Source organism: Marivirga tractuosa, assembly GCF_042140215.1.
GTDB lineage: Bacteria > Bacteroidota > Bacteroidia > Cytophagales > Cyclobacteriaceae > Marivirga > Marivirga tractuosa_A.
In genome coordinates, this window is record NZ_CP159478.1 from 2,033,701 (window position 1) to 2,495,073 (window position 461,373).

The 461,373-nt window shown below is 34.5% G+C and carries 389 protein-coding genes, 5 tRNA genes and 1 riboswitch (2 of these 395 cut by a window edge); of the genes, 253 read left to right on the forward strand and 141 right to left on the reverse strand.

What is annotated here, in order from left to right; all coding sequences use genetic code 11:
- On the forward strand, nt 1-2,115 hold the 3' portion of the coding sequence (locus ABWH96_RS09285) for a T9SS type A sorting domain-containing protein (protein WP_375581178.1). It extends 1,092 nt beyond the left edge of the window; 2,115 of the gene's 3,207 nt are visible here — the last part of the coding sequence; its start codon lies beyond the left edge, outside the window; its stop codon occupies nt 2,113-2,115.
- 28 nt (nt 2,116-2,143) lie between these two features.
- Here the strand turns inward: ABWH96_RS09285 and ABWH96_RS09290 are convergent, their stop codons facing one another.
- The 3 genes from ABWH96_RS09290 to ABWH96_RS09300 form a co-directional block, all read right to left on the reverse strand.
- The gene (locus ABWH96_RS09290; protein WP_375581179.1) at nt 2,144-2,773 is read right to left on the reverse strand and encodes an LON peptidase substrate-binding domain-containing protein; all 630 of its coding nucleotides are present in this window, start codon (nt 2,771-2,773) and stop codon (nt 2,144-2,146) included.
- 248 nt (nt 2,774-3,021) lie between these two features.
- Nucleotides 3,022-4,428, reverse strand: a complete 1,407-nt coding sequence (locus ABWH96_RS09295) for an aminotransferase class V-fold PLP-dependent enzyme (RefSeq protein ID WP_375581180.1) — start codon at nt 4,426-4,428, stop codon at nt 3,022-3,024.
- Between the two features lie 150 nt (nt 4,429-4,578).
- Complete coding sequence (locus ABWH96_RS09300) at nt 4,579-6,057, reverse strand: aminopeptidase P family protein (RefSeq protein WP_375581181.1); 1,479 nt, start codon at nt 6,055-6,057, stop codon at nt 4,579-4,581.
- A gap of 190 nt (nt 6,058-6,247) precedes the next feature.
- Between ABWH96_RS09300 and ABWH96_RS09305 the strand changes: the two genes are divergently transcribed.
- The 3 genes from ABWH96_RS09305 (at nt 6,248) to ABWH96_RS09315 (ending at nt 8,634) form a co-directional block, all read left to right on the forward strand.
- A complete protein-coding gene (locus tag ABWH96_RS09305; RefSeq protein ID WP_375581182.1) occupies nt 6,248-7,366 on the forward strand; it encodes a cytochrome c peroxidase in 1,119 nt (372 codons plus the stop codon).
- Nucleotides 7,353-8,069, forward strand: a complete 717-nt coding sequence (locus ABWH96_RS09310; protein WP_375581183.1) for an MbnP family protein — start codon at nt 7,353-7,355, stop codon at nt 8,067-8,069. Before ABWH96_RS09305 ends, ABWH96_RS09310 begins: the two co-directional genes overlap by 14 nt.
- A gap of 79 nt (nt 8,070-8,148) precedes the next feature.
- Nucleotides 8,149-8,634, forward strand: a complete 486-nt coding sequence (locus ABWH96_RS09315) for a hypothetical protein (RefSeq protein WP_375581184.1) — start codon at nt 8,149-8,151, stop codon at nt 8,632-8,634.
- Nucleotides 8,635-8,701: 67 nt separating this feature from the next.
- Here the strand turns inward: ABWH96_RS09315 and ABWH96_RS09320 are convergent, their stop codons facing one another.
- The 9 genes from ABWH96_RS09320 to thiS form a co-directional block, all read right to left on the reverse strand.
- Nucleotides 8,702-8,938 (reverse strand): hypothetical protein, encoded by a 237-nt coding sequence (locus ABWH96_RS09320; protein ID WP_375581185.1) that lies wholly within the window; start codon nt 8,936-8,938, stop codon nt 8,702-8,704.
- 3 nt (nt 8,939-8,941) lie between these two features.
- On the reverse strand, nt 8,942-9,655 hold the full coding sequence (locus ABWH96_RS09325) for a ThiF family adenylyltransferase (protein WP_375581186.1): 714 nt from the start codon (nt 9,653-9,655) through the stop codon (nt 8,942-8,944).
- Nucleotides 9,655-10,764, reverse strand: coding sequence for a 2-iminoacetate synthase ThiH (gene thiH, locus ABWH96_RS09330; protein ID WP_375581187.1), 1,110 nt, complete (start codon nt 10,762-10,764; stop codon nt 9,655-9,657). Before thiH ends, ABWH96_RS09325 begins: the two co-directional genes overlap by 1 nt.
- Before the next feature lie 115 nt (nt 10,765-10,879).
- Nucleotides 10,880-11,647 carry a thiazole synthase gene (locus ABWH96_RS09335; protein WP_375581188.1) on the reverse strand — a complete coding sequence of 256 codons (768 nt, stop codon included), beginning with the start codon at nt 11,645-11,647 and terminating at the stop codon, nt 10,880-10,882.
- Nucleotides 11,625-12,266: a thiamine phosphate synthase gene (locus ABWH96_RS09340; RefSeq protein WP_375581189.1), complete on the reverse strand. Its 642-nt coding sequence runs from the start codon at nt 12,264-12,266 to the stop codon at nt 11,625-11,627. The genes ABWH96_RS09335 and ABWH96_RS09340 overlap by 23 nt, the downstream gene beginning before the upstream one ends.
- The gene (locus tag ABWH96_RS09345) at nt 12,256-13,011 is read right to left on the reverse strand and encodes a hydroxymethylpyrimidine/phosphomethylpyrimidine kinase (RefSeq protein WP_375581190.1); all 756 of its coding nucleotides are present in this window, start codon (nt 13,009-13,011) and stop codon (nt 12,256-12,258) included. The genes ABWH96_RS09340 and ABWH96_RS09345 overlap by 11 nt, the downstream gene beginning before the upstream one ends.
- Entirely contained in the window at nt 12,999-13,487 is a 489-nt protein-coding gene (locus ABWH96_RS09350; protein ID WP_375581191.1) for a thiamine phosphate synthase, read from the reverse strand. Before ABWH96_RS09350 ends, ABWH96_RS09345 begins: the two co-directional genes overlap by 13 nt.
- Nucleotide 13,488: 1 nt before the next feature.
- A complete protein-coding gene (gene thiC / locus ABWH96_RS09355; RefSeq protein WP_375581192.1) occupies nt 13,489-15,366 on the reverse strand; it encodes a phosphomethylpyrimidine synthase ThiC in 1,878 nt (625 codons plus the stop codon).
- A gap of 29 nt (nt 15,367-15,395) precedes the next feature.
- On the reverse strand, nt 15,396-15,599 hold the full coding sequence (gene thiS / locus ABWH96_RS09360) for a sulfur carrier protein ThiS (RefSeq protein WP_375581193.1): 204 nt from the start codon (nt 15,597-15,599) through the stop codon (nt 15,396-15,398).
- 62 nt (nt 15,600-15,661) lie between these two features.
- Nucleotides 15,662-15,753, reverse strand: a riboswitch (TPP riboswitch).
- A 146-nt stretch (nt 15,754-15,899) separates the two neighbouring features.
- Between thiS and ABWH96_RS09365 the strand changes: the two genes are divergently transcribed.
- Entirely contained in the window at nt 15,900-17,198 is a 1,299-nt protein-coding gene (locus ABWH96_RS09365; protein ID WP_375581194.1) for an MFS transporter, read from the forward strand.
- A 258-nt stretch (nt 17,199-17,456) separates the two neighbouring features.
- Here the strand turns inward: ABWH96_RS09365 and ABWH96_RS09370 are convergent, their stop codons facing one another.
- Together ABWH96_RS09370 and ABWH96_RS09375 are read right to left on the reverse strand one after the other, a co-directional pair.
- Nucleotides 17,457-18,374: a glutaminase gene (locus ABWH96_RS09370; protein ID WP_375581195.1), complete on the reverse strand. Its 918-nt coding sequence runs from the start codon at nt 18,372-18,374 to the stop codon at nt 17,457-17,459.
- A 218-nt stretch (nt 18,375-18,592) separates the two neighbouring features.
- Nucleotides 18,593-19,537 (reverse strand): AraC family transcriptional regulator, encoded by a 945-nt coding sequence (locus ABWH96_RS09375; protein ID WP_375581196.1) that lies wholly within the window; start codon nt 19,535-19,537, stop codon nt 18,593-18,595.
- 214 nt (nt 19,538-19,751) lie between these two features.
- On the opposite strand from ABWH96_RS09375, the gene ABWH96_RS09380 reads away from it, so the two are divergent.
- The 3 genes from ABWH96_RS09380 (at nt 19,752) to ABWH96_RS09390 (ending at nt 22,086) form a co-directional block, all read left to right on the forward strand.
- On the forward strand, nt 19,752-21,275 hold the full coding sequence (locus ABWH96_RS09380; protein ID WP_375581197.1) for an aldehyde dehydrogenase family protein: 1,524 nt from the start codon (nt 19,752-19,754) through the stop codon (nt 21,273-21,275).
- Nucleotides 21,276-21,385: 110 nt separating this feature from the next.
- A complete protein-coding gene (locus ABWH96_RS09385) occupies nt 21,386-21,781 on the forward strand; it encodes a DUF779 domain-containing protein (RefSeq protein ID WP_375581198.1) in 396 nt (131 codons plus the stop codon).
- Between the two features lie 53 nt (nt 21,782-21,834).
- Nucleotides 21,835-22,086, forward strand: coding sequence for a Rho termination factor N-terminal domain-containing protein (locus tag ABWH96_RS09390; protein ID WP_375581199.1), 252 nt, complete (start codon nt 21,835-21,837; stop codon nt 22,084-22,086).
- 170 nt (nt 22,087-22,256) lie between these two features.
- Here ABWH96_RS09390 and ABWH96_RS09395 read toward each other — a convergent pair whose 3' ends face one another.
- A complete protein-coding gene (locus ABWH96_RS09395; RefSeq protein WP_375581200.1) occupies nt 22,257-23,900 on the reverse strand; it encodes a M1 family metallopeptidase in 1,644 nt (547 codons plus the stop codon).
- 147 nt (nt 23,901-24,047) lie between these two features.
- Here ABWH96_RS09395 and ABWH96_RS09400 point away from each other — a divergent pair, with 147 nt between their 5' ends.
- From ABWH96_RS09400 to ABWH96_RS09415, 4 genes are all read left to right on the forward strand, one after another.
- Complete coding sequence (locus ABWH96_RS09400) at nt 24,048-25,229, forward strand: IS4 family transposase (protein ID WP_375578832.1); 1,182 nt, start codon at nt 24,048-24,050, stop codon at nt 25,227-25,229.
- A gap of 150 nt (nt 25,230-25,379) precedes the next feature.
- Nucleotides 25,380-29,441 carry a tetratricopeptide repeat protein gene (locus tag ABWH96_RS09405; protein ID WP_375581201.1) on the forward strand — a complete coding sequence of 1,354 codons (4,062 nt, stop codon included), beginning with the start codon at nt 25,380-25,382 and terminating at the stop codon, nt 29,439-29,441.
- Between the two features lie 8 nt (nt 29,442-29,449).
- Nucleotides 29,450-31,549 carry an OmpA family protein gene (locus ABWH96_RS09410; protein WP_375581202.1) on the forward strand — a complete coding sequence of 700 codons (2,100 nt, stop codon included), beginning with the start codon at nt 29,450-29,452 and terminating at the stop codon, nt 31,547-31,549.
- 5 nt (nt 31,550-31,554) lie between these two features.
- Nucleotides 31,555-33,714, forward strand: a complete 2,160-nt coding sequence (locus tag ABWH96_RS09415; RefSeq protein ID WP_375581203.1) for a hypothetical protein — start codon at nt 31,555-31,557, stop codon at nt 33,712-33,714.
- A 141-nt stretch (nt 33,715-33,855) separates the two neighbouring features.
- Here the strand turns inward: ABWH96_RS09415 and ABWH96_RS09420 are convergent, their stop codons facing one another.
- Entirely contained in the window at nt 33,856-34,440 is a 585-nt protein-coding gene (locus tag ABWH96_RS09420; RefSeq protein WP_375581204.1) for a porin family protein, read from the reverse strand.
- An 85-nt stretch (nt 34,441-34,525) separates the two neighbouring features.
- Between ABWH96_RS09420 and ABWH96_RS09425 the strand changes: the two genes are divergently transcribed.
- From ABWH96_RS09425 to ABWH96_RS09445, 5 genes are all read left to right on the forward strand, one after another.
- Nucleotides 34,526-35,635, forward strand: coding sequence for an aminotransferase class I/II-fold pyridoxal phosphate-dependent enzyme (locus tag ABWH96_RS09425; RefSeq protein WP_375581205.1), 1,110 nt, complete (start codon nt 34,526-34,528; stop codon nt 35,633-35,635).
- Nucleotides 35,632-36,240 (forward strand): dethiobiotin synthase, encoded by a 609-nt coding sequence (gene bioD / locus ABWH96_RS09430; RefSeq protein WP_375581206.1) that lies wholly within the window; start codon nt 35,632-35,634, stop codon nt 36,238-36,240. The genes ABWH96_RS09425 and bioD overlap by 4 nt, the downstream gene beginning before the upstream one ends.
- Nucleotides 36,237-37,511, forward strand: coding sequence for an adenosylmethionine--8-amino-7-oxononanoate transaminase (gene bioA, locus ABWH96_RS09435; protein ID WP_375581207.1), 1,275 nt, complete (start codon nt 36,237-36,239; stop codon nt 37,509-37,511). Before bioD ends, bioA begins: the two co-directional genes overlap by 4 nt.
- Nucleotides 37,512-37,843: 332 nt before the next feature.
- On the forward strand, nt 37,844-38,281 hold the full coding sequence (locus tag ABWH96_RS09440; RefSeq protein WP_375581208.1) for a gliding motility-associated C-terminal domain-containing protein: 438 nt from the start codon (nt 37,844-37,846) through the stop codon (nt 38,279-38,281).
- A 16-nt stretch (nt 38,282-38,297) separates the two neighbouring features.
- Entirely contained in the window at nt 38,298-43,571 is a 5,274-nt protein-coding gene (locus ABWH96_RS09445) for a PKD domain-containing protein (protein WP_375581209.1), read from the forward strand.
- 88 nt (nt 43,572-43,659) lie between these two features.
- On the opposite strand, the gene gap is transcribed toward ABWH96_RS09445, so the two are convergent.
- Nucleotides 43,660-44,655: a type I glyceraldehyde-3-phosphate dehydrogenase gene (gene gap / locus ABWH96_RS09450; RefSeq protein ID WP_013452232.1), complete on the reverse strand. Its 996-nt coding sequence runs from the start codon at nt 44,653-44,655 to the stop codon at nt 43,660-43,662.
- Between the two features lie 174 nt (nt 44,656-44,829).
- Between gap and ABWH96_RS09455 the strand changes: the two genes are divergently transcribed.
- From ABWH96_RS09455 to ABWH96_RS09485, 7 genes are all read left to right on the forward strand, one after another.
- Nucleotides 44,830-44,901, forward strand: a tRNA-Glu gene (locus ABWH96_RS09455).
- 95 nt (nt 44,902-44,996) lie between these two features.
- A tRNA-Glu gene (locus ABWH96_RS09460) sits at nt 44,997-45,068 on the forward strand.
- A gap of 73 nt (nt 45,069-45,141) precedes the next feature.
- Nucleotides 45,142-45,393 (forward strand): GIY-YIG nuclease family protein, encoded by a 252-nt coding sequence (locus tag ABWH96_RS09465; RefSeq protein WP_375581210.1) that lies wholly within the window; start codon nt 45,142-45,144, stop codon nt 45,391-45,393.
- Nucleotides 45,394-45,524: 131 nt separating this feature from the next.
- The gene (locus tag ABWH96_RS09470; protein ID WP_375581210.1) at nt 45,525-45,776 is read left to right on the forward strand and encodes a GIY-YIG nuclease family protein; all 252 of its coding nucleotides are present in this window, start codon (nt 45,525-45,527) and stop codon (nt 45,774-45,776) included.
- Nucleotides 45,777-45,907: 131 nt separating this feature from the next.
- Nucleotides 45,908-46,159, forward strand: coding sequence for a GIY-YIG nuclease family protein (locus ABWH96_RS09475; RefSeq protein WP_375581210.1), 252 nt, complete (start codon nt 45,908-45,910; stop codon nt 46,157-46,159).
- Between the two features lie 131 nt (nt 46,160-46,290).
- Nucleotides 46,291-46,542, forward strand: coding sequence for a GIY-YIG nuclease family protein (locus ABWH96_RS09480; protein ID WP_375581211.1), 252 nt, complete (start codon nt 46,291-46,293; stop codon nt 46,540-46,542).
- 131 nt (nt 46,543-46,673) lie between these two features.
- The gene (locus ABWH96_RS09485; RefSeq protein ID WP_375581212.1) at nt 46,674-46,925 is read left to right on the forward strand and encodes a GIY-YIG nuclease family protein; all 252 of its coding nucleotides are present in this window, start codon (nt 46,674-46,676) and stop codon (nt 46,923-46,925) included.
- Nucleotides 46,926-47,100: 175 nt separating this feature from the next.
- Here ABWH96_RS09485 and ABWH96_RS09490 read toward each other — a convergent pair whose 3' ends face one another.
- Together ABWH96_RS09490 and smc are read right to left on the reverse strand one after the other, a co-directional pair.
- Nucleotides 47,101-47,295, reverse strand: coding sequence for a hypothetical protein (locus ABWH96_RS09490; RefSeq protein WP_375581213.1), 195 nt, complete (start codon nt 47,293-47,295; stop codon nt 47,101-47,103).
- Between the two features lie 16 nt (nt 47,296-47,311).
- Nucleotides 47,312-50,857 carry a chromosome segregation protein SMC gene (smc, locus tag ABWH96_RS09495; RefSeq protein WP_375581214.1) on the reverse strand — a complete coding sequence of 1,182 codons (3,546 nt, stop codon included), beginning with the start codon at nt 50,855-50,857 and terminating at the stop codon, nt 47,312-47,314.
- Between the two features lie 248 nt (nt 50,858-51,105).
- Between smc and ABWH96_RS09500 the strand changes: the two genes are divergently transcribed.
- From ABWH96_RS09500 to ABWH96_RS09510, 3 genes are all read left to right on the forward strand, one after another.
- Complete coding sequence (locus ABWH96_RS09500) at nt 51,106-53,277, forward strand: carotenoid oxygenase family protein (RefSeq protein ID WP_375581215.1); 2,172 nt, start codon at nt 51,106-51,108, stop codon at nt 53,275-53,277.
- Between the two features lie 60 nt (nt 53,278-53,337).
- The gene (locus ABWH96_RS09505; protein ID WP_375581216.1) at nt 53,338-54,864 is read left to right on the forward strand and encodes a PP2C family protein-serine/threonine phosphatase; all 1,527 of its coding nucleotides are present in this window, start codon (nt 53,338-53,340) and stop codon (nt 54,862-54,864) included.
- Between the two features lie 66 nt (nt 54,865-54,930).
- Nucleotides 54,931-55,479 (forward strand): hypothetical protein, encoded by a 549-nt coding sequence (locus tag ABWH96_RS09510; RefSeq protein ID WP_375581217.1) that lies wholly within the window; start codon nt 54,931-54,933, stop codon nt 55,477-55,479.
- On the opposite strand, the gene ABWH96_RS09515 is transcribed toward ABWH96_RS09510, so the two are convergent.
- The 5 genes from ABWH96_RS09515 to ABWH96_RS09535 all read right to left on the reverse strand — a co-directional run bounded on the left by ABWH96_RS09515 (nt 55,463) and on the right by ABWH96_RS09535 (nt 62,448).
- A complete protein-coding gene (locus ABWH96_RS09515) occupies nt 55,463-55,939 on the reverse strand; it encodes a hypothetical protein (RefSeq protein WP_375581218.1) in 477 nt (158 codons plus the stop codon). The genes ABWH96_RS09510 and ABWH96_RS09515 overlap by 17 nt on opposite strands.
- 96 nt (nt 55,940-56,035) lie before the next feature.
- Nucleotides 56,036-57,301, reverse strand: coding sequence for a TonB family protein (locus ABWH96_RS09520; RefSeq protein WP_375581219.1), 1,266 nt, complete (start codon nt 57,299-57,301; stop codon nt 56,036-56,038).
- 6 nt (nt 57,302-57,307) lie between these two features.
- Nucleotides 57,308-57,667, reverse strand: a complete 360-nt coding sequence (locus ABWH96_RS09525; protein WP_375581220.1) for a BlaI/MecI/CopY family transcriptional regulator — start codon at nt 57,665-57,667, stop codon at nt 57,308-57,310.
- Between the two features lie 138 nt (nt 57,668-57,805).
- A complete protein-coding gene (locus ABWH96_RS09530; protein WP_375581221.1) occupies nt 57,806-59,641 on the reverse strand; it encodes a cation:proton antiporter in 1,836 nt (611 codons plus the stop codon).
- Between the two features lie 155 nt (nt 59,642-59,796).
- Nucleotides 59,797-62,448 carry an ATP-binding protein gene (locus ABWH96_RS09535; RefSeq protein ID WP_375581222.1) on the reverse strand — a complete coding sequence of 884 codons (2,652 nt, stop codon included), beginning with the start codon at nt 62,446-62,448 and terminating at the stop codon, nt 59,797-59,799.
- Nucleotides 62,449-62,609: 161 nt separating this feature from the next.
- Here ABWH96_RS09535 and ABWH96_RS09540 point away from each other — a divergent pair, with 161 nt between their 5' ends.
- Nucleotides 62,610-63,152, forward strand: a complete 543-nt coding sequence (locus ABWH96_RS09540) for an NUDIX domain-containing protein (protein WP_375581223.1) — start codon at nt 62,610-62,612, stop codon at nt 63,150-63,152.
- Between the two features lie 13 nt (nt 63,153-63,165).
- On the opposite strand, the gene hisC is transcribed toward ABWH96_RS09540, so the two are convergent.
- The 3 genes from hisC to hisG all read right to left on the reverse strand — a co-directional run bounded on the left by hisC (nt 63,166) and on the right by hisG (nt 66,448).
- Nucleotides 63,166-64,221 (reverse strand): histidinol-phosphate transaminase, encoded by a 1,056-nt coding sequence (gene hisC, locus ABWH96_RS09545; protein ID WP_375581224.1) that lies wholly within the window; start codon nt 64,219-64,221, stop codon nt 63,166-63,168.
- 13 nt (nt 64,222-64,234) lie between these two features.
- A complete protein-coding gene (gene hisD, locus ABWH96_RS09550; RefSeq protein ID WP_375581225.1) occupies nt 64,235-65,521 on the reverse strand; it encodes a histidinol dehydrogenase in 1,287 nt (428 codons plus the stop codon).
- Nucleotides 65,522-65,590: 69 nt separating this feature from the next.
- Nucleotides 65,591-66,448, reverse strand: coding sequence for an ATP phosphoribosyltransferase (gene hisG / locus ABWH96_RS09555; protein WP_375581226.1), 858 nt, complete (start codon nt 66,446-66,448; stop codon nt 65,591-65,593).
- A 447-nt stretch (nt 66,449-66,895) separates the two neighbouring features.
- Between hisG and ABWH96_RS09560 the strand changes: the two genes are divergently transcribed.
- Together ABWH96_RS09560 and ABWH96_RS09565 are read left to right on the forward strand one after the other, a co-directional pair.
- On the forward strand, nt 66,896-67,372 hold the full coding sequence (locus ABWH96_RS09560) for a DUF962 domain-containing protein (protein ID WP_375581227.1): 477 nt from the start codon (nt 66,896-66,898) through the stop codon (nt 67,370-67,372).
- Nucleotides 67,373-67,434: 62 nt separating this feature from the next.
- Nucleotides 67,435-68,337: an alpha/beta hydrolase gene (locus ABWH96_RS09565; RefSeq protein ID WP_375581228.1), complete on the forward strand. Its 903-nt coding sequence runs from the start codon at nt 67,435-67,437 to the stop codon at nt 68,335-68,337.
- On the opposite strand, the gene ABWH96_RS09570 is transcribed toward ABWH96_RS09565, so the two are convergent.
- Nucleotides 68,323-68,916, reverse strand: a complete 594-nt coding sequence (locus ABWH96_RS09570) for an IMPACT family protein (RefSeq protein ID WP_375581229.1) — start codon at nt 68,914-68,916, stop codon at nt 68,323-68,325. The two genes, ABWH96_RS09565 and ABWH96_RS09570, sit on opposite strands and share 15 nt — an antisense overlap.
- Before the next feature lie 104 nt (nt 68,917-69,020).
- Between ABWH96_RS09570 and ABWH96_RS09575 the strand changes: the two genes are divergently transcribed.
- The 4 genes from ABWH96_RS09575 to ABWH96_RS09590 are packed head-to-tail and all read left to right on the forward strand — an operon-like array spanning nt 69,021 to nt 72,493.
- A complete protein-coding gene (locus ABWH96_RS09575; protein ID WP_375581230.1) occupies nt 69,021-69,938 on the forward strand; it encodes a hypothetical protein in 918 nt (305 codons plus the stop codon).
- Nucleotides 69,932-71,158, forward strand: coding sequence for a hypothetical protein (locus tag ABWH96_RS09580; protein WP_375581231.1), 1,227 nt, complete (start codon nt 69,932-69,934; stop codon nt 71,156-71,158). The genes ABWH96_RS09575 and ABWH96_RS09580 overlap by 7 nt, the downstream gene beginning before the upstream one ends.
- Nucleotides 71,148-72,014, forward strand: coding sequence for a glycosyltransferase (locus ABWH96_RS09585; protein WP_375581232.1), 867 nt, complete (start codon nt 71,148-71,150; stop codon nt 72,012-72,014). The genes ABWH96_RS09580 and ABWH96_RS09585 overlap by 11 nt, the downstream gene beginning before the upstream one ends.
- Nucleotides 72,011-72,493 carry a low molecular weight protein-tyrosine-phosphatase gene (locus tag ABWH96_RS09590; RefSeq protein ID WP_375581233.1) on the forward strand — a complete coding sequence of 161 codons (483 nt, stop codon included), beginning with the start codon at nt 72,011-72,013 and terminating at the stop codon, nt 72,491-72,493. Before ABWH96_RS09585 ends, ABWH96_RS09590 begins: the two co-directional genes overlap by 4 nt.
- Nucleotides 72,494-72,583: 90 nt before the next feature.
- Here the strand turns inward: ABWH96_RS09590 and ABWH96_RS09595 are convergent, their stop codons facing one another.
- Nucleotides 72,584-75,307, reverse strand: coding sequence for a putative LPS assembly protein LptD (locus ABWH96_RS09595; protein ID WP_375581234.1), 2,724 nt, complete (start codon nt 75,305-75,307; stop codon nt 72,584-72,586).
- A 124-nt stretch (nt 75,308-75,431) separates the two neighbouring features.
- Here ABWH96_RS09595 and ABWH96_RS09600 point away from each other — a divergent pair, with 124 nt between their 5' ends.
- The 6 genes from ABWH96_RS09600 (at nt 75,432) to ABWH96_RS09625 (ending at nt 82,994) form a co-directional block, all read left to right on the forward strand.
- Complete coding sequence (locus tag ABWH96_RS09600) at nt 75,432-76,178, forward strand: N-acetylmuramoyl-L-alanine amidase (protein WP_375581477.1); 747 nt, start codon at nt 75,432-75,434, stop codon at nt 76,176-76,178.
- Nucleotides 76,179-76,190: 12 nt separating this feature from the next.
- Entirely contained in the window at nt 76,191-77,126 is a 936-nt protein-coding gene (locus tag ABWH96_RS09605) for an MlaD family protein (RefSeq protein ID WP_375581235.1), read from the forward strand.
- Between the two features lie 44 nt (nt 77,127-77,170).
- Nucleotides 77,171-78,799: an acyl-CoA carboxylase subunit beta gene (locus ABWH96_RS09610; RefSeq protein WP_375581236.1), complete on the forward strand. Its 1,629-nt coding sequence runs from the start codon at nt 77,171-77,173 to the stop codon at nt 78,797-78,799.
- Between the two features lie 17 nt (nt 78,800-78,816).
- Entirely contained in the window at nt 78,817-79,677 is an 861-nt protein-coding gene (locus ABWH96_RS09615; protein ID WP_375581237.1) for a transglutaminase-like domain-containing protein, read from the forward strand.
- Between the two features lie 61 nt (nt 79,678-79,738).
- The gene (gene gnd, locus ABWH96_RS09620; protein ID WP_375581238.1) at nt 79,739-81,634 is read left to right on the forward strand and encodes a decarboxylating NADP(+)-dependent phosphogluconate dehydrogenase; all 1,896 of its coding nucleotides are present in this window, start codon (nt 79,739-79,741) and stop codon (nt 81,632-81,634) included.
- Nucleotides 81,635-81,641: 7 nt separating this feature from the next.
- Entirely contained in the window at nt 81,642-82,994 is a 1,353-nt protein-coding gene (locus ABWH96_RS09625) for a GntP family permease (RefSeq protein ID WP_375581239.1), read from the forward strand.
- A gap of 206 nt (nt 82,995-83,200) precedes the next feature.
- Here the strand turns inward: ABWH96_RS09625 and ABWH96_RS09630 are convergent, their stop codons facing one another.
- Both ABWH96_RS09630 and ABWH96_RS09635 read right to left on the reverse strand, forming a co-directional pair.
- Nucleotides 83,201-84,271: an IS110 family transposase gene (locus tag ABWH96_RS09630; RefSeq protein ID WP_375580787.1), complete on the reverse strand. Its 1,071-nt coding sequence runs from the start codon at nt 84,269-84,271 to the stop codon at nt 83,201-83,203.
- A 571-nt stretch (nt 84,272-84,842) separates the two neighbouring features.
- Nucleotides 84,843-85,478, reverse strand: coding sequence for a 4'-phosphopantetheinyl transferase family protein (locus ABWH96_RS09635; RefSeq protein WP_375581240.1), 636 nt, complete (start codon nt 85,476-85,478; stop codon nt 84,843-84,845).
- Nucleotides 85,479-85,494: 16 nt separating this feature from the next.
- Between ABWH96_RS09635 and ABWH96_RS09640 the strand changes: the two genes are divergently transcribed.
- From ABWH96_RS09640 to ABWH96_RS09660, 5 genes are all read left to right on the forward strand, one after another.
- Nucleotides 85,495-86,418 carry a WD40 repeat domain-containing protein gene (locus tag ABWH96_RS09640; RefSeq protein ID WP_375581241.1) on the forward strand — a complete coding sequence of 308 codons (924 nt, stop codon included), beginning with the start codon at nt 85,495-85,497 and terminating at the stop codon, nt 86,416-86,418.
- A gap of 98 nt (nt 86,419-86,516) precedes the next feature.
- A complete protein-coding gene (locus ABWH96_RS09645; protein WP_375581242.1) occupies nt 86,517-87,269 on the forward strand; it encodes a DivIVA domain-containing protein in 753 nt (250 codons plus the stop codon).
- A 20-nt stretch (nt 87,270-87,289) separates the two neighbouring features.
- Entirely contained in the window at nt 87,290-87,655 is a 366-nt protein-coding gene (gene folB, locus ABWH96_RS09650; RefSeq protein ID WP_375581243.1) for a dihydroneopterin aldolase, read from the forward strand.
- A gap of 150 nt (nt 87,656-87,805) precedes the next feature.
- Nucleotides 87,806-88,213, forward strand: a complete 408-nt coding sequence (locus tag ABWH96_RS09655) for a nucleotidyltransferase substrate binding protein (RefSeq protein WP_375581244.1) — start codon at nt 87,806-87,808, stop codon at nt 88,211-88,213.
- Nucleotides 88,210-88,533 (forward strand): nucleotidyltransferase domain-containing protein, encoded by a 324-nt coding sequence (locus ABWH96_RS09660; protein ID WP_375581245.1) that lies wholly within the window; start codon nt 88,210-88,212, stop codon nt 88,531-88,533. The genes ABWH96_RS09655 and ABWH96_RS09660 overlap by 4 nt, the downstream gene beginning before the upstream one ends.
- Here the strand turns inward: ABWH96_RS09660 and ABWH96_RS09665 are convergent.
- Entirely contained in the window at nt 88,530-89,144 is a 615-nt protein-coding gene (locus ABWH96_RS09665) for a porin family protein (protein ID WP_375581246.1), read from the reverse strand. The genes ABWH96_RS09660 and ABWH96_RS09665 overlap by 4 nt on opposite strands.
- Before the next feature lie 41 nt (nt 89,145-89,185).
- Entirely contained in the window at nt 89,186-89,677 is a 492-nt protein-coding gene (locus ABWH96_RS09670; RefSeq protein ID WP_375581247.1) for a hypothetical protein, read from the reverse strand.
- A gap of 182 nt (nt 89,678-89,859) precedes the next feature.
- On the opposite strand from ABWH96_RS09670, the gene hutU reads away from it, so the two are divergent.
- The gene (gene hutU / locus ABWH96_RS09675) at nt 89,860-91,533 is read left to right on the forward strand and encodes a urocanate hydratase (RefSeq protein ID WP_375581248.1); all 1,674 of its coding nucleotides are present in this window, start codon (nt 89,860-89,862) and stop codon (nt 91,531-91,533) included.
- A 52-nt stretch (nt 91,534-91,585) separates the two neighbouring features.
- Here the strand turns inward: hutU and ABWH96_RS09680 are convergent, their stop codons facing one another.
- Both ABWH96_RS09680 and ABWH96_RS09685 read right to left on the reverse strand, forming a co-directional pair.
- A complete protein-coding gene (locus tag ABWH96_RS09680) occupies nt 91,586-92,023 on the reverse strand; it encodes a DUF4174 domain-containing protein (protein ID WP_375581249.1) in 438 nt (145 codons plus the stop codon).
- A gap of 400 nt (nt 92,024-92,423) precedes the next feature.
- Nucleotides 92,424-92,903 (reverse strand): Lrp/AsnC family transcriptional regulator, encoded by a 480-nt coding sequence (locus ABWH96_RS09685; protein WP_375581250.1) that lies wholly within the window; start codon nt 92,901-92,903, stop codon nt 92,424-92,426.
- A gap of 125 nt (nt 92,904-93,028) precedes the next feature.
- Here ABWH96_RS09685 and ABWH96_RS09690 point away from each other — a divergent pair, with 125 nt between their 5' ends.
- Entirely contained in the window at nt 93,029-94,282 is a 1,254-nt protein-coding gene (locus ABWH96_RS09690; RefSeq protein ID WP_375581251.1) for a cystathionine gamma-synthase family protein, read from the forward strand.
- A 248-nt stretch (nt 94,283-94,530) separates the two neighbouring features.
- The gene (locus ABWH96_RS09695; protein WP_375581252.1) at nt 94,531-96,060 is read left to right on the forward strand and encodes a SulP family inorganic anion transporter; all 1,530 of its coding nucleotides are present in this window, start codon (nt 94,531-94,533) and stop codon (nt 96,058-96,060) included.
- A 146-nt stretch (nt 96,061-96,206) separates the two neighbouring features.
- On the opposite strand, the gene ABWH96_RS09700 is transcribed toward ABWH96_RS09695, so the two are convergent.
- From ABWH96_RS09700 to ABWH96_RS09750, 11 genes are all read right to left on the reverse strand, one after another.
- Nucleotides 96,207-97,307, reverse strand: a complete 1,101-nt coding sequence (locus tag ABWH96_RS09700) for a DUF6544 family protein (RefSeq protein ID WP_375581253.1) — start codon at nt 97,305-97,307, stop codon at nt 96,207-96,209.
- Nucleotides 97,308-97,520: 213 nt separating this feature from the next.
- Nucleotides 97,521-97,862 carry a cupin domain-containing protein gene (locus tag ABWH96_RS09705; protein WP_375581254.1) on the reverse strand — a complete coding sequence of 114 codons (342 nt, stop codon included), beginning with the start codon at nt 97,860-97,862 and terminating at the stop codon, nt 97,521-97,523.
- A gap of 67 nt (nt 97,863-97,929) precedes the next feature.
- Nucleotides 97,930-98,391 carry a hypothetical protein gene (locus ABWH96_RS09710; RefSeq protein ID WP_375581255.1) on the reverse strand — a complete coding sequence of 154 codons (462 nt, stop codon included), beginning with the start codon at nt 98,389-98,391 and terminating at the stop codon, nt 97,930-97,932.
- A 147-nt stretch (nt 98,392-98,538) separates the two neighbouring features.
- Nucleotides 98,539-98,697, reverse strand: coding sequence for a lmo0937 family membrane protein (locus ABWH96_RS09715; RefSeq protein ID WP_375581256.1), 159 nt, complete (start codon nt 98,695-98,697; stop codon nt 98,539-98,541).
- A 7-nt stretch (nt 98,698-98,704) separates the two neighbouring features.
- Nucleotides 98,705-99,352 (reverse strand): porin family protein, encoded by a 648-nt coding sequence (locus tag ABWH96_RS09720; protein WP_375581257.1) that lies wholly within the window; start codon nt 99,350-99,352, stop codon nt 98,705-98,707.
- Nucleotides 99,353-99,511: 159 nt separating this feature from the next.
- Entirely contained in the window at nt 99,512-99,769 is a 258-nt protein-coding gene (locus ABWH96_RS09725) for a hypothetical protein (protein ID WP_375581258.1), read from the reverse strand.
- Between the two features lie 98 nt (nt 99,770-99,867).
- Entirely contained in the window at nt 99,868-100,080 is a 213-nt protein-coding gene (locus ABWH96_RS09730) for a helix-turn-helix domain-containing protein (protein WP_375581478.1), read from the reverse strand.
- The gene (locus tag ABWH96_RS09735) at nt 100,077-100,430 is read right to left on the reverse strand and encodes an AraC family transcriptional regulator (RefSeq protein WP_375581259.1); all 354 of its coding nucleotides are present in this window, start codon (nt 100,428-100,430) and stop codon (nt 100,077-100,079) included. The genes ABWH96_RS09730 and ABWH96_RS09735 overlap by 4 nt, the downstream gene beginning before the upstream one ends.
- A gap of 574 nt (nt 100,431-101,004) precedes the next feature.
- Entirely contained in the window at nt 101,005-102,093 is a 1,089-nt protein-coding gene (locus ABWH96_RS09740) for an ice-binding family protein (protein ID WP_375581260.1), read from the reverse strand.
- A gap of 64 nt (nt 102,094-102,157) precedes the next feature.
- Nucleotides 102,158-102,628: a hypothetical protein gene (locus ABWH96_RS09745; protein WP_375581261.1), complete on the reverse strand. Its 471-nt coding sequence runs from the start codon at nt 102,626-102,628 to the stop codon at nt 102,158-102,160.
- 235 nt (nt 102,629-102,863) lie between these two features.
- On the reverse strand, nt 102,864-103,403 hold the full coding sequence (locus tag ABWH96_RS09750) for a helix-turn-helix domain-containing protein (RefSeq protein WP_375581262.1): 540 nt from the start codon (nt 103,401-103,403) through the stop codon (nt 102,864-102,866).
- Between the two features lie 479 nt (nt 103,404-103,882).
- Here ABWH96_RS09750 and ABWH96_RS09755 point away from each other — a divergent pair, with 479 nt between their 5' ends.
- The 6 genes from ABWH96_RS09755 (at nt 103,883) to prfB (ending at nt 110,015) form a co-directional block, all read left to right on the forward strand.
- Nucleotides 103,883-104,533, forward strand: coding sequence for a DUF6629 family protein (locus ABWH96_RS09755; RefSeq protein WP_375581263.1), 651 nt, complete (start codon nt 103,883-103,885; stop codon nt 104,531-104,533).
- Between the two features lie 481 nt (nt 104,534-105,014).
- Nucleotides 105,015-106,181 carry a hypothetical protein gene (locus ABWH96_RS09760; protein ID WP_375581264.1) on the forward strand — a complete coding sequence of 389 codons (1,167 nt, stop codon included), beginning with the start codon at nt 105,015-105,017 and terminating at the stop codon, nt 106,179-106,181.
- A 122-nt stretch (nt 106,182-106,303) separates the two neighbouring features.
- Nucleotides 106,304-106,462 carry a hypothetical protein gene (locus ABWH96_RS09765; RefSeq protein ID WP_375581265.1) on the forward strand — a complete coding sequence of 53 codons (159 nt, stop codon included), beginning with the start codon at nt 106,304-106,306 and terminating at the stop codon, nt 106,460-106,462.
- Nucleotides 106,463-106,901: 439 nt separating this feature from the next.
- Nucleotides 106,902-107,450 carry a cob(I)yrinic acid a,c-diamide adenosyltransferase gene (locus ABWH96_RS09770; protein ID WP_375581266.1) on the forward strand — a complete coding sequence of 183 codons (549 nt, stop codon included), beginning with the start codon at nt 106,902-106,904 and terminating at the stop codon, nt 107,448-107,450.
- A gap of 57 nt (nt 107,451-107,507) precedes the next feature.
- On the forward strand, nt 107,508-108,572 hold the full coding sequence (locus tag ABWH96_RS09775) for a branched-chain amino acid aminotransferase (protein ID WP_375581267.1): 1,065 nt from the start codon (nt 107,508-107,510) through the stop codon (nt 108,570-108,572).
- 350 nt (nt 108,573-108,922) lie between these two features.
- Nucleotides 108,923-110,015, forward strand: a protein-coding gene (gene prfB, locus ABWH96_RS09780) for a peptide chain release factor 2 (protein WP_375581268.1) whose coding sequence is annotated in 2 segments (ribosomal slippage) — nt 108,923-108,982 and nt 108,984-110,015 — 1,092 coding nt in all. Because the reading frame shifts where the segments join, the coding sequence is not laid out codon by codon here.
- 156 nt (nt 110,016-110,171) lie between these two features.
- On the opposite strand, the gene ABWH96_RS09785 is transcribed toward prfB, so the two are convergent.
- From ABWH96_RS09785 to ABWH96_RS09810, 6 genes are all read right to left on the reverse strand, one after another.
- On the reverse strand, nt 110,172-112,097 hold the full coding sequence (locus ABWH96_RS09785; RefSeq protein WP_375581269.1) for a T9SS type A sorting domain-containing protein: 1,926 nt from the start codon (nt 112,095-112,097) through the stop codon (nt 110,172-110,174).
- A complete protein-coding gene (locus ABWH96_RS09790) occupies nt 112,094-112,882 on the reverse strand; it encodes a PASTA domain-containing protein (protein WP_375581270.1) in 789 nt (262 codons plus the stop codon). Before ABWH96_RS09790 ends, ABWH96_RS09785 begins: the two co-directional genes overlap by 4 nt.
- Entirely contained in the window at nt 112,879-115,563 is a 2,685-nt protein-coding gene (locus tag ABWH96_RS09795) for a D-alanine--D-alanine ligase (RefSeq protein WP_375581271.1), read from the reverse strand. The genes ABWH96_RS09790 and ABWH96_RS09795 overlap by 4 nt, the downstream gene beginning before the upstream one ends.
- Nucleotides 115,564-115,758: 195 nt before the next feature.
- Nucleotides 115,759-118,710 carry a M43 family zinc metalloprotease gene (locus ABWH96_RS09800; protein WP_375581272.1) on the reverse strand — a complete coding sequence of 984 codons (2,952 nt, stop codon included), beginning with the start codon at nt 118,708-118,710 and terminating at the stop codon, nt 115,759-115,761.
- 117 nt (nt 118,711-118,827) lie between these two features.
- Nucleotides 118,828-119,103, reverse strand: coding sequence for a NifU family protein (locus ABWH96_RS09805; RefSeq protein ID WP_375581273.1), 276 nt, complete (start codon nt 119,101-119,103; stop codon nt 118,828-118,830).
- Nucleotides 119,104-119,115: 12 nt separating this feature from the next.
- The gene (locus ABWH96_RS09810; protein ID WP_375581274.1) at nt 119,116-120,210 is read right to left on the reverse strand and encodes an Mrp/NBP35 family ATP-binding protein; all 1,095 of its coding nucleotides are present in this window, start codon (nt 120,208-120,210) and stop codon (nt 119,116-119,118) included.
- Between the two features lie 137 nt (nt 120,211-120,347).
- On the opposite strand from ABWH96_RS09810, the gene dnaG reads away from it, so the two are divergent.
- The 5 genes from dnaG to xseB all read left to right on the forward strand — a co-directional run bounded on the left by dnaG (nt 120,348) and on the right by xseB (nt 125,383).
- Nucleotides 120,348-122,270, forward strand: a complete 1,923-nt coding sequence (gene dnaG, locus ABWH96_RS09815) for a DNA primase (RefSeq protein WP_375581479.1) — start codon at nt 120,348-120,350, stop codon at nt 122,268-122,270.
- Between the two features lie 257 nt (nt 122,271-122,527).
- The gene (locus ABWH96_RS09820; RefSeq protein ID WP_375581275.1) at nt 122,528-123,751 is read left to right on the forward strand and encodes a bifunctional 3,4-dihydroxy-2-butanone-4-phosphate synthase/GTP cyclohydrolase II; all 1,224 of its coding nucleotides are present in this window, start codon (nt 122,528-122,530) and stop codon (nt 123,749-123,751) included.
- Nucleotides 123,690-124,379: a hypothetical protein gene (locus ABWH96_RS09825; protein WP_375581276.1), complete on the forward strand. Its 690-nt coding sequence runs from the start codon at nt 123,690-123,692 to the stop codon at nt 124,377-124,379. Before ABWH96_RS09820 ends, ABWH96_RS09825 begins: the two co-directional genes overlap by 62 nt.
- Nucleotides 124,380-124,394: 15 nt before the next feature.
- Complete coding sequence (surE, locus tag ABWH96_RS09830) at nt 124,395-125,177, forward strand: 5'/3'-nucleotidase SurE (protein WP_375581277.1); 783 nt, start codon at nt 124,395-124,397, stop codon at nt 125,175-125,177.
- A 2-nt stretch (nt 125,178-125,179) separates the two neighbouring features.
- Nucleotides 125,180-125,383 carry an exodeoxyribonuclease VII small subunit gene (gene xseB / locus ABWH96_RS09835; RefSeq protein WP_375581278.1) on the forward strand — a complete coding sequence of 68 codons (204 nt, stop codon included), beginning with the start codon at nt 125,180-125,182 and terminating at the stop codon, nt 125,381-125,383.
- Nucleotides 125,384-125,385: 2 nt separating this feature from the next.
- On the opposite strand, the gene ABWH96_RS09840 is transcribed toward xseB, so the two are convergent.
- Nucleotides 125,386-126,192 (reverse strand): tetratricopeptide repeat protein, encoded by an 807-nt coding sequence (locus ABWH96_RS09840; protein WP_375581279.1) that lies wholly within the window; start codon nt 126,190-126,192, stop codon nt 125,386-125,388.
- Nucleotides 126,193-126,296: 104 nt separating this feature from the next.
- Here ABWH96_RS09840 and murB point away from each other — a divergent pair, with 104 nt between their 5' ends.
- Nucleotides 126,297-127,322 (forward strand): UDP-N-acetylmuramate dehydrogenase, encoded by a 1,026-nt coding sequence (gene murB / locus ABWH96_RS09845; protein ID WP_375581280.1) that lies wholly within the window; start codon nt 126,297-126,299, stop codon nt 127,320-127,322.
- 15 nt (nt 127,323-127,337) lie between these two features.
- On the opposite strand, the gene ABWH96_RS09850 is transcribed toward murB, so the two are convergent.
- Nucleotides 127,338-127,769, reverse strand: coding sequence for a DUF5004 domain-containing protein (locus tag ABWH96_RS09850; RefSeq protein ID WP_375581281.1), 432 nt, complete (start codon nt 127,767-127,769; stop codon nt 127,338-127,340).
- Nucleotides 127,770-127,907: 138 nt separating this feature from the next.
- Entirely contained in the window at nt 127,908-128,390 is a 483-nt protein-coding gene (locus ABWH96_RS09855; RefSeq protein WP_375581282.1) for a cytidine/deoxycytidylate deaminase family protein, read from the reverse strand.
- A 74-nt stretch (nt 128,391-128,464) separates the two neighbouring features.
- Between ABWH96_RS09855 and ABWH96_RS09860 the strand changes: the two genes are divergently transcribed.
- The 3 genes from ABWH96_RS09860 (at nt 128,465) to ABWH96_RS09870 (ending at nt 130,515) form a co-directional block, all read left to right on the forward strand.
- Nucleotides 128,465-129,010 (forward strand): DUF2911 domain-containing protein, encoded by a 546-nt coding sequence (locus tag ABWH96_RS09860; RefSeq protein WP_375581283.1) that lies wholly within the window; start codon nt 128,465-128,467, stop codon nt 129,008-129,010.
- Between the two features lie 112 nt (nt 129,011-129,122).
- Nucleotides 129,123-129,551, forward strand: a complete 429-nt coding sequence (mscL, locus tag ABWH96_RS09865) for a large-conductance mechanosensitive channel protein MscL (RefSeq protein WP_375581284.1) — start codon at nt 129,123-129,125, stop codon at nt 129,549-129,551.
- Nucleotides 129,552-129,618: 67 nt separating this feature from the next.
- Nucleotides 129,619-130,515, forward strand: a complete 897-nt coding sequence (locus ABWH96_RS09870; protein WP_375581285.1) for a sugar phosphate isomerase/epimerase family protein — start codon at nt 129,619-129,621, stop codon at nt 130,513-130,515.
- Nucleotides 130,516-130,571: 56 nt separating this feature from the next.
- Here the strand turns inward: ABWH96_RS09870 and ABWH96_RS09875 are convergent, their stop codons facing one another.
- The 3 genes from ABWH96_RS09875 to ABWH96_RS09885 all read right to left on the reverse strand — a co-directional run bounded on the left by ABWH96_RS09875 (nt 130,572) and on the right by ABWH96_RS09885 (nt 135,184).
- Nucleotides 130,572-131,396 (reverse strand): DUF1080 domain-containing protein, encoded by an 825-nt coding sequence (locus ABWH96_RS09875; RefSeq protein WP_375581286.1) that lies wholly within the window; start codon nt 131,394-131,396, stop codon nt 130,572-130,574.
- A 117-nt stretch (nt 131,397-131,513) separates the two neighbouring features.
- Nucleotides 131,514-133,004, reverse strand: coding sequence for a Gfo/Idh/MocA family protein (locus ABWH96_RS09880; RefSeq protein ID WP_375581287.1), 1,491 nt, complete (start codon nt 133,002-133,004; stop codon nt 131,514-131,516).
- A gap of 398 nt (nt 133,005-133,402) precedes the next feature.
- Nucleotides 133,403-135,184, reverse strand: coding sequence for a DEAD/DEAH box helicase (locus tag ABWH96_RS09885; protein ID WP_375581288.1), 1,782 nt, complete (start codon nt 135,182-135,184; stop codon nt 133,403-133,405).
- A 334-nt stretch (nt 135,185-135,518) separates the two neighbouring features.
- Between ABWH96_RS09885 and ABWH96_RS09890 the strand changes: the two genes are divergently transcribed.
- From ABWH96_RS09890 to ABWH96_RS09900, 3 genes are all read left to right on the forward strand, one after another.
- Nucleotides 135,519-136,304: a DUF481 domain-containing protein gene (locus tag ABWH96_RS09890; protein ID WP_375581289.1), complete on the forward strand. Its 786-nt coding sequence runs from the start codon at nt 135,519-135,521 to the stop codon at nt 136,302-136,304.
- 62 nt (nt 136,305-136,366) lie between these two features.
- A complete protein-coding gene (locus ABWH96_RS09895) occupies nt 136,367-137,356 on the forward strand; it encodes a polymorphic toxin type 23 domain-containing protein (RefSeq protein WP_375581290.1) in 990 nt (329 codons plus the stop codon).
- 108 nt (nt 137,357-137,464) lie between these two features.
- On the forward strand, nt 137,465-139,108 hold the full coding sequence (locus tag ABWH96_RS09900; protein ID WP_375581291.1) for an amidase family protein: 1,644 nt from the start codon (nt 137,465-137,467) through the stop codon (nt 139,106-139,108).
- 233 nt (nt 139,109-139,341) lie between these two features.
- Here ABWH96_RS09900 and ABWH96_RS09905 read toward each other — a convergent pair whose 3' ends face one another.
- The 4 genes from ABWH96_RS09905 to ABWH96_RS09920 all read right to left on the reverse strand — a co-directional run bounded on the left by ABWH96_RS09905 (nt 139,342) and on the right by ABWH96_RS09920 (nt 142,279).
- Nucleotides 139,342-140,751, reverse strand: a complete 1,410-nt coding sequence (locus ABWH96_RS09905; protein WP_375581292.1) for a S41 family peptidase — start codon at nt 140,749-140,751, stop codon at nt 139,342-139,344.
- 44 nt (nt 140,752-140,795) lie between these two features.
- Nucleotides 140,796-141,605, reverse strand: a complete 810-nt coding sequence (locus ABWH96_RS09910; RefSeq protein ID WP_375581293.1) for a PhzF family phenazine biosynthesis protein — start codon at nt 141,603-141,605, stop codon at nt 140,796-140,798.
- A 10-nt stretch (nt 141,606-141,615) separates the two neighbouring features.
- Nucleotides 141,616-141,774: a DUF2116 family Zn-ribbon domain-containing protein gene (locus ABWH96_RS09915; RefSeq protein WP_375581294.1), complete on the reverse strand. Its 159-nt coding sequence runs from the start codon at nt 141,772-141,774 to the stop codon at nt 141,616-141,618.
- Nucleotides 141,775-142,045: 271 nt separating this feature from the next.
- Complete coding sequence (locus ABWH96_RS09920; protein WP_375581295.1) at nt 142,046-142,279, reverse strand: cold-shock protein; 234 nt, start codon at nt 142,277-142,279, stop codon at nt 142,046-142,048.
- Between the two features lie 257 nt (nt 142,280-142,536).
- Between ABWH96_RS09920 and ABWH96_RS09925 the strand changes: the two genes are divergently transcribed.
- A complete protein-coding gene (locus tag ABWH96_RS09925; protein WP_375581296.1) occupies nt 142,537-143,166 on the forward strand; it encodes a hemolysin III family protein in 630 nt (209 codons plus the stop codon).
- 2 nt (nt 143,167-143,168) lie between these two features.
- Here the strand turns inward: ABWH96_RS09925 and ABWH96_RS09930 are convergent, their stop codons facing one another.
- The 3 genes from ABWH96_RS09930 to groES form a co-directional block, all read right to left on the reverse strand.
- On the reverse strand, nt 143,169-143,558 hold the full coding sequence (locus ABWH96_RS09930; RefSeq protein WP_375581297.1) for a TerB family tellurite resistance protein: 390 nt from the start codon (nt 143,556-143,558) through the stop codon (nt 143,169-143,171).
- A gap of 104 nt (nt 143,559-143,662) precedes the next feature.
- Nucleotides 143,663-145,309, reverse strand: a complete 1,647-nt coding sequence (groL, locus tag ABWH96_RS09935; protein ID WP_375581298.1) for a chaperonin GroEL — start codon at nt 145,307-145,309, stop codon at nt 143,663-143,665.
- A gap of 30 nt (nt 145,310-145,339) precedes the next feature.
- Complete coding sequence (groES, locus tag ABWH96_RS09940; RefSeq protein WP_308348381.1) at nt 145,340-145,618, reverse strand: co-chaperone GroES; 279 nt, start codon at nt 145,616-145,618, stop codon at nt 145,340-145,342.
- Between the two features lie 197 nt (nt 145,619-145,815).
- On the opposite strand from groES, the gene ABWH96_RS09945 reads away from it, so the two are divergent.
- From ABWH96_RS09945 to ABWH96_RS09975, 7 genes are all read left to right on the forward strand, one after another.
- Nucleotides 145,816-146,535, forward strand: coding sequence for a hypothetical protein (locus ABWH96_RS09945; RefSeq protein WP_375581299.1), 720 nt, complete (start codon nt 145,816-145,818; stop codon nt 146,533-146,535).
- A gap of 193 nt (nt 146,536-146,728) precedes the next feature.
- The gene (locus tag ABWH96_RS09950) at nt 146,729-149,182 is read left to right on the forward strand and encodes a prolyl oligopeptidase family serine peptidase (RefSeq protein WP_375581300.1); all 2,454 of its coding nucleotides are present in this window, start codon (nt 146,729-146,731) and stop codon (nt 149,180-149,182) included.
- 137 nt (nt 149,183-149,319) lie between these two features.
- Complete coding sequence (locus tag ABWH96_RS09955) at nt 149,320-149,871, forward strand: hypothetical protein (RefSeq protein ID WP_375581301.1); 552 nt, start codon at nt 149,320-149,322, stop codon at nt 149,869-149,871.
- Nucleotides 149,872-149,948: 77 nt separating this feature from the next.
- A complete protein-coding gene (locus ABWH96_RS09960; RefSeq protein ID WP_375581302.1) occupies nt 149,949-150,296 on the forward strand; it encodes a hypothetical protein in 348 nt (115 codons plus the stop codon).
- Between the two features lie 98 nt (nt 150,297-150,394).
- A complete protein-coding gene (locus tag ABWH96_RS09965) occupies nt 150,395-151,396 on the forward strand; it encodes an ABC transporter ATP-binding protein (protein ID WP_375581303.1) in 1,002 nt (333 codons plus the stop codon).
- Between the two features lie 442 nt (nt 151,397-151,838).
- Nucleotides 151,839-153,806 carry a 30S ribosomal protein S1 gene (gene rpsA, locus ABWH96_RS09970; protein ID WP_375581304.1) on the forward strand — a complete coding sequence of 656 codons (1,968 nt, stop codon included), beginning with the start codon at nt 151,839-151,841 and terminating at the stop codon, nt 153,804-153,806.
- 188 nt (nt 153,807-153,994) lie between these two features.
- Nucleotides 153,995-154,065 (forward strand) — tRNA-Cys (locus ABWH96_RS09975).
- 460 nt (nt 154,066-154,525) lie between these two features.
- On the opposite strand, the gene ABWH96_RS09980 is transcribed toward ABWH96_RS09975, so the two are convergent.
- On the reverse strand, nt 154,526-155,605 hold the full coding sequence (locus ABWH96_RS09980) for a serine hydrolase (RefSeq protein WP_375581305.1): 1,080 nt from the start codon (nt 155,603-155,605) through the stop codon (nt 154,526-154,528).
- Nucleotides 155,606-155,719: 114 nt separating this feature from the next.
- On the opposite strand from ABWH96_RS09980, the gene ABWH96_RS09985 reads away from it, so the two are divergent.
- Nucleotides 155,720-156,901, forward strand: coding sequence for an IS4 family transposase (locus ABWH96_RS09985; RefSeq protein ID WP_375581306.1), 1,182 nt, complete (start codon nt 155,720-155,722; stop codon nt 156,899-156,901).
- A 51-nt stretch (nt 156,902-156,952) separates the two neighbouring features.
- On the opposite strand, the gene ABWH96_RS09990 is transcribed toward ABWH96_RS09985, so the two are convergent.
- Nucleotides 156,953-157,351 (reverse strand): helix-turn-helix domain-containing protein, encoded by a 399-nt coding sequence (locus ABWH96_RS09990; RefSeq protein ID WP_375581307.1) that lies wholly within the window; start codon nt 157,349-157,351, stop codon nt 156,953-156,955.
- A gap of 328 nt (nt 157,352-157,679) precedes the next feature.
- On the opposite strand from ABWH96_RS09990, the gene ABWH96_RS09995 reads away from it, so the two are divergent.
- The 7 genes from ABWH96_RS09995 (at nt 157,680) to ABWH96_RS10025 (ending at nt 162,645) form a co-directional block, all read left to right on the forward strand.
- Nucleotides 157,680-159,068: a TlpA family protein disulfide reductase gene (locus ABWH96_RS09995; protein WP_375581308.1), complete on the forward strand. Its 1,389-nt coding sequence runs from the start codon at nt 157,680-157,682 to the stop codon at nt 159,066-159,068.
- A gap of 128 nt (nt 159,069-159,196) precedes the next feature.
- On the forward strand, nt 159,197-159,742 hold the full coding sequence (locus tag ABWH96_RS10000; RefSeq protein WP_375581309.1) for a hypothetical protein: 546 nt from the start codon (nt 159,197-159,199) through the stop codon (nt 159,740-159,742).
- A 225-nt stretch (nt 159,743-159,967) separates the two neighbouring features.
- Nucleotides 159,968-160,750, forward strand: coding sequence for a hypothetical protein (locus ABWH96_RS10005; RefSeq protein WP_375581310.1), 783 nt, complete (start codon nt 159,968-159,970; stop codon nt 160,748-160,750).
- 314 nt (nt 160,751-161,064) lie between these two features.
- Nucleotides 161,065-161,427, forward strand: coding sequence for a transposase (locus ABWH96_RS10010; protein WP_375581311.1), 363 nt, complete (start codon nt 161,065-161,067; stop codon nt 161,425-161,427).
- On the forward strand, nt 161,399-161,632 hold the full coding sequence (locus ABWH96_RS10015) for a hypothetical protein (RefSeq protein WP_375581312.1): 234 nt from the start codon (nt 161,399-161,401) through the stop codon (nt 161,630-161,632). Before ABWH96_RS10010 ends, ABWH96_RS10015 begins: the two co-directional genes overlap by 29 nt.
- A gap of 254 nt (nt 161,633-161,886) precedes the next feature.
- On the forward strand, nt 161,887-162,324 hold the full coding sequence (locus ABWH96_RS10020; RefSeq protein WP_375581313.1) for a hypothetical protein: 438 nt from the start codon (nt 161,887-161,889) through the stop codon (nt 162,322-162,324).
- A 54-nt stretch (nt 162,325-162,378) separates the two neighbouring features.
- Nucleotides 162,379-162,645, forward strand: coding sequence for a hypothetical protein (locus ABWH96_RS10025; RefSeq protein ID WP_375581314.1), 267 nt, complete (start codon nt 162,379-162,381; stop codon nt 162,643-162,645).
- Nucleotides 162,646-162,667: 22 nt separating this feature from the next.
- On the opposite strand, the gene ABWH96_RS10030 is transcribed toward ABWH96_RS10025, so the two are convergent.
- The 4 genes from ABWH96_RS10030 to aroQ all read right to left on the reverse strand — a co-directional run bounded on the left by ABWH96_RS10030 (nt 162,668) and on the right by aroQ (nt 166,361).
- Nucleotides 162,668-163,354: an FRG domain-containing protein gene (locus ABWH96_RS10030; RefSeq protein ID WP_375581315.1), complete on the reverse strand. Its 687-nt coding sequence runs from the start codon at nt 163,352-163,354 to the stop codon at nt 162,668-162,670.
- A 217-nt stretch (nt 163,355-163,571) separates the two neighbouring features.
- Complete coding sequence (locus ABWH96_RS10035) at nt 163,572-165,290, reverse strand: FMN-binding glutamate synthase family protein (protein ID WP_375581316.1); 1,719 nt, start codon at nt 165,288-165,290, stop codon at nt 163,572-163,574.
- A 259-nt stretch (nt 165,291-165,549) separates the two neighbouring features.
- Entirely contained in the window at nt 165,550-165,924 is a 375-nt protein-coding gene (locus ABWH96_RS10040) for a methylglyoxal synthase (protein ID WP_375581317.1), read from the reverse strand.
- Nucleotides 165,925-165,932: 8 nt separating this feature from the next.
- Complete coding sequence (gene aroQ, locus ABWH96_RS10045; RefSeq protein WP_375581318.1) at nt 165,933-166,361, reverse strand: type II 3-dehydroquinate dehydratase; 429 nt, start codon at nt 166,359-166,361, stop codon at nt 165,933-165,935.
- 11 nt (nt 166,362-166,372) lie between these two features.
- Between aroQ and xerD the strand changes: the two genes are divergently transcribed.
- A complete protein-coding gene (gene xerD, locus ABWH96_RS10050; RefSeq protein WP_375581319.1) occupies nt 166,373-167,275 on the forward strand; it encodes a site-specific tyrosine recombinase XerD in 903 nt (300 codons plus the stop codon).
- Between the two features lie 17 nt (nt 167,276-167,292).
- Here xerD and ABWH96_RS10055 read toward each other — a convergent pair whose 3' ends face one another.
- The 4 genes from ABWH96_RS10055 to ABWH96_RS10070 are packed head-to-tail and all read right to left on the reverse strand — an operon-like array spanning nt 167,293 to nt 172,480.
- Nucleotides 167,293-168,627 (reverse strand): MFS transporter, encoded by a 1,335-nt coding sequence (locus tag ABWH96_RS10055; RefSeq protein WP_375581320.1) that lies wholly within the window; start codon nt 168,625-168,627, stop codon nt 167,293-167,295.
- Nucleotides 168,627-168,911, reverse strand: coding sequence for an alpha-glucosidase C-terminal domain-containing protein (locus ABWH96_RS10060; RefSeq protein ID WP_375581321.1), 285 nt, complete (start codon nt 168,909-168,911; stop codon nt 168,627-168,629). Before ABWH96_RS10060 ends, ABWH96_RS10055 begins: the two co-directional genes overlap by 1 nt.
- Nucleotides 168,806-170,011, reverse strand: a complete 1,206-nt coding sequence (locus tag ABWH96_RS10065; protein ID WP_375581322.1) for an alpha-amylase family glycosyl hydrolase — start codon at nt 170,009-170,011, stop codon at nt 168,806-168,808. The genes ABWH96_RS10060 and ABWH96_RS10065 overlap by 106 nt, the downstream gene beginning before the upstream one ends.
- Before the next feature lie 36 nt (nt 170,012-170,047).
- Complete coding sequence (locus tag ABWH96_RS10070) at nt 170,048-172,480, reverse strand: glycoside hydrolase family 31 protein (RefSeq protein WP_375581323.1); 2,433 nt, start codon at nt 172,478-172,480, stop codon at nt 170,048-170,050.
- Nucleotides 172,481-173,247: 767 nt separating this feature from the next.
- On the opposite strand from ABWH96_RS10070, the gene kdsA reads away from it, so the two are divergent.
- Together kdsA and ABWH96_RS10080 are read left to right on the forward strand one after the other, a co-directional pair.
- Nucleotides 173,248-174,036: a 3-deoxy-8-phosphooctulonate synthase gene (gene kdsA, locus ABWH96_RS10075; RefSeq protein ID WP_375581324.1), complete on the forward strand. Its 789-nt coding sequence runs from the start codon at nt 173,248-173,250 to the stop codon at nt 174,034-174,036.
- Complete coding sequence (locus ABWH96_RS10080) at nt 174,033-174,974, forward strand: SIS domain-containing protein (RefSeq protein ID WP_375581325.1); 942 nt, start codon at nt 174,033-174,035, stop codon at nt 174,972-174,974. The genes kdsA and ABWH96_RS10080 overlap by 4 nt, the downstream gene beginning before the upstream one ends.
- A 359-nt stretch (nt 174,975-175,333) precedes the next feature.
- Here ABWH96_RS10080 and ABWH96_RS10085 read toward each other — a convergent pair whose 3' ends face one another.
- A complete protein-coding gene (locus ABWH96_RS10085) occupies nt 175,334-176,362 on the reverse strand; it encodes a LacI family DNA-binding transcriptional regulator (protein ID WP_375581326.1) in 1,029 nt (342 codons plus the stop codon).
- A gap of 427 nt (nt 176,363-176,789) precedes the next feature.
- Between ABWH96_RS10085 and ABWH96_RS10090 the strand changes: the two genes are divergently transcribed.
- The 4 genes from ABWH96_RS10090 (at nt 176,790) to ABWH96_RS10105 (ending at nt 185,652) form a co-directional block, all read left to right on the forward strand.
- Nucleotides 176,790-178,262, forward strand: coding sequence for a hypothetical protein (locus ABWH96_RS10090; protein ID WP_375581327.1), 1,473 nt, complete (start codon nt 176,790-176,792; stop codon nt 178,260-178,262).
- A gap of 63 nt (nt 178,263-178,325) precedes the next feature.
- A complete protein-coding gene (locus ABWH96_RS10095; RefSeq protein ID WP_375581328.1) occupies nt 178,326-181,070 on the forward strand; it encodes an alpha-amylase family glycosyl hydrolase in 2,745 nt (914 codons plus the stop codon).
- A gap of 18 nt (nt 181,071-181,088) precedes the next feature.
- The gene (locus ABWH96_RS10100; protein ID WP_375581329.1) at nt 181,089-184,085 is read left to right on the forward strand and encodes a SusC/RagA family TonB-linked outer membrane protein; all 2,997 of its coding nucleotides are present in this window, start codon (nt 181,089-181,091) and stop codon (nt 184,083-184,085) included.
- Nucleotides 184,086-184,095: 10 nt separating this feature from the next.
- A complete protein-coding gene (locus ABWH96_RS10105) occupies nt 184,096-185,652 on the forward strand; it encodes a RagB/SusD family nutrient uptake outer membrane protein (RefSeq protein WP_375581330.1) in 1,557 nt (518 codons plus the stop codon).
- Nucleotides 185,653-186,031: 379 nt separating this feature from the next.
- Here the strand turns inward: ABWH96_RS10105 and ABWH96_RS10110 are convergent, their stop codons facing one another.
- Complete coding sequence (locus ABWH96_RS10110; protein WP_375581331.1) at nt 186,032-187,099, reverse strand: IS110 family transposase; 1,068 nt, start codon at nt 187,097-187,099, stop codon at nt 186,032-186,034.
- Between the two features lie 595 nt (nt 187,100-187,694).
- On the opposite strand from ABWH96_RS10110, the gene fbaA reads away from it, so the two are divergent.
- Nucleotides 187,695-188,756 carry a class II fructose-bisphosphate aldolase gene (gene fbaA / locus ABWH96_RS10115; protein WP_375581332.1) on the forward strand — a complete coding sequence of 354 codons (1,062 nt, stop codon included), beginning with the start codon at nt 187,695-187,697 and terminating at the stop codon, nt 188,754-188,756.
- A gap of 93 nt (nt 188,757-188,849) precedes the next feature.
- On the opposite strand, the gene msrA is transcribed toward fbaA, so the two are convergent.
- The 4 genes from msrA to ABWH96_RS10135 form a co-directional block, all read right to left on the reverse strand.
- Entirely contained in the window at nt 188,850-189,488 is a 639-nt protein-coding gene (gene msrA / locus ABWH96_RS10120) for a peptide-methionine (S)-S-oxide reductase MsrA (RefSeq protein ID WP_375581333.1), read from the reverse strand.
- 77 nt (nt 189,489-189,565) lie between these two features.
- Complete coding sequence (locus ABWH96_RS10125; RefSeq protein WP_375581334.1) at nt 189,566-190,012, reverse strand: acyl-CoA thioesterase; 447 nt, start codon at nt 190,010-190,012, stop codon at nt 189,566-189,568.
- A 388-nt stretch (nt 190,013-190,400) separates the two neighbouring features.
- Nucleotides 190,401-191,369, reverse strand: a complete 969-nt coding sequence (locus tag ABWH96_RS10130; RefSeq protein ID WP_375581335.1) for an IS110 family transposase — start codon at nt 191,367-191,369, stop codon at nt 190,401-190,403.
- 398 nt (nt 191,370-191,767) lie between these two features.
- Complete coding sequence (locus ABWH96_RS10135; protein ID WP_375581336.1) at nt 191,768-192,892, reverse strand: Gfo/Idh/MocA family protein; 1,125 nt, start codon at nt 192,890-192,892, stop codon at nt 191,768-191,770.
- 170 nt (nt 192,893-193,062) lie between these two features.
- Between ABWH96_RS10135 and ABWH96_RS10140 the strand changes: the two genes are divergently transcribed.
- The 7 genes from ABWH96_RS10140 (at nt 193,063) to ABWH96_RS10170 (ending at nt 201,758) form a co-directional block, all read left to right on the forward strand.
- A complete protein-coding gene (locus ABWH96_RS10140; RefSeq protein ID WP_375581337.1) occupies nt 193,063-193,647 on the forward strand; it encodes a gluconate 2-dehydrogenase subunit 3 family protein in 585 nt (194 codons plus the stop codon).
- 2 nt (nt 193,648-193,649) lie between these two features.
- Nucleotides 193,650-195,338: a GMC oxidoreductase gene (locus ABWH96_RS10145; RefSeq protein ID WP_375581338.1), complete on the forward strand. Its 1,689-nt coding sequence runs from the start codon at nt 193,650-193,652 to the stop codon at nt 195,336-195,338.
- 400 nt (nt 195,339-195,738) lie between these two features.
- Nucleotides 195,739-197,160 carry an SLC13 family permease gene (locus tag ABWH96_RS10150; RefSeq protein WP_375581339.1) on the forward strand — a complete coding sequence of 474 codons (1,422 nt, stop codon included), beginning with the start codon at nt 195,739-195,741 and terminating at the stop codon, nt 197,158-197,160.
- A 57-nt stretch (nt 197,161-197,217) separates the two neighbouring features.
- Nucleotides 197,218-197,607, forward strand: a complete 390-nt coding sequence (locus ABWH96_RS10155; RefSeq protein ID WP_375581340.1) for a DUF2721 domain-containing protein — start codon at nt 197,218-197,220, stop codon at nt 197,605-197,607.
- Between the two features lie 161 nt (nt 197,608-197,768).
- Nucleotides 197,769-198,842, forward strand: coding sequence for an oxygenase MpaB family protein (locus ABWH96_RS10160; RefSeq protein WP_375581341.1), 1,074 nt, complete (start codon nt 197,769-197,771; stop codon nt 198,840-198,842).
- A 216-nt stretch (nt 198,843-199,058) separates the two neighbouring features.
- Nucleotides 199,059-199,763 (forward strand): hypothetical protein, encoded by a 705-nt coding sequence (locus ABWH96_RS10165; RefSeq protein WP_375581342.1) that lies wholly within the window; start codon nt 199,059-199,061, stop codon nt 199,761-199,763.
- Between the two features lie 189 nt (nt 199,764-199,952).
- Nucleotides 199,953-201,758 (forward strand): sodium:proton antiporter, encoded by a 1,806-nt coding sequence (locus ABWH96_RS10170; protein WP_375581343.1) that lies wholly within the window; start codon nt 199,953-199,955, stop codon nt 201,756-201,758.
- Here ABWH96_RS10170 and ABWH96_RS10175 read toward each other — a convergent pair.
- From ABWH96_RS10175 to ABWH96_RS10185, 3 genes are read right to left on the reverse strand one after another with little or no spacing between them, the layout of a single operon-like run.
- Nucleotides 201,755-202,069 (reverse strand): DUF6122 family protein, encoded by a 315-nt coding sequence (locus ABWH96_RS10175; RefSeq protein ID WP_375581344.1) that lies wholly within the window; start codon nt 202,067-202,069, stop codon nt 201,755-201,757. The two genes, ABWH96_RS10170 and ABWH96_RS10175, sit on opposite strands and share 4 nt — an antisense overlap.
- On the reverse strand, nt 202,069-203,931 hold the full coding sequence (locus tag ABWH96_RS10180; RefSeq protein WP_375581345.1) for an ATP-binding protein: 1,863 nt from the start codon (nt 203,929-203,931) through the stop codon (nt 202,069-202,071). The genes ABWH96_RS10175 and ABWH96_RS10180 overlap by 1 nt, the downstream gene beginning before the upstream one ends.
- 58 nt (nt 203,932-203,989) lie before the next feature.
- On the reverse strand, nt 203,990-205,957 hold the full coding sequence (locus tag ABWH96_RS10185; protein ID WP_375581346.1) for an IGHMBP2 family helicase: 1,968 nt from the start codon (nt 205,955-205,957) through the stop codon (nt 203,990-203,992).
- A 1,017-nt stretch (nt 205,958-206,974) separates the two neighbouring features.
- On the opposite strand from ABWH96_RS10185, the gene ABWH96_RS10190 reads away from it, so the two are divergent.
- The 16 genes from ABWH96_RS10190 to ABWH96_RS10265 all read left to right on the forward strand — a co-directional run bounded on the left by ABWH96_RS10190 (nt 206,975) and on the right by ABWH96_RS10265 (nt 217,844).
- Nucleotides 206,975-207,682, forward strand: coding sequence for an endonuclease/exonuclease/phosphatase family protein (locus ABWH96_RS10190; RefSeq protein WP_375581347.1), 708 nt, complete (start codon nt 206,975-206,977; stop codon nt 207,680-207,682).
- A gap of 524 nt (nt 207,683-208,206) precedes the next feature.
- Nucleotides 208,207-208,755: a DinB family protein gene (locus ABWH96_RS10195; RefSeq protein ID WP_375581348.1), complete on the forward strand. Its 549-nt coding sequence runs from the start codon at nt 208,207-208,209 to the stop codon at nt 208,753-208,755.
- A 112-nt stretch (nt 208,756-208,867) separates the two neighbouring features.
- Nucleotides 208,868-209,560, forward strand: a complete 693-nt coding sequence (locus tag ABWH96_RS10200) for a DUF5995 family protein (RefSeq protein WP_375581349.1) — start codon at nt 208,868-208,870, stop codon at nt 209,558-209,560.
- Between the two features lie 186 nt (nt 209,561-209,746).
- Complete coding sequence (locus ABWH96_RS10205; protein WP_375581350.1) at nt 209,747-210,364, forward strand: hypothetical protein; 618 nt, start codon at nt 209,747-209,749, stop codon at nt 210,362-210,364.
- Between the two features lie 159 nt (nt 210,365-210,523).
- On the forward strand, nt 210,524-211,117 hold the full coding sequence (locus ABWH96_RS10210; protein WP_375581351.1) for an HNH endonuclease: 594 nt from the start codon (nt 210,524-210,526) through the stop codon (nt 211,115-211,117).
- 10 nt (nt 211,118-211,127) lie between these two features.
- Nucleotides 211,128-211,646 (forward strand): SMI1/KNR4 family protein, encoded by a 519-nt coding sequence (locus ABWH96_RS10215; protein WP_375581352.1) that lies wholly within the window; start codon nt 211,128-211,130, stop codon nt 211,644-211,646.
- A 579-nt stretch (nt 211,647-212,225) separates the two neighbouring features.
- Nucleotides 212,226-212,576 carry a hypothetical protein gene (locus tag ABWH96_RS10220; RefSeq protein WP_375581353.1) on the forward strand — a complete coding sequence of 117 codons (351 nt, stop codon included), beginning with the start codon at nt 212,226-212,228 and terminating at the stop codon, nt 212,574-212,576.
- Nucleotides 212,577-212,763: 187 nt separating this feature from the next.
- Nucleotides 212,764-212,973 carry a hypothetical protein gene (locus tag ABWH96_RS10225; RefSeq protein WP_375581354.1) on the forward strand — a complete coding sequence of 70 codons (210 nt, stop codon included), beginning with the start codon at nt 212,764-212,766 and terminating at the stop codon, nt 212,971-212,973.
- A gap of 2 nt (nt 212,974-212,975) precedes the next feature.
- Complete coding sequence (locus tag ABWH96_RS10230) at nt 212,976-213,884, forward strand: hypothetical protein (RefSeq protein ID WP_375581355.1); 909 nt, start codon at nt 212,976-212,978, stop codon at nt 213,882-213,884.
- 546 nt (nt 213,885-214,430) lie between these two features.
- Complete coding sequence (locus tag ABWH96_RS10235; protein ID WP_375581356.1) at nt 214,431-214,787, forward strand: hypothetical protein; 357 nt, start codon at nt 214,431-214,433, stop codon at nt 214,785-214,787.
- 159 nt (nt 214,788-214,946) lie between these two features.
- Nucleotides 214,947-215,159 carry a hypothetical protein gene (locus ABWH96_RS10240; protein WP_375581357.1) on the forward strand — a complete coding sequence of 71 codons (213 nt, stop codon included), beginning with the start codon at nt 214,947-214,949 and terminating at the stop codon, nt 215,157-215,159.
- A gap of 92 nt (nt 215,160-215,251) precedes the next feature.
- A complete protein-coding gene (locus ABWH96_RS10245; RefSeq protein ID WP_375581358.1) occupies nt 215,252-215,692 on the forward strand; it encodes a hypothetical protein in 441 nt (146 codons plus the stop codon).
- Nucleotides 215,693-215,845: 153 nt separating this feature from the next.
- Nucleotides 215,846-216,190, forward strand: coding sequence for a hypothetical protein (locus ABWH96_RS10250; protein ID WP_375581359.1), 345 nt, complete (start codon nt 215,846-215,848; stop codon nt 216,188-216,190).
- Nucleotides 216,191-216,294: 104 nt separating this feature from the next.
- Nucleotides 216,295-216,918, forward strand: coding sequence for a hypothetical protein (locus ABWH96_RS10255; protein WP_375581360.1), 624 nt, complete (start codon nt 216,295-216,297; stop codon nt 216,916-216,918).
- A 73-nt stretch (nt 216,919-216,991) separates the two neighbouring features.
- Nucleotides 216,992-217,234 carry a hypothetical protein gene (locus ABWH96_RS10260; RefSeq protein WP_375581361.1) on the forward strand — a complete coding sequence of 81 codons (243 nt, stop codon included), beginning with the start codon at nt 216,992-216,994 and terminating at the stop codon, nt 217,232-217,234.
- Between the two features lie 148 nt (nt 217,235-217,382).
- Complete coding sequence (locus ABWH96_RS10265; protein WP_375581362.1) at nt 217,383-217,844, forward strand: hypothetical protein; 462 nt, start codon at nt 217,383-217,385, stop codon at nt 217,842-217,844.
- 10 nt (nt 217,845-217,854) lie between these two features.
- Here the strand turns inward: ABWH96_RS10265 and ABWH96_RS10270 are convergent, their stop codons facing one another.
- Entirely contained in the window at nt 217,855-218,889 is a 1,035-nt protein-coding gene (locus ABWH96_RS10270) for a LacI family DNA-binding transcriptional regulator (RefSeq protein ID WP_375581363.1), read from the reverse strand.
- A 277-nt stretch (nt 218,890-219,166) separates the two neighbouring features.
- Between ABWH96_RS10270 and ABWH96_RS10275 the strand changes: the two genes are divergently transcribed.
- The 10 genes from ABWH96_RS10275 (at nt 219,167) to ABWH96_RS10320 (ending at nt 237,310) form a co-directional block, all read left to right on the forward strand.
- Nucleotides 219,167-221,815, forward strand: coding sequence for a SusC/RagA family TonB-linked outer membrane protein (locus tag ABWH96_RS10275; RefSeq protein WP_375581364.1), 2,649 nt, complete (start codon nt 219,167-219,169; stop codon nt 221,813-221,815).
- Nucleotides 221,816-221,832: 17 nt separating this feature from the next.
- Entirely contained in the window at nt 221,833-222,243 is a 411-nt protein-coding gene (locus ABWH96_RS10280) for a hypothetical protein (protein WP_375581365.1), read from the forward strand.
- Nucleotides 222,244-222,255: 12 nt separating this feature from the next.
- Nucleotides 222,256-223,800, forward strand: a complete 1,545-nt coding sequence (locus tag ABWH96_RS10285) for a RagB/SusD family nutrient uptake outer membrane protein (protein WP_375581366.1) — start codon at nt 222,256-222,258, stop codon at nt 223,798-223,800.
- A 131-nt stretch (nt 223,801-223,931) separates the two neighbouring features.
- Nucleotides 223,932-227,228 carry a VCBS repeat-containing protein gene (locus tag ABWH96_RS10290; RefSeq protein ID WP_375581367.1) on the forward strand — a complete coding sequence of 1,099 codons (3,297 nt, stop codon included), beginning with the start codon at nt 223,932-223,934 and terminating at the stop codon, nt 227,226-227,228.
- Between the two features lie 3 nt (nt 227,229-227,231).
- A complete protein-coding gene (locus tag ABWH96_RS10295) occupies nt 227,232-230,588 on the forward strand; it encodes a VCBS repeat-containing protein (RefSeq protein ID WP_375581368.1) in 3,357 nt (1,118 codons plus the stop codon).
- A 3-nt stretch (nt 230,589-230,591) separates the two neighbouring features.
- Nucleotides 230,592-231,929 (forward strand): vanadium-dependent haloperoxidase, encoded by a 1,338-nt coding sequence (locus ABWH96_RS10300; RefSeq protein WP_375581369.1) that lies wholly within the window; start codon nt 230,592-230,594, stop codon nt 231,927-231,929.
- 2 nt (nt 231,930-231,931) lie between these two features.
- On the forward strand, nt 231,932-233,560 hold the full coding sequence (treF, locus tag ABWH96_RS10305; RefSeq protein ID WP_375581370.1) for an alpha,alpha-trehalase TreF: 1,629 nt from the start codon (nt 231,932-231,934) through the stop codon (nt 233,558-233,560).
- Nucleotides 233,561-233,649: 89 nt separating this feature from the next.
- Nucleotides 233,650-233,784: a hypothetical protein gene (locus tag ABWH96_RS10310; protein ID WP_375581371.1), complete on the forward strand. Its 135-nt coding sequence runs from the start codon at nt 233,650-233,652 to the stop codon at nt 233,782-233,784.
- Nucleotides 233,781-235,454, forward strand: coding sequence for a sodium:solute symporter (locus ABWH96_RS10315; RefSeq protein ID WP_375581372.1), 1,674 nt, complete (start codon nt 233,781-233,783; stop codon nt 235,452-235,454). Before ABWH96_RS10310 ends, ABWH96_RS10315 begins: the two co-directional genes overlap by 4 nt.
- A gap of 104 nt (nt 235,455-235,558) precedes the next feature.
- Nucleotides 235,559-237,310 (forward strand): OmpA family protein, encoded by a 1,752-nt coding sequence (locus tag ABWH96_RS10320; RefSeq protein ID WP_375581373.1) that lies wholly within the window; start codon nt 235,559-235,561, stop codon nt 237,308-237,310.
- 30 nt (nt 237,311-237,340) lie between these two features.
- Here the strand turns inward: ABWH96_RS10320 and ABWH96_RS10325 are convergent, their stop codons facing one another.
- Nucleotides 237,341-238,210 (reverse strand): DUF2911 domain-containing protein, encoded by an 870-nt coding sequence (locus ABWH96_RS10325; RefSeq protein WP_375581374.1) that lies wholly within the window; start codon nt 238,208-238,210, stop codon nt 237,341-237,343.
- A 60-nt stretch (nt 238,211-238,270) separates the two neighbouring features.
- Between ABWH96_RS10325 and ABWH96_RS10330 the strand changes: the two genes are divergently transcribed.
- Together ABWH96_RS10330 and ABWH96_RS10335 are read left to right on the forward strand one after the other, a co-directional pair.
- Nucleotides 238,271-238,879: a DNA-3-methyladenine glycosylase gene (locus ABWH96_RS10330; RefSeq protein ID WP_375581375.1), complete on the forward strand. Its 609-nt coding sequence runs from the start codon at nt 238,271-238,273 to the stop codon at nt 238,877-238,879.
- A gap of 45 nt (nt 238,880-238,924) precedes the next feature.
- Nucleotides 238,925-239,524 (forward strand): universal stress protein, encoded by a 600-nt coding sequence (locus ABWH96_RS10335; RefSeq protein WP_375581376.1) that lies wholly within the window; start codon nt 238,925-238,927, stop codon nt 239,522-239,524.
- Between the two features lie 285 nt (nt 239,525-239,809).
- Here ABWH96_RS10335 and ABWH96_RS10340 read toward each other — a convergent pair whose 3' ends face one another.
- Together ABWH96_RS10340 and ABWH96_RS10345 are read right to left on the reverse strand one after the other, a co-directional pair.
- On the reverse strand, nt 239,810-240,961 hold the full coding sequence (locus ABWH96_RS10340) for an IS91 family transposase (protein WP_375581377.1): 1,152 nt from the start codon (nt 240,959-240,961) through the stop codon (nt 239,810-239,812).
- A gap of 10 nt (nt 240,962-240,971) precedes the next feature.
- Nucleotides 240,972-241,826, reverse strand: coding sequence for a tyrosine-type recombinase/integrase (locus ABWH96_RS10345; protein ID WP_375578887.1), 855 nt, complete (start codon nt 241,824-241,826; stop codon nt 240,972-240,974).
- Nucleotides 241,827-241,912: 86 nt separating this feature from the next.
- On the opposite strand from ABWH96_RS10345, the gene ABWH96_RS10350 reads away from it, so the two are divergent.
- The 4 genes from ABWH96_RS10350 to ABWH96_RS10365 all read left to right on the forward strand — a co-directional run bounded on the left by ABWH96_RS10350 (nt 241,913) and on the right by ABWH96_RS10365 (nt 245,799).
- Nucleotides 241,913-242,173 (forward strand): universal stress protein, encoded by a 261-nt coding sequence (locus tag ABWH96_RS10350; protein WP_375581378.1) that lies wholly within the window; start codon nt 241,913-241,915, stop codon nt 242,171-242,173.
- A 359-nt stretch (nt 242,174-242,532) separates the two neighbouring features.
- Nucleotides 242,533-244,122 (forward strand): OmpA family protein, encoded by a 1,590-nt coding sequence (locus tag ABWH96_RS10355; protein ID WP_375581379.1) that lies wholly within the window; start codon nt 242,533-242,535, stop codon nt 244,120-244,122.
- 9 nt (nt 244,123-244,131) lie between these two features.
- The gene (locus ABWH96_RS10360; protein ID WP_375581380.1) at nt 244,132-244,770 is read left to right on the forward strand and encodes a TetR/AcrR family transcriptional regulator; all 639 of its coding nucleotides are present in this window, start codon (nt 244,132-244,134) and stop codon (nt 244,768-244,770) included.
- Between the two features lie 63 nt (nt 244,771-244,833).
- Nucleotides 244,834-245,799, forward strand: a complete 966-nt coding sequence (locus tag ABWH96_RS10365; protein ID WP_375581381.1) for a deoxyhypusine synthase family protein — start codon at nt 244,834-244,836, stop codon at nt 245,797-245,799.
- A 57-nt stretch (nt 245,800-245,856) separates the two neighbouring features.
- Here the strand turns inward: ABWH96_RS10365 and ABWH96_RS10370 are convergent, their stop codons facing one another.
- Complete coding sequence (locus tag ABWH96_RS10370; RefSeq protein WP_375581382.1) at nt 245,857-248,754, reverse strand: two-component regulator propeller domain-containing protein; 2,898 nt, start codon at nt 248,752-248,754, stop codon at nt 245,857-245,859.
- Between the two features lie 292 nt (nt 248,755-249,046).
- Between ABWH96_RS10370 and ABWH96_RS10375 the strand changes: the two genes are divergently transcribed.
- The 10 genes from ABWH96_RS10375 (at nt 249,047) to ABWH96_RS10420 (ending at nt 262,218) form a co-directional block, all read left to right on the forward strand.
- Nucleotides 249,047-250,867 (forward strand): SusC/RagA family TonB-linked outer membrane protein, encoded by a 1,821-nt coding sequence (locus tag ABWH96_RS10375; RefSeq protein ID WP_375581383.1) that lies wholly within the window; start codon nt 249,047-249,049, stop codon nt 250,865-250,867.
- 86 nt (nt 250,868-250,953) lie between these two features.
- Nucleotides 250,954-252,135 carry a TonB-dependent receptor domain-containing protein gene (locus ABWH96_RS10380; RefSeq protein WP_375581384.1) on the forward strand — a complete coding sequence of 394 codons (1,182 nt, stop codon included), beginning with the start codon at nt 250,954-250,956 and terminating at the stop codon, nt 252,133-252,135.
- 12 nt (nt 252,136-252,147) lie between these two features.
- Nucleotides 252,148-253,641 carry a RagB/SusD family nutrient uptake outer membrane protein gene (locus ABWH96_RS10385; protein ID WP_375581385.1) on the forward strand — a complete coding sequence of 498 codons (1,494 nt, stop codon included), beginning with the start codon at nt 252,148-252,150 and terminating at the stop codon, nt 253,639-253,641.
- 30 nt (nt 253,642-253,671) lie between these two features.
- The gene (locus tag ABWH96_RS10390) at nt 253,672-255,198 is read left to right on the forward strand and encodes a PKD domain-containing protein (RefSeq protein ID WP_375581386.1); all 1,527 of its coding nucleotides are present in this window, start codon (nt 253,672-253,674) and stop codon (nt 255,196-255,198) included.
- A 9-nt stretch (nt 255,199-255,207) separates the two neighbouring features.
- Complete coding sequence (locus ABWH96_RS10395) at nt 255,208-256,323, forward strand: family 16 glycosylhydrolase (RefSeq protein ID WP_375581387.1); 1,116 nt, start codon at nt 255,208-255,210, stop codon at nt 256,321-256,323.
- Nucleotides 256,324-256,364: 41 nt separating this feature from the next.
- Nucleotides 256,365-258,653: a beta-glucosidase BglX gene (bglX, locus tag ABWH96_RS10400; protein WP_375581388.1), complete on the forward strand. Its 2,289-nt coding sequence runs from the start codon at nt 256,365-256,367 to the stop codon at nt 258,651-258,653.
- On the forward strand, nt 258,650-259,450 hold the full coding sequence (locus tag ABWH96_RS10405; protein ID WP_375581389.1) for a family 16 glycosylhydrolase: 801 nt from the start codon (nt 258,650-258,652) through the stop codon (nt 259,448-259,450). The genes bglX and ABWH96_RS10405 overlap by 4 nt, the downstream gene beginning before the upstream one ends.
- Before the next feature lie 114 nt (nt 259,451-259,564).
- Nucleotides 259,565-261,019, forward strand: coding sequence for a sugar porter family MFS transporter (locus ABWH96_RS10410; protein ID WP_375581390.1), 1,455 nt, complete (start codon nt 259,565-259,567; stop codon nt 261,017-261,019).
- A gap of 388 nt (nt 261,020-261,407) precedes the next feature.
- A complete protein-coding gene (locus ABWH96_RS10415; RefSeq protein WP_375581391.1) occupies nt 261,408-261,605 on the forward strand; it encodes a hypothetical protein in 198 nt (65 codons plus the stop codon).
- A gap of 55 nt (nt 261,606-261,660) precedes the next feature.
- A complete protein-coding gene (locus ABWH96_RS10420; protein ID WP_375581392.1) occupies nt 261,661-262,218 on the forward strand; it encodes a 1-acyl-sn-glycerol-3-phosphate acyltransferase in 558 nt (185 codons plus the stop codon).
- Nucleotides 262,219-262,221: 3 nt separating this feature from the next.
- Here the strand turns inward: ABWH96_RS10420 and msrB are convergent, their stop codons facing one another.
- Both msrB and ABWH96_RS10430 read right to left on the reverse strand, forming a co-directional pair.
- Complete coding sequence (msrB, locus tag ABWH96_RS10425; protein ID WP_375581393.1) at nt 262,222-262,734, reverse strand: peptide-methionine (R)-S-oxide reductase MsrB; 513 nt, start codon at nt 262,732-262,734, stop codon at nt 262,222-262,224.
- A 68-nt stretch (nt 262,735-262,802) separates the two neighbouring features.
- A complete protein-coding gene (locus ABWH96_RS10430) occupies nt 262,803-263,414 on the reverse strand; it encodes a flavin reductase family protein (protein WP_375581394.1) in 612 nt (203 codons plus the stop codon).
- Between the two features lie 110 nt (nt 263,415-263,524).
- Between ABWH96_RS10430 and ABWH96_RS10435 the strand changes: the two genes are divergently transcribed.
- Nucleotides 263,525-264,421, forward strand: coding sequence for an ATP-binding cassette domain-containing protein (locus ABWH96_RS10435; protein WP_375581395.1), 897 nt, complete (start codon nt 263,525-263,527; stop codon nt 264,419-264,421).
- On the forward strand, nt 264,400-265,983 hold the full coding sequence (locus tag ABWH96_RS10440) for an ABC transporter permease/substrate-binding protein (RefSeq protein WP_375581396.1): 1,584 nt from the start codon (nt 264,400-264,402) through the stop codon (nt 265,981-265,983). The genes ABWH96_RS10435 and ABWH96_RS10440 overlap by 22 nt, the downstream gene beginning before the upstream one ends.
- Nucleotides 265,984-266,125: 142 nt before the next feature.
- Here ABWH96_RS10440 and ABWH96_RS10445 read toward each other — a convergent pair whose 3' ends face one another.
- On the reverse strand, nt 266,126-267,226 hold the full coding sequence (locus ABWH96_RS10445; protein ID WP_375581397.1) for a DUF1573 domain-containing protein: 1,101 nt from the start codon (nt 267,224-267,226) through the stop codon (nt 266,126-266,128).
- Nucleotides 267,227-267,359: 133 nt separating this feature from the next.
- Between ABWH96_RS10445 and ABWH96_RS10450 the strand changes: the two genes are divergently transcribed.
- The 4 genes from ABWH96_RS10450 to ABWH96_RS10465 all read left to right on the forward strand — a co-directional run bounded on the left by ABWH96_RS10450 (nt 267,360) and on the right by ABWH96_RS10465 (nt 272,012).
- Nucleotides 267,360-267,746, forward strand: a complete 387-nt coding sequence (locus ABWH96_RS10450) for a DoxX family protein (RefSeq protein ID WP_375581398.1) — start codon at nt 267,360-267,362, stop codon at nt 267,744-267,746.
- Nucleotide 267,747: 1 nt separating this feature from the next.
- The gene (gene trpS, locus ABWH96_RS10455) at nt 267,748-268,716 is read left to right on the forward strand and encodes a tryptophan--tRNA ligase (protein WP_375581399.1); all 969 of its coding nucleotides are present in this window, start codon (nt 267,748-267,750) and stop codon (nt 268,714-268,716) included.
- 142 nt (nt 268,717-268,858) lie between these two features.
- Entirely contained in the window at nt 268,859-271,105 is a 2,247-nt protein-coding gene (locus ABWH96_RS10460) for a Tex family protein (RefSeq protein WP_375581400.1), read from the forward strand.
- Nucleotides 271,106-271,457: 352 nt separating this feature from the next.
- Nucleotides 271,458-272,012 carry a transposase gene (locus tag ABWH96_RS10465; protein WP_375581401.1) on the forward strand — a complete coding sequence of 185 codons (555 nt, stop codon included), beginning with the start codon at nt 271,458-271,460 and terminating at the stop codon, nt 272,010-272,012.
- Nucleotides 272,013-272,426: 414 nt separating this feature from the next.
- On the opposite strand, the gene ABWH96_RS10470 is transcribed toward ABWH96_RS10465, so the two are convergent.
- The 7 genes from ABWH96_RS10470 to ABWH96_RS10500 all read right to left on the reverse strand — a co-directional run bounded on the left by ABWH96_RS10470 (nt 272,427) and on the right by ABWH96_RS10500 (nt 279,351).
- On the reverse strand, nt 272,427-274,463 hold the full coding sequence (locus ABWH96_RS10470; RefSeq protein ID WP_375581402.1) for a tetratricopeptide repeat protein: 2,037 nt from the start codon (nt 274,461-274,463) through the stop codon (nt 272,427-272,429).
- Between the two features lie 125 nt (nt 274,464-274,588).
- Nucleotides 274,589-275,332 (reverse strand): MBL fold metallo-hydrolase, encoded by a 744-nt coding sequence (locus ABWH96_RS10475; RefSeq protein WP_375581403.1) that lies wholly within the window; start codon nt 275,330-275,332, stop codon nt 274,589-274,591.
- 56 nt (nt 275,333-275,388) lie between these two features.
- Nucleotides 275,389-276,873 (reverse strand): dihydrolipoyl dehydrogenase family protein, encoded by a 1,485-nt coding sequence (locus tag ABWH96_RS10480; RefSeq protein ID WP_375581404.1) that lies wholly within the window; start codon nt 276,871-276,873, stop codon nt 275,389-275,391.
- A 112-nt stretch (nt 276,874-276,985) separates the two neighbouring features.
- Nucleotides 276,986-277,636: a hypothetical protein gene (locus ABWH96_RS10485; protein ID WP_375581405.1), complete on the reverse strand. Its 651-nt coding sequence runs from the start codon at nt 277,634-277,636 to the stop codon at nt 276,986-276,988.
- Nucleotides 277,633-278,301, reverse strand: coding sequence for a hypothetical protein (locus ABWH96_RS10490; protein WP_375581406.1), 669 nt, complete (start codon nt 278,299-278,301; stop codon nt 277,633-277,635). Before ABWH96_RS10490 ends, ABWH96_RS10485 begins: the two co-directional genes overlap by 4 nt.
- 43 nt (nt 278,302-278,344) lie before the next feature.
- Nucleotides 278,345-279,013, reverse strand: coding sequence for a hypothetical protein (locus tag ABWH96_RS10495; RefSeq protein ID WP_375581407.1), 669 nt, complete (start codon nt 279,011-279,013; stop codon nt 278,345-278,347).
- Nucleotides 279,013-279,351 carry a PadR family transcriptional regulator gene (locus ABWH96_RS10500; RefSeq protein ID WP_375581408.1) on the reverse strand — a complete coding sequence of 113 codons (339 nt, stop codon included), beginning with the start codon at nt 279,349-279,351 and terminating at the stop codon, nt 279,013-279,015. The genes ABWH96_RS10495 and ABWH96_RS10500 overlap by 1 nt, the downstream gene beginning before the upstream one ends.
- A 223-nt stretch (nt 279,352-279,574) precedes the next feature.
- Here ABWH96_RS10500 and ABWH96_RS10505 point away from each other — a divergent pair, with 223 nt between their 5' ends.
- The 9 genes from ABWH96_RS10505 to ABWH96_RS10545 all read left to right on the forward strand — a co-directional run bounded on the left by ABWH96_RS10505 (nt 279,575) and on the right by ABWH96_RS10545 (nt 288,861).
- Nucleotides 279,575-280,099: a hypothetical protein gene (locus ABWH96_RS10505; RefSeq protein ID WP_375581409.1), complete on the forward strand. Its 525-nt coding sequence runs from the start codon at nt 279,575-279,577 to the stop codon at nt 280,097-280,099.
- Between the two features lie 280 nt (nt 280,100-280,379).
- Nucleotides 280,380-281,234, forward strand: coding sequence for a tyrosine-type recombinase/integrase (locus ABWH96_RS10510; RefSeq protein WP_375578887.1), 855 nt, complete (start codon nt 280,380-280,382; stop codon nt 281,232-281,234).
- 10 nt (nt 281,235-281,244) lie between these two features.
- Nucleotides 281,245-282,396 (forward strand): IS91 family transposase, encoded by a 1,152-nt coding sequence (locus tag ABWH96_RS10515; RefSeq protein ID WP_375581377.1) that lies wholly within the window; start codon nt 281,245-281,247, stop codon nt 282,394-282,396.
- Between the two features lie 524 nt (nt 282,397-282,920).
- On the forward strand, nt 282,921-283,118 hold the full coding sequence (locus tag ABWH96_RS10520; RefSeq protein ID WP_375581410.1) for a helix-turn-helix domain-containing protein: 198 nt from the start codon (nt 282,921-282,923) through the stop codon (nt 283,116-283,118).
- A 2-nt stretch (nt 283,119-283,120) separates the two neighbouring features.
- A complete protein-coding gene (locus tag ABWH96_RS10525) occupies nt 283,121-284,722 on the forward strand; it encodes an N-6 DNA methylase (protein WP_375581411.1) in 1,602 nt (533 codons plus the stop codon).
- 110 nt (nt 284,723-284,832) lie between these two features.
- Nucleotides 284,833-286,134 (forward strand): restriction endonuclease subunit S, encoded by a 1,302-nt coding sequence (locus ABWH96_RS10530; RefSeq protein WP_375581480.1) that lies wholly within the window; start codon nt 284,833-284,835, stop codon nt 286,132-286,134.
- Nucleotides 286,131-287,387, forward strand: coding sequence for a restriction system-associated AAA family ATPase (locus ABWH96_RS10535; protein ID WP_375581412.1), 1,257 nt, complete (start codon nt 286,131-286,133; stop codon nt 287,385-287,387). The genes ABWH96_RS10530 and ABWH96_RS10535 overlap by 4 nt, the downstream gene beginning before the upstream one ends.
- Nucleotides 287,388-287,447: 60 nt before the next feature.
- A complete protein-coding gene (locus ABWH96_RS10540; protein WP_375581413.1) occupies nt 287,448-287,801 on the forward strand; it encodes a hypothetical protein in 354 nt (117 codons plus the stop codon).
- Nucleotides 287,794-288,861, forward strand: a complete 1,068-nt coding sequence (locus tag ABWH96_RS10545; protein ID WP_375581414.1) for a hypothetical protein — start codon at nt 287,794-287,796, stop codon at nt 288,859-288,861. The genes ABWH96_RS10540 and ABWH96_RS10545 overlap by 8 nt, the downstream gene beginning before the upstream one ends.
- Nucleotides 288,862-289,039: 178 nt before the next feature.
- Here the strand turns inward: ABWH96_RS10545 and ltrA are convergent, their stop codons facing one another.
- Nucleotides 289,040-290,320: a group II intron reverse transcriptase/maturase gene (gene ltrA / locus ABWH96_RS10550; RefSeq protein ID WP_375578447.1), complete on the reverse strand. Its 1,281-nt coding sequence runs from the start codon at nt 290,318-290,320 to the stop codon at nt 289,040-289,042.
- A 708-nt stretch (nt 290,321-291,028) separates the two neighbouring features.
- On the opposite strand from ltrA, the gene ABWH96_RS10555 reads away from it, so the two are divergent.
- From ABWH96_RS10555 to ABWH96_RS10595, 9 genes are all read left to right on the forward strand, one after another.
- A complete protein-coding gene (locus ABWH96_RS10555) occupies nt 291,029-292,015 on the forward strand; it encodes a tetratricopeptide repeat protein (protein ID WP_375581415.1) in 987 nt (328 codons plus the stop codon).
- A 115-nt stretch (nt 292,016-292,130) separates the two neighbouring features.
- On the forward strand, nt 292,131-294,854 hold the full coding sequence (locus ABWH96_RS10560; protein WP_375581416.1) for a DEAD/DEAH box helicase family protein: 2,724 nt from the start codon (nt 292,131-292,133) through the stop codon (nt 294,852-294,854).
- Nucleotides 294,851-295,003, forward strand: coding sequence for a hypothetical protein (locus ABWH96_RS10565; RefSeq protein WP_375581417.1), 153 nt, complete (start codon nt 294,851-294,853; stop codon nt 295,001-295,003). The genes ABWH96_RS10560 and ABWH96_RS10565 overlap by 4 nt, the downstream gene beginning before the upstream one ends.
- A complete protein-coding gene (locus tag ABWH96_RS10570; protein ID WP_375581418.1) occupies nt 294,993-295,880 on the forward strand; it encodes a helix-turn-helix domain-containing protein in 888 nt (295 codons plus the stop codon). Before ABWH96_RS10565 ends, ABWH96_RS10570 begins: the two co-directional genes overlap by 11 nt.
- An 87-nt stretch (nt 295,881-295,967) precedes the next feature.
- On the forward strand, nt 295,968-296,357 hold the full coding sequence (locus tag ABWH96_RS10575; RefSeq protein WP_375581419.1) for a hypothetical protein: 390 nt from the start codon (nt 295,968-295,970) through the stop codon (nt 296,355-296,357).
- Nucleotides 296,358-296,760: 403 nt separating this feature from the next.
- The gene (locus ABWH96_RS10580) at nt 296,761-297,201 is read left to right on the forward strand and encodes a M23 family metallopeptidase (RefSeq protein ID WP_375581420.1); all 441 of its coding nucleotides are present in this window, start codon (nt 296,761-296,763) and stop codon (nt 297,199-297,201) included.
- A gap of 146 nt (nt 297,202-297,347) precedes the next feature.
- A complete protein-coding gene (locus tag ABWH96_RS10585) occupies nt 297,348-297,746 on the forward strand; it encodes a hypothetical protein (protein WP_375581421.1) in 399 nt (132 codons plus the stop codon).
- 200 nt (nt 297,747-297,946) lie between these two features.
- The gene (locus ABWH96_RS10590; protein ID WP_375581422.1) at nt 297,947-298,324 is read left to right on the forward strand and encodes a hypothetical protein; all 378 of its coding nucleotides are present in this window, start codon (nt 297,947-297,949) and stop codon (nt 298,322-298,324) included.
- Nucleotides 298,325-298,515: 191 nt separating this feature from the next.
- Nucleotides 298,516-298,917 carry a UPF0158 family protein gene (locus ABWH96_RS10595; protein ID WP_375581423.1) on the forward strand — a complete coding sequence of 134 codons (402 nt, stop codon included), beginning with the start codon at nt 298,516-298,518 and terminating at the stop codon, nt 298,915-298,917.
- A gap of 80 nt (nt 298,918-298,997) precedes the next feature.
- Here ABWH96_RS10595 and ABWH96_RS10600 read toward each other — a convergent pair.
- From ABWH96_RS10600 to ABWH96_RS10610, 3 genes are all read right to left on the reverse strand, one after another.
- Nucleotides 298,998-299,075, reverse strand: a tRNA-Arg gene (locus ABWH96_RS10600).
- A gap of 258 nt (nt 299,076-299,333) precedes the next feature.
- On the reverse strand, nt 299,334-301,730 hold the full coding sequence (locus tag ABWH96_RS10605) for an endonuclease MutS2 (RefSeq protein WP_375581424.1): 2,397 nt from the start codon (nt 301,728-301,730) through the stop codon (nt 299,334-299,336).
- Nucleotides 301,731-301,745: 15 nt separating this feature from the next.
- Complete coding sequence (locus ABWH96_RS10610; protein ID WP_375581425.1) at nt 301,746-302,099, reverse strand: DUF4296 domain-containing protein; 354 nt, start codon at nt 302,097-302,099, stop codon at nt 301,746-301,748.
- A gap of 135 nt (nt 302,100-302,234) precedes the next feature.
- Between ABWH96_RS10610 and ABWH96_RS10615 the strand changes: the two genes are divergently transcribed.
- The 3 genes from ABWH96_RS10615 to ABWH96_RS10625 are packed head-to-tail and all read left to right on the forward strand — an operon-like array spanning nt 302,235 to nt 305,027.
- Entirely contained in the window at nt 302,235-303,113 is an 879-nt protein-coding gene (locus ABWH96_RS10615; RefSeq protein ID WP_375581426.1) for a DUF58 domain-containing protein, read from the forward strand.
- A complete protein-coding gene (locus ABWH96_RS10620) occupies nt 303,110-304,000 on the forward strand; it encodes a hypothetical protein (protein WP_375581427.1) in 891 nt (296 codons plus the stop codon). The genes ABWH96_RS10615 and ABWH96_RS10620 overlap by 4 nt, the downstream gene beginning before the upstream one ends.
- Complete coding sequence (locus ABWH96_RS10625) at nt 303,990-305,027, forward strand: VWA domain-containing protein (RefSeq protein WP_375581428.1); 1,038 nt, start codon at nt 303,990-303,992, stop codon at nt 305,025-305,027. The genes ABWH96_RS10620 and ABWH96_RS10625 overlap by 11 nt, the downstream gene beginning before the upstream one ends.
- 82 nt (nt 305,028-305,109) lie before the next feature.
- Here the strand turns inward: ABWH96_RS10625 and ABWH96_RS10630 are convergent, their stop codons facing one another.
- A complete protein-coding gene (locus ABWH96_RS10630) occupies nt 305,110-305,907 on the reverse strand; it encodes an alpha/beta fold hydrolase (protein ID WP_375581429.1) in 798 nt (265 codons plus the stop codon).
- Between the two features lie 219 nt (nt 305,908-306,126).
- Here ABWH96_RS10630 and ABWH96_RS10635 point away from each other — a divergent pair, with 219 nt between their 5' ends.
- The 13 genes from ABWH96_RS10635 (at nt 306,127) to ABWH96_RS10695 (ending at nt 325,108) form a co-directional block, all read left to right on the forward strand.
- Nucleotides 306,127-306,741, forward strand: a complete 615-nt coding sequence (locus tag ABWH96_RS10635) for a TetR/AcrR family transcriptional regulator (protein ID WP_375581430.1) — start codon at nt 306,127-306,129, stop codon at nt 306,739-306,741.
- The gene (locus ABWH96_RS10640; RefSeq protein WP_375581431.1) at nt 306,734-308,092 is read left to right on the forward strand and encodes a TolC family protein; all 1,359 of its coding nucleotides are present in this window, start codon (nt 306,734-306,736) and stop codon (nt 308,090-308,092) included. Before ABWH96_RS10635 ends, ABWH96_RS10640 begins: the two co-directional genes overlap by 8 nt.
- A 28-nt stretch (nt 308,093-308,120) precedes the next feature.
- The gene (locus tag ABWH96_RS10645; RefSeq protein WP_375581432.1) at nt 308,121-309,257 is read left to right on the forward strand and encodes an efflux RND transporter periplasmic adaptor subunit; all 1,137 of its coding nucleotides are present in this window, start codon (nt 308,121-308,123) and stop codon (nt 309,255-309,257) included.
- Nucleotides 309,258-309,275: 18 nt separating this feature from the next.
- Nucleotides 309,276-312,680, forward strand: a complete 3,405-nt coding sequence (locus ABWH96_RS10650) for an efflux RND transporter permease subunit (RefSeq protein ID WP_375581433.1) — start codon at nt 309,276-309,278, stop codon at nt 312,678-312,680.
- 85 nt (nt 312,681-312,765) lie between these two features.
- Nucleotides 312,766-313,164 (forward strand): transposase, encoded by a 399-nt coding sequence (locus ABWH96_RS10655; RefSeq protein WP_375577609.1) that lies wholly within the window; start codon nt 312,766-312,768, stop codon nt 313,162-313,164.
- Nucleotides 313,161-314,108 (forward strand): IS3 family transposase, encoded by a 948-nt coding sequence (locus tag ABWH96_RS10660; RefSeq protein ID WP_375577610.1) that lies wholly within the window; start codon nt 313,161-313,163, stop codon nt 314,106-314,108. Before ABWH96_RS10655 ends, ABWH96_RS10660 begins: the two co-directional genes overlap by 4 nt.
- Nucleotides 314,109-314,186: 78 nt before the next feature.
- On the forward strand, nt 314,187-315,443 hold the full coding sequence (locus ABWH96_RS10665) for a metallophosphoesterase (protein ID WP_375581434.1): 1,257 nt from the start codon (nt 314,187-314,189) through the stop codon (nt 315,441-315,443).
- 146 nt (nt 315,444-315,589) lie between these two features.
- Nucleotides 315,590-319,717, forward strand: a complete 4,128-nt coding sequence (locus tag ABWH96_RS10670) for a T9SS type A sorting domain-containing protein (protein WP_375581435.1) — start codon at nt 315,590-315,592, stop codon at nt 319,715-319,717.
- Nucleotides 319,718-319,920: 203 nt separating this feature from the next.
- Nucleotides 319,921-320,331 carry a hypothetical protein gene (locus ABWH96_RS10675; RefSeq protein ID WP_375581436.1) on the forward strand — a complete coding sequence of 137 codons (411 nt, stop codon included), beginning with the start codon at nt 319,921-319,923 and terminating at the stop codon, nt 320,329-320,331.
- 4 nt (nt 320,332-320,335) lie between these two features.
- Nucleotides 320,336-320,542, forward strand: a complete 207-nt coding sequence (locus ABWH96_RS10680) for a helix-turn-helix transcriptional regulator (RefSeq protein WP_375581437.1) — start codon at nt 320,336-320,338, stop codon at nt 320,540-320,542.
- 26 nt (nt 320,543-320,568) lie between these two features.
- Nucleotides 320,569-320,754: a hypothetical protein gene (locus ABWH96_RS10685; protein ID WP_375581438.1), complete on the forward strand. Its 186-nt coding sequence runs from the start codon at nt 320,569-320,571 to the stop codon at nt 320,752-320,754.
- A 207-nt stretch (nt 320,755-320,961) separates the two neighbouring features.
- Nucleotides 320,962-324,273 carry a T9SS type A sorting domain-containing protein gene (locus tag ABWH96_RS10690; protein ID WP_375581439.1) on the forward strand — a complete coding sequence of 1,104 codons (3,312 nt, stop codon included), beginning with the start codon at nt 320,962-320,964 and terminating at the stop codon, nt 324,271-324,273.
- A gap of 538 nt (nt 324,274-324,811) precedes the next feature.
- Nucleotides 324,812-325,108, forward strand: a complete 297-nt coding sequence (locus ABWH96_RS10695) for a hypothetical protein (protein WP_375581440.1) — start codon at nt 324,812-324,814, stop codon at nt 325,106-325,108.
- 120 nt (nt 325,109-325,228) lie between these two features.
- On the opposite strand, the gene ABWH96_RS10700 is transcribed toward ABWH96_RS10695, so the two are convergent.
- Nucleotides 325,229-325,783 carry a hypothetical protein gene (locus ABWH96_RS10700; protein ID WP_375581441.1) on the reverse strand — a complete coding sequence of 185 codons (555 nt, stop codon included), beginning with the start codon at nt 325,781-325,783 and terminating at the stop codon, nt 325,229-325,231.
- A 66-nt stretch (nt 325,784-325,849) separates the two neighbouring features.
- Complete coding sequence (locus tag ABWH96_RS10705; protein WP_375581442.1) at nt 325,850-326,482, reverse strand: hypothetical protein; 633 nt, start codon at nt 326,480-326,482, stop codon at nt 325,850-325,852.
- 220 nt (nt 326,483-326,702) lie between these two features.
- Here ABWH96_RS10705 and ABWH96_RS10710 point away from each other — a divergent pair, with 220 nt between their 5' ends.
- Both ABWH96_RS10710 and ABWH96_RS10715 read left to right on the forward strand, forming a co-directional pair.
- Nucleotides 326,703-326,945, forward strand: a complete 243-nt coding sequence (locus tag ABWH96_RS10710; protein WP_375581443.1) for a type II toxin-antitoxin system HicA family toxin — start codon at nt 326,703-326,705, stop codon at nt 326,943-326,945.
- 84 nt (nt 326,946-327,029) lie between these two features.
- Nucleotides 327,030-327,371 carry a type II toxin-antitoxin system HicB family antitoxin gene (locus tag ABWH96_RS10715; RefSeq protein ID WP_375581444.1) on the forward strand — a complete coding sequence of 114 codons (342 nt, stop codon included), beginning with the start codon at nt 327,030-327,032 and terminating at the stop codon, nt 327,369-327,371.
- 320 nt (nt 327,372-327,691) lie between these two features.
- Here the strand turns inward: ABWH96_RS10715 and ABWH96_RS10720 are convergent, their stop codons facing one another.
- The 3 genes from ABWH96_RS10720 to ABWH96_RS10730 all read right to left on the reverse strand — a co-directional run bounded on the left by ABWH96_RS10720 (nt 327,692) and on the right by ABWH96_RS10730 (nt 331,103).
- Nucleotides 327,692-329,329 (reverse strand): ABC-F family ATP-binding cassette domain-containing protein, encoded by a 1,638-nt coding sequence (locus ABWH96_RS10720; protein WP_375581445.1) that lies wholly within the window; start codon nt 329,327-329,329, stop codon nt 327,692-327,694.
- Nucleotides 329,330-329,687: 358 nt separating this feature from the next.
- Complete coding sequence (locus ABWH96_RS10725) at nt 329,688-330,122, reverse strand: peptidylprolyl isomerase (protein WP_375581446.1); 435 nt, start codon at nt 330,120-330,122, stop codon at nt 329,688-329,690.
- Between the two features lie 114 nt (nt 330,123-330,236).
- Nucleotides 330,237-331,103, reverse strand: a complete 867-nt coding sequence (locus tag ABWH96_RS10730; protein ID WP_375581447.1) for a substrate-binding domain-containing protein — start codon at nt 331,101-331,103, stop codon at nt 330,237-330,239.
- Nucleotides 331,104-331,255: 152 nt separating this feature from the next.
- Between ABWH96_RS10730 and ABWH96_RS10735 the strand changes: the two genes are divergently transcribed.
- The 6 genes from ABWH96_RS10735 to ABWH96_RS10760 all read left to right on the forward strand — a co-directional run bounded on the left by ABWH96_RS10735 (nt 331,256) and on the right by ABWH96_RS10760 (nt 340,047).
- A complete protein-coding gene (locus tag ABWH96_RS10735; protein WP_375581448.1) occupies nt 331,256-333,574 on the forward strand; it encodes a penicillin-binding protein 1A in 2,319 nt (772 codons plus the stop codon).
- Nucleotides 333,575-334,329: 755 nt separating this feature from the next.
- A complete protein-coding gene (locus ABWH96_RS10740) occupies nt 334,330-335,550 on the forward strand; it encodes an acetyl-CoA carboxylase biotin carboxylase subunit family protein (RefSeq protein WP_375581449.1) in 1,221 nt (406 codons plus the stop codon).
- A 183-nt stretch (nt 335,551-335,733) separates the two neighbouring features.
- A complete protein-coding gene (locus ABWH96_RS10745; RefSeq protein WP_375581450.1) occupies nt 335,734-337,728 on the forward strand; it encodes a hypothetical protein in 1,995 nt (664 codons plus the stop codon).
- Nucleotides 337,722-338,879 carry an alanine racemase gene (gene alr / locus ABWH96_RS10750; protein ID WP_375581451.1) on the forward strand — a complete coding sequence of 386 codons (1,158 nt, stop codon included), beginning with the start codon at nt 337,722-337,724 and terminating at the stop codon, nt 338,877-338,879. The genes ABWH96_RS10745 and alr overlap by 7 nt, the downstream gene beginning before the upstream one ends.
- 17 nt (nt 338,880-338,896) lie before the next feature.
- Entirely contained in the window at nt 338,897-339,682 is a 786-nt protein-coding gene (locus ABWH96_RS10755; RefSeq protein ID WP_375581452.1) for a hypothetical protein, read from the forward strand.
- Between the two features lie 80 nt (nt 339,683-339,762).
- Nucleotides 339,763-340,047 carry a hypothetical protein gene (locus ABWH96_RS10760; RefSeq protein WP_375581453.1) on the forward strand — a complete coding sequence of 95 codons (285 nt, stop codon included), beginning with the start codon at nt 339,763-339,765 and terminating at the stop codon, nt 340,045-340,047.
- 75 nt (nt 340,048-340,122) lie between these two features.
- Here ABWH96_RS10760 and ABWH96_RS10765 read toward each other — a convergent pair whose 3' ends face one another.
- The 7 genes from ABWH96_RS10765 to ABWH96_RS10795 form a co-directional block, all read right to left on the reverse strand.
- Nucleotides 340,123-341,154, reverse strand: a complete 1,032-nt coding sequence (locus tag ABWH96_RS10765) for a transglutaminase-like domain-containing protein (RefSeq protein WP_375581454.1) — start codon at nt 341,152-341,154, stop codon at nt 340,123-340,125.
- A gap of 43 nt (nt 341,155-341,197) precedes the next feature.
- Entirely contained in the window at nt 341,198-341,500 is a 303-nt protein-coding gene (locus ABWH96_RS10770; protein WP_375581455.1) for a hypothetical protein, read from the reverse strand.
- 5 nt (nt 341,501-341,505) lie between these two features.
- Nucleotides 341,506-341,877, reverse strand: a complete 372-nt coding sequence (locus tag ABWH96_RS10775) for a PIN domain-containing protein (protein ID WP_375581456.1) — start codon at nt 341,875-341,877, stop codon at nt 341,506-341,508.
- Entirely contained in the window at nt 341,874-342,089 is a 216-nt protein-coding gene (locus ABWH96_RS10780) for a DUF2191 domain-containing protein (protein WP_375581457.1), read from the reverse strand. The genes ABWH96_RS10775 and ABWH96_RS10780 overlap by 4 nt, the downstream gene beginning before the upstream one ends.
- Nucleotides 342,090-342,164: 75 nt before the next feature.
- A complete protein-coding gene (locus tag ABWH96_RS10785) occupies nt 342,165-344,486 on the reverse strand; it encodes a PAS domain S-box protein (protein WP_375581458.1) in 2,322 nt (773 codons plus the stop codon).
- Between the two features lie 34 nt (nt 344,487-344,520).
- On the reverse strand, nt 344,521-344,898 hold the full coding sequence (locus ABWH96_RS10790) for a hypothetical protein (protein ID WP_375581459.1): 378 nt from the start codon (nt 344,896-344,898) through the stop codon (nt 344,521-344,523).
- Between the two features lie 235 nt (nt 344,899-345,133).
- Complete coding sequence (locus ABWH96_RS10795; RefSeq protein WP_375581460.1) at nt 345,134-346,138, reverse strand: sterol desaturase family protein; 1,005 nt, start codon at nt 346,136-346,138, stop codon at nt 345,134-345,136.
- 132 nt (nt 346,139-346,270) lie between these two features.
- On the opposite strand from ABWH96_RS10795, the gene ABWH96_RS10800 reads away from it, so the two are divergent.
- From ABWH96_RS10800 to ABWH96_RS10885, 18 genes are all read left to right on the forward strand, one after another.
- Complete coding sequence (locus ABWH96_RS10800; RefSeq protein ID WP_375581461.1) at nt 346,271-346,732, forward strand: hypothetical protein; 462 nt, start codon at nt 346,271-346,273, stop codon at nt 346,730-346,732.
- A 222-nt stretch (nt 346,733-346,954) separates the two neighbouring features.
- Nucleotides 346,955-348,814, forward strand: coding sequence for a DNA topoisomerase IV subunit B (locus ABWH96_RS10805; protein ID WP_375581462.1), 1,860 nt, complete (start codon nt 346,955-346,957; stop codon nt 348,812-348,814).
- 50 nt (nt 348,815-348,864) lie between these two features.
- Nucleotides 348,865-349,482 (forward strand): SatD family protein, encoded by a 618-nt coding sequence (locus tag ABWH96_RS10810; RefSeq protein WP_375581463.1) that lies wholly within the window; start codon nt 348,865-348,867, stop codon nt 349,480-349,482.
- Nucleotides 349,479-349,808, forward strand: a complete 330-nt coding sequence (locus ABWH96_RS10815) for a hypothetical protein (protein WP_375581464.1) — start codon at nt 349,479-349,481, stop codon at nt 349,806-349,808. The genes ABWH96_RS10810 and ABWH96_RS10815 overlap by 4 nt, the downstream gene beginning before the upstream one ends.
- Before the next feature lies 1 nt (nt 349,809).
- Nucleotides 349,810-352,413, forward strand: a complete 2,604-nt coding sequence (locus ABWH96_RS10820) for a DNA gyrase/topoisomerase IV subunit A (protein WP_375581465.1) — start codon at nt 349,810-349,812, stop codon at nt 352,411-352,413.
- A 5-nt stretch (nt 352,414-352,418) separates the two neighbouring features.
- Nucleotides 352,419-353,111, forward strand: a complete 693-nt coding sequence (locus ABWH96_RS10825; RefSeq protein WP_375581466.1) for a TrmH family RNA methyltransferase — start codon at nt 352,419-352,421, stop codon at nt 353,109-353,111.
- The gene (locus ABWH96_RS10830) at nt 353,111-353,728 is read left to right on the forward strand and encodes a vancomycin high temperature exclusion protein (protein WP_375581467.1); all 618 of its coding nucleotides are present in this window, start codon (nt 353,111-353,113) and stop codon (nt 353,726-353,728) included. Before ABWH96_RS10825 ends, ABWH96_RS10830 begins: the two co-directional genes overlap by 1 nt.
- 483 nt (nt 353,729-354,211) lie before the next feature.
- Nucleotides 354,212-366,538: a hypothetical protein gene (locus ABWH96_RS10835; protein ID WP_375581468.1), complete on the forward strand. Its 12,327-nt coding sequence runs from the start codon at nt 354,212-354,214 to the stop codon at nt 366,536-366,538.
- A 56-nt stretch (nt 366,539-366,594) separates the two neighbouring features.
- Nucleotides 366,595-367,890, forward strand: coding sequence for a fibronectin type III domain-containing protein (locus ABWH96_RS10840; RefSeq protein WP_375577546.1), 1,296 nt, complete (start codon nt 366,595-366,597; stop codon nt 367,888-367,890).
- Nucleotides 367,836-368,525 (forward strand): fibronectin type III domain-containing protein, encoded by a 690-nt coding sequence (locus ABWH96_RS10845; RefSeq protein WP_375577547.1) that lies wholly within the window; start codon nt 367,836-367,838, stop codon nt 368,523-368,525. Before ABWH96_RS10840 ends, ABWH96_RS10845 begins: the two co-directional genes overlap by 55 nt.
- Nucleotides 368,522-370,543 (forward strand): tetratricopeptide repeat protein, encoded by a 2,022-nt coding sequence (locus ABWH96_RS10850; protein ID WP_375577548.1) that lies wholly within the window; start codon nt 368,522-368,524, stop codon nt 370,541-370,543. Before ABWH96_RS10845 ends, ABWH96_RS10850 begins: the two co-directional genes overlap by 4 nt.
- 26 nt (nt 370,544-370,569) lie before the next feature.
- The gene (locus ABWH96_RS10855) at nt 370,570-372,246 is read left to right on the forward strand and encodes a hypothetical protein (RefSeq protein WP_375577549.1); all 1,677 of its coding nucleotides are present in this window, start codon (nt 370,570-370,572) and stop codon (nt 372,244-372,246) included.
- A 3-nt stretch (nt 372,247-372,249) separates the two neighbouring features.
- Nucleotides 372,250-376,548 carry a T9SS type A sorting domain-containing protein gene (locus tag ABWH96_RS10860; RefSeq protein WP_375577550.1) on the forward strand — a complete coding sequence of 1,433 codons (4,299 nt, stop codon included), beginning with the start codon at nt 372,250-372,252 and terminating at the stop codon, nt 376,546-376,548.
- On the forward strand, nt 376,545-376,961 hold the full coding sequence (locus tag ABWH96_RS10865; RefSeq protein ID WP_375577551.1) for a lipocalin family protein: 417 nt from the start codon (nt 376,545-376,547) through the stop codon (nt 376,959-376,961). Before ABWH96_RS10860 ends, ABWH96_RS10865 begins: the two co-directional genes overlap by 4 nt.
- A 305-nt stretch (nt 376,962-377,266) precedes the next feature.
- Nucleotides 377,267-377,461 (forward strand): hypothetical protein, encoded by a 195-nt coding sequence (locus tag ABWH96_RS10870; RefSeq protein WP_375577552.1) that lies wholly within the window; start codon nt 377,267-377,269, stop codon nt 377,459-377,461.
- Nucleotides 377,462-377,689 (forward strand): hypothetical protein, encoded by a 228-nt coding sequence (locus ABWH96_RS10875; protein ID WP_375577553.1) that lies wholly within the window; start codon nt 377,462-377,464, stop codon nt 377,687-377,689.
- A 6-nt stretch (nt 377,690-377,695) separates the two neighbouring features.
- Nucleotides 377,696-378,172, forward strand: coding sequence for a glutathione peroxidase (locus tag ABWH96_RS10880; RefSeq protein ID WP_375577554.1), 477 nt, complete (start codon nt 377,696-377,698; stop codon nt 378,170-378,172).
- A gap of 1 nt (nt 378,173) precedes the next feature.
- Nucleotides 378,174-378,626: a MarR family winged helix-turn-helix transcriptional regulator gene (locus tag ABWH96_RS10885; RefSeq protein WP_375577555.1), complete on the forward strand. Its 453-nt coding sequence runs from the start codon at nt 378,174-378,176 to the stop codon at nt 378,624-378,626.
- 57 nt (nt 378,627-378,683) lie between these two features.
- Here the strand turns inward: ABWH96_RS10885 and ABWH96_RS10890 are convergent, their stop codons facing one another.
- Nucleotides 378,684-380,090 (reverse strand): alpha-amylase, encoded by a 1,407-nt coding sequence (locus ABWH96_RS10890; RefSeq protein WP_375577556.1) that lies wholly within the window; start codon nt 380,088-380,090, stop codon nt 378,684-378,686.
- Between the two features lie 367 nt (nt 380,091-380,457).
- On the opposite strand from ABWH96_RS10890, the gene ABWH96_RS10895 reads away from it, so the two are divergent.
- From ABWH96_RS10895 to ABWH96_RS10955, 13 genes are all read left to right on the forward strand, one after another.
- A complete protein-coding gene (locus tag ABWH96_RS10895) occupies nt 380,458-380,730 on the forward strand; it encodes a hypothetical protein (protein ID WP_375577557.1) in 273 nt (90 codons plus the stop codon).
- Nucleotides 380,731-380,754: 24 nt separating this feature from the next.
- Nucleotides 380,755-382,065: an RHS repeat domain-containing protein gene (locus ABWH96_RS10900; RefSeq protein ID WP_375577558.1), complete on the forward strand. Its 1,311-nt coding sequence runs from the start codon at nt 380,755-380,757 to the stop codon at nt 382,063-382,065.
- A 172-nt stretch (nt 382,066-382,237) separates the two neighbouring features.
- Complete coding sequence (locus tag ABWH96_RS10905) at nt 382,238-382,738, forward strand: hypothetical protein (protein ID WP_375577559.1); 501 nt, start codon at nt 382,238-382,240, stop codon at nt 382,736-382,738.
- Between the two features lie 42 nt (nt 382,739-382,780).
- Nucleotides 382,781-384,166, forward strand: a complete 1,386-nt coding sequence (locus ABWH96_RS10910) for an RHS repeat domain-containing protein (protein WP_375577560.1) — start codon at nt 382,781-382,783, stop codon at nt 384,164-384,166.
- 14 nt (nt 384,167-384,180) lie between these two features.
- Entirely contained in the window at nt 384,181-384,609 is a 429-nt protein-coding gene (locus tag ABWH96_RS10915) for a hypothetical protein (protein WP_375577561.1), read from the forward strand.
- 62 nt (nt 384,610-384,671) lie between these two features.
- A complete protein-coding gene (locus tag ABWH96_RS10920; RefSeq protein WP_375577562.1) occupies nt 384,672-386,357 on the forward strand; it encodes an RHS repeat-associated core domain-containing protein in 1,686 nt (561 codons plus the stop codon).
- A gap of 4 nt (nt 386,358-386,361) precedes the next feature.
- Nucleotides 386,362-386,808, forward strand: a complete 447-nt coding sequence (locus ABWH96_RS10925; RefSeq protein ID WP_375577563.1) for a hypothetical protein — start codon at nt 386,362-386,364, stop codon at nt 386,806-386,808.
- Nucleotides 386,809-387,361: 553 nt separating this feature from the next.
- Complete coding sequence (locus ABWH96_RS10930; RefSeq protein ID WP_375577564.1) at nt 387,362-389,029, forward strand: RHS repeat domain-containing protein; 1,668 nt, start codon at nt 387,362-387,364, stop codon at nt 389,027-389,029.
- A gap of 47 nt (nt 389,030-389,076) precedes the next feature.
- Nucleotides 389,077-389,622, forward strand: coding sequence for a hypothetical protein (locus tag ABWH96_RS10935; RefSeq protein WP_375577565.1), 546 nt, complete (start codon nt 389,077-389,079; stop codon nt 389,620-389,622).
- A gap of 118 nt (nt 389,623-389,740) precedes the next feature.
- Complete coding sequence (locus tag ABWH96_RS10940; RefSeq protein ID WP_375577566.1) at nt 389,741-391,348, forward strand: RHS repeat domain-containing protein; 1,608 nt, start codon at nt 389,741-389,743, stop codon at nt 391,346-391,348.
- Nucleotides 391,349-391,351: 3 nt separating this feature from the next.
- The gene (locus ABWH96_RS10945) at nt 391,352-391,825 is read left to right on the forward strand and encodes a hypothetical protein (RefSeq protein WP_375577567.1); all 474 of its coding nucleotides are present in this window, start codon (nt 391,352-391,354) and stop codon (nt 391,823-391,825) included.
- Nucleotides 391,826-392,519: 694 nt separating this feature from the next.
- Nucleotides 392,520-392,750 carry an addiction module protein gene (locus ABWH96_RS10950; protein WP_375577568.1) on the forward strand — a complete coding sequence of 77 codons (231 nt, stop codon included), beginning with the start codon at nt 392,520-392,522 and terminating at the stop codon, nt 392,748-392,750.
- Nucleotides 392,747-393,034, forward strand: coding sequence for a type II toxin-antitoxin system RelE/ParE family toxin (locus ABWH96_RS10955; RefSeq protein ID WP_375577569.1), 288 nt, complete (start codon nt 392,747-392,749; stop codon nt 393,032-393,034). The genes ABWH96_RS10950 and ABWH96_RS10955 overlap by 4 nt, the downstream gene beginning before the upstream one ends.
- A 59-nt stretch (nt 393,035-393,093) precedes the next feature.
- Here the strand turns inward: ABWH96_RS10955 and ABWH96_RS10960 are convergent, their stop codons facing one another.
- Nucleotides 393,094-393,726, reverse strand: coding sequence for a phosphoribosylanthranilate isomerase (locus ABWH96_RS10960; RefSeq protein WP_375577570.1), 633 nt, complete (start codon nt 393,724-393,726; stop codon nt 393,094-393,096).
- Between the two features lie 312 nt (nt 393,727-394,038).
- Here ABWH96_RS10960 and ABWH96_RS10965 point away from each other — a divergent pair, with 312 nt between their 5' ends.
- A complete protein-coding gene (locus ABWH96_RS10965) occupies nt 394,039-396,189 on the forward strand; it encodes a hypothetical protein (protein WP_375577571.1) in 2,151 nt (716 codons plus the stop codon).
- 72 nt (nt 396,190-396,261) lie between these two features.
- Here ABWH96_RS10965 and ABWH96_RS10970 read toward each other — a convergent pair whose 3' ends face one another.
- Nucleotides 396,262-398,715: a zinc-dependent metalloprotease gene (locus ABWH96_RS10970; RefSeq protein WP_375577572.1), complete on the reverse strand. Its 2,454-nt coding sequence runs from the start codon at nt 398,713-398,715 to the stop codon at nt 396,262-396,264.
- A 174-nt stretch (nt 398,716-398,889) separates the two neighbouring features.
- Between ABWH96_RS10970 and ABWH96_RS10975 the strand changes: the two genes are divergently transcribed.
- Nucleotides 398,890-400,182 carry an ATP-binding protein gene (locus ABWH96_RS10975; RefSeq protein ID WP_375577573.1) on the forward strand — a complete coding sequence of 431 codons (1,293 nt, stop codon included), beginning with the start codon at nt 398,890-398,892 and terminating at the stop codon, nt 400,180-400,182.
- 4 nt (nt 400,183-400,186) lie between these two features.
- Here the strand turns inward: ABWH96_RS10975 and ABWH96_RS10980 are convergent, their stop codons facing one another.
- The gene (locus tag ABWH96_RS10980; protein ID WP_375577574.1) at nt 400,187-400,882 is read right to left on the reverse strand and encodes a 16S rRNA (uracil(1498)-N(3))-methyltransferase; all 696 of its coding nucleotides are present in this window, start codon (nt 400,880-400,882) and stop codon (nt 400,187-400,189) included.
- A gap of 430 nt (nt 400,883-401,312) precedes the next feature.
- On the opposite strand from ABWH96_RS10980, the gene ABWH96_RS10985 reads away from it, so the two are divergent.
- From ABWH96_RS10985 to ABWH96_RS11005, 5 genes are all read left to right on the forward strand, one after another.
- The gene (locus ABWH96_RS10985; protein WP_375577575.1) at nt 401,313-401,540 is read left to right on the forward strand and encodes a hypothetical protein; all 228 of its coding nucleotides are present in this window, start codon (nt 401,313-401,315) and stop codon (nt 401,538-401,540) included.
- Nucleotides 401,537-401,842 carry a type II toxin-antitoxin system RelE/ParE family toxin gene (locus tag ABWH96_RS10990; protein ID WP_375577576.1) on the forward strand — a complete coding sequence of 102 codons (306 nt, stop codon included), beginning with the start codon at nt 401,537-401,539 and terminating at the stop codon, nt 401,840-401,842. The genes ABWH96_RS10985 and ABWH96_RS10990 overlap by 4 nt, the downstream gene beginning before the upstream one ends.
- A gap of 282 nt (nt 401,843-402,124) precedes the next feature.
- Nucleotides 402,125-403,411 (forward strand): NupC/NupG family nucleoside CNT transporter, encoded by a 1,287-nt coding sequence (locus tag ABWH96_RS10995; RefSeq protein ID WP_375577577.1) that lies wholly within the window; start codon nt 402,125-402,127, stop codon nt 403,409-403,411.
- Between the two features lie 181 nt (nt 403,412-403,592).
- Complete coding sequence (locus tag ABWH96_RS11000; protein WP_375577578.1) at nt 403,593-404,993, forward strand: alpha/beta hydrolase family protein; 1,401 nt, start codon at nt 403,593-403,595, stop codon at nt 404,991-404,993.
- Nucleotides 404,994-405,103: 110 nt separating this feature from the next.
- The gene (locus tag ABWH96_RS11005; protein ID WP_375577579.1) at nt 405,104-406,105 is read left to right on the forward strand and encodes an NADP-dependent oxidoreductase; all 1,002 of its coding nucleotides are present in this window, start codon (nt 405,104-405,106) and stop codon (nt 406,103-406,105) included.
- 108 nt (nt 406,106-406,213) lie between these two features.
- Here ABWH96_RS11005 and ABWH96_RS11010 read toward each other — a convergent pair whose 3' ends face one another.
- On the reverse strand, nt 406,214-406,876 hold the full coding sequence (locus ABWH96_RS11010; protein WP_375577580.1) for a peptidoglycan DD-metalloendopeptidase family protein: 663 nt from the start codon (nt 406,874-406,876) through the stop codon (nt 406,214-406,216).
- 79 nt (nt 406,877-406,955) lie between these two features.
- Complete coding sequence (pckA, locus tag ABWH96_RS11015; RefSeq protein WP_375577581.1) at nt 406,956-408,578, reverse strand: phosphoenolpyruvate carboxykinase (ATP); 1,623 nt, start codon at nt 408,576-408,578, stop codon at nt 406,956-406,958.
- A gap of 223 nt (nt 408,579-408,801) precedes the next feature.
- On the opposite strand from pckA, the gene ABWH96_RS11020 reads away from it, so the two are divergent.
- From ABWH96_RS11020 to ABWH96_RS11035, 4 genes are all read left to right on the forward strand, one after another.
- Complete coding sequence (locus ABWH96_RS11020; protein WP_375577582.1) at nt 408,802-410,304, forward strand: peptide MFS transporter; 1,503 nt, start codon at nt 408,802-408,804, stop codon at nt 410,302-410,304.
- 101 nt (nt 410,305-410,405) lie between these two features.
- Nucleotides 410,406-410,948, forward strand: a complete 543-nt coding sequence (locus tag ABWH96_RS11025) for a SiaB family protein kinase (protein ID WP_375577583.1) — start codon at nt 410,406-410,408, stop codon at nt 410,946-410,948.
- Nucleotides 410,949-410,959: 11 nt separating this feature from the next.
- Entirely contained in the window at nt 410,960-411,340 is a 381-nt protein-coding gene (locus ABWH96_RS11030; RefSeq protein WP_375577584.1) for a DUF1987 domain-containing protein, read from the forward strand.
- 6 nt (nt 411,341-411,346) lie between these two features.
- Nucleotides 411,347-411,880: a hypothetical protein gene (locus ABWH96_RS11035; RefSeq protein WP_375577585.1), complete on the forward strand. Its 534-nt coding sequence runs from the start codon at nt 411,347-411,349 to the stop codon at nt 411,878-411,880.
- Here the strand turns inward: ABWH96_RS11035 and ABWH96_RS11040 are convergent.
- From ABWH96_RS11040 to ABWH96_RS11065, 6 genes are all read right to left on the reverse strand, one after another.
- Nucleotides 411,877-412,908, reverse strand: a complete 1,032-nt coding sequence (locus ABWH96_RS11040; protein WP_375577586.1) for a type IX secretion system membrane protein PorP/SprF — start codon at nt 412,906-412,908, stop codon at nt 411,877-411,879. The two genes, ABWH96_RS11035 and ABWH96_RS11040, sit on opposite strands and share 4 nt — an antisense overlap.
- A 54-nt stretch (nt 412,909-412,962) precedes the next feature.
- Nucleotides 412,963-414,234 (reverse strand): PKD domain-containing protein, encoded by a 1,272-nt coding sequence (locus tag ABWH96_RS11045; RefSeq protein ID WP_375577587.1) that lies wholly within the window; start codon nt 414,232-414,234, stop codon nt 412,963-412,965.
- The gene (locus ABWH96_RS11050; RefSeq protein ID WP_375577589.1) at nt 414,191-415,318 is read right to left on the reverse strand and encodes a hypothetical protein; all 1,128 of its coding nucleotides are present in this window, start codon (nt 415,316-415,318) and stop codon (nt 414,191-414,193) included. The genes ABWH96_RS11045 and ABWH96_RS11050 overlap by 44 nt, the downstream gene beginning before the upstream one ends.
- An 89-nt stretch (nt 415,319-415,407) precedes the next feature.
- Nucleotides 415,408-418,629: a hypothetical protein gene (locus tag ABWH96_RS11055; RefSeq protein ID WP_375577590.1), complete on the reverse strand. Its 3,222-nt coding sequence runs from the start codon at nt 418,627-418,629 to the stop codon at nt 415,408-415,410.
- 92 nt (nt 418,630-418,721) lie between these two features.
- A complete protein-coding gene (locus ABWH96_RS11060) occupies nt 418,722-419,168 on the reverse strand; it encodes a hypothetical protein (protein WP_375577591.1) in 447 nt (148 codons plus the stop codon).
- A complete protein-coding gene (locus ABWH96_RS11065) occupies nt 419,146-419,901 on the reverse strand; it encodes a hypothetical protein (protein ID WP_375577592.1) in 756 nt (251 codons plus the stop codon). The genes ABWH96_RS11060 and ABWH96_RS11065 overlap by 23 nt, the downstream gene beginning before the upstream one ends.
- Before the next feature lie 328 nt (nt 419,902-420,229).
- Here ABWH96_RS11065 and ABWH96_RS11070 point away from each other — a divergent pair, with 328 nt between their 5' ends.
- Complete coding sequence (locus tag ABWH96_RS11070; protein ID WP_375577593.1) at nt 420,230-420,724, forward strand: hypothetical protein; 495 nt, start codon at nt 420,230-420,232, stop codon at nt 420,722-420,724.
- Between the two features lie 146 nt (nt 420,725-420,870).
- Here ABWH96_RS11070 and hrpB read toward each other — a convergent pair whose 3' ends face one another.
- The 4 genes from hrpB to ABWH96_RS11090 form a co-directional block, all read right to left on the reverse strand.
- The gene (hrpB, locus tag ABWH96_RS11075) at nt 420,871-423,000 is read right to left on the reverse strand and encodes an ATP-dependent helicase HrpB (protein ID WP_375577594.1); all 2,130 of its coding nucleotides are present in this window, start codon (nt 422,998-423,000) and stop codon (nt 420,871-420,873) included.
- A gap of 143 nt (nt 423,001-423,143) precedes the next feature.
- On the reverse strand, nt 423,144-425,621 hold the full coding sequence (locus ABWH96_RS11080; protein WP_375577595.1) for a TonB-dependent receptor domain-containing protein: 2,478 nt from the start codon (nt 425,619-425,621) through the stop codon (nt 423,144-423,146).
- A gap of 123 nt (nt 425,622-425,744) precedes the next feature.
- Complete coding sequence (locus ABWH96_RS11085) at nt 425,745-427,094, reverse strand: MATE family efflux transporter (RefSeq protein WP_375577596.1); 1,350 nt, start codon at nt 427,092-427,094, stop codon at nt 425,745-425,747.
- A 42-nt stretch (nt 427,095-427,136) separates the two neighbouring features.
- A complete protein-coding gene (locus ABWH96_RS11090; protein WP_375577597.1) occupies nt 427,137-427,550 on the reverse strand; it encodes a hypothetical protein in 414 nt (137 codons plus the stop codon).
- 130 nt (nt 427,551-427,680) lie between these two features.
- On the opposite strand from ABWH96_RS11090, the gene ABWH96_RS11095 reads away from it, so the two are divergent.
- The gene (locus tag ABWH96_RS11095) at nt 427,681-428,499 is read left to right on the forward strand and encodes an alpha/beta fold hydrolase (RefSeq protein ID WP_375577598.1); all 819 of its coding nucleotides are present in this window, start codon (nt 427,681-427,683) and stop codon (nt 428,497-428,499) included.
- Here ABWH96_RS11095 and ABWH96_RS11100 read toward each other — a convergent pair.
- A complete protein-coding gene (locus ABWH96_RS11100; RefSeq protein ID WP_375577599.1) occupies nt 428,472-428,822 on the reverse strand; it encodes a hypothetical protein in 351 nt (116 codons plus the stop codon). The genes ABWH96_RS11095 and ABWH96_RS11100 overlap by 28 nt on opposite strands.
- A 22-nt stretch (nt 428,823-428,844) precedes the next feature.
- A complete protein-coding gene (locus ABWH96_RS11105; protein WP_375577600.1) occupies nt 428,845-429,243 on the reverse strand; it encodes an alkyl hydroperoxide reductase in 399 nt (132 codons plus the stop codon).
- Nucleotides 429,244-429,384: 141 nt separating this feature from the next.
- On the opposite strand from ABWH96_RS11105, the gene ABWH96_RS11110 reads away from it, so the two are divergent.
- The 6 genes from ABWH96_RS11110 to ABWH96_RS11135 all read left to right on the forward strand — a co-directional run bounded on the left by ABWH96_RS11110 (nt 429,385) and on the right by ABWH96_RS11135 (nt 433,050).
- Nucleotides 429,385-429,972 carry a hypothetical protein gene (locus ABWH96_RS11110; RefSeq protein ID WP_375577601.1) on the forward strand — a complete coding sequence of 196 codons (588 nt, stop codon included), beginning with the start codon at nt 429,385-429,387 and terminating at the stop codon, nt 429,970-429,972.
- Between the two features lie 80 nt (nt 429,973-430,052).
- On the forward strand, nt 430,053-430,976 hold the full coding sequence (locus ABWH96_RS11115; protein WP_375577602.1) for a hypothetical protein: 924 nt from the start codon (nt 430,053-430,055) through the stop codon (nt 430,974-430,976).
- The gene (locus ABWH96_RS11120) at nt 430,973-432,097 is read left to right on the forward strand and encodes a glycosyltransferase (protein ID WP_375577603.1); all 1,125 of its coding nucleotides are present in this window, start codon (nt 430,973-430,975) and stop codon (nt 432,095-432,097) included. The genes ABWH96_RS11115 and ABWH96_RS11120 overlap by 4 nt, the downstream gene beginning before the upstream one ends.
- Nucleotides 432,078-432,332 carry a hypothetical protein gene (locus ABWH96_RS11125; protein WP_375577604.1) on the forward strand — a complete coding sequence of 85 codons (255 nt, stop codon included), beginning with the start codon at nt 432,078-432,080 and terminating at the stop codon, nt 432,330-432,332. The genes ABWH96_RS11120 and ABWH96_RS11125 overlap by 20 nt, the downstream gene beginning before the upstream one ends.
- Nucleotides 432,333-432,346: 14 nt before the next feature.
- Entirely contained in the window at nt 432,347-432,709 is a 363-nt protein-coding gene (locus tag ABWH96_RS11130; protein ID WP_375577605.1) for a DUF3703 domain-containing protein, read from the forward strand.
- Nucleotides 432,710-432,714: 5 nt separating this feature from the next.
- Entirely contained in the window at nt 432,715-433,050 is a 336-nt protein-coding gene (locus ABWH96_RS11135) for a YnfA family protein (protein WP_375577606.1), read from the forward strand.
- 7 nt (nt 433,051-433,057) lie between these two features.
- On the opposite strand, the gene ABWH96_RS11140 is transcribed toward ABWH96_RS11135, so the two are convergent.
- Entirely contained in the window at nt 433,058-433,489 is a 432-nt protein-coding gene (locus ABWH96_RS11140) for a hypothetical protein (RefSeq protein ID WP_375577607.1), read from the reverse strand.
- A gap of 80 nt (nt 433,490-433,569) precedes the next feature.
- Nucleotides 433,570-436,014: a zinc-dependent metalloprotease gene (locus ABWH96_RS11145; RefSeq protein WP_375577608.1), complete on the reverse strand. Its 2,445-nt coding sequence runs from the start codon at nt 436,012-436,014 to the stop codon at nt 433,570-433,572.
- 141 nt (nt 436,015-436,155) lie between these two features.
- Between ABWH96_RS11145 and ABWH96_RS11150 the strand changes: the two genes are divergently transcribed.
- The 13 genes from ABWH96_RS11150 to ABWH96_RS11210 all read left to right on the forward strand — a co-directional run bounded on the left by ABWH96_RS11150 (nt 436,156) and on the right by ABWH96_RS11210 (nt 446,806).
- Nucleotides 436,156-436,554, forward strand: coding sequence for a transposase (locus ABWH96_RS11150; RefSeq protein ID WP_375577609.1), 399 nt, complete (start codon nt 436,156-436,158; stop codon nt 436,552-436,554).
- On the forward strand, nt 436,551-437,498 hold the full coding sequence (locus ABWH96_RS11155; protein WP_375577610.1) for an IS3 family transposase: 948 nt from the start codon (nt 436,551-436,553) through the stop codon (nt 437,496-437,498). The genes ABWH96_RS11150 and ABWH96_RS11155 overlap by 4 nt, the downstream gene beginning before the upstream one ends.
- Before the next feature lie 243 nt (nt 437,499-437,741).
- The gene (locus ABWH96_RS11160; RefSeq protein WP_375577611.1) at nt 437,742-438,974 is read left to right on the forward strand and encodes a PP2C family protein-serine/threonine phosphatase; all 1,233 of its coding nucleotides are present in this window, start codon (nt 437,742-437,744) and stop codon (nt 438,972-438,974) included.
- The gene (locus tag ABWH96_RS11165; protein WP_375577612.1) at nt 438,967-439,605 is read left to right on the forward strand and encodes a polysaccharide deacetylase family protein; all 639 of its coding nucleotides are present in this window, start codon (nt 438,967-438,969) and stop codon (nt 439,603-439,605) included. Before ABWH96_RS11160 ends, ABWH96_RS11165 begins: the two co-directional genes overlap by 8 nt.
- A complete protein-coding gene (locus ABWH96_RS11170) occupies nt 439,602-440,711 on the forward strand; it encodes a glycosyltransferase (RefSeq protein ID WP_375577613.1) in 1,110 nt (369 codons plus the stop codon). The genes ABWH96_RS11165 and ABWH96_RS11170 overlap by 4 nt, the downstream gene beginning before the upstream one ends.
- Nucleotides 440,708-441,463 carry a TatD family hydrolase gene (locus ABWH96_RS11175; RefSeq protein WP_375577614.1) on the forward strand — a complete coding sequence of 252 codons (756 nt, stop codon included), beginning with the start codon at nt 440,708-440,710 and terminating at the stop codon, nt 441,461-441,463. The genes ABWH96_RS11170 and ABWH96_RS11175 overlap by 4 nt, the downstream gene beginning before the upstream one ends.
- A gap of 3 nt (nt 441,464-441,466) precedes the next feature.
- The gene (locus tag ABWH96_RS11180; protein WP_375577615.1) at nt 441,467-442,534 is read left to right on the forward strand and encodes an asparaginase; all 1,068 of its coding nucleotides are present in this window, start codon (nt 441,467-441,469) and stop codon (nt 442,532-442,534) included.
- 478 nt (nt 442,535-443,012) lie between these two features.
- Nucleotides 443,013-443,099: transfer RNA gene (locus tag ABWH96_RS11185), tRNA-Ser, on the forward strand.
- 165 nt (nt 443,100-443,264) lie between these two features.
- The gene (locus ABWH96_RS11190) at nt 443,265-444,116 is read left to right on the forward strand and encodes a MotA/TolQ/ExbB proton channel family protein (RefSeq protein ID WP_375577616.1); all 852 of its coding nucleotides are present in this window, start codon (nt 443,265-443,267) and stop codon (nt 444,114-444,116) included.
- 29 nt (nt 444,117-444,145) lie between these two features.
- On the forward strand, nt 444,146-444,475 hold the full coding sequence (locus ABWH96_RS11195; protein WP_375577617.1) for a hypothetical protein: 330 nt from the start codon (nt 444,146-444,148) through the stop codon (nt 444,473-444,475).
- Entirely contained in the window at nt 444,475-445,041 is a 567-nt protein-coding gene (locus ABWH96_RS11200) for an ExbD/TolR family protein (protein ID WP_375577618.1), read from the forward strand. Before ABWH96_RS11195 ends, ABWH96_RS11200 begins: the two co-directional genes overlap by 1 nt.
- A 3-nt stretch (nt 445,042-445,044) precedes the next feature.
- Nucleotides 445,045-445,527, forward strand: a complete 483-nt coding sequence (locus ABWH96_RS11205) for an ExbD/TolR family protein (protein WP_375577619.1) — start codon at nt 445,045-445,047, stop codon at nt 445,525-445,527.
- An 88-nt stretch (nt 445,528-445,615) separates the two neighbouring features.
- Nucleotides 445,616-446,806, forward strand: a complete 1,191-nt coding sequence (locus tag ABWH96_RS11210) for an MFS transporter (RefSeq protein WP_375577620.1) — start codon at nt 445,616-445,618, stop codon at nt 446,804-446,806.
- Nucleotides 446,807-446,913: 107 nt separating this feature from the next.
- Here the strand turns inward: ABWH96_RS11210 and ABWH96_RS11215 are convergent, their stop codons facing one another.
- Nucleotides 446,914-448,488, reverse strand: a complete 1,575-nt coding sequence (locus ABWH96_RS11215; RefSeq protein ID WP_375577621.1) for a GAF domain-containing protein — start codon at nt 448,486-448,488, stop codon at nt 446,914-446,916.
- 246 nt (nt 448,489-448,734) lie between these two features.
- On the opposite strand from ABWH96_RS11215, the gene ABWH96_RS11220 reads away from it, so the two are divergent.
- The 3 genes from ABWH96_RS11220 to ABWH96_RS11230 are packed head-to-tail and all read left to right on the forward strand — an operon-like array spanning nt 448,735 to nt 453,070.
- The gene (locus tag ABWH96_RS11220; RefSeq protein WP_375577622.1) at nt 448,735-449,082 is read left to right on the forward strand and encodes a hypothetical protein; all 348 of its coding nucleotides are present in this window, start codon (nt 448,735-448,737) and stop codon (nt 449,080-449,082) included.
- Nucleotides 449,069-451,759: an amidohydrolase family protein gene (locus ABWH96_RS11225; protein WP_375577623.1), complete on the forward strand. Its 2,691-nt coding sequence runs from the start codon at nt 449,069-449,071 to the stop codon at nt 451,757-451,759. Before ABWH96_RS11220 ends, ABWH96_RS11225 begins: the two co-directional genes overlap by 14 nt.
- Before the next feature lie 6 nt (nt 451,760-451,765).
- On the forward strand, nt 451,766-453,070 hold the full coding sequence (locus ABWH96_RS11230; protein ID WP_375577624.1) for an amidohydrolase family protein: 1,305 nt from the start codon (nt 451,766-451,768) through the stop codon (nt 453,068-453,070).
- A 125-nt stretch (nt 453,071-453,195) separates the two neighbouring features.
- Here the strand turns inward: ABWH96_RS11230 and ABWH96_RS11235 are convergent, their stop codons facing one another.
- The 4 genes from ABWH96_RS11235 to ABWH96_RS11250 all read right to left on the reverse strand — a co-directional run.
- Complete coding sequence (locus ABWH96_RS11235; RefSeq protein WP_375577625.1) at nt 453,196-453,525, reverse strand: thioredoxin family protein; 330 nt, start codon at nt 453,523-453,525, stop codon at nt 453,196-453,198.
- Nucleotides 453,526-453,871: 346 nt separating this feature from the next.
- On the reverse strand, nt 453,872-457,075 hold the full coding sequence (locus ABWH96_RS11240; RefSeq protein ID WP_375577626.1) for a hypothetical protein: 3,204 nt from the start codon (nt 457,073-457,075) through the stop codon (nt 453,872-453,874).
- A 148-nt stretch (nt 457,076-457,223) separates the two neighbouring features.
- Nucleotides 457,224-457,457, reverse strand: coding sequence for an HAD hydrolase-like protein (locus ABWH96_RS11245; RefSeq protein ID WP_375577627.1), 234 nt, complete (start codon nt 457,455-457,457; stop codon nt 457,224-457,226).
- 33 nt (nt 457,458-457,490) lie between these two features.
- Nucleotides 457,491-461,373 carry the 3' portion of a PAS domain-containing protein gene (locus ABWH96_RS11250; RefSeq protein WP_375577628.1) on the reverse strand. 11 nt of this gene lie beyond the right edge of the window, so only the last 3,883 of its 3,894 coding nucleotides appear in the window; its start codon lies off the right edge, out of view — the gene reads right to left on this strand; it ends in the stop codon at nt 457,491-457,493.

The following is a 461,373-nucleotide window of genomic DNA, read 5'->3' on the forward strand; positions in this document are numbered from 1 at the left end:
AAAATTGAAAAAAGTACCGAAAATGAAGTGGAAGATTGGTCATCAGTTATTAAAGGAGCAAAATTAAATGATGGTGCTGCTGACTTGAGCATTACAAATTTATCCATCAATCCAGATAATATTGAGTTTGACCTTACAGCAAATGAGTATGCTGTTGCAGATGGATCTACAGAAACATTAACTCTTGCTATATGGTTGAATGAAACTCAAACAGATGGAGAAACCTTAGGCTTTGAAATCCCTAAAAATCATAGTTTTGGAGCTGATGTAGACGGTTCATCTTTTGTTAATCCCATTTCATTACCCATTACCTCAAATAGATCTTATATAAATGTGGTTGCCACTCAATTAAGTGTAACCAGTGATTATCAGGAATATTTCATAGAGGATAATTTTAGTATTTTGGTTTCAGCATTAGATTCTCATGATAATATTGACCTATCTGTTCGGACAGTAAATATTTCTGCAAATGGATCAGGAACCTTATCAGGAATTTTACAAAAAGATTTAATTGACGGGGAAACGAAATTTGATAAACTAAATTATGATGTTTCAGAAGAAGTTATTTTAACAGTTGATGATGGAACTTTGAGTGAGCAGAAAAAGATTAATTTCATTAAACCTCAAATCAATATTGATAGCATTGGTTTTAAATCTGATTTTGGAATCATTTCTTTTCCTAATCAATCTGATTATCAGTCTTATCAACTTTTGGCAAATAGTTTAAAAGACACTTTATTTATTAAAGCTCCTGAAGGTTTTCAAATTTCATTGAATTCTGAATTTACTAATCAAAATGATAGTCTTATTATTTTAAGGGACAACGCTATTCAGGAAGAAATTTTTGTTAGATTTTCACCTGATAACTCTTTAGGAGAATCTTATACAGGTAATATTTTGCATATCAGTCAAGCTGCTGATACTGCCTATTTAGCTATATACGGACAAGAGGGAACTTTGAATCTATCCACCATAGCAGTTGCAAGAAATAAATCAATAGGAGATAGAGTAAGAGTTCAAGGAGTAGTAATTGGAGGAGAGAATTATTTCGAATCTCAAAGGATAATTCAAGATGAAACTGCGGGAATAGCAATTGAGGGACTTAATTCTGCTAGTCTAAATTTTGGAGACAGTATAGAGGTTGAAGGTATTTTGAAAAAGGAATCCGATTGGTTAACCATTCTTCCTGAAAAGGAAATCAGTATACTTTCATCTGATTCTATAGTGATTGAACCTACTTTAAAATCTATCGCTGAGATTAATAAATCTGTGGAATCACAGCTAGTAAGAATTGAGAACTTAGATATTTTAGGTGAAGGCTCATTTACCGAGGGGGAGTATTTTTTAAAAGATGAAAATTCTGACTCTTTAATGCTCAAATTAAATAAAGAAAATCATCCTTTGGTAGGAATTGAAATCCCATATGGGAAAGTTAATGTGAACGGTTTTATCGGCACTAATAATGATACATTTCAAATTTACCCAGAATTTACTCAAGATTTAGAAATCATACCAAGAGACACAATATTGACAATAGACGTGCCTAAAGATGGTTTAAGTTTTAGTAATATCCTTTTTGATGAATATTCAGCACCTCAATCTTATAGCATTCAAGCCGAAAATTTATCAGAAAACCTCAGTATTTCAATAGGTGAGAATTTTGATATCAGTTTGCTGGAAAACTCCAATTTCACAAATGATTTAGAACTGCCAATTAATGAAAGAGGGGATATACCAGAAATTAAAGTTTATGTTCGCTTTACACCTATTGCTGCAAGGGGAGGTGAGATTTCAGGAAAGATAGTTCATGTTTCTGGAGGAGAAGAGCACACAATAGCACTGAAAGGTGTTGAAGAAATAATTACTTCAAATGATTCTGAACTTAACAGAAAATTTTTGATTTACCCGAATCCTGTTGAATCTGACCTTAAGATCGAGGTGTTAACACTAGAAGGGTATCAATATCAATTAATGGAATTGAGTGGTGAAGTAATACTTGAAGGAGAACTGAATTACAGTAAGGTATTGAGGATTAATGATTTACAAAAGGGTGTTTTTCTATTGAAGATTTTTAATGATAATAACTCATATCAACAACGAATAATCAAAAAATAAAAAAGCCAACTTTGGAGTTGGCTTAATACTAAAATTCTTGAGGAGGATTATATTTTCTAAAATGCCCATTCATTTGAATTAATTCTTTGGATCTTTGAATGTCTCTTAATTTAGGTAACAATACCTTCAAATGGTTTAAAACAAATCGCTGTCGTTGTCTTTCTTCAGTTAATTGTATCAGTTCATATTCAGCTTCAGTGGAGAGTCCTATTTGATGAGCAATGTCAAAAACCTGAAAATCCATGGAAAGTTGTCTATTATCCACCTCTACTAAATCATACATTTCCTGAACAGCTTCATAGATTTCCTCTTTTAGTAATATATCACCATTATTTTTATTAGGGATTTCTTCAATTGCTCCAATGGCATATTTTTTATCTTGATATGGATTTTCCATATCCAATACTTTTACAATTCTCTTTCCCCTAGTTTTGATATCATAACGTCCATCATCATATTCTTTGGTGACTTCACGGATTTCCATTTCAGTTCCGTATTCAACTCTATTTTTCACATATGATGGGATTGCAAAAGTGGTACTTTCCTTGATACAATCAGATACAAGCTCCTTGTAGCGTGGCTCAAATACATGAAGATTTAAATTTTGATACGGAAATGCCACTAAATTCAATGGGAAAAGTGGTATTGTTCGATTCATTTTGGTATTTGGTGTTGGTACATGTACTTATAAGGATTGTTTAATTTTTAGGTTTCATTTGTAAACAAAATAAAATTATTTCCATAGAAAAAGACAATTTATTATCTAAATAATAAAATATTTATGTTATTCTTATGTTATTGAAATGTATTTGGTAGTAAGTTCTCCTGATGATTTTTGAAGTATTTACAGTCAATAAATAAATTTAGATGAAGTAAAAGATTTTATTAATAACTTGATCTTAAGTTCTAAGATTCCGTATTAACAATTGTTTTATCTTTTAATTCTTTTACAAAAGAAATAAAAGTGTCAAGATCCTTTTGATTTGTAGCCAAACCTACGGAAACTCTTATGGCACCTCTCATTTTTTCTAAAGAATCACGTAAATCCTTAACGTTGTCCTTATTTACGCTTGTATAGCAATCGCTCAATTCATCAATTGTTAAATGATAATTTATTTCATCTATACCTGGATTGCAAAAGCAACCTGTTCGAACTGATATTTTTTTAGAATTGGCAATCTCTTCAATTTTCTCGAACCAAATTTTGGATCCATCAGGGTTATGGAAATTCATGATAATAGTTCCTCCACAATTTTCTCGCTTATCTGGCCCATAAATATTCAATTGATTTGTACCATTTGAGTGTTTTAATGATTTTAAATTTTTGTGGAGGTATTTCATTAGCGAATCAACACGGTCGTTTATTCTATTCATGCCAATATCTTGAATATACTCAAGGCCTGTTTTTACTGCGGGTATTCCTAAATAGTTGATTGTACCATTTTCAAATCGTTCGTGATTATCAATCAGAAAGAAGAAGGGAGTCTGAGCTGAGGATAACCTTACCGTACCACCAGCAAACCATTTCTTTTGAAGTTTTTCAAAGGATGATTTCTTTACTAGTAAACAACCAATCCCTGTAGGAAAACCAAATATTTTATAAAATGATGCGGTAACATAATCTGGTTTATAGTTACTTAAATCTAAAACTGATGTGGGAACAAATGCCGCTGCATCTAGCAGGACATCCCAGCCAAGTTCTTGGGCTATCTTAATATAATTTAAGTCATGCTTTACTCCTGAGACGTTGGATTGAGCAGGATAGGCTAATAATTTGTTATCACCTTTTGATTTCGTTAGTTTCTCTAATAATGCTTCATCGGAAATAGAAAGGTCATCGAAGTTTATTGGGAAGAATTCGTGTGATCCGCCATTTCTAGTACAATATTCTCTTATTCCGATAACTGAATTGTGGTTGTCTACACAATGGAGGAAATGTCCGTTTTTCTCGAATGGGTAACTTTCACCAACAATCTGCAAAGCCATGGATGCATTTTGTGTGAAAATGCAATAATAGTCAGAGGCATTAAAGAATTTAAGAACCGATTCTCGCGCTTCTTCTACTAATGCTGTGGAGATTTTAGAGGTGGGATTGGTTGAATGTGGATTTCCAAAAGTATGTTCACTAAGCATTTTAAAATGCTGTTCCAGCTGAGATTTTGAGTACAAATTCCCACCTGTGTAATCAAGGTAAACATGCTTTTCCTTGTCTAATCTATCATACTCTTTTTGCCGAAGTTGATTAAAGAATTCATCGTGGGATAATTCTTGAATCTCATGCTCGCCTTTTTTTGACTTTGACAGTGATTTCATTATAATAATTGGTATAATTATACTATTAGTTGAGTACTCATATCTGTACACAGACTGTTGTTAATAATTATGGCAATCTAGATGATTTTTATTTTTTATAAAAATATTTTCGGTTACAATTGTACTTTTTGGTGGTTGAGTAAGCTACTTTTATTTTTCTTCAATATCGGGTAAGTTAAACTGTCCGAAAGCACTTTCTTCTTGCATCAATTCCTCAATTTCACTACTTTTTCTTGGCGCATCATCTGACAGCAATTCTATCCCATCTTTTTTAATTAAATAATCATCTTCTATCCTTACTGGAATGTCCCACCATTTTTCATCGCAAGGACTACCTTCTGGAATGTAAATGCCAGGTTCTATTGTGATGACCATATTTTCTTCCAGTGTACCATATTCTCCTAAGTCATGCACATCAAGCCCAATATGATGGCAACATCCATGTGGGTAGTATCGATGCCTACCAGTGGCTGGATCAATTAAATCTTCTTCATTCAGACTCTTTACTATACCCAATTCCAACAAACCTTTATTAATTACAGCCAGTGTTGTATCAAAAACAGCTGAAAAGGGTACACCAGCTTTGGCTACGGACATACCAGCCTCCTGTGCTTCATAAACCAAATCATAAATTGCTTTTTGTTCTTTTGTAAATTTACCATTTACTGGAATAGTTCTAGTAACATCTGCGGTATAACCATGATATTCAGCACCTAAATCCATCAAAATTAATTCTCCATCCTCAATTTCTGGTTTATAATTGTCAATATAATGCAATACACAACCATTATGACCTGCACCTACAATGCTTGGATAACCTTCATACTCAGCCTTGTATTTTTTATAAATAAACTCATGCATTCCTTGTACTTCCAATTCAGACATGCCAGGCTTCATAGCACGCATAACTTCCGCTTGACCTAAGGCTGAAATCTTTACTGCTTTTCTCAGTAAATCCAATTCTTCTTTGGTTTTGATGCCGCGCATTGGGCGTAACAATTCATCTAAGAGTGTGGTGTTTAAATTATTCTCCTGCGGCTCAGGTGTGATGTCTAAATTACTATCATCAGGATAATTTACCTTTTTCTTAAATTGAGAAATTAAATCATATAAATCTCCTTCTTCTTGTGTTTCCCTAACATCATTCTCGAAATCATAAAATAAAACTTGATAGAATTTTGAAAAATCGATTGGGAAAGATTCGAAATCTGGTGTTTCAAAAGCTACCTCTAGTTTTAGGTCATTCACCGCTTCTGCAGTACTAATTCTACCCCCATCATATAACTCAGCCAAAGCATTTCTACCCCTTACAAATATGATTTCATTCATGACTTTACCATTTATGTTTTGCTCTTCTGAAAAGATCATAAGCAATCCATGTGGTTGTCGGTGACCAGTCAGATAATAAAAATTAGGATCTTGATGGTATTTGAAATTCACATCATTGGCACGGTTGCGAATAGGGTTTGAAAAGAAAACAGCAACTGAATTTCCTGGCATTTTATTTCTTAAAATCTCCCTTCTTTCTTTATGAAAGTCACTTGATAAAAAGTCTTGTGGTTTTTGACCCTGACCAAAAACTGCAGTTGAAATAAAAATTGATATTAAAAGTGTGTGTACGATTTTCATAATTTAGATTTTTTGGAATTTAGGAAAATATTAAACTACATATATGAAATTTTATATTAGTGGTTAAATAATCTAAAAAATTAGGATTTTATTTCTTTATTAAATAATTAAATTCAAAATATATAAACTTTTTCTCATATAAAATACGTTTTATGTTTTTGATCAATTAATATTTCTTCTATCTTTTAAAATGCGATTAATTTTGTTTTCTTCTGTTCTATTCATAATTATTTCCTTCGGCTGTGATCCCAAAGTGAAGGAGTATGAACCTGAAGATGATTTTGAATTAAGTGCACCTTCATATTTTGGAAGTTTCAACGAACGAATACCTGCAGATAATCCCACCACTACCAAAGGCTTTGAACTTGGGAGAATGCTTTTTTATGAAAAGAAATTATCTGGGGATAATAGTATGTCATGCGCGAGTTGCCATGAACAAAGCAAAGCTTTTACAGATGGTAAACCATTTAGCTCTGGCATAGACGGGCAAAATGGCGAGGTGAGCAGCATGTCATTGGTAAATTTACTTTGGGCAGAAAAATTTACATGGAATGGAAAGATGCAAAGTGTGGAAGAGCAATCTACTGAGCCAATCAGGAACCCTATTGAAATGCATGAAAATTTTGATAATGCCATTCAAAAACTAGAGGATGCAGGTTATAATGCATTATTTCAAGAAGCTTTTGAAACGGATGAAATCACAGAAGAGTTAATTGGGAAAGCCTTGGCTCAATTTCAGAGAGCATTGATTTCCTCCAATTCAAAATACGATCAATATTTAAGAGGGGAATATGAACCAACGCAGTCAGAGAGAAGGGGAGAGCAATTATTTTTTACGCATCCTATTCCTGGACAGCTTAGAGGAGGGAATTGTGGAGATTGTCATTTAGGGCCGTTAACTTCTGGGGCTATTGATGAGTTTCAAGGTTTTCATAATAATGGGCTGGACAATGACGAAAACATGGATGAAGGCCTTATGTCAGTAACAGGAAATCCCTCAGATAAAGGAAGGTTTAAAACTCCAAGCTTACGAAATATCGCATTAACAGCACCTTATATGCATGATGGAAGGTTTGAAACGCTTGAAGAGGTGATTGAGCATTATGATAATGGTATCCATCAAAGCAGTACGCTCGATATTTTAATTATAGAAGGGAGTAATGAAAATCAGGAGTCAGGAGAAAGACCTCAATTATTCCTTACAGACCAAGAAAAAGAAGATATACTGGCATTTCTACATATGTTAACTGATGAAGAATTTATAAATAACCCACAATTCTCTAACCCATTTGAAAATGAAAACAATTAAATACCTATTATTACTGTCCCCACTCTTGTTTTCTGCTTGTAAAGAAGATGTAGAAGAAATCACCACTTTAGAATTGGAATTTATTCATAAGGCTGGAAATGAGGATTTTGAATATGGAAAGACTTATACAAATAAAGCTGGGAATGAATTTTCACTTCGACTTTGGAGGACTTATTTTAGTGAAATCAGATTGATAAAATCTGATGAAGAAGTTTATGCAATTCCTGAAAGTTATCATTTAATTGAACCTACTAATGCAAATAAATTTAGTTTAAACCTAGATCAGGTACCATCTGGGGATTATAAGGCCATTCGTTTTTATTTAGGTGTTGTAGGTGACGAAAATTTGTCAGGGGAAATAGTAGGCGATTTAGACCCTTCCAACAATATGGCATGGAACTGGACTACAGGTTATAAGTTTGTCAGAATGGATGGTGAATTTCAAGATAAAGAAGAAAATAGAAGAGGTGTAGTAGTTCATATAGGAACAGAAGTGAATTTAAAGGCACAAGTTTTTCAATTTGATCAAAGTATAAATTTTGCAGGAGAAAATAATAAATTGGTATTTGAATTAGATTTATTAGAAGCATTTCAAAACCCAAATACCATAGATTTTGAAGTTTTAAGTGACTTCCAGTTCAATAACGAAGCTGATTTAATTGGAGAGAATTATGAAGATGGCTTTGTGAATTTGATTGAATAAGCTTAACTTAGTTAATAACTATATCTCAAAATATAGTATAATTTATTGTCGATAGTATTTAAATATTGAAATAAGGATTATGATTAATTTTAGAAAATTATTATTATTTCTTCCGATTTTATTTTTGGCATTTTCTTGTCAAGATGATGTTGAAGATGTTGTGAATGATGATGACGATAATCAAGATGATAATGACATTAATATTGTAGAAATGACGGTAGATAACTCAGGGTCATCAGCATATTTCGTCAGTGCAATTAATGGCGATGAAGATGCCACAACTTTGAATGAAGATAATAGCACTTGGGATTTGACTGTTGGCACACGCTATGAGCTAACAATTACAAATGCAAGTGTTCATCCATTTGCATTGCGGGACAGCGAAAACAACATTTTATTAAGCATGAATAGTGTAGACGGAAGCTTTGAAGGAGACTCAGAAGTTGACTTTCAATCAAGTGGTTCTAGCTTCAGTTTTACTTTAACTCAAACCTTAGCGGATGAACTCAATAATTATGTTTGTACAATACATTCTGGAATGACAGGAAGTATTACAATTAATTAAAAAAATTAAGTCTCCAATACTAAGTTTAATAGAATTGGAGACTTTTTTATTATGCCATCTTCAATAGTTAACCCAAAGCAATTTCACCCCAATCTGCATGCATTTCATCAAAACGTTTCATCACTTTTTTGATAAAATCTTCGGAAATTAGGCTTTTCAATTCCTCCACATCTGCCACCTCATATTCATCAATCTTAAAAGTTTGTTCATACAAGCCTAATTCAAATTTTACCAGGTATTTCTCATTCCATTGAAATAAACTGATTTTACAAAAATCATTCGGAAGCTCACCTATTACTTTCATTTTCTACAATTTAAATTTTTGTAAAGATAAGTTTTCAAAATTGAACAACATCAAGTGCTCTCCAGAATAACTTCCTAAAACTAATTGGATTACCGTATTCGCCATAGAGACGCCCAAAATACCTGGTACAGTTCCCAAAACACCATTGGCATCACAACTTGGCACATCTTCAGGATTGGGAGCTTCGGGATAGAGATCTCTCAGGTTTTTGCCTCCTTTATAATTAAAAACAGCCAATTGCGCTTCGAATTTCAAAATAGATCCATAAACAAGTGGTTTATTAAGCTTTACACAACTATCATTCACCAGATAGCGTGTCAAGAAATTATCAGAACCATCCACAATAATATCAAATTGAGAAATGATTTCTTCAACGTTTTCCTCCTTGATCATTTCATTAAAAACCTGATAAGAAATTTCTGGATTAAGTGCTTTTAATTTTTCCGCAGCAGTCTCCGCTTTTGCTTTGCCAATATCTTCTGTAGTAAATAGAATCTGTCGTTGCAGATTATGCAGTTCTACTTTGTCAAAATCGACTATTCCAATATGCCCCACACCAGCAGCTGCTAAATATTGCAGGGCAGGACAACCTAAACCTCCTGCCCCGATCATAAGCACTTTCGCTTCTTTCAGTTTTTTCTGTCCCTTAAAACCTACTTCAGCTAGCATTAGCTGTCGGCTGTAGCGCCCTATTTCTGTTTTAGAAATCTCTGCCATTATTGAAATGTTTTGTCCCAATCTTTCCAGACAGGCTCATAACTATTATTGCTAATAAGTTCAGCAATCTGTTTTGCGGTGCGTTCATCCGATATTTCAAACTGCTCCAATGATCCTTCTTCCACGCTATAGCCTCCAGGATTGGTTTTGGACCCAGCACTCATGCTTGTTATGCCCAATTTGAAAATATTATTGCGGAAGCTTTCCGATTCGCGCGTACTAATGGATAGTTCCACTTCTTCATTCAGCAGGCGATAAGCACAGATTAATTGTACTAACTCTTTGTCTGTAATACTTTGTTCTTCCGGTACCACGCCTTCTGCAGGGCGTATTCTTGGGAATGAAAGAGAGTATTTAGTTTGCCAATAAGTTTGCTCCAAATACTGAAGATGCATGGCGCAAAAGAACGAATCTGTACGCCAATCTTCCAAACCCAACAGCACTCCCAATCCAATTTTATGCATGCCTGCTCTGCCAATCCTGTCCGGGGTTTCCAATCGGTAATCAAAATTTGATTTTTTACCTTTGGGATGGTAGTCCTTATATTTTGCTCTATGATAAGTTTCTTGATAGACCAAGACTGCATTCAAGCCTGCCTGTTGCAATTTCTGGTATTCATCCTCATCTAAAGGCTGCACCTCAATGGAGATGTTAGAAAAATGAGGTTTTATGACCTCCATTGCTTTAATAAAATAATCAACATGGACAGTATGATTAGCCTCTCCTGTGACTAACAGGATATGGTCAAATCCTTGTTTCTTAATTTCGGTTACCTCCTCTAAAATTTCAGCCTTTGTCAAGGTTTTACGCTTGATCTTATTATTAAAGCTAAAACCACAATAAGTACAGATATTATGGCACTCATTACTTAAGTACATGGGAACAAAAAGCTGCACCGTCTTTCCGAACCGCTTTTGTGTAATCTGACGGCTTATTTGCGCCATTTCTTCTAAATAAGGTACTGCTGCAGGTGAAATCAAGGCTTTAAAATCCTCTAATGTCCTGTGCTTAGTGGTAAGCGCTTTTTCAACATCTGCTGAAGTTTTGTGGTAAATGGAATCTTTCGTTTCATCCCAATTTTGGGCATCAAAAATATTCTTAAAGCTCATAAGATGTATTGATAATTATATGGATTCTAAAATTAAATTACACAGAGGCTGATCATTTGATTTTTATTTTCAAATAGCTTCAATGGCTCTCGAGTAATTACCTAACAGGCTCTGTTTAATCTAAAAATGCTGTTAACGGGCTACTTGCTTTGGCTGTCTTGTTTTCTCTTCCAAGCTTAGCTTCAAAAGCCATTCTTCCTGCTTCCACTGCCAGTTTAAAAGCCTTTGCCATCTCTACAGGGTTTTCTGAAACTGCTATGGCGGTATTGACCAAGACTGCATCAGCTCCCATTTCCATAGCCTTTGCCGCATCGGAAGGAGCCCCAATTCCGGCATCGATGACTACAGGTACCTTACTTTGCTCAATAATAATTTCCAGAAAATCACTAGTTCTTAAGCCTTTGTTGCTGCCGATTGGTGATCCCAGTGGCATAACTGCATCAGTGCCAGCATCTTCCAGTCTTTTGCACAAAACCGGGTCAGCATGAATATAAGGCATCACGATAAATCCCAATTTTGCTAGTTCTTCCGTAGCTTTTAAGGTTTCAATAGGATCAGGCATCAGATGCTTTGGATCGGGATGGATTTCAAGTTTTACCCAATTGGTTTCCATAGCCTCCCTTGCCAGCTGAGCCGCAAATACTGCCTCTTTTGCGTTGCGAGCACCTGAGGTGTTAGGCAATAAATTGATTTGCGGATGGTGTAGATGTTCAAGTAAATTATCAGTTTGCGTTTCAAAATCAATGCGTTTAAGCGCAACAGTTACTAATTCAGAACCTGAAGCCAATACGGCATCCTCCATAATTTTTGGGGTTCCAAACTTCCCTGTCCCTAAAAATAGGCGAGATTGAAATTCTTTTTCAGCTATGATTAATTTGTCCATTGAGTATTTGATTAAAGTTTTCCAATAATTCTTTTTTGTTGGGGTGCATGGTGATTTCACCTGATATGGCTATTCCGGCAACTCCTGTTTCCATAATTTCCTTTACATCACTATATGTAATTCCTCCGATGGCATAAACTGGTATTTGAATTGACTGTGAAGCCAGTTCCTGCATAATTTTATTAATACCCTCAACACCTAAGATCGGGCTTAATTTTTTCTTAGTAGATGTAAATCGAAATGGACCTAAACCGATATAATCACACTCTTCTTTGACTCTCATTAGCACATCTTCTAATGAATTGGAAGTGCCCCCAATGATTTTATCATTACCCAGAATATGTCTTGCCTGCTTAATGGGCATATCCTGAAGTCCTAAATGTACTCCGCAAGCATCTACCTTATGTACTATGTCCACCTGATCGTTTATAATTAGCTTTGCATTATAACTATCGCATATTTTTTTAACTTCAGTAGCCACCTCTTCAAAATCCTTTTTATTGGCATTTTTAAAGCGTAATTGCACCCATTCACAGCCTGCATCCAATGATTTGTGAATGTTGGTGATTTGCTCCTGTGCTGTTTCGCCTTGTGAGATATATTGCAGTTTATTTGCCATTGTGAGTTCCTAATAATGTAGTGTTGCTGGATAAAAATAGTTCTGTGTATTTTTTTGCTTGAAGACATGAGTTCAATAAGTTTTCTCCTTTTGCCAATTGGGCAGTTATTGCTGATGACAAAACACAACCTGATCCATGTTTGGGACTTGCATCAATTCCATAAGGTTTTAATTGTTCTATTTTGTCGTCCATAAACAAATAATCTGTTCCCGGCTCTTTTTTACTGTGCCCACCTTTTAGTAATACTGGGCAATAGTTTGTCAATTCTTTTGCAGCTTCCATCTCATTGTCTATTCTAGTTAAAAGCTTTATTTCATCTGTATTAGGTGTTATTAGAGAGAAGTTTTTTAGAAGTTTGATGATTCTGTGGTGGTCAATATTTTTATGAAATTCAAAGCCTGCGCTTGCCTTCAGAATAGGATCCCATATAAAAAGGCAATCGGAAGTCGAGGCTTTTAGGTAAGCCAAAATAGCCTCTAAAACTTCAAAATTTTCCACCAAGCCAATCTTGACTACCGAAAATTTAAATCTTCTGTTGAGCACCTCGTACTGTTGGAGAATTTCATCTACAGCTATCCACTGTACTCGGTCAAATTCTCTGTCATTTTGAAAGGTCAGGGCACTTATTATTCCCATTCCTTGCATTTTATTGGCTTCAAAAGTTTTGACATCAGCTAGTACTCCCGCACCTCCGCTTGGATCGAAGCCTGCTATGCTCAATACATGATTTTTCACTTCATCCATTTCTCTTTAATTACTTTGTATTTCCTGATCGGATTCTCACTGTGCCAAACCGCTCCTAGTAATGCTATTCCAGAGAAACCTGCTTCTTTTATCTTTTCAATTTTATCCTCATCAATTCCGCCTAAAGCAATGATTTTCTCTTTCCTTCCTTTTAAAAAATTCCTTAATTCTTTTAAATCAAAAGAGCTTTTATATCCCCGTTTGGAAATGCTATCAAAAATTGGAGAAAGCATGGCATACTCATAATCCACTGAACATTTCTCAAGCTCTTGCAAACTATGGAATTTCAAATGATCCGAATGCATACTCACTTTTTGCCGATATTTCTCAGGAATTTGTGCCCAATAGGCTTCAATTTCTTTGCTTGAAAAGCCTGGCTTATAGAGATGGAAGAATTCCAGTCCCGCATCAAATAATTGATGCAGGGTTTGAAATTCTCCCTCTATTGGAGTAGGATGAGAAATGACCACAATCATCTTACAGATATAGCTGTTTCCCTTTTTCTTTAAACTCCTCGGATTTCTCCTTCATTCCTTTTTCCAAGGCTTCTTTTTCCGACAATTCTTTTTTAGCGGCAAAATCCCGTACTTCCTGTGTAATCTTCATTGAACAGAAATTTGGACCACACATAGAGCAAAAATGTGCTACTTTGGCACCATCTGCTGGCAAGGTTTCATCATGAAATTCCCTTGCTGTATCCGGATCGAGGGCTAGATTAAACTGATCTTCCCAACGGAATTCAAATCGGGCTTTGCTTAATGCATTATCTCTATACTGCGCCCCGGGATGTCCTTTGGCTAAATCGGCAGCATGAGCCGCTATTTTATAAGTAATCACGCCATCTTTCACATCTTTTTTATTAGGCAATCCTAAATGCTCTTTTGGCGTAACATAGCAAAGCATAGCAGTTCCATACCATCCGATCATGGCAGCTCCAATTGCGGAAGTAATATGATCATAGCCAGGAGCAATGTCAGTGGTTAATGGGCCTAAGGTATAAAATGGAGCTTCGTTGCAATACTCTAATTGCTTCTCCATATTGTCTTTAATCATATGCATTGGTACATGTCCCGGCCCTTCATTCATTACCTGCACATCATGTTTCCAGGCAATTTTATTGAGTTCGCCTTGAGTTTTCAGTTCGGCATATTGTGCTTCGTCATTGGCATCTGCAATACTTCCTGGTCGCAGGCCATCGCCTAAAGAGAAAGCAACATCATAAGCTTTCATGATCTCGCAAATTTCTTCAAAATGAGTATAAAGGAAATTCTCTTTATGATGAGCTAAGCACCATTTAGCCATAATAGAACCTCCACGAGAAACAATACCGGTCACTCGCTTGGCAGTTAAGGGTACATAGCGCAATAAAGCTGCAGCATGAATAGTGAAATAATCCACACCTTGTTCAGCCTGCTCTATTAAAGTATCACGGAATAATTCCCAGGTTAAATCTTCTGCTTTACCGTTTACTTTTTCCAATGCCTGATAAATAGGAACTGTTCCTACCGGTACAGGACAGTTGCGAATGATCCATTCCCTGGTTTCATGGATGTTTTTTCCGGTTGACAAATCCATCAGGGTATCTCCGCCCCAACGGCAACTCCAAACGGCTTTCTCCACTTCCTCTTCAATACTGGAGGTGACTGCACTATTGCCAATATTGGTATTGATTTTCACCAGGAAATTTCTACCAATAATCATTGGTTCGCTTTCAGGATGGTTGATATTTGATGGAATAATTGCTCGTCCTGCTGCAACTTCATCTCTAACAAATTCGGGGGTAATGAAACTCTTTGGTGTATTGGCTCCAAAACTTTCACCAGGATGTTGCTCGGTCAAGTAGCTTTGTTTCCCTGCATGCTGCTCTTTCATCAAATCAATCCTCTGATTTTCACGAATAGCAATGTATTCCATTTCTGGAGTGATAATTCCTTTTTTTGCATAATGAAGTTGAGTGACATTCGCTCCTTTTTTGGCTTTTAAAGGCTTTTTAAGGTGCTCAAAACGTAAATGGTCTAATTTTTCATCCGCTAATCTTTCGCTAAAGTATTCAGAAGAAAAATTCTCAAGTTGTTCAACATCACCTCTTTTTAGAATCCATTCCTCTCTTATTCGGGGCAAACCTTTTTTAAGGTCTATTTCAAAATTAGGATCTGTGTAGGGGCCGCTTGTGTCATAAATTACCGCAGATGGATTCTCCTCAATTTTACCATTGGATAATTTTGTAGGGGAGAGCATAATCTCTCGCATGGCAACATTAATATCATGGAGCTCTCCTTTTACATAAATTTTGCGTGAACCGGGCAGCGGCGCCCGACTGATCCCATTTTCCTGTGGTGCATGTTCCTTTTTCATAGTAATTTGTTTTTTTGATTCTTAGTTAATTATCCACCTTGGGTGGCTCTAATGATTAGGACATCATCATGGGAATGTAGAAAATGCTCTTGCCAATTTGCTTTGGGAATTACAGTTTGATTGACAGCAATGGCAATGCCTTTTTGCTTTTGAGGCATAAATTCATCCATTAATTGCTGCAGTGAGCATTTTTCCTGTAAAATCTGAGTCTGATTGTTAAGCTTGATTTCCATTCCTGAGTCCTTTTTGTGATTAAACTTCAGGAATGCACGCATTACACCCATGTGTATAACATGAGTGTAATAACTCTTTTCCCTACGGCAGCATTAACTGCATCAGGTTTTGAGGGTATAATCTCAGCCCAAGCGGGCACCCCTAAAGTTTGATTCAAATGTAAGTAAAATATAAAGGGAATGTCAAACTACATACGATAAATCTTTTTCAAGTAGTTTATTTTTTGTGCCGGTAAAAAATATTTACTGCTATAGAAAGGATAAAAATTTATAGTTTTGGATGTCTAAGTCCAGAAAATTATGCCTGAGTTAAAAGAAAGATTTTATGATTTTTTAATAGAAGAAGATGAGCCTCGGGCATGCAAAGCCATTCCTGAGGAGGCTTGCACTAATGTTCCCAAGAATTTCACACTTAATATTTCCAATGGAACTTTGACTAAACTGGCAGAGAAAATCATCAGTCCGAATTTGACCCTAGCCTGGATAATGGATTTCTTCGGAGCTTCTTCAACTATGATTGGTGCATTGGTTCCGGTTAAAGATGCAGGTTCTTTATTGCCTCAGCTGGCAGTTTCGGGTAAAATTCGCTCTTTCTCCATTAGGAAAAATTTCTGGGCAATCAGCGCTTTGGTTCAAGGATTATGCTGGTTGGCTGCCGCAGGTCATATTTTCTTTGGGGATGAAAAAACATTTCCAATTGCAATGCTAGTGCTTTTAGCTGTTTTTAGTGTAGCAAGTGGCGTAGCTTCTGTTGCCTATAAAGATGTGATAGGCAAAACCATTCCGAAAAATACCAGAGGTCAGATGTTGAGCTATCGTTCTACTTTTGGCGGAATATTAAGTTTGATTGCGGGGGTCGTTTTAGTCATTTTTATACAAGAGGAAGCTGATAAATCCATTTACGGATTTATGTTTTTGTTTGCTGCTGTCCTCTGGTTTATAGCGGCTATTCTGTTTTTCCTAATTCAAGAAGAAAAAGGAGCTACAGATGGAGGTAGAAATCCTTTACAAGAAGTGAAAGCTGGGATAAAACTGATAAAAGAAGAAACGAATTTTAGAAATTTTCTTTTTACCAGGGCATTGTTAATGGCAGTTCCACTCTTACAACCTTTCTATGTTTTAGTAGCCAAGGATATCGGCAATCCTAACTGGAGTTTGCTAGGATATTTGATCATAGTAAATGGATTAGCTAATGTATTGAGCAGTCCATTTTGGGGTAAAATAGCAGATCAGTCGGCTACTCGTTTGATGCGAATTTCTTCTTTTATTGCAATAGGAGGAGGGGTTTTTGCTTTATTGTTTTATTATGCTTCTGATTGGAATTTAGGATTCTTTGCTTTTTTGCCTGTCTTTTTTATCAACGGTATTGCCTATAGTGGGGCAAGGTTAAGTCGAAAAACCTATTTGGTTGATTATGCTCCAGATGATGAGCGACCAACTTATGTTTCGGTGGCAAATACTTTCATAGGTTTGTTTACTTTAGTGGCAGCTGGTTTTGGTGTAGTAGCTGAGCTCTTTGGTTTACCTGCACAGATTATCTTTTTTATGAGCTTGTTGGTATTGGCAATTGTATTGAGCTTTAGGTTGAAGAAGGTTTGAGGATTTAGAATATCTGTTGAGAAAGGTCGCTCCTACGGAGCTTAGGTTGCCTTTTACTTTTTTAGTTACCATAAGGTCATGCCTACGGCATTTTTAATAAATGGCAAATGGACTGCTTTTTTATGTTAAATCTCCCATGGTCGTGTGGAACACCGACTATTTCTTCTTTATTTTAACATTTCTGATTTTCTGTGTCCTTTGTGGTTAAAGTCAAACAGCTTTAGGCTGTCCTTTTGTTTTCTTTTGAATCTATTGTGGTCAAAAAATTGACATTTCTGTATGGGTAGTAAACAATTCAAGTGCATGCATGCCTTTTGCAGAATTACCTTTTTCATTGAGCTTTGGACTCCATACCGCTATGCTGAATTCGCCAGGCAAGACAGCCGCAATGCCCCCGCCCACACCACTTTTACCGGGCAAGCCAACTCGAAATGCAAACTCACCTGATTCATCATAAAAACCACAAGTCAGCATTAGTGCATTAATCCTTTTGATTTGATTGGGTTCTAAGAATAAAGTACCATCCGGAGCGCACTTTCCATGCTGAGCAAATAACTGAAAAGACCAGGCCAATTCAACACAGCTCATATCTATAGAACAGGTGTAAAAATAGAAATCCAGTACATCTTCCGGCTTGTTGTGAATGTTTTTAAAGCTCTTGATGAAATTAGCCATGGCTACATTTCTATAACCCATACTTTTTTCAGATGTAAATACTTCTTCATTATACTGAATTTTATCTGTCCCTTGCAAATCATGCATAAACTGCAAGTAATCATCTTTTGGATTCTCCAATTCTGATAGTAAAATATCGCATATTACAATAGCACCGGAGTTAATGAATGGATTTCTGGGAATCCCCTCTTCATGCTCCAATTGCACAAGTGAATTAAATGGATCACCAGATGGCTCTACATCCACTCGATCCCAAACTTTATCGCCTATGCATTGAATAGCCATGCTTAAGGTAAAGACTTTCGAAATACTCTGAATGGAAAAACGCTCATCATAATCCCCGGCATTGTAGGTTTCGCCATTTGCAAATTGCAATGATACTCCGAATTTATATGGATCAATTTTCGCCAATTCAGGAATGTAGGTAGCCACTTTCCCCGGTGTGTCTACTGAATTTACTGTGTGTAAAATATCATCAAGTATTCTGTTATAGTCTTCCAAATTAATGTTTTTGTTTTCTCCTTCTTACGGCAGGAATGTTTATGAGATGCAGAAAAGGAAATTTAATGAATTTCTTTCTCTCAGCTGTCCAATTTATGGAGATATTAAAGAGATATTGTATCTAAAGCTTGTTAAGTGATTTTTTAAATTCATTTCATCTATTATTAAACCTCTTTTTGGCGTTTTACCATAACTGGGACTAAAGCTAGTTTTAATCCTTAATTCAAAAATGAACCACTCTCTTGGTTATTCTTTTTAAAAGCAGAAGGAGAGACCCCTTCCTCTTTCTTAAAGGCACTTGTAAAATGCGAGAGGTTTTCAAAACCAGAATTATAACAAGCCTCTGAAATACTACAATTGGGTTTTTTCAACCATTTTTTAGCCAATTTTATTCTTTCCGAAAGCACATATTGCCCTGGTGTAAAACCAAATGCTTCTTTGAATTTCTTAAAGAAAGTCGCCCTGCTCATACAAGCAGCATTGGCCAAGCGGTCAAAATCTATTTTTTCATTAATTTTATTTTGAATAATATGAATAGCATAAGCTAAAGGATGATGAGAAGCCAACGTTTTAGGGGAGGAGGTAAAAACATGTCTGGCCTGCGTTTGCATTAATCGGATTATCATTTCCTTCATCGCCAAATCCACATATAAATCCTTGGTGGTGCTATCCTCAGTTCTGGAGATTTTAATGATTCTATCTACCGTATTGATCAACTCCTGATTATTGATAATATGATGGATACTAGGATCAATTTTCCATTGCTCTTGCTCCATCACTTTCGGGTGCTTTTCATTCAGCATCTCTAAAGTAAAATCTATCAATTGTTGAGAAATTGCTAGTGCAATACATTGAGTAGGCTGTCCTTTTTTGGCTTCCGGAAAATCTATTTCCATCACTTCATTTGGACCAACTATTACAGATTCACCTGGTAAATAGTCAAATGCTTCTTTATTTTCTAGATGCATCACCTTTTTACCTCTTAACATAGAAGTGAAAACAAAGTCATTAAAAACCAATTTTACATCTTTTGCCTGTTGATGCGTTTCGAAAACATTTAATTCGCAGCTGTCATAGGTATAGGCAGTTCGGTTCTCTACTAAAGTGAAAAGCGAATTCTCATTTCCTAATGGTACTTGGTATGGTCGGATGGCATTGTTCATAGCTATTTGTTTTCCTGCTTTCTAATTACAGATTTGTTAGGTTTCTAAAACCTGACAGAACTACTCGCATAAAGCGAAGAAAGCAGTCTTACAATTTAGTAATTTTTATGATATTCTAAAAATCAGATGGAAAGCAAAATGTTTAATACGCTTAACAAAATAATTAAGAATTATAAGTAGGAAATTACACTATATTAAAAATTAAAAAATTACTATGGAAACTTTAGAAAAAACTCACAAAACAGTAGATCGTCCTACTTTTAAGGCGCAATACGACCACTTTATTGGTGGAGAATGGGTAAAGCCCGCAAAAGGAGAATATTTTGATAATATCAGTCCTGTGGATGGAAAAGCCTTTACCAAAGCAGCCAGAGGAACAAAGGAGGATGTAGATAGAGCAATTGATGCAGCACATAAAGCATTTCAAACCTGGTCGAAAACATCTGCGGCAGCTCGTGCCAATGTACTTTTGAAGATTGCCGATATTATTGAGGAAAACCTTGAAATGCTGGCAAGAGTAGAAACCATTGACAATGGTAAAGCTTTAAGAGAATGTAGAGCAGCAGATTTACCACTTTGCGTGGATCACTTCCGTTATTTTGCAGGAGCTATCAGAGCAGATGAAAGTAGTATTTCAGAGCATGATGAGCATACTGTTAGTATTAATTTACAAGAGCCTTTAGGCGTTGTGGGGCAAATTATTCCTTGGAACTTCCCTCTTTTAATGGCCACATGGAAAATAGCTCCAGCATTAGCAGCAGGTTGCTGTACTGTAGTTAAACCAGCGGAACAAACGCCAACTTCTCTTATGGTCTTAATGGAATTGATTCAGGATGTAGTACCAGCTGGTGTACTGAATGTAGTAACTGGTTTTGGTCCAGAAGCGGGTAAGCCATTAGCTCAATCCGACAGAATTTCAAAAGTAGCATTCACTGGAGAGACAACTACCGGTCGTTTAATTATGCAATATGCTTCTGAAAACTTAATTCCTGTTACCATGGAATTAGGTGGTAAATCTCCTAACATTTTCATGAAATCTGTAATGGATAAGGATGATGAATTCTTGGATAAATGTATTGAAGGAGCTGTAATGTTTGCCTTAAACCAAGGAGAGGTTTGTACTTGTCCTTCCAGAATATTGGTTCACGAGGATATAGCAGATGAATTTATGAAAAGAGTGGTGGAAAGAACAAAAGCTATCAAAATGGGACATCCTTTAGCGGAAGATACCATGATGGGTGCACAAGCTTCTAACGATCAATTCGAAAAGATTCTATCTTATCTGGATATTGGAAAACAAGAAGGAGCAGAGGTGCTTTGCGGTGGCGTAAAAGCAAATTTAAATTCGGGTTTGGAAAATGGCTATTACATTGAGCCTACAATTTTCAAAGGTCACAATAAAATGAGAGTATTCCAGGAAGAAATTTTCGGCCCTGTTACCTCTGTTTGTACTTTCAAAACCACAGAAGAAGCTATTGAAATAGCCAATGATACCATGTACGGATTAGGTGCTGGATTATGGAGTAGAGATGCTCACGAATTATATCAGGTACCGAGGGCTGTGAAAGCCGGACGTGTTTGGGTGAATAACTATCATGCTTATCCTGCACATGCTCCATTTGGTGGCTATAAGAAATCAGGTTTCGGTAGAGAGAATCATAAAATGATGTTAGATCACTACAGACAAACCAAAAACATGTTGATTTCTTATGATAAGAATAAATTAGGTTTCTTTTAGTAGATTGTTTTAAGTAGTAAGTTATAGGTTGTAAGTAGGATAAATCTTATTTACAACCTGTAACTTTTTTTTACTTAAAACTTAGAACCTAAAACTTAAAACTGTTAAAAATGGAACGAGTAACAATAAGCGATCGGGCAATAGAAGTAATAGATGAATTAAGAGATAGATTTGGTGATTTGATGTTTCATCAAAGTGGAGGCTGCTGCGATGGTTCTTCCCCCATGTGTTTCGAAAAAGGTGATTTCAAAGTAGGAGGTGGAGATGTCTGGATGGGCCAAGTGTATGGCTGCGACTTCTTCATGAGTAAGGATCAATTCGAATATTGGAAGCATACCCACCTCACCTTAGATGTAACTGAAGGAAGAGGCTCAAGCTTTTCTCTGGAGATTCCTATGGGAATTCGTTTTATCATCCGCTCTCGCATTTTCACTATGGAAGAAATGGAGAATTTAGAGCCTACTATGACGGGAGAGGAATATTTAGAAGCGGATTCAGCAAACTGAATTAGTAACATTTCCATTTTATATCGGTTGTATTAAGTAAAACCAATTAAGAAATGGATAAAAAAAATGACATACCTTCTGTCAAAAATGAAGAGCAATATGAAGCTTTAATAGATAAAGGAATGAGCAAAGAAAAAGCTGCTCGCATTGCCAATACGCCAGACTCAGGCAAAAAAGGAGGACAAGCACCTCCCTTTGAAGAATGGACAGTTGAAGAATTACAAGAACAAGCTCAAAAAGTAGGTGTTGAAGGGCGTTCTAAAATGAATAAAGAGGAGTTGATTGATGCACTTCGGAATTATTGACAGTTTACAATAGATAAGAGTCACAGATTGTATATTTATGTTGATGATGGTTCTTGTCTGACCTTCGGTACTGACTTAATTCCTACTATAAGCTGCATCTTTCTTCGACTATATTTTATCAATTGCTAAATTACAGGTACTGACCAAATTTCCCCCTAAGGACTAAAAAGCTACTCCGTCAAATTAAAATCACCCACATAAAAATTACGATCGACTAAGATGTCAACATTTTCAGGCAAGTTTTCTAAGGTTTTAAAGGCTTTTGAATTCGGTTTAAGCCATTCAGCTTCACCATTTATAAATATCCGAATTGGCATATCAAATCCATCAACTGTATTTTCCCATTTGTAGAGTAACTGGTTACCCAAAACTCTGTAAGTGAAGGTAGGGATTTGAGTAGTGCGAAGATATTGGTCAAATATCTTATCCAAAGGTTTCCCATAAGCTTCTGAGATATAATTTTCAATTTCTTGGGTAGTTACAGTCTGATGATAGAATTTTTTGTTCAATCCCCTTAAAGTTTGTCTCCATTTTTCATCATTATCGAATAATTGCCTAATGAGATGCAGCATATTTCCAGCTTTATAATACATATCGCTTGAACCTTCATGAGAAACCCCATATTCACCTATTATAGGTCTGTCATTTTGAATGGAAGAACGAACACCCTGCACATAAGCATTGGCTGCCATAGAATCATAATGATAATCTAAAAATAGGTTTTCAGAATAGTGGGTAAACCCTTCGTGGATCCACATATCTGCCACATCCTGATTAGTGATGTTATTGGCAAACCACTCATGGCCAGATTCATGTATGATGATAAAATCAAATTTTAAACCCCACCCAGTTTGGCTTAAATCTCTGCCTCTGTAGCCATTTTTAAATTCATTTCCGTAAGTAACTGAGCTTTGATGCTCCATTCCCAAATAAGGAGCTTCTACTAATTTGTAACTATCTTCATAAAAAGGGTAGGGGCCAAACCAATATTCGAAAGCTTCCAACATTCGAGGCACTTCTTGAAATTGCTTTTTAGCTTTTTCCAAATTATAGCTCAAAACCCAGTAACTGCAATCCAATAGACCTTTCTCACCTTTATATTTTTCAGTAAAATTTACATAATCGCCAATATTCAAATTCACTCCATAATTATTGATAGGATTGCTCACAAACCAATGATAAGTTCGGCTGTTTTCATGCTCCTCTACTTCTTTTAACCTTCCATTGGATACATCCACTAAAGGTTTTGGTACATTTACACTAATAAACATGCTATCAGGTTCGTCAGCGGGGTGTTCTTTGCATGGCCACCACACACTGGCGCCAATTCCTTGATTGGCTGTAGCGATAAAATGCTGGTCATTTTCATCTTTCTTCCAAGTAAAACCTCCATCCCAAGGAGCATTTTTTGCTACCCTCGGATTACCAGAATAGTAGATGGTTAATTCATTGAGAGAACCTTCTTTTTGTTTTTCTTGTAACTTAATAAAATGAGCATTAAATTCTGTGGAGAATTCAAGTTGCTCTCCATTTTGAATAATACTATCAATTTGCATAGGTTTTTTCAAATCGATTTGCATGATTTGATAGGGTTCTAAAACTTCGTATTGTACTACATTACTTCCAGAAATATATTTTTCATCAGGATTTACCTTAGTCTGAAGGTGGTAATATTTCAAATCCCACCAAGTTCTTTCTTTTGTAAGCCCACCGTTCAAGCTATCGGCTCTGCTGAATTCTTTTTGGGCGAATAGCTCATTAGTTCCTAGCGTTAGAAATACTATAAATAGCAATTTGGATCCTATTTGGGGCATGTTAAATGAAAATTTATGCGAATTAAAGATTTCTGAAAGGTAATACATTCTAATATTTAAAACAATAGCGTCCTAAATAAAGAGAGGGGTTTAAGTTTTATCCCAAAATATTAATTTTGGGTTGACACAAAAACCACAAAACCCCTCATGAGCAATATTACACTTTTTGCACAGATTATTAAAAAAATTGACCGTTCAAAATTCAATAATTTAGCTAGGGGAAAACAGACCGATAAAGCCAATAAAGGATTTAACAGTTGGACACATCTAGTCTCTATGTTGTTCTGTCATTTTGCCAAGGCTACTTCGGTCAGAGATATATCCAACGGCATGCGTTCGGCAACAGGTAACCTGAATCATCTAGGTGTTGAACAAGCCCCTTCAAAGTCAAGTATAAGTTATCAAAACAAGCGTAGAGATGCTAGTTTGTTCAAAGACCTCTATTACAGTTTGCTTAATTCTTTAGGACAGCAGATAGGTGTAAAGCGAACAAAGCTCAAAATAAAAGTCCCGGTTTACCTGTTGGACTCCACTGTAATCAGTCTATGTCTGTCAGTATTTGACTGGGCTACTTTCCGCACCAAAAAGGGGGCTGTAAAAATGCACACATTACTGGATTATGACGGTAAACTGCCTGTTTATGTCAATATTACCGAGGGTAGCGTGGGCGATAACAAAGGGGCTTATGATATCCCTCTGGAGAAAGGCTCAGTGATCGTGGCTGACAGATATTATAATGATTTCCCCATGCTCAACATTTGGGACAGCAAAGGGGTAAACTTCGTGATCAGGCACAAGGGGAACCTTAAATTTGAAATGGTGAAGGAAAGAGAACTGCCCAACAACACAGCACAGCATATCTTAAAGGATGAAGAAATAATCCTCACCGGTTACCAATCAAAGAAAAAATACCCTGATAAGCTTAGAAGAGTGGCAGTATGGGACGATGAAAATCAGCAAACCATTGAGATCATCACCAATAATTTTAAATGGGCGGCTCAAACCATAGGTGACCTCTACAAGTCAAGATGGGAAATAGAGGTGTTTTTCAGGGATATTAAACAGTTGCTACATATCAAAACTTTCATTGGTACTTCTGAAAATGCTGTTATGATACAGATATGGACTGCCCTTATTACCATACTTCTACTTAAAGTAATGAAGCACCAAGCGAAATACAACTGGTACCTTTCTAATTTGGTGGCATTTATCAGGCTTAACGTGTTTGTTAAAATAAAACTTCAAAAATGGCTGGACAAACCCTTTGAGGATCCGCCCAAAGTACAAAATCAAGGCGTACAGGGGGACCTTTTTCCTGATTATGGATAAAGCTGGACTAAACAGCAGTAGAAGTAGGCTTTTATCGCAATTTTAAATTATTTAGGACAGCATTGTATTTAAAATAAACATTATACCTAAAACTAGGTATTTCGATGAATTTTTTTCATTATTCTATTGAAATTATCATCTTGCATAGGTATGGTAAAACTATTTTGGAAGTATATATTTTTCTTAAGTCTCATCCTCAGTTCAATAGCAGGATATTCTCAAAACTCATGGGATGAGTCATTTACGGCTTTACAAAAAGCAGAGAAAGAAAATAAATTAGAGCTTGCCGAATCTTTACTTGATAAAACTCTTGAACAAGCAGAAAATACTTATGGAAAAAAGCATCAAGCTTATGTACTTACTTTACATTTAGGGGTTAAGTTATCTTTTAAAACTGAAGATTTTGATGAGGGTTTAGGGTTGGCTAAAGAGGAATTGGAGTTGATGAATGAGGTGACTTTTGATCAGCAGACCCAATTCTATATTCAATTATTAAATTACTTGTCTCAGCTTTATTTGCAAACTGAAAATATTCCTGAGGCCTTGAAGTTTTCCAAAGACTACATGGAGGTTCTTCAAAAGGAAGATAAAAACTCTTTAAATCATGCCTTGGCCATATATGATTACGCTTCATTATTGTATCAAAATCAGGAAGAAGATGCTTTAAAATATTTTCAAGAAGCATTATCAATTTTAAATCAATTTGTGGCCCAAGCAGGATCTCAGTATTTGAATTCTCTTTATTATGTTGCTACGCTTTTGCAAGAATCGGATGAATTGGATAAAGCAGCAACATATTATGATAAAGTAATCGGTATTACCCAAGATAATAATCTTCAGAATAGTGAATTATGGAAAATATCAGCTTATCAAAGAGCTCTAATCTATCAAGAAAATAGCCAAAATGACCAAGCAATTTCATTTTATGAAATATTAAAATCACAATTGGAAGATGATGAGCAAACTGACAGAGAATTATATGTAAGTGCCAAGAATAATCTTGGGGTTTTATACCAGAAAACAGGTCAATCTCAAAAAGGTGAATCCTTATTGGCATTAAGTGGTGATGATGTGCAAAGTCAACTTAACAGTGCAGCAATAGCCTTTAATAAGGGGGATTATACCTCCGCTTTAGCTTTATATTCCACAGCTAATGATTCACTTCAGATTAAAACTCAGTCTGACAGTTTGCAATCCTCTAAAATTCTTGCTCAAAAGGCATTGGTTTATAAATCGATGGGTCAATTGGATTCAGCTTTGCAGTTATTATTAACAGTGGAAAATGAAATATTGCAAAACATTGAGGGGAAGAAAGAGGAAAAGGCCATAACATTTAAAAATACTGGAGATATATTTTTGGAGTTGGCTAATTTTGATTCTGCTGAAATGTATTTGAACAAATCCTTGGATCAATTTAAAGGGGAGAATAAGTTTAAGACAGAGATTGAGATTCAAACTCGCAATAGCTTGGGAGTTTTGGAACAAAACCGAACCAATATAGAAAAAGCGGCTTCCTATTTTACTGAAAACCTTAAGTTGATAGAGGAAGCATTAGGGAAGCAAACAGTTGAATATGCAAATACTTTAAATAATCTAGGTTCTTTGAGATTGGAGGATGGTGATTATGATTTGGCAGAATCCTATTTTAAAGATGCAGCCTTTATTTTTAATTCTATATTTGATAAAGATCATGAAAATAATGCTAGAACATATGAAAATTTAGGAGCAGTCGCACAAAGTAGATCGCAATACAGAAAAGCAGATTCTCTATATCAATTGGCGGAGAAAACTTATATCAATAGTTTAGGAGAATCACATCCAGCCTTATTAAATGTAAATTCAAAATTAGCATTGGTTAAGTTAGCGGAAGCGGAATACCCAAAAGCTGAGCGCTATTTTCGAAAGACATTGGAGCTTTCAAGAACAATTTTTGGAAATCAAAGTGTAGCATATGCAGACGCACTTTCGGGAATGGGATTGTATTATCAAAGTACAGGGAACCTAAAAGAAGCTAAAAGTAATTTAGAAAAGGCCATAAATATCTACACTGAAAAATTAGGTAAACTTCATCCTTCTTATGTGACTTCCATTGAAAATTTATCCTCCATATATCAAAGCGAAGGAAATGTTGAAAAAGCTTTACCATTGTTAAATGAAGCTTTGGAAATGGATTCTATTATTTATGGAGTTCGTCATCCGAAATATGCTACTACTTTACACAATCTTGCTTCATTATACCTTTCAAATGGAGATTTTGAAAAGGCTGAGGACTATTATGAGAAATCCTTGGTAATAGATGAAGCAGTATATGGTGTGGGGAATCCTGTATTTGCTAGTACTCAATATAATTTAGCTGTTCTTTATCAAAAGCAAGAACAACATGAAAAAGCAGATTCATTATTTTCTAAAGTCACAAAGCTGAGAAAAGAGGTGTTAGGAGAAAACCATCCAGATTATATTTTTACACTCTATGGTTGGGGGATTTTAAAGCAAGTAGAAAACGAAATCGATTCTGCCTATGCTTTACTTAATTCATCCGTTAATAGTTATTTGTTTTTATTTAAGGAGTATTTTCCCTCCATGAGTGAAAGCGAGAAATCTGCTTTTTACCATAAAGTAAACCCTGTATTTGAAGGTTATAAAGACTTTGCAATTGAAAATTATCAAAGTATACCTAAGCTGAAGGAAGATTTATTCGATTTACAATTAACAACCAAAGCCATGTTATTAAATGCATCAGCTAAGATGCGCAATCAGATTCTCAATAGTGATGATGAGGGTTTAATTTCATTGTTTAATGCCTGGCTGGATGAAAAGGAAAAAGCAATTCAATATTATTCTTATACTAAAGAAGAGCTTAAAGCTAAAAATATTAATTTAAATGAATTAGAAGCTTCAATCAATAGTAGGGAAAAGGAGCTAAGTTTAAAATCAAGTTTATTTAATGAGGGTTTTGGTACAGACAGTATAAATTGGAGAAAATTGAAAGAGAGCTTAGCGCCAAATACGGGAGTTGTGGAGTTGGTTAGGGTTAAAAAGAGTTTGAAAAATGATTCTATAATTTATGCTGGTCTTATTTTAACTGCAGAGATGGATGAGCCTGAAATAGCAGTTTTGCAGGAAGGAAGACGGATAGAACAACAATATTTTAATGCATATCAAAACTTGATAAAGTTCAAATTAATGGACAATATTTCTTATGAAAATCTATGGGAATGGGTGGATCAAAAAATACCTGAAGGTTTAGATAAACTTTATATTAGTCCTGATGGCATATATAATAAGATTAATATCAATACATTATTCAGTGAAAATTTAGAACAGTATTTATTAGAAAAAGAAAACATAAGAATAATCACCAGTGCAAGGGATTTAATAAAAAACGATACGAAATTATCTCCTAATGATTCTTCAAATCATCCTTCGATGACAGAGAAGAATTCACTTTCTAAAAATGAATATCCTTCATTAGTTTTAATAGGGTCGCCTGATTTTTCTTTGGGCAGGGCAGATGATGAATTGACGTTAACTGCTGAAAACATAGGCTTAATGAGAAGCTTTAGTGGTGGAATTCCAGCTTTGCCAGGAACAAAAGTGGAAATCAATGCTATAGATTCTATGACAACAGCCAATAACTGGAAAGTCAGTAAATACATGGAAGCTGAGGCTAATGAAATTTTAATAGACAGCATTACTGCACCAAATATTTTGCATATAGCATCCCATGGTTTTTTTAAGACCTATGATGCAGATAAGAAAATATCAGGAGTAGAAAATCAAGGGAAAGAGGAAAATCCTTTATTAAGATCTGGAATTTTACTTTCTGGTGCCTCAATAGGTTTAGCGGGTGGTTTGCCATATGAGAATAGCTTTGAAGACGGTTTATTGACAGCTTATGAAACTATGAATCTAAATCTGGATGGAACTGAGTTGGTAGTGCTTTCGGCATGTGAAACGGGCTTGGGAGATGTCAAAAATGGGGAAGGGGTATATGGTTTACAAAGAGCATTTTTAGTGGCTGGTGCGGATAATCTTATCATGAGTTTGTGGACAGTAAATGATTATACAACCCAGCTTTTGATGACTGAATTTTATAAACATTGGACTGAGGGAGATGATAAATTTACTGCTTTCAGGAAAGCACAAATGAAAATTAAAGAAGAGTTTCCACAGCCTTATTATTGGGCGGCATTTACTATTATTGGAGAATGAGAAAAACTATGAAGTATTTTAGTAGAATATTTTTACCCATCATTATTACTTTTTGGTGCTTCTTAGGATTCGGACAATCCCAAAAAGATTCTATTGAACAGGTGCTGGATTCTATTTATCCGAAACAAATAGTGAGTGAGATCAGTACGCCCAATTTCACCGAATATGCACCCAGTATTAGTGCAAATGGAAGAACATTGATTTATGAATCCAATAAGGATGGTTCCTGGAAATTATATTTAACTAAAGATGAGAATGGTAGTTGGGGTGATGAAATCTCCTTAGATAGCATTAATAATTATGGTGATTCAATTGATGTAATCAGTGAACCGAATTTTAGCTATGATGGAAATAGAATATACTTTCATGCTTCTTTTGATGGTGGTTACGGTGCTGAAGATATTTTTTACTCTGAAAGAATTGGCGATACTTGGTCGAAACCAAAAAATCTTGGCCCTGATGTGAATAGTAGAAGTTTTGACGGATTTCCAACTATTACCACTGACGGTAAAACGCTTTATTTTGCTAGGAATAGCAAGAACACACCCGAAGGAGTAACTGAGTTTTGTTACGAAATTTATGCCACTCAAAAAACAGATAGTGGATGGACAGAACCAACAGTTTTGCCTTACCCAGTTAATTTAGGATGTGAAAAGGCACCTAAAATTATGGCGGATAACAGAACATTGATTTTTGCCTCCCTTAGGGAAGGTGGTATTGGTGGATTTGACTTATATCAAACCCAACTTAATGCTGATGGGGACTGGGTCAGTCCAGTTCCTTTGGAATATGTAAACACCACGGACAATGACTTATTTTCATGTATATCAGCTTCAGGAGAGATTATGTATTTTTCAAAAAAGGATGACATTTATAGTGTTGAAATCCCCCAAGAATATAGACAATTTCAAAATGTTACTATTCAAGGCTTAATTAGAGATGCTGATAGTCAGGAGGGGCTTTCAGCTTCCTTAAGAATAACTGATGCCAATACTTCAGAATTAATTACAAGTTTCGAAAACAATCCCTCAGATGGTTATTATTCTATAGTCCTGTCTGCTGGTAGGACCTATAATTTGGAAGTTAGAAAAGATGAGTATAGTAGTGCTCTTTATTATTATGATCTCCGAGATATTGAAAGTTATCAGGAATATGAACAAAATATAGATTTATTTACAACCGCTCATTTGAATGTTAACATCTACGATATTGAATTATACGATCCGTTAAAAGCTACTATTACAGTAAAAAATGATATTGGCCGAACCATAGATGTGGTGGGATCTGATGGTGAAAACTGGAAAACAAAAGTAGACTTACCTATAGGAAATGCTTATACAATTGAAGTTGAAAGTGAGAATTTTAAATCTAAGAGTTTTTCAATTGATTTAAGGGGTCTGATTCTTTATAGAGAATATGAACAAGATATAGAGTTGATTCCAGAAAAGGTAGGAGTACCTATAAATGTGAATGATTTATTAAGTGGTGGTTCCGTTTCTTCCTCTCAATTAATCATAAGAAACAAAACTAGAAATGAGGAAATTGTAATTTCAGGAAATCAAACTATTAACCTGAGAGTAGGAGATCGTTATATGGTAGAAGCATCAAGTGATAGAGGGTATGCCTTTAACTCTACTGAAATTGGTATCTCCGATGATGGTAAATTACAAACAGTGGATGAAGAAACAGGCGAGATTAAAGAAGATAGCAAAGGAGTGGAATTGAAATTACAGCCACTTTCCAAAGATGCTAATTTAACCTTAAAGGATATTTATTTCGAATCTAATTCATCTGATTTATTTGAAAGTAGTTTTGTGGAATTGGATAGGGTTATCAAATTAATGAAATCCTATCCTAGTATGAAGATAGAAATAGCTGCTCACACTGATGATATTGGGGCGGCTGCTTATAATGTGCGTTTGTCTAAAGAAAGGGCAAATAGTGTAATCAACTATATAACCAGTGATAACATTGATGAAGATCGATTAATTTCACAAGGATATGGCGAATCTATGCCAGTGGTTCCTAATGATTCTGAAGAAAACAGAAGTAAGAATAGAAGGGTGGAATTGAAAATATTGGATATTAAATTGGCTCAAAACGATTAAGAAAAATGAAAAAAATTATATTCATCATATCGCTTTTAATCTTATTGCCGAATGTAAATTATGCGCAGGTAGAATTGGATTATGAGGATGACATTAATCCATATATTTTGGGAGATAGCATAGATTTAGTTTTCCCACAATTATTTGATTTTTTTAAGAGTAATAATGAACATCCAGCTGCAAATATACAATTGGCCTTAATTTTTGAAGGTCGTTACAGAAATGCTCATCCAATTTCTGATTATGATGCGGCCATTACCAATGCAGAAAGAGCAAAACTATTTTTTGGTCGAGCCCGAGATCTAATAGACGAGCGAGAAGTTCGAAGAAATGCTTGGTATTATTCTAATTTTACTAACCAATTTAAGAGAAATGGTAAACCAGAGGTGGAATTTGATTCTGTTAGATTGGTTCATGAAAAAGGCTTAAAAGAGGCAGACTCATTTTTAACTTATATGCCGCCAATTCATCAGAATTTCATGAAAATGGTAGAGCAGTATGATTTAGCTTCAAAAAACTTTGTAAGGATAAATGGAGGTTATAATTCCTTAAAAGATATCTATTTGCTCTATGATGATAAATTAAACAAACGTTTTGATTTGGTGAAAAATAGTTATGATTCTACTCTTTTTTATTTCAAGAAATATAAAGAAACCGTAAAAGATTATCCGCCATTCACTTTAAATCAACAATTGACATTTAAAGATATCCAAACTTACAGACTTGATGGACTGGTAATCCAAACTGATTTTCTGGTTGATGAAATTGAGCTTTGGGATTATACTGCTTGGGTAAATCAAGTACAGAATTTAATTGAAACTGAAATAGATCAACTTAGAAAGGATATAACACAAATAGAATCTAAGCTAGAAAGTAGTTTTTTAAAAATGGATAATTGGGTGCCAAATGACTCTATAGATGTAGATCCGATTGAAAAAAAATCTATTTACAAAATACGTAAATATGATTTGAATTCACCAGTGGCCAATGTATTTCAATATAAAGATGACAAACTTGATTTAATAAATGAGCAAAAAAGTTTGGCTGTTTATGATACTGCTGAAGAAATTTCATTTCAAGTTAAATTATATACTATAAACCGTGTCTTTCAGCAAACCATAGCGCTTGAAAATGAATTAAAGAAGTATAACAATGAAATTGAGATTAGTAATCTAAATAAGAATAAAGATTTTTATGAAGAGTACTATGGTGGTATCGATGAATTCAAAAACTATTTCAAATCAGAGGAAGGAGAGTTGTTAAAAATTAGAAGTGAGACTGCCAATAGGTTGAAATCACAAATCATTGAACAAATAGAAAAACCTTTCGGTCAAGAAATACCAAGCTATAGAGGGATAAATTTTGAATGGCAAAATCCTGAAAATAAAAATGATTCACTGTCTAAAAATATAGCGTATATCAATTTCTCTAAAACTAATGTAAACGATCTTGAATATTTCAGTGGCTATTATTTAAATGCGGATAGTATCCCTCAAGCATTTTATGGAGCTAAAAATGGAACGAAAGTATCATGGTATAATGCAGTGCCCTCTAATTATAAATCGAATAAAGCTTGGCAAAATGTTGCAGCGATAAATGTTGTTGGGGGTGGAGATCTTAACTATTTACTATACGAAAGCCATATTGATTCTTTAGATTTTATAAATCATATAGTGATTTCAAATGAAAAAGGGGAAATCAAAAATGATATTGAAATTGATACCCAAGAAAAACCAGTTGAGTTGATTGCTTTAAGAAATAGTAGTTTGCAATTGGCATTATATCAAGGGGATGGACTAGGAAATGCAGTATGGCCTAATTTCATTACAGCAGTTAAATTTCATCCAGATAGTGCAGATTATACTATAAAGGAAATTGATATAAATGGAAAGTATGAGGGTGTTTTTCAAACTGATGCTGGAATTATTATTTTATCATCTTCTGAAGATCAACAGAGCCTTAATGCCACACTTCTTGATTACGAATTTAATCCTTTGAAGAAGAATAGTTTCACTTTTTCAAATCCATTTGAGATCAATTATTATTATCAGCTTAGTGAAGAAAGTTTACATCTTTTAAGCAAGAATGGTAAAGGACACTTTGTGTTTAATGATGATCTGGAATTACGCTACTCTGATATCCCGATATTGAATGAGGGAATATAATATTGGAAATAGTAGATGATCATGTGCTCTTTAAGCCATAATAAATCATAATTAAGATTACCTGATTACAAAATTTTGAATCAATAAAAAAGCAGGCTAGAAGTTCTAACCTGCTTTAATTTTATAAATTCATATGCTTTTTTACAAGAGCTTTAATCCTACGCTTAACATAATTTGATTAACCCTAACTTTTCCTTCATCATTACCTAGAATAGCTTGATTGCTTAAGTTACCTTCATATCTTAAGTCAACTATTAATTTTGAGATATCTAAACCAATTCCTGCTTGATAGGCAAATACTGCACTTCTATATTCTGAAACTGAATTATCAAAATCCACTTCATCATCTAAATTGAAGCTTGCAACTGAACCAGCATTGATTCTAAATGGCCCCATTTTCCAACCAATTAATACGGGCATATCAATTTTATTTTGATTGAATTCTAGAGTTTTAACATCATTTGGGTCTGTTGCATCAGTATATTCTCCTCTAACTGAATTAAAATAAGCCTCCGGCTGAACATAAAATCCAGCTATTTTAACCCTTGCAAACAATCCACCATGATAACTGAATTTTGAATCACCAGCTTCATATGCATCAATATTGTCTTTAAGACTTAATGTAGTATTACTAATCCCTAATTTTGGGCCGACAGTAAATACCTGGGCCTCAACTGCTGTTACTATAAAAAATAATAGTCCTAATAATGTAAAAAGCTTTTTCATCTTGATTAATTTTAGTGTTTGGAATTCTATAACGTTTTTAATGATAAATGTTATACTTTCAGCGATTAAATACATGAAAAAGTAGATGAAGGCAGATATTGAATTAGAATTACAATTAAAAAACAGAAAAGAGAAAGGCGGTTATCGTTATCTGAAAAAATCGGATAATAGAATGATTGATTTTAGTTCTAACGACTATTTGGGTTTGGCTAAAATTAAAGAAATACATAATCATTCTGTTAATTTTATTGATAATGGGGCCGCTGGATCAAGATTATTAAGTGGGAATAAAAATTACCATGAGGAATTAGAAGCTTATTTAGCTGATTTTTTTAAGGCTGATTCAGCTCTTTTATTTAATTCTGGTTATGTAGCAAATTTAGGAGTGCTGTCTTCTGTCCCTCAGAAAGGGGATACCGTTTTGATGGATGAGCTATCTCATGTTTGTATAAAAGAAGGCGTTCGTCTTGGGAGGGCTAAATATTTTAATTTTAAGCACAACGATATAAAGGACTTAGAAATTAAAATTCAGAAAGCTGATGGCAATGTATTCATAGTGGTAGAATCAGTTTATTCTATGGATGGAGATCAAGCGCCATTAAGGGATATTGTAGAAATAGCTGAGAAATATGAAGCTGCAGTTATAGTAGATGAAGCACATTCCACAGCTTTGTATGGAAAAGCTGGTTTTGGCTTGAGTTGTGATTTGGGTTTAGAAAATAAAATATTCGCTAGAATATATACTTTTGGAAAAGCAGCTGGAGCCCATGGAGCAGCTGTTTGTGGAAGTAGAACCTTAAAAGAGTATTTAATAAACTATAGTCGACAATTTATTTACACCACGGCACTACCTTTTCACAGCGTTAATACAATTAAAAATGGCTTGAAGTATAGGCGTGATAATCCTGAATTATGGGAGGATTTAAAGCTTAAAATTCAATTATTTCAAAGTCAATTGAGTCAAAACGTAACAAGCTTGGATAGCAGTCATCCTATACAAGGCATTATTTCAGAGGATGCAAAATCTACTGTAGAATTTGCTGATTATTTAAATCAATCAGGCTTCGATATTCGACCAATATTAAGCCCAACAGTTCCAAAAGGAAAAGAAAGAGTAAGGATATGTCTTCATGCTTTCAATTCTGAAGAAGAAATAACAAATTTGTGTCAACATATCAATCAGTATTTTCAATGAACTATTTTATAACGGCAATAGGCACGGATAGCGGAAAATCACTATTCAGTGCTATAATTTGTGAAGCATTAGAGGCAGATTATTGGAAGCCAATACAAGCAGGTTATCCTCGTGATACTGATTTCGTAGGAGGATTATTGAGCAATTTAAAATCAGATTTGATACCAGAAAAATACGTGCTTAATACGCCAGCATCTCCACATTATGCAGCAGAAATTGATAATGTAAAATTGGAAGTGGAGGATTTTGATATTCCGAAAACCGATAATCAAAACCTAATTATTGAAGGGGCTGGAGGAGTTTTAGTCCCTATAAATGAAAAGGAATTTGTTATTGATTTTCCACAAAAATGGGGTGTTCCATTGATTTTGGTTGCTAATCTTTATTTGGGAAGTATAAATCACACCTTACTAACAATAAACGAATTAAAAAGAAGAGGCGTGGAGGTAAAAGGAATTGTTTTTAATGGTGCTTCAAATCCTGCTAGTGAGGAAATTATTTTGAAACATAGCGGCTATACTTGTTTGTTAAGGATAGCAGATGAAAAAGAAATTAATCATGCAGTGGTTCGAAAATATGCTGATGAGTTAAAAAGAAATTTATGAACTGGTTAGAAAGAGATAGTGAGAGTATTTGGCATCCATTTACACAATTGGTAGATGGGTTTGAACATATAATGGTCGAGAAGGCAGAGGGAATGTATCTGCATACTTCCGATGGGCGAAAAATCATGGATGCCATATCTAGTTGGTGGGTGAATTTACACGGTCATAGTCACCCAAAAATTGCAGAGGCAGTGGCAAAACAGGCGCAAAATTTAGAGCATGTTATTTTTGCTGGATTTACTCATGCTCCTGCAATTGAACTGGCAGAAAAGCTATTATCCATTTTGCCTGAAAATCAATCAAAGATTTTTTATTCAGATAATGGAAGCACAGCCAATGAAGTGGCTTTGAAAATGGCTTTTCAGTATTGGTACAATAAAGGAAATGAAGATAGAAAGAAAGTAATTGCTTTTGATGGTGCTTACCATGGAGATACTTTTGGAGCCATGTCAGTAGGGGATAGAGGGCCTTTCTCTGCACCATTTTCCCCTTTCCTTTTTGATGTAGAATTTCTGCCAATGCCACTTAATGGGAATGAAGATGAGATCATTCAGAAATTCTATCAGTTGGTTGAGTCCGATCAAGTAGCAGCCTTTATTTTTGAACCTTTGGTCTTAGGGTCAGCTGGAATGAAAATGTATGATGCTGAATTTCTGGATAAGTTGATCAACATTGCTCAGGATAATGATGTAATTTGCATAGCGGATGAAGTATTCACTGGTTTTGGCAGGACTGGAAAACATTTTGCTTCCGATTATTTAGAGAATAAACCAGATATATTCTGTCTTTCCAAAGGTTTAACAGGAGGAACTATGGCACTAGGCGTTACTTCATGCACATCAGAAATTATGGAGGCTTATAAAAGTAATGATATCATGAAAACCTTCTTTCATGGTCATAGTTTTACAGCTAATCCAATTGCATGTGCTGCATCTATTGCAAGTTTTGATTTATTAATAGCAGAAGAAACGCAAGCTCAGATTAGAGAAATCAGCCAATGGCAAAAGGAATTTCATGAGAGGATTTTAAAACATCCTAAGGTTACAAACAGTAGAGTTTTGGGGACAATTTTCGCATTGGAATTAAAAACAGATTCTGATACTTCTTATGTCAATGAAGTTCGCCATAAACTTTACCCGTTTTTTTTAAAACGGGATATTCTTCTTCGGCCTTTAGGAAATGTAATTTACATTTTGCCACCATATATCATCAAAAAGGAAGAAATTGATAAAGTTTATGAGGCTGTGGAAGAAATGTTAGAGAATTTGTGATTAACGGTCTGACGGATAAAAATGTCATTGTGGAAACAACATTAAGTCGACTAAAGTATTTCGATAACTCAGTCCATTTTATAGGCAAATGATGTAATTTTGTGTCGTATATTTTATGATATATGCGTCAGATCATTCTAACCATCAGTCGCTAGGCAATCGGTTTGTGACCAATTTTAAATCTCTCTAATCATTAAGTGATTCACTTAACCCACTTTAGTACAATCCCTTAATTTAATGCGGTTTATCCTTATTTTTTTAATTAAGAATCTCTCTGATTTATAAGAGTGTTAATATGTCGAATTTTGATATATCATTAATCAGAATTCATCATGAAAAACATCATCATCATAATCGGAATAATATTTCTAGGCTTTAACGCAGGATTAGCAACCGCTGATCCTGATAAAAAACCCACCAAATTTCGTATATTAGCTATAAGCGCTTCAAATGATTCTATTATGAGTGCATCTAATATAATAACGTTATTTCAGCCTTTTTCCCTTGAATTACCAACAGCTTTTACACCTAATGGAGATGGTTTAAACGATGATTTTGGCGCAGTTGCAAAAGGTGTGAAGGAATACAAGATGGTAGTTTATAATCGTTTTGGCGATGTGGTTTTTACTTCTACAAGTATCGATAATAAATGGGATGGAACTGTAAATGGCAATATTGCTCCGTCAGGTGGATATGTATATCAAGTTTATGCAGAAGGACACGAAGGCCATGGAGTTGATAAGTCAGGTAAAGTAATGCTCATTAAATAATTAAATCATCATCATCATGAAAACTATATTTTTTAAATCAGTATTACTATTTTTCTTCAGTATGACTGCAGTGGTTTTTCAATCATTAGGTCAAATTCAAGCTGATAAGGATTCTGGATGTTTGCCTTTAGTAGTTGTATTCGAAATTGAAGATCATGATTTCGAATCTGTTATTTGGCAAACTGAAGATGAGCAAAGCTCTACGGCAAATAAGCCGACTTTCATTTTTGAAGAAGCAGGTGAATGGGAAGTAAAAGCTATTTTGACTCTTGAATCTGGTGAAGTAGAAACATTAACTTATGAAACACTTATTTCTGTAAGTGAAAAGCCCCAAGTTGATTTTTCAATAGAAGATAATGTAAAATGTTTAGGAGAAAGTATTTCCTTTAATAATTTAACTGAAAACGCAGACGCTTACAATTGGTCATTTGGAGATGGGCATCAATCAAATGAAGAGAATCCTATTTATCAATATGAAGAAGCAGGGTTTTATACAGTTACTCTAACAGCAAAAGTTGATGGAGCCTGTCAGGAGATGCTGGTAATAGAAAATGCGGTTGAAATTAAAGAAGCCACTGAAGTTGCTATTTCTTCTAGTAAAAATGAGCAATGTATATCTGATGATCAAGCAATAGTTTTTTCATTAGTAGGTGATGCAAACCAAGTTGAATGGGATTTCGGTGATGGAACTACAAAAAGTGGAGTAACCGTTGAACATTTATATGATGCGGTTGGGGAATATGTGGTAAAAGTAAATTATTTGAATGAATTCGGATGTTCAATTACGGATCAATTAAGTAATTTAATTACCGTTAAAGAAATAGAAGCACCAGAAATTAAAGTAAGTGAAACTTCTGTATGCCTGGGGGAAGAAGTTACATTAGAAGCTTTACATACTTCAGAAAATGGATTTGAATGGAGTATTAATGGACAACAATATGAAGGGAAACAGATTACCTTTATTACAGAAAAAGAAGGTGATGTAGATATTAGTTTAAACTATATTAATGATTCAGGCTGTTCCATTTTAGTATCTGAAGATGCTGTGTTTAATGTTCAGAAAGTAGAACCAACAACTATTGAGTATACTGAAACCACTGGCTGCGAACCATTTGTTTTTGAAGCTTCAAATAACACATCAGGTGCAAAAAGTTATTCTTGGAAAGTAAACGGAAAAACTATTCAGGGAGCGGATTTAAGCTATACATTTAAAAAACACGGAAATTATAAAATAATTGCTATAACGGAATATGAAACTGGATGTAAAATTGAAGAGGAAATTGAGGATAGAGTTCAGGTTTTTAAAAGAGAAACTGAGGTTAATGTAAGCAGTTGGCAAGGTTGTGCTCCTTTTAATGTAGAATTAAGCCTTCTTAATGGAGGAGCATCAAACATAAATTGGCTATTGGATGATCAGGAATTTAGCGGAAAAAAGGTTGATTTTGAGTTTCAAAATCCAGGAGTTTATTATCCTAAAGTTACCTATGTCAATAATAATGGCTGCGAAGTTATATATGAGTTTGAATCTCCCATAACAGTTTTAGATAGAGAGATCCCATTGGATGAACCAGAAGTAATTGAATCTTGTACATTCACTGAAGTTCATTTTAGTGGTGGTATGGGGTATGATTCTTGGGAATGGGATTTTGGTGATGGTCATACTTCTTCAGACCAAAATCCAATCCACAGTTACAGTAAAGAAGGCACCTATGAGGTAAGTTTAACCACCAACAATAAAAATGGATGCCAGACTACAATAGAAAAATATAACGTAATTGAAATCCCTGATTTAGATGTAGAAACTAATTTTGAAGTAACAAAAGGAGAAGAGTGTGGGTATTTTAGTGTTTCAGCTAAGGCTGATTTAGAAGAGTGGCAAAATGTAAAATGGTTTTATAATGAAAGTTTAATTGGCACTGATGCACAATTAAATGTTTCTTTTATCACCTTAGGAGATATTGGATTAACTTTTAGTGTAGGGAGTGACGGTGAATGTACTAAATCTAAAGCCTTAATGATCCCAAACCCATGGTCGGATTGTGAAAACCCTGAGATTGAAGAGGAAGAGGAGGAAACGGATGGAGATAGTCCTATTGGCAAATTTAAGTTTGAGAGTTGTAATGCACCTTATTCAATCGATTTGGTAAATCCTATTCCTGGTATCAATAAATTTCAATGGAGATTTAGCAGTGGAAAAAAGCATTCTAAGCAGAGTTTTACAGAGGTGTTTGAAGAAGCTGGTGAACATAAAATTGGCTATTGGGGCCAGTTTAGTGATGATAGTGTGATTTTTATAGAGGATTATATTACGGTAACCATTAATCAATCCGATATTGATTTCGAATATGAATTAAAGAAAATTTGTGATGGGTTTGAGGTTTTTCTAACTCCTGAAAATCCAGAATTTGAAAATTATAGATGGAAGATAAATAATAAGTCAATAGAATTATCAGATAATGGCAGTTTTATAATTGAGAAGGAGGGTTTACATTCAATTAGTCTTTCTGCCAGTGGTCAGAACAATTGCGCCACTACAAAAATTAAAAATATTTATGTCGGCAATCAGGAAAACCAATTTACAAATCCAAATTCCCTTTGTCTTGGGGAAGGTTTAATTATTGATCATGGGTTAATTGGTTTTCAGGATATTAAATGGGATATGGGCAATGGTGAAATTATTGATAATTTCGATGAATCTTATGTATATGCTACTGGAGGAGAATACCAAGTAAAAGCTATAACTACTGATTTTGAAGGTTGTGAATCTATATTTGAGTTACCTCAAGAAATCCTAATTAAGAATCCAATACCAGAATTCAAAGCTAATAAAACCACAGGATGTGGTGAAACTGCTATTCGCTTTCAAAATCAATCTGAAGGTGCAACAGAATGGTTTTGGGATTTTGGAAATGGAGCTACAAGTACTGATAAAAATCCAACTGTTAAGTTTTTACCAGGTACTTATTCTATCACTTTAACTGCTTCAAATGGTGATTGTAGTGAAACTACTATTAAATCAGATCTTATAGAAATTCAAGATTTGACCAGCGAGTTTAGTTTTGATTACAATCAGCCATGTTTGCCTGTAGAGGTTCAATTTTCCGATGAAAGTAGGAATGCGATCAGTTGGTTTTGGGATTTTGGAGATGGAAATACTTCTACTATGCAGAACCCTACTCATACTTTCTATGAGGTGCCGCAATCTAAAGTTAAACTAACTGTAGAAAATGAAAAGGGCTGCAAAGTGACTGAGAAAAAATCAATGGACTTTATTTTTATTGCAAGCTTTAAGTCTGACATACAAGAAGTTTGTTTAGGTAACAGTGTGCAATTCTCTGCTTTAAATAATGAAGCCGTAAGCTGGAGATGGGATTTTGGTGATGGGAATATCAGTACAGATAAAAATCCAAAACATGTTTATGAATCAGCAGGTGTTTATGATGTTAAGTTGATAGCTGATAATAAAGAAGGGTGTGCAGATACTATAATGGTTGAAAAATTTATTAAGGTAATTCCTGCTGAGGCAGATTTTCAATTAGCTGAATCAATTGAATCCAGCTGCGTTCCTGTTCAAGTAGCCTTTAAAGATTTAACTAAAGGAGCGAAAAGTTATTTCTGGGATTTTGGAGATGGAACAACTTCTAAAGTAGCAAATCCTATTCATGTTTATAATAAAGTTGGTGATTTTGATGTCACTCTGATAATTGCTAATGAATTGGGGTGTCAGGACACATTAATTAAAAAACAGTTCATAAATGTAAGTGGGCCAGAAACTGCTTTCGAAATAAATGAAAAAGTAATTTGCTTACCTAATAAGGCGAAGTTCACAGATACTTCTGTCAGTGCCGTAAAATGGAAATGGGTATTTGGAGATGGTAATACTTCTACCGAACAAAATCCAGAGCATTTTTATGAAGCGCCAGGTATTTACGAAGTCACTTTAATTGCTGAAAATGAGAAAGGATGTGAGCAATTTTATAAAATGGAGGATGTAAAAGTGTTACCAACGCCTGATGTTAAATTTGAAATGAATGTTTCAGGGGAGTGTTATCCTGTAGAGGTCAAGTTGACTAACAAAAGCAGTAATTTATTAAAACCGTCCTATTTATGGGAGTTTGGTGATGGGCAAACTTCATCTGAAGAAAGTCCAACCATTCTTATGGAAAAAACTGGTGAATTTAATGTATCATTAACTGTGAAAAATGATGATGGTTGTCCTATTACCTTTACTCACGAGGATCAGGTTTTAGTTCGTGATACGGTAGAACATAAAGAGGCTAAGTTGAATCAAATATTAGTAGAGAATAATAAAGTTCATTTTGAACTGGAACCATATAACTACAATAATATTTCTCATTACAATGTCTTTCGAGACAGCCCTGATGGATTTTTTCTAATGCATACTATCGAAATGGCAGGGCAAAGTAATCAGAGAATAATGTATGATGACCAGAATTGTCGTCCTCAGGATATGTCTCATGAATACATTTTCCAGGCAGTTCCTTTTTGTGAAGATACTGTTAGAAGAGAACAATTGACGGTATTCAATACACTTCTTCTTCAAAGAAAATCTTTTGAGGAAAATGTAAAAGAGATCAGTTGGAACCAATCAAAAGGTTTTTCAATCGATAATCAGCGTGTTTTCAGAAAAGCAAAAGGAGAAGCTCAATGGCAGGAGATTGCAGTGATGGAGAGCGATGCTTTAAATTTTCAGGATAAAGAAGATCTATGCCCAGGATTTTATGAATATAGGGTGGGTGCTTTCGAGAAAAATACTTTAAGATCCATAAGTAATTATGTGGAGATAGAAGTGACAGATGAGATTTATAATAATCAGGTAGCTAAAATTCAAAACACTACTGTATTGGAAACTGGAGAAGTATTCACTGAATGGAGCATACCTGAAGAAGGAAAAGGTAAGATTACAGCTTTCGAAATTTATAGAAGTGAAAATGGCGGTGAATTTGAATATTTCGATTCAGTTGAGCCTCATGAACAATTCTATATTGATGAAGAAAGTGATACTGAAAATAACACTTATACTTATCAAGTAAAGGTTATTAATGATTGTTCAATTGATACCGATGCCAGTGGAGAAAGTAATACGGTTTTACTAAAAAAAGATGTTCAATTCAGAAAGTATGAATTGAAATGGAATGCATTTGAAGGTTGGGAAGAAGGTGTGAAAAAATATGTAATCCAGCGATTAAATGAAAATGGAGAATGGGAAACCGTAGAGGAAGTTTCAGGCAATGAACTTAAAACAATTATTAGAGATACTCAGGATTAAGGATCCTGAACTAGAATATAAAAAAAGAGGCTGTCAATTCTGGCAGCCTCTTTCTTAGTATTCACTCTAAATTCAAGAGTGCAATATTTTATTTTGATATTCTTTCTATTAAATCAGCAGCTCTGTTTGAGTAACCTGCTTCATTATCATACCATCCTACAACTTTAGCTAATTTACCAGAAACTGAAGTTAAAGCAGAATCAAAGATACAAGAATGAGTATTTCCAACGATGTCAATAGAAACAATTGGATCTTCAGTGTATTCTAAAATTCCTTTCATGCTTCCTTCAGAAGCTTTTTTCATTGCGGCATTTACTTCTTCTTTAGTGGCTTCTTTTTTCAATTCTAAAGTGAAGTCAGTTAAAGAACCATCAGGAATTGGAACCCTCATAGCAATACCATCCAATTTACCTTGTAAGTGAGGTAAAACCAAACCAACAGCTTTTGCAGCTCCAGTTGAAGTAGGAACGATAGAGTAAGCAGCAGCTCTAGCTCTTCTTAAATCCTTATGTGGTCCATCCTGTAAATTCTGATCAGCAGTGTAAGCATGAACAGTAGTGATATAACCTTTTTCAATTCCAAAAGTGTCATCTAAAACCTTAGCCATAGGAGCAAGGCAGTTGGTAGTACAAGAAGCATTTGAAAGGATGGTTTCATCTCCTGTCATTGTATCGTCATTAACACCTAATACAACAGTAGGAACGTTTCCTTTTGCTGGTGCAGAAATTACTACTTTTTTAGCACCTGCCTTAATATGTTTTCCAGCATTTTCTTCATCCACAAAAAGCCCAGTAGATTCTAAAACGATTTCTACACCCATTTTTCCCCAAGGAAGGTTGGCTGGGTCTCTTTCAGCTGAAACAGCAATGCTTTTTCCATTAACAATAATAGAATTGTCCGTATGCGAAACATCTCCTGGAAATTTACCATGAACTGAATCGTACTTTAATAAGTGTGCTAAAGTTTTGGTATCAGTAAGGTCATTGATACCGACTACTTCAACATTATTTTTTTGCAGCAGGGCTCTGAAAGTTAATCTTCCAATACGCCCGAATCCGTTAATTCCAACTTTTACGTTTGACATGTTGATATAATTTATTTTAGTTAAGTTAAATTAAGGCGTAAATATAAACCTACTTGCCAGCATTATCAAATTAGAACCCTAAAGCTTTAGCTTTGAAAATTATTTTCTTTTTTTTTAGGGTAAGGGTTTGTAATTAAAAAACAGCCTTCTATATTTGCATCTCCATTTGCAAATGGCCCGTTCATCTAGGGGTTAGGATATCAGGTTTTCATCCTGGAAACAGGGGTTCGATTCCCCTACGGGCTACTTTAAAGTACTTAATAAAGTCGTTATTAAGTCATTGATTTTAATGGATTTAGTTACTTTTTAATCATACTTTTGTTTGATTAGAATTTTAGTATGGCCCGTTCATCTAGGGGTTAGGATATCAGGTTTTCATCCTGGAAACAGGGGTTCGATTCCCCTACGGGCTACAAAGGCTGTCAGAAATGACAGCTTTTTTTGTTTAAGTATGATTTACTACATTAGTAATTAAAATCATTTTCTATGTGGTATTATTGTTATGTATTGGAAAGTACAATAGATAAAACGACCTATATAGGCTCAACAGATAACTTAAAAAAACGACTCAAGGAACATAATGGTGGTAAGACAAAATCTATTAGGCATAAAATCCCCATGAAGTTAGTATACTGTGAAGCCTATAGAAGTAAAACATTAGCGATTAAAAGGGAGCGTTTTTTAAAAAAGAATAGTGCGGCCAAGAAGGAGTTGTTTTCAAGGATATTTGATGAATGATAAAAGGGTTCTCAGCCGGAGGCTGACCAGCCTCTGGCTGGGATTCCCCTACGGGCTACAAAGGCTGTCAGAAATGACAGCTTTTTTTGTTTAAGTATGATTTACTACATTAGTAATTAAAATCATTTTCTATGTGGTATTATTGTTATGTATTGGAAAGTACAATAGATAAAACGACCTATATAGGCTCAACAGATAACTTAAAAAAACGACTCAAGGAACATAATGGTGGTAAGACAAAATCTATTAGGCATAAAATCCCCATGAAGTTAGTATACTGTGAAGCCTATAGAAGTAAAACATTAGCGATTAAAAGGGAGCGTTTTTTAAAAAAGAATAGTGCGGCCAAGAAGGAGTTGTTTTCAAGGATATTTGATGAATGATAAAAGGGTTCTCAGCCGGAGGCTGACCAGCCTCTGGCTGGGATTCCCCTACGGGCTACAAAGGCTGTCAGAAATGACAGCTTTTTTTGTTTAAGTATGATTTACTACATTAGTAATTAAAATCATTTTCTATGTGGTATTATTGTTATGTATTGGAAAGTACAATAGATAAAACGACCTATATAGGCTCAACAGATAACTTAAAAAAACGACTCAAGGAACATAATGGTGGTAAGACAAAATCTATTAGGCATAAAATCCCCATGAAGTTAGTATACTGTGAAGCCTATAGAAGTAAAACATTAGCGATTAAAAGGGAGCGTTTTTTAAAAAAGAATAGTGCGGCCAAGAAGGAGTTGTTTTCAAGGATATTTGATGAATGATAAAAGGGTTCTCAGCCGGAGGCTGACCAGCCTCTGGCTGGGATTCCCCTACGGGCTACAAAGGCTGTCAGAAATGACAGTTTTTTTTGTTTAAGTATGATTTACTACATTAGTAATTAAAATTATTTTCTATGTGGTATTATTGTTATGTATTGGAAAGTACAATAGATAAAACGACCTATATAGGCTCAACAGATAACTTAAAAAAACGACTCAAGGAACATAATGGTGGTAAGACAAAATCTATTAGGCATAAAATCCCCATGAAGTTAGTATACTGTGAAGCCTATAGAAGTAAAGCATTAGCGATTAAAAGGGAGCGTTTTTTAAAAAAGAATAGTGCGGCCAAGAAGGAGTTGTTTTCAAGGATATTTGATGAATGATAAAAGGGTTCTCAGCCGGAGGCTGACCAGCCTCTGGCTGGGATTCCCCTACGGGCTACAAAGGCTGTCAGAAATGACAGCTTTTTTTGTTTAAGTATGATTTACTACATTAGTAATTAAAATCATTTTCTATGTGGTATTATTGTTATGTATTGGAAAGTACAATAGATAAAACGACCTATATAGGCTCAAAAGATAACTTAAAAAAACGACTCAAGGAACATAATGGTGGTAAGACAAAATCTATTAGGCATAAAATCCCCATGAAGTTAGTATACTGTGAAGCCTATAGAAGTAAAACATTTGCGATTAAAAGGGAGCGTTTTTTAAAAAAGAATAGTGCGGCCAAGAAGGAGTTGTTTTCAAGGATATTTGATGAATGATAAAAGGGTTCTCAGCCGGAGGCTGACCAGCCTCTGGCTGGGATTCCCCTACGGGCTACAAAGGCTGTCAGAATTGGCAGCCTTTTTTTATTTCTAGCTAAAAATACATTTTAATAATTAATGAAAATGTAAAATGTCTTGTTATTTATTGAGCTAAAAACGACTCAATATAATATTACTCATCCTTCTTTATCCACTTTTTCCGCATAATTAAGCCAAAGACAATAGAAAACAGTACAGCTTTGAAAAATGATTCCTGTATTTGATCAGTAAGTGTTGTTTCATCTCCAATTAAATACATTAAGAAAGAATCTAATATCCAAAATACCAAAGCCGTAATGCTAATCCTTATCAGAAATGTTTTATTCATAACTCTGAATTACTAATTACTCCAGTGTGTCTTCCAATTCTCTTAAATCCACTGGGACTACTCTTGAAATCCCTAATTCTACCATGGTTACTCCATAAATCACATCGGTGCTGGACATGGTTCTTTTGTTGTGTGTCACAATAATAAACTGTGATTCTTTCGAGAATTCTCTGATTATATTATTGAATTTATCAATGTTGGCATCATCCAAAGGAGCATCTACCTCATCAAAAATACAGAAAGGTGCTGGCTTCAAAAGATAAATCGCAAAGAGTAGGGAAGTAGCCGTTAAAGTTTTTTCCCCTCCTGACAATTGATTGATGGTCAATGGTCGTTTGCCTTTTGGCTTTGCCATGATCTCAATTTTGGACTCTAAAGGATTATCTGGATCGGATAATTGTAAATCACACTCATCTTCATGGGTGAAAAGCGTACGGAATACTTTTTGGAAGTTCTCTTTAATTTTTTCGTAAGCTTCAATAAAATTGGTTCGGGCTACTTCATCAATTTCACTAATGGTGTTGAGCAATGACTCTTTAGCATTTCGTAAATCCTCTCGTTGAGTTAAGATGAAATCATTACGCTCTTTAATCTCTTCATAAGCCTCCATTGCCATAGGATTGATTGGTCCAATTCGGTCCATTCTTTCCTTTAATTTACTTACGGCATTTCTTAAATCATCAGCTGTTTCATCGGTTTCCACTTCCTCTTCTTCAGAATTCATGATTTTATCTAAATCTATGTCGAATTCAACAGAAAGTCGTTCTTTCACACTATTGAGCTCTAGTTTGGTTTCATTCAAGTTATTCTGGATTTGCATCAAAAGCTCATCTACTTGCTCTTTATTTCGCTGAATATTCCGGCTTTCTTTCTCAATTTCATCAATATGTCCACGGGAAGCATAATAATCTTTCTCTACATCATTAACGCCAATCTCAATCTGCTCTTTTTCATCATACATTCCCAATAATTCGTCATCATTGGTTTCAGCCGTATCAATGATGCCCTTTATGGCCTCATCATTTTCTTTTAATTCCTGCTGATTTTTCTCTAATCGTTCTTTACTGCTTTCAAAAGCAGTTTGTTTATAGCTTATTTCTTGTTCAAGGCTGTTGACCCTGTTTTGCTGCTGGTGGAATTCAATATTTTCCTGATTGAAAGCAGATGATTTTTGGCTTAAAATTTCATCCTGAACACTAAGGTCTTCACTAATGATGCTAAGCCTCTGCTCAATTTCTTTAAGTTTTTCAGATTTTTCTCCGGCATCAGGTTTAATGGCTTCAATTTCCTCCATTAATGTTTCTCGCTGCTGTTCCATGCCCTCGCGCTTATTGGCAGCACTATTAAGCATCTGAGAAAATTGCTCTTGTTTAGTTCGAACTGAAACATATTCAGAGTTTACTTCATTGATTTCCGATTGTAGAATTTCAATATTTTCTCTGTAGCTATGTTCCTTTAAGTTGTCCAAATCATTCTGGCGGCTTTCCAAGCTTTCTTTGATTTGGCTTATTTTTTTGTTTAAATCTTTTATTTCAACCTGAAGTTTCTCCAGGTTTTTGGCTCTACCAATTCTTTTCCCTTCAAAAAGCCCTACCGAACCTCCTGACATGCTGAATTTCCTTTTGGTAACCTTTCCACTTTGTGTGATAAAGATGCTGTCCTTATCATCTGGAATAGAATTATAGTCACCTTTTACTACATAAACATTATCTAGTATAAAGCCGATTAGCTTTTTGTATTTGGCATCATATTCCACAATTTCCGTAGCGGCAATGGCTTGATCATATAGTTTGGAATCAGTTGGTTTGAACTTTTCAAAATTGTCCAAAATGAAAAAGTGAGCTTTTCCTTTGCTGGCATCACTCAACAAGTTTACTGCTTCAAAAGCTTGAGCCTCGGTTTCCACTATATAATAGTTCATATAGGGCTCTAGGAAATTTTCAATAGTAATGCGGTAATCTTCCGAACAAGTCAAAACATCGGATAAGAGTGGGGCATTTTTCCCCCATTTCGAACTCTTTTTTAAGAATTTAATAGCTTCAGGAAATCCTTCTAAGTTATCAACCAAAGATTTGGTCAAGTTGTATTCGTTTTCTCTAGCATCCAGCTTACGAGAAGACTGTGTTAATTCCTCTCTGATTAGTTCAATAGTATTTTTATGATCTTCAATTTGTTGATTGAGATGATCTTCTTTGTTTTTAAGATTAGTTAGATATTCGTTCTTCTCTTTTAAGATTTTTGAAAGCTCTTCCAATTTAGCATCAAACTCTTCCAAACTAGCAGATTGCTCAGTAGTATCTGTGCTGCTTTTCTCTAATTCTTGCTTTACAGATGAAAGCTGAATCTCTTTGATTTCCAGTGATTTATTTAGCTGGTAAACTTCATTTTGCAAAGATTTTTGTTGCTGGTTTAAGGTGTTTACCTCTTCTCGAATCGCAGCGGTTTTATTTTTCTGCTCCTCAAACTCAGCTTTAAGAACCTCAACTCTTTGCTCGGTCTCGAAGAAAATCTTTTCAGCAGATGTTTTTTCTTGCTCTAAGCTTTTAATACTAAAAGACGCACGTTCATTACTTTGTTTGTCCTGCTCAATTTGATTTTTTAGACTGTCACTTTTATCCTGCAAAAAGCGTAATCTTTCATTTTTGATTTTCTTTTCACTTTCATATTGCCTGATTTTATTGACATGCTCGTTAAGTGCTTTCTGACGGCTAGCCAATAACTTCTCTTTTTGCAATAATTCAGATTTGCCTTTTTCCAAAGCAGCTTCCTGCTCGGCTAATTGTCTGTTGAGGCTTAATTTTTTATCATTTTCCGCTTCAACTTGTTTTGTTAAGTTGAGAAAAATCTCTCTTTTATCAGCAACCGTTTTCTTAGCTAGAAGAATACTTTTTTCTTTGTATTCGCCTTTGTATTGATAATATCTTTCGGCTTGTTTAGCTTGTTTCTCTAGTGATTTTAGGTTTTTCTCAATTTCAAAGAGCAAATCTTCCACTCTTTCCAAATCGGCATCCGTATCGGTTAATTTTTTGAGCGTTTCCTTCTTTCTGATTTTGAATTTGCTGATTCCTGCGGCCTCTTCAAATAGCCCCCTTCTGGAATTATCTTTATCGGTTAAGATATCATCTACCATCTTCAATTCAATAATAGCATAGCTATTAGAACTAATTCCGGTGTCCATGAAAAGGTTCGTGATATCTTTCAATCGACAACTTACACCATTTAATAAATACTCACTTTCTCCAGTTCTATAATATCTTCTGGTGATGGTTACATTGGAATATTCAGTAGGGAGAAGGTTTTTGGTATTATTGAAAGTTAGGGATACTTCAGCTAAATTACTTTGTTTACGCTTTTTGGTGCCATTAAAAATGACATTCTCCATTTTGTCAGAGCGGAGCATACGGGATTTTTGTTCACCTAAAACCCATCTAATAGCATCTACTACATTGGATTTACCACATCCGTTAGGTCCCACAATGCCTGTGATTCCTTTATCAAAATTAATGACCATTCGGTCACCAAAACTCTTAAATCCTTTAATTTCAAGTTTGGTTAGCTGCATAATTCTTACTCAAAAAATCTACGCTCTAAAAAAGCGGATAACAAATTTATAATTTATTTGGAGAAGTGGGTAATGATAAAGGATGTTCTCTTTAAAAAATGCTTAAACGGTTGAAATAAAATTCTAAATTCCAATCATTATTTGTTGGTAACAAAAGAATTAATCGTAAATAATATTGTAATTACTCAATTTTTAATTGAAATTTTATTATTTATGTGGCAGAAAACCATAAAAAAATCACCAAAACTATGAGTCACCCTAATTTGCTCACCTCCACCCGAGAACCTCTGGATGTTGAATTAAAAATTAAAGAAGGAAAAATTCCGGATGATTTATCTGGATTTGTATTTATCAATTCAGGAGCCGGTACAATTAATAGTGGAGGATTACCTTATGAAAGGAAACTTCCAAATGGAGAATTCAATCAGGAATTTGGTTCACCTGTTATTAATGGAGATGGTTATATGTACCGTTTTGATTTCACTGAAGAGGGAAAAGTAAAGCTAAAAACTCGATTATTAAAAACGCCATGTTTTTATGCAGATATAGCTTCTAGCCCAATTTTAAATCCTAATAATCCTTATGCTGATATTGCTTTTAAAAATAGAGGTCTAGCAAGGATGTCCATGAAATTAGGTACAAGAAACCAGATTAATACCGCAATTACTCCTTTTCGCAAAGCGGGAGATGACCATTCTAGATTATTAGCCACTTTCGATGCAGGTAGACCTTTTGAATTCGATCCTAAGAGTCTTGATTTAATCACTCCAATAGGTGAGAATAAATTTTGGAGAGCTGGAACGCCACCATTTTTAAATAATCCTTTTCCAATGGTGCTGACCACAGCACATCCTGTATATGATCCAGAAACAAAGGAAGTCTTTAGTGTTAATTTCACTAAAACTACAAGAAATTTACTAAGTGCTACTGAAATTTTTCATTTGATATTTAGTAGTGAGGAAGAAATTGAAAGAAGGTTAGAAGAGAGAATAAGCAGGTGGGAGCAGATTGATGATAAAGAGCAAGTAGTAAAAGAAGTGAATGATTTCTTTTATGAAGAAGCCACCGAAAAAGAGACAGAAACTATCTGGGATAAAATAAGGGGTTGGTATTGGAAATTGATTGGCCGACATTTTTCAAATGAAGACGCTGTATATTTAGTACAGTGGACTGGAGCTAAAAACCCTAAGTCTTATAAAATTGTGAACGAAAATGGCTCTAATATTCAAATTCAGCATAATATGCATCAAATTGGATTCACTAAAGATTATGTTCTCTTAGCGGATACCAATTTTAAATTTACATTAGATGTAATGTTGAATAATCCGTTTCCTAATAACCAAAGGATTGATTCCTTTTTAAGGGAACTGTTGGATGGTGCTCAAAATGATTATTCCACACTTTACATTGTTCATAGGAAGGATTTATTGCCAGAGAATAAGGAAGTAAAAGCGCATAAGGTAGTACTTCCAGTAGAAACGGTTCACTTTTCAGCCAATTATGAAAATCCTAATGGGGTAGTGACTTTACATGCGGCACATAATTGTAGCGCTTGCCCTGCAGAATGGGTTCGCTATTATGATGAATGTAAATTGCACAATAAGCCAATCGATCCTCAAAGAGTTGGAATGTTGGCAGTAGGAGAGATGGATATTGGTAAAATCGGGAAGATTGTTATTGATGTTAAAAATCGGGATAATCTTGAAGATAAGACAGTATTCTTGCATCTTGAAGGGAAACCTGGAGAAAAAGATCCTGGTCCTCATACTTGGGGAGTTGGGCTTTATACCTATCGTGATATGCTTTCTCCAGATAAAAACGTTGGAGAGATAAAACATATTTTCTGGCAGGCATATGGTTTAGATGATCAGCTATTAACTGATTTTATGTATAGACTTTATCAAGATCCGAAAAGAAATCGTGTATATAGTGCAGAACAGATGCTTGACTTCACCAAAAAAGGGGCTCCATTTGTTCTAGAAACGGTTGAAACTGATTCGATGAAAGCAACAGATCACTATAGTTTTCCTAAAGATACTTTTATGTGGTCTTTGCAGTTTATACCTAGTAAGTCTAAAAATAATGATATTCCTGAATCTTTAAATGGTTATATTTTATGTACGGTAATAGGTGAAGAGAAAAATGTTCATCAAACAAGTTCTTACTTCTCAGAAATATGGATATTTGATGCATCAAATTTAAAGAAAGGGCCTGTTACTAAGCTACATCATGATGAATTACAGTTTGCATTCACTATTCATTCCGTTTGGGTTGAAAAAGCAGCAGAGGTCAGTGTTCCTGATTATAAAATTGACATAAAACAAGATTATGATGAGCAGATAAAACACATTAAACGTAGGTGGTTACGTAAAAAAGTACAATCTTTAATGAAGGATCATGTTTATCCTCATTTTCGATAAACGATTTTTATTTTTAAGTATTCTGTGTCAATTTCGCATTGAAATTTTTTAGAAAAATACATGAAGCTCAATATAGCAGACAGTTTTGGTATAAATTTGAATGAAGCTTGGAAGGAAGAATATAAGCGGATAGGGCATATCTATGCTAGGTGGGGTGCTCTTTTAGTTATTTTTCTGTTTCCTCTAAGTACCATTCCCGAACTTTCTATTGATAAGCCAAACTTAAATATATGGTATGCATTTAGGTATGGACCTTCAGTTGTTGTGGGAATAGTATTTTTACTTCATCAAAAATTCAAATTTAGTCACGAATTACTGTTTGAGATCATTGCTTTCTGTCTGTTTACTTCTGCCGCTTATATGGTAGATTGTTCAGACTGGATGACTTACTTAATTTCAATGGTGACAGTATTTATCACCAGTGCGGTTTTGGTTATACTTAGACCATTTTATTTCGTCATTAACTTCTTTGCGGTTTTCTTAATTCAAATTTTAGTCCATACCTTTTTCTGTGATGCTGGAATAATAGATTATTTCATGATGAAAGGCGTTAATATTTTGATTGTAGTAGGAATTGCTGCCTTTTCTATGGCGGCTTTCCGCTATTATATCATGAAAAATAATTTCATGCACCGTGTAGCATTGCAAGAAGCCCATTTTGAATTGCAAGAAAGAAATCAAAGTTTAATTAAAGCTCAAAAAGACTTAAGGTTTAAAAGTGATCAGATTTCTGAGCAGAATGAAGAGCTAAAAATGCAAAAGGAGGAGATTCTTTCACAAAGGGATGCTATGCAGTCTCAGAAAGAATTTATTGAAAAGCAAAATAGAGATATAATCGGAAGTATCAGGTATGCTCAAAGAATACAATCTGCAATGCTTCCAACAGATGCTTACATAAAAAATATGTTTCCCAAATCATTTGTTTTATTTCTTCCTAGAGATATTGTTTCTGGAGATTTTTATTGGGCAGCAGATTTAGGAGGAAAGAAAATTATAGCCGCTATAGATTGTACTGGTCATGGGGTACCTGGCGCTTTTATGTCTTTAGTGGGTGATACTAATTTAAATCAAATAGTTCTTCAAGAAGGAGTAACCAATCCAGCAGATATCCTTAATAAATTGCATCTGGGGGTTAGCAGTTATCTAAAACAGTCTGAAAATGAAAATCAGGATGGAATGGATGCAGCTATTGCGGTTATTGATGAGAAAGAAAAAACTTTTCAATTTGCTGGAGCCAAAAATCCTTTAGTAATTATAAAAGAAGAGGAAGAAATTGAGGTAGTTAAAGGGGACAAAATTTCGATAGGGGGAAAGCGTAAAATCAATATAGAAGATACGTTTACTTCAAAATCTATTGAATATAATCCAAATCATACTTATTATATTTTTTCTGATGGTTATCAAGATCAATTTGGAGGCCCTAAGGATAAGAAATTTATGGTAGGAAAGTTAAGGAAGTTGCTTCAAGAGGTATCTAAGAAAGATATGAATGATCAATTCTTTGTCTTAAATAAGCGATTTGAGGAATGGAAAAAAGGCTACAACCAAACAGATGATGTTCTTTTAATAGGATTTAAAGTTAATTAATTCACTATTTTATTTTTCCTTTGACCTAGGTGGTTATTTTATCTAAAGTTTTCGTAATTTTATTTTATGGAAGACTACAAAATCCTCATCTACATAGTTCTCTCAATTTTATATTTCCTATTTAAAGGTAGGGGTAAAAAGAAAAAGCCTGTAACTAGGAAAAATACCCAACCACAACAAACGGAACAAAATTCAGGAGAGAAGAAACGTCCGAAGTCTTTTGAAGAACTTCTTGCTGAGTTAAGTGGAGAAAATCAAGAAAAGGAAGAAGCTTCCAAATATGAAGATGATGATGAGATTCTAAAAGACAAGAAAGAAATCAAGTCTCTGTCAGATCAAGTTGATGAAAGACCTATGCATCAGGAAGTAAGCCAAGAGGATTACGAAAATGCAGATGAAACATTAAAAGAACTTTATAAAAAGGGAGAAAGATTAAAAAGCATAGATGAATTAGTAGACATTGATGAAGTTGCAATTCAAAGTAACAGATTTAAAGAATTTGAGGATGAGAAAGAGGAAAATCAATTTGCAAGAGAAATTAGAGAAGGTTTATCCGATCCTGAAAGTGCTAAAAAAGCAATAGTTTATGCAGAAATTCTTAATCGGAAGTATTGATCTTTACTTCTTTTAATTCGTAATTTTCCACTACCCATTTATCCATTTTATTTTTCTCTAGTTTAGCTTCTAGCATTAACTTTTGCTCACTTTCATAATACATTCTTGAATTCTGATAAGATAAAGTCACCTTAGCTTTTGATTTCTTTAAATCAAAAGCATTGATTCGGATAAAAAAGTTATGTTCGAGCTCTTTAATTTGCTGTTCAGAAATTATTCTAATAGATTTATTCCTTACTTTAAGATCTATATCGTTTTTAATTAACTCAGGGAATTCTATCATGAGTACTTCTAGTCGTGTGTTTGTGCCAACAAATCTAGGCGAATAGGTAAGATAGTTTTGGAATTCCTCAATATCAAAAATGCTTTGCAAAACCTCCTTTTGCTCGCTTTCATTATTAACTTTTACAGTTGGAGCAATGGTCAAAATAAAAAATAGGCTTAGTAAGTAATTCATCATAATAATTTAATTATACTTCTAAATATAATTAAAACTATTGAAAGTGAATATGGATTACTAGCCTAAATATGAGGTAAGTGATTTTTATTGTACTAATTAACCTAAAACAAATCGAATTGGAATAACCCTTTGAGATCGTACATTTTTACCATTATGTTTTCCTGGGATCCAATTGCCATTATTTCTAAGGATCTCCACTGCCAATTCATCACAGCCCCCACCAATTCCCTTTACAGCTTGAATATTGCTTAAACTTCCATCCTTCTCAATTACAAACTGGACATATACTACCCCTTCTATACCTCTCTGAATTGCTTCTTTCGGATATCTACCTTCCATAGCTTCGCTTAAGGCATCATAAAACCCTTGGATACCTCTTTTCGGTTCTGCTTGAGTGTCAACTACAGAAAATATTGTGCTCTCATCTACAACAGTATTTTGCGTGGTCTTTTCATCTGCAACAGCTTTGTTTTCTTCCTTTAAAATAACTTCTTCTGTTGGATTTAAGTCGCAAGAAAATGCTATACTTATTAATACAAAGCAAAAAGCAACTAAAAATGGCTTGGATTTTGATTTTTTATCATTTTTAAGCATTTCTAGCCTGTTTAAAATTGTTGGCTTTGCAAAATAACTTACAAATTGAAGTTGATTCTGATTTAAGGTCTGGTGAATTAGAATCTGAGCATAATTGGATTTTTGCGTAGCTTCACAGGCATATTGGTCAGCTAAAAACTCATGATTTTCTACCACATATTTTTTTATTTTCTTATTCAGAGGATTAAAAACTAATATTGAGGATAAAAGCTCTACCCATATAATATCAAAGAAATGCAATGTTTCTCTATGGGCTTTTTCATGTTGTATGATCACTTCTTTATTTTCATTTTCCTCCAGCTTTTTGGGTAGTATGGTCTTATTCAAGAAAGTAAAGGGTGGTATATCATCCTCAACCCAATACACATTTCTTTTATAATCAAACTTGGCAAATCGGTGAAGTAAATTGAATTTATAGCAACTTTTAGAAAATTTTATGATAAAGATTATTGCTGAAATGCTAACAAGTATACCATAAATCCATGGCATTAATACTTCAAATGTAAATATATTTGACTCTATTATTTTAGAACCATTATTTAAACTAGTTTGTGTTTGACTATTATTTAAAAATTCTGGATTTATAAAAGTGACGTTTTTGAAAAGCTTGAATTCTAACAAAGGGGCAAGAATACTTGCCCCGTAAATTGCTAGAAGGTAAAACCGATTAAAGGTGAAGCTTTTCTCATTTTTTAATACATAATGATAAATTCCACCTAAAATCAAAAATAACAAATGGGCTTTTAGTATGTAAATTAAGGTATCCATGACGGTTTACTTTTGATCTTTCAAATGCTTCATTACCTCATCTAGTTCGGATGTGCTGAGGTTTTCTTCTTTAGCGAAGAAGGATGCCATATTGGCAAATGAGCCTTCAAAATAACCGTGTAAAAGCTTTTTCAAGCTGAATTTTTTGTACTCGTCTTTTTTTATAAGGGGGTAGTACAAATAACTTTTCCCTGTTTTTTCATGTCCAACTACTCCTTTTCTTTCTAAAATTCGAATAATTGTACTTACAGTGTTGTAGGCTGGTTTCGGTTCTGGTAAAGTTTCCAAAACTTCCTTCACATAAGCTTTCTTTAAATCCCAAAGCTTATGCATGATTTGTTCTTCTGCTCTTGTTAATGTTTGCATAATTTTTTCCCTATTGTTTTGTTTAAAACCCCAATATAAAACTAACTGGTTAGTTTTGAAAGGAATTTTCATATTTTTATTAAAAAAATTAAAAATAATTTTAAAACTTAAGGGTAATGGCCGTAAATACTAATTTAATCAGTCATTTTTATTACTAACCATATTATAATTTTTATTCTTTAGGAAGATTAAACGATCATCTTTATTGACTTCCTCAGGATAACCAGAAATGATATGGAGTTTTTTCTCAGAAGTTATAATAAATAATGGAATTATGGTCTTGCCTTTTTCCTCCAAGAATTCTTCATATTCTGATTCACCATAAAACTTCACTTCCGAAATTTCACTATTCTGTCTTAAGAGATGATTAAGACTTAGGTAGTCTAATCTAGATTTGAAAAGTACATTTTTAGGCAATGGTAAATTCTCATTATCCGCCTCTTCTTTACTTACTATTCTATAGGTGTTTTCCATACCCAGTTCATTATCGAACCAGCTTAAAGCAAGTGAGTTTATGCCAGAGTTACTTGTTACGGCCATCATTTTGCCAATCTGAGAGAGGTCTATTTCTTCAAATATTTCTTCCGATAAAATATTTCCTTCGTATACTGGTAAGTTAAGTTTTCTTGCTTCATTTACATTATGCTTAGCAGTATCGGCCAAAAGAACATAAAAACCTTCCTTCTTAAGGAAAAGTGCTAATTTTTTGGCTATTTCATTTGCGCCTACAAACAAAACGCCCTGCGGTTCCTTTCTTAATACTCCTAACCATTTCCCTACATATTTTGCACTGGTTCCTTGTATAACTACTGTTCCTACAATTACAAGAAACACAAGAGGTAAGAGTAATTCTGCTTCTGATTTTAGGGCAGCACTAGTAGTATCAGAACTAAGCAAATCCAGAGAGAATAGGGAAGCAACTGCAGCAGCTACAATACCTCTAGGGCCTATCCATGCAACAAAAACCTTTTCTTGCCAACGTAAAGTGGAGCCTATTGAGCTCAACCAGACCCCTAATGGTCTTAAAATAAAAATTACGACTGCAAATAATACCAAACTTCTAGTACCTAGCTGTTCTATCTGGGCTATATCAATTCTACTAGAAAGTAGGATAAATAGGAGGGTGACTAAAATAAGACTGATATCTTCCTTGAAAGATAATATTTTTTTGAAATCATCTAATTTCATATTGGCTAATACAATTCCCATGATGGTGGTTGCTAGTAAGCCTGCTTCTTTTTGTAATAAATCAGAAACTGAGAATACTAAAATCACTGTTCCTAATGTGATGACATTTCTTAAATAATCTGGAATTTTATTTTTACTAATTATATACCAAATTAATACTGCTCCGAAACCGCCAATAAAGAATCCGACTGAAATAGTGGTAAAGAAATCTTTTAAAGCCTCTACTGTGTAGTATTCTCCATTCGATGAACTTTTAATAAATTCATATACTAAAACGGCTATTAGTGCGCCTAAAGGATCTATTAATATACCTTCCCATTTCAAGATAGTATTAATTTTAGCATTTGGCCGGACATTTCTTAAAATTGGTAATACAACGGTTGGCCCTGATACTATTATTAAACCACCGAATAATAATGCCATTGAAAGACTCAAATCAAGAATGGCTACCGCTGCAATAGTACCCCCAATAAAAGTTATAATTACTCCAACTATTAACAAATTTCGTACTGTACTAGCTACAGTTCTTACTTCTTTTAGATTCAGTGTTAACCCTCCTTCAAAAAGAATGACTCCAACAGAAAGGGATACAAAAGAAAATAAAAGATCACCAGAAAATATATTATCCCCATCAATTAACTTCGTGCCTTCAGGAGTAAAGAAGGTAGATATTGGACCAACAATTAGCCCAAATAAAATTAGGGGAAGGATAGCTGGTTGTTTTATTTTCCATGCTAGCCACTGAGCAAAAACGCCTAATACTAAAATGCTTGCTAATTCTATCATTTGTAAGAATTCTGATTAAATCAATTCTAAAAATAAAGATTAAATACTGTATTAATAATTTAAAGTTACTTTTATTTTATGTTCATTAAAGTAATGAAATTGAAAATAGAAATAATATAAATTGGGATTCGAATAATTTAAATTTGGATAAGTATTCAACCTAATTCCTTCTGAGATAGAAGAACCTTATCATTTGATCTATTTGAGTCATGATTAATATTTGATAGAGGAAATTTTAAAGTAAAAGTACTTCCATTTCCGGTCTCACTTTCAAGTTGAATTTGACCATTAAGTATATCTATAGCTTTTTTTACTATGTAAAGTCCTAATCCGTTACCAGTTGAAGTTTGGGAGGTTCGCTTAAACATACTGTAAATTTCTTTTTGCACATCTTCGGAAATACCTACTCCATTATCTTTCACGCTTAGAATAAGTTGATTTTCTTCTACTTTTGCATTAATTAGAATTTTTATTTTGCTTGAGTAATTAAAAATGAAACTGTTTTCAATTAAATTGCTTAAACATATATTAAGTATTACTGGATAGAAAAAAACAGCTTCAACAGCTGTATTGATATTTAATTCATAATTGTAATTGATTGCTTTATCAGATTTGTTTTTAATTACTTCATTAGCAATAAGGTCTATTTCATTTTTTAAATTTATTTCTTGTGGAGATTTTAAATTTTGAAAATCACCCAAAAAACTAACTGCTTGAAGCTTCTTCACCATAGTATCTAATTTTTTAACAGTCAGATTAACCTGATTAAAAAGATCCGAGGCTTCCTCTGAAAGTTGGTAGCTTTTAGAAATACCTACTAAGCCCATTAGGGTTGTTAGGGGGCCTCTAAAATCATGAGATGCTCTGTAGAAAAAATGGTCTAGTTCAGAAAGTGCATCTTCTAAAGCTAAAGTTCTTTCTTTAACTCGTTTTTCAAGAAACTGATTAAGTTCATGCACCTGATCATTGGCCTCCTTAAGCTCTTCCGATTGCGCCATGATTTCTTCTTGCTTTTCCTGAATTTCATTATTTAGTTCTCTTAATTGATGGTTCGTTCTGGTCCTTACTTTTAAATATCTGAAAATAATATAACTTATGATTAATAATAAGAAGATGCCTGCTGCGAGCAAAATAAGTGTGTTTCTTTGAGATTGGATTGTTTTTTGATTTAGGGCAATAGTTTGTTCATTATTCTCTTTTTGTAGGTTTAATAAGGCTAATTCTTTTTCCTTGTTCTTAAGGTCATAAGTAGTTTCTAATGTTGCTAATTCTAAGGTTTTATTTTCTTCTGATAATTCTTTTTGAGTTTTTAATGCTTTTTCCAAGTAGCTTGCTTGTAATTCAAAGTTTTTGACTTTGTCATTTAATTTAGCTTGAGCTTGATAGATTTTAAGAAGAAAATACTTTTCACCTAATTCAATTGCATGTTTTTCACCTAAATTAAAATAATAAAGAGCAGAGTCTAATTGGTTCTTTTTCATAAAATACTCGCCTAAAACCCATTCTCCTTCTATTAATCCAGTGTAATTTTTTAATTTTAAATCAACTTTGTAACTTTCTTTGTACAATTCCAGGGCTTTTTCATCTTTACCTAATTTTTCCAAAACTACAGCCTTGTTAAACTTTGCAGCAGATATGCCCTTTATACTTTTAGTTATTTTTTGATAGTAAATGGAAGAATCAAAATAAAAAATGGCGGAATCATATTCCTCTAAATCAGTATAAAGTGATCCTAAGGCATTATGATCATTACCCAGGTATTGGTAATTTTGAATTTCTCTGGCTATTTCTAATGATTGGTTGAGATATTTTTTAGCTCTATTTTCCATTTCTAATGAATAGAATATCCATCCTAATTCATAATATGACTTTTGGATTTCATTTAAATTATTATTCTTTTCAAATACTTTTAAAGCTTTGAAAATATAATTGCTTGCTTCATTATATCTTTGCATCCATGATAATAAGGTGCCCGTATGAAGATTAATATTAGCTATACCATACTCATAATTAAGACTATCATATATGGATTGAGATTGAATCAAATATCTGGAGCTTTCTTTATATCTACTAACTTCCATGGCATTTTGAGCTAGGAATAAAAGCGACTCTGCTTTATCCATTTTATTATTAGTGCTATCATAATAGATGATTAATTGATTGAATATTGAATCAGATTTTTGAAATGAAGCGATCAATTGGTAATACTTCCCTTTTAGTTTTAAGAATTCATCTAGATTAGTTTCAGTATTTAATTTAGGGATAATTTCTTCTATCTGGTCAGTAATGGATATAGCATCTTCAGTAAAACCAATTTCAATAGCAGAGGATAGTTTTATCAATAGCAAACCATATTGCTCCACTACATTTCCTTCAGTTGTTTCTAATTCTTTTTTAATTATGTCAAAAACCTCTTTGTACTGTCCTTTCTTTTCCAAAGCAGAACATAAATAAGAAATAAAACGATAATTATTTACTTCAGTGTCTTTTATCGTGCTTACGGCTTTTTTATAATATGTAATGGCACTATCATATTCTAACCTTGTATAAAATGAAACTCCATATTGTGCAAATGCATCGGCTATTGTTTCTTTATTGTCTAATTTAGGAATAAGCTGATAAGCAATTTTTGCAGCATCATGTGATTTTTGCAAATCATTATGCCAATTGTCTTTCGCTATTTTAATATAATGCTTAGCTGAATCAATAGCATTTACCTGTCCTTTTATAGGAGATAGAACTAATATCGATATACTAAGAGATAGTAATACTAAAAAAAGGGCGTTATTTGCTTTTCTTTTTAACAATTGCTCTATTTGATATTATAATATCGTAATTCAATCATATAATCAAATCAATATATTAAATAAGTTAAATTAAATTTCGATAATATTAAGTTATTAGATGATATAAATTAAAAATTTGTTTTTTTAAGTAGATATTATCTATAAACGGTAATAAAAATACTATGGCAAATAACCCTTGGAAACTTTTAAATACGAAAATTCAATACGATAATCCTTGGATCAAAGTTGAAGAAGATAATGTGATCAATCCAAATGGAGGAAAAGGTATATATGGAAGGGTTCATTTTAAAAATGTAGCAGTTGGGGTTATTCCAATTGATGAAGAAGGGAATACTTGGTTAGTTGGGCAGTATCGCTATCCTTTAGATGAATACAGTTGGGAGATTCCAGAAGGCGGTTGCCCTATTGGAGAAAAGGAATTGGATGCTGCTAAAAGGGAATTAAAGGAAGAAACGGGTTTAATTGCTGAGCATTGGGAAGAATTTTTAAGAATACACACAAGTAATTCCGTGTCTGATGAAAGAGGAGTGGTTTTTTTAGCAAAAAACTTAAAGCAAGGTGAAACTCAGTTTGAAGAAACAGAAGACCTAAAAATTAAAAAGCTTCCGTTAGAGGAAGCCTTTCAAATGGTAATGAAGGGTGAAATTACGGATAGTATCAGTATGGCAGCACTTTTGAAGTTAAAAGTTTCCTTAACTCAATAGGTTAATATTTAAATTAACTTGAAATTTTTGCAAGTGCCGAAATCAATTTTTTATTCTCCAATTCAGTCCCAACAGTGATTCTCAAGCAATCATCACATAGTTTCACATTCGATCTATCTCGCACAACAATTCCTTTTTCGATCAATTTTTGGTAGATGGATTTAGCCTCATTTAATTTTACTAAAATGAAATTAGCATCTGAGGCATAAACCTTTTTAATTCCTGGAACATCTTGAAGTTCCTGATTTAGCTTATCTCTTTCCGCTAAAATTAACTTGATTTGTTTATTAAATCCTTCCTTATTTTTTAGCGAATCAGAAACTAACTTTTGGCTAGGCCCACTAATATTATAAGGAGGTTTCACTTTATTTAAAATCTTGATTAAATCTTGATTTGCAAAGGCCATTCCCAATCTAGCTGAAGCCAATCCCCAAGCCTTGCTTAAGGTCTGTAAAACCACCAAATTCGGATAGATCTTTAATTGATGCATCCATGATTTTTGGGCTGAAAAGTCTATATAAGCCTCATCTATAACGACAACTCCTTTAAACTTTTCAAGCAAGTTCTGAATACTATCTTTTCTCAAGCTATTTCCTGTAGGATTATTGGGGGAGCAAATGAATAGCATTTTGCTTTCTTCATTGGCTGCATTTAAAATAGCTTCAACATCTAATTGAAAATCATCCCTTAGTGAAATTTCAATATTTTCTACATTATGAATAGCTGCTGATACCTTATACATCCCATAAGTAGGAGGGCAGGTAATAACATTCGATTCCTCAGCTTTACAGAAAACCCTGAACAATAAATCGATTGCTTCATCACTTCCATTTCCTAAGAAAATATTTTCTGAAGCTATCCCTTTAATTTCAGATAATTGATTTTTAATATCCTTTTGCAAAGGGTCAGGATAACGATTCCAGTTGTGTTGCTCTTCATCAAATGGATTTTCATTTGCATCCAAAAACACCTTAGCATCGCCTGAGAATTCATCGCGAGCAGATGAATAGGCTTGCAAACTTAATATATGAGGAAGGACTAAATCTTTCCAATTTACAGTATTGCTCATTCTAGCAAATCATTTATTTTTTTAAACTATCCAATCGAACGGTCACCGCATTTTTATGCGCGATTAAAGATTCTGCCTCTGCCATTACTTCCACATGTGGCCCTAAATTCTGCAAACCTTCAGGTGTTATTTCCTGATACGTAATGTTTTTCACAAAACTATCTAATGAAACCCCACTATATGCTCTTGCAGCTCCATTTGTAGGTAAAGTATGATTGGTGCCCGAAGCATAATCACCAGCAGATTCAGGAGTGTAATATCCTATAAACACAGAACCAGCATTTTCTATTTGCTCAGAAATTTTCCGTGCATTTTTCGCCAAAAGGATTAAATGTTCAGGTGCATATTGATTAATTAAATCAATGCATTCCTTTTCATCTTTCAGGATGATAACTGCACTATTTTGTAAGCATCTATCGGCTATTTCCCATCTTGGCAATTCACTCAACTGGTGATAAATTTCTTTTTGCAAAGCACTCAACATATTGGTGGAAGTCGTGACAAAAATCACTTGGCTGTCCACTCCATGTTCTGCCTGAGATAATAAATCAGCCGAAATAAATGCAGGATCTGCTTCCTCATCTGCATAAACTAAAACTTCAGATGGGCCTGCCGGCATGTCAATTGCTACTGCTTCTAAACTAGCTAATTGCTTGGCTGCAGTAACATACTGATTTCCAGGACCAAATATCTTATCCACTTTAGGAATGCTTTCTGTTCCATAAGCCAACCCTGCTATGGCCTGCGCTCCACCCACTTTGAAAATTTGCGTGATTCCTGCTACTTCTGCTGCATATAAAATGGCAGGATGGATGTTACCTTCCTTGTCGGGAGGACTACATAAAACTATCTCTTTACAGCCCGCTATTTTTGCAGGAATTGCCAGCATTAAAACCGTACTGAAAAGTGGAGCAGTTCCACCCGGAATGTAAAGACCTACTTTTGGAATAGCCACAGATTTTCTTTCACAGAATACCCCTGTCATGGTCTCAATTTTCAGTGGAGTTATTTTTTGTGCTTTGTGAAACTTAGAGATATTATCATGGGCAACTTTAATAGCTTCTTTTAGCTCATTTGAAACTTGTGAGGAAGCCGTTTTAATTTCCGTCTGAGTCACCAATAATTTACCTAAGTCTATTCCATCAAATTTTTTGGTATAGACTTTCAAAGCCTGATCGCCTGTGGATTGAACCTCATCCATGATGGGCTGAACCACTTTTCTGATATCAGATAGAGATTCAGTAGGTCGTTTTAATAATTTCTCCCAGCTTTCTCTTTTGGGGTATGTATAATCCTTCATAATTTTTTTAGTCAAGCAATTTATGTTCAATTGCGTTAAACCTGATAGATTTCTTCAGTTTTCAGAAACTCAAACAATCATTTTCTCAATTGGTGCAACTAATATTCCCTGAGCTCCTGCTTCTTTAAGCTTTTCAATCACCTCCCAGAATTCATCTTCTTTCACTACAGAGTGTAAAGAACTCCAGCCTTCCATTGCCAAAGGTAAAACCGTAGGGCTTTTCATACCAGGCAGTAAACTGATGATTTCATCTATGGAATCGTTAGGCGCGTTTAACAAAATATATTTATTGTTTTTACCAGCCTGAACAGATTCCATTCTGAATAACAGTTGGTTTAAAGTTTTCTCTTGTTCTTCTGATAAGTTTTTACCTGAAATAAGCACCGCTTCAGAACGCATGATAACATCTGCTTCCTTTAAACCATTACTTAATAAGGTGCTTCCAGAACTTACAATATCACAAACTGCATCTGCCAAACCTATGCTTGGAGCAATTTCCACAGATCCACTTATTTCATGGATTTCTGCATTGATATTATTTTCTTTTAAGTAGTTACCTAAAATTTTAGGGTAGGAGGTTGCTATGCTTTTACCATCAAGTTCTTTAATGCCTTTATAATCCCAATTTCGGTCAACACCAATGGAAAGTCTACATTTTGAGAATCCTAATTTCTTAACAAGCCTAACGTCATTATCATATTCAACTAATACGTTTTCACCCACTATTCCTAAATCCGCAACTCCATCTTGTACATATCCTGGAATGTCATCATCTCTTAAGAATAGAAATTCTATGGGGAAATTATCAGCGCTGGCTTTTAATTTGCCTTTTCCATTGCTGAATTTTATTCCACATTCTTTAATTAATTTGAGTGAGTCATCGCTTAAACGACCTGACTTTTGTATAGCAATTTTTAATGTATTCATCTTTATTATTTGAGATTTAAAAATAGTATTTATTTAGAATCTAATAATTAATTTCACTAAAGTTCACTATTTGGTACTAAATATCAAATAGTTACAATTTTTCTCGTGTAATTGCCTAATAGGCTCTATTTAACTAAGAGATTTTCTAAGGAATTGTTTGATCATTTTCCTTAATAAATTATACGTGCAGAACCCTGCTTTTGGCGATATGGTGAATTTATTCCTCTTAAAACGAGGAATGATGGAATACATGAACAGCATGAAATGCCTGGGAAGCATTTTGCATTAGATTGATATGTAAATGGTTGTTGTTCATGTGGAGGCAAATGTAACAAGCTTTTTTTAAAATGCTACTATTTTTTAATTGGTTTTAAAAATTTTCATCAAAATGTATCCTGTTATCAAACACTTATTGATTCATAAAATAAAATTATCTATTTTAGAAACATGAGAAGAATAGATGCATTATTAGAAGAATATGGAGCAAGTCATAAAAATGAAACCAATAAAATGGTTCACTGGATTTGCGTGCCCTTAATTTTTTGGAGTGTAGTCGCACTATTGTATTCCATTCCTAATGATATGCTAACGTATGCATTTGGAGTTGGCTATTTTAATAATTGGGCAGTAGTTGTGTTAGGGCTTGTGCTCATTTATTATATCAGTCTTTCAATTCCACTTTCCTTTGGATTAGTAGCTTTTGCCATTTTATGTATTGCTGTAGCCCGTTGGGCAGACCAATTGAATTTCTTGCCTTTATGGGGAATCGCCTTGATCGTATTTTTTCTAGCCTGGGTAGGCCAATTCTGGGGGCATAAAATTGAAGGTAAAAAACCATCCTTCCTTAAAGATTTACAGTTTTTATTAATAGGCCCAGCCTGGTTGATGCATTTTATTTATAAGAAAATGGGAGTGAAGTATTAAGAATTAAATACATAACATCACTCTTTACACTGATTTTAATTAAAATTTTGAATTATACTTTTATGAAAAGATTTACTGTTGCGCTGTTTTTAGGGCTGAATATTCTTATTGTTAATACTTTATGGAGCCAAAAAGGCGTAGTTGATTCTTCTCCAGTTTTAAAAAGTGAAATTTTAGTTAGAGAAATGCCTTATTCGTTTTATTTACCTGATAGTTATGAGAAATCGAACCGAAGTTACCCCGTTTTATATTTATTGCATGGAATGTGGGGAGATCATACGGATTGGGTCATTAAAGGAGAAGTTAATAGAATAGCTAGTACTTTGATTAAAAGTGGGGATATTCCTGAGATGATTATTATCATGCCAGATGGTTTGACAGATGCTTTTTACATCAATAATTATGATGAATCAGTAAAATGGGAAGATTTCTTTTATGAAGAATTCATTCCAGCTATTGAGGACAAGTATAGAATTGTTAAAAACCGAAGTAATAGAGCTATAGCAGGACTATCTATGGGAGGTTATGGGGCTTTGTACCATGCGATTACTCATAAGGATCTTTTCAAAGCCTGCTATGCTATGAGTGCTGCTGTTCTGGAAGTTGATCCTAATGATGGAGCCCCAAGGAATAGTGATTTTAACCGCAAATTATGGGGGCCAGACAACGAAGCAGGTGTACCTGAAAATTTTAAAAAGCATTCGGTTCAGGAGATTATCAAATCCATGGATACCTATAAGGCTCCTAACCCTTATAATGATGATGAAATTGCATTGCCAGCCATCACATTGGATTGTGGTGATGATGACTTTTTGTTAAAGCAGAATACCAATTTAACCCATATTATGAAAGAAAAGAAAATCCCTTTCGAGCTCAGAGTGAGAGATGGTGGACATACATGGGAATATTGGAGAACTGGATTGGATTTGGGATTAAAGTTCGTAGGGGACTCATTCAGAAATTAATTTAAGTCCCTCAATTTTTTCAGCTTCTTCTTCAAATTTATCTTTAAGTGATTGTTTTATTCCTAAAGTGGCTGAGCAAGTCTCTGTAAATTCTTGATTCTTAATATCTGCTTCGAAATCTGAAATCAGACGCATTACTTCATTAGTGATTTCGTAACCATATTCAATATCATAAATCTCTTCGATGGTAACTTCAATAAGTTTTGAGGCTTCTAATGCTTCAAATGCAGCAGTTTTATAAGCATTGATTAATCCAGGAACTCCTAATTTTGTACCTCCAAAATAACGAACCACCACTATCAAAACTTCCGTCAAGTTCTTGGATTTAATTTGTCCTAAAATGGGGTCACCAGCCGAATGATTGGGTTCTCCATCATCATTGGCTCTCAATTTATCTTGTGTTAAAATGTAAGCATAACAATGATGGCGACCATCATGATACTGTTTTTTCACTTCATCCAATCTTTCTTTCACTTCATCCTCATCTCTTACACGAAAAGCCAATCCAATGAATTTACTGCCTTTTTCTTTGTAAAAACCCTCGCCACCTTTAGAAATTGTATTGAAATAGTCCTTCATTTAGTCTTTAGAATTTTATCAAAAGAATGCTCAAATTAGAGGTTTTTAAGCAATTTTGAGTTAAAAATAGCATTTATTGCGCCATAAAAAGTATTTTTACCCCTATGAGGCAAAACTATCAAATTTCTGAGCAATTCCCTTCCCCAGAAGAGGAAGAAGCACTGAGTTTTCCTCTTTTTGCTCGAAAAGAATATTGGCTGCTTCATTTGAAGGAAGATGTTTTAGTTCCGCTAACAATAAGAAATCATCAAGATGAAATAATGGCATTTTGTTGTTTTGGTCAGGTAAAAAATAGGTTGATCACACCATTTAATGCCCCTTTTTTTTCATTATACTCGACTGGAAATCATGAAAAGGTATTTTTAGTATCCGAAATGATCAACTATTGCAAAACCATATATAATCTTCCTGTTCAAATGACAGTGAAATCTGATTTGGACTTTTATAAATTTCAGAATTCAATTTCAACTTTAAATATCAAGAAAGTTGAGATAGGGAGCCAATGGGATATTATTAGTGATAGTTTTATAAAACAGATCAAGAAAAAGCGTAAAAGAAGAAGGTTAAAGGCTCTTCTAGCAGAGAAAACTTTTGAAATTCAGGAAGTACGCATAAATGAATGGGAAGAAGTATATGAACAAAATTTAAGCTGGAGGATAGAAAAAGGACATCAAAATTTTATGAATCAAGATGAAATGTTGAAAGCTAAAATTGAATTTCCTCAGTCATATCATGCTTTTCAATTGAAAAAAGATCAAGATTTAATTGGAACTGCCTATTTTTTGAAAGTTGACCAGAATATGATTTATGTTTACTCTCTTATAACTTCTCCTTCTATTGATTCTGAAGAACCTTCACTTTTATTGTGGAAAGCAATTTATGATTATGCTAAAAATGATAATATTTCAACTGTTGATATGGGAACTTCTATGTTTCCTGATGGAAATATAAATAAGGATTTGGCTCGTTATAAACAATTTATAGGCGGTTCATATTATAAGAAATACACTTTTGAATGCTAAAGTATTGGACAAAATATTATCATAGCATTTGGAGTGGAATCCTACTATTGATAAGAATGATAGCTGGTTTTGGAGTCCAAAAAGTAGTTGCTATTTTCTATGGCCCCGCAGGAACTACTCTTTTTAGCCATTTTCAAAATTTTGTAGCTTTGTTTACTCAGCCCATTCAAGATGCAGTTGCCAATGGATTGATCAATGCTTTTCCTAAAAAGTCATTTCAGAAAACTCAGATAGTTGGCGCTTCAATCATTATTGTAGTTCTTTTAACTTTATCAAGCGGATTGATTTTATTTGTGAGTAATCAATTTAGACAAAGCTATTTCTCATTTAGTTTGGAGAATTGGTTGTTTATTATTCCTTCGATTCTTCTTTTTTGCTTTGGGCTAATAGTTTCTGCGATTTATGTTATTCAAAAGAGATTGAAGCTGTATTCAATTATTATAATAATGCAGTGGTCTTTATTTTTTCTATCAGTATTTTATCTTGATTTAGCGCTTAATCACTTTTTAATTTTTTGGTTAGGCAATCAATCTGTCTTTTCAATAATTCTAATTATTCCAATTCGACCTTTCCTGAAATTCAATTTTAAGATTAATAAAGAGGTAAAGAGTCATTTTAAACAATTTCTGATTATGGCTTTAACCATTTGGTTGAGCAGTAAATGGGTGGATTATTATGTTAGAGAATTTGCAATTCAAGAATTTGGGACAATTCAAACAGGTTTATGGCAATCTGTAGTTAGAATTTCAGAGGCATATAGAGGACTCGTCATAAGTTTTTTATTTTTAAGTTTGTATCCTATGCTATCTCAAAAATTAGCAGCAAATAAGTTACAAATAAATACTCTGAGAAGGTATTATTTACTATACTTTCTAACTTCCCTTTTTTTCCTCTTTTTAGTTTTCCAGTTTAATGAATTTATTTTGAAAACTCTTTATGATGCTCAATATCAGCAAGCGAGCAATCTTTTTCAATTTCAGATTATAGGAGATCTCTTTGCATTTTTAGCCTTTCCATTCTCCATTTTCTTCATTGCTTCAGTTAAAACTAAATCTTATATCATCATAGAACTACTAAGTGCACTTATATTTGTAGCTTTAATTGTAATAAAAACTGATATCGGAATTGAAATTTTAGTTTATGCACATATCATTCGATTTATTTGTTATTTTTTAATGGTTTCTTCACTTGGAATAAAAAGTTTAAGTCATGACCGCTAAAGTTGTCGTTATTTGTTTGTGCTACAATCATGAAAAGTATGTGGAAGAAGCATTGAGTTCTGTTTTGGCTCAAACATATCCAACGGAATTAATTGTTGTAGACGATGCTTCTAGTGATGATAGTGTGAGGATAATTACAGAATTTGTGAAACTGCATAGTGATCGAACTATTCAAACTCTATTCTTTGAAAGAAATGCCGGGAATTGTAAGGCTTTCAATACAGCTTTGGAGTTAACAAATGCAGATTATATAATTGATTTAGCAGCTGATGATATTCTGTTAGCGGATAGGGTGGAAGAGGGTGTGAAAAATATGGAGTTAAACCAAAGCATAGCTATCAATTTTACCAATGCAAATTATATAAATGAAGAGGGCGAATTTATAAAATCTCATTATGAAATAAATAAAGCAGGTGATGCTATGGTGAAAGTTCCCCAAGGAAATTTGTTTCATCATATATTGGAACGATACTTTATATGTTCTCCAACTATGATGTATCGAGCTAGTTTTTTTAAGGAGATTGGCGGTTATGATGAAACCTTAGCTTATGAAGATTTTGATATTATGCTCAGACTTTCTAGAAATCATCCCTTTAGTTATACAGATAGAATTTTGGTGGAGAAAAGAGTTTTAAGTGCTTCGATGTCTTCAAAACAGTATAAAAAAGGAAGTAGACAATTAGAATCAACTTTGAATATTTGTAAGAAAACATTCCAATTGCTTCAAAACAAAAGAGAGAAAAAAGCATTTTTAAGAAGAGTAGCTTATGAAAGCAAACAAGCATTTATTCATAAAAGGTTCTTATTGTTCGTAGCATTTATTAATTTAGAGGTTAAAACCATTTTGCAAAAATGAAGAAAATACTTTTTGTGTGTTTAGGAAACATCTGTCGATCACCACTGGCAGAGGGATTAATGTCTGGTAAAATAATCAAGTCAAATATTGAAAAACAGTTCAAGATAGATTCATGCGGAACAGCAGATTATCACATTGGGGAATTGCCAGATGAAAGAACACGTGAAAATGCACTTAAAAATGGTTTAGAATTAAAACAGAGAGCAAGACAATTTGAGCCTGCAGATTTCAATCGTTTCGATCATATTTTGGTAATGGATAATGCCAATAAAATGAAAATTATTGGATTGGCTACTTCTGAAGAGCATTTACAAAAAGTGCAGTTAATGCGAGATTTTGAAACAGAAGTTGATATGCAAGGTACTGACGTACCAGATCCGTATTACGGAGGTGACGAGGGTTTTCAAAAGGTATTTAACATATTAGATCGATGTACGGATAATCTATTGAATTATCACCTTCAGGCGATCGAAAACTAATTATCTTAGTTCTATGGGACTTTTACAATTCATTTTAATGATAAAAATTGAATTAATTTTTAATTAAAAAATTACTAATTATTAATTAAACTAGTTATCCCACCAGCTTCTTCTTCTGTTCAATTTTAAATCCTGAAGAATTGATGCTTTAACTCCTATATCTACACTAAAGGACTGGAATCTACCAAATGGCACCCAGTTAGCATTTATCTGCCAACAGTGAAGATTTCTAAAAATATTGATTGAAGTTTGAGTAAAGTCCTTCCTTTGAAAATCATATCCAGAAGTAAATCCAACTTTCCAATTTTCTGTAAAATTCACATCTCCGCTAAAATTCATGGTTTGTTGAACAGTGGCTTCCTCAAACCCTTGCCTGCTCCATCTAATATTATATCGAACTCTTAAATTCCAAGGCACATCAAAATCTACATACATATCTGGATTATTGGATAAGGCTTGAACTTGGTCTTCTGTAGCACCTGCCTCCCGAGCTTGATCTTCCAGATTATTTCTATTTTCATCATCACTCTTTTTTCCTGCAGGATTTAAATTTGTTGATAAGGCAACATTAGCGGTAGTTAATCTTCCAATGCCTTGTCCTCCTTCCCAAGCATATTGATCAATTCTCCTTTGGAACACCTCTTCCGTTCCATTTTCTCTAGTTGTAATGCTATCTAGAACCATTACGTAAGGATCAATTCCTGTTTGAATATTAATATCAAGTTTCTTATTAAATAAATTGGTACGTGCGTTAATTGAAATAGGAGCCAATCTGAAAGAGTCTGCCAGCATATTGTAACTTGTAGAAAATGAAAGGTTATCAAATATTTTAACTTTCTTAGGTAGGTCTGAGGTGTCACTTTCTTTTTTAACCTTCATTTCAATTGTATTGGCTAATGAGATACCGATTGTTCCAGATTCCCCTCTTCCAGGGCTTCCATATGCAAAGCCTTCATATTTTGAGAATATTCTAGTGTTTCCTAAAGAGTCAGTTTGTACTTCTTTGTAGATACCATATTGTTCTTCTCCGAAATCAGGTCTCCAATTTAAATTTACTGATGGGGTCATAATATGGCGTACTGCTTTTACAGGGCCGTTTTTAGGGTAAATGGTACCATAAAGTCTGGTGGTAAAGCCTATACCTGCATTATAGGAAGAAGCCCTACTAAAAGTATTTACAGTGTCAATTACCACTCTATTTAAAGAGTCACTGTAACGATGGTTTAATTCTCTTAAATACCAAGTTTCATCATAATTAAAGCTAGGACTGGCCGTGATGAATTTTAAGAGGTTAAAAGAAGTTGATACAGGTATTCTATGACGTCCACCGTTGTTAGCTCTTTCCAGTAAGTAGGGTAAGTTTTCTTGACTAAAATCTGCTATACTATCTTTAGTAGCATCTGGCCCAACTCTTCCTATATTGTTGGTTATTCTATTGGTAGAAGTAAAATTATAGGAATAATTCACTTTTTGAAGCCAATCTAGCCCTGTGACATTTACCGATTTAAAAGGGTATTGTCTGTTCATATTCAAAGCCACCTCAGGAAGTAATAAGTTGATTTCATTAGTCCTAACATCCTGATCGTGTCGGGCGCTAATAGCATAATTAAATGGAGTACCCTCAATTACATTTGAGTATGAAATATTAGAGTTGAAATTAGCTGTAACCTGTTGCTGATAATTTTGAGTTGGGTTGTTTTGATTAAAAGAAGAAGTACCACCATTTACTGAGGCTGAAAAACGACCAGTACCTTTTGATTCAGGCCTGTGAGACCATTGTACCCAAAAATCCCTAGATATGGCTGTGTCAGCTTCAGTTTCACCTAATCGTTGTTGGTTGAAACGAATATTTAAATTACCATTATAGCTATATCTTTTTTTATAGTTTGAGGCAACGGAAACCCCATAACTTCCTTTAGAATAAATTTCACCTCTTAAAGCCATATCAGCATATTCATTGATAGCCCAATAATAACCACCATCTCTCAAGAAAAATCCTCTTCTATTTTCTTCTCCATAAGTAGGGAATAAAATCCCTGAAGTTTTATTGTTGGGCATCGGAAACATTCCAAATGGAAATACGAAAGGAGTTGGCAATTCTGTAATTTCTAGATTAAAAGGACCTGCCAAAATCTTATCCCCTGGAATAAGTTTGATTTTATTTGCAGAAATTCCAAAGTGAGGATGTTCCAAATTACAAGTAGTATAAAGGGCATGATCACTGAACATTTCATCTTTTTCATTCTTTTTTGTCCAGTTCGAGTGCATAAAAGCCTCTCCTTGCTGTGTAACCACTCCTTTAATTACCGCTTTTTTTGTATCAAAATTGTAGGTGATTTGATCTGTTTGATAAACCTGCCCTTTGTCCGTAAAAACAGGCTTTCCTGTAACTTTGTCTGCAGAGTCTTTTAAGCCACTGGCATCTAAAATTTTAGTATTATAATTAACTTTTATTTTATCTGCGTCCAGTTCAATATCTCCATAATCTACATGAGATTCTTTATACATAATAATGTCCTGCGTTTTCAAGTTAAAGTTCATAGAGTCCTTGGCACTGTAATTGACAGTGGTGGCAATATCACCTTTCTTTTTTCTTTTAACAGAATCACTAGCTGCCACGTTAATAGAATCAGAGCTTGTGATTGAAGAATCAGGTAGGTTAGTTAAAATAGAATCTGAAAGAAAAAGGGAAGAATCGGTTTTTATTGAATTGCTAATTAATGAATCAGATTTCTGCTTGACAGAATCTGATTCCTGAGCAAAACCTAAAAATGGTGCAACAATTATGAAAATACTTAAAATATACCGCCTCAAATTATTCTGTGGATTTTTCCGATTTGATGAATTTTTGCAATCTTTGTGTAAAATTATACTATTCAAATTTAACAACCGAAAGATTGTGAAAAATATTACCATCCTTTCTACACTTACTATTTTGATGGTCCTTGGCTCATTCACAAATCTTAACAAACCCTCATACAAAATTGATAAGGTTGTGATTGATGCTGGACATGGCGGCAAAGATAGTGGAACAAGAGGTGTAATGTCAAAGGAAAAAGACATAGCTTTAGATATTGCCTTAGAATTAGGTGAAATTATTAAAGAATATTTGCCAGATGTTGAAGTCATTTACACTAGAACTGATGATAATTTTATTGAGCTTGATGAACGCTCGAACATCGCAAACAAAAATGGTGCCGACCTGTTTGTTTCCATCCACTGCAATGCAGTAGATTACAGTGATAAAGTTCACGGAACAGAAACTTGGATAATGGGACTGCATAAATCTGAAACTAATCTAAATGTTGCCAAAAGAGAAAACTCAGTAATCTTGATGGAGGAAAATTATGAAGAAAGATATGAAGGCTTTGACCCTAATGATCCTGCTTCCCATATTCTTTTTTCTTTATATCAAAATGCATATTTGTCTAATAGTTTGAAATTAGCTGAAAAGGTTGAATATCAATTTGATAAAAGAGTTGGGCGGCACAGTAGAGGAGTAAAACAAGCAGGATTTGTAGTTTTATTTAAAAGTTCGATGCCTAGCGTTTTAATAGAAACAGGATTTTTAAGTAATCCTCAAGAAGAAAGATATTTGAACGATGACTTGGGAAAGACGTATATAGCATCTGGCATCTTCCGTGCAATAAGAGATTACAAAGTCGAAATAGAATCAATGAACTAAAATTATACAACTTTGAAAATAGCTAAAGAAATTAAAGTTGCCGTACTGGCAATTGTATCAATCGTAATATTTTATTTTGGATTTAATTTCCTAAAAGGGATAGATTTTTTCAATCCTACTAATGAGTATTATGCTGTTTATGATCATGTAAATGGACTTACAGCTTCTAACCCAGTTCTGTTAAGTGGCTTATCTGTGGGTAGAGTTAGTAAAATAGAAATATTGCAAGAAAAGGATAATCATCTTAAAGTATACTTTGAGGTGAGAGAAGATATCACTTTAGGAGAAGAGTCTGTTGCAATGCTTGCGACTGATATTTTGGGCTCTCAAACCATTGTAATCCAAAGAAATAAGGTGACAAATCCATTACCAGATGGGAGTGAGATAAAAGGCGGTATTGAACCATCCTTAACTTCCCAAATTCAAGAACAGGCTTACCCTGTATTAAAAACCGTAGATTCAGTAGGCCAACATTTGAATGCAATTTTATCAAATATCTCAAGGAATGAAGAAGCTATTCAAAATATAATGCTTAATGTAGAGATAACCACTCAAAATTTAGCTAAGATATCTGAAAAACAAGCTACTATTAATTCCGTCATTGATGATTTTAAAAAGATATCAGCCACTTTAGCAGATGAAAAGGATGGATTAAAAGCACTATTGCAAAAAACCAACGGAATAGCAGATTCTGTAAATAATTTGGAACTAGCTAAAGTAGTCAACAGATTAGACACTACATTAATTAATATTAATAATACTGTTGCTGCTATGCAAGATGGAGAAGGAACAGTTGATAAATTACTCAATGATGATTCTTTATATACAAATTTGAATCAAACGTTGGTTGATTTGGATGCCCTTTTAATAGACATGAAAGATCAACCTAAAAAATATGTACACTTCTCATTATTCGGAAGAAAAGACAAAGACAAGAAGAAAGACTAAAGGAAACACTCAAATAATTATTAAATATATCAGGAAACGACTCAATGGATATCGCATTTAATAAAAACGAAGACCTCAACAAACAAGAGGTAGACAAACTCAAACACAAATTAGAAAAAGTTTATTTAGGTGGAGGCGAGAAAAAAATTGCTTCTCAACATGAGAAAGGTAAACTCACTGCTAGAGAACGCATCGATTATTTAGTAGATGATGATTCTGAATTTTTGGAGGTTGGTGCTTTTGCTGCTGATGGAATGTATGAGGATGTCGGTGGATGTCCTTCTGCTGGAGTAGTGACAGGAATAGGCTATGTAGAGGGAAGGCAAGTAATGATAGTAGCAAATGACGCCACTGTAAAAGCTGGAGCCTGGTTTCCAATGACAGCCAAAAAGAATTTACGGGCTCAGGAAATAGCAATGGAAAACCGCTTGCCAGTAATTTATCTGGTAGATAGCGCAGGAGTTTTTCTTCCAATGCAAAACGAAATTTTCCCTGATAAAGAACACTTTGGAAGACAGTTTAGAAATAATGCTAAAATGTCTTCCATGGGAATCATACAAGTAGCGGCCATCATGGGAAGCTGTGTTGCAGGTGGTGCCTATTTACCTATTATGGCGGATGAAGCTATGATAGTGAATAAAACCGGATCCATCTTTTTAGCAGGTTCTTATTTGGTGAAAGCCGCAATAGGAGAGACTATTGATAATGAGACATTAGGTGGAGCTAGCACACATTGCGAAATCTCTGGCGTTACGGATAATAAACACGAAACAGATCAGGATTGTTTAGATGACATCCGTAGAATATTTAATAAAATTGGAAGTTTCGAAAAAGCAGGGTTTAATAGAGAAGAGCCAGCTGCACCTGCTAAAGATGAAAAAGAAATATACGGTATCCTTCCTAATGATAGGGTAAAACCATATGATACTAAAGATATCATCGAAAGATTGGTAGATAACTCAGAATTTGATGAGTATAAAGCGCTTTATGGAAAATCCATTATCTGCGGAACAGCCAGAATTGATGGTTGGGCAGTAGGAATTGTAGCCAATCAAAGAAAGGTAGTAAAAACCAAAAAAGGTGAAATGCAGATGGGGGGAGTAATTTACTCTGATTCTGCTGATAAAGCAGCTCGATTTATCATGAATTGTAATCAGCGTAAGATCCCTTTGGTATTCCTACAGGATGTAAGTGGTTTTATGATTGGTAGTAAATCTGAACATGGAGGAATTATCAAGGATGGTGCTAAAATGGTAAACGCCATGGCAAATTCAGTAGTGCCAAAATTCACTATTGTAATTGGTAATTCCTATGGTGCTGGAAACTATGCTATGTGTGGAAAGGCTTACGATCCTCGTTTGATCTATGCTTGGCCTACAGCTCAAATCGCAGTTATGAGTGGAGCAGCAGCAGCTAAAACCTTATTGCAAATTAAAGTAGCTACTTTAAAAGCAAAAGGAGAAGTAATTTCCGATGAAGATCAGGAGAAAATGTTAAAAGACATTACTGATAAATATAACGAGGAACTTTCTCCTTATTATGCCGCTTCAAGATTATGGGTGGACGGAATCATTGATCCATTAGAAACTAGAAAGGTAATTTCTATGGGAATAGAGGCAGCAGATCATGCTCCTATTGAAAAGCCTTTTAATGTAGGCGTAATTCAAACCTAAATCACTGAAAATTGGAATTGGATAAAAACGAATTTAAAGCTTTAGTTTCCCTTTTGGAGGATGAGGATGAAGAAGTAAATCGTCATGTGGAAGGGAAAATAATGTCTTTAGGCAGCGATATTATTCCTTTTTTGGAAGAACAATGGGAGAATAGCTTTGACCCGAATATTCAGCGAAAAATTGAGGATATGATCCATACCCTTCAGTTTTCTCAACTTAAAGAGCGATTTAGAGCCTGGAAAGAAAAAGGTGGGGAAAGTCTGCTAGAGGGAATGTGGTTGGTTTCTTTGTATCAATATCCAGATACTGAACTCAATGATTTGAATAAAGAAATAGAGCAAATCTATTATGATATTTGGGTGGAATTAAAGGAAGATTTACATCCTTACGACCAAATCAAAATCATAAATGGTGCGCTTTTCACCAAATTAAAATTCAGGGCGAATACAAAGAATTTCCATTCACCCAATAATTCCTTTTTGAAATCAGTTTTGGAAAGCAAAAAGGGAAATCCTATTTCACTATCAGTAGTCTATATGTTGGTGGCTGAAAAGTTAGGTTTGCCAATTTACGGAGTAAATTTGCCGAATTTATTTATTATCACTTATAAAAGTGAAGAAGTTCAGTTTTATGTCAATGCTTTCAATAGAGGTTTAATCTTTTCTAACAAAGACATCGATAACTACTTAGCCAATCTAAATTTAACTCCCAAACCAATTTATTATGAGCCTTGCTCAAATGAAGACATCATCAAAAGAGTGTTGAGAAACCTCATTATGGCTTTTGAGAAATTAGGAGAACATCATAAATCTGAGGAAGTTAAAGAGCTTTTAATTGAGGTTTCTGGCGGAATTGATTTTGATGCACTGGGCTTATAGGTTAGCCCTAAATTAAGGATCATAAAGTTTTTTATTTATATTTAATTCTTAACTGTTAAATATGAATAATTCAGATTCAAGGATCTTTTTCATCATGGGTGTATCAGGCGTTGGTAAAACAACAGTAGGTAAACTTTTAGCCCAAAATTTCAATATTCCTTTTTTTGACGGAGATGATTTTCATCCAGAGTATAATATAAAGAAAATGGCTGGTGGCCATCCCTTGAGTGATGAAGATCGTCTGGAATGGCTTAAGAGTTTAAATAAACTAGCCAAAGATCATGCAAAAGAATCAGGTTGTGTTATTGCATGCTCCGCCTTAAAAGAAAACTACAGAAATTTACTAGAGGACGACCTAAATCAATCTCCTCATTGGATTTATCTTGAAGGAAGCTTTGACCTTATTTCTAGCCGTTTAAAGAATCGAAAAGGCCATTATATGCCTTCAAATTTACTTCATTCTCAGTTTGATACGCTGGAAATACCTGATAATGCACTTACATTTAACGTAGAAAATCCCGCAGAAGAAATTGTTGAAATGATAGTCCAAAAATTAAATGATCAGGCTGAATTTGGGTTGATTGGTTTAGGTGTTATGGGCAAAAGTCTATGTAGAAACCTTGCTTCAAAAGGTGTGAAAATATCCATGTTTAACCGACATGTGCCCGGAAAGGAAGAAAATATAGCCAGTGATTTTAAACAACAACATAAAGAACTTGAAAATGCTCTGGCTTTTGATGAACTACATAAGTTCGTAAGTTCCCTGCAACAACCACGAAAAATATTTTTGATGGTTAATGCAGGTTCAGCGATAGATGCTGTTATTGAAGAATTAGCTCCACTTCTATCAAAAAATGATATAATCATTGATGGTGGTAACTCACATTATGAAGATACAGCTAGAAGAGAAAGCTTATTATCTGAAAAAGGACTCTTTTTTATAGGTTGTGGAGTCTCTGGAGGTGAGGAAGGTGCATTAAAAGGTCCATCTATTATGCCAGGTGGTGATTTGCAAGCTTATGATTTGATAAAACCATATCTTGAAAAAATAGCGGCTAGAGATAAAAATGACAATGCTTGCTGTACCTACATAGGAAAATCAGGAAGCGGTCATTTCACTAAAATGTTGCATAATGGTATTGAATATGCAGAAATGCAATTATTGGCAGAATTCTATCAAATATTTAAGACTAAGGGTAATAATCCAGATGAGATTGCTGAAATCCTATCTAAATCAGACGTGGATACACAAAGTTATTTACTGGAAATCACAATTGATATTTTAAAGAAAAGAGAAGGTAATGATTGGCTAATCCATAAAATACTAGATAAAGCAGGTAATAAAGGAACGGGTAACTGGACTACCATTGCTTCTGCCCAATTAGGAGTGCCTTCAACACTCATCGCAGGATCGTTATTTGCTAGGTATCTATCTGCCTTCAAAGATGATAGAGATCGAGTGCAAAATATTTTGCCTAGTGAATTAAGTGCCATTGAAGTTTCTATTGATCATATATTGGAGGCTTACCAACTAGCAAGAATTATTAACCATATTCAGGGATTTAAATTTTTAAAAGAGGCTTCAGAAACCTATAAGTGGTCGCTTAATTTAAGTGAAATTGCCAGGATCTGGACAAATGGCTGTATTATTCGATCAGAGCTTATGGAGAAATTAGTTGATATGCTCAAAAGTGGAGATGATTTGATTTTACATACAGAAATCAGTTCTTCTATCAAAAAACTAAAACCCGCGCTGTCTAAAGTTGTTGCCAAATGCATTGAAAGTAACATAGCGGTTCCTTGTTTGAGTGAAGCAATCAATTTTTTAAATGGTATTTCTCAAGCTGATTCCCCAGCTAATCTGATTCAGGCGCAAAGAGATTATTTTGGAGCACATACTTATCAAAGAGTGGACGATAAATCTGGCAAGTTTCATCATACCGAATGGTTAAAATAATTTGATTATGGACTATAGTTTACTTTTAGCAGTTTTTACTGGGATTGCAGTTTTATTGATTTTAATTCTTAAAGTTAAACTACATGCATTTGCTTCCTTATTAATTTCCAGTATAAGTGTTGGTATATTGGCAGGACTTGAACCAATTGCTATTATGGATACCGTTAAGGAAGGAATGGCAAATACCCTTGGTTTCGTAGCCACGGTAGTAGGATTGGGAGCTATGTTTGGTGCCATTTTGGAGCACTCTGGAGGCGCCAGAATAGTAGCTGATTTCTTATTAAAAAAGTTTGGTGTCAAAAAAGCTTCCAGTGCCATGGCTGTGGCAGGCTTTATCATTGCTATTCCTGTATTTTTTGAGGTAGGTTTTATTTTATTGGTTCCGATGATTTATGCTTTGCATAAGCAGACGGGCAAATCTCTTTTGATTTTTGCATTACCACTCTTGGCAGGTTTAGCCGTAACTCATGCTTTTATGCCGCCTACACCAGGCCCTATTGCAGTAGCCGATATAATCGGTGCTGACTTAGGTTGGGTTATTTTAATTGGTGGCATTGTAGGTTTACCTTCAGCAATTATAGGAGGTATTTTATATGGAAAATATATAGGTAATAAAATATTTGTTGATTTACCTGCTCTATCTTCTAAAAGTGAAACAGATACAGAGGAAAACAATAAGAAACAACCTCATATTTATACCATATTGGCAATAATAGCCATTCCAATACTCCTAATTCTTCTAAGTACTTTCAATGACAGTGGATTGCTTCCCATCTCTAATCAAATATTAAGTGAAGCAATTACTTTAATAGGGCATCCATTTGCTGCTTTAATTATTGCCAATATTATAGCCTGGTATGTTTTGGGAATTAGATTAGGTTTTACAAAAAAGGAATTACTAGATATCAGCACCAAATCAATGGGGCCGGCAGGTATGATTATTTTGATTACTGGTGCTGGTGGGGTTTTTAAGCAGGTTTTAGTGAATACGGGAGCAGGTGAAATGTTGGCTAATTCTTTGTCTGATATAGGGTTTCCAGTGATAGTATTTGCCTTTTTTGTAGCACTATTGATTCGAGTAATGCAAGGCTCGTCAACAGTAGCCATGATTACCGCTGCAGGTTTGGTATCCCCATTGATAATGGCTGATACCAGTGGTTTTACTTTGGCATGTCTTGTAATTGCAATTGCAGCAGGAGGTACCTTCATGTCGCATGTAAATGATAGCGGATTTTGGTTAGTTAAGGAATTATTGGGAATAACTGAAAAACAAACTTTTAAAACCTGGACTATTATGACCGGAATTATAGCTGTTTCAGGCTTTTTAATGGTTTTGCTGATTCATGTGATTTTTCAATAGTAGATATGAGCTAAACCTATCGCCAGCGTCTCGCTGGTGATAATTAATGGTGCCTCTGGCACGTAATAACTAACTGGTTGCGTTAAGATTAAAGTTCAGCATTTCAAAGCTAAAGTCTGCCAGAGGCGGAATTAGATTCCACCAGCCGGAGATTCTGTGTTGAAAACCAAATGATTTTTCATTAAATTTACAATTAGGAAAACAAATCAAGAGCGGACTTGATCCAGCTCGGTTAGGGCGGCCTCTCGGGGCTGCTCTAATAAAAATTTATCCTTGTAATATTCTGGATTATATCTTTCTTCTTTTTTCCATAGCGTATAAATTAGTATCAGCAATTTCCTTTGCACGGCCACATAACTTTTCATTTTAATTTTTTGCCTTTCAAATAAGCGATTATAAAAATTACTTGATTGTTCGTCATTTTGAACTGCCGTTAAAGCTGGGAAGTAAAGTGCTTTTCTAATATGTTTATTTCCTTTGTGAGAGATGCGAGGTTTAGTGTTAACTGATGTGCCTGATTGTTTGTTGTTGACATCATAACCGGCATAACATACCAATTGACGACTGTTTCTGATAAGGTTAAAGCCATTTGTTTCTGCTATTACAATGGTTGCTGTAATAAAACCAACTCCTTTTAGGGAGCATATGTATTCAATTTTCTTTTTTAACCATGGGGTTTGACCGACTATTTCTTTCATCTGAGTTTCTACTTGGTCAATCAGCTTATCCAAGAACTTAATGTGTTGCTTGGCTCTCTTTAATGTAAACTTATCGACTTCTGCCATGTGTTCTTTGGCATGTTGTTGGTTCTTGGCCCTGGTTCTTTCATTGAGTAATTGCTCTCTTTCTCTGCTCAGGCCTTTTAATTTCAATAAAGAGACATCCGGTTTTGTCCAGTTGTCAATCTTTTTTAATAAACCAAATTCAGCAATGTGTCTAGCACTGATTTTATCGTCTATGCGCCTCACATCGGTACTACGGCAATAATTAGCTACTTTGTTCGGCAGAACAACAGCAAGTTCAAAACCATTATCGTAAAGCGTGTAAGCCAATTGCTCATGATAAACACCGGTTGCTTCCATGACAACTTGAAGTGGGAGATCATTAAGTTGATGTCTTTTAACCCAATTCATCAATTTCTTGATATCCTTTTTGGTATTGGCAAACTGACCACTTGATACAGTTTTAAATTCAAAATCCTCTTGCAGGGTCATCAGAACGATATCCAGCGTATCCATTGAAACATCGATTCCACAGCATTGTCTAAGTACTTTCATGGCTTTAAAATTTAGTTAAACATCAGCAATAAGATACTCTTATGGATCCTGTCTCGTGTTAATGCAAGATATTTCAATTGATGAAATTCTTTAGATTCTAGTTCGGATTTTACAAAGAGTAAAAACAAGGCGAGGATTATCTCCGGCTCAACATAGCTCATGGCTTGTTTAGGCAAGCGCGTTACTCTCCACCTTGTCCAATTGCTTTATTAAAAATACTAATTACTTTTAAGAATTGTAAACATACGAGCATTGTCTAAGTACTTTCATGGCTTTAAAATTTAGTTAAACATCAGCAATAAGATACTCTTATGGATCCTGTCTCGTGTTAATGCAAGATATTTCAATTGATGAAATTCTTTAGATTCTAGTTCGGATTTTACAAAGAGTAAAAACAAGGCGAGGATTATCTCCGGCTCAACATAGCTCATGGCTTGTTTAGGCAAGCGCGTTACTCTCCACCTTGTCCAATTGCTTTATTAAAAATACTAATTACTTTTAAGAATTGTAAACATACGAGGCAGGTGGAAGAAAAAACCTTAAATCTTTACTGTTTTTGAGGGGTTTTTCATCAAGTCACATTCAAACAAATAAAATATTCTCCCAGCTCATAAAAAGCCAATTGATAGCTTTGGTTGAAGTTTTCTTTTTGGATTTTACCCGTCATTAATGTCCAATCTTTATTTTCTGGCTTAACGCTTAAATGTTCCCTAAAGTCCAATTCTCTTTTCATAAAAAGCTTATACAAAACCTCTTTGGCAGACCAAACTTTAGAAAAGTAGACTAAATTATCCTTGCAATAGGACATTTCTTCCTCGGTATAAAGCCTAGGAGCAATTTTTGCCATTTTTGGTTTAGGCTTTTCAATGTCTATGCCTACATCTAGTTGATAACCAATGGTAAGTGCAATGTAGTTTTCGGTATGCGATAGTGAGATATCATATTCTGAATCGGGTATTTGTGGCTTACCATATTCGTTGCGAAAAATAGGTTGATCAGAGATTTTTAGTTCATTTAAAACAGTTTTGCAAAGCATTCTGCCTGCCATAAATTCCAATTTCTTTTCTGGATGAGTGGTTTCCAATAAAATTTTCTCATCAATAAGGCTTAATCGAACATTTTTGAGGTAGAATTCCAAATCCTCTTCAATTTTCCAAACAGCCAAATGAATATTCTCGTTGATTTGCTTTATGTATTCTAGTGCCATCGCTTAACTTTACAATATGCCTAAAATTAATGTAGAAAAAATTCAAAGCCTAACGGGACACAAAGATTGCTTATATGTAGTGGAACCTGCAAGCGAAAGTCACCTCTTTTTTTCCGCTGGTGGGGATGGAATCGTTGCTCTCTGGGATTTAAAAGATCCTGAATTGGGAACTATGGTGGCTAAGGTACAGAATTCGGTTTATGCACTTCACTATTTAAAGGAGAATAATCAATTGATAGTTGGGCATAATTATGAAGGCATTCATCTGGTTGATGTAGCTGAAAAGCAAGAACTAAGATCTGCTAAAATTACGGAAAGTGCTATTTTTGATATAAAACTTGTCGAGAATATTATTTTAACCGCTTGCGCAGATGGGCAATTGATTTTATCAGATTTGAAAGATTTGAGCACTATAGCCAAATTACAGTTAAGCGATAAAAGTGCCCGAACTATTGCGGTTCATCCTGACGGAAAAGAAGTAGCCCTAGGATTTAGTGATAATACGATTAAAATACTTTCTACCTCTGATTGGCGTTTGAAAAAAGAGATTAAGGCACATGATAATTCAGTATTTACGCTGCAATATTCATTTGATGGCAATATTTTGCTAAGCTCAGGCAGGGATGCTCATTTAAAAATTTGGGATGTGAAAAGTGACTATCTTTTATTGGAAACTATAGTGGCACATATGTATGCCATCAATAATATTAGTTTCAGACCTGATGGGAAGTACTTTGCTACTTGTAGTATGGATAAAAGCATAAAGATATGGGATGCTCAAACTTTTAGATTATTGAAAGTAATTGATAAGGCACGGCATGCTGGTCATGCCACTTCCGTAAATAAATTACTTTGGACTAATTATCAAGACCGATTGGTAAGTGCTAGTGACGATCATACTTTATCAATTTGGGACATACAAATGCATAATAAAAAATAAGGCTGTATATTTATATCTTGAAAAAGTGAAATACTTTTCTTAGCATTAAGACAATTCCCAGTCGAATGCGTTATTTAATAAAATAATAGTATAACAACATGAAGATTACTCCTTTAGAAATACGACAAAAAGAATTTGAAAAAGGCTTTAGGGGCTACGATAAAGATGATGTCAAGGCATTTTTGGCTTCCCTTTCCCAAGAGTGGGAGCGGGAGATGGATATGCAAAAGGAGTTGAAGCTGAAACTTGAAGCGGCAGAGAAGGAAGTGGAAAAGCTTCGTCAGGTGGAAAGTTCACTTTATAAAACTTTAAAAACTGCAGAAGATACGGGTGCGAATGTTATCACTCAAGCCAATAGAACTGCCGAATTGCATTTGAAAGAAACCCAAATGAAAGCAGATAAATTATTGTCAGATGCACAGCAGAGAGCCAAAGATATTGTAGAAGATGCTAATCATAAAGCTCAAACTATTTTGGAAGAAATGGAAGATGAGCTAAAGGAAGTAGCAGATGGATTTAAACTATTGGAGAATCATCGAGATAATGTAGCGGAAGAGCTTAAAAATTTAAGTACGGGCTTAAATGATAAAGTAAAGAAGATTGAGGAACGCATGCAGCATGTGGATATAGAAACCCACCTCAAAAGAGCCAGAAAAGCGGTTAAGAAAATCCAAAATGCAGATGGCTATGAATTGGAAGAACTTAAATCCAAGCCCATAGAACATGAGGCAGCAAAACCTCCAAAAGTGGAAACACCATCCAAGAAAGAACAGCCAGCTAAAGAAAAAAAGGATAAGAAAGAGGATGGAGGAGAAGATACTTCCTTCTTTGATGAAATAACTGCTGATTAAAAATTTTCAATAATCATTTTATGAAAGGAAAAGTAGCACTATCCGGAATGGCTTTTTACGGCTATCACGGCTATTATGTGGAGGAGAATAAACTGGGTAATCATTATACGGTTGATTTGGTAGTGGAAACTGAATTTGAACAAATGGATGATAATTTGGAAAGCACATTAAATTACGAAACACTTTACAAAACCACCGAGGAGGTAATGAAAAAGCCCCTCAAATTACTGGAAACCCTTGCTTTTCATATCGGAAAGAAAATCCTGACCGAAAATAAATCTGCTGTAAAAGTAATGGTTCGTGTGAATAAGATGCAACCGCCCATTGGCGCTTTGTGTGATAAGGCTTATGTGGAATTAGAGGTGGATAGGGGAGATATTTTTTAACAGAGCTACATTTCGTTTTTCTACAGAATTAGATTAGAACGTCATCCCTTTGAAGAAAGGGATCTATTGATTTTAACCTTAGGTTAAAATATGAACCAAAGACAATAGAATGATAAAAGTCTGGTTAATAGTCAATACATCTAGAACCATATGCTAGCAGAAAATCAAATCTGGCAAAATACTTTCTCTAACTTTGAAAAAGCCTTATTACTTTTAAAAGAAGGTGTACTTGATTATGGAATTAATCCTGAATCGATAATCAAAAATGGAGTCATTTTAAGATTTGAATTCACTCACGAATTAGCCTGGAAGGTTTTAAAGGATTACCTTTTATATGAAGGCATCCAAAATGTAACAGGTTCCCGTTCCGCAACTCGTGAAGCATTTAAAATGGGTCTGATATCAGATGGTCAGAAATGGATGGAAATGATAGAAAGCCGAAATAATACAGTTCACACCTATAATGAAAATATATTAAAGGTCGAATACGATAAAATCATAAATCAATACTTTCCATTATTTATTGACTTACAAACAAAAATGAAATCATTGTTATGAGTTTTGGTTTGCCCGATAGCTTAATAGAGAAAATTACAAATATCCTCCAAAGTCATTCAGAAGTGGAAGAAGCTCTAATCTATGGCTCAAGAGCAAAAGGAAACTACAGAGAAGGCTCTGATATTGATATGGTTTTAAAAGGCAAACTACTAACTGAAGAGATTCGAAATCAGATATTTTGGGAAATAGATGAGCTGAATTCCCCTTACACTTTAGATTTATCCATTTATCATCAAATCACATCCCAGGAATTAATTCAACATATCGATAGGGTAGGAAAAACATTATATAATCGAAAGAAACAAGCTGATCGAATTTAATCCCATAATTTAGTTACCAATTCATTAAGTGATACATAGGCACCTACCATTATTACCATATTTTTATCTACAAATAGACCTTGTTGAGACCAGGTGCCATAGGTGAATCGAAAATAATTACTGAAATATTTATTCCATTCAAACCTTAGGCCAATGATAGGGGAGAATTCTAACTCATTTGGGTTTGAATACGTAATCGATTGGTTGCTGTCGTTTATATCATAATTCAACATATAGCTTAATTGACCTCCACCTTCGATATATAGTTTGTTAATCAACTGATAATCTAAAAATAGCGCTAAATCAAGATAATTTAAGGTGAAAATAAAATCTAAATTTCCATATTGCGGAACTGGGATATCTTCATATTTCCATCCCTTTTGATTAAATAAAAGTTCTCCATTTATTGAGAAAGATTTATAAGAAAGGAGTTTTCTCCCAATACCACCATGGAAACCGTATTTTTCACCTATAAACATACCTTGTGCTACTTCAGTAGCATAATTAGCTATGCTTAAACCTGATTTCACATAAATTTCATTTTTTGTTTGAATTTGGCTGAAAGCTTTAAGACTAAAGATTAAAAAGAAAAGAATAAATATGAGACGCATTTGATTGATCTAATTTACGTTTACTTTGTTTTGGCTGACTTTCAATATTTTGATAGTACTATGGAATACGGATATATGTTAAAGTTGCTCTTTTGAGCAGATTCTTTATCCTTGAATTCTAGTATTGTTTTATTTCCATCAAAAAAGACTTCGCAATTGTGAACATTCAATCCTAATGGATCTTTATTTTCGTTTTCATAATATTCAGGAGACCACTTTATTGTTATGTACATCGTTCTTTCGTCAAAAATATGATATTCAAAAGTACCATCAGTATTGATTGGCTCTATGTATAGTTCACCATCGCAAATTGATTCGGATGTGGTTTTATGATATCCACAATTATCAAAATAAAAGGTACCAGCATCATAAATAGTTGAATCAGCTCCTTGACTTGAAATGTAATTGAGCTCGGCTATTTCATAATTCCCTGCTAATTGATCGAGGAAATTATTGTAATATTTCTTTTTGCTGTTGCAGGAGCAAATAATTATAAAGAGTAGAAGTGGGATTAATATTTTCTTAAATAGCATGGTTCTTCTATTTGGTTCTATTGAATTGAAACAATTTTTGTTCCAAAAGAAATAAAAATCACTGTTAAACCATAAAAGTAGTTAGTGAATTTTTGAATTCCACTGTTATTTATGTTGAAATTTGCCTTTTTGTTGAAATTACTGCTATTTCACATTCGGAAAGATTGAACAGAAAATTAGCTATGGAAACGACAAAGAAATATAATCCCGAAACTTATAAAACGCCTACTGGAAGCCAATTGAACTGCAAAGGCTGGGTGCAAGAAGCAGCATTGCGAATGTTGTTAAATAATCTTGATCCTGAAGTAGCTGAAAGGCCAGAGGATTTAATTGTGTACGGTGGAAGAGGTAAAGCCGCCAGGAATTTTGAATCTCTTGATTTGATTATAAAAGCTCTGAAGGATTTGGAGGAAGATGAAACTTTAGTCGTTCAATCAGGTAAGCCGGTTGGAATACTTCCAACTCATAAGGATGCACCAAAGGTATTAATATCAAATTCTCAACTGGTACCGAACTGGGCAAACTGGAAACATTTTGACGAGCTTGAGAAAAAAGGGTTAATGATGTATGGTCAGATGACAGCTGGAAGTTGGATCTACATTGGTTCTCAGGGGATCGTTCAAGGAACTTATGAGACATTTTCTGCGATTGCCAATAAAGATTTTGATGGGAGCTTGAAAGGAACCTTAACTGTTACTGCGGGATTAGGCGGAATGGGTGGTGCTCAACCTCTAGCCGTTACCATGAATGATGGTGTTTGTGTGGTTGCCGAAGTAGAGCAATGGAGAATAGATAAAAGAATAAAAACCAAATATTTGGATGAATCCATAGAGGATATGGATGCTGCCATCGATAGAGCTTTGGAGGCTAAAAAGAATCAGGAAAGAGTTTCAATTGGGGTTCCATGCAATGCTGTTCATTTATTAGAAAGATTAAAAGAAAGAAATGTCATTCCTGATGTTTTAACTGATCAAACTTCTGCACATGATCCATTGATAGGTTATGTGCCTCACCAAATCAGTTTAGAAGAATCCAATGTTTTAAGAGAGCAAGATCCTGATAAATATGAGGAGCTATCTTATGAATCTATGTATCGACATGTAGAACTGATGTTGGAATTGCAAAAAGCTGGAGCTATCACTTTTGACTATGGAAATAATCTAAGAGCAAGGGCACAGGAGAAAGGCTTGAAAAATGCTTTTGATTTCCCTGGATTTGTACCGGCATATATTCGTCCACTATTTTGCGAAGGAAAAGGACCATTCCGTTGGGCAGCACTTTCAGGTGATCTTGCTGATATAGCGGAAACTGATAGAGTGATAAAAGAATTATTTCCAGAAAATGAATCTTTAATGCGCTGGATGGATATGGCGCAAGAAAGAATTGCTTTTCAAGGCTTGCCTTCAAGAATTTGCTGGCTAGGACAAGGAGAAAGAGAAAAAGCGGGCTTGGCATTCAATAAATTAGTGAAAGAAGGAAAAGTGAAAGCACCAATTGTGATTGGCAGAGATCATTTGGATACAGGTTCTGTAGCATCTCCAAATAGAGAGACTGAAGCCATGTTGGATGGTTCGGATGCAGTGGCGGACTGGCCATTGCTAAACGCCTTAGTAAACACTGCAGGTGGCGCCAGCTGGGTTTCTTTGCATCATGGCGGTGGAGTAGGGATGGGCTATTCCATTCATGCCGGAATGGTAATCGTGGCAGATGGCACAGATGATGCAGAAAAGAGATTGAAAAGAGTCTTACGCAATGATCCGGGAATGGGAGTGATTCGTCATGCGGATGCAGGATACGATATCGCTACAGATACTGCAAGAAAACATAAATTAGATATTAAAGAAAGATTAAAATAAAGGTTGTTCCCGGTCTGACGTATTTTGCGTCTGACCGGTATTTCTAAAAATGTCAGTTTTTATCCTTCATTTCCCGTTGCCTCATCGGCATAGCATCAATAGTATTAAATAATTTTTCATTTGAGAAAGGAGAGTTGCTTCTTAATTTCACCCCACCATCTTTGCCAATCAATAAGTTTTCATAGGGTTGGTTTTCTTCAATTTTCAACTCTTTTATGATTTGGTGGAAATCTAATTGGTGATTTTCATTTAAATTCCAGATGTCAACCTTTTCTTTTTTTAGAAGGATTACTTTCAACTCACGTTCTTTATATCCCTCTTTATTTATGCTGATTTTAGCTAGCTGCTCTTCTAATTGTGAAGATTTCTGATCGTCTGCGTAAATGATCAAAAGTCTGTTTTTCCACTGGAAATCATCCAAGTTTGTAATTTGAGCTTGAGCGCAACTCATCTGAAAGATTAAGATTGTTAAAAGTAATATTTGTCTCATAGTATTGGTAACTAATGGAGAAAGAGGATGTTTGAATAGTCTGGGTCTAAAGATAAGGTCGCTCCTACGGAGCTTTGGTTATCAGTTTATTGTATAGTTACCATAAGATCGTCCCTCCGGGACTTATTTTCTGATCAAAGATTGAGGTTAATAAATTGACCTGCTGTTCAAATAATGTCTGAAAAAACTTTTAAGATTAAAGAACACTACTTTTTTAAGCAGGTATCAATGAAATAGAAATCTACAATAATGCACCAGGTCTGCTCTGCCAAAGCACCGTAGGTGTGATCTTATGGTAGCTTAAAAGGAAAAACAAAAACCTTAGCTCTGTAGGAGCGGCCTTATTCTGGAAAGCTAGTGCAATCTTCTTAGCTCAAATTACATTTTGTTATATACCATATCAACCCAAAGGAACAGCAGTTGTATCCGTAATCTTTTTCATCACAAATGAGCTTTGAATATTAGCCAGATTCTCATTGGTCGAGAGCTTATTGACTATAAAGTCCTGAAAAGCATTCATGTCTTTTACCAATATTTTCAAATGATAATCATATTGCCCAGCAAGGTGATAACATTCCGTAACCTCAGGGATTTTTGCAACATGAGCTTCAAACTGAGCCAGTTTGTCTTTAGTGTGTTTTTCTAGCCTCAACATGCAAAGCGCCATTAAACCTTTACCAGTTTTATCCGCATCAATCAATGCTACATATTGCCCGATTACACCCGTTTTTTCCAACCTTTTTACCCTTTCATAAACTGGTGTAATGGTCAGATCAAGCTGCGCGGCTAGTTCTTTATTTGTGATGCGAGCATTCCTTTGTAGAAGCTTGATAATTTGAATATCGGTTGCATCTAATCGGATAGTAGAATTATTTTCCATTATGATACTTTTAATTGCCTTCGAAAAGATTTTATATCAATAATATGTGATAAATATAGTTTTATTTTCTTAAATATATACAGATCAAGAATTATTTTCTAAATTTATAAAAAATTAAAGAAATTATGAGCGAGCATTCTTTTTCACCTGAGAGTCTAATGATGTCCTTTGGCTACAAGCCAGAATTATCAGAAGGAGCTATTAAATGTCCTATTTTTCAGACTTCGACCTTCGCTTTTAAAAAGGCAGAAGACGGTAAAGCATTTTTTGAGGTTGCTTACGGTAAGCGTGAAAAAACTGATGAAGAGGAATTAGGATTAATTTACAGCCGTTTGAATAACCCTAATCTTCAAATTACTGAAGACAGATTATGTCTTTGGGATGGAGCCCAAGATGCCGCTATTTTTGAAAGTGGGATGGGAGCCATTAGTAGTATGTTAATGGAATTTTTGAATCCTGGAGATGTGCTTTTGCATTCAGTTCCTGTTTACGGTGGAACAGACCATTTCATCAATCATGTTTTGCCAAAATGGGGCATTCAATCTGTAGGGGTGAACCCTTATCAGGATATGGAAGAAGTAATGCAGGAGCTTGAAGCCAGCGGATTGAAAGATAAAGTTCGTTTCATTTATTTGGAAACACCTGCCAACCCAACTAATGCATTGGTGGATATTGGGATGTTTAGGGAGATCGCTAATGAAATTCAAACTGAAGAAGAGCCAGTTTACATAGGAGTAGATAATACTTATATGGGGCCAGTATGGCAACATCCATTGCAATTAGGAGCTGATTTGGTGATTTATTCTGCTACCAAATACATAGGTGGCCATAGTGATTTAGTGGCTGGAGCATGCTTAGGCGCAGCAGATTTGATTAAAAGAGTGAAAGGTTTCAGAACCTTCATGGGGAATATGGCTGGGCCTCACACAGGCTGGTTGTTGATGAGAAGTTTAGAGACTTTGAAAGTAAGAATGGAGAAGCAAGCTGCTAATGCTGAAGAAGTTGCTAATTTCTTAAATACACATCCTAAAGTAGAGAAAGTTTATTATCTAGGGAATCTAAGGCCTGAAGATGGCAGACAGTATGAAATTTTCAAAAAACAATGTAGTTCCAATGGTGCCATGTTAGCTTTTGATATTAAAGGAGGAGAAAAGGAAGCATTTAAATTTTTAAATAGTACTAAATTGATAAAACGGGCGGTTAGTTTAGGAAGTACGGAATCCTTGGCTGAACACCCTGCAACCATGACTCACTCTGATGTTAATGAAGAATTAAGAAATAAGATAAATATCACTTCCAAGCTGGTAAGAATATCAGTAGGAGTGGAGGATGCCAAAGATTTGATTTGGGATATTGAGCAGGCTTTGGAAAAAGTTTGATTTTTAAGAATCAAGAGTCTATTACCTAGATTCTAGACTCTTGATGTTTTTACCTTTTATGATTAAGAGTTGATCTTTTTGTCAATTGAATATTGTCAACTGTCTATATAATATCGTTAGGTAGTTATATCATTAAAATTTTTGAGTATTTTCTTATTTTGGTTTATTTTTAAAAATAAATCCCTACCTTTGCGCGCTCATTTGGGAGACGGCCACTCGAATTTATAAGAAAAATCCAAATTGGGCGCATGAAACAATATTTCAAATTATTTGACCTCACACAAAAGGTAGATTACAAAACAGAAGTGCTTTCAGGAGTCACTGTTGCATTGGCTTTAATTCCTGAAGCTGTTGCTTTTGCTTTTATGGCCGATTTATCTCCTTTAACGGGTCTTTATGCTGCTTTTGTGATGGGTTTGGTGACCGCTATTTTAGGTGGTCGACCTGGTATGATATCAGGTGCAACAGGAGCTATTGCCGTGGTGATTGTTGCTTTATCACAAAAATTTGGAGTTGAATATGTACTTGCAGCTGTGATTTTATCAGGTTTGATTCAAGTGTTAGCTGGATTTTTGAAGTTAGGAAAATTCATGCGTTTGGTACCTCACCCTGTGATTTTTGGTTTTGTAAATGGCTTAGCATTTATAATTTTTAGTTCGCAATTCAAGCAATTTCAAGACGATGCTGGGAATTGGTTAACAGGAGAGCCACTTTATATACTTTTAGCTTTAGTTTTAGGTACTATGCTAATTGTTTGGGGATTACCTAAGATAACAAAGGCTGTCCCATCATCATTAGTAGCTATTTTGGTGATATTTGGAATCGTAGTCTATTTTGGTATTGATACCAGAACTGTTGGGGATGTAGCTTCAATTAAAGGCGGATTCCCACCATTTCATATACCTAACATTCCTTTAAAGTGGGAAACCCTAATGATCATCTTACCATATTCAGCGATTATGGCAGCAGTTGGCTTGATTGAAAGTCTTTTGACGCTTAACATTATTGATGAGATCACTGAAACAAGAGGTAGAGGAAATAAGGAAGCAGTAGCCCAAGGTACAGCCAATATTTTATCTGGCTTATTTTCAGGAATGGGTGGTTGTGCCATGTTAGGACAAAGTTTGATTAACATTTCAAATGGAGCTCGTGCTAGATTATCTGGTATAGTTGCAGCTGTGATGTTATTGGTTTTCATCATGTTTGGATCTTCATTAATTGAATTGGTTCCAATGGCAGCATTAACTGGTTTGATGATCATGGTGGCTATTGGAACATTCGAGTGGGCGAGTCTAAAGACGCTTAATAAAATGCCAAAGTCAGATATTTTAGTAATGGTATTGGTGACTTTGGTGACTATTATCCTTCATAATTTGGCTTTAGCCGTAATCGTAGGTGTGATTATTGCGGCATTAGTATTTGCTTGGGATAATGCTAAAAGAATTCGTGCAAGAAAAAGTGTTGATGATGAAGGTGTAAAGCATTATGAAATTTATGGCCCTTTGTTTTTCGGATCAGTTGCAGCTTTTAATGAAAAATTTGACATTTTGAATGATCCTGAAGAGGTGATAATTGATTTTCAGGAAAGCAGGGTAGTGGATATGTCAGCCATTGAGGCATTGAATAAAATTACTGAGCGATATATGAAAGTAGGGAAGAAGGTTCACTTAAAGCACTTAAGCCCTGATTGCAGGAGATTGCTTAAGAATGCAGATAAAATTATTGATGTTAATGTAATAGAAGACCCTAATTATAAATTGGTGGTTGATAAAGTTTAGTTTTTTTCATAGTGAGTAGTTTTGGTTTAGGTTAAGAAAGCCGGGAGTAGTGACCCGGCTTTTCTTTTGCTTGAATCTCAAATTTTAAATCTATTTTGTTTCATTACAAAATTATTTTGATAGGTGATTCTGCATGACAATTTATTTTAAGGCAAAACATTCTCATTGTACTTTATGTCTTTGATTTCTAATTTCAACCAATTCCAATCCATATTCTCTAGTTTCCAAGTTGCCTTCATTTTTGAGGGTACTTTTATTCCTTCAAAAGTTTTATAATCATCTACCGTTAACACCCATTCATAACGTTTAGAATCAGCTTCGTTTCCTTTAAAACGGTCAGCAGAAAATTTGATAAAGTCTCCATTCGAATTAAAAAAGAAAGTTCCAGTAGCCTTAGTTCCTTGGTAATCCATAGTTGCTTTTGCAGTGCTATCATTAATTTGTTCCCAGGTAATATATTCACTTACAGCTAAGGAAGGAAACCATACCATTTCTCCTAAGTATCGTTGCATAGTTCCTTCATTTAGTTTCTCACCTTTCTCATTTACTACCTTAACTAAAGCATTTAACTTAATTAACATTTCTCCCTTTCCATCATAAAATTTGTCTCTACCTTGGAAATTCACCAGTTTGTTCATTTTAACGTCAACTATCCATATAAAAGAAGGTGTATCCATAATTGAATATTGTACAGCCTTGGCCTCAAGCCAGTTTTTTTGATCTGTATTCATTTTCATTTTGGCTTCTTGAATAACTTTTCCTTTTGTAATGATAGGTTTTCCGATTGCACCCGAATTTTTCAACCACCTTTTTACTGGTTTGGGTAATTCACTAATTCTGGTTTCAGTTAACAGGTTTACTTTTGAGGTTTTGCTTTGGTTTAGTATAGTGTTAGTTTCTAATAATGTCAATTTATGAAAGTTGAAATGACCATAAGATATCAAGGATACAATCAAAACGATGATATTAGGCAGAGTGCCAAATTTAGCATCTTTCCAAAAGATAATAATCAGGATTTGTGAAAGCAAAACTGCTATAAAACCAATAAGCCATGCGTTTTTATGATTTAGCAGAAACAATATTCCATACGCTATATAAAGAATGCTTGTGATTAACCAGATTAATCCCATCGATTTAGAGATAGGGATTGTCAATTCCTTTATTTCCTTTAAACTAAATCCTTTTACAAATCCAAGTATATGCAATAGACCATGGATTATAATAATTATAAATAGAGCTATCCTCATCTTGTCTTGCTTTGTGATTGCTGATTGAAATGACTTTATGATTAAGCCATATCCACAACAAGTTAGAGAAAATTATATAATGCTAAAACATTTAAAGAAGCAGTAATTGAGATTCAAATTCATTAATTGGGTTTTTACTTTAATTGAGTAGAAAGTGATGAAATAAGTTGAGTTCATAAATTCTATATTTACAGAATCATCTATCTACATCATTTATAAATCATAACCACTTTTGATAATGGTTGAAATCATTTTAAATCGTTCATTTGCTTTAATATAATTAGGTTTATGGGCGGGGATAATGATGGACTGCCCCGTTTTAAGAATAGAAGATTTACCTTCAATTACGATTTCAGCCTGGCCATCAATGATTTGAGCATAGCAATCAAATGGAGAAATTTTTTCAGTTAATCCCTCTCCACTATCGAATGACATAACGCTGATGCTTCCTGTTGATTTTTTTAATACCGTTTGGATTACAACTGAATTTGGGATATACTCTATTATTTCCACCGTTATATGTGTTACAGATTTTTCTAATTCAACAGTTTTCATATCATAATTTGATTAAACGAAAAAGGCTGGAAAATCCAGCCTTTTTCAATTTTGAAATATTTTCTTTTTAATTTTCTACTGTGAAGTTTTTTAAAGCACTTCCCAGTCTATTCATGTCCTTATTGAACTCAGATTTGAATGATTTCCAATTCTCTTTGGAGGTTGCTTTGTAATCCCCCATTTTTATTTTGAGTTCTTCGTTGTTTTGCTCCAAAGTAGCAACTTGCTTTTCGTATTCTGCTCTTAATTCATTTTTACTGTTTTTTATTTTGGCATTTATCTCGTCAATTTTTTTATCGTTTTCAGTTATTTTTTTACCTACTTCGATCCTGAATAATCTTACTTCCTCAGCGTATTCTTGCTTTGCTTCTTTTAAATCTGCATTTGCTTCATTTACATCTTCTTTTGCGTTTTGTAATTTTTCAGATGAGGAATTACAACTAGTGAAAAGTAATGTCGCACCTATGGCCAATGTAATGGCGAAAGTTTTTATTGTGCTTATTTTAATATTCTTAAATGGTATGTTCATTTGAGTGCTTTTAAAATTTTAAAGATGATTATTAGTATTCATGTGTATTGATAGTTTATGTATAAAGTATTGCATCCAATTTTGAATGTTTTATACATATGGAATATTTACTGTTGTTAAATTAAAGTTAATAAGAGAGTCCAACGATTATCTTAAGAATCTACCACCCCCAATTACCCTAAGCAAAACTGCGACCACTGCAATTACAATTAATATGTGAATCAAGCCACCTGCGCCATAGCCCAGATATCCAACTAGCCAAAGAATTATTAATACTACTGCGATAATGTAAAGAATATTACCCATGTTTTTATTATTTAAATAATGTATAACCTATTGTACCCTGTAACCATGCATTTTTATATCTGGGAGTGTCTGATGTTCCGTCTCCATGATTGTCTTGAAAATCCCAGCCCACTCGGCCTCCAATTATAAAGCCATCTAAGTATAAATCCATCCCTGCTACAAAACCAAGAATATTCTTGCGGATGTTGTCATTTTTAAAATCCTCTTCATGCGTGAAACTCCCAGCTGAATTATCGAAAACATCTTTCTGGTTTATTAGGTAAGAAAATTGAGGACCTGCAACAAATGTGGCAAATTCAGATGCTTTAAATGTAAGTTGTAAAGGGATGTCGATATAGGAAGTTGTTCTTGTGAAATTATATTCGCTTCCCAGAAAAGTTCCAGAACCTTTAAATCCTTTTTGAGAGAACAAGAACTCTGGCTGTATACCGAAATACTTACTAATTGGCATATTTAAAACTGCTCCACCGACCATGCCTAATTTTCCATCTGCATTAAAATCATCCTCATTAGAATCATATATGTTGGATACATTTAGTCCTGCCTTCAGGCCAAAATAAATGTTTTCTCTATAATCATTACTTTTTTCTTGTGCTATTGCAAAGCTAGATATGGTCATAAAAGCTGCTGTGGCTAAAATTTTAAGATTTTTCATTTTACGTTTTTACTATATTAAGTTTAAGTAAAGTTGAGAAATATCATGAAGAGAGTTGTTACACATTTCATGATGAAGATTACATGTTTCACACTTTTTAGGATGGATAAAAAAAAGACAGGGTTTTATCCTGCCTTTCTCACTAAGCTTTTTAAAGCCTTATTTTATCGGTTGATTACGTTTTTCAGATTGATTAGGCTTTTTAGATTGGTTTTCATTAAGAATACCCATAACGGTATTTCTATCTTTATTCAATCTGTTTTCCACTCTACCGCATAATTCATTTTCCTTACCTTTTTCATATCTTAAATCTGAATCAGTAAGTTCCGGGTAGTCTGATTTCAATTGTTTAGATTGAGTATCCCAATCACCATTCATTTTAAAATCACCGTTGCTTTTACTTTGTTTTGAGTTCATAAGCTTTACAATTTATTTGTAACTGAGTTATTACTTTACAAAGATGACCTATTAAAGCCCAGAATGATTTACACAATCAAAACTTAAACATACATAAATCACACGTTTTCAAGGTTTTCACTTCTCTTTTGTTTCAGTTGTTTGTAATAGGAAGGACAAAGACCTGTGGTTTTTTTGAACTGATTCGAAAGGTGTGCTACACTGCTATAATGCATCTGAAAGGAAATTTCTGACAGACTAAGTTCATCATATAACAAGAGTTCTTTAATCCTTTCAATTTTATGATTGATAATAAATTGTTGAATGGTTATGCCTTTAACTTCTGAAAAATATTTGCTAAATAGGTATAATCATATCCTAATTTATTACTAATGTAAGAGGAGTAGTTTTCTTTTGGTAGTTCATCACAATAATGAATCATCTCAATAATTACATTTTTTATTTTTTCAATCAGAATGCTTTTTTTGTCATCCATTAATTCTAATCCTGATTTTTTCAAGTTCTCCTTCAATTCTTCACGTTGTGATTCAGTTATATCTTCCAAAATTTCTACCATTCCTAAATTTAAAATAACACAATTTAGTCCTAGTTTATTTAATTCTTCTTTTACCATCATTTTGCATCGCAAACTGACCATGTATTTTATATATAGCTTTTTCATGACACTAACGTTTAATATACTTCTAAACTTTAGCCTATTTTAGGTTTACTTTCTTCAACGTAATATTTTGTATAAAAACTGACTTATTAAAATATAATTTTGAATTTGAGTAGAAGGGATTTCTGAAATAATGCGATTTCTCAATTGAGAGTGGCTTTATAGGTTGATAAGTAAATCTTTGATTGGAGTGAATTAAATTATATTTTGTGCGAAAACGCTAGTTTTAATTTAAAAAAATATTTAAGTTTTTTCGAAATGCGCTTAAATTAATCTTATAGTGGTATGGCTGTATAAGTTACATCTATACATGTAATAAATGAACAATAAATTAAATATTGTAGATAATAAATAGGATTATTTGCCTACATAAGTTTATATTGAAAGAGTATTTATTTTTAGACTACTTGTAAAATAATAATTAAGAATGGAGTTTAATTTATGTGTTTCGGTTTGAGTAAACCAATTATTTTAATGCAATTTATTATGCTGCATAAGAAAGGGTGATTTCCTTAAATTTATACAAAAAAAATAGAAGCTGCGGGAGCAACTTCTATTTAGTAAGGTGAGATAAATATTACTCAGCAGGCTGAGTTACCGCATTTCCATCAAGTATAACTGCGGTCTGAGCTAATGCACGTCCATTGATTGATGCACCTGTTTGAAAGGTAATGCCAGTCATGGATAAGATGATTCCTTCCATATGAGCAGTTGTTCCTAAAGTTGCTTCACCAGCGACTTGCCAATAAATATTATTAGCATTTGCATCACCTGTTAAGATGATATTTGTTGCAGAACTCATGCTAAGATTTTCTGCAATTTGGAATATCCAAACATCAGTTGAACTTCCAGAGATGGTAACATCAGCAGGAATAGTAACTGTATTAGTCCATTTATAGACACCTGGTGATAATGTTTTTCCGCCAATATTTCCAGCTCCAAGTTCTAAGAAATCTGTCTCTGATCTACCTGCAGCATTATTATAAGCTGTTATCATATTTTCTACTGCCGTAGTAAGATCAATAGGAGTTGGATCTGCCATGTCTGCAGCATAAACTTCTCCTGTAACTTGTGCAGAGGTAGCATATGCTGTAAAATCAGTTAAAGATAAACCAGTGATAAAAGATGTAGCTGCTGGGCTAAGGCCTAAATCACCTGTTATTATTGAAGTACCTGCATTGTTAATTGCCGTTTTAGAGAGTATCACATAGTTTCCTGAAGCTCCAAGATCAACGCCTTCAATATTTTCGTCTGAGCCACTAGTAGTGAATTTCCATTCATAATTATCTTCTAAATTAACACCTTTTTGACTTTTCGCATCAGTATTAATTGTTGCAGTATACTCGCTTGCCGCATCAAATGAACCGGATGGCGTAAAAGTTGCCTTTGTTTCTGAATATACTACATCCCCATTAATATCTGTAGTGCCTTGCTCAACCGTGAAGGTCGAACTATTGATAGTAGAAGGATCCATGTCCTCACTGAATGTAATAACTACATTATTATTTCGGGCAACGTTAATATCATCACTTACAGGTGAAGTTGACTCAACAGTTGGCGCTGCATCTTCAACTGGTGTTGGATCATCTTTGTCCTTATCTTTACAGCTTACCATAAGCATGAAAAACATCATCGCTAAAATTGGAATTGTTTTAAATTGATTCATTTTATTGTGTTTAAAAAGTGTATTTATTATTTGGTGCAATTAATCGTTAAGAATTCGTTCTGAATTAAAAAATGTAACGAATAGATAATGCTCCCCCGTCACCCCAAAAGCCAGAGTGTCCATAGAAGTTAAAGGAAGGTTTCCAGTCAGCACTTAAGTTTATAGGAAGTTCTGTGAAGTTATATTCTAAGCCTAAGATTCCATCCAGACCAATAACTGTATAAGATCTATCATCTCCCCATCTTGTATCTCTACCATCCCAAAATCCAATGTGGCCACCAAAACCAACATACCAGTTTAGTCTGTCAGTGTTAAAAGCTCTGCCATGGATTTCATAAAGACCTGTTAGTTCAATTCCTCTCCATCGACTTGCAATGATACCTTCAAAAGCTGCTTTTTGAGAAACAAAATGCTTAATGGTTACTCCATTTGCAAATCCTCCTCTTAGACCTATACCTGTATTGTAATCTTGTGCATGGCCATAGGCAAATGCTAAAAATGTTATTAGAATCGTAATGCTAATTTTTTTTATCATATCAATTTTGTTTTATCAACTCTTTTGGCTTTTAGGTGCCACCCTTGTATTAAACCTATTTCAATTGGGCTCACCATTTGTTTTATGGTGATACAATATTAGGTGGTTAAGCATCGAAGAGTATTACACAATAAAACAAGAGATTTACATAAATCACTGATGTTACTGATTAGGGAGAATAATGGGGTATTAAATGGAGGTAAAATTTAAATGATGGGTTAATTAAGATTTGTTTTTAAACATCTTCTAGATTTCCTTGTCTTTTTTCTTTTAATTTTCTGTAGAAGGATGGAGTTAGACCGGTAATTTTTTTAAACTGATTGGAAAAGTGTGCAACACTACTATAATTAAGCCTGTAGGATATTTCGGAAGTGTTAAGTTCTTCATAAAGTATAAGCTCTTTGGCTTTTTCGATTTTATGAATAATAATAAACTGTTGTATTGTAATCCCTTTCACTTCTGAAAATAGATTTGAAAGATAAGTGTAATCATAGCCTAGTTTTTCACTAATATAATCCGAATAATTTATCTTGGGTTGTTCTTCAGTGAAATGTATCAACTCTATTATACTATTCTTAATTTTTTCAACTATGATGCTTTTTTTATTATCCAATAATTCCAAACCTGATTTAAGCAGGTTTTGCTTGAGTAATTGACGTTGTTCTTGAGAAATATCCTGAAGGAGTTCAACTGCACCTAATTCCACAACCAAATGTTTTAGATCTAGTTTTTTGAGTTCTTCCTGCACCATTAATTTACAGCGGAGGCTGACCATGTATTTTATATACAGTTTCTCTTTAGCTACTGGAGATAGAAGGGCTATATGAATAGGATTGAGTTGCATACCTTAAAAAAAATGAGTGTTATAAGTTATAGTGCGTGATCATTTGAGTATTTTGATTGAATATTAATACTGAATGAATTATAGGCATTTAAAGAAAAAATGATACATAATTAACATGTACTTATTTTTTACAAGTATAATTAGGTATTAGCTTAATATACGTAATAATAGCTTCAAATACTATTTTTCATTACCTGAATAAGTATGTGACATTTTAGGTGTTTTGAAATTTTATTTTTAAAGCTTTAGTGCCTAGAGGGTCTAATAAAAACCCAAAATTCACTTGTGAAATTATTGTTACCTTTGAGTAATAACATTTTCTTGTTAAAACACTGAAAATCGTCAATTCTCAATGAAAATTTTATGACCGATATAGTGATATTGCTATTTCGGAATATAAATTATTGTATATGTGTTTTTCAGCAAGTGCCAGTTTTGCAGCAGGAGCAGTTTTAACTTCTGTTGGAGCAGCTTCCCTTCATAAAACCAAGAAACCTTCAGAGATTCCGTTTGCAAGCATTCCACTTTTTTTTGGTTTACAGCAAATTACAGAAGGCTTTGTTTGGCTATCGCTGACCAATCCCGACTATGCATTTATGGAGGGTATTTCTGCACATGCTTTTATTTTCTTTGCACAAGTGCTTTGGCCTTTCTGGGTGCCTTTTTCTATTTATAAATTTGAAAAACAAGAAGGAATAAAAAATATTTTAGGCAAAGTTTTAGTAGGGATAGGAGTGCTTATTGCCACTGTATTGGCATATTTTCTGTTTACGCAACATATAGAAGCAGAAATTCTTGGTCATCATGTTTCATATGACCAAGCATATCTTCAGCAATTTGGTGTAATTGGCGGGATTTTGTATTTGGCAGTTATAGTTATACCTCCGCTTATCTCCTCAAATAGAAAAATGTGGATTCTTGGGGGAGCAATTTTTCTGGCCTATATTTTCACAGAAATATTCTATTCGCAATATGTTGTTTCAGTCTGGTGTTTTTTCGCTGCAATTTTAAGTGCGATGGTTCTTTGGATTTTTTTCGCTAAAAGAAAAGATTCTAAGTAGTTAGAAAAGAATAGTATCAATAATAAATTTGGAAATAACCACTTCGAACTTAGTTCCGTAAGTGGTTAGGTTCAAACGTCCGTTTAAACTTATATTAAACCTTTTTATAAGTTTTAGACAAGTATTTCGATGGAATAGTATAATATAGATGTTCAAAGTCTTCCTTTTTCACCTATATTAGCAGTTCAAACATACTATCAAAACCTGCAAGGCTGTCTGTTGATGGTTTTTTTGTTTTGAAGTGTGTTTGAGTAATTATAAGTGAAATAATGACAAATTTTATGTTATTATCCGTGGAATATTGGGGATAGTGTTAATATTGTAATTATTTAATTGTTGTAATTCACAATATTGCCAAGCCACTGACTTCGCAAGCTAACGGTAGAGCAGAAAAATTAAAAAAATAATAAAAAAGCGAGGGATACAAGATGCTCATTTTTAAATGTATTATAGGACGTTAGTCAGACAAAATGGAAGTAGTATGAACAGACTTTTAAGAATCATCTTATTAACAATTATAGTTTCCTGTAGCACAGAAGAAAAGGAGGAAAAACTAGGCGGACTTCAATTAACTATCTCATCAAGTGTTGATCAAACAAATCTCAAAAATCAAGAGATCATCAGCACTCTTAAGAAATTCCTTGAAACCAAGAATGATTCATATATAGAAAATGAAATTTGGTCGCAAGAAGACTTCGAAACCTTTTTGTACCCTTATTACGATATTTACGAAATAGAGCACAACGACAGTATTCTAAATTACTATCAGCCCAGTTTAATGGAAATTGTTAAGACCGATGAAGAGAAAAAGAAACTACTGAAATTGGCCTTTATTGGTCACAAGGATTCTACAAATGAAAATACTATAAAAAGTATATATAATATAGTAGCTACCGAAACTGAAAATGGAATAGTTCTTAGTAATCCGCTTCATTACCTCACCAAAGACTGGACAAAAATTAAGAAAGGCAGTTTGCAATATGTTGTCTCTCCTCAGAAAAAATTCAATGACAGAGAAGCGCAAAAGCAACTTGAAGATATTGAAGAAATCTCCGAGTTTTTTAATATTGATCCCTTGGAAATAACATATTATTCCTGCACTAACTTGAAGGAATTATTCAGAATTAAGGGCTTCGACTATAATCCAATAATGTATAGAGAAGGTGGGGGTGGTTTATCTTCGCATCACAATATTGTTTTTTCAGGAAACAGTTCTGAGTTTTACACACATGAAATTATGCACCTTTATATCATTGAATTATATCCTTCAAGAGCTCAACTGATCAACGAAGGTATGGCAACATACGTGGGTGGAAGTGGAGCCTTCAGCTATACATGGCATAAAGAGAACTTAAGGAGTCATCTTGAAAACAATCCCGAAATAGATTTTACAAAGCATTTGGAACCCTTCGAACGATTCTTTGCTGGTGAAACCTCCATCCCTTATATGATCGGGGCATTGATATGTGAAAGAACATACCGCTTACATAGTAAAGAAAAACTGTTAAAACTTCTAAAAGGAGAATACAATCTTTGGTACTTACTAAATGATGTTGGATTGACAAAAGAAAATCTCAATGCAGAATTAAGAAAAGAGTTATTACTACCACCAACATTAGCTATAGCCAATGCGGGTTTTAGTCGGTAAAAATTAACATATTGCAATTAATAAAGTTCATAAAGTCAGGTAAGTAAGTGGTATCAAACCCCGCACTAGCCATAGCCATAGTGTTGGCATCATTCAAAACATCGCAAAAAACAGGAAATTATATGAGCAAAATTCAAGTAATGGGATTAGTAGTATTAATTATCGGAATTATAATAACATTCGTTGTAGAAAATAAGAATGCCGACTTTATTGGGAGCCTCCTAATGGGAGGGGGAGTTGGAGTGCTGGTAGCAGGAATATCAAAGAAATCTAAAAGTTAGTCTGATTAAAAATTTATGACTTTTTTGTAATTTGATGGCTTAAAAAAACAACGAAATGCCAATAATATAAAACCCATTTGTTCAACATCTTGTAGATAGGCGACTGCTTTATAGCCCGTAATTTATGCTTGCTTTTCATAGCTGGCAACCAGAGATTGCGCTGGTCAAGTAAAGTGCTTAATTATTCTAAGCTTTTGCAATTTATAAAGTGTATCAGTTTGTGGAGAAAAAAGCATAAACTACTACTTTCAGTATTTCATAACCTAGTTTAGCAAACGGGTCTTATACAGGCGTTAGCAACCATAACGAACACTGCCTTAACGAACAAAATAATATTTCCCTATCTTATCATCCCATCTATCAACTTCTAAACCCAAACCTCTAATTTCTTCCACCCTTTTCTCCTATATTTGCGTAACGAATATAGACTATATAAAATATGAAAATATATACCAAAGGCGGAGACAAAGGTAAAACCTCTTTATTGGGTGGTTCACGGGTATCTAAGGCGCATTTACGCATTGATGCTTACGGCAATGTGGACGAGCTGAATTCTTGGATGGGCGTATTACGTGACCATAAAGAAAACACTTCCCGTAACCTGCTTTTTATTGAAATACAGGATAGATTATTTACCATTGGTTCGCAGTTGGCAAAGGAGCCAGGGGAGAGCAAATTTCCTATTCCTGATATCTCAGAATCGGATGTAGAGCGATTGGAAGCTACCATAGATGAAATGACCGAAAGCTTACCGCCCATGAAAAATTTCATTTTACCGGGCGGTCATCAGCTGGTTTCTTTTACCCATGTAGCCCGTACTGTTTGCAGACGTGCCGAAAGGGGAGTAGTGGCCTTGAAAGAACATGAAGAAGTCAATGATTTGATAATCACTTATTTAAATAGATTGTCTGACTACTTATTCATGCTTAGTCGCAAATTAACGCAGGAATTGGATGCGAATGAAGTGCCTTGGATACCAAAAAAGTAATTGGAAATAAGCCCTTTTTTTTGTACTTTCGTGCAATTTTAAATTAAACCGACCATCATGTTAGATACTTTAGATATTTCTATTCAGAAAGTTCAAAATTCCCGCATTAGTGAGGTGGATTTTAGTAATATCCCTTTTGGGAAAGTTTATTCTGACCATATGTTTATAGCGGACTATGAAGATGGTCAGTGGAGCGATTTAAGAATTGTACCTTATGAAAATCTTTCCATGGCTCCGGCTTCAAGTGTTATACATTATGGGCAGTCTGTTTTTGAAGGCTTAAAAGCTTATAAAAATAGCAATGGAGAGGCTGTAGTTTTCCGACCTGAGGCAAATGCCAAAAGATTGAATAAGTCAGCTGAAAGAATGTGCATACCGGAAGTACCGGAAGAGCTTTTCATGCAGGCTATGACTGAATTGTTGAATTTAGATAAAGACTGGATTCCAAACAGGGAGCATACCGCTTTATATATTCGTCCATTCGTTTTTGCTATGGATGATTATATCGGCATCAAGCCATCTGAAAAATATAGATTTATGATTATCACTTGTCCTGTGGGCGCTTATTATAGCGAACCAGTGAAAGTGAAAATAGAAACTGAATTTACCCGAGCAGCTAAGGGCGGAACAGGTTATGCCAAAGCAGCTGGTAATTATGCGGGTTCATTATATCCTGCAAAATTAGCACAGAAGCAAGGTTATCATCAATTAGTGTGGACAGATGCTAAAGAGCATAAATATATTGAAGAATCAGGTACCATGAACATTATGTTCGTGATCAACGATACTTTAATCACTCCTGAAGCAAGTTCTACTATTTTGAGAGGAATTACACGTGATTCTGTATTGACCTTGGCAAGAGAATGGGGAATGAAAGTGGAGGAAAGAAGAATTAGTGTAGAAGAAGTAGTAGAAGCAGCTAAAAACGGTACTTTGCAAGATGCTTTTGGTGCTGGTACTGCAGCCACTATTGCCCATATAGAATTAATTGGTCATGATGGAGTGGATTATAAATTACCTCCGGTTGAAGGAAGAGATTTCTCGAATAAAGTATTAAAAGCAATGGATGCTATTAAATTAGGTGAAGCAGAAGATAAATTCGATTGGATTTTTAAGCTTTAACTTATATCAAAATATTGAATTTGCCGTATGATGAGTGATTGTGCGGCTTTTTTTATGGGGGTTATTTAATTCTTTTGATACACCCCCCTTCGCCCTGCTCAAGGGGGGAGTCGCATTGAAATACTTTTGATTTTTAATTTGATTCATAATCACCTATTATACTTTTTGTGTAAGAATTGAAAAATAGTGATAAAACTGTTTGACTTCTGCTCAGCTAAATCTGTGTAGCTGTCCCCTTGAGGGGGGACCACAGGTGTGTTGCTTGCTTCAGATAGGATTAAGTTAAAAAGTAGAAATAATATACAATAGCATAGATTATTATTTATAAAACAACATAAAACAAAGTCCTAATGACTAGTGACGATTTAAAAGACTTAAAGGCCCGAGTGGAAGCACTTCGGGGGTATCTTTGACTACGAAAAGAAAGTAGAAGAAATAAAAGAATTGGAATTGGTATCTGCCCAACCTGATTTTTGGAATGATTCAGATGAGGCAGAAAAGACCATGAAGGTGATTCAAGGCCTAAAGGAATGGACAAAACATTTCGAAGAGCTAAATGAATTATACGGAGAAGTAGAGACTTACTATGAATTTCTGGAGATGGGTGAGTCCACTGAGGAAGAAGTAGCTAAAGCCTATAAAAAAGCCTTGACCAAAACCGAGGAACTAGAGCTGAAAAAAATGCTTTCTTCTGAGGAAGACCAACTTTCAGCTATGCTGCAAATTACCCCTGGTGCGGGCGGTACGGAAAGTAACGACTGGGCTGGAATCCTAATGAGGATGTACATCATGTGGGGAGAAGCTAATGGCTATAAAGTACGTGAAGTAGATTTTCAGGAAGGTGATGTGGCAGGTGTAAAATCTGTTACCTTGGAATTTGATGGGCCACAAGCTTATGGCTTCTTGAAATCTGAAAATGGCGTACACCGATTAGTTCGTATTTCACCATTCGATAGTGGAGGAAGAAGACATACTTCTTTTGCTTCGGTTTATGTTTATCCTGTAGTGGATGATACGATTGAGATAGACATCCATCCCAACGATGTGGAGTTACACACCTCTCGTTCTGGTGGTGCTGGTGGTCAGAATGTGAACAAGGTAGAGACTAAGGTACAGTTAACCCACAAACCAACAGGGATAGTGGTAGTTTGCCAAGCCAATCGTACACAGCTCGGAAATAGGGAAGAAGCCATGAAAATGTTGAAATCTCAATTATACCAAATTGAGGTAGAGAAGAGAAGTGCTGAGAGAAATGAAGTGGAAGCAGGCAAGAAGAAAATCGACTTTGGCTCTCAGATTAGAAACTATGTTTTGCATCCTTATAAATTAATTAAAGATGCCAGAACAGGAGTAGAGCGAACCGATGTCCAAAACGTTTTGGATGGTGATTTGAATGATTACATCAAAGCTTACTTGATGGGTAGTCATGAGAAAGTAGACTGAGAAAACTAAAAATTAGAATTAAGTTTGCTTAAAATTTAGAAATATAGTCTCAGAAGGTCGGTGGAACCGACCTTGAGGTCTATCTACGATCTCGGCTCAAATTCATGGTAAATGATAGGGGGCTAGAAGCTTCAATTAAAGCTGTGATAGTTCAACCTACTTCTTTAACATCAACTTCAAGGTGCTTTGCTTATTATCTTTGGTGATTTTGAGTAAGTATAAATTATTATCCAAATTGCTAATGTTGACCTCATTTCGGTTTTCTGAATTGCTCATTTCTAATCTTAATCTACCTTGAAGATCATAAATCTTAATCATATCCCAACTGTCTGTAAGTCTTAATCTCCCTTTATTTGGGTTAGGATAAGCTTTAATATTCCACTCTGAATTGATAGCTTCTTTATTGGAGACCGTTATTCTAGCCTCATCAAAAACAGGCCGGATCATCACACTGCCTTCCAATATAGTATTGGGTTCCCATGTCCCGCTTTGATTGTAAAATAAATTATCGGCACTATTGGTATTTTTATCAAAACCAACAGACAAAGGATCATCATTCTCTTCTCTGTATCCTATATAGAATTCTCCGCTAAGTAATACAGGTCTATCGAATGAAAATCTTTGAAATTCATTAATTCCAGAACTTTCATTAATTAAAACATTTTGTGCTCTTATGATATCATCTGTATTTGCAGTCAGCTCATCCCAGACTAACAAAGTAATGTTTTGAGTAGACGAATTTTGACCAATATTAGGAACATATATTTCAATTCCAGTTAAGTACTGCTCCCCAATCATCTCAAAACCTTGAGCTAGCAGATAGTTTCTTGAGTTTAGTTGAACTCTCGATTCAGCTGTTCCATCATCATAGGCATAAAAATCATGTAATGGAATAATAGTAGATATGGTGTCGTTTTGCCTGAAACTTAAGTCGGGATAATATTGTGTCACACCATCTATAGTTTCAAAAAACAAGCTATCATTAGTACCCAAATTGAATTGAAAATTTAAATAAACTGAATCTTCAGTATTTTTCTCACTCATCAAATGATCAATAAATTTGGTTTTGTTTTTTACTTGATAAGTAAACTGGGCAGTGTCCTGTAAATCAGTTAAAAATATACCATCCACTTCCAAAGAATCTATTATGCTTTGTGGCTTTAGCGTATCGTATACTATGCTGAAAAATTCTGTACCGAAAGAGAAATTGTTTGCATTACCAGCCCACAAGTTATTGTAAATAAAATCTGAAGATTGTAAATTCTGCTCAAGCCATTCTTCTTGCAAATGATGGAGCGGTATTGCATAGTAATCTTTAAAAGGCGTTCCTGCCCTTGTAGAAAATGTCCTGTCCTCATAGGAATCATATGCATTATCTTGTGTACTAACTGGCGTATTTCCTTCATTCAAATAAATGTAATCAATATTCCATACATCAAAATCACCAGCCAAATTGCCTGATACTTCAAACTTAAATTGAAAACCAGCATGCAAAAACCTTGCTTCATTTACCCTTTCAAAATGTTGTGAAAATAAGGTGGGTTCTATATTTCCCGTACCTCCAAATCCATGGACTGGAACCCAGTTTCCTTCTGAATTTTTAAAACTTAATTTTAATGAATCTTGTAAGTCAGGGGCGAAACCTCCAAAACCTTGTTGCCAAAAAAAGCTTAAATTAATATTAGAGTTTTCGTTATAGTCAGATAAATCTATGGGTTGAGATACTAAACTATCTCCAATGCCATTGTTACTTGCATCATTATCATACGGCAATCCATGACCATCAAAACCATCTAATGAAGCTACTTTTAATGAGGGTGGGAGGTAGGCATAACTATTATTGACGAATATATTTTCACCGTAAAGCCAGATACTGCTATCCGGCTTCAATCCTTTATATGAAAAGTCATCCCAAATTGGGATAGACAAAGTGTCTGCTTCTAAAACTTTTCGTTCTTGACTTGAATTAAATGATCTAGGATTATGGGATATAGCTTTTTCGCTAATTTGACCATGAACATTAAAAAAAGAAATGAACAATAAAATGACAATATGGAGTTTTAGAAGCCAATTGGGTTTCATATTTCATCAGGAGTCAATAATTCATCTTCATTCTTTGGTGCTACTACCCAGATATCAACAGTATTTCCAGTTCTAACTGATGTGCCAGACTCAGGATATTGTTGCAAGACGATTCCAGCAGCTTTTTCATCATCTTCACGCGTTTTTACTTTGCCAACTTGTAGACCACTACCAATAATGATAAATTCTGCATCCTCTTTATTATTACCAACTAATTCTGGCATTGAAAATGGTCTTCCTAATCCATTTCCTATAACTAAATCGATGGTTGAGCCTTTGGCTACATCAGCCCCAGCTTCTATTTCTTCACCGTTTACTTTTTGTTTTAAGACTGCATTTTGAAACTCGTGAGGCTCATAGGTAATTTTCCCTAACAATAGACCATAACTCTCTAAAACCATCTGTGCATTTTTTAATGAGCCATCCACTAATTTTGGCATTTTCACATCAGGTGGACTGGTGGCATTTAGAGAGACATAAATCTTCCTATTTTCTTTCACCTTTTTTCCTTCTTTAGGATCTTGACTTAAAACAGTTAAAGCGGGCTGTTCAGCAGAAAAGCCAGAATCTGCCGTTACCTCATACCTTAAATCTCTTTCCAATAAAAATTCATCTAATTCATCCAAATGAACGCCTTCCAATTGAGGAACAGTTATGCTTTCCCCGTGGTGTGTTGTTACAGGTAAATAGATGTAGAAAAAACTCAATACGAGAATAATAGATAGTCCAATTATTATACCTAGATGTATGAATAAATCTTTTAAAGAATTAGCTTTTAGCTTCATTTTGCAATGGTTTGTTTTTTCATTTTTTCAGTTCCGAACGAGAGTATTTTATCAATGAAATCATAAGGCTTATAGCCATTGATTGCGGTTTGATGAAAAATACAAGTTGCTGGTGTCATACCCGGCAAAGAGTTCACTTCAATTATAATAGTTTCTGCACTTAAATCCTCATATACCCTAACAAAAGCATCAATTCTGGCGTAACCAGTGATATTGAGTACTTCTGCGGTTTTTTTCAGTGTGGACTTTACTTGTTCCGCTACTTTTTTATAATTCTCCGATTCAGGAGTATATCTCGCAGGTGTTATGTTTTGACCTTCACCAGCCAGGAATTTTTCTTCCAAACTTAAAACTTCACCAACTGCTAACGCTTCTGAAGGCTCAAATATTTCATAATTGATACTTCCATCTTCAGTGAAATGCGTTAAAAGTCCACCCGTTATCTCTAAAAAGTGCTTTGCATCCTTTTTTTCTATTAATTCTTCTAATAGAAAAAAATTCTTCTGAGGAAATTCTTCATTCTTTTTAAGTTTCAGAATAGTGGCTAAATCTTCAATAAATTCAGCTTGGGGTCTAAACATCATTCCAGCAAAAGCCTCTAATTCAGCTCTATTTTTTATTTTTTTAACTGCTGAACTACATCCGTCATCTGCTGGCTTTGCAATCAATGGATAGCTCAATTGCTGTTCAATAGCCTTAATTTCTGCTTCTCTATTGCTTTGCCATTTATCTTCATACACCAATCGATGATCGGCTACTGATATTCCAGCAGCTTTAAGGATTTCATTTGTATCATATTTATTAATTGTGATTTTAGAACTTTCCACATCTGAGCCATTATAAGGGATATTCAATTTTTCCAATTCGGTTTGAACAGCCCCGTCTTCTCCTGGTCTTCCGTGAAGAGCTATAAAAGCCACATCAATTAATTCAGGCAAATCATTATAGGATATCTTTTTTAATGCTGTATTGGTAATGCTCGCATACTTTTCTGTTATCTCACTGCTTTCAAATTTAATTTGCGAGATGATCGGGTGTATCTGGTAATTTTTAATTTTATCCTTGATATCGTCAGCATTATCTTTCAACATAATGTTGATGGGTAATGTATACAATTCGTGTTGATCTTCATTTCCGCTTAAGAAAATCGGGATAGGTAAATATTTTTCTGATGAAGATAATTTTTCATAAATATTCCTTCCGCTTTCTACTGAAATATGTCGTTCAGTAGAAAATCCACCCATGATTACGCCAACATTAATTTTCTTTTGTGCTTTCTTTTTTAATCCTTCTAAATCCCTATCCAGTTGCTTGATCATCTTATGAAATTCAAAATGATGCTTTCCTGATTTTAATCTTGCTTTTAAGGATGTTCTGATGATATAGCTCAAAAACTGAGAAGGATTAAGCCCAATTTCAGCTGCCTGATGAAAGAAAAATGATGACGGTAACATACCGGAAGTTGTATTGGGATCATTTAAGAAAACCTTTCCTTCTTTAGTGATAAAACCATCTATTCTTGCATATACATCAATCTGAAGTGCTTTAAACAAATCAGAACATTGGGTTCTTATCTTTTCTATGATATCTTGAGGAGCATCTATAGGTGTGATTTTCCTACTAATTCCAGGCAGGTACTTCGAACGATAATCAAAAACGTCTTTACCTTTCCTAATTTCGGTAGGAGGTAAGGCAATTGGTCGTCCATTTTCATCCTGAATTACAATACATGAAAATTCTTTGCCTTCAATAAATGATTCAATCAGGAGTGAATCTTCTGAATCAATTGCTTTAAGTTTTATAACTTCTTTTTGTGTAGAAAATGTTTTATCAAGGAAGTTCAATAATTCTTCAGGTGTGTATATTAAGTCTTCTTCTATAATTACTGGAAGCCCTATACCTTCTCTAATGTCAACTAATCTGGCTATGAAGCTGATTTTTTCTTCGTAATTGTATTTGTCCCAATCACTTTTATTGATCTCTAATTCAAAAAAGCTTTTCTGAATTAAACTTTCAAATTTTGCTAAATCATTTTCAGTTAAAATACTCACTCCTATGGAAGATCCTTGATGCGGAGCTTTAATAACTAGAGGGAGATTCAGTTCTTTTTTTAAGCTTTCAAAGATATTTTCATGAGGTTGGTTATTCCAATCAGCTTGATTAAGAACAATGCTTTTTGGCCCATCAAAATTAGCCTGTTGAAGCAATTGTCTTTGTGCAATTTTACTGATCCCTATGGCTGATGGTAAAATACCTGCTCCGCTAAATGGGATACCATTCCATTCTAAAATGCCTTGAATATTTCCATCCTCACCATATGGGCCATGTAGTGCTAGGAATGCAAAATCTATATGTTTTTTGAAGTCAGAAGGATTGATTTTTTGCCCAACTTCGGCAATTAGTTTGTCCCAATCCTCATCTGATAAATTTTTCAGTGATTCAGCATAAATCTGAACAGGTAAATCTGATTTGGGTAAAAAATTAACGGGAGGATAGAAATCGCGAATGGTGCCCTTGTAGATATATTGCCAATCCAATATTATGAAATGCCCTTTGCTATCTATAAAAATAGGAACAGCTTCAAAAATTGATTTATTAAGATTGTCATAAACCGTTCTTCCACCTGCAAAGGATATTTCTCTTTCTCTTGACTGACCTCCAAAAAATATTCCGATTTTCATTTATTCGATTTATATGGATTTTAAAATTTTATCACTTGAATATGAAGCCGGTTAATGTTCAAAACCTTACAGATCATTGTTGAATCCAAATCAAGATGATTCAATTTATTAAAATGTAAAAATAACATATCAATTAAGAATTCAACCCATGATTTGATTTTTGTAATTTAAAAAGTGGAATAAATTAGCTTGACTTTATTTCTGAATCATAAATCTTTCCGTAGCGGTAATTCTTTTGGTATTCAATCTTAGAATATACATGCCCTCTGCTAATTGAGAGACATTAAAACTAATGAATTGATTCAAGATTTTAGGTTCTGTAAATTCTAGCATCACTTTGCCCGTCATATCTAAAACTTGAAAGAAACCTTCTTCAGCAATTTCCAAATTCAAATGTAAATTAAGATCGTTTTTAGCTGGATTAGGATAAATTACAAAGGGCTTTCTTGTATTTGGATAAGGAGGTGGTGGTGATTGCCCTACAAAAAAGGTGATGTTTTTTAAGTAGATATTCTGCCCATTATCATGCGTAACTTTAAAAGCTAATCTTATTTTTTCTTTGAAAACATAGGGTGATAAATCTACAAATTCATTCCTCCAAATTAATTGATTAGGAACATCATTGCCGAAAGAGGTAGCCAATGAGTCTCCTGATTTACTGTATATCAAGGAATTGAAATTCTTTCCATTATCATCGGAAAGGTAAATTTCAAATTTTTCAGCTTGCCTAAATGGTTTTCTATAAGAGAGGTCAAATATTAGTCCTAAATAATTGGTATTACTGACATCTAATAACGGACTTATCAACCAGTCTTCAGATGATTCTTTTGTAATATTAGATGAATTACTATTGACCGCTCTGTTATCCGTGCTAAAGACCCAACCTTGATCTTTATCAGGATTAAATTCGAACCAGTTATCGTTATCGTTTTCACGCAAACTTAATCTCAAGGGAGGGAGTTCTTCAAAACAATTATTCTGAAATGGCAGATAGAAAGTATTAATAACTTCTTCTTCCGTATTATTTGTGATAACCCTTATTTCATATTCTCCAATGTTTTGCTCGGGCTGAGGAATTATTATTTCTACTTGAGTTTCCTGTCCTGAAACTAAAACCTCGTCATTTATAATATATTCTTTTGTAAGTTCATTATTATTTAATACTTGTATTTTATAATTACTTATGTTCTCTCTACCTACATTTTTGATAGTCAAAATCCCTTCAAAGCCTTCATCACAAAAAAGAGGATTTATATCTTCCCATCGTATAATCTCAATTTCTTTATTTTTCTTATCGGATTCCTTTACGTTAAATTCGCTTATATAAAAATTATTGGAGAGCCTGTTTTCAGCAACAATATTAAAGCAAACCGATTCCTCATCTTTCAAGCGGTTAAGATCTATTTTTACCGTATCCCAATCTAAACGGAATTCTGGACTGAAAATAGAGTCAACCTCATAGGCTGTAGATAAATCAGTAATGGAATTGGAAAAAACCAAATCGTTGAAGGTTCTCCCACAATCATAAGAAGCATAAATACTGACTCTATTCGGGATGGAATCTTCTGCTTGTGCAAATACGAAACTTAATTCTGGCACCTCAATGGTCGTGAAATCGAAAATAGGAGAAATTATTTCCTCTTTTTGACCGAAATTCTGGCGATTTTCATAAAAGGGAATTCCAATAGCATTGTCATAAAGTGTCCAGGTTTCCTCTTCATCAATATTTCGAATAAACCAAGGAGCGATATTGTTTTGAAATTTCTTTTCATAAGGGAGGGTTCCTTCTGCAAGCTTTTGATAGTATTCAAGCTTTTGATTATTTTCCATGCGCTCATCTTCGAAACCATTAGTCAGGTTAACTCGATAAAAAATGGAATATTGACCAGTCTCTTCAAAATTTAAAAGTGAAAAATAAACGGTTTTTTCTTGACCGCTCTGAAGCGTATCGTTAAATTCAATTGTTTCTTCCAATATCCCATCTATAAACATTTGAACACTATATTCTCCTATGGGAAGCATTCCTTGGTTTTTTATGGTAGTCTGAGGATTAAAATTTCCACTACAACTTCCTGTAAACCTTGAATTTAATTCCGTTAATCCTAAATCGCGATTGAAGACAGGCGGATTCTCCAACCCTCTTGATTCGGTAAGGCTTAATCTCCTTGGACTGTTTTCAACCACTGTCCGAACCCTTGTTTTTTGATCCAATGTAAAGACATTCATGCATTCATCATTTGTATAATCCATGAAGTTTTGAACCATATCCAAACTCCCACAAGTGGTTTTAGATAGATTACAACCAGTGCTGGAGCTGCTTGCTTCGGGAGTGTCATCACAAAAATCATCAACAGAACATCCTCCATCTCCCCAGATATGTCTTAACCCAAAAAAATGTCCCATTTCATGAGTAGCAGTTCTGCCCTTACTTTCGAATGTAGGACTGTCTGGATTTTCGCCAAAATATACATAATCTAAGCTAACCCCATCGATCAGTCGGTTATTACTAGCCTCATCCAATCCTGCTAGATTTGAAACAGGAAATTCTGCCCAGCCTAAACTTCCACCAGCTAAATCGGCCACCCAAATATTGAGGTAATCTTCAGCAGGCCAATAGCTCTCGGCACTTAATATTGTTCTTTCTTGATAGCTATAAGTAGATTGGCTTCCTGGAATCCTGACAATACCATTCGTTTCTTGACCATCAGGGTCTTGTCTGGCATAGACAAATTCGATTTCAAAAGAAGCTGCTATTGATTTAAAATCATCTAAGGTTTCGCTAGAATCGCTATTGAGTCTATTAAAATCTTCATTTAAGATTTCAAGTTGACGATCAATTCTACTTTTCAGTAAGTTACCCCCAGTTCCAACGGGTTCTCCATTATGGATAATGTGAAATACGACAGGGATTTCAACTGTAACAGCTTGCGTCCTTTGAGAAAATGGTGATTGTAGATTTTTTTTATCCTCTATCCATTTTTCGAATTTCTCTGTACTTAATTCAGGTTTTCTATTTTCCCTTTCTTCTAATAATTGTGGTACAGCACATCGCTCCTGTGCCTTGATGTTAATGGAAAGGAGGCTTATTAGAATAAATACACCACTCCTAATGAAGAATATCAAATTAGAGTGATGTAGTTTTTTCATTGGGCTCAAATAGTTTTGTCTAAATTTAATTAGACTCTAAGTTAAAACCAAAAGTTAAGTTCAAACTAAGTTGAACGCAAAATTATCTTTTGAAGATAATAGTAATTCAAAATTATATTACTTCATGGTTTGAGGTAGTTCAGCATTTGGGTCATCTGCAGAAGTGATGTTAATAGCTTCTACAGAAGTAACTTCAGGAACGGCTTTTTTAACGGCTTCTTCAACACCCGCTTTTAACGTCATAGTTGACATAGGGCAATTGCCACAGGCGCCCAATAATTCTAAACGTAAAAGGCCATCGTTAAAGTCCAATACTCTTACATTACCTCCATCTGCCTCTAAATAGGGTCTTATGGAATCCAATGCTTTTTCTACTCTATTTAAAATATCCATAATTTATTGATTTCAACTCGTCATTTCAACTGTTTTTGTACCCGCCATGCTTGCATTTCTAATGGCTACTTGTCGGGCTAATTTTTGGGCTAAATCCTTAAACGCATCAGCAGATGGACCATCTTTCATTGCGGTAGGATAACCTGAATCCCCACTTTCACGAATGGATTGTACTAATGGCATTTGACCTAAAAATGGGATGTCATATTCTTCACTCATTTTATAGCCTCCGCCTTCACCAAAGATAAAATATTTATTATCAGGTAATTCTGCAGGTGTGAAATAAGCCATATTTTCAACCAATCCCAGAATAGGAACATTAATTTGTGGTTGCTTGAACATCCCAATTGCTTTTTTAGCATCAGCTAAGGCCACCTTTTGAGGAGTAGTAACAACTACTGCACCTGTAACTGGTATGGTTTGTACTAAAGTCAAATGAATATCACTAGTACCTGGAGGTAGATCAATTAGTAAATAATCTAATTCTCCCCAATCCGTATCACCTATGAACTGCTTTAAAGCAGAACTAGCCATTGGCCCTCTCCAAACCACTGCATTATCTGGTGGAGTTAAGAATCCAATGGATATTAATTTTATTCCGTATTGCTCAATTGGAACAATTACATTTTTACCATCTACTTGCTTAACTTCAGGTTGCTCTGCCTCACAATTGAACATAGTTGGGATTGAAGGGCCAAATATATCGGCATCAATTAATCCTACTTTTGCCCCTTCTTGTGCTAAAGAAACGGCTAAATTAGCTGTGACAGTAGATTTCCCTACACCACCTTTTCCTGAACCAATGGCAATGATGTTTCTTACATTAGGTAATAAGGGTGCTGAACTTCTTGTTGAGGTAACATTTGAAGTCATATTTGGGAATACTTGTAAATCTTTATCTACATGTTTATGAATGGCATTGATACAATCATTTTTGATGATTTCTTTAAGTGGACAGGCAGGTGTTGTCAACACCACAGTGAAATATACCGCATTCCCATCAATGCTCACATCTTGAATCATATTAAGTGTCACCAAATCTTTTTTGAAATCTGGATCATCTACAGTACTTAATGCTTTAATTATGCTATCTTTAGTAACAGCCATATATATCTATTATAATTAAAAAAATCGTAGTTTTGCTTTGAAATTGTTGCAAGTTAAACTTTATCAATTTAGCTAACAATTCATACGTGAAATTAGTTGGAATTAGTTTAAATAAAAGTAAAAATTTTGACAAACCAGTGGGATTAAGTCCAAAAACCATACAGGAAGTACAGGATAGAGCCGAAATAGAAGAGGTAGTAGGCGATTATGTGCCACTCAAAAAGAAAGGGCAAAACATGTGGGCGTGTTGTCCTTTTCATGATGAGAAAACGCCTTCTTTTTCTGTAGCACCCAATAAAGGGATTTACAAATGCTTTGGTTGCGGTAAAGCTGGTGATTCCATACAATTTATCATGGATTTGGAAGGACTTAATTTCCCAGAAGCTATTCGTCAATTAGCCGATAAATATGGAATTGAAATTGAAGAAACGGAATCTTCCCCAGAGCAACAAGAAGCATATAATGAAAGAGAAAGCCTTTACATTGTGCTTAATTTTGCAGCTGAGTATTTTAAAGATTTATTGCATAATCATCCACAAGGAAAGTCCATTGGCTTAAGTTATTTTAAAGAAAGAGGTTTTTCAAATGCTACTATTGATAAGTTTGATTTGGGATTTACTTTAGATCAGTGGGATGGTTTAATAAAAGCTGCTAAAACAGCAGGTCATTCTGAAGAATTGCTTGAAAAAGCAGGTTTGATCATCAAAAAAGAAGATAAAACTTACGATAGATTCAGGAACAGAGTAATTTTCCCTATTCATTCTATTTCTGGAAAGCCTATAGCCTTTGGTGCCAGAATACTTATCAATGATAAAAAGCAACCGAAATATATAAATTCTCCCGAAACGGATGTTTACCATAAAAGTGAAGTGCTTTATGGAATAGCTCAGGCTAAAAAAAGCATTAGAGATGAGGAGAATTGCTTTTTGGTTGAAGGCTATACGGATGTAATATCTCTGCATCAATCCGGAGTGGAGAATGTGGTGGCTTCTTCAGGAACCTCTCTGACAACTCAACAGATTAAGTTGATTGGAAGATATGCTCAGAATGTCACTGTTTTATTCGATGGTGATGCAGCTGGTTTAAAAGCCGCCATGCGAGGTATCGATCTGATTTTAGAAGGTGGCCTAAATGTAAAGGTGGTCATTTTTCCAGATGGTGAAGATCCGGATAGTTATTCACAAAAAATGGGAGATGAAGCTTTCAAAAGCTTTTTAGATGAAAATGCTAAGGATTTCATTCGCTTCAAATCGGATTTACTTTTGGAAGAAACCAAACAGGATCCGATCAAAAAGGCAGAAACCATTCAGGATATTGTACGCTCCATTTCCAAAATTCCTGATCCTGTTAAAAGAGCTATCTACATTAAGGAATGTAGCGATATACTTGAAATTGATGAAGCCCTTTTAATTGCGGAACAAAATAAAGTCATTCTTAGGGAAAAGCAGAGCAAAGGAGATATTACCAAACGTCAGGCTAATTATTTAAGCGAAAGTTATAATCAAGCTCCTGAACAAATTCAAAAGCAATATACTCCTTTTGATGTTGTGGCATTGCAAGAAAGAGAAAGTATACGCTTGTTGCTTACTTATGCAGAATTACCCTTGGCAGATGATAAATTGGTCATAGATTATTTGTTACAGGAGTTGGCTGATACAGAATTTATACATCCTGTTTATGCTGAAATACTTAAAGACTTTGTTTCTAACTTAAAGGATGGAGTTATTTTGAATGAATCCTATTTCATTAAAAACGGATCTGAAGAGGTACGTAAAGTAATTTTTTCACTTTACACTGATCGTTATGAGTTAAGTGAAAACTGGGAAAAGAAATTTGAAATTTATACTCCTCATGAGCGCCATATACTAAATGACTCGATTTATATTCATGTTCTAAGACTAAAGCATCGTTCCATTCTTCATTTAATGGAAAAAAATACAGAGAAATTGAAAAATACTGATACTCAAGAAGATGAACAGATTGTGTTGCAGTATTTAATGCAACTTAATCAAGCTAAAATGGAAATTGGTAATTTATTGGGAATGGTTGTAGTGAAATAATATTAACCCTATGAATCGGAATAGCTAGTGTTTAAGCTTTTGATGTCTTAAACTGTAATTTGTGTTTTCTTGTTTAGCCTTTGATTCAAATCATTACAGCTTTAGCTGTATATTTCTCAGTGATCTTAGTGTAAAACTTAGCGCAACTTTGTGATTAGTCCAATATTCAAACACTTGGAGCACGTATTCGTTTTAATTTTTGTCGGGTAATCATTAAATATTGGCTACCTTTGTGATTTATTATTTTTCAAAGATTTATGTCGTCAGAAAGAATTCAATTAGATACTATAGAATCAGCTATTGAAGCTATTAAAAACGGAGAAATCATCATTGTTGTGGATGATGAAGATAGAGAAAATGAAGGTGATTTCATTTGTGCTGCCGAAAAAGTAACTCCTGAAATTATAAATTTCATGTCCAAGCACGGAAGAGGCTTGATTTGTGCATCTCTACCAGAAGATAGATGTAATGAATTAGGTTTAGAATTGATGGTAGGTAAAAATACTGCTCAATTTGAAACCCCATTCACTGTTTCTGTTGATTTAATAGGGGAGGGCACTACTACAGGGATTTCCGCTAGTGACAGATCAAAAACCATTCAGGCTTTAGTTAATCCAAATACTAAACCAGAAGTTTTGGGTAAACCGGGTCACATTTTTCCTTTAAAAGCTAGGCAAGGTGGTGTTTTAAGGAGAACTGGGCATACGGAAGCTGCTGTTGATTTTTCAAGATTAGCTGGTTTAACTCCTGGTGGCGTTTTAGTTGAAATTATGAATGAAGACGGTACGATGGCTCGCCTTCCTGACTTGAGAATAGTTGCAGATAAATTTAATCTGAAATTAGTGGCGATAAAAGATTTAATCGAATACAGATTAAATAATGAGTCATTGGTGGAAGAAAAGGTAGATGTAGAAATGCCAACGGATTATGGTGATTTTAAATTAGTAGCTTTTGAACAAACTACTACTAAAGATAATCATTTAGCCTTAGTAAAAGGAGAGTGGAAAGAAGATGAGCCGGTTTTGGTTCGTGTGCATTCCTCTTGTTTAACGGGAGATATTTTTGGTTCATGCCGATGCGATTGTGGCCCTCAGCTTCACCAAGCTATGGAAATGATTGAGAAAGAAGGGAAAGGCGTGATTGTCTATATGAATCAAGAAGGGAGAGGAATTGGGCTGATGAATAAGTTGAAGGCTTATAAATTGCAAGAACAAGGTATGGATACCGTAGAGGCGAATGTTGCCTTAGGCTTTAAAATGGATCAGCGTGATTACGGTGTTGGAGCTCAAATTTTAAGAAAATTAGGTGTTAGAAAAATCAGACTAGTTTCTAATAACCCTACAAAAAGAGCTGGTTTGCTTGGTTATGGCTTGGAAATTGTGGAGAATGTAGCTTTAGAAATTCCACCAAATAAGCATAATGAAAACTATCTACGAACCAAAAGGGACAAAATGGGGCACAGTATCCTTAAAAATAGCTAATGTGAAAAGTATTTTCATCTTTACGATATCGCTTTTTGTGTATGTCTCCACATCTTTTGCTCAAGATTTACCGCAAGAAATGTGGCATCCTGGCTATGTTGTATTAGATTCTGAAGATACATTACAAGGGAAGATTCAATATGACTTTGAATCAAATTTGTTGCAATTCACCTCTGATGAAAGAGTAAAAACTTTTACCTCACAGAATATTCTTTTTTTCAGCTTTCACTGTCAATTTTTCAAAAGAGTAAGATCAGTTTATTCAATACCTTTTGATCTTAAAGGAACCGTAAAAGCACCTATATTTTTTGAAATATTGGAGGAAGGTAAGATTACCTTAATGACAAGGGAATATGTGATTATTGAAAATAATAATAGGTTTGGAAACCCCATGTATAGAACCAGAGGATTTGGAAGCAGAGAAATATTAACCTATGATTATTTCCTGTTGACCGATGACGGAACAATCCATAGGTTTTCGGAAAAGAGAAAAGATCTATATCCTTTCTTTGGGAGATTTGAGCAGCAAATGATTGATTATATTAAAGAAAGAAGATTAAAAGTAGATAAGCAAGGTGATTTGGTAACCATTATGAAATACTATAATGGATTGGTTTCATCTCGCTAGAAGTTAAATTTATATATGGAAAGACCTTTGATTTTAGTGAGTAATGATGACGGAGTAACTAGTAAAGGAATTCGTCATTTGGTGGAATGTATGAAGGATTTAGGAGAAGTAGTTGTAGTGGCTCCAAATAGCCCTCAATCTGGAATGGGACACGCTATTACTATAGGAAATACGCTTCGGTTAGATAAAACGGATATTTTTGGTGATGATATAACAGCTTATGAATCTTCAGGAACACCAGCTGATTGTGTGAAACTAGCTAAACATCATGTCCTTAAAGATAGAACGCCTGATTTAATTGTTAGTGGTATTAATCACGGTAGTAATACATCCATAAGTGTGCTATATTCTGGCACTATGTCGGCCGCTATTGAAGGTGCTATTGAAGGTTGTCCATCAATAGGTTTTTCATTATGTGATTATGCGCAAGATGCTGAGTTTGAACATGCATTAGAGTATGTAAAAGCAATAGCTAAACAAGTTCTTGATACAGGTCTTCCAAGATACACTACTTTAAATGTAAACTTCCCTCCAAAGAGGAATGAACGCATTAAAGGCATAAAAATTTGTAGGCAAGCCAGAGCTAAATGGGAAGAAGAATTTGATCAAAGGTTTGACCCCAATGGCAGAAGATATTTCTGGATGGCAGGTAATTTTGTGAATTTTGATAAGGGTGAGGATAATGACGAGTGGGCAATTGCCAATAATTATGTTTCTGTTGTTCCTTGCCAATTTGATTTAACGGCACATCATACCATCAGTATGCTTAATGATGAATGGGATATTAAAATTGATTAAGAATGGCAAAAAAGAAACAGTTAGGTTATGAAGAATCTCTTCAAAAATTAGAAGAGATATTAAATAAAGTCGAGCATGAGGAAATTCCGATTGATCAACTTACAGAATTAGTGAATGAATCCATGGAGTTATTAAAAAATTGTAAATCCATGCTGAAAGGAACAGAAAAAAGGGTGGAAGATGCCTTCAATGAAATGGAGGATTAAAATTACAAATTGTAAGAGTCGCAATACTTAAGTAATAATTCCTGTCCTTTTTGTTTATTAAACTGAGCCAATTCCTGATAATCTTTACAAGCCTTTTGATTACGTTTAAGGTTTAAATAACATTCAGCCCGCTTTAAAAGTATTTTTTCATTTTTATATCCCAGGCTTATCGCTTTAGAAAAATCATGAATGGCACCATCATAATTTTCCATATGTTGATATATTATTCCCCTGTTGTAATATGCATTCTCAAGTAACCTTTCGTTTCTTATCAAATTATTAAAATCCGATAATGCAAATAAAGTGTTTGCTTGAATTGCATATAAAACTCCTCTATTAAATCGAGCTTTAAAATGCTCTGGATTTAATTTCAAGAGTGAAGTAAAGGCTTTTTGTGCTTTTCGATAACTAGAATCTTTCATAAAACTTAGGGCAGCATAATATAAAGCATCCTCATTTTTATTATCGTAATAGAGTGCATTACCAAAATCAATAACTGCGCTTTTATATTCTCCTTTTTTATAATATGAACGGCCCCTTCCTAAATACGCAATGGTTAAATCTCTTTTATTATAAATGGATTTATCATACATTTCTATTGCTTGACTATATTGTTTCATTTCCTCATAGCAACGGGCTGTATTGTATAGCATCATTTCATTTCTGGGATCCAAATTTAATGCTTCCTCAAAATGATATAGTGCATTTTGATAATCACCAGAATCAAAATACTGACTTCCTTTTTCCTTGTGATCAGTGCAGGCTAATAAAATGATAGTGCTTAAGCTTATGATGAATAATTTTTTCATAGTAATTTTAAGAGTTGATACACTAAACTAATGGAATAGTTTTTATATTGAAACTCATTTTTGATTTTTTTTAATCGCAACCTTATTTTAACTCTTGCAGCTGTATGTTGAAATTCATTAATTCTAAATCATTAAGTACTTATAATACTTTTGGATTTGATGTGAAAGCAGATTTATTTATTGAAATTAATTCTACTGAGGAGTTTAAAGAATTACTGAATACTACAGAATGGAAAAGCAATCCACGATTATTATTGGGGGGCGGTAGCAATATATTGCTTACAGATGATTTTCATGGTTTGGTGGTGGTTAATAGAATTTCAGGAATTGAAATAATAGAAGAGAATAATAAATCAGTTACTGTAAAATGTGGAGGGGGTGAAAACTGGCATCAATTTGTGCTTTATACCCTTAAGCATAACTGGGGTGGATTGGAGAATTTATCTTTAATCCCTGGGACAGTAGGTGCTGCACCCATGCAAAATATTGGGGCTTATGGTGTGGAAATCAAAGATACTTTTCAATCCCTTGAAGCTATCAATTTAAATACAGGAAAGTTAGAGGTGTTCTTTTCAGAACAATGTAAGTTTGGTTATCGAGAAAGTGTTTTTAAGCATAAATTGAAAGGTCAGTATCTAATTGCATCCGTAAGCTTTCAACTTGATAAAGCTAATTTTCATCAATTAAAACTTGATTATGGTGTCATTAAAAATGTGATGGCTGAAAAGAATATTGAACATCCTTCTATTCAAGATGTAAGTGATGCAATTATCAAAATTAGGCAATCAAAGCTTCCGGATCCTGCAGAAATCGGAAATTCAGGTAGTTTCTTCAAAAATCCAATTATTGATGTAGCAGAATTTAAAAAGTTACAAAATGAATTCCCAGAGATCCCATCTTATGATCTGGGGAAAGGGCAAGTGAAATTAGCAGCGGGTTGGTTGATTGAAAAGGCAGGGTGGAAGGGGTATCAAGAAAATGGTGTTGGGGTGCATCAAAAACAGGCTTTGGTATTAGTAAACTATGGAGAGGGCAAAGGGAAAGACATATTGAATTTGGCCAAAAAAATTCAGGACTCAATTCAATCTAAATTTGGAGTTGAATTAAGCCCTGAAGTGAATTTTATTTAGGTTTATTGTAAATCTTTATTTTACAAAAGTAACCTCACTTGAAATAATAAAATCTTCTTCAATCTCTACTCCGAATAATGCTGCTAAGGCAGTAATGTCTTCTTCATGTTTAATTTTTAGCTGATCGGCAGAAGCAGATAAAATTTCAAAATCATAGGTTTCACCGCTATTGCTGTTAAAAGTGATAACACTACCATCTGAATTTAAAGAATAGGTTCCTGCGTCTTCATCGCTTGTTCCTTCGTTTGATGTAAATGTATCATCCTCTCTAAATACAAGCGTTTGCCCATCGCCTTCAAATTGTGGTCCTAAGTCCTGATCAGTATAAGGTTCGCCATCTACTAGAAAGGTTGTTTCTACCTCCGTGGAAGTCCAAAGACCTACTAAATCTGCTTTGTTTGCTAGGTTTTCTTCGTCATCATTGTTACATGCTTGGAAAGCTAACATTCCGACAACTAATACTAGTAATAATTTAAAATTTTTCATGTATATATAATTAAGTTCAGAACAAAAGTAAATAAAAATATGGTCAGTAGGAAGGTTTGCTTTACAGCAAGTAATAAAATAACTTATTTTAAAGATTATTTAAATCATATGCGTTACATTTTGTAAGTTTCCTTCATAATGTTCTACTGCCACACCAAATTTCTCCAAAAAGTCTAATCCTTCATCTCTTTCCAAGCCTTTGTAATGAGCGTAAGAATTTAAATAAATTACTTTTTTAATTCCCATACTGAAAATTATACGGGCACAAGATAGGCAAGGGGACAGCGTTACATAAAGCGTGGAATTTTCAACCGAGGCATTATTTTTCACTGCATACATAATGGCATTTTGCTCAGCATGAATGGCTAGCATACAACTGCCTTTAGAGTCCAAGCCACAGCCTTTACCAGGAAATTCTTCATCGCAATTATGAGTACCTGCTGGAGGTCCATTATAACCAATAGAAATAATTCTGGTTTCTTTAGTTAATACTGCACCCACATGCCGTTTAATACAATGCGAGCGTTTGGCCAGATTAACAGCCAGTTCCATGAAAATATCGTCAAATTGTGGTTTTTCCATAAAACAAATATAATGGATTATGGTGCTATCATTAATAAAATTGTAAATTGCTTTTAAAATAAAAACGGGAAATTATGAAAAAATTAATCACATCTATTTTCGCTTGCTTTGCATTGATTATATTATTTAGTTTTGATGCGCAGGCTCAAGAGGCTTTAAAACAAAAACCAAGTCCATTAGGTATGGTAACTTACACTTTTGAAGACACTTATGTGAAAGTAACCTACGGAAGACCTCATTTAAGAGGGAGAGAAGCGTTTACTGAAACTGCGGAATTAGCACCCTTAGGTAAAATTTGGAGAACAGGTGCAAATGAAGCCACCGAAATAACGGTTACAGATGAAATCAAAATGGCTGGAGAAACCGTTCCAGCAGGGACTTACTCTGTTTTCACTATTCCAGGAGCTAAAAGTTGGACGATCATTTTAAATAAGGATGTAGGACAATGGGGTGCTTATAAATATGATGAAGAGCAGGATTTAGTTAAATTCGAAGTTCCAGTTAATAAATCAGATGAAATGTATGAGCCTTTTACTATTCGGTTTGATCAATCAGGCGGGGAAGTAAGTATGCAAATGATTTGGGCTAATACAATGGTGAGTATTCCGATTGAATTTTAGAAAGAATATTTCTTTAAACTAATTGAAAAGCTATAAGGACACAAAACCTTGTAGCTTTTTCTGTTTTATGCTAATTTGAATCAAATATAATCTCACTCAATAATTATACACTATGACTTTCTTCAAAGAGTTTAAGGAATTTGCCATAAAAGGAAATGTGTTCGATATGGCGGTTGGTATCATCATTGGCTCAGCTTTCACCAAAGTTGTGAATTCTATAGTGGCTGATTTTATTATGCCTGTTTTAAGTATTTTTATTGGACAAATTAACTTTAAGGATTTGGCTTATGTGTTTCAGGAAGCGGAGGTCGATGATAAGGGAAACGTAATCAATGCTGCTATCACTATAAATTATGGGAATTTGATTCAGACTACAATAGATTTCTTGATTATAGCTTTTTGTATTTATCTAGTCGTTAGGATGTTCAATAAGCTAAGAAAGAAATCTGAAAATGAACAAGATAGCACAGTAGCAACGCCTAAAAATATTGAGCTATTATCTGAAATTAGAGATTTGCTGAAAGAAAAGAATCAACGCTAGTTTTTTCTTGACTTACTTCCATGTATGTACAATAATTGCTAAATTCCATTATCAAAACATATACACTATGAACAGACGAAAATTTATACAGCAGGCAGGAATGACCTCGGCTTTAGCATTTATTTCACCTTCTATACTCTCATCTTGTGCACCACAAGCTCAAGGGGTTGCAAAAGAAGCAGGTTTGCAATTATATACTTTAAGAGAAGCCTTAGAGAAAGATTTTAAAGGTACTATTGAAAAAGCAGCGAATATTGGGTATAAAAACCTGGAATTTTTCAATTATTCTGATGGTAAATATTTTGGAAACAGCATTAAAGAAGTGAAGTCCATTTTGGATGAATTTGGCTTAAAAGCTAAAAGTAGTCATGTTTTAACAGGTTGGGCAATGCCTAAAAATATTGGGACTATGACCAACGATTGGGAAAGAACAGTAGCGGATGCAGCTGAGTTAGGACAAACACACATAGCTTGTGCTTATCTTTTTGATTCGGAACGAGAAAGTATAGATGATTATAAAAAATTATCTGACCTTATGAATTCATGTGGAGAAACTGCTAAAGAATATGGAGTACAAATGGCCTATCATAACCATGATTTTGAATTTCAAGCATTAGATGGTAAAATTCCTTATGATCTATTATTGTCTCAATGTGATGTAAATCTGGTTAAATTTGAATTGGATTTATATTGGACAGCTAGAGCAGGAGTAGATCCAGTGGAATACTTTAAAAATAATGAAGGAAGATTCCCTTTATGGCATGTAAAAGATATGGGAGCAGGAGAGGAGCAATTCTTTTCAGCAGTAGGAGAGGGTGTAATCGACTGGCAAAAAATCTTTAATCATGCATCCACTGCAGGTTTAAAGCAATTCTTTGTAGAACAAGATGATACGAAAAGTGGTAAACCTTTTGAAGAAATTACAAAGAGTTATAAGTATTTGAAGGGGATCAAGAGGAGTTAAAAGTAGGAAGTCAGAAGCTGGAAGTTACTTCGAGCTTCCAACTTCTGGCTTCTAACTTATTTCATTTCTTTAATCTTAATATTTCTGAACCATACATCATCACCATGATCCTGAAGAGCAATAAAGCCTTTAGGAGCAATATTACCCCAATCTTTATTTTCTTCTAATTCTGCCCATTTACTATCTGCAACAAGCTTAGCCATTTCATCAGAACCAATAGTGTATTGAACTACAGTATCTCCATTTTGGATATGAACAATATCATTGCCTTTTGCAATAATTTCAGATGTGTTCCAAGTTCCGTGTCCTTTGAAATTCTGAGGCTCTGCAGGAATAAGATCATATAATGATCCTGCTTTTCTGTTTCCATTTTTTCCTAATTTTGCATCAGGATGGTGCTTATTGTCTAAAACTTGCATCTCAGGTCCAGATTTCCAGATGTAATCATACTTTTCCTTACCTCGGTATAAAATACCTGAATTAGCAGCACTATCTACCATCCACTCAACTTTAAGGTGGAAATCCGCAAATTCTTGATCGTACACAATGTCACCGCCATCTTGAGCTCCAGCTTCACCTCGGCCTGAACCTTGGATATGAAGAGCATTTTTATCAATGTTCCAAGCTACTGGAAAACTTTCTTTTTGATATCCACGCCATCCATCAGTGGTTTTCCCGTCAAATAAAAGCTTCCAACCGTCTTCTTTTTCCTTTTCAGTTAAGCTATTTGGACCGGCAATTTCTTCTACTATTTCTTCTTGTACAGTCTCTTCAATTTCTTCAGCAGCACTTTCACTGTCTTCAGAATTTGACTTTTTACTACTATCGCAACCATAAATTGCCATTAAAGCAATAAAACCGATAAATAATGATTTTTTCATAGTTCTCTATATTTATAATTTTAAAAAATATTCTTGATTATTTAAAGTTAAAACCTGTTGGGTTTAATCTAATCCAACAGGTTCTAAATTATTAATTATAAAATTATTAATTACTAATTAGTACTCCCATCCCTTACGGTAAGTCCTCTTAATGTATTCTTCAGCGGCCTGTTTCGCATTAATGGTTTCGTATTGTGTATTAAATTTCGGATCTCCGTCAATTACAGTGAACTCATCAGAAGATACAACTCTAATTTCCTCATCATCACCAATATTTGTGATTTTCATGTTCTCTGCATCCCAATCCAGTTTTCTTCTTAAGTCTTGTAATCTTACTGCTAAATTACCAGCTACCACTACTTCATTTAATGGCCCAGCATAAGCAAAATTAGAGCTACATTCAACTCTAGATTTTTTGTTTTCTTTCGCAGCTCTTACCCAGTCCATTTCATGACCACCTTCCATAGCATTAGGAATTCTTCTTAGTTCATTAGTCACTGGTGGTGGGTTATCTTCTCTACCAATAATAAATGGTTCCATAGCATAGGTACCACAAATTAGAGTTCCTTTAGTTCCATAGAAAATGGCACCACCCCAGCCCATTTGATCGCCAGGGTACCAGCCATCTTTCAATCCTTCTGGTCTGTCAGGTTTTAATCCGCCATCATACCAGGTAAATTCAACAGCCGGCATATTGATTTTGCCTTTTTTAGGTCTTTCGCCAAAGTAGTAAGTTACTTTTTCAGCCATTGGAGCACTCTCAGTGTTTACCTGAGAAGAACTTGCTTCAAATGCATATGGATAACCTAATTCCAATGCTTTGTAAACAGGGTCCATGATGTGGCAAGCCATATCTCCTAAAGCACCTGTCCCGAAGTCCCACCAAGCTCTCCAGTTCCAAGGAGTATAAGCTTCATGGTAAGGTCTTTCAGCTGCAGGGCCTAAAAATAAATCCCAATCTAAAGTACTAGGTACCGACATTTTTTCAGTTGGTCTTTCTAATCCTTGTGGCCATATTGGACGGTCAGTCCATGCGTCTACTTTTTTTACTTCACCAATTTCGCCATTCCAAATCCATTCGCAAACTTTGCGCATATCGTCAGATGAATTTCCTTGGTTACCCATTTGAGTTGCTACTCCAGTTTTGTCAGCCAACTCTCTTAATTTCCTTGATTCGTAAACAGAGTGAGTTAATGGCTTTTGAAGGTAAATGTGCTTACCTGCAGTCATGGAATCTTTAGCTGAAACATAATGCGTATGGTCAGGAGTACTGATCATTACTGCATCAATGTCCTTATCCATTTCTTCCAGCATTTTGCGGTAGTCCTTATACTTTTTGGCTTTAGGATAGTCTTTGAAAGTTCTATCAGCATACTTCCAATCTACATCAGCTAGGGCTACAATGTTTTGAGATTTCATGTTTCTCAAATTTGAGCGTCCCATGCCGCCAACACCTATACCTGCGATATTTAGTTTATCACTAGGTGCCGTATGTCCTAAACCAGCAATGACATTGCTTGGTACGATGGTGATTCCAGCCGCAGCTAGACCCATGTTGCGTAGGAATTTACGCCTGTTTAAATGATTGTCTTTATTAGAGTCGTCCATATTAAATATTTTTGTAATGGTTTAAGTGGAATGAAATTAGGAAATCTATTGAATAAAACATAAAAATATTTGGTGAAAGGTTGAGGAGAGTGTGTTAAAAATATGTTAACTACCTGAAAAACAGGAGGTAATTTGGTAAAAAAGATAGTGTAATTTTTACACTTAGGTAGTTGAGTATTTACTTTGTGACAGTTTTTCTGAAAATTTCGTTATTATTCAATAAATATCTTCCCGAGGAACAAGTAAAAGTCACTACAAGACGCAAGCGATAGCTCAATTGTATAACAAAAAAAGCCTTTCTACATCACTGCAAAAAGGCTTTTCTAATATCTTTTAGTCTTTAATCTGTCAGTCCTAAAACTTACGACTTAAAACCTAAAACTTATTACTCCAAAAAATTATTTCCTTCTTCCACCAGAGCCCGCTTTCACTCTAGCTCTTCCACCAGATTTTCTGTCACCACCAGCACTAGGGCGCTTCTTGAAACCGCTTCCTCTTTTCTTATCTGGTCTGTCAGATCTATCTGATCTATTGGATGTTCTTGGCTCACCGCCCATTTTTGGTTCGGCTACCACTTTACGTCCGTCAAATTCACTAACGTTCAATGCGCCTAAAATCGTTTGTTCATGCTGACTTTCTACTTCCATAAATGTAAAGCTTCTTTGAACATCAATTTTACCGAATTCAATTCCATTTGGAACACTTTGTAAACCATTGATCCAACCTAGTAGAGTTCCAGCATTCAAATTATCCTTTTCACCTATGTTCAAGAATAATTTAGTGAAATCTCCACCTTTTTTTCCTCTATCATTTCTTTCGCCTCTGTTTGAATCTCTGTCTCTTCCAGCCTTAGCATTCTGATTTAAGTCAGCAGAGTTTTTGTAGTAATCCAAAAACTTATTGAATTCCAATGAAACGAATTTCTTGATTAAGTCTTCACGGCTTAAATCTTCAAATTCAGCAGCTATATTATTGATAAATGGCTCGATTTGTTTTTCATCAACCTCTGAAGCTTTTACTTTTTCAATAAAAGCCATCAATTGCTTTTCAATTACGGCATCACCGGCAGGAACTTCCGCTTTAGTGAAAGTTTTACCTAAAATTCTCTCTAATTGCTTGATTTTATTGATATCTCTTGGGCCAATAATCGCCATTGAAATACCTGCTTTACCAGCACGGCCTGTACGACCACTACGGTGCGTATAAGTTTCCAAATCATCTGGAATATTGTAGTTGATTACGTGGGTAATTTCATTTACATCCAAACCTCTAGCTGCAACATCAGTTGCAACCAACATTTGTAAATTCTTTTTTCTGTAACGACCCATTACCGCATCTCTTTGCGCTTGTGATAAATCACCGTGCAAACAATCTGCATTATAACCATCAGCCATTAATTGATCAGAAATTTCTTGTGTTTCTCTCTTAGTTCTACAGAAAATGATGGCATAAATATCAGGATTGATATCAGCAATTCTCTTTAAAGCTAAGTATTTATCTCTTCCGTTTACCACGAAGTAGAAATGCTCTACTTTATCAGCACCTTGATTTCTTTTTCCTGAAGATATTTCCTCAGGATTGTTCATATAGTTATTAGAAATCCTTAATACCTCTTTCGACATAGTCGCAGAGAATAGTAAAGTCTGTCTTTGGTCAGGCGTATGAGATAAGATAAAATCTAAATCATCTTTAAAGCCCATATTTAACATTTCATCGGCTTCATCCAGCACTACCCATTCAATGTCTTCTAATTTTAATTTCTTTCTTTTGATCAAATCCACTACACGACCAGGCGTACCTACCACAATCTGAGCTCCTTTATTCAAGGCTTTGATTTGCGTTTCTATACTTGCACCACCATAAACAGGGACTACATCTAATTTTTTAGAATATTTAGTGTAAGAGTTAAAATCATTTGCAATTTGAATTGCCAATTCTCTAGTTGGACACAATACTAATGATTGCGTTTTTTTGGAATCGCTATCAATTTGATTGATAACAGGTAATCCAAAAGCAGCTGTTTTACCAGAACCCGTTTGAGCTAAGGCAATTAAATCTTGCTTAGTGTTTAATAAATGTGGAATAGTTTTTTGCTGAATAGCAGTTGGCTCCACAAAGCCAATTTCTAAAATTGCTTTTAGGATGTCAGGCTTCAGGCCTAATTCTTCAAATGTTAACATGTGTTGTTTTAAAATTTAATACAATATCAGGGATATGTTGTGACATGACTGCTAAGCAGCCTATTGCATTAAGCGACTCTCGATTATTCCCTGGCTTAACCCAAGCCATTTTCGAACCTTTCGAGTAGCCTAGGATTGTAATTGTTGCACAAATGTATAAATACTTTTTTGATAAATCACTATAGTTCGAAAAATAACCAAATAATATTTTGTGAAATTTAAAATATTTCAATCTAAAAAGTTATTTGTTTTATGTGATATCTATCACTTAAATACTTTGTAGCTGCTAATTTTATATTAACCTTTGTCTTAAATAATTAGATAAAGAATTTCAATGAGGTATTTAATATTAACATTTTTTTTATGCTTTTCACATCTTGGGTTTACTCAAATCTTAAATCTACAAAACTCAAAAATTGAAAAAGACAGTAGTTTGATCAAAGGAAATGTGACAGCTAGTTTTTCAATGTATAATAGAAGTGCAGCCGCAAATGAACCAGTAGAATTTTTTGGCTACAATTTAAAATCTAGTATTGCTTTATTTCTTAAGAATTCACGACTCGCTTTTATCAACGATTTTTCTTACTTAAGGGTTAATGAAGATCCTTTCCTTAATACAGGTTTTCAGCATTTACGCTTCAGCATGTTTGAAGATAGGAGAGTCCATCCGGAAGCTTTTGTACAATTTCAGTATGATAATTTTAGAGGGTTGTTTCCGCGCTGGATTACTGGTGTAGGGCTCAGACATGATTTAGTTAAAACGGAAGATTTTAGCTTCTTTTTTAGCCCTGGAATTATGTGGGAATATGAAGCATGGATGATCCCGGGAAGTGAGGAACAAGTCAAAGTTAGCTTTTTGAAATCTACAAATTATATCGGTTTTAGATGGGATGTAAATGACTATCTTGATATTAATACCATTAACTATTATCAAACTACTTATGATAGTAATGCCGAACTTTGGAGAAATCGTTATAGCATTGAAATCAATGTCAATTCTAAAATCACAGAGCGATTAGGCATTAATAATAGTTTTACTTTATCCTATGAAGATGAACCTATAGTACCCATAACGCAAACAATTTATAACTTTACCGCAGGTATTAATTATAAGTTTTAGTGAAATTTCTTATTATAAAGAAACAATAGAAAATAGCCGATATATTCAATCCATAAAAGAAGATGATATTTAATAATTTAAAATCCTTTATCAGAAAAGGAGGGTCAGTGCCTATGCTCATCTTTTATTTTGGATTTTTATTTTTAAGCCTTTGTGCTAGTAAAGTAAATGCTCAAGAGCAATATATTCAGCGCAATTATTTAAATTACTACATCCGTGGTGGGCTAAGTTTGCAATTTGGTTCTCATCAAAATAGGGTAGGATTAAATATCTCCACTTCCCTAGGACAATCATATGCTAATATTACACTTCGATTTGATCTTCTTTATACCCTCAAAGATTTAGGTTATTATGAAAAGTCATTTCAGCATATAGCAGGCTTAAAGCTTTCAACTGCTTTTCAGGAAAAGTCTATGGATAATTATCGCCCTTTTGCTAATTCACCTTTTAGTAATGACTTTTTTTATGAGATCCATTATTTCTATCGCTACTATTTTAATAAATGGAATACCAATCAACCTACTGGTGAAATAGGTCTAAATTTTGGTCATTTTTTTCTGCAGCACGAGAATGATTTATTGGCTGCAAAATCAGTCGATAGATTTAGGACAGCTGCAATGCGAATTGGGTATCAGGATTCAGTTCAGAGTATTGCTACATCATTTATTTTCTGGACAGGTAATAAGGATGATCCTAATACAAAAAGAATTAATTCCTCTGATTTTTCTCGATACGGCTATTTCGATTTAAGTGATACACCTTTCGGGAAATACTCTCATGGAATTTTAGCAATTGATTATACTCGACAATTGCCTTTTGCCAATCAAATAAGATTTTCAACTGGTTATGATCATGAAAAAATCAGAAATGCAATTCAGAATAAATTTATGCACGATTTACCAATATGGCCCAAAAAATGGAATACTGCAAAAAGCCGTCATGTTCCTATGGTGGATCAGGATGGTAATGCATTTCTCTATAAAGAAAATCAAAAGTTACGTGAAGGGAAGTTTTATTGGGGTGTTTTTCTAAATAGCCCTAATTTTTATTAACCATACCATTAATTTACCAATCCTGTAAAATTAAAATTGCCCTATTCAAAAGGCTGGTAAATTGATTATATTGTAGGTTTATTGATTTAAACACCAAAACATTATACTATGAAAAGAATATTTTACTTACTGATTTTAGGCCTTTGGGCATGTGAGGATAAACCAGAAACAAAAATTGATACATGGTTTCCGTATGATGAAAGTGCAATTATAGAAGAAAATGCTGAGCACGAATCAGAATACATGCGATATAAATTGATTCAATCAAAAGTGAGCGATAGAAACGATTTATGGAAGCAAATTGAGCCTCAGATAAGTGATTTTACAGCTGAGGATTATGAGCGTTTGAAACCACTTATTTTGGAACAAGATATGATGAGCATGCAAAATGCTATCTCGGAAGATAAACTGAGCTATAAAGAATTAACACAATGGTATTTATATAGAATTGTCCTTTTTGAAAATGATAGTTTGAGCACTTTAAATAATATCATTTCTATTAACCCTACTGCCGTTGAAGAAGCAATTGCAAGAGATGAAAAGAAGTCAGACGAAAATCATCCAATCTATGGAATGCCTATTTTGTTGAAAGATAATATCAATTTCGAAGGGATTCCTACCACTGCAGGAGCAGCTGCTTTGCAAAATAATCAAACTGCTGATGCACATATTGTAAGTCGTTTGGAGAATAGCGGAGCCATAATATTAGGTAAATCTAGTTTAAGCGAATGGGCTAATTTTCTTTGTGATGGTTGTCCGAATGGATACAACGCCATTGGTGGGCAAACTTTAAATCCTTATGGAAGAGGGGAGTTTGATACAGGCGGTTCCAGTTCAGGTAGTGGTTCTTCCATATCAGCAAATTATGCCGCTGGTGCAATTGGAACTGAAACTTCGGGTTCAATTCTTTCTCCTTCAAGCTCTAATTCTATTGTAGGATTGAAGCCAACTGTCGGTTTATTGAGTAGGGGAGGTATTGTTCCTATTTCAAGTACATTGGATACACCTGGTCCTATGACAAAGAGTGTAATGGATAATGCCATAATGCTTTCAGCCTTGACAGGTGAAGACAGTGAAGATAAAGTCACTATTGGAAATTCCCCAGATAAGAAATACTGGAAATCATTAGAAGAAAGTAACCTAGAAGGTATGCGATTGGGTGTAATGAAAGGATTTTTGGAGGATTCTTTATATAAAGTCAATATTAAACATCTGGAGGAATTAGGTGCAGAAATAGTTGAAGTAGAAGCTCCAGAAGTAGATTTATCTGGTTTTCTTACTTTATTAAATTTAGATATGAAAGCAGATCTACCGCACTACTTTAAGAATTATGCTGGCCCAAGTGTTGAATTGCGTTCAGTTCAGGATGTAATTCAATTTAATTTAGAGGATTCAGCTACTAGAATCCCTTATGGTCAAGCCAGATTTGAAGGTATAATAAATGATACCACTTCAGCAGTGGAATTTGACAGTTTGAAAACTCGATTAATGAGTGAGGGAAGAAGATATTTTGAAACGATGATGACTGAAAATGATTTGGATGCGGTGTTGTCCATCAACAACTGGAGTGCAGGTTATGCAGCAGTGGCTCATCATCCGGCTTTGACTGTCCCTATGGGGTATGAGAAAAACGGTCAGCCAAAAGGTATGACATTCATTGCAGAGCCTTATTCAGAGGAAAAATTATTGAAGATTGCTTTTGCTTTTGAAAAGGAAACTAAAGCGAGGGAGATTCCTGCTGATTATCAGTAAACTTTGAGTTGAAAAATTTTTATAAATAAAAATGGTCGGTGATTTGCCGACCATTTTTTTGTTTTAATATTCTGTCTGATTACTTAACTATTTTTTCATATAACCTATATATAAGGCTCTCTATTTAAATATGAAAAAAAGTCAATCCTGTATATTTGAAGCTAACCTTTGAACCAAAAGCTTTGCACAAATATTACTAGACTAATGATGTTTTAGCTTAGGTACTTTTAGTTTTATTGATTTTTTATGTTTTCTAAATCAATATCATAAATACCATATCTTCTTTTTAATTCCATACTACCTAATATATCCCTAGAAGGTATTTCTTTATAGCTGATTTTTCTGCTTACCTCATCAGATCCTGCTAAATAAATTAATGCTTCTCTCAGTAGTTTTTCATTTACATCTCCTAATTCAAGTTTAATAAGCGAGTTATCTCTTAAAGGAATATCAGGATAAAAACCTAAATCATAATCTGATTGATTTAAGCTATTAAATGATTTTGTAATGATGGGCTGCATTCCCCAATTATTATCTGGATTATCTTCTTCAAAAAAGCTTGTTGAACCAACATTTTTACCAACAGTTGTATCACCTATAATGAAGGTTTCCATAAAAGGATCTAGCCCGTTAATTAAAAGCTCAGAAGCTGATGCAGTTCTAGAAGAGGTTAATACCGTTAATTGAGGACTTTGTAAATTGTTTCCAATATTTTCAGCCTTAGTGACAAACCTTCTGTTTAAGGATTCTTCACCATATTCGTCAATGTAAGCTTGTTTTAAGCCTTCATTATAATCTCTTTTCACGAATATGTCCTGATCGGAAATATTGGAACCAATCAAACTAGCGAGGTTAATTGTAGCTCTTTCAGCTCCTCCGCTATTATACCTCAAATCTAAAACTAAATGGTCGATTCCTTCTGCTTTGAACCCTTCAAAAATTTGATCCATTTCTTCAGCATACTTTGCACTGTCAGAATCAATTCCCACTGAGAATAAATTGTAAACATAATACCCGATTTTTTTACCATTTCGGGAATAGACCGTATCTAAATGATTTGGATTTTCTGCAAATTGGATGGCGCTTAATTCAAAATCACCAATTTCATCAAATACTTCAGATTCAAAGTTGTATCTTCTAATTGTTAGTTTATGATTGTCGCTGATGTTACCCAACAAACTGTTATAATTATCTATTGTTAAGTTAGTCCCGTTAATCGCTGTAAATAAATCACCTCTTTTTAGTCCAGTATCTTCTGCAGGGGAACCTTTTTTTACATATGCTATCTGGCCAATCACTCCGTTTTCATTATCCTGATCTCGATAAAGAACAAATTCATATCCTGATTCTAAAGTAATTCCTTGCAATGAATTGAGTAATTCTCGAAAATTGGGTTGTATCCAAGAGAAACGGTCATTATTAGAGATTAAGCTATAGAAATAATCTTCTGGATCTTCTCCATTTATATTTTTATCAGGTAGGTCATTAGTCCAATAATAGTAAAGATTCATATTATCATAAATCCAATTATTTACATATTCATTGGTGCCATTTTCAAAAGTTTCTGGTTCCGGTTCTTCATCCTTACATGAAGAGAATATGATTATGCTGAAAAGTAAAAAATATGAAAGTGTCTTTTTCATTGTAATAAATGTTTTGGCTTATGATTTATATAAGTTTTAAATCTCTAATTTAAATAAAAAGTTCCTTTTATTGTATAATAAGAGTTTGCAATTAGTTTGAAATTATCTGCATTATGGATGGCATTGAAATAACCACCTCTTGGGCTTAATTGCCGAGATTCTAATTTTGATTTCCCTAATTGACTTGCCCAGAAATCTACTAAGATAGCTTGAGTAGAACCTGTTGCATGATCTTCCAATTGTTGCACATGCGGAACCAAAGTTCTACATACGAAATCATCCTGTTGAGAAGAAGGAGCAGTAACAGAGTATCCGAAGACATTTATTTTCCTTAAAGCACTAAAATCAGGCTTCATATTGGCTAGGCTTTCTTCATTTTCTAAGAGCACTATCTGTTTATTATCTGTAGTATAATATCCCACTATTTTTTGTCCCAGTGCACTTTCCAATCCTTCAGGCGGATTTTTAATATTGCTTCTTTTAATGTTGTCAAGTATAATATAATGCTGATTTTCGGGATTTTTTCCTGCTTCAATTATTGTTGTATTCTTTTTCAATTTGAAACCAGTTATATCTGGAAAAGTATCAGATAAAAATACAGAAGCTGCCATAGCACCATGTCCGCATAAACCAATTTCTGCATCAGGAGCAAACCATCTTATTAGAAATTCATCTTCTTTTTCTGTTTTCCAAAGGAAGGTAGTGGCGGGTTGATGGAGTTCAGCAGCTATCGATTGTAATTTTTCATCTGGTAAATCTCTATCAAGTAAAATTACAGCGGATGGATTCCCTAATGCCTTGATTTTTGAGTTTGAAAATACGTTGATAATAGCAAATGGAAATTCTGAAGACATAATGTTTATTTTAAAGTAAAATTACCAATAAGAAAAGTATTGCCAGTAAAATGGCAATCCATTTTAAATTGTTTTGATAACTCCTTCTAGGGAATTCATACTGACAAATAGGGCAAATTTGAGCATCTTTTTCAATCATCATGGCGCAAGAAGGGCATTCTTTTTTCATTTTTTAATATTCAATTCTATAATTCATGCTATTTAATGCATCTACTATTGAATTTCAAAAAAATAGGCGGCTAAATATTCAAAAGATAATGTTGAATACGCTTGTAAATATTGAATATATTTTCTACATTCATATCAACGAGTAGGGAGGATTTTTCTCCCAAACGTTATAAAGAGGCAGGATTAATGACGAAATACCGTCATTATCACCCCAAAGGCGAGTTAAAGCTCGCCTTTTGGTATTTACGGGGTAGTAATTTCTAGAGCTTTTGTCACTCTTTTTTTTCGGAATCATCTTCCTTATCCTTTTTCTTATCTTTTTTGGGTTCTTCGGGAGGGCTATCAAGGATATTACCATATTGGTCTACATAAGCAATCATGTCATCCAAGTCTCCACCCTTGGATTGTTCTTTGCGCAATTCTTTCTTCTCTTGTTTCTCTTCTTTTTTCTTCATGCGCTTTTTCTCTTTTTGTTTCTTGATAAAGCTATTTTGTGATCTTGCCATAAAGTAGGGTTTAAATTAGTAGTGTAAGACAAGTATTTTACTTGAATGTAAAAATCCCTTTTGAGAGGGGCTCAAAGGAGAATAACCATGGGAAGGTATCTGAAAAGATAAGTACAAATGGCCAAACTTGCTTTGAAAGACAACAAAGCTACCAAAAAGCATTCAAAATAACTATTATTTGAAAAGATCTGATAACTTATATTCTTGTATTGTTAAGTGATAAGTTATACTTTTGGTTCAATTTTAAAGGAAAAAATTTGAAGAGAGCCCAGACTATAGAAGAAGAATTAGCTAATAGCCTTACGCACGGATTTGGGATTTTATTTAGTGTGGTGGCAATATCACTACTTATCACATTCTCTGTTTTGGAAGGGAGTGTTCTGCATATTATCAGCAGTAGCTTTTTTGGTGGAGCATTTTTGTTGATGTATACCTTTTCAACCCTTTACCATGCCATACAACATCAAAAAACTAAATCAATTCTCAGGATTTTTGACCATATCAGTATCTATTTTTTGATAGCAGGAACTTATACTCCTTTTTTAATTTTAGGAATTGGAGGTACTATGGGCTGGCTTATGTTTGGTATTGTTTGGGGGATAGCCGTTTTTGGAACTGTGTTTAAAATATTTTTCACCCATCGTTTTCCAAAGCTATCACTCTTTCTTTATCTTGGAATGGGTTGGATAGCAGTCTTTATTGCTAAACCCTTATATGAAGAATTGTCCACTACAGTACTTCTGCTTTTAATTGGGGGTGGTTTAAGCTATACACTTGGTACTATTTTTTATACCAATCATAAAATGCATTATGCTCATTCCATTTGGCATATTTTTGTACTGATTGGCACTATTACACATTTTATAGCAGTGATGTATTTATTATAAAATTAGAAATCAGATTCTCTGATGTTTAATAATTTTTTTATAGCTTCCATGGTTTTGGTTTCCATGTCATGAATAAAACCATCTGCCATAATTACTTCTTGTAAATCATTCATGATTCTATTAGCATTAATTCTATCATTTCTATAATGCAGGTAATTATGGTATATAATATGATTGATATCAGAATCAGATAACTCTTCATATTCATCTTTCAATGCCACGAATTTTGAGCGGAGTTGATCCATATCTTCTATATCAGGAAAATAATCTTCCATCTTTGAGAGGATCACTTCAATTTCAGAACCTTTAAGGCTGTAATCTGAACTTCCTACATGAATCAGTAGAAATAAAATAAAGCTTTCGTAATTCTTAAAAATATGATGCTTGTCCATTTCTTAGTATGTTTATTGTAAAGCTATACTTTTTTGAAATAAAAAAACAAAAAAGGCTTTGTCAATCGACAAAGCCTTACTTTTCTTCTTTGAATATGGGAGAATTACATCATTCCACCCATTCCGCCCATGCCGCCTGGCATTCCGCCACCTTGCATTCCGCCACCAGCATCTTCTTCCTCTTCGTCTGCTACTACACATTCGGTAGTTAACAACAATCCTGAGATAGAAGCCGCATTCTCTAGGGCTAAACGTGTTACTTTAGTTGGGTCAATAACACCTACTTTGAATAAATTCTCAAATTTACCAGTTCGTGCATTATATCCATAATCATCTTTTCCTTCTAATACTTTGTTGATGATTACAGAACCTTCTTGACCTGCATTTTCAACAATAGTTCTTAAAGGAGACTCAAGAGCTAATCTGATGATGTTTACACCAGTTTCTTGATCTTCGTTTTCAACATCTACTTTATCCAAAGCTTTGATAGCTCTTAATAAAGCAATACCACCACCGGCAACAATTCCTTCTTGAACTGCAGCTCTTGTAGCATGTAAAGCATCATCAACTCTATCTTTCTTCTCTTTCATTTCTACTTCCGTAGCAGCACCTATGTAAAGAATAGCTACACCGCCAGACAATTTAGCCAAACGCTCTTGTAATTTTTCTTTGTCATAATCAGAAGTAGTGTTCTCCATTTGAGATTTGATTTGACTCACTCTCGCTTGGATATCTTCTTTTTTACCAGCACCATTAACAATAGTAGTATTGTCTTTGTCGATAGTGATTTTCTCAGCAGTACCTAAATACTCTAAAGTAGCACCATCTAATTTGTAGCCTCTTTCTTCAGAAATAACAGTACCACCAGTTAAGATAGCGATGTCTTCTAACATTGCTTTTCTTCTGTCACCAAAGCCTGGAGCTTTAACAGCAGCAATTTTTAAAGAACCTCTGATTTTGTTTACCACTAAAGTAGCTAAAGCTTCACCTTCTACTTCTTCAGAGATAATCAATAAAGGCTTACCTGTTTGAGAAACTGCTTCTAAGATTGGAAGCAATTCTTTCATACTGCCAATTTTCTTATCGTAAATTAAAACATAAGGATTGTCTAATTCAGCTTCCATTTTCTCCGTGTTGGTCACGAAATATGGAGACTGATATCCTCTGTCAAACTGCATACCTTCTACAGTTTTTACTTCAGTTTCAGTACCTCTAGCTTCTTCAACAGTGATTACACCGTCTTTTCCAACTTTGTCCATTGCTTCGGCAATCATTTTACCGATAGTAGCATCGTTGTTAGCAGAAATAGTACCTACTTGCTCAATTTCGTTGCTGTTAGAAATGTCTTTAGACTGTTTTTTCAAGTCTGCAACAACTAATTTCACTGCTTTTTCAATACCTCTTTTCAAGTCCATTGGATTAGCACCAGCAGTTACGTTTTTCAAACCGTGTCTGAAAATAGACTGGGCTAAAACGGTTGCAGTTGTAGTACCGTCACCCGCTTCATCAGCAGTTTTAGAAGCAACTTCTTTCACAAGCTGAGCGCCCATGTTTTCAATTGCATCTTTTAATTCGATTTCTTTCGCTACAGAAACACCATCTTTGGTAACAGTAGGAGCACCGAATTTTTTATCGATGATAACGTTTCTACCTTTTGGTCCTAAGGTTACTTTTACTGCGTTTGCTAATTTGTCAACGCCTTTTCTTAAGCCGTCTCTAGCTTTTAGGTCAAATGAAATATCCTTTGCCATAGTTATATAATGTTTTAGTTAATTTTTTAATTAAATAGTACCGAAAATGTCGGAATTTCTCATGATTAAATACTCTTTACCTTCAAGTGTAAATTCTGTACCTGAATACTTGCCGTATAATACAGAATCACCAACCTTAACGGTTACGGGAGCATCATCTTTACCTGGTCCCACAGCAACGATTTTACCTTGTTGTGGTTTTTCCTTTGCAGTGTCAGGAATAATAATACCAGATGCTGTTTTTTCTTCTACAGGAGCTGGTTCTACTAGAACCCTATCCTCGTTTGGTTTAAATGATACGTTTGACATTTTAATATAATTTATGTTTTGATTTTTAATAATCTGCAATGCTGATTACATTAAATGTGCCACTTGTAAAAGCGTGTCAAAATTGCAGGTTTTTTGAGGTCGCTAATGTCATGTAAGATTATTGACATAATTGTTTGTGAACTTTTGACAGATTATGATTATATTTCTATGTCAGTTTAAGTAAAATTTAAATGAATATGGAAAAACTAGCAGATGATTGGATCACGAAAGGCACTTTAGATTTTGAATATAAAAAGTATATTTTATTAGCCTATTTACAGCATGTGGGCAAGTCTTTTGAACAACATAAGCTTTACCCTTCTTTTGCTGACTTGATTATGCATTATAAAAATGCTGCACAGCTAAAGGATGGAAAGCAAAAATTATGGAAGTCTTTTCCGAAAGAATTAACTCAACTGGATTTGAAGAATTTTAGAATGTTTTTTGAATCAAAAGTAGCAGAAGATAATCAGCTGAAAGAGCTGGAAGATATTGTTGATTTTGCGATGAATAAGTTAACAGGGCATATTGCTGTAGGCAAAAACATTTTTGATGAGGTAGAGAAACAATTGATTATTGAGCCAGTGGGTGTAAAAGCTTTAGAGGAGAATGAAGGGTTACTGTTAATCGATCCTCAATACGATCCTTTTTATCACATTTATCAGTACCGAATTTCAATCTTTGAAGCAGCAGAAGAAAAAGTGAGAGGGCTACAAACCGTTTTTATTGATAGAATTAAAAAGTCCATTGGGACAACATTGGAGCAATTGAAAATTCAAGTTTTGAAAAATATCAAACTGGTAAGTAATTATTCTGCATTTCGAGTGGTGGCATTGCAACCCTATCCTTATGAGGAAACACTTTTACCTATAGTTAAAAGAAGCTTTTCTGGTTACCTGGAAAATAATTATCAGTAATTATTTGAAATCAATCTATTTAATAAGGTTTAGTATATGAACTACCATTAAACATTTAGTTTCCCCATTAGCGTATTTCTGATTAGTTAATTTGAAATGGTTTATATAATTTCAATTGTGATTGGATTTGATTTTTGGCATAAACCTCAGGTTCAAAATTGAAATCCATAATTTTAACCTAAAACTAATCATTATGAAAAAATTATTATTCCTATTTCTGCTGATATCAGTCAGCTGGAATTTAAAAGCCCAAGAAAATTTAGATTACCAGAAGCCTCCTAAGGAAATATTAGAGTTAGTGGATGCTCCTTTAGCTCCTTCCGTTTTGATCGATAAAAAGGGAGAAAATGTAGTTTTACTTTACAGAGACCCTTATAAATCAATAGCGGAACTTTCAGAAGAAGAATTGAGGCTTGGAGGTTTGCGTATAAATCCAAAAACTAATATTGGGAGCAGAACACGCTATTACAATGATATTAAAACCAAAAAAGCTTTAAAGGATAAAATTACAGAAGTCGAAGGCTTGCCTGAAAACCCTAGATTGGCAAATTTTAATTGGTCACCCGACCAAAAAATGATTGCATTTACTCATACAACATTAACTGGTGTTGAGATTTGGGTTTTAAATATCAATGAAAGTAAAGCAAATCGATTGATGGAAGGCATTGCAAATGCCAATATGGGAAATCCTATAGAGTGGAAAAAGGATAATTCTGGACTTTTAGTCAATGTATTGCCTGATGATAGAAAAGAATTGATTGATACTGATGAAGCTATACCAAGTGGCCCTGTGGTTTCTGTTAGTGATGGAGAAAAAGCTCAGAACAGGACTTACCAAGATTTATTGAGCAACCCAAATGATGAATTCAACTTTCAGCAATTGGCTTTGTCCAAAATTGTTTCTTTGGATTTGAATGGTAATGCTACTGATTTCTTGCCTGCTGCGATGTATTCTAATATTTCTATTTCCCCAAATGGAGAATATGTAATGGTAAGCAAGATTAAAACGCCATTTTCTTATATAGTGCCTTACTACAGATTTCCCAATGAAACTAATGTGTTTGATTTGGACGGGAACTTGATAAGTCAGGTCAATGATGTTCCATTACAGGAGGTTTTACCGAAAGGCTTTATGTCTGTTAGAACGGGCAGAAGAAGTATGAACTGGAGAAATGATAAGCCTGCAAGCTTGATTTATGCCAAAGCTTTAGATGAAGGTGATCCTGAAAATGAAGTGGAATATAGAGATGAAGTTTACCAATTGGAAGCACCTTTTGAAGGTGACGGAAAGCCATTATTAAAGACAATCAATCGTTATCGATATATCCAATGGGGAAATCATGATATAGCAATTGCCCATGATTATTGGTGGAATACAAGAAATATGAAAGCTTATATCTTCAATCCATCGGATAGTGAGCAAGAGCCTGAAATCCTTTTTGATAGAAATTATCAAGATCAATATAATGATCCTGGTAGCTTTGTGACCACTAAAAATGAATTTAATGAGTACGTTCTGGAAATGGATGGTAATAGAGCCTTTTTAATGGGTGATGGTTATACTCCCGAAGGACAATTTCCATTTGTTGATGAGATTAATTTGAAAACCAAAAAGACAAATAGACTTTATAGGTCTGAATACACCGATAAACTAGAAAATTTATATTCTTCGGTTGATATGAAGAAAGGGACTATTTTGGTAAGGATAGAGTCCCAAACAGATTATCCAAATTATTACTTCCGGAATATCAGAAAGAAGAATGATTTAAAGCAAATTACATCTTTTGAGAATCCTTTTAAAAGCATGCAAAATGTGCATAAAGAAGTGATTAGCTATGAAAGAGAAGATGGACTTTCCTTGGATGGGACACTTTACTTACCAGTAGATTATGATAAGTCTAAGAAAGAGAAAAAGCCGATGATTTTATGGGCTTATCCTCGTGAATATAAGGACAAGAGCAGTGCAGGGCAAAACACCTCTAATCCAAATGAATTTATTTATCCATATTATGGAAGTCCGATTTATTGGGTAACGCAAGGTTATGTGGTGTTGGATGGTGCAGCTTTCCCAATAGTAGGAGAGGGTGAAGAAGAACCAAATGATACATTTAGAAAGCAATTGGTGGATAATGCCAAAGCCGCTATTGATGCAGTGGATGAAATGGGCTATATCGATAGAACCAGAGTAGCAGTGGGCGGTCATTCCTATGGAGCTTTTATGGTCGCTAATTTGCTTTCTCATTCTGATTTGTTTGCTGCTGGTATTGCTAGGAGTGGTGCTTACAATAGAACACTTACACCATTTGGCTTTCAAAGTGAAGAAAGATCTTACTGGGATTCACCAGAGACTTATTATAATATGTCTCCTTTCATGCATGCTGAAAAAATGAAAACGCCTTTATTATTAATTCATGGTCAGGCGGATAATAATTCAGGGACATATCCATTGCAAAGTGAGCGTTATTTCAATGCCTTAAAAGGATTAGGAGCTACAGCCAGATTAGTCATGTTACCTAAAGAAAGTCATGGCTACAGTGCTAAAGAAAGTATTTTGCATATGCTTTGGGAGCAGCATGAGTGGTTAGAGAAATATGTTAAAAATAAAGAAGAAGAGAAAACGGAATCCGAAAGTGGTAATTCCAAGTAAAGCTTGAATATGTTTTTAGATGATCAAAGCCTGTGGATTTTTTCTACAGGCTTTTTTTTGATTTGATTCCAACCTATTTGATGAAAATTAGGTCTTTAGTCTGTATTTATTCTTCTATCAACCCTTAAGCTCATAAAATGAAGAAATTATCTGTATTTCTAGCCTTATTACCTCTATTTTTAATATCAGTAAAGCCTCTTAAAGCCCAAGTTTATGCGGGTGGTGGTTTTGTTTATACCTCTCTTTCTGAGAGTGGATTAGATGATGTTACTGGTTTCGGGATTGATATTCAGAAAGAATTTACCTATAAAACATCAAAGTTGATTTTTATACCAACAGTGCATTTAAGTGTGTTGCACTCCAACGTTTTTCGGCAAACGAATCCTTTTTATGCAAATAATTTTATCTTCAGTCCAAGTATTGCTTATAAATTAGTGGAGGGCAATAGAATTTCAATTAGTCCTTTTGCTTCTCCTTTTGCAGGTTGGTTATTCGCTTATAGAGATTCAGACCTGTTTTTTGACGAAGGATATAGAAATGAAGCCATCTACGGGCTGGAATTTGGTTTAGAATTTAAGATAAAACTTTATGAGAATCTAGAATTTAAAATTAATCCAATAACGCTTCAATTAGGTGACAATAATTTTAGGCAAGGAATGATATCAATGCTTTTTAGATTATCTAATTAAAAATATATTCCACTTATATTTTGATTAAAAGAACAATAAGCCTACATTTGCAATCCAATTTTGACAAAGAACTAATCATGGCAGGAACAAGTCTTAAAAGAAAAGCAAGAAGAAACAGGGTAGTAGCAAAGAAGAGAGTGGATAGTATCCAAAAATTACAGCAACAGCCTGTTATCAAAAATGTTGATGTAGAAGCAATAAAAGCAGAATTCGCTAAAGCAGATAAGAAAAAACCTGCTGCTAAGAAAGAAGAAACTGCTAAAGCTGAAAAGAAAACTGAAGCTCCTAAGGCTGAGAAAAAAGAGGAAGCTACTAAAGCAAAAAAAGCAGCTCCAAAGAAGAAAGCAGCCCCTAAGAAAGAGGAAGCTAAAACTGAAGACAAGCCTAAGGCAACAAAAAAGAAAGAAGATAAGAAAGAGGATTAATACCTTTTCTTTTTGCAAATATAAAAAAATTAAGCGAACATCAGTTCGCTTTTTTTGTTTATACCAATCTAATCCATCGCTTTACTTATTTTCTCCATATGGCTAAAGTTATTTTAAAAGCTGTAAGTATTTCCAAATCATTTGATAAGCCTATTCTTTCAAAAGTAAATTTGAAAATTAAGCAAGGCGAAACGCATGTGGTAATGGGGAAGAGTGGCGAAGGCAAATCGACTTTGCTTAAAATTTTAGCCGGACTGACTGCTTCTGATAGTGGGGAAGTCATTTTTGAAGGAGAAGAACTAGATAATCCTGAGGAGGTGTTGGTTGCAGGTCATGAAGAACTAGCTTATGTGGCTCAAAATTTTAATCTACTGCACAACCGAACTGTTCTTGAAAATTTAAAGGATGCACTTTTAGCTTTTAAAGATGATTTTGCAGCGCAACAAATTAATCAACTGCTCCAGTTGATGCGCCTAGAAGAAGTGAAATCCCATAAGATTGAATTATTATCAGGAGGAGAAAAACAAAGATTGGCAATTGCTCGGGCATTGGCTACCCAACCGGCTGTTTTACTGCTCGATGAACCTTTTACACAGCTTGATTTTCCAACTCGCCAAATTTTGCTTGATGCCATTAAGGAAGTCAAAAATGAATTGGATACTAGCGTCATGCTTGTTAGTCATAACCTTTATGAAGCATTCTACCTCGCTGATATTATTCATATCCTTAAGAATGGCGATATTATTAAGAGCGATAAGCCAAAAGCCATTTATGAAAACCCTGAGTTTATCTCAGTTGCCAATATCTTAGGAGAAGTAAACCTTATTCCAAAAAGCACATTTGGGAAAGGACAGTCAAAATTACTAGGGATCTGGAGTGAAAATATTTTGATCGTTGCTGATAATGAATCAAAATATCGGCTAAATTTAAAGTTGACTGAAAAGCTGTTTATAGGTAATTACTATCGTTATCAGTTTCAATTATCTAAAGACCAATTACTAATTGTGAAATCAATTCAATCAGAATATAAAGTAGGGGAGAGCTACAATGTTGTTTTCCCTGAATCCCATCTATTCGAATTAAAAGAAGATAGATTTTAACCATATTTAACTACAAAGAAGGCGATATAACCACAAAGAGTACTGAGATTTTTCACCAAGTTTCACAAAGAGAAACCTTAGTTTTTTTTATAATTTACTTTTGTATATCTTATTGAAAACTCCCAATTCTGACTTTGATCTGATATTGTGTATCAATTTTTCAGATAAAAGCACTCGATTAGGTCAGTACCGAAGGTCAGACTGGTCTTGTTTCACAAAGAGAAACCTTAGTGATCTTCATGAAAGCCTCAGAGAAACTTAGTGGTTAAAAAAATAGATTTTTTATTATCTGAGCCCCAACATATTGTGACTTTCCAAATAAATCGTACCTTTGCAATCCGTTCGAGTGAATGGGCTTATCTGAACAGATAAGTATTTGTAAACCAAAACGATGGCAATCTTGGCTCGGATTGACATTGTAATTAAAGAGCCCTGACACATTATGGCAGAAAATCAAGAAAACGTAAAGAACGAAGAGTTCGACTGGGAAGCATTTGAAACCAAAGGATTTGGTGAAGGCTACTCAAAATCAAAAAGAGAAGAATTAGCAGCAATGTACGACAATGTTGCTACTGACTTGGCTGAGCAGGAAGTAGTAAAAGGTATTGTGGTAGCGATTAATGATCGTGACGTGGTATTAAATGTTGGGTACAAGTCTGATGGATTGGTTCCTACCAATGAATTCCGTGATACTCCTGATTTAAAAATTGGTGACGAAGTGGAAGTTTACGTTGAAGAGCGTGAAGATCAAAATGGGGAATTAGTTTTATCCAGAAGAAAAGCAAAAATTGTAGGTGCTTGGGATAAAATCCAAAAAGCGCTTGACGAAGATTCAATTATCGAAGGATTAGTAAAAAGAAGAACTAAAGGTGGTTTAATCGTGGATGTACACGGTGTTGAAGCCTTCTTACCAGGCTCTCAAATTGACGTGAAGCCAATTCGCGACTTCGATGTATTTGTTGGAAAGAAAATGGAAGTAAAAGTGGTGAAAATTAACTACAGCAACGATAACGTAGTAGTTTCCCACAAAGTATTAATAGAGAAAGATCTAGAGAAGCAAAAAGCTGAAATCTTGAACAACCTTGAAAAAGGTCAAGTTCTAGAAGGTGTGATCAAAAACATGACCAACTTTGGTGTATTTATAGACCTTGGTGGTGTTGATGGTCTATTGCACATTACTGATATCTCTTGGGGTAGAATCAATCACCCAGAAGAAGTATTGAAGCTTGACGAAAAAGTGAAAGTAGTAGTACTTGACTTTGACGAAGGTAAAAAACGTATTTCTTTAGGTATGAAACAATTGACTTCTCACCCTTGGGACTCATTGGCTGAAGGCCTTGATGTAGGTTCTAAAGTGAAAGGTAAAATTGTTAATGTTGCTGATTACGGTGCATTCTTGGAAATCGCTCCAGGTGTTGAAGGTTTGATACACGTTTCTGAAATGAGCTGGTCACAGCACTTGAGAAATCCACAAGATTTCATCAATGTTGGTGATGAGTTAGAAGCTGTTGTCCTTACTTTAGACAAAGAAGAGCGTAAGATGTCATTAGGCATTAAGCAATTGACTGAAGACCCTTGGAACAAGAAAGAAGTATTAACAAAGTATGCCGTTGGTACTGAGCATAAAGGAGTAGTTAGAAATATGACTAACTTCGGATTGTTCATCGAATTGGAAGAAGGTATTGACGGATTGGTTCACGTTTCTGATTTAAGCTGGACTAAGAAAATCAAGCACCCATCTGAATTCGTGAAAGTAGGAGAGGAATTGAATGTAGTTGTTTTAGAACTAGATGTTGATAACAGAAGATTAGCATTAGGACATAAACAATTGGAAGAAAATCCTTGGGATACTTTCGAAACAGTATTTACTGTTGGTTCTAAGCACAAATGTACTGTGTTGAACAAAAACGAAAAAGGTGCTATCCTTGAGCTTCCTTATGGAATCGAAGGTTTTGCTGCAACTAAGCATTTGAAGAAAGCAGATGACTCTATGGCAGAAGTAGGGGAGTCTGTAGAATTCCAAGTATTAGAATTCTCAAAAGATGACAAGCGTATTGTATTGTCTCACTTACATACACACTCTAAAGTAGAAGAGGCAGCTCCTAAGAAGAAGCCAGCTACTGGAAGTGGTAAGAAGAAATCAGCTCCTAAGCAACAAGCTTCTTCATCTACATTAGGTGATTTAGATGCATTATCTGCATTGAAATCACAAATGGAAGATGATGCTAAAGGCGGAAGCAAGAAAAAAGCTGCTCCTAAGAAAGAGGAAGAGCCAAAAGCTGAAGCGAAGAAAGCAGCTAAGAAAGAAGAGCCAAAAGCTGATGAAGTGAAAGCAGAAGCCAAAAAGGAAGAAGCTAAAGCGGATGAGAAAGAGGCTAAAGCTGAAGAGAAAAAAGAAGATAAAGAGTAATCTCTAAATCTTATTAAATATATGTGAAAGCCATCTGCTGAAAAGTAGATGGCTTTTTTATTTAGGTCATTAAACTCATTGATTTAGAATCCTTTTGGGATTAGGGTCAAATTATTTAATAATTATTCTTGTTCTCTATTTGACAAGCGCAATAATATGTCTATTTTTGCAATCGCAAAAGCGAATAAGGTCACGTGGCCGAGTGGCTAGGCAGTGGTCTGCAAAACCATCCACAGCGGTTCGAATCCGCTCGTGACCTCTTTTTTTTACCTCCTTCGTGTCAAAAGCGGAGGAGGTTTTTTTATGCACAAACTTTCCTGTGGATGAGAACCGCTCGGTTCGAAATAAAATCAAATGTTTTTTTCAAATTGGCACACGCAAAAACGCGTACGCCAATATGAGAAATTATTTATTATCAACCTTAACCTAGCTTTTATATGAGCAGAAAGTTTAAATTCCATAATCATATGGAATATAGTTCTCCCACTGCCAAGGAGTATAAGTATCTTTAATTGCTAAATCTAACAGATATTTAAAAATACTCTCCCCATTATCACTATTAGTCATAATCATAACCCCAGTTTTCTCGGAAGGAAATAGAATAAAATAGTGTTGAAAACCATTGCCATGCCCCTCTTTAAAAGCAGCCCATCCATAAGGCGTTTTAATTAATCCAAAGCCAAGTCCATAGGAAAGCTGTATTTCATCGTATTCATCCGTTATCTCATTTGAGAGTGGCCGAATTGCCTTTTAGACTTAATCCTAATTTGAGGTTTTAAAATTTCATCCCAGCTTTGTTTGCTCAGTAGTTTTTTATTCAATACTGCTTCTAGAAATAGAGCGTAGTCAGATGCTGTAGTTTCTAAGGTACTGGGACCTCTTGGTTCATTATCCTTGTCTTTTTTATATAATTCGCCATTTTTGTTATGACCATAAGCAAAATCTGATTCATATTGAGGTTGCCACTGAAAGCTGGAATTGTACATTTTTAAAGGCTTAAAGATTTTCTCTTGAGCCAATTCCTCTAGCCCTTTTCCTGTTAGTTTTTCAATTACTACTTGCAGATATACCATTCCTTCTCCTGAGTAAAGGTATTTTTCGCCAGGTTCAAATTTTACTCTCAGCTTTTGATCAGCTTCAAACCATCTCCAATTTGGGAAGCCAGAGGTATGTGACAAGCACATTCTCGCAGTAATTTTATGATAGAGCGTGTCATTTTTTAAATCTGAGTAGTCATCGTGCCAACGGGTTTGAGGCTCATATTGATATATTTTTTTTGGAAGATAGGATTCTAAAGGAGTGTCCAAATCTAATAAGCCTTCATCCACTAATTTCATTACCAAGACACTAAAAACTGCTTTACTGAGTGAAGCCCCGTAAATGCTGGTGGTGTCTGTTAAAACTTTTTTATCCTGAAAGTTCTTGTAGCCAAATGAATTTTGATAAGAAACCTGATTGTTTTCTAAAATAGTCATATTTAATCCATGAACATCAGCTTTGCTCATAAGGAGATTTACTTTTTGCTTAAGTGAGTCAAGCATAAGTTTACTACCGTCTAGCCGAGTTATTGAATGCTCATTAGGAGTTGAACAGGAAGAAAATATAACTGCCAGCGCGATTAGAATATGTTTGCCTTGTTTTTTAAGTGAAAGAAAGGAAAATGCAAGAGGATAGTAGCATTTTTGTTTATTCACTACATAAAACATATTGAAAATTATGATGGCGAAATTTATAGGCACAACGCTTATAAAGAAAAGGAAACCATAACCTTCTACTGTTAGGAGTGCAATAAATGCCATGATAAAAATTATGGAAATTGAAATATTATCAATAGCGTCCTAAATAAAGAGAGGGGTTTAAGTTTTATCCCAAAATATTAATTTTGGGTTGACACAAAAACCACAAAACCCCTCATGAGCAATATTACACTTTTTGCACAGATTATTAAAAAAATTGACCGTTCAAAATTCAATAATTTAGCTAGGGAAAAACAGACCGATAAAGCCAATAAAGGATTTAACAGTTGGACACATCTAGTCTCTATGTTGTTCTGTCATTTTTCCAAGGCTACTTCGGTCAGAGATATATCCAACGGCATGCGTTCGGCAACAGGTAACCTGAATCATCTAGGTGTTGAACAAGCCCCTTCAAAGTCAAGTATAAGTTATCAAAACAAGCGTAGAGATGCTAGTTTGTTCAAAGACCTCTATTACAGTTTGCTTAATTCTTTAGGACAGCAGATAGGTGTAAAGCGAACAAAGCTCAAAATAAAAGTCCCGGTTTACCTGTTGGACTCCACTGTAATCAGTCTATGTCTGTCAGTATTTGACTGGGCTACTTTCCGCACCAAAAAGGGGGCTGTAAAAATGCACACATTACTGGATTATGACGGTAAACTGCCTGTTTATGTCAATATTACCGAGGGTAGCGTGGGCGATAACAAAGGGGCTTATGATATCCCTCTGGAGAAAGGCTCAGTGATCGTGGCTGACAGATATTATAATGATTTCCCCATGCTCAACATTTGGGACAGCAAAGGGGTAAACTTCGTGATCAGGCACAAGGGGAACCTTAAATTTGAAATGGTGAAGGAAAGAGAACTGCCCAACAACACAGCACAGCATATCTTAAAGGATGAAGAAATAATCCTCACCGGTTACCAATCAAAGAAAAAATACCCTGATAAGCTTAGAAGAGTGGCAGTATGGGACGATGAAAATCAGCAAACCATTGAGATCATCACCAATAATTTTAAATGGGCGGCTCAAACCATAGGTGACCTCTACAAGTCAAGATGGGAAATAGAGGTGTTTTTCAGGGATATTAAACAGTTGCTACATATCAAAACTTTCATTGGTACTTCTGAAAATGCTGTTATGATACAGATATGGACTGCCCTTATTACCATACTTCTACTTAAAGTAATGAAGCACCAAGCGAAATACAACTGGTACCTTTCTAATTTGGTGGCATTTATCAGGCTTAACGTGTTTGTTAAAATAAAACTTCAAAAATGGCTGGGCAAACCCTTTGAGGATCCGCCCAAAGTACAAAATCAAGGCGTACAGGGGGACCTTTTTCCTGATTATGGATAAAGCTGGACTAAACAGCAGTAGAAGTAGGCTTTTATCGCAATTTTAAATTATTTAGGACAGCATTGAAATATTATAATTTATGATTTTCCTGCCATGTAAATCATAGATAGGATTATCCTCCCGTTTATGCACCCAAAGGAATAATATAGTAAGGATGTTGAAGAAAGGGATTACAACTCCTAATAATGGCAAACCATGAAAGAGTAATAACCATTTTGTCTGAATACTTTCTTCTTTGGGGTTATCTAAAGGCTTTAAATCTTTTATTTGAATACCCAATCCGACCGCCAATAATTTAAGTGTGTCAAGATGAGGGTTAACAGAAGCTTTCTCTATTCTTTGGATTGTCCTGACCGTGACACTCGACTTTTCCGATAGCTTTTCTTGTGATAGTCCTTGTTGCTTACGATAGTAAACTAAGTTTTTTGCGATACTTTCTTTTTCCATCATTTTTCGATTTGTTAAAGTACAAAACTATTTTTAAATGATGGACTTTGTTACGACATAGTGGTGTCACCTTGATGTCATAATGCTTTAATTGGGTTTTAAGACACCTAATTGAAAGAAGCACAATGCGAAGAGTGTTGTATTTTGATTATGTTAATTAGAAGTTAAAAAGGGGTTTTGGAGATGTTAACAGTCGAGACACATTCGCAGAGGATTGTTATTTTCTATTTAAGTAATACTAAATTAGTTTCTGTTAAAATTTTAACAAAACCTTTTAAATTTCAAACATAACTTATAATTTAGTTTTCGACAAACCATCAATTTAATTCAAATGAAAACTATCAAACTAATCTCATTACTTATTTTAGGACTCTTAGCTTCATGTTCTTCTGAAAAAGAAGCTATTGTAACTTCTTTAAAAGGGAAAGTTATAAATCCAAAAGGTGATAATATTTCTTTAAGACTTCAGGATACAACTTTAACAGCTACATTAGATTCAGTTGGTAATTTCCAAACTAATATACCTATTAATAAAGTTGAGAAAATAGTCTTTGCTCATGGAGAAGAAATATCTAACCTATATCTAAGGCCAGGGGATCAATTAAGCCTAACAATTGATCCAACAGAATTTGATGAATCTATAAAGTATGAGGGTAAAGGAGCAGCCATCAATAACTTTTTGGCGTCCACGGTTTTAATGGAAGATACTTTAAAAGGAATAGCACAATTAGCGGCTCTTTCGGAAGATAGTTTTCTAGTAGCATTCCGTAAAAACTATTTAATGAAAGAAGATGCTTTAGAAAAGTCAGGGGTTAAGGATCAAGAATTTAAAGAGTGGTATCTTAAAAATAATGATTGGGAGTTTTATTTCAATCTATTAAATTATCCAAGCTATAAATTCAGATTGACAAAAGAAGAATTCGAGCCTTCTGAGAACTTTTATGCTTTTCAGGATTCATTGGATCTTTACGATTCAAGCAATTTAGATTATGAGTTTTTTATCCCCTATATTCAAAGGCAAATTACATTTAAAGTACGTGAAAAGTTTAAAGATAAAGTCCCCCAAGATGTAAGTGAATACGTAATGACATCAGTAGAAGAAATACGTTCTATTCCGAGCGATCCCATTAGAGAAGAATTATTATACGAAGTATTAAATGTACATCTAAATAGGTTGAACAAAGAAGATAGAGATTCTTTGATTGTGGAGTGGAAGGCATTGAATTCCTCTAAGCAACGTTTAAAGAACATAGAAGATAAGCTTGAAATTTTAGCATCAGTGGAAAAAGGTAACCCAGCTCCAGATTTTAAATATGTCAATCTTGAAGGAGATAGTATGACTATGGCTGATTTTAAAGGTAAAGTAGTTTATATTGATGTTTGGGCTACCTGGTGTGCCCCATGCATTGCAGAACATCCTTATATGGAGGAATTACAAAAGCAATATGAAGATGAAGATGTTGCCTTTATTGCGATAAGTGTTGATTCATCACCTGAGCCATGGCAAAAGATGGTTAAGAAAAAAGAGTTAGGAGGGATTCATTTATATGCTGAGGGTGCCTGGGATGCAACTATTATGCAAAAATATGGAATTAGTGGAATCCCTCGTTTTATTTTGATTGACCAAGAAGGTAAAATAGTAAATGCCAATGCTGCGAGACCATCTGGTACTATTTCAGAAGATATAGATGATTTACTATTGGTTGACGTGCAATTATAATGGTTAATTTTAATGTAGGTGAGATTTCTAAATAGCTGCTATTTTAAGGATTAATCGAATATTAAATTGTATTAATAAAATATAATTCTTAAATTATATTTTAGTTAGTAATTCTGATAATAGATATTATGAAATTCCTTAAGCAATTTTCTATTCTGATTATATCATTCTACATGGCTTTAAATTATAGTTACGGTCAGGAATTAGAAAAAGATACCTTAAAAACAGATGAAAGTAAAAATGTTATATATGGAACAGTTGGCTTTGTTCCTATATATGCAGTTGCTAATATTTCCTATGAAAGATGTATAGCTGCAAATGATAATAAGTTTTTACGGTCTTTTTGGTTAAAGGTATCTGGTGGACTTTGGGAGGCTTGGGCTGTAGGTGGGCCACATTTTTTTGCTGGCTTAACAAGTTTAACAGGATCAGGTAATCATCATTTAGAACTTAATATAGGATTTGTAAGCATGTACGATAAGAAAAGTTACGAGGATAATTATTTATATAATCCAAATGGTAATAGTGAATCACTTTCTAAATCAGATTTTATTGACAACAGCATAGCAGGTGGAGTAGGTTATCGTTATCAGCCCACTGATGGAGGCTTTGTTTTCAGAGCAGGTTTAAGCTATCCTGAATCTATTTACTTTAGTCTGGGTGTTAGTTTTTAAGAGACTTTTATTTTACAAGCTAGCTTACTTTAATGTCCTTTTATCCAGCCCTTATTAAGCCTCAGATTTAACCTTAGTTCTGCAGGTGAAGTAAGATTGCCTTAAATCAATAACATAGAGCATAAGCGTTTCTTGTGTTTCTATTGAATAAATGTAGCATTATCTCCTTAGCTAAGAACATACTTAAAAGGTAGTTGTTACGTTAATTTTAGTAAATTAACCTTGATGAACCACCTCAAATTAATATTAATTGTTGTCTTTTCGGTATTAAGCTTTTCCCATTTGAAAGCTCAAAAGCAACTAAAAGGACTTTTAATTGACGAGGATACAAATGAACCCATTGAAGGAAGTCATATTATAAACCTTAGCAAAAAAACCTTTGCTATAAGTAACCAAAAAGGACAATTTAGCATTCGAGCCCAAACTTTTGATACTTTACTAATCTCCAATATTAATTATCATCGTAAAGAATTCATTATAAATGAGATCAATCCAGTTGTGATTTATATGAGCCCATTAATCATTGAGTTGGATGAGGTGGAAGTAAGCAATATGCCTAAAAATTCAAGTGTTTTTAGTGAGAAGTTGAAAAATATGGAAAATCAAGATGATAAGGAGTTTAGAATCTATGGTGTTCCACAGGCCAAACCTATGGCTGAGATTCCACCTTTGTTTCAGGAAGATAACAGTCTGAGATTTTGGGAAAATGGAAGGATTCTTCCTCCTCATGCCATTGACATTTATGTAATTCCCAAAATGTTCAATCGTAAGTATAAATCCAAAATGAAGTACTATGCGCTTAAAGCTGAAAAAGATGAGCGAATAATAAATAATAAGAGATTTAACCGTGAAATTGTCAAAGGAATAGTCGGTTTAGAGGGAGATTTGCTCACTGATTTTATAAGCTTTATGGATGTTAAGGAGGAATTCATTAAATCATCCACTGATTATGAAATTATGGTTTTTATTAAGGATAAGTATAGCGAATTTATGCGTTTTGGGGAGTGATGAGCTTTAAATAGCCGAGTGTGTTAATAACTATCGGACACACGCGAAAACGCGTGCGCCAGCGCATCAGCTGCTGCCAGTAGTTAGGGAATTCTACAGATTATTAAAATTTTCTTAATTCTTTCAATAAACTTTTAGTTAAAGTAATTTGCTAATCCCTACTGTATAATTACTTTAGTATTTATAATAAATGTAGAACTGGTAGATAAAGCTAGCGCGCTGGCGCACGCGTTTTCGCGTGTGTCTATGCGCCTAATCAAAAGTCAGCCAATAAAAGAAAAATTGTCTATTATCAACCTTAACCTAGCTTGTATATGAGCAGAAAATATAAATTCCACAATAAAGAAGGTCTATATTTCGTCAGTTTCGCAACCGTGTATTGGATTGATTTGATGGTACGGGAACAGTATTTTTCAATCCTTATTGATAGCCTCGATTACTGCCGAAAAAATAAAGGAATGGAAATTTATTGTTATTGCATAATGCCAAGTCATCTACATTTGATTTTCAGAGCTAAAGAAAATAATCCGGAAAAAGTTTTAGGTAGGTTTAAAGAATTTACCTCCAAGCAATTGCAAGCATCCATAAAAGAAAATGTACAGGAAAGTAGAAAGGAATGCCTGCCTGCCTCTGGCAGGGATACTTTGGATGCTAAAGAGGGCAGGCTCAAAGAGTAGTAATGTAAAAGGCAGTCAATTATGGCAACATAATAATAAACCGATAGAACTATACAGTAATGCAGTAATCGACCAAAAAGTTAATTATATCCATCAGAACCCAGTAGTTGCAGGATTTGTAAATGAGGCTCATCATTGGAAATATAGTAGTGCAATTGATTATAGTGGAGGGAAGGGTGTTTTGGAGATTGATTATGTTGATTAGAGGTTGTAAATGGACACACGCGAAAACGCGTGCGCCAGCTTGGGGGTGTTAGATAATAACTATTAGACACATGCGGAACGCACCAGCTGGGGTGTGATTATTAGTGAATTATTAGTGAATTATTATTGTAAAGTTATTTTAGACGATACAATTTTTTAGTTATTGATTATGTAAATTAGCAGTATGTATGGACACACGTGTGAACTAAGTTGGGACATGTGTATACTTACTGAGAATAATCTTTAATTTAGTATATGGACAATCACAAACCTATTTCAACCAAAATACTAATATTATATATCATATTAATTGTAGTTGGAGGTATTGCATCATTTTTCCTTATTGAAGATTGGATTGTTGACAATGTTATTTCAAATGGTAATCTTAAAGATTTAACACATGTATATGGACTATTAGGGTTTGTAGTTTCAGTTATTACAATTTTATTATTATATCATAACTACAGACAAAGCCAAATTGAATTTAATAAGATTAGTGAATCAAATAATAAGGCAATTGAAATACAATTAATTCTATATGAGAAACAAAAAATTGATAACGAAATTTCAAAAATAGATACAATTCATATCGATGAGTTGAGAAATATATTAACGGAAATAATTAATAAAAGAAATCTGAAATTAAATGAAAAAGCTAAACATTGGTTAAAATTGTTTGAAAGGTTTGGGTAGCAAAATTTCAGGGATTTCTCAGAGAATATCATTAATGTAAATAATCAGATATCTTTGATCAAAAATATAATCAAAAATAAAGATGTATTTAATACTATTTATACCAGTATTCCTAATGATTTAATAAAGGTAATTTTTCTATTACCAGATATTTATTCTTTAAATTATATTTTTGAGGAACTTCAAAAGCAAAAACTGAATTCAGGAACTTTAAATTCTTTTGAAAATACCATAAAATATATTTCTGAGATAAAAGAATCTAGTTTTACTATAATAAGTATTTATTTACAACTAAATCAATTCAAAAAATTGAAGGATTAAGTAAGCGCGTGTCTCTGAATTATTATTTAAAATAAACATCATATCTAGAGTTATAAGTTTGTAAAATATCATATCCTATTGAGTCCAATTGTGGAAATATCGAAGTCCTTGTAATTCCAAGTTTTCTTAGTTTCCATCGCATTGTAATTTTGCTTTTAAGTGGTATGATATACTTGTTAATTACAAACTTCACATCTTCTTGGTAAGGATTTGCATGAATAGAGAAAAGCCCATTCTGTGATAAATAACGCTTATTATCTAGAGTTGGTATTACTCCCATTGACATTTTAACTTCAAATGGATTCTGATTCTTCATTTGTTCAGAGGTGATGTATGAACTGAACATTCCTTGGTAAATACATGCATCAGTCTTATTTTCATTTTCTATTGCAAAATACAAAGCTACTAATGGGTTGTAAGTCCAATCTAATAGTCGAGTAGGTAAACCGTAATGTTGAGCAAGTATTAACCATTCGTATTCATTCTTAGGGATTTTATCAATGAAAAGTGGGGCTTTTCTTTTGAAACCATTAAAGATTTCTTTTTCAAATTGAACCAAAATCTTTTCTGGGTTTTTAAATGGAATCCTTCCGATTGATGGAATTAAATTATAATTTACATCAGGCTGACCTCTAAATATATCTGTTTCATCTAAGAAAGTTAGCTTATCTATGAAATCTTCTATTGAATTAATAATAATTTTTTCCATGTAAAAAGTAGCTTTAATTATTGTAATTTGTCTTATGCTTTAATATTCTCAAGAAAAATCGGTCAAAATATAAAATTATGAGAAGTAAAAACTCTATGTAAATACAACAATAAATTTTCATTACCAATCTTAACCTAGCTTAAAGCTGAGTGGAAAACGTACCAAAAACTTTGAAAACCATAAATCTCATGATAAAGTACGCTTAAACAATTTTTTATCAAACCTCCTCCCGCCTCATCTTCATCTCTCCAACACTCATATTTCTTTCTTTAGCCAATCTTCTCTCTTGGCTGGCTTCAAAGGCAGAAATACCTTGTAATTCAGATAGATAATCTAAGTGACCTGGAGAGGTAACGACCATAATATCATCCGCTGTAATTTGATTAGGGCTTTCATAGCCGCATGATTCTGCTAACATCTGGGTTTCTTTATAGAGCGCATCAGCATAGGTAGCAATTCTTTTGGCTGCAGCTTCTATATCCAATGCTTTTTGTAATTTCTTATTTTGAGTAGCAATTCCTGTTGGACAAGCATTGGTATGACATTCCAAAGCTTGAATACAGCCTAGTGATAACATAAATCCTCTGGCAATGTAAACCGCATCTGCACCTAATGCCATGGCTACGGCTATGTCAATAGTAGTAGCGATTTTACCGCTGGCAAACAACACTACTTTATCTCTTACGCCATTGTGTCTTAAAGCCCAATCTGCCACAGCCAATGCTTGCTTCATAGGTAAACCGGCATAAGAACTTAAGACATGAGGTGAGGCTCCTGTTCCTCCGTCTCCACCATCTATTACTATATAATCAGGGCCTCTACCAGGCTCATCTTTCATTTTCTTGGCGATGTCTTCAATCTCTACGGTATGCCCGATTACCATTTTAATCCCTACTGGTTTATTGGTAATCTTCCTGACTTTATCGATAAAATCAAATAATCCTGCCACATCAGAGAATTCTTTGTGTCTTGCTGGGGCATAGGCATCTTTTCCCATTGGAATTTTTCTTATCTGGGCTATTTCGGCTGTGATCTTTTCCTTCAGCAACATACCCCCTTTACCTGGTTTAGCTCCTTGCGCCAATTTGATTTCAAACATCTTCACTTGAAGATGATCGGCCATTTCTTTTAGTAAACTTTCATCCAAATCACCGTCTTCTGTCCTAATCCCATATTTGGCTGTTCCAATTTGAAAAACTAGATCAGCACCACCGTATTCATGACATGGTGCGAGCGAACCTTCACCTGTATTATGTAAAATTCCCGCCATTTTAGCTCCTTTACTAAGTGCAGCATGTGCATTATAAGAAAGTGCTCCGTATGACATGGCACTGATGTGTACAAAATGATTTAAAGTGTATGTTTGAACTCCCGTATGTTCGCCTATTACTTTTTTATAAAAGTGCCCTGTTTCATCTCCTGTTTTGGTTTTAGTATTGGTAAATGTAGCGGGCATAATGAGCGTAGTGCCTACTTTATCCATATCGATTTGGCTACCAAAGCCAATGGTGTTGCTCACTCCTGCAGAAGTGGCATAAATCCAATTTCTGGTGATTCTATTGTAAGGCGTTTCTTCTTGGTCATTGGAGAATAAATACTGCCTTAATAGGGGCCCCACTTTTACTAAAAATTTTCTACCCCAAATCACTACTGGGAAAACACGTTGTATAGGCGTATCAGTCTGTCTTTTATCATAGATATATAAGGTGATCAGTCCCGTGATGAGAAGGGATAGAAGAAATTCGCCACCTAATGTAAGAGCTAATTTTACTGGACCCGATTCTTGTAAAAATTCGTACTGAAAAAAATAGCCATAAGCAGCGGTTAAAATAAGAGCGGAAATTATCCAGCCACTTGTATAGCTATTAAAGATTTTGAAAATGTACTTTAAGCGGGGACCGGTTGTGCCTGATTGAATAAATTCACGTTCTGCCATAGCATGAAAAGTTTATAGTTATTGGTAATATAGTACAATCTATAAGCTTTAGCAATAGCATTGGTCGAATAATTAAAATTAATCTTCCTTGGCTCACCAACACCCTCGTTTGGGTGTTTTCACTCAAAATTCCTGTTGATACGTTGAAACCTCACTGAAATTTGAAGGTGAAAACACCTTCAAAGAGGAGTAGTAAAAGGTGGGAACACCTTCAATGAGTAGTAGTTGGACTATTTGAAAGTGTATATTAAATAATTTATCACCCCATCTGCTTATTCCAAAAAGCATCAATTAGTAATTGCGCGGTGGCCGGATTTGTGGCGATTGGAATATTGTGAACATCACAAATACGCATCAACATTTGAACATCCGGTTCATGCGGGTGCTTGCCTAATGGATCTCTGAAAAAGAGCACCATTTCCAATTTCTTTTCAGCTGAAAGGGCTGCTATTTGTGCATCTCCACCAATTGGGCCGGAAAGTAATTTTTCAACTGATAGTCCTGTGTTTTCTACATACTTACCTGTAGTGCCAGTGGCTACTAAAGAAATTTCACCAAGCTTATCTTTGTTTTTATTGAGAAAAGATACCATTTCTGGCTTTTTCCCATCGTGGGCTATAATTGCAATTTTCATTTATTCTTTTAATTGTTTTTAAAATATTCTAAACCTAATTGATATCCTTTTAATCCTAATCCCGAGATCATCCCCACACATTTGGATGAAATTAGGCTTTTATGTCTGAATTCTTCCCTCTTATAAATATTAGAAATATGGATTTCAACTACTGGAACTGCAATAGCACCAATAGCATCATGAATGGCTACAGAAGTGTGGGTATAAGCAGCAGCATTCAGTAAAATGCCATCAAATTCATCATCTGCTTGTTGGATTTTACTTACTAATTTACCTTCAATATTGGATTGATAATATTCCAATTGTAACCCTGGATTTTTGTTTTGCAATTTCTTGAAAAACTCTTCAAAAGAATCCGATCCGTATATTTCTGGTTCTCTTTTGCCTAAAAGGTTTAAATTTGGGCCATTAATAATAATGATTCTCTTTTTATCCATTACTTTCGATTATGGCTTGGGACATATTTTTAACTGAATACAAAAATTATTTGCAGCTAGAGCGATCCTTAGCGGAAAACTCTGTTGCGGCTTATGTACATGATGTGTTAAAGCTAAAACAGTTTTTGGATATCTCCAATCGAAATGTAGGTCCTTTGGAAGTTTCTGCTACAGATTTACATAATTTCCTAGAATATGTGAATGAATTGGGGATGACGGTTCATACTCAAGCAAGGGTGGTTTCAGGAATTAAGGGGTTTTTTAAGTATTTAGTATTTGAGGATATTATTAGCGATAATCCTGCTGAAATATTGGAGGCTCCAAAATTAGGTAGAAAGTTGCCGGATGTATTAAGTTTTGAAGAGATCGAACAAATAATTTCATCTATAGACAGAAGCACAGCAAATGGACAACGAGATATGACGATGTTGGAAGTTTTGTATTCTTCTGGTTTACGTGTGAGCGAACTGGTCAATCTTAAAATTTCAAATACTTATTTTGACATAGGCTTTTTAAGGGTAATAGGTAAGGGGAGTAAGGAAAGACTGGTTCCTATGGGGAAATCTGCAGCCAAGCAATTGAAAATTTATATTAATGAAGTACGGGTTCATCAAAATGCAAAACCTGAAGCTAAGGATTTTGTATTCTTAAATCGATTTGGAGGCTCGATAAGCCGAATTTCTGTTTTTACTATGATAAAAAAACAAGTTGCACTATCAGGCTTGAAAAAGAAAGTGAGCCCACATACTTTCCGTCATTCATTTGCCACCCATTTGATTGAAGGTGGAGCAGATTTAAGGGCAGTTCAAGAAATGTTAGGGCATGAATCCATTACCACTACGGAAATTTATACGCACTTGGATAGGGACTTTCTAAGCCAGACTTTACAAGAATTTCATCCTAGGGCAAAATAAAGTAGTTAATAGTCGGTTTAAACCTTCTTTTCTTGATCATGATCATTCACGGCTAGGCTTAAAAGTCCTGCCAAAATCATGGAAACACCGCCAATAATAAGTGCATAAATAGCATCATTATTGAAATAATTTTTCAGAATGAAACCTAAAATACCAGCAGCTACAATTTGAGGGATTACAATAAAGAAGTTGAATACACCCATATAATACCCCATTTTATTGGCAGGTAAAGCACTGCTCAACATTGCATAGGGTACTGATAGGATACTTGCCCAGGCGATCCCTACACCTATCATGCTAAGAATAAGTATATTCGGTTCAGTAATGTAGAATATTGAAATTAAACCTGCTGCTCCACAAAATAAAGCAATCAGGTGAGTTCCCTTTCTACCGAAATATTTTGCTAGTTGAGGTAATAAAAATGCTGCTAATGCGGCAACCCCATTATATACGCCAAACATAATGCCTACCCAATTGGCTCCTTCATTATAAAGTGCTGATTTTGTATCGATTGTACCGTAAACATGCTCTGTTACGGCAGGGGTGGTATAAATCCACATCGCAAATAATGCAAACCAGGAAAAAAACTGAACGAAAGCCAACTGAACCATGGTTTTAGGCATTTTAAATATGCCTATGAAGGATTCCGCCAAGCCAGTAAATACTCCTCTTTCACTGTTTTCCAGTTTGAGTTTTTCTATATCATCAGGTGGATATTCTTTGGAGTTGAAAACAGTCCACATTACGGCAGAGAAAAAAGCAACTCCACCAATGTAAAAAGACCATTTTACCGAATCAGGGATTTGTCCATCGGGAGCAGTATTATCAAATCCAAGCCAATTAGTCAGTACATAGGGAAGGATAGAGGCTATAACTGCTCCAATACCGATAAAAAAGGCTTGCATGGCAAATCCTTTGGTTCGCTGTTCATTAGGCAGTACATCACCAACAAATGCCCTGAATGGCTCCATGCTGACATTAATTGACCCATCCATAATCCAAAGCAAACCAGCTGCAATCCACAAACTAGGGGAGTTTGGCATAATGAATAGAGCAATCGTAGCTAAAATAGCACCAATTGCAAAGAACGGTCTTCTTCTTCCCCATTTGGGAATCCAAGTCCTATCGGAATAATAACCAATGATAGGTTGAACAATTAGTCCAGTCACAGGAGCTGCTAACCATAAAATAGGTAAGCTGTCTTTTTCCGCTCCCAAGGTTTCGAATATTCTACTGACGTTTGCATTTTGTAAGGCAAAGCCAAATTGAATACCTAAAAAACCAAAACTCATGTTCCAAATTTCCCAAAAGTTTAATTTTGGCTTCTTGGATTCGATTGATATATTATCCATTATTTAGTGTTCAAGCTATTTTTAGTTAGAATCATATATGACCAAGGATCAAATGCTAAAGGTTCTTGATTTTCAGAAAAAGTAACATTTAGTTGTGGATTACTGGCTTTCTGATAGCTTTTCCCTTCATATCTACGATCTATTTTCAAGTTTTGGGTACTGTCTGATAAATTTAAAATTACAAGCACCTCATTTTTATCTTTTTTACGGCTGAAAGCCAATATATATGAAGATTTTTGTTCGGTGTTGATTTCTTCAAAAGGCCCCCGAATGCACCATTCCATAGAGCAGGATTATTCTTCTTTAGCATCAATAATTGACTGTAGAAATCTTCATAGGCTAGATTTGACCAATCAATGCTGTCTTTCTCGAAAAAGGGTAATCTTTTGTCTAATCCAGCTTCTTGCCCGCTATAGATTAATGGCATGCCTGGAATAGTAGCCGTTAAGACAGCCATTGCTTTATATGCATCTCCCATTCTTTCGAAAACAGTTCCAGCCCAGCTATTTTCATCATGATTAGAAGTAAAATACATTCTGAAGGCTGTTGAATCATATTTTTCAGCATCTTTTTCTAAATAAGCCACTACAGAATCTGCATTTGCTTTTCCATTAGCTATATCATTTAACATATGGTGTAATTCCCATCCATACGTCATGTCAAAGCCAGCATTATGCATTTTAGGTCCTTCCCATTCTGCTAGCATGAAAATATCTTTTTGTGCTTCTAAACTATCAATTGCTTTTTTCCAGAATTCATTGGGGACCATGCCAGCCATATCACATCTAAATCCATCAATATTAGCTTCACTTATCCAGAATTTCATATCCTGGATCATGGCTTGGTGCAAGTCTTCATTTTCATAATTCAGATCTGCCACATCGGTCCAGTCTTCAACTGGAGATTGTAGATTTCCCACAGAATCCAAATTGTAATATTCAGGGTGTTCTTCTGCCCAATGGTGATCATAGGCAGTATGATTGGCCACCCAATCTAAAAGTACTACCATATCCTTTTCATGGGCTTTTTTAACTAGTTTTTTGAAATCATCCAAGCTTCCGAAATTTGAATTGACCTCAGTGAAGTTTTTGATTGAATAATAACTCCCTAGCGGCTCTTTTCTGTTTTTCTCACCTATGGGTTGTACCGGCATAATCCATAAAATATCTACCCCCATATTTTTTAATCGGTCAATATGAGGAATAAATGAATTAATAGTCCCTTCTGGAGTATACTGCCTGATATTCACCTCATAAATATTCATATCCTTAGCTTTTTCAGGATAGGTAAGGATTATATCTTTCTGCATTTCATCTTGAACAGATTCGCATGAGTAATTCAGTGCTGATAGCGCAATTAATACTATAAAAAAATGTATTCTCATAGGGTTATTGGGAAATAATAAGTAATCTAAATTGTATCACCAGTTTACCTCAATTTTGTCATCCTCCAAATTGAAAGTTGCATTTGGTAAATCGTTGACCTTAAGGTTAATCCTTTCGTTTTCAGGTAATGGATCGAAATTAGAAATTTGATCTATAAAATTAAAGTCCACTTTTTCTAACGGTATGGTTTGTTGATTAATTTGAATTTTACCATTTATCTTGCCTTCAAAACCATGAAAGAATAGTTGAATTTTATGGTATTGAGAATTATAGTTCCCTGTTTTAGGATGTAAAATCAATTGCCTTTTCTCAGGAATAAACTCAATCAATCTTTTATAATACTCTCCGTTCACATGATTGAAAGATTCACCATCATCCTCATAATATTCATAGCTATTATCTTCTTTCCCACCATAAATATGCAAATGAAGGCAATCATTATGGTTGTTACTTAAATTTTCGAGCTTATCCTGCATCGGAATGATTGCTGAAGCCCTTACAAAAACAGGTAATCGCTCAATAGGGCATTCTACAATTACCTCCTGATTTCCTCTGTAAAAAGTATCATCAAATAAATCGTACCATTCCCCTTCAGGAAAATAAACCTTTGCTAAATTGACCTTACTGGCAACTGGTGCCACCATAATATCAGGCCCAAAGAAATACTGGTTTTCATACAATGAATTGTAAATCTTGGCATCATGTGGATGGTAGATGGCCAAACTTCTGGCAACAGGTATTCCTTTTTCATGCGCTTTATAAAATGCTGAATAAATATAAGGCATCATTTTATAACGCAGGTTAATATAATTTCTGGAAATTTCTTCCACTTCCTCTCCATAAGCCCAAGGCTCTGAATCACGACTATTAATCATGCTGTGGCCTCTGAAAAAAGGCGCAAAAGCACCAATGGAAATCCATCTCGCAAAGAGTTGGCTATCAGCATCTCCTGCAAAACCACCAATATCATAACCTGAAAATGCAACTCCTGCCAAGCCCAAACTATTAACTAAGCGAACACCCAAAAGCATATGTTCATCATCTGCCACATTATCGCCTGTCCAAACAGCTGCATATCGTTGAATACCCGAAAAACCAGCTCTGGTTAAATTAAACACCCTTTTATTGGGGGAATTTTGTTTGGCTCCTTCATAGGTACTTCTGGCCATTTGCATTCCGTAAACGTTTCTTGCTTTGCGAGTGGAAGCTTTTTCACCTTCATAATCAAATTCCATTAATTCAGGCAAATGCTGACCCCAGGTAGCAATTTCGTTCATGTCATTCCATAATCCTAAAATGCCCAAATCGGTATAAGCTTTTAGTTTTTCTTGCCACCAATTTCTTACGGTAGGTTTAGTGAAATCAGGGAAATGACACCATCCTGGCCATACTTCGCCTTCATAATATTCCCCATCAGGATATTTTATGAAAACGTCTTCCTTTTTACCAGAATCATAGGCTTCATAACCTTCTTCTATTTTAATCCCAGGATCACAGATTACGACTACTTTAAAGCCCATTTCCTCCAGCTTTTTAATCATTTGCTGCGGATTTGGGAAATCTTTACCATCCCAGGTGAAGATTTTATACTGCTCCATATGATGAATGTCCAATACAATCACATCAGCAGGGATTTCCTTCTCTCTAAAGAACTTTGCTATACTTAATACTTCCTTGTCAGGTTTGTAACTATATCTACATTGTTGGTAACCCAAACTCCAAATAGGAGGGAGTTCCATTCTACCAGTCAAATCCGTATAAGAACTGATGATTTCTTCTATGCTTTCTTCATGGATAAAATAATAAGCCATATCACCCTGATCAGCAGAAAAGCTTGAAAACCTTCTGTTAGAAGCACCAAAATTGAAATGCGTTTTATGGGAATTATCTAAATAGATTCCATAAGAAAGTCCTTGGTGGATTCCTATATAAAATGGAGTGGTGCAATATAATGGGTCACTATCAGGCGGATATCCGAAATGATCGGTATTCCAGTTTTGGTAACCATTGCCTTTTCTATCCAATGGGCCTGTTTTTTCACCTAATCCAATAAATCTTTCTCCTTCTTGCAGTTTTTTGTAAGTGGTTACTTGCTCACCTATCCAGGAAGTCCCTAAAGCTAGGTCATCCTCATTGATGATATTCCCTTTTACATCCTTAAATATAACTGTAAAAGGATCCTTCTTGATCTCTAATGTTAAAGATTCGGTTTTCAGTTCTAAATGACCATTTGCATCAATAATTGAAAAATCTATGCCTACAGATTTTGAAATCACGGCATAGGAATGCTCATCGAATTCTTCCGTACGGCTCAAATGAATTTTAAAAATACCTTTTTGAACCACAGATATCCTGAAAAATGCGTTTTCAGTTTTACCTGAAATACCATAAGCATTGCGCTTATAGCTATCAATTTTTCCACAATGGAGGTTAAGGTTTGATTTATTTATGGTTTGTGAATTAATCATTTGTAATGCCTTTTAAGAACCGCTAAGCTATTGAATATTAAAATCGAACAATATTGATTCTAACATAAATTTAATGCAATCGTTTGCGATTTCGTTTGCAATTTAACTTTTTGTATTTAAAAATTTATAAGTATGGCTTTTTAAAGATGTTGAATTAATGGAATGGAAAATTGTGTTCTTCTTGATTACTAGCTTGTATTCAATGTCGTTAAGTTAAGAATTAACACTAGACAAGTAGCTGATAAATTGAGGGGTAAATTCAAAAAAAAGTTTAAGGTATCTTCCATTCAAATTTAGCAAGATAACTGCTTACTTTTAGGCCCAAAGGGCTGATATATCATAATGTAGGGTGAAGCCCTACATAAATAAATCCGGATACAAAAGCCCTGAAAGGGCGCAATATTACGCCCTTTCAGGGCTTTTGAGCTGTTTTTTAACACAGGGCACCACCCTGTGTTATGATATGACGCCCTTTCAGGACTAAAAAAAATGAAAAATAATAGCAAGACAAGTACTTAAAAAAGGAGTTGATATTATACATAGCTTGGCTTAACGACACTGAGTCAGTGTTTGGTGGCACACCGACCATCGAAAAATTGCAATATAAAGTAAGCTTTGAATTACTGAGATAATATTTAATTTTGTGTTACAATCAAAGGATCGAACAGCCAATAAAAGCAAGTTATTTATTTCAGTTTTGTAATTTAAAGTAGCAACTTTGCATTTACAATTACCTTTTAAGGCTACACCTTTTTATAATTATATACATGTCGCAAGAATTATATCAAAAACTAACTTCAGATAAACCTTTTTTTATTGTGGGGCCATGCGTGATGGAAAGTATGGATTTACTTCATACAGTTGCCAAAGAATTGGTCGCTATCAAAGATGAATTAGGTGTAGAAATTATCTTTAAATCTTCATTTGATAAAGCCAATCGCACCTCAGCTTCAGCTAAGCGTGGGCCTGGTTTGGAAGAAGGAAAAGAATGGTTACAAGAGATTAAAACTGCATACAATCTTCCAGTGACGACTGATGTGCATGAATCTTATCAACCAAAATTACTACAAGAAGTAGTCGACATCATGCAAATTCCTGCTTTTTTGTGTCGCCAAACTGATTTGCTACTAGCTGCAGCAGAAACAGGTAAAATTGTAAATATTAAAAAAGCGCAATTTTTATCTGGTGAAGATATGCTTTACCCATGTCAGAAAGTAGTGCAAGCTGGAAACAAACAGGTGATGTTGACCGAACGCGGCAATATGTATGGCTACAATAATTTAGTAGTGGATTTCAGAAATATTCCAGATATGTTGCAGCATGGTTTTCCTGTTATTATGGACTGTACTCACTCAGTGCAACGCCCTGGAGGAGCAGGAGGTAAAACTGGAGGAAATAGAGAATTTGTACCTAATATGGCATTGGCAGCAAAAGCATTTGGTGCTAATGGGTATTTCATAGAGTCTCATCCTAATCCTGAAGAAGCATGGAGTGATGGACCCAACCAATTGTATTTAAAAGATTTAAAAGGTTTAATTAAAAAATTAATTCAATGAGTCGGATTATAGAATCAGCCAAAGAAACCATTGCTATAGAAGCTAAATCTATTAAAGATTTAGAAGGCTTACTTACCTCCGACTTTGAGCAAGCAGTACATGCTATTATGGATAGTAAGGGCAAACTCATAGTTACGGGCATGGGTAAATCCGGTATAATTGGGAAGAAGATTGCAGCTACTTTTTCAAGCACAGGAACACCTAGTTACTTCTTACATCCGGGAGAGGCCTATCATGGTGATTTAGGTTTAATCCAAGAAGATGATATTGTAATGGCGATATCAAATTCAGGAGAAACGGACGAATTACTAAAAATCATCCCCTTTTTCTTACGAAATGGTAACAAAATAATAGGTGTAAGTGGAAATCCTGAGTCTACATTGGCTAAAAACACACATTACCATTTGAATGTACATGTTGAACAAGAAGCTTGTCCATTAGATTTAGCACCTACTTCATCAACCACAGCCACTTTAGTGATGGGTGATGCATTGGCTGTGGCGCTAATGAAAGAGCGTGATTTTAAACCCGAACATTTTGCACTTTTCCATCCTGGTGGGTCATTGGGGAGAAGGTTATTGATGACTGTAAAGGATGTCATGCGTTCATCAGATTTACCTTTAATTGATTCTCAAAGTGATATGGATGTGGTGATTCATACTATTTCAAATGGTAGGTTAGGCCTCGCCATAGTGGAGGAAAATGACGAATTAATAGGGGTTATTACTGATGGTGATTTAAGAAGGGGGATGAATGCTAAAAAGGAATCCTTTTTAAGTCTTAAAGCAAAGGATATCATGACAATATCGCCTATTTCCATTGATAAGGATATGAAGTTGAAAAATGCTGAAGAATTGATGATGGAACGTAAAATCAACACGCTTTTGGTGGTCGAAAACCAAAAATGTGTTGGAGTACTGCAGGTTTACGATTTGTAAAGTTTAGAAAGAAAAATTAGATCGTAGATTTATGGCTATTAAATTGAATCCATTAGATTAGAACTACCTCGCCCACTTCCGAGGAACTCGGAAAAGCGGGATGGATGAAAGTTTAGCGGGCCAGCATAGGGATTGAGGGATGAAGCCAGCCAGAGGCTGGTCAGCCTCTGGCTGACATTAAACTTTCTTGATTTTTTGTTTCTTTTTGATTAAGCAAAAAGAAAAAAAGAAAAATCGAAGCAAAGAGGTTTGTTTTTGAGTCAATAAATAGATAAGACCCTATTTTATTGAAAATTTATGTTCATGGGACTACTAGCGAGTTTTAGATTTTAAGTATTAATAGTTTATTATTATGTTTTTCAAATCTTCTTAGAAGACTCCCTCACCACCAAATTAGTTTTCAAAGAGATAGTTTCTGTTATACTCTCCTCATCTTCTGCTTTATTAATTTGTTTCATCAATAAACGAGTAGCTTCTTGACCCATTTTAAAACCAGGTTGAGTAACAGAGGAGAGAGCCGGCTGAATAAGGCTTGAGAATCGCCAGTTGCTAAAACCTACTATGGCAATATCTTCTGGAATCCTTAATTTTTTCTTTCGAATGGCCATCATAGCACCGTATGCGGCCACATCATTATTTGCAAATAAGGCATCTGGAGGAAAGCGATAATCTAAGATTTCATTGGTTATAGATTCTGCTTCTTCAAAAGTGCCTAATCCACAGACTTTAATCAGATTATCATCAATCATATAACGGTTATCTGCCAATGCGGCCTTATACCCATTCAATCTATTTTTGCTAATTGCTAAATTTTGTGGTCCTGCTAAATGTGCAATTCTATAGCAGCCTTGCTCAATAAGATGAGTAGTGGCTTCATAAGCACCCTGTTCGTCATTCACTATTACCTTACAAGCATTAAGTGAATCGATAATTCTATCAAAAAAGACCAAAGGAATATCATAATCTAATAGGCTTTGCAAATGTTCGTAATTTTCTGTTTCCCTAGAAACAGACATTAAAATACCATCTACACGGGAATTAAATAAAGCTTTTGTGTTCATCACTTCTCGTTCAAATGATTCATTTGATTGGGTGATGATAACGTGGTATCCGGCATCATGTGCGATATCCTCTATTCCGCTGATGACTGCCGAAAAGAAAAAGTGAGCAATCTCAGGTATGATTACTCCTATGGTATTGGTTTTGCTTTGTCTAAGGCTTAATGCAACCGTATTGGGTTGATAATTCAACTTTTTAGCCAAGTCATTAATTTGATTTTTAGTTTCTTGGCTGATATCAGGATGATCTTTTAAGGCACGAGAGACTGTGGAGGGTGATACTCCTAATTCTTTTGCAATATCTTTTATAGTAATGTTAGCCTTTTTCATGTGTATATGTTTATTTTCAACGGTCACATGGAATAGTCAAAGTTCAAAAGCCTACTTAGCCAACCTTTAATGATCTGTTATATTCATTTCGGTTAGTGTGTCAGGTTTATGACTATTTCATCTCTGTTTTTTTATTCGATTGATTTCAAATTTCATAAGGATTTCTCTTCCAATTAGCACATTAATCTAGAAGAAAAGGGACTGCCATCTTTAATTCTTTTAGCCCAAATCCTAAACATCAACAAACTTCAAAAAAAATATGCTTTTATGCAAACGATTGCGCAACCGATTGCGGTAAAAAATATGCGAATAATCTGTTATGAGGCTATATGTTGCACTAAACTTGAGATATGGAAAATGAAGTTGCGCAACAAATATAGTGCAGCTATATGACCAAAATATTAAGTAAACTTAAAACAATTAAATTATGAAAAACTTAACAAAATTATTGAGCCTGGCATTGTTGCTGACCGCAACTCTGTTTATGGTCTCATGTGAAGAAGACGAACCAACCATTGATGTGGATGAAGATGGTTTAACGGTTTCAGATGGGTTATACATCGTAGCTGAAGGTGAGGATCCAGAGGCTACAATGCAATTAACTCCTGAACAAGTAGAAGCAGATGGATTTGGGGCTCAGGAAAGAAGTGGGTTTGTAACTGGATATTTCAACTTAACTGCTGGTAATTATAACATAGTCGAAACCGTTGATCGTGAAGTTTCAGCAACCTTAGGAGGTTCTGCAGAAACTATTAATTATGGAACTGAAGATTCCCCATTGACTTATGATTTGGTTGCGGATGCTACTGACGGTGGTCAAGCTTTCACCCTTGAAGCTGGTTTGTATAAAATTGCATATGATGAAATGACAAGTGAAGTTGTGGTTTTCAATATCGAATCAGTGGGTTTGATTGGTGCAGCTACTCCTAATGGAGGGAATGATGACACTCCACTTTCAGGTTCTGTAGATGAAAATGGTGGTACTTGGACAGGCTCAGACATTCTTTTAAGAGCCGGTTGGTATAAGTTTAGATTTAATTCTAGTTGGAACATTGACAGAAGAATAGATCCTGAGGGCGGACTTAGTGCAGATAATGGTTATTTGATGTTTACTAATTTTGGTGGCTCTATAGATAATCTTGAGGCAGGAAATGTAGGTGGTAACTTTGAAATGACTGCTGAAAATGAAGGTACTTATGATGTTGAAATAACATTTACAACTGATGAAGGTTTTGCTTTTTCTCAGGATAGAACAGGTGATGCTCCTGAAATCACATTTGACCCTGAAGAATACCAATTTGGAATTATTGGAAGTACAAATGCTAACGGATTTGATGCCGACAGAAATTTACATTATACAGGTGAAAATGAAGGAGTCCATAAATGGGTTGGTGTAGTTTACTTTGGTGAAACAAGTGTTGATGATCAAGGTAGAAGATTTAAGTTCAGAACCAATGATGATTGGGATTTCAATCTTGGAGGAACATTACCTGCTGACGGTTCAGAAGCTACACTAGCTGTGAATGGAGACGATATCGAAGCACCTGCAGCCGGAGCTTATTACATCACATTATCTACAGCGGATGAAGGTGATACATGGGTTTCAACAATGAGCGCTACTGGATGGGGTGTAATTGGTGAAGGATCTCCATCTGAAAGTTGGGATGAGGATTTAGATATGACTGCTGAAGGTTTTGCTGATGGTGTTACAACTTACACTCTAACAGGAGAATTCACAGGAGAGTATAAATTTAGAGCTGGCGATAGCTGGGATTTCAACTTAGGTGGTGATCCAACTGCATTGAACGCTGGTGGTGACAATTTAAGTGTTGATGCTGCAGGTACTTATACCGTAACATTGGCATTTGATGGTGAAAATTATACTGCAACAATAGAATAAAGTTCCATAATCCTAAAAGAATGAGACTAGCCGGTCTCATTCTTTTTATCTCAAATCTTATTTATGCATAAATTCTTAACCATACTATCCCTTCTATTTTTGCAATTCGCAGCTTTTGCTCAAAGTGTAGAAATACAACCTATCATAGAGCCTGAATTCTTTTCTGCGGATGAAGAAATCACCATTACTTATAATGTAACAGGCACCAGTTTAGCTTCCTTGGATGATGCTTATATGTGGATGTGGTTACCTAATGGCAGTACTGACGCTCCTTCCAATATTAACCCTGCTGATTCAGACCCAGCTGCAACAGATCAAGCAAAACTTGAAAAACTAAACGAAAACGGACAAACCCTTTTCCGTATTTCATTAACTCCCACGACATTTTACAACCAAAGCGCTGAAAACATTACGGAAATAGGTATGCTTTTAAAAGGCAATGACTGGTCTGATGGACAAACATCCGATTTTACAACTGAAATTAGCCAGGGCTTTTCAGTTAATATTTCCTCACCATCTGGAAATTATGGTTTTTACCAAACCGATGAAGTTATAGATATTGAATTATCTTCTTCTGAAATAGCAGTATACCAATTCTTTGTGGATGGTAATTTAGAACATGAAGAATCTGATATTACTCAATTTTCTTATCAACATACTGTAATTGATGATGGACAGGCACATGATCTTCAAATTGTAGTCAGCAACGGGACTGACGAAGAAACCTTCAATTATTCATATATAGTTAATCCTACCGTCTCAAATGAACCTCTTCCAGCTGGTTTGCAAAATGGAATAAATTATGGAGAGGACGACACTTCTGTAAACCTAGTATTGACTGCTCCTAATAAAGAGAATGTATTTGTGATAGGTACTTTTAATGATTGGAGCCTTTCTGATGAGTATTTAATGAAAAAAGATGGAGATCAGTTTTGGATTGAAGTCACTGGTTTAACGCCTGGTCAGGAATACCAATTCCAGTATTTAGTAGATGGAGAAATTACAATAGCTGATCCTTACACTGAAAAAATTGGTTCTGAATATGATGATCCTGAAATCATAAATGATAATCGTTACCCTGATTTGATGCCTTATCCTTCAGGAAAAACTGCTCATGCTGTAAGCTATATTCAAACCAATAAAACGCAATTTGACTGGACGGACGAAAGTTTTCAAAAACCAGCCAATGAAGATTTAGTGATTTATGAATTATTGGTACGAGATTTTACTGAATTGCGAACTTATGATGCCGTAACAGAAAGGCTGGATTATTTAGAAGAACTAGGAATCAATGCAATTGAGTTTATGCCTGTCATGGAATTTGAAGGCAATTTAAGCTGGGGCTATAATCCTTATGTCATGTTGGCTTTAGATAAGTATTACGGTACTGAATACGATTTCAAAACATTGGTGAATGAAGCCCATAACAGAGGAATAGCCATAATCTTAGATATTGCTTTAAATCATCAGTTTGGTAGAAACACTTTAGCAAGACTATATAATGAAGGGGATTATGGAAATCCAACTTCTGAAAATCCCTGGTTTAATACTAGCCCAAAACACGACTTTAATGTAGGCTATGATATGAATCATGAAAGTGAATACACACAAAACTATGTGGATAGGGTAGTAGCCTATTGGTTAGAGGAATATCATGTGGATGGCTATAGATACGATTTGTCAAAAGGCTTTACTCAGAAAAACACTTTAGGAGATGTTGGGGCTTGGGGACAATATGATGCTTCTAGGGTTCAATTACTTAAAAGGTTAGCGGATTTTCAATGGTCTGTTGATCCTAATTCATATGTGATTTTGGAGCACTTTGCAGAAAATGAAGAAGAACGTGAATTGGCAGACTATGGTATGATGCTGTGGGGTAATGAGAATCATAATTTCAGAAGTCTTGCAAAAGGTAATAATGCCAATGTTAGCGGATTAAGCTATCAGACCAAAGGTTGGAATCAGCCGCATGTAATTGGCTATATGGAAAGTCATGATGAAGAAAGAGTCGCTTGGGATTTAAAAAATAGTACTAGTCAAGGGCTTGCCCAACAAATGCAAAGACTGAAATTAAATGCGGCACTTTTTTTCTTAGTACCGGGACCAAAAATGATTTGGCAATTTGGTGAATTCGGATACGATGAAGAACTCAATAACGACAGATTGGGTGTGAAACCAACTCGCTGGGAATATTTGGATGATCCTGAGCGAAATAAACTATTTCAAGTTTATCAAAGCCTAATTAAATTAAAAACACGCACTGATTATTTGAATAAAGACAACTTCCAATGGTCGGGTAGTGGTGAATTAAAATGGGTTAGGTATAATAACGATGAAGTGAAAATCGTAATGATGGGCAACTTTAGTAAAAGTACCCAGACATTCGAACAGCAAATCCTTCAATCAGGCACTTGGTACAATTATTTAACAGGAGAAGAATTCGAAGTAGGAAATGAAGTGGATATAAACTTGATTGCTGGTGAATTTAGAATATTAACGAGTGAGCCAATTGAAAACTATATTGATGATCAAGAACAGTCTGAAATAGTTTTAGCTAATGAGACCCCTGAAATCAGCTCAAATACTAGGGTTTATCCAAATCCTACCCAAAATAAAATCCAGATCGAGTCAGATGGACAAATCAATAATATTTTTCTTACGGATTTGAACGGAAAGACTATAGCTGTTCAAATAGAGCAATCAAATAATCAATTTATCCTTGATTTATCTGGTTTAGAATCAGGGGTTTATATGGTGAATTATCAGGAGCAAAACACTCAAAGACAACACAAAATCATAAAGTTTTAATTTTTTAAATATATCAATATGAATCAAAAATATACAAGCTCGATAAAGGGAGTTCCAAAAGGAAATAGGCTGATATCCTTTTCAAGGGTTTTTATGGCTTTCCTTTTTGTAATTGCTGGATTGCAAATCCAGGCGCAGGAAAGAACGGTTTCTGGTACTGTTACCGATGCCAATACAGGAGAGACTTTACCAGGAACAAGCGTTATGATTAAGGGAACTTCGCAAGGGACAACAACTTCTTTAGAAGGGGAATTTAAACTTCAGGCAAATGCTGAGGATGTATTAGTTTTTTCCTTTATAGGATACAAAAAGCAAGAAATTGAGGTAGGAGCAAGGTCAACTATTAATGTTCAGATGGAAGAAGACATTTCTCAACTTGGGGAAGTAGTAGTTGTAGGTTACGGACAGCAAGAGGAGAAAGACGTAACGGGTGTGGTAAGTACTGTCAAAGAGGAGTCCTTTAACAGAGGACAAATTGCCAGCCCAGAGCGATTGATCACTGGTAAAATAGCTGGGGTTGATGTGACACCAGGAAACACCAGAGCTGGTGGAGGTGATATCACCATTAGAGGTGTAGGGTCGATCAATGCTCAAGCCCAACCGCTAATTGTAGTGGATGGAGTACCGATTAATAATGATGGAAGTTCAGGAACAAGAAATGCCAATAACTTCATAAACCCATCTGATATTGAGAGTGTTACTGTCTTGAAAGATGCTTCTGCTACGGCTATTTATGGATCAAGGGGTGCTGCAGGTGTAATTTTGTATACTACTAAATCAGGTAAAAAAGGAGAAAATACTGTTACTTATGACGGTTCTTTTACCTTCTCAGAAGTTTTAAGAGAGCCTGATTTTTTAAGTACTCAAAACTTTAGAAATGCTGTTCGACAGTTCAGTCCTCAAAATCAAAATAGGTTAGGTGAAGAAGATACAGATTGGTTCAATGAAGTAACGAGAAGTACTTTAAGTCAAAATCATAACTTATCTTTTTCTGGTGCCACGGAAAAATTAAACTACCTGGTTTCAGTTAATCACATGGATAACAAGGAAGTAATAAGAGGTGATAGAAATCAGGTTACTCGTTTAAGCATGAGATTAAAAACCACTGTTTTAAATGATCATTTGGATATTACCTTTAATACAAAAAATGCTTTAACCAATGATGAATATAAGCCAAATGTTATCGGGACAGCAGTTTCTTTTGATCCAACAAAACCGGTTTATGATCCAGAAGCCGAACAGTTTGGAGGTTACTATGAATGGAATGTTTCTTCAATAGACCCGATAAATCCAGTATCAACTTTAGAACAAACCCAAAGTGTTGGAGAAAATAGAAGGTCTTTTAGCTCCATCAATTTTGATTTGAAAATTCCTGGTGTTGAAGGATTAACTTTTAGTGCTACGGGTTCTTATGATTTAAGGAATGGTCTAAATAAAGTTTTTGAACCATTCACGCTTAGAAATGACAATAGAGACGGTTATATGAGGCGTTCTACTAATAATGCCTATACAACCACTTTATTCTCCACTTTAAATTATAATAGGACTTTTGATCAACATAGTATCGATGTTTTAGGAGGATATGAATTTCAAGAAGTATTTAGAGAAACCACTGGTTATGAAGGCATCAATTTAACTGATGATAGTAAAAGCTTCAATGACCCTACTGTTATTCCAAGAGAATTTATTGATTTGTATGGAGCTAGGCCAATTACAAACCAGTTGCAATCTTATTTTGGTAGAGTAAACTATTCATTAGACGATAAATATTTAGCAACTTTCACAGGAAGATTAGATGGTTCTACTCGATTTGGTTTTGGAAATAAATATGGATTTTTCCCTTCTGCAGCTTTAGGCTGGAGAATAATTGAAGAAGATTTCTTTCAAGGATTAACTGATACATTTAATGATTTAAAGTTTAGAGTAGGATGGGGAATTACAGGAAACCAAAATATTGGTGATTATCTATATGATAAATTCTACTTTTTGAGTGATGCTAGTGCTACCTATCAATTTGGTGATGAATATATTCAATTGTTAAGGCCTACTGCTGTAGATCCTAACATTCAATGGGAAAGATTGATATCAACCAATATTGGAATTGACTTCTCATTGATGAAAGGCAGATTATCAGGTACATTGGATTTGTATGATAAAACTACTGATCAATTATTGTTTAATGTGCCGGTTGCAGCTGCTACCAATGTTGGAGATAGAGTTACGACCAACATTGGAGAGATGAACAATAGAGGAATTGAATTAGGTTTAAATTACATTGTAATTGATAATGATCAGTTTGGCTGGGATTTAGGCTATAATTTCACATATAATCAAAATAGAATTGTAAAACTTAATAATGAGATAGACGAAGATAGCCCAGGAATTCAAGTAGGAGGAATTACAGGAGATATTGGAAGAACTATTCAGGTTTTACAAGTGGGAGAGCCAATTTCAACATTCTATTCATATAATCATTTATATGATGATGCTGGAAATCCATTAACTGGTGGAACCAACAGTATTTATGAAGATATCAATGAGGATGGTCAGATTAATGAAAATGATCTGCAAACGCAAGGTGTAGCTATTCATCCAATATTTACAAATTTAAGCTCCAATATGCGATATGGGAATTTTGATCTTAATTTCACCTTAAGGGCAAAATTAGGAGGTCAAACTTATAATAATACTGCCTCAGCAAACGGTTGGTATGGAAGGTTAACAGAAGCCCAAATTTTAAATAATTTGCATGAATCTGTAATTGAAACAGGATTTCAGAATAGACAATTATTATCTAATCACTACATAGAAAATAGTAGTTTCTTGAAACTAGATAACCTAACCATAGGCTATAATTTCAATCAAATTCAAGATTTCAGATTGAGGTTATATGGTACTGTGCAAAATATGTTGCCAATCTCAGGTTATAGCGGTTTAGACCCAGAAGTTCAGATCGATAATAATATTTATCCTCCATCAACGGCATTTATTTTCGGTATAAACGCAAAATTTTAATTAAAGGAAAATGAAGAAATTTATATATATTATTCTAGCGGGCTTTATCATTTCTTGTACAGATTTAGATTTAAGGCCAGAGTTTGGAGAAACAGCAAACATTGCATTTCAAGATGTAAAAAATCTAGAGCGCTATATGGCTAAAATCTATGCTGCCTATAGTCTAACAGGTCAACAAGGCCCTGCAGGTGATGCTGATTTACAATTAGTAAATGATGAAGGGTTTACTTCCTATATTAGAGCCTATTGGAAAGCGCAAGAACTTACCACAGACGAGGCGGTTATTGCTTGGCAAGATGCAGGTATTCAGGATTTAAATACGCATACCTGGTCATCTGATAATCAGTTTGTAAGGGTTTTGTATTACAGATTATTCTTAATTATATCTTACAGCAATGATTTTTTAGAACAAAGCAGTGATGATTTACTATCTGATTACGGATATAATGAAGAGGAAATGGCAAATGCTCAAGCTTATAGAAGTGAAGTGAGATTTCTTCGAGCTTTGGCCTATTGGCATGCCTTAGATTTATTTAGAAATATTCCTATTGTAACAGAGATTACAACTGATTTCCCAGTACAAAATTCACCAGAGGAAGTATTTAATTTTATTACTGATGAGTTAGAAGCAATTGAAGGTGATTTGCCTAATCCACAGCAAAATGAATATGGAAGAGCTGATAAAGCAGCACTTTGGATGTTGCAAGCTAAATTGTTTTTAAATGGTGAAGTTTATACGGGAAATAATTACTATTCGGAAGCGGTAGTTGCTTTAGAAAAAGTATTAAATGGGCCTTATTCAATTGAAAATGACTATCAATTGAATTTTAGAGCAGATAACCATACAAGTAATGAATTGATTTTTACTTTGCCATCTGATGGTATTCAAACCCAAGGATATGGAAGTACTACTTTCTTGACTAATGGTTCAATCGGAGGAAATATGACTTCTACTGATTATGGAACAAGCGGTGCTTGGGCAGGTTTGAGAACTACTAGAAATTTGGTTGAATTGTTCCCTGATGAAACAGGAGATATTGATAATAGAGCAATATTCTTCACTGATGGACAAAATTTAGATATAGCTGATTTAACAGTATTTACGGAAGGTTATGCAGTTCCAAAATATACTAACTTGACCACAGACGGGGAACAAGGAAGTAATGCTGAATTTTCTGATGCTGATTATCCTATGTTCCGATTGGCTGATGCATATTTAATGTATGCCGAGGCTGTTTTAAGAGGTGGGGGCGGAAGTGAGGCCACTGCCGTTAATTTTATTAACCAACTTCGTGAAAGAGCATATGGGGATAATTCTGGAAATATTACAGCTGGAGAATTAACGCTTGATTTTATTTTAGATGAAAGAGCCAGAGAGCTTTATTGGGAAGGTCATAGAAGAGCAGATTTAATTCGCTATGACTTATATACTGGTGGAAATTATACTTGGCCTTGGAAAGGAAATAATATTGATGGTGCTTCAATAAGTGAACATTTGGAAATATTTCCAATTCCAGCAACTGACTTAGCGGCCAATCCTGAATTAGACCAAAACGATGGTTATTAACCTGAGTTTCTATGTTGAAAAACCACACAAAAGGTATTTTTTTTCTTTTTTTTGCCTTTTTTAGGCGTAGTTATCTCATGATAAAATTTTAAGTTTGTCAAGGGTGGCTTAGGTTTGTGGGCTGTTTTGTGCGGCCATTTACCTGCCCTTTACTAGCTTAAAATTTTACATTTCTTTCGGAGCTAAAAAAGCAAAATGCTATTATCGCCCACTTTTCTCTCTTTTAGACTATAAAACCAGACTTCTATCAGCAGACTATCTTACTAGCTGCAACTTTGTGTTATATTTTATAGGAAAGAGGCCGTAAACTCGATTAGAACAGACTACTAATAGGGCAGCTGCAACTCAGGTAAACGGGCCTCATACTTTCCTTCAAGTTTTATAGTTGTACTTTATATTCACATTCATTCTTCCAGACGTAGCTTACCCTGTTAAGTAGTTTTTTTGCTATTCTGATAATGGCTTTATTGGCTTTCATTTTTTTACATAATTTATTGTAGGTTCTAAACAAGCCAGGGTCTTGGTAGGCGGCTTTCCATGCGCATTGGACTATTATCGTGCGCAAATATTTATTGTGTCGCTGTGTGATGCCCCCTACCTTTTCTGTTTCTGCACTACTATTTACATTTGGTACTAAACCCACAAAACTATGGAGCTTATCCAAACTACTAAACCTATTGATATCTTTCACTTCTGTAATCAAGGTGATTGCGCCTAAAAGTCCTATGCCCGGCAGGCTTCTCAACCAACCTACTATTTCCCTGTAACGACCTTTAGAGAGCTCCACCAATTGCTTCTCTACTTTCTTTTTTTGCGCCTCAATGGACTCCAGTTCTTCAAGGTAGACTTCCATTATTAGCCCGGCAGAAGGATTGTCAAAAGAAAGCCCCTTGATCCATTGGCGCAAACGTTTGCTCCAATAAGAGTTGTCCAATTCCTCTGGTATTTTAATCCCCCAGTATAAAAGTTGCGACTTGATACGGTTCTTGCACCGCTTAATGTCACGAACTAGTTTGTTCCGACAACGAACCAACGCTTTGTCCTGGTCAACTATTTCATCAGGCACATGAATCCCCGTCAATTCGTTGCCCCGCAAAGAACGGGCAATCTTCCTGCAATCCACCGAGTCACGCTTACTCTTTTTTTCCTTATCGGTTGTAGGTATGTCACTCGGGTTGACGACAATGTTTTCAATACCTAGCTTCTGTAAAGAACGATGTGTCCAGAAGCCACTAAAACCTGATTCATAAGCACTCTTATATCTTGCATTAGGAAAGTGCCTATGCAAGTAATTAACCAAAATTTCTGGTTCAGGTGGCTGCGAAAATGATTTTAGCTCTAGGTAATCGCTCATAATTGAAATACTCCAACTTTTCTTGTGCACATCAATTCCGATATAAATGTTTTCCGGATCTTCATGATTTGTTGTATCTTTATAATAATTCATAAGCCTAGAGGTTAGTTGTTAAATTTTATTTCCTATATCAATTTAAACCTCTTGGCTTATTTTTCAAACATACAAACTCGATTCTAATTTAGGATTCAGACCGCCTATAAATAGTGAGTTTCAACTAAAAATTCTGAAGCAATAGCGGGCTATTGTAAAGAATTTTTAGGAAGAAAATCGCTTTTTAGAGGTGGAATAGGAAAAGCTTTTCCATATAATTCAATATACTGCGTTGTCTTCCTTCGATATAGCCCGCTATATCTTCTAAAAGACGCCTTGTCTATTGAATGGATGCCAGCCATAGGCTGGTCACCCCTTGGGTGAAAAATCTGAATTTACAAATTAGAGTCGGACTCAGGTTATTAATCCATAAAAAGCTTCTTCATACATACAACTATAAAACGAAAACACAGGAGGCTTTGCTTCCTGTTTTTTTATATTAAGATTATGATCATTTCTTGTAACACTTGATTACCCCATTCTTACAAATGTTTAACTTATACCTCTAATTACTTGACTACAAACTTTTATTATTCTACCATTATTGGCATTTTTGAGTTCTGAAAGATTTTTAACAAATATTAAATATAAAAACATGGCTAAACCAGGAGTATTATCCGGAGATGAAATGATGAACCTACTTCATCATGCTAAAGACAATAAATATGCAATGCCTGCAGTCAACGTAATTGGTAACAATTCCATTAATGCAGTTTTAGAAACGGCAAGAGATGTGAATTCACCAGTTTTTATTCAGTTTTCAAATGGTGGTGCCGTATTTAATGCGGGTAAAGGACTTTCTAATGAAAATCAAAAAGCTGCTATTGCAGGAGCTGTTGCGGGTGCTCACCATGTGCACTTAATGTCAAAAGAATATGGTGTGCCAGTGATTTTACATACTGACCATTGTGCTAAGAAATTATTGCCTTGGATTGATGGCTTATTAGAAGCTGGTAAAGAGTTTTATAAAACGCATGGTAAGCCATTGTTTAGCTCACACATGATTGACTTGTCAGAAGAGCCTTTGGAAGAAAATATTGAAATTTGTAAAAAATATTTGAAGCCAATGGCTGAAATGGGTATGCACTTGGAAATCGAATTAGGAATCACGGGTGGTGAAGAAGATGGTGTGGATAATACAGGAGTAGACAGCAGCAGATTATATACTCAGCCTGAAGAAGTAGCTTATGCTTATGAGCAATTGAAAGAAGTAAGTGATAACTTCACTATTGCTGCATCATTTGGTAATGTACATGGCGTTTATAAGCCAGGGAATGTAGAATTACGCCCTGATATCTTGAAAAATTCTCAAGATCATATCCAAAAGAAGCACAGCACGGGAGACAAGCCAGTATTATTTGTATTCCATGGTGGATCAGGTTCTGAGCCAGAGAAAATCGAGGAAGCTATTGGTTATGGTGCTATAAAAATGAACATTGATACTGATATGCAATGGTCATTCTGGAATGGAGTAAGAAATTACTACAATGAAAATGAAGATAGATTGCAACAGCAAATTGGAACTCCTGATGATCCTGATGCACCAAATAAGAAGTTCTATGACCCTAGAGCTTGGTTAAGAAAAGGAGAAGAAAGCATGGTAGTTCGTTTGAAGCAAGCTTTTAAAGAATTGAATTGCTTGAATAAACTGGCTTGATAAAAACTATAATCTAGAAACATAAAAAGGCACAAGCGTAAAGTTTGTGCCTTTTTTAGTTACGGTAAATAACCGTGAATTCGTGAAAAAAATTTATTTCAATAGGTCTTTAAAAGTCTTAGCCACCTTATCAATTTTTGGTTTAGATACATTCACTATATAGCGGTCATTAGGATTTTTCTTTTCATAATCCTGATGATAATCTTCAGCCTCCCAAAATTTTGTGAAAGCCGTTAATTCAGTCACGATTTCATCATCAAATTTTGAAGCCAGTTCATTCATTTTCTTTAAAGCTAAATTCTTTTCAGTTGAATTGCGATAGAAAATGGCAGAACGGTATTGCTTACCCACATCAGGTCCTTGTCTGTTGAGTTGAGTAGGATCATGTGCTACAAAGAATATATCCAAGAGCGTTTCATAATTTATTATCGAAGTATCGTATAAAACCATTACTGCCTCTGCGTGATTAGTTCTTCCATAACTAACTTCTTTATATGAAGGGTCTTTTTCTTCGCCTCCTGAATAGCCCGAGACTGCTTCTTTAACTCCTTTGATTTGCTCAAAAGAAGCTTCTACACACCAAAAACAGCCACCAGCAAAATAGGCAGTATCTAAAGCTGCGGTATTTTGGATTGGGTCAGTTTCGGTAGTACTCTCTTCAGTTTTTTTGTTTTCTGCGGCACAAGCAAAGAAAAGTATGCTTAATATTACAATTGCGGTATTTCTTATCATGGTATTAATTAATTTTCACAAAGAACGACTTGAAGGGCTGTTTAGTTTTAATTTAAAGCCTATTTGTCGGCTAAAACCTATTTTATTTCTATGCTGCCTTCTTTTTCATAAGCCATTAGCTCATTTCTTAGCCAATCTGGAATTTCAATAGTGGTTTTATTCTTAGTGTCAAACATCACTTGTATGGATGTTCCAACGGTATGAACTGTGTTATCATCAGTGGTAATCATATATTCCAAAACAAAGCTTTTCTTACCCATTTCTTTGGTACGCACCCAGCATTTGGTGTTGGCCATTCCGATTTTTAATTCTTGTAAATAGCTACAATTAATATTGGCGAGCAAAAACATATTTTTATGCCAATCCCAGCTTGGAGATGCTTGGAGCATATATCTACCTCTAGCAATTTCAAAATATTGGATGTAAATGGAATTATTAACATGCGCCAAAGGATCTAAATCCGTCCAGCGTACTTGTATTTCTTCTGAAAATTTAAAATTATTGGGATCTATTGTTGGTTTCATTATCATTATTTTATTGAAAAGCGAAATTACGATTTAAAATTTAGAGGAGGGTGAAATTGAGTAGGAAATTGGATTGTATTCAATATTATAAATGGAATTGTTATAAATAGTTAAATTCAAAATCTATATGGAAACTCCTGTTTGCATGTTTTCTGCTTATTTTTTCCGCGTCATTCCTGTGGAGGCAAGAATCTATTGATTTTAACCTTTGGTTAAAATATTAAGAAAGCAGGCTATCAACCTACCTTATTGAGTAATCAATAACTTTAATTCTTTGAGAATAGTATTGAAACGAAGTTTCAATAGGGCAAGATTCCTGCCTTCGCAGGAATGAACTGTGATAAAAGTCAAGTTTTTAATAAATTCATTTACAATAAAATTTTGTCTTTCATGCAGATTGCAAAATGTAGTCAGCTTGATAATAAGTATTGTTTTTAGCAATAGCGAATGATTGTTTTATCAATTTATTGACCACTGCAATAATAGCTAAATTATGACTTTTGCCTTTTGCTCTGAGCCTATCATAAAGGTCTTCACAAGTTTTGTTGCACTTAATAGCTGTTACACCTGCCATATAAAGAATTTTACGAACCCTTGACATACCCATTTTACATATCCTGGTTTTACCCTTAACGCTGGTGCCTGATTGGTAATGTCTGGGTGCCAGACCAAAAAATGAAATAACCTGTTTGTAATTATCAAATGTGGAAAATCCATTTGTACACACAATCATCATATAAGCACTCTTTTTACCAATGCCAGGTATGCTTTGTAATTGATCTGCCATCTTCTGATAGGAGGATCGAACAAGGGATTCTATTTTTCTTTCAATCTTTTTAATATCATCATTTAATTGATTGATTTGTTCTTCCATTTGCTTTTCCAGTCCTTTGACCATAGTGCCTGTGGATTTAAATGCATGTAATTGATTAGCTAAAGCTCTTTTATGCTTCATAAGCAGTTCAAGATGTGTATCCAATTGCCTAATCTCCAATGATGCTTCAGAAGGGGCTTCCCATAATTCAGGCTTTTGTTCCTTGGCATAAAATGCAATTAAATAGGCATCTTTTTTATCTGTTTTAGCTCGGGACATTTTCATTTGAGCATATCTTTTAATCACCAATGGATTTACAACAGATATGTTAAATTTATGCTCATTCAAGAACATGGCAAAACGCAAATGATAAGGCCCTGTGGCCTCAATACAGACCAATTCTACGGTATAATCCTTAACGGCATTTAAAAATAATCTAAATCCTTTTACATTGTTGGCAAATTGTCTTTGAAAAATAACGCTATCATCTTCTAAGGCGGTAGCATCAAAAAAATCATTTGAAGTGTCGATTCCTACAATCATCTTTTTAAATTTGTTTAGTTGGAAAATTGTTAGCGACTTACTTTTCACTTATCAATCGTAAAAACAGGCTTCGTGCCTAATGAACTGTCCAAGGTTAAGTAAGGTAAGAGAAGGGACTTGCATTCCGCAGGGTCTAGATGACCAATGACGCTTAATAGTCTTGTTCCTTCTCTTTTGCTAACTTTAACAACCAAATATAATTCTCATTTTCAACCTATTCAATTGAAAGAGCTAACTTACGATGACGCATAGAATTTATAGAGTAGGTCAATTTAATTGTATGCTGTAAAATTCAGAAAGCTGACTTTTCAATTAAGCTGAAAAATATGATTAGAACGTCATCCCTTTGAAGAAAGGGATCTGTTGATTTTAACTTTTGGTTAAAATATTAAAAATGATCACATCACTACCCACTTCCTCTCATCAGAAGACTGAATCGCCTTCTCAATAAACAACATTCCTCTAACCCCATCTTCAATTCCAGCTTTTACGAAATCCTTTTTAACATTTTCATTTAAAATAGTGTCAAAAAACCCCTCATATATCCTTTGAAAAGCTTCAGTGAAATAAGGTGAGTGTCCTGGTATATTCACTTCACTGCTGTCTCCAATTTCATGATCTAATCCTTTAATCGATTCTTCTCTAAAATCTGGATATTTTATCGTGAGCAAATTCGGTTGATTATGATTCCATACTAATCCTGCTTTGCTGCCATAAATATGTAAGCTCAAATCTTGATCTTCTCCTGTACAGATCTGACTGGCTGATAAATAACCTTTGGCACCACTTTCCATCTCTAATAAAATATTGGTGTCATCATCAATTTTTCGTCCATCCACCAATATGGAAACATCCGCCATAAGTGATTTCACTTTTAATCCGCTTACAGATTCAAGCAGATTAAAAGCATGAGTACCAATATCAGCTATGGTGCCGCCTTTCCCTGATTTTTCAGGATTTGTCCGCCAACTGGCTTGCTTATGACCTTCTGCCTCTATTAATTGTGATAGCCATCCTTGAGAATAATCTACTTTTACTTTTCTTATTTCACCCAAATGACCTGAATCAATTATCTCTTTAGCTTTTTCCAATAAAGGATAACCTCTGTAGGTGTAAGTCATAGCAAAATGTCCTTTGGCTTTTTCTACAGCCTTTTGGAATTCCAAGGCTTCTGCATAATCAAAAGCAAGCGGTTTATCGCAAATCACATGGAAACCTGCTTCTAAGGCTAATTTTGCTGTTTCGAAATGTAAATGATTGGGTGTTACAATGGCAACGAAATCCATTCTATCCTTTTCACTTAAGTGAGCTTCTTTCTCAATCATTTCGGCATAACTGCCATAAATTCTGCTTTCATCAAGACCAAGTTCTTTTCCTTTTTCTAAGGATTTTTCCTTCGAAGAACTGAATGCACCACAAACCAATTCTGCTTTTCCAGAAGCAGTGGCAGTAATTCTATGAATGTCGCCAATCATGGAGCCAGGCCCGCCTCCAATCATTCCCATTTTTAATATTTTATCCATGATTACCTTTGATCTTAAATTCTATTTTCGGAGGTTATTTTGTCATTATAAAGACAAAAATCACATTGAAATACTTCCTTTTATATAAACTTTCTTTTATTTAATTTCTTATTGCTTGAAACTAATCAATAACTTACTTATTATTAAATTTGATTACGAAAATTTAGGGAATGAACAGAAGAGAAGCGATTAAAAAAACGGGTTTAGCTTTAGGTTTTGCAGCCACTTCACCATTATTGATGCATTTAATTCAATCATGTGATAGTAAGAAACCGCTAGGCTGGAAACCTCAATTTTTTAATGAGAAACAAGCATTATTAGTTGCGGCCTTAGCCAATCAGATATTGCCCAAAACAGATACTCCAGGAGCACTAGATGTTGGTGTAGATGTATTTGTAGATAAAATGGTTGGGGAAGTCTACAGTAAAAATGAACAAAAGCAATTTTTAAAGGGTCTTGAAGAACTTGAAAAAAATAGTGAATCAAAAAATGGCAAGTTGTTTACAGACCTTGAAAGTCAACAACAATATGATTTTTTATACGGATTGGAGAGCGAAATTCAACATTTGTCTTTCGATTCCACCCCTCAGGAAAAACCTTTCTTTTTAATGCTTAAAGAGCTGGTACTTTTAGGTTATTTTACTTCAGAGGAAATTATGACCAAGCATTTAGATTATCAACCCGTGCCTGCACAATTAGTAGGCTGCGAACCCATGAAATCAAATCAAAAACTAAGAGTAGGAAATTATTTTTAAGAATGAGTAAGGAGAAAAATCAGTATGATGCCATCGTAGTCGGGTCAGGAATTTCGGGCGGATGGGCAGCAAAGGAATTGTGCGAGAAAGGATTGAAAACTTTAGTGCTGGAGCGAGGTAGAAATGTAGAGCATATCAAAGATTATCCTACCATGAATAAAGCCCCCTGGGAATTTGAGCATAGGGGAAAAGAATCTCAGGAAGTGCAAGAAAAATATTATGTACAAAGTAAAACCTATGCCTTTGATGAAGGCTCTAAGCATTTCTGGGTTAATGACAAGGAAAACCCCTATACACATCCAGAAGATAAAGAGTTTAGATGGTTAAGGGGAAATCATGTGGGGGGAAGATCATTAACTTGGGGTCGTCAAAGTTATCGATTAGCCCCTATGGATTTTGAAGCTAATGTAAAAGATGGTATTGCAGTTGACTGGCCCATTCGATATGAGGATTTAGCGCCCTGGTATGATAAGGTAGAGGAGTTTGTAGGTATTTCGGGTAGAAATGAAGGCTATGCACAATTACCTGATGGTAAATTTCAGCCTCCTATGGATATGTATTGTGTGGAGGAAAAAGTGAAAGGGGCAATCGAAAAAAATTGGGATGACCGATTTATGACAATTGGAAGGACTGCAAACCTGACTCAAAACAAACACAATCGTACAAAATGCCAATACAGAAATTTATGCAGCAGAGGCTGTCCTTTTGGAGGATATTTCAGCAGTCAAGCTTCTACTTTGCCAGCAGCATCTGCAACGGGCAATATGACCTTAAGACCCAATTCCATTGTAGAGTCTGTTATTTTAGATGAAAAAACGAATAAAGCCAAGGGAGTACGGATAATTGACGCTGAAACCAATGAATACCATGAGTATTATGCAAAAGTCATTTTCTTATGTGCTTCTACCTTAGGTTCCACCTGGATTATGCTGAATTCCAAAAGTGACCGTTTTCCTGATGGATTGGGGAATACGAGTGGTACTTTAGGCAAATATTTGATGGATCACCATTTTGAGGTTTATGTGAAAGCTGAATTTGATGATTTTAAGGATAAATATCATACAGGCTACAGGCCGAATGGTATTTACATACCACGTTTTCAGAATATCAAGTCCCAGCATCCAGACTTTATTCGAGGATATGGATTCCAAGGAGGAGGAAATAGAGTAGGCTGGGGCTACGGCAACAGATTAGCTGGATTTGGAGCTGAATTTAAAGACGCTTTGCTGAAGCCAGGTCCTTGGGAAATGTCTTTTATGCCTTTTGGCGAAACTTTACCTTATGAAGATAACCAAGTTACCCTAAATGAAAATGTAAGAGATAAATGGGGCTTGCCGACTTTGCATATTGATTGTGAGTTCAAAGAAAATGAACATCAAATGCGAAAAGATATGATGAAAACGGGTAAAGAAATGCTGGAAGTTGCTGGTGGTAAAAATATTGAAGCCGTGAACTTGCCAGCCGTTCCTGGTTTTGGTATCCATGAAATGGGAACAGCAAGAATGGGAAGAGACCCCAAAACCTCCATGTTGAATAAGCATAACCAATTACATGAAGTACCTAATGTTTTTGTAACAGATGGCTCTGCTATGACTTCTTCGGCATGTCAAAATCCAAGTTTAACTTATATGGCATTGACTGCAAGGGCAGTGGATTTTGCGGTTTCAGAATTAAAGAAAATGAATTTGTAGAACTAAATAATGATTTTTGATTATTATGATCTTTTAAACTGATACCAAGTATTTGAGGTTTTTATACCAAATTTCACAGGAGGGATTATGAGAAATTTGTGACAAATTATTAAAAGAATTAACCCGACCACTTCCGAGGAACTCGGAAAAGCGGGAGGGAGGAAAGTTTATCGAGCTAGCGTAGGCCTTGAGGGTAGAAGCCAGCCAGGCTGGTCAGCCTCTCGCTGACATTAAACTTTCTAGAATTTTTATTTCTTTTTGTTCATGCAAAAAGAAAGGAAGGAAAATGAAAACAAAAGATATGGCCTAAAGGAATATAAAATCGTAAAACTTCTTTAGTTTATAGTAGAATAAACATAAAAAAGCATAGCCAAATTTTCATTTTTAATATTCATCAGCCATGACATTCTTTAATGATTCACGCAAAACAGCCAGAAGAATTTATAATAAACTGCATTTAAACTGGCTTTTCAATACTTCTACTTTTATTGGAAATTTAGTGATTGCGTTAATCATTTCTTATTTCTTTAGAAAGCTAGGCTATGGTGAAGCAGTGGATTTCGTTTTTTTTATTAGTATTTTATCCATCGGCTTATGGGTAACAGAAGCCATTCCACCCTTTGCTGTGGGGATTCTTATTATCTCCATTCTCTCTTTTGGATTTGGAACAGATTACTTATTAGACACAAAGTTTCCAGTTGAACTTTTTACAGGTACATGGACAAGTAATGTGATTTGGTTGTTATTAGGAGGTTTTTTCCTGGCAGAAGGTATGCGAATTGCGGGTCTGGATAAAGCATTGTTTCGCTTTACGGTAAGGAGATTTGGGAATCAGGAAGATAAATTATTGTTGGGATTGATGTTCACGACTGCCTTAGCAAGCATGGTAATGTCGAACACCGCCACTACGGCTATGATGATAACATCTGTCTTACCCTTAGTCCATGCAATTGGGAAAACTTCCGCTTTTTCTAAAGCTATATTAACTGGCATTCCAGCAGCCGCATCTGTCGGTGGGGTAGGAACGATAATTGGGAGCACACCTAATGCCATAGCAGTCGGGGCGCTTCAAGAAATGGGCGTTTACATTTCCTTTACAGATTGGATGTTAATAGGCTTTCCAATGGCATTGATCTTGGTGTATTTATTTTGGTATTTTTTGAAAAGTAGGTTAAAGTTAAAAGGCTCTTCTGTAAATTTGGATGAAATTTTGCAAACAAATGTGGTGGTAAATTCATTTAAAAAAAAGGCTGTTGTTGTTACTGTAATTGTTACGATTGGCATGTGGCTAACAGAATATTTCCATGGATTGCCTGTTGCAGCTACCTCAGCAATTCCTATATTATTTTTAACGGTAACCCAAGTTATTGCAGCAGAACATGTTAGGAAATTACCTTGGGATACTTTAATGCTAGTGGCTGGTGGCTTGGCTTTGGGTATTGCCATCGTTAGTGTTGGTTTGGCAGAAATTGTAATCAACCAAATAAATGCTTTGCCAATATCTGTTATTTTAGTGGCTGTTATATTCAGTATACTAGGTGTTTTAATTTCAAATGTGATGAGCAATACGGCTGCTGCTTCAATTTTGGTTCCTTTGGCCGTGAGTTTATCCGCTCCATTTGGAATCACTGTTCCAATTATTGTCGCATTAAGTTGTTCTTGTGCCCTTCTTTTACCTGTTTCAACTCCATCCAATGCAATTGCCTATTCTACAGGAATGATGGAGCAAAAGGATTTCAGAAGAGGAGGAATATTTTTTATCATTTTGGCTCCGATTTTTGCCTTTGCTTCTGTTATGATTTGGTATTTTTTAGCTTTTTAGGAAGTATTTAAATCTTGTTTTATATTATTAGTTAACTTTCAGTTATAATTTAATTAAATGGAAATTTCTTTAACCACACCGGCTTTACTCTTTCCAGCTATTTCATTATTGTTGTTGGCTTATACTAATCGATTTTTAGCTCTAGCTAATTTGATTAGAAGTTTGCATGCCCGATATATGACAGAAAAGGATGTGAAAATTAAAGCCCAGATTTCTAACTTAAAAAAGAGAGTTATTCTCATTCGCAATATGCAATTATTAGGGATTTCCTCTTTGTTCTTCTGTGTAGTGAGCATGTTCACCATTTATCAGGAATATCAAATGGTGGGGAGTATCATTTTTGGTTTTTCTTTAGTGCTGTTAATGATTTCCTTATTACTTTCTATAATCGAAATCCAAATCAGCGTAAAAGCCCTAAATATCCAGATGGGGGATATTGAGAAGTAGGGATTTATATGATAACCTAGTCTTAGCGTCTCGCTAAGACATGCAAATTCTTAGCATCTAAACTAGTCTTAGCGCTAAGACTTTATTAAATAAAATGTATTCCATTATAACTTTCTGTTAAATTATCAAATCAATTTACCCACATCTGAGTTAACTATAATGTGCAAACTCAAGAAATAAAATATCCCAATAAAGCACTCGATTTAGCTCGTAAAACAGGAGATGCTTTAGCCGATAAAACAGTCAAAGAATTATTTGACAGTGGATTTAATCCTTTATCCAATAATGCCTACAATGAATTGGTTTTTAATCATCAGCCGATTCCAAATGAGTTTCCTGAAAACTTAAAACAATATCTCAAAGAGATTAAATCCTACCAAATAGATGAAAAGCTAGCAGAAAAAGGTTCTGAATTCTATGTAGAACATGCCTCAGCTATAATGCTTTGTTTGGGAATGCTCTCCTTGCCTTATTGCTATGCAGCTGCAGAAGGCGCCAAGGTGTTGAGCTTTTCTAAAAGAATATATGAGCAACCTGAAAAGCGCTTAACCGAAACGGCTGAATTCGTATTTGATATTTGTAGTCCTGAAGCTTTTACTCCACAAGGAAAAGGCTTTATCAGTATTGCTAAAGTCAGGTTAATGCATGCTGCCATTCGATACCATTTACTCAAAAGTGATAAATGGAGTGATGAATTAGGAACTCCCGTTAATCAGGAAGATATGGCAGGAACAAATCTGTCGTTTTCATTGATTGCAATCCGAGGATTGAGAAAATTGGGCTATAGTATTTCAGCAGGACAATCTCAAAATTATATCCGCTATTGGAATATGATAGGAGAGTTGCTAGGTGTGCAAGAAGAGTGGTTACCTGAAAGCAATCAAGATGCTTTTATACTGGAACAAAAAATCAAAAACCGCAATTTCCGTAATTCAAAAGAAGGGGAGATGCTAGCGGTTAATTTACAGGGCTACATTAAAAATCAACCATTGCCCTTTACTTTCCCCACTGAAACCATGATGGCATATCTTTTAGGGGAAGATATTTGCCAAATGATTGGATTGCCTTACGATAATCTGGAGGTAGATTTGATAAGCAATATCAAAAACCTTAATCCCATCAGAAATGTATTTCCCACCAATCACCAAAAAGAATTCAGAAAGCTGAAAAAGCAGTTTGGTGAGCGTAATTCTCAGAACGTTCCATTTAAATTTTTAACACAGCTCGATACTTGATTTTTAAAATACACTAAGATTGTCCTTTTAATCCAATCTCTAGATTTAGTTGAGTCAACTAAAAACGGTCTAGATCATTTTAGAAATATCTAACAGTGTACATTCTTTGTTTATAGCGCACCTTACTCCTTGCATGCATTTAATTTAACTATTTGTAGGATAGCATTTCAAAACCAGTACATTTGTAATGATAAGATCATTTAAAAAAACAAAATTATGATTAAAAAACTAACACTATCATTATTAGCCTTTATCATCGTGATACAGGTAAGTGGACAAAAACTATTAAGTCCATCATTTACTTATTCACATAAAAAACCCTCTTACATTACTTTAAAGGATGGTTCAGAAATAACTGGAGAACTTAAAAATGTAAAACGAAAAAAGGGCTTGATTAAGGAAATAAAAATTGAAAATGAGGAAGGCAAAAAAGTAAAATTAAAACCTGAGGATATAAAAGAAATGTATTTACCTCAGAGTGGTCTGGACAAGGTTTCCCAAGCTATGGATGCTGCAACCGATGCTCAAAAGTGGACTAATGAGCAGATGGATCAAGACTTGCTAGACGATGGATATGTATATTTCGAAAATGCTCAAGTCTATTATAAGAAGAAAAAGAAAATGGAATTGCTTATGCAATTGTTGAATCCTTCTTTTAGTAAAGAGGTAAAAGTTTATCATGACCCTATGGCTAAGCAAACTATGTCTGTTGGTGTTGGTGGCGTAACTTTAGCTGGAGGTCTGGAAAAATCATATTTTGTGATGACAGAGGGAGATGAAGCAGCCTATAAGTTAAAAAAGAAAGATTATGACGATGAATACGAAATAATGTGGGAAGGTTGTGAAGCCTTGATAAGTTCTGACGATCGTGCTTGGAAAGACTTAAGCGAGCATGTGGTTCAATTTTCTGAATGTCAATAATTAAGAATATTAATTCAATATATTTAATAAAAAGGCCTTTAAAAGGCCTTTTTTTATGTGTTATCAATAATTATCCAATTCAATATGTCAATTTATATCTCTTGACTTTCTACTTTTTCTAATTCTCTATAGGATTAGTAGATTTATATGGTTTTTCCATCCTATATTTGTGATTGTTAAACCTAATTTATGGACTTTCAAACTATTGCAACCTTAGGAGTAATTGTATTAGCAATCATTCTATTTATTTCCGAAAAGCTTTCGGTTGACCTTATCGGGTTGGTGATTATTTGCGCCTTAGTAATAACGGGTGTCATCAGTCCAGTGGAAGGAATTCAGGGCTTTAGTAATACTGCTACCATCACAGTGGCTTTTATGTTTGTGATGAGTGCAGCACTCTTAAAAACAGGCGCACTTCAATTTGTAGCCTATAAATTGTCTGATATTTTCAAGAAAAATTTCAGACTTGGCTTAGTCATGATGATGCTTTTGATAGCAATCATCTCAGCTTTTATTAATAATACTCCTGTAGTGGCAGTTTTCATTCCTGTTGTGATACAGATAGCTAAAAGCACTGGTAAAAGTCCATCTCAATTATTAATCCCGCTTTCCTTTGCTTCCATTTTTGGTGGGACTTGCACTTATATTGGTACCTCTACTAATGTTTTGGTAAGCGGTATAGCACAGGATTTTGGCTATGATGGCTTTAGTATGTTTCAATTAATGCCTTTTGGCTTAATATTAGTTGGAGTGGGCACGCTTTATATGATGCTTATAGGTTCTAGAATTTTACCTAAAAACCGCAAGAATGATGAAGATTTAGAGGAGAAATTTGGCATGCGGGAATACCTTACAGAAATAGAATTGCAAGATAGCACAGATTCTATTGGCAAGACTATTATGCAAAGCCCCCTTGTAAAAGATTTGAAAATTGATATTCTTGAAATTAATAGGCAGGGCACACGATATAATTTACCGCAAGGGGATTTTATTTTGCATGCTGGTGATATTTTGAAAGTTCGTTGTAACCTATCCAACATCAAGGAATTAAAAAGTAGGGCAAAGGTTTTAGAAGGCTCCTCCCTTAAAATGGCAGGTGATAATTTACAAGGTACAGGCACTTCTTTGGTAGAAATGGTGATCAGTGCCAATTCTGAATTTGATGGAAAAAACCTGCAAGAAGTTGACTTTAGAAGACGTTTTAGAGCTTCTCCTCTAGCCATTCGGCATAGAGAGGAGGTCTTGCATGAAGATTTGTATGATATAAAATTGAAGGCAGGAGATGTATTATTGGCGGAAGTCAAATCTCACTATGTAAAAGAATTACGTAAAAAAGAGATGAGCCAAAATGCTCCATTTGCATTGCTATCATCCGATAATGTGATTGATTTCAATAAAAAACAGTTTCTTATAGTTACGGGAATTTTATCCTTGGTTATTGCCTTGGCTACTTTTGGTATTTTGGATATTGTTATTTCAGTAATGGCGGGAGTGGTAGCTTTAGTTTTACTGAATATCATGAATATGAGGGAAGTCTATAAAGCTATTAATTGGAAAATAGTGTTTCTACTAGCTGGGGTTTTGAGCTTTGGAGTGGCATTAAGTAATACTGGACTCGATCAAACTATAGCGGGCGGACTACTGAATCAATTGGGAGCCTTTGGCCCTGTTATTGTGTTGAGCGGTCTCTATTTAGCCACTTCTATTCTTACAGAATTAATGTCCAATAATGCTACTGCTGCTTTAATGGCACCAATAGCAATAGCCATTAGTACTCAATTAGGATTGGTTCCTACGCCTTTTTTAATGGCCGTTACTTTTGCTGCCTCCGCTAGCTTTATGACGCCTATTGGATATCAGACCAACACTATGGTTTATACAGCAGGAAGCTATAAATTCACAGATTTTACTAAAGTAGGAGTGATGTTAAATTTACTTTTCTGGCTATTAGCTACTATATTTTTACCGATGATTTTTCCTTTTCAATCGCTTTAAATAGTCCCCTGAAGCCAACAATCCAAGCTATCCGTGAACATATGAAAAAGAAGGCCAATAGCAACCAAACGGCTTCTTTTTGGGAATAGTAGAAAGAAATAGATCAGAATGGCATAATAGGAGTGCAGAGGATGAAAACCAATACTGCATCTATCAGGATCAAATATTGGACTGGCTAAAAGGTGGTCTAAATCAACCAACATGGTTCCTAATAAAACATAGTAAGCATTTTTCCAGTTTTTGCTATAGAGACGTGCAATGCCCAAAGGCGCTATAAAATGAAGGCTATAGTGGATTATGCTTGCAATCATTATAAGACCTCTTTTGCTCTGGGGAAAGTTAGGATGAAACGGGTTCCTTTTCCTTCTTCGCTTTTAATTTCTATACTGGAATGGTTGAAAGTTAAAAATTGCTTCACCAGCAACATTCCCAAGCCTGTTCCTGTTTCCATTTCGGTTCCTTTCCTGGAAAATGAGCGTTCATTTACTTCACCATTCAAATTACTCAAAGTTTCATTATCCATACCAATCCCACTGTCCTCTATGCTCAAAAACACGAAATTCTCATTTTGTGAGTAATTAATCTCTATTGAATCTCCTTTAGAAGTGTATTTTATGGAATTATTGAAGAGATTATTGATGATAATATTGAGTTGTTCAGGATCAATATAGATTAAGTTTTTTGAAGGATTATGCTTAAGTGCTATTCCCTTTTCTTGAGCTATGTATTTTATTGATTCTAAATTTTGCTCCACTATATCATTTAACTGAACATTTATAGGATCCGTTTTGAATCCGTCTATTTGTTTATTTGACCATTTTAATAAACGATTAATTTGTTGATTTACATTGCCTACTTCTTGAGTCAATTGTTCCATATACCTTTGGACGTCTTTCTCAGATATGCTTCCCCTGATATCCAATAACTGCTTAATGGAATTGATGGGAGATCTTAAATCATGTGAAAGAATGGAGAATAGGCGATTTTTAGTGTTGTTGATCTGTTTCAAATCTTCATTTTGCTTTTCAATCAACACCTTTTTTTCAGCTAATTGCCTATTAATGCTTCCTAAATTCTGATTGTATTTTTCTTTTTGATTGATATGTCTTCGATATAAAAGGGCTAATACTATTAAGAATAAAACAATAGTGGAAAGAAGTGCGATGATCAATTGATTTCGGTCTCTTACTGATGATAGCAAATTTCTTTGAATCACGAGTTGTTCATTTTCAGCTTTGGTTTGCTGTAATTCTGCCCAGTTGATTTCTCGATTCATTTCCTCATTTAACAGACTATCGCTATAGGTTTTATATAATTTATGATATTCAAGAGCCTTATCATATGCCTCTAATCCTTCGTAAGCTTTGCTTAGCCTTAATACTACTTGAGATATATCCCATTTGGCACCTAATTCTTTTGCAATTGCATAAGACTTTGAACCATATTCTATTGCTTTATTATAGTTCCCTTTTTTGATCTCTAGCTCTGTTAAACCACTTAGATTATAGCTTTTCTCCCATTGATTAAGATTTCGTTTATTGGCTTTTATTAAATAGTGTTCTGCAGAATCCAATTGGTTTTTATCTAAGAATAATGAACCCAATCGGTTCATATTCATTAAAGCATATAGTTCAAGATTATTATTTAAAGAGATTTTATATGATTTTTTCAAAGAATTGTAGGCTCTATCCCAATATTTTAGTTCTTGAGAGCATATTCCAATATTCAGTAAGTTAGTTGCAATATTTTTAGGGTTTTCTATTTTAGTATTGACTTCCAATGCTTTCTCAAATTCTTTTAAAGCCTCTTCATAAAGTTCTCGCCCCAGATAGATTAATCCACGGCCATTTAAAGCCCTGGCAATTCCAATATCATAATTCAGTTCTTTTGAGACTTTGTAAAGCTCTTCATAGGAATTCCGGGATTCCACATAATTGCTTTTTATATATTGAATGGCAGATTTTATAAAGAGCAATTCCGCATAAAAAAGCTCTTTTTCTGTAGCATCATTTATGTATTTATCTGTAATGACAAATGCTGAATCGGGATAATTATACCTGATTTTATTGATTGCATTTATTATACTGTCCTCTTTATTGGGTAAATCCTCTGCATAGATGCCATGAGTAAGACTTATCAAAAGAATTAAAAAAAATGTGTAAGTCAACTTCATTAATGAGTAGTCTTATTTAACAGTTAAAATACTAATTTAAGTTTAAAACGCGCATCTTCTACTGATTTTGTAGATTTTCGATAAATGACTTATATACAGGGTTAGATTGAAGGGTAGAGGGGTTACCTATAATGATCAATTTTCTTTTGGCTCTTGTTAAGGCGACATTCAATCTCCTGTAATCTCGCAAAAAGCCAATATTGCCTTCTAAATTGGAACGTACCAAACTGATGATAATCACTTCTTTTTCTCTTCCTTGAAAGCCGTCAATAGATTTTATTTCTACATGATAGTCCTTTAAAGTAGATTTTAAACGGCTTACCTGTTGGTCATAGGGAGAGATGATTCCGATATCCTCAGGAAACAATCTGGAAGATAATAATGCATCCGTAATTTCTTTAGTTAAAGCAATTTCTTCCCTATTAAACCACGAATGGCTATCTGCTAATTGCTCTTCCTTACCTTCAAAGCAGGGAATAAATACTACTGGTTTTGAAGATTGAACCACTGCCTCTATCGCAGGATTAATATAAGGGAAAGGCTCAAAGCCTGGTAAATCTTTTAAGGTATGGTGAGCTACACTTGGGTGTGCTTTCAGTTGATTCTGATAAAAATTTTCATTAGAAAACCTCATAATATCTTGGTGCATTCTATACTGTATAGTTAAGATATCAATCCTATTTTCTGGTAATTCTGCCTGAAACCTTTCAAAAAGACTAATGCTCAAATCACTTGCTTCTTTTGCTTTTACGGTAGGAGGAAGCTGCTGGTGATCACCTGCCAGTATCCATTTCCTACCTTTTACTAAGGGGATTAAAGCTTCTGGTTCGGTGGATTGTGTAGCCTCATCTATACACACAACATCAAAAATAATGTCTTTTAAAAGTTCACTTCCAGCTGAAGAATTGGTAGTGCAAATGATAGCACTTTTCTCTAAAATACTTTCTATTGCGGCTTCTTGTAAGGCTTGAGCTTCTTCAAAATTTTTATTTATATCTTGTTGTATTTTTATCCATTTAGCCATCTTTCTCAGCTTGCCAGATTGTATTCCTCGGTATGGTTTTTTAGAACTTGCTAATTGTATTATTTTTTGATCGCTGAGCCCTCTTCTATTTTGACCAGTAGCGGGAACATAGTCTTCTTGCTCCTTTTTTAAGAGTTGAATTTTGTTCCATATTCCGTTTGCTTGTTGGTAATCTGGGTGGTCTTGAAGTTGAACATCCAAGCTTAAGTTGAGCAGATTTTCATCCATCCTGACCGGGTTACCAATTCGAGTAGAAGGGACTTCCAAAGATTGTAATTTTTCTAAAATATTATCTACTGCTGTATTGGAAGGTGCCGTAACCAAAACTTTTTTATCCTCCTTAAAAAAGGATTTTATTAAATAGGAGAGGGTAGTTGTTTTACCAGTTCCTGGTGGGCCGTGTATTAGAAAAATATCATTTGAGTTCAAAGCTTTTTGAACAATTAACTCCTGTTTGGTATTTAAAACTTTTGTATAATTGATAGGAGTTTTAAGATTTTGTTCTTCTAAGAATAAGTCAATATTAGATTTTATGAAATCTTGCAATTTGGGTAACTTTTCTAAGCTGCTAATGGCATCAAGCATTCTTTGAAAAGTGATATCATTGGAGTAAAGATCAAGTCTTAAATTTCTTCCAAAAACAAGATAGGGAGGCACCTTATTATAAGCAATGGTAATGCTTCTTTTGGTCTTACTTACCACCGTGGCTTGCTCTTCATTTCCAATAGGTTTTTCCTTGGAAATAATTACAACATCACCATTTGAAATTTCATTATCCGGTAGGCCAGATCCTCTTACTAATTTAACTAAATATACACCTCCAATTCCAGTGCCGGCATCTCTACCAGTAAGCGTTAAAATCGCTCTACCTTTAGCTTCTCTTTGTCGAGCCGATAAGAGTTGAATTTCATTTAAGTGAAATTCCATTTCAGCTTTTCTCTCTTTTTGGATTAAGCTTGAAAAGTACTTTTTGTATTGAGCTATATCTTGAAACCTTTTCATTTATATAAATCTGTTCTTGGGAACACAAACTTAAGTAAAAGCTTATAGTTTTCTTAACTCAAGTTATGGGATAGGGGAGCTCAATAAAATGCAATTTATATATTTTCATTAGTCTTCATTCTCAAGATCATTTACAGTCATAAACTACTCATTTTTCTAAAATTCATTTAAAACCCCTATTTTCTATATTGTATTTTAATGGGATTATCGTTTTTAAAACTTTTCTTTTAGTTTTAAGATGGTTTTTAGCTATTTTCCTAATTTTTCAGTTCTCCATATTTTATTTGGTCATATTTTTTTACTTAAAGTTATAAATTGTTAAAGATATATATCTTGCTAAAAATGTGATGGTAATGAAATTTTAATAAAGTATAGGTTTAATTAGTTACTTGGGTTAAATTTTACCCTACATTCTTACTGCCAAATATTATTCTGTTATTTTTATACCACTATTTTCTTATTTTGAAGCAATAATTGTAAGGAATAATAAATATATTAATTATTTTAAATACGTTTGAATTTTGTGTTATTCCTATTTATTCAATTTCGATGATTTAGTAAGTTTATTTGTGTTTGACGATTGCCAAGATTAGATTGGATTACCAATTGTTTTGTCAAAAAGTATCTGTATTGGAATAATATAATTTACTCTTTTCTTGTAATTTTTATTTTAATTGGCCTTTCGAAATTAATTTGAAGTAATTTTATTAATATGCTTTTATGAAAAAGATAATCTTAACAATTGTATTTGTTTTTATTGCTGGCCTTATCACTTTTTACTTTTGGGGAAGTTCAAGTTTCAACAACAGTGAAGCTTATGATAAAATAATAACTTATGATTCCAATGTTAAGAAGACATCCGATACTCTCTCGGTAATGACTTATAATATTGGGTACTTATCTGGAATGACAAACAACCTAGCTGTTGATTGAGACGAATCTTTATTTGCTAATAATTTATCTAGATCAATTCAATTATTAGAGACCTATAATTTTGATCTAATTGGATTGCAAGAAGTGGATTTTAATTCTGCTAGAAGTTTTGGTTATAATCAATTTGACAGCTTAGCTAATCATCTAAATTTTACTCAAGGTGCTTATGCAGTAAACTGGGATAAATCATATGTACCCTTTCCATATTTCCCTATCCAAAATCATTTTGGAAGAATATTGTCTGGACAAGGTGTTCTTAGTAAAATGCAAATAGTTTCGAATGATTTGTTTATTTTGGATATGCCTATCAATGCCCCTTTTTACTATAATGCTTTTTATTTGAATAGAATTTTACAAACCGTTAAAGTACAATATAATTCAGATACTATTATTTTTATGAACGTTCATTTAGAGGCTTTCGATAAGGAGACCAGAGAGCTTCAAGCCGAAAAGGTTTTGGCTGAATTTAATAAGTGGTCAAAAGATTATCCTGTAATTTTGATGGGTGATTTTAACAGCCGTCCTCCTTTTGCTTCCGAAGTTATAGAGAAAGAAAAAACAATTGAAATATTTCTAAATGATCCTTTAATAGAAGAGGCAATTTCTAAAGATCAATATCTCCAAGATGAGTCTCACTATTTTACTTTTAATACTGACAAACCTTATGAAAGATTAGATTATATATTTTATAATAAAAATAAGATTCGGAAGATTGATGCAGATGTGTTAAGAGCCGCCAAAGATATATCAGATCACCTTCCAGTCTGGATGAAATTTACCTTAGTTGATTGATACTTTCTAAACTAAAATAGCATATAAAGAGTCAATTTTTGTATCCTCTTTTTTCTCTTCTCTCGGGGTCTGGATTAACCGTTCTTATGTCAGACACGGATTTACCTTTCTTTGTGAAACTTTGAGTAAAACTTAGTGTCGCTTTGTGGTTAAAAGCAAACAGCCTTTGGCTGTCATTTCCTTTTGTGGTTAAGTGAACATTTATCAGTTAGAATATCGCATACTATCTTAAAGATTCTATCTTTATCAATAGAATGTCCGACATAGACTAACTTTATCAATAAATCCTATTCTATGAGATTGGAAATTAGAGATTGCTAAAAATGGCTGGTTGTGTAGAATGTCTGACATTGGCTTACCATTCTTTGTGAAACTTTGAGTATAACTTAGTGTCGCTTTGTGGTTAAAAGAAAACAGCCTTTGGCTGTCCTTATTTTTTCTAGTGGCTTCGGATTGTATAGTAGTCTACTATTTTAATTTCAATTATTATTCCTAATTTCAGATTTCTATAATTCTTAAAAAATATGAATCCAGAAATTCAAAAGCATTGGACTAGATTGGAAGAAGCAAAAGCATATTACGATGCCTTGCTTCAGGTTTTTTCAGATGAGCAATTAAACTTTCATCCTGAAGAAGGATCTTGGTCAATGCTGGATGTTATGCAACATCTATACACATCAGAAAATATCAGTTTGCAGTTTATGCAAAATTTTGATTTTAACAGGAAAAATGAGAAAGTAGGATTGAAGTCAAAAATCAAGACTATTCTATTGGTCAACCGTTTAAATTCAAAAAAGAAATACAAAGCCCCTAAAGTTTTATCGGAAAAGAAAGACAGTTTAGGCATAAGCCGTGATGCACATGAGTTTACTCATCAATGGGAAAATTTAAGAAATGATATGTTCAGTTTCCTAAATGAATTTCCAAAGGAAAAAGTGAATCACTTTATCTTTGTGCATCCTGCAGTAGGTAAACTCAATGTTTTACAAACACTGCAATTTTTTGTGGCACATTTGAAGCACCATCAATATCAGATAGAGTCAATCAATCATCATAAAGATTTCCCTAAATAAAAGTATGATTTTGACTCTGGTAATGTTAATCTAAAAATATCAATAAAATTTATTGTAAATATTAATTTTAATATATAGAATATAATATTTTAAGATTCTTTATATTTGAATTATGCAATCAGTTGAAACACTTCTCAGCCGTATGGATGATCATATTGAAAGCTGGGAGAAGACCAGAGATAATCGTTATGTTTTTTTAAGGTGCTACAATATGATGAGTGCCAATATGTATGAGGCCGTAAAGCAAGGGAAGTTTACGGATTCCGAATGGGTGACACAATTGCTGGTTAGGTTTTCTGAATACTATTTTGAAGCGCTGGATCATTATGATCAAGTTTCTCTTGAAACCCCCAAAGTATGGAAACAAGTACATGATTGTACATGCCAACAAAAATTACATGTGCTTCAAAATCTACTTATTGGCGTAAATGCCCATATCAATTATGATTTGCCTTTAGCTTTATATGATTGTTTAGAAAAAGAATGGCATACTTCAGATGAATTAGTCAGGGCCAGTAGGAAAAGGGATCACCAAATCGTAAACATCATAATAGGCGAAACCATTGATGCTGTTCAGGATGATGTGATTGCTCCTATGTCACCAGCTATGGCCGTACTTGACAAATTAATGGGACGCATGGATGAATGGTTACTCTCAAGATTGATTACAGGCTGGAGGGGCAATGTGTGGAAAGTCACTCAAGATTTATTGCATGCCGCTACACCTGAGGAGCAGGAAATAATAAGGCAGAAACAAGAGGCTAAGGTGGTGAATTTGAGTAATCAGATAATTAGGGTAATTTAGGAGTTTTGCTGTATGGCAAATTATTGAGGCAGATTAATGCCTGAATCGGAAATATTTCAATAATTTAAGAACAAAGCGATATTGCAATTGAAATGGTAGTAGATAAGGTAACAAATACATTAATATCGGTAGATCAAGGTGCATTTGGGGCTATGACAACTAGGTACATTAAAGAATTAGTTTCAGATGATGAAGAATAGATGGATAAAAAGTGGCTTCTGGCTTTTATTATTAAGTGGGTCAATTTATGCTACCATAAAATTTGATTCATTCTTTATTTGTGAAAGGTCATTACCACTTGATGGTTTAGAGTCATGGCTAATAATAATTTTTACTGTGTTTTTCTTGTACAAATTCTTTTTCTCAGTATTCTTAAATTTAAATAAAGACCATGTTTTTGGTCTGTTTGGTATAGTAACCTTAGCTTATTTTGCCATATTTTTGAAGATAAGTAATAAAAATAAAATTGATGATTTGAAAGAAAATGGTGGAATTGTGATCTCTTCGGAAATTGTCGATAAAATGTCGATTAAGAAAAGAGATTCTAAATTAAATGTCTTGTACAATTATGAAAATAATTCCTTTGAAAAGTGGATTGAAGTCAGTGATGAAGATTTTAGAAGAAAAAAGAAAGGTGATACCGTATTGCTATTGTATTCACCCACATGTCGCTCCACTAGCATAGCTTATGACCTATATCCGTCAAAGGCTGAAATTAAAAAATGCCTGAATGGTTGTGAGTTTGAGTACGGTAAAAAAGGATTAAGTCAGATAAAAAGTAAAAAGCAAAAGGCAAAAGACTAACCACTTTCACCTCAACCAAAAAAATTAAATTAAGGTACTGAAATATGAAAAAAACTTTACTCACATTTTTTATTACACTAAGCGCTTTAGGGCAGCTGTTGGCTTTTTCTGGCAGTAAAAGCACAGATAGTGTAGATTTAAGTGGCAAGCTTGAGGGATATGATGCCAGCAGTGGGCACGCGTTATGCTTCGCAACGCGCGCTATTGGATGGATTAACTTCTGTTCAAAAGACTAGACTTAAGGAACTTTATCAAAATATGCCTTTGCCAAATGGAAGACCTTCTGCACCTTCATTTACATTTTCAAAAACTATAGATGGTTTTGGTGATGTAACAATAACTTATGACAAGTTTGGGTTTCCAAAGTTTGACGACTTTATGAAAAACCGTAAAGTATTTAATAATGCTGGTCAAGAAGTTATACCAAGGTTTCCAGGACCTTTAAAAGGAACAAATGGAGGGGATTTGGGTAATGCTACAGATTGGGCTTTGCAAAATTTTCCTGCTGATAAAGTTCGAAGAACTCCTTCCGCTCCTGGTAAGCGAAAGAAAACTACAATTGATATAAAAGACGAAAGTGGTGAGTGGATAACACACACTTGGCACCACCATCAGAATGGAAAGGATTTATTTCCTGTACCTTCTAAAATTCATAATGCTAGTGATGGTGGTTTTGCGCATTCTGGAGGAGATTCAATACTTAGAGGGGATGAAGATAATTTAATAGGTATATTTAATGACCCAACATTTTAATGAATAGAACATGGAATCAATACGTAAAAATTTTGCAGATTTTTTAAAGTATAGGTCAGAGGCATTTTCTGTCCAAAACTTGGAAGATGAGTATGGCTTTAAATTACCTCCTGTATATAAATCTTTTATAACTCAATTTGAAGGTGTTTTTGGAGATATTTATATAGATAGTCAAGAAGAGCTTCAGACACTTACTTACTATGAGTATTATTCTGAAGAGGGAGAGAATTTATTTTTTGAGGATTTTTTACCCGTTGACAATATTTTTAAATATCAATCAAATAGTGATTCATGGGTTGAACATGGAGTTGCTCCTATAACAGAGCATTCTCATGGAGGAACAATCTTGCTAGGGATTAAAGAAAATAATTTAGATAAACTATACTTTGAATATGAGAGGGGACTGGTTTTAATAGAAGAAAATATCTATTCCTTTTTAAGAAACTTAAAATTTACGTTTGAGTATAGTGACTCCAAAAAAAAGCTTTATAAGAACTGGGGAGAAGATTTTTGGCGGGTTAAAGAATAAAAAAGATACTTTTAGCCTCCCCGCTAGCGCACGCGTGCCTGATAGAAAAATTAAAATGAACTAAATGAGCAGGAAAATTAAAGTCAGTGAATCAATAATTAACAGCCGAGAAAGACAACCAAAATATTAATTGAAGTACTATAACATGAAAAAAACTTTACTGATATTCTTAATTACACTAAGCGCTTTAGGGCAGCTGTTGGCTTTTTCTAGCAGTGCAAGCACCGATAGTGTAGATTTAAGTGGCAAGCTTGAGGGATATGATGCCAACGGTGGGCACGCGTTATGCTTCGCAACGCGCGCTATTGGAGTTTTGCTGTATGGCAAATTATTGAGGCAGATTAATGCCTGAATCGGAAATATTTCAATAATTTAAGAACAAAGTCATTTAGCCATAGAAATGATAAAAGATAAAACAACCAATACGTTAATATCGGTAGATCAAGGTGCATTTGGTACAATGACAACTGGGTACATTAAAGAATTAGTTTTTTTTAGTGATAAAATATTTTGTCAATTTGTACCAAATACGGTATTGCAATTACTAAGCAAGAATTATTAGTGTTAATAAATGAATAAATGTCTAGAGATAAAGAAAGTTGGTATGACTGGTTTTTATTTATGATGGGTCTCCCCATTTCATTAATCGGCGGGATCTACGGCTACGTAAGGTTTGATTACTTATCATACAGAGATCCTAGTGAAATATCAAGTACTGGAAGATTATTACTAGCAATGGGCAGAACCTCGGAACGGGTTACAGACGGATATGGTGCTGAATGCATTTTGATTTACTTTATTTTGCAAGGGTTACTATGCTTTTACTTTGGTTACAAAAAATTAAGAAAAAAAGTAAATGATGATGATTATGATAAGATCATGCTCTTTTTTATGAGGTTTCGTAAAAACATTTTAAAAAAAAACAAATGATTATTCAAGGCTGAAAAATAAGAAGCCTACAAATCTACCTCAACCAAAAAAATTAAATTAAGGTACTGAAATATGAAAAAAACTTTAGTGATATTCTTTATTACACTAAGCGCTTTGGGGCAGTTGTTGGCTTTTTCTGGCAGTAAAAGCACAGATAGTGTAGATTTAAGTGGCAAGCTTATTGAATATGATGCCAGCAGTGGGCACGCGTTATGCTTCGCAACGCGCGCTATTGGAGATTGAAAAGGAAGCGTTAATGGATATCGAACTTTTTAAAGCAGGTGAGATTGATGATATGGACTGGATTTTCCTAGACAAAGGCCAAGTCAGCCTTGAGCAATTGTTAAAAACACCAGTTGCTAGAGCTGATGGGAAAGTACTGATTTTAATGAAATAGAAATGAATAAAGTAACAGTAAAAGAGCTTAAGCAAAGAGAAGATAATTTACAAGAGTGGCTGACTAATAAAGATTTATTTTTAGGTGAATGGATTAAGAGTTTGCCAAAAGAGTATTCAATATCAATGGATTTTGGAGTTGATTCATTATTGAAATTAGGCGAGTACATAATTAATAGATATGATACCCCAAATGCAATATTAAAAACAGAAAACCCGAAAGAAATTGATGCAATTTCATTCTATATAGGTGAAGTTTTCATAAAAAATATATCTGGAGACAATAAATGGATTATCTCTGATGCTCCGGTAAAAAAAGAAGTGTATAATTTCTATTTTAATGTTGATGGGAATTTTGGGGCATTTAATCCATTTAATTCATGTGTCCCCAATATTCTTTACTCAAAAGAAAGTGATAAGATTTATGCTTTATTTCAATTAAAGAAGGCATATGTAAAGGATAAATTAGTTGAAGCGTCTTCAGATAGTAGAATCCCTGGCAAAGGAGGTTTTAGCTATCAGTATTTTATTCTGGTCAAGGATGAATCTTTCGATTTAAAGGAGATAGAGCAAGCATTAAAAGCTTATTATGCTAAGAAGGGTTCAGGGGATAGGGTTTATTTCCATAATGAACAACACCTGTTGGTAAATATGGAAGGTGATTACTATTTTCATTTTCAGCTAGATACGAGCGAGGGTGTTTTAAAGGAATCCGAAGAGATAGCTAAGAATTACATTGGCAGCAAGGACAAAACTATTATAGCTTCGTGCAAAAGTCGTGTTGAGTTTTGGGGAGACGAAGACTCAGATGGGGATTTTATTAACGACCACATGTATCTATTAGAGCAGTTAATGCAAAATGATAAACTACTAATTTTTGATTTTAGGAACGGAGTATTCTTTGATGAATAGTATATAAGTTTAAATAACAAAAGGCAAAAGACTAACCACTTTCACCTCAACCAAAAAAATTAAATTAAGGTACTGAAACATGAAAAAAACTTTACTGATATTCTTTATTACACTAAGCGCTTTGGGGCAGTTGCTGGCTTTTACTGGCAGTACAAGCACCGATAGTGTAGATTTAAGTGGCAAGCTTGAGGGATATGATGCCAACGGTGGAGATGGACACACACGAGACGCGTGCGCCAGCGGGGGGAGCTATGACTACTGGTTACATTCAAGAATTAGTTTCTGATGATGAATAATAGATGGATAAGAAGTAGTTTCTGGCTTTTACTATTATGTGCCTCAATTTATGCTACCATGAAATTTGATTCACTCTTTGTTTGTGAAAGGTCATTACCTCTTGATGGTTTAGAGTCATGGTTAATAATAATTTTTACTGTGATTTTTTTACATAGATTCCTTTTTTCAGTATTTGTGAAATTGAATAAAGATCGTATAGTCCAGTTGTTTCTTTTATTAACACTAGTCTATTTCGCTATAATTTTAAAGATGGAAAATAAAACTGAAATTGATGATTTAAAAGAAAATGGTGGCGTAGTGATTTCTTCGAAAATTTTGTCAAAACATTCTTCTAAAAAGGGAAGATGTCACTTTACTGTCTTATATAATTATCAGGGTAATTCCTTTGACAGATTCATGGAAGTACACGATGAGGATTTTAGGAGTAAAACTGAAGGGGATACAGTGCTGGTTTTGTTCTCTCCCACCTGTCGTTCTACAATTATAAAATATGATTTCTACCCTTCGGAATCGGATATTAAAAAATGCTTAAATGGTTGTGAGTTTGAATATGGAAAAAAAGGATTAAGTCAGATAAAAAGTAAAAAACAAGAGGTGAAAGACTAACCCCTTTCACCTCAACCAAAAAAATTAAATTAAGGTACTGAAATATGAAAAAAACTTTACTGATATTCTTTATTACACTATGCACTTTGGGGCAGCTGCTGGCTTTTTCTGGCAGTGCAAGAACCGATAGTGTAGATTTAAGTGGCAAGCTTATTGAATATGATGCCAACAGTGGAGATGGACACACGCGAGACGCGTGCGCCAGCGGGGTTTTATACTCACGAATTAACTGAATATCAGAGGTACAAAAACTTAGGAGTACCGGATGGGCAAAACCCTTCGGGCGTTTGGGATAATACTCATGCCGCAAGTTTGGAGGATTATGCTATTCATGAAGGCACTTCTCCAATTTATCACCCTGATGCACCTTAACTACAATGAAAATATCAGAACAAATAAAAAAAATGGTGTTATGCTACCTAGTGTCAATTGGTGGCAGGCTATCTTATTACAAGTTTGACCGAATGATAGTCTATAATTTTAAAACAGACATTCCTCCTAGCGATTTTTTAAGGGCATTTCTTGACTCTGGCCATATTGAAAAGATTGTACCTGGAAATGATCAGATGGAGTCATTTGAAATTACCGAATCAGGCAGGGAGTATGTTGAGAATGAAATAAAAGAAGCACAACAGGTTTTGGAAAAATCTAGTGACGTGATTAAAGATCTTAACCCAGACAGTGTGGAGTTGCTAGTTCCTTTTCTCAAGTTTTCCATTGCAGATAGGAACTTCAGAATATTTGTTCTACTGGATAGTAGAGATAGTAAATTAGTTTTGACATTGCCTAATAATCAACCAGAAGCGGTAGAGCACGATGAATTTCTTGTTCGAAATTTTTTAGAGAGCCCTTCGGCTTTGATAAGGAGAATAGAAAGCCAGGTTCGTTTATTGAAGGGAGGATAGAAGGTTAAAAAGCTATCAAGAAGGTCGGACTGTTATGATTTATAGCATTTTTGCCCTTGGTCGACTGGTGGAGAATGCTAGATGATGCCCACGTGCTAGGAGTTCTGAAACGTGATCCTGTTAGGTTAGGAAAGATTAACAATTATATAAAATATGAACGTGTTTGAGAAATATAATCTGGAGTTAAAGACTATTTTGGATAGAAGCCATTTTGTGACTGATATTGAAAGTTTTCAAATACTTGCCCAGTTTTTAGACTTGTGGAATAGGTCTAAAGATATAAAAGAAGATTTACTACCAGAGTTAAATGCAGTAGTAAATGGAGAAATGGAGTTTTATGATATAGGTGCTGATGTGGTTGGTTTAGCTTATATTGAATCTAATGCAACCAAGTTAATTGGAAGTAATGTTGGTTACTCTGATTTAGAATTGCCTACATCGGACTTTAAGGAATTAATTATTCAATGGCTCTCGATTTTGGAAAAAGAGGGAAGATGAATTTTATGTAAGTTTCGAGCAAAAAGCGTACACATGATTATAATTAAATACTTTGTATCCTCAATTGAATGAAAGTTTTTGAATACATATTAAAATTTGGATTTATGTTAGGGCTAAGTTTTGCACTTATCCTAGCAATTGCACCTACATTCTATCGGAATGCTAAATCGCAGCATCCATCAACTGCCGATGTCAAGATTGTACGGTTGAGTATCGATTACGCTTTTGATTCGAAAGACTACCTCGGCTTACGGCTATTCACTTCAAATGATCAATTAGTGAAGGTAAACCTATATATACCAGAAAATGAGCATATTGAATTGATCAGCTATTTAGCTGAATATGGAATTCTTTCTATGGATAACTGGAATAAACAAATACCCTTGGAATTAAACAAAACAGAAATATTAAACATTGGAATGAATCTTAACACTAAGATAGAAGATGATGGTCAAATGGAATGGTTGCGAGCGAATGATGAATATCTTATAGGGAATTCTCCATGGGTAAGACATATATCACTTTATGTATTAAGTGTTGTATTTTTTATTGTAGGACTTGGAGCTTTGTTATTGACAATCATTGCATTTTCTCAGACCTATAAGACTTATAAAGAAACAGGTTCTTTCCCAAGCCTTCCAAATTCTGTATTGAGTAAAATAAAAGGTTTTAAGTATTTGGTCAATGGTTTTAAGGATATGGAAGATAATAAAAATGAAAAAAAATAATAGATTTTTAAACGGTGAATAAACAATATACTAATTTACCTCAACCAAAAATATTAAATTAAGGTACTGAAACATGAAAAAAACTTTACTGATATTCTTTATTATACTAAGTGCTTTAGGGCAGCTGCTGGCTTTTTCTGGCAGTACAAGCACAGTTAGTGTAAGTGTAAGTAGCAATAAATCAACTGATGCAGCAATTTCACTTTCTGAAGAGGCTGCTTTAGCTATAGCTGCTCATAATTTATTAACAATCAAAGCAGACGCTCAACTTATTGATTCAGTAAATAGACCCACATTTAGCCTATTTATCAATTAGCCAATATTTAAACTATAATTGCTATTCATAATAAAATTAAAAGAAGATTGGATTCAGTTAATCTAAAATTAAATTTTTCTTTATTATTCTACCATGATTATTTATCGCTTTATTTATATTGGTGGAAAATTAACATAATCCATAAACTATGATACCAGAACTAAAGAATTTATCAGATTCAGAAATTAACCTTCTAAAGAAAATACCCGCAATGGTAACCATTTTAATTGCAGGAGCTGATGAGCAGATTAGTAGGAGTGAATTAAAAAAAGCTGTAAATGTTACTAATATAAAACAAAGTAAAGCCAGAAAGGAATTATTAAGTTATTATCAAGAAATAGCGCCAGATTTTGAGAAAAGTTTAAATGACTTATTGGCTTCTTATCCAAGCGATGCTGAAATTAGAAGCAAGCAGGTGATAGAGGAAATAGAAAGACTAAACGATATTTTATCCAAAGTCGATAGATATTGGGCACTTCAATTCGTAAGTTCAATGAAAGATCTTGCTAAGAAAGTTGCCGAAGCAGCTGGTGGGGTTTTCGGTTATTTATCTATAGGCTATGAGGAGTCGAAATTGATTGATTTAGAAATGATAAAAGTACCTAACTGAAAAAGTACTTTTATTGCTTACCAATAGTTGATTCACGCTTAATCAAGGCTGTTTTCATAATGTGAGTTTTATGCTTTATAGTCTTGTTTTCTCTTTTCAAACTTAATTCTTCAATTAATAGCTCAATAGCTTTTTTTCCCATTTCATAATCAGGTTGGGAAATAGAAGATAATGCAGGTTCCACCACTGAGGAAATTTCCCAATTGCTAAAGCCAATCACAGCAATATCATCTGGTATGAGCAAGCCATTTTCTTTTATGGCCTCTATAGCTCCAACTGCAGTGATGTCAGTCGCACAAAAAATACCATCTGGAATTTCCTTTTCCGAAAGTAATTTTATTGTGGCTTTATATCCTTCCGATCTTGATTCAAGATTACAATTTATAACATAATGCTCATTGAAAGTTTTTTGATGGTCTGTTAGGGCTTTTTGATATCCTCTTAGCCGCTCCTTTGTAGTATGGGGAGTGAGTGAGCCGGTAATATGCGCTATTTTACTTTTCCCAATGCTAATTAAATGTTCAGTAGCTATGTAGGCACCGTTATAATCATCACATATTATCTTTGCAGCATCTATTTCTTGAGTAATTCTATCAATTAAAATGACGGGAACATCATGGTCTTGCAAATGTTTTAAATGCTCAACATCTTGTGTGTTATCCGAAAGAGAAATGATTAAGCCATCAATCATACTTTTTTGGAAAGTTTTAACGCCCTTTAATTCAGATTCAAAAGATTCATTACTTTGGAATAACATAACATTATAACCATATTTCTCCGCCTCGTTGATAATTCCGCTGATGATATTGGAGAAAAAGTGGTGTACAATCTTTGGAATGATCACACCAATTATAAAAGATTGCTGATTTTTAAAATTTATAGCAAATTGGTTTCTTTGATAATGAAGTTTTTCAGCTAACTCAAATACCTTCCTTTTAGTCTCAAAGCTAATGTCAGGTTTATCATTTAAAGCCCTAGAAACGGAAGGTATACTTAATCCTAATTCCTTCGCCAAATCTTTCAATCTAATATTATGTTTACCCATTCTGATGTTATTTTGATAAAAACGCTTCTATTTATTTAGAATAATTATAAATAAACGGCAAAAATATTTACGTAATCGTTTACGTGGAATAGTAAGTGTACAAAATACACACAAAGCCTTGCAAGGAAATTATGTAATATTTACATTGTTGTTAAGTTTAAGTTAAAAACCAAATATAATATAAACAGTTATGAATTAGAATGTATGATTAAAATGTAAAATCAGAAAAATTAAAATTAAATTATGGAACTATTAAACGGCTAAAATTCAAAAATTCATGAGACACTTTTTACTAATTATGACGAGTGTGTTTTGGTTATCCTTAGGAAGCCTTTATGCACAAGACAGGACAGTCACAGGAACCGTGACAGACTCAAAAACCGGAGAGGGTCTTCCGGGTGTAAACGTATTGGTAGTAGGTACTTCAAATGGTGCGACTACTGATTTTGATGGTAAATACAAGCTTTCTGTTTCAGGAAACGTAAGCTTGAAATTTTCTTACATTGGCTATAAATCTCAAACTAAAGAAGTTGGAAGTAAAAGCGTTATCGATGTTAAATTGCAAGAGGATGTTGAACAACTATCTGAAGTAGTAGTAGTCGGTTACGGTCAAGTAGAATCTAGAGATGCTACTGGTGCTGTGGAGCGTGTTACTTCTAAAGAATTCAATGCGGGTGTTATTTCTTCTCCAGAGCAATTGATTCAAGGTAAATCAGCAGGGGTTCAAATTACTTCAGCTTCTGGTGAACCAGGCGCTGGGGTAAATATCCGTGTAAGGGGTAGCTCATCCGTAAGAAATGGTAATAATCCATTATTCGTAGTAGATGGTATTCCTTTATCTGGTAATGATGTTACGGCTGGTGAACCAGATGGTGGATTAGGAACTTCTAGTCCTAGAAACCCATTAAACTTCTTGAATCCTAATGATATAGAAAGTATGGACATCTTAAAAGATGCTTCTGCTACTGCTATATATGGTGCTAGGGGTGCTAATGGTGTAATCTTAATTACTACCAAAAGTGGAAAAGGCTTAGGAAAGCAAATTACATACAATGCCAACGTAAGTATATCTGCTCCTGCTAATCGTTATAACTTATTAAATAGAGATCAATACTTAGAAGGAGTTGCAAGTTTAGGCTCAAATCCTGATGATGTTCGTTTCGATAATGCTGACACAGATTGGCAAGATGAAATATTTAGAACTGCAGTTTCAAATAAGCATGATGTTTCTTATGCTGATTCTTATGAATCTGGAAGCTACAGAGCATCTATTGGTTATGAAAATCAAAACGGTATTGTGCAAAGTGCATCATTAGAAAGGTTTAACGCTAGATTAAATTGGAATCAGAGATTGATGGATGATAAATTAACATTTAATACTTCTGCCAATGTTTCTAGAGTAAACGATAGCTTTGCACCTATTACGAACAATGCCGGTTTCCAAGGAGATTTATTGGGTGCGGCCTTAATTGCGCCACCAACATTAAATCCTGATTTCCAAACATTAGGTTTCCTAAATCCAAATAACCTTTTAGAGTATAATCAAGATTTGGCTGAGACTAATAGGGCTTTAATAAATATTTCTGCCGATTATGATATAACTGAAAGTTTTAACTTTAGAATTAATGGAGGTTTGGATTTTGCAAATTCAGTTCGTAATTCCGTAACTTCTAGAGACTTAGTAATTGATACAAGAGGGATTACCAATAATGGTAGAGGAAGTAATGTAGAAAATGTTAATAGAAGTACATTATTCGAAGCGCTATTGAACTACAATAAAAAAGTTGGAGAGGGTAACTTAGATATTTTAGCAGGTTATTCATACCAAGACTTTAGGTTTACAGGTCGCAGCGTCTCAGGTTTTGGTTATGGTACTTCAGATTTGGATGCCATGGTTGATCAAACTATTCAAGCGGGTAATACTGTAAGAGACGCTATTAATGGTGATTATCAGCAATATGGATACAATCCTGGTAATAATACATTCTTTACTAATCAATTTGGTAATGCTCCTACTTTAGGTAATCCAGGAAATATTCCAGTAAATGCTATTGTAGAAAACAATTACGGGAACTATAATGAGTTACAATCATTCTTCGGTAGAGTTAATTACAATCTATTAGATAAATTCCTGTTTACTGCTACAATTAGAACTGATGGTTCTACTCGTTTTGGTGGTAATAATAAATACGGTGTTTTCCCTTCAGGAGCATTTGCCTGGAGAATTTCTGATGAAGATTGGGCTTCAAGTGCTTTTGATAACCTAAAATTAAGATTAGGCTATGGTGTAACTGGAAATCAAGAGATTCCACATAACTTACACCAAAGAAGACAATCTTTTGGAGGCATAGACATCAATAATGATGGTACCATCCAGCAACCAGGAAGAACTAATGTGGCATTTGAGAACCCTGATTTAAGATGGGAGCAAACTGCAATGTACAATGGTGGTTTTGATTTTGGTATCCTAAATAACAGATTAACAGGTAGTATCGATTATTATTATAAAAACACTACTGATTTGTTAATTCAAATTTTCTCTCCACAGCCTGCAGCAACAGACTTTACTTGGAGAAACCTAGATGCTAATGTAATCAATCAAGGTTTTGAATTGATGATGGATTTCGTAGCCATTGATAATGGAGACTTTACATGGAATGTAGGATTTAATCTTTCTAGAAATGATAATAAAGTAAGAAACTTAGGTGCTTTCTTCTTTGATACTGGAAATATATTTGGTCAAGGTCTTTCTGGAGCTTTTGCTCAAAGAATTGCCAATAACCAACCACTTTTTGCCTACTATATGGTAGAATCCGATGGTTTTGACGAAGATGGTTTGAATGATGTGGAAGATGAAACTCCAGAATTGACAGGTCAATTTCCTATTCCTGTTTGGAACTTTGGATTTAACACCACTGCAACTTAAAAAACTTTGATTTCGCCTTGTATTTAAATGGTCAAGGTGGTCACCATATCTACAACAATACTGCCAATGCCTTCTTTACTGCAGGTAGTTTAGGTAGTGGTAGAAACGTTACGGAAGATGTTTTAGAAAGTGGTGAAGCTCAAGGAAATACACCAATTGTTTCTACAAACTTTTTAGAAAAAGCGGATTTTTTAAGATTGCAAAACCTTTCAGTAGGATATAATTTTGACTTAGGAGAAAACAGTTTCATTAAGGCAATGAGAGTTTCAGCAAATGCTCAAAATCTATTTGTTTTGACTAATTATAGTGGAATTGATCCTGAAGTATCCAATACTGCGAGCAGAAATGGAATACCATCATTTGGTATTGACTATACTCCATTTCCAAGACCGCGAACTTTAACAGTAGGTCTTAATGTTACATTTTAAAAAAATATTAAAATGAAAAATTTTAAAAATATATTATTAACATCTTTAGCGGTAACAGCTTTTAGCTGTACCGACTTAGAAGTAGAGGAAATTGACTCAGAAGTAATTGAGCAAGATTTTAGTACGGTGAATGTAGGTGAAAACCTAACAGGATTGTATAATACGTTTGGTGGATTTATGATTTACCAAGATAATACTTACGCATTAATGTCTTTAAGTGGTGATGAACACTTAATTCCTACTAGAGGTACTGACTGGGGAGATGGTGGAGTTTGGAGACAAATTCATCAACATTCTTGGAATTCAAGCCATCCACAAATATTGAACTCATGGAATGGACTCAATGGAATGACTTTTTCAGCAAATCAAATCTTATTATCAGATCCAGATGCTCAAGAAGAGGCTGAGGCCAGATACATGAGAGCATTGGCAACTTTCTTGATTTTAGATCTTTGGGGTAAGGTTCCGGATAGAGATCCATCGGCTTCAGTTTTAGAAGATCCAGTTATATTATCTAGAGAGGAAGCGGTTGCTAGAATAACTGAAGATCTAGCGGATGGTCAAATTAGTAATCTTCCGTCAGCTGGCCCTGGAAATCCAGATGGTTTAAGAGTTGCTTCAAAAGCATCTGCTTTATTTTTAAGAGCTAAATTCCATTTAAATAAGCATATTTTATTAAATGGTGGAAATAGTGGTGCTACTGCTGAAAATGCTGATATGCAACAAGTGATTGCTGATGTTGATGCAATTACTGCGGAAGGGTTTTCTATCCAAGATGACTATTTTGGTATATTTGAAGACCCATCAATGAGTTCAGAAGCGATATACATCATAACTGGTGGTGATGGTTCAACTCCTAGGATAGCAAATACTTTGCATTATAATCATAACTTTATCTTGAATGGTGGTGGATGGAATGGTTTTGCTACAACTTCTGAATTTTACTCTTTGTTTGAAGGGCCTGATGACACAAATGCACCTGCAAGTGGACAAGAAGAAAGAAGAGGATTTGTACCAAATGATAATTTAGGTAGAGGAATGTTGTACGGGCAGCAATATAATTTCGATGGTGAAGCATTAGAAACTAGAGGTGGTTCTCCATTGTTCTTTACAAGAGAAATGCCAGAAGAAATTACTGGGCATGGTGAAGCAACTGGTATTAGAATGATCAAATACCCACCTCAGTTAACTGATGGGGGTGAACCAGGTGTTGGACCTCCATTCCAAATTTTTATGAGATATGCAGATGCTTGGTTAATGAAAGCAGAAGCCTTACACAGATCAGGTAATTCAGGACAAGCATTAATTATGATTAATGAGTTACGTGATTTACGTGAAGCAACTCCTTTAGCTAGCCTTTCGGATGATGACATCATTGATGAAAGAGGCCGTGAATTGTATATAGAATTCTGGAGAAGACAAGACTTAATTAGATTTGGGGATTTCTTGGAGCCTTGGTTGTATAAACCACAATCAGGAGAGGAAAGATTATTATACCCAATTCCAATTACAGCAGTGAGTACCAATCCTAATTTGGAGCAAAATCCAGGTTATTAAATTTAATTAACAACTAAAAAAGGGTAATGGATTATTTTCCATTATCCTTTTTTATACATTTATGCTTACAAAAAGCCTAAATAATCATGTCTGTAAGATATTCCTTTTTTTATTGCTTAAGTCTTATTTTTATGTCACTTTTAGCTTGTGAAAGTAGCCCTGAAAGTGAAAAGACTGATAATATAAATACCACTTTTGAATTACTTGATTCTACCCAAACGGGTATTACCTTTCTTAATCAAGTAGAGAATAAAGATAAATTCAATATTTTTTCCTATCGTAATTTCTATAATGGAGGAGGAGTAGGCATCATCGATATTAATAATGATGGCCTCCAAGATATTATTTTTACAGGAAACCAAGTCAATAATAAACTCTACCTCAATAAAGGCAATTTTCAGTTTGAGGACATTACGGAAAGTGCTGGCTTAAAAGGTTATGGTGGTTGGAGCACAGGGGTAAGTATCATTGACCTCAATCAAGATGGTTTTAAAGATATTTATATTAGTAATGCAGGTTATCAAGAAGGCAGTGAACCTGTAAATGAATTATTCATCAATAATGGTGACAATACTTTCACCGAAAAAGCAGCTGAATATGGTTTAGATGAACCAGGCTATACCACCCATGCAGCCTTTTTTGATTATGATGGGGATGGAGATTTGGATGTTTATATTCTTAATAATTCATTTATACCAGTAAACACACTCAATAATAGCAATAAAAGAGATTTATATGCCGAAGATTGGGACGTAAAAGATTTTGTAAAAGGCGGTGGAGATAAATTGCTCCGAAATGATGATGGAAAGTTTGTAGATGTAAGTAGAGAAGCAGGAATTTACGGTTCATTAATTGGATTTGGCCTAGGTGTTACGGTTGGAGATGTTAATGGAGATCATCTGCAAGATATATACGTTTCCAATGATTTCTTTGAGAGGGATTATCTCTATATCAACCAAGGAGATGGCACATTTTCCGAAGATAGCAAAAAATGGATGGGGCATATGAGTTTGGCTTCCATGGGAGCTGATTTAGCCGATATCAATAACGATGGCTATCCTGAAATATTCACCACTGAAATGATCCCTGAAACAGATCAACTGATCAAGCAGAAATTACAGTTTGAAGATTATAATACCTATCAACTCAAACTCAGAAGGGACTTTTATCATCAATACATGCACAATGCTTTACAGCTAAATACTGGAAACGGAAGCTTTCATGAAATAGCCTGGTATGCTGGTGTTGCTCAATCCGATTGGAGCTGGGGAGCCCTAATGTTTGATGCCAACATGAGTGGTTATAATGATATTTTTGTTTGTAATGGGGTCTACCAAGATGTAACGGATGCTGATTTTATGGATTTCTTTGCTAACGATGTGGTGCAAAGAATGGTCTTGACTGGTAAAAAGGATAAAATGGAGGATGTTTTAGCGAAAATGCCAAGTAATCCTCAAGCTAATAAAATGTTTATCAACCAAGGGGATTTGCAATTTAGCAGCCAAGAAAAAGAGATGGGCTTAGGACAAGAAACATTCTCTAATGGTGCAGCCTATGCCGACTTAAACAATGATGGAAGTCTGGATTTAATAGTGAATAATTTAAATCATCCTTCTTCAATTTATAAGAGCAATGCTAAAACAGACAGTACGCACTATCTTAAAGTAGCACTGGACTTCGAAAAGCCTAATCGTGATGCTATTGGGGCCAAAGTGCAGGTTTTCGCAGAAGGAAATCAGTTTTATAGGCAAATGATGCCAAGCAGAGGGTTTCAATCTTCTGTAGATTATAACCTTCACTTTGGTTTAGGAAATATTACAAAAATTGATTCACTCAAAGTCATTTGGCCTAATAAGATGATTAGTGTTATTCAAGAGCCAAAAATTGATTCATTATTGACCATCAGTTACAAAAGTATATCCAAAGAAAAAGGGAGATTTGAAACACCATTTCTAAAGGAAACGGAAGATCAATTCTTCAAGCAAGTCGATAATGGCTTTCAGAAACATAAAGAAGATAATCATGTGGACTTTTATTATGAAGGCTTAATTATGAGAATGTTGTCCAAGGAAGGTCCTGTAGTGGAAGTAATCGATTTAAATAATGATGGATTAGAGGATGTGATTATAGCTGGTGCAGTAGGGCAAGCTAGCAGTATTTATTTTCAGCGATCCAATGGCGAATTTAAATCAATACAATTTGATGATGTTGATAAGGAAGTAACTGCTATTCATGCATTTGATGCAAATGAAGATGATTTATTGGATATTTATTTCGGTTACGGTGGAAATCATAAGGCTCAAGCTACTCCTGTTTTTAATGATAAGCTGTTTTTACAAACCGCTTCTGGAAATTTTGAAATACAAGAAAACGCCATTCCTGAAACGGGATTTAATACTTCAGTTGTCTTAAGTTTCGACTATGATGAAGATGGTGATATGGATTTATTTGTAGGCAGCCGTTCAGTTCCACAAGAATATGGAGAAAGCCCTAAGAGCTTTCTACTTGAAAATGATGGAAATGGCAACTTTAAAGACATGACCGTCAGAAGAGCAAAAGAATTGGATGGATTGGGAATGATTACAGATGCCAAAATTGTGGATATTGATCAGAATGGTAATCAAAACTTAATCATTTCAGGTGAATGGATGGGTGTTGAGATTTTCGAAATAGCAGGTAAGCAGTTAAAAAGATTGGAAGATAATCCTTTAAAGAATTCTAAAGGCTGGTGGAATGCTGTTGAAATAGCTGATTTAAACAATGACGGTTTGCCTGATTTGGTTTTAGGCAATAGAGGGGATAATTTTTACTTTTCTGCAACAGATGAAATGCCTGTCAAAATATGGTTAGAAGATTTCGATTCTAATGGGGACAAAGATAAAATTTTAACCAGAACAGTTGAAGGGGAGGATATGCCGATTCAGCAAAAAGGAGAAATGATAAGTCAAATCCCAAGCCTGAAAAAGCAAAGTCTGAAATATAAGGATTATGGTACCAAATCAATTCAGGATTTATTTGGGCCTGAAAAAATTGAAGGAGCGTCCTTTAAATCTGTCAATACTTTCCAGACGACTGTCTTGCTCAATAAAGGCAATGGAGAGTTTAAAAAAGCTAATTTACCTTACGAGGTGCAGTTTTCAGCTGTTCACGCCATTGAAATAATGGATATAGATGAAGATGGCAATTTGGATTTGATTTTAGCTGGGAATGAAGGAGATTTTAAACCACAATTCGGTAAGTTGGATGCAAATGATGGATTAGTTTTGTTTGGAGATGGAAAAGGTAATTTTGATATCATTTCTGAATACAAAAGCTTAGGGTTAAGTGGGAATATTCGATCTATAAATCCTATTCAAATTCAGGATCAAAAACATTTAATTGTAGGAATTAATAATAAAGAGGCTGTTTTATTACAAATCAGAAAATAAAAAATGATAATAAATAAAGTGAGTAGAACACATTCAAATCATATCATTTCCTATTTAAAAGGCTGCTTAGCACTTTTTACTTTTTTAAGTATATTCTCAGCTTGCAGCGATTCAAAAGAGTCTTATTTTGAACTATTAGAAGCTGAAAAAACAGGCTTACATTTTGAGAATACATTGGAGCAGACAACTGAGTTTTCCTTTTTTGATTATATGTATTTTTATAATGGAGGTGGTGTTGCTGCAGGGGATTTCAATAATGATGGCTTGGTAGATTTATTTTTCACTTCCAATATGGGGGAAAATAAAATGTTCTTAAATCAAGGGGATTTTAAATTCAAAGATATAAGTGAAGAGGCTGGTATAAAAGGAGATGGTTATTGGTCAACGGGTGCTTCAGTGGTAGATATCAATCAGGATGGAATGCTTGATATTTATGTTAATGTGGTGGGTGATCATGAGATTTTAAAAGGATCTAATCAACTCTTTATTTGTAAAAAAATTGAAAATGGTATTCCGATTTTTGAAGATGAAGCCATTGCTTACGATTTAGATTTAGCCGGTTTTGGAACTCAGGCTGTTTTTGCTGATTTTGATAAAGATGGCGATTTGGATATGTTTCAACTGAACCATAGTGTTCATCAAAATGGAACATTTGGAAAGCGAGAATCATTTCAGGGGGAGACCAGTAATGTTTCAGGGGATCGATATTTCAGAAATGATAATGAAACATTTGTAAATGCTACTCAAGAAAGTGGGATTAACAGCTCTGTTATTGGATATGGCCTTGGAGTAGTCGTTGGTGATGTGAATAATGACGGCTATCCTGATATTTATGTAGGCAACGATTTTCATGAAAACGATTATCTCTACATTAATCAGCAAGATGGTACTTTCAAAGAAATGCTGACTGAACAAATGCAGCATACCAGTCGGTTTTCCATGGGGGTAGATATGGCAGATATCAATAATGATGGTTTTAATGACATCATTTCACTGGATATGTTGGCCTATGATCCTCAAATATTAAAAAGCAGTTTGGGAGAGGAGGCTTTTGACGTTTACCGTTTCAAAAAAGACTTTGGGTATAATGATCAATTTGCCCGTAATAATCTCCAACTTAATAATCAAAATGGCACCTTTAGCGAAATTGCGCTTTATGCAGATATTTATGCCACTGATTGGTCATGGGCACCGCTTTTCATGGATTTCAATAATAATGGCCAAAAGGATTTATTCGTTTCCAATGGAATTCCTCGTAGGATGAATGATATCGATTATATCAATTACATGAGTTCTAATGAAGATCAGCGAAAAAAAACCGAGATGGGGGTAGTCGACAAAGAGGATTTGGAAATTGTGGAACGTATGCCAAAAATCAAATTGCCGAATCGTTTTTTCTCCAATAATGCAGACTTAAGTTTTGATGATGTTAGTACTCAAATCAATAATAATCAAAATTCCTATTCCAACGGAGCAATCTATGTTGACCTGGATAATGATGGGGATTTGGATATAGTAGTCAATAATTTGGAAGACAAACCCTTCATTTATAAAAATAAGGCTGTTGAAGAGGATAGAAGTGGTAAGTATTTGCAATTGGAATTAGAAGGCACTGAAAAGAACCGAAATGCAATTGGAAGCCGTGTAATTGTAGAGTTGACAAATAACAAAAAACTAAATTATGAATATTTTCCTGTAAAAGGATTTCAGAGTTCGGCACAAGATAAATTCCATGTCGCAATAGGAGATAGCAGTCTAGTTGAAAATATCCAATTGATTTGGCCAGATGGGAAAACTCAAAATCTGAATAACCTAGACTACAATAAAGCTCATAAAATTGAATATCAAGGAGGATTATCCGCTTTTGATTATACTACACTTCAACCAAGTAAATTTGATTACAGAGCAGTTGAAATGCAGGACTCATTAGGTTTAGATATAGTTCATGAAGAAAATCAATTTGTAGAATTCATAAGAGAGCCTTTAATGCCTCACATGGTATCCTCAGAAGGCCCAGCACTTGCTGTTGCAGATATTAATGGAGATGGGAGAGAAGATTTCTTTATTGGTTCTGCTAAGCGTGAGGAAAGTCAAATCTGGTTACAAACTGAAAGTGAGGAGTTCGAATTAATGGAACAAGCATTAATCAAAAGTGATAATAATTTCGAGGACGTGGACGCTGTTTTTGCGGATGTAGATAATGATGGAGACCTAGACTTAATCATTGCTTCAGGTGGTAATGAATACAGGGGAGATTCTGAATACCTTACCCAACGAATTTATTTGAATGATGGTGAAGGCAATTTTAGTGAAAAATATGTTTTTGAGGACAGCCATATGACAGCATCATCGGTTATTATTGCAGATTTTAATGGTGATGGTTTTCAGGATGTGTTTTTTGGTGGGCGAGCGGTTCCTTATGGTTATGGTTTGGCACCAGGTTCTAAACTTTACCTCAATAATCAAGATGGAACTTTTACTTTGGCTAATGAGGATTTCGCTCCATTTTTAAATGAAATGGGAATGGTGACGGATGCCTCAGTAGCAGACATAAATGACGATGGTAAACCTGATATTATTTTGGCAGTCGAATGGGAATCTATCAAAGTCATGATCAATGAAGGTGATAAATTTTCGGTGCAAGAAGTAGGGAATGAAAAAGGGTGGTGGAAGCATGTAAAAACTGGAGATTTTGATGGGGATGGCAATATGGATATCTTAGCAGGCAACATAGGAGAAAACGCTAGATTTAAACCAACGGATAATGAGCCAGTCAATTTATACATCAAAGATTTTGATGATAATGGTCAAACTGACCCATTATTGACTTATTTTCTGAATGGAAAGGAAATTCCTTTTGCTAATCATTCTGAAATATTGAAGCAATTGCCTAATCTTAAAAAGGAGTGGAAATATGCTCAGGATTTTTCCAGAGCTGATTTAAATGAAATATTTGGAGCAGACGCATTAAACTCTGCTAAAAAGTTATCTGCAAATGATTTTTCAAGTTATTTTTATAAAAATAATGGAGATGGTACTTTTGAAGCTATTGCCTTGCCAATGGAGCTTCAAATTTCTACTTTAAATGCGATAGCGTTTATTGATAATGATAATAGGGAACTATTAGGGGCTGGAAATTTTTATGAGAATAATATTGAAATGGGTAAATATGATGCCCAGTATGGAACACTTTTTCAAATTCAAGATTCTAGCTTTAACATAAAGAGAGTGAAAGGCTTGAGGCTTGATGGTCAGATTAGGAAATTGAGATCTATTAAGGTGAATGGTAAACAATATGTATTGGTTGCCAGAAATGATAATAGTTTGAAATTGATAGCTTTTGAAAATATAAATAAGTAATAAATGAAGGGTACAGTATTTTATTTTTTAGTGTTTTTTGGGTTCTTTTTTTCTTGTAGCCCATCTGAAAATCATAAAACTGTAGTAGAAGCGAAAGATTTGCATTCATTGATGCAAAAAGTAACTGATGTGACAGTTCATGATATTTTTTCTCCTCCAGTGGCCAGTAGGGTTTATGTTTACCCTTCTATAGCTACTTATGAAGTATTAGCCTTGGAAGACTCATCGTTTCGCCCTTTGGCTGGGCAATTAAATGGTTTACAGCCCATTCCTGCTCCTAAAGAGGCTAATGTGAATTTTAAAATAGCAGCTCTTTATGCTAATTATCTGACTTCTAAAATGCTGATTTTTTCAGAAGAGAAAATGGAGGAATGGCTGACAGAATGGAAGTCTGATCTGGAAAAAAGGGGGATGTCAGATGATGAATGGGAAGCATCAGTTAATTATGCTAAAACAGTCCATCAACATATAGTGGCTTGGGCAGATGAAGATAATTACAAGGAAACCCGAACCATGTCCAAGCATCCTTTGAGTGACAAACCTCATCATTGGGAGCCTACACCGCCTGCTTACATGGCTGCAATAGAACCTCATTGGAATAAAATCAGGCCTTTTGTGTTGGATAGTGCCAACCAATTTATTCCACAACCTCCTTATGAATTTAGCATGGAAGAAAGCAGCCCCTTTTATAAAGAACTAATGGAAGTTTATGAAGTCGTGAAAGGTGTGGATAAAGAAAAGAAGGAAATAGCTTCATTTTGGGATTGTAATCCTTATGTGATGAATATCACAGGCCATGTGATGTTTGCTACCAAGAAAATTACACCTGGTGGTCATTGGATGGGAATTACAAAAATTGCTTCTGTTTTAGATTCTGCAGATTTAATGAAAAGTAGTTATGCTTATACTAAGACCTCAATTGCTTTAGCCGATGGTTTTATTTCTTGTTGGGATGAAAAATATCGGTCTAATTTAATTAGACCAGAAACTATCATTAATAGAAAAATAGATGATGATTGGACGCCTACATTGCAAACTCCACCTTTTCCAGAATACACCAGTGGGCATAGTGTGATTTCTACTGCTGCTGCCAATGCCTTAACTGATGTTTATGGTGACAACTTTAGTTTTGTCGATAGCACAGAGGTTAAATTTGGACTTCCTTCTCGAGAATTTAATTCATTTATGGAAGCCTCACAAGAAGCGGCTATCAGCAGATTGTATGGAGGTATTCATTATAGAAGAGCAATAGAGGAAGGAATTTGGCAAGGTCAAAAAGTTGGAGATTTGATAAGAAAAAATATAGAATTCAAAAATAATAATGCAATTGCGGAAAATTAATCATGAAAAAGCTGTTCAATAAGTTTAGAATCTATTTCTTCTTTTTTTTAGTATTGATTTTTTCTTCCTGCGCAGAAGTAGCAGAAGAAAGAAATCTTCAAAGCGAAAATCAGCTAGAAGATTTCACAGCGTTTTATGATTCTGAGTTATTTAGAACAGTTCAATTAGAAGGGGTGTTTGAAGATTCTAAAACCTTTGTGGATTGTAAACCTAAAATGGGTTTAAAAAAAATCCAGATTAGCTTTTTAGCAGAAAGAAATAAACAGGATTTTGATTTAAAAGCTTTCGTTTTAGAGCATTTTGAACTACCAGAAAATCCCAAAACTGATTTTGAATCCGATAAGGAAAAGGATATGTATGAACATATCGAAAGTCTTTGGCCAATATTAACCCGTCCGAAAGATTCTATTCAAAATGCTTCCTTAATTCCACTACCAAATGCTTATGTAGTTCCTGGAGGTCGTTTTAGAGAGATTTATTATTGGGATTCCTATTTTACTATGCTTGGCCTCAAAGCTTCTGGGAAAGAAGACTTGGCAATCAATATGTTGGATAATTTCGCCTATTTAATTGATGATTTGGGTTTTATCCCCAATGGAAATAGGGCTTATTATACGGGAAGGAGTCAGCCGCCTTTCTTTGCTTTAATGGTGGATGAACTGACCTCTAATAATCGTTCAAAATTTATTTCATATCAACCTCAATTATTGAAAGAATATGAATTTTGGATGAGTGGAAGTAAAAAATTATCTGAAGCTAATCCTGCTATAAAAAGAGTAGTTTTATTGGAAGATGATATCGTGCTGAACAGATATTTTGATGAGTATGCCAAAGCTAGGCCTGAATCATTCAAAGAAGATTATGAATTGGTGCATGAAAATGGATTGGATGAGGAGAAAACGTATCTTCATTTAAGAGCTGGGGCTGAATCTGGTTGGGATTACAGCAGTAGATGGTTTGAAAATTCTCAGGAAATGAAAACAATTCAAACCACTGATATTATCCCTATTGATTTAAATGTGCTTTTATATTTTCTTGAAATTAAAATTGCTCAAGCTTATAACTGGAAGGAACAACTTGATAGTGCTGACATTTACCTCGAAAAAGCTAATAAGAGAAAAAATGCAATCAACAGCTTACTATGGGATGAAAAGGCTAAGCGCTATTCGGATTTTAACTTTGCTAAAAATGACCATACCAATATTTTAAGTATGGCCACTGCCTATCCGCTTTTTGCCAAAATTGCCCCTAAAGACAAAGCACGCTCGGTTATCAAACAAATGAAAAATAATTTATTACTAGATGGTGGCTTTGTAAGTACTACAATTGAAAGTGGACAGCAATGGGATTATCCCAATGCCTGGGCTCCTTTACAATGGATTGGGATTCAAGCACTATTTAATTATGGAGAGCATGATTTAGGCTTGGATGTAATGGATAGATGGCTGAGCTTAAATGAAAAAGTATACCAACAGACTGGTAAGATGATGGAGAAATACAATGTTGCAGATACTAGTCTGCAAGCAGGAGGGGGAGAATATCCATTACAAGATGGCTTTGGATGGACTAACGGAGTAGCTGTAGCGATGAAGAAGATATTGGAGGAGAAGGATGCGATAGCACTTGATTGATGTTGTTCATCTGAGCATATCAAGCATTTCTATATACCATTCAGCAAAACTCATTTTTTATTTTCAAAAAATCCCTCTAATTTCCGCTAATGGAAAACGATAAAGAGTTGGAAAATAATGAACCGCCCGTTTTAGGGAAGTGGAAGAATTTCTACTGGTTATTGATTATCGTGCTTATTAGTTTAATAGGTATTTTTTACGCCATAACCCGATATTTTGCATGAGCGCTTTAGATTGGATTGTCCTTTTCGGAACCCTTATAATGATTGTAAGCTATGGTGTTTATAAAACCAGAGGTAGCAAAAACATAGAATCCTATCTAAAAGGAGATAATAGCATGAAATGGTGGACAATTGGGTTGTCTATCATGGCGACTCAAGCCAGTGCCATTACTTTTTTATCCACTCCAGGCCAGGCTTATGAAAGTGGTATGGGTTTTATTCAGTTTTATTTTGGATTGCCGATTGCCATGATCATTCTGAGCATCTGGGTTTTACCAATCTATTATAAATTAAAAGTTTATACTGCTTATGAATATTTAGAATCACGTTTCGATTTAAAAACCAGAATTTTAGGTGCATTTCTATTCTTAATTCAAAGAGGTTTAGCGGCAGGAATCACCATTTATGCTCCAGCTATTATTCTATCTTCTATTTTAGGTTGGCCTTTGGTTTATACTACAGTTATCATAGGCTCATTAGTAATCATTTACACGGTAAGTGGAGGTACAAAAGCGGTAAGTCAAACCCAAAAGCATCAGATGATTATCATGATGGGAGGGATGATAGTGGCTGGGCTTTTTGTGGTGAAATTGCTTCCTGAGGATATAGGAATAGTGGAGGCCACAAAACTAGCAGGTCATCTAGGAAAATTAGAATTGATTAATACTGAAGTGGATTTAGAAAATCGCTATACTTTATGGACAGGTTTATTGGGAGGCTTGTTTGTGGCTTTATCCTATTTCGGAACTGACCAATCGCAAGTAGCAAGATATTTATCAGGTAAAACCTTAACAGAAAGTAGGCTGGGATTAATGTTCAATGGTTTATTGAAAATACCTATGCAGTTTGTTATTTTGTTTATTGGTGCCTTGGTATTCGTGTTTTATCAATTTAATCAGGCTCCTGTATTCTTTAATGAAGCAGCAAAAGATGAAGTCTACTTGAATGAAGAACAAAAAGAAAAGTATCAAGCAGTAGAACAGGAGTACTCCAATTTATTTGAAGAGAAAAGAAGGCAAATCCAATTATTGTCAAATGCTGAAGGGGGGCAAATTGATGATTTAAAAGAGTCGATAGCAGTTATTCATAAGAATGAAGAGCAATTAAGAGATGAGGCTAAAGCTATAATAAAAGCTACAAATGACGATCTAGAAACCACTGATACTGATTACGTTTTCATCACTTTTGTAATGGACAACTTACCCAAAGGAATTATCGGGCTATTATTGGCCGTAATTTTCTCTGCCGCTATGTCCTCAACAGCTTCCGAGCTAAATGCGTTGGCTTCCACCAGTATAATCGATATTTATAAAAGAAATATATACAAAAAAGGTAGTGAAAAACATTATTTAATAGCTTCTAAGCTTTTTACGCTTTTCTGGGGATTGGTAGCCGTGTTTTTTGCCACTTTTGCTGGTTTGTTGGATAACCTTATCCAAGCCGTAAATATTTTAGGGTCAATATTTTATGGCACCATATTAGGTATTTTCTTATCAGGATTTTTTATTAAATACATCAAAGGAAATGCTGTATTCGCTGGAGCAATAGTAGCACAAATAATCGTTTTATACTTTTATTTCTTTACCGATACGGCTTACCTATGGTTCAATTTATTAGGCTGTGGAATAGTGATTTTAGTAGGTTTATTTTATCAATATTTCAAGAATAGGTAATTTCGCTTTTATGGAGAAGAATTCCTTAAATCAATGATAGTGTAGTATCTATTTTCCTGATTTATTTGGAGGTTTCATTCTCTAGTTGTATTTTTCTAATCTATATGAAGTCGAAAATACTTTTATCATTTCTGTTCTTATTCATCCTGCCAAGCTTAGAAATCTCAGCTCAAGATCCTGAATTATCCAAGATTTATATGGATCAGGCTGATCAGGTATATGCAGAGGCTAAAGATGCAATTGAAATTGCAAAGGATATATATATTCAGTCAGCAGAGGCAGACACTATGAACATCCGGGCCAATTATATGGCAGGTAAACTATTCTTAGAAACAGTTAACAGAGACTATTCCACTAAGTATTTTGAAAGAGTGAAAAGTTTAGACTCAAAATACCGTTTTAATATTGACTATTTATTAGGAAGAGGATATCAATATGGTTTGGAATTCGAAAAAGCCATCAAGCATTTCAATGCCTACAAAAAAAGGTTAATGGCAAATAAAAGTTATAGAGGAGGTGATAAGACCTCTATTTATGACGTAAATGATAGAATTGAAGAATGTCAGAATGCAAAAGAAATCATTAATATGCCTTCTTCTTATACCATTGAAAATGTTGGAGAGGATGTGAATTCAACCTGGCCAGATTATGCGCCTGTTTTAAATGAGGATGAAACTGTTATGATTTTTACATCACGAAGACAGGAAGATAATACAAATGAAAATGTGGATAAAGACAATTTTTATTTTGAGGATATCTATATTTCTAAACGAAAAGGAGTTACTTGGACTACAGCAAAAAATATAGGTCAAAATGTTAATACTCCTTATCATGATTCAAATTTGTTTTTGAGCAGTGATGGTAAAACCTTATATATTTATTCTGATGAGGGGAATGGTGATATATATTACTCAACCGAAAATGCCAATGAAGAATGGTCTAAACCAGTTCCCTTAGAAGGTAGAATTAATTCTCAAGGCTTTGCGGAGCAATCAATTTGGGTTTCTGAAGATGGTGAGTTTATGCTCTTTGCCTCCAATAGGCCAGGTGGATACGGTGGTTTTGATATTTATGGTTGTTATAAAGAAGATGGTCAGTGGAAAAGACCCTTTAACATGGGGCCAGAAATCAATACCAAGCAAGATGAAGATGGCCCCTATATGGCTAAAGATGGTGTGACAATATATTTTAGTAGTAAAGGTCATAAAGGCTTTGGCGGTTTTGATGTTTTCACCACAAAATATAACAGTAAAACAGAAAAATGGGGTAAACCTGAAAATTTAGGTTATCCTGTAAATACGGTAGATGACGAAGTTTATTTCCATCCTACTTCCGATGGCGAAAGAGGTTATTTAGCTTCAGTACGAGAAGAAGGCTTAGGTTTTACGGATATCTATATGGTGAAACACGTGGGAGATTTAGGAATAACGGCTAAAGAAAGAATTGCAAATCTTAAGAAATCAGAAAATGAATTTGTAACTGATGAGGAACTAGACACAAAAAAGTTGATAGATTCTGTACTTAGTATTTCTGCTTACCAGGTCTATTTTGAGGTAAATTCAACTGATATTCTGGAAAGACATGAACCAAAACTGAAAGACATGGCTAAATTTTTAAAAGCTCATTATAATCTTGGTGTACAAATATCGGCCTTTGCGTCTTCTGATGGTAATCCTAGATACAACTATGAATTATCAAATAAAAGGGCACAATCTGTATTAGCTTTCTTTATTGAACAAGGTATTGAAGAAGATAGATTGGCGGCCAGAGGTTTTGGAGTACTTTCTGGGGGAGCGGAGGATAAATCTCGAAAAGCCGAAGTGAAAATCCTCGACCTTTCGAAATTTGAAGAATAGAATAGAGGTTTGTTTCCCTACTATTTTATTTTACAATGAATCAATTAGATCTTGATTTCTTTTTACATATCCAAAATCACCTGAACTGTTCTTTTTAGCTAATTCAATAGATTTTTCAGCAACTTCTTTAGCCTGCTTTTTCTGACCCATTTTAGCTAAAATTTGAGCCTTTAAATGTAAGTTCCAGAATTGAGCACTATTATTACCTTCTGCTAAATAAGCATCAATCCATTTTAAAGCTTGCTTTAAATCTTTGTCAGTAGTATAATAATAGTTTGCAGCCGTAATAAGGTTTCTAGGATCAACCTTCGTGTTTTGCTCTATTTGTGTCATTACTAAATCGTCATAAGCAACTTCAAAAGGAATCTTTAAACTAACATTTTCCCATTCGAAGTGTATATTAGCGGTTTTGTTATCAGGGCTAATATCTGAAATCTGGTACGTTAAAGTCTCCACTGGTTTATCTAATTCTTCCGCTTCTTGAATTACAGATATTACCTCTTTCGATTCATCATAGTTGCCAACATTACCACCTAAGGACAGGTCGCTATATAATTTGAATTCCCATTCATTTTCCCCTGGGGTCATGAAAATTAAATATTCTCCCGCTTCCACTTTATTTCCTGCAATTATAGCTTCTGTATTTAAATTTAATACTGTTCCACTATTTGCTCCTGCTCTCCATAAAACGCCATATGGTTGTAAATAATCATCTCCTTCTCCAAAAACCTGTCGTCCTTTTAAGCTTGGTCTAAAATAGCTGATAGATACATCAGTTAACCCAACAGTTGTTTCTACCTTCGCTTTTGGTGAAGGTTGAGGGATGTTAATCTGAGCTTTTAGCTCAAGCGAACCTATTATTAAAATAGATAAGCCAAATAGTAATACTGATTTTTTCATAATGATTATGTTTTTTAGTTAAATTAAAGAGTAATTAGCAATCAAAAACTACTTTTCTGAATGAAAGTTACAAAAAAAAGATTAGGAAGAACATTTTTTCAAAATCCAGATGTAGTTCATGTGGCAAAAAGTTTATTAGGTAAAGTAATATGTGCTAATATTGAGGGTAATTACTGTGAAGCAATGATCACAGAAACCGAAGCTTATGCAGGAAAGAACGATAAAGCTTGTCATGCACACTTGGGGCGGTTTACTAAAAGAACAGCAACTATGTACGAAAAAGGAGGAGTAGCTTATATTTATTTGTGCTATGGAATTCATCATCTTTTTAATATAGTAACAAATACAAAAGGTAATGCTGATGCAGTTTTAATAAGAGCTATAGAGCCGATTTTAGGTGAGGAAATTATGTTACAAAGAAGAAATGTAAATAAGATAAAGCCTAATATCTTCTCAGGCCCAGGAAAGCTTACAAAAGCATTAGGTATAGATAAATCTCAAAATGCTTTAGACCTCGTAAATAGTGAAGATTTATATATAGCTGATTCTAATATTTTTGTTGATACTATAGTTAGTACTACTCGAATAGGAATTGATTATGCAGAAGAGGATGCATTACTCCCTTGGAGATTTTATATTTCTGGAAATAAATTTATTAGTCAGCCTTAATAATGCGTTTTTTTTATAAATTAGATATTAATTAATAATAACAGAATGGATAAATTCTTATGCCCAATAGATTTTTCAGCATATTCTCTTAATGCATTGGAGTATGCGGCAAAACTTCTACAGATTAGAAAGGGAAGTATGACACTCATCCATATTTTTTCTGAAAAAGAGTTTCTTCATGCTTTGGAAGGACAAAAATCAGATTTTAATGATTTGAAAGATCATGCAAAAGAAAAGCTGAGCAGCCTGGCCGATGAAATTGAAAGTGAATATGGTTTTGAATGCGATTTTGTCCTATCTATAGGTGAAGTAAATAACTCTATTAGCCAATATGCAATTAAAAATGAATTTGATTTAATTGTGATGGGTACACAGGGAAATGGCTATAGTAGGAAAACTATTATTGGAAGTAGGACTTTAAGAACTGTTCAAAATGCCACGCTACCAGTCTTAACAGTACCCCTCGATGCTGATTTTAAAAACTGGAATTCGGTTGTTTATGCTTCAGATTATTCTGACCAAGATAAAATTACCATGCAAAAACTGGTTAGCTTTATTTATCCTTTTAGAAGCAGGATAAGATTTGTCCATGTAAGTCACTCTAACATTATAGCGTTTTATTCATCGTTCTCTAAAAGTAAATAAAAAAAGATAAAATCCCCATTTCTGTTAATGTGATTTAAGAGCATTAAGAATGATGAATAAAACGTTGTTGGACTGAGCCGATGGGACTATGGGCATTGTATGTGTGTACTAGCTGCCGAGGCCTCACCCTGCCAATAGATAGCAGGGTTTTTGCCAGTTGGATGCTGATTTTGAGGGCTCGGTTTCATGCTAAGCTTTATTTATTAGACGTAGTTTTCCTGTTGAAGCTTTTCTCGCTTCTTGTAAAAGCTACAATCTTTCAAAGAACTGTCGGTTAGTTTAATACTAGCCAGGTGTTTTCTGTTTTGGCAACGGTACTGCCTTCATACTTTTTGTCTTGCATTTAGGACATTCAGCAGGGTCGTTCCCTGTTATTTGCCTGTACACTTCCAGGCCGTTGAGCCCTTCCAGCACAGGAAAGTAGGTGACCTTATTAATGATAAGGTTACAGTCTTCCCTGGCCTGTTTAAGGTTGGACAAGGACATAAAACCAAAATACCTGATTTTGCAAAACCCGTCAGGCAGGACATGCTGCATGAACCTTCTTATAAATTCTTTCGCCTCTAGGCTCATCACTTTTTTCAAGCCACCACAACGGTAGTCTTTATACCAAAAGCTCACCTTTCCATTTTGATGGCTTTTGATCCTTTGGTTACTTATGGCGACCCTATGGGTGTAATTACCTAAGTAATTAATGAGATTTTCCGAGCATTTAAAAGGCTTTTCGCTGTAAACCACCCATTTGGTCTTATAACACTGCTGTTTTAATTGTTCAAAGTGGGTGCCTGTAGGTATTTTGAGCCGGTCATTCTTGAAGGATGCTTCTAACAGCTTGAGTAAAAGACCCCTAAACACAGCACTTAGCACCTTCACGGGCAAGAAATAGTTGGGGTTGGAAGGAATCCATTCCCTTCCATCTTCGGTCAATCCTCCCGCAGGCACTATCATATGGATATGCGGGTGATAATCCAGGTTTTGTCCCCAGGTATGTAATATTGATACCGCACCTGCCTTTGCCCCCAGATACTTGGGGGTTTTGGCGCACTGCATCAAGGATTGGCCAGCTGCTTTAAAAAGTGCGCCATAAGTCAATTTTTGATTAATATAAAACAGCTTGTTCAAGCAGTGAGGCACGGTAAAGACCAAATGAAAATACTTGGTGGCAGGCAGGTTTGAAGCCAGTTTGTCGACCCATTTGGCCTTTCTTATAAATTGGCATTTTGGACAATGTCGGTTTCTGCACGAGTTGTAGGCCTGCTGATTGTACCCACAATTATCACAGCTGTTAATATGCCCTCCCATAGAGGCACTCCTGCATTGGGTGATGGCCTGATAGGCTTTCTTTTGTACGGGGCAGAGTTTTGCGGTATTCAAATAATCCGCTGCGTGTTCAATGAAGATATCAGCCAGTTCTGTTTTCTGTCTTTTGTTTTCCATCGCACCATTTTTAAACTTTCATATTGTCTAGAGGGGAGCAAACACTAGCTGGGTCTAGCTTAGTAAGATGCAGGTAGGCCGTAGTGGTCTTTAGCGAGGTATGCCCCATAAATTGCTGTATCAGCCGTAAGTTCACGCCTTGCTCCAACAGGTGTGTGGCAAAAGTGTGGCGCAGGGTATGGAAGGACACCGCTTTTTTAATACCGGCAAGTTCGAGCTTGTTCTTTACGATTTTAGCCAGAGTGGTTTCTGACAGAGGCTTCCCTTTGCTGTTTTGAGGTTCAAACAGGTACTTCTCGGGACGTGCAAATTTATAATAAATACGCAGTACCTCAAGTGTCTTGCGTGAGAGTAATGTGTAACGGTCTTTCTTGCCTTTACCCTGCATGACCCGAACCTGCATTCTTTGAGAGTCGATATGATTAGGCAGCAGGTTCAAAAGCTCATTTCTCCGCAAGCCTGATGAATAGGCCAACATAATAATAGCCTTATGTTTTAAGTTGCGGTTCACGTTGATCAGCCTTTCCATTTCCTCAATGGAGAGGACGATCGGAAGCCTTTTAGATTTTCTAGGACGTCTAATCTTAAAATCTTCCCACTCCCTTCCCAAAACATCGGTCTGCACTATTTTAAATGCACTGATGTACTGGTTCACAGTAGAGGCTGACAGGCCTTTTTCTATCACTACCTTGTGAAGGTAGTCTTTAAACTGTGAAAGGGTGATGGTCTCGAGCGGTAAACTGCTCACTTTGGCCATGTGGGACATCAGTGAACAATAGGTGTTTACTGTGCGAAAACTGTAATTCCGGAATTCCAGCTCTCTTTTGAGATGCTCTAAGGCATTGCTTTTTGTTTGAGTTTTCATAATGGTAACTTGTTTGTTTACCATTACAATTTAATCATACCTCATTTTACCGTTTCCAGGAAGAAACGGTTTAGTTCAACAATGTGATGAGTGCAAAAAGCTATGAAAAGTTTAAAACTGAATTATCTAGCTTTCTGGGTTATGATAAAATAAGTTACTATTTAAAAGAATATAAAAAGGACATTAGCAGTGGTATAGAGGAGTTTGTGAATGAACAGCAAGGCGATCTATTGGTCTTGCTGAAACGAAAAAGAAATTTCTTTGAGAAACTTATAGGGAGTAGCGTATCTACAGAAATTACCTACCTAAGCACTCATCCACTTTTAATTTATCATGAAAAAGAATAATTCATGATTTAATTAAGAAAGCTAATTATAATTGAATCATGTACAGCTTTTTCATGAATTTGATTATTTGAACCTCTTGGTTTTAGATTCCTTGATTTTAATAATTTTGATCAGATTTTAAAATTAGTAAATTTATTTTATCATAAGTGTCTGATAAACAAGATAAAAGGTATCTTTAATTATTTTATAACTTTAAGTTGATTTTAGTAAAAAATGTATTAGATTAGCATTTAAGTTTTTCAATACTATTGTTATTTTTATTAAATTTTACAATGAATATAGAGGTAAGATTTAAGATAATTGATAATTGTAACATTTAATGATTTACTTTAAATTGTATCATTATAAATTATGAAGGAATGCGATTAAGGGTGATATTTTTCATATTGTTATTTTTTATAGGCTCCATGAGTAATGGTCAAGATAAACCATTTATCATAGATTCTTTAGAAAGCATATATGATGATATTTCGCCAGTACTTTCAGCTGATGAGAATACATTGTATTTCACAAAAAAGAATCATCCAGAAAATGCCGGTGGTGAAAAAGACAAGGGAGATATATGGTATAGTAAAAAAGTAAATGGTGAATGGACAAAAGCTCAAAGGTTAAGAGGGCCAGTGAATAATCTGAATTTCAATGCAGTTATTGGAATTACTCCCGATGATTTTATAATGTATGTAGTTGGTAATTATAAAAGTCCACGAAAAGGAGGGATTTCCTATTCCCGAAAAATTGGTGATAACTGGAGCGAGCCTCAGCCGATAGATATTCCATATTATAAAAATAAGTCAGAGCATCTTTCCGGAAGTCTAAGTAAAGATGGTAAAATTATGGTTCTGAGTTTAGAAAGTTTTAGTTCGAGAGGAAATGAGGATATCTATTATACTTTTAGAAAATCAATTGATGAATGGACAGAATTAAGAAATTTAGGCGTTGATATCAATACCGAAGCACAGGAACTAACTCCTTATTTAGCCGCTGATAATAAAACATTATTCTTTAGCTCCAATGGTAGAGGTGGTAAAGGGAGTCGAGATATTTTTTATTCAAAGAGATTAGATGCTACCTGGACCACATGGTCAGAGGTAACTAATTTGGAAAACATAAATTCTGAAGGGGCTGATTGGTATTTCAACTTAATCAATGATGGAGAAAATGCATTGATGGTGAATACAGTTAATAGTGTTGGATTGGGCAACATAATGCAAACCGTTACTCCTGAAGAAGTTGAAATTGAGCCTGAAGTTGAAAAAAGCATGACGGCCTCTTCTCAATCAGTATTAGCATTAAATAATAGCAGTAGTAAGGAGAAACAACCTTTAAGGGAGAAAATTCAAGTTCAGTTTGAAGTAGTTGATGGATTTACAGGAAATGCACTAAAACCTCAAATGCTTATTAAAGGAGTGAATGAAATGAGTAAGAGCTCTTATTCGGAAATAGTAATGGGTAAAAATTCCTCTTATAAAACAAAACTTTTTAAAGATTCTATTTATACTGTAGATATTTCTGTTGAAGGTTATATTGATGATTTAAAAACTATTAAAACCGATACCATAAGCAATAACGATAAGATCAGATTGGAGCTTTTGAGTTTAGAAGAAGGTACTACCATTCAGCTTAAAAGTGTTTTATTTAGAAGAGGAACTGCTGAAATTTTAGACGGTTCTTTCGAAGAATTAGACAGAGTTTACACCATGCTGAAAAAGAATCCAACTATTGAAATTGAGCTTTCTGGCCATACTGATAATACAGGAAGCGCAAAATTAAATATAGAATTATCACAAGAGCGTTCTGATAGAATTAAAGAATATTTGGTTGAAAAGGGTGTTGATTCCAAGAGATTGGAAAGTAAAGGCTATGGTGGAGCAAGGCCAATTGCAAGTAATAAATCAGAGGCTACGAGAAAACTGAACCGCAGAGTTGAATTTACCATCATCAAAATTTAATAAAGATAAATGGGTACTGAGGGGACTAGTTTAAGGGAAAGAAAATCAGCTAAATTAAAATTACTGATATTATCTATCGCCAAAACTATGTTGCGCCAGCAAAACTTCCAAGATATACATGTAACAGACTTATGTGAAAGAGCAGGCATCTCAAAAGTCACATTCTTCCGATACTTCCCTCAAAAAGAAGATATTCTATTATATTTTATGAGAGTATGGGCCTTTGAGCTTAGTATTGAAATGCAAAAGCATGAAATCAAAGGACTTAAAGCAGTAAAATTTATTTTTGACAGATACGGTGATTTATGCGAAAATTATCATTCTGTTATTCTGCATTTAATTAAGTATCATGCAATTTCTCCTTTGGTATTGAAACCAATTAGTATAAAAAAAGCTGAAAAGCAACTTCTATTTCCAAAGTTGGAAGGAGTGGATCAAATGGAAGTTCTAGCCTTTGATAAGTTGTTAGAAAAGTATATGCTTGAAGCTATATTTCAAACTGAGATTACTAAAAGTTCAGATGTTACTGATTTAGTAAGCATGCTGTTAACCACAACTTATGGATCTATTTTGGTAGCTAAAATGAAGCAAACCCCTGTAAAGGCTACTCTAAAAAAGAATATTACCGCTGTATTGGAAACTTTTTGAATTATCCATTATAATTCATAGCTCTTCATCAATTTTGATTATTTTTACAGCAAATAATTAAATATGAAAATTACAGAATTTTTAAAACATAACTATCGTCATTTTAATGCTGCTGCACTTATTGATGCTGCTGAAGCTTATAAAAGCCATGTAGAATCAGGTAAAAAAATGTTAGTGTCATTAGCTGGGGCAATGTCTACAGCAGAATTGGGCATATCATTTGCCGAAATGATACGTCAGGATAAGGTGCAAATTATAAGCTGTACAGGCGCTAATTTAGAAGAGGATTTAATGAATCTTGTGGCACATAGTCACTATAAAAGGGTTCCAAATTATAGAGATTTAACCCCGCAACAAGAATGGGATTTATTAGAAAAGGGCTTAAATAGAGTTACAGATACCTGTATCCCAGAAGATGAAGCTTTCCGAAGATTACAACAGCACATCTTTGAAATTTGGAAAGATGCTGAAGAAAAGGGAGAACGATATTTCCCACATGAATTCATGTATAAGTTGATCCGATCAGGTGTATTGGAGCAATACTATGAAATTGATCCTAAAAACAGTTGGATGCTAGCAGCTGCTGAAAAGAACTTGCCTATCATCGTTCCAGGATGGGAAGATAGCACAATGGGTAATATTTTTGCTAGCTATTGTGTGAAAGGAGAGCTGAAGCCTTCCACCATGAAATCAGGAATTGAATACATGACTTTCTTGGCGGATTGGTATAAGGAAAATGCAGGAACTGAAGGCGTTGGTTTCTTTCAAATAGGAGGGGGTATAGCGGGAGATTTCCCTATATGCGTTGTCCCAATGCTTTATCAAGATTTGGAGTACACTGATGTTCCTTTTTGGAGCTATTTCTGTCAAATTTCAGATTCTACCACTAGTTATGGTTCTTATTCAGGGGCTGTGCCAAATGAGAAAATCACTTGGGGTAAATTAGATATCGATACACCTAAATTCATTGTGGAATCCGATGCTACTATAGTGGCACCATTGATTTTTGCAATTGTTTTAGGGCAGTAAAAAGATTTTATAAAATAGGAGAATAAAGCCTGCATAATTATCTTTATGCAGGCTTCTTTAATACTTCAATATAAATTCCTGTAAATTATCACTACGTTCTAGTTCAAGCTTTTTCCGTAACCTGTAGCGTGCTATTTCGACACCCCTCACCGAAATATTCAAAAGGTGAGCAATTTCCTTAGTGCTTAGGTTCATTCTTAAATAAGCACTTAATTTCATTTCCTGAGGACTTAAATCTGGATAATCCTTTTGCCATCTTGTAATAAAATCTCCATGAACCTGATCAAAATGAATTGAAAAATGTTCCCAATCATTATCAGCTGATATATTTTTATCAATATTTTGGATTACTCTGCTGATTTCATGCTTTACTTCTTGATTTTTACTTCTCTTAGAAATATTATTTAGGTTAGATTTGATACTGTTAATAAAGCTGTTTTTATTAATCAGGTGCATAGTAGAAGTAGCTAATTCTTTGTTCTTTAATTTTATTTCTGATTTCAGCTTTTCATTTTTTAAGTGCTCTAGTTTTTGTTCCGAGGTTTTTAGCTCACTATCAATTCTTGTGATTTCTTTTTCTTTTTCTTCTGTAATAATTTCAGTTTTCTTTTTATAGCGTAGCTCAAAAAATAGAAAGATTAAAACGGATGAAACTAATCCAATAAGGATGTAAGCTCCATAAGCCCAATTTGTACGATACCATGGTGGTAAAATGGTAAATTCAAATGTTGCAACATTACTTAATTGACCATGGATATTTTTTGCCCTTACATGGAAAATATAGGTGCCCTCTTTTAAATTGGTGTATTCTTTAGCAGTTCTAATAGACCAATTACTATATCCATATTCATTATTTTCCAACCAAAATTGATATTCATTTTCAAATTGCCCATTCATGTAGGGAGCACTATATTCAATTCGGATTGAATTTTCTTTAAATGGGATTTCAATTTCTGTGTTAAGCTGGTTAAAGGTCACTTTTTCACCATCCATTTGTCTCCCATAGGTTATGATCGAATCTGTTGAGTTTAAAATACTCACTTTTGTGAATATTACATCAAAATTGATGTCTTGTAATTTTGGAATAGCATTGTCAAAATGAATAAAACCTTCTTTTGCTGCAAATAAGACTTTATTGGCTTCTAATGTAGAAATATTGTGAAGGTCATCATTTAACACGTTTCTTAATTGATTAAAAACAGCAGTATGTTTTTTGTAATTGCCATTTGTGCTTTTCTCTAATACTCCAGTTTCATTTGTGCTTACGAAATAAATATTTCCAAGCGCATCTTCAGCAAAGCTTACAAATTGCTCGTCTTTTTGAAAGTAATCAGATAAAAATGAGGATTTAATAAAACGATCCTCCTTTTCACTATATTCATACAAACCTCTTTCAGTTGAGAAAATTAAATTGTTATTTAATCTCCAAACATTGATTAAAACATTTGATGGCAAGCCTTCATCTTTTCCATAGTATTTTACTTCTACAGATTTTAAATCTTCTGATAATGTGATTTTATAGACACCTTTATAACCATGGGTCATCCAAATATCTCCATTCTCATCTTCCTCCATCACCCGAGAAGATTCCTCGAAGCCCTCAATTTGATGGAGAAATTTTAGTCCATCATTTGATTTTTCAAGTAAGGATAATCCTTTATAATTTCCTTGTAATACATATTTTGGATGCTTATTTAAGTCAATAAATGTCCATGTACCTGGAATATTGGCCATAATTTCGGCCTCACCATCTTCTATTTTAAAAGTACCTGAGTGATGACCCATTACTATGGTATTATGAACTTGCTCGATGTTATAAACCTGTCCTGATGTGTTTTTGACCTTTTGAAAGGTCGAATTTTCGAAAGTAATGTTTTTAAAATATAGCCCGTTATTAGTGCCTAAATACAATGTATCTCTTAAAAGTAATGCATCATATCCTGTTCCTGGTAATCCTGTTTGTTCATTAAGATGTTGAAAAGGTGAATTTAGGGCAACAGATGATATTCCATTATTATGGCCTAGCCATAGATTACCTTGAATATCCTCATATAATGAAAGTACTGTTCTGTTTTCAATACCTCTGCCTTTATTCAGCTGCATTTCTATTTCTCCCCTTATATTTAGGATGTACAGCCCTTCATTTTGAGTCCCTATAGCTATTCCTCCATTTTTTAGCCTGATCATCTGATTAATAATCGAGGCTTTAAATATATTTTGATTTTTCGAATTCCATTTAGAAATGGAACGTCCATTTTTAAGAAAAATCCCGTTTTTTAAAGTACTAATTAGAAGTTGATTATTATTGACTTCCAGAATGCCACTAATGTTCATGTTTTTAAAAAAGTCACCAATTTCAGTCTTTTTTACACTCCCATTTTCCATGATAGATAATCCTTGTCCACCCTGGTTGAGGTAAAGTTGATGGTTTACTAAGAAAAAATTATCAGGATCATTCTCAGGATCAACTATATCAAGCAGTTTTCCTTTTTCATTAAATATGAATATATCATCAAAAGTGCAGAACAGTAACCTATCATTCTGTTTAAAAACCCTCCAGGCTTCATCAAAATCTCTTTTTTCACTTTTAATACTGTCAGCCAGACTTACAAATGTTAATTTGCCAAGCTCATCAGGAATGTAATAACCAAAATCACCTTGAGCAGCTATATAAATCTTACCATCTGTATCTACAAAAACATCACGGCATTTAGTACCGCTTTCCAAGGAGTATTTATTCCAACTTGTTCCGTCAAACTCAAGTAAGCCAAAATTATTGGCTACATACAGTAAACCATCCTGGCTTTGAGTAATTTTCCAATTTTGAATTCCGCCTTGATAATCTTGGCTAGAAAAGTACTTATAAAAGGGATAGCCCAAGTTTTGCCCAGAGCTAAATTTTGGAAGGAGAATAAGGGGGATTAAAGTAAAATATATTATGATTAATGCTTTCATTTCCTAATTATTAATTAATCACAATTTAGTAAAATAAGATAATATTGTAGTATTAATGGTAAAAATAGTGTAGTAAAAAACTGCTATTTCCAATTCTTTAAAAATGCTTATTATATTCAAAATAGGCATATTTTTCAACTGATATGATGAGTTTTTGAGATATCCAAATATAGGAGTTGATGTATTTATGATGTATTGTTAAAATTTGGTTAACATTTAAAATAATGGTCATTTGGTTCAGGCTTTTAACGGAAAGCTTTGGAAACATTTAATTAATGAAAACTAAATGACAATGAAGCACATTTTAACCTTGGCTGTACTATTTATATTCAGCTTTGTAAGTATCGCACAGGAGAGCAATTTATCTGGAAAGATAACTGATGAAAATGATGAGCCTCTTCCTGGTGTTAATATAATGATTGTAGGAACTTCCTCTGGAACCACTACTGATTTAGATGGTAATTATAAATTATCTGTAAGCAATGATGCTGTATTAAAATTTAGCTTTATTGGTTATACCAGTGTTGAGGAAAATGTCAATGGGAGATCTACTATCAATTTAAAAATGGAACCTGATTTTGGTTCTTTAAGTGAAGTAGTTGTAGTAGGATACGGAACTTCTACCAAAAAGGAACTTACTGGAGCAACTTCAAAAGTAAATGCTGAGAAAATAGCGGAAAGAAAAGTTCCTAGATTAGATCAAGCCTTGCAAGGAGCTGTTTCTGGTGTTAATATTTCAACAAACTCTGGTTCGCCTGGTGGAACTTCAAATATTCGAATTAGAGGTATTTCTACAAATGGTGATAATAACCCTTTAATTTTAGTAGATGGAGTTATTTATGATCAAGCAGGTTTAAATGCACTTAATCCTAATGATATCGAGTCAGTTAATATACTTAAGGATGCTACAGCAGGTATTTATGGTGTAAGGGCTGCGAATGGAGTAGTACTAATTGAAACTAAACAAGGTAAAAAGAATAATAAGCCTACTTTAAGTTTTGATAGTTATTATGGAATTCAACAAACGGCAAGAAAGTTAGATTTATTAAATGCTAGAGAGTTTGCTGTAATTAAAAATGAAGCTTTTTCAGCAAATGGACAATCCCTACCATTTGCCAACACTCAATTGGGAGAAGGGACAAATTGGCAAGATGAAGTTTTTGGAGAGGCACCTATACAGAATTATAATTTATCCTTAACTGGAGGTACTGAAAATTCAACTTACAATATTGGTGCATCCTATTTCGGTCAACAAGGAATAGTAGGAGGAGATAAAGCAAACTTCGAGCGATATAACGGTAGGTTAAATTTCACAACTGATTTATCTGATAATCTAAGGTTAACAAATGTACTCTTATTTACACATGAGATCAGTAGTGGGCTTCCTGAAAATGGAATAGGTTCTGTATTATTTAATACTATCAATGCCTATCCTACAGAAGCAGTGAGGACTGATGGTAGATACTCTTATTTGGAAGAAGTATCAGATATTATTAATCCATTAGCTCAAATGGAGAATTCATATAATGAAACTTTAGTTAACAAAATTACGGGTAAACAAGAATTGGCTTATGACATTAACGAACATCTCACCATAAATGGTAGAGTTGGTTATAACTATTCAATTGTAGATTTTAAAGGGTTTAATCCATTGGTATGGTATGGCCCTGGAAAATTTGCAAATACCGCTGCTAATGCAAATTTAGATCCAGTTATTGTTCAAGTAGGTGAAGAAGAAGGTGGTATAGAATTGGAAAGAGGTGCAAGTGTAACAGAATCACGGACAACATATTTGGATTATATATTAGAAGGGTTTATTAATTACGAAAGAAAATTCAATGATATCCATACCGTTAAAGGAACCTTTGGGATTTCTTATAATGAAGAATCTTTTAGCGGACTAAATGGAACTGCTTTTAATATTCCAAATAATGATCTAGAACTGGCTGATATTAAAACGAATTTAGCTGCAAATGGCTATTTAAATAATGTTGGCTCCGATCAGGGTTTTCAAAGAATTAGTTCACAATTTTTACGTGCTGAGTATGATTATCAGAAGCGATATCTAATATCAGGAATATTAAGAAGAGATGGCTCTACTAGGTTTGGCTGAATAACAGGATAGGTTATTTCGGTTCAATTTCAGGTGCATGGGTTTTATCGGATGAGGATTTCTACAATTTGCCCTTTATCGACTTCATGAAACTTAGAACCAGCTTTGGTGTAGTGGGTAATGATAAAATATTACCATTTGGTTATAGGGGATTACTAGATGGAGAAGGTGTTTATGGTTTTGATGATATTTTAGTAAATGGTGCCGCTATAGGTAGAGCTGCTAATCCAGATTTAAAATGGGAGACCACCCAACAAACCAATATTGGTCTTGATTTAAGTCTTTTTGATGCGGTTGACATAAGCACAAACTATTTTATAAAAGATACACGTGATTTATTATTCCAACCTCCAGCACCTGCAATTTTGGGTACTTACGGAGCGGCTGGACAACCTCCAATAATAAATGGAGGTGATGTTAGAAATACTGGAGTTGAATTTGAAATTGATTATGGAAAAAAACTTTCATCTGGGTTTCAATTTAATGTCGGTTACAATGTTACTTATCTAAAAAACGAGGTGCTTAGTGTACCTGATGGCCTTGATTTTCAAAATGGGGCTGGTTTTGGGGTAGGTGGTGCAATCGCTACTCGATTAGAACCTGGGTTTCCTATTGGTTATTTTATTGGGTATGAAACCGATGGTATTTTCCAATCACAGGAAGAAATAAATGCAGCAGCTGAACAAAGAAATGCTCAGCCTGGGGATTTGAAATTTATAGATCAAAATGGGGATGATGTTATAGATTTTGGTGGGGATACAGATAAAACTCAAATTGGAAGTCCTCTTCCTGATTTTACAATGGGATTAAACCTTTCAGCTTCATTTAAAGGATTTGATCTTTCAGCAAATCTGTTCGCTGCTTTAGGTCAGGAAATTATAAGAAACTATGAAAGACAACAGCCTTTCGCTAATCAATTGTCTTATGTTCTTGACAGATGGACACAGCCTGGAAGTACCAATGAGGTACCCAGAGTAACTACTGGTCTTTCTCAAAATACTGTGTTTTCTGATTTTTTTGTAGAAGATGGTTCATTCGCAAGGCTTAGAAACCTACAATTGGGTTATACTTTTCCTGAGAAATGGACAGAACCTGCAAAAATTTCAAATTTCAGAATTTATCTGTCCGCAAATAATTTACTCACTATCACTAAATACATGGGATTTGATCCTGATGTTGGATCGCCTTCACCATTTGCAGCTGGTATAGATAATGGTATTTATCCCCAAGCAAGGGTGATTATGGGAGGTGTTTCATTAAATTTTTAATTAATAAAAGTCATGAAAAAAATACTTAATCGATATATGTTAATAAGCCTGATTTTTTTAGGCCTTGCATGTGATAATCAATTAGAAATTGATCCTTTATATACTCAAGATGCTGAATCATTTTTCAATACTCAAGAAGATTATGAAAGAGCATTAGTAGGAGCATATGATTTGCTTCAGACTTCATATTTAACTCAATGGATTGGTGAAATTGCATCAGATAATGCAATAGCAGGTGGTGAAAGTGTAAATGATACTAGAGGTCTTCATGAGATTGAAAGTATGACGCACGGTGGAGTAAATGAAGAGTTAAGAAGTGTTCTAAGATATAATTATGCCGGTATTACTCGTACAAATTATATTTTTGAAAACAGAGATAAAACTGATTTTGAAGGGAAAGAAACTATTTTAGCAGAAGCTCATTTCTTGAGAGCATACTACTATTTTGAATTGGTAAAGTTCTTTGGTGATGTTCCTCTGATTATTGATAGAAGAATTGGAATTGAGGAAGCCACTTCAATTGATAGAGATCCAGCAGCTGATGTATATGCTCAGATTGAAAGCGATTTACAATCCGCTTTTGAAGTATTAGAATGGACAAACCCCCAAAAGGGACGCGTTACGAAGGGTGCTGCATTGGCCTTGTTGGGAAAAGCATATTTGTATCAGGATAAATTCACCGAAGCTGCTACAGTTTTAGATAGGGTTATCAATGAAGGTCCTTATTCATTGCAAACCTTTTCAACCTCAGAGGATTATGCAGATTTATTTAGTGTAGCTGAGGAAGGTAATTCAGAATCAGTTTTTGAAATTCAATATTCAGGTTTGGAAGGTGGTTCATATGATTGTTTAGTTTGTTTAGAAGGAAATGCCGCTGTAGGTTTTAATGGAATAAGACAGTATGATGGGCCTGTTTACAATGACGGAAACAGTTATAATTTACCTACTCAATCACTATATGATTCCTATGACGCAAATGATATAAGACGAAATGGTACGGTATTAGACCTTGATGCATTCATTGCAGAACAACCAAATTCACAAGATATCTCTTATGCTGTCGGTGGGGGAGGTCACACCGGTTACTATAATAATAAATACATAAAACGTGATGCAGAATTAGGCTTGCCAGATAATGATCTAACTAGTCCTGTGAACTATAGAGTAATTCGACTAGCTGATGTTTACTTAATGGCAGCAGAAGCCCACAATAGGAAAGCAGGTGCTAATGATGCTACTGCATTAAACTACTTAAATCAAGTTAGAACAAGAGTAAACATGCCAGAGGTTTCAGTGAGTGGTCAAGCTTTGACCCAAGCTATCTGGAATGAAAGAAGGCTTGAACTTTCAGGTGAAGGCTATAGATTTTGGGATTTAGTTCGTACAGGAAGAGCCGCAAATCAAATTGATGGCTTTGAAGAAGGTAAAAACGAGCTTTTCCCATTACCGCAAGTTGAAATTGATCTATCTGGAGGAACATGGAAACAAAACCCTAACTATAACTAATCTTAATTTAAAACAAAACAATTAATGACTATGGAGAATTTATTTCGAAAATTTATGATTATCGCAGCCCTATTTATATTTGCGAGCTGCGAGGAAGACCCGGAAAATGAACTAGTTGATCCTCCTACTGAGGAAGATGCAGCCTTCACATTTGAAGCTACAGCTGAAAGCGATAATATACTTGAGTTTACAGCTTCTGTAGATGGTTTTAACAGATATGCTTGGGATTTAGGTAACGGAGAAGATGCTCCTGAAAACCAATCTGTAACAGGAACATATCCTAATGCAGGAACTTATGAAGTTACATTAACTGTTTTTAATGATGGAGGTAGTGCCTCAAGTACTCAAGAAATTGAGATTGAAGAGACTGATCCTACACTTTTGGATAACGAACTTTATAACATTTTAACAGGTGGTATTGAAAATGGAGGTTCCAAAACTTGGGCTGTTGATTCAGCTTCAGCTGGCCATTTTGGTGTTGGGCCAAGTCCTGAAAATGGTGACTACAGCGGAGACTTTCCAGAATATTATGCTGCACAGGCAGTAGAAAAAACTGGTGCAGGAATGTATGATGATAGATATACCTTTACATTAGAAGGTTTTGGATTCGATATGGTAACCAATGGAGATATTTATGTAAATGCTGAACATCAAGATGATTTCCCAGGTGCTGAAGAAACAGAGGTGGCAGATTTTATTGCTCCTTTTACTCCTTCTGAAGATTTGTCTTGGAGTTTGGCTGCACCTGATGATGGAGATACTACTTTAACGATAAGTTCAGATGGATTTATCGGATATTGGACTGGAACAAGATCTTATAAAGTTGTGACTATTGAAGAGAATGAGTTGTTTATACAAATGGAGGATACTGAAAATCCAGATTTAGTTTGGTATATTAGACTAGTACCTGAAGGATTTGATAGTTCTGATGGAGAAAATCCAGGTGATGATGATGGTGGTGGAGATGAAGAAGCTCCAAATATTGAATTTAATGGAGGAGAAGGTCTTACGGCAGAATTATTAACTGGAGAAGCAGCTAAAAGTTGGAAATTGAAAGAATCAGCTGGTGCTTTTGGAGTAGGTGATGCTGCTGGATCTGATAACTTCTTCCCTAATGGAGATAACATATCAGGTGACAGACCATGTCTATTTAATGATTTATTTATCTTCAATCAAGATGGTACTTATGAATATGACGCCCAAGGAGATTTCTTTGGAGAGGCATATTACGGATTCGATGAATACACAGAGGATGATTGCTATGATATCAGTGTATTAGATGGTACTCCTGCTGAAGTTTGGTCTTCTGCAACTCATGAATTTACATTTTCTGCTTTTGAGGATGCTGATAACCCAGCCCAAATTACTGTAACTGGTACAGGCGCATTTATTGCATTACCTAAAGCATATAATGGCGGAGAATATGATGCAGCACCTACTGAGAGTAGTTCCGTAACCTATGATGTTTATTCATATAATGCTGAAACTCAAGAGTTATTTATTACAATTGACGTAGGCGGTGCTTTTTGGAATTTCCTTTTAGTTCCTGCTGAATAAATTTAGTTTATGTTTAAGTTTAATTTAATTTGTTTTTTCATTATTAGTATCCTCACTTCTTGTGAGGATACTTCTAGTGAGGAGCTTGTAAAGTTACCCGAGAATCTCCAAGTTGAGGTAATTCAGTCTGATGATGAACCTCAAAAAGTTACTATTGAGGCCTCAGCCAGCTTAGTTAATTTTTATAGATACTATTTTGGAGAGAATGATGATTATCAAGAAACTCAGGATAACTCAGTATCATATACTTATGAAAATGAAGGTGATTATGAAATCAAAGTTCAGGCTCATGCCACAGCTGATGATTTTATATCTGAAAACAAAGATGTGAGCATAGTTTTGCCTGAAGATGATGGTGATGATGATGAAACAATTGACCCTCCTTCATTTGACGGTTATGAATCTCCTTTAGAATATGATGATTATGAACTAGTGTGGCAAGATGAATTTGAGGCTGACGAACTTTCTGATGATTATACTTTTGAAATTGGAACAGGAAGTAATGGATGGGGAAACAATGAATCCCAATATTACAGAGAAGAAAATACTCGTTTAGAAGATGGGTTCTTAGTTATTCAAGCTAAAAAAGAGAATTTTCAAGGTCAGGAATATACATCATCTAGAATTATCACGGAAGGAAAAAAAGAATTTCAATACGGAAGAGTTGATATAAGAGCTCGGATGCCTTATGGTCAAGGAATATGGCCTGCATTATGGATGTTAGGCGCAAATTTTAGAGACGTTGGTTGGCCTTTTTGCGGTGAAATTGATATAATGGAAATGATTGGTGGTCAAGGTAGGGAAAATACTGTTCACGGAACTGTGCATTGGCAAAGTAATGAGGGTTATGCAAATTTCGGTCATAGTAAAGATTTATCTGATGCTACTTTATCAGAGAAATTTCATGTGTTTTCCATTATTTGGGATGAAAATTCTATTCAATGGTTAATTGATAATGAACCCTACGGGTCTATTGATACAACCCCATCTCATCTCGATGAATTTAGAGAAGAGTTTTTCTTTATTTTTAATGTAGCTGTAGGTGGTAATTGGCCAGGTTATCCAGATGATTCTACAGAATTTCCGCAAGAAATGTGGATTGATTATATTAGAGTTTTTCAATAACCATAATTTATTAGCCTACAACCATAAAACTTTTAATAACCATGACAATATTTCTTAAGAAATTAATAGGGGTTTCTTTTGCCTTTGCTATTCTTACTTCATGCTCAAATCCTGATGAAGGAAAATCCACTAAAAGTCAAAAGGACTCAAGAGTAGATTCATTACTCGCCTTAATGACGCTTGAAGAAAAAATAGGCCAATTAAATCAATATAGTTTAGGCAGTGAGTTTACTGGTTCAAGTAATAAAAATGGACAGGACAGTGTTCGCTACCAACAGTTAATTTCTGGGCAAGTCGGTTCAGTACTCAATCTATTGGGTGCTGAGGATACTCGAAAAATGCAGGAATTGGTAGTGGAAAAATCCAGACTAGGTATTCCTTTATTATTTGCGTATGATGTAATTCATGGTTATCAAACAATGTTCCCAGTTCCTTTAGCAGAAAGCAGTTCATGGAATTTGGAATTAATGCAGAAAACTGCTCAGGCAGCCGGAGCAGAAGCCGCAGCTTCAGGTTTACATTGGACTTTTGCACCGATGATAGACGTAACCGTTGATGCTCGTTGGGGCCGGGTAATGGAAGGTGCTGGGGAAGATCCTTATTTACAAGCAGAAATAGCCAAAGCTAGAATTAATGGCTTTCAAGGAGAAGATTTAGCCCATAATAAATCAATAGCAGCAACTGCCAAACATTTTGCGGGTTATGGATATGCTGAGAGTGGAAAAGATTATAATTCAGTTAATATCAATCAATATATTCTTCACAATCATATTTTGCCTCCATTCAAAGCAGCTGTTGAAGCAAATGCAGCGAGTTTTATGAATGCTTTTAATGATATCAATGCAGTTCCGGCCACTGCCAATGAATATTTATTGCAAGATATTCTTAGAGATAAATGGAATTATGATGGTGTTGTGGTATCCGATTGGAATTCCATTGGTGAATTAGTGAACCACGGAGTGAGCCCAGATTTAAAAGATGCTGCCAAGAAAGCTATTATGGCAGGAAGTGAAATTGATATGGAGGCTACTGCTTACGTTCAATTTCTAGCTGAACTTATAAATGAAGGGGAAATTGAAGAAGCAAAAATAGATATAGCAGTAAGAAATGTACTGCAATTAAAATTTGATTTAGGTTTATTTGATGATCCTTATAAATATTCTGATTTAGATAGAGAAAAAGAAATTGTTGGCAATCAGATCCATCATGATTTAGCTGAGAAAATAGCTAAAGAATCAATTGTTTTATTGAAAAATGACAAGAATTTATTACCATTAAAAAACATAAAAAACATTGCTGTTATAGGTCCTTTAGCTAAGGATAAAGATACCCCCTTGGGGAATTGGAGAGCTCAAGCAATTGAGAATTCTGCTGTTTCACTTTATGAAGGTTTAGAAAATGTTTTGCCTAAATCTACCAATTTAAAATATGCTCAAGGTGTTGAATTGTCTGTAGGTCCAAATAACTTCTTCCAGGAGCAAGAGATAAATAAAGAAGACCGATCAGGCTTTGAAAAAGCAAAGAATCTAGCTAAAAATTCAGACTTAGTTATTATGGCACTAGGCGAAACTGCTTATATGTCAGGAGAGGGGAGAAGTAGAGCTGATATTGGCTTACCAGGTTTACAAAAAGAACTATTGAAGGAAATACATGCCATAAATCCTAATATTATCTTGGTATTAATGAATGGCAGACCATTGGAATTAAGTTGGGAAGATGAAAATATACCAGCCATAGTAGAGGCTTGGCATTTAGGACAAAGGGCTGGAACAGCCATAGCCGAAACGCTGATAGGTAAAAATAATTCTTCTGGAAAATTGACCATGAGTTTTCCTCGTCATGTAGGACAATTACCAATTTACTATAATCATAAGGTTACGGGGAGGCCTTCTACAGCTCCTGGTCAAGTTTTTTATAGCCATCATACGGATGTTGATAATTCCCCACTTTATCCATTTGGTTATGGATTAAGTTACTCCTCTTTTGAATATGGAGAGATTGAATTATCAGATAATTCAATGACAGAATCAGGTAGTATTGAAGCATCAGTTTCAGTTAAGAATACAAGTGATATGGATGGACAAGAAGTGGTTCAACTTTATATTCAAGATTTAGTAGCTGAAGAGACTCCAATGGTGAAATCCTTAAAAGCTTTTAAAAAGATAATGATTAAATCAGGACAATCTGTTGAAGTTAAGTTTACAATTGAAAAAGATATGTTATCTTATTACAAATCCAATGGTGAAATATCTTTAGAGAAAGGTGGTTTCAAGGTTTTTATAGGGAAAAACTCTGCAGTTAACAACCATAAAGAATTTGTACTAAAATGAGATATTTATATTTGCTTTGTTTTCTTATAATTTTTGTTCAATGCAATTCAAAACAAGATAATTTAATCTGGTCTGATGAATTTGAAGGAGAAGGCTTGCCAGATACAGAAAAATGGAACATTATAGAAGGGAATGGATGTCCTGACTTATGTGGATTTGGTAATAATGAAAAGCAGTTTTATTCTAAAAACCTTGAAAACATCCGTCAGGCAGGAGGTAACTTAATTATTAAGGCATTAAAAGACGAGGACAAAAATTATACTTCAGCAAAAATCTCAACTAAAGATAAGCAGGACTGGAAATATGGCTATATAGAAGTAAGAGCTAAACTTCCAAAGGGCAGAGGTTCCTGGCCAGCTATCTGGATGTTACCTTCATTGGAAAAAGATATGAAATGGCCTAGAGATGGCGAAATTGATATAATGGAATATGTTGGCTATAATCCAGGGACAGTTTATGGCACCATTCACACTGAAAGTTATAATCATACTAAGGGCACAGAAAAGTCGGATTCTGTTCAGATAGAGGATGCTCACGAAAACTTTCATACCTATGCCATCCATTGGACGGATCAAAAAATCGAATGGTTTGTAGATAATGTGCCATATCATGCAGTTTACAAAAATGGAGATGGAAAAGCTGGTTGGCCATTTGGTACAAAATTTCATTTAATTTTAAATTTAGCTGTAGGTGGAAACTGGGGCGGTAAATATGGTATTGATGAAGATAGCTTCCCTCAGGAGTTCGTGATAGACTATGTTAGATTATATGCTCAAAAGCCAGATTTTGCCAAATAATATGTTCGCCAAAAAATGAAAAATTTAACCACCTATAAAATTTACTGCCTAATGATGTCTTTACATCAATTTTTTTTGGTAATATAGCTTTTCACTTAAAACTACTATTGAAAAATGTCAAAGAACGATACAAAAGAAATTGAAAAAGAAGAGTATAATTTACCTAAAGTTATTTTTCTAGCTACTGTTGCGGCCATAGGTGGTTTCCTTTTCGGATTTGATAGTGGCGTTATTAATGGGACAGTAGATGCCCTTCAATTGTCTTTTAACTCAGATGCAGCAACCACTGGTTTTAATGTAGCTTCAGTCTTATTAGGTTGTGCAATAGGTGCTTTCTTTGCGGGTACGCTAGCAGATAAATATGGAAGAAAACCAATGATGGTTGTTACTGCTCTTCTTTTTATAATCAGTGCATTAGGTTCGGGTTTGTCTACTGGCTCAATAGAATTTGTGATATATCGCTTATTGGGAGGTTTTGCTGTAGGAGCTGCAAGTATTCTAGCTCCAGCATATATAAGTGAAATTGCACCTGCAAAAATTAGAGGTAGTTTAGCAACTCTTCAACAATTAATGATCGTAATAGGGCTTTTTGCTGCATTTATGAGTAATTATTGGTTAGTTGGTTTATCGGGAGGTGCTTCTGAAGTTTTGTGGGGGGATTTTCAAACCTGGCAATGGATGTTTTGGATGGAAATTGTTCCTGCATCAATATTTTTGATAGTGTTATTTTTTATTCCTGAATCACCAAGATATCTAGTGGCAGCTGGAAAATCAGATTTAGCGAATAAAGTTCTTTCAAAAATATCCAATGTTAAAGCAGCAGCTGCAAAGGTATTGGATATTCAATCAACATTAAGAGAAGACAGTAAGCCTAAGTTAAAAGATATTATAAGTAAGTACTCAGGAAAAGTTCATCCATTAGTTTGGGCAGGACTAGGTTTGGCTGTATTACAGCAACTTACGGGGATAAATGTGATTTTCTATTATGGTGCAACACTATGGAAAGCGGCTGGATTTACCGAAGCTGATGCCTTATTGACTAATGTGATAAGTGGTTCTGTTAATATCTTTTTTACAATAATCGCTATTATTTTGGTTGATAAGTTGGGTAGAAAACCTTTATTATTAATAGGTTCTCTTGGACAAGCCGTAATGCTAGGTATTTTAGCTTATATTTTTAGTACAGCATCTTTAGACACAAATGGAAATCTGATCCTTTCAGATTCTGTGGGAGTCTATGCTTTGATTTCTGCTAATGCTTATATTGCGTTTTTTGCATTTTCATGGGGGCCTGTAATGTGGGTAATGCTTGGTGAGATGTTTCCTAATCAATTTAGAGGCGCTGCTTTAGCTTTATGTGGTTTAGCACAATGGTTAGCTAACTTTGGTATCACAATGTCCTTTCCAATAATGCTTAAAAACATGGGATTGGGAGCTTCTTATGGAGTATATGCATTCTTTGGAATCGTAGCTTACTTCTTTGTCAAATTTTTTATTAAAGAAACCAAAGGAAGAACCTTAGAGGATATGTCTCGGGAGCAACTTGAAGATGATAAAAAATTAGCTTAAACAAATTATTTTTAATACTCTATTTTCCTAAGGAAAAGTCTAAAGATTAAGAAGGAATTTGGGCTGAAAAATATGGTAAAATCGAATCTTAATTTTCGGAATCGATGATATTTAAGAGCCTGTCAAGCATAGTTTGTCATAAAATTATGGTTGACAGGCTTTTTTATAAAAAAAATATTTTTAACTTTTCTAATATTCTTTAAAATTATTTCCTAAAGTTAACATCTAGATAATGTAGGTAAAATCAATTTTAAGTTATGTTTTATTAAATTTTTAGCTAATTCATTAAATAGAATTTTTTCAAGTATTTAATTTATTTTAAAAATTACACCAACCTTATAGATAATTACTGTGTCACTAAATACGAGACAATAGGACATCTATAAGCATGAGAAGATTTTTTTCAACATTTTTATTATTAACAGCAGTAGCATCAAGTTTGGTGTTGAGTAATAGCTATTACAAGCAAGGCAATTCACAATTGTCAGCTCAAAAATCAAGTGATTTCCAAAAATCTATTGATATTACCGAAGCAGATGTTTACCAATCTAAGAGAAATACTCTTTATGTTAGTTTCCCTAATTAACATTTAAAAACAATATTTCTTAAGTATATTTGAAGCAATTTAATAGTAGTTCTATATGGCTTATTATTTTGCTCGTTTTATACTATGGATCGGAGGCTGGAAAGTTTCTGCCAAAATCCCTGAGAACACCAAAAAAGCAGTTATGATTGCTGCACCTCATACCTCAAACTGGGATTTAGTCTGGGCAAGAGCCGCATTTTATATCCTTAAAATCCCTGTCCGTTTTACCGTCAAAAAAGAATTACTTAAAGGACCTTTAAAATGGGTTCTAAATGGATTAGGTGCTATCGGCATTGATCGTACTCACAAGGGTGGTAAAAAACAATCTATGACAGATGCTATGATTCAACTTTTTAATGAAAGAGAAGAGTTAGTAATTTTAGTAACCCCTGAGGGCACTCGTAGTTATCAACCTGATTGGAAGACAGGATTTTACAGAATAGCAGAAGGAGCTGGAGTTCCTATTCTTTGTGGTTATTTAGATTATGAAAACAAAATTGCAGGTGTAGGCCCAAGTTTTGAGGCAATAGGAGACATGCATGAAAATATCGAAAAGATAAAAGATTTTTATAGACCTATTAAAGGGAAATATCCAGAAAAGGGGATACGTTAAACTTTATTTTTCCTTAAAATCTAAAGCTGCTGAGTTTAAACAATACCTTAATCCCGTTGGTTTTGGTCCATCTTCAAAAACATGACCCAAATGACCACCACAACTACCGCATACAACTTCAGTACGAACCATGCCTAATGATCGATCCTCTACTTCTAATACATTTTCCTCATTCAATGGTTTGTAAAAGCTAGGCCATCCTGTTCCACTTTCATATTTTGTTTCGGAACTGAATAGTTCTGTTTTACAACCATTACAAATGAATATTCCTTCTTTTTTAAAATCATTATATTTTCCAGTAAAAGCCCTTTCGGTTCCAGCTTCCCGTAAAACTTTATATTCTGTCGGTCCTAATATTTTTTTCCATTCAGCTTCAGTTTTTTGTACTTCAAAAGTGTGACCTTTTAAACTACTTTTATTTTCGGAGCTACTATTTTGTTGAGCACAAGATTGAAAACTAATGATTGTAGCCAATCCCAAAATGCTGACTAATTTCCCTATTTTAATACCTTTCATTTTTGTAATATTGTTTACTTGTTGCTTGTTATACTCTTTTAGGACTATAAAGTTTTGTACTTTTTAAATTATGGTTTCGCATAATCAAGTTTTTTTAACTTAGTTGGTTTTAGATATTCATATAATCCAGAAATCGTTACAGTTCCTGCTTCAGTAAGATCAATTGAACCATCATTAGAAATTAACTTTTCATCTAAATATGCATGTAACAGCTTTCCTATTACTAATATGGTATGATTAGCCTTTATAAAATGTTCTTCTTCAAATTGCAACCCCATCTTTATCTTTGATTCCTTCACATATGGTGAGTCGAAATTATTCAAATATTCTTCTTCAAAACCACAGGCCTCAAATTCAGATACGTTCTTTTGATACTTTGCGGATGTTTGATGCGCTTTTTCTATTATATTTTCATTAATATGATTGAAAGTATATAAGCCATTTTCTTTAATATTTTCATAAGTGTGTCTTTCTACTGTAGTTGGCCTTAAAATAAAACCTAAATATGGAGGATTTGCCCCTATGTGAACTACGGAGTTGAAGACTGCTAAATTTGTATTCCCAAAATTATCGTTTGTCCCAATTAAATTAGCGCTCTTGAAGCCTGAAATTGTGTTGAAAAAATTTGCTCTATATCTACTGCCCATCTGTTCAATGGACTCAATGTTTATGTGTTTCATATTTAATTTTTAATGAGATTAATACATTTTTAGAATCTTTTTGTTTGCTTTAATTGAAAATAAAGCTGCTTTTCTTTCCTGAATTCATTTATGACTGTAAATTGACAATTATGATATCGTTCCAAAATATTGAAAAATCATTCAATGAGCAGTTGGTGCTGAAAAAAATTAATCTTGAAATAAAGGACGGAGAATTAATGGTGCTATTGGGAGCCAGTGGAAGTGGTAAAACCACCATGCTGCGGATGATCAATGCATTAGTAAAACCTGATTCAGGTTCAATTCTGATTGCAAATAAGAATTTCGAGAAACATAATTTGTTTGATTTAAGAAAGAAAATTGGTTATGTAATTCAAAAAGTTGGACTATTTCCTCATTATTCTGTTTTTGACAATGTGGCTATAATTTTAAGGTTAAAGAATGAAAAGGAAGAACTACTTAAACAAAAAGTTCATAATTGGCTAGATAAAATCGGAATGCCTGCTTCAGTTTATGCGAATAAGTTCCCTGCTGAGCTTAGTGGGGGAGAAGCACAAAGAATTGGGCTTGCAAGAGCATTAGTGGCACAGCCAAAAATGATTTTATTGGATGAACCTTTTAGTGCTTTGGATCCCATTTCAAGGGTAGAGATTCGAAATGAATTTCGAAAAATACAACAAGAAGAAAGTCTAACGGCCGTAATGGTTACCCATGATGTACTGGAAGCAGTGAGTATGGCAGATAGAATTTGTTTACTGGCGAATGGAGAAATTCAGCAAGTAGGCACTCCACAGGAAATATTGTTTAACCCTAAAAACGAATTAGTAAATAACTTTGTGAAAGGTGATCAGTTTCAAGCATCTTTAGCATCGGTAACCTTAAGTGAAATCCAATCATTTGTGCAAGTGGTAACTCTTCCTGATTATGATGAAAATTCATCTGTTCTTGATTTTCTACAGAATTCAAATAGTCAATTTCACTCTATTGTCTTAGAAGCGTTTTATAAATGGAAGGAGGAGAAATCATGAGCTCATTTTATGATTTCTTAATTAATAATAAGGCAGAAGTTTTTCAGCAACTGTTTGAGCATGTTGAACTGACTTTAGTTTCTTTATGCATTGCAGTTTTATTAGGGATTACAATTGGTGTATTCATTGCCGTTTACAATAAATCCACACAAACGGTTCTTTTCATTGTCAATACCATACAGACTATCCCCAGTTTGGCTCTTTTAGGCTTTCTGTTGCCTTTTTTTGGTATAGGAGTAGTTCCAGCAATTATAGCTTTGTTTCTTTATGCCTTGCTACCCATAGTGCGAAATACCTATACCGGTATTACGGAAGTGGATACTTCAATTAAAGAATCTGCTATTGCAATGGGGATGAAACGTTCTCAGGTTTTATTTAAAGTGGAGTTGCCTTTGGCTTTGCCCTACATAATGGCTGGTATAAGGACTGCTTCTGTAATTAATGTAGGAGTGGCTACTTTAAGTGCTTTTATAGCAGCAGGTGGTCTAGGTAAATTTATTCTTCAGGGAATTCAGTTGAATAATACTAATATGATTTTAGCTGGGGCTATACCAGCCTCATTGTTAGCATTATTTTTTGATGCTATATTAGGCCGAATTCAAAAGAGTAGTTTGAAAATTATCCGTTGGTTTTCAATTATTCTTTTTGGTGGAATGTTTATTTATTTGATGATATTAGGTTTTCAAAAGCTTAAATCGGGATCAGATAAAGCAGAGCTTTTAGGTGGATTTCCTTCTGAATTTGTTTACCGGGAAGACGGTTTAAAAGGTTTATTTAAGGTCTATGATTTCGAATTGGATTATGTTGAAATGGAAATTGGTCTGATGTATCAGGCTTTAGCTAATAAAGAGGTAGATGTCATAAGCGGTTTTTCTACTGATGGCAGAATTAAAGCTTATAATTTAAAAACGCTGGAGGATAATCTTAATTATTTTCCACCCTATCAGGCAGCACCCGTTGCCAGACAAGCAATTTTAGATAAGTATCCTGAAATTCGACAAAGTCTTGCGCTTTTGGAAAACCAGATCACTAATGAAGAAATGACTGATATGAATTTTAAGGTAGACGAGGAAAAGAAACAACCAGAGGAAGTAGCTTTAGAATTCTTAAAGTTCAAAGGGTTATTGGGAAAGGAGACTAAATCTTCACGTAAATCTAGAACCATCAAAATAGGTAGTAAAGCCTTCACGGAGAATTATATTTTGGCTCATCTATTTAAATTGATAATTGAGGAAAATACTCATTTGAATGTGGAGTTAAAATTAGGATTTGGAGGCACTAAGCTTTTGATGGATGCCATGAAAAATGATGAAATAGATATCTATCCTGAATACACAGGCACTGCACTATTATTATTGCTAGAAACAAATGATAAGGAAAGAGAAGATTTGTTTGCAAACCCTGATAAAGTGTATGATTTTGTAAACAGAGAGTCACAATCTCAATTCCAATTTGAGTGGCTTCCTACATTAGGCTTTAATAACACTTTTGCGATTTTGATGCGATCTGACCAAGCAGAAGAACTTGAGTTAGAAAATATTGAGGATTTGGCCAATCATTAAAATTGAATGCCCAAGAAAAGAACCTCAGGCTCATAAAATTGCCCGAGGGAATTATAAAATGAATTTTTAACCAAAACAGTCAATGCTATTTAGGGATTAACAATGGACAAAATTCCTACATCCATCTTCCAACTTCCAACTTCTAATCCCTCACATAAGCCTTAATTATCAAGTCCTGAGTAGGTGATGTCGGATCATTTGTAAATAAAGTTATTCTTTTAATTTGCGTGCCTCTTCTTCCATTTGAATTAAATGTCACATTGATTTCACCTGTTTCATTTGATTTATAATCCATTTTTTTCAGTTCTGAAACTGTGCAACCGCAAGTAGATTTGGTTTTCCTGATGTTTAAGGTATCCTTTCCTGTATTGGTAAATTTAAAAGCATGACTTAGTTTTTCACCTTCATCAATATGCCCAAAATCATATTCCAAGGTTTCAAATACAATATGAGGAGCATTGGCTAGCTCTTCTTCCGTCATTGGAGGAAAATACTCATTGATGGTGGCTATTACATTTAAAGCCTTGTTACTATTTTCCACTTCATCTGTAAAAATCGTTAAAGGATCATTCATAAATCCTAAATCATTTTTTATTTTAGGTAGATAATTAATCTCAATTTCCGCTGATTTTTTAGGAGGTATGATAGCTGGTAGCTTGGTTACTTTAATGAAATCTGCTGAAACAAATCTATCCAAGACGGTAATAGTATCTTCCGTTTGATTGTAAACCTCTATGAATTTACTCACTGGTTTTTCAGTAGTGATATTTCCAAAATTAATAAACTTACTTTTAAGTCTAACTCCACCTAATTCTGTATTAAACTCATCTTCAATAGTTTTAGGCTTTGGCTCAACATAACCTGATATTCTCAGAATTTTGGTTTCTGGTTCTCCAGAAGTCCTGACAGTAACTGTTTTAGCAAATTTCCCAGGTCTGTTCAAAGGGTTATAGGCTACTTCAATTTTACCAGTATCGCCTGGCATTAAAGCATCTTTTTCCCAAAAAGGGGTAGTGCAACCACATGAAGCCCTTACGGAAGTTAATTTAATTGAATCAGTTCCTGAATTAATAAATTTGAAGGTATATTGTGCAGTACCGCTTGCTTCTTCTATTGTTCCGAAATTATGGTTTTCTTCCAAGAATGTAATTTTAGCGGTATTATTTTGTGCATATACAGCAATGTGGAAAAAAAATACAAAAACAATCGCAAGGGTGCTTTTAAGCAAATGAATATTCTTCATAAATTCGTTTTTTTATTATAAACGAAGATACACATTTCTTCATTTTTTGATCCTTATATTTTACTTTGATTTCATGTCAAGTAAGAAATAGGGTGTTTGTTTAGTTTTTCAACTATCTAAAGTATTATTTAAAATGCCATTTAGAAATTTAAGTTTATTGATATTACGATTAGCTGGTGGGCTAATGATGCTCACCCATGGCTATCCTAAATTCATGAAATTGTTGTCAGGTGATTTCAGTTTTGCTGACCCCATTGGAATAGGCGAAGAAGTCAGCCTAGTTGCTACTGTTTTTGCAGAATTTATTTGTTCAATTTTAGTAGCTTTAGGGCTTTACACCCGTTTGGCAAGTGTGCCTATTTTGTTCACGATGTTGATAGCTGCTTTGGTAGTCCATAGTGGTGATCCTTTTGGCAGGCAAGAGCTAGGATTATTATATGCTGCCGTTTTTGCGGTTACGGCCCTTAATGGAGGTGGAAATTATAGTTTAGATAAGATCATTAGAAAGAAAAACATATAAAATGTCAAGAATTTTAACCGGTATCCAAAGTTCAGGTAAACCACATTTAGGGAATTTATTAGGAGCTATTATTCCAGCCATAAAATTATCCCAAGACCCGAAAAATGAAAGCTTTTTTTTTATAGCTGATTTGCATTCCTTAACTACTATTAAAGATGCTGAGGTAAGAAAAGAAAATGTAAATGCGGTGGCAGCTGCTTGGTTGGCTTTTGGCTTTGATACGGATAAAAATTTGTTCTACCGACAATCCATGGTACCTCAAGTAACGGAATTGAACTGGTATATGAGTTGCTACACACCATTTCCTATGTTGGCGAATGCCCATTCTTTCAAGGATAAATCGGATCGCTTGGCAGATGTAAATGCTGGGCTATTTACTTATCCTGTGTTAATGGCTTGTGATATTATTTTATATGATGCGGATTTAGTGCCAGTAGGTAAAGACCAAAAGCAACATTTGGAGATGACCCGTGATATTGCCAGTGCATTCAATCATAGATATGGAGATGTTTTTGTATTGCCAGAAGCCAGAATTGATGAGCAAATCATGACGATTCCGGGTACGGATGGTCAGAAAATGAGTAAATCTTATGGCAATACCATCGATATTTTCCAGACCGATAAAAAGCTGAGAAAAAATGTGATGCAAATCATCACTGACAGTACGCCAATGGAAGAACCAAAGAATCCGGATAACTGTAATGTCTTTAATATCTATAAACTATTGGCTTCTGATGAACAAGTAGCCGAAATGCGTAAAAATTATGAAGGTGGTAACTATGGTTACGGTCATGCAAAGCAAGCCCTTTATGAATTAATAGTTAATAAATACTCCAAAGAAAGAGAGCTTTATAACCACTACATGGAAAACTTAGATGAGCTCCATAAAAAATTGGAAAAAGGCGAAGAAAAAGCAGCCGAAATAGCAAGTAAGACTTTGGGTAGGGTGCGGAAAGTGTTGGGATATTGAAATGAGAACCTAGAGTCTAGATATTTTTTATTTTCAATATTTAACAAGTATAAAACAAGGGGTTTGAAATTAATCTTTTTTAAAATCATAAATCCAAAGTCTAGATTCTTGAATCTAGACTCTTGAATCTTTAATCATACAAATGGATCACATAATTAAAATTGCAGGGGAATTAAATGTGCGTCCCCAACAAGTAAAATCGGTAGTAGAATTATTAGATGGTGGTGCCACTGTGCCTTTTATATCCCGCTATAGAAAGGAAATGACAGGTAGCTTGGATGAGGTAGCTGTTGCTGATGTTCGAGATCGTGTGCAACAATTACGCGATTTGGATAAGAGGAGAGAAGCTATCCTGAAATCTATAAAAGAGCAGGAGAAGCTGACTCATGAGCTTGAAAAGGAAATTAATGCAGCCGAAACTATGGCTAAACTGGAAGATATTTACCTTCCGTATAAGCCAAAGAGAAGAACAAAAGCGACCATTGCCAGAGAAAAAGGTTTGGAGCCATTAGCCAAGCTAATTTACGAACAAGGAAGTATTGACTTAGAGCTTGAGGCAGGAAAGTATATTGACGAAGAAAAAGAAGTGGCCGATATAGAATCTGCACTGCATGGAGCCAGAGATATAATTGCCGAATGGGCGAATGAAAATGCTGAGCTTAGAGAAGATATCCGCGAATTATTTCTGGAAAAAGGAAAATTCCGTTCGAAAGTTTTAAGCGGAAAAGAAACGGAAGGGCAGAAGTATAAGGATTATTTCGAGTGGGAAGAAAATGTAAAAACAGCTCCATCTCACAGGATACTGGCGATGAGAAGAGGAGAGAAGGAGATGATCTTAATGCTGGATATCAGTCCGGAGGAAGAAGATGCTCTATTCATTATGGAAAAGCATTTTGTGAAAGCAGATAATGAAGCAGCTCAGCAAGTGAAAATGGCTTTAGCAGATGCTTACAAAAGATTATTGAAGCCAAGTATGGAAACTGAAATCCGTATTTTCACCAAGAAAAAAGCGGATGAAGAAGCTATCAAAGTTTTCTCAGATAACTTGAGACAATTGCTTTTAGCTGCTCCAATGGGACAGAAAAATGTGATGGCAGTTGATCCAGGCTTCAGAACAGGATGTAAATTAGTTTGTCTGGATAGACAAGGTAAATTATTGTTTAATGAAGCTATCTATCCAAATGAACCTCAATTGCAAACTACTAAAGCAGCAGCTTTAATATTACAGTTGGTAGAGAAATATAATGTTGAAGCCATAGCTATCGGAAATGGTACAGCTGGGAGAGAAACTGAGAAATTTATTAACTCCATTGGATTGCCTAAATCTGTAATGGTGGTGATGGTTAATGAAAGTGGAGCTTCTGTTTACTCGGCATCTGAAGTGGCAAGGGAAGAATTTAAGGATTACGATTTAACTGTCCGTGGAGCAGTATCTATCGGCAGAAGATTGATGGATCCATTGGCGGAATTGGTGAAAATTGATGCCAAATCAATAGGAGTAGGGCAATACCAGCATGATGTAGATCAGAATTTACTAAAAGCTGGATTGGATGATACTGTGGTAAGTTGTGTGAATAATGTTGGAGTTGAATTAAATACAGCCAGCAAACAATTATTAACTTATGTTTCTGGATTGGGTCCTTCCATAGCAGAAAACATAGTGAATTACAGAAATGAAAATGGTGCTTTCAAAAGTAAAGAGGATTTGAAAAAAGTCCCTCGATTGGGAGATAAAGCTTTTGAGCAAGCAGCAGGTTTCTTGCGTATCAGTGATGCTAAAAATCCATTGGATAGCAGTTCTGTCCATCCTGAGCGATATGAATTAGTAAATAAAATGGCCAAGGATGTTCAAGCTTCTATTACTGATTTGATGAGTAGCAAAGAATTGCGCGAGAAGTTGGACATGAAGAAATATGTAACAGAATCTGTAGGACTCCCAACTTTGCAGGATATCATGCAGGAATTGGCTAAGCCGGGTCGTGACCCTCGTGAGCAATTTGAAGCTTTTTCTTTTACCGAAGGAGTTAATGAAATCAAGGATTTGAAAGTGGGCATGAAATTGCCAGGTATTATTACCAATATTACCAATTTTGGTGCTTTCGTGGATGTGGGTGTTCATCAGGATGGTTTAGTCCATGTAAGCCATATAGCAGATAAATTTGTCAGTAATCCTGCAGATGTAGTGAATGTAGCGCAAAAGGTTGAGGTTACTGTTTTAGAAGTAGATGAAGCTAGAAAGCGAATTTCATTTTCTCTTAAGAAAGATCCTTTCAAACAACAGTCAAAAGAAGAAAAGCCAAAAGGAAAATTTAAAAAACAATCTGAAGAAAAAGCTCCTGAAGGTGATTTACAAGCTAAACTGGCGGCACTTAAAGGTAAATTTGGATGATGTAGGTTCAATAACACCTATCTTCTAAAAAGGAGGATAGGTGTTTTTTGTAGAATACTCTTTCAAATTAAAAACCGTGCATATTCTCCCTCCCAATCAAGCGAGTTGCGAAGCAAAACGCGTTCGAGGTGATCCAATGTTTTTAACCTAAGAAAATTTCCCTAACTAGTTTTTCGCTTCAGCGAAAAACTTTTTATTTTCTTATAATAGCGCGCGTTGCGAAGCAAAACGCGTGCTGTTTGCTATTTTGCGCGTACTGTTTGCAATTAGCACCATCTTTTTAGGAATGATAAGAATTGTATAATAGAATTTGTTTTTATATGTTCACTTATCAAAAATTAAAACCAAAACCATGTCAGAGAAATATAAATTCAACAATCCAGAAGGAATATATTTTGTAACATGCACTATAGTTTATTGGATAGATTTATTTACTAGAAAAGAATATAATCACATCATCATTGATACTTTAAAAAAATATCAAGAAAAGCGTAATTTAATCATTCATGCATTTTGTATAATGCCGAGCCATTTACATTTAATTATAAGTTCAAAAGATTCAAATGAAAGCCTAGGAGGTATCATGAGAGATTTTAAGAAATTAAGTAATAAGAAAATACTTGAGGAAATTAGTAATATAAATGAAAGTAGAAAAGAATGGCTATTAAGGGCTTTTCAAAATGCAGGAAAAAAATTGAAAAGAATTAAATCTAATAAGATGTGGCAGGATGGAAATCGACCTATTGAATTAGATAATAATTTTCTTCTGCAACAGAAACTAGATTATATCCATAATAACCCTGTAGAATCAGAGATAGTTGAAGAAGCGGTGGATTATAAATACAGTTCAGCAAAGGAGTATGCTGGAATAAGGAAAGGATTGTTGGAAATTGAACTATTGTGCTAAGCACGCGTTTTGCTTCACAACGCGCGCTATGGGCATATTATATTAGATAATTATAGGTCTGATTTACAATCTAAAGTAAGAATAACAGATTAATGAATTTCCAAGAAAAATTAAGGTCATTTTTAAATAGTCCACTTGTTAAAAATATTTTCATTTTTTATTTGGTATTTTGGCTTGTTCATTATCATTACATGATATTTTTACAGGTAATTATAAAAGTTTGTTTAATGAATTGTATTATCTACGTGGAACCGGTGGATACACTACCCCTCTTATTTTTTTTATAATTGGAGTTATATTTTTATTCATTTCAATTAAAAACTTGATTAATTTTTTTAGTAAAAAGTAATTTTAGGACAAGACATATTCATCAACCGAGCGCGTTGTGAAGCAAAATGCGTTCGAGAAGAGGCCTTAAATCCTAATTCCAACAAAGGATATGTCATCTGTTTGTTGTTGGTCACCTTTCCATTCAATCAATGCTTTTTCTAATTTATTTTTTTGCTTTTCAAGTGGAAGAAGTTTGATCTCATCCAACAATATTTTTAATCTTTTACGCATAAATTTCTTGTCATCTTTCCCTCCAAACTGATCCACATAACCATCAGAATGTATATAGATTTGAGTATCTTCTTTTAGATCGATATTAATATTTTTCGCCTGTTTTAAGTCTGGTTCTTTAAATCCACCAATTGAAAATCTCTCACCTTTAAACGTTTTCCAATCATTTTGTTGATAGACAAGTAAATCCATGCTGGCGCCAGAAAATGTTAGTTGATGATTTTTAAGGTCTATACATAAAAGCGCAATATCCAATCCATCATTAGAAGAGTTTTCTTTATACTGTAGACTATTTAAAACAGCCTCATCTAATAGGTTCAAAATTTTAGCACAATCGTTTTCATCCTGCTGTATGACAATGCTGTTCAAAAGATCATTCGCCATTACTGTCATAAATGCACCTGGAATTCCATGACCTGTGCAGTCTGCCAAGGCAAAGAATATTTTCCCATCCTTCATCGTAAACCAATAGAAATCACCACTTACTATTGATTTTGGTAGATAAAGCAAAAAGAATTCATGAAAAACTGTTTTAATCTGATTTAAATCTGGAAGTATAGCCTGCTGAATATGCTGTGCATACAATATACTTTTCATAATCTCAGAACTGGCTTCTTCCAGTGCAAGCTTTTGTTCTAGTATACTGTCTCTTTGCGCTTCTATTTCATCTCTATTATCCTTGATTTCGGATTTTTGAAGATTTATTTCTTCATTTTTCTGTTTGAGGAGTCGGTTAGATTTATTTTTAATTATATATCTATTGTAGCTAATGAAGGCCACTATTGCTAACAAAATCCCTAAGCCAGTGAGAAAGTAATTAGAATTTTTCCTTCTTGCTAATTGTAAGTTTGTGATTTCAGCCTTGTTCGTCAAAATTTGTATCTCTTTCTCTTTTGATTCAATTTCAAAATTCTTTTCTAACTGAGATACCTTGCTATTGAAGTCCTGATTAAATATGGAATCATTTAGGGCTTTATAATTCTTGTAGGCAATTAATGATTTTTCAAATTGTCTATTATGTTCGTAGATTTCTGAAAGTCCTTTATATGAATCTTTTAAAACATCCAGAGCCTGTACTTCATTGGCAGATTGGATTGCTTTTTCAAAATAATTTTGAGCATTTCTATAATTACTTAAAGCAAGGTAACTCTCAGCCAAACTTTTTATAATATAGGTTTTATCATAATGATTTTCTCCTTTTGGAACCGCTAATAATGCCTTTTCTATATAATAAATAGCGGAATCCGTTGTGCCGTAATCTTTATGAAAAATGCCAATATTATGTAATGAATTGTATATGCCGACTACATTATTTGATTTTTTGTCAATTTTATAGCATTGTCTGAAATAATTGATTGCTTTTTCAGGCTTTTTCATTTTCATATAAAGCAATCCTAAATTGCTCATGGTATTGGAAATGCCTGAAGAATCCTGGAATGATTCTTTAATCTTTAATGATTCTTTATAGTAATAGACTGATTTATCTAATCTCCCAATTTCATCATAGATAATACCCACATTATTCATGGCTCTTGAAAGGGATTGAGGATTATCCAAATCCTTTTCTAAATCTAATACAAGCAGAAAATAATCAAGAGTATTTTCATAATCTCCCAAGCCGTAATAGGCAATGCCAAGATTATTTAAAAGCTGAATTTCGGAATAATCATCTTCTATTTTTCTAGATAATTCTAATCCAAGCTGACCATAGAATATAGCTTGAGAAGGCTCTGATGTACTTAAGTTATAAAGTAAGTTTTTGTAAATATTAAGGCGGGTGCTGTCTTCAATGTCTTTATTTAATAGATTTTGAAGACTATCGGTTTTCTGATTTCCCAATAAAGGAATAGAGAAAATGAAAAATAAGAAAAATAATATTTTCACTCGCATATATTAGTTTTTCAAGCTAATGAGCTTCAATTTATTCTAATTTCATTTCCAAAACAATTATATAATGTTAATGATGAGGCTTTTTTAGAAAAATTAGATTGATCGATTATTCTCCTCGGTGAATACTAATTCTCTGGATACCAATCTCTTATTCTCACTTCTATATTATTATTTTCTGCATTCACCATAGTTTTGAATTTTTCTACATCTGCCAATCCACCCTGACCTCTAAAGTGAAATGGGTAAACAATTGCTGGTTTAAAGGCTAAAACAGCATCAGCAGCTTGGTCAATGGTCATAGTGTAAGGAATATTCATACAAACGAATGCAATATCCACATTCTCCAGCTCTCTCATTTCTGGAATGTCTTCTGTATCTCCTGAAATGTATATCACTTTGCCAGCAATATTGAGTAAATACCCATTTCCTCTACCTTTTGGGTGTCTTGAATCTTCTGATTCGGGCAGATTATACATGGGTAATGCAGTAATTTCTATCCCTTTAAATGCAGTGCTTTTATCATTATTTAAGATTTCAATTTCTGCATGGTCAATTCCTTCCATTTGCTGGGCAACGGCTTCAGGAACAATGAAATGAGAGTTAGTAGTATTGAGTGCTTTGAGTGTTTCTTTATTCAGATGATCTCCATGAATGTCTGTAATCAAGATTAAATCAGCATCCTTTAATCCTTCAAATCCATCTGCTCCTCCATAAGGATCTACATAAATAGTGAGTCCTTCATGCTCAATAGCTAAAGTACCGTGAACTATAGGATGAATTTTAATTTTGCCCTTTTTAGTTTTAATGACATCTTGACCAAATAAGCTAGTGCTAAATAGTACCAGAACGATGAGTAATAGATTTTTCATAATTTTTTCTTTTTCAAACTCTTCTCAAGAGCTTATTGTTAAACCGCTTATCATATTTATATCATTACTCTTTCTTGTTTACTGCAATCGTAACAATAACAATTAACTTTATCTTGCAGTAAACCAGATTTAAGAATTGATTTTCCTAATAATGCCCTCACTGATTCTTGAATTCCTTCTGTTATGCTTGGGTGGGGGTGTACACATTCTGCTAATTCTTCAATTCCCTTTTCCATGCTAATGAGCAAGGCTACAGTTTGAATGGCAGCAGAAGCTTGTTCGCCCACTACCCGCATTCCTAATATTTGCATTTCCTCATCATCAGTAACCAATAGTTTTATAAAGCCCTGCGTATTTCGCTTGGCAACTGCTCTGGCAATAGTTGAGTAATCAGTAGTCACCACTTTATAATTCAGTCCTTTTTCTTGAGCCGTTTTTTCATTATAGCCAACTCCAGCCACTTCAGGGTTCAAAAACATAATGGTGCTGATATTCTCATAAACCAATTTTTTCTTAGGCGAACCAAAGATTTTCTCTACTGCATATCTTCCTTCCAGCTCACCTACATTCACTAAATTGATATCAGCGGTTATGTCACCCACTGCAAAAATATTCTTAACAGAGGTTTTGGTATCATCATCTTCCACACCTCTTTGTCCCATTTTAACTGGAACGGCTTCCTTCCACAAGTTTTCATAGTTTGGCACTCTGCCAACAGAGACCAAAGCCTTATCCACCTCGAAAGTTTCCTGGTGGCCATCCGAAAAATCTAGGGTATAATGAACCTTTCCATCCTTTCTTTCCATATGGGATAAGGAAGAATTTCGATGGATATGTACACCTTGAGCTTCAAGGTTTTTCTCAATTACAGCCACCACATCAGGATCCTCAAAAGGAAGTATGCTATCTCCTTTATCAATTAAATAGACTTTCGTTTGGCCAAAACTGGAGAATATGGTGGCGTATTCACAGCCAATGACCCCTGCACCGACTATCACCATGCTTTCAGGGAAATCATTCATTTGTTCGATTCCATCACTGGTCAGAATGTGCTCCTCATCGATCGGAATATTGGGTAGGTATCTCGGTCTGCTACCCGTTGCGATAATGATATAGTCAGTTTCAACTGCTACTCGCTCATTTGAGGTCTCTACCTCTAGCAAATGCTCACTGATAATGGAAGCTTCACCTTCTATAAAATTGATGTAAGGAGAATATTTTGAACTGTTTTCGAGCTCGTGAAGATGACTATTTAGTAAATGTACTCTTTCTTTAACAGCATTTTGAACCTCGGTTTGAATTTCTTTCCAAACTGCTTTTGGTGGCTCCAGATTATAGCGATCTAAATTTTTACGGAAAGCCAGCATATCTCTTGAAAGTTCCCAAAGGGTTTTGGAAGATAAAGCACCATTGGTAATGCCAGCCCCACCCAGGATGTTTTTTTCAATCAATAAAGTTTTCTTTTTTAGATCGATTGCCCGCATTGCAGCAGCATAGCCAGAAGGGCCTGCTCCAATAATCACCAAGTCATAATGCTCCATAAACATGTTTTATTTATGTCACAATATAATAATTTATTGAGATTATAAAGGATATATTAAATCTAAGGTTTTGTAATAACCTTCTTAAATATAGATGCAGTTCAAATCGATATCATTGATAAAGCTTATGTAATTTTTCTGTTTTGCGAATCATTTGTTTGCTTCCTAAAAAAACAGACCATATAGCAATGACTAAAATCCCTATCATGCTAGCTGTCCAAATAGGATTCACTAAATCTAGCAGGAGAAACCTTAAGTTGAAAATAGTGACGGCTAGTATTGGTATAATACCAGAAGCCATTTTAAAACTTAGATAGGATTTTAAGTGTTTTTTTAATCTTCTGACTATAAAAATGTAAACCAGTGTAAAAATACAGAATCCAAAAAGAGAGCTAAGTATGATTTGATCAAAATACTGTGGGATTTTTTGTGAAATTAGATTTATGATGATAAAGATGAGTATTGGAATAATAATTTTAGAGGAAAACAGAATGTTTTTAGTGGCAGTCCAGTAGGAGCGTAAAAGTTCTTTATTCAATCGATTCGCAATCGACTCTTCAAAACTTTGAAAACCGAAAATCCCAAATGATTTATGGACTTCAGAAAAAGCTGTTTCTAAGTCTAATTCAGGTTTTCCTTCCATTTTATCTTCAATAGCAGAAGCTACATGGTCAATTATTTCATATTGAACATCGGTATGCGTAAATCCTCTCTTTGAGATCCATGATTTTATTTGGTCAATTTGTTCTGCTGATAGTTTCATAGATATTGTACTTTGATTTTAGTTCTGAATAATTTGAAGCCAATGTAGGCTAATGAAAAGAATAATAAGATCATAAACAGAGGTACTAATGGATATTGCACATAAAAATCTTGTCTAGGTTGATAAGGTTCTAAAATCAAGACAGGGAACATTGCTGACATATTGAAGATTGAGGTCGGTAGAATCAGAAAATGAGTAGTTGCACTTAAATGAGCAGAATTAAGTCTTTTATTTCCATATTTTTTTAATCTAGATAAGATATAACCGTAAGCAGGGATTCCCACAGTAAACGCTGAAAGAGGTATTAGAATACACCAAAAAATGAAATTCATAGGAAGTATTTCTATAAGTGTGTATCCTAATAAAATAACGACTAGAGTTGATATGATTTGTGGCCATCTCCAGAACTTTTTAAACTCTGAGAGATAGAGTTTATTTGCTGTTTTCATGGTTTTACCCACTAAATTCATATTGATACTCACAAGCTTAAAATAATCAAACTCTTGGTCTAAATTTTCTAAAGTGGTTTTGAAATCATTTTCACCTTTTTCATAAGTGGAGGCATAATGATCATATAATTCATTGTAAAGTTCAATGTACTGAATAGGTTTATTTGCAATATGTTCAGCCAATTGAGTTTTTTGCTCTGAAGTTAAAGTTTTCATAAGCCTTATTTTAGTTTAAAAATCATTTTAAAAGACGATGATTTCATAGGTATTGTACTCTTATTTTGCTACTAAATACTTTAAACCCAATGTATGCTGCAGTGAAAAACGTTATCATTAGTATTAATACTATTAAAGAATATTTCTCGAAGAATTGAATCCTTGAAAAAGAAGATTCTAAAGTCAAAATGGGTAGAAATATAGATAAATTAAAAATATTAGTTGGTAAGTTTAAATAATGCTGAGTAGCCTGAAAATGAGCAGACTCAAACTTTTTATTTCCGTGTTTTTTTCTTTGTCTTAAAATTTGCCCATATACAATTAAACCCACATTAAAGACCAATAGTGGAATTATGACATACCACAAAATAAATTTAATTGATAAGAATTCTAATAACATGAATCCTAAAAATAAAATACTTAATGTACTTATGATCTGAGGCCACCTCCAAAAGTTCTTAAATTCTTTCCAGTAAATCTCATTGACAGTCTTTTTAGTCTTTTTCAATAAATTGGCATTGATTCTTTTCACTCTTTGGTAGTGAAAATGCTCATCCAGTCTTTTTATGGTTTTTTCAAGAGTTTCTTCGCCATTCTCGTAAGCAGAGGCATAATGATCAAATAATTCATTGTAAAGCTCAATGTATTCAATTGGCTTTTTAGCAATGTGCTGAGCCAACTTCTCTTTTTGTTCGATTGATAAGGTTCTCATCAGCTTAATTTTAAGTTAAGTCCTAGAACGCGTTGCATATTCATTAGGAAAGCCTCCAATTCTTCCATTCTTTCAGCAGTGGCTTTCTTTCCATCTTCTGTAAGTCGGTAATATTTCCTTACCCTACCATCTACTTTTCTGCTTTCTGTAGTAAGCGTACCTTCAGCTTCTAGCTTATGCAGGGTAGGATAGAGGGCACCTTCCGTCAGCTTGATTTCATCCGAAGTTAGTTGTTTTACTTTCTGCGTAATTTCATAACCGTACATTTCACCCGAGCTTTGCAATAAATGCAAAACGATGGTGGACAGACTCCCTTTGATCAATTGCTGATTTGCCATAATGCAAGTATACAAAATTATCCTATGCATAAGCAAATTAGGTATAAAAAAATTCTTGATTATTTCGTTCTTATTTAAAACAATTCTAAATTTGGCTAGTCATTCATTATAAAATCAAATAAACATGAAATGAGCATAAATATTCGAGGGCGAATTTATACCAACCGCCTGATGAATATTTATCGCGAATTCCATGTGACCGTTGAAATCAAATAATATACACATGAATAAAAATGTATTAAGTGGTGGTTTAGCCATTATAGCCCTAGTAATTGGCATTATGAATTATATCAGTATTGCAGAGTTAAATACTTCTATAGAAAATGAACGAAGTGAAACTGTACAGAGCAGTATGGAAGAAGGAGAGGAAGAGGAACATTATGAATTAGCTAAAGCTATGACCTATATGCAGCGATATAGCCATAAGTTATATCTGGCAGGAAGCAATGAAAATTGGGAGCTATCTGAATTTTATGCTCATGAAATTGAAGAAACCATAGAAGAAATAGAAAAAGCGAAAGTAGTAGATGAAGGCTATGATATTTCTAAATTGGTAGGTACTATGACGAACCCCTCATTTGAAAAAGTGGAGCAATCGATCCACGATCAGGATGCCAAAGCTTTTGCTGACTCTTATAAATTATTAGTACAATCATGTAATGCATGTCATCAGACCACGGAGCATCAGTTTATTAAAATAGAAGTTCCGAAAAATGGGAATGCTTTTAATCAGGATTTTTCAAAGTAGATTGGTACACAGACCTGCTTGATTTAATCGTTATTAAAAGTATAAGGCCTTATATACTGGCGTAGCCCAATTTATAAGGCTTTTTTATTGACTATTATTTTCAGTAGATTGCTTGAAAATATAAAGCAAATAAGTGTACTAGGTGCATATATCTGCTGATATTGGCAGGTAAGTGTACCTTATGGTGTATTTAGCGAAACGTTGAACTAAACCGTTTCTTCCTGGAAACGGTAAAATGAGGTATGATTAAATTGTAATGGTAAACAAACAAGTTACCATTATGAAAACTCAAACAAAAAGCAATGCCTTAGAGCATCTCAAAAGAGAGCTGGAATTCCGGAATTACAGTTTTCGCACAGTAAACACCTATTGTTCACTGATGTCCCACATGGCCAAAGTGAGCAGTTTACCGCTCGAGACCATCACCCTTTCACAGTTTAAAGACTACCTTCACAAGGTAGTGATAGAAAAAGGCCTGTCAGCCTCTACTGTGAACCAGTACATCAGTGCATTTAAAATAGTGCAGACCGATGTTTTGGGAAGGGAGTGGGAAGATTTTAAGATTAGACGTCCTAGAAAATCTAAAAGGCTTCCGATCGTCCTCTCCATTGAGGAAATGGAAAGGCTGATCAACGTGAACCGCAACTTAAAACATAAGGCTATTATTATGTTGGCCTATTCATCAGGCTTGCGGAGAAATGAGCTTTTGAACCTGCTGCCTAATCATATCGACTCTCAAAGAATGCAGGTTCGGGTCATGCAGGGTAAAGGCAAGAAAGACCGTTACACATTACTCTCACGCAAGACACTTGAGGTACTGCGTATTTATTATAAATTTGCACGTCCCGAGAAGTACCTGTTTGAACCTCAAAACAGCAAAGGGAAGCCTCTGTCAGAAACCACTCTGGCTAAAATCGTAAAGAACAAGCTCGAACTTGCCGGTATTAAAAAAGCGGTGTCCTTCCATACCCTGCGCCACACTTTTGCCACACACCTGTTGGAGCAAGGCGTGAACTTACGGCTGATACAGCAATTTATGGGGCATACCTCGCTAAAGACCACTACGGCCTACCTGCATCTTACTAAGCTAGACCCAGCTAGTGTTTGCTCCCCTCTAGACAATATGAAAGTTTAAAAATGGTGCGATGGAAAACAAAAGACAGAAAACAGAACTGGCTGATATCTTCATTGAACACGCAGCGGATTATTTGAATACCGCAAAACTCTGCCCCGTACAAAAGAAAGCCTATCAGGCCATCACCCAATGCAGGAGTGCCTCTATGGGAGGGCATATTAACAGCTGTGATAATTGTGGGTACAATCAGCAGGCCTACAACTCGTGCAGAAACCGACATTGTCCAAAATGCCAATTTATAAGAAAGGCCAAATGGGTCGACAAACTGGCTTCAAACCTGCCTGCCACCAAGTATTTTCATTTGGTCTTTACCGTGCCTCACTGCTTGAACAAGCTGTTTTATATTAATCAAAAATTGACTTATGGCGCACTTTTTAAAGCAGCTGGCCAATCCTTGATGCAGTGCGCCAAAACCCCCAAGTATCTGGGGGCAAAGGCAGGTGCGGTATCAATATTACATACCTGGGGACAAAACCTGGATTATCACCCGCATATCCATATGATAGTGCCTGCGGGAGGATTGACCGAAGATGGAAGGGAATGGATTCCTTCCAACCCCAACTATTTCTTGCCCGTGAAGGTGCTAAGTGCTGTGTTTAGGGGTCTTTTACTCAAGCTGTTAGAAGCATCCTTCAAGAATGACCGGCTCAAAATACCTACAGGCACCCACTTTGAACAATTAAAACAGCAGTGTTATAAGACCAAATGGGTGGTTTACAGCGAAAAGCCTTTTAAATGCTCGGAAAATCTCATTAATTACTTAGGTAATTACACCCATAGGGTCGCCATAAGTAACCAAAGGATCAAAAGCCATCAAAATGGAAAGGTGAGCTTTTGGTATAAAGACTACCGTTGTGGTGGCTTGAAAAAAGTGATGAGCCTAGAGGCGAAAGAATTTATAAGAAGGTTCATGCAGCATGTCCTGCCTGACGGGTTTTGCAAAATCAGGTATTTTGGTTTTATGTCCTTGTCCAACCTTAAACAGGCCAGGGAAGACTGTAACCTTATCATTAATAAGGTCACCTACTTTCCTGTGCTGGAAGGGCTCAACGGCCTGGAAGTGTACAGGCAAATAACAGGGAACGACCCTGCTGAATGTCCTAAATGCAAGACAAAAAGTATGAAGGCAGTACCGTTGCCAAAACAGAAAACACCTGGCTAGTATTAAACTAACCGACAGTTCTTTGAAAGATTGTAGCTTTTACAAGAAGCGAGAAAAGCTTCAACAGGAAAACTACGTCTAATAAATAAAGCTTAGCATGAAACCGAGCCCTCAAAATCAGCATCCAACTGGCAAAAACCCTGCTATCTATTGGCAGGGTGAGGCTTCGGCAGCTAGTACACACATACAATGCCCATAGTCCCATCGGCTCAGTCCAACAACGTTTTATTCATCATTCTTAATGCTCTTAAATCACATTAACAGAAATGGGGATTTTATCTTTTTTTATTTACTTTTAGAGAACGATGAATAAAACGCTATAATGTTGTGTTTCATGCGAAAAAAAGCCAGCCGCACATTTTAGCACATTTGGTTTTTTCCAACGCTCTTTGCCACTCTGAGAAACCAAAAGAGCTAAAATCTCCCCACGCTCGGAGGATGATAATAATTCGAACGGTTTTTATATTGAAATACGAGATAGTTGAAAATTAAATATTATCTTGGAAGGATAATTTTAGACGGAAATGAACCGAATAAAGGAAGTGCTTGAAGAGAAAGGAATTAAGCAAACTTGGTTGGCTGAAAAACTCGGAAAGAGTTACAATATGGTTAATGGCTATGTACAAAACAGACAACAACCTAGACTTGAAATCCTAAATGAGATAGCTGACATTTTAAACGTTGATGTACGCGAATTAATAATATCAAATAAAGAGAAGTAATTATGCTTTCGAAAGAAATACAAAATAAAGTTCAAAACTTATGGGATCGGCTCTGGTCGTCAGGATTCTCAAATCCAATAGCAGCCATTGAGCAAATTTCCTATTTGTTATTCATGAAACGATTGGAAAATTTTAATTCTTCTGTTGATGATAATTATAAATGGAGTAATTACAGTAAACTCAAAAATGACAAAGAATTAGTTAATAGAGTTAAAAATGTCTTTCAGTTCATTAAAACTGAGTTAAGTAAGGAAGATGAACCTTTTGCTCAAGCAATGTCTAACGCTGCATTTGACATAGATAATCCAAACTTGCTTAGGAATGCCATTGAATTTATCGATTCTATATACGAGGATATCGATAATGAAATAAAAAACAAGAATCAGCATTTTCATGATATACAAGGTGACGTTTATGAGCATCTTCTAAAACACACATCCGAAGCTGGTAAAAATGGACAATTCCGAACTCCTCGGCATATCATTCATATGATGGCTGAATTGCTTGATCCAGATTTGGATGGTAAAATTTTGGATTTAGCATCTGGTTCGGGAGGATTTTTAGTTGGAGTTTATCAGTACCTAATCACCAAGTATTCTAAAACTGTTAAACCAGATGATGATGGTTTAATGAAAGGAATTGACGGAGATAAACTGACCAAAAACCAAAGAAAAAAATTAGAGGAAGATACTTTCTACGGTTTTGATATTGATAGAACTATGGTTCGCATTGGAGTTATGAACTTAATGATGCACGGCATCTCAAAACCTCATATTGTTTACTTAGACTCTCTATCTACTGCTTATGAAAAATGGGAAGCAGAACGTCTATCCGTGACTTTAGATCCAAAAGACAAAAAATCACTTGCTAACCCAGCTTTGCTTGGACAGTTTAAGTACATAATGGCAAACCCTCCATTCACAGGAAAAATTGATAGTCCAAGAGTAAGCGAAAATTTAGATCGTATTTATCCTCCTGCGTATGAAGACAGAGAAGAGACTAAACGCAAAAAACAAACAGTACAGTCTGAATTACTATTCTTGGAAAGGATGGTTTACATGTTGGAAGAAGGCGGACGAGCCGCTGTTATTGTACCGGAAGGAGTTTTATTCAACTCTGGAAAAGCACACAAAGCGGTTCGTGAAATTCTAATGACTGACTGTAATTTGGATGGTGTAATTTCTATGCCAAGTGGGGTATTTCAGCCTTATACAGGAGTCAAAACTTCTATCCTATTATTTACAAAACGTAAATGGAGAAACGGTTCTGACAAGCCACAAAACACAGAGGTATGGTTTTATGGAATGGACTCAGATGGTTACACTTTAGATTCTAACAGAAAAAGACTGAAAGAATCACCATTACCTAATGTAATAGATCATTGGAAAAACAGAACACAAGAAAATCAGTCTGATAGAAAATTGGTTCATTTTAGCATTCCTTTCGAAGAAATTAAAGACAATGGTTTTGAATTGAACTTCAACTTGTACAAGGACTTTGTCTATGAACCACAAGAGTTTGAACCCTCTGAAAAGATTCTAAAAAAAATTTCTGAACTGGAATTAGATATCAACCAAGGACTAGAAGAGTTAAGAAATTTTTAATGCTATGGAGTTTGTAGAATATACTATCGGTGAACTAGCATTAGAATTAAAAACAGGTAAAACCCCCCCCCACCTCCAATCCTGAATATTTTGATGGAGACATTGCTTGGATTGGCCCCTCAGATTTAAAGGGACAAAAACTTGCTGAGGACTCCGAAAGAAAAATTTCTGAATTAGCTCTTGAAGATAGAAAGGCTTTTCTATATCAACCAGGAACTGTTCTTATTTCTACGATAGGAGATATAGGGAAAACAGCAATTGTAAAAAAGCCTGTTGCATCAAATCAGCAGTTGACGGGAATACTTGTAAATGAAGACATCATTCTTCCTGAATTATTTTACTACTGGATTAGATTGAATAAAAGGATTTTGGAAAACAAGGCCAATACCTCTGTTTTATCTATGCTTAACAACAAACTCATCAAACGAATTAAAGTTGTTTTCCCAAAAGACTTTGAAGATCAATACAAGATCGTCGGTCGACTCAATCGAATTCAAGAGCTTATTGATAAACGAGTCGATACAATTAAATTACTAGACAATTACATCCGATCTGTTTTTTTAGAGATGTTTCTTGAAAAATCAGCAAAATGGAAATACAAATCTTTAAAAGAATCCAAAGGTGTTAAGAATAGAATTCAAGGTATAGGAAAAAAATCGAACTCTAGCGGGAGGGGAAAACCTATGCTTCGTATGAATAACCTAACATATTCTGGTGAAACTGATCTTAACGATTTAAAATGGATTGAGCTATCAGAAAAAGAAGAAAAAACGTTTCGCTTAGAAAATCGCAATGTTTTGTTCAACAGAACGAATAGCCCTGAATTAGTTGGGAAAATTGCGGTATGGAATCAAGGAACTGGATACACGTTTGCGGGATACTTAGTAAAACTAGAATTAAACGAAGACATTCTTAACCCTTATTATCTATCAGGCTTTTTTAATTCTGATTTTGGGAAAATGGTCTTAAGAAATAAAGCACGATTATCGGGAAACCTTGCTAACATAAGTGGGTCTAAGTTTCTTGAACAGCTTATTTTACTTCCTCCAATTGAATTACAAATAAAATATGAAGAAACCTATCTGAAATTTCAAGAAATCCGATCTCAACTAGAAAAACAACAAGAATTTCTACAGACGCTTTTTCTAGCTTATTTGCAAAGTTCTTTTAAGGATGAAGAAATAGATGAAGACGAAGTCTTTGAAACACTCTTGCATAACTTCACTAAAGAAGATTTGAAGCAAGGCAACCGATTAAAGTATTTGTTGAATTGGATTAATTGCAAAGAGCCTCGATTTGACAAGTTTGAATCTTATGATCTTGCTTGGGACAGGTTAAGAGAATTGCTAGAAGATGGAAGTATTGAACAGGTATTGGATGAAAATGAAATAAAACTCAAAGTTGCAGAATGAAGCTTCTAAAATTACATATCAACTCAGATTATGGAAGTATTAAAAAAGGATTCAAACTTCAATTCAGAGCACCATATGAAGATCAAATCCCTGATCAAATAGATTGGTCAGATTTTCACCCTTTTTGTTTTGCGGGATTAAATGGAAGCGGAAAATCAAATGTTTTAGAAGCACTTGCTAATATTTTCTATCATATCGAGAGTTGCGCAAATGTCAATCAACCCGAAAACTTTCAAGACAATTTTAAACCTGAAATTTGCAAACCCAATGCCTTTGAATTGGAATATTATATCTGTCAGGATAAAGAATATAAAATTGAAAATTTAATCAAGGTTTGTATTAGTAAGAAAGAAAAAAGTAAAAAGGAAGATGGTCTTCCAGTAATGACTTATCAGCCCTTTCCTTTTGAGAAAGAGCCTATTCCTGTTTCTGTCGTTGCAGAAAAGTTCGCCACAAAGCCTGCACCTGCAAAACGTTACTTACCAGATTTAGTGATAGGGTATTCTTCGGGTGAAAATGAAATTTTAAGTATTCCTTTTTTGAAAACTCGACTTCTTCACTTTGATGAATACCGAGTTGCTCTAGAAAAGAAAGCAGAATATAAAGAACCCGAAAGCAGCTTGCTATACGTTGATTACGAAATGAGTCAGGCGGTTCTTTTAGCCAATTTAGTCTTTCAGAAAAAAGAAGTCCTAGAACCTTTGCACAAAGAATTAGGAATTGCTGATATTATTCGTTTCCGAATGAATCTAAATCTGCACACCCATGAAAACAAAGAAATTCTTGAGCAATACAAAGAGGTTTTAGATGCTTTTAAACGTTGCGCAACGACATGTTACGAGGAGAAAAACAAACTAACTTTAGATTTCTGGATTAATTCAGCAAGCAAAGAAGCTTTCAAAGCCAACTTTTCAAACAACCCGTTTAAACTATTTCAGGCTTTTCAAATTCTTTACACCTTAAACTATCGAACTGTAAAGCCTGAAATTAAATCTGATGTATATCAATCAAAAGGATTTTATACGGATGGAAAGGTGCCAAATCCAGAACCTCAAGAAAAAGTCTTTTATTTTCTAGATTACTATATCAAGAAAAAATATCCTGATTCAGAAGAGGTCGTTCCATTACTCATGAAGAACCTGTCAGATGGAGAACAACAGTTTTTGCACACTTTGGGAATTTGTTTAATGTTGAAAGATAAGAGTGCTTTACTATTATTGGATGAGCCTGAAACACATTTTAACCCAAATTGACGTTCAAAATTTATCCGAACCGTAAAGAGGAGTTTAGATCACTCACAAAGCAACAACCTAATGACGGATATCCTGATTACATCTCACTCGCCTTTCATTATTTCAGATTGTTATCCTGATAAGGTAATTGCTTTTGAAAAGGGAAAACAACCCATAAATGCCAGGGATATGAACTTTAGAACTTATGGTACTTCTGTTGATATCATCATGGAAAACATATTCAAAAAACGAAACACTATTGGCGACCTTTCAAGAAAAGAAATAGAAGACATCCAGAAGGAAATTTCGAAAAGAAAGAAATTATCTGCAAAAGAAGTTCAGGAATACAAAATGCGCACAAATCATCTAGGAGATTCTATGGAGAAGATACTATTGTTCACACGACTAAATGAATTAGAAGATACTGATGCTTAAAGTCTATAAGCCCATATCACACGATATCTACAAAGTTCATAACTTGATTGAGTATTTGGTTAATGAAGTATGGTGTAAGGCAGATAAAAAGCAATGTAAAAGCAAACTCAATGACGAACTAAAAGCCTTGTACGAAGATCAACCTTGGTTTCAAGAACAGGTTAAGGCCATTTACAAAGTTTGTAAATCACTAACAACTCAGGAAAAAGGGGGTTTTAAAAAAGCGTTTGCTAATAATAATAAGATTGAAGAACTCTGTGATGGAACAATTACTCCAATAGCACTGAGCACTTTAAATAAAGACTTAGTTAAAGTGGTCAAACCATTCTTCAAAGAATTATACACAAGATTTTTAGGTTGGAAAGTGATTCGAGATACATATGGAGAAAAGAAAACTTATTATGATGAATTGAACTTGAAAAATGGTTTCATTGATTGTCCTTGCTGTGGTTTCGGAGACCTAAAAACAATTTATTCAAAAGGACGATCAGCATTTGACCATTATCTTCCACAAAAACACTACCCCTTCTCTTCAACCAACTTTAACAATCTGGTTCCAATCTGTACAACTTGTAATTCAGATGAAAAAGGAGAAGTGGATGTGCTCAAGGAGGGCAAGCCTGTTTATTATCCCTTTGCTAAAACTCATCCAAGTATTGAAGTAACTGTTGATGTGGATAAAAAAGCCCTAAAAAAACTGATTGAACCAACGGATGGTCTAAAAAACAAAATCACTAAATCAGAAATCAAAGTAGATTTTAACCTGAAAGATGATAAAACTGAATCGTGGGATAGAATATTTGACATCAAATCAAGATACTTTGAAAGAATAAGTAGTAATCGAATTAGTTGGTTTACTAAAGTTGACAAACACTACAGAAAATATAAAGAAAAGATTAATGATTACTCAGTGGAAAATGCATTTGATGACATAATAGAGGATGATTCTGATGATCAACTGGGCTTTTTAAAAGCCCCATATTTAGAGAGTTTAAAATCAAATCCGTATTTGGTGAAAGCGATTGGAGAGGTGGCTGGAAGCTCGAAAATTAATGATTAGCCAACACAAGTTCAAGCACATTGCAATCCTCGTTCCTGCGGTTGCAAAGAGCTTTCTCGCCAACGCTGAAACAAAAAGAAAATAAAGCACGAAAACACAATCGAGTAGACGGCCGTGAGCCATAAGCCCACGGTGCGCCTCTCACACCACTGTACGTACGGGTCTCGTATACAGCGGTTCATTGAATGACTACTTGCGTCCTTAAGTAATAGGAAAGCATTGATTCATACCCTTTTCTCCTAAGTCTTGACAAAGTGATAGTGGTGATCAAGATTGGACTTTGGGCTACTGCCCAGCCTCCTTTTCTCGTCCTGCTCCATGCGTATGCCTGGCCTTTATCAATCCCTAAGCGAATTAAGTTTTTACGTTTTCTCTCTGGCTTTTTCCAGTCGTGCCAAATACAATATCGAAGTCGGTTCCTTAGCCACTCATCGAGGGCTTTGAGCTTGACTTGTATGCTCGCTAGGCGGTAATTGTTTACCCACCCCCTGCATATTTCTGCCAATTTCTTGAGACGTTCTTCAAATTTGTAGGGTCTGGTTTTCTTGGTAATCCCTTTGAGTTTACGCTTGAGCGAACCCCAACTGCTTTTCTTTGCTACCAATTGGTACTTGCCTTTATCACCTTTCTTGTAAGTAGGTACAAACCCGTGACCAAGCAACTCAAAGTTGCTCGGTCTTCTGATTCCGCTTTTCTCCCTATTGATAGGTAGTTTTAGCTTACTTTGTAAAAACAAATAAACCTCATTCCCTATCCTCTTGGCTTCTGCTTTTGATTTCGTGTATATACTGAAATCATCTGCATAGCGGACGTATCTGTATCCTTTTCTTACAAATTCCTTGTCCAGCACATCCAACATAATATTGGATAGTAATGGACTAAGGGGTGAACCTTGCGGCATTCCTTTCCTACGCTTCATTAGCTTCCCGTTAATTAATATCGGGGCTCTAAGCCATTTGCGGATTAACCTCAAGGTAGTACGGCATTTGACCTTTTGGTAGAGGAGTTCCAGTAGGACAGCATGGTCTACTTCATCGAAAAATCCCTTAAGGTCTATGTCCACTATGTCCTGATATCCATCATTGATGTACTTCAAGGCTTGTGTCACTGCCTTATGGATATTCTTCTCTGGTCTAAACCCGTAGCTGTGGTCTGCAAAGTCAAGTTCATACTTGCTCATCAACACTTGGCTAACGGATTGTTGCAGCCACCTGTCTGTTACTGTGGGAACTCCCAACAGTCTTACTTTACCATTGCTTTTGGGAATCTCAACACCTCTGATAGCTTGCGGTACATAGCGATGGTTCAGGATGTCGGTCAATATCCTGTCCCGATTAGCCTCAATATGTGAGGTTAATTCCTGGACTGGCATGCCATCTACTCCTGATGCTCCTTTATTGCGCACCACTTGGCGGTACGCTTTGAGCAGATTCTTACGCTTAAGTACTTGTTCTATCATATGCGTTAATCTGTTACAAGCTGTTTGCTTAAGGATAGGCTACCCACAATTAGCGGACTCCTATCCGAATTAAAACAGCATTCAATGTTCGGTCCTTCATTGACTTGTGAGGCTTCCCTGCTTTGCAAGGCTCGTTGCTGTCAATTACTATGACCTCTGCTGACTTCTCTTTGATGTTCCAGACATCTAGAGACCTCCCTAGGTAAGGCACTTATCTTTCTCCCTATTTCTGCTACATCTACTCAATACCACTGACAGCACGGCCTTTGCAATGATGTGCTTGCTCGACCACGGTTGTTGAGCCTCCGTATGTAGTTTCTGTTCGTCAGAACAGGGATTTGCCGTTTGGCTTCCTTCAGTCAATGAATCGCTTCAACCGACCTTGCCACTTGCTAGTATGCTTCGCTGCTCGCATACAAGGGACTTGCACCCTCAAGATAATCTGAGTATCTTTCAACTCGTGCCATGCTAGGCACACACAATGTGTATAGTGCATAGCACCCTGCGGGATGCTACGACACCATACACGGAACGTTAGAAGCAAAACCAAATGGACAGAGTATCTGAACTTATAGCCGAAGCAATGGTTCATATTGAACAAAATCAATTTGAAAAGGCTGAGAGGCTTCTTAAAAATGCTTATGTCCTTGAAAGGGGAACAAGGTAGTTATCGAGGCACTTTTAGTAATTTATGCTGAACAAGAAGACTTGGAAAGCTCCTTGAATTTCGTTGAAGAACTATTAAAAATTGATCCTGATAATTTGGATATCCTCCTTCATAAGGCAAATTGTCTATATGATTTAGAAGAACTAGATGAAGCCTCACAGATTTATGATAGCATAATCTCGAAGAATCCTGAAAACTCTCTGGCTCTTAGTATGAGAGGTGCGCTTTACTACAAAAAAAATGATTTTGACTCTTCCTTAAATAATTTAAACAAAGCTTTAGAAATTGACAAGAAAAACTCTATTGCTTATTACCAAAGAGCATCAATATTGATGGATCAAAATCGGTTTAAGGAAGCTCTAAAAGATTTGAATAGATGTTTAAAAATTGACAAGAATAATTCAGATGCCCAATACAATAAAGGAAGAGTTTTGAGGGTGATGGGTAAGCATAAAAAAGCTCTGAAATATGTTGACAAGGCATTTAAAAATCTAGAAGAAGATTCAGAACAATATCATCAACGAGCAATAATTCTGAAAAATCAAAACAATCTTACAGGAGCACTTGAAGACCTTCAAACTTCATTAGAGCTTAACCCTCAGAATGCAGGCGCTTTTTATACCAGAGCTATGATTTTTTCTCGACAATCAAATTTTGAAAATGCCTTAAAAGACTTAGATTCTGCAATTGCAATTGGAAAAGCTGAACAAAAAGAATTTTTCTACAATGGATTTGCTGAAATTTACAAGAAACAGGGCAAATTCGAATTAGCACTGAAATATGCAATAAAAGCAACTAAGACGAATCCCGAGTTTTACTATGCTGAAGGAACAATGGCGGAAGTTTATTTCTACTTAAATGATAAAGACAACTTCTTCAAATCTTTGGAAAAGGCAGTTGAAAAGGGATTCAACCCAGATCAACTTGAAGAAAAAATCAGGAAGGAATATAAGCGGGACAATAAGTATAAGGACATAAAAAAAAAGCTTCTAACACGAGGCTACAAACAATATAGGACTTGCATGTAATTGAAAAATTTTCTCTTTTTGCTACTTTTATCAGATTGGTTAAGAAGAAGCTTTTAATCCTCCAAAGTTTTTAGGAGCTTAATTTTTTGCCTAAGTTAAAACAACATACTACAGATTGACAGAATATCCTAAAGACATAAAATTCAAATATAGTTGGAGAAAATACCAACAACGAGTGCTTGACGAATTACAAGACCACTTATCTGACCGACACTTACACGTAATTGCACCGCCCGGCTCTGGCAAGACCGTTTTAGGACTTGAAGTTGCTATCCGACTTAATAAACCGACTTTAATACTTGCTCCGACAATTGCAATTCGCAACCAATGGATACAAAGGTTTTGTGAACTTTTTCTTCAAACCAACATGACGCCTGATTGGATTTCGAGAGATATTCGCAATCCAAAATTTATGACTGTTGTAACCTATCAAGGACTTCACGCAGCTTGTAATAATTGGAGAGTTGAAGAAGAAGAAATAGATGAAGAAGAAGAAAACGAAGAAAATGGAAATGGCAAATCCACTAACTCAGAACTAGAAAGTATTGTAAGTGGATTAAAATCTCAAAATATCAAAACTATTGTTGTGGACGAAGCTCACCATTTAAAAAATGATTGGTGGCAAACGCTTACAAAAGTCAAAGATAGATTAGACCCGATTATTGTTGGCCTAACCGCTACACCTCCTTATGACGTAACAGCTACAGAATGGCAACGCTATATTGACTTAAATGGGCCAGTTGATACAGAAATTTCAGTACCAGAATTAGTGATTGAAGGGGATTTATGCCCGCATCAAGATTACGTTCATTTTACTTTACCAACAGAAAAAGAAAGCCTAAAAATTGTTGAATTCAGGCAGAACATTGAAAAGCTTTTTGAGGAAATAAAAAGTGACGAAACCATTATTCAGGCAATCGAGCAACATCCTATTTGGCAACATCCTACGGAGCATTTGGATTGGATTTATAGCAATCTTTCCTATTATTCGGCTTGCTTGATTTATCTGGAATCGAACGAAAAGGAAATACCTGAAACACATCTAGAAGTCATTGGCGATAAAAAGTTTGAAATCCCCAAACTTGATTACGAATGGATTGAAACGCTTTTAGATTTCTATCTATACAAAGAAAAGGAGCATTTCAATGAATTTGAAGAGCATCAAAAAACACTTGAAAACCGACTACGAAGATATGGAGCAATTGAAAGGCGACAAATCAACTTTTCGCACAACAAACGTCTAACAGGATTTTTGACTTCAAGTATTAGCAAATTAAACGGCATCAAAGAGATTGTTGATTTTGAATATAACCAATTGAGAAAAGACTTGCGATTGGTGATACTTTCTGACTTTATCCGAAAAGAATTTTTCATCAATGCGTCTGAAAACAATCTCGAATTGAACAAAATTGGGATCATTCCAATCTTTGAAAAATTAAGAAGAGAAAACAAGGACAATAAAAGAATTGCAGTCCTCACGGGTTCTATGATTATTATTCCAGTTAGTGCTTATGCTGCATTTGAAGCGAAGGCAGCAAAATATGGAATAACTCAAATCAATTCAAGTCCAGTTCCTTTTGACGACAGTTACGTATTAATAAACCAAACCGAGCAACTAAAACACGATATTGTTCATATTATAACTCAAATTTTTCAACGTGGAGAAATAGAAGTTTTGATAGGCACAAAATCCTTGCTAGGAGAAGGATGGGATGCCCCAGCTATCAATTCATTAATCTTGGCAAGTTTTGTTGGTTCTTTTGTGCTTTCAAATCAAATGCGTGGCAGAGCCATTAGAACTCAAAATGGAAATGGAGATAAAACAGGAAATATTTGGCACTTGGCATGCATCGATCCAACCTCGCCAACAGGTGGAGACGATTTTGATTTACTAAAAAGGCGATTTAGAAGTTTTGTGGGCGTTTCATTCGAAGAAGTGCCAGGAATTGAAAACGGAATTGGACGCTTGAACTTATCAGAAAACATACACCACAGTAAAGAAGTAAAGAAAAAGAATGTGGAAATGTTCATTTATGCAGGAAACAGAGAGAATTTAAAGCATAGATGGAAAACGGCACTTGAAACAGGCGTTACACTTGTTGAAGAAATCAAAATTCCATTTTCAGAAGAAAAAGAATACAAAGCCGTTAAGTCAATGTATTTGAATAAAACAATTCGAAACCTTCTAGCGACTTTGGGTTCAGGATTGATCGGTTTTGGTTTGGAAAGTCTACAAGGACTTAGTAGAGCAGCAAGAGACATAGAAACTACTCAAGATTTGTATGTATTCCTTGCAATTTTTGGAGCAATGGGAATGGTTATTTTTGGAAGACTTACTTTTAAAACCTTAAGATTATATTTCAAGTACCGAGATATTTCAAAAGACATTCAGCAAATTGGGGATGCACTCTTAAACTCCTTAATCAAAGCAGGAGCCATAAATACAGACTACTCAAAATTAAAGGTAGAAACCTCAGTAGATAATTGGGGTGCGATTTACTGCCATTTAGAAGGTGGGACGACTTTTGACAAATCAACTTTTATATCTGCACTTCAAGAAGTAATTTCACCAATTAACAATCCAAGATATGTGATTATCAGAAAGAACATTTTTATGCTTTTTGTTAAGCAAAAGGATTATCACTCCGTTCCAGAAATACTCGGAAGAAACAAGAACTTAGCAGAATATTTTAAAAACCAATGGGAACGACTCGTTGGTTCTTGCGACTTGGTTTTTACAAGGTCGCTTGAGGGTAGAAAATTACTTTTAAGGTCAAGAGTAAAATCCTTAGCAGCACAATTTGATGATGAAATAGAACACGTAAACAAGTGGAAATGAGAAAAGTACTCCACTCAACATTTAAGAAAACTGACTTTGATAACTTTCCTCCGATTGGTGGATTGATGGTTTCGAAAATGGTGAAAGTTGACAGAAAGAAGCCACTATTTATGACCAATAAAAAAAAAGAAATGATTCATGAAAAATGAAATAGATAATATTCTTTTTTCACGTTTTGTAAAACAAGCCATACCTTTTGAGTTTGTTTCAATTCAGGAGGTATACAAACGCGTTTCGGAAAGTAACTATGATTTATCTAAACCACACCGAATAGCTTTTAATGCATTAATTATTGTTTTAGAGGGAGAAAGTAGCCACTTCGTGGATTTTAAAGAAGAGGTATTATCACCTGGTGTAATTCTTCCATTAACCAAAGGACAGGTTCATTCATTTAACAAAGAACTTACCATAAGTGGCTATGTGATTTTATTTGAAGAAAGCTTCATCATTCAAAATACAAGCGACAAAAACTTATTTCACTTTCTTCAAATTTTTCATACCTCAAATATTCTAATCGGTAAAGAAAACTTTGTTAGCTTGAAACCTATATTGCAGTTAATTGAAAGCTTACTAACAGACATAGATGATAATTTGAAATCAGAAGTTGTTCATTCTGCTTTTTTGACCCTGCTCTTCCAAATCAAACGACTTGCCTGTAATCAACATAAATTTTTTGATACCCAAAGATTTAAGGACTTCCATCTATTTAAACAATTAATTAATAAACACTATAGTGAGATACATAATGCTAAAGATTATGCAGATAAGCTAAATGTATCTTACAATTATTTAAATGAAATTTGTAAAGAAATTAGTCAGAAAACAGCCAAAGAATTTATAGACAACTGGTTATTATTGGAAATAAAACGAAACATTTCAGAACAGAAATACACATCTCAGGAAATTGCGTTTAAAATGGGGTTTAATGAACCTTCTAACTTTATTCGCTTTTTTAAAAAGCATACTAAAATCACCCCGCTTCAATTTCAGGAAAAACTGAAAAAAACTCCCTCAATTAGAGATTGACTATCTAAAAAATCACATTGATAATCAACCAAAGACTACGCTACATGATATTTGTATCAAGTAAAATTTGATATAAAAAAAATAAAAATGGTAGCACAATCAGAAAGAACTTTAAAACAAGCAATTGAAAGTTTAATTAAGGCAGGAACAGCTTTTGATGTCGAACAACTGGAATTAATTTATCATGAAAACCTTAAAGTTTTTATGGTAGATGAGATAGGGCAGAGTTCTAAGTTAAACAAAAAGACTGTTAAAAGCATGTTTCAGTCGAAACGGGAAAATGGAGATGCTCCATTAAATAATTGGGCAGAATTTAGTCATATCGAGGCAGATGGAAATTTAGGCCATGTTATTGTAATTCGCAAAGTTAACCTAACTGGTATTGAACAACAATTTGTATTCAATATAGAGTTAATATGGGAGGATGACCGTTGGCAAGTCACAAGAGAAGTGGCCGTTGTTCAACCCTCAAAATAATAGTTCGTGCAAATCCTGCAAATCTGCGGGATTTGCATTAAACAATTGATTACCTATATATAATAATAAAAAATGAATAAAAGCATTCTAATTACAGGAGCAAATGGTAGGGTGGTACAAAATTGGAAAGCAGTATCTACTATTTCCTCCCTACCATTTACTGGATCATAGGCTCTTAAAACTCAGATTAAAAATAATCAAGAGTTTGCAGGGAATTGAAATATTCTCTCTTTTTGCTATCTTTATTATTCAGGTTTAGAAAGTGGGGTCTCCGCAACATTTTTTAGCCAGAACCTGAAAGCATTTCTTAGAACAATTAGCGAAATTGAGACGAAGGGCTAAATTTTTAATTGGATTAATAGGCATTATAGTAATTGGACTATTCGTTCCACAGAATTTTTCAATGCCTGTAGAAGGTGCAACAAGTAGAGATTATAATAAAAACTCATTTTGGTACTACCCTTGGGGAAAATCAGGAACACATAAAGGTGTCGATATTTTTGCTAAGAAAGGGACAACTTTAAATTCCTCAACATCTGGATTGATACTTTATGAAGGTGAGATTGAAATGGGGGGCAAAGTAATAATTATACTAGGTCCAAAATGGCGGATTCACTATTATGCGCATTTAGACGAAATAAAATCTTCCGTAGGCTGGATTAATAAAAACAAGATAATAGGAACTGTAGGTGATAGTGGTAATGCAAAAGGAAAACAGCCACATCTGCATTATTCAATAGTAACATTAATTCCCTACTTCTGGAGAATTGATTCAGAACAGCAAGGGTGGAAGAAGATGTTCTTTCTAAATCCAATTACGTATTTGAAGACAATCCGCAAATAAGAAATGCTTCCTGTCAGTAGCTATAAAAATATAGAGTGGCTTGTGTCGTTGGTTAGTTCAGTTCTTGTAGTTAATTTTACTACTGGGGTCAATTAATCACATAGTAGAGCCTTACATTTTGTGTCTTTGACCATTCGTCATTTAATATGAAAGTTAAAATAAGAAATATAGTATTCTTAAGTATACTGATAGCTTTAACTGGGTGTCCGATTTCTAGGAAGTGGACTGAAGAAGAAAGGGAAACGTTTAAAAAGAAATGTGAAAATCAAATTTACTTTGATCCTGACCCGATTTGTTTTACTGGCTTTTTATTTGAAGAAATAGATACTGTAACAGTAATTGAAAAGGATAGCTCAACAAATTTAGATACGTTATTCATTTATCCCGCTCAAAAAAGAAGCAAATACGATGAACAACAGCAGAAATACTGGGGATCTGCAGATGTTCAATTCAATGTAAATCATACTTACGAATTTTATCTTGGAACAGACACTCCCTATGTTCTCGATAATATGGAAATGATTATGTGGGCCAATTTACAATGACAGGGGAGGGATGGGGATGCGAAATGGGTAATTTTACGATTGATGACAAAAAATTTGAACACCAGGGAAATATTTACTTCAGAAAAAGAGGGTTTAAATATGACTGGGAATAAAAAGCGATCATACAGCAATAGCTAAAAAATCATAGTAGCCTTTCGGGATGGCAATACTTTTTAGCGGCACGGTGCTATACCATTTGAATGAAGAATACAATAAATATAGAAGAAAGGAAGCAAATATGGATAGCTTTATCTGAGTTCTATCTTGATACTGAATTGAAAGAATCGGATTTCAGAGCTATTGCTTTCAAAATTATTGAAAGTCCATACTCTTTTGATGAAGCGAGGGAAATCAATAAATATGAAGTTTTTCCTGTTTTGCAGTCCAATCTTTTGAGTGTTGCGGGTGAATGGGCAGCCTTTGACGAAAAGTGGCTTATTAACAACATAATTGATTCCTTAACTGATAGAAATGCAGTTAAAAAGATAGGAATTGAAAGTTCTTTTTTGACTTTTAAATGGATGCAAAAGGATTATTGGAAAAAACTTGAAAGAGTTTATCATCAGCTAAAATCCTGACTCTTTGGTATGGCTTATCGAAAAAATTGGAAGAAATGAATTGAGTCATTAGCCCACTAGTCCAAGATGAATAGATAACATTAGCAGTACCTGTCAGGTTTATAAGTATCAAAATTTGGTTTTACTTTTAACGATTATATCAGTAAATTTCTACAGGAATATTTTAACTAACACCACTTTTTAGGTAAAAGATGGCTTTATCAGAAGAACATATAGAAGAAATAGCTGGACTCCTCGATTGTGGATTGGTTTGCTTTTATCATAAAATAACCAAATCAATTGAATACCATCCTGACTCAGAGGAATTTTATTCCGTACCAGAACCTTGGCACGACATCTTGGATAAGATTCAAGCAGATAGGAATAATTACATCAGGTTTGAAAAAATGGATTCCAATCAGGCATTTCGAGTAATGGAGAATTTTGCCTGGTCTTTAACAGATATTGATTTTAGAGATCAAATCTTAGCCCGCCTTTCAAAAAGAAAACCCTTTCAACATTTTAAGTTTTTAATTGATTCTTCTGAGTATCGACAAGACTGGTTTGATTTTAAAAAGAAAGCGTACATTGAGTGGGTGAAAGAGCAGATTTGATTTATTTTCAACCATGTTCTAACGGACAAAAATTCAGACATAAAAAAAGCCTATCCAAAAAGTTTGAATAGGCTTTGTAGTGGTGATCCGTTCAGGATTCGAACCTGAGACCTACTGCTTAGAAGGCAGTTGCTCTATCCAGCTGAGCTAACCGAACCTAGAAAAACCCTTTTTATTTACAGGTGAGGGATTCGAACCTGAGACCTTCCTGAATTAAAAATCGGGATGCCCAATCAAGTTGAGCTAAAGGACTAAATCTATATCAAAGTTGGGAAAATTAACCGCTTTTCCCTTAAGCGAGTGCAAAGAAAAGCAATTCTATTTTTTTATACAAAGCTTTTCTCATGAATTCTCATAAAAATATTTCTTAAAATCTATTAAAGGCTGTAGATGAATAACTTAATTGAAAGAAAATTTTATGCTAAGCCCACCAAAGTAATCCCATCACCGCCTCTTTCTTCATGTTCGTTTTTCAATGACTTGATGTAATTATACTGTCTCAGGTAATCCCTGATAAATTTTCTTAGAATTCCGTCACCTCTTCCGTGCAAGATGCTGACTTCATTATAGCCTAACACCATAGCATCATCTATAAAGCGATCCACTGCCTGAATGGCTTCTTCTGCTCGCATTCCCCTAACATCAATTTGATGCTTGAAATTGGTACTTCGTTCTATCATGCCTGTTGAAGTGCCCGAGAAACTTTTCTTTTTCTCTTTTTTGATAGCAGTTTTGGACATACGCTCCAGTCGGTTCAGCTTAATTTTGGATTTTAGCTCTCCCAACATGATTTCAGCTTCTTTTTGTCCCAATGCTAAAACTTCACCTATGGTATCTTGGCCTTTTATTTTTACATAATCCCCAACCTTGATTTCACCGTCTGCTGATTTGAAAATTGGTTGAGAAGGCTTAGCTGGTTTGTTCTCGACAGGGGGCTCCATCTTTTGATCATAATCAGTGAGTTGCTTACGGGCTTTTTTAGTACGCTCCTTATCTGCTTGTGATTCTTTTATTTCTCTAATCGCCTGCTCAACTCTTTTATTGGCCTCTTTAATAATGGATTTCGCTTCTTGCTTGGCTTCTATAATGATTTGTTTCTTTTGGGTCTTGAGAAACTCATTAAGCTCATCATAATCCTGAGCACTTTTTTCCAGATGGCCTTCTCTTTTCTGAATTTCTTTAATCTTGCCTTCTAGTTCCCTTTTCTCTTTACCTAGTTGATTAAGAAGCTTATCATAATTTACCCGCTCTGTACCAATTTTGCCTTTTGCTTTATTCAAAATAGCAGGAGGGATGCCCATTTTTTCAGCCACTTCTATGGCAAATGAACTTCCTGGCTTCCCAATTTCCAGTTCATATAGCGGTTCTAGATTACGCTCATCAAATTTCATGGCACCATTGATGACATTTTGGTTCTTTACTGCAAAATTTTTGATATTGTCATAGTGAGTGGTGATTACTCCAAATGCTTTTTGGCTGTACAATTCCTCCAAAATAGATTCAGCAATCGCTCCACCGAATCTGGGTTCTGTTCCTGTTCCAAATTCATCTATCAAAAACAAAGTTTGCTTATTCGAATTCAATAAGAAATTCTTCATGTTTTGAAGATGGGAACTATAAGTACTTAAATCATTTTCAATACTTTGCTGATCACCTATATCTATAAATAAATTAGAAAAAATACCACAATTACTATCGGGATGGACAGGGATTAACAATCCACACTGCAGCATAAATTGCAAAAGCCCAACCGTTTTTAGCGCTACTGATTTACCACCCGCATTTGGTCCTGAAATAATCAATATTCGTTTATCACCTTTCAACTGAATGGAAAGCGGTATTACTTTTTTATTTTGCTCAGCCAGGCTCAATTTTAATAATGGATGCTCAGCATTTCTGTATTCAATTATCCTGGAGTTTTCCAATTGAGGGAGTACAGCCCCAATTTTTTGAGCAAATCTAGCCTTGGCTCTAATGAAATCCACTATGGCTAAAAATCGATATGCTTTTTCAAGATTTTCTAACTCTGGTTTTACCAAAGCAGTCAATTGGGTAAGAATCTTCACTATTTCCCTGCGTTCGGCATATTGAAGTTCTCGAACCTCATTATTCAACTCTAGAGCTTCTGTAGGCTCAATATAAACCGTTTGCCCCGTCCCAGACTGATCATGGATAAATCCTTTCACTCTTTTCTTATACTCTGCTAAAACAGGTATTACAATTCTTCCATCCCGGACGGTAATGGAAGCATCTTCAGGAGTGTATTTATTAGCCGAAGCTTGTTTATATATTTTTTCAACTTGCTTTCTAAGTTGTGCCTGGGCTTTAAAAATGTCAGTTCTAATCTGCTGCAAAGCTGGACTGGCATTATTTCTTAAAGCACCTCTCTCATCTATTTTAGCATCTATGGATTTATAGAGTGTAGCCTCTAAATTTACCGCTTTTCTTAAATTGAATAGGTTTGGATATTCTTCTTCAAATTCATCGAAGAAAGAAATACAATCCAAAATGGTTTTTAGACTTAGTTTTAAATCGAAAAATTCATCTTCTGTAAAAAAAGTACCATCTACTTTTGCTCTTTTAATGAAATGACTGACATCAATGAAATTGCTTGAAGGGAAATATTCTCCTGATTGAAATATTTTCAGAAACTCGTTTGTTTGCAGTAATAAGGGTTCGAGTTTTTCGAATTTTCTGATAAAGCCCATTTTGTCCACTATGGCTTGACCCAAATTGCTACTACATTCAGCAGATATCAGTTCTCTTATTTTATCAAAACCAATCCTTTGCTCAAAATCGAGGGGTAAAATCATAAATTTACTGAGGCTTTACTTTTTATCTTTTTTTGCATTTTCGACCTGTTCTCTAAGGCTGACAGTATCTATAACTATATCATAAACAGCTTCTAAGGTAGCTGGGTGATCCAAGTAGTATTTAAAACTTTCCTTATAGATAGAATCATTAGTATTATGATCTTCGAATATTTTCAACTCATAATGCCTTAAAACCACCTTTGCAGAATCCTGTGTTAAACCAATATTTGCTGCTTTGTGTTCAGCCAGGTAAATATCAGAGAGGATCACGGCCATTTTTTCAGGAGCAATAACACCTTTTGGTCGCTCTTCTTTTCCACTACAGGAAACTATTGTTAATATTGCGATGATGTAGATAAGTTTTCTCATTTTTATAGTAATATTACAATTGGCTTCATCAAATTCGTTGCCAATTATATTTTTGTAAACTGATATTGACAATTATCGTTATCTTTTTCGTTTGAGTTCTATGCGATGCAAAATTAACAATTTAAAAGACCTATTATGAGGGAGCTCTTTAAAAAGCTTCGAAAATATGAAATAAAAATTCGGAAAGCCGTCAATAATCAAATGCAGGGTGATTTTCATTCTGTATTTAAGGGCTCGGGTTTGGAATTTGATGATGTGCGCCCATATCAATATGGAGATGATGTGCGAACCATCGATTGGAATGTTTCCGCTAAAGGACATGGTACTTTCGTCAAAACATTTAAGGAAGATAAGGAACAGAATGTTTATTTTCTGATAGATGTAAGTGCATCTCAGGAAATTGGCTTAGAAGGCAAACAAAAATCAGATATTGCAAAAGAGATTGCTGGCATTTTGTGTATTTCTGCTTTAAAGGAAGGTAGCCAAGTCGGTATGGTTGGTTATTCTGATCAAAGAGAATTGTATGTAAAGCCAGGGAAAGGACAAAAGCATGGCTATTATGCGATAACGAGATTATTTGATTTAACTCCAAAATCTTTAAAAACTAGTTTAGATAAAGCACTTTCTTATTTATTAGGCTTGGTTAAAAGAAGAAGTGTTATATTTTTGATCAGTGATTTTGTAGATGAAGGCTATGAACATCATTTGAAAGCCTTGGCTCGTAAGCATGATTTAATAGTCATCCATATTAAAGATAAATTGGAAACTGATTTACCAATGTTGGGTATAGTTCCTATTAAAGATAAAGAGACAGGCAAAACCAGATGGGTGAATACTTCAAGTGCTACTTTTAAAAAGCATTTTCAGCAAAAAAATAAAGATCATTCGGCTGAATTAAAAGATATTTGCAAACGGAATCAAGCTGATTATTTATTGATCGATACGCAGGAAGATTATACCTCCAAATTAATTAAACTATTTAAAATCAGGAATTTAAGCAAGAAAAAAGCATGAAGAAATACGGGTTGAGCTTAATTTTCAGTCTTGCATGTATTATAAATTTATTAGGGCAAAAAATTGAGCCTAAAGGAAAATTCCTTCAGGACAGTATGGCAATTGGTGAGCCTATACAATATAGCTTAAGTATCCGCTATCCTGCCGATTTTCAAATATTAATGCCTGATTCTCTATATGACTATGCTCCATTTGAATATACGAGAAAGCAGTTTTTTCCCACAAGAACAGATAGTATTCAAAGTTTCGATAGTGTAGTTTATACTTTAACATCTTTTGAAATTGATAAAGTCCAGAATTTAAAGCTTCCCGTTTTTATAATTCAGGGTGAAGATAGTACAGCGGTATATGCGGAAATGGATTCAATTTATTTAGAAGAGCAAATTCCAGTAGTGAGTGATAGTTTACAAATGAAAACAGATACCATCATTTCAAAACTGGATAGAGATTTTAATTATCCTTATTTGATCGCTTTTCTGATTGCGCTTGGAATTGTCATTTTATTAGTGATTATAATTTTTGGTAAGAAATTAAGAAAGAAATGGCGAATCTGGAGACTAAACAAACGCCATAAGAAATTTAGAATTTCCTTTGAAGAAAAATTATCTTCAGTAGGAGAGATGCCTGTAGAAAAAATTGAGAAATTACTTTATACCTGGAAGAAGCACGCTGAATTTATTTCCAAAACTCCTTATGCCAAGCTGACCAGTAAAGAGATAAATCAATTACAACAGGATGAAGAATTGTATGAAAATCTGAAGTCAATAGACAAAACAATTTATTCTTCAAAAGGAAGACAGAATGCTACAGAGGCTTTTCAATTCCTATTGAATTATACCGATGTTATTTTAGAAGAAAGAATTAAAGCAATCGCAGATGGAAAGTAATAATTGGTTTAGTTTAGATTGGTTTTCACCTGAAAGGCTTAAAGCTTTTGAATATGAGTTTCCTATGGCTTTCTATGCCATGATTGCTTTGCCTATCATTTATTTGTTGGTAGAATGGTTGAAATCCAGGTTTAGCCCTAAAGTGCCAGTTGCATTTAGAGGTGAGGGAATTGGGTTTCAGTTTTCTTCTATCTTGAGATTTATTCCCTTAGTTCTTTTATTGTTTTCAGCTCTTTTGATGTTGCTGGCTTTAGCCCGACCACAACAAACCAATGAGCGCGTGGAGCAATGGACAGAGGGAATTGACATCATGCTGGTGATGGATATATCAGAATCCATGAAGATTCAGGATTTCACTCCTAATCGACTTGAGGCCGCTAAGCAGGTAGCCAATGATTTTATAGATGGCAGATTTCAGGACAGAATAGGGTTGACCATTTTTAGCGGAGAAGCTTATTCCTTATCTCCATTGACTACAGATTATAAAATGCTCAAAAATCAAATCACTGATATAGATTTCAAAATGATGGAAGCTTCTGGAACTGCCATTGGAAGTGCCTTAGCAGTAGGCACCAACAGAATGCGGGAGTCAGATTCAAAATCCAAAGTATTGATCTTATTGAGTGATGGGGATAATAATGCAGGAAATATAGATCCTGAAACGGCTGCAAAACTGGCCAATGCTTATGATATTAAAATCTATACCATTGCCATCGGGAAAGAAGGTAAAGTGCCTTACGGGAAAGATTTCTTTGGAAGAACCCGATATATTGAAAACTCTATGGACGTGACAGGTCTTCAAAATATAGCAGAGATAGGAGAGGGAAAGTTTTATAGAGCAACGGATAATCAAGCCTTAGAAGAAGTTTTTAGCATAATTGATGAATATGAAAAAGCTGAAATAAAAGAAACCCGTTATAAAGATACTAAGGACTATTATGATGTCTATCTGAAATGGGCTATAGTCTTATTCCTGTTCTGGATGTTTACCAAATCGACTTATATTTCGAATGTTTTAGTGGATTAAGGATTTAAAATCTAAAGTATTTCTGGACTGTCGTATGTGGTTATAACTATCTATTAATGGGCTCAAATTTCCCCTTTTGGGATTAAGGGGCTAGGTGCTTAGCCGTATCAGCTATCAAGGTATTATGCCCAGCTTCTAAAATCACATGCTCATATTCTTTTACATGTTGTAATAAATCCATCATATTTTCTGCTGTAATGATTTTATCATATTTGCCTGTGAACATCATCATGGGGATCTTATTCTGGTTGATAAGGAAGGCAATCAATTTTAAATCAAATTTCAAATGCCTGAAAACTACCCAAGTTAAATAAACTCTTCTTCTTTTTTCTCTAGTGTTCATTTGGGTATTGGCAAATTTCAGTAAACTTTTATCAACCAAGCCCATTTTTTTTGTGAAAGTTAAAATCTGATAGAAGTATTTCGGCTTCACTATCATTGCCCTAAAAAATCTTCTAAAAGAATTAGGGTAGGTTGCCAAACTGTACCAAAATGAAGTTTTTATTCCATCTGGTGCAATTAATAAAAACTCTTTTATTTTTCTTGGAAATAGCTCTAAACTAGCTAAAGCAAATTTTCCTCCCATGCTATAACCTACAACTGCAAATTTTTCAATTTGATGTTTTTCCAAAAGAGATTTTAATATTACTTCCCAATCTTGCTTTTCCAAGGCTTGGTTTCTGTCCTTCCATTCACTATTCCCATGATAATAGATGTCAAATGCATAAACAGTATATTCATCCCCTAATAATTCAGAAAAGGGAAGATATACTTCTTTTGATTGCCCAAACCCATGAAAGGCCAAAAGAGGGGTTTTTCCATTTCCAGCTATAGAATAATATAAAATATTCTCTCCAAATTTTATGTGGTTATACTTCATTTAGAAAAAACTAATTGATTGTTTACTTAGCAAAAGCCAAATTTAAAGTTATAATATAGTAAATCACAAAATATACTCAACTCCTTAATATTCAGTAGGTTAAAATATATTCATGAATTTTCAGAAAATTTATAAACATAAACTACCTTTGCGCGTTGGAAACCGAGGAAACTTTCAATCTATTTTAAGTTTCTTTAGTATTAGCCGCAATATAAGAATTTGAGTACAGAGAAAAACATATTAGAAGGAGCAAAAAATTTATTCATGCAATTTGGCTTGAAATCTATTACGATGGATGACATTGCCAGAAAGGTAGGGGTAAGCAAAAAAACTATTTATCAATTTTTTAGTGATAAAAACAGTATAGTTTTTAAGTCAGTGCATGAACATTTTTCAGAGCATAGAATGGAGATTGAAAATGTACTTGATAATAGTAAAGATGCCATTGAGTCCATCTATCGTATCTCAAAATGTATGAAGGTACAAGTTGAAGCTATAAATCCTACTGTTTTATATGATTTACAGCGTTATTTTCCTAAAGCTCACAAAAGATTTTTAGAATTTAAAAACACTTTCATCAAAGATAGAATGGTTAAGATTCTGGAAGATGGGATTGAATCAGGTTACTTTAGAAAGGAAATTAATCCTGAGATTCTTATTATTCAACGAATTGAACAAGTTCAATTGGCCTTTAATAATGATATTTTCCCTAGAGATAAATTTGATTTTAAAGAAATACACGAACAATTATTTGACCATTTTTTACATGGTATTTTAACAGTAAAAGGAAAACAGAAATATAATCAATATTTAAATGAAGAGCAGGATGCTTAACAAAATCAGTTTTTTTTGTGCAGTCGCTATTTTATTGCCTTTAGGCATAATGGCACAAGAGGAAATTACTAAACCCATGAGTTTGGAAGAATGTGTGAATTACGCATTAGAAAACAACAGAAATTTAAAATCTACCAGATTGGAGGAGGCCATAGCAGAGACTCAGGTAGGAGAAACTCGCTCAATGGGATTGCCACAGGTTAAATTTCAGACAGGGATGAATTATAATTATGAGGTTCAAAAGGCTTTCTTACCTGAAACTTTTGTAAATCCTCAAGGTGATCCTGAAAATTCAATTGCTGCACCTTTTGGAGTTAATTATGATGGAAATGCCAATTTTTCAATTTCTCAGTTACTTTTTGACGGTTCTTATTTTGTGGGTTTACAAGCAGCAAAAACCTTGAGAGAACTTAGGCAAAAAGAATCCAATCAATCTGAAGTTGAAGTAGTTGAGGCTATTACTAAGGCATATTATTTGGTATTGATATCACAGGAACGCTTAGAATTATTAGATGCAAACCAAGGACAGTTAGAAAGAGTATTGGAAGAAACCAAAGCATTATATGAAAATGGATTTGCTGAAAAAATCGATGTCGACAGGATTACTGTTAATTATAATAACATTCAAACAGAAAACAATAAGGCGAAAAGAAACTACAATGTTTCTATGAACATGCTCAAATTTCAGATGGGAATGTCATTAAATTCACCATTAGAGCTTTCTGGAAGTATTTCAGGTTTGAATTTGGAGGTAGGAGAGTATTTAAATAAAACGGAGACCTTCGATTTCAGAGAAAGAGTTGAATACTCTGTTTTACAAACCAATCAGGATTTGGCTAATTTAGATCTTAGAAATAACAAAGCCACTCTATTGCCAAAATTATATGCTAATGCTAACTACGGCTGGAATACAGGTACAAACCGAACCTCTGAACTATTCCAGTTCAACGACAGATGGTTGAGTTTTGGAGCAGTTGGTCTTAGCCTTCAGTGGGATTTATTTACAGGTCTGAACCGCTCTAGCAAAATGGAGAAAAATCGCATTCAAATAGAACAGATTGAAATCCAGAAAGAGCAATTGAAAAGCTCTATTAATATGGAAATTACCCAAGCTGAAAATGATTTAAAATCTGCCAAGGAAAGTTTGGATGTACAAAAGCAAAATATGGAATTGGCATTATCGGTTTATGAACAAGTTGAAACCAAATATAAAAATGGAATAGCAAGCAGCCGAGAGTTATTGGATGCTGAAACCTCAAAAAAAGAGGCAGAAACCAATTATTACAGCTCTTTGTATGATGCTGTGATTGCTAAAATAGAATTAGAAAAAGCATTAGGAATACTTTATTGATTTGATAAATATGAGACCAACTATAATAATGAAAAATATAATTTTACTACTTGCACTTACCGCTTTGATAGGAGCCTGTAATGGAGGTTCAAATACAGAAAAGCTAAAATCAAAACTTGAAAGATTAGAAAAGGATATTCAAGCTAAAACTATTGAAGCTGCCGAATTAAAAGAAAAAATAGCCGAGCTAGATCCAGAATTTTCGAAAGTAACTGATCAATCGGTTTTAATTAAATCAGAAACTATTAAACAACAGGATTTTAAACACAAAATACAAGTTCAAGCTGAAGTGGCTTCGCGCAAAAATATAACTATGGGAGCCGAAACCATGGGTAGAGTTACTCAAGTCAATGTGTCACCGGGTGATATGGTAAAGCGGAATCAACTCTTAGTGAAATTAGATGCTCCTACTACTGAAAATAGCATCAAAGAACTGCAAACTGCATTGGATTTAGCAAAGACTATTTTTGAAAAGCAAAAAAATCTGTGGGATCAGAAAATAGGAACAGAAGTTCAATATTTAGAAGCCAAAAATAGGAAGGAATCTCTTGAAAGACAGTTAGCTACTGCAGAATCCCAATTGGCTATGGCCTATATTAGAGCACCCTTCAATGGAAGAATTAATGACGTAAGTGTCAATACTGGTGAATTAGTACAACCAGGAATGCCTATTTTGAACATGGTGAGTCAGGAAGAAATGTATTTAAAGGCAGCTGTATCGGAAGATTATATCAATGACTTTAATCAAGGAGATTCTGTAGAAGTATATTTACCATCCATCAAAAGGTCATTTTCCACAGTGGTAAGTTCTGTAAGTTATGTTATAAATCCAGCTAATAGAACATTCCAATTAGAAGTGAAAGTAAACGAGTTTGTGGATAAGCTTAAACCTAATCAATTTGCTAAGTTAACCTTAGTTGATTATGAAAATGAAAATGCTATTGTAGTGCCTTCTGATGTTGTTCAACAAGATAATATTGGCGATTTCATCTACGTAGTGAAATCAGAAAATAATCAAAACAAAGCACAAAAAGTAAGAATTGAGAGAGGCAAATCATATGAAGGAATGACCGAAATCCTAAAAGGCTTAAAAGCAGGTGATAAAATTATCTCTGAGGGTTATAGGGAAGCAGTGAGTGGTATAGCCGTTCGTTTAGCACAATAATTTCGAAAAAAGATATTTATGAGCGATCAAAATAAAAAGAAAGTAGAGAAGGAGTTTGGGCTTACTTCTTTGTCGGTCAATAACAGAACTACCGTTTATGTGTTGGCTTTACTAATAGTGATTTTAGGAGTATTTTCTTATGTAAATTTACCTAAGGAAAACTTCCCTGAAATTTCACAGCCAACAATTTATGTGGGTACTCCACATCCAGGAAACTCTCCTGCAGATATGGAAAAATTGATAACTCGTCCACTAGAAAAGGAAATCAATACTATTTCTTCTGTGGATAATATCAAATCCACTTCCGTACAAGATTTTTCAACAATCATCATTGAATTCACCACTGAAACGGATGTAGACGAAGCATTACAAGAAGTAAAGGATGCGGTAGATCAAGCTAAATCCGAGCTTCCATCAGATTTACAGGATGATCCGAATGTATTTGAGTTGAATGTGGCTGAATTTCCAATTATGAATATTAATCTTTCAGGAAATTATAGTGTGGAGACCTTAAATTCTTATGCTGAATACTTAGAGGAGGAAATGGAAAAATTCCCTGAAATGTCTAAGGCTGAAATTAGAGGAGTGGATGAAAAGGAAGTTCGCATTATGGTGGATCCATTGCAAATGGAGGCTCGAAAAATTAGTTTCAATGACATAGAAACAGCCATTCAACAAGAAAATATGACCATGTCAGGTGGTAATATTAAAATGGGTAAAATTAGAAGAACGGTAGCGATTTCAGGTGAATATGAAGATCCTTCAGAATTGGAAAACCTGATTATTAAGAATGAGAATGCCGACATTGTTTACCTTAAAGATATAGCGGAAATTGAATTTGATTATAAAGAAAAGCAAAGCTATGCTCGATTGAATAATGAGGCTGTAGTAATGGTGGATGCAGTGAAAAGAAGTGGTGAAAACTTATTAATTCTTACTGAAAAGATTTATGAAGTAGTTGATAAAGCTAAAGCAGAAGTTTTTCCTGAAGATTTGGTAGTTACGATTACAAATGATCAATCACAACAAACGCGTGATCAAGTAAGCAGCCTTGAGAATAATATAATATCCGGTGTGATATTGGTTGTTTTAGTGCTTTTATTCTTTTTAGGAACTCGAAATGCACTTTTTGTGGGTATTGCAATTCCTATGTCCATGTTTATGGCATTTATGATTCTTGGAGCCTTAGGAATTACCATTAATATGATTGTATTGTTCTCCCTTATCATGGCTTTGGGTATGTTAGTGGATAATGGAATTGTAGTGGTGGAAAATGTATATCGCTTAATGGAAGAAGGATATTCTCCTATTAAAGCGACTAAAATCGGAGTAGGGGAAGTAGCTTTGCCAATTATTTCTTCTACAGCTACCACTTTGGCAGCTTTCTTACCACTGGCTTTTTGGCCTGGTATAATAGGGGAGTTCATGAAATATTTGCCTATTACATTAATCATCACTCTGGGTTCTTCTCTATTTGTGGCATTAGTAATCAATCCAGTATTCATTGCTTCTTTCATGAGATTGGATGAAGGCGGAAAAATGGATTACCGAAGAATTTGGAAAATAGCAGGAATCTCATTCGTAATAGGAACAATTTTCATTTTACTTAAAGTATATGCTATAGGTAATATAGCCATTTTATTTGGTGCCTTAGGATTGTTAAATACTTATGTTTTGACCCCTCTTTCAAGGAAGTTTCAAAAAGTATTTTTACCTGCATTAGAAACCATATATTCAAGGACATTAAGCTTTGCGATAAGAGGTAGGAACCCTTACTTCTTTTTAGGTGGCACTGTCCTAGCTTTGATTGGCTCGGTTATGCTAATGGGTGCTTTTACTCCAAATGTTTTATTCTTCCCTGAAAATGAGCCGAAATATGTAAATGTTTTTGTTGAATTTCCAGTAGGGACTGATGTGGAACATACTAATAAATTTTCTACCAAGATTGAACAAGAGGTAAAAAATGTAATAGAACCCTATCAAAATATAGTTGAGTCTGTCGTGGCTAATGTGGGAAGAGGAGCTAGTGACCCAAGTGACCCTACTGCAATGGGGCAATCAGACACTCCAAATAAAGCCAGGATTACTGTAAATTTTGTGGAATTTAAATTTAGAGATGGAATATCTACCACAAAAGTGATGAATGAAATTAGAGATGCTGTTTCAGATAAATATGCAGGGGTTTCCATCACAGTTGATAAAGACCAGGCGGGACCACCAACTGGGAAACCATTAAATATTGAAATTAGCGGAGAAGATTATGATAAATTGATTCAAATAACCGAGGATTTGAAGGTATTTATCAATAATCAGAATGTTGGAGGGATAGAAGATTTAAAAACTGATTTAGAAACTGGAAAACCGGAATTAACCATCAATATAGATAGAGAAAGTGCGAGAAGGTTTGGATTAAGCACTGCAACTATTGCCAATGAGATTCGAACTGGTTTGTTTGGTAAGGAAATATCTAAGTACAAAGAGGGCGAGGACGACTATGAAATCCAATTGCGCTATAATGATGAATATCGTTATGATGTCAATGCTTTGATTAATAAAAAGATTACTTACAGAGATCAATCCTCTGGTAAAGTTAATCAGGTGCCGATTAGTGCTGTGGCAGATGTTGAATATACCAGTACTTATGGTTCTATCAATCGTAAAGAATTGGATAGGGTAGTAACTGTGTACTCTAATATTTTAGATGGTTATAATGCGACCAACGTCAATAACCAACTGAAAGCTGCAATGAAAGATTTTGAGGTGCCCACAGGTTATGAAGTGAAATTTACAGGTGAGCAAGAGGAGCAAGCTGAGGAATTAGAGTTTTTGAGTGTCGCACTTTTACTGGCAGTATTTTTAATATTCTTGATAATAGTAGCACAATTCAATAAACTGACTGCTCCGTTTATTATTATGAGTTCGGTTATTTTCAGTACAATTGGTGTGTTCTTAGGATTGGTTGTTTTTCAAATGGATTTTATCATTGTGATGACCATGATCGGAATTATTTCATTAGCTGGAATTGTAGTAAACAATGCTATTGTACTAATTGACTTTATAGAAATTAGTAAAGCCAATAAGAAGTTGAATTTGGAAGAAGGCGAAAGTTTAACTTATGAAATGGTTAAAGAAGCGGTGATGTTAGCAGGTAAGACTCGTTTAAGACCTGTATTGTTAACTGCCATCACCACCATTCTAGGTTTAATTCCTTTGGCAATTGGATTCAACTTTGACTTTATTCAATTGTTTACAAGCTACGATCCGGATTTCTACTTAGGCGGAGATTCCGTTATGTTCTGGGAGCCAATTTGTTGGACTATTATTTTTGGTTTGACATTCGCAACCTTTTTAACATTGGTAATCGTACCTGTTATGTATCTTATTGCAAATCAATTAAATGCAAAATTTGGTATAGGCAGATAAGAAAGCTTGATGTTGGGGGTAGGAAGCTCGAAGTTTCCGCTGTCATTCTCTGAAATAAGTTGACCGTTTTTAATCGAATAAAGTTATGATAAAAACGGGAAAACGTATCAAAGCCAGGAAGAGATTTTCTGAGGAATTCAAGCGTAAAATCGTAGGTGATTTTGAAAAAGGCATTATGAGTGTCTGTCAAATGGAGAGACATTATAATATATCAAATGTCACTATTTACAAATGGATTTATAAATTTTCTTCTTATAATGAGAGAAATGTCAGGATAGTTGAGATGAAAGACAGTCAATTCAATAAGGTCAAGGAGCTTGAAGAAAAAGTTAAAGAGCTGGAGCAGGCAGTAGGTCAAAAGCAGATAAATATTGACTATTTAGAGAAGATGATAGAGTTGGCGAAAGAGCAATATGATATCGATATCAAAAAAAACTTCAATACCCCACACTCTGGTGGTTCCAAAAGAACAGGGAAAGAATGAGCTATAGCCTAAACAAACTTTACAGGGCAGTTGGGACAAGCAAGCAATCAGTCCATCAAGCCAAGCAAAGACAGTTTTCTTTTGATAAAGAACTGGAAGAGTTGGTAAAGTTGGCGGATCAAATCAAGAAGGTTCATCCGGGTTGTGGGGTTGAAAAGATGTACTATACGCTTAAACCTAAGTTTATGGGCAGGGATAAATTTTGCGAGATATTTATTTCACTGGGTTATGGAGTAAATCCTGAGAGAAACCACCGTAGAACTACGATAAGAGGTGTTATAAGCTATCCTAATTTAATAGAAGGCATGCAGATAACAAGGCCCTATCAAGTGCTTCAGAGCGATATAACCTATTTTTATCTCCATGAAAGGTTTTACTACTTGATATTTATCGTAGATGTCTATACCAGAATAATATTAGGTTACAGGGTCAGTGACCATATGAGAAAAGAGGCAAACTTAAAGGCACTGCAAATGGTATTGAAATCAACGGGTGCTGATTTAAGAGATAGCATACACCATTCGGACAGAGGGGCTCAATACAGCAGCTTAACCTACACCGGTGAGCTGAGAAAAAACGGCATGCACATTAGCATGGGTGAATATGCCACCGATAATGCCTATGCTGAAAGGGTCAACGGAACAATTAAAAATGAATACTTGAAAAAATGGGAAATAAGGAGTTTTAACGATTTAAAAAGGAAAACAAAAAATGCTGTTGATCATTATAATCAATCTAGGAAACACAGAGCATTTAAAATGGAACATTCTCCTAATGAATTTAAAGAGAATTTATTAACTTTAAATGCCCAAGATAGACCGAAGGTGATTATTTACACCGAGGGAAGGAAAAACTTCCAAGGGGCATCGAGCCCCTTAGAAGTTTGCCCAAGAAAAGAACCTCAGGCTCATAATTGCCCGTGGGATTATAAAATGAATGTTTAACCAAAACGGTCAATGCTATTTAGGGATCGACACGCTCTCAACTTCATACTTCTAACTTCCGACTTCCAACTCTACCACATGTCCAAAATCATTCTCATACAACTGGTTGCACTTATTTTCATTTTGATTGACCTATATGTCTTTCAAGCACTGAAAATAGGAGTTCAAAATTTCTCTCAATTAGGGAAAAACATTGCTTATGGTATTTATTGGGGATTTACGGCTATCACGCTTTTGGGCTTTTTCCTTTATCATTTTGGAAATCTAGATTTCTTTTCACGCGTGGCTCGACAGTTTATGCTGGTATTGGTATTTATGAATTACCTTTCAAAAACCATTGCCTTATTGGTGCTATTGATTGGGGATGTAATTCGATTCGGACAGTGGAGTTTTTATAAGATTACTGATCTTTTAAATAATTCAAAAAGTGGTATTGAGGGAGAAAAAATAAGCAGATCAGAGTTTTTTGCTAAATCCGCTCTTGTGGCCGGAAGTTTACCATTAGCTGCTATGAGTTTTGGTATAATTTCAGGAGCACATGATTACCGTATTCGAAGAAAATCGATTGTAATACCCAATTTACCCAAAGCCTGGCATGGAGTAAAAGTGGCCCAGCTCTCAGATATTCATAGCGGTAGTTTTTGGAACAAAATTGCGGTTGAAGGCGGTATAGATATGCTGATGGCAGAAAAGCCTGATATGGTTTTCTTTACAGGTGATTTGGTGAATAATGAAGCTAAGGAGGTTGAAAAGTACATCCCAATTTTTTCTAAGCTGAAAGCTGATTTAGGAGTTTATTCTACCCTAGGAAATCATGATTATGGCGATTATAAAAACTGGAGTAGTGAAAAAGCCAAAGCCCAAAATTTGCAAGATTTAAAAGAGGCTCATAAAATTATGGGTTGGGATTTGCTGACCAATGAAAACCGAATTCTGACAGTAGACAATGAGCCTTTAGCAGTTTTAGGAGTAGAAAACTGGGGAGCGGGAAGATTCGCTAAATATGGTGATATTAGCAAAGCTTATGCAGGAACTGAGGATTTACCAGCAAAAATATTGCTTTCCCATGACCCAAGCCATTGGGATGCCCAAATCAGAAAGGATTATCAAGATATCGATTTAATGCTTGCTGGCCATACCCACGGTTTTCAATTCGGAATAGAAATTCCCGGCTTCAAATGGAGCCCGTCTCAGTATGTATACAAACAATGGGCAGGACTTTACCAAGAAGGCAATCAAAGTTTATATGTCAATAGGGGATATGGTTATATTGGCTATCCTGGAAGGATAGGGATTCCGCCTGAGATTACCATTTTGGAGTTGAGAAATTCCTGAAGCCTTCAAATGCTGAATGTTAATATTGACTTAACTTATTAATTATATTAAACTGATTTTTTTTCGATAAAAATGGAGTTTTTTATCGAAAAAATATTTTCCCACTAAATATATTAACTATTATTGTGGTTGGATAATGTTTACTTATGAGAAAAAATTTACTATTCCCCTTATTTTTTGGATTATTTTTTAGTTTTCTAAGCCATGCACAAGTTCAAGAATGGCAATCTGTTTCTGATTTTCCTGCTGCAGGTCGAGATGGTGTGGTAAGCTTTGTAATTGATGATATTGCATATGTTGGATTAGGTAATATTTATGACACTTATACCACATACCTCAAAGATTTTTACAAATATGATTATGAAAACGATGAATGGACGCAAATTGCGGATTTCCCAGGTAGTGCAAGGACTTCAGCTGTCGCATTTGTAGCTAATAATAAAGCATATGTGGGTACTGGTTATGATGCCGATAATAGCTTTGCTGACTTTTACGAATATGATCCATCTACAGATACTTGGCAAAGTATCGCAAGTATACCAAATGCCCGAAATGCTGCTTCTTCCTTTGTGATTAATAATACTGGTTATGTAGGTTTGGGGACTGGAAATAGCGATCAATTAAGTGATTTTTATAAATATGATGCAACTTTAGACGAATGGACGGCTATTGCAAGTGTTGGTGCTGAATTTAAGAGGGCTGGAGCGGTAGGTTTTTCAGCTAATAGTAAAGGGTATATTTCTTCTGGGCAAAGAATTGATGGAGGTACTTTCGCTTATCAAGATATTCTTTCTTACGATCCTAGTACTGATACTTGGATTGAAGAGTTAGGCTACAGCATTAACTTAAGTAGCTTAATGTCAAATACTGCTTATATGGATGAGGATGGATTAGTACACATATTAAAATCTGGTTCAACTCCTAAAGAAGTGATTATTGATCTTTCAGATTTTTCTGTAAGTAGCGGTGATTATTACTTCACAGATGATCGAGATGATCCTGTCGTTTTTTATTTAAATAATGTAGTAATAGCAGGTTTAGGTGCAACAGGAAGTATATTCGATCCAGTTTATCAAAATAGCTTTCAAAAGTTAGTTACTATTGAGCCGCCTTTGGCACCTACAATAACGTACTATGGTATAGGATCAGGAATAAATGTGCAAACAGGTGAAGAATATGATTACAATTATATCGACTGGACGAAAAATGAAATAAATAATTTTGATGGAAATATTATATACCTCAAAAATGGAAGTGATGGTATGTACAGAGTTATTGATACTGTAGGGAGCAATAGTACTAGTTACAGTATCAGAACGGAAAATTTGGATCCTAATACCATGCATTTTGTGAAAATTGTCGCTTATAGAGGAAAAGCTACAGCAACATCTAAGGAGTTTAGTTTCCTTTCCGTGATCCCTGGTAGCAAAATCAATACCCCCAATATTTTATCTGTAGAAAGCACAGTAGATTTCAATGAGAGACAACTGGAAATTGTCAACTTTGATCGAACTGAAAAAGTGATAGTCGAGAGAAGCTTAAATAATGGTGCTTTTCAAGCAATTGATAGTTCTAATTTTGTCAGTTCCTTAGAGACTAAAACAATTACATTCAATGATCTTATCGATACTATTTTCTCTTCTCTAAAATACAGAGTTAGATTATATGATGAGGACGGAGAAAGGACTCCTTCTGATTACTCTAATGAAGTTGAATTTAATCTTAATTCTTTATCTCCTTATGTTGGAAATTTAGAGTTTTCAAATTTTGAACCAAACGGACTTTCTGGCTATGGATATCTTGAATATAAGGTAGATAGTGTTTATAATCAAAACTTGGCAGTTTTAGAATATAAGAGAGCTAGCGATTCAACTTTTAGGAGAGATACTGTTGATTCAAATAAGCTTAGGTTAAAGAGCTATGAATATGATTCCATAGAAGCGAGATTGATTATAAGCAATTTACTAGGTGCTGACACTTCAAATATTTTAAAAACCGTAACACCACTAATACACCCACAAGGCTTAAGGAGAAAATATACAAGTGTTAATGCAGTTGCCTTTAGCTTTAGTAATATTTTTTGGGGTGCAAAACGGTCTGGGTCTATAGTAGAACGTGCAGTTAATGGAGGAGATTTCATTAAGTATGATTCTGTGGGGAAATATGTCAGTAGCTATTATGATGATGATGTTGAAGCCGACAAAGAATATATTTATAGGGTATACAATTATGGCGAGGGGCCTAATTCTGATAGATCATCAGCCATATCATTAACAGCATCTAATATGGGGGTTTGGAAAAAGTTTAATGGTGATGGTTTGGCATCGGTTATAGATTCAATTGGTAAAATATCAATTGAACATAAAGTCATTAATGATGATGATATTTATTTTCTTTCTGAATCTTCTAAAAAATTATACAAATATAATTTGACGGACAGCAGTATAACCAAGCTTAATGATTTACCGGATGATGACCTTTTGAGATTTAAAGAGGTTATCTTTCATAATAATATAATTTATGGTATTGGTGCTCAAGATATTGATTATAATAATTTATCAACAATTTATCAGTATGATGTAATAGAAGATGAATGGGATAAAAGCCTCACCATACCTTATAATGAATATAGGTTTTTTCTTGCACATGGAGTAGAAAACAAAATCTATATGACATTTCATAATTCATTTCGCAACTTTGCAGTTGTTTATTTTGATACTATTTCAAAGACCTGGGGTAAGACTGAATATGATATGAATTTTGTTGTACCTACTTATATTTCTCATACTTCTGATTCACTTTTAATTTTTACTTCAAATGACGGAAAGCTTTCTTACAGTTTTAATTCCAGCGAAATCAACATGGAAAATGAAATTCCTGATAATGATGAAAAATTCTATAAGCAGGGGATTGCTGAGTATGATAATGAATTGCTTTATTTATCGCATCAATATTTATATACGTTGGATTTAGAAAATAGGCCCTACAGAACTCGAAAAGGTTATTTGCCAGTAGTTCAAGAAGATCAGGGTTATGCCTTCACTCACAATGATAAGCTGTTCTATGGTCTCTCAAAAGGAGATAGAGAAATTAATTATGAATCTGGAGATCGATACTATAGAACCGATTTGTTATATTATCAAGATAAAGATGCACCCTTGGAAGCTACTTATTTTAGATCTGATAGCACAGGAATTGAAGGAGCAAGGTTAAGTTGGATTGATTCACCGAACGATAATGGGTACATTATTAAAATTGAAATCACGGACAGTACTTATGTAATTGATACATTGGAAAAGGACAGGATTGAGCATATCGTAGATGGACTACAACAAGATACTAGGTACTATGCGTATTTAACAGCTATCAATGGTGAAAATAAGGGAGTTACTATTTCTACCAGTTTTAGAACAAAAAACGGTAGACCTTCAAGCCCACAGAACTTTAAATCAAGGGCTATTTCTTCTTCCGAAATATTGTATACTTGGGATCCTTTAGATACTACTGAAATACCCGTAGATTCATTAGTATTCCAAGATTATAATGCTGGTGAATATGTATTAAATATTTCCGACACCTCATTTATATATTCAGGTTTAAATGAAAATACACAACCAGCGATTAATTTATATGTAGAAAATAATTATGGTTCTGCAAGTTTAGGGTTGAGTAACAGAGCAAGAACCTATTTAAATAGTCCCGAAATTAGTAAGATCAATATTCATGAAACTGCAAGCTTCTATGAATTATTATTTGAGGACAAATCTGAATACGAAAATTATTATATCATTTTCAGGAAATCTGAAATTGATACGGCCTTTGTAAGAATAGATTCAATATCTACTGAAGTGTACTCTATGGAAGAAGATCCTATCTCCTTTAAAGATGCTGATGCAGATTTAAGCGAGCAGTACAAATATTATATTTTAGCAGAATATCAAGGAAAAAATGAGTATGAGGATACTACCGAATATTATACATACCATTCATTACCGTCTGATACCATCTCAACAGAAAATGCAGTTTTATCTGTTAACCCATACTTAGATGCAGAGATCAGTATTTATCCAAATCCTGTTAATAGTAAATTATATTTTAGGCTGAACAGTAATATTGTAATTAATACTGTTGATATTATGAATGTTAATGGGAAAGTATTGAAAACTATAAAAATAAATAACAGAATTGACCTTTCTGATCTTTCTTCCGGCCTTTACTTTGTTCGATTTAGAACCAATCAAGGTGAAACCACCAAGAAAGTAATTAAAAAATAGGTTATTTGGTCTTAGCCGCATTACTAAGACCAAATAACATTTTAATTTCTATCAAATCATACCTTATGGTATTCTCTCATGTTGGCGCACGCGTTTCCGCGTGTGACTTTTATATATTTAAATACATAATTCACACTTTAATGTAAAAATATTTGGATATAATGTACAGTTTATTTTACTTTATGTAAAGCAAAATGACAATTATGAACCGTGAATTAAAATATCCATTATTAAGCAGAAAATGGAAATGGCTTGCTTATGCTTTTTTTCCTTTCCCAATAGTTTTCTTATTGAGCTTTATTTTTATACCATATCCCTTTGAATTTCCACAGGAAGCGGTAGCCGATTTTGTGTATTTATGTTGGGCGATAGGATTTGGTATGCTAAATTTTCTTAGACAACCGACAGAAGATGAAATGATTGAACAACTTAGGTTGAAAGCATTTGCAATGGGAGTTTTTTATTTGATATGGGGGCTTGCTGCAGTTGCTATTATCCAGTTATTTACTCAAGGGTCAATTTTTACGGATTTTATGAGTGCTTACTCAGTTGTTTGTCTACTCAACACTTACATATTTTTAAATTTTCAATATTTGAAATGGAAAAACCGTTAAAACCATGACCAATAACCTAAGAGTAGAACGGGCTATTAAAAATATTACCCAAGAAGAATTGGCTAAAATTGTGGGCGTTTCTCGCCAAACGATCAATTCCATTGAAAGTAATAAATATGTGCTGTCTACAGTGTTAGCTTTGAAGATATCCGAATATTTTAAAAAGCCCGTAAATGAGATTTTCTTTTTGACGGATGAAGATCGTAATTAGATTAATTTTTAAATTACATTGAGACTATGAAAAGAGGTATATGGCTAATATTGGTTAATAATTCATGCTTGTTTATCAGAATTGATGATAGTGTTGACTTAGGAAACCAATATAGATATATTCAAGATTACCCTCAGGTCATTATCTACCATAAAAATCCTGAATATGAAGGGGGAGGTATTAATATTGTGCTACCAGTTGTTTTGGCATAAAGGCTGAAAGAATTAAATCTTTATTTAGATTTTACTAAAGGGTGAATTATTCATCCTTCTATTTTATATAATTCGATGACTACTAATTGAATTGTTTTGCATTATTATAAGAAAATTATTAATTAATCTAGATAATTTTAATTTTGATAAAAATATAATTTGGGGTACTGATTTTTACGTTTATTATTACTAAAAAAAATACCCATTATGAAAAAATATCTATTTCTCCTCGTATTCATTTTATTATGTATTTCAATTGATTTACAAGCCCAAATAAGTTTCCAGTCTTTAGATACTGTACAATTTAATACGGAAGATTTAACTGATGCTAGATTAGTGGATACTGATCAGAATGGTGAAAATGAATTAATTTATAAATTAGATAATAAAATTTATTCGATTAAAGATTTTCAAGACAATTCAACCGCCAATAAAAATTTAATTTTTGAGGTTGAAGGTATAAACATTAGAAATTTTTCAAATTTCGTAGATTATAATAATGACGGGTATTTAGATTTTGCCGTTGTAACTTTTGATAATGAATCTACATTTTTACCTTACGCTATTTTCGTAAAAGGTTCTGAAAATGGATTTGTTGAAGACTTCAGATTGGAAGTAAACTCCTTGTTTTATGCCAAGTTTATAGATATTAATCAAGATGGTTCCTTTGAATTCTTTTATTCAGGGGACGGAAAATTTGGTTATGTAAGCGATTGGAAAAACGGATTTGAAGGCTTCGATTTGGAATTTCAACAAGCGTCAGTGAATGGAATAGAGGCAATTGATTTCGATAATGATGGTGAGTTAGAAATAGTATCATCTGGTTTTAATAGTTTTCACATTTATAATATTTCCGAAGCTCTGGAAGTTGATTTGAACTTTTCTGCGTCAACTAATTATACATCAAACACTATCTCATACGGCGATATAAATTTAGATGGGTTTACTGATTTTATATATAGAAAACAAGATGATATTTATAGCCTTATTTATAATGATGGACAATTCATAGAAAATAATTTAACGGAGTCACTTGGCTTTGTCAATGTCAGGTCCCCCAAATTAATCGATATTGATCAAAATAATACTTTAGATGTAGTGTTTAGAGATCAACAAGACCGATTAGTTTACCTGAGGAATCAAAATGGCAATTTCAATCAACTTGAAACTATAGGGAACACTGGAATTAGATCTATGGATAATTTACTTTTTGATGATTTTGATCAAGATGGCTTTATCGATATATTCACTTATAATTTAGGGGTTTATGATTTAATATATACAGATCAAAATCAGGAAATTAAAGAAATTTTCACAGGAGAATTTTATAATCACTCCAATGGTATCTCATCATTTGATATGGATAATGATGGCAATAAAGATTTAGTATCTATAGCAAAGTCCGGCTTCATAAATATAATTTATGATTATAAAAATAATCTTAATGAAGAGCCAACCAAATACCCTATCGAACGAGATAGCGATAATTTGAATATTTTTGATGTAGATAATGATGGATTTTTAGATATCATCTATTTTGAAGCAAACTTATCTGGTGGAAATTCTTTCCTATATCTAATGAAGGGATTGGGAAATAGGGAGTTTGAAGAACCAGTTCAATGGAAATATGTTCCGAATGGTGATTCCCTTTTCGAGACTGATATCAATAACGATGATATTAAAGAATTTGTCACTTTTCGATCCTTTAATGAAGAAATTGTTGTTATACATCCTAACTCGGGAAATGTCAATGATTATTATAATTCTGAAAATGTTATTAGCATTCAAAATGGGAATGGAATAAGGGCAATAGATGTAGGAAACTTATCAAATAATGACTCTGAGGATATTGTAACTGCAAACTATGAATCTCAAAATATTTCAGTATTGATGAATGATGGTGCAGGGAATTTTTCAGAATCAAATATTGAAATCGGTACTGAGGTTAAAAATGTTAAGATTTTTGATTATAATTTTGACGGAAATAATGATTTAATAATCATTATAAATGATGTGGTTACTGGAAATGGTAATTTACAGATATATTTAAATGATGGAAACTCTTCTTTCAGTCTTTCTGAGGAATTTGAATTAGATTTTTATGACCCCTTTAACATAGATATTTATGATTTGGATAACGATGGGGATAGCGATTTGTTAATAAGTAGTTATTCGTACCTGGCTCAAGAATTGTTTGAAAATAAAGAGGGGGTTTTTGAACCGGTTTCTGTTGATATAGATCTACCAGGTCAAGTATATAGATTTTATGATGATATCGACAATGATGGAAGAATAGATTTTTACTCTACAGATATTTCTTTCGGTAATATGTATATACATTACAACAATTCTGTTTCAAAACCTTCACTTGATGAATTTAAATTAAATATTCAAGATACAAGTTATTCAAGTGTAAGTGTTTCTCATTCAGGCTTGACTGCTTCAGGTTATTTTGTTTTATTAAAAGAAGACAGTAGCAGTAAATTAAATGAACTTCCTGAGGATAATTCATTTTATGCATCAAATTCATCTTACGGTATTGGCGGTGAGCTAGATGGTGCTTTTGTTGTGTATTCAGGCAATGCTGCTTCATTTGAAATTACTGGATTAAATGTTTCTTCAACGTATAAATTATTTGCATTTCCCTACAATAGTAATTCTCCAAATAATACGTTAATTGATTATACAGATAATTACGTATCACTAAATATTGTTACCAATCCCTCTATTTATCTATTACAAGATTTACCCACTTTAGAAATTGATGAAGATAATTCTACTATATTGGATTTATCAGAATATATTTTTGATGATGGGATCAATACCTATTCTGCATCGTCTGATAATCAAGATTTAGTATTAAGTTTCGATTCAAATGTTTTAGAAATTGATGCTATCAATGATTTTTATGGAGATTCTCAAATAGAAATAATAGTTGAAAATCAATTTCAAGAGGAAAACTATTTAATGGACCTAATTATAAATCCTGTAAATGATCCGCCCAGGATTCAGGAATCTACATCAATTCAAGTGGAAGGATTGAAACTCAACTCATTTAAAATATTACTATATGATGTTGATAATTCTAATGAAGAATTAACTTTTAGCATTAATTCTTCAAATAATGATATAATCAATACAAATGAAATTGATTTTGATTTTATCGAAGATTCAATCCAAGTCAATTTCACAACATTAAAATTAGGGACTTCAAATATCTCTATTTCAGTTTCTGATACAACATATGAAGTGTCCTCTGAATTTGAGATAGAGGTTGTAGAGAAAATTTTAAGTAATCTATCAGAACAAGAAGGAGTTCGCATTTATCCAAACCCCGTTCATGATGTGATATATTTTGAGGGCTTAAATGATAAATCATCATTTAGGATATATACAATAAGTGGGAAGATGGTTATGAAAGATATGTACATTCCTGAAGAATTGAATATTAGTAGCTTTCAAGCAGGGGTTTATTTATTTGTAATTGGTAATAAACAATTTAGGTTTATAAAAAAATAATAATTAGATATTGATATCCGTATTTGAGATTATTTAGTGCCAAAACAAGGCTATATTTTAATCTATTTCAGCAATGAAGAGGAGCAAACCAATATACCTATTTTGACGATGTGTGAGCATAGAGCACAACCATTCAGTTGTCATACAGGAAGAAAGCTATTATCATTTTGGCATGTAGTAACACTACAGCTACCAAGGGGAGTTGAGCAAGGAACAGCCCTTTACCTACAACGGAAAGGAATCCATCCGATTTGAATTTGGGCTGGCTTGATTTTGGCGCAAGGATGTACCAAGCAGACTTGGACAGAAGGTTTAGGGATGAAATACAATTCTTCATCAACATTTTTTAAAAACAATTCGATATTTATATTGATTAACTGATTAAATTAGCTTATTCGAATCAAAACATCAGTTATTCTAATCTCCTTTCATTCACATATATTATTTTTACTAACCTCATATTTATATTAAATAATTCATTTCATTTTTTTAATTTTTAAAAATATCTGCTACTTTAGTATTTTTTAAAACTACAATCATGCTTAAAAATTACACCCTAGCTTTCCTACTATTCACTCTGGTTCCTTTTACAATTATGAGCCAGAAGTTTCCCTTTAAAATCGGTAAAGTAGATAAAAATGATATGGCAATTAAGTCTTGCAGTTTTTATCCTGAGGCAAGTTCAATGATAATGGCTAAATATGGTCATTTGAAATTTCAGTACAATACAGATGCTGGCTGGCAATACAGAATGGAAGTAGGGGTGCGGAAGAAAATATTTAGCATTACAGATGCACTGCACCACCCACGCAAAAACGATACTCGCATGTCCTAATATTGGGATTATTAATGTAAATAATTGATATACAGCTTATTGTGTCGGGTTGGTTTGGGAGCTGTTTTTTTGGAGGACTCTCTTAGGTGTATGTTTCCTTGAGATAGTCATGATCTTGCATCAGCGGCAAGCTGTGCAGGCAATTTGTTTGTTGGCTTGTGGTCTTTTTAATGCAGCTTCCTTGATTTCGTCTGAAAATTGCTTGTTATCAGGCATTTTTCCTTTAAGTACTTCCAAGGCTGTAAGCCCGTGGAGTACCCTCAATGGCTGTCGGTGATAATCATTCACGGCATTCCGAACCACTTGAAGGGCATGTTCTTCATCATTGACGGTATGGTGGAAGATAAAATGATATTTCAATCTTTTGTTGAGTGCTTCCACCATGCTGTTGGACTGGACAATGTCTTTTTGGGCAATTGCTTGTTGTATGAATGGATGTTTTTCTAAGTAAGTATTGACCACTCCTTTGTTTTCGGCACCATCATCGCAGACTATCAACGTCTTTTCTTTTAGGTTTTGGTTATTGTACAATCCTTTTTTAAGGTTATGCAGTGCAATGGCCGCCCCGTATTCAGTGGATAAGGTCCAAGATAAAATAGCCCTAGAGAAATTGTCTTGTAGGATGTAAAGGTACAGCCTTTGATTTCCTGAAGTTTTGAGAAGGGTGATGTCCATGTGAAGAATTTGCATGGGAGCGGAAGCCCCTATGGGGCTGTATTTTTTCTTTTGGCCTTTGCTCCTCTAGTGCACCATGCCCTTGTCCAACATACAACGGCTGTATTTGTAGAAAGTAGCCAGCGACATATATCCTGCGGCTTGCCTGAGCATATGGTAATAAATAGAGGCCAGAGGCCAATGCAAGAGGCTTTTGTCGGAGAGGTATTTCTTTATGTTGGCAACTTCACTGGAGCAGAGTTGAAAGGGATGTGTTTTGCGACACAAGCGCATCAATGAGTTTTCACAATTTACTTGGTTTTTCCAACGGTGGTAGGCTTGGGGTGAGATATCGAAGAGTTTGAGAGACTTGTTTAAGGGGAGGTAAAGCACTAAGTGCTGTATTTTCTCCATCAGAAATTTTTTGTTGTTCATGGCCCATTTTCTGAAAGCATTGGAAGCATGGGTGAAAGTTTTAAGGATTCTAAAGGCCAGGTAGGCAGCTTTGGCAAATTTCAGTGCCTGTTTGTGTTTGAGAAAATCCTTGACCATACGGATATGCTGTTCATTGATGAGGCACTGCTTTGTGCCTACCAGTTTGGCAAGGTCACGGTGCTTCCAATTGTGCAGGGTACTTGATGGTACTTGTTGGAGGATGTCGGGCTGTAGCACGCCCAGTTGAAAATAAATGATGACATCGGAATGATAAGAATGCTTCATTGATTTTGGAAAGGGTATTTTTTTTTATAAAAAGCTGTAAATGTAATGATGGTAGAATTATTTCGCAACGGCTGAACGTGCAGGCTATCGCTAAATTAACAGCAAGGAAGGTTTTTTAGAAAATAAAATGGAAGGGTTAAATGAAGAAGTATAGCAGTTCCATCCGCTTCGCTGAGGAAATAAATTTGCAAATTGCAACTAAATATAGTTACTTTGAGTTGTGTCTAAAAAGCAGAAATTAATTGACAGGTTTTTAAGTATGCCAGCTGATTTTCATTATGATGAGATGGCTAAACTACTTGGATATTTTGGTTTTGAGGAAGTAAAGATAGGAAAGACCTCGGGTTCGAGAGTAAAGTTCGAGAATAGTGAAGGAGTTCCTGTTATGCTTCATAAACCACATCCAAGTGGCATTATGAAAAATTATCAAATGAAACAAGTAAAAGAAATATTAGGGTTATGAAACTTCCTTATGAAAGGTCTTCTTACATTAGGAGATGATTATATAGGAAGTTCCATGTGACCGTTGAAATTAAACACTAAACACATGAAATATTTGGGATATAAAGGTTATACAGGAAGCATAGAGTACAGTCAGGAAGATAATTTACTTTATGGAAAGGTATTAGGTATTAAAGGGCTGATCTCTTATGAAGGAGAAACAGGGCGGCTTTTAGAAGCTGATTTTAAAGAGTCTATTGATGTTTATTTAGTTGATTGCAAAGCTTCGGGAAAAACACCTGAAAAACCGTTTAAAGGAAGCTTTAATGTACGTATACCAGCTACATTGCATCAAAAGGCTGCACTTTTAGCTATGGAAACAAAGACCTCGCTTAACAACCTTGTTGCAGAAGCAATCAGGTCAAGGGTAACGAAGGAAAGTGCATAACAGCCCGTCCAGAAGCTAGGATAGGTCAGTAGTTGATCCCGCACGGGCGGGGCAGATGCCGAGAGTGGTGCAATACGATAGTGAGCAATTTATTTTTCCTTCCCCTGTTGGCGTACGCGTTTTCGCATGTGACCAATTAGGATTCAGCTTCAGGCATTAATCAAATACAGGAAGTCTTCTAAACCAATATGTTGATAAAAACAACCGTCTATATTGGCTCAGTTAAAATTGAAACCCTCACCTTGTAGTTTTTTGAATCTTATGAATGAATTAAACTAGAAAAAAGAGTCAGTTGAAATAAAAAAATGAGACTAAATCATTCAAACCTTCCTTTCAATCTCCTTCAAATTCTCCATTATCTTATTTCGTAAAAAGCCATTTATATCCTCAAAATGCTCTTTAACTCTTTTATTACCAAATTCAAATACTTTGTTGGCTAAGCCATCAAGGAAATCCCTGTCGTGAGAGACCAAGATCATGGTTCCTTCAAAAGCTTTCAAGGCATCTTTCAATATCTCTTTCGTTTTGATATCAAGGTGGTTGGTTGGTTCATCCAGTATCAATAAATTAACGGGTTGAAGCAATAGTTTAATCATGGCCAATCGAGTACGTTCGCCACCTGACAGCACTTTCACTTTTTTGTCAAGTGCATCGCCACTAAACATAAAAGCACCTAACATATCTTTGATTTTAGTTCTTACATCACCTTTAGCAACATTGTCTATGGTTTGGAAAACGGTAAGCTCGCCATCTAACAAAGCTGCCTGATTCTGTGCAAAGTAACCAATCATACTATTATGACCTACTTGCAATTCACCATCATACTCAATTTCACCCATTATGGTTTTTACTAGGGTGGATTTACCCTCACCATTTTTGCCTACAAAAGCGATTTTCTCACCTCGTGCTATGGTCAGGGAAACATCTTTGAAAACTACATGATCACCATAAGCTTTACTTAAACCATCTGCAATAACAGGATAATTACCAGAACGAGGAGCAGGAGGGAACTTCAAATTCAAAGCAGCAGTATCCACTTCATCTACTTCCACAATCTCCATCTTTTCCAGCATTTTTACCCGTGATTGTACTTGGAGCGTTTTGGAATAGGTGCCTTTAAATCGATCAATAAATTGTTGAATCTCGGCTATCTGCTTTGCCTGATCATCAAAATGCTTTTGTTGTTGTTCTCTTCTTTCTTTACGGAGTTCTAAATAGTGTGAATAATTAGTTTTATAATCGTAAATTTTACCTTGAGTGATTTCAATAGTGCGATTAGTTAAATTGTCCACAAAGGTTTTATCGTGGCTAATCACCATAACAGCTTTAGCATTATTGGTTAGAAAATCTTCCAACCATTGCACGGATTCGATATCCAAATGATTGGTAGGCTCATCTAAAAGGATTAAATCAGGTTTTTTCAAAAGAATTTTAGCCAATTCAATTCGCATTCGCCAACCACCACTAAATTCAGCAGTGGAACGATTAAAATCAGATCTTACAAATCCTAAACCAAGCAAGGTTTTCTCAACCTCTGCATCTACATTGATATCATCAATGCTGTAGTATTTTTCACTTAATTCGGAAACCTGCTCAATTATTTTGCTGTATTCATCAGATTCGTAATCAGTACGTGTTTCTAACTGCTGATTACACCATTCCATCTGATTTTTCATTTCTAAAATGGCAGCAAAAGCTTTTGAAGCTTCTTCAAATACGGTAGAATCATCTTCAGTTAATAAATGCTGTGGTAAATAGGCAATAATGGCATCTCCAGGTGCTGAAATTTTACCATAAGTAGGTTTGTTAGTCCCTGAAATTATTTTCAGTAAGGTCGATTTGCCTGCGCCATTTTTACCCATCAGGGCAATACGGTCATTCTCATTAATATTAAAAGTAATATTGTTAAATAGGGTAGTGCCACTAAATTCAACGCCTACTGCATCTACTGAAATCATATCGTATTAAATTAAGCAGCAAAGGTATTAATTAATCAGATGATAATTTCAAAAGCTTCATAATGTTTATTATAGCTTGAATTTTAAGTGAAAAGTAAAACTATTTAGTTGGTGTGTAAATTGGAGAATAGGCTTTGGCAATAGTGAGCAGTAGCATCATTTTAACTAGATTTTTCATATATTGACGCCTATGGCACTGCCAGCCAATAGCTTGTCAGCCTCTGGCCGTCATACTATTTAATTAATAGAAAAAGTTTGAAGCATTAAACTATTATATTGGAGTATTATGGATTTAATGAGAAAAAAGAAAAATGACAGCTTACCCAACTGCCATTTTTTAATTTAAAATCAATCTTACTTAATCTATAATCGTCACTTTCTCCATCACATCTCCTTGACGGATATCATCTATAATATCCAAGCCTTCATATACTTTTCCAAAGGCAGTATGTTTCCCATCTAAATGCTGGGTGTTTTGTCTGCTGTGGCAGATAAAAAACTGCGATCCACCAGTATTTCTACCTGCATGCGCCATGGATAATACCCCTCTATCGTGGTATTGTTTATCACCATCCGTTTCGCAATCGATAGAATAGCCAGGGCCACCAGCCCCTGTTCCATCTGGGCAACCGCCTTGCACTACGAAATCAGGAATAACTCTATGGAATGTTAAACCGTCATAAAATCCTTTTTTAGCCAAATCGTGAAAGTTTTTCACTGTATTGGGAGTGGCATCATCATAAAACTCTATTTTTAATGTGCCTTTGTTAGTTACAATTTCTGCTTTGCTCATTCTTTTAAATTTATACTATTGCTATAAGTTGTATGTTTTAAGTATTTATAGATTTATTTTCAATTTACTAATATAAATAGGCCAAAACTTAGAACTTAATACTTTAAACTATTTTTATATACTATTTCGCTGCCAAACCAACTGCTGCGTATCGGCCATTTCGTTAATAATGTTTGCAGCCTTCAATGTGTAAACCACATTCTTCAGCATTTTATTACTTACCCAACCATCAGTTGCCCATTCAGTGGCATGATACCATTTGGCGGCATCTTCTTTCTTAATTTCAAATCGTTTACTAACGATTTCCACTGCATCTTCATTTTCCATAAACTGGGCTGATGTTCGTTGAATTTGTCTTAGTACCCTTGAAATATCTTTTGGTCTTTCATTAATAATGTCATTATGGGCTGCTAATACAAAACAGGGCCAAGGGGTCACATATTCACCTATTCTTTTCAGTTCTCCTCTTTCTACATAGGGTTTAGTAGTATATTTTTCCCAGTAAAAAACATCCGTTTCCTGCTTTTCAAGTGAGCTTAATGCTCCTTTCAGGTTATTAATAATGTGGAATTGAGATTCCTCTATCTTTTTGTCATTATTTAATGCATCCACTATAGGCATTAAATGAGAGCCAGAGCCAATCCTACTTATGGCAAATTGCTTGTCATAAATTTCTTTATGGTCTTTTATTGGGTTTTCTGTACCACTGTGGATTCCCCAAATTAGAGGGCTTTTTACATAACCGCTAATGATTTTGGCTGGTACTCCTTGCAAAATGCCGCTGACTATCCCTTCTGTTAAAATAGCGCATATATCCACTTCATTATTGATCAGCGCTTCCCTCATTTCTCCAGTTCCACCTTCAAAGGTTTTCCATTCTACCTTAAGCCCTTCATTGTCAATTGCTCCTGATTCAATTGCTAAATGAATAGGGGTATTATAGTGCTCAGGTACGCCACCAATTCTTATTGTTTTACTCACAATGTCATTCTTTTTTTGAGTGTACAAACATACGATCTTTCTGATTTGGATTAATGGAAAATTTAAGCTTTTGTTTAAATTTTCATTCATTATGACATTTATGTTACACTTTTTAATGTGATTTTCCGTTCTTCGCAGGATAATTCAATAGCATGCCAAAAAAGAAAAAAAGAAGTACTTTAAAACATAAATTTATTAAATACTTATCCTTGAGTATTGGAGCAGGGATATTACTACTAGTATTATTTTTTTATAGTATAAAAGCAGGTCTATTTGGCAAACTACCTGAGCAAGAAGTATTGGCCAATATTAAAAATGCACAAGCGACAGAAATTTTAGATGAAAAAAGTGAAAATATTGGTTTTTTATATCGGAGTTATCGTTCTAATGTAGGCTACGATGAGTTGCCACAGCATTTGATAGATGCTTTAGTGGCTACTGAAGATGCTCGTTTTTATGAACACTCAGGAGTTGATTATAGAAGTGTTTTTAGGGTTTTGGTCAAAACCATTTTGCTGCAAGATCGGTCTGCAGGGGGAGGAAGTACACTTTCTCAACAGCTGGTTAAGAATTTATTTCCCCGAGAGTATTCCTATAAATTTGAAATACTAGTCATTAAAATAAAGGAAGCCATTATTGCACAAAGACTAGAGGAAATTTATACAAAAGATGAATTACTAACCCTATACCTTAATACTGTTAGCTTTCCCGACAATACATTCGGTATAGAAGCGGCCTCACAGACTTTTTTCAATAAACCAGTAGATAAATTATCTTTGGATGAATCTGCCATTTTGGTAGGAAGCTTGAAAGCTACTTATACTTATAATCCTCGAATATTCCCTGAAAATAGTATCGAGCGGAGGAATGTCGTGCTGTCTCAAATGCATAAATACAATAAAATAGGAGAGGAAGCTTACAAAAATGCAATTGCTAAAGAAATAGAACTGGATTATCGACCGATCAAAGCGGATAAAGGAATTGCACCTTATTTTAGAGAACAAGTTCGACAGGAATTGGTAAAATGGGCGGATGAATATGAAAAAGAGACGGGCAAATCAATTGATATTTATGGGGATGGTTTAAAAATCCATACTACCCTTAATAAAAATATGCAATTGTATGCTGAATCTTCCATGAAATCACATATGCAGCGTTTGCAAAAGGCCTTTGAGGATAATTGGGGAAATTTAGCTCCATGGAAAAAGAAAGCAGTTTATCAACAATATGTTAGTCGTTCGCACCATTACAGAGCGCTTAAATCACAAGGAAAAACGGAAGAAGAGATTCAAAATATATTGAATGAGAAAAAGGAAATGCAACTTTTTGATTGGTCAGGAAGTGATGTGCAAACTTTAAGTGTAATTGATAGTATTCAGCATGCATTAAAAACCCTACAATCTGGATTTCTGGCAATGGATCCAAAATCAGGGGCTATTAAAACATGGATAGGTGGAATTGATTTCGAATATTTTAAATATGACCATGTTTCGCAAAGTAAAAGGCAGGTAGGCTCCACTTTTAAACCACTGGTTTATATGGCGGCACTAGAACGAGGGGTAGAACCATGTGATTATTTCCCAGCAAGAGCAGTATCCTATGAAAATTTGGAAGGTTGGAAACCAACCAATAGTGATGATGAGGATTATGCTCATATTAATGTAAGCATGCAAGAAGCATTGAGGAAATCGATGAATACGGTTTCGGTTAAGATTTTAGAAGAAACAGGTATTTCTTCTGTTATCAATTTAGCAGAAGAGGTGGGAATTAAATCAAATTTACCCAGAGTTGCATCATTGGCCTTAGGTACTGCTGAAATGACAATGCTTGAATTGGCAACTGCTTATTCTTCCTTTTTGAATGATGGAAAAGCATCAGAACCTTATTTTATAAAAAAAATCATAGATGCCTCAGGAAATGTATTAGCAGAATTTAAACCTGAAAATCAATATGAGAAAGCTTTTTCTTCACTTAATCAGGAAATAATGATTGAAATGATGGAGGAAGTGGTAAATACGGGTACTGCATCTCGCTTAAGATGGAAATATAAGCTAAAGAACGACATAGCAGGTAAAACAGGCACAACTCAAAACAACAGAGATGGCTGGTTTGTGGGCTTATTGCCCAATTTGGTTACCGTAAGTTGGACTGGTTCCGATAATGGCAGTATAGGCTTTAGAAGTACTTCCATCGGGCAGGGCGCTAATTCTGCATTGCCTATTTTTGGCTTGTGGTTGCAAAAAGTGAATAGCGATCCAAGTCTTAATCAGTATAGTAAAAGTCAGTTTAGTGCTTTGTCTGATAAAGCAATGAGATCAATGGATTGTCCTCCAATAAAGGAAGATGGTTTCTTTAAAAAGCTTTTCACCAATCCTGACAAAGAAAAGAGTAAAGACTTTGATGAAGATGGAAAAGAGAAGAAAGGGCTGTTTAAACGAATTAAAAAGTTATTTAAAAATGATGAAAAGTAAATTTATGGACTCCATTAATTAATCTCTAAACAAACATAAAACACCTAGAAAAATCTCAATCAAGATTGTAATATTTAATATATTATCCTCCTATTTTTCTAGGTGGGACACATTAATTTATCAAATCATTCATATATTAGTCCTCCATTGCAAGAATGAATAGAAACATATTAAATGATCTTAAAACAAGGATGAATTATGTTGTTTTTTGTTAAACTCATTAATAGCTAACTCCCCCACTTTCGCCTAAAGCGAAAAGCGGGCCGGAGGGTAAAATGGCGGGCAGGCGTTGGCCTTTGTGGGAAGTAGCATCATTTTACCTAGTCCCGATGGCTATCGGGATTGCCAGCCAATAGCTGGTCAGCCTCTGGCCGACATACTTTTTCATCAATGGAAAAAGTATGAAAGGGAAAGCTAGCATTTTACTCAGAAATTTAGGGTTTATTGTTTGGATTTGCTCTCTGAGACACCCGGATTTATTAAAATATAACCATCAGAACATTAAAACGCTCTTATCAAAATTTGCTTAGGAAAACAGAAAAAAGTTATTTAAAAATGATGAAAAGTAAATTTATGGACTCCATTAATTAATCTCTAAACAAACATAAAACACCTAGAAAAATCTCAATCAAGATTCTAATTTTCAATATATTACCCTATTCATATTTATAGATAACATAGTACTATATCGCACTTGGTAATTTTATAGTTTATATTAAGTAATTACTAAAATTTTAAACTAAACTATAATAACTATGGCAAATTGTTTTGCACTAATGGGTTGGAGTTTACCCGTGATCGAAAGTATGCAAAAACTCAATAAACCTTATGTTGTGGTATCATTTCCTGATTTCGAGGATTATGCCAAAGAGCATGATATCCCTTTTGTTGCTTATCAATTTGATGAATGGAGTGATACTTCCAACTCTTTGGATTTACATGAGAAATTAAAACCTTTTAATGTGGATGTGGCCGTGCCGCTTTTTGAAGAAACCGTGGAATGGGCGGGCGCCTTGAATTCTATTTACAGGGATGATCCTCGTGTGTTAAACCGAGCATTTTTATTTAGAAATAAGGCCATGATGAAGCGTAAAGCTTTAATTGGTGGTTTACGTGTAGGGTTATTTGAAGAGGTTTATAATAAAGAAGGGGTTAAAGCCTTTATGAAAAGATTGAATCAGGCTAATCTCCAAGTAGATGGAGAAGAAGATAGCTGGGTACATATTAAACCATTTGCATCTGCAGGTACTGTTGGGCACCGTTTATTACGCTCAATGGCTGATGTTGATGAGAAATGTCAAGAGGACGATTTTCCTTGCTTGGCAGAAAGCCATCTACCAGGGACAGAATTTTCTTGCGAGGCTTTTGTGCATAAAGGCAAGATCAGATTCCTAAACATCACTGAATATGTGAAACTAGGATATTCCAATTTCATACCTGAGGGAAATCTATTGCATACCAAGCGTGATAAAATCATGAAGGAAATGCAGAAGTTGGTTGATTTATTCGGTATAGAATACGGAATGATTCACCCAGAGTGGTTCTTAACTGAAGATGATACCTTAAGTTTTGGAGAGGTAGCTTGCAGAATTCCAGGTGGTCATATTTTGGAATTAGCTGGAAAAGCTTATGATTTTGATGCTTTAGGAGCATTTGTATTATGCCATGATCCTAATTTGTCAGAAGAAGAGTTGAATGAGATATTACCAGCACCAGATGCAAGGCCTAAGAACTTCTATGGAAATGTGATGATATATCCTCACAAAAATTCTATTTCCAAATTAGAAATTCCTGAGGAGTTGAAAGAGGAACCTTATTTCTTAGACCATAACTTGGTTCCACCGATGAGCACGCAGAAAATCAGTGATCGTGATGGTTTCGGGAACCATTTTGGTACTGTAAACTTTAAGGGAGAAGACCCTGATAGAATGACAGAACTGTTATTGCATTATGAGAATGTAGATTTCTATCATTAATTAATAGATGCTTGTCGCAAGCGTCTCGCTTGTGCCTATAGAATTAAAAATTAGCGCAAGCGTCAACTTGTGCTAATTTTCTTTACTTTCATATTCTAAGCATTATTTGATGCGAAATTGAATATTATTAACGCTTGTCATTTTTTAACTTTGGCAATGAATCTTATAAATTTTTAGAATCCCATGGGGAATCAAACATTAATTGACAATAGTAATCAAAAATTACAAGAACTGTTAGAAGAGTTCTCCTCTGCGACTTCCTTAACAAGACCAGAGAAAGCGAACCGTCTAATGGGACAAATCGATATTCTAAGTGATTCTGTGGAAGGATTAGCTTTAGTATACGATTTGATTGAAGAAATATCCGAAGGTGGAATTTTTAATGAATCACCTTGGGCTGACCCATCCAAATTGGTTGCGGGATTGGTGAATGGAACTTTAAAAAGTGGTCATCCCAATTCCACAATTGAACTTTTAAGTGAACTCAGATTACTCGCAATAGCAAAAGGCGATTACAAAACGGATATTATTTCTGCAGAAGATGCTGAAAGTTTCATACAGGAAGTGATAGTGGCAAATTTAGAGTTTGTTTTCAATGATCCTGTAGAAGAAACTCGCCTTACTATGAGCGAGCATGAGTTGCATAAAGTTCACAACCTCTTCAATTTTCTTTCTCAACACATCCACTTAGATGATGTGAAGGAAACATTGGCAGAAGAACTTACGCTGATCTGTGAACAAAGACCAGTGGTTACCGAGAAGCAAAGAAAAATTATTGCTTTAGTCAAGGAGAAGATTGAATTAGACCCAAATAAAGAAGGGGATCAAAAATTATTGAGCTTCCAACGATGTATTTATAGACCAACTGATAATACTGCCGATAAAAATGTCACGGAATATCAGGCGGTATTAGAAGGTCTAAATAATACAGAACTATACGTTGAGGCAGAGGGAATGGGTAAGTCAATGCTGAAATATGGATTGGTTAGTCAGTACCATGCTGTCCTTTTAAAGTTCTTGATTGAAAATGAGTATTTTCAAACAGTTCCGGTTGCATTGGGATTAACACCAGTAGGCGAAACCAGATGGAATGAGCTTACAGAATATCTATCTGATTTAATATTAAAAACTATCCATATTTATAATGCCCAATGTATTTACGGCTTGGCTAAAATGCTGGAAAATGGTACTATAGCTCGTGAGGCAGTAAGATCGGGCTTATCCAATTTAAGTGGAATTAAAATTCATCCTAAAGTGGAAGAAAGGATTTTGAAATCCACTAGAAACCCACATCAGGCGGTTAGTGCCAGACAATATTTGATTGGGGCTCTTTTCAGAATATTAGGACAGCCACTTGGGGTAGGTCAGGGAAATAATCCAACATGCCAAAGTGCTAGAGGGATAAGTATGTGGAGTCAGCATGCTCCTGCAAAGCTGATCAACATGGTGCAAACTGCTGCAGTTACGAATGATATTACCTTCCGTTTTGAAGGTCAGGAAATCAAAGCTTCTGTTACTGGACAAGGCTTAGTGCAAAATCTGGATTATAATCTGGATGCTGTTTCTGTAACACTCGTGCCAATGTTGGACAGAATTTATAATGAAATGATGCTACGTGGCTCAGGTAGGGCAGAAGACCCCCATAAATGGGTGAATCCCGCACTTTATGGGCAATGGATCCAGATTGGATTTGCTTCCGCTTATGATTATTTCTCAAACGCAATAGTTGATTTTGATGGCTTTGTGAGAGTATTTTATGCTATGTGCCATCCAGATTATAATGGTGGACACCGTTTGATCTATCCAAATCCTGTTGGGATTTTTATAACAAGTTCTAAAGGAGAAATGTTAGGTTTCCATGCAGTCTCATTATTGAGAGTAGAAAAGGATCCATCTGGCGATTACAGAGCCTATTTTCTTAATCCCAATAATGAAGGGCGACAGGATTGGGGACAGAATATAAAACCTTCCGTATTTGGAAATGGAGAATATCATGGAGAATCATCTCTTCCATTGTATCAATTTGCTGCAAGAACTTATGCATTCCATTTTAATGATTTGGAAGCAGAAAATATGGTAGATAATATACCTGCCTCAGAAGTAGAAAAAGTTAAAACATTAGCAAAAGATAGCTGGGGGAAATCATATACTTGGCTGGAAACAAAGAAAAAATGGTAAAACACTCTTCGAGAATAGAGCTGAAACAATCAGCCTTAAAAGCAAATATTAATTTTATAAAAAAGAAAATAGGGAAGAAAGCTATATTTTCTTCTGTAGTCAAAGCCAATGCTTATGGTCATGGTATTGAGTCTTTTGTGCCTATGGCAGAAAAAGCAGGTGTGCACCATTTTTCGGTAGCCTCATCATTTGAGGCTGAAGAAGTACTCAATGCTTGCCATGAGAAAAGTCAAATTATGATCATGGGGATAATTTATGAAGAGGATATCCCATGGGCAATTGAGAACAACATTGAGTTTTTCGTATATAATTATGATCGTTTACCAATCACACTGGAAGCTGCTAAAAAGATAGGAAAGCCCGCCAAAGTCCACATAGAAGTGGAAACTGGAGCGAACAGAACAGGTATGCCTGCTGAAGAATTTCCTAAGGCTATTAACTTTTTAAAGAAAAATAAAGAACATATTGTCTTTCAAGGATTATGCACTCATTTCGGAGGAGCAGAAAGCTTAAGTAATCAATTTAAAATTGATAAGCAAAAAGCCAAATATAAAGAGTTTCTAAAAATATGCAGGGATAAAAAATTTGAACCTAATATAAGGCATATTGCTTGTTCGGCAGCAGCTTTGGCTATGCCCGATACGGTCTATGATTTGGTGAGGGTAGGTGTAGCGCAATATGGGTTTTGGCCTAGTCCTGATATCTATTATCATCATTTACAAGAGACGGATAAAAAGTCAGACGGTGCGCTAAAGCGGATTTTTAGCTGGAAAACGGATATAATGGATATTCGAGATGTACCAGAGGGCGATTTCATAGGTTATGGTACTGCATTTCAAGCCAGTCATAAAATGAAAATAGCAGTAATGCCTTTGGGTTATTCTAATGGTTATCCTAGGGCGCTATCTAATAGGGGATATGTATTAATTGCAGGGAAAAAGGCACCTATTGTAGGTTTAATCAACATGAACTTATTTATGGTGGACATATCCCATATTCCTGAAGCCAAAGTTGGGGATGAGGTGGTTTTGATAGGGCGACAAAAGAATAATGTTATTAATGTGAGCAGTTTTACTAATACTACTCAGCTTCTGAATAATGAAATGCTGAGTAGATTGCCATCGGCAATACCGAGAACAATTGTGAAATAATACTAAGCAGTTTCGAAATGGATTTTACAAAACAAGAACAGACCGTTATTCAAGAACTTGAAAAAAGGGCAGGGGATGTTTTGTATTTTAAGGATATTGCTCCGTATTTCATTTCAAAAAGTTGTTTACAAATTTCAACTAATACTCAGACTGCTTATATTCAAGTTGGGGATAATATGCAAAATGCATTGTCTGAGTATTTTCAATTAGTGGTTTTTATAAAAAAATTGGAACAGAATGGAGCTTGTTTTTCAATTCCATATACTCCACTAGAAGATAATTTGGTTCAATTTGGCAATGGTAATTTTGAAGAATATCAACAACACACTATTGCGGATGGAGATTTATTAATACAATTGTTTCAGTATTCAGCTAAGAAGTATGTGATCGCACCAAATGCTTCTGAAAAATTTCAGATTCCTGCTAATCCATCTGCAGTTGCAAAGCAGAATAAGGTTAACTTCATTATTCCTAGCTTTATATTATTTTTGTTATTTGTATTCATAGGTGTTATCGGCTATCAATCATATGAGGATCATAATAACTTGAAACTAAAACAAAAAGCAATTGGCGCTAATCTAGAGAAACAAACACAAAACATTGAATTACTGAATACTCAAATCCAAAATCAAGAAAAACAGCAGGACAAAGTTCGAGCGGAACTAATAAAGGATATTGAATTGATTAATAGCTCATTAGAAGAGCAAAAGAAAAGCTTGCGAAGCCTAAGATATTGGAACCGTAAACAATTTGATCAATTAGAGAAATTAATACTAATTACTAGTCAGGATTCTCTATATTAGAGATTTACCCTTTATTTGATTGCATTAAAATCATATTTTCTTATCTTTCATGGCAATTAATCATAACCAGTTAACTAACTATGAAAATTTTAGAAAAATTTAAATCCCAAAGTCTTGTTGCATTAGCAGCAATTTTCTTTTTATCCGCTACATTAATTTCATGTGGTGATGGTAAAAAAGAAGCTTCTTCAGAAGATGAAACAACAGAGGAAGTTATTATGGAAGATGAGAGCATGGAGGAAGAAATGCCAATGGAAGAGGAAATGGACAGCACAATGCATGAAGAAGGTGAACATGAAGAACATCCTTCTGAAGAAGGTGGAGAGCATCCTTCTGAAGGAGAAAGCGAACATCCTGCCAACTAAATCAAAAGAAATTGTCTAACTAAAAAAAACCTGAATTTTGAAATTCAGGTTTTTTTTTGCCTTAGAGACATTAAACTAAATCTCTTTGCTAGTAATTCTTTGAAAGCTAAACTTAGCATTACTCACTTTACTATCACCATCCACTTCAAAAATAGGGTAGGCCATAAATTTAACTGGGCTTGATTGTGGGGAAGGTTCAAACTTTAAATCTCTTCCTTTTGTGAATTCAATTCTGTTTGCAGGGTGTCTTCCAAAATAATAAGTAGCTAAGGCAGTATATTTATTCCCTTCGCTAATGTCAACAGGCCACCATTTGTTATCTGCATAAAATTCAGCCCAACAGTGGTATCCATTGATTCCTCCTTCATCTCTGCTGGACGGAATTGCTGCGCCAATAGCAAAACGAGCTGGGATATTAGCTGTCCTTGCTAAAGAAATAAATAGGGAGTGAAACTCAGTGCAATTTCCAGTTTTAGAGTCACATGCATAAACTGCATCTCCAGTCCCATATTTTTCATTTTTAGCATAGCGCATATTATCAATTATGTAATCATAAATTGCTCTAGCTTGAATTAATTTACTATCATTTTCTTTGCCTTCAGTTGCTTCAGTTACTATTTCTTTAAATCTTTGATTACCCACAGGCATTAACACATTTCCACTTAAGTATTTAGCAAGATTTGGATTTTCTTCCTCATAAGCACCTTTTTCTTTTCTTTTTACATGATAGGTGATTTTTACTGGCTTATTGCTGTGCTCTTCTTTAAGCTCTAAGTATAAGATTTTATTACCATATTCTTTCTCTTCTAGCATTTCATCTTCACCGTGAATTTTCATACTTTTAATTTCGATATCTTGAAATTTATCAGATTGAGCGATGGGAATCCATACCTTTCCGTGTTTTTGAATTTTAGGTAAAGTGGTTTCATAATAAAATTCAAACTCATCTTCTCCTTCAATTACCCCAAGCAATTCATTAGAAGCTGATTCAATCGGCACTCTGTACCAGGTTTTATCTTCTTTCTGTTTCCAGCTGTAGAATGGTTTCCCATTTAATTTATGAACAGTGGTTTCGGTCACATCCATAGCGCCCGGTTTTCCTTCCATAAAGAAATCTACATCATAAACATCACCGTTTTCGTCTGCTAAATCAACACAAGCAAAATGACGATTCGGAACCTAAATTGGAAAGGTATTCGGTATGAACTCTTACAAGTTTTAATCTCAATTCTTTATTCTCATCTTTTACATGAAAATAACCATCTGCCTCTTTGGTTTTATTGTCGATATAATTTTTTATTCCAGTTTCAATATCCGCTATATCAACCTTAGGAATTGGTTTAGAATTTTTATTTTTATTTGATTCATTTTCTTGAGCATTTTTCTTTTCGTCAGGCTGACATGCAAATAGAAAAATAGAAAATAGTAATAGGAGGGAAATGTTTTTGATCATAAAGTTCATTTGTTTTCAATGATATCAATTGCTTTATTTAATTTCTTATCTAAAGACCAAAGCGCATAATCATGTTTTAAGGCTGCTGCCAAAATGTAAGTGTCAATCAAACCAACACTAGCATTATAAAGTTTAAATTCATGAGAAAGTTTACCCGCCTCAATGTATAATTCTTCTTCATTAACTTTTGGTAAACTCTCCCAGAAACCTGTTATGATTTCAAATTCTCTTTTATTTTTTACGCCTTGCAGCAATTCGCCAAAAACTGGACTAATGGCTACTATATGTTTCTCTTTTAAATATTTGGGCAAAACATTTTTGTAATGTTCGTTACCCTTTAAATACTCAAGCCAAACAGATGTGTCTACTATAATCATCTAGACCTGTTTATTTTGCGAATTCCTTCAGCAGTAAAGTTATCATTCCAAACTAAAGGCTTTTCATTTACCTGGTCAATAAGGTCATCCACCTTTTTTTCATTCAAATATTCATTCAGAGCAATAATTAAGCTTTCGGTTATATTTTTACCACCACTTTTAGCCTTTACTTTTTCTATTAATTCATCTGGAATTAAGGCTGTAACTTTCATAGAGCTTTAAATTTTGATTTCTATTACAAATACACGATACAATATCGTATATTTAAAATTCAATTTAAAATCTAATTATTTTTTGCCTTTTAGCTTTTCTAGTTCTTTCTGAATTTTCTCTTTTTCTTCTTGAGCCTTTTTAAGTTCAGTAATATCTTTAGAAACGGTAGAAACCCCAATTACCTCATCTTTATCATTAAGAATAGGTTCACATCTTGTTTCAATAGTGAGGTTTCCGCTTTGAAGTTCTCTTTCTTCAACGATTTTCAATTTTTCACCAGCTAAAGCTTTATCATACCTTGTTTTCCATTTTTCCAATTGGTCTTTTGGTAAGATACTTAAGATACTCAATCCTGGTTTAAGATCAATACCCGATTCTTTAAAGCGATTTTTTAACACATCATTTACTACCAATATTTCATAATTGGTATTAATGGCAAAGTAAGTGTCTTCAGTATTATTAATCATACCATCCATTACATAACCTCTTTGCTCTAATTTTTTGGCGTTTTCTTCTCTTTGTATTTCTAATTGTTTTTCTTTCGTGATATCACGTGAGAATACCGAAGCACCTGTTATAGTACCGTCTTTTTTCTTTATTGGATGAATATCATAATGACGATAAGTATCCTCACCTTTAACGCTGCTTTTTATTGTAAAAGAAAGAATTTCTCCCCTAAACACTCTATCATAATAGCCTCTCCATTCATCTCGAACGTCACCTAACATCTCAAGTGCATTACTACCTTCCTTCATTTTTTCATACTGAGTTCCTTTATATCTCTTTTTGATGACATCATTCATCAAAATTATTTTATAATCAGTATCAATTAGTATAATGGAATCGGTAGTGTTATTGATTAATGCATTAAGATTGGCTTCTTTTTCGGCCATTTCGGTTTGCGCTCTTCCCATTTCTTCTTGGGTAGCTTCCATTTCCTCCATATTTTGGCGCATTTCTTCTTCCTGTGAGCGCATTTGCTCCGTCATCTCTTGAGATTCAGCCAATAGTTTTTTAGTACGTTCATTGGTCTTTGCATTAGCAATGGTGGAAGCAATGTTTTCACCAAGTTTTTCAACAAAGTCAATTTTGTATTCAGCTATGTTTTGGATAGAGGCTATTTCTACTACCCCTTTTATTTCTTCATTTATTTTAAGCGGAACAATCAATACACATCTTGGAAGCGTTTCACCCAAGCCAGATTTGATTTCAACATAGTCTTCAGGAACCTCTGTCAAGTAAATTTTATCCCCTTCCTGAACAGATTGACCTACTAATCCTTCACCTATCGCAATTTCCTTCTTTATCCTTTTTCTGCGTTCATATGCATAGGCAGATTCTAAAATTATTTTTGGTTCTTCATCTTTGTCATCGGGTTCATTAAGTACGAATAAAGCACCTTGATTGGCATCCATGAATTTTACCAAATTAGAAATGATTTGGTAGGATAATTCCTCAATATTATCATTATTATTTCTAAGGATATCTGCAAATTTTGCTAAGCCCTCATTTACCCAACTGCGCTCCTTATCTGCCTTGGCAGATTCTTGCATTTTTTCTCGCATTTGTAGAAGGGAAGTAGCTAATGAATTATCGTGATTTTCATCTAATCCTTTATAATCAGCGTCTAATTTGCCTTCACCAATTTTAGTGGTGAAATCTGTAGCATTTTCCAGAATTTCAGCCATAGAATTAATGTTCTGAGCAATATATCCCAATTCATTTTTACTCTTATAATCAATTTTTTCGGTCAAATTTCCTTTTGCTAACTCTCTAGCTGAAAGTGAGATTTTATAGATAGGATTAAGAATTAGGTATTTAACTATCCAGTAGATAAATGAGCTTAATAATAAAATATAAATGTAAAGAAGAATAGTATACAAAGTCTCAGCTTCCTCTTCCTCTTGATTTAATTCTTCTACTAATTTTTTTACATTATTATGCTCTTTAATAAAAGCATTATACTTTTTAGTTAAATTTTCTTTAGCATCTTCAACTGAAGTTTCTCCATCCTGAATATTGTAAAGCTCTTCTTTTAAGGGGGTCCAATAGACCACCAAATCCTCTACTTCAGCTTTTAATTTTCTATTTAGTTTTACCTCAATTTTTTCCTCTCCTAACTTTCCTCCTTTAGAATAAGCAAATAGAATCCTTTCTACTTCCCTTATATTTGAACCAATATTTTCTTTATTATCAGCTATATAATCTGGAGCAAGTGGTAAACTTATTTTGTCTAGGTTACTTAGCGTCTTAGTTCTCAGTAAACTTTGTTCATTTATTCCAGATTGCATAATTACCAGATAAATAGCAATTGCAAGCAGAAATATTCCAACTCCCATAGAGTAGGCTAAGTTTCTTATTTTCCAGTCGTATAGGTTTCTTCTCCAGTTTGCCATAATAATTTTAAATAGCGTTTAAAAAATGCTTATTCTATTTAACTTCTTGCACATTGAAATCAATGGCTTGGTCTAATGAATTAAAACGAATATATAAAGCTTTTACATAACCCTCTGTGTATTGGTCACAATTTTCATTAGGGTTCAGGTAATAGATAAAAAATTTCTGACTTCTCTCATATAATTGATGCTTATCTGCAGTTCCTAAAATATTTATCACCTCGTTTTGAGATAAACCTCTCAATTTATCCTTTTGCGATAGGAGATTTTCTACAACATCAATTCTGTACTCTTGACAAGCATCTTTATCTTCTTTCCATTTTTTTAAATCGATGTTTTCCAATTCAGGTACTTCAGTGCATGCAATGCTAATTAGAAAAATGGCAAAAGGAATTATCCGAGTTATTTTCATGAAATTGATTTTGTAGAAGGTTGATTTAATGTTGAATAAGATTTTTTGATAAAAATTAAAGAAGCAAATGAAATTAAGCCATATGCTAAAACTGCAGAAATAATAATAGACCCAGCATTCGGTATTAGTACAAAAACTATCACTAAGGGAGTTATTATTACTCTAAATACCTCTAAACCAAAGGAATATTTCTTTTCTTCTAAAATTACACCTGAACCTGTCACGCCTAAAATGATTAATGATACGGATAAAACTTGTTCCCATATATTAAACTTGTCAGCACTAAAGAGAAAAAAGCTGTACCCGCTAGAATTATAATATATTGAATTAGAACATATAAGCTGAATGCACCTGATGTTTGCTTATCATACTTTCTATCCTTTTCAGGATCTACTTCGGGAATTGGGAGCTGCCCGCCCATTTCCTTAGGTTGCCAGCCAGGAGGATAGAAAATGTACTTGAGTTTATTTTTAAAGCCTTTCATTTGCTTTATGCCTTTTCCCATTTCAACATAGTGTTGCAGGTTCACCCAAACAGGATTCCAGCTGGCAGTTTGTTTGGTGATTCCATAAGTAGGTCTTTCCTCTTCCTCTTGAAAAGTACCAAACATTTTGTCCCATATAATGAAAACCCCAGCATGATTTTTATCAATGTATTTTGGATTTCGACCGTGATGGACTCTGTGGTGAGAAGGAGTATTGAAAATCCATTCAATAGGTCCTAATTTACCAATGGTTTCTGTATGAATCCAGAATTGATATACTGTTACTAATCCAGACATCAATACAAAACTTAAAGTATCAAATCCAATAATTGCTAAAGGGAAATAAAAGAAAAATGTCCAAATGATTTGAAATGAACCTTGCCTTAAAGCCACTGAGAAATTATAATCCTCACTTTGGTGATGCACTACATGGCCGCCCCAGAACAAATTGATTTCGTGACTTTTTCTATGTGCCCAATAATAGAAGAAATCTGCTAAGATGAAAAGTAAGATTAGATTGTACCAAGTAGGGGCTATGGAAAATAATGCATAATTTTCAAATACCCATTGGTAGGCTGCCACGCTTAAAATTTTGAAAAATATGCCCGTTACCTGCTGTGTGATACCGCAACTGATATTAGTAATGGCATCATTCAATCTGTAAATTCTATATCTTTTTACAGCTTGAATAAGCAATTCAATTCCTATGAGAGCAAAATAGATAGGAATTGACAATATTATAGGGTTAAAATCCATTTCTTATTATTTAAGCTTTTAACAATACGAATCTTGTGTTCGTTTCGAAATATAACATTTTGAATAAAAACTTCCTCTAAAAAATGCTGAAATACTCATGAATAAAATTAATTTTGTGAGCAAATAGTAATTATGGACAGAATTTCAAGAGCTTTTTTGATCGGTACAAGCATCGCTTATTTAGCCGTTTTATTTTATACTTATGCATATTTTGCAGAGTTATCAGTTGTGAAAATCAAGTTGTTAGATAACCAAATTCAATTTAGCAATAATACATTATTTTACACAGGCTTAATCATTCCAATCATAATTGTACTTATCTGTGTTGCGCTTGCAGTGGTCATTAAAAGTCAGCCAATTGGCCCCAACTTCTATTTCAAAAACGAGAAAGCTAGAAATACACTTGCTAATTGGGCAAGAAGTTTAGCAGGGACATTCAATTTATTCTTTGCAAGCTTGTTAACAGTTTTCATATTTGTGAACAATGAAGAAGGACTTACACAAAGTGGCTACCTTCCATTAATTATCGTAAGTCTCTTGATTATCTTTTTCTGGGTATTATGGTTACCTTTTATTCTGAGGAGAAATAAATAATTTTTTAAAATATTTTTCTTTAATAATAAAGCTGGATATTACTGGCTTTAATTATCTCATATTCAAATATTTTCTAGGTATTGCTTGATGTATGACTTCATCTGTTTTTATGAATTTCTATGCCTAATTTACGGTAGACTGAAATCCAAAAAGCTTTACAATTAGAAAAAGCTTTGTAATTTTAAAATTTGAGTAGCTAAAACTTTCAATCCAATAAACGCGATGGCAGAATTTCAATATGACGAGGATAGTATAAAATCACTGGATTGGCGGGAGCATATCCGTATGCGACCAGGTATGTATATTGGTAAGTTGGGAGATGGTTCTTCTCCTGATGATGGAATATACGTATTGGTAAAAGAAGTGATTGATAACTCCATTGACGAACACATGATGGGGTTTGGTAAAACGATAGAAATAAAAATAACCGACCAGAGGGTTGAGGTTAGAGATTATGGAAGAGGTATACCACTTGGAAAAGTAGTGGATTGTGTCTCCAAAATCAATACCGGGGGGAAATACGATACAGGTGCTTTTCAAAAATCTGTTGGTCTTAACGGAGTCGGTACAAAAGCGGTAAATGCCCTTTCCAATTATTTTAAAGTTCAAGCTTACCGTGAAGGCCAAACAAAAGTAGCAGAGTTTCAAAGGGGTGTATTATCTAATGATGCTGAAGTTACTTCCTCTAGTGGTAGAAACGGTACTTTGATAGCTTTTGAGCCTGATGAAACAGTTTTTAAAAACTATCATTTCATTCCTGGCTTTTTGGAAGAGCAAATGTGGAATTATGCTTTCTTGAACTCTGGATTAACCATTAACTTCAATGGTGAAAAATTTCATTCAGCCAATGGTTTAAAAGATTTATTAGACAGAAAATCAGATGAGGAAACGAATCGTTACCCAATTATTCATTTGAAAGGTGAAGACATTGAAATGGCAATGACACACGCCAATCAATATGGTGAAGAATATTATTCATTCGTAAACGGACAAAACACTACACAAGGAGGAACACACTTAGTAGCTTTTAAAGAAGCAATAGTAAAAACCGTTCGTGATTTTTATGGAAAGAATTACGATCCTTCGGATATCAGACAGGCTATAGTAGCAGCTGTTGCTGTTCGTGTACAAGAACCAGTTTTTGAATCTCAAACGAAAACTAAATTAGGTTCTCAAAATGTGGCGCCTGATGGTCCGACTATGAGAACATTCATCAATGATTTCGTAAAGAAAGCATTAGATGATTTTCTACATAGAAATCCTAAAACGGCTGAAGCGATTCAAAAAAGAATTATGCAGTCGGAGCGGGAACGTAAAGACATGGCAGGAATCAAGAAATTGGCTAATGAAAGAGCAAAAAAAGCCAACCTTCATAATAAGAAATTAAGGGATTGTCGTGTTCATTATGATGATAATAAGCACGATAGGAAGGATGATACCATGATCTTCATTACCGAGGGAGATTCTGCTTCTGGTTCTATCACCAAATCGCGTGATGTGCAAACCCAAGCAGTATTTAGTTTAAGAGGTAAGCCTTTAAACTGTTATGGTAAGACCAAAAAATTAGTTTATGAAAATGAAGAATTTAACCTTTTACAACATGCGTTGAATATAGAAGAAGGTTTAGAAGGATTGCGTTATCGAAAAGTGATTATTGCTACGGATGCCGATGTAGATGGAATGCACATTCGCTTACTTTTAATGACTTTTTTCCTACAGTTTTTCCCTGATTTAGTTCGTGATGGACATTTGTATATTTTGGATACGCCTTTATTTAGGGTAAGAAATAAGAAGGAAACCATCTATTGCTATTCGGACGAAGAAAGAAGAAGAGCAATTGAAAAAATAGGAAAAGCTGCCGAAATTACTCGATTTAAAGGATTAGGGGAGATTTCACCAGAGGAATTTGGTGAATTTATAAATGAAAATATCAAGTTAGATCCCATTATCTTAAGTAATCAAACTAAGATTAAAGACCTCTTGACTTTCTATATGGGTACCAATACAATGGAAAGACAGCAATTTATAATTGATAAATTAAGGGTAGAGAAGGACTTGGAAGAGGAATTAGCTGAGGTTTGATTTATTGTAAAAATATTGCAAAATAATAATTATTGTAATATTTTTACAATATGGACTATCAAATAATAATGGCAGATGTTATCAATAGTTCTACTTTTTCGGGTAGCGCATTGATGAAAGATTTTAAAAGATTAATAGAGAAAGCAAATAAGTTATTTGAAAAGCAAATAATTTCTCCTTTGACCATAACGCTAGGAGATGAATTTCAAGCAGTAATTAAGGATTTGAATTCAGCTATAGATGTGGTTTTTTATTTAGATCAGGAATTATTGAAATCTGAATTTCAATTACGATATGCTTTACAACTAGGTGAAATCGAAACGCCAATAAATGAAAACATTGCTTATGGCATGTTAGGAAATGGGCTGACTGTGGCAAGAGAGAGTTTGCAATATGGGAAAGAAGAAAATAAAAGGTTTTCAATTTCAGGTTATGAAGGTTTACTCAATGAAAAGCTAGATAAAGCATTTATGCTTTATGATTTTTTCTATATGAATTGGTCTGAAAAGGAAAAATTAATAGCCTATGAATTTCTAGAGGGCAAGGAGTATAAGGAAGTGGCTGGAATTTTCCAAAAGGATAACTCAACTATGTGGAGAAAGGAAAAAAGCTTGAATTTAGAGGAGTTTAAAGTTGCTAAACAACTAATTAAATTGTTATTGAAGTGAACTTAAGCCTTATTTACATAAGCATCATTATTCTTACTGAATTGGGAAGCATTTTGTTTTTTTGGTTACTAGCCAAATACAACAAGGATAAGATAAGCCTTTCCAGTATAACGAAAGGTGTGCTCGAAAGGGCTTTTATTTGTTTTTCACTTTTGGTGGGCTATCCCCATGTTTTAACTTTATTTGCAGCTTTAAAAATTGCAACTAGAATAAAGGACGAGTCTAAAATTTCCAATGATTATTATTTCATTGGAAATTTGGTTTCAGTTTCTCTAGCAATTTTATACACATTACTGATTGAACAACATATTCTTTTAACAGAATAAGATGGAAGAAAACAACGAAAATAACGAATCTAAGAACAACCAAAACGGAGAGGATAAGGACAAATTACATAATGTGATTGCCGTATCGGGTATGTACGAAAACTGGTTTTTGGATTATGCTTCTTATGTGATCCTAGAACGAGCGGTACCTGCCAATGAAGATGGTTTTAAGCCTGTTCAGAGACGTATCATGCATGCTATGAAGGAAATGGATGATGGGCGTTTTAATAAGGTAGCCAACATCATCGGGCAAACTATGCAATATCACCCGCATGGTGATGCCTCCATTGGAGATGCCATGGTGAATATGGGGCAAAAGGATATTCTGATTGAGACCCAAGGAAACTGGGGAGATATCAGAACAGGAGATAGTTCAGCTGCTCCTCGATATATAGAGGCTCGACTTTCAAAATTTGCTTTGGATGTGGTTTTCAATCCACAAACTACAGAATGGCAATTATCTTATGATGGTCGTAAAAAAGAGCCCGTTACTTTACCTGTAAAATTCCCATTACTTTTGGCTCAAGGGGTTGAAGGTATTGCAGTAGGACTTTCCACTAAAATTCTTCCTCACAACTTTTGCGAGTTAATTAAAGCCTGTATTGATGTTTTAAAGAATAAAAAAGTTGAAATCTATCCTGATTTTCCTACGGGGGGAATGGCAGATTTCTCGGAATATAACCAAGGTTTAAGAGGAGGCAAAATTAGGGTAAGGGCTAAAATTGAAGAAGGAGAGAAGCGCACCCTTTTAATCAAAAATATTCCTTTTGGCACCACCACCACAGGATTGATTGAATCCATTATAAAAGCCAATGATAAAGGTAAAATCAAGGTGAAGAAGGTGGTGGATAACACTGCTAAAGATGTTGAAATTGAAGTTCAACTCGCTGCAGGACAATCTCCAGATATCACCATAGATGCATTATATGCCTTTACAGACTGTGAGATTTCCATTTCACCTAATGCTTGTGTGATTATTGAGGATAAACCTATTTTCTTACCAGTAAATGAAATTTTAAATAAGAATGTAGAGGATACTCTTCAGCTTTTAGAACGTGAATTGGAAATCCGAAGAGGAGAATTGATGGAGAAAATCCTATTCTCTTCTTTAGAAAAGATATTTATTGAAAACAGAATTTACCGCAACATTGAAGAATGTGAAACCTGGGAAGCTGTTTTAGAAACAATAGACAAAGGTTTAGAGCCATTTAAACCTCAATTCTACAGAGAAATCACCCAAGATGACATCATCCGCTTGACGGAAATCAAGATTAAGAGAATTTCGAAATTTGATAAGTTCAAGGCAGATGAATTGATGCGCAAACTGGAAGATGAGTTGGCTCAAGTTGAACATCACTTGAAAAACTTGACCGAATATGCCATTGATTATTATAAAGGCTTATTAGAAAAATACGGAAAAGGAAGGGAGCGTAAAACGGAAATTAAGAGTTTTGATAATATTCAAGCGCATACCGTTGCGGCCAATAACCAAAAGCTTTATGTCAATAGGGCAGAAGGCTTTATCGGTTATGGAATGAAGAAAGATGAGTTCGTAACCGATTGCTCGGATTTGGATGATGTGATCGCCTTCAAGCGTGATGGGACTTATAAAGTCGTGCGTATTGAGGAGAAGGTTTTTGTAGGTAAGGATATTATTCATGTTGATATTTTCCGGAAGAATGATGAGCGAAGGGTTTATAATGCTGCTTATCTGGATGGGAAAACGGGTCGAACCATGGTCAAGAGATTTCAGGTTTTATCCGTAACTCGTGATAGAGAATACGATCTTACCAAAGGAGCTAAAGGTTCTAAGGTATTATATCTGGAGGCTCGTCCAAATGGAGAGTCAGAAGTAATCAATGTGAAATTATCGAACTCTTGCCGAGCTAGAGTGAAAGTATTTGATTTTGATTTTGAGGAATTAGAAATCAAAGGTAGGGGAGCAGGAGGAAATATCTTAACTAAATATCCTGTTAAGAAAATTGAATTCAAATTGCTGGGTGAAAGTAGTTTTGGCGGATTAAAAATCTACTATGACCAATCTGTGGGAAAATTAAATACAGACGAAAGAGGTCAGTTGATAGGCTCTTTCCATGGAGATGATAATATTTTGGTGATTTATAAGGATGGCTCTTATGAACTGAGTAATTATGAATTGACTAATCGATTTGATGGTGAAAAGGTGGAGTTAATTGAGAAATTCGATCCAAACTGTGTAATCTCGAGTGTTTATTATGATGGAGCTTCCAAAAACTATTTTGTAAAGCGTTTCCAAATTGAAACCCGCACAATGAACAAACCATTTGTATTTATTTCAGAGCATAAAAAATCAACCTTAACAGTAGTGAGTACTGATAAAGACCCACAATTGGAAGTTGAATTTCGTAAAGGAAAAGGCAGGGATAAAGAGTCTGCTACCTATGATTTTGATATGCTAATTGATGTAAAAGGTTGGAAAGCCATCGGAAATAAACTTTCCCAATATGATGTCACTAAAGTGAAATTATTGGAAAGCAAGAAAGAAGAGAAAGCAAAAGAATATAAAACAGGTGATTCAGTTGATTTGGACGTGGATGATGATAAAGAGCAATTAGGTTTATTCTAAAGGATATGAATGCTGAATTGAACCATTTTCTTACCCAAAAGTTTGGTGAATTTTTGTCCGATGAACGAAAACAGTTTATTGAATCTGTTTTAGAGAATCGCACTGATTTTATTAGAGTGGTTTTGGAAGATATCCGTGATCCTCATAATGCCAATGCGATTATTCGTTCAGGGGAATGTTTGGGAATTCAGCATTATCACATTATAGAAAATGAAAATGCATTTAAACTAGGCAGAGGAGTAAGTAGGGGAGCGATTAAGTGGGTGGATGTTCATCAATATCCAGAAAGTGAAACTCCAACAGCGGATGTTTTAAAAGATTTGAAATCCAAAGGCTATAAAATTGTAGTCACTAGTCCGAATGAAGAAGCTTGTGCACCTGAAGAGTTGCCTTTAGATCAACCCATAGCTATTGTAATGGGAAATGAACGAGATGGGATTAGTGAAGAAGCAAAAGCTATGGCTAATGAGTTTGTAAGGCTACCCATGCATGGATTTACTGAAAGTTATAATGTGTCTGTCGCTTCGGGCATTACATTTTACAGTTTAGTCAGTAAAATACGGGAGTTCGTAAAAAATTGGCAATTTGATGACCGAACCAAAGCAGATTATCGTTTGCAGTGGTATAAAAAATGTATGGCTAGACCTGACGATTACGAAAAATTCTTCGTTAAGGCTTTTGAATCAGAAAAAACATAATGATAAAGTTCTTCCTCCGTCTTGGTTTATTTATTTTAATATCTGCCATTGTATTTGCTATATTTTCCAATGTTTTCATTATTTCGAAAACTAGCGCTTACATTTATGAGGATATTAATGAGATTCCTGCGAAAGAAATTGCCTTAGTTTTGGGCACTAGTAAGCGAAATATGAAAGGGGAGGCCAACAGTTTTTTTGATAATAGAATGGATGCAGCGGCCGAGCTTTTTCATAAAGGTAAAGTTAAAGGTTTGTTACTTAGTGGAGATAACAGGACCCGTTATTATAATGAGCCCAGCGATATGAAAAAAGCCTTAATGAGTAAAGGTGTTCCCGAAAGTGTTATTTCAATTGATACAGCGGGTTTACGTACAATCGAAAGTGTTGCTCGTTGTAAAGAAGTTTTCCATCATCAGGATGTAGCTATCATTACGCAAGAATTCCATGCTTTTAGAGCCTTATATATTAGCCAATATTATGAAATGGATGCCATTGCTTTTTCTGCAGCAGAAGTACCTGTTTATTCCTCTACAAAAGTCACCATAAGGGAGTTTTTTGCTCGCCCTAAAGCATTATTAGATTTATACCTACCCAACAAATTAATGGGGATCAAATAGTTTTTGATAAACATTATAGGGAAATCTAACTTTCTTCATAATATTTTAAAAAAATCAAGGTTTATTAACATTGGCTTACAGGTTTAGATAATCCATTTATATTAAAGTTATGAATGGAGATCAATTGTTCTATTAATAAGTTGAAGCAATGGTAAATAAACTATGTATGTCCATTTAAATTCCTGATGGATTGCAGCCTTTAATCATTCTCATTTAGGAAATCCTATTAATCCCCCTAATCATGCTTATTTAACTACCTATTGCCCATTTGACTTTAATCAACATCCTAATTTATCATCTTATCATATTCAAATAATTAATGTGTTTTAATTCTTAGCAAAAAAATATTTTAGAAATATTTCAAAAGCATGACCCACTTAGATGAGTTTTTGTGTGATACTGAATAGAAGACATTTTATCGATTAAAGCAAAAGCTATGTCGATGTAAGTCAGAGGTTGATCTAAACAATAAACTATCTGTTAATGGATTTTTTTACAAGTAAAGTTTCTATATTTTATTATTTTAAAGAATACCTACCAAAGTTTTTCAATACTGTTCAAGTATTAGCATTCATAATTTTATTATTCTCAGTTTCTTTCACGTCTAGCGCTCAAAATAGTGAAGTCAGTGTAAATGTTCAGGTGCTACCTCCATATTCAAACAATATATATGATTATATAGGTGCAGATGATAAAATATCTAGAAGTTTTCAAGAGCAGATATTGGTCACTCTTCGTAATCAAAACCCTAGTAGATCTTATGAGATAAAATTGATTGGTAGTGTATTGGGAAATAATGGAGTTGAAGCAAGTATGAACCAAAATTTTCAACCATTCCAACGCATAATATTACCAGCAGGTGAGATGAAAGTTATATCTGGTAGAGATTTAGCAAATATAAACCGCAACTTAACTGAGGCTGATATCAATTCAGAAGGTATTAATTCTGAACAAATTAGAAGAACAGGAAATCTGCCAGAAGGAAATTACCGCATTTGTTTTCAGGCATTTGATTTTCAGACTGGGGAAAGTTTGTCCAGTTCCCAACCATTAGGATGTAGTGCACCAATTACAATTTCAAACCCTGATCCACCTGTAATTGCCTACCCATTCCATGAATCTGTTATTCTTGCTACCAGTCCTCAAGGTTTCAATATTTCCTGGGCACCAGTCCAATTATCAATTCCTAGAATTCGCTATCGTATTAAAATAGTTGAGCTTTCGGATATTAATGCTAATCCATACGATTTGATGGAAAGGACTAATGTAGCTTATTATCGAGAGGATAATTTGAGAACAAATAGTGTTTTTTATGGACAAGGAAAACCGCCATTGACGGTTGGGAAAACTTACGCTATTCGGGTACAATCCTATGATCCATTGGGTGAAATTGACTTCAAAAACAATGGATATAGTGAAATAAATACCTTCCGTTATGCAAATAGTTATGATGATGGTTCAGGTTTATCTGATATGGACTTCGTTAATCTGGTGCCAGGATATGTTAAGCTTATTGATTTAGATGAGTTGGATTATACGAAAACTGGAGGTGTAGAAAGGTTTAACGGCTTAGCAAAAATTGCATTTATCAATCCATTAACTGAAAAGCGGGATGTAGTCAACGTAAATGTTAATAATCTTAGCTTAAAGGAAGGAAATAGACAAAATCCTGAATTTATGGGAGGTGAAATAGATGGTAATTTATCTGAACTTCCTGAGCTTTTGGGAAATCTAGATGGCTTTATTCAACCATCTGCTGTGAACTGGAATTATGAAAGTGGATTAAATTTAACAGGTAGTGTAGAACTTGGTGATGGAAGCAAAATGCAAGTTCAAGGTGGAATCCAGCTAACACCAGCTGGAGCAATTGGTCAATTAAGAGCGGGAGGAAATAAAGAACCTATTTATGAAATTGATGAAGAAGAAATAAATTTAAAAATTACTGAAGTAGTTGCCTCTTTTCCAGAAAATACTGTTGAAGGAAAAGGATATTTAGAATTTTTCGGGAGTAATAATGAAGATTTAGAAAATAAATCCTGTGAAATCAACAATATTGATTTACTGCAAGATCAAACTGCAATCAGCGTTAGCTGTTCATACAATTCCACCCTACCTCTTGTAGAAAATAGTGATAATGTAATGCTTCAGTTTGAAGGTGCTAGTGGCTCTATTGTGGCAAAATGGAATACAGGAACGCTTGATTACAATGTACAATTATTAGGTGCCCTAGATTTAAAATATGAGGATGAAACACACAATTGTGATATCAATCTGGCCGCAAAGCTTACCACAGAAAGTTCGCCTCAATTCAATGTGTTGGGCAACAATTGTCAATTTACAGACCGAAGCCTTTCATTAGGTCTTGTCCAGTTGAATTTAAGAGATATGGTTCTTGAAGAAATTTCATATCAAAAAGGTATATGGGATTTTGAATTGGCTATGAACGGCAATTTTATATTACCCATGTTTGACAACTGGACTTCACCTGAAGTTGAAAATATCATTATAGACAAGGAAGGAATTACTATATCTGAACAGATTTGGTCATTAACAGAACTTCAAGGACTTCAAAATATTGGTTGGGATTCAATAGTATCACTTTCTCCAGATCAATTACGATTTGACGCCATCACTTATCCTTGGTATGAAGACTTAAAAGGACAAGGGCCATGGAACATGTCAGCTGTAGGTAAGGCTTCGATTCAAAATATGCCGATTATTCCTTGTCTTGATGAATATGATTATGATTTTAGTCTTTATTATAATAGTGAAGATGGCATAAATGGTGAACTTGAAGGTAAAGGGGAAGGTTGCAATTGGGGTTTTTCCAGGGGCAGTAGCCTAACAATTTCAAGAATGAAAGGGGAGCTTTTTGCTGAAGTGAAAAATGAGAACACTGTAAAATCAGCCAGTTTAGAACTTACAGGTAGTTTAAATAATAATTTTCTTTTTGACTGCGAGAAAGATTTAACATTTGATAATGTTTTCCTCAACATAGATAAAGAGTTTGTAAGAGGTAGTATTGAGCAGTTTACACCAAACTGTCCAATAAACATAGGACCTTTTGCAGCAGAAATAACCAATTCTAAATTAACCTTTGATGTTTCTGATGGAGATCAAGAAGTCCTTTTGGATGCCAGTGCGGACTTGATTTTACCGGATAAAAGTAAGGTAGAAGGTACTTTCCTATATGATTTAGTAGAAGGTGAATTCATAGAGATTGAATTTGAACTGGATGATCCATTTACCTGGAATATCCCGGAAGAAGAACCTGTTCTTTCATTTTATATTGAAGAGGCACTGATTAATCAGGATGGATTTTTGATTGATGGAAGAAATACATTAAAGCTTCCAGGTGGTAAGGATATTGATGCCACATTTGATAATCTGACCTTAGATATCAATACTATGCAGATTGAAAAGGGGCAAGTAATTTTTGATGAGTCTTTTGCTTTTGAAGCTGGAATCGATACCACAGATTATTCCTTAAAATATAAAGCTGTTGAGCAAGGAAAAGCTTTAAGTTTGAATCCTGCATTATACTTCTCGCTTGGTGCTAATGTTAGTCTTGATTCAAAAGGACTCAAAACTGGTGGGGATGCTGAAGCAAGGCTGATTTTAGGTGACCAAAATTTTACAGAAGATTTATCAGTTCATTTTTCTGATGATTTTACTTTTGGTTTATATCCATTTAATGTTTCTATAGGTAAGGCAGACCTACTTGTTGGTGAGCAACTGATTGCATATATAAATGATCAGGGGCTAACAATAGACCCTACTGATTTTATACTGGATGCTTTACCAGATAAGCTACCACTACCTGATAATGATGTCGCATATCTTAAGATACGTGACGTAAACGGCAACTTATTGATCGATGCCCAAAATATGCCAAATGGTAATATCAGTATAGAAACACTTCCCGGAAAAAACCTAGAATTTTATTTACCAGCCATAGATCAGGCAAATCCGCCTGTATTCGGTAATGTCCAGTTGGATAATGTGCAGTTAAATGCAGATGTCTCTAATCCATCAATTGCTCAAGGAACTGTTACTATTGATGTACCAGCTAATATGCCGGCATTGACAGGACTTGAATTACCCATACAAATCAGTCAAATCGCTTTTGGTACTAATCTGTTCGGTTCGAATACTCAAGGCCTTCATTTAAGTGGTGATCTTAACCTATTTGATACAGTTTTACCTGATGCCGGAACTGTTAGTCTTCAAGTAGATAATAAAGGTTATGCTACAGCTAATTTTAACATTTCAGGTCAGGACTTATTGATACCTTTGGTACATAATTCAGATATAGTCACATACCGACTAAATAATCTTTCAGGCAGATTTGAATCTTTTCTGGATAATATTTCCGCACAGTCCTTTTCTCTTGATCTTAGCGGTAAATTTTCGGTTAATGACCAACAAACAACCGTGGCAACTGCAGATTTGGATTTGCATCTAGAACCAGGCTCATTTCAGGTAACGCATTTTTCTTCTTCTATAGCAAATAACCCAATAGATTTAGACTTTGGTAATTTTGGACTTAAAATAAAGGAAATTCCAGCTTTACCTGTTTTCAATTATACAGATGCTGGTGGTTTCGACTTTGCAGCTGAGTTAAATCTAGAGATGTACATAGATTTAGCAGATGGTCAACGATTTGAATTGCCAATGGATGGCCTGGAAATACGACCAAGTGGACTTCATATTCCTGCTCAAAACATAAACTTGAGTAGCATACCAGGCTTATCTATACCTCCAGTTGATATTGCTGGATTCGAATTAGAATTATTAGCACTACGAACTGATCAATCAACAGTTTTTGATTGGTACAATCTAACAGACTGGAACTTCAGCCCTTCTCTTGATTTGGCAGTGAGGATGCCAAATCTCGCAGCAAAAGGCTTGAATCTTCCTGATGGGTTGTCTTTTTACGATGTGTCAATTCAGGATGGTGTTTTTTCAGGTACTATGCCAACACTGCAACCCCCTAATGGTTTAAATATTAAGTTAGGTAATCTACCAGATGCTCCAGATTTGAATATATCCCAAATTGGAGGAGAATTATTACCAGATGCCAATAGTGGTGGACAGGGATTTAATTTCGACCTTGAAGGAAAACTGCTTGAATTACCAGGTTTTAAAAATACTGATGCTCAGGCCTGTGTTAATCCTGAATTCAGCTTATCTATTATTGAAGGCAGTGGTTTTGAGGGGACAATTACCAATTTTACTCCTTGTGGAAATCTGGAAATAGGACCTTTCACCCTGACTCCGCAAAACAGTGAGTTGTTATTTGCCTATCAAAACAGTAAACAGGAAGTTTCATTAGACGGAACCATCCAATTAGATCTAAAGGAAAATCCAAGCCCAAATGGACTTGCCAATGGCAATGTGAAATTGAATTTGCTCAATGGTTCATTGATGGGAGGCTATGTTCAAATTAACAAATCTTTTCCTTTTGAATACCCAGTAGGTAATCCTTTGTTGAGCTTTACTTTAAATGATGCTCGATTGGATACCACTGGTTTTACTATGCAAGGATCTGGGGCTCTCAATATGGATAATTTATCTAATACGGTAAGCTTTAATGCATTAAAACTTTCATTGAATGACCTTTCTGTAAAATCGGGAAGTGCTAATTTGGGTAGTGATCTCAATTTAGATTTAAACCTTAGCCCATTCGGTCTTTCACTAACTGATATTAATGCCCAAAGACCAGCTTCAGATCATTTACGCATGTCTTTCAATGCCGATGTACTTCTGACAAAAGATGGCATTGGATATTCTGGATCAAGTGTAGCAGCTATTCGTTTTGGTGGTGAAAATTTTCAATCATTGCGTGCTGAATTTCTCAATAGCTTTGCCTTTAATCCCCACAACTTATCCGTTAGCAAAGGTAAAGCTGAATTTTACTTAGATGAAAACGATCAGCAAGCAACAGATCCCTTAGCAATTTTAGATGCTAATGGCTTTAGTATTGGAGGTGGTATAGTGTCTATGCTTCCTGATACGCTTGGTTTACCTACAAAAGATGTTGCTTATATCATTTTGAAAGATAGTCAGGGGAACTCACTCATTAATGCTAATCAAAACAGTACGAATGGATGGGATATCAATACCAAGACTAACCAGCCTTTAACATTGGTTATTCCTTCTTTAGCTAATGGAGGAAATGCACCAGAAACACAGGTTAGTTTTTCACTTACCACTGACAGCAATTTTAATCCTAGTAATGGAAATATTTCCTTAGAATCTGCTATTAACCTAGAACCTAATTTTCAACTTCCAATTGAGCTCACTTCACTTTCCTTAATTGCTCAAAATCAAACAGAAATATCGGCTGAAATAAAGGTGAATTTACCTGAAAGTCTATCTGATGAAGCTGTGACCAGTGTTTTTAAAATAAATAATAATGGCTTTAAGCAAGCTTCACTTGAGTGGGGAACCTATACGCAAACCTATAATTCTTCAGTTTCGCCTGCATTCACTCAGTCTGTTCAGGGAACCTTACCAAATGACAACCAGCAAACAAATATGTCATTGCATTTATACGGAATTAAGGCAGACTTAGGAGTCAACACGAGTTTGCAATTGGCAGGAGGGCTGGAAAGTGATCTCTTATCTTCGGAAAATCAGTCGAATGATCCACTTTTCTTTTATGCAGATTATAATAATCAAAATTGGACTGGAGGTGTGGATGCTAGCCACTTAACAAATGGAATTGAAATTGGTAAACTTACCCTTACGCCAGATCCACAGCAACCATTTGAATTACAAATCAGCACTCAGCAATTTTTAATTAAAGTAGATGGTATTATAGATTTTGAGGAGTTAGTAGGTGAAAGTTTACGGGTCTCAGTCGAAGACCTACAAATAGGTATGGACTATTCTCAATCAAATCCTAGCCCAGTTTTTGGAATGGGGGGAGGCAGTGTCACTCTACCAGATCAAGTTATAGATCTTTTCTCTGGAGAAGTAATTTTAACACTTTCTCAGCCAAACCTACAGATTTCAGGCCAGGAAATCACCATCAATTCTGATGGAGAGATTGATATATTTGAAGAAGACGTTGATTTTAACGGACTAAGCATTAGTAGCAACGATGGTTTTGACTTAGGGACTGTTCAAATGGACAAGGAATATGAATTAGTTCGGAATTATGCTAATCTAAGTGCACTTGGTATTTCTCAAGAGCAAAATACATTAAGCCTATCTGCAACCATTGACATAAATCTTCCTGTGCCAGTTGAAAGCACAGCTAGTGCAATTTTTACTATTTCCAGAAATTCAAGCAATAATCAGGTAAATGTGGATGTGGATGGACCTGACTTTGAGATTGATAAGCGATATGCTTTAGGCGATTTTGCTGAGTTTGAGCTATCTAAAGTAACGGTCGATATTAATCCATCCAATTTGGATGCTTTTGGAATTTATGCAGCCGGCAATTTATTAATTGATGACCAACCAAGAATTTATTTTGGTAATGAGTCATCAATTCGAACCAATCCTGGAATCGCCTATGCCAATAGAGCTTTAAGTTATAATGCCACTGGAAATGCTGCATTTAATTTAGATGAAGGATTTTTCGACATCTCGGTAAATGCTAATATGTCAGTGGCTAGTGCAAGCCGTTTTGAGGTGGAGTTAGGAGGAAATGCAGGGGTAAATATTGATGGAGTAGAGGGGAGCTTAGAATATGAGGGTTTTACCATTGGTAAGGATGGTATTATTAATAGAGGTAACTTGACTGGAGGAGGAACCCTAACGCTAATGAATTATGCTTCTCTTACAATCGGAGAATTCATATATGAAGTACCAAATGAAGGAGAGTCTACTGTAACAGTAGATTTACCAGTAAGTAATGACGACCCTGAATCTTTTGATAGTCAAGAAAACCCTGATGTGGCTTTTAGCCCTACAGAAGTAAAACGCTATGTGCGATTTGGTGGTGGTTCAGGAACTGCCTTGGAGCTAACTCTAGGTGGCAAGAACCCAGATGAGGACGGCTCAGGTGGCTTCGGTGGAGGTGTAGATGAGGTGATGTTTTACGAACTTCCTAATGGAGATAAATACCTCAAAATTGATAATGCAAATCTTGCAATAGGTCGAACGATGACTTGCTCTGCTTTCATGGAGTATAAAGAAGAAAACGGAGGGTTTATTTTGAGGGCCACAGCTACTGCTGAATTAGGAGTTGGTAATACCAGTGCCAAGGCAGCATTAGCTGGCTATTTCGCCAATTTGAATAATCAACTTAAGTTTGGCCTATTTGTGGGGGTTGAAGTGAGTACTGGTATTCCTTTATTCCCAGGAGTTATTGATTTAAAAGGTGGTGGAGCAGGTTTTTTCTATAAGCCCACATCAGATGATTTAGATTTAATTACGAATCCTAATACAGGTGCATTAAAAGTTTTTGGTCACAAAATGGTCAGAAACGAATTAGAAAACCCTGTTTCACCTCCTTCCACCGACCTAGATTTTGCTGTAATGCTCTTCGCACAAGTAGGGATTTTAGGTTCAGCTGGTACCTATTCTTTAGAGGGAAGTACTTTCATTCAAATTACAGATAAAAGTGTTTACCTCGATGCACAAGGTGTAGTGCTCGGTTTGGATGGTGCCGGCTCAACTAAATTAAAATTGGAGGGCGGTGCCTATGTACAATCTAGTTTTGAACATTTCTTCATTGATGGTGGAGGATATGTTGATTTAAAAATGCCTGTAGTTCTAGATGGTAATATGGAGCTGATGTTCTTCTTTGCTGAGGATCCGGGAAATGCAGGAGAAGTGATTTGGGCCATTGATGGTGATCTGGAGGTAGAGGTTTACAGTATTCTTACTATGAAAGGTACAATCATAGCTTGCCCAAGCGGCTTGTACATGGATGCTAGTGTAAAGGCAGATATCATTGATGTTTGGCCTATTAAGGTTAATGCTAAATTGATGGGCTCTGTTTGGTATGCTAATGATGATTCTTTTCGGTATCCTTTCGGAGCTTACATGACTATGAAGGTGGAGATATGCCTTGGCTTTTGCGTAGAACCAACTGCTAAAGCTGCTTTTGCCACATTAAGCGGGGGTGGTTTTGAATTGGTAGTTGGTGCACAAGCTTGCGTTGGTACACCTTTTGGAGATGCCTGTTTACATGGTATAGCGAAGGCTAGCTCTAGCAGTGGTTTTGATGTGGATATTTCTACCGGAAAAATGAACGCTAGACTATTTGATGAGGCTGAAGGGATGAAAAAACGTTTTGAGGATATGGTAGCGGAATTGAAAGAAAAAGTAAACGCTACCAAAGATGCCATTGAAAATCTTGAACCTGAAGTTCCTAATTTAGAAATACCTAATGAGGTCCTAGCTAAGGCAGGTTTTAATTTTCACACAAATGAATTTAGTCGCTTTTTAAGTGCTGTTATGATTAGGCAAAATATTAATGAGGTGATTTCTCCCATGCCACCTGATATGCAATGGGTATATGATAATATAGTAATTGCAGGTAGTAACAGTAATTTTCCGATGGACCGTTTAACAGAATATGGAGACGAGTATAATGCTGTAAAAGACCAAAAAGATATAATGAAAAAAGCTATGGACACTAGCACTTTATATTTAGAAGAGGCTATTGTTAGAATGGAGCAGGTGAAGGGCGCAGCATATGAATATAATGAGAAAGCACAGGAAGCATTTGATGAAATGATCACAGCATTAGAAAGTAGTCCTGTGGTTGCTACAAATCTGACTATTCAGCAAACTCAAAATGGTGAAATTACCTCTTCTCCTAATTTTACTATTGATGAGGAAACTGCTGCAAATCAAAATGAGAAAAGTAGTAATTCTAATGCACTTGATAATAAGCTATTAGAGCAATTTGAAGAAGCAATATTAGCAACTGAAAAGAATTTAGCTGCTTTGGATTCAATGCTTTCAAAACCTTTGCAAAAGAATACTACACAAAGCACGAACAGTAGTAATTCAGGTGGGTTTTCGAATTCATTTCAGCAAAATGGCAATAATGTAATTACTGTGGCTAATACTACTTATAATAGTAATTATTATAACACATCTAATATAAACTTGAATCTGAATATTTTCTCTCCTAGCGTGTCTGATGTTACCGCAAGTTTAAGGAAAGCTATTGAAGAAATAGACAAGTACTATGCCTATGAGGGATCTTTTCGTGCTCGACAACATTTATGGATGAGCTATGCACGTAGGAGTTTAGTAAATCAGCACTCTATCGGAATTAGTAATGATTTCGATGATGTATGGACTGAAGCACAAAGTAAATCGGATAATTATCTAGAAAGCAATATGAAAGATCGTGTAGATCTACTGTACAGAATAGCCAATGAAAGTGCTCAAGTTAGGCAAACAGAAGTGAACAATACACAATTAAGTGAAGCAAATTTTAAAACCTCATTGGAGTATCTTTGGTATGATATGCATGATTTGGGATTGGAAAAAGGAGCCAATGAAATAGCACGGACATTGGCTCCTGGTTTAGCTGATGATAAAGCTGAGGTTAGTAATATAGTGGATGAACCTTACAAGTTGCTCACAGACAAAATCGATGATAGCTACACATTAAAATCAGAGATATTAACCTTGTTACATGGATTGTATACACAATATGATAAATATCGGCAAGCGGTAGATTCAACTTCCACAAGCGGGGTTGACAGCCTAAGTAACCTTCAACAAGATATTGAAACTAGGCTTTCCCATATAGAAGAATCTCTTCAACCGCCTGTTATTAATAATATTAATGTCTTTTCTGTCCGAACATTTTACCGTAATAAGGCAAGAATAAATTGGAGTGCTAATAAAAACCCAGTAGAAACAAGTTTCCAATTCGAGGAGGTTCTATCAGGAGATAATAATATTGCTACTGGATTTTATGATTATCGAACATTAGGGAATAAAGAAAAGGTATTCATTCATTCTTACAAGAATTATTATCCACGTATTCCAACTCCTACCAACCTTAAATTTTATGAGACAAAAGAATTTAGCATAGGTTTTCGATTGAGAGGAAAAGGCGGACTAACTGCAATTCGAAGAGCAAATTTCAGAGTAGCAGTAGGGGCCAATAGTGATGAGTCAAGTGTGCAATGGGCTAGTATAAAGGAGGAAGATAATACACCTCCCAAAATTGATTTTGTAGAGTTTCATCCTGATTACCATGAGACAAATAATCATTTATCTCCTTATGAAGAATGCTTCTATACTAAAGAACAGCAAACTCAGGTTCTCCAAGTAGTAGCAGGAGATGATCAGTCAGATATTGTGAAATTTGAATATGCTGTAGGAAGTAATGAAGGTCAAACAGATATCCAGGATTGGGGCGTTTTAACTGGTTCAACAAACAGACAATTAAGCTCGAGGTATCAGAATGGTCAAAATGAAGATGTACTCAGGAATGTATTTGTGGGTAGTATTAACAGTCTTTCTCTTCAACCGGATAAAAGATATTACTTCAGTGTCCGAGTGACTAATGGTGAAGGCTTGACAACTACTGTATCGATGCAAAAGCCATTGATGTATGATGGTACTCCACCTAGTAAACCTGCTCCACAGTACACAATAATAGGTTTTCAAACCTTATTTTTTGGAAACTCTATTTATCCAAGTAGGATAAAACCATTAGCCAATAGTGCACCGGATTATAGACCATTGTCGGGACAAATAGAACAAATTTATAGTAGGTTGGAGAATAATACCAATATGCCTGAGGTTGACTTTAAATGGTCTGCTTCAACTGATCAGGAATCAGGAATATTTACTTACGAATATTACGTATCAAAAGACTCTGTTTTGGATAAAAGTAATTTTGTAGCTTATCGAAATACTGAAGAGACAAGTAAAAAAATTAGAGCTAATTCAAACCAAGAAGTTGGGGCCATAAGTTCTGACAAACCTTTAGTTTCTAGGTATTCAGGAAGTAAAATTGAAGATTATGGACAGCACTACTTTTATGTTCGAGCCATAAATAATGCCTCATCAAAAAGTGAGGTTGCTAAGTTAGGTCCTTTTACACCAAAAGATCCAACAGCACCGGATATACCTGATATGCAAGTTACGGAGCGTCCTAATGCACTAAGAATTCATATTATTGAAAATAGTTTTGATCCTGAATCAGGTTTGAAAGGTTATCAGTATGCATTGGGTACTTCTACCAATACAGCTGATCTACAAGGATTTGCTAATGGAGATGAGGTCAATTGGGAGTATTCTAATTATGATGCTCTTTTAAAAGGAGTGAATTTTAATTTTTCACTCACTGAAGGAAGTAGCGGGCCTGAACAACCTACTTTTGATATAGAAAAAAATAACCTACCAAAAGGTGAACCTATCTATGTGTTTTTTAGAGCGGTGAATCAACAGGGGATGAAATCTGGAATTGTAGCGTGTGGACCCATCATCCTGGATGATACACCACCGGAAACACCTGACGTTTCACTTACTACGACAAGTGATAATAAAGTTAAAATAGAGTTAAATGATGTCCATGATCCTGAGTCAGGTATATCTAAAGTAGTATACAAGGTTTATTGGACCAGAAACACTTTAAATAAAAGTACTGATCACATTACTGGTTTTGAAGTTAGTAGTCCTTCTAGTAGTCCTCGCAACTTCACTTTTTATAAATATTTAGGAAATTATGATTCAGGGTCAATTGAGGTAGTTGTTTGGATTTATAATGGAAGAGGGGAGTATACCCGATCATCTAAATCTATTCCATTGCAGATCCTAAATAATAACAATAATAGCTATCAAGGTAATCTTCAATTTAATTCTTTATGGTAAGGAACACAATTTACATATTGACAATATTTTATTGCTTATTCTTCGTAACAGAGTCTTTGGCACAACAAGAACCTACTCTGATTACTCAAAAATCAGGTTCAAATTATCTCTTTCAGTCAAGAGAATTATCGAATGGTCTAAAGATGGATATTTACCGTAAGAAGGGGGGCGATTCCTACAAAAAACTAAATGAACAGCCAGTTGAACGAATAAAAAACGGTGTTGAATTTAGGTCAGCAATTGGGGAAGAACTGTATCAACAGCTCAAAAATGATTTGCAGACAGATAATGAAATTGCGACCTATCTAAATCTGATAAACAATCCTGAATTACAGCGTCTACTTAGTTTTGCTAGCCCTGATGTAGCTCAGGCACTAGGGTTTTTATTCATTGATAAAGGAAGTGAAGTCAATAGAGATTATACCTATAAAATAGTTTACTATAAAGACAGTGAAAGTGTAGATGAAGTGGAAGTATCTCACAACAGCATACCTTCTTTTCCTAAAGCGCCAAAAGAACTGGGTATGTCTTTTGATGCAGAAAAAATCAGCATTACCTGGGAAATGGAGCCGGATGTCAAAGAGTTATACACTAGTGGCGTTCATGTTTATGCAGAAGACCCAAATGGTAAAGTCACTCAATTGAATGATCGATTAATACTTCATACAGGATCAGAAAATCAACTGTTTGTCTTCAGCCTCCCATTTGATAATACCACCTATAATTTCTTTATGAAATCTCAAGACATTACAGGTCAGAAAAGTGAAAAATCTGAAGAGTTGACTGTGACCCTAAAAGATCAAACAGCACCTGATCCAGTTTCTGGTTTAGTAGCTAATTCAGTTAAAGGAGAACCAAGTGTCATCACCTGGGATGTGAGTTTAGAAAATGACCTTAAAGGTTATAATGTATATCGTGCACCTCGCACTATAGATTCATTTGTAAAAATTAATGATGAGCTACTGAGCCCTTACAATAATTTTTATAAAGATGAAACTGTAAAACCCGGTAAAAAATATGCTTATTCAGTTACTGCAGTAGACTCTGCCGGAAATGAAAGTAGAAAAACGAGTCGTACCACAGTCTTTATTGAGGATTACGAAAAACCTAATGCACCACTAAATTTAAAGGCTGTTTATAATGAGACCTCTGGGAATGTTGAACTTGAATGGGAATATGAATTCAAGCAAGAAGATTTCAGAACTTTTCAATTATCACGACAGGTCGTTAAAAGAAAAAACAAATCATCTTTTGAAACAGTGAATCCTAAAGTGCTTCGTGAACAAACTTTGTTGACATGGGGCCAACAAATGAAGGTTTTATTCCAGGGTACGTTTATAATTACTATGTAATTGCAATTGATTCTAGTAGTAATGGAAGCGATACTGCTTCTGTTGTTTTTCAAATCCCAGATTTAGACCTACCTGCGCCACCTGAGATCAAAGCAATAAATGAAGATGGTCATCGGGTAAATGTCACCTGGACTGCTTCTGCGGATTATGATGTAGTGGCTTATAAAGTTTATAGAAGCTTGAACGGGAAAGACTCTCTTTTGTCAGAAGATCATTATAGTCAACGACTATACAGAGATGAATCTGTCCAAATTGGAAAAACTTATATCTACTCTGTTGCTGCTGTTGATTCTTTGGGAAACGAAGGTGTCAAAAGTGCAGCTGATACTATCCATATGAAAGATTTTAATCCACCATCCCCTACACGTAATTTGTTTGCAGTTGCAGATAGTGATGGCGTGAAACTTCAATGGGAACAAGTAGCAGATAAAGATCTAGCAGGATATATGATCTATAAAAGCGAAATAGCAACAGGTATCTATGAGTCTGTAATCGATAAGCCTATCATGAAGGAAAGCTACTTAGATGCAAACGGAACTGCTGGTGATTGGTACAAAGTAAAGGCAATAGATACTTCAGGTAATGAGGCTTATGTTAAAAATGGAGTTCAAGCAGTAGAAAGTAGTAATCAATGAGATTTGTATTTCACATATCGCTATTAATTATCAGCCTGATTATTCAGGTATTTCCTGTACAAGCACAATTGTCGGAAGATGATAAAGCTATGGTTAAAAATGCCTATTTCTATTTGCAGCATCAAAAATATAAGCAAGTACTCACCACAACTGAAGAAATGCCTGAGGTATACGATAAATATTTGCTTAAGAGCCTAGCCAACTTTCACACTGATCAGTTAAAAGAAGCTGGAAAATGGCTTGATAAAGGCATAGAGCGATATCCAGATAGCCTTAGATTGTCTGTAATTAAAGCTGATGTATTGTTTTTCCAGGAAGATTTTACTGAAATGCTTTCCCTGTTTCATAGAATTGAAAAGAAGATAGGTATAAAGCACCCTAAGGGGATAGGCTTTGATGAACTTACCAGCAAGGTTGCCTATATATATCAAAAAATGGGCAGAGAAGCTTTTCAAAATAAGAATTTTGAAAAAAGTGAAGATCAATACCTAAAAGCTTTACAATATGAAGCGACTCAAGAGGTTTATTTAGGTTTATGTTTGTCTCTTCTTGAACAAGAAAAATGGAGTAGCTTAATCGATTATAGTAGGGAAGGACTGGAAAAATATCCTGAACAATCCGATTTATTGGGATTATTAGCCAACGCCTATTTCAAAACTGAGGATTATAAAAAATTACAAGAGATATATGTAAAAATATATCAGGCTGATCCAGAGAATATGGATAAAGCATTAACTTTAGGAGAGGTCATGATGGCTAATAAAGATTATAAAGTCGCACAGAAACATTATGATTATTTACTCAATACTTTTCCAAAAAATCAACGTGTGTATGAAGCTGCTTTACAATTAAGTAGTCAATACAGAAATCTTGAAAGCCGCATTGCAATTTTAGAACGCAAGAAGAGATACTTGCCTTCTGAAGAAACAGTAAAGCAATTGGCAGAATCCTATCAATTAGCTCAACAATGGGATAAAGCCATTGACTTATATGATTCATTGTCCACTCACTCTGATAATTCGCTTCTTTTTTTAAAGCAATTGGTAAAAGTATATAATAGAACAGACAGTTTTGATATTGAATTATCCAGAATAAAGGAACTTAATCTTCAATATCCTGAGGAGGCTGTGTTTAGTTTAGCCTATCTGGAAAAATTGAATTCCAAGAGTTGTAAGCATAAACTGGAAGGAATAGAGCAAATTTCATTAAAAGACAATAGTCAGGTTCTTACCCGAAAAGCAGAGCTTCTACTTTCTTGTGACCAAGAAAAAAGAGCATATCAGTTACTTCAAAAAGTTAATAAACTGGACTCAGTAGCTCCTGAGGCATACGTATTATTAGCACATATTTCCATAAATAATGAGAACCTTCAAGATAGTTCATACAAGTATCTCAAGCTTGCAAGTAGCAGTTTGCTGAAAACCATTGAAATGGACGAAAAATTATTCAAGGGACTATCCCTCAACAATCCTTTTAATCCTATATGGTTAGAAGTACCACAAATGAAGGTTTGTCTAGAAAGAAGGAAGGAAAGTTTAGAAGAATTACTTGATTTAGCAAGTCGCCATTTTAATCTAAGCCAAACGGAGGGTTTGTTCAAGATGCTTCATAAGGATTTTGAGGGTAATGCACTTTTAATGTTCTTAAGTGGCCAACATTATGCCTTTCATCGCCAAAAGGAACTGGCTTTAAAACAATATAAAAAAGCCATAGAGCTGGAGCCAGAACTCATTTCTGCTCAATATGAGTGGGCAAGATTAAACGAAAAATTAAAACAAGAGGAAGCTGCAATCATGGGGTATGAAAAAGCAATCTCTATTGATGATCAATATGCGGATGCTTATGATGGGTTAATCAGACTTTACAGAAATAAGGGAGAATTAAGCCAATTAACGGATCGTTGGATGTTGGTTTATAGCAATAATAAAGGTAATGATGTTTTGAAAAATGCTTTGATTGAAGCCTTACATAAGCAAGGTAGAATGGAAGAGGCAAAAGCCATAACAAAAAATGAATAGGCAGAGAACTTAAAAAATTATAAGATATGAAACTACTTATACAAATTGGTATTTGTTTCATGTGTTTGACTCCAGTCTTTGGGCAAAACCTAGAAAATTTGGATGAAATCACAAAGCGGAAATTTATGGAATTCAAAGGCTCCTTAACTATAGGTGCTAATTTCTATCACACTACTGCTGATAGGGGGCAGCAAAACCCTTTTAGTTATATTATTAGTGGAACACCGGTACTTTCCATTTATGGTTTTGATCTGCCATTAAGCTTTACTTTCGCTTCTCAGCAATTTTCAGTGGCTGGACCAAATACTGATATGTTCGATCGCTATGGCATGAGTCCTTATTACAAATGGGTAACAGTTCATGCAGGTTATAGAAATGTATCTTTTTCACCTTATACTTTAAATAATCATAATTTCTTAGGAGGTGGTTTTGAATTGAAGCCAGGTAAATGGAGGATTGGTTTTGTATATGGTCGATTTACAGATGCAATTGAGGAGGATACCACAGCATCCAACCCACTAGGGCCTTCCTACAAAAGAAAAGGTTATGCAGCTAAATTGGGCTATGGGGACAATAAAAATCATATTGAATTTAGTTTTTTGAAAGCGAAAGATGATGTAAATAGTATTGAACAGCCGACATTCACAGATATTAGTCCGGCAGAAAACTTATCGGTTGGATTGAGTGGTAAGCTAACCTTCTTAAAAAATTTTTCAATTGAAACACATTTGGGTGTGAGTGCATTCACTGAAGATATTACAGCTAGAGAATTGAGTGCATATGAAGATTTACCTTTACTTAACCTGAGGCAATTTTACCAACCAAAAGCTTCTTCACGTGTTGATTTTGCTGGAGATGTGAGTCTAAATTTTCAACAATCATGGTATTCTGTTAAGGCTCAATATATGCGTATTGATCCCGAATATGAGACTATGGGAAGTTATTATTTTAACAATGATATAGAGCGATATACAATTGCTCCAAATTTCACATTTTGGAAAGGAAAATTGACATTGGGTGGGAGTATAGGTATTCAACAAGATAACTTATTGAAAGATAAAGCCGCCACCACAAGAAGAGTAATAAGCTCCACAAATATGCAGGTCAATCCATTCCCTCAATTTTCTGTAAATGCGCAGTACAGCAATTATGCAACAGAACAATCATCAGGGCTAGTTAAATTGAATGATACTATAAGAGTATTTCAGGTAAACCATTCAATTAGCATTACACCTTCATATTTTATAGCTAAAGAGCAGTTTTACCATACCTTCGTATTGGCATTGAGCAAACAAACCCTTCAAGACAAGAATCGCTTTACAGAAAATTATACAGAATCAGTTACTAACAATGCAAATTTCAACTACCAATTAAGAAATAATCAGTTTGCTTATACACTTTCTGGCGGTTTGAATTACCTGAAGTTAAACAATGTATCACAGGAGTTGAATAGATACGGATTTTCAGCTGGAGCAGAAAAAGGACTTTGGGAAGAGAAAGTTAAACTGGGCCTAAATGGCATGTATAATATTTCTAGAGCTGATGGTCAAGGAGATGGATTTATTTTAACGAATACACTAAATATTTCCTACATACCATCGCCAGCACATGCTTTCATTATTCGAGGACAAAGTATTTTAAATAGGACAAGCTTCGAATACAACGATTATATGTTAAGTGTGAATTATAACTTTAATTTTTAAGAGATGAGACCACTGAAACTTCTAAACAAATATAATATATTATTCATTTGTTCCTTTCTTTTAAGTGTAACCTTAAATGCACAAGATGCTGGCTTTTTTCAACAACAAAAAGTGTCAGCAATTAACAGTCAGGAGGATGATTTATTTGGTGGACAAATTAGCATGCTAGGTGATACCTTGGTACTTGCCAGCGCCAAGGGTTATAATAATAATATTGGAGCTGTTAGTTTTTTGCGGGAAAATGAAAGTGGGAATTGGCAGGAATTCTTTACCATTATAGGGAATCCGGACAATGGTACTAGTTTTGGTTCAGAAGTGGCTATTGTAGAAGATTTTGCTTTTGTTGCTCAAAGTAGCAGTGATAATTCTGGTGAAGTAAGGGTTTATCAAAGAGGGGCTAGTAGCAACAGTTGGAATTTTCTGAAGGTAATCAAAGATTCTTCACCTGCTGCTTCAAATTTTTTTGGTTACGAAATCATCGCTAAAGGAGACTTTTTGATGGTTTCCGATCAAAAGTCCAATGTATTTATTTATAAAAAAGACGAAGGTGGATTAAATAACTGGGGATTGATTAAAGAAATTACCGGACAAGCAGATGCCGACTTTGGAGCAGCAATGGATTTTGATGGTGAAACTTTGGTAATAGGAGCCCCCTTGCACGATGGCGAGTTCACCAATGAAGGAAATGCTTATGTTTATGAGTTGAATGGTGCGCAAACAGATTTCGACCTAGTTCGTGACGACTTAATCAGTATCAATTCCAGAAATACTACTGATGGAAATTTTGGTGCTAGTGTTTCTATTGAAGGTAATCGCATGCTTGTAGCAAGCCCTGGTGAAAAATCTTTACAAGGTTTTTCACAAAGATATGAAGGGGGTAATTGTTATGTTTTGGACGAATCCTCTAGTGGTACAAATAACTGGGGTTATAGTGGTTTTATTGATATTCCAATTTTTGAAGATGAGCCAGGTACTATTTCAAAAGTCCTACTACGTAATAATAATATTTTCATCAATTTTATTAATCGAAGTTTAGAATGTCAGCCATCTGCAGGGGTAATCTATTGGTATAAATTAGATAAAGGTTATCTTTTCGATTCATTTGATTTTTTTCAACTGCTCAAACAAGCTGCCCCTTCAGCTAATGCTCATTTTGGATCTGACTATGCTTTTAATGGAGGTAATGACTTAGTGGTAGGTAGTAATGCCTATTTTACTACTGAAAAATCAGTTTCTGGAGATCTCATATTTTTTGGAAAGCAAGCCTTCGTGAGCGAACCTTTAAAAACCTTTCAAACCTATGACGCTACCTATGCCGACCTAATTTCGCCAAGTTCAGTACAGCTAAATGCAGTTCCAGAATTCACTGATTTTTCAGAAGAAAGCGGCTTTGTAGTTAGTAGTACTAATCCTACGCCCACTTTATGTGACGATGTATATATTCTGCCTTCTGGAGCTACTGAATTTACACTAACTGTCAATGATTTAGAACCTGCCACTGAATATTATTTCAGACCCTACAATATTAGTAGTAGAGGGGAAAGTTATGGTTTAGTAGAGCAGTTCAGAACGAACCCTGTGGATAGTAGGCTCATTTTTGAAGATTTGATAGACAATTATTCAGGTTCGTCTATTTCAACCAATTCAGTAGTTGTGGGTTCAAATGATGAATATATTTTTGCTGAAGTTAATGCTGGAGGAAGTAAAAGCATAGTAAGCATTGAAAATCAGGTGGAAGGAATTTCTGTCGTTCAGAACTTATCTTTTAGTGCAATGGGTCTTAAAAATTCTGATAATATAAATTCTCTGGAAGTAAGTGAGGATGGTAACTATCTGTATGCTGGAATAAGTGGATTAGACAAACTCATTAGTTTTAGTATTAATAGTACCACAGGAGCCTTAAGTGTTTTAGAAACTTTAAGCTTTAATGGTAATGATTATCTAGGGAATACCATTACGGGTATAGAGAATATTGTAGAAATTGTTAGCAGTAATGACAACAAACATCTTTATGTTCTAAGTCGCTATTCAGACGATCAAAGTGAAACCTACGTATCTGCATTTGCTATCAACCAGACAACTGGAGAGCTAGAATTTATCGATAAATTTATTACTGGTGAAAATATGGCCAGTATCTATTTATTGGGTCAAAGTATGGACATTAAACCAGATGGCTCAGAAATACTTGTAACTACTGGGGCTGTGGAATCCGGAGATAATGGGCTTATAAGTTTCTCAAGAAACAGTACTACTGGTGAACTTACTTTTGTTAATGCATATCAGGATTTTATGCTTGAAGGTGAGAATGTTCGAGAACCTTCTTTTCAAATCCGATATAGTAAGGATGGTAATAGAGCTTATGGTATTGGCACTTTTGGAACCTTGATGGTTTTTAATGTAAATAATACAGCTATTGAAGTTATTCAGAATATTACTTTTTCTCCTCAACAAGCTTCCGCATTAGCTGTTGGAGCAGATGAACAAGTCTTTGTTAAAATAATATCCAACCAATATGCAGACAGGCAATTAGAGGCTATAAATGTATTCGAATTTGATCAAGAATCTAATAAACTTGAGATCTATGAAAGTAAAAGAGATGTGATTGTAGATGTTTATGGTGAGCCTCAAAATATTATAGAATCGAATAAACTAATAACAGATAATAATAGTGGATTCCTTTACACTAGTGGACAAAATTCTTTAAATCAATTTAGTACAATAGCGCCAGGAGCTAATGATTTTTCATTTGGCTTTGAGTCATATTATTTTGAAGAAAATGAACCCGAAGGCACAGCAACAGGTGAGTTTTTCTCTTTCAATCCTGAAAATGCATTCTATGAGCTGGTTTCAGGTGAAGGTGATGATGATAATGAAGTATTTAGTATTGAAAATGGTCAACTGATAATCAATGAGGTCGCAGATTATGAAAACAAAGATAGTTATTCTGTTCGAGTGAAGGCAGAAACAGAAGAGGGGGAGACATTAGAAGATGTTTTTGTCATAAATGTTAATAATGTCAATGAAGCACCCACTGCTATCAATTTTAGCACCTCTCAAATTAAAAGTGATTATAGTGGAGGATTATTGGGGCAATTATCAGCTGAAGACCCAGATATGCTAGATGATATAAGGTTCTATTTTATAGAAGGAGATAATGATAATAATGATTTTATAATTGAAGGAAATGAGGTATATACTAAAGAAGACTTTGCGCTGGATAGCAGGGAAGAGTTAGAACTTGATGTTAAAGCGGTTGATGTTTTTGGAGATGGCCTAAGTATTTCGGGATCCTTTAAAATTGATGTGATATACCTGCCTGACGCTGACGGAGATGGAATTCCGGACAGTGAAGATAACTGTCCAAATACCTTCAATCCCGATCAAGCAGATAAAAATGATAATGGTATTGGAGATGTCTGTGATTGTGAAGTTTTAATAAACCCATCAGCAGAGGTATTATGTAATGATAACTCCATTACACTTGATGCAGGTAATGGTTTCACTAGTTACAATTGGTCTACTGGAGATACTTCAAGAGTAATAACTATCAATTCTGCAGGAGTCTATTCAGTTGAAGCAATCAATGAAGACAATTGTTTAGCTATAGATAGTATCAAAATAGAGACAGTAGAAAACCCTACAGTAAACTTAGGAGATGACATAACCTCTTGTTTAGGAGATACGATTACGCTTGATGCTGGTAGTGGTTTCCAATCCTATAATTGGTCTACTGGAGAAAGTACGCGACAAATAGAGGTAGTAAATTCAGGAGAATATTATGTTTCCGTGACCTCTACTCAAGGGTGTATTGAATCTGATACTGTTCAAGTAAATTTAGATCAAACATCAGAAGCTGAGCTGAATAGTTATGGATTTATTTTAACAGCAAGTGAAGGTTCAGATTATCAATGGTATTTTGATGGTGAACTTTTAGCTGATTCTACTCAGTCTATCATTGCAAGAAGAATGGGGGTTTATGAAGTGGCAGTCATTTCAGAAACTGGTTGCATTAGTTATTCTGAGGAAGTAACCGTGCTAGTAACAGCCGAAAAGGAAATTGCTTCTATGGATACTAGGATATATCCCAATCCAGCTAAAAATGAAGTTTCCATATTTATTCCTCAGAAGTATGATGAGGAGGTGGATATCTCAGTTTTCTCTTTAAGTGGTGAATTAATGAAAGAAATATCAGATTATAATTCTCCTACTAAAATTGATATTAGCAAATGGGAATCTGGTGTTTACCTTATTCTGTTGAGATTTGAATCATTTGAAAAAACCTTTAAAGTAATAAAGAAATGACACTAAAATGTAAATATAAGAGTCTACTGTTTCCGTTTATTTTTACGATTATTTGTTTTTCCTGTGAGCTAGGAGATTCACCTTCCGAAGAAGATTTAGGGGAATTGCCTAATGAATGGGTTGTTGAGAAAGTATTAATAGATGGAATTGAAGATAATGCTACCAATTATTCCAATTTTTTATTGTCTTTTTTTCAAGATGAGTCCTATGATTTACGTGATATATATGGAGATATTGAAGAAGGCAGTTGGACAGTTACCAACGAATCACAATTGATATTAACACCCAATCAAGGAGAGAGCAGAGAGTATATAATTGTTAATTTAGAAGAGAATCAACTTATTCTATTACTGAAGGATGAACATTTTAAAGAGACAGAATCTACCTTTGAGTATACTTTGGTTCCGGACTAAAAATCAAAATATTAATTATGGAATTATTCATTGTAAAGAGGTAGAATGGAAAAGATTTTTCCAATTGATCTAATATATTAGGTTATCATCACTCCATTTAAGACGCCATATCTTCTAAAAGACGCCTTGTCTATTGAATGGATGCCATTCATAGGCTGGTCACCCCTTGGGTGAAAAATCTGAATTTAAAAATTAAAGACAAACTCAGATTAATTTCAATTCAATTTTGAAGAAATATATTTTTTCACTTCTAGAAATTTTCCTACCTTTATATCGTACACGATTAAAACGCAAAAGATTTAATAATGAATACGAATTTTATAAAGAATTCTCTCCGAATTTTATTAGGGGTAATAATGACAATAGCTGGAATAGGGCATCTTACTTTTCAACGAGAGGAATTCCTTGCACAAGTACCGAGATGGTTACCTACCGATCCTGCTTTTATGGATTTTGTGGTTTTATCCTCAGGAATTGTAGAAATTTCATTAGGTCTGTAAATGATTATTCTAATTAAACATAAAGCGAAAGTAGGAATAGCTTTAGCCTTGTTTTATATCCTGATTTTCCCTGGAAATATTTCTCAATACACAAATGGAATTGATGCTTTTGGTTTAGATACCGATCAAAAACGATTGATAAGATTATTCTTCCAACCTGTATTAGTGATATGGGCATTGTGGTCAACTGGTGGTTGGAAATATTTGATTTCAAACTTCAAAAAATAGGTTATTATGAATTTTTATGACTTTGAGGCTAAGCTCTTAACTGGTGAAAGTATTTCCATGAAGGTTTTCGAAAGAAAGACCATTATTGTTGTCAATACAGCCAGTAAATGCGGTTTAACACCACAATATGAAGGATTAGAAAAACTTTATAAGCAATATAAGGATCAAGGGTTAGTGGTTTTAGGTTTTCCTTGTAACCAATTTGCGAATCAAGAAACGGGCGATTCTGAAGATATTCAGGAGTTTTGCCAGTTGAATTATGGAGTGAGTTTTCCTATGTTTGAAAAAATCGATGTAAATGGATCAAAAGCGCATCCTATTTTCAAATATCTTAAGTCTCAACTTAAAGGTGGAATTTTAGGAAGTAAAATTAAATGGAATTTCACTAAATTTATCATTGATAAAAATGGTCTTCCGGTTAAGAGGTTTTCACCTAGCACGAAACCTGTAAAAATGGAAGCGACCATTAAAAAGATAATATAATATGGATGAAAAGTTTAGCGCTTTATATTTAGAAAATCAGTTGTGTTTCCCTTTGTATGCAGCATCAAGATTAACCACTAAATTATATGCTCCATATTTAAATGATTTAGATATTACTTATCCGCAATATCTAGTGATGTTAGTCTTATGGCAACATCAAGAACAAACGGTAAACAAAATAGGGGAGCGCTTATTATTAGAATCCAATACTTTAACGCCTTTGTTAAAACGACTAGAAAAAAAGGAATTAATTTATAGAAAACGCTCCGAAACGGATGAAAGAACTGTGGTAGTTTCCCTTACTGAAAAGGGAGAATTACTTAAACAAAAAGCATCTGAAATTCCTGAAAAAATTATTGGATCTTTTAAGGATGAAACCATATCAGAAACCGAAGTTTTTGCATTTAAAGAAATGCTAGAGAAGTTGATTAAGACCTTGGAAGAAAAACTATGAATGTAAAAAAAGCCATCTGCAGAAAAGCAGATGACTTTTGAACGACTAAAAATAAAATCATTTCAATGACCAAACAGTAAAACTGTTAGGAGGACATTGGATTTTAACCCATTGGTCATTTTGCGTGGTGGGTTCCCAGTTAGAATTTCCGGTATAATCTTTTATCACTGAATTACCCCAATTAGTTGGCACCCATCTTTCCAACCATTGATTGGAATCGTTGAGGTAAACCACAATGCCAGGATTTCCATTTCTTCTGGCTACATATTCGTCATTATCGGCATATAAAATATCAGTTCCTCCAGTTGCTAAATTTCGATGAATCCACATTAAGTTATCCAACTTATCTTGATCTAACCATTCTTCATAGTCTTGATAAAATAGGGTAGGATAGCCTTCATGCGTGAATATATAAGCATAAGCATGCAATTTATCTGTTATCTCATCCGTATCATGATTGGCTACGAAAGTTACGGCCTTAGCCGCATCTCTTTTCCAAAGCATATCGCCTTGAAGTTTTGTTAGGTCATTTCCATCAAAAGCCTCGTTCATCCGGTAATAGCAAGCAAAATCGAAAGCAGAAGCGGTTCTATTGGTGCTATTTACCCAATCTTGTAAAAGTTGGGCATTTCCATCCCAATATTCACCAACTGCAAAGCCGCCAACATTGTACATCCATTCTCGGACTACCCAGCCGCCAAAACCTTTGACATAATCAAATCTCCAGCCATCGAAGCCGAGTTCATCTCTATAATATTTTCCAACACCATCGCTACGGTTCCAAAGCCAATCTTGCACATATGGAACAGAATGACTTAAGTCAGGAAAGCCCCCGAATACACCTTCATCACTTCCAACCACTGCATTTGGGTGAAAATCACTAGCAGAACGATAAAATTTACCTGAAGCAGGATTGAAATCCGTATAGGTATCAGTACCCGTGTAAGGGTTGGCTTCTAAATCTGCTCCACTATTATGGTTTAATACGATATCTGCATAAACCTCCATGTCATATTGGTGGGCAGTATTGATTAAACTTTCGAGTTCTGTTCGAGAACCAAAGCGGGTTTCAACTGAACCTTGCTGGTCATAATCCCCAAAGTCGAAATAATCAAAGGGATCATAGCCCATGGAATAGCCACCATTCATAGCTTTTGATACAGGGGGTAGCCATAAGGCGCTCACGCCTGCAGCATCCCAATCAGGAATTTTACTTTCAATGGTTTCATACCAAGTACCACCAGCAGTCACATCCCAATAAAAAGCCTGCATGATAATGCCACCACCTGGTCCAGGATTTCTTTCATTTATATTTTCATCAGTTTGAGTGACATCCGAAAATGGGTCAGTGGCTTTTTTGTTAGCATGTTTTCGCTGTTCTTCCAGCTGCCTATCATCTGAACATGATACAATTATTGCCATCAGCAATAATCCGTTAAATAGTTGTGCAATTAATCGTTTCATAAAGTATAATATTTGGTTGAAAGTCTAATAACTATAATAAATAGCTATTATAAAAGGAATGTACAGATATTAATTCCGAAAACGTTTGCGGTTTCGATTGCAAAAAAATGTAATGTAATATTATTTTAGGCTATAGACTCACAGTTGAAATAATGGAATAATATAATTCTAGGTGAAGTTATTTGTGCAGATTTTAAATATGAATTACCTATGATGATTTGCTTTTTGAATTAATAAACACCTATTCAGTAACTTTAATATCAAATTACTTTTGTAGTTTTTACAATCTGAATTTATAATTTTGAGAATGCTTAATGTGAATTTTGTAAAGAGTACGGAAAACAACGTGGTAGAATAAATTTTCAAAATGATTAAAAAAAAAGTAATTCATTGGCTTACTAGCGGTATGTTTACTATTAGTTTTATAGGAATTAGTCATTATATATATGTATATCATAATGAATTAGTTGGCGTAGTATTTTTGGATATGATATTTTATATTCCCGTTATAATAGCATTTGCATTTGGCTTTGGTCAAGGAGAAAGTGCTTATTATGTGTCATTAACGATTGAAGCGATCATCATATGGTTAGCTATTTATTTCTTGATAAGACATAAGAAAAGCTCTATTAATGATTAAATATATAATGAAATTGGCAACTTAGTGGAAGATGTGCCAGAAGGAACGACCATAGAATGGACGCCTTACGGAAAAGTAAGGACTGTAACCAAAGCAGCTGAGAATTTAACAATTGATTATCGTTACGATGCAGCCGGAAACCGTATAGCTAAAATTATTGATGATAATGGAACGGTAACCACCAATCGCTATATTCGTGATGCAAGCGGAAATGTAATGGCAGTTTATCAAGATACCACAACATTGGAACACCATATTTACGGAAGTAGCTGTCTAGGCTTGGCATTGGAAAAATCAAGACCAGGACAACTCAAACTAGGCCACAGACAATATGAACTAAGCAACCACTTGGGTAATGTTTTAGCAGTAATTACCGATAATGTCAATATGGTAAACAGCACGGAAAACAGCCAATGGTACGATAGCAAAGCCTGGCCAACCTTAGTAAAAACCAATGACTATTATCCTTTTGGTTTAGCAATGGGAGGGAGAACTTCACAATTTTCTGAGAATGATTCTGTTGCTTACCGCTACGGCTTTAACGGTAAGGAAAAAGATGTTGACTTCAATAATCACTATGACTACGGTTTCAGAATTTACAACCCAAGGATTGCCAAGTTTTTGAGTGTGGATCCTTTGACTAAGAGTTATCCTTGGAATAGCCCTTATGCATTTGCAGAGAATGATGTGATTAGAAGTATTGATCTGGAAGGAGGAGAAAAACTAATAGTTAACCACGAATCTGTTCAAGAATACTCGGCATTTTTTACTATCGTAGAAAATGATGAAATACTCAGAAAAACAGTTAAAGATCCTATCAGCAATCCAGAACTTGAGGACAAAATTCATATCTATTTGGTACAAGTTGATAACTTTGGTGCAGGTTTAGGTACTTATGCGGCAGGAGCAAATTATAAATTCAGTTCCGTAGCGGTCAAGGTAGATCAATACATAAATTTCAAGAATGGAGTTGATCAAGTGGGATATACTAAAACTGAAGCAAGACAAGATGAAGCTTTTTTTAGTCAAGCTAATTTGGATCCATATGCACTAAAATCTAAAATAGAAAAGGGGATTAAAGTACAAATTGTAGCAGTTAAAAAAAGAGATGACTTTGGTTCAGATGCAACTTTTGAAGCAATACTTCATGAGCTTTATCTTCACACAAGAAAGTTTGAAGAAGCGGATAATGATGCTGATCATTTGGAGGGATTGGGCACAAAATCTCGATATTCTGCAGAAGCTTGGGAAGTTCCAGAAAGTGAAATGGGTATTCTTTGGAAACGGTTTAAGAGTACGCAACAAAAAATGGAGAAAAGGAAAAATGAAAAGTAATATATATATATTGATATTTGTTTGTTTTTGTTGTCTGAATTGTAATAGACAATCGTGTACAGATGAAAAGTTAGAAAAGTACATATCTGAAGGTGAAATTATATATTCTGAAAAAATAGGGAATAAATTCAATCTTTTTAATGAGGCAGAATTATATTCTGATTGCAATAATATGGAAGAGTATCAAAGAAGTTTTTTTAAAACATCAGATTATTTCTACTTTTCGGAAGGTATTCTGTTTAGATACAGTGTTTTTAAGAATATCGACAATAAGTATTTAAAAGGTTTTTGGGGAATGAATAATTTGGGGAATATTTATTTCAAACCAATTGAACAACTAAATTGTCCAGCGTACATAATGCTTGACAGAAATAAAGAGATGACTAGATATTCTAGTAAGGCTCTTTTGTTGGACACGAAATGTTCAATTTATGCTCAAGAATATACTTATCAGATCAACTCAAAAAATGATTTCCATGATGTTTTTTCTATTAAATACCATATGTTGCCGCTTGATGGTGTTAGAATAAAGAAATCTGTTCATGAAGAAAATGCTTCGACTGCTGAAATGGTATTCTCAATCACTAAGGGGATTGTTAGTTTAAAATATGAACCAAATGTAGATTACACAATACTTCCTTGGGCAATTGAATTAGTTTCTTCAGAAAATTAAGACCTCACCAGCTAAATTATTCCTTACGGCAAAATAAGGACCGTGACCAAAGCAGCTGAAAACCTGACCATCAACTATCGATATGATGCAGCCGGCAATAGAGTGGCTAAAATAGTCGATAAGGATGGAGAAGTCACCACCAATCGCTATATTCGTGATGCAAGCGGAAATGTAATGGCAGTTTATCAAGATACCCTCACATTGGAACACCACATCTACGGAAGCAGCCGATTGGGCTTGGCATTGGAAAAATCAAGACCAGGACAATTAAAATTAGGCCATAGGCAATATGAACTAAGCAACCACTTGGGTAATGTGCTGGCAGTGATTACCGATAATGTAAACATGACTTCTGATACCCAAAACAGCGAGTGGTACGAAAGCAAAGCATGGCCAACCTTGGTGAAAACCAATGATTATTATCCATTTGGATTGGCAATGGGAGGGAGAACTTCAGAATTCTCGGAGAATGATTCTGTTGCTTACCGCTACGGTTTCAACGGGAAGGAAAAAGATGTTGAAGGCATGGGCGGTGGTGGCTCTACTTATGATTACGGCTTCAGGATTTATAATCCAAGGATTGCTAAGTTTTTGAGTGTTGATCCTTTGACTAGCGAATATCCTTGGTATACTCCTTATCAGTTTGCAGGTAATAAACCGATTATGGCAATAGATATAGATGGTTTGGAGGAAAAAGCTGCAATTTATCTGTATGGCGAAGATAAACCAGCATTAGTTGTCGAAAATAGTTTGTTTACGAATGAGCCAGCAATGGATGTATTCTATGACATGTTCACTCAGCAAGCTGATTTGATGGAGAATTTTAAATATCATTGGGAAAAAGGCTATAAAGAGTATTCAGAAAATGGAGGGCCAAATAGCTTTGGAACTTTAGAAATTAGGGAAGATATGGGTGGAACTTTCAATCTATCGTATAATCCGGCAAGTGCTAATCCAGTCGCTTCGATTGGTGAAGGATTTAAAAGTGGTTGGGGTTATCTTTCAGCAGATACTAGAGGTAATAGAATCGGTAAAAGAATGACCATTGGGATTGCAACGGCACCTCTTGCTGCAGGTACCAGTGTTTTGGCAGGTTTAGAAATGATTATTCTATTAAATGAAGTAGGAAGTTCAGGAGCTGCAGCAGCTAATGGAGAACTTGAAAGTAGCTTTAGTGCTTTAAGAAGCCTTATAACAGAATATGCTGGAGAAACTGGAGGAGAATATTATGACTATGCTGAAACGACAATTAAAGGTATTCGACTAGGTATATCAATACGAGATGTTAAGAATATAAAAACCTGGGAGGATACACTCGATGAAGGGGTGAAAGCTATTGCAGCGGAAATTGATTCATTTATTGATTATTATAAAAAATATTATGAAAGTGATGAAAATCAAAATAATAAAGAGTCTGTTGACAACTAAAAAGTGATAATTTGATGTCTAAATTAAAAAAATATACGAAGACGAGTTGGTTAGGCCCACTTTTGGTTTTGGTTTTTTATTTGCCACTTGTATTTGTTTTTGTTTATAATGGTATTAATCAAGTATTTTTTATATTAATGACAATTTCTGTTGTATTTGTTTTTATTATTAATAAAGATGTATTTATGTCCTCGACTTATATTGTGATAAAACATACATATGTACCTTTTATAAAATTTAGGTTTCCTATTAGTGATGTTACAAAGATACAAATTATCTATTTGGGAGGAAGAGGCAATAAGGAGGCATTGAAAATCACCATTAATAATCGTAAAAAAAAGAGGTTCTATATGAGCCTTGGGCATGATTTTCAAGAATTTATTAATGATGTCCGAGCAAATAATATTGAAGTTGATACAAGTAGACATCCGAAACTAAAATAACAATCCTACCCAATGGAGCAAGCGTTTGTTTGTGTCAAAAATTTATATTGGGTATGCAAGCCATGGAGTATAATTATGATCAGTTGAACCGAATCACTAAAGGGCTAAGCTTAACAAATTATACGGAAGGAAGTGGTTTTGCTACGAGAGATACGGAAACAGCTGCCCCTTATGATGCACAATATAGCTATGATGCTAATGGCAATTTATTGAACTTACAGCGGAATAATGAAGCCAGCGAAATACAGGATGATTTTGATTATCAATATTATGCGGGCACCAATAAGCTGAGAGCATTGGCAGAAGGTGCTCCAGATGCCTACATCTATGATGAAATCGGCAACTTGGTGGAAGATGTGGAAGAAGGAACGACCATAGAATGGACGCCTTACGGAAAAGTAAGGACTGTAACCAAAGCAGCTGAAAACCTGACCATCAACTATCGATATGATGCGGCCGGAAATAGAGTGGCTAAAATAGTCGATAAGGATGGAGAAGTCACCACCAACCGCTATTTTCGTGATGCAAGCGGAAATGTAATGGCAGTTTATCAAGATACCCTCACATTGGAACATCATATCTACGGAAGCAGCCGCCTAGGCTTGGCATTGGAAAAATCAAGACCAGGCCAGTTAAAATTAGGCCACAGGCAATATGAACTATGCAACCACTTAGGCAATGTTTTAGCGGTAATTACCGATAATGTGAATATGGTAAACAGCACTGAAAACAGCGAATGGTACGAAAGCAAAGCATGGCCAACCTTAGTAAAAACCAATGATTATTATCCATTTGGTTTAGCGATGGGAGGGAGAACTTCAGGATTTTCAGAGAACGATTCTGTTGCTTACCGCTACGGCTTTAATGGTAAGGAAAAAGACCCAGAAGGAATGGGCGGTGGAGGCTCTACCTATGACTACGGCTTCAGGATTTACAACCCGAGGATTGCTAAGTTTTTGAGTGTGGATCCCTTAGCTTATAATTTTCCCTACTTTAGCCCTTATCAATTTGCTGGGTTAGACCCAATCAAGTATATTGATTTGGATGGTTTAGAACGAGCATATTATGATCCATATACTCAAATGATAGTACCGGCAAGCGACTTCCACCAACACACTCCTGCTCCAAATGTCGAATATTTGAATACTTTGTCAAAAGAGGAAATAGAGAAGAGGGCAGAAGATAATAAGACAGTTTTGAGTTTCGTTCCATTAATTGATATTCCAATTGATGGATATGATGCGATCAATGATTTTAGTAACGGAGATTATTTATTAGGTACATTAAGTGTTTTTTCTTTTATACCAGGTGCAGATTTTATTACTAAGCCGTTAAAACAGTTAGTAAAAAGATCTGATGATATTAAAGATCTTGTCAAGACTTCCGGAAGAATAAAAAAAGCAGATGGAAAACTATCGAGAGAAGTAATTATAGCTACAAAAACGGGTAAGAGGACAGATGCTTTGAAAGTGGCTAAAGGCGCTATTGGTGATCTGGGTGATGATGCGGTTGGGTTGCCTGGAAAATCTACAGGTAGATTTCCAAATGCAAATAAGACTATAGTTGGAGTTCAATCAAAAGATGGGGCTAAAGGCTATAGGATTGACTATGATTCTGAAAAGGGAACGCATTACAACTATTGGAATCATGAAACAGGAGAACAGGGAGCAGTATTGTTTGAAGGCACCAAAGATCAAGTAGATCAATTGAAACAGCAATTAACTAATACATATAATTTACCGAAGTAATATTATGAATACGCAACTAGATTTTTGGCTTTTCAATAAGCATGTGAATCATATCAAAATCTTAGAAATAGGAGAAGATACTTTTCGGAAGGAAATAGCTCAAAAAAAAGGTTATGACCTTTATGAACCAAATACAAGGCATGATACAGTTTTCAATTGGGATAAAATAACTCCCTCTTACAGTCTTTCCTATGATTATGTTAATATTGAAAGTGAATTGAGTGCATTTTTGGGGAATACCCCACTTGTAAATCATCAAAATATGTTAGTTGAAACGGCACCAGGTCGTCCTATTATTGAGGTGAAAACCAAATATTTTATCAATTATATTTGGGATTTTGTAAGAGCCAGTAATGGAATGGGGGCAGTAATGGCAACGAGTGATTATGACTTGGTTATGGAATTTTCGAATGATGAAGAATACTTATTGTTTAGCGATTTTAAAATATAAGTTCATTAAGTATTTTAAACCACCCGTTCCCGCCATACTTAGCATGGTGGAATGAAAAATTCGACCACAGCCAATATGAATTGAGTAACCATTTAGGCAATGTTTAAGCGGTAATTACGGCTTCCCCGATCCGACTGATAATTTGAAAAATAGAAAAAGGACTATTTTAATAGCGGAACAACTGAACAATGATTTTACTATATCTACTAATAGCCATTTTGTTATTTCAAAAATCAATTCTTCATAGAAGTTATATGAATGATTGTAATGATAATTTAGATTTTGGACTTAATAATTTTTTATTTGGGGAAAATTCTGCAGAAAACCAGTCTTTTAAAGTTGGGTTTTTCTTACTTTCATTTCTTCCTTTTATAATCAAGTGCAAAGATGAAGATGAATTAATGAAGAGGTTGAGATTTAAGATAATAATACTAAACTTCCTGATTTATACTTTGGTCATAACTTTTGCTTTTCTTTATTATTACTATAATTGGTCTCTTTAGTGGTGTTGTGGGGCAATACCAATGCGCTTTACAATGGGAACATTGGCTGGATGGCAACGTACTTACCAGGCTTAGGACTAGAAAGTGATGATCGAACTGCCGGTATGCAAGCCATGGAGTATCACTACGATCAGCTAAACCGCATAACGCATGGTCTAAGCTTAACAAATTATACGGAAGGAAGTGGTTTTGCTACAAGAGATGCGGAAACAGCCTCTCCTTATGATGCACAGTATAGCTATGATGCCAATGGTAATTTATTGAACCTGCAGCGAAACAATGAAGCTAGCGAAATACAAGATGATTTCGATTATCAATATTATGCGGGCACCAATAAGCTGCGTGCACTGGAAGAAGGAGCAGCAGATGCTTATATTTATGATGAAATCGGCAACTTGGTGGAAGATGTGGAAGAAGGAACGACCATAGAATGGACGCCTTACGGAAAAGTGAGAAGGGTTACGAAAGCAGCTGAAAACCTGAACATCAACTATCGATATGATGCGGCCGGAAATAGAGTGGCTAAAATGGTAGATAAAGATGGAGAAGTCACCACCAACCGCTATATTCGTGATGCCAGTGGAAATGTAATGGCAGTTTATCAAGATACCCTCACATTGGAACACCACATCTACGGTAGTAGCCGCTTAGGTTTGGCATTGGAAAAATCAAGACCAGGACAACTCAAACTAGGCCACAGACAATATGAACTAAGCAACCACTTAGGCAATGTTTTAGCGGTAATTACCGATAATGTAAATATGGTAAACAGCACGGAAAACAGCGAATGGTACGAAAGCAAAGCATGGCCGACCTTAGTAAAAACCAATGATTATTATCCTTTTGGTTTGGCAATGGGAGGAAGAACATCAGAATTTTCAGCAAACGATTCTGTTGCTTACCGTTACGGCTTCAATGGTAAGGAAAAAGACGTAGATTTCAATAATCACTATGACTACGGCTTCAGGATTTATAATCCAAGGATTGCTAAGTTTTTAAGTGTTGATCCTTTGACTAAGACTTATCCTATGTTGACTCCTTATCAGTTTGCGAGTAATACGCCTATTCAAGCTATCGATTTGGATGGTTTGGAGGCCAAGATTACTGTAAATAGTCAATATAACCGTAAAAGGATTAGTAAACTTTTTCATCCTAATGAAAAATATATATCAAGTGAAGTAGGTAAGCAAGCTGCTTTGCTTATAGCTTGGTATTCTGTAGATGCGGTTTATGAAAATGACGATCATTTGAAAATGTATCCAAATGTAGAATTTCCAAAGAGTGGAAAAGCTGCAGAAGTTACTTATGATGGGTCATTTAAGGGCGTTCAAATATGGGCCAAAGATGAAAATGATAATGAAGTCTATTTAGGTTCAATTAATAATATGAGTGAGGAAAGTAGTTTCTTTGATTTTTTTGATATGGGGGTAGGTGAATATAAAGAAAGAGATGCTGATTATTTTGATAACCTAATTGCAAGAAATGTTGATCAAAATGCACTGGATGACCTTAGTGAAGCTTTCGGGAATGGGTTTGATTTGAAAAATTCACTTTATGGAGAATTTTTAAATAGTAAAGGATTCATGATTGGCGGGGGACTAAAGAATTTAGATAGTTATGAGGGATTCAGATCGAAATATGATTATACTGGAGATACCGGTAAATTTCAATTATATAATTATGAGACCAAAGAGCATGAGTATTGGCTTGGTCAGTAAAAATGAAATAGGTGGAGTATCGAAAACTAGAAAGGTAAAAGATAAAGATGATTCAATTAAATATGATATTAAATAAAAATATTCTGTTTATTCTAATACTGCTCTTACTTTGGAGTTGCCATGGAGAGAAACAGCAAAAAAACTGTAATCAAGAAGATGTTCTTGAATTAATGTATATAGTGGAGGGATATAAAAGTTTTTCAAAAAATCTTGAGTTAAACGAGGTAGATTCTTTAACTAAATATTTACTAATCTTAGATGAGATGTCTACAATAAGTGATATTTATATTTATAGTTCCGGAGGTTTCAAGCAAAATACAAAATATTTTTTAAATCCTTGTGATAAAATAGAAACTATAGAAATCGAAAACGCAAGAGAAAAACTTAATTCATCAATAAAAGTATTTTTAGAACAAAAGAATAATTCAGGATTTGAAAGTTTATTAAGGAGATATTTTCTTGAGGAAGGTGGGTATAAAATATTTAATAATAATAACAAAGATCAGACCGTGTTAGAAATAATTCAAAGAATATATATTGCCGAAATAGGTCTTTATCAAACTTTGTTTTACGAAATACATAAAGTTAATTAATATTTAGGTAGAAAAATAATGATAGCTAAGCTCTCTGGTGAGATTAGTGATTTTGGTCAGTTCCCCCAATGGCGCAAGCATCCGCTTGTGTCAAAATTAAACATTGAGGATGCAAGCCATGGAGTATCACTACGATCAGCTAAACCGCATAACGCATGGTCTAAGCTTAACAAATTATACGGAAGGAAGTGGTTTTGCTTCAAGAGATACGGAAACAGCTTCTCCTTATGATGCACAGTATAGCTACGATGCTAATGGTAATTTATTGAACTTGCAGCGAAACAATGAAGCCAGTGAAATACAGGATGATTTTGATTATCAATATTATGAGAACACCAATAAGCTGAGAGCATTGGAAGAAGGAGCAGCGGATGCCTATATTTATGATGAAATCGGCAACTTAGTGGAAGATGTTCAGGAAGGAACGACCATTGAATGGACGCCTTATGGTAAAGTAAGGACTGTTACCAAAGCAGCTGAAAACCTGACCATCAACTATCGATATGATGCAGCCGGCAATAGAGTGGCTAAAATAGTCGATAAGGATGGAGAAGTCACCACCAACCGCTATATTCGTGATGCAAGCGGAAATGTAATGGCAGTTTATCAAGATACCCTAACATTGGAACACCATATCTACGGAAGCAGCCGATTGGGCTTGGCATTAGATAAAGCAAAACCAGGTCAGTTAAAATTAGGCCATAGGCAATATGAACTAAGCAATCACCTAGGCAATGTACTGGCTGTCATTACCGATAATGTAAATATGGTAAACAGCACGGAAAACAGCCAATGGTACGAAAGCAAAGCATGGCCTACCTTAGTAAAAACCAATGATTATTATCCCTTTGGTTTGGCAATGGGAGGGAGAACATCAGAGTTTTCAGCTAACGATTCTGTTGCTTACCGCTACGGTTTCAACGGGAAGGAAAAAGATGTTGAAGGCATGGGCGGTGGTGGCTCTACTTATGATTACGGCTTCAGGATTTATAATCCAAGGATTGCTAAGTTTTTGAGTGTGGATCCGTTGACAGCTGAATATCCTTGGTATACTCCTTATCAATTTGCGGGGAATAAGCCTATTAGATTTATAGATTTAGATGGGCTGGAAGAATATGATGCAATGCAGGATCCTTATTTTACAGCGAAATTAGTTAAAACATATGCCTATGACGTGACTTTAGCAACGATTAATTTTGCTAGAGCATCTCAAGGTAATAACACTCGTGTGGTATATAAGCTTGATGAAAATGGTAATCAGACTTATGAAATTGAATCGATAGATATTTCAGATCAAAATCCTTTTGTTACTTTTGGGCATGATCTTTTAAACATTGTAACGCTAATACCAGGAGGTAAGAGTGTTACAGGTAGTCTTTTTGCTCGAACAGGAGGTAATCAGGTTGCAAGAGCGGGAAAGCAATTGTTAGGTGCTGGAGGTACTCAATTTCATAGTATTACCCTATTTAAGCAGAAGGGCTCTAAAGCAAGGATTGATGTTGAAAATCCAGCCCCAGGTAAAAGAGCAGGACAAATTCATTACCAAGATGAAAACAATATAAAATATCTCTATGATGTAGATAAGAAGAAATTTTTTGGTAAAAATGCGGAAACAGGAGATTTTGATGTAGAAGCCCCTAAAAGCGTTAATAAACTTTTAGGTGATGATAAGATAAAAAGTGCAATAGATAAAGGGTTAAAATATTTAGGAGAAGAAACAAATTAAAAAATGGAATTTGCTTATAATAATAGGTTTCTAAAACTTACAGAAGGGAACAATATAGAATCATTTAAAAATAAAGTTAAACCTCCTTTAATGAAACTTTTAAATGATGACTTTATAAAAATAGATGGTTGTCATTATTATAGCTTTATGGCGCCAAATGGTCCTTTTTCTAAAGATTTAACAGATCGAACTGGCAATGAAGCCTTTTTTAATAAAATACAAATCGATGATTATTTGGAGTTGGAGAATGAGTTAGATTTTTTTATTCAGGGAGTGGGATATTCGATTTTACTGTTTGAAAAACTAGAAAAATGCTATACTGAGAGTTTTAGAGTAATTTTTTCTTATGATGGGAGTTTTGCTAATGTAACTTTTTATAAAGTCAGAGATGGAGAAAGTTGGCTTTCTGATGACTTAGAAAATTATAAATTAGAATCTATTTTAGTAATATCACCATCTGAGCATAGGATAAAATAGTTAATAGAAACACGCTGTTCCTGATTTTTCAATTCAGAACCAAGAAATAATGGTTTTACTGATACGAATGAATCCGCCTAAAGGAGCAGATACATCAAGGAAGCATGATATTATAATGAAATAAAAGATGGTAGAATTATTATATAGATTGTTATGAAGAAGGGTTTGTATTCCAAATAATTTGTTTAAGTGGTTATAATTCAGGGTTAATATGCGGTTATGTAAAAGATTCTAAATCATTACTTGATACAGTCCACAAGGCAATAACTCATGAAAATCTTATTGATGAAATCAATAGAAATTTTCTTGAGGTTAATCAATCTTCCATAAAGATATACTTATAACTCGTGTGCTACATAAATAAGATAGATTAGAGAGTTTACACGTAATTGAACCATGTTATGGAAAAGAAACTGAATATATGAGAGTAGAACGAACTGTTATTGGAAATGAAGAAATCTTGCACTCTCATCCCATATCAGTTTGCAAGTAATACCCCAGTTGGCGCACGCGTTTTCGCGTGTGTCAAAAGCATCAAGACAAACTTCCTTGTTTGCAGAGATGCACTAATACGGCTTTGAAGGAATTTCAATACATAAAAGTACTGCTGTTCCAACCATTAGGATAAAAGTCAATAAATGAAACTAAAAATGAAGATGAAATTGTTATCTTTACATAAAGGAAAATAATGGTTATGGGTACAGGTCAAATTAGGGAACTACTTCATGAATACATTAACCAAGCAGATGAACGACTGATCAATTTAATGTATGCCATGGTTCAGGCAGATCTGAAAGAAGAGGGTTTTGGTTTAAGTGAAACACATAAAAAAGTACTAGATGAAAGATTAGCAGCACATCAAACTGATCCTTCTGAAGGATCAAGCTGGGAAGAAGTTAAAAGCCGGATTAGAAAGCAATTGTGAATTATCGCTTAATTGTAAGGCCTGAAGCCGAGCTTGATATTTTAGAATCATCTCAATGGTATGAGGACAGGCAGGAAAATCTAGGTATACGTTTTTTAGATGAGATTGAAGAGAAATTGCATCTAATTACTCAAAATCCACTTCATTATCAAATCAGATATAAAAACATCCGCTTAGCCTTAATAGAGCATTTTCCTTATGCTATCCATTTTCTTGTAGATCAAAAAAAAGTAATTATACTAGCTGTGTTAGGTACTCGAGATGATCCCGAAAAATGGACATAATGTATTCACTCAACTCCAGTTGGCGAACGCGTTTCCGCGTGTGTCCTTACCACCAAGCCTTATTCTTCCACCGTATCATCAATCTCCAAAGTCTCCAAAATATCGGCCAACTCATCAAAATCCTTATAACCAGGTCTAATTTCTTCACCACCTTTTAAGGAAATACCTTTGATAGAAGTATTTTCAACCAAATCCATTACATTTTTATCATCAATATTGAAGCCTAAAATTACTGGGAAATCTTTGGCTAAATCTAATACCTGATTGACTACATTTTCTTTATAATGATTTCCATTGCCAGATTCAAAAAGGAAAAATTCAACCTCCTCTGCTACCTTTTGCATGGTGTTTTTTACTTCTTCGGCATCAGTCACTTTATCCATATCAAATCTCAAAATCCTTTTGAAATCCGTAAATAGTGGGATAATGGCAGGATTATCAGTTTGTAGGTAATGGATCTCGTACTCTTTGATAGATTCTTTAATGGCATCTTCTGAAGAATTGCCGTATTCCGCAACGAATTCCACGCCTGAAACCCAACCAGTCAGCTCCATAAAGTTTTCAGGGCTAACGTAAGTTGGATTATCTTTTTTCAGGTCAAACCCCATTAAGTTTACAGTCATGCCAGCACAATAGCGCGCATCACTTAGATTATTGACTTCAGATATCTTAACGAATGTTTTTAATGCCATTTTGTAAAATTTTAATCTATGTCGTTTAGTTGTGATTTTAGATTTTATCCTTTGTATTTATCTTCAAGGAGAATGAGGATAGTATTCATTAAACGACATTGGAATTTTGATGCAAATTAAAGGAAAATTTGGCTTGCTTGAAAGAGAATTGGAGTAAGCTTTTCCAAAGTTTGCAACTTGAAAATGATTGTTACAAAATTTAGATTAGAATTGGTCTTCTTTTATATATGATTTAATCCAGACGCTCTTTGAATAATATGAGATTAAGTGTTAGTTTTGGCGTTTATCTATATCAATTCAGTTCAAATATTTATGAAAAACACTCTACTATTACTATTTATTTTATCAGCTTTATTGCTTTCGTGTGCTGATGATACAAGCCAAGTTGAAGAACTTATGGCAGCTAATGAGGCCACACTGGAAGAACAATTAAACATCCTGAATAATGAGGGAGAATTCTACAATTTTAATTTAAAAATATTAGACGGAAATGACCCAATAGAGGGGGCTACTGTTGTTTTGGCTAGTAGTAAATCAGGCCAAATTGAAGAAATCAGATCAACCTCTGACGCAAATGGTGATATTTTCTTTACTGATTTTTCTGTAGGAGGAAATTTTATTACAATTTCAAAAGAAGGATATTATTCAGTTAATGGAATTATCAATTTTCGTTTTGAAGAAGGTTATAATTATGAAATAGTGAATGGCAGGGTAGTTCCCATTGAGAGAAATGAAACAGCAATACTGCCACTTTATAGTCAGGAAGGAAATAAGAATACGGCTAAAATTTCCGGTAAAGTAACTTATGAAAAAGATTTGACGAATGATGAACCTGAATATCCTGCAGGGAAAATTATCAGAGCTGATTTTACTTCAGAAATACTACAATCAAGTGAGGGAGTATCTTTTAATGAATATACCATTTCATCAGAAGGGATAAATATTGGTAGTGGTGAAGTTCAGGAGGATGGTTCTTATGAATTAATTATCCCTACAAATGCTAATGGGACTTCGGTCAGATTAATAACACCAGAAATACGAGAAGATCAAAGATTGGCATGGTTTAATGATGAAATTGAAAGTTATGAATATACTGAAATGGAAGCACATTTTGGAAAAAATGTGGATTATAATTATGTTCCTTATGTACCAGGCGTAATTGGAGAGGTAAGTTCACCCCCAGTAGCTGGAGAAGGTTTTCAAATTGATAATCTCAGAAAAGTCGGAAGAAGGATTTTTAATGATAGATCTTATATATACACTACCGAGTCCAGAGAAATAGATGATAACACAATTTATTCTTTTTATGGAGGTAGCAATTATCAATCCACTCCTACAATTCGAGTTGAGGATCCTACTGGAACTGATTTCAGTGCTGATATAGAAATGGAGGCAGCTGTTCAGCGCATTACTATGACAGAAATTGGAAAATACCCTGCAAATGGTTTTGTCAGAGCTGAAGTTTACGCTAACAAAGATGGTCTGGGAAGATTATTTGCATCATTTAGTATAAATGCGGATGCTAACGGTCATGTGTCTCAGGATATAATTGATTCGGTATTTCCAAGTCTGGAAGATTACTATTCGACTTCTGGTTTTGGAGATAGTTATAGAGATGTAAATGAGTTCGATAATTTTACTATTTACTTTAGTAATTCTACTGCAGCCTCAGACCCTTTGCAAGCCCAAGCAGAATTAGAATATAATGCCAAAATAACGGGCTTGAATATAAAAAATAAAGGTAAGAATTATACAGATCCTGAATTTGTCTTTGAAGGAGGTGATACTTCATCGCCAGCTGCACTTAACTTTAGTTTTTATGGAGCCCGATGGGGTATAAAGCTTGATAATAGCAATATTACAACACCTTATACTGTAGAGCCAGATATTAGATTTCAATATATTAATAAATATAATAACATATCGACTACTTCATATGTGACGAATGATTCTTTGGGCTATTCTTATGGCGCTTCACAAACAATGAACGAAGAATTGGAAATTGATGAAAATGGTGAATTGAAATTTAGAGCTGGTTCACCTTATTATACAAATTTTTACAGTGATGAAGAACCAATTGTTATAATTGAACAGGATCAACCTAAGAAAGCAAGTTTGAAGCTGCTAGTAGATTTTGAGACGGGAAAACTTATAGGAGTTGAAAATTATTATAAAGGGAGGGGGTATAACGAGCCTTTTGAAGTGACTATAAAACCAAGTATTGAAGGCTTACCAGGTGAAGGAGCAGAAGTTTCAATAATAGGTGGATCATATAATGACAGAGGTGAATATGAATGGTCTGGATTAATAGCCATCAATAATCCAGGTGCTAATTATCTTTATTTTTTAAATCGTGGCGAAAACTACTTTAATATAAGTGGAAGTTCAGATATCGAAATATTACCAGGAGAAGAAATCTATCGCGATGTAGAATATGGTACAGGAAGAAGAATAATGGAATAATATTACAATTTGAAAAATTGAATTAAAAGGCCCAGAGTTGAATTCCAATTCATTCTGGGGCTTTTTTTTCTTTTACTCAGAAAAACTATTATCAATTCTAGCCAATACATCATTCCAATGAATTCGGCTCATCTTATCTGAGGTTCTGTATCTTCGGCTTGTAATGTCTGACTTTAGTTGCTCCAGTTCAGCTCTCATCAACGGAATTACATCTGAAATTATCACCTCATCATTTCTCTTTTCCTCTGCATCCAGTTCTGCAAGTTGAGAAGTAGCCAATTCTACAAAGGTTCTCTGCAAATTTCTTCTATATACATCTACTGCCTGACCTCTATACAGCTCAGAGAAAATACCAGTTCTAATATCTTCCAGCATTTCCAACACCGTATAAGCATCTGATCCATTTAAGCTTTCATTTTCCACCATTCTTAAAATTCGGTCTTCATCAAGTAAGCTATTTAAGGCTCTTACTTGTAATGATTTTACGCGTTCAATGGCACCATCATCCTCTATTCTCTGAAGAATTGATTTGTTTAATAACCATTCATGATTGGTGAAGGCATGCTCATTAAGAAAAGCAACAGCTTCTTTTTGAATTGAAGATGGAACATGTTCATAAACTGCACCCTCTTGATCAGCAGTTTTACGAGTTTCATAAATACCGCCAACATTGGCCGTTACGTGGCGAATATAACCACTCCACATATAGCCTAACTCTCTATAAACTTCAGCTAATTCACTATAATCTTGCCCTTTTTCAGAAGTCCATTTTACTAAATTAGGAACCACTTTTTTCAAATTGGCCAAGCCATATTCGCTTGCTTTTACGTGATCATCTCCCAAACTTTCCCTGTTGGCTCTTGGGTCAGCAACTCCGTAACCGCTTCCGAATTCATACCATGGATTACCTGCTTTTTCTAATATCCATTGATCTAAAGTTGGCTTTTCTTTCTCTTTGCTATCTGCATCAGGAATAAATCTATAGCCCCAATTGATGGCATATTTGTCATAAGGCCCCATCATTCTAATGTAGCGAACTCCCTCATCTTCTGGCTGAGCAACATAATTCACTCTAGCATAATCCATAATGGATGGAGTCAATCCATACTCTTGAGTGAAAGTTGCTGATCTAAGTGAATCGGTAGGATAGGCAGAACTTGCTTTCATATTATGTGGCAACCCCAATGCATGACCTACTTCATGGGCAATTACCATTCTCATCATTTCACCGATTTCTGCTTCAGGAGTCTCCAAAGTTCTAGCTGATTCTTTTTGTGCTCCTGCCTCAATCATATATCGGTTTCGGTATGATCTTAAGTGGTTGTGATACCAAATAATATCACTTTCAATGATTTCGCCTGTCCTTGGATCTGAAACTGATGGGCCTACCGCATTTCTAGTGGTAGTGGCCACATATCTAACGACAGAATAGCGAACATCTTCAGGACTGAATTCCGGATCTTCTTCCTTTGTAGGTGGATCTTTTGCTATAATGGCATTTTTAAAACCTGCCTCTTCAAAAGCAATATTCCAATCTTCGATTCCTTGTTTGAAATATGGTCTCCATTTCTCTGGAGTGGCAGGATCCAAATAATAAACAATTGGTTTTACTGGTTCTACCAATTCACCTCTTTTATAAGCTTCAATATCTTTAGGAACTAACCTCCATCTTCTGATCAATTCATAATCATCTGATTTTAATTTATCCGAATTGTAATCATATTTTTGTATTGTGAACCATCCGACTCTGTCATCAGCTAATCTGGGCTGCATTTTATCTTCTGGTAACATAATCATGGATTGATTCAATAACATGCTAATAGTTCCAGCCTGATCTCTACCTGGGGGATCACCAGCATCATAAGTCATTAAGTGCTGCACTTCCACATTTTCAGGAAACGATTTTGCAGAAGAAATATAAGAACGGCTTTTATCCAATCTTTTCACCTTATAAGCCTTTCTCAACCTATCAGGCATTGCATTGATTGCACTAACCTCTTCTGCAAACAAGCTGCTTACATCTACCAGATATGCAGTAGAATCAGGATTAATAGCCTCAATTTTGCTGCTGTACAAAATAGGGAAGAAGTTATTGGCTTCAACAGATTTGTAAATTGGCGATTCCTCATCACTTTCATTTTGAAAACTGATGACCTTTAAATCAATATTTTTATCTCTTTTATACCAACGGACAACTTGCTCATTTACTTTTGAACCAGCGTTGATGTACCCACCTCCAAAGTTATCAGGTAGCTTTACAATCCGACTTACTAAAAGCAAGTCCTTTTCCAATTTATCAAAGGGTATTTCATAATACAATTTCCCATCCAATTCATGAGTGGTGAATAATCCTTCATCTGACTTAACATCCCCTTTGATGATATCTTTATAATTTTTTAAATCACCTTGAGGTTTCTCTGTTTTATTTTTTTCCTCCTGTTTTTTCTTCTTCCCAAACAGTTGTGCATTTACTTCAGTTTGAAATAAGAAAAGACTTAGTGTAATGGTAAATAGTAGTTTCATCATAAGTTATTTTTTAGCTTTTGTAAATGTATTTTAAGCTGATGAAAATATAAAATGCTTTTATTTAACTGGTAAATGACTCCTTTTCATCGAATAGAGTAAATCAAATACTTGATTTATTGATATAATTAAATAAATATTTTATATTTTAATCTTCACAACTCAAAATTATATTTAGTGTTTAGATTTTTTAACCTTAATAAATGGTCGAGATTAGAAAAGAACCTTGAGCAAAAACCTAATATTTTGTTGTCTCAATTTTCAATTATTTCTGTTTTTGCGGCTTTTTTTCAGGTTGTTAATGATCTATGGAATTTGAATTTTATTGCGGTTTTCCTTGATTTCATTATTGTCTTCATTTTCCTAACAACCTATATAGTAAACGAAAAGGGCAAACATCTTATAGCTAAATTTATATTTATAGTGCTTGGGACTGGGTTCATATTTTTTTATGCCTCTGTTATACCCAAATCTATAGGAGCGTACCTTATTTTTTATCCTATTTTGGCCGTAATATTTTTGATTTTCAGTAATGAGGAAAGGCAATACAAATATTATTCAGTGGTGTATGTTTTAGCGCTTTTGTTTATACTTGAACTTACCTCATATCAACCATTTGGTGAAATCAACCTGACAGAAGGTAAATCAGAAGATACTTCATTTTATGTGAATATGGTGATTTCCCTATTTGCTATGGTGTTTTCTATGTATAATATTGATGTAATTAATAAGCAAATTGACGAAGTACGATTAGAAACATTAAAAGAATTGGAACAAAAAAATGAAGAGCTTAAACTGGCAAATGATGAATTAGATCATTTTGTTTATAGTGCTTCTCATGATTTAAAAGCACCTTTATCTTCTATTTTAGGCCTTATTAATATTGCTAAATATGAGGTTAAGGATGACAAAACTATGGATTATTTTGTTCGAATTGAAAATAGAATTGAACGCCTAACCTTATTTATTAAGGAGGTAATTGAAATCTCAAGGAATACCAGAACTGAGATTAAAGCCGAACCTATTGAATTGGGGACCTTGCTCGATGAAATAATTGAAAATAACAATTATGTAGAGGGGATGGAGAAAATAGAATTCAATAAAAATATCGAATTTGATTCACCTTTATTTACGGATAAAGCTCGTATGGAAGTGATATTGAATAATTTAATCTCAAATGCTATTAAATATTCAGACCCGGAAAAAGATCAATCTATAATTGATATTACAGCAAAGAAGTTTAAAGAAGAATATGTGATTACAATAACAGATAATGGAATAGGAATACCAGAAGATCAGCAGGAGAAAGTATTCGATATGTTTTATAGAGGCGCCCAAAGTAAGGAGGGCTCGGGGCTCGGTCTTTATATAGTTAAAAATATGTTAGTAAAATTAAAAGGGGAATTCAATTTAAATTCTCAAGTTGGAGAGGGTACTAAAATAGAACTAACTTTTCCAGTTTTAAAATAATTGGTTATTCCATTGCTAAATTCATTAAATGCACAGCCGCCAAGGCTGCTGTTTCAGTCCTCAATCGGCTATTCCCAAGACTAACTTTTTTAAAACCTTTGCTAATGGCTAGATCAACTTCCTCTGGTGTGAAATCACCCTCGGGGCCAATCAAAATAAGTGCGTCTTGTTGAGTATTCAATTCATTTTTCATATGCACTTTATTATCAAAATCTACATAAGCAATAAGCTTGTTTTTAGCTTTTATGTTTTCTAAAAGCTTGTGATATGAAATAATTTCATTTAAAATTGGTTTTTTGGCTTTCAGAGATTGCTTCATAGCACTTATGACTTTTTTCTCCAAGCGATCAATTTTTATAACTTTTCTTTCTGAATGGAAACTCTGAAAAAAGCTGATTTCATCTATGCCAAATTCTGTGGCTTTTTCAACCAGCCATTCCATTTTATCCATATTTTTGGTGGGAGCTATAGCCAAATGTCTGTGAAATAAGGAGGGTTTTTCCTTGTTAGTATTTAAGATCTCGAATTCACACTTTTTATGGTTTGCATTGGTAATTTTGGCCTTATAAAAAGTCCCTTTACCATCTATTATATTGATTTCATCACCTTCTTGCTGTCTTAACACTTTTACACAATGTTTAGATTCTTCGAGGTCTAAATAATTGGTTTCAGGAAGTTGATCTTGATAAAATAAATGCATCCTGCAAATCTAATTATTTTTGAATTGTATTTATCATTTTGGATTCATACTAATGTGGTCATACTGTTGATTTTACTAATTTTAAATGATAATGAAAACTAATGTCACCGCACTGGTGCAAACGTTTTTGTATGTATCCATGTTATTTAATAAATGAAATACCACTTTGATTCAAGCATTCACATAAAATCAAAGACACTATGTATTTAACTCCAAATACTCAAGCTGGCGTACGCATTTTCCCGTGTGTCCATACTCTAAGAATAAATGACACTATGTATCTAACTCTAAGTCTCCAGACTAAAGATGGCAGGGTCGTACTCAATACTTTGTACAGAATGGAAGAAATTGAGACTTAAGGTGATAATGCATCAATTCTATCTTTCAGATGAATCAATTGTAGAAATAAATCGTTAATTTTATGTTGACAATGAAAACAATAGAAATCAAAGCGGAACTAAAAAACCTGATTGATCAGGAGACAAATCTAAGCTTATTAAAGGCAGTAAAGGCTTTATTTAAACAAAGAGACTTTCACTCTTCCATTGAAAAGGAAATGATATCCAGGGCTCTTGAATCTGAGCAAGATATAAAAGAAGGAAAAGTCTACACTATAGATGAAGCAGAATCTGAACTTAGTCAGAGGTTAGATTTATGAAAGTAGTGCTTACTGAGCAATCTTTAAGTCGCTTAGAAAAGTCCCTTCGATTTTTTCTTGAAGAGCTAGATATTCCAAAAGCCCAGATTGTTAAAATTAAGAATAACCTAATAGGAAAAGCCAAAAGCCTAGCAAAGAATCCTTATATAGGACAATTTGAACCTTATCTTAGTAGTTTAGAACATGGTCACAGAAGACTGATAGAGGGGAATTTTAAGATCATTTACCGAGTTGAAGATGATACAATATATGTGGTAGATTTCTTTGATAGTCGAGATGATCCTAAGGAAATGAAAGGTTAACCTTCCACTAACAAATTATTAGTATTTCAATATTCATCATAGAACAGTATTTTAAAAAATCTTAAATAGCTGATGTTTTCTTTTAAATAAATAAACTATTACACGATAGGTGAATTGATTATGCATATTGATTTTTTAATTAGATACATTCCTTTAATTTTGTCGCTTCTTTGCAAGAACTAAATTATTTATTTACACTATTACTATCGTTTTATTCTGTTTGTCAGTTAATTAAGACAATTTCTAGTGTGAAAGCTTAAAAGGCTCTATTTAAAATATTCTATGGATTATCTCAGAGGTCTTATTGGATTAGCAGTTTTGGTGAGCTTTGCCTGGCTATTTTCAGTAAATAAAAAGAAAATTGACTGGCGTTTGGTCGGAACTGGCTTACTATTACAAATCATATTCGGACTTCTGATCACTCAAGTTGAATTTGTAGAATTAATTTTCAAGAAAGTATCCGAAGCTTTTGTAGTCTTTTTGAGCTTTTCAGGAGATGGAGCACGTTTCCTTTTTGGTGATTTAGCTGGAGATTCTTACGGTTTCATTTTCGCATTTCAAGTTTTGCCTACAGTCATTTTCTTCTCTACGGTTACTGCAGGTTTATATTACTTAGGTATTTTACAAAAGCTGGTCTATGGTATTGCCTGGGTGATGTCGCGCACCATGCGATTATCTGGGGCTGAAAGTTTATCTGCCGCTGGAAATATATTCTTAGGGCAAACAGAAGCACCTTTATTAGTGAGGCCTTTTGTTCCAAATATGACGCGCTCAGAATTAATGTGCTTGATGACTGGCGGTATGGCAACCATAGCAGGAGGCGTTTTAGCAGGTTATGTAGCATTTTTAGGTGGTGATGATCCAGTTGAAAAAGCACGTTTTGCTTCTTATTTGCTAAGTGCATCCATTATGAATGCACCTGCAGCAATTGTGATTTCCAAAATATTAATCCCAGAAACCAATCCTGATGGAATTGACGATACTTTGCATGTGAGTCAAGATAAATTAGGAGTAAATTTAATTGACGCTTTATCTAATGGTGCAGCTGAAGGCTTAAAATTAGCACTTAATATTGGTGGTATGTTGTTGGCATTCATTGCAGTAATAGCCGCCATCAATTATTTCTTAGGTAATTTGATAGGAGAGTGGACTGGTTTGAATGCTTTTGTAGCTAGCTCTACTAATGGCACTTTCGATAGTTTTAGTTTAGAATATATTTTAGGTCAAGCATTCAGGCTTTTTGCTTTTGCAATGGGAGTGGAGTGGAATGATACTTTGGCAGTAGGAAGTTTGCTTGGCCAAAAAACAGCTATTAATGAATTTGTGGCCTATTTAGGATTAGCTGAAATGAAAACGGCTAATATGTTGAGTGACAAATCGATTATTATCGCCACCTACGCGCTTTGCGGGTTCTCTAATTTTAGTTCTATTGCCATACAAGTAGGCGGAATAGGAGGTATGGCACCCAACCAACAAGGAAACCTTTCCAAATTAGGTATGCGAGCACTTTTAGCGGCCACTTTGGCTTGTATGATGACGGCAACAATTGCCGGGGCTTTGGTTGAGTAAAGTTCCAAATAGGGAATATAGCCCCTTAACCAGAGAGATATTTGCATGAAGATTGTGGACTAGACTAAGTTGATTGAGGCTAGAAGTGGTAAGCATGGTATATTTGCCGAGGAATTATAAGCAATATTTAATGCTATTGTATTCAAATTAGTTTTTATATTGCTACCTAAATTTAGCAATCATGAAAAAACTATCAACCACTCTATTCTTAACCTTTTTATGTTTCAATCTTTTAGCTCAGAATATAGAAGGAAAATGGCAAGGTTTACTTAAAGTCCAAGGAATGGAATTAACTATTGTGTTTAATATTTCGAAAGAAAATGACACTTTAATTGCGACTATGGACAGCCCCGATCAAGGAGCTTTTGGTTTAGATGTTCAGGAGGTTACTTTTGAAGATAATGAACTTAATATTGGAATGAATATCCCTCCAATTCAATATGAAGGCACGCTTAAATCTACTGGAGAAATTGAAGGAATATTTAAGCAAGCAGGTAATGATATTCCATTAGTACTTTCTCAAAATGAAGTTAAAAAATCTAACAAAAAGAAACCTCAAGATCCTGTTGAGCCTTTTCCTTACAAATCTCAAGATGTAACTTTTGAAAATAAAACGGCAGGAATCAAACTTGCTGGAACTTTAACCATGCCTTCCGAAGGCAAGAACTTTCCTGCTGTGGTTTTGATAAGTGGGAGTGGTCGTCAGGACAGAAATGAAGCTTTACTGGGACATAAGCCATTTTTGGTGCTATCAGACCATTTAACCAAGCAAGGAATCGCAGTTTTACGATTCGATGATAGAGGTACTGCCGAATCGGAAGGTGATTTTGGTGCCGCTACTTCAGCTGATTTTAAAACAGATGTTGCAGCAGCTGTTGAATATTTGAAATCTAGAAAAGAAATTGATGCTGATAATATAGGATTGATAGGTCATAGTGAAGGAGGGCTAGTTGCACCAATGGTGGCAGTAGAATCAAAAGATGTAGCATTTATAGTTTTAATGGCAGGAACAGGGATAAAAGGTGATGACTTACTTTTAAGACAAAGTGAATTAATAGGTAGAGCCTCTGGAATGAGTGATGCCCAATTAAAGATCGAAAGAGAATTTAATCAAGGAGCTTATGATATTGTAGTGAATACTGTCAACGAAACTGCTGTAAAAGAAGATTTAAAAAAGTATTTAGAAGAATCAGTGGCGAAAAACCCAGAATTAGCCACAGCAAATGGTTTGAAAGAAGAGGTTTTTGTAGATCAATTTTTAGGGCAATTGACTACCCCTTGGATGCTATATTTTTTAAAACATGATCCGTCAAAAGTATTACAGAAAGTAGATTGTCCTGTTTTAGCAATAGTGGGTGAAAAGGATTTGCAAGTACCAGCTAAGGTTAATTTAGAAGCTATTGAATCAGCTTTAAAAGCTGGAGGGAATACACAATTTACTGTAAAGGAATTGCCAGGGCTTAATCATCTTTTTCAGGAAGCAGAAACTGGTTCTCCAAGTGAATATGCCCAAATAGAGCAAACTATTTCACCAGATGCTTTAGAATTAATGAGTAGCTGGGTATTAGAGCAGGTTGAATAAGATTCCAGTTTAGATCTTATTAATATTTCTATCTATTTGTAAGCACTTAACTCAACCTTTTTACTCAGTTCCGTTTCCTTTGTTTAGTTGAATAAATACAGAGATAATAGATGAAGGTATTACAGATAACGGGCTATGGAAAAATAGCAGAAAACGTTGAGTTTAGAGAAGTTGAAAAGCCAAAAATAGGAAATCATCAGCTTTTAATAGAAATACATACAGCAAGCATAAATCCAGTAGATTATAAGATCATTGAGGGAGCAATGAAAAACATTAATAAACTGTCTTTCCCCGCTCCAGTTGGTTTTGATCTTGCAGGTAAAGTGATAGAGAAAGGAGAAAATGTCACTAATTTTAATCTAGGTGATGAGGTTTTCGCACGAGTACCTACTGATTCACCTGGGACTTTTGCTGAAATGATAGCAGTGGATCAGCAAGCAGTTTGTCAAAAACCATCAAATCTGTCTTATGCAGAGGCAGCAAGTATTCCTTTAGTTGGTTTAACTACCGTACAATCTTTTCAAAAAGCAAAGCTTAAATCAGGTGATAAAGTATTGATTCATGCTGGATCAGGTGGTGTGGGTTCATTTGCTATTCAATATGCTAAGGCAAAGGGCGCCTATGTTTTTACTACCACAAGCACTAAAAACGTTGATTGGGTAAAAGATCTAGGTGCTGACAGGGTAATCGATTATAAAAAAGAGGATTACCTTAAAATTATTGAAGAAGTTGATATTGTTTATGATACTTTAGGTGGAGATTATACCAAAGATGCTTTTAAAGTTCTTAAAGAAGGCGGTAGTGTAATCAGTATAGCCGGTGACCCAGATAATGAAACAGCTAAAGAGTTAGGTTTAAATGGATTGATTCGATTTTTACTTAAGCTAAAGAGATTTAAATTGGATCAATTGTCAAAGGAAAAAAATGCATATTATAAATTCGTAATGATGCATGCGGATGGTACTCAGTTAAATGATATTAAAGAGCTTATTGAAAGTAATCATATTGCAGCTATCGTTGACAAGGAGTATCCTTTTACAGAAGCAATAGACGCATTAGAATATGTCAAAAAAGGACATGCAAAAGGAAAAGTGGTTCTGAATATGAAGTAATCATAAACTTTTGACTATGATGTTTGTGCGGTTTGACGGTTTCTACCGTCTAATCGCTATCGTACACAATCCGCTAAGAGGGAATGGAACTAGAAATTTTCAGAATTTCTAGTTATCTCTAATAATAAAAACATTAGGATCCGGACATAATAGTTTAAATTGCTCTAATTCAGAAGGAGCACAAACACCTGGGAAGTCACCTTTTAAATCTTTCATTTCAGAAATGAGCTGCAAATGAAGGTGTGGTGGCCAATCTCCGTTTTCAGGAAATGGTCCCAATTCACTAAATTTCTGTCCTTTTTTAATTTTATCTCCAATTGCTAAGTTTTTCAAACTAGATCGGCTTAAATGACCATAAAGCGTATAGAATTTATCCTCATTTAAATCATGTTCAAGTATAATAGTGGGGCCGTAATCTCCAAAATTATTATTATCAGCAAAGCTGTGTACTTTTGCGTCTAATGGAGCATAAAGCGGATGAAAAGCTTCGCACCACACATCTACTCCCAAATGCATGCAACGAGATTCTCCTTGCTGGAAATGAGTGCTTCTTTGATAAATCATTCGATTCTCTAAATATCCACCATGGCCATATTTCTTCTCTTTTTGTTCTAGAAAGCCAAAGACATAATCATTGAAGTTTTGGGTTGATTGTAAGTCAAGCTTTAACAGATCAGCATTTTTATTAGAGAAATCTAATAAGAGGCTATTTTTCTGATTAAGCCATTCTCCCATAATTGGAAAAATTATTTTTTGGTCGAGTGTTTTCATAAAGAAATCTATATAAAACAAAACTGCCGTGAGCAATAACTCCCACGGCAGTATAATTTAACTTAACTGAAAAAAACTATTATACCTTAGATAAATTTGGTTTTGGTGCTCCTGCCATTATTTCCTCATTGGCAAAATCTTCAAATTTCTTGAAATTCTCATTGAATTCACCAGCTAATTTATTCGCCATTTCATAATATCCTTTATCATTCTTCCAAGTTTCTCTTGGGCTTAATACCTCAGAAGGAACATCAGGACAAGTAGCTGGAATCGCACATCCAAATATTGAGTGGTTTCTGTAGCCTACTTCATCAAGCCCGCCATTTAAAGCAGCTGTAATCATAGCTCTTGTGTATTTCAGCTTCATTCTAGAACCTACTCCATAAGGGCCACCAGACCAACCAGTATTAATTAACCATACAGTTACTTTCTGCTCATCCATTTTCTTTCCTAACATTTCAGCATATTGTGTTGGGTGTAATGGAAGGAAAGGTGCGCCAAAACATGCACTGAATACAGTTTGAGGTTCTGTAATTCCAGCTTCCGTACCTGCAACTTTGGCTGTATATCCTGAAATGAAATGATACATTGCCTGACCTTTCGAAAGTTTAGAAATTGGAGGCAAAACTCCATAAGCATCACAAGTCAAAAAGAAAATGTTTTTAGGAATTCCACCTATTGAAGGAGAAACGGCATTATCAATATGGTGAATAGGGTAGGCCGTTCTAGTATTTTGGGTAACTTCTATATTTTCATAATCCACAGTTCTAGTACCAGGGAAAAAGCGAGTGTTTTCTACTATTGCACCAAATTTAATGGCTCTGTAGATTTGAGGCTCTTTCTCCTCTGTTAAATCAATGGTTTTCGCATAGCAACCGCCTTCGAAATTGAAAACTCCATTTTCAGTCCAACCATGCTCATCATCACCAATTAATCCTCTATTTTCATCTGCTGACAAGGTCGTTTTTCCTGTTCCAGATAAACCAAAGAAAATGGCAGTATCACCATCTGCTTTCTCACTCATATTTGCTGAACAGTGCATAGATAGCACATTATGATCAGTAGGTAAAGTATAATTTAAAACAGAGAAAATACCTTTTTTCATTTCTCCTGCATAACCAGTACCGCCAATTAATATGATATTTTTTGAGAAATTTACAATAGCAAAATTTTTCTGACGAGTTCCATCTACCTCTGGATCAGCTTCAAATTCTGGAGCATTTATAATAGTAAAAGTAGGCTCAAAAGTTTCTAACTTATACTTTTCTGGTCTTAGGAACATATTGTAGCAAAATAAATTATGCCACGCTTGTGTATTAACGACTCTCAAATTTAGGCGATAAGTTTTGTCAGCTCCTGCATAAGCATCCCTAACATATACTTTTTTATTTTCTAGAAATTTGAGCATCTTTTCATGCAGTGCATCAAATTTAGCTTCATCAAATGGAATGTTGATATCTCCCCACCAAACAGTGTCTTTAGTTTTATCATCTTTTACAATGAATTTATCTTTAGGAGAACGACCTGTAAATTTACCAGTATCGCACATTAAAGCACCTGTGTCCGTAAGAACTCCTTCTTTATTGGCCAAAGCATGTTCAGTCAATTCAGCAGGGCTGAGGTTCCAATAAGCTTCTGCTACATTTTTTAAACCCAGGCTTTCTAAACCGGATTTAGCGGATTTTAATCCAAATTCCTTCATTTTTGTATGTTTTTGCTAGGTATAACATGGTTTGGTTGGCAAAGTTAAAGAATTTACTTTGCTTAAAAAGTAATTTTTCAATCATTTACAAATGTTAGCATAGTGTACAAAATACACTTTCTCATTAAAATAAGGCCGATTTTTACTTACGATTTGTTTTAATGAAATGCCCGTATTAGATTTAGCATTTCAATTTTTAAAATAAAGTTAACTTATAGATAATATGAATTCCGAAAAAACTTTTTTTGGTCACCCAAAAGGATTGGCAACTTTGTTTTTCACAGAATTTTGGGAACGCTTTAGTTATTATGGAATGCGAGCCCTATTGGTACTATTTCTAGTGGACTCCATTGAAACAGGTGGTTTTGGGTTAGATGATAAATCGGCTAATGCAATTTATGGTCTTTACACTATGTTTGTTTACTTACTTGCCTTACCAGGCGGATGGTTAGCAGATCGTTTTTTCGGATTACAAAAAGCAGTATGGTATGGAGGTATTATTATAGCCTGCGGTCATTTTTCCATGGCAATACCCACTCAAGAATTCTTTTTTATAGGATTAATTTTAATTGTAATTGGTACAGGATTATTAAAACCCAATATCAGTAGTATTGTTGGAGGACTTTATAAAGATGATGAACCAGCCAGAAGAGATGCTGGTTTTTCTATTTTTTATATGGGGATTAATCTAGGTGCGGTCATTGCTCCTTTAATCACTGGTTATTTAGGTGAAGGTATTAACTGGCATTTAGGTTTTGCAGCTGCAGGTTTTGGAATGTTGATAGGTGTAATTCAGTATAAGGTTTCATCAAAATCATTAGGAAGCATAGGGGCTGAACCAGAAGGATTTGATCCCGCAAATGAGAAACAAATAGGATTCAGGAAAAAAGTAAAGTTGGGATTGTTTGGTTTTTTAGGTTTGCTTATACTACTTGTTTTATTAACCACCTTTGGCTTCTTAGATATTAATGTGGTGAGTGTTGCAAACGTAGCTTTTTATGTTGTGGCAGCAGTATTAGTATTGTTTTTTGTAGCAATCTTTTTATTCGGTGGATTAAATAAGGATGAAAGGAAAAAAATATGGGCAATTGCAGTTTTATTAGTTTTCTCAGCTATTTTTTGGTCAGGTTTTGAACAAGCCGGTTCTTCCTTAAATTTATTTGCTGAGCGATATACGGATCGTTTCATAGGCGGATGGGAAATGCCTGCTTCATTCTTGCAAAGTATTAATCCAACTTTTATTATCATATTATCTCCCGTTTTTGGTTGGTTTTGGATACAATTAGCAAAAAGAAATCTTAATCCAAGTATTCCACTAAAATTCGCCTTTGGATTAATCTTCTTAGGTTTAGGATTTGCTACTATGATTATCGCATCTTATTTGTTATTATCTGCCGACAAGGTTTTACCTACATGGTTATTAATTACTTATTTCTTTCACACAACTGGTGAATTATTTTTAAGTCCGGTTGGATTGAGTGCTGTAACTAAATTAGCTCCTAAACGATTGGTAGGTCAAATGATGGGTGCATGGTTTATGTCTGTTGCTTTTGGTAATTTAATTGCAGGCTTGGTTGCTGGTGAATTTGATCAGGATGCAATAGCAGAAACTCCAAGCTTATTACCTGATATATTTCAATTCATCACAATATTTATTATTGGTGCAGGAATTATAGCCTTGATAGTTACTCCCATAATAAGGAAGTTAACAGGAAATGTTCATTAATATAATTATAATCAAATCATATTATTATTATATTTTATCAAAAAATAATTGTAATTTGACCAGAGAATATTTTTTGAATCATTAATTCTCATTTGGTAAGAATGATAGATACCTTAAAAAAGTTTAAAAACCTCCAGGAAAGCGAAGAATTGCTGCTGGCTTATCAAGGAAATATTACTGATAGCCTGACCAGTAATTTATTAAATTTAGCTGAAAATAAACTGGCTATGGTAGAGTATAATTCTCGTACCAAGAAAAAGGTTTTTAATATTCTAGTTGAGGTTCTACAAAATATTTATCACAATCAAGATGAAATTAAAAATTCTACAGATGAGTTTAAGGAAATATTGATAATGGTAGTCAAAGGCACTACTTCTTATGACATTATTTCTGGTAATTACATTAACAAAAAAAATACTGACCTCCTTAAAAAACGCATTGAAGAAATTAATCAGTTGACAAATGATGAACTTAGAGCTAAGTATAGAAGTAAATTAGATGAGGGCGTGTTTTCTGATAAAGGAAGAGCTGGCCTTGGTATAATGGACATGGTTAGGAAATCTGGTCAACCATTAGAATTCGGATTTAAACCTATTAACAATGATTATGCTTATTTCAGTTTACAAGTGAAAATAAAACATTAAGAAAAAACACTATGGATGCTTATTACTTAGAGGCGACACCTAAGACACCTAAACTTGATTTTAATCCTGATGCGGATACTTTTTTAATCTCCGGAAGATCAATTCCTGAGAATTCCATCGAGTTTTATAAGCCATTGCTCGATTGGTTGGATAAATATATTCAGAATCCGCTGGAATCTACTATTTTTGAGATTAAATTGGAGTACTTCAATACAAGTTCATCAAAATGTTTGGTTGAAATATTTCGAAAGCTTGAAAAAATCAATGCAGATGGAAAATCCATTACAATTGATTGGTATTACGAAGAGGAAGATGAAGACATGGAAGAATCTGGTGAGGATTTCAAGCAGATCATCAAAGTGCCATTTAGAATGGTAGAGATAAAGGAATAAATTTATATGGCTAAAAACTTTACCCAATCAGACGTATTTCAATCTGAGATCGACTTTTTAAATGAAGTCCGTGCTTTAGCAGAGGATAATAATATCCCTACTGAAAAGGTAAAGGAAAATTATAAATTATTATGCGATAAATATGATCGATTAATAGGAGAAGCTAAGTTATTGACTTCTGTTAGTGATCGGTTACATTCTAAATTGAATGAAGCGAACGAAAAGCTTAAAAGGCAATCGGACGAAATCAATAAAATCAATGATGATTTAAAAGTTAATAACCAGCTTTTACAAGATACGATTGACCAGTTAGTGAAAGCTAAAGTAGGTAGAAAAGCATCCTCTATAGTACTTCTAATCGCTATTCTATTATTCATTCTTTCTGAGGGATTTTTGGAACCTATTGTGGAACAAAAAGTTGGTAATCCTCAAATTGGTTTCCTTTTCAAATTAGGAATTGCAGTATTATTAAAGCCTATTGATGTCTTGGTAGAACGTTACATGATGAGAAGAGCTTTAAAACAAAGAGATAATTCTTAAAAAGTAGGGCAGGGAATAAATTCTTTTTTCCTTTTCTTTTTGAGTTGTGCTTCAAAGTCGAAAATAATAGAAATCTCATGAGCACCACCTGATGCTCCGCCAAATTCAGATATTGTAAAGTCATAACTATAGCCTGCTTGAAAATCAGGGAACATCAATCCGAATTTGAATATCAAGGCATCCCTATCATATAAACTTTCATTTGCATCCGTTCTGTTAAACGGAACTCCTCTGTACCATAATCCTGCAGATATGGGGTCATAATGCCAATTTATACCCACATCCAATTGATCATTTATGCCTTGTCTTTTATAAACGAATGATGGTGCTATACTTGAGATATTGTCAAGCTTTTTAGGCCCTCTATAAAGTGGAATCCTAACTCCTCCATGAACACTAATTTTCATATTTAGTGGATTGGAATCTCCTATTAATGACATTTCAGGTTGGGTTAAATGATGAAGTGCAAATCCTCCCCATAACATTTTACTATAAAGTAACATACCACCAGAGAAATCGAAAAATTGAATATTCTGAATATTTGATAATTCAGAATCGAAAGAAACTGCACGATTGTCTAGTAATTGGTCTCCTAATGTAAGTCCATTTTGATTTAATCCGGTAAAATTATAGGCAAACTGTAAACCAGTGCTGAGTACTAATTGGTCTCCCAAGGCAACCCTATATGAATATAGAAAACTTGCATTAGTATTACCCAGGCTTCCAGAACCCGCTACATCTCTGGTGAGCATTAGTCCGAATCCACTACTTAAATAATCAAGGTTGTAATCATAGGAAAGTGCATTAGAAACATAAGCTTTAGGTAAGCTAGGCCATTGAACTCGTGAATTGAGTGCAACCCTATGCATTTTTCCTAAGCCCGTAAAGGCTGGATTTAAATATAAAGGGGATTCATGATATTGAGAAAATTGAAAATCTTGCGCTTTTACTTCTTTTTCAAAAAGAAAAATAAAGCAAAGCAAACACCCTATAACACCCTGAAAATTTTTTAAACTAATTTTATTCATTCATACCCTTATTCAAACTTACAAATTATAACCTAAATGACTGACTCAGAAATATTACCTTATGAGTGTGATATCACCTATTTTTGTCTCTCTACGTCCATTCTCGTACACCAATTCCAATCGATATACATATACACCTTGGGGCATTAATACACCATTATAATATCCATCCCAACCCTCATCCTTACTATCGGATTCAAATAATAATTCTCCCCATCTATTATAAATTTTCATATTAAACTGTGATACGCCTTCTACTCTTGGTAAGAAGAAATCATTCTGTAGTGGATTTGTACTTCCAGTTCCTGGACCAGCTCTACTTGGCGTAAAGGCATTAGGAACCTCCGATTCACCACCTAAAATAACTTTCACTTGTGAAGATAAACGCACAGAATCCGTACAGCCAGTTTCGCTATTGATGGCTATAAGAGTAATATCGTAAACGCCACTATCTGGGTAGGCATGGACAGGCTCTTCTTCAAATGACTCATTTCCATCGCCAAATTTCCAAATATATTCATCTGCACCTTCACTTAAATTTACAAACCTAACTTCCTCAGTTGTAAATACCTGTCTGTATTCATCAGGAATTGTAAATGATGCTTGTGGAGTTGCGTTTACTATAATAAAATCCTCTTTAACCAATTCGGTCCTTTGGCCTGTAATATTGGTTGCAGATAATGTCACATTATAGGTACCTGGATTTGTATAAACATGAATAGGGTTTTCAACAGCGGCAGCTCTTTGCCCATCTCCAAACTCCCATTGATAGGTCGATGGATCAGCATATTGTGATAAATTTTCAAACTGAACCACAAGAGGTAAACATCCTTCTTTTGGGTCTGCATCAAAATCGATAATAGGAGGGATTGCCCCAATTGTCACTATAGTTTGGTAAGTATCAGTGCATTGCCCATTTGTGGCTGTCAATCGAACTGTAAATTCTCCAAATGTTCCATAATCATGGGGTGCAGGATCAGCTTCCTCTGAGGTTGTCCCATCCCCAAATTCCCAAAAATAATTCCATTCTCCTTTGTTAGTAGTGTTGTTAGTAATATTGATCGTACTTTCAGGTAAAACCATATCTTGAGGATCAACTTCAAAGCTTGCCTCTAAGTTTGGATAAACAATTTTCTGAACACTTCCTGAAACTTGGCCAGAACATGAATTTGGATTATTACTATCAGTTACTGAAACCAAAGAATAATTCGTTGTTTTGGTTGGATTAATAGGTTCAAAATGTCTGTTAAAGGAAGTAGAAAAGGTGATATTGTTACTCCCGTCAGTATAAGTTATGGTTGAGTGAACCAACACCTGTCTGGTCAAATATTAAGTTTGTTTGCTCACCATAGCATGTCGTATCAGCCCCTGAAATTTCTGATGTTGGCAATTGGTTTACATTTATACTTACAGGGCCACCTAAATTCAAACCAGGGCAACCTCTTGTATCAAATAACTCAACCACTCTGTAAATAGTATTGGCTTCAGGAGTTACATTAATCTCAGCACCATCGTGTAGATTATTAAATTCAAGTGTGTCTTCATTAGCCGTATAGTTACCGGAAAATGGCCCATCACCATCAAAATTGAAAGAAAGAGGCGTAGTTTGCCCCATGCAAAGTGTGGTGTCTCCAGTGATTTCTACTTCTGGTCTATCGTAAGCCATAACTGTAGCTGTGCCTGAAATGTCTCCTGAGCATGGAATAGGAGTGCTTGAATCTAAAACCTCAGTTAAAGTATAAGTAGTAGTTCCGCTAACAGGATTCACATCAAATAGATGATTATAAGTATCTGTCGCGGGATCATATGATGCATCTGGCGTGATATTTGAAAGGGTGTATGTAATGGTACCATCAGTATATCTTACTGTCCAAGGAGCAGTTCCAGTTAAGTTTACGCCAATTTGAGTAGGATCATTTTGACAAACATTATTAACGTTTCCGAAAATTTCGGCTGTTGGCTTTGGATTCACTTTAATTTCAGCAGTACCACTGAAAGTTCCTGAGCAAACAGGAGTATTATTGTCTGTTACTGAAATTATCTCATAATCAGTATCACTAGTTGGGCTAACAGAAGCAATTGTAACAGGATTATTGGTGTTATTAATATCGAAGTTATTGCTACCATCAGTATAAACCACATTCCATGGACCAATTCCTGTTAAATTAATGATTAAATTCGTGTTCTCACCTTCACAAATAGTGGTTGAACCTGACATGGTTGCAGAAGGAGGTGTGTTAACGTTTACAAAAGCCGATCCTGTTAAACCTGAAGGGTTACAATTTGGATTTGCTAAATCAGTAACGTCTACTAAAAAATAATTGGTTGAATTAGTAGGAGATACTGTCTCAATGTGACCATCCTGAATGTTTTTTAAGGTATCATTTTCTTGACCATTATTATAGATCACATCAAAATTTGTAGATCCAGGAGGGCCATTTAAATCAAACCTTAGACTTGTTTCATCACCAGGACAAATGACATTAGAACCATTTAAACTTAAGCTTGCACTTGCACCGATAACACATTTATGGGTATTGTACTAGGAGTTCCAAAACATCCGTTACTATTAATTTCCTGTACTTGAAGCGTACCTGAAAAGTTACTGAAATTAACTTCTATTTCATTACCGTCTGCATTTTGATTACTTATAAAGGCGCCTAAAGGCATCTGCCATAAATAGGTGGATCCAGGATTTAGTGGGACGGAATAAGGGACGGACTGTTCGAATGCACATACTTCATTCGTTCCTGTAATGGCAGGACTACTAAATTCAGGAAAAATAATAATTTCTTGAATATCAGAAGTGTCTGAACACCCTCCCAAAGAAGATTCTGCAATATACCGTATTTCATAAATAATATCAGAACCTGATGTGTTTTCGAGTAATTCAGAAACTCTACCATTATTTTCTACTGAATCAATAGTGCCCCATGGATCACCTGATCCTTTTATTCTTTTTTCGTATACGTGATTTCCAGATAAACCAGTACCTATAGCTGTACTCGTAAAATTTACACTTAAAGGAGAGCAACCTTCTATTCTATCTTTGAAGAAGCTGGCATCAACTCTAGGGTTTAGTGTAACAGTTTTGCCGACTGTGACAATACAATTATTAGACGTTTCAGCAGTAAGAGTAACATTATAATTATCTTGACCAAAGAAGGCCAATCTATTTGAAAAAGTATGACTAACAGCAGTATCCTGATCAGTTACTAAACTCTGACCATCACCCCAATTCCAAGTAAATTCAGTGCCTGCTGGAAATACACTGGTAGTGAATTCAAAGTCAAAAGTATAGTCTTCTTCACAAGCAGGATTGGTAGAGGTAATGTCAAAGTCTATTTGAGGTTCTTGAAAAACTCTCACTCTATAAGTACTGTCATTCGTACAGCCAAATTCATTTTCTCCAGATAGTGTGATTTCGTAATCGTTGAACCCTGTCCCGTCATCGGTAGTATACAATAATGTTGCGATCGGGTTTATACTATTAAAGTAATTTGCTGGTTCATTGTTGACTATTATGTCATCTATTGCTCCTGATGCAAGATTTTCCCATGATATACTCACAACATCAAGGTCAGTCCCATCAGGGTTGAATGAGGAATCTATAATGTCTAATTCTAGAGGTGAACATCCTTCTTCTTGCACAGGACGAAAGTTCATTTGAGGACTATTGTTGAAAGTTAAGCTGATGGGAGGGTCTGAAGTTAAATCGCAGGTACTTTCCAATAAAGCAATTAACCTAATTTCATAATTAGCCGCTTGCGTAAAGTTATAGTCATAACCCAAAGAAAAGTCTTGGTTTCCTACAGGAAGCGTATCACCTGCAATTATCGTAGTGCTAGCCAGGGTAGTATTGGTGATATGTAACTCCCAATTGGTATTAGCAGGGATGTCAGTGGGGACGGTATTGTTTGTAAATGTATAAGTATTGGGCAAACAGTTTACACTACCAGCTGAGGCAAGGTCTATATTGAAATTATCTTCAGGTTGAATGGTAGTGGTATAAGCCCCCGAAGGATCACTTGGGCAACCAAAAGGATTCTCTGTTAGTAATGTAACGTTGATGGTTAATGGTGGGTCAGTATCTGCAGGTCTTCCAAAGCTTACCCAATATTCAGCACCGTTATTATTTTCTGCTCTTAAAGTATCTGCTATTGCATCGTTATCTACTGGCGATGCAGTCCAGAAATAATTAAGCAGACCTGGTTGTTCCGCTTCAAAATAATAGGTGACTGAATCACAAGTCACTACTGTATCTACAGGAGCAAAGTTGCTAATAGGTTTAGGTCGTACAGTTACCGTTCTTTCAGAACTACTAATACAGACACCTTGAGCATAAGGTTGCAGCTCCACAGTATAATTTATTGGCCCGACATTCGGGTAATCATTTTCGAAATTAAAATTGAAATCATAATCTTCTCGATTACCTCCTGAGTAAATAATTGTGTCTCCACCCAGAACAGTACTACCATTTTTAGCTGTCCAAACTACAGAGTCATTACTATTCAATCTATTGTTTGTAGTATTATCAATTCTGAAAAAGAATTCTTGAGGAGAACAATAAGGTGGATTGTATGATACATCAGGCGATAAGCTTTCAAAAACATCAAATCCAGAGCCGCTACCAGGTAATACATCCACGAAAATGGGAGCAGATGTTGTGAGACAGTTATTGTCAGCGTTACCATCAGTAGGGTTTGCAATAGCTACTAATCTAATTTCATAAACTTCATTTGTTGCATTTTGATTATCAAAGATATCTGGAGTTAAGAAAGAGCCCGAATCCCCAATATTTCTTGTGATTATAGTACCTAAACTATCTATCTCTAAATAGTAATCCACATCGATAACTGAAGCATCGTTATTGAATTCATCTGAATTATTAAAGAATTTTATCAAGGTGCCAGGACAAATAGGATCACCTGCATAAGGGTCATCTTCTAAAAACGCTTCATAATCTTGCCCATAAAAAGCTTGTAAGTCTGTGTCAGGGTTGGCATAAATACTAACATTGGTTACGATGGTGTCACTGTAACAGCCCTTGTCCGAACGGGTAATTAAGGCAACATCATAATCTCCAGCAGCACCAAGATTTCTTGTAAATACATTGTCATTTGTTCTGGTTAGCTCGGTGTTGAAAGTAGTTCCATCATAAGAAAAATCCCATAGCCATTGATCAATAATTTCTCCATTAATTACAGTTGGAATATTGGAGCCAGAAGGATCGAAATCTGTATCTTCACCTTCACAAACCCCCGTAGCTGTGAAAAGGGGTTCTGGAGTATCATAAACGTAAATATCTAGTTGATCAGTAGAGGTACAATTTGTTGAGCCATCCAAAACTATCAATTCAATCCGGTAGTGACCAGTATCAGAGATTACTAAAGGATTTGAAGGATAGGGAAAAGGGGTTACTCCACCACCACCATCATCTACGTTATCCACCAAAAAGCTTGTAGGTGCTATCTTTTCAATATTCCATTCCGTAGTCAGGTTTGCCGTTTTTCCTGACGTTTCATCTGTAAGCTCAAGATTGATTGGCAGGCTTTCAGCACATAGTTCATAGGTATTATCAGCCGTATTTGGTGAACCAAAAGTACCATCATCAAAGCCAATAGTGGCAGATGGTGTGCCAATTATTTCATATTGAGCTGTAATACTCGAACTACATCCACCTGTAATATCAGAGCTGTTATTAACTTTAACAACTTCCACCGTTTTAACGCCAGGAGTGTTTAAGGCAGTTGCATCAGGCCCGGTAGTGTTTTCTGTATCTAAATCTATATTTTGTGAAGGATAACTTGCGATTAGCGGGTCAGTGGTGGTTCCACCATCATAAATATTGATCGTCCAAGGTGCCAGAGATCAGTTCCACCATTGGTAATGCGTATTGGTTCTTCTGGACAAAAAAGATTCCCTGGTTTGGGGTTATTGGAGAAATCCGTTATTTCAACTGGATCTAAAATTGGTTCGTCAACTATTAAGATTCTAATTGTTGTAAATTCAGGAATTGAATCGGCATTTGCGGCAAGAGCTAAGGAGGGACTACCAGGAACATTAGGGTCATCAAAAGGATTACAAACGTTCCAAGCATTTAATTGAATATCAAAATATTGGCCAGCCACAGTACTGGTTCCATCAATAGTTATGGTTCCTGTAGGATCCATATCAATATCGCCAGTAACTAGGTTTGGTCCAGGATCAAGTTGAACAGGCTCTTCGAAATTCAAATTAGATGCTGGTCCCTCCGACATTAAAAGTTTGACTTCCTCCTAAATTAGGGCCATTTATTACTACATCCGGTATTGGATTTCCTCCGTCTATATTATAAATCCACTGAAACCACCTTTCAGTAGTGTTATTTGTTAATGGACAGTTGTAATTACTAACATTTTCGAGGGGATTAATAGTAACAGATTCACCTTCACAAATTCTAATGATAGGTGCATCTTGTATTTCTAGGTTCCCCGGTAATATATTATCTTTTTCCCAGTAAATGGTACTAGCACTATTTGAAGTTCCAGGGCAGATAATAGTACTTGGGTGTCCTCCAGGTGTTTCACCAGCATCAACAAAGACAAGAGAAACATCAACGTCATAAGAACAGTTTTCAAGATTTGTAGGATATTCGTGGTAAGCATATCTGTCATTCGCAAAGAGAGCACCTGGAGGTGGAGCAGTTGCAGGTGTGTTGTCAATTACATAGTTTCCAAATTCAAAAACTGTTGGGTAGTATTCAGTGGCACCAGCACCAACATATCCCCAATCTACCAAAATGTATACATCAGTTGCTGGTGGTAGATCAACACTAGAATAGCTTTTACCAGCCCAAACTTTTTTCTCACCGCCACAAAAATCTTCTTCTAAAGTTTGAAAACCACCCACTCCACTACTACTCCCACATTGAGCATATGAATGGTTTATTGAACCAATCAAACACAATATGAAAGCTGCAATACTTATGATATAGTTTCTTTCCTTCTTCACTTCACAAAATTAGATACTTTCTTTTATGCTTAAAAAACATTAGTTCATCGAACAATACATCGAATATACAGAAATATATATTTAAAAAAGTATATTTAAAATAAATATAGTAATACTTAATAAGGATAGCTACTAAATAGTTTGCTTTTTTTACATTCGTATTAGTTGATAAACTTACAATTCACATATTCTTTTGCTTGTACTATATAGAATTGGAAACTAGATTTTACCGGTTGTTTGAATTTTTTAAATGAGGGGGAAACCTATTTTCTTAAAATCTTGGCATAGTTTTTAATCCATACAGATTATAAAATATTATCTTTGCCACATGAAGAAATTTTTGTTTCCCCTTACATTTATTTTAGTACTTTTTTCTTGTTTACCGGATGAACCTACATTCGATGCATTTAGAAGGGTAGAGGTTCAGCGATTGTTGTCGAATCGTGAATCTAAAAGTTGGTTATTGGAGGAACGCATTCTTTTTAACGAGGAAGTACAGCTCGATTCCTGCCAAACCCCAAGACAATTGATATTTAATTTCACATCTTCAAGTGATGATTCGGATTCTCTTTTTTATGTTAATCCTGCTGAAGCTTGTGGTAATTCCAATGATACTTTAAAGGGTTCTTGGTTTGTGCCAACTACCATAACTCCTGAAACCCCAATTGATACACTAATTTTTGTTTGGGAAGGAAGCGATACTGCTATTTTTCAAATAGATAATCTTAATCCTGAAAACTTGAGTATTAGCACTTATTTTGAAGAGGACAGCTTAATGGAAAGTTTTACTCATTCCTCTTTTCCTGAAGATGATGAACAATAAATTACTATATAATTTAATTTAGCTTTGATAAATCAAAATATAGTTCTTTACTTATGTCAGGCATTAATTTCTAGGCTTATTGCATTTTATATCTAGCAAATGTCCCTTCATTAAAATGTTTGACATGTAGTTAAGTCAGTTTAAAATCAATCCCTTAATAATTCTTTTAGAATAGATGTGAGCGATATTTTCTGCAGGCTTTTTACTATATCTACTTCATTCTCAATTCCTTCTGGTAACCATTTTTCAGCTGTTATCCCTAAATAAGCTAAATTGAAATTCGCATATTCAGAATCTTCTTTTTGTTCTTTTAATTCCTCTATATAATTCAAAAACTCATCATCAGCATTAAGGATTTCATCATAGTGAAGTTGAATGGCCTTTATAATTGCTGCCCGTTTATCTTCAAGACTAGGCTCATCCTCTAATTCTTCTCTTTTTAAAGTGATATTCCCAATACTTAAATCTTGGCTGACTGCAAATTCATCTTCATCAAAATCCCAAGTGACGTTTCTTTTATTTTTCACTAATGGCATTAAATCTTTTGGATTCAGCGGGGCAGCTAAGAATATTTTACCCATCCCACCTCTAGCATCCATATTAGCTACGGTCAACCAACTTTCATCTGCTAATTCATCTTTATGACCTATGGCCGCTATACTTCCATTGGATAATTGAAATTGTGCATTATTGCCTCTTTTAGCCGATGCTATTCTATCAGGATATGCCATTGCCAATAAAAAACCTATTGCATAGGGATCAATTTCCTGATTTTCTTCTTCGATTTTAAAGAGTGATCTATAAGATTGAGCTATTTTCTCAATTTTCTGAAAATTTCTTCCAAGTCTTTTTTCTTTTCTTAAGGTTCTTAATAATTGAATTCTCTCACTTATATCAGCTCCAGCTTTTTTATAAAGTGGATCTTTTTCTTCTAATAAAGAAGCTAAATCAATAGCTAAGGAAAGGTTTTCTGTGGATTTTACTAGCATATGTGCCAATCGCGGATGGCAAGGCAATTGATGCATCTGTTTCCCTATTTCAGTGATGCTTTTGTCCTCATTTAAAGCTTCCAACTGTATTAGTAGATTTTCTGCATATATGAGCTTGTCCAAAGGGGGAGGTGTTAGCCAAAAAAGTCGATTGCTTTGATGAATATTCCGAGCTGCTAAATCTAGTTTAAGGTTTGCCAAATCAGCAAACAAAATTTCTGCTAGCCTGTGGCTTGGTTTAATATTTTGATCTTCCTTTGTCCACATTCTGTAGCATTTGCCGGGAGCTAGCCTGCCTGCTCTGCCTGCACGTTGTGTGGCTTCATCTTGAGAGATACTTTGCGTTTTTAAGCTATTTAATGCAGTGTTAGGATCAAAAATGGAGTTCTTTTTTAGGCCTGTATCAATCACTACTTTTATACCCTCAATCGTTAAGCTGGTTTCAGCTATTGAAGTAGCTAACACTATCTTTCTTTTCCCTTGCGGATGAGGTTGAATAGCTGCCCATTGTTTATGCCAAGCCAATTGACCATATAGTGGGTAAATTTCAGCTTTTGCCTTTGATTTTCTGAGTAAATCCTGAACAGCTAAAATTTCTCCTTGTCCTGGTAAAAACACCAAAATGTCACCTTCATCATCTTTCAAAGCCTTTTTCACTTGTTCAGCGGTTAATTCGGCTAATAATCTTTGATCTAAGTTACCTGCATAATCAATATTGACTGGAAATTGCCTTCCTTTACTTGCAACCACCTTTGCATTGAGTGCTTTAGCCAAAAGTGCTTGATCCAAAGTGGCTGACATGATTAATAATTTTAGATCGGGTCTTGAATTCTGTTGGGTATATCGGGCTAAAGCCAAAGCTACATCTGCATGTATGCTACGTTCATGAAATTCATCAAATATAATGAGCGCAACATCTTTCAATTCAGGGTCGCTATCCATCATTTTATTCAATATACCCTCGGTGACTACCTCAATTTTCGTTTGATCGGAAATCCTGGTTTCAAATCGGATTCTGTAACCTATTGTCTTCCCGACTTCCTCGCCAATTAGCTGAGCCATTCTTTGAGCAATGGATTTAGCCGCCAAACGCCTTGGTTCAAGCATAATAATTTTTTGCTTTTCATTTTGCAAAATTTCCAAAAGGGCAATGGGTATTATGGTGCTTTTACCTGCCCCAGCCTCTGCATTAAGGATAAGATTTTGTTCTTCCTTTATTTTTTGAACTACTTCAGGAAGAATTTCTACTATTGGTAAGTTGATTTGAGATAAATCTAATTTTGGCATGTTGCAAAGGTAATTTACAAATGCTTAATTCTTATGAATAGATAAGTATTATTGGAAATTAAATAATAAAAGAGCACTAAGAAATGAATAGCTTTTCCAAAGTTCTAAACTTTGGAAAAGCTTGAAATATAATTTTGTTGTAATTAGAAGGTTTGGCCATCATTCCCACCTGATTTTTGATCATCATTAGAGATTCTGCTTCTTTTTTGTCTTGCTTTATAATCTAATTGACCAAATTTATAGCTGAAGTTGATTCCAAAAGATCGGAATGGAATAGCGAATACGTTTCTTTGATAAAAATCGCTATCTTCACTTCCTAACTCAGTTTCAAATGGTTTTCTTGCTTTAAAGGGCTCCACAATGGATAATCCTATGCTTCCTCTTTTATCCCAAATTTGCTTTTTAATACCCATCCCAAAAATTGAGAAGGATGGATTATAACCTTGCAAAGTCTGTCTTCTTGGTCTGGCAAAACCAAACGCATCAATCATCCAATCATTTGGTAATTTGATGTTAGAGTTAATATTTCCACTGAATAACCAAGCATTATTTTCAACTTCCTGTCCTTGGATAACACCTTCTGACATGAAATAATTGGCATTAACGCCACCGCGAATTGTCCATATTTTAAATAATTCTGTTGATATAAATAAGTTGGAGCCCACATTTTGCTGAGTACCCACATTTTCGAATGTCGTGACTGTTGCATTTCTTTCAGCGTCTTCAAAAATAACAGATTGTATAACTTCACTTATGTCATTATAAAAGAAGGAAAGATTTACAGAAGTCCCTTTCAAGAAAGTGCTAAACCCTAATTCATAATTATCTGATAATTCAGGATTTAGGGTAGGATTACCAAAGCTAATATTTCTGATATTACCAATTTCTTCATAAGGATTTACATTTCTCAAACTAGGTCTCTGAATCCTTCTGTTATATGATAATTTAATAGAATTAAACTTTCCGAATTTTTGATTAACTATCACACTTGGTAACCAATTTTCATAAGATAAAGGATCAAAATTACGATCTGTAGCTTCTTCAAAGCTCCCTTGCAAGCCAGTATATTCATATCTTACTCCTGCTATTACACCTAGCTTTTTGGTTATATTGGTTTGTGTAGAAACATATCCTGCGTAAACATCTTGATTATAGTAGAATATATCAGTTCTATTATCGATTACCTCATATTGATTAGATTCTTGAGGCTTAAACTCATATTGGAAATCACTGTCAATGTCTCTGATAATAGATTTAAAGCCTGATTCAATCTTGAATTTCTCACCAATTGGATGAACATAGTCTATTTGAGCAGTGTTTTCCGTATTGTTTCCATCATTTAAATTTCTTGCTACTTCATAATTTTCAGGAGCATCCTGGTCAATCTCAAATTGTTGATCTCTCACATTGCCATCAATTTTATAAGAAGCTGAGAACTCTCTTCCTTCTTGATCTGGAAATTTCATTACATAATCCAAAGACCATTCATAACCCCAGTTTTGAGAATTATTATCTTGAAATCTTTGATAAGTATTTTCAGTTCCCCCAAGGTTTTCTAAAACATCGTTAGTTCCTTCTGATTTACTATTAAACCCTCTTAATCTTAAACTAGTAGATAAACTATGGTAGGCATTGAAATCATAAAATGCACCCATATTCCCAAAATAGCCCAACCTATTGCTTAAATTCTCACCATTTTGCTCTCTAATATTGGTTTGACCATTAACTTCTGTTTTTTGATAGAAATCAGTTGTAGCATATTGAGGCCATGAATAAAATGAACTTCCATTGGCATTAAAGCCTAATCGTCCTTTACCCGCATTGATTCCAACTACACCACGATTGATTCGTGTGCCAGCCGTTAAATCTACATTTCCTGCAAATCCCTGCGGTGTTTGTTTTTTTGTGATAATATTAATGATACCAGCAGTGCCTTCTCCATCATATTTGGCAGATGGTGAAGTAATTACTTCTACACTTTTGATTTGATCTGAAGGAATCATTTTTAATGCATCACCAGTATTGGCTCCAAACATACTGCTGGGTTTGCCATTAATTAGGATTTGAACGTTTTGATTTCCTCTTAAAGATACATTTCCATCTTGATCAACAGATAATAAAGGAGCTCTTCTAAGTACATCTGAAGCATCGCCTCCCATATTGGCAACATCTTGTTCAGCATTATAAACAATTCTATCTATTTTGTTTTCAATAGTTTCTCTTTGTCCAGAAACTACCACTTCATCTAATTGATCAGTGTCTGCAGAAAGCGATATTTTTTCAAATTCATAATCTGGTTCCTTAGGAGTTAATTCAACTTCTTGAGTAAATTTTTGATAACCAACAAATGAAACTTCCACTGTATATTTCCCTAATTTCAGTCCTACCAGTTTAAAACTCCCATCATCACCTGTAACTACTCCATTAATGGTTTCACCATCTTTTGGCGATTTGATAACCACTGTGGCATAAGAAACTGCTTCAGATGTTTCACCATCTACTATTGTACCTGTGATTTTACCTGTAATTTGAGAATTTGCTCCTCCGCCATATCCACCTCTTTGTTGTGCAAACGATATGCTACTGATAAATAATAATGCCAATAATACTCTTGTTTTCATAATTCAATTTTAATGCTACAAAGTTAGACACTTGTAAAGTGATAATGTTATTTATAATACACCGAAGGTCATTCTGTAGTCTTTAGATTGGCTCAGCGATGATAGAAGGAGATATTTTTTATGTTATATTGAAGATGGATTTAATACTATTTTTTTACTATCGTGAACCAAATAACTCATACAAACGATAGCAGTAGCTAAATCTGCAATCGGAAATGCTATCCAAATTCCATCGAGTTGATAAAAGTTAGGCAATATTAGTAGGAGAGGGATTAGAAAAAATCCTTGTTTGGTTAACGTTAAAAGTAGAGCAGGCAGTGCCTTGCCCAAAGCTTGAAAATATGCAGCACTTATCAACTGAAAAGCAATGAGTGGCGTCATTAAAAATGTAATTCTCAATGCGGGTGCAGTTTGTTGAATTAAATCTTGATCTTTTGTAAAAATACCTACAATCTGTGGTGTGAAAATTAAGATTCCAGCATAAATAATTGATGAAAGTACTGTAGCAGAAATTATAGCATTTCTTAGAGTTAAACTTACTCTTTTGAATAATTCTGCCCCATAATTATAGCCTATGATAGGCATAGAACCTTGAGTTATTCCAATGGCAGGGACATTGACAAGCATCATCATTCGATTGATAATTCCATAAGTTGCTATGGCACTTTCCCCTCCATATTTGAATAGTGAGTTATTAAGTACTAAAAATAACAAACTCACAACACCTTGTCTTGCAATGGTAACTGAACCAATGGAGAAAATTTCACCTGTTATTTTCAAATTCAATATTAGGTCTGTCTTACTAATTTTAAAACCAGTTTTACCACTTAGAAAAAAATAAGCAGCGTAGGATGCACTAAAAATATATGAAAAGGTTGTTGCCCATGCGGCTCCCTCTATACCCCAATCCAAAACAGCTATGAAAATTGGGTCTAAAATGACATTTACTATTGCAGGAACGATCATTACCACCATAGCTACTTTTGGATAGCCAACAGCTCTGAAAATACTATTCGACATCATCGCAAATGCCAATACTGGGATTCCTAATAGAATTATGCTGAAGTAATCAATGGTTGGTTGTAAAATATCTCCTTTGGCGCCAAAAACTTTGAGTATTGGTTCGATGAAAATCCAACAACTTAAGCTGAAAAATATTCCTAAAATAAAAGTTAGTGTAAGCTGATTGCCAAATGTTTTATTGGCCTTTTCAGGTTTTCCTGATCCTAAGGCTCTAGAAATAATTGAAGCCCCACCAATTCCGATTCCCATTCCAATGGAAGAAATCAGGAAGGTTATAGGAATTACAACTGTAATAGCTGCAATACCATTAGATCCCACAAAATTTCCAACAAAAATTGTATCTACTATTCCATAAATAGATAAAGTCAATATCCCTATTGCTGATGGAATAGCCTGTTTTCGTAGTAAATAATTGATTGGCTTGGTGCCAAATTCGTCTGATGAGGTCATTGAAAATGTTTAATGCAGATAAATGTAACTACATTAATTACTTTATGTTGTGAATCTAGCTGTAAAATTTAAAATCACAATAATACTCCACATTATGGTTCGCTTCCAGTTAACTTGAACCAAATCTTTCGCAGCTTTTTTGATTTCAATTCCTGATTCAATCTGATTGTGTAATGGGACTGCTTGTAAGAATGTTGAAGCCCATAGTAGGGCAATCAGAATACATTGAATTAACAGAATATAGTTGAAATTGATATAGGTTAAATAGAATGTGCTACTCAATTGTATTAACATTAAGGGCATTACTACAACTGAAATCATGAAAGTATATTTAGGATGCCAGGCAATCAGATTGGCTTTTTCCATATATGTAAATGAGGGATAGATAATGAGTTGAACCAGCCAAATCAATACTACTAAACCAAAATCTGATAATTCTTTTATATGTTGAAGCATTTTTGTGGAGTAACTCTTTAAATTAGTATTCTAAAGTTGATAGATTTTTTTAGCTATTATACGGTTTTGTAAATCTAATCTTAATTGAATAATTTCTACAACAAAAGTTAATAGTTGATGTTTTATCATTATGAAAAAAACATCTCTCAATGCTGTTTCCTATCTTCATCTTAACTCAAAAGAGTGGATAGTTTTTATTCACGGTGCAGGAGGAAGTACGGCAACATGGAAATATCAAGTAGATGTTTTTAAAAACCATTATAATCTCCTTTTAATTGACTTAAGGGATCATGGTAAATCCAAAAATATAGCACCTGAGGTTGAGCACTATAATTTCGATTTGATTACTGATGATATTAAGCAGGTATTGAATAACCAAAAAATTGATAAAGCCCATTTTATCACCCTAAGTTTTGGTAGTGTAATCATGCAAGATTTGAGCATCAAATATCCCAATTTAGTCGCAAGTGCCATTTTAGCTGGTGGTATATTCAAGGCAAATGCCCTAATAAAATCTTTTGTTCAACTAGCTAGATTCTTCAATCTCTTTCTACCTTATAAGTGGATGTACAGTATTTTTTCATATTTACTCATGCCATTTAGAAAGCATCAAAAATCCAGGATAATTTATCAAAATCAAGCTCAAAAATTATCATCTGTTGAATATATGAAGTGGGTAGGGCTGTATAACGAATTTTTCAGGCTTTTGAATCGCTTTTACGATCAAGATATTAACTTTCCTGCCTTAGCCATTATGGGAAAAGAAGACTATATTTTTTTTAAATCTGCAAAGTCTTTTGCTGCTAAACATGAAAACGTTTTAATTAATGAGATTAAAGGTGCTGGCCATATCTGTAATATTGATCAGCCCAAAAAATTTAATGATTTAGCCCTTGCATTTACACTGCAACATAAATATTCTCAAGAGGAAGAATTACCAACACAATAAGCCCAATATATTAAGACTGGGTGAATCAGTAACAGCCTAATCCATCCAATCCATTCAGGGACGCACAAGCCATCATTGATACAAGAACCAATTTGAATGAAATACACATGTGATGGAATAAAAGCAATCAACATGAGAATTATACTATATGCAGCATATTTTCTGCTCGGGTAAAATAATATTCCTATAGCCAATATTATTTCGGTAATTCCACTTAAGACATTAATCTTTTCTGGATTGGAGAAAAAGGGAGGGATGAGAGGTAAATAAAATTCTGGATTAATGAAATGATTGAAGCCAGCCAATAGGTAAAAAGCTGTCATTAACCTGACTGACCATTTACTTTTAAGATAATTTCCAATTTGATTTAACATGAACATCTTTAAGAATTAAGAAAAATGGAATCCACCATATAAAATCATTGGTAATTAAAGTATAAATAAACTCAAATGGGACATATCCTTGTGAATAATTAAAAAGAAAACCTATAGGGCCAAATATTTTACCTAAAAAGCCTACCATCACAATTGGCCAATGTCTAATGGGATTGTAAGATGCCCACCAATAACCTATGCGATATACACCAATGACCATTCCCATACCCTGCCAAACCATAGGGTGGTTTATTTTTTGCATCCCAACCAATTCAAAGAATTGCTGAGGAAAAAGCACCACCCAAGCTCCCCATAATACATTATAAACTGCAGCAATCTTTAATATGATTTTTTGATATTCTGATTTCATGCCCCATCAACTTTTAGGATTTGAAAATGTTAAAGGAATTAATCATTTTTATAATTGAATTAGGTATAAGTTTTTTTAATTCCATTCGTTCAAACTATATTTACAGCAAATTAATGCGGTGATTTATACGATAAATATATTATGATGAGATTTAAAGTTTTGGTTATTTTTTCAATAATTGTTTTTGCAAATCAATTTGATGCAAAGGCGCAAGATGATGCCAATTTATCAGAACAATATCAAAATATGATTGAGGGTAGTGAGACTTTTGAAAAATACAAAGTTATTCCTATCACAAAAGTGAATTCATTTGGTCGAATAATGAATGATTCAATTAACACACTTAAAGAAAGTGTGTCTTCAGCAAAAAGTGCTAAGCAAAAAGCTGAGATTGAAAGGGATTCAGCAAAATCTCAAATGAATAGATTAAATAGTGAATTAGAAGAAACCCAAGAAGCTGTAGATGAAATGCCATTTTTAGGTATTCCAATGACAAAAACTACTTACAATATCGTAATGTGGAGCATAGTCGTGATTTTGATTGCAGGTTTGGTCATTGTATATGTGATGTTCTTAAATAGTTATAGAACAACTCGACAAGCTAAAAAAGACAAAGACTTGGTAGATCAAGAGCTCGAAGATTTAAGAAAGCGTTCCCACGATAAGCAAGTAAAAATTAAAAGGGAATTACAAACAGCTCTAAATAAGCTAGAAGAACAAAGACGTTAAAATTTAATATAATACAAATTTTGAAAACCACCTGCTAATGTGCATCATTGTAAGGTGGTTTTTTTATTTGATAAAATATATTGAAAAAGTCTTTACTGATCATTCTTAAGCTATTTGTAACAATACTGGTGTTATTGTTTCTATATGAGAAAATCAGTGAAGATAAATCTGGTTTTGTATCTGCTTTTTATCTTTTTAGTGATAATCTACCCATCTTAATCCTGGTACTTCTCTTAATGCCTTTAAACTGGCTGATGGAGATATTAAAATGGAAATTCTCCATTGAGCCTATCACTCATATTTCAATCTCAAAAGCAACTGTAGGAGTTTTGGCTGGAGTTGCCTTAGGCTTTGTAACTCCGCATGCAGTTGGGGATTATTTTGCTAAAGTGTTTTCTTTGACGCATAATGATAGGAAAAAAGCCCTGGGTTTGATTCTAGTTTCCAGGATGATGCAAATGTTGCCCACTGCTTTTTTCGGCTTAATTGCTTTTTACATTTATTCTAGTGAAAGTATTGCAAAATTTGATATCCCCATTTCGTTTTCTTATCCAATCTTAAGTTTATTAGGGGTATTATTAGCAGTACTTTTTTTAATACTTTTTTTAAATAGAAATCACCCGAAGGTCCTTGATTATATTCAACCAGTTCGAATGATGAAATTAAAATTGATTAGCCTTTTAGCTGGATTGTCAATTTTAAGGTATCTTATATTTAGTGCCCAATTTTTATTATTGCTTTCTGTTTTGGGTTTAAAAATCAATATATTCATGCAATTTATGGGAGTGGCTTTTATGTTTTTGGCCAAATCCATATTGCCCACTTTTAATTTTCTAAGCGATTTGGGTATAAGGGAATTTAGTGTGGCTTTATTTTTTGAAACATTGGAAGTAGATATTGCTCCAATTATTGCTTCAGGCTTAATATTATGGCTAATTAACATTGCCCTACCTGCTTTTATAGGATTGTTCTATATTCCCAAACTTAAATTAAAGAGCGCATGATTTTAGCCTTTTTCTCTATTATCATTCTTTTTTATGCATTAGCTCTGCTTTTTGCCTCAAAAATTTGGAGTAAATTACCTGAGCTATTTGAAAGCGGAGAATTAAAATCAGTAAGCATTTTGATTCCGTTTAGAAATGAGGCTAGCAATTTGGATGATTTGCTTAAAAGTATTTCCGCTTTAGCATATCCTGGTGAGTTATTGGAGATCATTTTAATTAATGATCATTCAGAGGATAATTTTAAAGAAATCATTCAATCATATGAAAAGAGTTTCCCATTTAAAATAACAGTTTTAAGTCTTCCTGTTGAGCTAAAGGGTAAAAAATCAGCCATTTCAGCTGGAATTAAGCACAGCAGCTCAGAAATCATATTAACTTCTGATGCAGATTGTATTTTCCCAAAGGATTGGGTTCATAAAATGCAAGCGCCTTTTGAAATTAGTCATATCCAATTAGTAAGTGGTAGTGTAGTATTTGAGGCGAAGGGATTTATATCTCGTATTTTTCAAATGGAATTTGCGCCATTAATAGGAGTAGGGGCAGTAAGTATTGAGTTAGGAAATCCTAACATGGCAAATGGGGCTAATTTAGCATTCAGGAAATCAACTTTTGAAAAGCTTGACCCATATTTGGATAATTTATCCATTCCATCAGGAGATGATGTTTTCCTTTTACAGAAGATAAAAGCTAACTATCAAAATGGAGTTTTTTTTCAAAAAGAGGCGGTGGTTCAAACTAGTGCTCCAAAGGATTTTAAATTACTTTATCGACAAAGGAAAAGATGGGCTGCAAAATGGAGTGCGAATTCTAGCTTAATGGATAGTTTGCCAGCTTTGGCAGTTTGGTCATTTCATTTCATTTATATTACTGCAATTGTCTTCAGCCTGATTACATCTTTATTTCTTATCCTTCTTCCTGTTGTATTATTAAAGATTATTTCTGAGGGAATTTTTATTTCATTAATTTTAAAGTCACAAAATCAGCGGTTTAAGTTAATTCCATTTGTCGTTTTACAAATGTTTTATAGCTTTTACGTACTGATATTTGGCTTATTAGCTAATTTTGGTAGCTATACATGGAAAGAAAGAAATTATAATAGTAATGAACGATCAGGAAATTGACCTTTTAGATGAGCTATATTTTGTACAATCCTATAATGAAGTGAAGGAAGCTTTAGTTTGGGAGGACAAAGACCTACAAAATCAATTGTTTTCATTATATCAAAAAGAGTATATAAAAGTCTTAATTAATCAAGATGAGGATTATAAAGGAGACATGGATTTGAATACAATTCCTTGGAAAGATTTATATTTCTTAGCAACTAAAAAAGGATTATTGGAGCATAATGGTTTTTAAACAGAAAATGAGTTATGAATTTTAATTATAAATTTCCTAGTGGCCTACAACCCTATTACGAAAAGGAGTTGGAAGACTACAGAAATAAACTTAAATCTTCTGATTTTCAGCTTGCTTGGCGTCATTTGGAGCGAGCTCATATAATTGGACAGGCTTATCCTGTACAGCATTCATATGTGCATTGGATAATGCTGAGATTTGGGTTTAAGATCAAGAATTTTAAAGAAGTAATAGGACAGATCCCCAGATTATTGGTTGGAGGTGTAAAATCTTTTGTGGGAAAAATCCCTGTTGGAAATACGGGAGGTGCAGATGTACCACCTCTGAAACCAATGGAAATACCTGAAGATTTGAAACAGATATTAGGTAAAGCTTAAATTTGATGCTAGCAATATTTAAATCAATCTCAATTTTTATTTTAGCTGGGCTTTGCGAAATAGGAGGAGGTTATTTAGTGTGGTTAACCTTAAGAGAAGAAAAGCCTTGGTGGGTAGGAGTCATTGGAGGAATAATCTTAATTGGCTATGGAGTGGTAGCAACATGGCAACCAGCTAATTTTGGTAGAGTATATGCCGCTTATGGAGGAATATTTATTGTAATGGCGATATTTTGGGGATGGAAAGTGGATGGTATTGTTCCTGATCGCTATGATTTAATTGGGGGCGCAGTAGCCTTAATTGGAATGCTGATAATCATGTATGCCCCTCGAAATAGTTAATTTGTGATTATTTTTCTTTCTTATTAAATCTATATCTTATACCCCAACTACCTCCGAAATAGGCTGCTCCATTTTCTCCTACAGGGAAATTAGGAGAAAATTCCATTAGAAAACCGAAATTTTTATTATCAAAAGGATAAAAATTGAATCCTACAGGAAAGCCAAGAATTGATCCCCTAAGAGTTGAACCAATAAGCGATATTCCGCTATAGAATTCATAATTATCCTTTTCAAGCCAATCGTAATTAAACATCAGCTTTATGAAGAAATCCTCGATTGAGGTACTAGGGTAAAGCCTTATTTCTGGTCTGAACTTATCTTTGAACTCATAAGCGTAGGCTACCTCACTGCGATTTGGAGTCTGGTGATAACTCACAATGGATTGAGAAAATGATAAAAAAGGTAATAGAATTATAGCTAATGTTAAAATAAACTTCATTTTGGTTCAAATTATAAGGTTGGTAAAAATACCTTAGCCTAAACGATTGTCTAAGCTAAAATATTTTCTTGAAAATTAATTTAATAATCACAACTCCCAATCGGACTTCCTGGAGGTAAAGAAGGAATTGGACTAACATCATATTCCTCAGGTGATTCCATAAAAAGTTTTATTTGGTTTATGATCATTTGATTATGTGACTTTTTTAAATCACTGTCTCTGTAGTTAGTTTTTGTTAACTTAGTAGAAATACCATTTAAAGTAGAAGTCAATTGAGCTCGAGCCAAAGGAGAGAGGCTTCCGTTTTGAATGCTTTTCATCAATTGATTTACAAAAACTGATTGAGTGCTCAATTGAATTGCTTCATGGTAGTTATTTTTCACCTTTTGATTAAATAAAATCTCTTCAAAAACCTCTAATGTCTCTTGAACGCCAGGGTTTTGTTTATCTCGGGAATGATATTCTACCAATCTGCTTAACCTTTGAGGATGCATGACTAACTCAAACACCATAGAGGCTGCTTGTTCTGCCGCACCGATTGCATCAAAAGTTACTCCAGTTCTGCCTTTAAGCAGTTCTCTATTATCATAATAACCTAATGGTCTTGGATATAAAGTATTCAGCAATTGTTCAGGTAGAGCTAAATTCTCTGCTTTTACAGCATTTGCTAAGCTATTAGCGGCTTCTATTTGCCATTCAGCTGGAACTATGTTCATTTCTTTTAAATTATCACCTCTTATTTTGTATGAATAATCTAATCCGCCAATTAGTTTTACAGCCGCCTCTGTTTGATAACGGTGAAGGAAATACACAGGAATAAGTGCTTCTTGAATTTGGGCTAATGGTCGGTCATACTGAATAACATTTTCGCCAAAATTAGATAAAGCTTTTTGTCTAACATTTAGCAAATGATTAAGCTGAACAGCTACATCTTTTCCATTGTCCCATAAATGGGCATAAGGATGTGCTCCGCCAGTAGCTCTGGCATCTCTATCTGAAATAAAAGTCAATCTTTTTTCATTGGCTTCATTCAAAATACTATTTAAATATTCTTCCTCATTTTCACCTGAAGGTATTTCCTCATAACCGTAGCGAATGGCGTATTTATCCCAAAGACCAATATTTTCAGCATAAGCATTCTCTAAGCTGATTTTTCCTTTTTCATCTAACTCTATATTTGGATGCGGATAATCCATAACAGAGGCATCATTTTCAGTGCTGGATGCATAGGAATGAGCCAAGCCGATGGTATGCCCAATTTCATGTGCAGATAATTGTCTCAAACGAGCCAATGCCATTTCTTCCATAGCATTATTTTGACCACTTTTATCATAAGGTGCAATCAATCCTTCAGCAATTAAGAAATCTTGTCTTACGCGTAATGAGCCTAGGCTAACATGTCCTTTGATGATTTCCCCTGTTCTTGGGTCTGTCACGCTTGCTCCATAGCTCCATCCTCTAGATGAGCGGTGTACCCATTGAATCACATTATAACGAATATCCAAAGGGTCGGCATCTTCAGGCAACATTTTCACTTGAAATGCATTTTCATATCCAGCTGCCTCAAAAGCTTGATTCCACCATTTTGCACCATCTAATAAAGCTGAACGAACTGGCTCTGGCGTTCCAGGATCTAAATAATAGATAATGGGTTCCACAGCTTCACTTTTTTCTGCTTCTGGATCTTTCTTTTGCAATCTATGCCGATTAATCAATCTTTGGTTGATATCCTCATTGATTGGCACTGCATAATCTTTATAGCTAGTGCCAAAATATCCAGCCCTTGGATCAAATTTTCTTGGTGTATAACCATCGTCAGGTAATTGCACAAATGAATGATGCTGACGAACTGTAATATTATCTGCATCTGAGCTTACGGAATAGATTTCTCTTCCTTTGGCTTCTCCTTTAAATGAAATCCAAAAATCCAATTCTGTATTTTCAGGGAAATTGCCAGAACCTTCCATGTTAAATGCAGAACGACTTTTTTCCAGACTATAAGTTCCTTCCTTTGATTGTTTCAATCGTTTACTTACGCCATGAGCATCACGCAAAAAGAAATCAGTAGCATCTACCAAATACGACCAATCATTGGAAGCTTCAATTTTAAACCCATGTATAATAGAATGGGCAAAAGCATCTTTCACGGCTTTTTTTTCTGCTTCATTATCAGAATCAGCCCTGAATTTATAATTTGGCTCAAAAGCCATGATTTGGTCTCCTATTTTCTCAAATTTAATGATTTTGCTATTTCCTATTTGCCCTCTATCAAGCCCAATATCATTGGATCCCAAACCTGCAGATAGGTAGCTCACATAAATTAGCTCTTCATTGAGTTTATCAATTTCAAGGTAAATTTTACCCTTTTCGGCATCCCAGTAATAATTAAGGAATCCACTGAATTTTTCCTTTCCTGATATGAGTTTATCAAATTCAGATAATTCAGGCTCAGTACTTTTATTGCTTTTAAGTGCATTGCAAGAAACGGCAAAGAGCAGAATGAAAATATAGAAATAATGCTTCATAATATTTTTTAGAAATTTTCACCAAGGTAAAAAATTATCCGAAAAGATTTAGATGGAATTCTGTGGAAGGTCGATTATTAAAATAAATTGTCTATTTGTCATTCTCTGAAATAAGTTGACCGTTTTTAATCGAATAAAGTTATGATAAAAACGGGAAAACGTATCAAAGCCAGGAAGAGATTTTCTGAGGAATTCAAGCGTAAAATCGTAGGTGATTTTGAAAAAGGCATTATGAGTGTCTGTCAAATGGAGAGACATTATAATATATCAAATGTCACTATTTACAAATGGATTTATAAATTTTCTTCTTATAATGAGAGAAATGTCAGGATAGTTGAGATGAAAGACAGTCAATTCAATAAGGTCAAGGAGCTTGAAGAAAAAGTTAAAGAGCTGGAGCAGGCAGTAGGTCAAAAGCAGATAAATATTGACTATTTAGAGAAGATGATAGAGTTGGCGAAAGAGCAATATGATATCGATATCAAAAAAAACTTCAATACCCCACACTCTGGTGGTTCCAAAAGAACAGGGAAAGAATGAGCTATAGCCTAAACAAACTTTACAGGGCAGTTGGGACAAGCAAGCAATCAGTCCATCAAGCCAAGCAAAGACAGTTTTCTTTTGATAAAGAACTGGAAGAGTTGGTAAAGTTGGCGGATCAAATCAAGAAGGTTCATCCGGGTTGTGGGGTTGAAAAGATGTACTATACGCTTAAACCTAAGTTTATGGGCAGGGATAAATTTTGCGAGATATTTATTTCACTGGGTTATGGAGTAAATCCTGAGAGAAACCACCGTAGAACTACGATAAGAGGTGTTATAAGCTATCCTAATTTAATAGAAGGCATGCAGATAACAAGGCCCTATCAAGTGCTTCAGAGCGATATAACCTATTTTTATCTCCATGAAAGGTTTTACTACTTGATATTTATCGTAGATGTCTATACCAGAATAATATTAGGTTACAGGGTCAGTGACCATATGAGAAAAGAGGCAAACTTAAAGGCACTGCAAATGGTATTGAAATCAACGGGTGCTGATTTAAGAGATAGCATACACCATTCGGACAGAGGGGCTCAATACAGCAGCTTAACCTACACCGGTGAGCTGAGAAAAAACGGCATGCACATTAGCATGGGTGAATATGCCACCGATAATGCCTATGCTGAAAGGGTCAACGGAACAATTAAAAATGAATACTTGAAAAAATGGGAAATAAGGAGTTTTAACGATTTAAAAAGGAAAACAAAAAATGCTGTTGATCATTATAATCAATCTAGGAAACACAGAGCATTTAAAATGGAACATTCTCCTAATGAATTTAAAGAGAATTTATTAACTTTAAATGCCCAAGATAGACCGAAGGTGATTATTTACACCGAGGGAAGGAAAAACTTCCAAGGGGCATCGAGCCCCTTAGAAGTTTGCCCAAGAAAAGAACCTCAGGCTCATAATTGCCCGTGGGATTATAAAATGAATGTTTAACCAAAACGGTCAATGCTATTTAGGGATCGACAATTGTCTATTGTCTATTGTCTATTGTCTATTGTCTATTGTCTATTGTCTATTGTCTATTGTCTATTGTCTATTGTCTATTGTCTATTGTCTATTGTCTATTGTTACTCTCGGGATCTTCGCTTCGCTATGACTATTGCAATAGAGTAATCATTCATTTCTCCTTTCATAATTAAATTTCTCCTTTCAATTCCTTAACTTCACATTTGAAATATGAATACAGCCATAAACATAGCGAACCGATATGAGCTCAAAGAATTGGAGCTTAATGCATTGCTTGAAATTACTCAAGCTATAAATGAGAATTTACCCGAAGATTCTTTATACAAAATATATAATTTTACCTTAAGAGCTAACTTAAAGCTCGGTAAACTGATGCTTTTGGTTCAAGACAAAGAAAAGTGGGAGCTGAAATTATCTTTTGGAATACAGAAAGATTATACAAAAGTTGATGAAAGCGCTTATCAATTAGTTGAAAAAAAGAAGATATTATTTCCATCAGATTTGATAGACTCTCCATTTGATGAATTTGAAGTTGCAATTCCTGTTTTTCATAAAAATGAACTCTTGGCAATAGTTTTTATGGGTGGCGTTAATAATACTGAGGAAAAAGAACTGATTGAAAACCATTTGAATTTTATTCAAGCGCTAACCAATATTATAATGGTAGCCATTGAAAATAAAAAAATGGCAAGGGAAAAGCTCGAACAAGAAGTTTATGCAAAAGAAATGGAAATTGCCAAAAAGGTTCAGCAATTACTTTTCCCTAAATCATTACCAGAAAATGATAATTTCAGTATAGATGCGCATTACTCACCACATCATACGGTAGGAGGAGATTATTATGATTGGTTATCGATAGATGATCATCGTAAAATTGTATGTATTGCGGATGTTTCAGGTAAAGGGGTTCCTGCAGCCTTATTAATGTCAAATTTTCAGGCTTCCTTAAGAACATTATTAAGGAAAACAACGGATCTAGAAGAGGTTATTCATGATTTAAATCATCAAGTATTTGAAAGTGCAGATGGAGAGAATTTCATTACTTTTTTTATTGCACTTATCGACTTGAAAGAGAGAAAACTAACCTATGTCAATGCTGGACATAATCCCCCGTTTTTGTTGTCATCCGAGGGAACCATAGAGAAATTAGATAAAGGCACTTTGGTTTTAGGAGCCTTAAGAGAAATACCATTTCTAGAAATTGGGACTACTAATATCGATAAAACTCAAACATTATTACTTTACACAGATGGTCTAACGGAAGCTTTTAATGAAAAAGAAGAAGAGTTTGGGCCAGAACGGGTAATGGATATTCTTAACAAAAACATTGCTGCTAAACCGAGCTTAATCCTTAAGAGTTTGCTAAGTGAAATTGATACTTTCATTGGCAAAAGAGCCTTGTCAGATGATATCACCTTATTAGCTTGTCAGTATCATGTCTGATTGGGCATTTTATAAAACACCATTAATCATCCAAAAATTATTTTCTAGCTTTATATGGAAGGTAAATGCAGCTGAAAAGGTTATATATCCTACTTTTGATGATGGCCCCATTCCGGAACTAACCCATGAAATTTTAAAGATTTTAAAAGATTTCAATGCTAAAGCCACATTTTTTTGTGTAGGGGATAATATAAAAAAGCATCCTGAAATCTTTAAAGCAATTATTGAGGATGGACACTCAGTTGGAAATCATACTTTTAACCACTTAAAGGCATGGAAAACTGATTATAATGAATATTTAAAAAATGTACAATTGTGCCAACTGGAAATTGAAAAAAATCTACAGTTAAATAGAAAATTATTTAGATTTCCATATGGTCAATTCAATTTTAAGCTTGCTAGAGCACTTAAAAAGAGGAATTATGATCTTATTATGTGGGATGTGCTATCAAAAGATTACAATATTTCAATTTCTTCAGAAAGGATACTTCAAAAAAGTATTGAAAAATCAGAGGACGGTAGTATTATAGTTTTTCACGATAATTTGAAAGCAAAAGATAAAATATTACAATTCCTACCTTTGTATCTCAAACATTTTTCCGATATTGGATACAAATTTAAAAAACTATGACCTATCTATTTTTAGGCCTATTGACGATTATTCTTACCGTAATCATCGTGGACTTAATATTGTGGATGGCGTGGAAACCAAAAGCCGAGAACCCAAAGCCTTACGAAGGTGAATTGCCTTTTATTTCCATTCTAATGGCTGTCCGTGATGAAGTTCATACTGTAAACTATGCCTTAAACTCACTTGAAAAACTCGATTATCCTGATGATAAATATGAAGTTTTAATGGGAGATGATGGCTCTACAGATGGTAGCACCAAAATCTTAAAAGAATGGGATAAAGAAGAGAACAACTTTTTTTATATTCCCATTAATGATAAAGTAGAACATTTGGATGCTAAAGCAAATGTATTAGAACAATTGGCTGAAAGAGCAAAAGGAGAATTTATGATGATCACCGATGCTGATGTGGAAGTCCCACCAAGCTGGGTCATGAAACAGCTTGCATGTTGGAAAGAGGGGTCGGGTATTCAAAGTGGCTTTACCATTATAAAGGCAAAGGACTTCCTATCCAGTATGCAAATGATAGACTGGAGCTTAGCTTTAGGTATGGTGAAAATTGTAAGTGGCTGGAATATCCCCGTTACAGCTGTTGGAAATAATATGATGATAAGCAAAGAGGCTTATAATAAAGTTGGAGGTTATAAAAACATTCCTTTTTCTGTCACTGAAGATTTTGCCTTATTTCAAGCTGTGGCTAAACAAGGCTATCGCTATCAGCAATTGGCAAATGAAGATAGTTTGGTGAAGACTTTCGCTATAAAAGGATTTTGGAATTTAATGAATCAGCGGAAAAGGTGGATGAGTGGTGCATTAAAGCTACCACCTTTCGTGGTGGCTCTTTTGGTATTTCAAGCATTATATTATCCTGCTATGCTTGCCATGATTTTTGTTAATCCCTTAGTGGCAATTCCTTTATTTGGTTTAAAAATTACTTTGCAAAGTTTGTTTATTAGTAAAATTTTGGAGAGACTCAATCAGTATGTGCCCTTAGGCAACCTTTTTATATTCGAATTTTATAGTGGTTTCATTTCTATTGCACTTCTTTTCTTTTATATCTTACCTTTGCCAGTAAAATGGAAAGGAAGAAAATTTGCTAAAGGATGATTGAAACACATGCGCATTTATATGCGGAAAAATTTGATGAGGACAGAGCAGAAATGATGGATAGGGCGACTCAGGCAGGAGTCACCAAGTTTTATATGCCCAATATCGATCATGAATCCATCGAACCAATGATGGAGGTGGAACATAAATTCTCCAATACTGTAGCAACTATGGGCGTTCACCCTTGTTCGGTTGAAAAGCATTTTGAAAAGCAGCTTTATGAAGTGGAAGATTGGTTGAATAAAAGAAAATTTGTTGCAGTAGGGGAAATAGGTCTTGATTTCTATTGGGATAAAAGCCTAATGAAAGAACAAAAGGAAGCACTAAGAATCCAAATAGATTTAGCCAAGCAACATCAAATCCCGATTATTTTACATTGCAGAGATTCATTTCAAGAAACTTATGAAATAGTGAAAGAAATGAAGGATGATAACTTAAAAGGAGTCTTTCATTGTTTTACGGGTAATGCAGATGATGCGCAAAAAGTAATTGATCTGGATTTTTTTCTTGGAATAGGAGGAGTGGTTACTTTTAAAAACGGTGGATTAGCTGAACACATACCCGAAATTGACATCAATCGCATAGTATTGGAAACAGATTCTCCATATCTAGCACCAACTCCAAAAAGGGGCAAAAGAAATGAGCCTGCTTACTTGGAATTAATTGCACAGAAAATTGCAGATTTGAAACAGATGCCGATGGAAGAACTGATCAGTATTACTTCTAATAATGCCAATAAATTATTTGCTTAATTGATGAAGCCATACGAATTAATACATATTGAAACCGCTACACCTAAAGCACCAGAAAGTGCAGTGATGATTATATATACAGGTGGTACATTAGGAATGGTGTATAATGAAGAGCAGGCATTGGTTCCTTTTGATTTTCAAAATATACTGGATGAGGTTCCTTCTTTAAGAAATTTCAATTTAAAAATAACAGTTGCTTCATTTAATAAATTAATTGATTCTTCTAATGTAAACCCCAGCCATTGGGATGACATTGCAGGCCTAGTAGAAGATCACTATGCTGAGTATGATGGTTTTATTGTGATCCATGGAACAGATACTATGGCTTATACTGCTTCGGCTATCAGTTTTATGTTAGAAGGACTCAATAAACCAGTGATATTTACTGGAGCACAATTGCCTATTGGTGCTGCTCGTTCTGATGCCCGTGAAAATTTGATTACCGCTATTGAAATTGCAAGTCAGAAATTAAATCACAGGCCAATTGTATCAGAAGTTTCTATTTATTTTGATAACCTGTTGCTTAGGGCAAATCGTGCAAAAAAGGTGGAAAGTGTTCAGTTTGATGCCTTTCAAAGTGAAAATTATCCTGTTTTGGCTGAAGCAGGAGTAATTATAGAGTATAATTTTTCTGCATTACGACCATATCAAGCAGATGCAGAATTAAAAGTGAGGAAAAATATACAACAAGAAGTAGCCATTTTAAAAGTATTTCCAGGTATTTCAAAAGCCTTAGTAGAAGGAATTTTATCCATTAAAGGCCTTAAGGGATTGGTGATAGAAACTTATGGTTCAGGCAATGCGCCAACTGAGAAATGGTTTATTGATGCCTTGCAAAAAGCTATTGAAAAAGGGATTTTAATTTTGAATGTTTCCCAGTGTATGGGAGGGAAGGTGATTCAAGGTAGATATCAAACTAGTAAAGATTTGCAATCCATTGGCGTAATAAGCGGTAGTGATATTACAACCGAAGCAGCTATTACTAAAATGATGTATGTATTAACCCATGCACATTCTGCTGAAATGCAGCATAATTATCTCATAAAGCCACTTCGAGGCGAAATGGAGTAATACTTAATTATCATTTTAAAATTATCCTTTATTAAAGAAGATGGATTATATGTAAGCACTTATAATCCTAAAAGTGATTCTATTATAGAAAATGAATGGGGTTTCAGAAAATTTGTACTTAAAAAAGGAGATGACTGAAGCTAACAGATAATTAAAAGCCACTGGTGTAATAAAAGCATTCTTAGTACTTAATGAATTAATATATATTATGATCTTTAAATTACATTTTTGTCCTAAGGAATCGGAGAAAAGTTCGAATTGAACTACTTTGTGTTATTTTGACCAAATAGGATATGGTGGTCTTACATGGAATAGTATAATTATTAAGTACAATCATTCTATTTGCAACTCATTTGCGTATTAATATTGTATTAATATTTACCATTTGACAAAATGAGCTTGCATGAAGAATAAATTATTAATTTATTTGTGCACGTTTGAAAAGAGTTCAATCTATAAATAAATATAAACAGACAAAGGAGAGGTGCCAGAGTGGTCGATCGGGCTCGCCTGGAAAGCGAGTGTGCCTTCACGGGTACCGAGGGTTCGAATCCCTCCTTCTCCGCATTTTTGTCAATTTTTTAAACTTTAATGATTAAATATTAAGGTATTGGCTTAAAGAATTGCTAAAAAAATTTTCTGTTTGTTGATATTTGTGTAAAATTGGACTTAGTTTTCATTTAAACTATTATACAATAACTAAAAAAGGAAAATTACAAACAACTTAACTATGAAAAAGCTATTTGTTTTAATGATGATGGCCGGAGCTCTTGCTTTCGGTTTCAATGGCAATGCAATTGCTCAGGATGAGGAAGCAACCTCTGAAATGGAAAATGATACAACCGCTATGGAAGGTGACTCTGCGGAGGTGTCTGACTCGGCTGCTGTAGAAGAAGTGGATACAACGGCCACTGCTGTTGTAGAAGAAGAAGAAGTTGAAGAAGAGCAAGGTTTTCACCAAGTCGTAAAAGAGAAATTTATCGAAGGTGGATGGGAATTCATGTCAGTGGTATTAATTTGTTTAATATTAGGATTGGCTATTTCTATTGAAAGAATCATTACTTTAAACTTAGCAACTACAAACACTAACAAATTATTGGCAAATGTAGAAGATGCATTAAGTCAAGGTGGTGTTGAAGCTGCAAAAGAAGTTACTAAAAACACAAGAGGTCCTGTTGCGTCAATCTTTACGCAAGGTTTAATGAGGATGTCTGAAGGTGTTGAAATGGTTGAAAAATCAGTTATTTCTTATGGTTCAGTTGAAATGGGACGTTTAGAAAGAGGTTTAGTATGGATTTCATTATTTATCTCTCTTGCTCCGATGTTAGGTTTCATGGGTACTGTAATTGGTATGATTGACGCTTTTGATTCAATTCAAGAAGCAGGTGATATTTCTCCTTCATTGGTTGCCGGTGGTATTAAGGTTGCCTTATTAACAACAGTTGCTGGTTTGATTGTTGCGGTTATCTTACAATTATTCTATAACTATTGCGTTTCTAAAGTAGATTCTTTGGTAAATCAAATGGAAGATGCTTCTATTGCTTTAGTTGATATTTTAGTAAAGCATAACCTTACTAAGTAAATTAAGTTTAACCTTAAAAGATTTACTATATGGAAGATGTAGGAGTTAACGTAATGTTATATGTAGCTTATTTTTTGGTATTGATTGCAGCTTTAGGTGCAATTGTTCTACCGCTAATAAGCGCATTAAGCAACCCAAAGAGCTTATTGAAGTCTGTTTTGGGAGTAGTAGTAATCGGTGTAGTTTATTTAATCGGCTGGGGAATCTCAGGTGATGAAGTAACTGCTAAGTATATTGAATTTGATATTACGAACACATCATCAAAAGTTATTGGTGGTGTATTGATCACAACATATTTGTTGATGGGGATCGCGTTAATATCTATTGTGTATTCTGAAATTGCAAAAATCATAAGATAATGGCTAGAAGTAAAGGAAGATCAAAAGCAGAAGTGAATGCAGGCTCTATGGCCGACATAGCATTTTTATTGTTAATATTCTTTCTTGTAACTACTACCATTGCATCTGATAAAGGATTATCTTTAACCTTACCGCCTGAAAAGGATGATGCTGAAGAAATTGATGTTAAAATTAAAGAGAGAAATCTATTTAAAGTAGCCATCAACTCAGCTGATAGACTTTTAGTAGAAGGTGAACGTTTAGATGATTATACAGAGATTAAAGACATGGTAATTGAGCATGTTCTCAATCCTGGTAATAATCCTGAATTGGCAGAAAGTCCACAAGATGCAATTGTTTCCTTTAAAACAGATAGAGGAACAAGTTATGAGATATATATTAATGTATTGGATCAATTGCAAGGAGCTTACTATCAAATATATGCAGATAGAGCTGGAATTCCAATTGATGAATTTAGGGCATTAAATACGAGTAACCCTAAAGAAAAAGCACTTTACGATAAAGGTAAAGGAGATATTCCAATGGCGATTTCTATTGCAGAACCAACAAATATAGGAGGAGATTAAATTATGTCAAAGTTTAAAAAGAAAACCAATGCGAGTCAGGAAATCCCTACTTCCGCATTACCGGATATTATTTTTATGCTCCTGTTCTTTTTCATGGTGACTACCGTATTGAGGGAAACCGAAATTAAGGTGGAACAAAAAATACCTAAAGCGGAACAAATGAAAAAGATTGAACGAAAGTCTTTGGTTAGCTACCTATATATAGGTAAACCAAAACAAACTGAAAAATTTGGGGGTGAAGCAAAAATTCAAGCTAACGATGTATTTATTGAACCTAGAGATGTACTTCTTTGGGTTGCTAAAGAAAAGGATAAATTATCTGAGGTCGAACGGGATAAAATTACCATTGCCATGAAAGTGGATAGCGAAGCTAAAATGGGTATTATCTCTGATGTTCAGCAACAGTTAAGAAAAGCAAATGCTCGTAAGTTAATGTATAACACTTTAAAATTAACTAGTAAGGATAAAGATAATTCTTTGCTTTAATAGTTAAATAATTTATAAAACCTCATTTCAAAAACTGGAATGAGGTTTTTTTTTGCAAAAATCTGTAGGCTAACTAATTTCGTTACAATTGGAAATCAATCAATCCAAAACCATTAATGCATGGTGCATGTATGATTGGGCTAACTCTGTTTATGCCATCGTCATTAAATCATCTATTTTTCCTGTTTTTTATAATACAGCTACACAGACAGCTTTTGATGGTGATATAGTTGACTTTTTTGGTTTTCAATTTGTAAATACTGCTCTTTATTCTTTTGCTATTTCCTTTAGCTTTCTTGTGGTTGCGCTAATATCACCTCTTCTTTCAGGTATTGCGGACTATTCTTCCAATAAGAAAGCATTTATGAAATTCTTCACGTATTTGGGAGCATTTTCATGTATTGGTCTTTTCTTTTTCACTGGTGAAAATGTTGAATGGGCTATTATTTGTTCGGTCTTTGCAAGTATAGGATATACAGGCAGCCTAGTTTTTTATAATTCCTTTTTACCGATTATTGCTACTCCTGACCGACATGATATGATCAGTGCAAAAGGCTTTTCATTGGGTTATGTAGGGAGTATCATATTATTGATTATCAATTTAATTTGTATCTCCAATCCTCAATGGTTTGGATTAGAAAACACCGCCCTAATTGCTCGGTTTTCATTTTTGACGGTAGGGATATGGTGGATGGGTTTTGCCCAAATTACCTTTAGAAGATTAAAGGAACCTAATATCACTATAAATTATAGTAATTCTATTATTAAAAGTGGTTATAAAGAAATAGTAAAGGTTTTTAAAGAAGTACAATCGCAACCCATTCTTAAATACTTTTTAACCTCCTTCTTTTTTTATAGCATGGGAGTTCAAACTGTAATGTACATGGCTGCATCTTTTGGAAGCAAAGAATTAAATCTCCCAGGCAATAAATTAATCTTAACGATTATTATAATCAATGCTGTTGCAATAATAGGTTCCTATGCATTTGCTTATATCTCTAAAAAGAGAACCAATAAATTCGCTTTGTTAAATATGTTGGCAATTTGGGTTGGGATTTGTATTTATGCCTATTTCGTTTATACAGATTATCAATTCTATGTTTTGGCCTTTGTAGTGGGCTTGGTAATGGGTGGTATTCAATCTCTTTCGAGAAGTACTTATTCTAAAATTATGCCTCAACAATCATATGATGAGGCCTCTTACTTTAGCTTTTATGATGTCACGGAAAAGCTAGCGGTTGTGGTGGGTACCTTTTCTTATGGTTTTATTGAACAGTGAACCGGCAGTATGCGTAACAGTACCATTGCACTTGGGCTTTTCTTTGCAGTTGGAATAGGCTTTTTATTAATGATTCGCATACCTTCTGCATTGAATTTTAATAAATCTTAGTTGGCCTTCTGCATTTTCTCCTCCATCATTTTTTCTTTTCTTCTCATTTCCTCCTGAGTAGCCTCAAGTTCTTCCATGTTCTGTCTTAACTCCTCTTCTTGAGCCCTCATTTCCTCTGCTTGCTGTTGCATTTGTTCTAATAATATTCGGGTCTTTTCATTGTTTTGGGTTGTAGCAATAGCAGACGCAACATATTCACCAGCTTTTTCTAAGAATTTGACTTCATGTTCTTCAAATTTCTTAAAAGAAGCCAATTCAATTAATGCTTGCACATTTTCGTTATATAGCATTGGCACTATTGCTAAGCATGTAGGAGTGGAATCTCCTAAACCAGATTTAATGAAAGTATAATTTTGTGGTATTTCAGTTAATAAAAGTGTTTCTCTTTCCAAATAAGTTTGCCCTATTAAACCTTGACCAATTTCAACCTTTTTATTTAAGAATTTTTGTCTGTCAAATGCATAGGCTGCAGATAATTCTAAATGTTTTTGGTTTTCATCATCTTCGTCTTGAATTAAGATAAAGAGGCTGCCTTGCTGTGCTCCCAGATATTGTGTTAGATATTTAGTGGATTCAAACGTCAGTTGTTTAGTATCTTGTTCGCTATTTCGAATAATTTCGCTCAATTTGGACAATCCTTCAGTTGCCCAGATACGTTTTTTGTTCTCTACATCAGCTAATTGCATTTGTTTTTTCATTTCAATTAACTGGCCAGCAAGGTTCTTTTTATTTAATTCTCTGTTTTCTTCAGTCATTCCTTCCCATTCAACATCAAATTCTCCTGAAGCTACTTTTCTAACATATTGAGCCGCTTTTTTAAGGTTATCAATAGAACCATTTAGTATTTTAGCAGCACCTCTAAAACGTGTATCGCCATCATTAAATAAGTACTTTTTATTATTTTCTCTGAGATTGATCAATAAAGCAGTACGGTTTTTCTCATCCTTCCTTAATTTAATTAAGATAAAAATCAAGGTTGGTAAGCCAATTAATAGTAATAGTAGTTGAACAATGGTATTTTGAAAAATAGCTCTTTCATATCTTGATTGTGCTTTATCTACTAGATTTTCTTCAAATTCATATAATTTGGTAGTAAAGGCATCATTTATTGGCCAAAAAGTTCTACCATAATCTGCTCTTAGTAAATCCTTATAAGCTTCGAGGTCATCATTTTTTAAATGTTTAACCATTTCCTCGTACATATCGGCATACTTTTTAAAACCTGCTTTCAATTTTGGGTAATTGACAGGATCAGAATAGCCTTGTATGGCAAAAAGGCTATCAAGTTTGTTGAAGTTTTCACGGTTTTCTTTCCGCGCATTCGCTACACTCCAAAATAAAAAGCCATCTTCTCTAATTAGGGCATAGCCTCTAGCGCTAATGTCCATCTGTCGAATGTTAAGTAATGTGTTTTCAGATACTCTAAAAACCATGTCTGCCTGTTCCTGGATTTCCAAAGCATCACTCATTACTTTTTTGTTGTAGAAGGAAAGTGTAACACTCAATAAAATTAGTGCAGAAACTGCATATATGGCAATGGATATCAAGTGTTTATTTAAAAATTTCCTCATAATTCTTAAAAAATTTATAAGATTAACTACATTAAATTAAAATTTAATTCCTTTAAAACAAAGAGCTGCTTAATTTAAAAATCAAGTTGAGATGTGCTTTTTTGTCAATTAATCTAATGTCAGTATTGGTTTTATTCTTGATATCCATTGATAATCGAAAAATACCAATGAAATAATAGATGCAATTATTTTTACTTAATTATATAAAAAGTACTATTTTCATTTCTTAATCTAAAACTACATAAAATGATGAGAAAATTACTTATAGCTTGTATGAGCTTATGGTTTTTTTCCTCCCAAGCACAAGAAACTTTTATAGTGAATGGTGTAAAGGACGAGAGACCAGGCTTACATGCCTTTATTAACACTACATTACATATTGACTATCAAACCACGATTGAAAATGCTGTTTTGGTAATACAAAAAGGAGAGGTTATTGCTTCAGGTAAAGATGTTAAAATCCCAAATGGAGCGATTGTTCATGATTTGAAAGGGAAGCATATTTATCCTTCCTTTATTGAATTATCGAGTAATATTGGAATGCCTAAAAATCAACAAAACCGCAGCCCTGGTCCGTCAATTGGGGCCTATTAATGACGGTGCCTATAATGCAAATGATGCCATTAAAGCATATTTCAATGCACATGAAGCTTTTGAGAACAGTAGTTCTGATGCAGATAAAATGCGAAAAGCAGGATTTGGTGTTGTTTTAACCCATAGCCAGGATGGACTAGTAAGAGGTACAGGTACTGTTATTGCATTGCATGATGGCCAAAATGAAACGATGTTAAAAGAAACAGCATCTCAGCATTTTTCTTTTGATAAAGGAACTTCTACTCAAGACAACCCATCTTCTTTAATGGGTGCTATTGCTTTAATCAAGCAAACGTATTTGGATGCTGAATGGTATACGAAACAAGATGAAATGGTTGATATTTCATTGAGTGCATTTAATATTAATAAAAGCTATCCTCAATTTTTTGAAGCAGGTGGTGATAAGTTATATGTTCTGAGAGCTGATAAATTAGGAGATGAATTTGGAGTACAGTACATTATAAAAGGAAATGGAGATGAGTATCAAAGATTGGATGAAATCAAAGCTACTAATGCTCAATTAATCCTTCCAGTAAATTATCCTGAAGCTTATGACGTGGATGATCCATTAGATGCCTTAAATGTAAGTCTTGAAGATATGAAGCATTGGGAAATGGCACCTTATAACCTGAAAATGTTAGCTGATAATGGAATTAGTTATTCCATTACTTCTGATGGTTTAAAAGATGCTTCCAAACTTCCAGCTATGATTTCTCAATCTATAGAGAAAGGTTTATCTGAAGAACAGGCTTTAAAAGCTTTAACTTATAATCCTGCACAGTTTATTAAAATGGGCGACAAGTTAGGTAGTCTTTCAAAAGGAAAATATGCCAATTTTATTATTACTGATGGTAGTCCAGTAAAAAAGGATACCAAAATATTTGAAAACTGGGTACAAGGGAATCCATATAAATATGAGGATTATACTTTGCCAGATTTAGCTGGAGATTACACTTTAACTATTGGTAATGATGATTACCAAATGGAAGTGAGTGGTGACCCTGGTAAAGAGAAATTTAAAATAGTGGTAAATGATTCTACTTCTTATGACGTGAAATCTGAAATTTCGAAGCAATTAATCAGTTTATCATTTAAGGATGAAAGCAAAGAGGAAGCTGGTAAAATAAGATTATCAGGCTGGTTAAAAGCTAATGAAATAAGTGGAAACGCTAAATTACCAGATGGAAGCTGGGCTAAATGGAATGCTACTATGAATGATGAGCAAGATACTAGTGAGTCAGAAGAGGAGAAAGAGGATGAAGATAAAGAAGAAGACGAAGATCAGGTAGGTTCTTTGGTTTATCCTTTTGTAGCGCATGGGAATACAGAAAAACCAAAAGCAGAGACTATTCTAATTAAGAATGCTACAGTTTGGACTAACGAAGCTGATGGGGTTTTAGAAAACACAGATGTTTTATTAGAAGATGGGAAAATTGCTAAAATAGGGAAAGATTTATCGGCCAATGGAGCTAGAGAAATTGATGGCACAGGTAAACATTTAACTTCTGGAATTATTGATGAGCATTCTCATATTGCCATAAGTAGAGGAGTAAACGAAGGTTCTGAAGCTGTTACGGCAGAGGTGAATATTGAGGATGTAGTTAACTCAGAAGATATCAATATCTATAGACAACTTTCAGGTGGAGTGGTTGCATCTCAATTATTGCATGGTTCTGCTAATCCAATTGGAGGTCGTTCTGCTATTATCAAGTTGAAATGGGGCTACAGTCCAGAGGAAATGAAAATTGATTGGGCTGATAAGTTCATAAAATTTGCTTTGGGAGAGAATGTGAAGCAATCCAATTGGGGTGAGAGAAATACAGTAAGATTTCCTCAAACCAGAATGGGAGTGGAGCAAGTATTTGAGGATGCTTTCACTAGAGCAAGAGAATATGAGGCTGAATGGAATGCTTATAATAACTTATCTAAAAGAGATAAAGCGAATGCCACAGCACCAAGAAAAGATTTAGAGTTAGAAACATTAGTTGAGATTTTAAATAGCGAAAGATTTATTTCTTGTCATTCTTATGTACAGTCTGAAATCAATATGCTAATGAAAGTAGCTGAACGTTATGGTTTTAGAATTAATACCTTTACTCATATTTTAGAGGGCTATAAATTAGCTGATAAAATGAAGGAACATGGAGTGGGTGGTTCTACTTTCTCAGACTGGTGGGCTTATAAATTTGAGGTAAATGATGCTATTCCTTATAATGCTGCATTGATGCACGGAGAAGGAGTGGTTACAGCTATTAATTCTGATGATGCAGAGATGGGTAGAAGATTAAATCAGGAAGCTGGAAAAACCATGAAATATGGTGGTGTTCCAGTTGAAGAAGCTTTGAAAATGGTGACCTTAAACCCTGCAAAACTTTTACATTTAGATGACCGCATGGGAAGCATAAAAGAGGGTAAAGATGCAGATGTTGTACTTTGGAGTGATGAACCTTTATCAATCTATGCAAAAGCTGAAAAAACAATTATCGAAGGAGCAATATTCTTCGATAGGGAGGAGCAAGGCGATAAATTAGATGCTATTCAAGCTGAAAGAGCTCGTTTAGTAGCTAAAATGCAAGGCGAGAAATCAAATGGTAAATCTACTCAAAAGGCAAAGCCAAAATCACAGATTATTTACCATTGCGAAACAGAAATTCAAAATTATTCATCTTTAAAATAAGCTGAAATGAAGATATTTAAATATTTAGGAATTATAATACTGAGCTTTTTAAGCTTCATAGCTATGGCTCAGGTACCAGCACCAGGAGAGGAGCAATCAAAACCAATTGCTATTATGAATGCATATGCACATCTTGGCAATGGTGAGGTTATCGAAAATTCGGTGATTACTTTTGAAGATGGAATTATCACCAATGTTGCTGATGCTACAGTTATCAGAATGGATTTATCCAAATTCAAGGTGATAAAAGCAGAAGGTATGCATGTTTATCCTGGATTGATTGCTAGCAATACTATAATAGGATTAGAGGAAATTGCAGCAGTTCGAGCAACTAGAGATCAGGACGAAACAGGTGATTTTAATCCTAATGTGAGGGCTCTTATTGCTTATAATACCGATTCTGAAATTATCCCTACTACTCGATTCAATGGGGTACTTTATGCACAAACAACTCCAAGGGGGGGACGCATATCAGGAAGTAGTTCTGTAATGGACTTGGATGCCTGGAATTGGGAAGATGCCGTACTGAAGAATGATGAAGGAATTCATCTAAATTGGCCCTCTAAACTGCAATATCCTAGATGGTGGTTAGGAGAAACTGAATGGAGAGAGAATGAAGATTATGATAAGCAATATGAGGAAGTGAAAACATTCTTCAAAGATGCAGTTTCATATAATGATATATCAAGCCCAGAAACTAAAAACTTGAAATTGGAAGCGATGAAAGGTTTGTTTGATGGTTCAAAAAGTCTTTATATTCATACAGACAGGGCCAAAGAAATTGTACAATCTATTCAGTTTGCAATGGAAATGGGTGTTGAAAAAATTGTTTTAGTTGGTGGTGATGAAGCATATTATGTTAAAGACTTCTTAAAAGATAACGAAATTGCTGTTATCTTAGAAGAGACTTTAAGATTGCCTAGTAGAACTGCTGATCCTGTGGATATGCCTTATCAATTACCGAATCTACTGCATAAGGCTGGTATTAAGGTAGCCATTGGCCAATGGGGTGAAGTAATGCAAGTGAGAAATCTCCCTTTTAGCGTTGGTACTGCTGCGGCCTATGGATTAGGAAAAGAAGAAGCATTAAAAATGGTGACTTTAAATGCAGCCGAAATAATGGGTGTTGATGATAAAATTGGAAGTTTAGAGAAGGGAAAAATTGCCTCCATTGTGGTATCTAAAGGTGATATTTTGGATATGGAAGGCAATCAACCAGAGTATGTGTTTATAGAAGGCAGAGAAGTAACCTTAGAAGGTCATCAACAAAGATTATATAAGAAATTTAAAGAGAAGTTTGATAAGGAATAAATCCAGTTAGAAAGTTGTCTAGCTGTCTAGTTGACAGGTTATTAATATCTGATCTTTCAGGCATTTAATTTATAATCAATTAGAAATTAATGAAAAGCCAGCTTAAATTAAGCTGGCTTTCTTTTTTAGTTTAATTCTGGAGTTGACTGGATATTATCTATTAATGTTTGAACTGCTTTTCTGTCAGCACTAGATATTTTTTCCTTTAATTCACCATTTTCATAACTGGCGAAAAATGGAAGACTATAAACACCTGCTGATAATCTCGCTTTTGGATTATCTGGTGCATTGATTTCAAGAAATTTCACATCTGTATTGGCATCTTCTGCCATTTTTTTGAACTGAGGTTCAAAAGCTTTACATACTCCACACCAATCAGCATAAAATTTTATGATTACCTTTTCATTTTTCTTCAAATGATCCTCTAGATTAAGATCTGTAACTTTTTCTATCATAGCTTAAAAAATTTATTTGTATGTAGATACATTTAATTTCGAGTATTGTTTAGAGGATTTAATATTTCAGAATTTTGAAGATGTAATATTTGAGTAGAATCAAATTTTAGTATGTGATGCAATTTTAAGATAAATTAAACTTTTCATAGATTTAATATTTTTATAAAATCTTTCATCAATAGTTTTGATAGAAATGATGTGATTAAGAAAGATGATTTCGATCTGTTAAGATGTATGTTATTATCTGTCTTTTCAAAAAGGATTATAATTGGAGTGTCCTTTTATTTAGAAAAATGTTGGTCTTAGTAAGGCACCAAGACCAACTGGCAAATAATTAAATAGGTAATTAATCTAAATCTGCTTCTAGAATACCATTTCTAAGAGTCGCAAGAAATAGCTTTTTATCTTTTATCATTAAAGACTGATAATCATAATTACCATTTTTTACATTATTTGAAACTCCTGCTAATACTTGCCAATTACCTTTTTCATAAATAAACAATTTGCATAAATTCAGACTTTCGTTTTCATCTTGGTATCTTCTTATATTTGGATTTCGTGATGATAATATTATTCTATTCTCTTTATCACGAACTGCATCAGAAATAGATCCAAAATTTATTCCTGTGTTTGAAAGAGTATATTTATTCCAATCATTGTTAGTCGTTTTAATTACTAAACCGTTTAGTATAGATACAATTAATTCATTCTCTCCAGCATCTATAATTGAATAGACATACCCCCAATTTTCACTTCCCGAGATTTGATTCCATTTTTCATCTTTTCCATAATTGAACAATCCTTTTTTTCTTATATGCATCCATAATCCTTCATTTGTACTAATTAATTCAATTTTTCTAATATCCTTTGAAGGAAGTTTAATAGTTTCCCAACCGTTATGACTGTAATGAATTAATTTAAAATGATCAGTGTCTTTTGTTGGCTTGTATAATAAATATAAACCATCCTTGCTTAAGACCCCATTTTCATAGATGTGGTTTCTTACCTCAGTTGGTAATTCTTGCTTTGACCAGTTGCTGTTTTTCCAAGAATATATAACTGATTCATTATGATTTCTACCAGTAGGTATAAACCATTTGTCATTTGCAAAGGTAAGTACTTTACCTTTTAATGAATTAGGTAACTGAAAATCAATAGCTTTCCAATTTTCCAAATTTGAAATGTATTTATACTTTTTTCTTCCATCTTCTGATATAAATACACTACCTCCTTCATCTTTAATTACTTCATAGAATCTAGGGAGCTTATCAGTATCATAATATTTTACCTTTTCGAAAGAATTTAAGTGCTCATCACTTAATAATAAGTTGTCTTCAGTATCTAAAAACCAAAATCTATTGTTCTGGTCTATATGTAGAGATTTTAAACTTTTAACTGGAATATCCATGATTTTAGTATCACCCGTATTCATATTATATGACACTAAATAATGTTCGGAGGGTATATTCTCTTTATTCATTTTTTTTGTACGGGAATCTCTTGTGTCAAAATATATAATATTTTTATCCTTAATTAAAGACCCTAATACATCGGAGCCTTCAAATTGATCTCTACTTATTTCTTTTTCTATTTTTAAGTTTGAATCAAATTTAACTAAGCCCTTTCTTCTGCTTAACATTACCCCTCCTTCATTATCAAAAATAAAATTGTTATACCTATAAGGGTATGGATTTTCATTTTCTAATTTTATTATTTCATTTTTCTTCTCGCCATATCGATAGACACCTGCATTACTTCTATCATCAATAAAGCCTAAATTGTTTTCATGAAATTTGTAGGAGACGTTTCGTTTTTTGTATGTAGGATCCAACTCATTCTTTATATGTTGGCTATGATTATAGAAATTTCCTGATGAATCGATTTGAATTAAAGCTTTTTTTGAATTTCTGTCTTTCGAAAGCAAAAGCCAGGATGATTGATCATAAGGATTAAAATAAATATTACTTATAAACTTACTGTCTTTGAGATGCGGTGTTTTAGATGTTATTTCCTTCAAGGAAATTTCTTGCCAATTATCATTAAAAAAGGTGAATAACCCGTTTTCTGTTCCAACCCACTTTTTACCTTTAGTATCCACAACCATACAATTAGCATATTTGGCATTGATGGGGATATTTAATTCATTGAAAATCTTTATTTCCTCAGATTCTTTATCTATTCTTAAAATTTTAAATTGCTTTTCATCACCTGACAACCACATGTAATCTTCATCCTCGTGTATATGTTTTATATAGCCTTTTTGTATCCATTTATCCTTTATTTTTAAGGGCTGTGATTGAATATAGTTTACGGAATCCTTACTGTGAATAAGTTCTGTTTGAAAAGTTGGATGATTATTCTTATATAATGTTTTATAGCGTAATTGACCATTATCAAAACCCCAATAATCACCCTGTAATTCACCATTTTTTACTTTAAAAACCTTATTGACTTTGCTGTATGACTTAGGCTCTTTTGTATATACAATTCCAGTGTATAAAGTCCCATTTTTATCTGCATATAATCTAGAAGTGTCTTCAAGTATTTTTTCATAGCTACCCAGTTTTTGGTAAGAGTTTCTTAACCCCCCATATAAATCGCTTAAGTTTTTAACATTAGGCAACTCTATCTCTTGAATAGCATAATTGGAAGAGGCAGTTATTTCATCTTTAGAAACATATTTTTTTGTCTTTCCACTGAATAGGCCAGATGACATGTCTATTTGCCTTTCATTTTCTGAGCCAAATATTGCTTTGGTTATAATATCTATTGGAGTAACTACACTGTCTTCAATATCAATATTTTTGAAATTTTGTTCTAAGGACGCTACCAATTCTTCACCTTTTTCTTCATTCAAGATAAACTTGACTGTACTTTTATTTGAAGGATCTACAGTAAAAGAACCAGCTGATTCTACTTTTTTTGGAAGGTTTATGATATAGTTAATTTCCAGCCCATTTTTAAGAGCCATCATTAATGATCCTGCAACAACTTCAAAAAACTTATCATTCTTCTGAAGTCTTTCCTTCTTCATAGGTTTATTTATTTCAGCATCTAATTCCTTATTTCGTGGTAGTCTCCATTTAAGATGATTTTTATTGAATTCGTAAATATCAATATCTGTGAGCTTTGCAAAATTTAGTTTTGTAATATCTTCAAAATAGGCTGTAGCCTGAATTTTATATCGGTTATACTGTTTTTGATAATCTGAATTTTTGACTTTTATAAAACTTTCATTTTCCTCACCAATCATTTGATAATTGAGCTCACCCCATCTTTTTACTCCTTCAGATTCCTCAACTAGCTTTTTGATTTCTTTATTTAATAGAAAACTATATCCATCAGCTTCCTCTTTAATAAAATGATCTACATCGTCAATATTATGAAGTTCTTCTTTGGTTGATAAACTAGATTCATAATCAATTTCAACCTTACCAGATCCATCTTTATTTATAAAATACTCTAATGTTACTTGTTCTCCTTCACTGCATCCATTTATGATAGGTATAAATAATACTAAAAGTTGTATAAATAGTTTTCTTTTCAACATAGCTAATTTTAGTTTAGTTGTAGGAAATACACAAAAAAATAAATGATTAATTATATAAAGGTATGTAAAATATAATGAATTCAAAACGTATATAACATATACATCTAGATGTATGAAATATTATATTAAAAGAAGGTAAATAGGGGATTTAAGATAGGGACTCCACTAAACCATTTAAGTTCACTACATTAATATCCGCTTTTTCCTTTAAGGGGTAATAAATTTGAGAAGGTCTTTGGATAAAGGCAGTTTGCATTCCTAAAGCTTTTGCTCCGGCTAAATCCCAGGGATGGGCTGCCACCATCAAACTACCTTCTGCTTCAATATTCATTTCATTTAGTGCATACTGATAGGTAATAGGTTGTGGCTTGTAGCTTTTCACTTCCGCTATGCTAATTATATGATCAAAATTACTTTATCTTTCTTCTTCTAAAATCTTAATAATCTTTTGTAGTTCTGGTATTATTTTAGATTTCATATATTGAGTTACCTTCTTATTATAAAAACTTGGTCTTTCAAATTGATCAATTAATAGGCCCAGATTTTCAAAGCATGCAGCCAAGGCAGTACCCTTCAATTTGTGCAAAACATTTCGTAAAGCTTGAATATTTTCAATTTCAATGGTTTCTTTAATTTGACGCTCAAAAGTTTTCATATTTTCCTGAGCTAAAGAAATAAAGCTTGTGTAGTGATTTTGATTGTAATTGAGTCGCTTCAACAACTCCTCTTTATGAAATGTTTTTAGTGTTTGTTTTTTAACTATTGCTTTTCCTTTTTCCTTAATTTTAGCATCAATTCTAAGCTTTTCTAAAACATTTAATAAGTCTTCCTGTATCAAAGGTTTTTCTAAGAATTCATCTATTCCTGCTGCCAAAGCCTTTTCCTTTTCATCTTTCAATACTCCTGCAGATAGCGCAATAATAGGCGTCTTATGATTAGGGTTTTCTATTGTTCTAATAATTTCTGTAGCCTCGATACCACTCATAAGCGGCATTTGAATATCCATTAATATTAAATCAGGCTGATGCTTTTTGTATTCCTCAATAGCAATTTCCCCATTCTCAGCGTGAATCAATTCAGAATCAGGCAATGTATTTTCTAAAATTCTAATGATTAAAAATTTATTTACTTCATTATCTTCAGCAATTAATATTTTAGCTAATTCTACATTTTGGTTTTCTTGATCTAATTCTTCTTCAAGACTGTGTTTTTCACTAAAATCTCCCGAATCTATTTTTTGAATTAATTCTAATAGTTTGGTAGGTAGAATTGGCTTTGGTAATTTGAATACTTTAGGGTCATCCACAAATTCTGAATAGAAAAACTCACTTTCAATGTGTTTATGTAGCATAATCACATAACTATTTTTCAATTGGTCACGCTCTTTAAGCATACCCAATAATTCAATACCGTTAATATTAGGCATTTCTTCATCAATAAGGAGTAAATCAAAATCCTTCTGATTTGAAAGTACTTTATTTGCTTCTACAGCAGATTGACAAAAGACTATTTCTAGATCAAGTCCAGCAAATAGGTTTTTTAATGATTCGATTTGTTTAACATTATCATCAACTACCAAGAGATTATGAATTTTTTCAAATTTTATGTCAATAACATCTTCTAGAGACTCATTTTCTGAATGTTTAAGATCGATCGAAAAGCTAAAATTACTGCCTTTATTAATTTCACTTTCCAAATGCAATCTACTCTTCATCATTTTCAATAATTTATTGGAAATGGTAAGGCCTAATCCTGAACCACCAAATTTACGAGTAGTGGAAACATCTGCTTGTTCAAAGGCTTTAAAAATATTCTTTTGTTGCTTGGAGGAAATCCCTATACCTGTATCTATTACTTCAAAAAGTATTTTATTACTCTTTCTTTTATAGCTGATTTTAAGGACAATACTTCCGTTTTCAGTGAATTTAACGGCATTTCCCAATAGGTTGATTAAGATTTGCCTTAGTCTCAATTCATCGGCCTCAAAATAAATTGGAGTATCTTGATCATATTCTATAAGTAGTTCTAGATTTTTTTGTGAGGCTTGAAATGTAATGAAACTGATGGCAGATTCTGCCAATTGTAGACCATTAATCCGCTCCATCTGAAGCTTTAATTTGCCCGCTTCTATTTTAGAAAAATCAAGGATATCGTTAATAATTCCGAGAAGTGAATGTGCTGAATTATAAATATGTTGAGTATAATCGGATTGTAGAACGTTTAAATTAGTCTTTCTTAAGAGATCTGAGAAACCTATTACACCATTTAAAGGAGTTCTGATTTCGTGACTCATATTGGCTAGAAAGGCTGATTTTGCTTGATTGGCAGCTTCAGCAGCTTTTTTAGCCTCAATAAGTTGTTTTTCAGACTTAACCCTATCACTTATATCATTGAATGTGACCAAAGCCCAATGCTTTTGATCTTCTTCGATAATTTTGATATTAGCAGCAATCCATATTACTTTTTCTGTTTTTGTATTTAATAATTGGACTCTGATGTCATTAAACGATTTTCGCTCTTTGAGAGCAATTTCCACGGGATGCTCCATCTCATCCATTTCATTACCATTATCCTTTAAGAGCTTAATTATAGTATTGGTTAATCGATGACCCACTATTTCAGATTTATCAAGATTTAAAATCTGAGCAGCACTATCATTCATCGAACGGATTATTCCTTCCTCATCATAAAAAAGCAATGCTTCTTGCATGGAACTAATAATGTTTTGCAATTGCTTTTCATTTTCATGTATTTTTAGCTCTGTATTTTTCCTGTAAGTAATATCAGAGAGCGTCCCAAACCAATACCAATTCCCATCTATATCTTTATTAGGCTGAGAAGTTGCTTTAACCCATTTTGTTTGTGAATTGACAATGATTCGAAATTCAAGGTTGAAATATTGATAGTTATCCAGCGCATAATTATTCGCCTTAATGAACATTTCCAAATCACCAGGATGCACTACCTCATTAGCAAAATCATTGGTGTCGATATCCCTACCATCAACTCCAATCATGCTTTTGAAAGGAGGACTCATATAATTTAAATCCCCATTTCTATTGAGTTTATAAACTCCTATAGGTATATTTTCTACCAGTTCATTGTATTGTTTTGTTTTTTCTTGTAATTGAAATTCATTGTTTTTCTGATCATCAATATTTTGGATAGTATCGTAAAGTCTTTTTATTTTACCATCTATAACTTCAGGGACTCCAATTAACCTAGCCCAAAATTTATTATTGTTTCCCGAAAGTAATTGTAATTCTATATCAAACTTTTCCTGTTCTTCTATACATTTTTCAATTTTTGATTTTACTTGAGCCTTTATATTCTTATCTAAAATAAAGTCAAAAATACTGTCAACATGAGGCTGGTAATCATCACCAACTTCATAAATATTTTTTGTGTTTTCTGTCCAATTGATTTCACCATTATCCATATTCCAGCTCCAACCACCTGTTTTGGTTATAGAGTTGGTTTGTAGCAATAAAGCCTTGATTCTATCTAGTTCTATTTCAGCTTTCTTTCTTTCAGAAATTTCAAGGATAATACCCGATTGATAGGTTGGAATTAGGTCTTGATCCAGATCTTCTACTCTGCCATTGTTATAAACCCATAACCAATGCCCTTGCTTATGTTTTAGTCGTATTTCAAACTCATAGTAAATTATAGGTTCATTTTTGTGCCTTTGAAAGAAGTCAACCATAATCTTCATATCATCAGGGTGTACGGTTTCAATCCACTGATGGAAGCTTAAAAATTTTAGTTCACTTTTTTCGTAGCCTAAAAGTTTAGTGTATTGCTCATTTAGAAAGTAGCATTTTTGTGCTTTATCCCAGTCATATGTACCCAAATTAGTACTGGAAATAATTAAGTCTAATTTCTTTTTTTCATGTGTTAAGGCTTCTTCAGTTTCTTTCAGTTGGGTAATATCTTGTATGGTACCTCTATAAATCAACTCATCACCTTGTTCTATTTTAGAAGCAATCTCATGAACATACTTAACATTTCCTTTTTGGGTGATAATTCGATGGGTAAGGTTGAAATATCCATTTTTGAAAGCTTTTACATCCTCTTCATATACTTTGGATTCATCTTCAGGATGAACCATCTCTTTAAATGAATTTATTGTGGGTTTGTAAGAATTGGGATCGCACTCAAATATTTCATACACAACTGGAGACCATAATATTTCCCCTGAATTTACATTGGCTTCCCAATTTCCTATTTTAGCTAATTGCTGCGCTTCTAATAATCTTTGATTGCTTTCTTCAAGCTCACGAGCAATTGATGGATAG

Coding starts and splice junctions, on each gene's coding strand:
- ABWH96_RS09290 (WP_375581179.1), bottom strand. CDS start 2,773: ATGAATCGAACAATACCACTTTTCCCATTGAATTTAGTGGCATTTCCG.
- ABWH96_RS09295 (WP_375581180.1), bottom strand. CDS start 4,428: ATGAAATCACTGTCAAAGTCAAAAAAAGGCGAGCATGAGATTCAAGAA.
- ABWH96_RS09300 (WP_375581181.1), bottom strand. CDS start 6,057: ATGAAAATCGTACACACACTTTTAATATCAATTTTTATTTCAACTGCA.
- ABWH96_RS09305 (WP_375581182.1), top strand. CDS start 6,248: ATGCGATTAATTTTGTTTTCTTCTGTTCTATTCATAATTATTTCCTTC.
- ABWH96_RS09310 (WP_375581183.1), top strand. CDS start 7,353: ATGAAAACAATTAAATACCTATTATTACTGTCCCCACTCTTGTTTTCT.
- ABWH96_RS09315 (WP_375581184.1), top strand. CDS start 8,149: ATGATTAATTTTAGAAAATTATTATTATTTCTTCCGATTTTATTTTTG.
- ABWH96_RS09320 (WP_375581185.1), bottom strand. CDS start 8,938: ATGAAAGTAATAGGTGAGCTTCCGAATGATTTTTGTAAAATCAGTTTA.
- ABWH96_RS09325 (WP_375581186.1), bottom strand. CDS start 9,655: ATGGCAGAGATTTCTAAAACAGAAATAGGGCGCTACAGCCGACAGCTA.
- thiH (WP_375581187.1), bottom strand. CDS start 10,764: ATGAGCTTTAAGAATATTTTTGATGCCCAAAATTGGGATGAAACGAAA.
- ABWH96_RS09335 (WP_375581188.1), bottom strand. CDS start 11,647: ATGGACAAATTAATCATAGCTGAAAAAGAATTTCAATCTCGCCTATTT.
- ABWH96_RS09340 (WP_375581189.1), bottom strand. CDS start 12,266: ATGGCAAATAAACTGCAATATATCTCACAAGGCGAAACAGCACAGGAG.
- ABWH96_RS09345 (WP_375581190.1), bottom strand. CDS start 13,011: ATGGATGAAGTGAAAAATCATGTATTGAGCATAGCAGGCTTCGATCCA.
- ABWH96_RS09350 (WP_375581191.1), bottom strand. CDS start 13,487: ATGATTGTGGTCATTTCTCATCCTACTCCAATAGAGGGAGAATTTCAA.
- thiC (WP_375581192.1), bottom strand. CDS start 15,366: ATGAAAAAGGAACATGCACCACAGGAAAATGGGATCAGTCGGGCGCCG.
- thiS (WP_375581193.1), bottom strand. CDS start 15,599: ATGGAAATCAAGCTTAACAATCAGACTCAGATTTTACAGGAAAAATGC.
- ABWH96_RS09365 (WP_375581194.1), top strand. CDS start 15,900: ATGCCTGAGTTAAAAGAAAGATTTTATGATTTTTTAATAGAAGAAGAT.
- ABWH96_RS09375 (WP_375581196.1), bottom strand. CDS start 19,537: ATGAACAATGCCATCCGACCATACCAAGTACCATTAGGAAATGAGAAT.
- ABWH96_RS09380 (WP_375581197.1), top strand. CDS start 19,752: ATGGAAACTTTAGAAAAAACTCACAAAACAGTAGATCGTCCTACTTTT.
- ABWH96_RS09385 (WP_375581198.1), top strand. CDS start 21,386: ATGGAACGAGTAACAATAAGCGATCGGGCAATAGAAGTAATAGATGAA.
- ABWH96_RS09390 (WP_375581199.1), top strand. CDS start 21,835: ATGGATAAAAAAAATGACATACCTTCTGTCAAAAATGAAGAGCAATAT.
- ABWH96_RS09395 (WP_375581200.1), bottom strand. CDS start 23,900: ATGCCCCAAATAGGATCCAAATTGCTATTTATAGTATTTCTAACGCTA.
- ABWH96_RS09400 (WP_375578832.1), top strand. CDS start 24,048: ATGAGCAATATTACACTTTTTGCACAGATTATTAAAAAAATTGACCGT.
- ABWH96_RS09405 (WP_375581201.1), top strand. CDS start 25,380: ATGGTAAAACTATTTTGGAAGTATATATTTTTCTTAAGTCTCATCCTC.
- ABWH96_RS09410 (WP_375581202.1), top strand. CDS start 29,450: ATGAAGTATTTTAGTAGAATATTTTTACCCATCATTATTACTTTTTGG.
- ABWH96_RS09415 (WP_375581203.1), top strand. CDS start 31,555: ATGAAAAAAATTATATTCATCATATCGCTTTTAATCTTATTGCCGAAT.
- ABWH96_RS09420 (WP_375581204.1), bottom strand. CDS start 34,440: ATGAAAAAGCTTTTTACATTATTAGGACTATTATTTTTTATAGTAACA.
- ABWH96_RS09425 (WP_375581205.1), top strand. CDS start 34,526: ATGAAGGCAGATATTGAATTAGAATTACAATTAAAAAACAGAAAAGAG.
- bioD (WP_375581206.1), top strand. CDS start 35,632: ATGAACTATTTTATAACGGCAATAGGCACGGATAGCGGAAAATCACTA.
- bioA (WP_375581207.1), top strand. CDS start 36,237: ATGAACTGGTTAGAAAGAGATAGTGAGAGTATTTGGCATCCATTTACA.
- ABWH96_RS09440 (WP_375581208.1), top strand. CDS start 37,844: ATGAAAAACATCATCATCATAATCGGAATAATATTTCTAGGCTTTAAC.
- ABWH96_RS09445 (WP_375581209.1), top strand. CDS start 38,298: ATGAAAACTATATTTTTTAAATCAGTATTACTATTTTTCTTCAGTATG.
- gap (WP_013452232.1), bottom strand. CDS start 44,655: ATGTCAAACGTAAAAGTTGGAATTAACGGATTCGGGCGTATTGGAAGA.
- ABWH96_RS09465 (WP_375581210.1), top strand. CDS start 45,142: ATGTGGTATTATTGTTATGTATTGGAAAGTACAATAGATAAAACGACC.
- ABWH96_RS09470 (WP_375581210.1), top strand. CDS start 45,525: ATGTGGTATTATTGTTATGTATTGGAAAGTACAATAGATAAAACGACC.
- ABWH96_RS09475 (WP_375581210.1), top strand. CDS start 45,908: ATGTGGTATTATTGTTATGTATTGGAAAGTACAATAGATAAAACGACC.
- ABWH96_RS09480 (WP_375581211.1), top strand. CDS start 46,291: ATGTGGTATTATTGTTATGTATTGGAAAGTACAATAGATAAAACGACC.
- ABWH96_RS09485 (WP_375581212.1), top strand. CDS start 46,674: ATGTGGTATTATTGTTATGTATTGGAAAGTACAATAGATAAAACGACC.
- ABWH96_RS09490 (WP_375581213.1), bottom strand. CDS start 47,295: ATGAATAAAACATTTCTGATAAGGATTAGCATTACGGCTTTGGTATTT.
- smc (WP_375581214.1), bottom strand. CDS start 50,857: ATGCAGCTAACCAAACTTGAAATTAAAGGATTTAAGAGTTTTGGTGAC.
- ABWH96_RS09500 (WP_375581215.1), top strand. CDS start 51,106: ATGAGTCACCCTAATTTGCTCACCTCCACCCGAGAACCTCTGGATGTT.
- ABWH96_RS09505 (WP_375581216.1), top strand. CDS start 53,338: ATGAAGCTCAATATAGCAGACAGTTTTGGTATAAATTTGAATGAAGCT.
- ABWH96_RS09510 (WP_375581217.1), top strand. CDS start 54,931: ATGGAAGACTACAAAATCCTCATCTACATAGTTCTCTCAATTTTATAT.
- ABWH96_RS09515 (WP_375581218.1), bottom strand. CDS start 55,939: ATGATGAATTACTTACTAAGCCTATTTTTTATTTTGACCATTGCTCCA.
- ABWH96_RS09520 (WP_375581219.1), bottom strand. CDS start 57,301: ATGGATACCTTAATTTACATACTAAAAGCCCATTTGTTATTTTTGATT.
- ABWH96_RS09525 (WP_375581220.1), bottom strand. CDS start 57,667: ATGCAAACATTAACAAGAGCAGAAGAACAAATCATGCATAAGCTTTGG.
- ABWH96_RS09530 (WP_375581221.1), bottom strand. CDS start 59,641: ATGATAGAATTAGCAAGCATTTTAGTATTAGGCGTTTTTGCTCAGTGG.
- ABWH96_RS09540 (WP_375581223.1), top strand. CDS start 62,610: ATGGCAAATAACCCTTGGAAACTTTTAAATACGAAAATTCAATACGAT.
- hisC (WP_375581224.1), bottom strand. CDS start 64,221: ATGAGCAATACTGTAAATTGGAAAGATTTAGTCCTTCCTCATATATTA.
- hisD (WP_375581225.1), bottom strand. CDS start 65,521: ATGAAGGATTATACATACCCCAAAAGAGAAAGCTGGGAGAAATTATTA.
- hisG (WP_375581226.1), bottom strand. CDS start 66,448: ATGAATACATTAAAAATTGCTATACAAAAGTCAGGTCGTTTAAGCGAT.
- ABWH96_RS09560 (WP_375581227.1), top strand. CDS start 66,896: ATGAGAAGAATAGATGCATTATTAGAAGAATATGGAGCAAGTCATAAA.
- ABWH96_RS09565 (WP_375581228.1), top strand. CDS start 67,435: ATGAAAAGATTTACTGTTGCGCTGTTTTTAGGGCTGAATATTCTTATT.
- ABWH96_RS09570 (WP_375581229.1), bottom strand. CDS start 68,916: ATGAAGGACTATTTCAATACAATTTCTAAAGGTGGCGAGGGTTTTTAC.
- ABWH96_RS09575 (WP_375581230.1), top strand. CDS start 69,021: ATGAGGCAAAACTATCAAATTTCTGAGCAATTCCCTTCCCCAGAAGAG.
- ABWH96_RS09580 (WP_375581231.1), top strand. CDS start 69,932: ATGCTAAAGTATTGGACAAAATATTATCATAGCATTTGGAGTGGAATC.
- ABWH96_RS09585 (WP_375581232.1), top strand. CDS start 71,148: ATGACCGCTAAAGTTGTCGTTATTTGTTTGTGCTACAATCATGAAAAG.
- ABWH96_RS09590 (WP_375581233.1), top strand. CDS start 72,011: ATGAAGAAAATACTTTTTGTGTGTTTAGGAAACATCTGTCGATCACCA.
- ABWH96_RS09600 (WP_375581477.1), top strand. CDS start 75,432: ATGGTCCTTGGCTCATTCACAAATCTTAACAAACCCTCATACAAAATT.
- ABWH96_RS09610 (WP_375581236.1), top strand. CDS start 77,171: ATGGATATCGCATTTAATAAAAACGAAGACCTCAACAAACAAGAGGTA.
- gnd (WP_375581238.1), top strand. CDS start 79,739: ATGAATAATTCAGATTCAAGGATCTTTTTCATCATGGGTGTATCAGGC.
- ABWH96_RS09625 (WP_375581239.1), top strand. CDS start 81,642: ATGGACTATAGTTTACTTTTAGCAGTTTTTACTGGGATTGCAGTTTTA.
- ABWH96_RS09630 (WP_375580787.1), bottom strand. CDS start 84,271: ATGAAAGTACTTAGACAATGCTGTGGAATCGATGTTTCAATGGATACG.
- ABWH96_RS09635 (WP_375581240.1), bottom strand. CDS start 85,478: ATGGCACTAGAATACATAAAGCAAATCAACGAGAATATTCATTTGGCT.
- ABWH96_RS09640 (WP_375581241.1), top strand. CDS start 85,495: ATGCCTAAAATTAATGTAGAAAAAATTCAAAGCCTAACGGGACACAAA.
- ABWH96_RS09645 (WP_375581242.1), top strand. CDS start 86,517: ATGAAGATTACTCCTTTAGAAATACGACAAAAAGAATTTGAAAAAGGC.
- folB (WP_375581243.1), top strand. CDS start 87,290: ATGAAAGGAAAAGTAGCACTATCCGGAATGGCTTTTTACGGCTATCAC.
- ABWH96_RS09655 (WP_375581244.1), top strand. CDS start 87,806: ATGCTAGCAGAAAATCAAATCTGGCAAAATACTTTCTCTAACTTTGAA.
- ABWH96_RS09660 (WP_375581245.1), top strand. CDS start 88,210: ATGAGTTTTGGTTTGCCCGATAGCTTAATAGAGAAAATTACAAATATC.
- ABWH96_RS09665 (WP_375581246.1), bottom strand. CDS start 89,144: ATGCGTCTCATATTTATTCTTTTCTTTTTAATCTTTAGTCTTAAAGCT.
- ABWH96_RS09670 (WP_375581247.1), bottom strand. CDS start 89,677: ATGCTATTTAAGAAAATATTAATCCCACTTCTACTCTTTATAATTATT.
- hutU (WP_375581248.1), top strand. CDS start 89,860: ATGGAAACGACAAAGAAATATAATCCCGAAACTTATAAAACGCCTACT.
- ABWH96_RS09680 (WP_375581249.1), bottom strand. CDS start 92,023: ATGAGACAAATATTACTTTTAACAATCTTAATCTTTCAGATGAGTTGC.
- ABWH96_RS09685 (WP_375581250.1), bottom strand. CDS start 92,903: ATGGAAAATAATTCTACTATCCGATTAGATGCAACCGATATTCAAATT.
- ABWH96_RS09690 (WP_375581251.1), top strand. CDS start 93,029: ATGAGCGAGCATTCTTTTTCACCTGAGAGTCTAATGATGTCCTTTGGC.
- ABWH96_RS09695 (WP_375581252.1), top strand. CDS start 94,531: ATGAAACAATATTTCAAATTATTTGACCTCACACAAAAGGTAGATTAC.
- ABWH96_RS09700 (WP_375581253.1), bottom strand. CDS start 97,307: ATGAGGATAGCTCTATTTATAATTATTATAATCCATGGTCTATTGCAT.
- ABWH96_RS09705 (WP_375581254.1), bottom strand. CDS start 97,862: ATGAAAACTGTTGAATTAGAAAAATCTGTAACACATATAACGGTGGAA.
- ABWH96_RS09710 (WP_375581255.1), bottom strand. CDS start 98,391: ATGAACATACCATTTAAGAATATTAAAATAAGCACAATAAAAACTTTC.
- ABWH96_RS09715 (WP_375581256.1), bottom strand. CDS start 98,697: ATGGGTAATATTCTTTACATTATCGCAGTAGTATTAATAATTCTTTGG.
- ABWH96_RS09720 (WP_375581257.1), bottom strand. CDS start 99,352: ATGAAAAATCTTAAAATTTTAGCCACAGCAGCTTTTATGACCATATCT.
- ABWH96_RS09725 (WP_375581258.1), bottom strand. CDS start 99,769: ATGAACTCAAAACAAAGTAAAAGCAACGGTGATTTTAAAATGAATGGT.
- ABWH96_RS09735 (WP_375581259.1), bottom strand. CDS start 100,430: ATGAAAAAGCTATATATAAAATACATGGTCAGTTTGCGATGCAAAATG.
- ABWH96_RS09740 (WP_375581260.1), bottom strand. CDS start 102,093: ATGAATCAATTTAAAACAATTCCAATTTTAGCGATGATGTTTTTCATG.
- ABWH96_RS09745 (WP_375581261.1), bottom strand. CDS start 102,628: ATGATAAAAAAAATTAGCATTACGATTCTAATAACATTTTTAGCATTT.
- ABWH96_RS09750 (WP_375581262.1), bottom strand. CDS start 103,403: ATGGTCAGCCTCCGCTGTAAATTAATGGTGCAGGAAGAACTCAAAAAA.
- ABWH96_RS09755 (WP_375581263.1), top strand. CDS start 103,883: ATGTGTTTTTCAGCAAGTGCCAGTTTTGCAGCAGGAGCAGTTTTAACT.
- ABWH96_RS09760 (WP_375581264.1), top strand. CDS start 105,015: ATGAACAGACTTTTAAGAATCATCTTATTAACAATTATAGTTTCCTGT.
- ABWH96_RS09765 (WP_375581265.1), top strand. CDS start 106,304: ATGAGCAAAATTCAAGTAATGGGATTAGTAGTATTAATTATCGGAATT.
- ABWH96_RS09770 (WP_375581266.1), top strand. CDS start 106,902: ATGAAAATATATACCAAAGGCGGAGACAAAGGTAAAACCTCTTTATTG.
- ABWH96_RS09775 (WP_375581267.1), top strand. CDS start 107,508: ATGTTAGATACTTTAGATATTTCTATTCAGAAAGTTCAAAATTCCCGC.
- ABWH96_RS09785 (WP_375581269.1), bottom strand. CDS start 112,097: ATGAAACCCAATTGGCTTCTAAAACTCCATATTGTCATTTTATTGTTC.
- ABWH96_RS09790 (WP_375581270.1), bottom strand. CDS start 112,882: ATGAAGCTAAAAGCTAATTCTTTAAAAGATTTATTCATACATCTAGGT.
- ABWH96_RS09795 (WP_375581271.1), bottom strand. CDS start 115,563: ATGAAAATCGGAATATTTTTTGGAGGTCAGTCAAGAGAAAGAGAAATA.
- ABWH96_RS09800 (WP_375581272.1), bottom strand. CDS start 118,710: ATGAAAAAACTACATCACTCTAATTTGATATTCTTCATTAGGAGTGGT.
- ABWH96_RS09805 (WP_375581273.1), bottom strand. CDS start 119,103: ATGGATATTTTAAATAGAGTAGAAAAAGCATTGGATTCCATAAGACCC.
- ABWH96_RS09810 (WP_375581274.1), bottom strand. CDS start 120,210: ATGGCTGTTACTAAAGATAGCATAATTAAAGCATTAAGTACTGTAGAT.
- ABWH96_RS09820 (WP_375581275.1), top strand. CDS start 122,528: ATGTCGTCAGAAAGAATTCAATTAGATACTATAGAATCAGCTATTGAA.
- ABWH96_RS09825 (WP_375581276.1), top strand. CDS start 123,690: ATGAAAACTATCTACGAACCAAAAGGGACAAAATGGGGCACAGTATCC.
- surE (WP_375581277.1), top strand. CDS start 124,395: ATGGAAAGACCTTTGATTTTAGTGAGTAATGATGACGGAGTAACTAGT.
- xseB (WP_375581278.1), top strand. CDS start 125,180: ATGGCAAAAAAGAAACAGTTAGGTTATGAAGAATCTCTTCAAAAATTA.
- ABWH96_RS09840 (WP_375581279.1), bottom strand. CDS start 126,192: ATGAAAAAATTATTCATCATAAGCTTAAGCACTATCATTTTATTAGCC.
- murB (WP_375581280.1), top strand. CDS start 126,297: ATGTTGAAATTCATTAATTCTAAATCATTAAGTACTTATAATACTTTT.
- ABWH96_RS09850 (WP_375581281.1), bottom strand. CDS start 127,769: ATGTTAGCTTTCCAAGCATGTAACAATGATGACGAAGAAAACCTAGCA.
- ABWH96_RS09855 (WP_375581282.1), bottom strand. CDS start 128,390: ATGGAAAAACCACAATTTGACGATATTTTCATGGAACTGGCTGTTAAT.
- ABWH96_RS09860 (WP_375581283.1), top strand. CDS start 128,465: ATGAAAAAATTAATCACATCTATTTTCGCTTGCTTTGCATTGATTATA.
- mscL (WP_375581284.1), top strand. CDS start 129,123: ATGACTTTCTTCAAAGAGTTTAAGGAATTTGCCATAAAAGGAAATGTG.
- ABWH96_RS09870 (WP_375581285.1), top strand. CDS start 129,619: ATGAACAGACGAAAATTTATACAGCAGGCAGGAATGACCTCGGCTTTA.
- ABWH96_RS09875 (WP_375581286.1), bottom strand. CDS start 131,396: ATGAAAAAATCATTATTTATCGGTTTTATTGCTTTAATGGCAATTTAT.
- ABWH96_RS09880 (WP_375581287.1), bottom strand. CDS start 133,004: ATGGACGACTCTAATAAAGACAATCATTTAAACAGGCGTAAATTCCTA.
- ABWH96_RS09885 (WP_375581288.1), bottom strand. CDS start 135,184: ATGTTAACATTTGAAGAATTAGGCCTGAAGCCTGACATCCTAAAAGCA.
- ABWH96_RS09890 (WP_375581289.1), top strand. CDS start 135,519: ATGAGGTATTTAATATTAACATTTTTTTTATGCTTTTCACATCTTGGG.
- ABWH96_RS09895 (WP_375581290.1), top strand. CDS start 136,367: ATGATATTTAATAATTTAAAATCCTTTATCAGAAAAGGAGGGTCAGTG.
- ABWH96_RS09900 (WP_375581291.1), top strand. CDS start 137,465: ATGAAAAGAATATTTTACTTACTGATTTTAGGCCTTTGGGCATGTGAG.
- ABWH96_RS09905 (WP_375581292.1), bottom strand. CDS start 140,751: ATGAAAAAGACACTTTCATATTTTTTACTTTTCAGCATAATCATATTC.
- ABWH96_RS09910 (WP_375581293.1), bottom strand. CDS start 141,605: ATGTCTTCAGAATTTCCATTTGCTATTATCAACGTATTTTCAAACTCA.
- ABWH96_RS09915 (WP_375581294.1), bottom strand. CDS start 141,774: ATGAAAAAAGAATGCCCTTCTTGCGCCATGATGATTGAAAAAGATGCT.
- ABWH96_RS09920 (WP_375581295.1), bottom strand. CDS start 142,279: ATGGCAAGATCACAAAATAGCTTTATCAAGAAACAAAAAGAGAAAAAG.
- ABWH96_RS09930 (WP_375581297.1), bottom strand. CDS start 143,558: ATGGACAAGCATCATATTTTTAAGAATTACGAAAGCTTTATTTTATTT.
- groL (WP_375581298.1), bottom strand. CDS start 145,309: ATGGCAAAGGATATTTCATTTGACCTAAAAGCTAGAGACGGCTTAAGA.
- groES (WP_308348381.1), bottom strand. CDS start 145,618: ATGTCAAACGTATCATTTAAACCAAACGAGGATAGGGTTCTAGTAGAA.
- ABWH96_RS09945 (WP_375581299.1), top strand. CDS start 145,816: ATGGAAAAACTAGCAGATGATTGGATCACGAAAGGCACTTTAGATTTT.
- ABWH96_RS09950 (WP_375581300.1), top strand. CDS start 146,729: ATGAAAAAATTATTATTCCTATTTCTGCTGATATCAGTCAGCTGGAAT.
- ABWH96_RS09955 (WP_375581301.1), top strand. CDS start 149,320: ATGAAGAAATTATCTGTATTTCTAGCCTTATTACCTCTATTTTTAATA.
- ABWH96_RS09960 (WP_375581302.1), top strand. CDS start 149,949: ATGGCAGGAACAAGTCTTAAAAGAAAAGCAAGAAGAAACAGGGTAGTA.
- ABWH96_RS09965 (WP_375581303.1), top strand. CDS start 150,395: ATGGCTAAAGTTATTTTAAAAGCTGTAAGTATTTCCAAATCATTTGAT.
- rpsA (WP_375581304.1), top strand. CDS start 151,839: ATGGCAGAAAATCAAGAAAACGTAAAGAACGAAGAGTTCGACTGGGAA.
- ABWH96_RS09980 (WP_375581305.1), bottom strand. CDS start 155,605: ATGGCATTTATTGCACTCCTAACAGTAGAAGGTTATGGTTTCCTTTTC.
- ABWH96_RS09985 (WP_375581306.1), top strand. CDS start 155,720: ATGAGCAATATTACACTTTTTGCACAGATTATTAAAAAAATTGACCGT.
- ABWH96_RS09990 (WP_375581307.1), bottom strand. CDS start 157,351: ATGATGGAAAAAGAAAGTATCGCAAAAAACTTAGTTTACTATCGTAAG.
- ABWH96_RS09995 (WP_375581308.1), top strand. CDS start 157,680: ATGAAAACTATCAAACTAATCTCATTACTTATTTTAGGACTCTTAGCT.
- ABWH96_RS10000 (WP_375581309.1), top strand. CDS start 159,197: ATGAAATTCCTTAAGCAATTTTCTATTCTGATTATATCATTCTACATG.
- ABWH96_RS10005 (WP_375581310.1), top strand. CDS start 159,968: ATGAACCACCTCAAATTAATATTAATTGTTGTCTTTTCGGTATTAAGC.
- ABWH96_RS10010 (WP_375581311.1), top strand. CDS start 161,065: ATGAGCAGAAAATATAAATTCCACAATAAAGAAGGTCTATATTTCGTC.
- ABWH96_RS10015 (WP_375581312.1), top strand. CDS start 161,399: ATGCTAAAGAGGGCAGGCTCAAAGAGTAGTAATGTAAAAGGCAGTCAA.
- ABWH96_RS10020 (WP_375581313.1), top strand. CDS start 161,887: ATGGACAATCACAAACCTATTTCAACCAAAATACTAATATTATATATC.
- ABWH96_RS10030 (WP_375581315.1), bottom strand. CDS start 163,354: ATGGAAAAAATTATTATTAATTCAATAGAAGATTTCATAGATAAGCTA.
- ABWH96_RS10035 (WP_375581316.1), bottom strand. CDS start 165,290: ATGGCAGAACGTGAATTTATTCAATCAGGCACAACCGGTCCCCGCTTA.
- ABWH96_RS10040 (WP_375581317.1), bottom strand. CDS start 165,924: ATGAAAATTGCAATTATAGCCCACGATGGGAAAAAGCCAGAAATGGTA.
- aroQ (WP_375581318.1), bottom strand. CDS start 166,361: ATGGATAAAAAGAGAATCATTATTATTAATGGCCCAAATTTAAACCTT.
- xerD (WP_375581319.1), top strand. CDS start 166,373: ATGGCTTGGGACATATTTTTAACTGAATACAAAAATTATTTGCAGCTA.
- ABWH96_RS10055 (WP_375581320.1), bottom strand. CDS start 168,627: ATGGATAATATATCAATCGAATCCAAGAAGCCAAAATTAAACTTTTGG.
- ABWH96_RS10060 (WP_375581321.1), bottom strand. CDS start 168,911: ATGGAATGGTGCATTCGGGGGCCTTTTGAAGAAATCAACACCGAACAA.
- ABWH96_RS10065 (WP_375581322.1), bottom strand. CDS start 170,011: ATGAGAATACATTTTTTTATAGTATTAATTGCGCTATCAGCACTGAAT.
- ABWH96_RS10070 (WP_375581323.1), bottom strand. CDS start 172,480: ATGATTAATTCACAAACCATAAATAAATCAAACCTTAACCTCCATTGT.
- kdsA (WP_375581324.1), top strand. CDS start 173,248: ATGTCGCAAGAATTATATCAAAAACTAACTTCAGATAAACCTTTTTTT.
- ABWH96_RS10080 (WP_375581325.1), top strand. CDS start 174,033: ATGAGTCGGATTATAGAATCAGCCAAAGAAACCATTGCTATAGAAGCT.
- ABWH96_RS10085 (WP_375581326.1), bottom strand. CDS start 176,362: ATGAAAAAGGCTAACATTACTATAAAAGATATTGCAAAAGAATTAGGA.
- ABWH96_RS10090 (WP_375581327.1), top strand. CDS start 176,790: ATGAAAAACTTAACAAAATTATTGAGCCTGGCATTGTTGCTGACCGCA.
- ABWH96_RS10095 (WP_375581328.1), top strand. CDS start 178,326: ATGCATAAATTCTTAACCATACTATCCCTTCTATTTTTGCAATTCGCA.
- ABWH96_RS10100 (WP_375581329.1), top strand. CDS start 181,089: ATGAATCAAAAATATACAAGCTCGATAAAGGGAGTTCCAAAAGGAAAT.
- ABWH96_RS10105 (WP_375581330.1), top strand. CDS start 184,096: ATGAAGAAATTTATATATATTATTCTAGCGGGCTTTATCATTTCTTGT.
- ABWH96_RS10110 (WP_375581331.1), bottom strand. CDS start 187,099: ATGAATTATTATAAAGATACAACAAATCATGAAGATCCGGAAAACATT.
- fbaA (WP_375581332.1), top strand. CDS start 187,695: ATGGCTAAACCAGGAGTATTATCCGGAGATGAAATGATGAACCTACTT.
- msrA (WP_375581333.1), bottom strand. CDS start 189,488: ATGATAAGAAATACCGCAATTGTAATATTAAGCATACTTTTCTTTGCT.
- ABWH96_RS10125 (WP_375581334.1), bottom strand. CDS start 190,012: ATGAAACCAACAATAGATCCCAATAATTTTAAATTTTCAGAAGAAATA.
- ABWH96_RS10130 (WP_375581335.1), bottom strand. CDS start 191,369: ATGATTGTAGGAATCGACACTTCAAATGATTTTTTTGATGCTACCGCC.
- ABWH96_RS10135 (WP_375581336.1), bottom strand. CDS start 192,892: ATGGATAAAATATTAAAAATGGGAATGATTGGAGGCGGGCCTGGCTCC.
- ABWH96_RS10140 (WP_375581337.1), top strand. CDS start 193,063: ATGAACAGAAGAGAAGCGATTAAAAAAACGGGTTTAGCTTTAGGTTTT.
- ABWH96_RS10145 (WP_375581338.1), top strand. CDS start 193,650: ATGAGTAAGGAGAAAAATCAGTATGATGCCATCGTAGTCGGGTCAGGA.
- ABWH96_RS10150 (WP_375581339.1), top strand. CDS start 195,739: ATGACATTCTTTAATGATTCACGCAAAACAGCCAGAAGAATTTATAAT.
- ABWH96_RS10155 (WP_375581340.1), top strand. CDS start 197,218: ATGGAAATTTCTTTAACCACACCGGCTTTACTCTTTCCAGCTATTTCA.
- ABWH96_RS10165 (WP_375581342.1), top strand. CDS start 199,059: ATGATTAAAAAACTAACACTATCATTATTAGCCTTTATCATCGTGATA.
- ABWH96_RS10170 (WP_375581343.1), top strand. CDS start 199,953: ATGGACTTTCAAACTATTGCAACCTTAGGAGTAATTGTATTAGCAATC.
- ABWH96_RS10175 (WP_375581344.1), bottom strand. CDS start 202,069: ATGATTGCAAGCATAATCCACTATAGCCTTCATTTTATAGCGCCTTTG.
- ABWH96_RS10180 (WP_375581345.1), bottom strand. CDS start 203,931: ATGAAGTTGACTTACACATTTTTTTTAATTCTTTTGATAAGTCTTACT.
- ABWH96_RS10185 (WP_375581346.1), bottom strand. CDS start 205,957: ATGAAAAGGTTTCAAGATATAGCTCAATACAAAAAGTACTTTTCAAGC.
- ABWH96_RS10195 (WP_375581348.1), top strand. CDS start 208,207: ATGAATCCAGAAATTCAAAAGCATTGGACTAGATTGGAAGAAGCAAAA.
- ABWH96_RS10200 (WP_375581349.1), top strand. CDS start 208,868: ATGCAATCAGTTGAAACACTTCTCAGCCGTATGGATGATCATATTGAA.
- ABWH96_RS10205 (WP_375581350.1), top strand. CDS start 209,747: ATGATGAAGAATAGATGGATAAAAAGTGGCTTCTGGCTTTTATTATTA.
- ABWH96_RS10210 (WP_375581351.1), top strand. CDS start 210,524: ATGATGCCAGCAGTGGGCACGCGTTATGCTTCGCAACGCGCGCTATTG.
- ABWH96_RS10215 (WP_375581352.1), top strand. CDS start 211,128: ATGGAATCAATACGTAAAAATTTTGCAGATTTTTTAAAGTATAGGTCA.
- ABWH96_RS10220 (WP_375581353.1), top strand. CDS start 212,226: ATGTCTAGAGATAAAGAAAGTTGGTATGACTGGTTTTTATTTATGATG.
- ABWH96_RS10225 (WP_375581354.1), top strand. CDS start 212,764: ATGATGCCAGCAGTGGGCACGCGTTATGCTTCGCAACGCGCGCTATTG.
- ABWH96_RS10230 (WP_375581355.1), top strand. CDS start 212,976: ATGAATAAAGTAACAGTAAAAGAGCTTAAGCAAAGAGAAGATAATTTA.
- ABWH96_RS10235 (WP_375581356.1), top strand. CDS start 214,431: ATGGAAAATAAAACTGAAATTGATGATTTAAAAGAAAATGGTGGCGTA.
- ABWH96_RS10240 (WP_375581357.1), top strand. CDS start 214,947: ATGATGCCAACAGTGGAGATGGACACACGCGAGACGCGTGCGCCAGCG.
- ABWH96_RS10245 (WP_375581358.1), top strand. CDS start 215,252: ATGATAGTCTATAATTTTAAAACAGACATTCCTCCTAGCGATTTTTTA.
- ABWH96_RS10250 (WP_375581359.1), top strand. CDS start 215,846: ATGAACGTGTTTGAGAAATATAATCTGGAGTTAAAGACTATTTTGGAT.
- ABWH96_RS10255 (WP_375581360.1), top strand. CDS start 216,295: ATGTTAGGGCTAAGTTTTGCACTTATCCTAGCAATTGCACCTACATTC.
- ABWH96_RS10260 (WP_375581361.1), top strand. CDS start 216,992: ATGAAAAAAACTTTACTGATATTCTTTATTATACTAAGTGCTTTAGGG.
- ABWH96_RS10265 (WP_375581362.1), top strand. CDS start 217,383: ATGATACCAGAACTAAAGAATTTATCAGATTCAGAAATTAACCTTCTA.
- ABWH96_RS10270 (WP_375581363.1), bottom strand. CDS start 218,889: ATGGGTAAACATAATATTAGATTGAAAGATTTGGCGAAGGAATTAGGA.
- ABWH96_RS10275 (WP_375581364.1), top strand. CDS start 219,167: ATGAGACACTTTTTACTAATTATGACGAGTGTGTTTTGGTTATCCTTA.
- ABWH96_RS10285 (WP_375581366.1), top strand. CDS start 222,256: ATGAAAAATTTTAAAAATATATTATTAACATCTTTAGCGGTAACAGCT.
- ABWH96_RS10290 (WP_375581367.1), top strand. CDS start 223,932: ATGTCACTTTTAGCTTGTGAAAGTAGCCCTGAAAGTGAAAAGACTGAT.
- ABWH96_RS10295 (WP_375581368.1), top strand. CDS start 227,232: ATGATAATAAATAAAGTGAGTAGAACACATTCAAATCATATCATTTCC.
- ABWH96_RS10300 (WP_375581369.1), top strand. CDS start 230,592: ATGAAGGGTACAGTATTTTATTTTTTAGTGTTTTTTGGGTTCTTTTTT.
- treF (WP_375581370.1), top strand. CDS start 231,932: ATGAAAAAGCTGTTCAATAAGTTTAGAATCTATTTCTTCTTTTTTTTA.
- ABWH96_RS10310 (WP_375581371.1), top strand. CDS start 233,650: ATGGAAAACGATAAAGAGTTGGAAAATAATGAACCGCCCGTTTTAGGG.
- ABWH96_RS10315 (WP_375581372.1), top strand. CDS start 233,781: ATGAGCGCTTTAGATTGGATTGTCCTTTTCGGAACCCTTATAATGATT.
- ABWH96_RS10320 (WP_375581373.1), top strand. CDS start 235,559: ATGAAGTCGAAAATACTTTTATCATTTCTGTTCTTATTCATCCTGCCA.
- ABWH96_RS10325 (WP_375581374.1), bottom strand. CDS start 238,210: ATGAAAAAATCAGTATTACTATTTGGCTTATCTATTTTAATAATAGGT.
- ABWH96_RS10330 (WP_375581375.1), top strand. CDS start 238,271: ATGAAAGTTACAAAAAAAAGATTAGGAAGAACATTTTTTCAAAATCCA.
- ABWH96_RS10335 (WP_375581376.1), top strand. CDS start 238,925: ATGGATAAATTCTTATGCCCAATAGATTTTTCAGCATATTCTCTTAAT.
- ABWH96_RS10340 (WP_375581377.1), bottom strand. CDS start 240,961: ATGGAAAACAAAAGACAGAAAACAGAACTGGCTGATATCTTCATTGAA.
- ABWH96_RS10345 (WP_375578887.1), bottom strand. CDS start 241,826: ATGAAAACTCAAACAAAAAGCAATGCCTTAGAGCATCTCAAAAGAGAG.
- ABWH96_RS10350 (WP_375581378.1), top strand. CDS start 241,913: ATGAGTGCAAAAAGCTATGAAAAGTTTAAAACTGAATTATCTAGCTTT.
- ABWH96_RS10355 (WP_375581379.1), top strand. CDS start 242,533: ATGCGATTAAGGGTGATATTTTTCATATTGTTATTTTTTATAGGCTCC.
- ABWH96_RS10360 (WP_375581380.1), top strand. CDS start 244,132: ATGGGTACTGAGGGGACTAGTTTAAGGGAAAGAAAATCAGCTAAATTA.
- ABWH96_RS10365 (WP_375581381.1), top strand. CDS start 244,834: ATGAAAATTACAGAATTTTTAAAACATAACTATCGTCATTTTAATGCT.
- ABWH96_RS10370 (WP_375581382.1), bottom strand. CDS start 248,754: ATGAAAGCATTAATCATAATATATTTTACTTTAATCCCCCTTATTCTC.
- ABWH96_RS10375 (WP_375581383.1), top strand. CDS start 249,047: ATGAAGCACATTTTAACCTTGGCTGTACTATTTATATTCAGCTTTGTA.
- ABWH96_RS10380 (WP_375581384.1), top strand. CDS start 250,954: ATGAAACTTAGAACCAGCTTTGGTGTAGTGGGTAATGATAAAATATTA.
- ABWH96_RS10385 (WP_375581385.1), top strand. CDS start 252,148: ATGAAAAAAATACTTAATCGATATATGTTAATAAGCCTGATTTTTTTA.
- ABWH96_RS10390 (WP_375581386.1), top strand. CDS start 253,672: ATGGAGAATTTATTTCGAAAATTTATGATTATCGCAGCCCTATTTATA.
- ABWH96_RS10395 (WP_375581387.1), top strand. CDS start 255,208: ATGTTTAAGTTTAATTTAATTTGTTTTTTCATTATTAGTATCCTCACT.
- bglX (WP_375581388.1), top strand. CDS start 256,365: ATGACAATATTTCTTAAGAAATTAATAGGGGTTTCTTTTGCCTTTGCT.
- ABWH96_RS10405 (WP_375581389.1), top strand. CDS start 258,650: ATGAGATATTTATATTTGCTTTGTTTTCTTATAATTTTTGTTCAATGC.
- ABWH96_RS10410 (WP_375581390.1), top strand. CDS start 259,565: ATGTCAAAGAACGATACAAAAGAAATTGAAAAAGAAGAGTATAATTTA.
- ABWH96_RS10415 (WP_375581391.1), top strand. CDS start 261,408: ATGAGAAGATTTTTTTCAACATTTTTATTATTAACAGCAGTAGCATCA.
- ABWH96_RS10420 (WP_375581392.1), top strand. CDS start 261,661: ATGGCTTATTATTTTGCTCGTTTTATACTATGGATCGGAGGCTGGAAA.
- msrB (WP_375581393.1), bottom strand. CDS start 262,734: ATGAAAGGTATTAAAATAGGGAAATTAGTCAGCATTTTGGGATTGGCT.
- ABWH96_RS10430 (WP_375581394.1), bottom strand. CDS start 263,414: ATGAAACACATAAACATTGAGTCCATTGAACAGATGGGCAGTAGATAT.
- ABWH96_RS10435 (WP_375581395.1), top strand. CDS start 263,525: ATGATATCGTTCCAAAATATTGAAAAATCATTCAATGAGCAGTTGGTG.
- ABWH96_RS10440 (WP_375581396.1), top strand. CDS start 264,400: ATGGAAGGAGGAGAAATCATGAGCTCATTTTATGATTTCTTAATTAAT.
- ABWH96_RS10445 (WP_375581397.1), bottom strand. CDS start 267,226: ATGAAGAATATTCATTTGCTTAAAAGCACCCTTGCGATTGTTTTTGTA.
- ABWH96_RS10450 (WP_375581398.1), top strand. CDS start 267,360: ATGCCATTTAGAAATTTAAGTTTATTGATATTACGATTAGCTGGTGGG.
- trpS (WP_375581399.1), top strand. CDS start 267,748: ATGTCAAGAATTTTAACCGGTATCCAAAGTTCAGGTAAACCACATTTA.
- ABWH96_RS10460 (WP_375581400.1), top strand. CDS start 268,859: ATGGATCACATAATTAAAATTGCAGGGGAATTAAATGTGCGTCCCCAA.
- ABWH96_RS10465 (WP_375581401.1), top strand. CDS start 271,458: ATGTCAGAGAAATATAAATTCAACAATCCAGAAGGAATATATTTTGTA.
- ABWH96_RS10470 (WP_375581402.1), bottom strand. CDS start 274,463: ATGCGAGTGAAAATATTATTTTTCTTATTTTTCATTTTCTCTATTCCT.
- ABWH96_RS10475 (WP_375581403.1), bottom strand. CDS start 275,332: ATGAAAAATCTATTACTCATCGTTCTGGTACTATTTAGCACTAGCTTA.
- ABWH96_RS10480 (WP_375581404.1), bottom strand. CDS start 276,873: ATGGAGCATTATGACTTGGTGATTATTGGAGCAGGCCCTTCTGGCTAT.
- ABWH96_RS10485 (WP_375581405.1), bottom strand. CDS start 277,636: ATGAAACTATCAGCAGAACAAATTGACCAAATAAAATCATGGATCTCA.
- ABWH96_RS10490 (WP_375581406.1), bottom strand. CDS start 278,301: ATGAAAACTTTAACTTCAGAGCAAAAAACTCAATTGGCTGAACATATT.
- ABWH96_RS10495 (WP_375581407.1), bottom strand. CDS start 279,013: ATGAGAACCTTATCAATCGAACAAAAAGAGAAGTTGGCTCAGCACATT.
- ABWH96_RS10500 (WP_375581408.1), bottom strand. CDS start 279,351: ATGGCAAATCAGCAATTGATCAAAGGGAGTCTGTCCACCATCGTTTTG.
- ABWH96_RS10505 (WP_375581409.1), top strand. CDS start 279,575: ATGAATAAAAATGTATTAAGTGGTGGTTTAGCCATTATAGCCCTAGTA.
- ABWH96_RS10510 (WP_375578887.1), top strand. CDS start 280,380: ATGAAAACTCAAACAAAAAGCAATGCCTTAGAGCATCTCAAAAGAGAG.
- ABWH96_RS10515 (WP_375581377.1), top strand. CDS start 281,245: ATGGAAAACAAAAGACAGAAAACAGAACTGGCTGATATCTTCATTGAA.
- ABWH96_RS10520 (WP_375581410.1), top strand. CDS start 282,921: ATGAACCGAATAAAGGAAGTGCTTGAAGAGAAAGGAATTAAGCAAACT.
- ABWH96_RS10525 (WP_375581411.1), top strand. CDS start 283,121: ATGCTTTCGAAAGAAATACAAAATAAAGTTCAAAACTTATGGGATCGG.
- ABWH96_RS10535 (WP_375581412.1), top strand. CDS start 286,131: ATGAAGCTTCTAAAATTACATATCAACTCAGATTATGGAAGTATTAAA.
- ABWH96_RS10540 (WP_375581413.1), top strand. CDS start 287,448: ATGACGGATATCCTGATTACATCTCACTCGCCTTTCATTATTTCAGAT.
- ABWH96_RS10545 (WP_375581414.1), top strand. CDS start 287,794: ATGCTTAAAGTCTATAAGCCCATATCACACGATATCTACAAAGTTCAT.
- ltrA (WP_375578447.1), bottom strand. CDS start 290,320: ATGATAGAACAAGTACTTAAGCGTAAGAATCTGCTCAAAGCGTACCGC.
- ABWH96_RS10565 (WP_375581417.1), top strand. CDS start 294,851: ATGAGAAAAGTACTCCACTCAACATTTAAGAAAACTGACTTTGATAAC.
- ABWH96_RS10570 (WP_375581418.1), top strand. CDS start 294,993: ATGAAAAATGAAATAGATAATATTCTTTTTTCACGTTTTGTAAAACAA.
- ABWH96_RS10575 (WP_375581419.1), top strand. CDS start 295,968: ATGGTAGCACAATCAGAAAGAACTTTAAAACAAGCAATTGAAAGTTTA.
- ABWH96_RS10580 (WP_375581420.1), top strand. CDS start 296,761: ATGCCTGTAGAAGGTGCAACAAGTAGAGATTATAATAAAAACTCATTT.
- ABWH96_RS10585 (WP_375581421.1), top strand. CDS start 297,348: ATGAAAGTTAAAATAAGAAATATAGTATTCTTAAGTATACTGATAGCT.
- ABWH96_RS10590 (WP_375581422.1), top strand. CDS start 297,947: ATGAAGAATACAATAAATATAGAAGAAAGGAAGCAAATATGGATAGCT.
- ABWH96_RS10595 (WP_375581423.1), top strand. CDS start 298,516: ATGGCTTTATCAGAAGAACATATAGAAGAAATAGCTGGACTCCTCGAT.
- ABWH96_RS10605 (WP_375581424.1), bottom strand. CDS start 301,730: ATGATTTTACCCCTCGATTTTGAGCAAAGGATTGGTTTTGATAAAATA.
- ABWH96_RS10610 (WP_375581425.1), bottom strand. CDS start 302,099: ATGAGAAAACTTATCTACATCATCGCAATATTAACAATAGTTTCCTGT.
- ABWH96_RS10615 (WP_375581426.1), top strand. CDS start 302,235: ATGAGGGAGCTCTTTAAAAAGCTTCGAAAATATGAAATAAAAATTCGG.
- ABWH96_RS10620 (WP_375581427.1), top strand. CDS start 303,110: ATGAAGAAATACGGGTTGAGCTTAATTTTCAGTCTTGCATGTATTATA.
- ABWH96_RS10625 (WP_375581428.1), top strand. CDS start 303,990: ATGGAAAGTAATAATTGGTTTAGTTTAGATTGGTTTTCACCTGAAAGG.
- ABWH96_RS10630 (WP_375581429.1), bottom strand. CDS start 305,907: ATGAAGTATAACCACATAAAATTTGGAGAGAATATTTTATATTATTCT.
- ABWH96_RS10640 (WP_375581431.1), top strand. CDS start 306,734: ATGCTTAACAAAATCAGTTTTTTTTGTGCAGTCGCTATTTTATTGCCT.
- ABWH96_RS10645 (WP_375581432.1), top strand. CDS start 308,121: ATGAAAAATATAATTTTACTACTTGCACTTACCGCTTTGATAGGAGCC.
- ABWH96_RS10650 (WP_375581433.1), top strand. CDS start 309,276: ATGAGCGATCAAAATAAAAAGAAAGTAGAGAAGGAGTTTGGGCTTACT.
- ABWH96_RS10655 (WP_375577609.1), top strand. CDS start 312,766: ATGATAAAAACGGGAAAACGTATCAAAGCCAGGAAGAGATTTTCTGAG.
- ABWH96_RS10660 (WP_375577610.1), top strand. CDS start 313,161: ATGAGCTATAGCCTAAACAAACTTTACAGGGCAGTTGGGACAAGCAAG.
- ABWH96_RS10665 (WP_375581434.1), top strand. CDS start 314,187: ATGTCCAAAATCATTCTCATACAACTGGTTGCACTTATTTTCATTTTG.
- ABWH96_RS10670 (WP_375581435.1), top strand. CDS start 315,590: ATGAGAAAAAATTTACTATTCCCCTTATTTTTTGGATTATTTTTTAGT.
- ABWH96_RS10675 (WP_375581436.1), top strand. CDS start 319,921: ATGAACCGTGAATTAAAATATCCATTATTAAGCAGAAAATGGAAATGG.
- ABWH96_RS10680 (WP_375581437.1), top strand. CDS start 320,336: ATGACCAATAACCTAAGAGTAGAACGGGCTATTAAAAATATTACCCAA.
- ABWH96_RS10685 (WP_375581438.1), top strand. CDS start 320,569: ATGAAAAGAGGTATATGGCTAATATTGGTTAATAATTCATGCTTGTTT.
- ABWH96_RS10690 (WP_375581439.1), top strand. CDS start 320,962: ATGAAAAAATATCTATTTCTCCTCGTATTCATTTTATTATGTATTTCA.
- ABWH96_RS10695 (WP_375581440.1), top strand. CDS start 324,812: ATGCTTAAAAATTACACCCTAGCTTTCCTACTATTCACTCTGGTTCCT.
- ABWH96_RS10700 (WP_375581441.1), bottom strand. CDS start 325,783: ATGGACATCACCCTTCTCAAAACTTCAGGAAATCAAAGGCTGTACCTT.
- ABWH96_RS10705 (WP_375581442.1), bottom strand. CDS start 326,482: ATGAAGCATTCTTATCATTCCGATGTCATCATTTATTTTCAACTGGGC.
- ABWH96_RS10715 (WP_375581444.1), top strand. CDS start 327,030: ATGAAATATTTGGGATATAAAGGTTATACAGGAAGCATAGAGTACAGT.
- ABWH96_RS10720 (WP_375581445.1), bottom strand. CDS start 329,329: ATGATTTCAGTAGATGCAGTAGGCGTTGAATTTAGTGGCACTACCCTA.
- ABWH96_RS10725 (WP_375581446.1), bottom strand. CDS start 330,122: ATGAGCAAAGCAGAAATTGTAACTAACAAAGGCACATTAAAAATAGAG.
- ABWH96_RS10735 (WP_375581448.1), top strand. CDS start 331,256: ATGCCAAAAAAGAAAAAAAGAAGTACTTTAAAACATAAATTTATTAAA.
- ABWH96_RS10740 (WP_375581449.1), top strand. CDS start 334,330: ATGGCAAATTGTTTTGCACTAATGGGTTGGAGTTTACCCGTGATCGAA.
- ABWH96_RS10745 (WP_375581450.1), top strand. CDS start 335,734: ATGGGGAATCAAACATTAATTGACAATAGTAATCAAAAATTACAAGAA.
- alr (WP_375581451.1), top strand. CDS start 337,722: ATGGTAAAACACTCTTCGAGAATAGAGCTGAAACAATCAGCCTTAAAA.
- ABWH96_RS10755 (WP_375581452.1), top strand. CDS start 338,897: ATGGATTTTACAAAACAAGAACAGACCGTTATTCAAGAACTTGAAAAA.
- ABWH96_RS10760 (WP_375581453.1), top strand. CDS start 339,763: ATGAAAATTTTAGAAAAATTTAAATCCCAAAGTCTTGTTGCATTAGCA.
- ABWH96_RS10765 (WP_375581454.1), bottom strand. CDS start 341,154: ATGGAAGGAAAACCGGGCGCTATGGATGTGACCGAAACCACTGTTCAT.
- ABWH96_RS10770 (WP_375581455.1), bottom strand. CDS start 341,500: ATGATCAAAAACATTTCCCTCCTATTACTATTTTCTATTTTTCTATTT.
- ABWH96_RS10775 (WP_375581456.1), bottom strand. CDS start 341,877: ATGATTATAGTAGACACATCTGTTTGGCTTGAGTATTTAAAGGGTAAC.
- ABWH96_RS10780 (WP_375581457.1), bottom strand. CDS start 342,089: ATGAAAGTTACAGCCTTAATTCCAGATGAATTAATAGAAAAAGTAAAG.
- ABWH96_RS10785 (WP_375581458.1), bottom strand. CDS start 344,486: ATGGCAAACTGGAGAAGAAACCTATACGACTGGAAAATAAGAAACTTA.
- ABWH96_RS10790 (WP_375581459.1), bottom strand. CDS start 344,898: ATGAAAATAACTCGGATAATTCCTTTTGCCATTTTTCTAATTAGCATT.
- ABWH96_RS10795 (WP_375581460.1), bottom strand. CDS start 346,138: ATGGATTTTAACCCTATAATATTGTCAATTCCTATCTATTTTGCTCTC.
- ABWH96_RS10800 (WP_375581461.1), top strand. CDS start 346,271: ATGGACAGAATTTCAAGAGCTTTTTTGATCGGTACAAGCATCGCTTAT.
- ABWH96_RS10805 (WP_375581462.1), top strand. CDS start 346,955: ATGGCAGAATTTCAATATGACGAGGATAGTATAAAATCACTGGATTGG.
- ABWH96_RS10810 (WP_375581463.1), top strand. CDS start 348,865: ATGGACTATCAAATAATAATGGCAGATGTTATCAATAGTTCTACTTTT.
- ABWH96_RS10820 (WP_375581465.1), top strand. CDS start 349,810: ATGGAAGAAAACAACGAAAATAACGAATCTAAGAACAACCAAAACGGA.
- ABWH96_RS10825 (WP_375581466.1), top strand. CDS start 352,419: ATGAATGCTGAATTGAACCATTTTCTTACCCAAAAGTTTGGTGAATTT.
- ABWH96_RS10830 (WP_375581467.1), top strand. CDS start 353,111: ATGATAAAGTTCTTCCTCCGTCTTGGTTTATTTATTTTAATATCTGCC.
- ABWH96_RS10835 (WP_375581468.1), top strand. CDS start 354,212: ATGGATTTTTTTACAAGTAAAGTTTCTATATTTTATTATTTTAAAGAA.
- ABWH96_RS10845 (WP_375577547.1), top strand. CDS start 367,836: ATGGGGCCAACAAATGAAGGTTTTATTCCAGGGTACGTTTATAATTAC.
- ABWH96_RS10850 (WP_375577548.1), top strand. CDS start 368,522: ATGAGATTTGTATTTCACATATCGCTATTAATTATCAGCCTGATTATT.
- ABWH96_RS10855 (WP_375577549.1), top strand. CDS start 370,570: ATGAAACTACTTATACAAATTGGTATTTGTTTCATGTGTTTGACTCCA.
- ABWH96_RS10860 (WP_375577550.1), top strand. CDS start 372,250: ATGAGACCACTGAAACTTCTAAACAAATATAATATATTATTCATTTGT.
- ABWH96_RS10865 (WP_375577551.1), top strand. CDS start 376,545: ATGACACTAAAATGTAAATATAAGAGTCTACTGTTTCCGTTTATTTTT.
- ABWH96_RS10870 (WP_375577552.1), top strand. CDS start 377,267: ATGAATACGAATTTTATAAAGAATTCTCTCCGAATTTTATTAGGGGTA.
- ABWH96_RS10875 (WP_375577553.1), top strand. CDS start 377,462: ATGATTATTCTAATTAAACATAAAGCGAAAGTAGGAATAGCTTTAGCC.
- ABWH96_RS10880 (WP_375577554.1), top strand. CDS start 377,696: ATGAATTTTTATGACTTTGAGGCTAAGCTCTTAACTGGTGAAAGTATT.
- ABWH96_RS10885 (WP_375577555.1), top strand. CDS start 378,174: ATGGATGAAAAGTTTAGCGCTTTATATTTAGAAAATCAGTTGTGTTTC.
- ABWH96_RS10890 (WP_375577556.1), bottom strand. CDS start 380,090: ATGAAACGATTAATTGCACAACTATTTAACGGATTATTGCTGATGGCA.
- ABWH96_RS10895 (WP_375577557.1), top strand. CDS start 380,458: ATGATTAAAAAAAAAGTAATTCATTGGCTTACTAGCGGTATGTTTACT.
- ABWH96_RS10905 (WP_375577559.1), top strand. CDS start 382,238: ATGGAAGAGTATCAAAGAAGTTTTTTTAAAACATCAGATTATTTCTAC.
- ABWH96_RS10915 (WP_375577561.1), top strand. CDS start 384,181: ATGTCTAAATTAAAAAAATATACGAAGACGAGTTGGTTAGGCCCACTT.
- ABWH96_RS10920 (WP_375577562.1), top strand. CDS start 384,672: ATGGAGTATAATTATGATCAGTTGAACCGAATCACTAAAGGGCTAAGC.
- ABWH96_RS10925 (WP_375577563.1), top strand. CDS start 386,362: ATGAATACGCAACTAGATTTTTGGCTTTTCAATAAGCATGTGAATCAT.
- ABWH96_RS10930 (WP_375577564.1), top strand. CDS start 387,362: ATGGCAACGTACTTACCAGGCTTAGGACTAGAAAGTGATGATCGAACT.
- ABWH96_RS10935 (WP_375577565.1), top strand. CDS start 389,077: ATGATTCAATTAAATATGATATTAAATAAAAATATTCTGTTTATTCTA.
- ABWH96_RS10940 (WP_375577566.1), top strand. CDS start 389,741: ATGGAGTATCACTACGATCAGCTAAACCGCATAACGCATGGTCTAAGC.
- ABWH96_RS10945 (WP_375577567.1), top strand. CDS start 391,352: ATGGAATTTGCTTATAATAATAGGTTTCTAAAACTTACAGAAGGGAAC.
- ABWH96_RS10950 (WP_375577568.1), top strand. CDS start 392,520: ATGGGTACAGGTCAAATTAGGGAACTACTTCATGAATACATTAACCAA.
- ABWH96_RS10960 (WP_375577570.1), bottom strand. CDS start 393,726: ATGGCATTAAAAACATTCGTTAAGATATCTGAAGTCAATAATCTAAGT.
- ABWH96_RS10965 (WP_375577571.1), top strand. CDS start 394,039: ATGAAAAACACTCTACTATTACTATTTATTTTATCAGCTTTATTGCTT.
- ABWH96_RS10970 (WP_375577572.1), bottom strand. CDS start 398,715: ATGATGAAACTACTATTTACCATTACACTAAGTCTTTTCTTATTTCAA.
- ABWH96_RS10980 (WP_375577574.1), bottom strand. CDS start 400,882: ATGCATTTATTTTATCAAGATCAACTTCCTGAAACCAATTATTTAGAC.
- ABWH96_RS10985 (WP_375577575.1), top strand. CDS start 401,313: ATGAAAACAATAGAAATCAAAGCGGAACTAAAAAACCTGATTGATCAG.
- ABWH96_RS10990 (WP_375577576.1), top strand. CDS start 401,537: ATGAAAGTAGTGCTTACTGAGCAATCTTTAAGTCGCTTAGAAAAGTCC.
- ABWH96_RS10995 (WP_375577577.1), top strand. CDS start 402,125: ATGGATTATCTCAGAGGTCTTATTGGATTAGCAGTTTTGGTGAGCTTT.
- ABWH96_RS11000 (WP_375577578.1), top strand. CDS start 403,593: ATGAAAAAACTATCAACCACTCTATTCTTAACCTTTTTATGTTTCAAT.
- ABWH96_RS11005 (WP_375577579.1), top strand. CDS start 405,104: ATGAAGGTATTACAGATAACGGGCTATGGAAAAATAGCAGAAAACGTT.
- ABWH96_RS11010 (WP_375577580.1), bottom strand. CDS start 406,876: ATGAAAACACTCGACCAAAAAATAATTTTTCCAATTATGGGAGAATGG.
- pckA (WP_375577581.1), bottom strand. CDS start 408,578: ATGAAGGAATTTGGATTAAAATCCGCTAAATCCGGTTTAGAAAGCCTG.
- ABWH96_RS11020 (WP_375577582.1), top strand. CDS start 408,802: ATGAATTCCGAAAAAACTTTTTTTGGTCACCCAAAAGGATTGGCAACT.
- ABWH96_RS11025 (WP_375577583.1), top strand. CDS start 410,406: ATGATAGATACCTTAAAAAAGTTTAAAAACCTCCAGGAAAGCGAAGAA.
- ABWH96_RS11030 (WP_375577584.1), top strand. CDS start 410,960: ATGGATGCTTATTACTTAGAGGCGACACCTAAGACACCTAAACTTGAT.
- ABWH96_RS11035 (WP_375577585.1), top strand. CDS start 411,347: ATGGCTAAAAACTTTACCCAATCAGACGTATTTCAATCTGAGATCGAC.
- ABWH96_RS11040 (WP_375577586.1), bottom strand. CDS start 412,908: ATGAATAAAATTAGTTTAAAAAATTTTCAGGGTGTTATAGGGTGTTTG.
- ABWH96_RS11060 (WP_375577591.1), bottom strand. CDS start 419,168: ATGTCGGAGGGACCAGCATCTAATTTGAATTTCGAAGAGCCTGTTCAA.
- ABWH96_RS11070 (WP_375577593.1), top strand. CDS start 420,230: ATGAAGAAATTTTTGTTTCCCCTTACATTTATTTTAGTACTTTTTTCT.
- hrpB (WP_375577594.1), bottom strand. CDS start 423,000: ATGCCAAAATTAGATTTATCTCAAATCAACTTACCAATAGTAGAAATT.
- ABWH96_RS11080 (WP_375577595.1), bottom strand. CDS start 425,621: ATGAAAACAAGAGTATTATTGGCATTATTATTTATCAGTAGCATATCG.
- ABWH96_RS11085 (WP_375577596.1), bottom strand. CDS start 427,094: ATGACCTCATCAGACGAATTTGGCACCAAGCCAATCAATTATTTACTA.
- ABWH96_RS11090 (WP_375577597.1), bottom strand. CDS start 427,550: ATGCTTCAACATATAAAAGAATTATCAGATTTTGGTTTAGTAGTATTG.
- ABWH96_RS11095 (WP_375577598.1), top strand. CDS start 427,681: ATGAAAAAAACATCTCTCAATGCTGTTTCCTATCTTCATCTTAACTCA.
- ABWH96_RS11100 (WP_375577599.1), bottom strand. CDS start 428,822: ATGACAGCTTTTTACCTATTGGCTGGCTTCAATCATTTCATTAATCCA.
- ABWH96_RS11105 (WP_375577600.1), bottom strand. CDS start 429,243: ATGAAATCAGAATATCAAAAAATCATATTAAAGATTGCTGCAGTTTAT.
- ABWH96_RS11110 (WP_375577601.1), top strand. CDS start 429,385: ATGATGAGATTTAAAGTTTTGGTTATTTTTTCAATAATTGTTTTTGCA.
- ABWH96_RS11120 (WP_375577603.1), top strand. CDS start 430,973: ATGATTTTAGCCTTTTTCTCTATTATCATTCTTTTTTATGCATTAGCT.
- ABWH96_RS11125 (WP_375577604.1), top strand. CDS start 432,078: ATGAACGATCAGGAAATTGACCTTTTAGATGAGCTATATTTTGTACAA.
- ABWH96_RS11130 (WP_375577605.1), top strand. CDS start 432,347: ATGAATTTTAATTATAAATTTCCTAGTGGCCTACAACCCTATTACGAA.
- ABWH96_RS11135 (WP_375577606.1), top strand. CDS start 432,715: ATGCTAGCAATATTTAAATCAATCTCAATTTTTATTTTAGCTGGGCTT.
- ABWH96_RS11140 (WP_375577607.1), bottom strand. CDS start 433,489: ATGAAGTTTATTTTAACATTAGCTATAATTCTATTACCTTTTTTATCA.
- ABWH96_RS11145 (WP_375577608.1), bottom strand. CDS start 436,014: ATGAAGCATTATTTCTATATTTTCATTCTGCTCTTTGCCGTTTCTTGC.
- ABWH96_RS11150 (WP_375577609.1), top strand. CDS start 436,156: ATGATAAAAACGGGAAAACGTATCAAAGCCAGGAAGAGATTTTCTGAG.
- ABWH96_RS11155 (WP_375577610.1), top strand. CDS start 436,551: ATGAGCTATAGCCTAAACAAACTTTACAGGGCAGTTGGGACAAGCAAG.
- ABWH96_RS11160 (WP_375577611.1), top strand. CDS start 437,742: ATGAATACAGCCATAAACATAGCGAACCGATATGAGCTCAAAGAATTG.
- ABWH96_RS11165 (WP_375577612.1), top strand. CDS start 438,967: ATGTCTGATTGGGCATTTTATAAAACACCATTAATCATCCAAAAATTA.
- ABWH96_RS11170 (WP_375577613.1), top strand. CDS start 439,602: ATGACCTATCTATTTTTAGGCCTATTGACGATTATTCTTACCGTAATC.
- ABWH96_RS11175 (WP_375577614.1), top strand. CDS start 440,708: ATGATTGAAACACATGCGCATTTATATGCGGAAAAATTTGATGAGGAC.
- ABWH96_RS11180 (WP_375577615.1), top strand. CDS start 441,467: ATGAAGCCATACGAATTAATACATATTGAAACCGCTACACCTAAAGCA.
- ABWH96_RS11190 (WP_375577616.1), top strand. CDS start 443,265: ATGAAAAAGCTATTTGTTTTAATGATGATGGCCGGAGCTCTTGCTTTC.
- ABWH96_RS11195 (WP_375577617.1), top strand. CDS start 444,146: ATGGAAGATGTAGGAGTTAACGTAATGTTATATGTAGCTTATTTTTTG.
- ABWH96_RS11200 (WP_375577618.1), top strand. CDS start 444,475: ATGGCTAGAAGTAAAGGAAGATCAAAAGCAGAAGTGAATGCAGGCTCT.
- ABWH96_RS11205 (WP_375577619.1), top strand. CDS start 445,045: ATGTCAAAGTTTAAAAAGAAAACCAATGCGAGTCAGGAAATCCCTACT.
- ABWH96_RS11215 (WP_375577621.1), bottom strand. CDS start 448,488: ATGAGGAAATTTTTAAATAAACACTTGATATCCATTGCCATATATGCA.
- ABWH96_RS11220 (WP_375577622.1), top strand. CDS start 448,735: ATGATGAGAAAATTACTTATAGCTTGTATGAGCTTATGGTTTTTTTCC.
- ABWH96_RS11230 (WP_375577624.1), top strand. CDS start 451,766: ATGAAGATATTTAAATATTTAGGAATTATAATACTGAGCTTTTTAAGC.
- ABWH96_RS11235 (WP_375577625.1), bottom strand. CDS start 453,525: ATGATAGAAAAAGTTACAGATCTTAATCTAGAGGATCATTTGAAGAAA.
- ABWH96_RS11240 (WP_375577626.1), bottom strand. CDS start 457,075: ATGTTGAAAAGAAAACTATTTATACAACTTTTAGTATTATTTATACCT.